This is a genomic window from Chryseobacterium sp. AC417, assembly GCF_979258215.1.
Genome location: NZ_OZ409845.1, coordinates 288,151 through 749,523, shown reverse-complemented (window position 1 = coordinate 749,523; position 461,373 = coordinate 288,151). Strand labels below are relative to the sequence as shown.

The window sequence follows — 461,373 nt, the reverse complement described above, 5'->3', positions numbered from 1 at the left end:
GTTTCTTTGTCGGATCTTTCTCCTGTACTCACAAATAAATTTCCGTCTTTATCAAATTGCAGACGACTTCCGTAATGTTTGTCACCATTGTAAGAAGGGGTTGCACGGAAGATTACTTTTACATCAGAAATGTTTTTCAGATCTGCAGATAGTTTTCCTTTGGCAACAGAGGTTAGATTTCCTTCCCCGAAAGGTTCAGAAAAAACAAAAAAGATCATGTTATTGGTTTTAAAATCCGGATCTAAGGAAACATCAAGCATTCCGCCTTGACCTTTATCGTCAACTTTAGGAAAACCCTCAATTTTTGAAATTTCCTTTCCGTCCGCAGAAACAACGTTGATGAAACCTGATTTTTCTGTAATTAAAAACCGTCCGTCTGGTAAATTAATGATTCCCCAAGGTTTCCCTAAATCTTTGTTTAAAACTTCCACATTGTATGGCGTGGCTGTCTTTACTGTTGCAATTCTTGTCTGTCCTTCAAAAGCTGGTTTATAGTTGGTGTTGGGTTTTTCTACCTTTGCAGATGGTTCGCTTGGCTTTCCTTTTCCCTGACACGAAACGAGGCTTGTTGCCGAGGCTAATAAAATAGGTAACAGTAGTTTGTTCATAATTAATATTTAAAGTGGTTTTGTACACAAGAGTAAAAATAATGCCATAAAAATTGCTGAACATTAAAATCTGTTATTTTACTCAAAGTTGATAAAAACGGTAAAGTAAATAACATTAGAACTTCTGGCGAAAAAGAAGCTTTTAACAAGGAAGCTTTACAAAGCAGCAAATAAAATGTAACTTGGAAATCCGCAGAAAGGGATAGAAATCCTGTTGAAAAAGAGTGTAATACTCCTCTCAGCATGACATTTACCAATTATCAAAAAACATAATAATTATATTTAATGAGTCATTTCGGACTCTTTTTTATTTACTAAATTTGTTCAATGCAATTCAAGCTTCAATCAGATTATAAACCAACCGGAGATCAACCTACAGCAATTGAAAAACTGACTGAAGGTATTGAAATCGGTGAGAAATACAGACTTTACTCGGTGTGACGGGTTCTGGTAAAACATTTACCGTTGCCAATGTTGTTCACAATACCCAAAAACCAACGTTGGTTTTAGCGCACAATAAGACTTTGGCAGCTCAGCTTTTTATGGAGTTTAAAGAATTTTTTCCGGAAAATGCTGTAGAATATTTTGTAAGTTACTACGACTATTATCAACCTGAAGCATATATTGCTAGTTCAGGAACCTATATTGAGAAAGATCTGAGCATCAACGAAGAAGTAGAAAAACTGCGTCTTTCGGCGATTGCAAGTTTGCTTTCAGGTCGACGTGATGTATTGATTGTAGCCTCAGTATCATGTATTTACGGTGTAGGAAATCCTGCTGAGTTTCACAAATCATTAATTTCCCTTCAAATTGGCGAGAAGACCACGAGAACAGCACTTCTTCATTCATTAGTTAATGCTTTGTATTCCAGAACATTGGCGGACTTTCAACGAGGAACGTTCCGGGTAAAAGGTGATGTCATCGACATCTTCCCTGCCTACGCAGATAATGGAGTACGAGTACAGTTTTTCGGCGATGAGATTGAGAAAATCCAAAGTTTTGATCCTGTTTCCGGAAATACAACGGCTAATTTTGAGCAGATTCAAATTTATCCTGCGAACCTTTTTGTTACTTCCAAAGAAACTTTGAACGGAGCGATAAGAAACATTCAGGATGACATGGTAAAGCAGGTTGACTTTTTCTCTGAAATCGGAAAACCTTTAGAATCAAAAAGACTTCAGGAAAGAACAGAGCTCGATCTTGAGATGATTAAAGAACTCGGCTATTGCTCAGGAATCGAAAACTATTCTCGTTATCTTGACGGAAGATTGCCGGGATCCAGACCTTTCTGTCTTTTGGATTATTTCCCAAGAGATTATCTGATGGTCATTGATGAAAGCCATGTTACCATTCCGCAAGTTCACGCCATGTATGGTGGTGACAGAAGTCGTAAAGAGGCTTTGGTGGAATACGGCTTCCGGCTTCCTGCAGCAATGGATAACCGTCCTTTAAAATTTGAAGAGTTTGAAGGAATTCAAAATCAGGTAATTTATGTTTCTGCAACACCGGCAGATTATGAGCTGGAGAAAACAGGTGGCGAATATATTGAGCAGATCATCCGTCCGACCGGGCTTTTAGATCCAATTATCGAAGTGCGCCCTTCTTTAAATCAGATTGATGATTTAATGGAAGAGATCAGAAAAAGAGCTGAAATTGATGAAAGAGTTTTGGTGACCACTCTGACTAAAAAAATGGCGGAAGAACTGACTAAATATTTCACAAAATTCGGAATCAGAACCAGATATATTCACTCTGACGTGGAAACTTTGGAACGTATTCAGATCATGCAGGATCTGCGCTTAGGAATTTTTGATGTTTTAATTGGAGTTAATCTATTGAGAGAAGGTTTAGATTTACCTGAAGTTTCCCTTGTAGCTATTCTTGATGCCGATAAAGAAGGAATGCTGAGAAGCAGAAGATCTATGATCCAGACTGTTGGTCGTGCCGCTAGAAACCTCAATGGAAGAGCAATTTTGTATGCCGATAAAATCACCAAATCAATGCAGTCAACTATTGATGAGACTGAATATCGTCGTGAAAAACAGATTGCATATAATTTGGAACACGGAAAAGTTCCTACTGCTTTAAATAAAAAGATTTCTGAAAATCTAGTGGGACGAAGTAAGGATTTTCCGGATGAAAAATATACTCAAAAACAGATTTTACAAAAAGTTGCCGATGTAAAAGCAACTTATGCTACTGCAGACGTAGAAAAACTGATTCTCCAGAAACAAAAAGAGATGGAGGGTGCCGCAAAGAATTTAGATTTTATAAAAGCTGCGCAGTTGAGAGATGAAATTGCAGCATTAAAGGGTTGATTATTATAATGATATAATAATTTCGGCGGCACGAAAGGTGCCGCCGAAATTATTTTTAGTCCAAAAATTACTCCTTAAAATTTATAAACTTTTGTCTTTGGTTTTTGATATTCTGCTTTTCCGGCGCCACGAAGAGGAGTTAGTAAATCCATCAAACCATTTAGTTTTATTTCGTAAACTGTAGAAAGCTGCATTCCCAGTTTTCCTTTCGGCATTCCCTGGCGATTAAACCATTCCAGATAATTAATTGGCAAATCAGCCAGAATCGTATTTTGATATTTACCAAAAGGCATTTTTTCCACACAAATTTCTTTTAGAATTTCCGGATTTATTCCCTGCTCCATTTTTAAACGATTAAATCAATTTTAGTTTCCAATTCTTCATTTTTGTCTTTACTTGAAAGCTCTAGTTCCGGCGTGTCATCATCAGAAAATTCATTTCTGTATACCTGAATAAGCAAAAGAGTAAAAGATATAAAGATAGGGCCAAATATCAACCCCATAAATCCGAATAAATTCATTCCCATAATGATTCCAAAAACAGTATTCAACGGGTGGATATTTTCCAGTTTTTTAAGTAAGGTAAAACGAAGCAAATTATCCGTTATTCCCACAACGATCAAACAGTAAATTCCTAAGCCAATTCCGGGACCGGTTTGACCTTCAGCAATCATAAATATACAGATTGGCACATAGATAATTGCCGCTCCAACAATTGGAATCATCGATGCAACTGCAGTAAGAGCAAATAGCAGAATCGGACTGGGTGCACCAAAGATAAAATAACCAATCAGAGCTACAATACCTTGTCCTAAAGCTACTACCGGAATTCCGATAGCGTTTGCCATGATGAGTTTACGCATCTTCTCACCGATTAAAGAAACATTCGATCTTTTCAACGGAGCTGCAGATGCAAGTATCCGTTCAAACAATCTTGGCTTTTCAAACATAAAATAAAGAATAAAATACATCGACATAATGACTGTCAGAGTATTAAAAGTTCCGCTAAGGGCAGTTGTAGAAAATTGTCCGGCAAAGTTTTTAAGCTTTGCCATATTTTCTTTATTCAGGAGATCAAACTTTGTTTTATTGTATACAAATGTGTGAATTTTTTCAATAAACACATTGAATTTTTCCATGTACGCTTTAGCGTTTCCCAACTTCTCAATAAGAAGATCACCAATGAAGTATAATGGTAAAATGATAATTACAAGACTTGCCAGCATCAGCACCAAAGATGCCATCCAAGGTTTCCATTTTTTTTCTTCCTGCAGATAGAAGTTATACTTTCTGCAAACTACATAGATGGTAATTGCTCCCAAAAGAGAGGGTAAAAATAGCGCCAGATTAAAGCAAATTAAAGCAGCTAAAGTTAAAATAATCGCAAGTAGGGCAATCTGTTTGATTACAATTCCGCTAATTTGTTTTTCGTGGTGTGACATTATTTGTAAGTTATTTGTCTTGGTTTTCCTAAGTATGCACAATAGATGGAGTACATAACAATATAAATAAATGGTGCACTAAAAATTATACCAATACAACATAATAGAAATCCGACAGCACTAATTAAGACTCCCAAAATACCTGTTAACAGAAATACACTATAGTTTTCTTTAGCAATATTGTAGGTTTTAGTCAATGCATCCATCGCATTGGCATTTTCAAATAAAAGAATAGGATAGCCTAATAAAAACAACGGATAAACAAAAACTACAGGTATAATGCATAACATCGTAGCTGCAAATAGCAAAATATTAGTAATTAAACTATACACAAGAATATTCCCAAGATTTTGACGGTAACCGATAAAAAGATCAGAAAACTCAATGGGAATTTTCGTATTAAATTTATTGGTAATATAAATTAAGCCTACATATAATGGTGAGAGGAGAATAGTTAATATTCCTGTAAATGAGTAATATAAACTTACTCCGGGACGATCTAAAAGTATTTCTCTATATGAATCTCTCATCAAAGTCTCTAAAATTGCCATAGTTTGTCCAAGAACCGAATCCGGAAATTGACTGAATGATAAAATCACCAATAAAATAAATAATCATTGCTACTACAGCGTAAAGAATAACGCCTTTATACATTTCAAAAGCGTGCGATATAATAGATCCTGTATCTCTCTTTGGAGCAGATCCTTGCTGGTCAAATTCGTTAAATTCAGACATGGTGTTTATTTTTAATGTTTCTCAAATTTAATTTTTTTCGAGAACAAATCAATCACCATTCTCAAATTTTAATTTCTTCTTTGAAAATAGTTTTATAAAATGAATAAATTATTGCATTCCAGAACGGTAAAGTAAAAAGAGCGCCTACTAAAAATAACGCAAAACCAATGTATTTGAACAAAACTGCAACAATTGTACAAACAAAAATTTCTATGAAGTAAAGTTTTAAAACCTTCCAGTTTAAAGCGATTCCTTCAAATATTGTTTTATTCTGGAAGAACATTAACGGAGCTACAAACAGCGTAACCATTACCCAAACAATAGGAAGAATAATGGTCTGAGCAATAAAAGTATACAAGAAAAACCAGAAAATAAAATAACTTACATATCTGAAAAAATTAAGCCCGTTGTACCCTGCAAATAAATCTCCCATAACAATGGGCTCTTTTAAATCAATTTTTCTGAAAATTTGAAAAAAACCTAAATTTAAAGGATATAAAAAAATCTGTACAGCAACCATTCCAAGATAAAAATTCTGAAAACCTTCGGTTCCCATAATGACCGCAATATTATTTTTATATTCGTCCATTCCTGACGGGCCAGCTTTCATATAATCTGATACAGCTCCGAAAAACTGATTAATAATTCCATATTTTTCCGAAAAATAAAAAAATACAGTTAAAAAAATAGAAAAGTAAACAATTGAAAACATTAATTGATAGAGCAATGTTCTGTTCCAATAATAAAAAGCCTGCTTTAAGATAAAATCGAGTCCCGGTTTTTGTGGATATTTCTCCTGCATTGAAAATATTTTGTGCAAAAGTAAACATCAATAACTACTTTTGCGGAATGTTTTCGTCAAATCATCAAAAATTTATTGAAATGGATGAGCTTTCACTTCAGAAGGTTCCTTTTTTCTTTATGATTGATTTTCTCGTTGACAAAGTAGAAATTTCCACAGAAAATGAAATTCAAAAAAAGGGTTTATTGATTGATTTTCAGTCATTTTCAAATACAGAAAAGCAGGAAGCATTACATAAGAAAACAGATTGGAAAACTTATCCTGAATCACTGGAAAGCTTTAAAAAAGGCTTCGACCACGTTCAGAAAAACATCCGCTTGGGAAATTCTTATCTTACCAACTATACCCGAAAAACAAAAATTGAAACTAATTTAAGTTTAGAAGAAATTTTTCATCATTCTCATGCAAAATACAAGGTCTTGTATAAAGATTTTTTTGTATTTTTTTCTCCTGAAACTTTCGTCAAAATAATCAGTGATAAAATCTTCACGTATCCGATGAAAGGTACTATTGACGCATCTTTGGAAAATGCTGCAGAAATTTTGAAGAATGATAAAAAAGAAAAAGCCGAACATTATACTGTTGTTGATTTGCTTAGAAATGATCTGAGTATGGTCGCAGATAATGTAAAAGTTGACAAATTCCAGCATATTGATTTTTTGAAAACTCAGCAGAAAGATTTGTATGCGATGAGTTCCGAAATTTCGGGAAATTTAAAAACTGAATTTAAAGGAAGAGTAGGCAGCATTTTGCAAAAACTTTTGCCTGCAGGATCAATTTTAGGAGCTCCAAAACCTAAAACTTTAGAAATCATTCTTGAAGCAGAAGGTTTCGACAGAGGTTTTTACACCGGAGTTTGCGGCTGGTTTGATGGTGAAAATCTAGACAGCTGCGTGATGATTCGTTTTATAGAAAAAGAAGGTGATCATCTGTATTTCAAAAGTGGGGGCGGAATTACGCACATGAGTAAATTAGAAGACGAGTATCAGGAAATGAAAAATAAAATCTATGTACCAATTCATTGAAAGCATTAAAGTAGAAGATCAGGAGTTATTCCTACTGGAATTTCACCAAAAACGTGTCAACGATACTTTTGCCCATTTCGGGAAAGAAGGTTCGATTGATTTGGAAAAAATTTTTAAAAACCTGAATCATGATGAGGATGGTTTGTACAAATTAAGGTTGACGTATGATCTGGATAAAAAATTCAGAACACAAATGATTCCTTACGCCATTCCGGAAATACAGGATTTTCAATTGGTTGAGAATAATATTTATGACTATTCTTTTAAGTTTGAAGACCGCAAAGAGCTGGAGAAAATGAAGATAAAATCTAAAGCCGAAGAAATTATCATCGTAAAGAATAACCACATTACCGACACCTCATTTTCAAATCTTTTATTCCAAAAAGGGAAAGATTGGTTTACACCGTCAACTTATCTTTTAAATGGCGTTCAAAGACAACATCTCTTGAAGAAAAAGAAAATAAAAGAAACAGAAATCACTTTACAAAATATCAAAGAATTCTCACATTTTCAGTTGATTAATGCGCTGAATGACTTTGATGATATGTTTATTTACCCGATTTCCAAAATCACCAATCTTCCGGGGAATAATGATTATTTGGATATGTAGAAAAATTCTCCCCATGCTTACAATGAAGAAATTTTAATTACACTTTTAGCTTTCTTTCAGGAAATTAAAATAAGCTTTTCTGGATATCGGCATTATTTTTACCTTGAGTGTTGACTTCCATTATTTTAGGCTGTACATCTGGTTTGAAAAAATTATCAAAAACACGATCTAAAGTTCCGTCATCATCCACTTTCACATAAGAAAAGCCGAAATGTTTCGACAAAAATTCAGCATTTTTATGATGTTTTGTCGCTATGAATTCGTCAACTGCATTTGAGTTTGCGTTTCCCGGTCCCGGAATTATTTTAAAAATATTCCCTTCTCCGTTATTGAAAATAATGATTCTCGTAAACGGCGGAATATATTGATTCCAAAGACCATTAATGTCGTAGAAAAAGCTTAAATCACCGGTAATCAATAGGGTAGGGTTTGCGTTTTTGATTGCAAAACCCATTGCCGTTGAGGTTGAACCGTCAATTCCGCTGGTTCCCCGGTTGCAGTAAATTTTTCTTTTACCGAAATCAAACAACTGTGCATAACGAATCGATGAAGAGTTACTGAAATGAATATTATAATTTTCAGGGATACTTTCCGAAGCTTTATTGAAGAAATAGAAATCTGAGAATTCTACTAAATTTAAAAAGCCGGTATGCTTTTTATCTTTTTTATCTCTTAATACATCCCATAAGTTATAATAAGGTTTAGGTTCTAATCCGATGAAATTTAATAATTTAGAAAAGAAAATTTCAGGTTTAGTCTCTATTTTCTGGGTCAGAGAAAAATAAGTATCGGGTTGCCAAACCTCATCCAAATGCCAATGCTCTTTAGGATGTGCGTTTCTAAGGAACTGTTTTACTTTTTTAGAAACAACGTTTTGTCCGATCGTAATCAATAAATCCGGAGCGTATGTTTTGAAATCCTCTTCCGTAAACCCGAAAATATAACGGTCAATGTGCCTGAAAAATTTTTCGTGATATACATTTGAATTTGCTTCACTTAAAACGACAACCGAATGATTTTTAACCAATTGTGTTAGCTGATTCTCCAATTCCGGACTGTAATCTCTGGTTCCTACCAGAATCATAATTCTTTGTGAAGTATTCCATTCAGCTATTAAGTTTGAAGGAATATCGTATTCTTTCTTTTTAATTGTTTTTTCCACCACAGGAAAAGTAGGCAACTCAGAAACCAAGTCATATAAGGGTTCTTCTAGAGGAATATTGATATGAACCGGACCTTGCTTTTCAAAACAAAGCTCGATTGCCTTTTTAATTATTTCTAAATTAATGTCTTCCGCATTATCTTTACTGTCTTCCAACAATTCAAAATCTCCGTAAGAATGCTGATGAAAAAGATTCTTCTGTCGGATGGTTTGTCCGTCAAAAAGGTCAACGTAATCTGTTGGTCGGTCGGCTGTTAAGATCAAAAGCGGAATATTTGAATAAAAAGCTTCCGTCACGGCAGGATAATAGTTTGCCGCTGCAGAACCGCTTGTACAAGTGATTGCAACAGGTTTTTTCTCACTTATTGCCATCCCAAGAGCTGTAAAGGCTGCACTTCTTTCATCAACGATACTGAAACAGTTGAAGTCATCCAATTCCGAAAAATGAATTGCCAAAGGAGCATTTCTGGATCCCGGAGATATGACAACGTCTAAAATTCCGTATTGCTGAAAAAGATGAGCAAGTACCTGAATACTTCTCTTGGAAGAATATTTTTTCATAGAGCAAATTTAGTTTATAAATAATTAATTCTGAAATCATTTAATTTAAAAAATCTGTATTTTAGCACCACATAAAATTTCTAAAATGGATAAAATACCTAGTGTAGACCTGCGTGATTTCCTTTCGGGTGACCCGGAACGCAAACAGAAATTTGTAAATGAAATCGGAAAAGCTTACGAAGAAATTGGTTTTGTCGCCTTAAAAGGACATTTCCTGGATGAGCAACTCGTAGGTGATCTTTATGGAGAAGTGAAAAACTTCTTTGAACTTCCCACAGAAACCAAACAAAAGTACGAGATACCTGGGATTGGTGGACAGAGAGGCTATGTAGGTTTCGGAAAAGAAACGGCAAAAGGATTCAAAAAAGGTGATCTGAAAGAATTTTGGCATTTCGGACAGTACGTTTCGGATGACTCAAAATACAAGAGCCAATATCCTGACAATGTGATTGTAGACGAACTTCCAAAGTTTAATGAAGTAGGGAAGGAAGCTTACCAAATGCTTGAGAAAACCGGAAAATATGTTTTGAGAGCTTTAGCATTGTATCTTGGGTTAGATGAGTTTTATTTTGATGATAAAATTGCTGAAGGAAATTCTATCTTAAGACCCATTCATTATCCACCCATTACACAAGAGCCGGATGATGCGGTAAGAGCAGCAGCACATGGAGATATCAATCTGATTACTCTTTTGATGGGCTCACAAGGAAAAGGACTTCAGGTTCAAAACCATAAAGGAGAATGGATTGATGCGATTGCAGAACCAGACGAATTGATGATTAACGTTGGAGATATGCTTTCTAGACATACCAACAATAAGTTGAAATCTACCATTCACAGGGTGGTTAATCCGCCGAGAGAATTGTGGGGAACTTCAAGATATTCTATTCCTTTCTTTATGCATCCAATAAGCGAAATGCCGCTGAATGCTCTTGAAAATTGCGTAGATGAAAATCACCCTAAACTGTATGAAGATACAACGGCAGGAGAATTTTTATACGAACGCTTAATTGAATTGGGATTGATCAAAAAATAATATCGAAACCGAACCTTTATTTCAGTTTTTAGCAAATCATCTGTGTCAATCTGTGAAATCTGCGGGCAAAATATATTCCCACAAATCCCACAGATTGACACAGATTTTTTTTCGTAGTTCTTGTTGTGTTGAAATTATGACTGATAACCCAAAAGCTTCCTGATCTGATAGAAGAACCTTTCGATCAATCGTAGATCTTGGGTGACAATTTCAGCATTTCCTCTAAGTTCTTTATCGAATTTCAGGGTTTTGTTATACGAGGTTTTTAAGCCTTTCGGAAGCACAACATCAACATAGTAATTTCCTTTATCATCGGGAATAAGCGAGATATTCTGCACTTTTCCTTCAATGATTCCGTATTCCTGAAAACGGTAGTTATCTAATTTGATTAAGACTTTTTGACCCGTAATAATTTTTCCGGAATTAACGGTCGGTACAGACATTCTTCCTACCAACTGCTCCGTGTGATCCGGTAAAACGGATAGTATAGGATCGCCTGCTTTTACAAACTGATTTTCACCATAAAACTGCTGGAAACTTGCCATTCCGTCAGTAGAAGAAATGATCAGGTAGTTTTGTTCCCATTGTTTTAAAGATTTTCTTAACTGCTCGAATAACTGCAAAGTTTGGGATGAATAGGTAATCTTATCTTTTTCTGTATTGATCGCCGTTCCGCTTTTGGTTTTATTGAGATTTGAAATGCTTTCCTGCATCTGCGAAAGAGAAATGCTGATGTTTTCTAAATTTTGCTGAGCCTGAAGATATTTTAGTTTTTCACCTTCCAGTTCTACTGCTGCAATTACTCCCTGATTGAATAATTCCTGAAATCTCTGGTAATTTTTGCGTGTAAGTTCAGTTTTTGCAGCTTCAAGATTTCTTTGTTGTCTTAATGTCGTTATTCTGTTTTGTGATTCTGAAATACTTTGATTGGCAGCCAGATTCTCAGGAGCATAAGGTTGTAATCTTGTAAATAAATTTTCGTCCTGAAAAGCTTTCGCAAAACTGTTGTAATCTCCTTGTAATTCGCCCAGTTTATAATGCGAAACTTCATTTACAGGAAAAGAAAGCAATTGATCTGAAGCGATAGAATCTACAATTTTTTTTAATTTTAAAACATCCTGATAATTTGCTGTAGACTGCAAAACCAACAACACATCTCCTTTTTTAACTTTCTGATGATCTTTTATAAATATTTTTTCGATTTTTGAGCTGCTTCTGGCTTCAATTTTTTCGGGTGGATTTTGTGAAGTCACCATAACGGGAGCCGGAACAAATTCCGGGTATTTGATGACGTAACTCATCCCGAGAATAAGCAATAATATGATTAATATGATCGTATTTCCCCAACGGAACATCCAATGTGGCGGTTCTGTGAGAATATCCTGAACGCTTTCTGAGCGAAGTTCTATATTGTCTAAAATGTCTTTTTTAGTTTCCAAGTTCTAACTGATTTTTAACGAGTCTGTAATATTCACCTTTTAAAGCAACCAATTCTGCATGATTTCCTTCTTCAACTACCTTTCCTTTATCTAAAACGATAATTTTATCGGCATGTTTTACGGTTGATAATCTGTGAGCAATCACGATGGCTGTTTTGCCTTCAAAAAACTGTTCCAGATTTTCCATGATTACTTTTTCGTTATTCGCATCCAAAGCACTTGTTGCTTCATCGAAGAAAATATATTCAGGTGATTTGTACACGGCTCTTGCGATGAACAATCTTTGTTTTTGTCCGCCACTTACACCCAAACCTTCGTTTCCTATTTTCGTATTGTAGCTTAGTGGTAACCCTTCAATGAATTCTTTGATATTGGCAATTTCGACTGCCTTTCTCAATTTTGTTTTATCTACATAATCTTCACCTACTGCAATGTTATTGGCGATTGTGTCATTAAAAACATATCCTTCCTGCATTACCACGCCACACTGATCTCTCCAAAATCTCGGTGAAATGTTCTTCATCTGGGTATTTCCTATTTTTATTTCCCCTTCGTTGGGTTCATAAAATTTCATTAATAATTTTAAAAGCGTTGTTTTACCGCTTCCGCTGGCTCCGACAATCGCCGTTGTTTTTTGGTAAGGAATATTTAAACTTAAATTTTCAAAAACAGGAACGTCCGAACCAATATATCTAAAGGACATATTGTTTATTTCTATGTCTTTTTCGGGAACTTCGGTGGCATATTGTTCGTCTTTTCTCTCCTCATCTTCCTTATCATGAATTTCGCCTAATCTTTCCAAAGAAATTTTAGCATCCTGAGTTTGCTTAATAAAATCAATGAGTTGTAATAAAGGACTGTTTAATTGACCAATAATGTACTGAACAGAAAGCATCATTCCCAGCGTGAGGTTTCCTTCCAAAACCAATTTCGCAGAAAGAAAACTTACCAGAATATCTTTCATCTGATTGATGAAATTTCCACCGACAGACTGCCATTGTTCTAATGAGAGCGATTTTATTCTCAGCTTAAACAATTTTACCTGCAGAAACTCCCAATCCCAGCGTTTCTGTTTTTCGGCGTTAAACATTTTGATTTCCTGCATCCCGTTAATCAGCTCAATCACTTTGCTCTGTTCCTGAGAAACCTGCGAAAATCTTTTGTAATCGAGTTCTTTTCTTTTTCCAAGAAAAAAGGTGATCCATGCAATATATAATATAGAACCGACCAGATAAACAACGAATAATCTGTAATCATAGAACAGTAAAACAATACTGAAAATGATTAAGTTAACCAATGAGAACAGGGTATTGAGCGATGAATTTGTTAAAAGCTGTTCAATTCTGTGATGATCGTTGATTCTCTGCATGATATCTCCCGTCATTCTTGTATCAAAGAAACTGATCGGAAGTTTCATTAATTTAATAAAGAAATCAGAAATAATCGAAATATTGATTCTGGTGGAAAGGTGAAGCAAAATCCAGCTTCGGATGACTTCAATTCCCATTCTGCCGAGAAAGAGCATGATCTGAGCCAATAAAACCAGATAAATGAAATTCAGATCCTGATTCTGAATTCCCACATCGACAATACTTTGAGTAAGGAAAGGCAAAATAAGAGATAATAGACTTCCTGCTAATAAGCCTACCGCTAACTGAACGATCAACGATTTATATTTCAATAAATATTTTGACAGAAAAGAAAAACTGGCTTTGCTTTCGTGATCATCAAACTCAGTCTGAAAAAATGCCGGTGTAGTTTCAAGAATCAGAACAATTCCTTCTTCTGTATTTTCGTTAGCATTTTCTCCGATCCATCTTTTGATAAATTCTTCCCGTGTGTAGGTAATTAAACCATAGCTCGGATCCGAAACATAAACCTGATTTTTTTTGTCGATTTTATAAACAACGACAAAATGATTTTTGTTCCAATGTACAATACATGGAAATGGTACTTCTTCGGCCAGCGTATTAAAGTCGATCTGCACCCCCAAAGAACGGAAGCCCAAATCTTCAGCAGCATCGCTCAACCCAAGCAAACTGCTTCCTTCTCTTGTTGTTTCGGAAAGGTTACGAATCTGCTGTAACGAAATACTTTTTCCGTAATGTTTGCTGACAATTCTTAAGCATGTGGGACCGCAATCTTTGGAATCGGGCTGAAGGTAAAAAGGAAATTTTTTTGCCAAAATTTAATTTCAAAATTGATAATAAGAAAGAGGCTGAATAAACAGCCCCAACCTTTTCTAAATTATTTAGGATTTATATAATTATTAATTCTTCGTGAATAATCTTTATTATACTACAGACAAACAAAATCCAGATAATAAATTTCTGATATTTTAAAGGAGAGTATTTTTCAATTATTCTGAAAATAAAATTTTAAAAACTTTATTTTATTAATTAACAACAACTAATCCAGTAATAGGATTATGAGATTTATTTAATATCTTAATTGCTAAAATTTAAAGATTTTAAACATACTGCGGACAAACAACAGCCGGACAGTAAATTTTCGGGCATCTTGGTCTGCCATCTGTAGGACAACATTCTTTTGAACATCCGATGACGATTGGCCCGGCTCCCAAAATATCCTTCATTTCGTTTCTTGCTAACTTTTTCAGATTTTTCATAAGATTACTTTTTTATGATTCTACGGGACATGGTACAATACAAATAATATTGGGGCATCTTTTTATTCCCGGAGGAGGGCAGCACGCCTGAGAGCAACCTGCAGCTCCACCGTTAATGTCTTTCATCTGATTTCTTGAGATTTTTTTTAAATTTTTCATAATAAAATAATTTGGTTAATTTGATTTGATGATTCAATTTAAGGCTGATTTCCGCCTCCGCATCCGTCGTAAGCGGTGCACTTCCATTTTCCGTCGATCAGGCAAAGTTGTCCGCCTTTGCAGGTAAGACCGCCCTGAATCGTTTTCATTTCCTTTCGGTTGATTTTCTTTAAATTTTTCATAAAATTGAATTTGGTGTTTTCCTACTCTTTTTAAGCTTTTCGGATGTCGCTTTTTATTAAAATAAAATTAAACAATTTAAATTAAATGAAATAATTATGTTGGAAAATCTTCATCTTCAATCAGTTCACTGATAAAATAATGAATATCTTCACGGTCATATTGATCTGGAAACAGGTAACCATTAATAATAAAAACAGGTGTGAAAGTAATTCCTGCAGCACTGTTTTCTGCAGTCATCCGGATAATATTGGTAAGATCTTCAAGATTCCCTGCATCGCTTTTTCTGCTAATTTCACTTTCATCTTTATTTTTAAACCAAGTATCCACAGACTGTAAAAATTCTTTTTGTGATTTATTTTTGTAAATGTTTAAAAAATCCGAAATAAGCTGGGTATACTTTTCATCAGCTCTTTCTTGTGAATAATTAAACCTCATTTGGAGAGAAATTTCGTCAGGATACTGCAGCAATAAATCTTCTACAATCTTGTGAGCATTTTTACAAAATCCGCAATAAGGATTAGAAACAACAGAAATATGAAGTTTTGCATCTTTATTTCCCAAGAAAAATGTCTGAGTATCGGTAAACTCGATTTTTTCTTTATCTAAAAGTTCTCTTTTGAACAAGTCATAATTTCTTTTAAACCTGAGATTTTTTGCATTAGATTTTTTGAGTTCCTCTTTCTGATTCATCAGATTATTTACAAAAACAAGCGTCAAAAACAGTGAAATAAATAAGAGAACAGCAATAAAGACAACCGGTAAAGTTGCTTCCCAACTAAAGTAAATGGAGCTGATTATGATCTGAGCAAGCAGAATGAAAATTATTACAATACAAACTCTGCAGAGTGATTTTTCTATAAAAAACTGAACGTAAAATGAATAAAGAATCACAAAAATTGAAATCATGGCGGTAATTCGCAAAATACATTGAGCCTGTGGAAAAAGAAGTCCGATCCATATAATTCCCAAAAAATACAGTAAGCTGAAGTCTGAAAGCTTTAATCCCAAAACATCGGTCGTATCGGAAGAGAAAATCTTGGAACATGAGCTCTGCGAAGCATTATTTGAAGCACCGCCACAAATATTACTGACTACAGCAGATTCTTGCCCAAACTTTTGATTGAAAAGTTCTAAGGAAATATAAACTCCGGCCAGCGATAAAATATTGAAAATACTTTCATACCACGTAAACTGCAGAAACGAATAGAGAAGAATAATCCCAAAAACTAAATAAATGAATGGCTTAAAATTGAAAAACGATGTAGTTTTTACATTTTCAGTTTTCTCAAAAAGAAGCACGAAATCTCCTGAATTTTTATAAAGTTCTTCCTTATTGAGTGTCTTTATTTTATCGGAATAGATGGTGAAATCATTTCCTTTCTTTTTTACCAAAGAAAATGAATTGTCTACCAATGCCATATATTCTTCCGGCAATTCGTTCCAATATTCTTTATCTAATTCATAAGCATCATTTTTTAACCCCAGAAAATTTAGAGTATCACTAAAAGCCAGAGCCGATGGATAATTGGGATGAGAATTAAACTGAAAATAGAATTCCTGCTTATCGAGTTTAAAATAGTCTATGAGTTTATCGAAATTCATGGATTGATTTGGTGTGTGATTAATCGGATGAAGATAATAAAATAATTTTTAAGTTCATCTGTATTGCACAGAATAATATCAAAAAGATAATCGCTCTCATAGAGAGCGATTATTATTATTACTAACGATTTATCGTCATTAAAGATTCTTCTGAAACTTTATATTCACCTTTTTGATATACATCTTTACTTGAAAGTAAAACTTCGTAAGTATAAATGCCTTTAGGTAAATTATAGGTGCACTCTTTTTCGTCTTTTTGGATAACGAATTCTTTTTTTACTTCTTCATCTTCTATTTTTCCGTTTAGCTTAATGGTAATTTTCTCATCCATTTTGTTTTTGAAACAAAAGCTGTCAACGGTTTTGGCATTTGGGTCTGCTTGCTTTGTGCCGTTTCCTTTTAAAGCCATGTAACCTTGTACGAGAATATTACCAATTGCTAAACCTTTGTCAAAACCTGTATTTTGAGATTTTAATTTAGAAGAAAATATTAAAATGAAGAATACAAAATAATACTTGGACTTCACATTTAATTATCTGACTGAATTTAATTTTTTAGAAAACTCTTGATAATCTATTCCTCCTTCTTCATTATAAATAACCTTTCCATTTTTTATGATATAAGTTTTCGGAACAATATCTGTGTACAATAAATTATTTTTATCCTTTCCATCTAAAAAGTTTCTAATAGCCTTTCTGTAATTTCTGTTTTCAAAAGTGATATCATTAAGTCTATGTTGAGAAAGATAAGATTGAAGTTCTGTACTGTCTTTATCAATCGATAGAAAAACTAATTTTACATCTTTGTTTTCAGTAGCTATTTTTTCAAAAATCGGCATTTCTTCCAAACAAGGTTTGCACCAAGTTGCCCAAAGATTTACAATAACCAAACTTTCTTTATCTAAATATTCTCTTTGAAAATTACTGTTTGAAAGTTCCTTATCATCTTTAATACTTAGCTCATCGTTAGCTTTCCCGAATGTTGTATTTCCTATTTTAAAACTAAAGCGAGAACCGATTAAGAATAATGCAACGACTAAAATAATAACTATACCTATAACTTTTTTCATCATTTAAAATTATTTATTGTTAAATATATAAAAAATTACACTTATTCCATCAAAGAATTAATTATGTAAGCCTCATCGTTTTCATTTACAAAATAATCTCCCGCTTTTATAATATAACTACCATTTTCATTTTTAACTATCATGTCACTTTTAAACGTCATTAAATTGTTGTTCTTTTTTATTTCTTCTCTTTGTTCATTATTAAGATCAAATTTTATTGATGTACTTGCGGATTTCCCCCATGACGGATAATACGCACAAACAGTAACTGTATAATCAACTTCATGCCCTAAGATTGTTCCCGTAACATGCTCTTGTAGACAAACTTTTTTAATTTTAAATTTAGCAGATAGAGGGTATTCAATTGTATTGTTAACAATTTTATATTCACCTTTTTCCAATACTAAAGGGTTGTCGTTTTCATCTTTGAATTGGGGCATAATAATGTCGTTTTCTACGCTGACTGCACCATCTTTAATTGGAGTGGAACTTTCAAAATTTGACGAAAAAGCATTTGTTTGAGATCCATCTTTATTTGTAATTATATAATGACAGTGTGTTGTAGAAATCACATCTAGGTCGAAGAAACCAAAAACACTACAGCATGAAGTTTTATAGCAAGCAAGCATTCTTTTTTTTGCGGTTTCTTGGGCCGAAACAAAATTTGTTAATACTATAAATCCTAATAGGATAATTTTAAATAAATTTTTCATAATTGTTTGATTGTTAATTTTAAGGTTTTAATTAATCTTTGTCATACAAACCCTGACATGGGTTTTTTGCTGATCAGCGCTTCATATTTATATTTTTGTATTGTACACATACAAAAAATAAACATTTTTGTTTTTGTTGAAGCAAAGATGCAGGAGATTTGTGAAAAAGGCAAACATCATATATCGAAATTGGTAAATTCAGGAATTAGAAAAGTCGAAATTGATAAAAATAGTAACGGGTATTTCTATAAATAATTAATAACCAGAATATTATAAATCATTGGTAAAGGTTATTAAATTCTAAAAAAAGTGTAATTTTGTGTCAGAAAAATACAAATGTTCCGATCTTATTCTGTTGTTTTTATTCTTGTCTTCCAAAATTTATTCTTTTCTCAAAGCATAAAAAATTTTGTGATCCCTGATTCTTTGAAAAAAGAAAAGCTCTGAGCAACTACAAAAACAATATGATAAAGTTTTCAGAATCGATAATAACAAGGCAGAATTATATGCTAACACTATTTTAAGCAAAGGAAAAAAAGAAAAAGACAATATTCTTATCTATGATGGGTATTATAAAATCGCTCATACAAAAGGTCTAAAATCTGAAAACGGACATCCTTATGCAGACTCGCTTATTAACATTACAAAAAATGTTGATACAAAAGAGTATCCTGCGAAAGCACATATAATAAAAGGTATTTTATACAATTATGATTGGAAATATGCAGAAGCTCTTGATCATTATATTGAGGCACAAAAATTATCCAAAAATAAAAACGCAGATCAATTTTTTTACATCAAAAAGCTTATTGGAATTCTAAAAACAGCTACTGATGAAAACAAAGAAGCACTTCCTCTTTTTTTTGAATATTACAAGTATCAGAAACAAAAGCTGAATACCGGCAATAAAGATATTAAAAGTTATATCGGTTCTATTTTTTCGGTCGCAAATTGCTACAATAAAGACAAGCAGTATAATAACGCTTTAACTTATATTAATATTGGGCTTAAAGAATGTCATAGACTTGGAGATTATACTCATTATCCATATTTTATATCGGGAACAGGTATTGCAAATTATTATTTAAAAAACTATAGGCAAGCAGCGGAAAACCATCTAAAAGCAGAAAATAGTTTTCTCAAGAACAATGATTACGGAAATTTAGCCATCACCTATTATTTTTTAGGCAAAATAAATCACGACACCCATAAAGATAACATTGCAGTAAAATACTTCATCAAAGCAGATTCTGTCTTAATGCTTTCTAAAGATTTTTATCCAATAACACGTGACGGTTATGAAGTTTTGATAGACTATTATAAAAAAACAGGAGATAAAGAGAAACAGCTCAAATACATCGATAAATTATTCTATGCAGACAGCATTATCAATAATAGTAAACAGTATCTGTCAAAAGAAATTTATAAGAAATATGATACTCCCATATTATTACAAAAAAAAGAAGATTTGATTAATGATCTAAACAATAAAAATTCTTTATTATATTGGTGTTTAGGTGGTGGGTTCGTAATACTTTCGGCATTGCTTTTTATGTTTATCAAGAATAAAAAGAAAGTACGAGAATATGAAAAACAAGCAGAACTACTTTTAAGAAACTCAATAAAATCAATTGATCTCGTACCACAAATAACAGTTTTTAAAGTTGAGAAAATCAATGAAGATAATCCCGTTTTACAAAAACCCAAAACCACAGTTCCAAGTAATATATTAGTAGAATTAAAATCTCAATTAGAATTATTTGAAGCCAATAAAGTGTTTCTGCAAAAAAACATTACGGTTGATGGGTTAGCTAAAGACCTTGGAACAAACCGTGATTATCTGTCTAAATCAGTTAATGAATTGAAAGGAAAAAATTTCTCACAATATCTGAATGAACTCCGTATCAATTATATTGTTGAGGAATTAAAAACCAATAAAGTTTTAAGAAAACACACAATATCCGCTATTGCAGAAGATATTGGATTTAATAATTCTGAATCGTTTTCTAATGCTTTTAAGAAAATTACAGGAACTCTACCCTCTTATTATATTAAATTGGTGCAAAATCAACAGTCTAAAAATGAGAGTTTTTGTAAAATAACATAAGCCGTGATTGATAAATTTCGACATCAATACTTTTGATTCCATTGTAAAAGAAAGTTAATTTGCACTGCAATTAAAATTTAAATCAAGATGAAACAAAAAAAACAAACAGAAAAAAAATTATCTTTAAAAAAACTACAAATTACTAAGTTGAGCATGATTAGAGGTGGTGATGGGGATATTGATACCATGACCGGTGGAGATACAACGAATACAAGTAAAAATTGTAATAGTGTAGTTAAAGCGACAGTGTCAATATTACCATAAATAATTTTAATTATGCTTCATGCAAATACTAAGAAAGTTTTAATGAAAATAGTACATTTAATTTTGATGCTGTCTTCATTAAATTCTTTTTGTCAAAATATTTATTTTAAATCTTACGGTGACACCGACATTGATAATAAAACTTTTGTAGATCAAATAAAAAATTTGAACCGGAAAGTTTTGCATGATTATAGTAATAATGACACAACAAAGTTCTATGACAATGTTTTCCGTTTTTATATTTTAGACGGAGATTATAAAAATGGACTCTATTATTTAAATAAATTAAAAAATGTCCCAGAGTATAAAATGCTCGATTATAATGAAATAATAGGAGTCCAATTCGAGTTGTTTGCATTAGCAAAATTAGATACTGAGAAAAATAGCTTTAGCGAAAAGTATGCAAACGTATTTAACAAAAAAATAAATTCTTTAACAGGTGCTTCTAAATTTTTTTTAAAAGATTATTTTGTAAACAAAGAACAAGATTTAAAGATTCAAATATCTAAATTTTTAAATACAGATATTGTTAATGACAGCATTTCTACACCCAACGCAATTAAACTATGTAGATATTATATAGCATATTTAATTGCTAAAGAAACTAATAATATTGCGAAGACTTTAATTGAAAGATTAGATAAACAATCATTCTCTGTGAAAGACAGTATTATCATAAAAACAAAAAAAGGAAACGAAATTACTCTATACTATATACTCAATAAAAAAATAAAGGAACCAAAACCTTCTATTTTAAATTTTTCAACATATATAGGAGATAATGACTACTTTATTTCTACAGCAAAAATAAATGCAGACAGAGGTTATAATATAATATATGCTTTCAGTCGAGGAATTTATTTAAGTAAAGACGAAATCACCCCATTTGAGTTTGAAGTTGAAGACGTGAATGAAGTAATAGAATGGATTTCTAAACAAACATGGAGTAATGGGAAAGTAGGAATGATTGGGGGAAGCTATGACGGTTTCAGTCAGTGGGCGGCAACAAAAAATCTGCACCCCGCTTTAAAAACTATTATTCCTTCTGCTTCCGTAGGATTTGGGATTGATTTCCCGATGTACAATAATTGTTTTAGTCCTTACATGCTACGTTGGTTAACTCATGTGAACAAAAAAACAGATTTCGATACCTTTGGCAATGAGAAAAAATGGCTTTCAATTTATAATACATATTATAAAACCGGTGTAGCTTTTAATAAATTGGACAATATATATGGAGGAACAAATCTCACTTTTCAGAAATGGCTAAAACATCCATCTTTTGATAATTATTGGCAGTCTAAACTTCCTTATAAAAAAGATTTCGCAAAGATTAATATTCCAATTCTAACACTTACCGGATATTACGATGCAGATCAGAGAGGTGCAATGTACTATTATCATAATCACCTTAAATATAACAAGAATGCAAATCATTATTTAGTAATTGGTCCTTATAGTCACAGCGGAGTAGTTTCAGGAATTGAGGAAGAATATAAAGGATATAAAATTGACTCTGTGGCAAATATCAATTTAAAGGAAATTTCCTTTCAATGGTTCGATTATATTTTGAAAGGACAAAAAAAGCCTGAGTTCTTAAAAGATAAAGTCAATTACCAGTTAATGGGCAAGAATCAATGGAAAAGTGCACCATCCATTGATAAAATAAGCAATAAGAAGCTGAAATTTTTTCTAAATAAAAAGAAATTAGAAAAAATGAGATCTAATAGGGATTTTATTATTCAAAATATTGATTTTGCAGACAGAAAAGATACCCTGCAAAGTTTTAATGATGAAAAAATATTGGATAGTGTAATTTATAAGAGAGATTTAATTGAAAAGCTTGTTTTTGAGAGCGAACCTTTTGATGATTCTTTCGAAATAAATGGAAATTTTACAGGGAATTTAAAAGCGTCTATAAATAAAAAAGACATGGATATTACCCTAAATATTTATGAAAAACTTGCCAATGGGCAATATTTTAAATTAACACATGAACATTTTGCAAGAGCAAGTTATTCTAAAGACAACACAACAAGAAATTTACTGAAGCCAAATAAAGGTAGAAACAATTCCCATTAAAAACACATTTTTCACCAGTAGAAAAATAGAAAAGGGCAGTAAACTTATTCTAATATTAGGCATTAGGAAAAGTCCAGATGTTCAAATAAACTACGGCACCGGAAAAGACGTAAGTTTAGAAACCGTAGCAGACGCAAAAGAACCTCTTGAGATAAAGTGGTACAACGACAGTTACATTGAAATTCCTATTTTTAAAAACTAATGCCCGATTTCCCTTATCATTTTTTTGAAGAGTGTGTGGTTCGTACTCCTTTATTTTCACGCAGAAACTTTCAGGAAAAAGCAGATAAAAAGGCATTTTCGGATGAAGAACTAAAAGAAATTTGCGAAGATCCAGTTTTTCAGGAAGCTATTTATCTAGCGTCACCCAGTCTGTATCATCAACTGAATAAATGGTTTCATTCAGAAAAAGAATTATCCTCAAGTCAACACCCAAGACTTAAAAACACCATTTTAAAATACTATACCAGAATGAGTACACGATGTACGCCATTCGGACTATTTTCAGGAATTGGCTTGGGGAAATTCAGTAATGAAACTTTAAAGCATTTTAATCAAGGAACTATAAACAACCAACAATTACCAGACAACCAATTGCGTGATACAAAATTGGATATGCACCTGTTAGTTTCTCTAGCAAAATCTTTTGAGAAAACACCCCAAATTGCAGCAAAGCTTTTATATTTCCCCAACAACAGTATCTATAAAGTAGGAAAAAAAATCCGGTATGTAGAATATGAATATATTGCCGGGAAAAGAGACTATATTATTTCATCAGCTCCCCTGGCTGACGAATTGGAACAAGTTTTGGATTTTGCAAAACAAGGCAGAACAATCAGCCAGATTGCAGATATTCTTATCAATAATGAAACTACAAAGAATGAGGCAATAGAATTTATTGAAGAATTGATTGACAATCAGGTTTTGGTCAGTGAGCTGGAGCCTACAGTTTCGGGAATTGATTTTTTAGGCCGGATAATTTCGATTTTAATTAAAGTCGAAGCAAAAACTGAAGCTGATATTTTAATTTCGATAAAAGAAAAGCTCAATCAGTTGGAAGTAAAGATCGGAAACCTGATTTCTTTATATGCAGAAATTGAAGATTTAATCAAGTCTTTCAATGCAGATTACGAGCAAAAATACCTTTTTCAGACAGATCTATATTTTGAAGATGAATTCACTCTGCCCGTTCAGTGGAAAAAAGAAATAAGAAAGGCGTTAAGTTTTCTGAATAAAATCACCTCATCACACAGAGACATTCCGATTGAAAAATTTAAAAAAGCATTTTCTGAACGGTTTGAAACTCAGGAAATGCCCTTATCTTATGTTTTAGATACAGAAATCGGAATTGGATATAAACAGGATCAAACTGCTAAAGGAATTCATCCTTATTTAGAAAATTTGCAACTTCTTGCTTATCGGAAAAAGCAAAATCTTATGATTGAATTGACACCTTTTCAGAAAATTCTTAATGAGAAGGTACAAGAAGCTTTAGTTGAAAATCAATTCATCATTGAATTACATGACGAAGATGTAAAAGATTTTGAAGAAAACTGGAATGACATTCCCGATACCATATCCGTAATGGCAGAAATATCTTCGGAAGACGGTCATGAGAAATTATGTTTCGGAAGTGTTGGAGGAAGCAGTGCAGCCAATCTTCTGGGAAGATTCTGTTCAGAAAAGTCTAAGGTGAAAAATTTAACACAACAGATTACAGTAAAAGAAGAGATGCTTTCCTTCGACCAGGTTAGGCTAAACTCAGCTCAGCAGGACAATAATAAAATTTTAGCAGAAATCATCCATCTTCCCGAAGCCAGAATAGGAAATATAATAAGAAGACCAACTTTAAGGCAATATGAAATTCCATATTTAGCTGCATCTGTTTTACCGGAAGAAAATCAAATTCCTGTCGATGACCTCTACATTTCTTTAAAAAATGACCGAATCGTATTGCGTTCAGAAAAATTGAATAAAGAAGTAAAGCCTTATTTGAGCAATGCGCATAATTATCATCATAATTCTTTACCGGTTTATCATTTCTTATGCGATATACATTCACAAAACACTAGGACGAATTTGTATTTCAATTGGGGAGGTCTTACTCAAGTTTATAAATTTTTACCTAGAGTTGAATATAAAGACATCATTGTGTCAAAAGCCCAATGGAATATCACAGAAAAAGATATTGCATCATTAGGGTTAATTATTAATGATAAAGATGAATTCCTTTTACAAATAGGAATATGGCGAGGTAAAAGACAAGTTCCGCACTGGATTCAGTTGATAAAATCTGACAATACTTTACCGATGAATTTAGAAAATTATGATATGGCAAAACTTTTTATACAAACCATAAAAAGTGAAAAAACGATCACGATTGAAGAATTTTTGTATCATGAAAATGATGATTACAAGCATGAGTTTATTTTCCCGATGTACAGAGAAAAGTTCAGAGATTAGTAGCGCCAGCAATCAGATAAATTGGCAAAAAAACAAAGTTAAATAATGAACAAAAGAAAGTTTAAACCAGGAGATGAATGGCTTTATCTGAAAGTTTACACAGGAATTAAAACAGCAGATATTATTCTGGATGAAGCTATAAAATCCGTAGCCGAATATTTACAGACAAATAATGATATCTCAAAATGGTTTTTCATTCGCTATCATGACCCAAAACCACATCTAAGAATAAGATTTTGTCTTAATAATTCTGAAGATTACAGAGTTCTCAATAAAATAACAAATGAACTTCAAGAATTTGTTGACAGCGGAGAAATCTCAAATATTTCAATCGAAACTTATAGCAGGGAAATTGAACGTTATGGACAAAACACCATAGATGAAGCTGAAACATTATTTCACAAAAACAGTGAATTTACTTTGCTGTGTTTACCATACGACGATGAAGATAAGTTGATGTTCAGTATTTTTTATATTAATGAAATGTTGAATAAGCTTGATATTAAGATTCATGAAAAACTTAGATGGATCAAAAATTTTAATGACGCATTCAAAGAAGAATTTAATGCCGATAAAAATCTCAACAGTCAATTAGACAAAAAATACAGAGAATTTAGACCAAAACTAATGAACTTCTTGCAATCGGATGAGTTTTCGGATGAAAGAAATTCAATAATTATTCATGTTGAAGAATGCAATTCTGAATTACAAAATATTCTTCATCATCACCAAAACCAATCTTTGGAAGTTTCTTTACAAAGTTTTTTTCAAAGCATATTTCACATGAATATTAACAGACTCTTTGTGTCCAATCAAAGATTATTTGAGACGATTATGTATGATTTCTTATTGAGGTACTACAAAATGAAACAGCATTTTTACTCAAACGTAATACATTAAATCAAAAAAAACTTAAAACAAATTTTAAAAAAAAGAATTCTATTGATTTTTTAATTATCTTTACTAAACCATCAAATTTTAAAACAAAACGTTATGAAAAATTTAAAAAAACTTAACAAAGAGCAGTTAAAATCAATTACCGGAGCAGGGGGAATCAAAACATCTCCAGAACATGTATTTCTGTATGTATTATTGCAATGGCGTTGTGGTTTGTGCAACCTGCAGTGATGATTTTAAATGTCCTGATGATTCAATGTAAAGAAATTATCAAAAATGAAATGAACCGTTCCTGTATTGGAGCGGTTTTTTTATTTAAAACAACTTCAGCTGTTGTTCTCTTGTTCCGGTAAAGCCATCCGTAGAAAGTTTCGGAAACTCTTTTCCTTCAAAATATTTCTTTCTGCCGATTTTAAAAGTATTGTGAATCATTTCTGCAATATTTCCTTCGCCTTGCTGTCTTTCAAAAATTCTTTTATCACCCAGTTTTCCTCCACGCATTGATCGAATAAGGTTTAAAACTTTTTGAGCCCTGTCGGGAAAAGCATTTTCAATCCACTTTATAAAAACAGGTTCTACGGTGTCGTTTAATCTTACCAAAGTATATCCGAAACTTCCGGCTCCGGCATCTGAAACAGCTTTTAAAATAGCCAAAGGTTCGTCACTGTTTAATCCGGGAATAATGGGAGCAACCATTACATTGACCGGAATTTTATTTTCAGAAAGAACTTCCACTGCCTTCAGTTTGTTTTTTGAAGTGCTTGTTCTGGGTTCCATTTTTCTTCTCAGATCTTCGTTGATAGTCGGGATGCTTAATGAAACAGAAACCAAATTCTGTTCGGCAAGTGATTTTAATATATCCAAATCACGAAGCACCAAAGCATTTTTTGTCAAAACATTAACGGGGTGTCTGTAATCAAGACAGACTTGTAAAAGTTGTCGGGTAATCTCAAATTGTCTTTCTGCGGGTTGATAACAGTCGGTATTTCCGGAGAGTAAAATGGGTTCCGGTTTATAGCCTCTTTTTCTGAAAAATTTTTCCAGTAATTCCGGAGCGTTTTTCTTAACCATGATTTTTCTTTCAAAGTCAATTCCTGCACTGTATCCCCAATATTCGTGCGTCGGTCTGGCAAAACAATAGGAACAGCCGTGTTCACAACCCTGATAAGGATTCATAGAATACTGTATCGGCAAATCTTCGCTTTTTACCTGATTCACAATGCTTTTCGGGAAAACTTCGGTGAAGGATATTTTTAAAGTTTCGAAATCTTCATCTTCGGGTTCAAAGGTAAATCTGTCGAAACGGTTGATTACATTTCGCTGAGCACCTTGTCCTTTTATGATGTTTTCGTTCTGCATAATGATGTAAAGTTATAGACCTTTGTTCTGAAAATAAGAAATTTTAACACAGAGGTTTTCCACAAAAAAAACCGATACCAAAAATTTTGGATACCGGTTTTTAAAAATTATATTTCTTACTACCTTTTATTTGAATGCATAATATTCGATACCATGATCATCGTCATTCAAATTTTTATCGAAATGTCTGTGATGATCAGAATAATAGTCGGAATATTTCTGATTTTTTTTACTCAGTATCTTTTTTACTCCTAAAAAGCCAAGCACCGCCAAAAGACCAACTCCTCCTGCCAGTAAAACTCCTACTTCTTTTTTCATATCTAGTACAATTTTGTAATTTGATGAAGCAAATAGTATACCTTTTTTAATTGGGGAAATGATAATTTTTGTTAATCTATCGTACACTATACTCCTCTTCCTTATAATATTACAGATCTCATTATGGTTTAATAATTGTACTTACTTAAAAAAATATTATTATGGATAATTTAGGAAACATCGACCAAATGACGACACTGAGCCAGGTTATGGAAACATTGCGGAAAAGAGGAATTGACAGAGAATTCAGGATGCATGAATCTTGCGAGATGAAGTATGAAGATTCAGACAAAGTTTATCAGCCCAATGAACTGACGATTTTGAAAACTTACCGTTTTGAAGGACCAAGTAATCCTGATGACAATGCGGTATTGTACCTTCTGGAAGATCATGAAGGAAATAAAGGAATTATCATTGATTCGTATGGTGCCGAAAGCAATTATCCGGGTCAAGAATTTGATGCTTTTTTACGGGATATACCGATTAATGAAAGTGACGAATATTAATTAAAATATATTATAAACAAACCTAAAGCTACTCAGTTTTGGGTTTTTCTTTTTTCTGAAATACTTTTTTAAGAAAACCTTTTTTCTCCTTTTTTTCATCGGGAGAGACCGCTTTAGAAATGTCTTTTTCTGCTTCCTGTACAGAATTTTTCACATCTTTTACAGTGTTTTTTACATCTTTTACGGTATTCTTCGTATTTTCAACGGCCTTTTTAGTTGTGTCAATATCTATTCCAATCAGGGTTTTCTTTAATCCGTTTTCGATTCCTTTCCAAAATAGGTTAAAGAAAGATTTGGTAGGATCTCTTTCAACATCTTCTACGACCACCGACTCCGGAAATTTTCCTGAATCTGACTTAACAAAAATATTCACCACAGCACTTAGAACCCCTTTTTTTTCTTTGCTGTCTTTATCTAAAATTGAAACTTTCAGGTCTTGATGTTTAATATTAAAAGTTCCACCAATACCTTTAGGATTTCCTTTAAAATTAAACAACATCTCCTGAATTGTTCCTGTTGCAGAAACACTTAAATAAGGCACCACAAAAGAATTCAGTGCGACAGCCGGAATATTGCTCAGCTTTCCTGCAATCGTAAAACGGTCATTTTGATCTGCGGTATTAAATCCCCAATTGACAGAAAGCGGTGAAGTTTTCATGAAAGTACAGTCGATTTTTATATCAACCTGCGTAGGTTTTCCTTTCATCTTAGCAGAATTCAGGTTTTTTACACTCATGTTGAAGTTTGTAAAGGTCAGTTTCCCAGGTCCGCTGCTTTTTGGGGTATCTTCCTCATATTCTAAAACCGAATTTTTTAGTTGAAGCTGATCTACAAACATCGGAATTTTAATCGATCTTAATAGTCTTGAATATAAGGGCTTTTCTTTCGGGTCATCTGCCGGAACTTTACTTCTGAAAATATTGGCGTTGGCAGATAAAATTGTCATATTGGTTGCATGGATAAATTTATTCTCTGAAAACAGATCCCAATTTCCACCGGCTGTTATCTGTACGGCTTTCAGATCATACAAATCGCTTTCAACCGGAATCATTTTAATAAACTGCGCTCTGGAAACAAGAGGCTTCATCGCAAACTGATCAATCCTGATTTTATTTTTATCGAATGCCAACATTCCGCCGGTCATGTGATAAAACTTGGTTTTGTACGCAAAATTCTTTGTCGTCAGCTGGTAATCTTTTATGCCAACAGCCAATCCACCATTCTTTTGGTTTTTAGTTAGTTCAATGTTTTTTATCGTAGCATTAAGATCATTAAAAGATAAAGGCTGACTTTCTTTATCATACGTAATATTTGAATTTTTAAGCGTAACATTTCTTACAAGAACAGGAAACTGAATTCCGTTGAAATCTGCTTTCTTATTTGGTTTTTTAATCGATCCTGCTGTTATTGTTCCATTAACTTCATTTACCAGAACATCTTTTACATCAAGATTAAGTTTTTTATCTACAATTTCCCATGTATTGATATTAAAAGCAATCTGTTGCGCCGTAAGATTCATCGTCGTTTTATCTGAAACAGAACCGTTAGGAACTATCGACACATTTTGTATGTTCCCTTTTTTCGGACTTATAGCCATACTTCCAATATGAATATCCTGGTGATTATAATATTGAATATCTTTTCCGGAAAAACTGAAATCTTTGTATTTCACCGGAATGATTTCCTTGGAGATTTCTTTGTCGAATTCAAAGTGATCAATATTTAAATTGACTTGTCTGGCGGATAAAAGCTTCTTCCCATCCGGTTTATTAACCTGAATGCTTGCATTATTAAGCTTAATATCATCCAGGTTCAACTCAAAATTAAAAGGTTTTTTCAGCTTGTCAGGAATTGCATTGGTGGTATACACTAAAATATCAGGATTTTGGAAAGTCGCATTGGCAAGTGATATCTTATTTTTCTTAAGAACAACGTCTTTAAAATCCATCTTCTGAATTTTAAACTGGTATAATTGAGGTTTTTTCGGATATAATTTTTTAAACAGATCAAAATCGACCAACGGCGTTAACCGGAAATCCTCCACCGACATCTGGCCGTTTTTGGTTGTTATTCTGTTAATTTTCAGGGTATATACCTTGTCGGGCTGATAGAAAAAATCTTTTCCTTTGATGCTGTACTGATCAAAAACTACTGGAAGCTGATCTTCCACAGATTTCTCTGTCATTTGAAGATTTTCCACATACAGATCCAAATCGGTAACCCCTAAAAATCTTTGTTTAGTATGCTTAAAAATATTGATGGTGCCTTTATTGATCCTGATGTTTTCAAAGCTAACAGGATTGTGCTTCTTGCCTGTTTTTTTATTAATCGGCTTGGCTAAAATTATATTGAGATTAGGATGGGCTAAAAGCAGATCATTTGAAGCAATCACCTTATTAAAAATGGCATCATAAATCCCGAAACGGCTTATTTTTAAGGTGTCAATAGTCCCCTGAAGCCCGATAACATTAATGTTCTGCGGATTTTTATTATTAACGGTAATACCATACGCCTGGATATTGCCTGTTGCCAGATCAACATTCAAAGATTTGTAAGAAACTCTATAATCGGTGTTTTTTTTAATATAATCAGGGAGCTGGGTTTTCAGCCAGATATTGATCGCTAAGTTGACAATCAGAATAAGCCCGAACAAAATTCCAAGACCTATCAGAAGCTTTTTAACCCAAGGTTTTTTCATTGTTTAATTTTATTGAAAATGCATTATTTTATTTTTTTGGAGGCAAAGGATATTCAGGAATTTGTTCCTTCTGCATAACTGGAATTTCAGAATTATCAATGACAAATTTCTTTGTGAGATTTGATTTTAAAACCTTTCCGTTTTCAGTAATCTGAAAATAAGAATAGCCTTTTTTTGCGTAAATTCTTGGTTCTTTATTGCTATAAAGATGGAAGTCACTTAAATTAGGATAAATCTCGTCATAAATAAAATCACATAATACTTCCCCTTCCTCATTCATAATACCTGCTTTGTTGTTCTTCATAGCGAAAATTAAGCCACGGATGTACATAAACTTATCATAAACTGGAGGAATGGTGACTTTAAAAGTTTCGTGGTCAATAAAACCCGTCTTTCCATTTTTCACAATAAATTTTGAGTGTTTTGGACCATATTCTGTCCAGTTCGAAATTTCGTTGTACTCTAAGGGAAGAATTACCTTTTTGTTGACATCTATAATTCCGAATTTTTTGTTTTTGGAAACGATAAGATAATTATGATTATTAAATATCGGCGTTACCGTATTATATCCATCTATTAATACTTGATTATTAATATTTATTACTTTATTATCTGCAATAAATAAGTTCTTTTTAATGAGTTCCTCATCATCAAATTTATCATATAGCGTATATATTTCTTTGTATTCAATAGGGATTCTAATTTGTCCTTTATTATCAATGATGCCGAATTTCTTCTTTTGAGAAACTGAGAGAAGATCAGTGCCTTCAATTTTGTAAATTTCATCAAAATCAAAAGGGATAATTTCCTCCCCGGTGGAAGCAACCATTCCGTATTTGTTTTCAAGATTTTTAAAAATCAAAAATGGGGTGTTAATAGAAAAATCATTGTAAACTGGTTCATAAGAGTCTCCTAATTTTTTTAAATCCCTATTATAAATAGAATATATCTTACCTTTTCTCGCATTGTAATATTCCGAAGAATTGTGATTTGAATCAGAATAATCTACATAATCATGTTCTATGGGTACTCGTGCTTCACCATTAGATTTTATCATTCCATATTTACCATTTTTTTTAACAATTGCATTTTGGTAGGTGTCAAAAACAGATGCCGAATCAAATTTATTATCAGGAAATGCGGGTTTTATTTTTTCGTTAAGGAATTCGTATTTTTTATCCCTAAGAACTAAGACGGCTCCATTTTTAAAATAGGTTGTTACTTCACTTAAATTTGATGGAGGTTTTATATTTAAATTATATCCGCTAAAAACTTTATCAAACACGAAATCTGAAATTTGATTTCCTTTACTATTAAAAAATCCCCACTTCCCTTTTTGAGAGGCAATGACAATATCATCTGCATGAGAGTTTCCTATAGACTCATAGCTTATTGGGATTACTATTTCGCCGAGTTTATTTATAAAACCATATTTATTGTTCTTAGAAACACTACATAATCCCTGACAAAAAAAACCGGTCCCATCGAAATCAAAAGGAATAGCTACTCTACCTTTGGTATCTAAAAAGCCATATTTTCCATTTTTCTTCACACTTAATAGCCCTTCTGAGAAAAGATCTAGGTTTCCATAATCTGGAGGAATAATTATCTCCCCTTTTGTGTTGATGTAAAATTCTTTTCCATTATTTTTTGTGTATGCTAAAAGGTTATCATCAAAAGGGTTTATAAAGTCATATTCAAAAGGAATTTGTATAATACTGTCTTTATCAATAAAACCATATTTTCCATTTTTATTGTGTACTCTGAAAAAACCAGTCTCTTTATCCTTTTCTATATAATCAATTTCGTTTTTAGATATTTTCTGAGAACTAGAATTACAAGAAATTAAGAACACAGATAGGAAAAAAATGATTTTTTTCATCTTTATATAATTTGTAACTCAATCACATATCCTTCATGCCCTCTCACATTCATAAAATTTCCACCTTCAAAAGCTAAATACTGACCCTTAATTCCTGTAAGCTTTCCTGTAAATTCAGGATTTTTATCAAGAGTAAATGAATTCACTTTTTCCGGTTTTGAATAGGGGTAATCAAACTTCCACATATTTTCTCCTTCAGAATAAAACTTTTGGAAATCATCAGGAAAATATTCTTTTATTTTCTGTTGAAAATCTGCCAAATCAACGTCATCTTCAAAATCGTCCTGAAGCATTTTTCTCCAGTTGGTTTTATCTGCAAGATGCTCTTTTAGGGCAACTTCAATCATTCCGGCTTCGTAGCGGTTTTCGGTTCTGGCAATTGGTAGTGCAAATGTTGCGCCTTGGTCAATCCATCTTGTCGGAATCTGTGTATTTCTTGTCACACCCACTTTCACATCGCCGGTATAAGCCAGATATACAGTATGCGGTTGCAATTGGATCTGCTTCTCTACATCAAGATCACGCTCACCAATTCCTAAATGTGCTGTAGAAAGTTCAGGACGAATGATGGTGTCACTTGCATAGGGACTTTCAAAGAAACAGCTTTTGCAAAATCCCATTCGATAAATTGTTTTGTTTAATCCGCAGTTTACACATTGATAACCTGTATGTTTTATGCTCAGTTCTTTTCCCAATAATTCATTCATGTGTATTAAATCTCCTGAAAGGTTTAGATAATATTGAATGGGTTGATCATTGAAACTCGTCATTTTTAAAACTTGCCCTTGAAACTGCATAATTGAAAACTTTTAGTAAATATAAAATTTTAAGATCATTTATTATTCTTTTGAGATTTTATTTGGTCTATTTCGTTCTTTAAAACCGAAATCTGTGCCTGAAGATTTTTTATCTCTGGAGTCTGTACATTCTGTTGCCTTGGAGCGTATTTCCAGATCAGATGAATATCTTTGACGAGAGTATCATGTTCATTTAATCTTTCCTTACTGATCGTCATACTGTCATTGAGTAGTGTGATTTTCAGAAAATCTTTTTCTTTATCTTCAAATGTTTCGTAATTGATAATGGCCAGTTCAGGATGATTGACTTTTATATTGTTGATATACTTTTCAGATCGTTCTCTCAGTTTTTCTTTTTCCCATTTTTTCTTGGTAAGCAAAATGCTTGGGATTAAAATAACGGCAGAGATTAAACTGATGAATAAAGAGATTTTACGGTTTTTGATTTTGTTTTTCTCAATATAATATTTCTGGTATCCTAAGATGATGCTGAGAATCCAGGTTCCCACACCAATGAAAAAACAATTGATAAGATAAAAATAAAAGCCACCCCAAAAATAGTCCCAATTTCCGTTTGCAATTCCGAAACCTGCCGTACAAAGCGGAGGAATACAAGCCGTGGAAACCGCAACGCCCGCTATTACTTTAATAGCTTCTTTTCTTACAATTCCCAGAAACCATGCGAAACCGCCTAAAATTGCCAGAAAGCAGTCAAAAATTGTTGCCGATTTAAAACTTTCAAGCTGTGCTGTTTCTGAGTGAAAGGGAGAAACGAAAAAATAGAGCGTTGACGAACACAATGCTACGACAATCATCAGAACCCAATTGATCACACCTAATCGTATAAGGTGCCTGTTGCCTGTAGAAAACCCGAAAGCAGCACCAACGATTGGTCCCATCAAAGGCGATATCAACATTGCGCCAATGACAGCAGCTGAACTGTTGATATTCAAACCCACACATGCAATTCCCATAGAAATCACCAAAAGCCATAGATTGTGCCCTCGAAAATAAATTCCTTCCTCTATTTCGTTAAATGTAAATTGCTCATCTTCCTCTCTGGGTAAAACAAATAGTTTCTGGAAATTAATCATTCATTTATTTTAAAACAAAAGTATGAAATCAGTTTTCAACTATTATTAATAAATTTGTCATCTAAAAACATAAGCATGACGTATCTCGTTACGGGTGGAAGCGGATTTATTGGTTCTCATTTGGTGGAAGAATTATTAAAACAAGGACATTCTGTCATAAACATTGACAACTTTGATGATTTCTATGATTATCAGGTGAAAATTAAAAACACTTTAGATTCTCTTGAAAAAAACATTGATTTTAAATTTTCTGATAAACAGAATGATATTGAACATTTAGTTTCTATTTCAAAATCAAAACATTACACTTTATATTATCAGGATATCAGAGATAAAAAAGGTTTAGAAGAAATCTTTAAAAACCATCAGATTGATCTCATTATTCATTTGGCAGCACTTGCAGGAGTACGACCATCCATCGAGAGACCTTTAGAATACGAGGAAGTCAACGTACGGGGAACGATGAATCTTTGGGAATTATGCAATCAATTCGGGATTAAAAAATTCGTTTGCGCTTCATCATCAAGTGTATACGGAAATAATGAAAAGATACCTTTTTCTGAAGCAGATTACGTAGATAAGCCCATTTCGCCCTATGCAGCAACAAAAAAATGTGGTGAAATTTTAGGTCATGTTTATCATAGTCTTTATCATATTGATATGATTCAGTTGAGGTTTTTTACAGTATATGGACCGAGGCAAAGACCTGATCTGGCGATACATAAATTCACAAAACTCATTTCAGAAAATAAGGAAATCCCTTTCTACGGTGACGGAAATACAGCAAGAGATTACACCTACATTGATGATATTATAGATGGAATTGTAAAATCAATTATTTATTTGGAAAACAATTCAAAAGTATATGAAATTATCAATTTGGGCGAAAATGAAGTCATCATTTTATCTGAAATGCTGTCAACTATAGAACAAAATCTTGACAAAATTGCCGTAAAAAAATTACTGCCAATGCAGCTGGGAGATGTTCAGAAAACCAATGCTGACATCACAAAAGCCCGAAATTTAATTGGCTACAAACCAACGACAAACTTCCAAAATGGCATAAAAATATTTGTGGAATGGTTTTTGAGAAAATGACATCAATCTACTTCACTCACGCTGATTACAGCATTTGGGGTAAAAATAGACGAAATTTAATAAAAGAATTGAAAATCAAGTCATAAAAAAAGTTTATAATATAACCTATTTTTATACTTTTGCAAAAAATAATAAATTATGTACTGGACATTAGAATTAGCTTCATACCTAAGCGACGCACCTTGGCCGATGACAAAGGCAGAACTTATCGACTACGCAATAAGAACTGGTGCACCGATGGAAGTTGTAGAAAACCTTCAGGCAATTGAAGACGAAGGTGAAGTATACGACGCAATCGATGAAATCTGGAGTGACTATCCTACGGACGAAGATTATCTTTGGAACGAAGACGAATATTAACAAAAGCATCAGGCTTTAGGCAATATGCTTAAAGCTTTTTCAATAAATAATATACACCAACCGGTGTAATTTTAATACGCTTAAAGCCTGAGGTTTTGAGCTTAAAACAAATTCTATGAGTTTTTTAAATAAAGTTCTTAAAGGGTTTTTGGGAGACAAAAAAGCGCAAGACCTGAAAGAAGTAAAAAAAGTTGTAACAAAAATCAAATCTGTAGAACCAGCCATTGGAGAATTGTCTGATGATGGTCTAAGAGAAAAAACTGCTGAATTTAAATCTAAAATTAAAGAAGCGACCAATAAAATTACAACTCAGATAGAAGAAATTAAAGAGCAGATCAAAAACTCAAAAAATGTTGATGAAAAAGAAGCTCTTTTCTCTAAAATAGAAACTTTGAAAAAAGAATCTTACGAAATTGAAGAAAAAGTTCTTCTACAGGTTCTTCCCGAAGCTTTTGCATTAATCAAAGAAACATCCAGACGATGGGCTCAGAACGGAGAAATCCGTGTGACAGCCACTGACTGGGACAAAGAACTTGCGGCTACTAAAGATTTCGTTGAAATTCAGGGGAACGAAGCAGTTTGGAAAAACTCATGGAATGCAGCCGGAACTCCTATCTTATGGGATATGGTACATTACGATACTCAGTTCATTGGTGGTGTGATTCTTCACAGCGGTAAAATTGCCGAAATGGCAACAGGTGAGGGTAAAACACTGGTAGGTACACTTCCTATTTACTTAAATGCACTTCCGGAAAGAGGGGTACACGTTGTAACAGTGAATGATTATTTGGCGAAACGTGACTCTGCGTGGATGGGACCATTGTATCAGTTCCACGGGATGTCTATCGATTGTATTGATAATCACCAACCCAACTCAGACGGAAGAAGGAAAGCATACAATTCAGATATTACTTACGGTACCAATAACGAATTCGGTTTTGATTACCTGAGAGATAACATGGTGGCTTCACCTTCAGAACTGGTACAGAGAGAACTCAACTTTGCTATTGTGGATGAGGTTGACTCTGTTTTGGTAGATGACGCAAGAACACCATTGATTATTTCCGGTCCGGTTCCTCAGGGAGACAGACAAGAATTTGATGTTCTGAAACCTTCTATTGATAGAATTGTTGAGGTTCAGAAAAAAACAGTTTCTGCAATCTTTAATGAAGCTAAAAAATTAATTGCAGCAGGAAATACTAAAGAAGGAGGATTCAAATTACTTCAGGCTTACCGAGGTTTACCGAAAAACAGACAGCTAATCAAATTTTTATCCGAAAGCGGAAACAGAGCATTACTTCAGAAAACCGAAGCTCAATACATGGCAGATAACAACCGTGATATGCCGATTGTAGATAAAGATTTGTACTTCGTTATCGAAGAGAAAAACAATCAGGTTGATTTGACCGACAAAGGTGTTGAGTACATGTCTCAGGGAAATGAAGATAATAACTTCTTCGTTCTTCCGGATATCGGAACCGAAATCGCTGAGGTTGAAGCTAAAAATTTATCTAAAGAAGAAGAGTTTGAAGCTAAAGAAAAATTATTTTCTGAATTTGCTGAAAAATCTGAGCGTGTTCACACGATGAGCCAGCTATTAAAAGCGTACACATTATTTGAAAAAGATGATGAATATGTTGTTATTGACGGTGAAGTGAAAATCGTTGATGAGCAAACTGGTCGTATCATGGAAGGAAGACGTTATTCAGACGGTCTTCATCAGGCGATTGAAGCTAAAGAAAGCGTAAAAATCGAAGCAGCTACTCAGACTTTTGCAACGGTGACTCTTCAGAACTATTTCCGTATGTACAACAAACTTGCGGGGATGACAGGTACAGCAGAAACAGAAGCGGGAGAACTTTGGCAGATTTATAAATTAGACGTTGTGGTCATTCCTACCAACCGTCCGATTCAGAGAAACGACAAACAGGATTTGGTTTTCAAGACCAACAGAGAAAAATACAATGCAGTAATTGAAGAAATTGAAAATTTAACATCAGCGGGAAGACCTGTACTAGTAGGTACAACTTCTGTTGAAATTTCGCAGTTGCTTTCAAAAGCGCTTCAGTTGAGAAAAATTCAACACCAGGTATTGAATGCGAAGCTTCACAAAAAAGAAGCGGAGATTGTTGCCGGAGCAGGACAGCCGGGAGTTGTGACAATTGCAACCAACATGGCAGGTCGTGGTACCGATATTAAGCTTTCTAAAGAGGTAAAAGAATCTGGTGGTTTAGCTATTATCGGTACAGAAAGGCATGATTCCAGACGTGTTGACAGACAGTTGAGAGGTAGAGCAGGACGTCAGGGAGATCCCGGAAGTTCTCAGTTCTATGTTTCTTTGGAAGATAACTTGATGCGTTTATTCGGTTCTGAAAGAATTGCTAAAATGATGGACAGAATGGGTCATAAAGATGGTGAAGTGATTCAGCATTCTATGATTTCTAAATCTATCGAAAGAGCTCAGAAAAAAGTAGAAGAAAACAACTTCGGAACAAGAAAGAGACTTCTTGAATACGATGATGTAATGAATAAGCAGCGTGACGTAATTTACAAGAGAAGAAAGAACGCATTGTTCGGAGATCACTTGAAGTATGATATCACCAATATGATTTTTGATGTCTCAAACTCTATTGTGGCAAAAGGCAAAGCGACAGGAAATTTTAAAGATTTTGAATTTGAAGTGATCAAAAATTTCACAATGGAATCTCCGGTTTCTGAAAATGATTTTAAATCAAAACAAATTCCTGAACTGACTGACCTTCTTTTCAAAGCTGCTCAGGCTGATTATGATATGAAATTGAACCTTTTGAAAGAAAAATCATTCCCTATCATTGAGAATGTGTATCAAAACCAGAGTTCAATGTTCAAAATGATTCAGGTTCCTTTCTCAGACGGCGTTAAGACATTAACGATTGTTACAGATTTAAAAGAAGCTTTTGATTCAAAATGTGACAGCTTAATTAATGATTTTGAAAAGAACATTACTTTATCAATCATCGATGAAAACTGGAAACTTCACCTTCGTGAAATGGATGACTTGAGAAAATCTTCTCAGGGAGCCGTTTATGAGCAGAAAGACCCATTGGTTATTTACAAACAGGAATCATTCCACTTGTTCAGCGAAATGGTAGACAAAATGAATAAAGAAATTATTTCATTCTTATACAGAGGAGAAATTCCTGCATAATACAATTTAAAAGTTTAAAACCCTGTTTCAGATTCTGAAGCAGGGTTTTTTTTATGAAAAATTTATATTCATTAAAAAGATGATAAAAATCACAAGATTGTTTTATTTAGAATAATTAAAAACAATATATTTGCAAAAAAAATAATTCTTTCATGAAAAAGCTATTGGTTTGTGCATCGGTTTTAGGATCAATGTTATCGGTTGCACAGGAAAAAGATACTATTAAATCTAGTAACATTGACGAAGTTATTGTACAAGGATATATTACTCGAGATAGGGAGTCTGTAAACAAAATGCCTCTGAAAGAAATTGAAAACCCACAGGTTTATAATACCGTCAATAAGAATGTAATCAAGGAGCAAGTTGTCACCAACTTTAATGATGCATTGAAAAACGTTACCGGTATTGCCAGATTATGGGAATCTACAGGAAGAGGAAATGACGGAGGCGAATATTATACGATGAGAGGTTTTTCTCTGCAGCCAAGTTTGATAAACGGAATGCCCGCATTGAGCAACGGAACATTAGATCCTGCAGGAATTGAAACCATTGAAGCTATCAAAGGACCATCCGGAACATTATACGGTGGAAGTGTAATTTCTTACGGAGGTCTTATTAATGTAATCACGAAAAAGCCTTATCAATATTTTGGTGGTGAAGTAAATTATATCAACGGAACTTATGGTTTAAACAGAGTAACAGCAGATGTCAACGCTCCGCTAAGTAAAAACTTATTTGCAAGGGTAAATGCTGCTTACCAAAAACAGAATACTTTTCAGGATGCGGGTTTTAGCGAATCTTTCTATGTAGCTCCCTCCATTAAGTTTATTGCCAATGACAAGCTTACATTTTATGTAAATACAGAAATCAAAACCAGCGAGTCTGCAAACGCACCGATGATTTTCTTAAATAGAAATCTTCCACTTACCTATAATTCAATCGACGTTTTTAAGAATAATTATAAAAATTCATATACTAGTGATGATTTAACGATTAAAAACTCAACATTTAATCTTCAAGCATCTGCTAACTATAAAATTTCTGATAACTGGACATCTAAGACAATTTTTTCTACAAGCAATTCCAAAACAGACGGTTACTATCATTATTTGTATGATCAATCAAATGGAAAAGATTTTACTAGATTCATAGCTGATGTGGGAGGTGAAACCAACACAACAGGAATTCAGCAAAATTTTGTTGGTAATTTTAATTTTGGAAGCATTAAAAACAAATTACTCGTAGGTTTAGATTATTTCCAAAGAGATTTTATTCAAGGCGGAACCGGTTGGATTGGCTATGGAGTGGTAAATATTGTTGATCAAACAGATACAAAATCTGATTTATTAACAAAATCTGCTGTAGATTATGAATTAAGAGGAGCTGGGCAGACAATAGGTCATGCTGAAGCCAAAATTTATAGTGCTTACGTTTCTGACGTTGTCAATATTTTACCAAACTTATCTGCAATGTTAAGTCTTAGAGTAGATCATTTTACGGGTAGAGCAAGTGCTTATGCCACTGATGATGCAAAAGGACAAACTACATTTTCACCAAAATTAGGTTTGGTTTATCAGCCAATTCTGGATAAAGTATCCGTTTTTGCAAATTATATGAACGGATTTAGAAATGTTGATCCTTCAACAATACAGCTTACGGATAACCTTGGAAATGTTCTAAGCAGCGAACTTCGTTATTTTGATCCTGAACATGCCAATCAATGGGAAGTTGGTACGAAAGCGAATTTAGCAGGAGACAAGTTTGCAATTACAGCGAGTTATTACAGCATTAATGTAAAAAATAAGGTAATGGGCAATGGACTTAATGTTTCTCAAAACGGAGAAGTTGACAGCAAAGGTTTTGAGGTTAGTGTTTTGGGTAGCCCAATCCCGGGAATGAATATCATTGCAGGTTATAGTTATAATGACAGTAATGTTGTAAAAGGAGACGAAGGTTATCCTGGTAACAGAACAGAAGATTCAGGACCAAAAAACCTTATTAACTTTTGGGGAACATATAAGATACAAGATGGTTCTCTAAGAAACTTCGGAATAGGCTTTGGAGGTAATTCGGCAAGCAGATTTTATACACTTAACAGAGGTAATATCGGTGCATTTCCCCTTCCTAGCTATATCATAATGAACTCATCTCTTTCTTACACAGAAGACAGATATAGCATCATACTAAAGTTAGACAATATCGCTAATAAAAAATACTTCTCAGGATGGTCTACGGTAACACCTCAGAGGCTAAGAACACTTTCTTTGAGTTTAAATTATAAATTTTAATTAGATATAATTAAAACAATCTGCCAAATTACGTGAGTAGTTTGGCAGATTAAGTTAAATAAGAATCAAAAATCTTTTGCACAACTTAGTATTTCATGAGAAAAAAACATCACCATAAAAAAAAGCCGAGTCAGTTTAAAAAATGGACTGGTAAACTGCATCTCTGGTTCGGTTTATCCATCGGTTTGATCATACTGATCGTCTCAGTGACAGGTGCACTGTATGTCTTTAAAGATGAAATTGAAAACTACACGAGAAAAGATGTTATTTATCACAGCGAAGAAAATATTGCTCAGAAAAAAGTTCTTCCAATACGTGTTTTAGAAAAATCTGTCGATGCTCAGGTAAAGGAGAAATTTAAAATCCATTGGGTGAACGTTCCTATTGATAAGAAAATGTCTTACCAGTTTTATTGGTATGAGCACAACACTGAAGCCTGGAATTACTTTGATGAATTTCCCATTTATAAAGTTGCTTACGTAAATCCTTATGACGGTAAAGTTTTGAGAGTTTATGACGAGAAAAATGGCTTTTTTCAGATCGTAAAAATGATCCACTGGAGTTTTTTACTGAAGCAGGAATGGGGAAAATATGTAGTAGGGATTCCGGTAATCATCTTTATCATTATGTTGATTTCAGGGATTATTTTGTGGTGGCCCAAAAATAAAGCAGCCAGAAAACAGCGTTTTTCATTCAGGTGGAAAAACATCAAAAGCTGGAAACGAAAAAACTACGATCTTCATAATATTCTTGGTTTTTATGGTTCTATTTTTGCGCTGATTTTTTCGATAACCGGTTTGTTTTATGCCTTTTTTGTTATTCAGGCGATGATGTATGTGGTTTTTTCAGGAGGAAATACCGTCTTCCCTGATTTTTCACACATCACTACAAAAGCTCCGATAGAAGCACGTACAGAAACAACTTTAGATAAAGTAATCAATACGGTTCAGACCAAATATCCAAATTCTTACGGCTTTTCAGTAGATTTGGGACATCCTCACATGGACGATCATGAGCATCCTAATTTTTCTATTTTCGTAAAACATCTTTCTTATTCATATCACAAAAACAGCAGCCTTATTTTTGATGAAAACTCGGGTGAGCTTCTGCATACTCATGACCATGAAGATAAAGACCTGGGTGAAAAAGCTGTTGCAGCTAACTATGATGTTCATGTAGGATCTATTTTAGGTTTACCTACAAAAATTATTGCATTTATTGTCAGCATTATTTGCGCTTCACTTCCGGTTACGGGCTTTATGATTTGGTGGGGGCGAAGAAAGAAAACTAAAAAACCTGTCTGATTATTTTTAATAAAATTTTAGTTAACCCACTATTAATACAATCTTTTTTATAAATTTATTGCTTCGAAATTATACAATAAGAAAATGTCAGTAGTAGATTTGTCAAAACAGGTTGCATTAGGTATCGATATTGGAGGTACAAATACAAAATTTGGACTCGTTAATCACAGAGGTCAAATTTTAACCAAAGGCTCAATTTCCACCGATGAATATGCCACTCCTGAAGCATTTATTGATGCTCTTCATGAGAAAATCCAGCCATTAATTGATGAGCATGGAGTAGGAAATATAATTGAAGGAATTGGTGTTGGAGCACCAAATGCCAATTATTACAGCGGTACGATCGAGCAGGCGCCCAATCTTCCATGGAAAGGAGTCATTCAGTTTGCGAATCTGATGACTGAAAAATTCGGTCTGCCTTGTAAAATGACCAACGATGCCAATGCTGCTGCGCTTGGCGAAATGATGTACGGTGCTGCAAGAGGTATGAAAGATTTTATCATGATTACTTTGGGAACAGGGGTAGGAAGCGGAATTGTTTCTGGTGGTTATTTAATTTACGGTCACGATGGTTTTGCCGGAGAATTGGGACATACCATTGTAAAGCCAGGCGGCAGAAAACACTGGAGTACAGGTTCTGAGGGAAGTCTTGAATCTTATGCATCTGCAACAGGAATAACAATCACAGCAAAGAAAATGAGAGCAGAGTTTCCGGATTCTATGCTGAATCAATATCCTGAAGATGCGATCAATTCCAAAACCGTGCATGAATGTGCTTTAAAAGGCGACCCTGTAGCCATTGAAGTTTTCAGATATACGGGTCAGAAATTAGGTGAAGCTTTAGCTAATTTTGTGATGTTCTCATCTCCTGAAGCTATTTTATTATTCGGAGGTGTCATCAAAGCAGGAGATTTTATCCTTAAACCAGCCAAACTTCACATGGAAAGAAATCTTCTTCCGATTTTCAGAAATAAAGTAAGATTGGTTTTCAGTGAATTAGACGAAGCGGATGCAGCTATTTTAGGAGCAAGTGCTTTAGTTTGGGAAAAATAAATTCAGAAATATAAAATATCAGGCATTCTCTTTTGGGAATGCTTTTTTGTTTAACAATTCTATTGAAAATTAATTTCAGATTATTTGCTAAATCTATCATCGTAATTTGTGTTTAGATCTTTTCTAACATCAGTTTTGGCTCAATTTTTTCTTACTTTTGAAACAGTTTTTAAGCGAGCTGCAATACGTCTGCAAAGAAACTATATGAACAAAAAATCAATAGAAAATGGATAAAAATAATTTACAGACCATCACTTTCGGTGGCGGTTGTTTCTGGTGTGTAGAAAGCTGTTTTAATATGTTAAAAGGTGTAGAATCTGCAATCTCAGGGTATTCTGGTGGTCATAAAGATAATCCGACTTATGAAGAAATCTGTACTGGAGAAACAGGGCATGCAGAAGTTGTACAAATTACTTATGATCCGGCAATTATCTCTTATGATCAGTTGATGGATGTATTTTTCTTCTTACACGATCCTACCCAGCTCAACAGACAAGGGAATGACATCGGAACGCAATACCGTTCAGTGATTTTCTATAAAGACGATACCGAAAAACAAAGAGCAGAAAATTCTATCAAAGAATCTGAAGCTTCAGGAAAATGGTCAGGAAAATACGTAACAGAATTGGTGCCATTTGAAAAATTCTGGCCGGCAGAACAGTATCAACAAGGATATTACAATGTGAATCCTAACCAACCTTACTGCAGTGCGGTAGTTGGTCCAAAAATTCAAAAATTCAAAAAGCATTTCGGAGAATTGGGAATGTTGACAGATTCAGAATAAATACAAAGCGGAGAGAAATCTTCGCTTTTTTGTTTTTACTCTTCCTGAATTCCTGTATACTTTTCAATAATGTAAGCAGTGGAGCTTCGCAATTCTCTTCCGTTATCTGGATCTTCACCATCCAGCGTGAAAAACTCAACTACTCCATTATATTTAGAATACCATGTATTTCCTACCGCATTCTCAACAGTCAAAGTATCTTTTCTTGTGATTTTTTTAAAATATTTAATTAAATAAGCATCCGCTGGTGTTAAATCAAGATTAGGTCGATCGTCTTCACAATCTGTGATTTTATATTCTACCTTATCCCAGTACATACATTTCTTTTCTTTCGCAGATTCGCCTAATAAAGAAAGCACAGAAGGGTTTTCTTTATTTTGTTGTTTAGAAAAAGTATAATTCCCTGTAAGAAGTAGTAATACGAAAGCAACTTCTACCATTCCGAAACCATTCTGTTTCATAAATTCCGGCATCTTGAAATATTGCTCGTTGGTAATATTGATAATGATATTAGAAAGTTTTTCAGTTAAAGATTCTTCATCCTGATCGACACTTATTTTTACTGTTGTTTTATTAGCATCGTCATTTTTTTTGACAAAAGTTCTGGAAAAATCTGCAAAATCTTTATATCCCAAATACACACTCAATTTATTCAAAATTAAAGTTTCAATACCTGTTTCTTCTTTTATTCCAGTAATAAATGAATCATGGTATCTAGAAAGTGTTTTCACAGATATTATAAAACCTAACTTTCTTTCAATATCATCAGAAAGATCTGTTGCCCATCCGTTCTTTGTATCCTTTTCAGATTTAGATTTAATTTTTTTAAATACTTCATGAATCAGTAGTTTTCTATTGGACATAATTAGTTTTTAAGAGTATTACAAAATAGGTGATTTCTAACCATACTTCATTACGGTTTTCCGTAATCAAATCCCGTCCATTTATTGTCCATCGATGTCTATGTTTTGTCTAACACCTGTGTCACCGTTTATCGCAAATTTGCTAAAGAAATCAGTGACAAACAAACAATTACAAAAAACAAATTTACAAACTGATTTCAAAATCACCTAAGAAAACGGAAGAAAACTCCGGGTTGGGAAGCAGATGTTTCTCTTCCGTTTTTGAAGGTTTACTTCCCAAAAAATTTAGAAGCGCTTCAATTTTTTTTAAACGTGTAACACTGTCTGCGATCAGTTTCGCAGGGAAGAACACGAATGCTTTAACAATAAATTTTTTGACAAAATGATACAATTACTTTTAATGCTACTAGGTTTAGCATTCGGCAACAATAACGGAAATACAACATGCAATAACAACGGCGGTACCGTCACAACGCAAGATTCTGGTGGCGGAACGGGATTCGATCCGGGAAGCGGAACAGATCCTGATGACGGAACAGGTGGTCCGGTAGGTGGAAATACAGGACAAATTCCTCCTCCATTTACACCTCCTCGTCCATAATATTTAAAAGGGCAGATTGTATAATCTGCCTTTTTCTTACCTTGCAACCAAAACTAACTCTATGAAATACATACTATTAATTATTTTATTTATAGCATTTTCTTGTAAAAAAGAAATGAGTATTGATGATAAACCTCCTACGAATGAATATTTTGATAGAGCAGTTTTATTTAAAAATAATAATAGTTCTGATTCCGCTTTTTATTATTTCAACTTATCTAAAAATGATTTTTTAGGAAAAAATGATTCTCTTGGTACAGCAAGAGCTTTAGTAAATATGGCAATTATACAAAATGATAAAGGAGATTTTTATGGTTCTATTGAAACATCATTAGAGACTAATAAATTTCTTGAAAATGAACAAGGTATTATTGCTAAAAGAATACTGACTTCTAACTATAACAACATTGCTACTGCTTTTAATAGCCTTAGAAATTATGATAGTGCGATTATCTACTACAAAAAAGCTATTCAGATTGCAGATAATAATGAAGCTAAATATATCTGCTATAATAATATTGGTGATGCATTGATAACTCAGGGGAAAATCAGTTTAGCTAAAAAATATTTAACGAAAGCAATTCTTGCAGATAGTGTTAATAACTATTCCAGAGCATTAAATAATTATGCAAAAGTTAAATACCTTGATGATAAAAATTATAATCCTTTGTCTGAATTTAATAAAGCATTGGCTATTAGAAAAAAAATTAATGACGGAACTGGTCTAAACTCAAGTTATGAAACACTGTCTAGTTATTATTTAGATAAAGACAAAAAAATGTCGTTAGAATATGCAAAAAAAATGTTGAAAGAAGCATCGCAGAATAAGAGTTCCGACGATCAAATAACCGCATTGAAAAGAATAATTTCGTTAGATCCTGATAATTATCTGCAAAATTTTGAAAAGCTTGATTCTATAAATGAAAATGTACAAACTTCAAGAAACCAACATAAGAGCCAATTTGCAGTAATAAGATATGATGTAGAACAGAAAGATGCTGAGAACAAAAATTTAAAGCTTGAAGATGCTGAAAATAAAATTAATATAATTTATCTAAGCTTTGGCTTAGGAATTTTAACCTTTACCTTGTTTTTGGGATACTTCTGGAACGAAAAAAGAAAGGAAAATATAAGACAGGAAAAGGAAAAGGAAAAAGAACTCGAAGTAAAAAGCACAGAACTCAAATACTCCAAAAAAGTGCATGATGTTGTTGCTAACGGGCTCTATCACATGATGATAGACGTTCAAAATAACCCTGATATAAACAAAGTAAGAATTCTAAACGATATCGAAAAAATGTATGAAGAATCGAGAGATATTGCCAATGAAAATAGTGTAGAAAAAGATTTCTCATCACGCTTCAGCAATATGATTTCTTCTTATTCGTCACCCGAACAAAAAGTTTTGACTGTTGGTTACACAGATGCTATCTGGGAAAATATTTCTCACAATATACAGCTGGAGCTATATTATATTTTACGAGAGCTTTTAGTGAATATGAAAAAACACAGCCGAGCAAAACTGGTGGTTCTGAAATTTGAAAAAGATAAAAATTCTTTAAGCATAAAATATACAGATAACGGAGTAGGGATAAATGATCTGAAAAATAGAAAAGGTACAGGCATCTTTAATACGGAAAACCGTATGGAGATGATAGGAGGAGATATTAATTTTGAAAAAAATCCTAAAGGAGGATTAATTATTCAACTCGTTATTCCAACAAATTAAAAACATGTTTAAAAAAATTATTATTGCCGAAGACCACGAGATAAGAAATCTCGGAGTTATCAATACCCTCAATGAACTGGAAATTTTGAATTTTGAATTTGAAAGCTACTGTGATGAGGCTTTAAAAAAAATAAAAAAAGCAGTAGATGAAAAGAATCCTTATGATCTGCTTATCTCAGATCTGTCCTTTGATAAAGACCATATAAAACAAAATATAAAATCAGGTACGGAGCTTATTGCTGAAGCGAGAAAGCTACAGCCAGATCTGAAAGTAATTGTATTTTCAATAGAAAATAAGCCGAAGGTGATCGATGATCTTTATAAAATAAACGAAATCAACGGGTTTGTAAGCAAGGGTAGAGATGACGGGAAGGAACTTAAAAAAACGATGAATAAAGTTTATAAAGGAGAAACCGTGATTCCACAGGATATTTTAAACAGTATCAGAAATGCACCTTTAGAAATGATTACAGACTATGACCTGTCTATCTTAAAATATTTATCCAAAGGCTGGACGCAAAGTGAAATTGAAGACCACTTTAAAGAAAACAAAATCACTCCCAACAGTAAAAGCTCCATCGAAAAAAAACTGAATGATCTACGTGAAAGCCTCAATGCAAAAAATAATATTGAGTTAATCGTTATCTGCAAAGACAGCGGAATTATATAAAATATATTCCTAATTAAATCAAGCCTTTCAATTTTTTTGAAAGGTTTTTTGTTTTTACGGTTTCCCGTAAGGATTGGTTTCTAAAGGGTTATACTTTTGGAGTGTTAAAACAATTAAAAAAGTTTACTTATGAAGAAACCATTAGGTACAAAAGCAAAGACAGGTGAAAACTGTCCAGAATCAGGAGTTTGGAAAGTTGTTGGGAGTCCATCAACAACAGCTCCAATCTCAAAAGGAAATAGAATGCCTCCTTATGATGGAAAAGCGGTTACTTGGGAATTAATCCAATACGCATAAGTTTGGCTCCAGTGATTGTTTTTTATAATCACTGGATTTATAAAATAAAAAATATCAGTTATGGGAAAATTTATTATAACTCAAAAGAGTAAACAACGAGTAATTAATTCCCGTTTCCACACAAAATTATTGGCAGAAAGTAAAAGGTGCAGAAGTCCGGTAAAACAGGATATATTTATTATAAAGATGTAAAATAACAAAAACAAAATATCATGAATTTAAAACAATTTTTAAACGAAGAGCAAGATCCGAAAGCTGTCGAAAAACTGCTGGAAAGAATTAATAGCCTCCTTACTTCACAAGAGTTTGTAGAATACATTGCAGTTCAGAAAAAACCTGCATTGAATTTATCACCGGATTGTATTGCACTTACCAACAGAAGAATTATTTTCTGCAGACCTAAAAACTTCGGCTTCTCTATGGATTTTCAAGATTACAGCTGGGTAGATGTTGCAGATTGTCACATTAAAGAAGGTATTTTAGGCTCTGCTTTTACAATGAGAACCGTAAGTAATTTCAGTAATATGATGGATTATCTTCCAAAAGCACAGGCAAGAAAGCTCTATCAGTTTGCTCAGGAAATAGAAGAGCAAATGAGAGGAGTACGCAGAGAAAAAGATCTTGAAGCGAGAAGAGCTTCTGCAGGAGGAGGTGTTACTGTAAACAATACAACACCTATAATTGCACACGCATTACAAACAGAACAGACAAAACCTCAGCTTATAGAAACCGAAGATCCGTTTGCGGTTTTACAGAAACTGAAAGGGTTAGTAGAAAACGGAATCATTTCTCCTGAAGAGTTTGAAAGTAAAAAGAACGAAATACTATCAAGAGTTTAATTATGAAATCAAAATTTACAACCGCAATGCTTGCTCTTTTTTTAGGAGGATTGGGCATTCACAGATTCTACTTAGGACAAAATACAATGGGAATATTATATCTTTTATTTTGTTGGACGCTCATTCCCTCATTGATCGCATGTATTGATTTCTTCGTATTTATTTTTATGTCTGAGGATAATTTCAATTACAAATATAACCTTAGAACAGGATTTTAAAAAACCTCAAGCCATGAAACTTTTCCTCACATTCTGTGCGATATGTTGTTTCGTTGGTATTTTCAGGCTTCCTATTGAATATTATACTTTTCTGAGAATTATTGTTTTTATTGGAGCTTCAATCGTTATTTATAATTTTTTGAGCTTTAAACAGTATTATTTTAGTGTAATTTTTCTGATTATTCTTATCATTTTCAATCCTTTCATTCCCATGTACTTATATCGAAAAAGTCTATGGATTCCTATTGATACTATAACAGGAATTCTTTTCTTATTCATCGCTTTTGCCGAAAAAACAGAACAAGAAAAGAAAGAAGAAATTACTGAAGAATCATCAGAATATTCAATACAACCTAAAGCATACTCAAGAGACAAAATTAATAACCCTAAAAAACCAAAAGAAGACTAAATCACTATGGAAAATATTCAAATCACGGAGAATCTCAAAGCTCATTTTCTAAGATTGTATCAAATGGCAATTTGTGACGATGATTTCAGCACTTTAGAACTAAAAATGCTTTACCAATGTGCTGAAGAAAGAGGTATTTCATCTAAAAATCTGGACGAAATATTATTAAATCCTATCAATTTTAAATCTCTTGTTCCTCAGACTATTGAAGAAAAAGTAGATTATTTGTATGATCTCACAGTAATGATCTGGGCAGATGGTATTGTCTCTCCAAATGAATATTCTGCAATGCAAAAATATGTTCTGATGTTTGGTTTTCTAGAAGAAAATGTAAAATCAATCGTCGATTATCTCATCGAAGCCGTAAAAATGGGTAAGCCTAAAACAGACATTTTACAAGAATTAAAAAACTAAATTAAACATGACCACAAATATTAAAAACCTATTCAAATTGAAATCAATTCCTATTGAAACTGCGAAAGAAGAAGTTTTAAAATCCGAAGTTGATCCCAACGAAGAATCTCCCGAAGAAAGCAGAAAAAGAACCTATCACGAATCGGGATATAGAGACAGCTCCAGAACCAATGGAAATCATTCTACATTGTCAATTTGTCTTGACGCTGTTTACTCAAAATTCCAGAATGAGGAAAAAGAAATGGTTGAAAAACAGCAAAAACTGAAAGAATCATACGTTAATGAACAAAAAAATAAGGAAACGGAAATTAAGGCTTTAACGGTATCATTAGAAACAAAAGAAGATCAATTAAAAAACAAAAATAAAGAGGTTGAAAATCACCAACATCAGATTCAGGTTTTGAAAGCAGAAATAAATGATCTCCCAAGAAATCCCGAAAAATATAGCGTAAAAGCCACAAAAGGAGCCTCTACAAAGTTTTGGATCGGCTCTATTCTTCTTTTTCCGATTACTTTATATCTGTTAACCTTCTATATTTCAACTTCTTATTCGGCATTTTTCAAAAGTTTCGATGCAAAAGTTACGGTTATACAAAGTGTTTTGGATGCAAGAGCTTGGGAAAGAGCTTGGTCTGAAGGCTTTATTGAAGGTGCATTTGTGACTTTTATTCCTTTTGTCTTTTTAGGCTTGGGATTTTTGATTCATATGTTTAATGAAACTAAAATTTGGGTAAATTATGTGAAATTAGGCTTGCTTTTTATTGTCACTTTTATATTCGATGCCATTTTAGCCTATCAAATCGAATCTAAATTATACGAATTAAATAAAACGTTTAATTCTCCGCCATTTGATCTCAAAATCGCCTTTACCACAATTCAGTTTTGGGGAATTATTTTTGCGGGATTTATAGTTTACATTATTTGGGGATTAGTTTTCGACTTCGTGATGAAAGAACACAAGGAGAAAGATAAAATTAAAAGTGAACAGGAAATCCGACAAAAAAACGTGCTATTCGTTTTAGAGAAAATAACTGTTCTCAAAAAAGAAATTGAAGAAATTCTCGCAAATATTGGAAGTACAAAAGAAATTGTTATTAAGACACGTGGCAGAATTGAAGAACTTCAGAATATTATTGATGGAGTAATTATTCCAACAAAAGAGTATAAACTGTATGCTTCAGAATATGTGCAGGGTTGGATAACATTTATTGGCGAAAAAATAGCCGTTTCAAGAACCGAAAAACAAACGATGATTGATAATTGTATCGAAACATACAATACAAATCTTGAATCTGTGGGAGCAAACTCCGAAAATCAAAACTTAATTTATTTATCATCTTTATAATTTAAATTATGAAAACAATACTCTATTTAATATTCATTATTTCTTTGGTTTCCTGTTGTAAAAAAAAGCTCACTACAACTGATTGTACAACAAATGATTCAATCGTATCTGATCCAAACAATATCAATGTCAGTATTTTAATTGATTTATCAGACAGAATTGATCCGAAAACCAACCCGAATCCAACGATGCAATATTTCCAAAGAGATACAGAATACATCAAAGCGATTGAGAAAGGATTTTTAAATCATATCAAGTCCAAAAGAATAATTACTTATGACGATCAGATGCAGGTTTTCTTTAATCCTGAACCTTCAGATCCGAAAATGAATGAATGTACTAAACAACTAAAGGTTTCTTTTGATAAAAATATAACGAAAGATTACTTTACAACTGTTGAAAAAAGATATTCTGAATTACCTTTAAGTATTTATCAATCTGCTATTAATGACGACAAATTTGTAGGATCGGATATTTGGGAGTTCTTTAGAAATAAAGTCAAAGATTATTGTATAAAAGATGATCACAGAAATATCCTTTTTATTTTGACCGATGGTTATATGTATCATGAAGATTCAAAATTTTCGCAAGAAAAGAAAACATCTTATTTAACCACAAAACTAATCAAAGCAAACAATCTTACAGATACTAATTTCAAAACTACCATTGAAAAAAATAATTTTGGATTTGTAAAAGCCAATGACAACTTAAGCAATATTGAAGTTATCGTCTTAGGAATTAATCCTGAAAAAGGCAACCCTTTTGAAGAAGGCGTCATCAAAGAATATTGGGGAAAATGGTTTAAAGAAATGAAGATCAAAAACTATCAGATAAAATCAGCGGACCTTCCGTCTAATCTTGAACCGCTGATTTTAAAGGCAATTTCAGGTAAAAACTAAAAACACGACTATATATATTATTCTAAAGGCGAAGTTTTCTTCGTCTTTTTGGTTTGTAATCTTTTCCTTATTTTTGTGAAATTCAGTATTGATATGAAGAAAATTGTTCTGATTGAGGATGAAACCAGTGTCGTTTCTTTTATTAAAAAAGGTCTGCAGGAGAAAGGATATGAAGTTTCGGTAGCATTTGACGGACGTACCGGGGTGAATCTTGTGCAGGAAAATGATTTTGACATGGTCATTTTAGACATCATGCTTCCGGAAATGAACGGTTTGGATGTCTGTAAAGAAATAAGAAAAACCAACAAACACGTTCCTATTCTATTTTTAACGGCATTGGGAAGTTCAGAAAATATCGTCCTCGGACTCGAAAACGGCGGTGACGATTATCTGGTGAAGCCATTTAAATTTATAGAATTGGTTGCCAGAATAAAATCTTTACTGAGAAGAAGCCTCCCTGTCACAACTCCTGAGGTTACAGAAGATGAAACGTTTAATGAATATCTTTTTCAGTTTTCAGATGTAACGGTGAATGATTATACCAAAAAAGTGATGCGTGCAGGAGAAGAAATTTCTCTCACTTCTACAGAATACAAATTATTGATGTATTTTATCAACAATCCCGAAAAAGTAATTTCAAGAGCTGAAATTCTGGATGCAGTTTGGGGAGTAAACTATGATTTGGGAACAAATGTGGTGGATGTTTACGTCAATTATTTAAGAAAGAAAATAGACAATCAGGACGACAAAAAACTTATTCACACGGTAATCGGAATGGGGTATGTTCTTAAAAAACCTTAGAGAATGCTTAACAGAGTAATGACAAATCAGACCAAAACAATGGTTCTTTTGATGGGTGTTTTTATAACCGTCATTTCGCTTTTCGGCGGGTTGGTCTACTATTCAATTGTTAATTTCTCGCATCAGAGGTTTTATGAATTATTAAAAATTCGAACGACTACCATTGTTCAGATCGAGAAAAGTAAAAAAAATCTTGATCTTCCCGAAAATCATATTCTCAACAGCTTAAACGATGAAGAACTTCCCATGGAAAGGGATTACGTTTTTGCCGTTCCTACTGATTCAAATTTTAAAAATATATCCAAAGAAGTACATATTCCGGATACCTTTTTTAAAAATATTATCAGAAAAGGCGAGGCTAATTATAACGATAAAGAATTTTACTACATCGGTCAGTCTTTTAAGTTCAATAATAAAGAATACATCGCAATCGCTTCTGCGCAAAATCATTACGTTATTTATTATCTTGGGTTTCTCAAAAGAACAATCATTACCTGTATGGTGCTTTCAATTTTCTTCAGTATGATTTTTTCTTTTTATTTATCCAAAACTTTATTCAAACCGATTCTTAAAATCACCGGAAAGGTAAAACAGATCAGTTCTGAAAATCTGCATTTAAGACTAGAATCGCAGCCAGATAATAAAGAACTGAATGAGCTGATCGAAACGTTCAACACAATGCTCACCAGAATAGAGACTTCATTTGAAACTCAAAATCATTTGATCGGAAATGTTTCTCACGAGTTGAGAACGCCACTTACTTCTATTATGGGAGAGGCAGATGTTGCCCTTTCTATCAACAGAACCGCTGATGAATACAAGGAAACGTTAGAAATTATACTTGACGAAGCAGAAAAATTGGATAAAAAGATTAAAGCTCTTCTTATCATTGCTCAAACCGGTTTTGACGGAAAAATTCAGAAAATTGACAAAGTAAGAATCGATCAGTTGCTTTGGGATGTCATTGAAACCATCAGAAAAATTGATTCAAGAAATAATATTTATCTGGACATCAGTATGTTGCCGGATAACCCTAAAAAACTGAAAGTTCAGGGGAATGAGCAGCTTCTGCATCTTGCTGTTGCCAATATCGTGAACAACGGGTGCAAATATTCTAATTTCCAACAGGTAAAAGTTTCGCTGGGCGCTACAGATACAGACGTTTACATCATCATAAAAGATACAGGAATCGGTATCCCGGAATCTGAAATGGATAAAATCTACGATCCGTTTTTCAGAGCTTCCAACACCAGAAATTATGAAGGATATGGCATCGGTCTTCCGCTTGCAAGGAATATTGTGAGAATGCATAACGGTGAACTGATTGTAAGCTCACACGAAAATCAGGGTACTACAGTTCAGCTTCGTTTTCCTACAATTTTTGCCAGCCAGAAAGAAGAAAAACTTTCTTAGTTTACCAACGAAACATTTATTAAAATGAAATTCTAATGTCATTTTAATCTCTTTAATTACATTTTAATTCTATTCCAAAAGTCTTCTAATCTCACAGATATAGTTTTGTATTATCAAAATAGGTAATCACTAAATCTAAAAGATATGATCAAGACCATTTTAATTGCAACAGACTATTCTCTTGAATCTTTAAACATATTAAAGAAAGTACTGAAAGAGAAAAACGCCACAGGAGAAGACACAAAATACAATATTTTGCTTGTGTCGGGTTATGACATGGGAGATTCTATAAGAGATCTTTTATTCAACACCAAAGGAACTGTTTTCAGTAAAATCAGATCAAAAGAATTCTGTGATGCGTACAGCATTATCAAAAACAAATATCCACATCTGGTCAATAAGATCGTTTGTGATGTCTTTACCGGAAGTTTCCAAAGAGCATTCAATAATTATCTGATTGCAGAAAATGTGGAAGAAGCTTACTTCACTTCATCTTTAAAAGAGAAGAACGGCAAAGGCAAATTTGATCTTAATCCTTACATCAAAAAGTCGAAAAACATCAAAGTACAGGAAGTAGAGATCGATACTAAGCAATTCATGCCGGAAAGAGGCCGATTGGCAGAAGTATTTGTTGAGGTTTAATGTTAACCATCAAAAATTTAAAAAATGTTAAGAAATTATAGTAACAGCAGGACATTGGGAGACAATATAAGACTGGGGACGCTGACTGCCTTTACAGCAGGAACTATAAACATAGCATCTCTACTTATATTCTTATCCTTTACCTCAAACGTAACAGGTCATTACGCTGTATTTGCAGCTGAAATAAGTAAAGGAAACTGGTCGCAGGTTGCGGTTGTAGGAACATGGATCTTTCTATTTTTCTTCGGAAGTTTTACTGCCAACTTTTTTGTAATTAATTTTAATAAGAAAAGTAAATATTTTGCACATGCAATGCCACTGGTTCTGGAAATACTATGTCTTTTAGCAGTAGGCATTTATGGGCAGTTATATTACAGAAAAACACTTGAAGAAGCACAGTTTTTGGTTGCCATGATGCTTTTTGCTACTGGTCTGCAAAATGGTTTAACGGCAAGTATATCTAATTTTTTGGTAAAGACAACACACCTTACTGGGACTACTACAGATTTGGGAATTCTGATGTCTATGTTTACCCATAAAAAATACAGGAAAAACCCCGAACTGATCGCAAGAGCAAAGCTTTTATCAAGCATTATGTTTTCGTATGTTTTAGGAGCTATTTTCTCAGGACTGGTTTATTATTCATTGGAATTCAGCGTATTTTACATCATCAGTTTATGTTTACTGATAGTGATAGGGTATGATTTTTACAAAATTAACGTAAGACATTTCAGAACCAATTACAGATACGCAAAAATTTATAATAAGCCCAATTTTATGGCATTTATGTATTACAAAATCCACGGTAATGGTGAAGTAATGGTAACAGAATCCAGAAAAGAAAAATCTAAGCTTATCTTAAAAGAGACCTAAAACATTTCATAATTGACAGCACAAATCGTATATACTTTAGTTTTTGTAGCCCCTGTTTGTTTTGCAAATGGGGGCTTTTATTTTACGGGTATCCATGTTTTGGCAGACTTAATTTTTAATTCATTCCCAATTTATTTTAATTCTTATTTCCTTTGACTATTTTTGTACGTTCATTCATCATTTTATGTCAGATATTATTCAGCTTTTACCGGATCATGTAGCCAACCAGATTGCCGCAGGTGAAGTGGTGCAGCGACCGGCTTCCATCGTAAAAGAACTTTTGGAGAATGCCATCGATGCCGGAGCTTCAAAAATAGAGCTGATCATAAGAGATGCCGGAAAAAATCTCATTCAGGTAGTTGATGACGGAAAAGGAATGTCTGAAACTGATGCAAGAATGTCTTTTGAACGCCATGCAACATCAAAAATACGGGTCACAGACGATATATTTAAAATTTCTACAAAAGGTTTTCGTGGCGAAGCATTGGCATCAATTGCTGCTGTTTCTCAGGTTGAATTGAAAACCAGACAAACAGATTCTTCTCTGGGAACCAATATTTACATCGAAGGCGGAATTTTTCAGTTTCAGGAACCTGTGCAAACTGCAGAAGGATCTAATTTTTTAATTAAAAACCTTTTCTACAACGTTCCTGCAAGAAGAAAATTCCTGAAAAACAACAATATAGAATTCAGACACGTTATTGATGAATTTCAACGGGTGGCTTTGGCTCATGAAAATTTAGAGTTTTCTATGTTTCATGATGATGAGCCTGTTTTCAGACTGAGAAAAGGTACACAAATGCAACGAATTGTAGATGTGTTCGGAAGAAAATTGCATCCTCAGTTGATTCCTATCAAAGAAGATATATTGTGGTGCAAGCTTCACGGATTTGTTGCTAAACCCGAAGGGGCTAAAAAAACACGTGGCGAGCAGTTTCTTTTCGTAAACGGAAGGTTTTTTAAAAGTCCGTATTTCAACAAAGCTGTTCAGGAAGCTTTTGACGGGCTTCTTTTGCCGGGATATATTCCGACATTTTTTCTTTTTCTGGAATTAGATCCTGAGAAAATAGACGTCAATATTCATCCGCAAAAAACGGAAGTGAAATTTGAGGACGAGCATTTGATTTTTGCCCTGATTCGTTCTACCATCAAAAGATCATTGGGTATTTACAATATCGCACCAAGTCTTGATTTTGAAAGAGATCCTCAGCTGGATGAGATGATGCAGAAAAGTTTCCCCAGCAAAAGCAATAATACCGGAAATCTTAAAATGCCTGAAATTACGGTTGACAGAGATTACAATCCGTTTTTGGAAGACCGAGAAGTTACAAAAACTGAAATTCATAATCTTACAGAGATGTATCATCAGAATATTTCTGCTGAGCCGTCGAAAATCAATCTCTTTGAAGATGAAGATTTTGATGAAGATCTGATGCGCCTTCCCAACGGATATTGGCTCTTCAATAAGGGTGACAGAACTTTGATGCTGGATTTGGGGAGAATGCACAGACTTATTGTTGCTGAAAATAACAGAACCGCAAAGAAAGGAAACGTAAGTCATGCTTTACTGTTCTCTCTGGAATATCACATGAACGAAATTGAAAAAAGCAAATACAAATCAATCAAAAAATTTCTGCCGGAGCTTGGCTTTGACATGAAAATTGCTCATGAGAATGTTTTAAGAATAGATACTGTTCCTGAAGGATTAAAGGAAACTCAGGTGATGAAATTTCTGGAAAACCTTTTTGATATTCTTGAATATAAAACAGAAGAAGAATTTATGCAGTTTTATCATAATCAGTGGGCAAAAATGCAGTCGAAATCCAGAATTTGATTTTATCTACAAAGCCGATGCAGAACAAGTGATCAAAGACTTCACCGCATTAGGTTTCCCGGAGTTTTTACCTACAGGTAAAAGATGTTTTTATGAAGTTCCGTTCAATGATTTAAAAAATAAATTTTAAGAAGATGTTTAATAATATACCGCCGATTACCAGAAATTTAATAATTATAAATGTTATTGTATTTATAGCTGCATATTTGATTCCTGTATTGAATTTAAATTTAACTGGATTTTATCCGTTTTCACCAAATTTTAAATCTTGGCAAATCATTACCCATATGTTCATGCACGGAAGTATTATACATATAGCCTTTAATATGTTCACATTGTATAGTTTTGGACCAATTTTAGAGCAATCATTAGGTGACCGCAAGTACTTAATATTGTATTTTTTAAGCGGATTAGGTGCATTTTTCTTATTCAATCTTCAAGATTTTATTCAAATTCAAAATTTAATCTCACAACTTAAAGAGATGAATGTTGATGTTTCAGATATATATTTAAAATCAGACTTAAAAACTTTTGGTTATAGTGAGACTGCGTATTCAAATAATCCTTTATCACGTAATTTATATGAAAGTTTCACTGGTGGAATGGTGGGAGCATCGGGAGCAATATTCGGAGTAATTGCCGCATTTGCAACTCTATATCCGGATTCTAAAATCGGGATCATGTTTATTCCGGTTCCTGTGAAGGTAAAGTATCTACTTCCTATCATCGTTATTGGCTCAGTATATCTAGGAATTTTCGGAGGAGGAGGCAATATTGCCCATCTTGCTCACGTTGGTGGTGCAATTGTAGGGTTTATCTTGGCGAAAATCTGGCGAAAACATTTATATAGATTTAATTAAAATACAATTGTGAAAATTTTCCGTCTCGTTTTATTTATCCTCCATTTTGGCATCTTATTTCTACTACTGGGTGTTTTGCTGAATGCCTACATTCCGCCGAAAGTTTTTCCCTGGTTTAATCTGTTGTCTCTAGGATTTCCGGTGCTCATGATCGGATATATTCTGCTCACATTTTTCTGGATTTTCTCATGGAAAAAAAGAGCTTTTGTATTTATGTTTTTAGGTTTATTTTTGTTAAATCCTGTCAAAAGATGGATTAACTATTCTTCTGAAAGTAAAGATGCTGCTGATTTAAAAATTGTAAGTCTGAATGTAAAGGGAGGAAAACTTGGTGTTGAAAATATTCAGGATTTCATCAATCAGCAGAATGCAGACATCGTTTTATTACAGGAGACCCCTGCTGAGAAGTTTGAATTTAACCAATTAAGAAAAGAACATTCTGCGCCAATAGTTTCAACGTACACAAAATATAAAACAATAGATCACAAAGAATTGTTTGCAGGAATGTATAGTGAAGAATTTAATGCGTATTCTGAATTGACAGACATTGAGATCAAAGGAAAAAGATACCGTATCATCAACGCCTATCTACAGCCATTCAAATTTGAAAAAAGCATGGTCAAGCTCAATGGTAACACTAATGAAGACGAGGAAAAAGTGAAAACCATTGTGAAGAAGTTAATTCCAACATTTAAAAAGCATCAGGAGCAGATTCAGATCATTAGAAAAAGCATTGATGAATCGCCCTATCCTGTGATATTAGCAGGAGATCTCAATTCTGTCCCCAATTCTTATGAATATTATCACTTAGGAAAAGGCTTGAAAGACGCTTTTTTTCAAGTTGGAAAAGGCAGCGGCACCAGTTTTCATGATTATAAATTTCCTATCAGGATTGATTTTATTTTTACATCACCTTCCATTAATCCTGTAAGTTATAAAGTTGATAGATCTGTAAAGCTTTCTGACCACTATCCGGTCATTGCAACATTCCATCTAAACTGATATTTATTTTTTATGATCTGAAACATATGCGATGGCAGCATTTTTGTTATTGAAAATCGATGCTGGTTTTTTTATAAATTGGGCGGATTTTTTATATTTAATTTAAAAAAAATTAAAAATTTAAGCAATAAGGCAGACTATACCGTAAAAAATTAACAAATCATTATCCCCGTTATTGCGGAATTTCTATTAAATTAGTTCCATGAAAAAAATATTGGCTGTCGGATGTATTGTTTCCGTCTTTTTAATTGCCTGTTCAAAGCGAGAACCTGTAAACACAGATGATACTCAGGCTTTACAACCTCATTATGATACTACGGCAATTGATTCTTTTTCAGCGGGTGCAACTACGGTAGATATTGTAAGGCAGATTAGAATGTCTTCCAAACAATATCAGGATTCTGTAAAAGAAGCCATTAAACTTGAACAGGAAGAAAAACGAATAACTGAAGAACTCGAAAAAGAGAACAAGAAAAAAGTGGAAGAAGAAAAGAAGTTAAAAACGAAAGAAAATGAAAACACTTCCATCCCAAAAACAGATTAAAAAATAATTATAATACACAATGAAAAAACAAATCTTAGCAGCTCTCGCTGTTTCAGCGCTTATTGTAAGCTGCACACAATCAACCTCAAAAACTGAAAAAGTAGAAAATCCGGACGGATCTGTAACTACGACTACGGTTACGGAAAGTCACACGGGCTTGGTTGATACTACCAAAGTAGATCAAGCGAAGTCTAATATCAAAAATACTGTTGATAAAACAGGAGACAAAATTGATCAGACGGCGCAAAAAGCAAAAGAAGACATGAATGCAGTAGGAAAAGATATTAAAAGTGGAGCCAACAAAATTGGTAAAGACATCAAATCCGGAACTCAGGAAGTAGGAAAAGATATAAAAGATGCTGCTGCAACCGGAGCTCAAAAAGTAGAGGAGGGTGCAAAAAAACTAAAAGAAGACCTTAAAAGATAAAATATTCTTTGTAAGATTAAAACCGCAGAAATTTCTGCGGTTTTTTTATGACTGATTCATTTTCAATAAGGGATCTATATATTCTCTGTCGTTGCTCAGACGCGGCACTTTGTTTTGCCCGCCGAGCTTTCCTTTAGACTCAAGCCAGCGGTAGAATAAGTTGGGTCTTGCTATATGGATGACAGGTTTTTTCAAAGTGATATTGTTATACCTTTTGGCCTCATAATCAGAATTAATTGCTTTCAGATGCTGATCAAAAATCTCAGTAAACTCATCTAAATTATCAGGTTTTTCGCTGAATTCAAAAATCCATTCGTGAGCACCGCTTTCGTTTTCTTTCATAAAAATGGGTGCGCCCGTGAAATCTCTAACCGCCGCTTTTGTTGCTTCACAGGCTTTCGTCAAAGCAGATTCTACATTGGTAATCATCAATTCTTCACCAAAAGCATTAATGTAATGTTTGGTTCTTCCGGTAATTTTTATTCTGAAAGGATTGGTTGATGTGAAAATAACGGTGTCACCAATTAAATATCTCCACAATCCACCGTTGGTGGTGATGACCATTGCGTAGTTTTTCCCGATTTCTACATCTTCCAGACTAATGACTTTCGGATTCGGACAATGAAACTGATCGATCGGAATAAATTCGTAGAAAATACCGTAGTCGAGCATTAGAAGCATTTCATCACTGTTGGGTCTGTCCTGAATTCCAAAGAATCCTTCAGAAGCGTTGTAAATTTCGTAGTAATTGATATTTTTTCCGATGATTTGTTTAAACTGATCTTTGTAAGGTTTAAAGCTGATTCCACCATGGAAAAATACTTCCAGATTCGGCCACAATTCTGAAATGTTTTTGACGTCTGTTTCTTTCAAAACTCTTTGTAACAGAACCATCATCCAGCTTGGAACACCCAAAATACTTCCTACATCTTCATTTTTAACTTCAGAAGTAATGGCTTTTAACTTACTTTCCCATTCTCCCATTAAAGAAACTTTCTTGCTTGGTGTGGTTGTAATTTCTACCCAAAAAGGAAGATTATCAATCAGAATTGCTGAAAGATCTCCAAATTTGGTGTTGAAATCTGCATACAATTCCGAACTTCCGCCGAGACGTAAATTTTTATTGGTAAAAAGCTGATTTTCAGGGTGATTATTAGCATAGATAGAGACCATATCCTTGCCAGCTTTCATGTGACAGTATTCTAAACTCTCTGCAGAAATGGGAATGAATTTACTTTTGGCATTTGTCGTTCCGGAAGATTTCGCAAAATGCTTGATGTAGCCAGGCCAGCTTACATCTTTATGGCCTTGTCTGGCTTTTTCGATATATGGTTCGAAGTCTTCGTAAGTGACAACAGGAACTTTATTTTTAAAATCCTGATAGCTTGATATGGTGTTAAAGCCATATCGCTTACCATACTCGGTATCTTCTGCATGAAACAGCTGTGAAAAAAGAATTCCGTTCTGCGTTTCTATGGGATGATCCATAAAATTCTGTATCTGATCTATCCTTTGCCTGATAAACCAATTGACTACCGTATTGAAAAGTGCTTTCGTTGCCATTTCAACAAATATAATCATATTTGAATTTCCTGCGAATGATTTAAATAAAAAAACCGTCACAAAATTTGTAACGGTTTCTATATAAAGCTTTTAATTACTTGCTATTAGCAATATTCGTCATAAGCAGCCTGAAGATTTGCTGCGATTGCTCCTGCAGGATTTCCTTCGATATGGTGTCTTTCCAGCATATGAACCAATTCTCCGTCTTTGAAAAGTGCCACACATGGTGAGCTTGGAGGGAATGGAGCTAAATGCTTTCTAGCTGCATCAACTGCATCTTTATCAAAACCTGCAAAAACAGTGGTCAAATGATCTGGTTTTTTTTCTCCGGTTAAAGAGTAAACTACGCCCGGTCTTGCTGCTCCTGCCGCACATCCGCAAACAGAGTTGATTACTAAAAGAGTAGTTCCGGATTGCTTCAAAGCATCTTCTACTTGTGCAGGAGTTGCTAAATCCTGAAAACCTTTATTTGTAAGTTCAGCCTTCATCGGCAATACTAAATCTGATGGATACATTTTTATAAATTTTAATTGACAACAAATTTACAATATTCTCTAAGACTTGTCAATTTATAAAAACTATTGATTAATTCGCAAAACAAAATGAATATTAATGATTTTATATATAAATTCTAGCTGAATTAAATTATTGTTGAGAATTTTCAGTTAAAGTATTGTTAATTTTTATTAATTTTGAAATGATTATAAAAACTAATACCCGTGAGAAAATTTTTTTTCATAAGATTTTATCATACATCAGTTGATACTGATATATAGAATGTAGTGTGGTTCCCAACTTTTCTGGATTACTTAACAGTGGTTTTTTAGAATATCCATAAGTAATTTTGAAAAGTCAGCCCATCAAAAAAGCCCGAAACATCATGTTCCGGGCTTTGTTAATCAAATCGATATGCAAAGGTTGAATATCCTAAAATATAATCGATGATTTAATTGATGAATGATCTCAACATCAATTATCATGGATATATTATGTTTACGAAAGAAGCTTTTTAGCCATCTCGGAAATACTTTTTCCGTCAGATTTTCCGGCTAGGTTTTTTGAAGCTATTCCCATTACTTTCCCTAAATCTTTCATAGATTCAGCGCCTGTTTCAGAAATAATCTGCTTAATTTCTGTTTCTAATTCTTCAGAAGATAATTGGGCAGGCAAAAACTTCTCAATTACTTTCATCTGAGCGTCCTCTACTTCTGCCAAATCGTTTCTTCCCTGAGCAGCAAACTGCTCATAAGAATCTTTTCTCTGCTTGATCATTCTTTGCAGAATTGCAATTTCCTGTTCTGCAGAAACTTCAGCTCCTAAAGCTTCGGTTTTCAGCAATAATATCTGAGATTTTACAGCGCGCAGAGAGTCTAAAGCAACTCTGTCTTTTGCTCTCATTGCTGTTTTTATTGCTTCGCTTATGGTATTTTCTAAACTCATTTTTATTTAATTTAACAATGTATCAATGTAACAGTTTACCAATGAAATGCTTCGACAAGCTCAGCATGACAGTTCGAAATTGTTACATTGGTACATTTCTACATTGTTATATTATTTTAGTCTACATCTTTATTTAAGAATCTGTTTTCTCTGATCTGCATGTTTCCGTTGTTGTCAGACAAATAAGTGTTGATATTTTGGTCTGAAGCATTGGAGCCGTCAATTGAAATATTTTTTCTTTTGAAAGCAGGTACAGATTCAAATTCGTTCACATGATCAAAATTTTGATAACGGGAATTAAATTCTTTCAGTTTGTTTCTTCTTTCTGACACTCTTTCCTGATCTGCAGGTTTATTCACAAAAGTAAATTCAGATTCTGTGTGTCTTGTAGTTTCTATTTCTACTCTTTTTTCTACAACAGGTCTTTCTTCAGCTTTCGGTTGTTCTGAAGCATGATAAAATGTTTCAATTTTTTGCGTTATTTCTTCTGTTTTTTTCTCAATCACATTAGAAATTTCAACTTCATTTTTGGGCTGTTCAAAATCATATTTTTCAGCAATCGGTTCGTTCACTGTAAAATTAAACTCAACCGCTTTTTCATCTGAATAATTATTGCTGAATGAATTTTCAACTGACTCATTTTTCTTATTTTCAAAATCAAAAGAGAAAGACTGAATCTCCAAATCGTTTGGATCATTGTCATCATCAAAAGAAAATAAATTTATATTGTCTTCATTGCTTGCCTCATCATTTCTCCAGCTCTGAATTGTGCTTTCTGACGTATCTTCCTGTCTATCAGAGAATTTTATTTCAGTTTTTACATCTTCATCCTCGATAATCATTTTTTTTTCAATAGACGACATCTTGAATTGCGGTGTCGGCTGGTCTTCATCATCTAATCTGAAAAGATTTTTTCCTCCAAATTCGTATCCCTGTTCAGAAGAAACTTCTCTTTCATCTCTTGTTTTGAACGGAGAAGCTTTTGGAGTTTCCAGTGCATCATTTAAACCAATTCTGATTTTCTCAGTAGGTCCTGAAAATTTTTGATTATCATTAGAAAAACCAGTGGCAATCACCAATACACTTACTGCATCACCTAATTCTTCATCGGCTCCTACACCAAAAATAATGTCGGCTGTGTGACCGGCTTCTTTCTGAATGTAATCCATAATGATCCCGATTTCGTCCATCGTAGCTTCTTCCACACCGCTTCTGATCAACAATAACACGTTTCTTGCACCTGTAATTTTGTTGTCATTCAATAATGGGGAGTCTAATGCTTTTCTTACAGCTTCTTCAGCTTTGTTTTCACCTGAAGCTGTACCTGTAGACATTAATGCCGTACCGGAATTCTGAAGCACCGATTTAGCATCTCTAAAGTCGATGTTTACATCAAAGTAGCCGGTAATAACTTCTGCCATTCCTTTTGCGGCATTGGTTAAAACTTCATCGGCTTTAGAAAATCCTTGTTTGAAGCCAAGGTTTCCAAATTGCTGTCTTAATTTATCATTGTTGATCACAATGAGTGAATCAACATTATTTCTTAGTTTTTCAAGACCTAATTCTGCCTGATCTAGTCTTCTTTTTCCTTCAAAGCTGAACGGAACAGTCACAATACCTACCGTAAGAATCCCCATATCTTTGGCAACTTTAGCAATAACAGGTGCAGCACCAGTTCCGGTACCACCACCCATTCCTGCGGTAATGAAAACCATTTTGGTGTTTTGTCCCATTGCTGCTTTGATCTCCTCGATACTTTCAATCGCCGCTTTTTCGCCTACTTCAGGATCTGCACCTGCTCCAAGACCTTCAGTAATGGTAACTCCCAACTGAACTTTGTTGGAAACAGGATTGTTATCTAAAGTCTGAGCATCTGTATTACAAATCACGAAATCTACCCCGTGTATTCCTTTTTCGTACATGTGCTTCAGTGCGTTGTTTCCGCCACCACCTACACCGATTACTTTAATAATCGAAGAATTTCCTTTTGGCAGATCAAATGAAAATCCTTGTGTGCCTATATTTTCCATAGTTATATTTTTATATGTTTGATAATCGATTATGATAGTTGATGAGAAAAATCATTCATCGCTTATCATTCATCACTTCTATTTTTTTTATTCGACTTCTTCAAAGAATTTTTTCACTTTTTCCATCAGAGACTGTCCGAAAGTTGGCTTCTGAGGTCTTGATATCTGTACAGGTGTTCTGAATTCTTCTTCTTGTTGTTGCGTTATTTGAGTTTGAGTCTCAACGTGAGCCTGCTGTTCAGTTTGATCAGCTTTACTTTCAATAACCTCTTCCTCTTCTACAGCAACTGTTTTTTTATCTCTGATTTTCAAACTTTCCATCAGCAACCCGATAGACGTTGCAAATTCCGGTCCTTTAAGATACTGGTTTTTATCGTTGGCAATATATTCATTTGCGAAACCAATTCTACTATCAAAGCCTGTTGTATAATTTGCTAGCTGACGAAGATGCTTCAGATTGGAACCTCCACCTGTCAGAACAATTCCTGCAATCAGCTTTTTCTTTTGTTCAAATGCTCCGTAAGCCTTTAATTCGGTATTGACCATTTCTAAAATTTCCTCTACTCTTGCATTGATAATCTGTGCTAAAGTTTTCAGTGAAATTTCTTTGTCTGGTCTTCCGTGAAGTCCTGGAATCGTTACAAATGTGCTGTCTTTCTCCAGCTCCGGAACTGCAGAACCAAACTTAACCTTTAATTGCTCAGCGTGCTTTTCTATAATTGAACATCCTTCTTTGATGTCTTCCGTGATAATTCCGCCTCCGTAAGGAATGACGCAGGTATGACGGATGATGTTATCTTTGAAAATAGCAATATCTGTAGTACCACCACCGATGTCTACAATGGCTACTCCTGCTTCTTTTTCTTCTTTGGTAAGAACAGCTTCGGAAGATGCTAAAGGTTCTAATGTAAGCGCCTCCATCTCTAAACCTGCTTCTCTTACACATCTTGCGATGTTTCTGATGCTACCCATTTGTCCAACAACAACATGGAAATTGGCTTCAAGACGTTTTCCGTGCATCCCGACAGGCTCCTGAATTTCGCCTTCAGAATCAACCTTATATTCCTGCGGTAAAACATGGATAATCTCTTCACCAGGAAGCATGACCAGTTTTTTCACCTGATCTTTCAGTGCTTCGATGTCATCATCTGTGATGAATCTGTCCGGATTCTCACGCATAATATAATCTGAATGCTGCAGAGAACGAATATGTTTTCCTGCAATACCCACAGTGACCTTATGAATAGGAACTCCCGCACTGGTTTGTGCTTCTGCCACAGCTGCTTTGATAGAGTTGATGGTTTGTGAAATATTATTCACAATCCCTTTATGAACTCCAAGACTTTTGGCCTTACCAACACCGAGAACTTCTATTTTCCCGTGGGCATTCCTCCTTCCGACAATGGCGACAATTTTGGTTGTCCCGATGTCAAGACCTACTGAATACTCTTGATTTTCCATTGTATATTGATTTGATTTATTTCTTTTTACTTAAAAGGATTTTTCCTGTTCTTTATTAAATTGTCCGTTATGAACTTTCTGTTTTATTCTATTTTAACCTTCGCTTTAGTTTTAGGCTTTGCTGCCGGTTTCTTTTCGGGAGTTTTCTTTTTCTCCTTTGGTTTGACAACTGCTTTTGGCTTTGTCTTTTCTTTAGGTTTTAAAGCAGCAGAACTCGCTTTTTTAACCGGGGTTTTAGCTAAATCTTGATGCCCCGCTTTTAAAATACTGTCATTTTCTTTAAAATAAGGATTCAGTGTTGTGACAATCTGATTCTGATATTTCACCGAAACCATACTGTACTTTTGGGGATCCTGGAACACCAGGTATTTCTCAACAAAAGTTTTGAAACCTTTTACTTTTAATTCAATATTATCTAAATCTCCAATCTCTACTTTGTAATTCCCTTCGCTTGTGAGGAGATTGTAGTTGTCTTTATATTTTGAAATTCCGATGAAATACTTTTTGCTGAAATTATCTTTGTCAATTTTGTCAACCAATTCTGCCAGCTTTTCATATTCATCTTTTTTCACATTTCCGGTTACCAACATACAGGGATGAGAATAGGGTCTGGAAATCGGAAATTCTGTTCCCTTTTCGTCTACATAAAAATCATTGCCGTTATAATTCAACCTGAAAACCGGAACTCTTTGTTTGATATCCAAATTGAGTTTTCCATTAAGATTTAAATAAACATTGGCACTGTCAACCGCCGGAAGGGCATTAATTTTCTTTTCCAATTCAGGAATATTTAAATCCCCAACTTTTCCTGACGGATTCTCTTTTTTGACGATTTCTTTAATATCCTTTTCATCAATAAAATACACCGGAGTTTTTTCATTCATTTTCACAGAAATTTTACTATCCGTAATCTTCTGGCTACTGAATTTCTTCAAAGAGAAACTCAACAGGAAACCAAGTAGGATTACTGTGACGGCAATTTTTAAAATTCTGTATTTGTTTTTCATTTTTTTTATTCATGTATCAATGTAAAAGTATTCATGGGCACTGCATCATTAATACGTTTATACATTACTACTTTTTACATCTTATTTAACCACTCGCAAATCGGGTCGTACAGCGTATCAATATTTCCTGCACCCACTGTGAGCAAAATGTCAAAATCTTTTTCTTTTATTTTATTAAAAGCTTCAGACAAACCTGAAATTTCTTTTTTATCTAAAGTCACTTTTTCCAATAACCAATTTGAAGTAATGCCATCAAAGTTTTCCTGAAGTTCTCTCGCCGGATAAATATCAAGCAAAATCAGTTCTTCAGAATTGCTTAAACTTTCAGCAAATCCATCTGCAAAATCTCTCGTTCGGCTGAAAAGATGTGGCTGGAAAACAACCAGCAGTTTTTTATCAGGATAAAACGTTTTGATGGAACCAACAACCGCATTAATCTCAGTCGGATGGTGCGCATAATCATCAATATAAATTTTACCAGTCGGATAAATATGTTTCGTATATCTTCTTTTAATTCCTTTAAAATTGGCAATTGCTTTCTTTAAAGTTTCAAAATCAACTCCTAAATTGTGTAGAATTGCAATCGCAACGGTTGCATTTTCAACATTGTGAATTCCGGGAACGTCCCAGACAAACTCTTCGACGAACTCAGAGTGAGAATCATTTGCTGGTACATGAAAATCAAAATAAATTTTATCATAATCCATCCGAAGATTGTCTGAATAATAATCAGCTTCTTCGTTTACAGCATACGTTTTATGCGCTCTTCCTATTTCAATTCCTTTTCTCACAAAAAGTTGTTTGTCTTCAGGAACTAATGCCGCAAACTGTCTGAAACCTTCTTCAATCGTATTTTTATCTCCATAGATATCCAAATGATCTGCATCTGTAGAAGTGATCACCGCCCAATCCGGAGAAAGACTCAGGAAACTTCTGTCATATTCGTCGGCTTCCACTACAGAATACTGATTTCCGTTGTACAGAAAATTTGATTTAAAATTCTCAGAAATCCCTCCTAAAAAACAGGAAAATGGCAAATCTGCTTCTTTGCACAAATGTGAAACCAGAGTAGAGGTAGTTGTTTTTCCATGAGTTCCTGCTACTGCGATGCAGTCTGTGTTTTCGGTAATTAAACCTAAAACTTTGGCACGTTTTAAAACTTGAAACTGATTTTCATTAAAATAATCTAAAATCCCAAGCTTTTTAATCGCCGGAGTGTAGATAACCAATGTATTTTCTTTTTGAAGTAATGTGATTTTTTCGTCAAGAATATCTTCGAAAACAATATCTATTCCTTCGCTCATCAACTGCTGAGTCAGTTTTGTATTGGTTTTGTCGTACCCCAAAACTTTCTTGCCGGAAGCATGGAAATAGCGCGCCAAAGCACTCATTCCGATACCTCCGATGCCGACGAAGTAAAAATTTTGATATGTTTTTAAATTGTTCATTTTATTTATCCTATTTGCTTTCTAAGCAAGCTTAATTAGTCCGTTACACACAATGGTTTCTATTTTTTAATAGCCCTTCGACAAGACATCTCTAATACCAACTGCTTTTATTTTGCGGTGTCAGACTTAGCTTGTCGAAGCTTTCATTATTTTAAAAATCTCATCCACAATCTCTTTTGCTGCATTGGGTTTGGCAAAATATTTCAGATTGTCAGACATTTCTTTTCTTACATTTTCGTTTTCGCAGATTTCTGATAATGTACTCCAGAATTTCTCTGGCATTTCAGAATCTTTTACCATTTTGGCTGCGTTTTTTTCAACCAGATTCATTGCATTTTTGGTCTGATGATCTTCTGCTGCAAACGGAAATGGTACCAATAAAACAGGTTTCTGAGCAACAGCCAACTCTGAAATAGCAATTGCACCTGCTCTAGAAACGATGACATCGGCTGCTGAATAGGCAGTTTCCATGTCTTTGATGAATTCCTTTATTTGTAGTTGATTGTTAGTCGGTTGTTGGCTGTTTGAATTTCCATCAACTGATAATTGATAACGATCAACAATTTCTTTATAATCCAGTTTTCCCGTTTGCCAGATTAACTGGTAACCTTTTTCTTTCAGGTTTTCTACATTATCTTTCCAGCCGTTGTTTAATGTTCGTGAGCCTAAAGAGCCTCCGACTGACAGAATCGTAAGTTTATCTTCTAAACCCATTTTCTCCTTTGCCTGAGAAGTTTCCTGCATTCCTGAAATGATATTCTCACGAATAGGATTTCCTAAAAACTTTATTTTTTCAGCCGGAAAACCTTCCACTTGAGGATAGGCTGTAAAAACTGCTTTTGCTTTTTTACTTAAAATTTTATTGGTCACTCCTGCATGGGCATTCTGTTCCTGAATAAAAATCGGAATTCCCATTTTGGTCGCTTCGTACAAAGCGGGTCCGCTTGCGAAACCGCCTGTCCCGACTGCAAAATCCGGAGCAAAACTTTTAATTATTCTTTTAGATTTAGATAGACTTTTCAAAATTTTGAAAGGCAGACCTAAATTGGAAAGTATATTTCCTCTATTGATTCCAGCGATGTCTATTCCTTCTATTTTATAACCTGCCTGCGGAACTTTTTCCATTTCCATTTTTCCGTTGGCGCCAATGAACAAAAATTCTGCATCAGGAAATCTTTTCTTGATTTCGTCTGCGATAGCAATTGCCGGGAAGATGTGTCCTCCTGTTCCGCCGCCTGATAACAATATTTTTAATTTTTTGTTCATACTTTTTATTATTGATAAATGATGATTGATAAGCGATATGAAAATCAATTATAAATTATCATTCATCATTTATATTTAAGCGATATCGTTTATCTCTTCTATATTTTGTTTTTTACCCATTCCTTCTTCATCGTAGATCTGAATTCTTGAGCTTATATTTAAAATAATTCCTAATTGTAAATACGTAACCAACATGGATGTTCCACCATAACTAATCAATGGCAAAGGCTGTCCTGTAACCGGAATCAGGTTGACTGCCACAGCAATATTTACTGCCAATTGTATAAAAATCATTACTCCGAGACTGAGCACAAGCAACGATCCAAAAAAGGCGGGCATTTTACTCGCGATCATGACGATCCTGATGATCATAATCAGATACATACTGATGAGAAATATGGCACCAATTACTCCATATTCTTCAACAATTACTGCAAAAATGAAATCGGATGCAGATTGCGGAAGCATTTGTTTCAGAGCGCTTTTTCCCGGTCCCATTCCTGTAATTCCGCCGTGAACGATGGCAGCTTTTGCCTGCATTACCTGATAATTCTTTGCTTTGACGCTTTCATCATCCACATCGGCAGTTTTTGCCTTGCTTGAAGTAAATGTTTCGATTCGGCTCATCCACGTATGTACACGGTTTCCGCCGATCATATTGGTATTCAGAGCAATGATTAAAAACAGAATAATAGCAATGACTGATGTTGAAATAAATCCTGCAATGTACTTCCAGTGAAGCTGTCCGATCACTAAAACGATTACAGACACCATCAAAATCATCAATGCTGTAGAGCCATTATCTTTTGCAACCAATACAAAAACAAGTAAAATGGGTCCGAAAATGTACATCACATTTTCAATGGGAAGTCTTTCTCGTGTAATTTTTTTGGTTAAATATCTGCACAGGTAAATAACTAACATTAAAAAAGCAAAAGATGAGGGCTGAAATGAAATGGGTGTTCCGGGAATTTTTAACCATCGGGAAGCACTTGCACCATCAATGGTCTGTCCGGTAAACATCGTAACGATCAATAGGATAATCATAATTCCCAGCATAATGCTGCTGAGTTTTCCGAGGTACTCATATTTTACGGTTCCTGCCAGTCGCATTACTCCTAATCCTAAGACAACAAAAAACATATGTTTGATAACGTGCCCTGTCGTAGTTCCGTTATTGACGATGTATTCTAAATTCGAACTTGCAGAATACACCGGGAAAATAGAGAAAATGGAGATCACAATAATGACCATCCAAAGCACTTTATCGCCCTTTAGAAATTCAAATTTGCTTTCTGTGTATTGTTCGTTCATATTTCTATGCTATTAGTTGTTACTATTAGCTGTTGTTTTTAAAACTTGTTCTTTGAACTGATTGCCGCGGTCTTCATAATTCTTGAATAAATCGAAGCTTGCGCAACACGGTGACAGCAAAACCGTATCGCCGTTTTTGGCTAATGATTTTGAGATTTCCACCGCTTCTTCCATGCTGGAAGTATCATAAATAAACTCTTTCTTATCTTTAAAGAAATCGATGATTTTTTGATTATCAATTCCTAAGCAGATAATTGCTTTTACTTTCTTTTTAACTAAATCCTCAATTTCTGAGTAGTCATTTCCTTTATCCTGCCCCCCGACAATCCAAACGGTGGGAGTTTTCATACTTTCTAAGGCATAATAGGTTGCGTTGACATTGGTTGCCTTGCTGTCGTTGATAAATTTTACACCATCTGTTTCAGTTACCAATTCAAGCCTGTGTTCAACTGCCTGAAACGTCATCAATGAATTTCTGATACTTTCATTGCTGATTTCCAATATTTTACCTGCTATGGAAGCCGCTAAGCTGTTGGCAACGTTATGATTTCCCATTAAAGACAGTTCTTCAATTTTCATGGAAAATTTATCTTTCAGCTTTACTATTAATTCCTCGCTATCAATAAAACCTCCTTCATTGAGTTTTTCCTTGGTTGAAAAAGGTATCATTTTCGCTTTGATCTCAAATTTTTCAAGAATATTTTTGCTCATTTCATCATCTTTATTGTAGATGAAAAAATTGTCATTTTCCTGATTTTCAGCGATTCTGAATTTTGCTAAAGCATATTCTTCATAGTTATAATTGTATTGATCCAAATGATCTTTAGACAGATTCAGCAACATTGAAATATAGGGTCTGAAATTCTGAATATCATCCAGCTGGAAAGAACTAACCTCCAAAACATAATACTCATGATTCTCATCTGCAACCTGTTTTGCAAAACTGTAACCAATATTTCCACCCAAACCAACATTCATTCCGTCGCTTTTCAGAATGTAGTAGATCAAAGACGTAGTCGTTGTTTTCCCGTTGCTTCCGGTGATGGCAATAATCTTCGCATTGGTAAATTCTGAGGCAAATTCTATTTCCGAAGAAATTCTGATTCCCTTCATATGAATTTTATGAATCATCTCTGCCTTTTTCGGAATTCCGGGGCTTTTTACGATCCAGTCTGCGCTTAAGATTCTTTCTTCATCGTGGTTCCCTTCTTCAAATTCAATTTCATTTTCTGTCAGAAATTGCTTGTAGTTATCCTTAATGGCTCCTTTGTCTGAAAGAAATACTTCCAAACCTTTCTTTTTAGCCAAATAAGCGGCACCACAACCACTTTCTCCACCTCCTAAGACAACTATTTTCATATAATTTACTTTGTGCACAAGGATTTAAGCTTTACACTTATCCCTTATTGCTAATTTTATCTCATTTTCAATGTAATGAGACATACAATCGCTAACATCACCCCGATAATAATCATTCTGTTGACGATTTTACTTTCGTGAAAACCATCTTTTTGATAATGATGATGCAAAGGAGACATTTTAAACAATCTATTATTCTGGGCATATTCTAACCCGAATTTTCTTTTTCTGTATTTAAAAACAACTACCTGGAGCATTACCGAAACATTTTCGATTAAGAAAATTCCGCAAAGCACAGGGATCATTAATTCTTTTCTTAAAATAACTGCCAAAACAGCAATTACACCACCCAACATCAAGCTTCCGGTATCTCCCATGAAAACCTGAGCGGGATACGTATTGTACCAAAAAAATCCGATCACAGCTCCCACCATGGCGACGACGAAAATCGTGGTTTCACCCATGTTGGGTAAAAACATGATATTTAGATAATCTGCAAAGATGATATTCCCGGAAACATAGGTGAAAAATGCCAGCGTTAAGAGGATTACCGTACTTGTTCCCGCTGCAAGACCGTCAATTCCGTCGGTGATATTGGCTCCGTTTGAGACTGCAGTCACAATAAATATGACGATGGGTATGAAAACAATCCAGGCCCATTCGTGAGCATCTTCGTCATTCATCCAGAAAAGAATTCCGCTATAGTCAAATTCATTATTTTTAGCAAAAGGAACCGTGGAAACAGTGATTTTCTCTGCAGGCATGAAGTTTCGCTCTACATTATTTCTGTTTACCACTTTTGTATCTGCATATTTTCTCTTTACCGTAATATCTGGATGGAAATACATGGTCACTCCGATGATTAACCCTAAACCAACCTGTCCTACGATTTTGAATTTCCCGCTTAATCCGTCTTTATTTTTTTTAATTTTCTTTAAATAATCGTCTAAAAAACCAATGGCTCCCATCCAAACTACGGTAACAATTAAGAGAACTATATAAATATTGGTAATTCTTGTAAACAGTAAAACAGGAATCAAAGTCGCAATAATGATGATGAAACCTCCCATTGTAGGAGTTCCTTCCTTTTGTTTTTGTCCGTCTAATCCTAAATCACGAACCAACTCGCCCATCTGTTTTCCTCTCAGATAATTAATGATGCTTTTTCCGTAGATCAGCGCAATCGTTAAAGACAACAAAACCGCCATCCCTGCTCGGAATGAGATGTACTTCAACATTCCTAATCCCGGAATGTGGATGCCCTGGCTCGTTAAGTATTCGTATAGATAATATAGCATAATGCTTTTATTTAAATTTTATTTGCTCATTAATTGCCATAACTCATTTATCACTTGTTTGTCATCAAAATGATGTTTTACACCATTGATTTCCTGATAGTTTTCGTGACCTTTTCCGGCTACGAGAACAATATCTTTCGGTTCTGAGAATTTGATGGCCATTTTGATGGCTTCTCTTCTGTCAGGAATTGAAGTGTATTTGCTGAAGTTTTGAGGTTCAACACCAGCTTCAATTTCTTTTATAATCTGGTTTGGGTCTTCCGTTCTCGGGTTGTCTGAAGTGATGATCGCTAAAGTTGATTTCTTTGAAGCAATATTTCCCATTTCAGGTCTCTTGGCGTGATCTCTGTCGCCTCCACATCCGAAAACGGTAATCAGTCTTTCGTTTTTTGTTCTGATATCATTGATGCTGTCTAACACATTTTCTAACGCATCCGGAGTGTGTGCATAATCAACAATGAAGAAAATTCCGCCATCAGATTTGAAGGTTTCAAATCTTCCGGAAACTCTTTTTAAAATGCTGATTGCCTGAAGAATTTCATCCTGCTCAAACCCTAATTCCGAAGCAATTCCGAAAACCAACAATAAGTTATAAACATTGAATTTTCCTGTTAAGGTCGTCCAGAATTCTTTTCCGTTGAAATTTAATAGCATTCCGTTGAAGTCGACTTCCAAAGTTCTTCCGTGATAATCTGCCATTGTTTTCAAAGCATAAGACCTTTTTGCAGCCTTTGTGTTCTGAAGCATCACGTTTCCGTTTTTATCATCAACATTAGTGATAGCGATTGCGTTTTCATTTAACTCATCAAAAAATCTTTTCTTGATTTTTAAATATTCGTCAAATGTTTTATGATAATCTAAATGGTCGTGGGTAAGATTGGTAAAGCCTGCGATCTTAAAAGTCAGACCTTCAATCCTGTTTTGGGCAATACCGTGAGAGCTTACTTCCATAAAGGCAAATTCGCAACCCTGATCAACAGCTTTTGCTAAAATTTTGTTGATGGTAATTACATCCGGAGTTGTATGGGTTGCCGGAATAATTTCTTCGCCAATTCTGATTTCTACCGTTGAAAGTAATGCAGAATTGTAGCCTAAATTTTTAAATACATCAAAAAGCAAAGTCGAAACAGAAGTTTTTCCATTAGTTCCGGTAACCCCGATTAATTTTAATTTTTCAGAAGGATTTCCGTAAAAATTGGAAGCCAGATGTCCTAAAGTTTTAGAAGCGTCTTTTACTTTAATGTACGTAATATTTTCATCTAAATTTTCCGGAAGTTCTTCGCAAACAACGGCTTTTGCACCTTTTTCAATGGAAGAGGTAATAAAGGAATGTCCATCTACAACTGTTCCCTTCAATGCGATGTACAAAGAGTTTTCAGAAACCTTTCTGCTATCGAATACCAATGCTGAAACGTCCCTCTCAGGATTTCCAATTGTTTCCAGAATTTGGATTCTTTCTAATAATTTTAATAATTCCATTTACCTAAAAATCGGTACTTCGCACCTCTTACTATTATTGATTCAATACTACCAACATATCGCGACTTCGTCGCTTTTAATTTTGCAGAGACAAATAAATCCTCTGGTTTTTGCTAATCGTGGTGCCTTGTAACGGAAATTGTTCTTTAATTCTTCCAACACCTTTAAAATCGACACGATATCCTAAATTTTCCAATTGCGGGATGACGTTTTTCCCAATCAATCCTACTACGCTTGGCATTTGTTTATTGTTGACTGCTACTTTTACATTCGGCTCAACCATTTTATTCAGGTTAACCTTTCTGTCGACAAGCATTTCTTTTTCTACGTTTTGAGGCGTTTTCAGGAAAGTTTTCCCTGCAATCTCTTTAAAAACCGGTGCGGAAACCGTTCCGCCATAAAACCCCTTTGATACATTGGGCTCGCTGATCATGACGTAGCAAGTGTATTTCGGATTGTCTGCAGGATAAAATCCAGCGAATGACGCTCTGTATTTCATCGGACCAGGCAACCAGTATTCAAATCTTGCGGTTCCTGTTTTTCCCGCCATTTTCAGGTTGGGTGTGAAAATACTTCTTCCTGTTCCTTTTTCTACAGCTTTCGTTAAAGCACTCGTCATCATCTGTATTGCTTTATCAGAGGCCATTTTCTTTACAATCACTTCTTCTTTTGCTTCGAAAACTGTTTTTCCGTCTTTCATGATTTTATCGATGAAGAGAGGTTTCAGCATTTTTCCTTTGTTGGCAATTCCGTTGTAGAAAGTAGTTAACTGTAAAAGGTTAATATTCGTTGCATATCCGTAAGAGATTGAAGCTAAGGTTGCTGCATTCCATGATTTGCTTTTCGGAGTTAAAATTCGGGGTTTTGTAATCCCCGGAAGTTCAATTTCCATTTTATCAAATAATTTCCATCTTCTTAAATGATCTAAGAAAATCTGAGGATTTTCTGCGTAATATTTGGTAATCAGCTTTGCAGTTCCTACGTTGCTGGATTTTGCGAGGACATCACTTATTTCGTAAGTTCCGCCGCCGTGACCGTCTGAAATACGTTGTTTAGCATAAGTCCAAATCCCATTTCCTACGTTTACTGTGGTGCTTTCATCAATAAAGCCGTCGTCCATTGCTGCTAAAAGCGAAATCGTTTTAAAGGTTGATCCCGGTTCAATATTATCTTTTAGAGCATAATTATAAGCATCTTCATACACTCCGGGTTCCGTTTCTCTCAGGTTAACCAGAGCACGAACTTTCCCTGTTGCTACTTCCATTACGATTACCGTACCGTGTTTTGCTTCAAAATTAATCAGCTGTTTTTCTAAGGCCGAATGCGCAATGTCTTGAATTCTAAGGTCTAAAGTAGTGTAAACGTCCTGACCGTCAGTGGGTTCTTTCACCTTCCAAAAATCAATAGGTTTCCACTGTGAAGAATTGACTCTCTGTTCTAGTCTTTCACCATTGATTCCTGTTAAGTATTTTGAAAATGCACCTTCTAAGCCTGCTTTTGCGACTCCATTATCAATGCCTATTGTTCCGGCACCGATTTCTGAAGTTGCAAGCTCTCTTTTGTAATTTCTGTCTATGATAAAGCCTCCCTTGTTTTTACCTCTTTTAAAAATCGGGAACTTTCTGATTCTGTCGTATTGGTCAAAATCTAATCCTTTTACTAAAGAATAATACTGGTTTTTCTTTTTTCTCTGCTCATCAAATTTTTTTCTGAAATCGGCTCTCGATTTTCCGAACATTTTACTTAAAGAATCTGTAAGCGGACCAATATTGTTTGTGTAGACTGTATCTTTCATGGTTTTAAAATCAAGAAAGACATCATAACGCATTACTGTCGTTGCGAGAATAGAACCGTCTGAAGCATACAGATTTCCACGAGCTGCTTTAAGAGTGGCAGTACGATAATTATTGTTGATATAATCATCTTTAATCTCCTGAACATTGGTGTTTTGAAGAACAATAATTCTTGCAATGAAAAGCACAAACACGCACAGAGATGCTACTGCAAAGAAGTAGCCCCATCTTAACGTCTTTTTACGTTTGTTATCATATTCATTTTGCTTTTGCATCAGTACTGTCTAATTTTATTAAAAGTTTATGCGGGTGACTTTCTAAAGTCATTAATGAGTCTGCTGCGACTTCTTTTCCCAGTTCAGATTCCATTTTTACTTTAATGAGTTTGCTCTGGGCATAAGCATTTCTGGATTTGAATTCTTCGGTTTGTTCTTTTAAAGCGTTTACAATTTTTATTTTTTTGTTCACCAAATGGTTAGAATAAATCATCCCCATCATCAAAACAAAAATCAGTAAGAAAAACTTATAATGGGTTTTCAACTCATCACGGTTCAGAAAATTTCCTTTTATAATATCTATAAAAGTGAGTTTTTTTTGAGGGCGATATGCTGTTTTTTTTGCCACTTTATTTTTATTAATAAGAGGTAATTAGTAATGGGTAATTTTCATAAATTGCTTACTATCCATTGCTCATTATTTATAATTTTATTCCTGTTCTCATTTTAGCACTTCTTGCTCTTGAGTTTTCTTCAATTTCCTTGTTATCAGGAATGATTGCCTTGCTTTTTACGAGTTCAAATGTTTTTTCATAATTCCCGTAGATATCACGTTGCGGCTCTCCTTCAAACATTCCGTTTTTCAGAAATCTTTTTACCAGACGGTCTTCTAAAGAATGGTAAGAGATCACAACCAGTCTTCCTCCCGGTTTCAAAACATTATAAGCCTGAACCAGCATTTCTTTTAAGCTTTCCAGTTCCTGATTGACTTCAATTCTTATTGCCTGAAAAAGCTGCGCATAAAACTTATTTACTTTATGCGGTGGAAGAAAACTGAATAATTTTTTTAAATCTTCCGTTGTATTGATGCTTTTTATTTTTCTGTGATGAACGATGTCTCTTGCGAGTTTTCTGGCCTCTCTCAATTCACCATAATAGTAAAAAATATCAGCCAAAGCATCTTCTTCATAATCATTGATCACTTTTTTGGCATCAAGACTCTGCATCACATTCATTCTCATATCGAGCGGCGCATTGTTTCTGGTAGAAAAACCTCTTGCAGCTTCATCAAATTGATGAGAAGAGACGCCAAGATCAGCCAGTACACCATCAACTTTTCCGACACCGTACATATGAAGAGAGTTTTCTAAAAACCTGAAATTCTGATTAATCAATGTAAATCTTGAATCTTCAATATTGTTTTTCAAAGCATCCAAATCCTGATCAAATGCATATAGTCTTCCTTTTTCCGAAAGTCTTTCTAAAATTTCTTTAGAATGACCTCCCCCTCCAAATGTGCAGTCTACAAATATTCCGTCCGGATTCGTCACCAAATCATCCACACTTTGCTTCAATAAAACGGGGTTGTGATATATGCTCATTTGAGTTTATTTTAATTATTCTTCACCAAAAGCGCCCATCACATCTTCTGCAAGACTTGCGAAATCTTCTTCGTTGGTTGCGATTACTTTTTCATAAGCATCTTTATCCCAAATTTCGAAAAGCTCACCTGCGCTCGTTATTACAATATCTTTTGTAAGATCAGCATAATGCGTTAGATCTTTAGAAATTTGCACTCTTCCTGCGCTGTCCAGTTCTACAGTTTTTACACCTGCAGTAAACATTCTGATGAAATCAGCATTCTTTTTAATGAATCTGTTGAGTTTATTTATTTTTTCCATGAGTTTATCCCACGCTTTCATAGGATAAATTTCCAGACATGGCTGAAACACGGAACGCTTTACCACAAAGGTTTTCTCCTCAAAGTTCTCCATCTGCTTGATCAGCGAAGACGGAATCTTCAGGCGACCTTTGTCGTCTATTTTGCATTCGTATGTTCCAATGAAATTTCTCATTTGGGACAAAATTATACAAAAATTTCTAAAACCTCCCACTTTTTCCCACTTTTTGACTTAATGTTAATAAGTTTTATATTTGGCTACGAAAAAATGGTTTAAATATTTGATATAAAAACACTTAGGAATACTGTTATTTCACGAATAATAAAAAGATTTTGAAAAAAGGGTAGAGGAAAAGCGGTATTATATTATTTTTAATTTAAATTAGAGATATCAAAAAATTTTTGGTGTATAATTTGTATTTTTGCAATGCTTTATTAAAGCAATTTTATGATATTTAGTACAAAAAAAGATAAGAAATATACCTTCATTGAAGCTGGGGAAGGACATCCATTGGTGCTTTTGCACGGTTTGATGGGTGGGTTGAGTAATTTTGACAAGATGGTGAATTTTTTTTCAGAAAAAGGATTCAAGGTCTACGTACCTCAACTCCCGATCTATGATTTGCCGGTACTGAATACCAATCTTACCACAATCGCTAAATATGTCATTAAATTTATCGAAAGCGAAATTGGCAAACCTGTAACCATTGTAGGAAATTCTATGGGTGGTCACGTGGGTCTTATTCTGACATTGGCAAGACCGGATCTTGTGAAAAATTTGGTGCTTACCGGAAGTTCAGGTTTGTACGAAAGAGCATTTGGTGACAGTTTTCCAAGAAAAAATGACCGCTCATACATAAGAAAGAAAGCAGAAGAAGTTTTTTATGATCCCGCTGTTGCTACCGAAGAATTGGTCAACGAAGTTTTCAGTGTGGTGAATGACAGAATGAAAGGCATCAAAACCGTAATGCTTGCAAGAAGTGCCATCAAACACAATATGCTGAACGATCTTCCAAAAATTGTACGCCCAACGTGCCTGATCTGGGGAAGCAAGATAATGTTACACCTCCTGAAGTGGCTATTGATATGCATAAATTTATTCCAAATTCAGATCTGTTTTGGATTGATAAATGCGGACACGCTGCAATGATGGAAAAACCCGATGAATTCAACGAAATTCTATACAACTGGGTAAAAGATAAAATATAATTACAGCAAACCATTAAGAATTTCTTAATGGTTTATTTTTCTAAATAAAATCGAGACAAAATGATTATAAAAACAGCAGAGTTTGTAAAAAGCAGTGGAAAATGGCAGGAATGTCCTGAAGGAACGATGCCCGAATATGCTTTTATCGGACGCTCAAACGTAGGAAAATCTTCATTGATCAACGGAATGCTGAACAGGAAAGATTTGGCAAAAACTTCAGGTACTCCGGGGAAAACTCAGTTGATCAATCATTTTATCATTAATGAAAACTGGTACCTGACCGATTTACCAGGATACGGATATGCGAAGGTTTCAAAAGTGATGAGAAGAGATTTTGAGAAACTGATCAATAATTATATTTTAAACAGGAACAATCTCGTTAATCTTTTTGTTCTGATAGATTCTCGTCACACTCCGCAGAAAATTGATTTGGAATTTATCCAGTGGTGTGGTGAAAGCGGTGTTCCGTTTTCAATAGTTTTTACGAAAGCTGATAAACTGAAACCTAATATTGTCATTAAAAACGTTGAAGATTATAAAGCTGAACTTCACAAAACCTGGGAAGATCTGCCTGAAATTTACGTAACGTCTGCAGAAAAAAAAACAGGAACTGATGAGATCTTAAGTTTCATTCAGAAAACAAATGAGTTTTTAGCAAATAACAGCGTGACTTTTAATGAGTAATATTATTTGGAAAATCAAGAGTTTTGAAGAAATTACAACTTCTGAACTTTACGAGATCATAAAAGCAAGGGTAGATGTTTTTGTAGTGGAACAAAATTGTCCGTACCCCGATTTGGATGGATATGACCAGCAAGCTATTCACTTATGGGCTGAACAGGGTAAAGATGTTTTAGCCTACTGCAGAATTTTCAATAAAGGAGTAAAATATCCCGAAACATCTATCGGAAGAGTTTTAACAACTGAAAAAGCCAGAGGAAAAAGTTTAGGCAAACAACTGATACAATATGCAGTTGAAACCATAGAAAATCGTTTTCATACTAGCGAAGTGAGAATCTCTGCACAGGATTATCTGTTGAGGTTTTATTCGGGATTTGGTTTTGAAGATACCGGAAAGAAATATCTGGAAGACAATATTCCGCATACGGAGATGTTTAGAAAATAATTTAATATAAATAGTAACAGCACTTTCTGAAGGTGCTGTTTTTATTATGACCATGATTATAAATAACCGGTTTGCATTTAGAAATATTCTAAACATTTACTATTTGTATTTCCTTGTTAAATGAAATGCTTTTGTATTTCTTAACTGAAACAGTATTATTGCAAAAAAACCTTGTCTTTCATTGCGATAAAAACGTAAGGGTATACAAAGAATATTAAAAATCATCATTAAAAATTAAGCTAATTAAGCCGTTTCACTTATTTTCGAAATATTGAAATAACAGGTTATAAAAACAAAAAAGAGCCTGATTTCAAAAACCAGACTCTTCATTTATAAAACAAAAAAAATTAAGGATATTCGTTTCTTGCTCTTGTTACTAGACCTACCAAGTCTGATCCGCCACTTGCAAAATTGATACTCGGATTGTGTGCACTTTGAGTAGCGACAGCATAAGGCGACCCATTCCAATATCCCCAAAACGGACCACCGCTTTGTCCTGGCCAGATGTCAGCTTTGTGCTGAATACTTTGGTTATCATCCGGACTCCAGAAATCTCCATCCAAAGCAATTCCTGTCTGATAAGTAGGTCTTTGAGTTCCCGTTAAATCTGCGGGATAACCTGCGTGAGTGAAAGAAGCCTGTCCGTCCCAAGAATCTGAGTAAGATTTTGATCCCAGCCAGCCTGTGCTGTTTCCGATTGGGCGGTCAAGAACTACAACAACGTAATCAAACTGTACCTCTGTACCGTCAATCGTAGGACCTGCGACTTTATGTTTGTAGTAAGTCTGAATTCCCCAAGCGCTTCCGTAAGGCGCACTTCCGTTGTAGTACATCGGTGTAAATTTCAACCAGCCTGTCTGATTGTTGGGCTTCCAGTCGATAATGTGCGCACACGTTAACAGATGTCTTGGCCCAATCATTACCCCGCTGGCAATGCCCAAAGGGCTTTCTACTCTGCCTACACAACGCCAAGGATATGCTGTTGAATTAAACACTTTCCTTTGATCCGGCCCGAAGATCGTTCTTGCTCCTTCAGCCGTAAGGAATGTTTCTCTTTCAATAAATTTTGGCTTACGGTCTTTTTTAGGTTCGAGTTTTGGCTGATATTCGAAATCTGCGTGAGTTGGATAAAAATAATCGGTTTCTGTATTTTCATCTGCAGCTGATTTTTCATTCATCGTAATGGCTAGAGATTTCATCCCTTTTGGATAAGATCTTCCATCAATTGTTTCCATTTCCGGTTCCTGATCGATTAATTTTTGGTTTACTGATTTTTCAGTTGATTTTGCTTTAATAGTTTTAAGTCTTAAAACTTCTTCAGCAGTCATTGGGTTGTTGTTTTCAATATTAGACATGATTATTTGGTGTTTTAATCAATTTTTTCCTACTCTTTGGATGGCTTTTCGGATTCCGCCAGTTATCTATAAAAATATTTTCTGGGATAATTCTGTTTTTAAGCTTTCTGTCTGATTGATTTGCGCTGCGCCCATTGCAGATAATGCCATAGCGATCTGATTATCGAGCGTTTTTCTGACGATGTTACCGTTTGTAGCGCGCAAAATTTTGCAGAAGTGATAGGTGAAATATCCTCTGATCTGACCATTCATATTTCCTTCCATAGAAACCTGATTGTCTTTAGAAGCTGCCCATAAAGTATGATTCATCCCGGAAACAGGAACTAAAGCTTTCGTTGTAAAAGTTTCTTTTTTCGAATTTTTTGATAAAGGAATTTCGTTGGCGTAGGTCATGTAAAATTCATCTTCCAACATGGGTGGGATGAAGCGTGCTGCTTCGTAAGAGAAATCTGCGCTCAATCCTAAATCCATTTTTCTTGTTCCGGTTCCGGAATGGCAGCAGTCGAAGATCACTTCAAGATTCACGCCTGCTTTCAATTTGCTTAGAATGGTTTTAAAATCATCGTCACGAAGGACACCTGCGGTTGAGTAATCATGCGGACAAATCGCTTCATCCAGACCATCGATTTCTAAGTCTGTTCCGATGTTGGCAACTCGGGTTCCGTGTCCGGAGTAATAAAATACCAACGAATCTCCTTTTACACTGTTGTTGACCAGCGATTTCAGATAATTTAAAATATTGGCTCTTGTAGCATTCTGGTTGGTAAGGATCCTGATTTGAGCAGGCGCAAAACCGCAAATTACCAACGTGTTTGCCATATCACGGGCATCGTTGATGCATCCGTTTAAATCGGGACCGCCGGATCCGATGGGAGCGTAGTCATTGATTCCTACGATGAGTGCTTTTTTCATGGTTTTATTTATTTAAGTTTTCCCTACTTTTTTTCGGCTTTTCGGGTTGTGCCTGTAATTGTATTTTACATGACAAAATTCTGTCTTTCAGGAGCATAAAAACAGAGGAGAAAACCTGAAATTCTTACAGGAAAATCACCTTTAGAGAAAATTTAAATTGTGGAAAGGCTGAACAAAAAAATCCTCACCTAAAATGGGTAAGGATTGATTGTTTTAAAACCAGAGGTGTTCTGAAACTCTAAATTATAGGTTAATCATAACTACAAACATATTGTTCCTACGGAGCTGTAATTTTAGTTGTTTGTTTTTTATAATTCGGATGAAAAGTTTAATTATCAACTTAACATAAATTATGTTTAAGTGCAAAAAGCACCAAACCTACTCTGTTTTTTATTTCTAATTTTACGAAAACAGAATCTCTGTAACCGTCAATTGTCTTAGGACTGAGGCACATTTTATCGGCAATTTCTTTGTAGGTCAGTTCGCTGCATGCTAATCTGATGAATTCTTTTTCCCTTTCTTTTAAATCTGAAAGAAGTGAGGCGTTTTTTGCATCTTCTGTCTGTACTTTCAGCAGTTTTTGGGCAACAAAATCGGTGTAAAAACTTCCTTTTTCGTAAACGGTATCTATTGCCTGAAAAAGCACAGAAGGCTGCATATCTTTCAGCAAATATCCTTTAGCTCCAGCTTTTAGCATTCTGATCAGCACTTTTTCATCGTCTTCCATAGTAAGTGCAATGACTTTGATGTTTGGGTCATGCTCGGTAAGCCATTCTGTGGTTTCTATTCCGTTTTTGTAGGGCATATTGATGTCCATCAGAACAACGGCAGGAAGTTCAGAAGCATTTTCTAATCCGGCAATGAAATCTTCACCATTTGGGTGATTCATTACGACTTTGTATTTAGGATTTTCTGCAATCATGTTTTCTAATGCTTTAGACATCAAAGTATGATCGTCTACAATTGCAATTGGAATTGTTTTCATGATAAATTTTTGTGATAGGTTATGGATGTTTTTGTTCCTTTTTCCAGCTTTGATTGAATTGAAAATTCAGCATGAATAAGCTTTGCTCTGAGTTCCATATTTTTTAGCCCAGAGCCGTCACTCATCAGTTTTGTATTAAAGCCTTTTCCGTTGTCTGAAATAATGATCTGCAGAATGTCATAATGATCATTTAATTCTATGGAGACATTTTTTGCTCTTGAATGTTTCAGGATATTATTAATGCTTTCCTGGATAATACGAAATAAAATTAAACCGTGCTTTGGCGAAATGTCAATATCATTTTTTTGAGTAAGAAACTCAATTTCCAGCAATCTTAATTTTTTTATTCTCTGAACTTCTCTTTCAATAGATTCTGTCAGTCCGAAATGAATGATACTGCTCGGTAATTAATGTTTTAGATAAATTCCTGATATCTTGTATGCATTCACCTAATAATTCATTTAGTTCATTTAATTCTTCTTTTTCCCCATTGTTTAATTTGGGAATGAGCTGATTCTGTCTCAACCGTACCACCGATAATTTTTGACCCAGATCATCATGCAGTTCCTGGCCGATATAATTAAGAGTCTGTTCTTTCATTTCGATCTGAGAAGTGGCAAGTTCTTTTTCAAACCGCATATCTTTTTCTTTCTGCTTTATCAACAACGAAGTTTTTTTCCGGATGAAAATCACGTAAACGAAAATCATCGTTAAAACAATAATAAGCAGAGTAACCGTAAAAATTATTACCAATTTGTTCTCTTCCATGTTCTATGATTCCACTTGCTTCAATTTGTCGGGTTTGTTCAAAAATAGCCCCAAAACAATGATCCCGTTGTTGATGAGATTAAGTAAAAATAAAATAAAAAAATAAATATCCTTTTCAACTGTTGTTCTGAAAAAAAAGATAGGAATAATTCCTACATAAAGAATTAATGAGCCTACAGAAATCCAGAAAGGCAGATAATTTTTGATTTCAAATATTTTATCGGAATTAAATGTCTGGTACAAGAATAAAATGATCGAAAATATTAAAAGAAGAATATTGATGTAAAAAATATTGAACGATAAATATTCGAAGAAATTTTTTTCTATAAAAAACATTCCAAAAATATTGACAGCAAATAAAAACAACAATATCAATTGTATTTTTCTCAGCAATGGTATGTAAAGTAGTTTTAAATAATAAATGAGATAAAGGAAAAACACGATTACGATACAGACGCTATAAAATTTCTCGGTAAGCAGCTTTGAAAATTTTGCAAAAAAGTAGAAAAACAGATCATTTAATGATAGCAAGATGTATCCTATGAAAAAAAACAGATTTACTTTTTCGATGGTCTTATATTTTGCAACGATTAAAATCATTACTGCAAACAAAACGATCATCGATATCTGTTTGCCCAATTCTACATCCCAGGTCATGATCTCTGTTTTTAGTTCAATGCATTGGTAAATGCGTTGGGTGGAGGAGAAAGGTTAGTCATGTTCATAGGTTGAATATCCTCTATTTTTTCGCTTTCTTCAGTCGTTGCACTGCGTGAGTTTTCAGCAGACACTTTTTTTACTGTGGGCATCAGAAAGATGGTTTGATAGCCCGCATATTCTGGTTTTGCCATTTTGTTGACAGGATGATTGGCAGGATATTTTCCCATATAAATTTTGATTCCCACGTTTTTCAGACCTTTTTTTTCTGCATTTTCTTTTACATATTTGATGTATCCTTCCATTTCTTCGATCGTGAAAGAATACCAGCGAGAATCCGGCTGTCCGTTTCTGGAGTCTGTAAGGATTCTGTTGTTTGTTCTGGTGTATTCATCAAAGAGAACCTGCGCTTCCTGATGCGTTATCAATTTATCTTGGTAACTGTCATCTACAGGTGTACCCTCGGCGGGAGGCGTACAGCGTATAAGTGTGAGCAACAATACACTTACAATAAACACGCTTAAAAACGTACCGAAATTTTTGAATAAAGAAAGAGTTTTCATCTAGTTATAATTTTATAAGGTTATATAACAAAATTAGTTAACTCTTTAAAGATATAAAAGGGGAAAAACACTGTTTTTGAAATTTTCAGAATTTTTTTTCAACTTTATTTATAACAGACAAAGTGAATATTTATCACTATTTTTGTAGTTATATATCATTTTTAACCTTTCTTTAAAAATAAGATCTCTGTAAAGTGTAACAAAAAAACATTATCAATAACTAATTACTCAAATAAATAAATTATGAACAGAAAAATTTCCTTATTTCTCATGGTGTTTTTCTCAGTAATTGCTTTCGCACAGAAAACAGTTTCCGGGAAAATTACAGATGAAGACGGTTTGGCGATCCCAAGTGCCAGTGTAACGGTGGAAGAACCCGGTAAAGATGCCATCCTTGCATACGGAATCACCAATTCTAAAGGAGAATATAAGGTAACGTTCACATCAGCAGAAGCTAATGTAGATTTGAAGGTGAAAGCTTTTAATCAGAAACCTTTAACGAAACAAATCAGCAACAGTGATCAGACTTTGACATTCAAGCTTCAGTCTGAGGCTACGGAAATCAAAGAAGTTCAGCTGAAAACCAAAATGATTACCTCAAGAGGTGATACTATAGCATACGATCTGAAAGCATTCGACAGCAAAAACGACCGTACTTTGGCAGATGTGATGAAGAAAATTCCGGGAATTGAAGTGAACGCAGACGGTTCTATTCTTTACCAGGGGAATGCCATCAACAAATTCTATGTCAACGGAAAAGATTTAATGGAAGGAGGTTACGGAACAATCAACAACTCGCTTCCAAAAGATGCCGTACAGAAAGTTGAGGTTCTTGAAAACCACCAACCGGTAAAAATGCTTCAGGGAAAAATACCTTCCGATGCAGCAGCAATCAACATTAAACTTAAAAACTCTGTAACGATGACAGGTCGGGGCGAAGTGGGAACTGGTTTTGGAGATCCCTGGCTTTGGAATGTAAAGTTAACACCCATGTTTTTCGGCCAGAAAAGCCAGTGGGTAGTCAATTATAAAACCAATAATGTTGGTGAGCAGGTAGAAAATGAAGGAAACATTATGGCATTTGGGAATCGATATGAAGGAAGAAGGATTAACGCATCTCAGAATGACTGGTTAAATGTAGAAAATGCGATGACGCCAAACCTGCCTGTTAGAAGATATTTAATGAATAATGTTCATTATATATCAGCAAACTATTTAACAAATATTGATAAGAAAAAAGAGTGGGAATTGAAAGCAAATGCTAATTATACAAATAATGCAGTTGAAAGAGAGGCATATAGCCAGACCGACTATTTTGCAACAGATAATACTCCAGCATTTGGATTTACACAGAATATTTTTAATAATTTTTATACTGATAAAGCAAAGGGAGAATTAATTTTTACGAAAAACGCTAAAAAAGGATTTTTTAAAAATACAACAAGCTTTTCACAATTTTGGAATGCAGACAGAGGAATTGTTGACAGAACAGATACCCAAACAAATTCTTTAAGACATGGGGAAGAAGCTGTAGAATCTCCAACATCATCATTCCAAAACTCATTGAGCACAATTATTCCATGGAAAGAAAAAATGGTCAATGTACAGTCCTTTATAAATTATCAAAATGACAGTCAGAAATTAGATATTACACCGGCATCATATCTTAACATTCCCGGTTTTAATCCTGGAGGTGCGGCAGAATCTGTAAGACAAAATCTGCAGCTTAAAACTTTTGAAGCAAATCATTCTGCAAATATTGGTTTTTCTGCAAAAGGATGGACTTTTACTCCGGAAGTAGGGTTCAATTATAAAATGACCAATTTAAGATCAGCTCTTACAAACTATCAGGACGGTGAAGCTTTCGGATATGGTTCCGATTTCGATAATGATCTGAAATATACGACTGCAACACCATACGCAAGTGTGGGAATTAATTTTAAAAATGATTCTTGGATGCTTTACGCAAATGTTCCTGTGAACTCAAACAATATAAAAGCAGAAGATCCATTAAGAAATGTATCAAAATCTGTAGAAAAAATAACGTTCGAGCCAAATATTTTCGCACAATATAGTTTTGCGTCATTTTTCAAAGCATCTTTGACCGGGAATATCAGTAATAACTTTGGTGAAGTGAATACTGCATATTCAGGATTTTTAATGACTTCCCCTTCCGGAATCAATGCCATGGCAGCAGAAAATCCGATCCCGGAAAACAACAATAAATCTGCAGGAGCCAGATTAGAATACAGAAACCCTCTGAATAATTTATTTTTTAATCTGAATTACAGACTTTCTGATGCTAAGAGAAATTTGATTTCAAATCCTACAATCGTTGGAGGATATTCAGTAATGAAATATATAGAGCAGGATAATAATGTGGTAAATAACGGGTACAGTGCTGAAATCGGAAAATATTTTCCAAAGTTTAAAACCAATGCTTCATTGAGCTACAGCAACAATACTTCAAAATCTGATGCTTTTTTAAATGATGCATCGTTTACAAACAAAAACAACAGCCAGTCAGTCGGATTTAAGTTCAACAATACGTATTTCAGCTGGATGAGCGTAGATTATAATGCAAGTTTCTCAAAAACAAATCAAACCAGTACAGGACGAGTAAATTCTAATGCAGACAGAACTGGTTTTACACATAATCTTGGTCTATATCTATATCCTATCGAAAATCATACAATTGGATTTAACTGGGATCAGGTAAACACAAATGCTGCTAACGAGAAATACGAAAACGGATTCTATGACTTATCATATCAATTTACTTGGTCTCAAAAGAAGATTGATTTTGAGCTGAAATGGATGAACATCGCCAACAAAAAAGTATTTGAAACGTATGACATCAATACAACCAATATTAGCTACACCAGAATATTACTTCGACCTAGCCAAGTGATGTTTACAGTAAAATTCAACTTTAAATAAAAATAAAAAAACCAATCTCACTGAGGTTGGTTTTTTGTTTAAAACTAAAAGCCCTGCAAATCCGCAGTCGGACCATAACTTCCGGGAAGCTGAATGTCATTTAATCTGTAATAAACTCCCAATTGTGCACGGTGATGGGTAATTTGACTTAAACTGTGACGGATTGCAGCGTATTTTGTTCAGGATGAAAGTGTTTGTCCGTCATTTTTCAAAGACCAGTTCGGAAGAAGATCTTCCTCTGTTGCTTTTTCTAAAGCTTCTTTGCTAGATTTATAATTGTCTTCAAATACTTTGAGCAGATCTTCTTTTGTGGTAAGCAGTTTCGGCTGCATTCCGCCCTGCGCCAAATCTACTTCAGAACTGTTGAGCATAAAATCTGCCCAGCCAAAAATTTCCGCAATGTGGGTAACAAGATGAGCCATTTTCATGCTTTTAGGATGCGGGCTGTAATCATTTTTTTCTTCGGGGTAAATATCAAAAAACTTCTTTGTTGTTTGATACTCGGCCTCCAGCTCGTCTCTGAATTGTTTTAAAGTGTCCATACAATATTTGTTTTAAGGTATTTAAATTTAAAAATTTTAAATAAATAATCGTGACAGAAATTTAATTAAAAAAATCTGTAACAAAATTGTACAACTGCTCACTAATTATATAAACGTTATTAAAATGAAAAATTTATTTTCAATAGTATTGATCGCAGTTTTTACAATTGCTAATGCACAGGAAACCGCAAACCGATTTTTTTATGAATTGACCTATGCACCGAATAAAGATTCTTTAGAAAAAAAGAACAAGGAAATGACCATTTTGGATATTACCAAAGATAAATCTATTTACAGAGATTATCTTGCAGTTTCTCAGGATTCAATTTTAAAATTAGAAGTTGAGGCAATGCAGAAAGCCGGAACATTTAAAGATCTTTCCAAATCTGTAAAACAACCGAAATTCTCTCATATTATTACAAAAACGTATCCGTCAATGGAGGTTTCTTACGCAGATTATATTCTTCAGGATAAAGTAAGTTATAAAGATGAAAAACCTTTTGACTGGAAAATTTCTAGTGACAAAGCAAAGATTGGAGAGTATAATACACAAAAAGCTACCGCTTCATTTGGTGGCAGAAACTGGATCGCCTGGTTTACCACAGATGTTCCTTTCCAGGATGGACCCTATAAGTTTAAAGGATTACCCGGCTTAATCGTAAAAATAGAAGACGATGCTAAAAATTATTCTTGGGAATTAAAAGGAAATAAAAAAATTGCAGACTACAATGCTGAAAGTTATTCGGAAAAGCTGATGAAACAATTCGGTCAGGGAAGAAATAATCTTGAAGTAAACAGAGAAAAGTTTGAGCAAATGTATGCTGCATATAAAAAAGATCCTTTCGGAAGTATCAGATCACAATTGTCACAAATTCCTGCTGATGCAAAAATGCCCGACGGAACTTCAATGTCTCAGATGATGAGAGATGCAGAAGAAAGAATAAAAAAGCAGCTAAGCGAAAACAGCAATTCCATTGAAATAAATGCTTCGTCAGAAAAAGTGAAAAGTAAAAAATAAGATTCATATTAACTCAACTATATTGAAATAAGCCTAAATGCAGTAATGTGTTTGGGTTTATTGTTTTTGTAAGAATAATGTAGACTCAATAATTGTTTGCATCAAAACTGATATTTTACATTTATTCTGGAAGCAATATGTTATTTAGATTAAATTTAAATAGAGTATATTTGCAGGTACAAAAATGTAGGTATTGAGAGATAACTATTCACAGACATTAAGCAGATTTCCTAAGAATAAACTTGGGAAAATTTTGGGCTATAATAATGATCATCTGAAGATGCCCAACAAAATCATAGAAATGGGGCTTTTGCCTGAAACTGTTTTCAGAATTCTGTATCAGGCTCCTTTCAATGGTCCTTTGTACATAGAGTTTGGTGAAGAAAAAAGCAGGATTGCGTTGCGAAAAGAAGAAGGTGAGTTTATCATGGTTGAAGACTGGAATTAATGCAGGAAAAAAATAAAAAACAGGTACTTTTAGTAGGAAACCCAAACGTTGGAAAATCAACAGTTTTCAATGCCTTATGCAATAAAAAACAAAAGACCGGAAACTACGCAGGTGTCACTGTTTCAAGCCATTCGGGAACTTATATCTATAAAAATGAAAAAGTTGAGGTTGTAGATCTTCCGGGATCATATAGCATTTATCCAAGTTCAGAAGATGAGGCTATCTTTTCTAAATTTCTTTTGGAAGGTCAGAAAGATTTTGCGGGAGTTATCTATATTTTAGAAGCTTTAAGTTTAAAGAGAGGTCTGCTTTTATTTCAGCAGATTCAGGATTTGGGAGTTCCCATGATTCTGGTTGTTAATCAGGTAGATCAGGCAGAAAGAAGAGGAATTAATATTGATATTCAAAAGTTTTCTGAAGCACTCAACATCAAAATTATTCAGACAAACGCAAAAGAACAGTTAGGAATAGAAGCTATACAGGAAGCAGTTCTGAATAATGATTTTACCAGAACAGAAAAACCTTCATTTGAAATTCCTTCTGAGCACAAAGATTTTTTACATAAAATTTCTGCGCACAATCAGTTTGAAAATGAATACAAGGCATGGATGAGCCTATCTGTAGAAGCAGATTTGAATAAATTGGCCTCCGCAACAGATTTAATCAATGATCCGGAAGCTAAAAGTTTGGTTCCGAAAAGATTACAGGTTCAGGAAGTGGTGAGAAGATACCAGAATATTGATAAGATTTTAGCTAATGTTATTTCTAAGAAACCTCAGTTCAAAGAACTTTTAACAGAAAAATTAGATAAGATTCTGGTTCATTCTTTCTGGGGATACGTTGTGTTCTTATTTATTTTGCTGATTATCTTTCAGAGTGTTTTTTTCATTGCAGAATATCCAATGAATTGGATTGACGAATTATTTTCCTGGCTTTCAGCATTTAGCGGAGAGCATTTGCCGGAAGGTCCCATCAATTCATTAATTTCAGACGGTATTATTCCGGGATTAGGAGGAATCATCATCTTTGCGCCACAAATAGGAATTTTATTATACTTCCTTTATCTTTTGGAAGATTCGGGATATATGGCAAGAGTTATTTTCTTGATGGACAGGTTTTTACGTCCGTTTGGTCTGAATGGCAAAAGCATCGTTCCATTGGTTTCCGGAACAGCATGTGCAATTCCTGCCGTGATTTCAACTAGAAATATTGAAAACTTCAGAGAAAGATTGCTGACGATTCTGGTAACACCATTTATGACGTGCTCTGCGAGACTTCCGGTGTACAGCATCATCATTGGATTAATTATTTCAGACAAAACCATCCTTGGAATTCAATATAAAGCTTTGGTGCTTTTGGGAATGTATCTGCTGGGATTTTTGGTAGCATTACTTTCTGCAGCAATCCTGAAAGGCTTTATTAAAAATAAAGGAAATACTTATTTGGTAATGGATTTGCCAACCTATAAAAAGCCGCTTTTTGGGTACGATTTGAAAATGGTTTTAGGTAAAGTCTGGGAATTTATTACCGGAGCCGGAAAAATTATATTCATTGTAAGCATAATCATTTGGTTTTTGAGTTATTTCGGACCCAAACAAAGTCGGGATCAAATGGTCGCTACAGACGTAGAGCTGGATCATTCTTATTTAGCCAAAATGGGAAAAGCAATTGAGCCGGCAATTGCACCTTTAGGATATGACTGGAAAATGGGAGTGGGAATTCTGACGAGTTTCGTAGCAAGAGAAGTTTTCGTAGGAACAATGTCTACATTATACAGCTTGGATGACGAAGCTCCGGAAGGAAAAGTAATCGATAAAATGAGACACGATGTGAAACCGAATGGCGAAAAAGTATTCAGTTTTGCAACAGGTATTTCAGTTTTATTGTTTTATGCGTTTGCCATGCAATGCGTTTCTACCGTTGCAGTAGTTTACAGAGAAACGAAAAGCTGGAAATGGACTGGCTTTCAGGTGGTAATGATGACCGGTTTGGCATATTTTGTGTCATTAATAGCTTATCAAATCTTAAAATAATGGATTCTTCCTTAATTTTTCAATATATAATCATCTTTTTGGCAGTAGCATTTGCCTGTTATTCACTGTTCAGGATCATCAGAAAGAATTTTGCTCCCAAAAAATTTGATTCTAAAAGATCAGGTTGTGATAACGATTGTGGATGTTCATAACATCCCTTATACTTAAAATTTTAGGATAAGTTTTCGAAGTTGAAAACAACTTACTAACGTTAAGCATATTTCATAATTCATTCTTTCTTTAATTCGTATTTTTGCAAAAACATTTTTAAAGTATGTCATTAATAAAAAGTATCTCCGGAATCAGAGGAACGATTGGTGGAAAAGTAAATGATAACTTGACACCGCTTGATGTCGTAAAATTTGCTTCAGCATTCGGATCTTGGCTTCAGAATCAAAGAAATAAAAAAGATTTAACCCTAATTATTGGTCGTGATGCAAGAATTTCAGGATCAATGGTTAATTCTCTGGTGACTGCTACTTTGCAGGGATTAGGAATTAATGTAGTGGATCTTGGACTTTCTACGACGCCAACTGTTGAGATCATGGTTCCCGAATTGAAAGCTGACGGAGGAATTATCCTGACCGCTTCTCACAATCCGAAACAATGGAATGCGCTGAAGCTGTTAAATGAAAAAGGAGAATTCATCAACGGAGAAAATGGCGCTGAAGTTTTAGCATTGGCGGAAAATGAGGATTTTAATTATGCTGAAGTTGATGATTTAGGAAAATACGAAACTAGAGATGATGCTTTCGATATTCATATCCAGCAGATTCTTGATTTGCCGATGGTAGATGTTGAAGCTATTAAAGCTAAAAAATATAAAATCGTTGTAGATGCAGTAAATTCTACAGGCGGTATTGCAATTCCGATGCTTTTAGATAGATTAGGTTGCGAAACAGTAAAATTGTACTGCGAACCAAACGGACAGTTCCCACACAATCCTGAACCTTTGAAAGAACATTTAGGAGATATTTGTGAATTAGTAATCAAAGAAAAAGCAGATTTTGGTGTTGTAGTGGATCCGGATGTAGACAGATTGGCTTTGGTAGATGAAAACGGAGAAATGTTCGGAGAAGAATACACGCTTGTTGCTGTAGCTGATTACTTGTTGAAAAACAAAAACGGAGTTGCTGTTTCAAACCTTTCTTCAAGCCGTGCATTGAGAGATGTTGCCAAGACGCATAATTCAGAATACTTTGCAAGTGCTGTAGGAGAAGTAAATGTGGTGAATTTAATGAAAGAAAAAAATGCCGTAATTGGTGGTGAAGGTAATGGTGGAATTATTTACCCGGAACTTCACTACGGAAGAGATTCTTTAGTGGGTGTTGCTCTGTTTTTAACTCATTTGGCTAAAGAAAACAAAACGGTTTCAGAATTAAGAGCTGGCTACCCAAGTTATTTCATGGGAAAAAAGAAAATAGAACTTACCCCTGAAATAAATGTAGATGATCTTTTAACTAAAATGGAAAAAGAATATCAAAATGAAGAGGTATCTACGGTAGACGGAGTGAAAATAGATTTTGAAAACAATTGGGTGCACCTTAGAAAATCTAATACAGAACCAATTATCAGAATTTATACGGAGGCCTTCTCACAAGAAGAAGCCGACAAATTAGGGGATGATATGATTGCGAAGATAAAAAGTTTGATTTAAATTCAGAATTTTTGTACATTTAATATAGAAAATAGTACAATGACAATTACCATTAATCCTAAAAACAAAAAAGAACTTGCCAAGATAAAAGCAATCTTAAAGGCAGTGGAAATTGATTTTGTGGAAGAAAGTCCAGATGAAGATTGGTATGACGAACTTTCAGATGCTGAAAAAAAATCAATAGAATTAGGACTGAAAGATATTGAAGAAGGTAGAGTAGCTGCTCATCCTGAAGTAAAAAAGCTTTATGAAAAGTGGTTATAAAATTGTTTGGTCTAAGCATGCATTAAATGAATTAGAAGAAATAATTGAATATCTAGAAAATAATTTTACCGATAAGGAATTGAGAAGATTAGCCATAGAGATTGAGAGAAATTTGAATTTAATTTCTGAAAATCCAATGATTTTTTCAAAAACGGAAAAATTAGATATTCGTAAAGTGGTTGTGGCAAAGTATAATACACTATACTATAAAATAGAAAGTGAGAAGATTAAAATCATTTCATTTTTTTCAAATCGACAAAATCCTAGCAATAGGAAATTTTAATTAAAAAAAGTTTTTTCGAAGTTTATAAAATAATTTTAAACATTGAAAATAACGCTGAGATACTATATTGGAAGAATATTTTGGAAATGAACTTGTAAAAAAGTTCGAGGAAATGATGGAAAATAATGATGAATTCTACTTCGATACCGAAGAATTAGATGATATTATTGTGTACTATCTGGAGTTGGGAGATTTTAATTACGCTGATGTGGCGGTAACTTACGGTCTCAAACTTCATCCCAATTCTTTAGATATCAAGATCAAAAAACTTGAAGTGCTTCTAGAATGGGAAGATTATAATACAGCGAAAGAAATGATCAACGAGTTAAAAGGTTCTTCTATGGAGAATACAGACTTTTTGGTATGCTACGCAAAGTATTATTCGAATTTAGGAAATCCTAAAAAAGCAATTGATATTTGCAAAAAAGCTTTAGAATTAAATGAAGAAGAGAACTTCCTGAATAATTTTATAGCAGATGAATATGTCAATTTAGGAGATCCGTTTAACGCTCTTAAGTATTACCAGCAGGCATTGAAAGAAGATCCTACGGACGAATATTCGTTAGAAAACGCAATGATCTGCTTCAGTGATTTGAATAAGAGTGAGGAAGCTATTGCTTTTCTGAATGACTATCTGGATAATTTTGCCTACTCAGAAGTAGCATGGAGCGAGTATGGGCAGTTTTATTTTAACAGAAAAAACTACGAGGAAGCGATCAAAGGTTTTGATTATATGTTGGCGATCAATTCCAGTGCTGTTGGGGTTTATGCAAGTAAAGCAGCTTGTTATGAAGCTTTAAATCAGTACAAAAAAGCAATTGAAGTGTATGAAGAAATGCTTGAGTTGGAATATACAAAAGCTTTCACATTTTATAAAATCGGATTATGCTACAAAGCATTGAGACAGCCGACGATCGCTTTGAACTATTTTCAAAAATCATTGAGAGAAGATCCTCAGTTTTATCTTGCGATGATGGAGCAATCGTACTTATACGAAGAAATGGGCGGAATGCCGGAAGCTTTGCATTTTGCAAGAGAGGCTACTTTGCTGAATGACGGAAACCTTGAGTATCAGAAACGACTGGCGTTTTTGTTCATCGATTCTGGAAGGTTTGAAGAAAGTCTTTCCTGCCTGAAAAAACTGGTAGATGCAGAACCTTCAAGATTTTACAATTGGTATGCATACACTGAGGTATTGATGTTGGTAGGAGAATATGAGGAGGCTGTAACCGTTTTGATTTCGGCTTTAGAACATCACAACCGTGCAGAACTGTATTATCAGCTGAGTAACTGTTATTTCAATTTAAAAAATACCAGCAAAGGTGCTGAAACTCTAGATAAAGCATTAGGGCTTGATCCTTCATTAATCACCGATATGCAGAAAAAATATCCGTACATCAAAGATGAAGTAAAGAAAGCTAAAGTGAAGAAAAAGAATTAAGATATCTGAAAATAAGATTTTGAAGATGGAATATTTAATTTCGATTCAAGATCAAATGTTTCATCTTAACTAATCTTTTTTGAAAAATTTAAATAAAATAATCCTGCAGCAATGCGGGATTTATTTTTGAACAACAGTTTTAGCTCTTAAAAAGATTAAACCTGCAATAATGACACCTGCTCCTGCAAATTGTAAGATGGTCATTTTTTCACCATCTAAAATCCCCCAGATAATCGCAACGATCGGCATCAGTAAAGTGACCGTGGAAGCAAAAAGCGGAGTTGAAACTTTCAACAAACGATAATTCATCATCATTGCCAATCCTGTTCCGAAAACGGAAAGCAAACTCACAAACGTCAATCCGATCATATTTTCTTTTGAAAAGGTAAACGTTGAAATGAATCCTGTAGAAATTAATGCAAAAAGTGAAGGTAAAAATAAAACGAAAGAAAATACAAACGCCGACAAAACAGTTGAAGAAACATCCATTAATTTAGATTTAACTGTAGTTGTACTGATTGCATAACATAATGTTGCCAAAAGCAAAAGTAAAATAGGAAAAATTTTAAACTTAGATTCATCTCCGCCTCCAAAAGCAAGAATACAGACTCCGGTAAAACTTATGAAAATTCCGGTCATTTGTCTTTTTGTAGTTTCAAATTTCCAGAATAATGTACCTACAATAATCACAAAAATAGGCATCATCGAATTGATAATTCCGGCAATACTGCTGGTGATTTCTTTCTCTGCTATAGGAAATAAGAACATCGGTATAAAATTTCCTGTAAAAGCCGCCAAAATAAGCCATTTTAAATGTTTTTTAGGAAACATTTTGTATTTTGATATGGCGATAGGCATCAGAATAATTCCTGCAATCAATACTCTTAACGCTCCGACCTGATACGGAGTAAAATGGTCTAAGGATTTTTTAATTAAAATAAATGATGATCCCCAAATAATACTGAGAATGATCAGAAGAATCCATTTTTCTTTATCTGCGTTCATTATTTTCGTGTAGAGTTTTTAGAAATTCTTTTTTAGAAATCATTTTTGCCCCCAAACTTTCCAGATGGTCGGTGTGAGATTGACAGTCGATCAATGCAAACTCATCTTTGTAAGTTTCCACGAAATGAATAAATCCTGCTTTTGAAGCATTGCTTACTTTAGCAAACATACTTTCTCCGCAAAAAACTTTTCCAACCTGCAGACCATAAAATCCGCCAACCAGCTCATTGTTTTGCCAAACCTCAACGCTTCTTGCCAAACCAAATTCGTGAAGTTTAATAAATGATTCCATCAATTCATCTGAAAGCCATGTGCCGTCTTGCCCTTTACGGCGGGCAATCTGACAGTTTTTTATTACTTCTTTAAAATTTTTATTTTCTGTGAATGTAAAAACATTGTTGTTCAAAATTTTCCTCATCGATTTTGAAATTTTTAACTCGTCAGGAAAAAGAACAAAACGAGGATCGGGACACCACCAAAGAATTTCTTCGTCAGGATTGAACCAAGGGAAAATACCATTCTGATAGGCAAACCAAATTCTTTCCATAGACAAATCGCCGCCAAAAGCAATAATGCCTTCGTGTCCGTCATAATGCAGCGGATTGGGAAATGAAATTTCGTTTGGATCTAATCGAATCATAGGTGAAAAAAATCCCACTTAAAAAGCGGGATTGTATTGATTGTATGCTTATTTATTAAAAAGGTAAATCGTCATCGTCGTCTCCGGCAAAAGGATTTTCGTTAGATACCGGGGATGCAGATTGTTGAGATGATGCCTGAGTTGGCTCAGAACCTGTACCGCCATCCATAACTTTTTCTACTCTCCATCCGGTAATCGAGTTGAAATATTTGGTTTCTCCTTGTGGCGAAACCCATTCTCTACCTCTGATGTTAATTCCAACCTTTACATTTTCTCCTTCTTTCAAAGCATCCAAAAGATTTATTTTATCCTGTAAAAACTCAATGTTTATGGGCTGTGGATATTGCTCTTGTGTAAGAATAACCATTTCTCTCTTTTGAAAACCACTTGCAAATGTTTGAACATCAGTGATTTTCTTTACCGTACCTTGTAATTCCATATCGTAAATATTAACTTTGTAAAAGTAATAAAATGAAATGTAATACAAATGCATCACCAGCAAATTTTACAAAAAAATAATTTTTTTTATGAAAACTCTTGCAAATAAAAATAATTGCCCTATATTTGCACTCACAAAAACGAAAGAAGTTCTTTAAAATAAACTCAATAATAATGCGGATGTGGTGTAATTGGTAGCCACGCCAGACTTAGGATCTGGTGCCGTGAGGCGTGGGGGTTCGAGTCCCTTCATCCGCACAAATTATGCGAAAATAGCTCAGCTGGTAGAGCACAACCTTGCCAAGGTTGGGGTCGCGGGTTCGAGTCCCGTTTTTCGCTCCACACCATGCCCTGGTGGTGGAATTGGTAGACACGCAGGACTTAAAATCCTGTATCCGCAAGGATGTACGGGTTCAAGTCCCGTCTGGGGTACTTTAAAACGCTGTTAATCTTATGATTATCAGCGTTTTTTTTATGATTAATTTAAAATGTTTTGTCTATAAAGTTTCTGAGCATTAATGATAGAATTATGGATAAATTTTCCCATTATAATGAAATGTTTTGAATACATTTATAATTAAATAATTATTAAACTTTACACTTTTCGGGTAAAGTTTTTTTATGGAATGATCTTACATTTTATCTTTGCCAAATCGTGAATTGTTCTTTTTGAATGTATGGATAAAAAGGATTGACTATTTCCATTAATGCCAATTTAAATGAAAAAATATTCTCTTTAAGTTTTACCCAAGTTTAAATCCAAAATTCATGGATGGAGTGGATGATTCAAAATATGCATTAAAATAGTAACAGAAAATGTGTAGCCATTAATTTGAATATATTATCAACGTAGATTTATGACAAATACTTATGATCATGATTAAAAAAATCACATTTTCTATTTCTGTATTGCTCTTCTCATTACAAGTATTGGGACAGGAAGTGATGGAAAAATTTCCATTAGGACAAAATCCTTATGAAGGTGGAGATGTTCAGTTTTATAAAGACTTTCATCAGATAGTTTTGGAAAAAGGATTTAAGCCCTGTGAAAATAAAAATGAATTTCACTTACTTCAATTAGTTGTCTATGAAGATGCCACTGTAAAATATGTAAAAACTGAATCTAATAATGAATCTCCTATCCAAAACAAATGTGCTTTTGAGCTCAGTTTAGAGGTTATAAAGCATATGGATAAATGGAAACCGGCAATAGTTGATGATGTTAAAAAAACTGCTATAGCCTCTTTTTTTATTTTTCCAGATGCATTATTTGATAAATATGAGTCAGGATATTTACCACAAAATTACAATGATACCGCAGGATTCGGAAAAAAAGAAGAATTATCTGGCGGAGTAAATGCTTTCCGGGCAGAAGTTGGTAGAAATGTTGATTTGGGAGGTTTTATCTGGAATAAACCTTTTAAATTAGTCGTTACATTTGTAGTTAATAGAGAAGGAAAAATAGAACAGCTCAAATTAGATGAATCTTCTGGAAACGCAGAATTTGATAAAAGAGTTCTTGATGGAATCAGAAGTATTAGAAAAAAATGGAGTCCAGGTAAGATTCATGGGCAGCCTGTTAATGTTAGATTTCGACTTCCTTTAAATTTTACACCACCAGAATAATTCCTGCCATTCTGTCACAATATTTTGTATCTTTGTACACTTAAATAATTCAGGTTTTTAAATTTTTTGGTTCTGATTTTTATCTTAATTACTAAAGAATTAAACCTTGAATATCAAAAAGATTATCGTGCAGGAAAAATATATAGACGAGACCAAACAAGGCGAAGCTTTTGCCATTGCTGAGAAAACAGGAAATTCTAAAAAATTGTTTTTAGAAAGCTATGGTTGTCAAATGAATTTCTCTGATTCTGAAATTGTCGCATCGATCCTCAATGATCAGGGATATAATACAACACTGAAAGTTGAAGAGGCAGATCTGATTTTATTAAATACCTGCTCTATCCGTGAAAAGGCTGAGCAAACCGTGAGAATGCGTCTCGCTCAGTTTAAAAATCTTAAAAAAGAAAGACCCAGCATGACTGTTGGCGTTTTGGGTTGTATGGCTGAAAGGCTTAAAACTAAATTTTTAGAGGAAGAGCAGCTTGTAGATTTGGTTGTAGGTCCGGATGCGTACAGAGATTTACCCAATCTTTTAAAAGAAACCGAAGACGGGAGAGATGCGATCAACGTAATTCTTTCCAAAGAAGAAACGTATGCAGACATTAATCCTGTTCGTTTGGGCGGAAATGGAGTTACTGCTTTCGTGACGATTACCAGAGGTTGTGATAATATGTGTACTTTCTGCGTAGTTCCGTTTACCAGAGGCAGAGAAAGAAGTCGTGATCCTCATTCAATTTTGGAAGAATGTAAAAGTCTTTGGGAAAGCGGTTATAAAGAAATTACCCTTCTGGGGCAAAACGTAGATTCATATCTTTGGTATGGAGGTGGCCCCAAAAAAGATTTCGTAAAAGCATCAGAAATGCAGAAAGCGACAGCTGTTGATTTCTCAAAACTTCTTGATTCCGTTGCTAAAGCTGTTCCTCAGATGAGAATCAGATTTTCAACATCTAATCCTCAGGATATGAGTCTGGATGTTTTCAGAACCATGGCAAAACATGATAACATTTGCAATTACTGTCATCTTCCGGTACAGAGCGGAAGCAATAAAATGTTGGAAGCCATGAACAGACAACATACCCGCGAAGAATATTTGGAATTAATTAATAAAGCAAAAGAAATCGTTCCCGATATTTCTTTTTCCCAGGATATGATTATCGGTTTTTGTGGTGAAACTGAAGAAGATCATCAAGATACGTTAAGCTTGATGAGAGAAGTAGAATTCGACTACGGTTATATGTTTTCCTATTCTGAAAGACCGGGAACTCCTGCTCACAAAAAAATGGATGATAATATTCCTGCTGATGTAAAACAAAGACGTTTGGCAGAAGTGATTGCTCTACAGGGCGAGTTATCAAGAAAAAGAATGCAGGGTTATGTAGGTAGAGTGCACAGTGTCTTGATTGAGGGAATCTCAAAGAAAAACAAAAACCAATGGAAGGGCAGAAATTCTCAAAATGCAGTATGCGTTTTTGATATGTTGGAAGGCCAGAAATTAGGTGACATTGTGGATGTTTTTGTATTTGGTAATACACAGGGCACACTTTTAGGCGAAACTGTGAAATAATTTAAAAGGTTTAAATATTAATTTTAAAATTATTTAATAGTTAATGAGCAATCTGCAATCAAAAGAACTTTTTCAGAGTATTTCTGCATTATTAGAAAATGCCAGAAAGAAAGTGGTTGTTGCTGTAAATCAGACAATGGTTCTCACTTATTTTGAGATTGGCAGAATGATTGTGGAAGATGAGCAAAACGGAGAAAACCGTGCGGAATATGGGAAAGCTGTAATCAAAGATTTATCATCTCATTTAACTAAAAGGTTTGGAAAAGGATTTTCTGTAGAGAATTTAGATCGAATGCGATTTTTTTATAAAATTTATTCCGAAACAAATTCCGTCAACACTGTTGACGAATTCTCAAAACCAAATTTCGTCAATATCTTCGACGAATGTAGAAAAAGAACAAAAACCCACTGAATTTTTAAAATCAGGCAGACAACATCTGCTAATTTCAATCTCTCATGGTCGCATTATTTAAAATTGATGCGGATAAAAGACATTAATGAAAGAAAATTCTATGAAATAGAAAGTTTTAAAAATAACTGGAGCTTAAGAGAATTACAGAGACAATACGATTCAGCACTGTACACAAGATTGTCTCTAAGCAAAAATAAAGAAGAAATCATTCAGCTTTCCGAAAAAGGACAAATCTTAGAGAAGCCGAAAGATCTCATCAAGGATCCTTACATTCTGGAGTTTCTTGGCTTACGAGAACAATCAAATTATTCTGAAAATGATTTGGAAAGCGGCTTGATTGATAAATTAGAACATTTTCTCTTGGAATTAGGGAATGGCTTTACGTTTGTCGCACGACAGAGCAGAATTACTTTTGATGAAAAGCACTTTAAAATCGATTTGGTTTTTTACAACAGAATTTTGAAATGTTTCGTTTTAATTGATTTGAAAATTGGCGAACTAAAACATCAGGATATCGGGCAAATGCAGATGTATGTAAACTTTTACGATAGAGAGGTAAAACTAAATGACGAAAACAAAACCATAGGAATTATTCTTTGTCAAGATAAAAGTGAAGCTTTGGTACGCTATACTTTGCCGGAAGATAATGAGCAGATTTTTGCAAGCAAATATCTTACTGTTTTGCCAAGCAAAGAAGATTTTATTAATATTTTAAATTCAGACAATGGAAAAATTACATAAATATTGCCTGAGTGTATTGTTGGTAATAGTCTGCAGTAATATTTCGGCACATACCAACAATGAATCTATAAAAAATATTGACTGTAAGCAGTTCTACAAAATCTACAGTCAGTTTTTAAATTATGAATTTGAAGGCTCAAAAGAATTTTGTTTAAAAGAGAAATCAACTCGCAATTTTACAATAAACCATAAGCGAAACGCAGTCGATCTTTTCGGAAATTCTATTTCAGAAAAACAACAAAACAATTCTTATTATAAAAATTCGGGAGATGATTTTTCTGTAAAAGAAAAACATCACAAAATCCTGAAAAACTTCGAGAAACAGAGCAAACAAAATGATTTTGCTGAAAATATTTACTTTAAAAGTAAAGTTGCAAAAATTAGAAATAAAGATGATTTAGATTTAAAATAGAACTTAGAAACATTACGATGACAAATCTTTTAAAACGGTTATACTCATCAATTTCAAAATCTATATTTTTTTAATCTTTAAATCAAGAAAATGGCAGACTTACAATCTATAAAAGCACGTTTTGGAATCATTGGGAATTTTCCGGCGTTGAATCGTGCTCTCGAAAAATCTATACAAGTAGCACCTACCGATATTTCTGTTCTGGTGATCGGGGAAAGTGGTGTTGGGAAAGAATTTATTCCCAAAATTATTCATTCAGAATCAAAAAGAAAACATCAGCCTTATATTGTTGTCAACTGTGGAGCAATTCCTGAAGGAACAATTGATTCCGAACTTTTCGGGCACGAAAAAGGCGCATTTACAGGTGCAACTGCAACCAGAAAAGGCTATTTTGAAGTGGCAGATGGCGGAACGATATTTTTGGATGAAGTGGGCGAATTGCCTTTGCAGACGCAGGTGCGTTTGCTCAGGGTTTTAGAAAGCGGAGAATTTATGAAAGTGGGTTCTTCACAGGTTCAGAAAACCAATGTGAGAATTGTTGCGGCAACCAATGTCAACATGATGAAAGCAATTCAGGACAGCAGATTCCGTGAAGATTTATTTTATCGTTTGAATACCGTTCAGATTGATATGCCTGCTCTAAGAGAAAGAAAGGGTGATATACACTTGCTTTTCAGGAAATTTGCCATTGATTTTGCAGAAAAATACAGAATGCCGGAATTGCAATTGGAATCTGGTGCGGTACATTATATCGAAAATTATGCTTTTCCCGGAAACGTGCGGCAGCTGAGAAATTTGGTCGAACAAATGACCGTTGTGGAAACCGAGAGAAGTGTAACCGTAGCAAAACTAGCAGAATATATTCCGATGGATTCTCATTTGCCGATGGTTGTAAATCATCCCAATGCACATAAACAGAATGATTTCGGAAACGAAAGAGAAATTATGTATAAGATTCTCTTTGATATGAGGAATGATATTAATGATTTAAAATCCTTAACTTCGGAACTGATAAAAAACAGGGGAACTTCAGACCTGAGCAATCAGGAAAAGAATCTGATTAACAGGATTTACACTCCTGAACCGCAGCAAAATGCGAGTCCAAATTCTTTGCTGTTTTTTGAAAATAATAATAGTCAGAACGTTCAGAACCCGACCATAATTTCAAATTCTGAAGACCATTACGAAGACTTTGAAGACATTGAAGTAGAAGAAAACAGACCCGAGTCTCTTTCACTTCAAAACAATGAAAAAGATTTGATTATCAAAGCATTAGAAAAGCACAATGGGCGGAGAAACAAAGCGGCAGACGAGCTCGGAATTTCGCAGAGAACTTTATACAGAAAAATAAAACAATACAACTTAGAAGACTAAATCATCAAATTATGAATGTAAATTTTACTGCAAAGCCAATCAATTTTAAATTGAGTGACTACATGAGCAAAGGCTTTGAACTTTTGAAAAAAGATTTCGGAAACATTTTTGTAGCATTTCTATGCTGTCTTGTGATGGGAATCATCCCGTTCTGCGGAATGTTGGGTGCCGGAAATTTTTATCAATATCTAAGAAAAGTAAACAAAGGTCAACAGGCAAGTCCTGGAGATATTTTTAATTTTGATAAATTCATGCCGTATTTTATGCTTCAGTTGATTATTATTGGGGGCATTATAGCTATTTATATTCCATTATTCATAATTTCAATTCTTGCAGGAGCATTAAATGGGGGCGAGCCATCGGCTTGGTTTTCAATTGTGATGATTCCCTATGTTATTTTTATATACGTAGCAATCTTCTATTTTATACTGAAAGGATTTTACATTCCCGCATTAATTTCACTCAAAGACGTGACAGATCTCAAAACTGCCTGGAATGCCTCAAAAATCATGACAAAAGATAATTTGCTATCCATATTCTTATTTTCATTGGCAGTAGGAATACTTTCTCAGATAGGAATTATCGCCTGTGTGATTGGTGTGCTTGTTACATTACCTTATATGTACGTCGCCAACTATTTTGCATACGAAGATGCAATGAACCAAATTGAGCGCGATGAGATTTCAGAAATTGGAATCCAAGAAAAATATTAAGATTTTAAAAATTTTGTAATGAGTCAGTTGAAACACCTAGTTCTATTAATAATTTGTGCCGGATTTTTAAATTCATGCTACACCTTTACCGGATCGTCATTGAAAGATGAGAAAACGGTACAGATCAATGAGTTTCCGAACAATGCCCCTTTGGTAAATCCTACTTTATCACAGCAGTTTTCAACGGATATTCAGAACAGGTTTTTACAGAGAACGACTCTTAAAGGGACAAAAGAAAATCCTGATATTTTAATTGAAGGGGAAATTACTGATTATTCTATTACCCCGACTACCATCAGTTCTACAACGCAGAATACCGCTGCAGGAGTTATTCAGGATTCGCAGAATAAACTGACCATTACCGTAAAAGTACATTACGAAAACAAATTGCATCCTGATTTGAGTTTCGACAGAACGTATTCGGATGAGGCGGTTTTCAACAGCAGTTTGTCTCAAAGTACGATAGAAACTTCTCAGGTGAAAATTGCAACAGACAGAATTATCAACAAAATATTTAATGACATCGTAGCGAATTGGTAAGATGATACATACTAGAGTTTTAGAATTATTAAAAAATCCGAAAAATATTCAGTCAGAAGATCTGCATCTTTTGAAAGAGGAAATCAATTCTTTCCCGTATATTCAAAATATCAGAGCGCTTCATCTTTACGGGGTTCATCTTTACGACAGAGAAAATTATCAGAAAGCACTTTCTGCAACGGCGGCTTACACTACGGATAAAAAAATATTGTATCAGCTGATCAACGGTAAAATTCAACAGATTAAGCCTGAGATTATTGAAGAAAATCTGAAAATTATTCCTGAAGTAACTGAAAATCAAAATGAAATAAAAGAAACTCTTGTTGAAAATAAAAGTGAACAGCAGGAAAATCCGATACGAAGTGTTGTGAAAAGTTTCTCAAATCATGATTACGAAGCTACAGAAAGTCTTATTCTTGAAAAACCTGAAATTAAACATTTGTTTGTGGAAGGCGAAAGGAACAGAATTTTATTTGAAGGTGAAGAAAATTTCTTAAATGAAGATAATAACGAAACCATTGATATTGAATCTACCCTAGAATCTGGAGTGATTGTAACTCATAAACCTGTTTCTAATACAAATGAACTCAGTGAAACAGACAAAGAAGAAGTGATTATTGCTGAAGAATTAGCATCAACTCCTTCTGAGATAACGGCTGATGAAACTTCTATTGTGCCAAAAACGCAGGTTGAAGAAATTACAGATAATTCTGAATTAAATTTAGAAGAAATTTTACCTGAATCTGATTTTAATGAAACAAAAAAAGTTGTTGAAGCTGCAAAGTCTGAGATAGTTATTGATGAAGCTACAACAGCTTCTGAAAAAGTAAATAATGAGAATGAGACAAGCTTTCAAGCCGTAGAATCTTTCACAACTGAAATTGAAAAACCAATTGAGGATACTATTCAGTCTGCATCAAAACCTGAACAAATTACCGAGGTTTTGAATCCGGAATTAATCATTGATGAAGAAAAAATAGAAACTAAACACGTTGCAGAAAAAATTAACAATGATTCAGAATTAAGTTTTCACGGAACAGATTCTTTCCTTCCTGAAGTCAAAATACAATCAAAAAACAATTCAGAAATATTACCATCCGAAACTCCGAAACCTAATGTCAATAAGCATGAAGACGAGATGCGACGCTTGATTGAAGAGGTGGAGAAAAGGATGAAAGCGAAAAAAGAAACTGCTCCGGAAAAGACAGAAGTAAATGATGAGGAAATAAATCACGACATCAGTTTTGCAGAAACCCAGGAGTTTCATGTAGGTGAAGAGCAGAAAGTAGCAGAGGAAGTGGTTGTAAAAACAGCCGAATCGATTGTAGAAGATGATCTTGAAGAAAAACAATCGGAAGAAAATATTGAGCCTTCAGAAGTAAAACCTGACACAGAAGTTGTTGTTTCTGCATGGAAACCGATGAGCTTTGAAACAAGCCGTCCGGATTCTTTGCTTGATAAACCTGTTAAATTGCTGCAATCAAATGAAGAAATTCAGAGCGTTGAAGAAACTCCAAAACCTGAAATACCTGTACAGGAAGAAATAGAAACTCCTGAAAAAAATATTTCAGAAAATTTAGAAGAGACAGAAGCTGGTCCCGAAGAGCAAAACGGTGAGGCTCCTGTAATGAATGTTTCATTTTTCGGTTCAGATATCGCAAGTTTAGGCTTGTCTTATAAATCTGATCAAAAAGAAAAAGCTGATGCCAAAGAGGAAGAAAAGAAAACTGCTCAACAAAAAATTGATGACAGTAATGTTCCGGGATTCATCAATACTTGGCAAAGCTGGTTAAAAATTGATCGTGCTGAAGAAACACCGGTTGACAAAACAGAGAGTAAAAATAAAGTCATTGAATCTTTTATTGAAAATAATCCTAGAATAAGCCAGTTAAAAGATGAGGTCAATTTCGTAGTAAAAGAAAAAACAGACGATATTTCACATTTGATGACCGAGACTTTAGCCAATCTGTATATCGAACAAAAGCTGTACTCTAAAGCGGTCAACGCATTTTTGGTTTTAGCCAACAAACATCCTGACAGAAAAGAATATTTCGAAGAAAAAATTAAGGAAATCAAAGACAACAGAGGCAAAAATTAAATCAGGATAAATTAAATATAAAACGGCAGAATTGATTTTCTGCCGTTTTTCTTTTTATGTATTTGTAGAACTAAAATCTTTTTTTTTCTTTAGCTTTCGCCAGGCTTTCCGACCTAAAACAACAACTATGACCAAGCTGATCACCGCAAACAATGCAGCAATTACGGGCGCTGCCATTGCTAAAATAGACATGATTCCCGCACCTGCAGTCTCTGTAGTTCCGACCACGGAGTTTCCAAGTCCGCCTGTTGTTGCAGTAGATGCTGCCCGAATTCCCGCAAACCCCGAACTGATCGTAGCCGCTGTTCCTCCACCTGCAATCAATGCCAATGCCCATTGCGGAAAAGTCCCCAGTTCTGTAAACTGACTGGCAAACAATACAGATCCGGCGACTGTTGCCATCGGAATAGAAATCGTGTCAAGCAAATGATCTACAAAAGGAATATAATACGCCAGAATTTCGGCAATCATGGCAATTCCTGTAGTAATTAAAGCAGGTAAGCTAGAAAGCCATTCGAAGCTTTCACTCATAGGAATCCAATGGAAATAAGAAGACAAACTTACTGCAAACATCGGCAAAAACACTCTGAATCCGGATGCAGCAGCCAATCCGATGCCAATAAAAGCACTCAGGATATAAGGTAAATAAGGAATTTGATCTAACATTTTAATTCGTCAATTGTTTCTTTAAAGCTACAAAAATTATAAATATTAAAATGTATGAAATCAATGGGAGAATTTACATCAGGATTTCTTCTGAGATTCACACAATTTAATAAACTGCGACTCAACATCCTGAAATTTCTTTGGTAATTCAGGAGAAACCCAAAACAGCATCGCCGTGGTTTTCTCACCAAAATATTCTTTAAATAATTCTTTATTCAGACGGTAACATTCTCTCAAAAGTCTTTTAATGCGGTTTCTGTGTACTGCTTTCTTGAAATATCTTTTAGAAACGGAAACTCCAAGTTTCACATTGTCTGTCAGCAGGTCTGGATGATTTTTCAGGATAATAATTCGCAGATTTCCGCTGTTTTTCCACTTGCCTTTTTCAAAAAGCAAGGTGATTTCATCCTTTTTTTTAAGTTTTTCCTCTTTGGGATATTTAAAGCTCTGCATCAGACTTTTTCACTAAATGAGTGATGACTTCCGCCGCCGCATACAATCCGAAAATCGCAGGAATATAACTGATAGTTCCATAGAAAGAACGTTTGTAATTGCTTCCGTCTGTCATTTTCAGGCTGTCTTCATCTTGGATTTCGCTCGAAAAAACACATCGGATGCCTTTGTCTATTTTTTCTTTCTTCAGTCTTTTTCTTACCTGTTTCGCAAGATGACATTCTGCAGTTTTATGGATGTCTCTTACCATTACTTTTGAAGGATCAGATTTTCCGCCGGCGCCCATTGAGCTTACAATTTTGATCTTTCTTCTTTTCGCAGCAATAATCAGGCTTACTTTCGGAGTAATGCTGTCGATACAGTCTAAAATATAATCGAATTGACCGGCATCAAGAACTTCACCCATTCTTTCAGGGTTTAGAAATTCATTGATTTTTACCAGCTCAAGCTGTGGATTGATATCCATAAGTCTTTCTGCAACAACTTCCACTTTATGTTTTCCAACCGTTGAATGAAGAGCAGGTAGTTGCCTGTTGATATTCGTAATGTCTACCGTGTCACCGTCTACAATTGTCATTTTTCCCACTCCGGCTCTTGCCAGAAACTCTGCGGCAAAAGATCCTACACCACCTAAACCTACTACCAGAACAGCTGCATTATTCAATGTATGAATACCATCTTCTTTGATCAGAAGCTCTGTTCTTTCCAGCCAAAACTTATCCATTTTTTATCGTTTCTAAATTTTCTACAATTTGCCTTTGGAGCTCGTCTATTGATATTTTCTTGATTTCCGAAACTTTCTGATACAAATCTTTGATGTCAAAATCTTCATTATCAGTTTCTAAAAAGAGTTTATCTAAAGGAACCGTTTTCAAAGTATCCTGCAAAGATAGATGATACAAAACAGGTTTCCCAAAACTCAGATAAAAATTATTCTTCAGAAGGTCATCTGCGACGCTTTGTTTTTTATTAAAACCATGAATAATCATTGCTTGTTCAGATTTTTTTCGGAAAGAAATAACTTCATAAAATTTCTTTACACAATGAATGATTAAAGGTTTTCGAATCTCATTTGCCAGCTGAATTTGCTTTAAAAAAACATCTTCCTGTATTTTCCTGTCTACAGAAATTAATCCGTCAAGTCCGCACTCGCCAATTGCAAAACAATTCTCATTGATAACAGATTGTAACCATTTGAATTGATTTTCAGTATTTTCGGACTGGATATCATGAGGATGAATACCTGCCGAATATAAATTGCCGGAAGGTTGGCTTCCTGTTTGCAGATTATAAATTCCGAAAGGAAAATTTATTTTATGATGATGAAAATCAAAAAAATTCATAATCAAAAATACAACAAATAAAATGTCACTAAAAATTATTAAACGTTCGTTTATAAAATGCGTAATAATTTCTTAACTTTACTAAAACGGCATACATGGGAAAAAAATTTACCGACAAACAAATACATATATTAAATATCGCTGAAGAGTTAATCGCAAAGAAGGGTTACGAGGGTACTTCAGTAAGAGACATTAGCTCAAAAGCCAACATTAATGTGGCAATGATTTCATATTATTTCGGCTCAAAAGAAAAGATGATGTCTTATCTTTATCAGTACCGGGTGTTGAAAACGAGAGAAAATTTTTCTGAATTTGCAGATACCATTAAAGAAGGAAAAGCCGAAATGCAGATGAAAGAAATGATCAAATATATAGTTGCACAGCTTTTCAAATATAATTATTTCCATGGTTTTGTAACTCAGGAATTGCGTCACACGGAAAATCTTAAAGATGAGCTTCTTGATTTTTATCAGTTATTCGTTAAAAAATTAGACGATGTCATTAAAAAAGGGGTGACTTCCGGAGTTTTCACCTTTACTCCAAAACCTGAAGATATTCTGACAACCATTATTGGATCTACCCTTTTTGTGATTCGTAATAAAAATTTCTACGAACTGTATGTTCCTCATAAAGACGAAGAAGCTTACATCAAAGAAGCGGAAAAAAAAGTGAGAATGAATCTTCTGATGAATATTTTTGCCGTTTTGGGATACGCAGCCGACTAATTTTGCGTTAAATAATCATAAAAAAAAATCTTTTAGCAAAAAAGTTATATTTTTGCAAATTAATAGGTCGGTAAAACCGACAACTGTTGAACTTTATATGAAGAAATATATTTTAGGTATTTTTGCGATAGCTGTCATTTCGGCGTGCACCAGTCAGCAAGACAAAGCGATGAAAAGCGCGGATAAAACTTTTATCCTAAAGGCTGCAAATGAAAATTTCGCTAAAAAGAAATGGAAAAATGCTTTGGCTCTTTACGACAGACTTCCCAATCTTGTTGCAGGTACAGATGATGCCCCAAACGTGGTTTTCAACTCTGCGTATGCCAATTATTACGATAAAAACTACAAACTGGCAGGTCATCAGTTCAAAAATTTTGCGGTAAGTTTTCCTCAGGATAACAGAAAAGAAGAGGCGTCATATATGTCTGCTTTGTGTTACTACAATGGTTCTATGGATTATAACTTAGATCAGACGAGTACAGAATTGGCGATTAATGAGCTTCAGGATTTCCTGACCAATTACCCGAATTCTGAAAGATCAAAAAACATCAATACGTTGATTGATGAGCTTTCCTATAAATTGGAATTTAAAGCCTACGAAAATGCTAAGCAGTATTACAAAATGGCTAATTATAAATCTACAGATGTCGCTTTTGAAAATGTTTTGGAAGATTTTCCAAGTACAAAGCTTCGTCCGAAGATCTATGATTATATGATGAAATCTCGCTATCTTTTGGCACAAAACTCTGTTTACGAATTGAAAGATGAGCGTATCGAAAGAGCACTGTCTTTCACAAGAATGGTTGAAAAAGAACTTCCGAACACAGAATATTCTAAGACCGCTTTAGATCTTAGAGGGAAACTGGAAAAGGAAAAGAAAGATTTTGTTATCGTAAAAAAACAAACAGAGGAAAGAATTGCCATACTAACAGCCAAACAAAAAAAGATGGTTGAAAAAATGGCTGAAGATTCAAAAACTGAAAAGCAAATCAAAGATCAGGTGTCTAACGAAAAGCAGGCAATGCAGATTCAGAGAGACAGCGCAGCGTTGCAAACACCTCCGCCCGCAGCGACTTTCAGAATCCAAAGATAATTCGTAAATTTGCCACCTTATAAATAAATAATTTTCTGAAAATGAGTGTAAAAGATACAAAAGCAGAAGTAAATACTATTACTTACGATAAAGATAAGATTGAAGAGAAAGTAGGTTCAATCTATGAAGCTATTGTTATCATGGGGAAGAGAGCTGAGCAGATCAACGCAGAAATTCGTACAGAATTACACAATAAGCTTGACGAGTTTGCGGTTCACAATTCTACATTGGAAGAAGTTTTTGAAAACAGAGAACAGATTGAGATCTCTAAACATTACGAAAAACTTCCAAAGCCAACTTCTATCGCTATCCAGGAATGGCTAGACGGTGAAGTGTACTTTAGAAAGACTGAAGAGAGAAACTAATCACTTAGGTGATTTTTATACATGAAGGTCATAAAGAAATTATTTTCTTTATGACCTTTGCTGTTGCTGTAAGTTTCAGGTCTTACAAAAAAGAAGTATTTTAGTGCTTTAAAATAATCTACATGGATATTTCCGGGAAAAAGATTCTTATTGCCGTCTCTGGTGGAATTGCCGCTTACAAAATTCATTTTCTTATCAGAGATTTTGTGAAAAAAGGTGCAGAAGTTCAGGTAATCATGTCTCAGGATGCAGAGCATTTTGTAACAAAGCTGAGTCTTTCCACTTTATCTAAAAATCCGGTTTATACAGATTTTTATGGCGACAACGGAACATGGAACAGCCATGTAGAATTGGCGCTTTGGGCAGATGTCATCATTATGGCTCCCTGTACGGCAAATACTTTAGCCAAAATGGTTCATGGGATTTGTGATAATTTAATCATTGCGACTTATATGTCTGCAAAGTGTCCTGTTTTTATTGCTCCTGCAATGGATCTGGATATGTATCAACACCCTTCAACCAGACAAAATTTAGAATTGGCAGAAGATTACGGTCACATGGTAATTCCTGCAGAAAGCGGTGAGTTAGCAAGCGGACTGGTTGGTCAGGGAAGAATGGCAGAGCCGGAAACGATTTCAAAAGCGGTAGAAGATTTTTTTAGTTTAAATAGTGAAACCTTAGCTGGTAAAACAGTTTTGATAACTGCGGGACCAACCTATGAAGCGATCGATCCTGTGAGATTTATAGGCAATCATTCTTCAGGAAAAATGGGATTTTCTATAGCTGAAGAAGCTGCAAAACGAGGTGCAAAAGTGATTTTAATTTCAGGACCGACATCTTTGAATTCTAAGCATGAAAACATAAGCATCCACAGAGTTACTTCTGCAAAACAAATGTTTGATAAAGTATTTGAATACTATGATGGAATTGATGTAGGAATTGCCAGTGCAGCCGTTGCAGACTATGCTCCCAAGGAAGTTGCTACAGAAAAGATCAAAAAAAATGATGACACCTTAACCATCGAGTTGATTAAAAATCCGGATATTCTGAAAACAATGGGCGAGAAAAAAGCACATCAGTTTCTGGTAGGATTTGCTCTTGAAACTCAGAATGAAGAAGAAAATGCAAAAGGAAAGCTGGAAAAGAAAAATCTGGATATGATCGTTCTCAATTCCCTTCGTGATGATGGTGCAGGCTTTAAGAATGACACGAACAAAATAAAAATTTTCACCAAAACTGATAAAATAGAGTTTGAACTGAAATCAAAAGAAAATGTAGCAAAAGATATTCTCGATTATATTGAAGCTCAGATTTTAAAATAATTTTTATAAATTTCCGTTCTCAACATTTAGATTATAATGAAACCGCTTTGATTGATTTTGATTCTCAAAATACTTATATAAGTGATAACATATAATCTTTAAAACAATATTTAGCTATACATGAAAAAATATACGATACTTTTATTTTTACTTCTGTTTTTCAATTTCAGTTTCTCTCAGGAACTTTTGGCTACAGTACAGGTAAATTCTCAACAAATTCAGGGAAGTAATCAACAGGCATTTAAGGCGTTGGAGAAAAGTCTCAGAGACTTCATCAACAATACAAGCTGGACGGGCAAAAAGCTTCAGAATTTCGAAAAAATTAAATCAAATTTTGCCATCGTTTTGTCTAGCAGAGATGGCAACAGATACACTGCCCAGATTGTCGTTCAGGCAGTTCGTCCGGTTTTCAGCTCAACTTACGAATCTCCGCTTTTAAATCTTCAGGATCAGAAATTTGCTTTTGAATATGTAGAAAACGAAAATTTGATTTTTAACGAAAGACAGTTTTCCGGAAAAAATTTAATAGATGTCATCAGTTTTTATGTGTACCTGATTTTGGGTTATGATGCAGACAGTTTCCAGTCTACCGGCGGAACGCAGTGGTTTACAAAAGCACAGCAGATTGCCCAGAATTCTCAGAATAGAGGGTATGACGGTTGGGGACAGATTAATGATCCGCGAAGCCGTTCGATTCTGATCGGAGAAATTTTGAACCCGAACATGAGCCAGCTTCGTCAAAATATGTATACCTATCACAGAGCGGGTTTAGACGGTATGTTTAATCAGGATCAAACGCAGTCTAAAAAAATTATTTTCGATGCTTTGATGCAGCTGAAGGTTTATGAAAATTCTTTTCAGCAGAATTATTTCTTTAATACATTTATCAATACGAAATATGATGAGATTTTCAACATATTCAATTCTGGTAACAATGGTGGAATTGTTTTAAATGACCTGAAACAACTGATGATTATCTTTGCACCCAAGTACACAGATAGCAGATGGAATAAGTGGAAGTAAGATACCCGATTCTTGAATTCTGAATTCTAAAATTTTATATTTGCAGTACAAAGAAATCTGCCACCTATCATGCTTTCGAGAATATACATTAAAAATTTTGCCCTCATTGATGCATTAGATGTGTCTTTGAAAAATGGTTTACAGGTAATTACAGGAGAAACCGGAGCCGGAAAATCAATCATTTTGGGAGCACTTCGATTGATTTTGGGAGAGAGAGCAGATCTAAAATCAATCTCAAAAACCGAAGAAAAAAGTATTGTCGAAACAGAGTTTGACCTGAATAACCAATTCAAAAAATTCTTTATCGAAAATGATCTCGATTACGAACATCAAACGATTATCAGACGGGAAATTTTACCTTCGGGAAAATCAAGAGCATTTATTAATGATGTTCCGGTAACTTTGGACGTGCTGAAAGAACTGACTTCACAGTTAATTGATATTCATTCGCAGTTTGAAACTTCAAATCTTTTTACCGCAGATTATCAGTTTAAAATTATTGACGGACTGTCGGATAATAAAAAGATTATTGAAGATTATCAACAGGACTTTTCAGAATTTCAAAGTTTAAAAACTCAGCTCAAAAAATTCCAGACACAACTATCAGAAAATACAAAAGAAACCGATTACAAACAGTTTTTACTGAATGAGCTGGAAGATATAAAATTGGATGATATAGATTATAATGAGGTGCAAAATCAGCTTTCTGTACAGGAAAATGCTGGGATGATTTCTGAAAATATTGCTCAGATTCTCTCAAGGTTCCATCAGGAAGAAATTGGAATTCTCTCTTTCTTTAATGAAGCTAAAAATAAGTTATCAAAAATTGCCGAAGTGTCCCATTCTTTCTCTGAACTGGATGAAAGGCTGGAAGGCTCTTTTGTTGAAATGAAAGATATTCTCTCAGAATTGGAAGACGAAGCCGAAAAAATTGAAATCAATCCGGAAAATTTAGTGATACTTTCAGAACTGAATAATAAAATCAATGCATTATTTCTGAAGCATAACGTTTCTGATATTAACGAATTAAAAGAAATCAGGGATCAATTATCAGGTGAACAAAAAGGAACGGCAGAAATTGAAGTCCATATTGCTGAGATTGAAGTCAACATCGCTAAAAAAGAAAAATCACTTCATTCTTTAGCCGAAAAACTTTCTAAAAACAGAAAGAAAAATGTTCCGGTCTTCATTAAAAAGGCGGAAGATTTACTGAAAAAATTAGGTCTTGAAAAAGCAAAAGTTGATATCGAACTAACCGATATTCCGGAGTTTAATCAGTTTGGAAAAGAAAATATCCAGCTTTTATTTCAGGCAAATTCCGGGTTTCCTTTAAAACCGATTCAGACTGCCATTTCTGGTGGCGAAAGATCTCGTGTGATGTTGGCGGTTAAGAAAATCATTGCCGAAAGTGATATGCTTCCTACGCTTATTTTAGACGAAATTGACACGGGAGTTTCCGGGAAAGTAGCCGAAGAAATCGGAAATCTGATGCGTGAAATGTCTCAGGATATGCAGCTGATCGTCATTTCTCACTTAGCACAGGTTGCTGCAAAAGGAAATGATAATTACAAAGTCGTGAAAGAAGATATCAACGGTAAAACGCAATCTACCATCATCACTTTAAGTGAAGAAGAAAAATTGAATGAGATTGCGCAGCTGCTTTCCGGAAGTAAGATTACGGAGGCGGCAATGGCGCAGGCGAGAGAATTGATTGGTTAAGAAAGAGTTGGATGTATTGGAATAAGAAAATTAATTTAAAAATTATTTATGATTATTTTTGTTATGCTTTTTTATAGGTTGTAAGGATAAAAACCGATCTATAAGAAGATTAAAACTAAAAACTACTTCATAAAGTTTTACTATAACCTGACTTCTGGCTCATTCCAAATCACCTCATTTTAAACAGAATAATTTTCTGATTATTGCAAATTATACCAGTTGTAACCAAACAGTTTTTATTTTATTAAGACATCTTTACCACATCGATATTCCATTTTTTGCATAAATACTGTAACAAAAACTACATTATATTTACTAATGTAAAAAAGTAAACTATGTTTGTACAGTTTCTGAGGTTAGAAATCAAAAGTTTTTTTCGTGGCAGTTCGGTTGGAGTTAATCTGGCAATGAAGATCTTCCGTTTTTTGGGAATTCTGTCGATTGTAGCATACTGTATTGGTGCGGCTTTCCTGGCTTTTTTCTTTGTTAGGAAGGAAATGGAACAGGATCCTGTCAAAGTTGTTTCAAAATTCATGATTATTTTGTGGGCGGCAGATCTTATTTTCAAATATCTTTTTCAGCAGATGTCTACGCAAAATATCAAGCCGTTTCTCACGCTTAATATTCCTAAGAAAACTTTGGTTAATTATATTTTAATCAAAACTTTTATCTCGCCACTCAGCTGGATGAATTCTTTTTTCCTGGTGACATTTACCGCCATTTGTCTTTTCAGCGGATATGGTTTTTTAGGAACTTTAGGTTGGTTTATTGCATTGTCGTTGTTGTTCTATCTTAATAATTTCATCAATATTTTGGTCAACAACAGAGAGAATGTTGCCATCGCTGTGGGAATTGTCTTTGCGGTGATCGTAGGCTTGGGATATTATAATATCATTCCTGTTTTAGAGTATTCCGAACGGTTTTTCTATTCATTTTATGCACAGCCTTATGTCGTCTTATTGCCAGTTGTGCTATTTGCAGGATTATGGTGGATCTGTTTCAGATATATTTACAAAGAATTCTATCTCGATCAGGGGTTGGAAGACAAAAAAACCTTCGGTAAAACAGAAAACATTGCTTTCCTTAATAAATATGGAGCCATCGGAAGTTTCATTAATAATGATATCAAAATGCTGAGACGAAATAAAGTTACAAAAGGCATCATTATCGGAAGTTTTATGTTTGTTTTTTACGGACTGCTAATGTTTACCTCATCTGTTTACAAAACACCTTATATGATGATGTTTATGGGTCTGTTTGTAACGGGTGGTTTTCAGTTTCTGTTTGGTCAGAGAGTGCCTTCTTTCGACAGCTCTTATTATCCGCTGATGATGACACTGAATGTTCCTTACAAAGAATATCTGAAAGCAAAATGGTGGCTCATCAATATTGTAACCGCAGTTTCGATGGTGATTGCATTGTTCTATGCATTCATAAGCTGGGAAGTGTACTTTAGTTTCTTCGCTGCCGGATTGTACAACATCGGAGTAAACTCTCAATTTACATTGTGGTCCGGAGCGTATACCAAAACGCAAATTGATCTTAATTCTAAAGAAAAAGTAATGGGGCAGAAGAACAGTTTCAACATGAAAAGTCTGCTTCTATTAATTCCTAAAATGCTTTTGCCAATGGCTGTTTTTGGAGCTACAAAATATTTCTTCGGAATGACAGCCGCTGTAATGAGTATTGCAGCTTTGGGACTGATAGGATTCTTATTCAGAGAAAAAATATTCGACATTATTGTAAAACAGTACAAAAGCGAAAAATACAGTACACTAGACGCATTCAAATCTAAAAATTAATACCATGATTACGATACATAATTTATCAAAAAAATACGGAAACGCAACGGTTCTTAATATCGAAAATCTTGAAATTCCAAAAGGAGAAACCTTCGGTTTGGTAGGGAACAACGGAGCAGGAAAAACCACTCTTTTTAGCTTAATGCTTGATTTAATACAGCCAACAACAGGTTTTGTAAGCATAGACGGAATCAAAGTCAATGAATCTGAAGCCTGGAAATCTAAAGTTGCCGCTTTCGTAGATGACACTTTTCTGATCGGATATTTGACACCTGAAGAATATTTTTATTTCATTGGGGAATTGAGAGGTCAGAACAAAGCTTCTGTAGATGAGTTTCTGAAACAGTTTCATGATCTTTTCAGTGGTGAAATCATCAACTCCGGAAAGTATGTGAGAGATTTATCCAAAGGAAACCAAAAGAAAGTAGGAATTGTAGGTGCTATCATCGGAAATCCTGAAATCGTAATCCTGGATGAGCCTTTTGCCAATCTTGATCCTTCCACACAGATTAAACTGAAGAATTTGATTAAAGAATTAGCGAAACAAAGTGGTGTTACTTTTTTAATCTCAAGTCATGATCTTGCGCATACGACTGAAGTTTGTAACAGAATTGTGGTCGTTAATAAAGGTCAGCAGGTAAAAGATATTCAAACCAATCCGGAAACGTTGAAAGATTTGGAACAGTATTTTGCAGATCAGGTGAATCAGCCGGTTTAAATTAAAAAAAGCCTCCGTGAAATACAGTTCACGGAGGTTCTATCAATTATCTAAAGTTCTAAAAATTTATTTCAGACTTCCCACCATATCTTCCGGCTTCACCCATTCATCAAATTGTTCAGAAGTTACAAAACCTAGATTTACAGCTTCTTCTTTTAATGTCGTTCCGTTTTTATGAGCAGTTTTTGCAATTTTTGCAGCATTTTCGTAACCGATATGCGTATTCAGTGCAGTTACCAGCATCAAAGATTTATCTACCAATTCTTTAATTCTTTCTTGGTTGGGCTCAATTCCAACAGCGCAATGATCATTAAATGAGATACATGCATCAGCGATTAATTGAGCCGACTGTAAAAAATTATAAGCCATCACTGGCTTGAAAACATTCAGCTCATAATTTCCCTGCGTTCCTGCAAAAGAAATCGTAGTATCGTTTCCTAAAACCTGAGCACAAACCATCGTCAAAGCTTCATTCTGTGTAGGATTTACTTTTCCTGGCATGATTGAAGAACCCGGCTCGTTTTCTGGAATGTGAATTTCCCCAATCCCAGAACGTGGTCCTGAAGCCAATAATCTGATATCCTGAGCAATTTTGTATAAAGAAACCGCTAATTGCTTTAAAGCTCCGTGAGATTCTACGATGGCATCGTGAGCCGCTAAAGCTTCAAATTTATTTTCTGCTGTTACGAATGGAAGATTAGTGAATTTAGCAATGTATTCTGCAACTTTTACATCGTAACCTTGTGGTGTATTTAAGCCGGTTCCTACTGCAGTTCCTCCTAAAGCCAATTCAGAAAGGTGTGGTAAAGTATTTTTTAAAGCTTTAATACCATAATTCAACTGAGCAACGTATCCTGAAAACTCTTGTCCCAAAGTCAGTGGAGTGGCATCCATCAAGTGTGTTCTTCCGATTTTGACGATATTTTTAAAAGCTTCTGTTTTTTCAGCTAAAGTATCTCTGAGTTTTTCAACTGCAGGAATAGTTGTTTCAACAACCTTTTTATAAGCTGCAATGTGCATTGCAGTTGGATACGTATCGTTTGAAGACTGCGATTTATTCACGTCATCATTGGCATGAACTTCAGATTTGTCACCTAAAGTTCCTCCATTGTTCACGTGAGATTTATTTGAAATCACTTCATTCACATTCATATTCGATTGTGTTCCGGAACCTGTTTGCCAAATTACCAACGGAAATTGATCATCCAGTTTGCCTTCTAAAATTTCATCGCAAACCTGGGCAATCATATCTCTTTTTCCAGCATCTAAAACCCCTAAATCTGTATTGGTAAATGCAGCTGCCTTTTTCAAATATGCAAATGCTTCAATAATTTCATGTGGCATAGAGCCTTCCGGACCAATCTTAAAATTGTTTCTTGAACGTTCGGTTTGTGCTCCCCAAAACTTATCAGCCGGAACCTGCACTTCGCCCATCGTGTCTTTTTCTATTCTGTAATTCATTGTGATTGAAATTTTATCTGTTCAGTTTTAATTTTTTATCACAAATTTTAACCACAAAAATTATCAGATCATTTTGTCATTCCGTAGGAATCTCAGCAAGTAATAAACGTAAATAGTTCAAAATGAATGAAAAAATGCGACTATTTTGGTTAAAATAAGTTTCTATAAAATTACTCAATAATAAAAAACCTCGCAATTTATAATCATTATAAATATCAATTTCAATTACTTATTTTTAATTATGTTTTTTTGAGTAAGATGTATTTTTGCACCGAAAATAAAAGTAACATGGAATTTAACTATCAGGATCCTTACCCAATTCTAAAAGACGACACGGTTTATAAAAAATTGACTTCAGAATATGTGAAAATTGAACAGCATGGCGAAAGAGAAGTTTTAACCATCGATCCTAAAGGTCTTGAGTTATTGGCAGAAGAAGCAATGGCAGACGTTTCTTTCATGCTTCGTTCTTCCCATTTGGAAAGTTTGAGGAGAATTATTGATGATCCTGAAGCTACAGATAATGACAGATTCGTTGCCTATAATTTATTACAAAATGCCGCTGTTGCTGTAGAAGGGGCACTTCCATCGTGTCAGGACACAGGAACGGCAATCGTAATGGGTAAAAAAGGTGAAAATGTTTACACGGGAGTTGATGACGGCGAATATTTAAGCAAAGGAATTTACAATACCTACCAAAAAAGAAACTTAAGATATTCTCAGGTCGTTCCTTTGAAGATGTTTGAAGAGAAAAATTCTGGTTCAAATCTTCCTGCGCAGATTGATATTTATGCTAAAAAAGGGGATTACTACGAATTTTTGTTTCTGACGAAAGGTGGAGGTTCTGCCAACAAAACTTTCTTATATCAAAAAACAAAATCTTTACTGAACGAAAAATCTCTTGAAGCTTTTGTAAGAGAGAGAATTTCAGACTTGGGAACAGCGGCTTGTCCGCCTTATCATTTAGCGTTGGTAATTGGTGGAACTTCGGCTGAAGCAAATTTAGCAGCGGTAAAAAAAGCATCAGCAAAATATTATGACAATCTTCCTACTGAAGGAAATGAAGCGGGACAGGCTTTCAGAGATCTGGAATGGGAGGCAAAAGTTCAGAAAATCTGTCAGGAAAGTGCAATCGGTGCTCAGTTTGGTGGAAAATATTTAACACATGATGTGAGAGTGATCAGATTGCCTCGTCATGCGGCTTCTTGCCCGGTCGGTATGGGAGTTTCCTGTTCGGCTGACAGAAATATTAAAGGTAAGATCACCAAAGAAGGTATTTTCTTAGAACAACTGGAGCAAGATCCTAAAAGATTTTTACCCGCAACACCGCCACATTTAGAAGCAGCGGTTGATATTGATCTGAATAAACCAATGCCGGAAATTTTGGCTGAACTTTCTAAATATCCTATCAAAACAAGATTAAAATTGAATGGAACCTTGATCGTTGCAAGAGATATTGCTCACGCAAAAATCAAAGAATTATTAGATGCAGGACAACCAATGCCTGAATATTTCAAAAATCACCCGATCTATTACGCAGGACCTGCAAAAACTCCGGAAGGAATGGCGTCAGGAAGTTTCGGTCCAACTACGGCCGGAAGAATGGATGTATATGTTGACGAATTCCAAAGTCATGGCGGCAGTATGGTTATGCTGGCAAAAGGAAACAGAACCACTGATGTTACCAATGCCTGTCATAAATACGGAGGTTTCTACATCGGTTCGATAGGCGGTCCGGCTGCAATTTTAGCTAAAGAAAATATTCTGTCGGTTGAGGTAGTAGATTTTCCGGAATTAGGTATGGAAGCAGTAAGAAAAATTGAAGTAAAAGATTTCCCCGCATTCATTATTACTGATGATAAAGGAAATGACTTCTTCGCAAATCTTGCTCATTAAAATTTTAAGTTTGAAAGTTACATGTAAGAATTTTAGAGTAGCAACTGTAGTCTAAAATCTAAAATCTAACATCTAACATCTCAATAATTAGTTTAAAATAAAAACAAATTGCAAAATTTGGGTTCTATATCTTTTGATGAAAAAGAAAAAAATCCTATTTTTGCCTAAAATCTATAAGAAAGATGATGTTATCAGCATTTTGGCCGTTTTATCAGTTCCTTTGGACAATTTACTTTGTTACAATGTTCCTAGTGGGATTCTGGTGTATTTTTATGTTTTTTGGTTTCGTTATCCCATTGTGGTTAACAGAAGGTTTGAAAGAATATTTTGGTAAGGTAAAGCCTTTCGATCCTGAAGATATCAGAAGAAAACTAATTACCGAGCAGGAAGGTGTTGAAGTAATCTTCAACCAGCCTAAAGGTCACGGTCCTTTATTACACGATAGCCACGGGCACGACCACGGACATCATTAATGAATGTCATCGCTTTTTCACCTTAATTCTGGAAAAGTGATATCATAGCAAAACAACATATATAAAACCACTGATTTTATCGGTGGTTTCTCTTTTCTAGAGAATTCATACAAGCGTTTCTTTTTTCACCAGATATATTATTCTTTTATTAATCATGATTAAAAGTTTTAAACCAAAAGATTCTTGTATTCTAAAGGCTTTCACAGAAGCAGAGTTTTTCAGAATAGTATTTGATGAATAGTAATCTCAAAAAAATATTCATAAAATTGCAGTATTTGTTTTATATTTAACAAAAAAATATTCATATGAAGAAACTATATTCGTTATTTTTGGTATTTATTGCTGTCTGCGTTTTTGGGCAAATAAGCTACACAATTTCACCAAATCCTTTTAATGAGACCGATCAGATTACTTTATCTGTTCCCGGAAATCAGATAGACGAAACTGCTTGGGGAGTTGCCAACAATGCAATCTATATCTGGACTTGGTCACTAGATCAGAGCTATGCGAACAGCCAGGATTGCCCTACTAACGGAAGCTGGACAAATTCTAATGAGTTAAATAAACTGGCCTACAATTCAGTTACAGACACGTATTCTTTAACGTTTACTCCTACTTCATTTTATGGACGTACAGGAATTGGCAGATTTGGCTTTTTACTTAAAACTAAAACAGGAAACCATCAGACATCACCCGATATTTTTGTGAATGTAGGAACATTAAATTTAAATTTAACAAACCCAGCTGCAAACAGCCTCACATCAGTTCCTACAGGAAATGCAATAAATATTACTGCTACGACAAACATTAATGCAACGTTTCAGTTAAAGGCAAATGGTACAGTTGTACATTCTACTTCAACGCCTTCCAATTCATATACTTATAGTTATACAGTAACTGCAGATGCAGACATGGAACTGATTTCTACTGCAAATGGAACTATAAAAAATGCAACATTCACTTTGCAGGTTCCTAGAAATGTAGTTTCTCAGGCAATTCCGAGCTGGATCAGACAGGGAATCAATTATAATCCTGCGGACAATACAAAAGTTGGTTTGGCTTTGTATGCTCCATTTAAGAGTTTCGTTCATGTGATCGGAAGTTTCAACAACTGGGCGGTGAATGATGCCTATCTAATGAAAAGAGACACCACAAATCCTGATTTGTACTGGATCGAACTAAGCGGATTAACTCCTCAGCAATTATATACTTTCCAATACAGAACCAATGATCTGAAAAAAGTGGCAGATCCTTTTTCTCCTCAGATTTTGTCGTCTTATGATGATCAGTATATTTCTGCAGCCACCTATCCTAATTTACCTGCATTTCCGGCCGGACAAGGCTTTGAAGTGTCTACTTTCACAACAGGACAGACAGCCTATAATTGGCAGGTTACCAACTTTACAAGACCCAATAAAGATAATTTAATTATCTATGAGTTACTCTTAAGAGATTTTACACAGGAAAAAAACTGGCAGTCATTAATTAATAAGATAAATTATCTTAAAGATTTAAAAATCAATGCGATTGAACTGATGCCAATTATGGAATTTGAAGGGAATCTTTCTTGGGGATATAACACATCCTTCCATTATGCTTTAGATAAAGCGTACGGAACTCCTGAAAAATTCAAAGAATTTGTAGATGTATGCCATCAAAACGGTATTGCGGTTATTTTAGATGTAGCATTTAATCATGCTACAGGAAGATCACCTTTGGTAAGACTTTGGAATGTAGATCCTGATGGAGACGGTTACGGAGACGTTGCTGCAAATAATCCTTATTTTAATACCGTTCCAAAGCATTCTTATAATGTTTTTAATGATTTTAACCATACCAGTTCAGCAACAAAATATTATGTTGAAAGAACATTACAACAATGGTTAACAGAATATAAAGTTGACGGCTTTCGTTGGGATTTAACCAAAGGTTTTACTCAAAATTGTTCTGCAAATGATGAAGCATGTACCAATGCTTACCAGCAAGACAGAGTAGATATTCTAAAAGCGTATGCAGATCAACAGTGGGCAATCGATCCAAATTCTTATATGATCTTTGAACATTTAGGAACAGATGCAGAAGAGCAGCAATGGGCAAATTACAGAGTGGCAGAAGGAAAAGGGGTAATGCTTTGGAATAACCAGAACGGATCTTACAACCAAAATACAATGGGATATAGCCAAAACAGCAATTTTGACAGAATGGATCATGAACTTCACGGGTTTACCAATATGCATGGTGTGGGTTATGGTGAAAGCCATGATGAAGAAAGGTTAATGTTTAAAAATCTTGCATATGGTGCTGTAAACGGAACTTATAATGTAACGAATCTGAATACCTCTTTAGAAAGAATGAAAACTTTCGGTGCTACATTTTTCACTATTCCCGGGCCAAAGATGATTTGGCAGTTTGGAGAATTGGGATATGAATTCAGCATCAACAGATGTGCAGATGGAACAATTAATAACAATTGTCGTACAGACGAAAAACCTGTTGCTTTCACTTTGGGTTATGATACGAATACAAACAGAAAAGCTATTTATAATACTTGGGCGCAGATTATTAATATTAGAAACGCACATCCTGTTTTCAGATCTAAAACTTACACAGTAGAATCAAATAACTTAACGAACGATCCGAACGGCCTTATTACAAGAATTTATATTTATGATCCTCTATTAGCAGCAGGCGTGAAAAATGTGGTTGTATTAGCAAATTACGATACTTCGGCTAAAAACGTAGTTCCTTATTTTCCTTTTACTGGTCAATGGCAAAACTTGATGGATAATTCAACTTTTAATGTAGCTTCAACTACAGCTCCCATCACACTTCAACCAGGAGAATTTAGAATCTACGGAAATCCTTTCACGACTTTATCTACAGCTGAGGAAAATTTAGATAAAAGATTATCGCTTCAGATTGCAGATAATCCTGTGAAAAACGGTTTGGCTAAATTGATTTATCACAAAGCCAAAAACGGAGAAATCTCCATTTATGACATGAGTGGTAAGAAAATGGATTCATTTAAATTAAAAAATGAAGACGGAACCTATGAATTAAAAGCAAATTATCCCGCAGGAACCTATCTTGTTCATCTAAAAACAAGTAACGGAGTTGCCATTCAGAAAATGATTGTTCAATAAATCTTAATTCCAAATATCAAATTGAAATTTACAAAAGCTCATGAAAATGAGCTTTTTTTATTAATCATCAAATCCGTATCTTTGCATACTAAATTTTTAATATGTCTAAGTCATTAATTCCAAAATTAGAAGCTATAAAACAAAGATATAATGAGGTTGCAGACCTTATTATACAGCCAGACGTAATTTCGGATCAGAAAAAATATTCTTCATTAAATAAAGAATACAGCGATTTAGGAAAAATTGTACATGTTTACAATCAATATAAAGGTGCTTTAGATAATATCGCAGAATCTGAAGAAATCATCGCAGATGGTTCAGACAGAGACTTAGTTGATATGGCTAAAGAAGAAAAAGTAGAAGCCCAGGCAAAACTTCCCGGTTTAGAAGAAGAATTGAAAGTTCTTTTGATCCCAAAAGATCCTGCCGACGACAAAAATGTAATTGTGGAGCTTCGTGCCGGTACAGGTGGTGATGAAGCAGCAATCTTCGTGGAAGATGTTTACAGAGCCTATTCTATGTTTTTTAAAACCAAAGGATGGAAGCATGAAATCACTGATTCTAATGAAGCAGCGAAAGGTTATAAAGAACTTATTTTAAAAATTGAAGGGGACGGCGTTTATGGCATTATGAAATTCGAATCCGGAGTTCACCGTGTACAGCGTGTTCCCGAAACTGAATCTCAGGGCAGAGTACACACTTCTGCAATTACCGTGGCTGTTTTACCTGAAGCTGAAGAAATTGATTTTGAATTAAATCCTGCAGATATCGAAATGCAGACTTCTCGTTCAGGAGGAGCAGGTGGACAAAACGTAAACAAGGTAGAAACCAAAGTACAGTTGACGCACAAACCTTCAGGAATGGTGGTTGTTTGTCAACAAGCTCGTTCTCAGTTGGCAAACCGGGAATTGGCAATGGAAATGCTTCGTACCAAATTATACGATATTGAAGTTCAGAAATCTGTCGGAGATATTGCTGCACAGCGTAAATCGATGGTTTCTACCGGAGACCGTTCTGCGAAAATTAAAACCTACAACTATCCGCAGGGAAGAGTGACCGATCACAGAATCAACAAGTCTATGTACAATCTTGATGCATACATGAATGGTGATATTTCTGAAATGATTGATGCAGTAATCATGGCAGAAAATGCTGAGAAAATGAAAGGAGAAGAAGAAAATTATTAATTTTTTTTATCTTTAAAATATTGTAAAGCTTCTGAGAAATCGGAAGTTTTTTTTATTCCCACAACTTTCCTTAAATTTGAGAAAATCCATCACAATGAATTTCAAACCAATCTTATTAACGGCTGGAGTATTATTTTCAGCTACTTTTTATGCTCAAAAAATGAATTATCCTAAAGCTATAAAAGGAGATCAGACCGATACTTATTTTGGAACTGCCGTTGCAGATCCGTACAGAGATTTAGAAAACGATTCTGAACCAACCAAAAAATGGGTAGATGAAGAAGTTGCTTATAGTCAGAATTATTTATCTAAAATTCCTTTCAGAGAACAGATCAAAAAACAATTAACAGACATCTGGAATTACGAAAAAATTGGTGCACCTTTCAAAGAAGGAGATTACACATATTATTATAAAAACAACGGACTTCAGGCGCAGTCGGTGTTATACAGGACTGATAATAAAACAAAAACTACAGAAGTATTTTTAGATCCGAATAAATTTTCCGAGAAAGGAACAACTTCTCTTTCCGGTTTATCTTTCAATAAAAAAGGAAACTTAGCAGCATATTCGATCTCAGAAGGTGGTAGCGACTGGAACAAAATCATCATCATTGATGCAATTACAAAAAAACAAATCGATGAAACAATTGTAGATGTAAAGTTCAGTGGAATTTCTTGGTTAGGCGATGAAGGCTTTTACTATTCTAGCTACGACAAACCAAAAGAGGGAACTGTATTGTCAGGAATGACCGATAAGCATAAAGTTTACTATCATAAATTAGGAACAAAGCAATCTGCCGATCAGTTGATTTTTGGGGGAGACAAAACTCCGAGAAGATATTTAGGGGCGGGAGTTTCTGAAGACCAGAGATATTTGATCATTTCCGCAGCCAATGCTACCAATGGAAACGAACTGTATATAAAAGATTTGAAAAACGGTGGCGACTTCATTCAGATCAATAAAGGATTTGACATCAATGTGAATGTTGTAGATACAGAAGGCGATAATCTTTTCATTTTTACCGATAAAGATGCTCCAAATATGCGTTTGGTAAAAACAAGTATCCAAAATCCTTCTCCGGAAACTTGGAAAGACGTAATCCCTGAAACAGAAAATGTATTATCAATTTCCGGCGGTGGCGGTTACTTTTTTGCGACATACATGGTGGATGCGATTGATAAAGTAAAACAGTTTGACAAAACAGGGAAGCAAATCAGAGAAATTACACTTCCCGGAAAAGGTAATGTTTCAGGATTTGGCGGTAAAGAAAAAGAGAAGGAAATGTATTACTCTTTCAGCAATTACATCACACCGGGAACGACTTACAAATTTAATGCAGATTCCGGGAAATCTGAGGTTTACCAAAAGCCTAAGGTGAAATTTAATCCTGAAGATTATGTTTCCGAGCAGGTTTTCTATACATCAAAAGACGGAACAAAAGTTCCGATGATGATTAATTATAAAAAGGGAACTAAGCTTGACGGTAAAAACCCAACAATTCTTTATTCTTACGGAGGTTTCAATATCAGTTTGCAGCCGTCTTTCTCTGTAGTTAATGCGATCTGGATGGAAAATGGCGGAATTTATGCCGTTCCAAACATCCGAGGTGGAGGAGAATATGGAAAAAAATGGCATGATGCAGGAACGAAAATGCAGAAAAAAAATGTATTTGATGACTTCGTCGCAGCTGGAGAATATTTGCAGAATAAAGGCTATACTTCAAAAGAATTTATGGCACTTTCCGGAAGGTCAAATGGCGGATTGTTGGTGGGTGCAACCATGACAATGCGTCCCGATTTGGCTAAAGTTGCCTTTCCTGGAGTTGGTGTTTTAGATATGTTAAGATACAATAAGTTTACCGCAGGTGCAGGTTGGTCTTATGATTATGGCACTGCAGAAGATAACAAAGAAATGTTTGATTATTTGAAATCATATTCGCCGGTTCATAATGTAAAAGCAGGAACTTGCTATCCGTCAACGATGATTATTACAAGCGATCATGATGATAGAGTAGTTCCCGCACATTCATTCAAATTTGGAGCTGAGCTGCAGGAAAAGCAGAAATGTGCAAACCCTATTTTAGTGAGAATTGAAAAAAATGCAGGTCACGGAGCAGGAAGAGCGACCGATCAGGTCATCAGCGAAAACGCAGATCTTATTTCTTTTGCGTTGTATGAAATGGGGATTAGAAAGCTTGGGAAATAATCACTAAAGATAATTTTAATGAATTTTATTAAGTTGAATGTTTTTCTGATTATCCGTAATTTGTAATAAATTGAAAATCCTTTGTGATCTTTGCTAAGTGGAACGCCTTTGCGAACTTATAAACAGTTAGGAGTCAAAAACCTTTACGTACTTTGCGTTAAAATTTAGTAATATGAAATAAAGCGGACCATCATAAATATTTTGAAATCTTTTATGAGATCAAAATTAGAAAGCGAAGTTGTAGCAATACAATTTCGCTTTTTGTATTAACCGGTGAAAGTTCTAGGGAATAATTTAGTAGAGAATAGGATTAAATCCTATCTATTTTCAGAATAATTTAAAAATAAAAAGTTGTTAAAAACATTATTTTAAAACATCTAATGTATTTATTTCCTGTTGAAAATCAATCACAAAACATTAATCCAAAAATGCTTATTTTTAAAATCTTAAATCCGAACTCATGAGAAGGGAAATTCAAAATAAAAATCCCCAATTTACAATATCAGAAAAGCATCTGGAAGTGTATCCGTTTGAAAAAGATGGTTTAGAACTAAAATCATCTTACACGAAACAAGATGTTAAAGATGAATCTCTTACAAAAACAACACCGGGAATTGCACCTTTTTTAAGAGGCCCATATTCAACAATGTATGTTCAGAAACCATGGACAGTGCGTCAATACGCAGGTTTTTCAACAGCTGAGGAATCTAATGCTTTTTACAGAAGAAACTTAGCAGCCGGACAAAAAGGGCTTTCTGTAGCCTTCGATTTGGCGACTCACAGAGGATATGATTCAGATCACGCAAGAGTTGTCGGCGATGTTGGAAAAGCCGGTGTTGCAATTGATTCTGTGGAGGATATGAAGATTTTATTTAATGAAATTCCGTTAGATGAAATTTCGGTTTCGATGACGATGAACGGAGCGGTTTTACCGATTTTATCATTTTATATTGTTGCCGCAGAAGAACAGGGTGTTTCTCAGGATTTACTTTCGGGAACCATTCAGAATGATATTTTAAAGGAGTTTATGGTGAGAAATACCTACATTTATCCGCCAACACCTTCCATGAAAATCATTGCCGATATTTTTGAATATACTTCTAAAAATATTCCGAAATTCAATTCGATTTCTATTTCAGGGTATCATATGCAGGAAGCGGGAGCAACGCCGGTTTTGGAAATGGCTTACACCCTTGCAGATGGTTTGGAATATGTAAGAACCGGGATAAAAGCAGGAATGAATGTTGATGATTTTGCGCCAAGATTGTCTTTTTTCTGGGCAATCGGGATGAATCACTTTATGGAAATCGCTAAAATGCGTGCTGCAAGATATATTTGGGCTGAGCTTTTAAAGCAATTTAATCCTCAAAATCCAAAATCTCTGGCGCTAAGAACTCATTCTCAGACTTCCGGTTGGTCATTGACTGAACAAGAGCCATTTAATAATATTACCAGAACCGCCATTGAAGCCTTATCTTCAGCTTTGGGAGGAACGCAATCTCTACATACAAACGCTCTGGATGAAGCCATTGCTTTACCAACAGATTATTCAGCAAAAATTGCAAGAAATACTCAAATTATTTTACAGCAGGAAAGTGGGATTTGTGATGTCGTTGATCCGATGGGCGGAAGCAATTTGGTCGAAAGTCTTACACAGCAGATGATTGAAGAAGCAATGAAATTTATTGATGAGGTTGAAAAAGAAGGCGGAATGACCAAAGCCATCGAAGCAGGAATTCCGAAAATGAGAATTGAAGAAGCTTCAGCAGTAAAGCAAGCCAAAATTGACAGCGGAGAAGAATTTATCATTGGGGTCAATTCTTTTAAATCAGGGTTGAAACAAATGCAATTGGAGATTTTAGATATTGATAACACAGAAGTTCGAAGAAAACAGATTGAAAGATTAGAATTCATAAAAGCAGAAAGAAATAAGGAAGCTGTTGAAGAAATCTTAAACAGAATTCGTGAGAGCGCAAAAACAGGACATGGAAATCTATTGGCTTTATGCATCGAAGCGGCTCGCAGAAGAGTTACTTTAGGTGAAATGAGTGATGCCATGGAAGAAACTTTTGGACGTTACAAAGCTAATATCAGGACGATACAAGGAGTTTATGCTATGAATGCAGGTAAGAATGAATATTTTGGTAAAGCACTTTTGCTTACCCAGAAATTTGAAGAAGAAGAAGGCCGCCGCCCGAGAATTATGGTGGCAAAAATGGGACAGGATGGTCATGACCGTGGAGCAAAAGTGGTTGCAACTGCCTTTGCTGATATGGGATTTGATGTGGATGTTGCACCGTTGTTTCAAACGCCGGAAGAGGTTGCAAAACAGGCTGTAGAAAATGATATTCATATTTTAGGAGTATCTTCTTTGGCTGCAGGCCACAAAACGTTGGTTCCGCAGGTTGTTGAAGAATTAAAAAAACTCGGAGCAGAAGATATTACGATTGTCGTGGGTGGAGTAATTCCACAGCAGGATTATGAATTTTTGTATGCCAATGGCGCAGATTTTATTTTCGGTCCCGGAACCAATTTGCCAAAATGTGCAGTCGATATTTTGAATAGATTCTTAGACGAAACAACAAAATAAATGATATAGTGGTCACTCAACTTTAACCTGTTGTTTTAAATTTAAGTTAAGACAGACCAGAAATTTCTTTTTTGCACGGCATTTGTACTGTAAGTCATAACAAAATATTAATTATGGCTTATACAGTAATTTCAGTATTTCCGGCAACTGTTGATACAGAGGAAATCAAATCAGAATTAAAAAATCAGGGATTTAACGAAGAAGATATTATTGTTTCAAAATCTAAATTTGAAAATGAATCTTCAGATGATGATTATCGGACTGACGAAAGAACAACAGGCTTTTGGAATCATATTTTCGCAAATGAGAACGAAATGTTAGATGCTTACAGCAGAGAAAGTGTGGGCAAAATCAATGTAGTTGTTTATGCTCCTGATATTGATGCTGCTCAGCGCGCAAAGGCTGCTTTAAATGATAAAGGTGCAATTGAGGTCCAGCGAAGACAGGCTGAAGATCGGCAAAACACGCAAGCCAACACTTCCGGCCTTCCTGAAGATGTGTACAACGGCATCATTGCCAAAGCAAAACACAATCTTTATTTTTTAGGCTCTGAAAGAACATACAGTTCCCCGACCAAAGGAATGAACGATGAAATGGATAGTTTGGGTTCCAAAGATTAATCTCAACAATAAATAAAATACCTGAATAAGAAATTGTTCAGGTATTTTTTGGTAAAAATTTGCATATTCAGAAAAATGTATATCTTTGCATCTGAAAATCAAGTTCAACCAACAAAAAAACAACGAAGCAATGTTCAAATACAATCAACATACATCAGTAGGATTGCCTTTTGCAAAGGCGAGGCTTCGTGGTTTGGTACATTCTTAGAACAACAGTATAATGAAATATCAAAACCCGAAGTCGTAAGATTTCGGGTTTTTTATTGCGCAATATTTCAAACTCAAAACAGTTTTCCCGAAATCATTTTTATCAGGAGCTTAATCCCGCTGTCCACTGTATCTTTTTTGCCCTCGCTTTTCCAGCCAAAGCAAAAAAAGGATGCCGTTTCCATCGGGGCTAGGAACTACAACTCCAAATCAACATTTGTCATAAAATTATTGTGACAAAAAAACCAACTAAATATTTAGTTGAAATAATATTCGATGCGGGAATGTCTAACATGTCGTGTCTAATATCTAACATCTTATTTAAAAACAATGGGAAATTTAAAACTAAAAGGAAAAGATATATTAAAATTAGGATATCCAAACAATCAGAGCGTCAACATCGCTTTGGAAGTGATGAAAAGAAATTTTGCAACCAAAAATATTCATTATGTAAAATCTCTTTTAAAGGAAATCCAGCAAAATCCTGAGAAATTCGATAATGATTTAACATTCGGACAAATTGCGGAAGCGCTTCTTTCATCCAGAAAAACAGAGAAAAGAATGCTCAACACCAACCGGGCCTCTTTCCAGATTTTCGGAAACAACATTTCTGAAGAAGCAAAAAACCAGCTGTATACCGCTTTGAAACTTCCGATCTCAACTCAGGGAGCTTTAATGCCCGATGCACACAGCGGTTACGGACTTCCAATCGGCGGAGTTCTCGCCGTAGAAAATGCTGTGATTCCGTACGGAGTCGGGATGGATATTGGCTGCAGAATGAGCCTGAATATTTTGGATACACCTGTTTCATATCTTGACGGCGCAAGAGATAAATATGAGAAAGCTCTTGCCGAGCATACAAAATTCGGAATGTATGAAACGCACAAATCTCATGTCGAGCACGAAATTTTCGACAGGGATACTTTCAATTTAATTCCGATTTTGAGAAGATTAAAAGGAAAAGCCATCAAACAAATGGGAAGTTCCGGCGGCGGAAATCACTTTGTGGAATTTGGGGAAGTTGAAATTACGGAAGAAGATAAACAAATCAATCTTCCAAAAGGAAAATATCTCGGAATCCTTTCGCATAGCGGTTCTCGTGGATTGGGAGCAGAAATCGCACAGTATTATTCAAGAGTTGCGACAGAACAATGTCCGTTGCCGAAAGAAGCACAAAACTTCGCCTGGCTGGATTTGAACACGCATCTTGGGTTAGAATACTGGACGGCAATGAATTTGGCAGGAGATTATGCTTCAGCCTGTCACGACGATATTCACAGACGATTGGTGAAGGCAGTGGGCGGACGAGTAAAAGCCAGAATCGAAAATCATCACAACTTTGCGTGGAAAGAAATCCACAACGGAAAAGAAGTGATTGTTCACAGAAAAGGAGCCACTCCGGCCAACGAAAATGAGTTGGGAATGATTCCCGGATCAATGACGGCAAAAGGTTTTATCGTTCGAGGAAAAGGAAATCCAGAATCGCTGAACTCGGCGTCGCACGGTGCAGGAAGGGCTTTTTCGAGAGGAGAATGCAGAAACCGTTTCACTCAAAATGACATGAAGAAAGAATTAAAATTAAAGAATGTCACTTTAATGGGTGGAAATGCCGAAGAAGCACCGATGGCGTACAAAGACATCAATGAAGTGATGAGCGCTCAAAGTGAATTGGTAGATATTCTCGGGACTTTCCAACCTAGAATTGTGAGGATGGATAAGTAATTGGGTTGTTAGTTTTTGGTTGATGGTTGTTAGAATTTTTAACGCCATCAACTGACAACCATCAACCGACAACAAATTAAAAACAATGGACAAAATAATACAAATAACCTCAGGAAGAGGACCTTTAGAATGTCAATGGGTAGTTGCCAAAGTTCTGAAGGTTTTCCTTGAGGAAGCAAAAAATAACACAATAGATTACGAAATCATTCACCGTGAAAATGGCGATGAAAATCTGACTTTGAAATCTGCAACTCTCCTTTTAAAAGGCAAAAATTTAAATGAATTTCTTACAACCTGGCTCGGAAGCATTTTATGGATTGGAAAAAGCACTTTTAGAAAATTCCATAAAAGAAGCAACTGGTTTATCGGAATTTTTGAACTGGAAGGATTGGAGAAAATTGAATTTAATGAAAAAGAAATTCAGTTTCAGACAGCGAGAAGTCAGGGAAGTGGCGGACAAAACGTGAATAAGGTAGAAACCGCCGTTCGTGCAACATATCCGAAAACCGGGCAAAGTGTTTTCGTACAGGATTCCCGTTCGCAATTGGAGAACAAGAAAATTTCAATGATCAGACTAAAAGAAAAAGTGATGGAATTTCATATTCAGCAATTGGAAAAACAAATGCAGGAAACGTGGAATAACCATTTGAATGTTCAGAGAGGTAACCCGATCCGAATATTTTCTGGAACTGATTTTAAAAAGAATCATCAGGAAAAATCTTTTAAAAAAGAAAGAAATCAACTGAAAAATGAATTAAAAAACTACAGAAATGACCTTAACTAAAAGTAAATATTATTTCGAAGCTTTGGATAATTATCCTTACAGCTTGCCGGATTGCCTGGAAGCGTTGAATTATGCGCTTTCTTACGATCCTGAAGATGCAGACAGCCTGTGTCTGATGGGAAGGATTTATAGTGAAATGCTTATTGATTACGAAAAAGCAAAACTCTATTTCGAGGAAGCAATGCAATGTGATGTTACGAATCTTAACACACCAAAATATTATATCAAATGTCTTTTGGATAATGAAGATTTGCAGGAAGCTGAAAAACTGATTCAATATTCCCTCAAAATAAAAGGGATTGATAAAGCAACGATTTGGTTTTTCAGATCTTTGCTGTCAGAAAAAAGGGGAAGTTTTCCCAATGCTTTAAAGTTTTTAAATGAAGCTGCAAAGTATTGCTTTACATTGCACAGTCTTGATGTTTTAAAAGAGCGTAAGAAGTTTATTAAATCTAAAATGCCCAACAAAAGATCTAAAAACAAGAAGGAGACGAAATAAGTCTCCTTTTTTGTTTTTAAAGATTATTTCTTATTTACAGAAATCAAGTAATCGTAAACCATTTGGTGTTGCTCATCATTCAATTTGGCTTTAGGAGCCATTCTGCTCAGAGTTTTGATCCAGCCTTGATCATCATGTTTTGCAGGATCCGGTAGCTTGTGACACTTGTTGCAGGAGTTTTCAAAAATGGTTTGTCCCTGCGCTAATTGTTCAGAGGCAGTATATTTTGGTCCAGTGACGGCTGTGCTTTTTGGTCCGCACGATACCAGGAAAGCCGAACCCAGGATCATACTTAAAACTAACTTTTTCATATTATTATTTTTTGGTGAAATGAAATGATTGATCTGATTATTTTTTCACAGAAACTACATAATCATAAACCCATTGATGCTGCTCATCACTCAGTTTTGCTTTTGGAGCCATTGAGTTCATAATTCCTACCCATTGTACAGAGGTAAATTGTGTAGGTTCGTAAAGTTTATGACATCTGTTGCAAGAGTTTTCAAATATTGTTTTTCCTTGAGCGATCTGTTCAGCAGTACTGGTCATAGATTTTGGAGCTTCGGCTACTGATGTAGATTTCGGGGTACAAGATGCTAATAAAAAAGCTGCAAAAGTTCCTGCGATTAATATATTTTTCATGAAGTTTATTTTTGATTGATAACAAAAGTAAGCAATTCCCGAAAGGCTTTGTACAAAGATTATTAATTTATAAACATTAAAATTAATATCTCATTTTCTCTTCTTTTGGTGGTTATTTTTATATTTTTGAATTATTGAATCAAAAAGGTTGCTTCTGATCTTACAGGGACAAAAGAAATAATCAGATGAATTTTTCTACCGAAGACTTAATAAAAGGAATACAATCCGGCAATAAACGCCTGATTGGGAAGGCTATTACATTAGTAGAAAGTAAAAAATCTGAGCATCGTAATCAGGCAGAAGATTTACTTAAAAAAATCATGCCTTTCACCGGAAAATCTATCCGCGTGGGAATTACAGGAGTTCCAGGTGCAGGAAAGTCAACTTTTATTGAAAATTTTGGAAGACTGGCTATTTTAAATGGTAAAAAAGTGGCGGTTCTAGCCATTGATCCAAGTTCTGCGATCAACAAAGGAAGTATTTTGGGTGACAAAACAAGGATGGAAGAATTGTCTAAAGAAGAAAATGCCTTCATCCGACCTTCACCAAGTTCCGGTTTTCTGGGTGGTGTTGCCAATACCACTTTCGAAACGATGATGATTTGCGAAGCTGCAGGGTATGATTATATTTTGATCGAGACTGTTGGTGTAGGACAATCTGAAGTTCTGGTATCGGATATTACTGATGTGTTTTTATTTTTAAAAATTATTGGCGGCGGAGATGAACTTCAAGGGATCAAACGCGGGATCATGGAAATGGTGGATGTGATTTTCATTAATAAAGTGGAAGAAAGCAACCTACAAAAAGCCAAAAATACAAGACTCGAGCTCAAACGAGCCTTAGATTTTCTTCCTTCGAAGGAAAAAGACTGGAAAGTTCCTGTTTTATTAGGTTCTGCTTTATACAATGAAGGTTTAGAAGATGTTTTTCGGAAAATTAATGAATTTATTGACTTAAAAAAGAAAACAGAACGATTTGAACAAGTACGTATTGAGCAATCAGAAAAACGCTTTGAATATTGGGTTCAGGAATATATTTTAAATATGATGAAAAGAAATGAATCGCTTGAAGAAGCTTATCTTGAGCATAAAAAAAATGCTTCAGCGTTGGTTTCGAATCCCAGTACCGAAGCAAAATTATTTGTAGAAAAGTTTCTTAATAAAAATTAATATTAGTCAATCTTTTTTTCTTTAATTTCTTCATTTTTAGAGATGTATCCGTCATAAGAAATCGGTTGTCTGTCGTTACTTCTGATTGATGTTAATGCTCTTCCGTTTTTATAAATTTCAATATTGATATCTGAAACATTTCTCACATCATTCGGCTTAATTTTGTAAACCCAATTTCCTTTTTTACTCTGAGTTTTTGTAACTGCGTAATCTTTTGATGTAAATCTATAGCTGTTGTCAGAACTCCCGTATGTTGAAGTAAAAGCTCTTCCAAAGTAAGGTAAAGTAACTTCCATTACTCCTTTCTTTATCTCAATTCCGTAGTTTTCACCCGAAATCTGAAATGTTCGAAGTTGAGGTGCATTAGGAATAGAATTTACAACATTAATCACATCATAATTCATTGGGTTTGCTTTCTCAGCATGAAAAGTAAACTCATCTGAACTTACTAAATTGGTGACGATCTGAGGATCTGATGTGTTTTGTGCCGAGCAACTCTGAAAGGTTACTGCGACTATAAAAAGGGATATTATTTTAATATATTTTTGCATGATACTTTTTTATTTTCCTATTTAGATAGCAAAATCTATGCAAATCTATTAACCTTTTATGTTTTGGAATGGAAATTGTAAGGTTCAACTTATAATATGCACAACATGAAAATAACACATCTTTTAGGAGCAGGAGCAATAACATTAGCAGTAGTGGCTTGTACAACAAATCCTATCACAGGAAGATCTTCTCTTCAATTTGCAAATAATGCGGAGATTGAAGCAATGGCGTTACAACAATACAAACAAACTTTAACTGAATCTAAAGTTGTTACCGGCTCACAAGCACAAAGCGTAAAAAATGTAGGCAACAGAATAAAAACTGCAGCTGAGAAATATTATTCAAGCATTGGTAGAGGAGCAGATTTAGCTAACTATAAATGGGAATTTAATTTAATTCAGGATAAGCAGGTAAACGCTTGGTGTATGCCTGGAGGAAAGGTTGCTGTCTATACAGGAATTCTTCCGATTACAAAAGATGAAACCGGCTTAGCTGTAGTAATGGGTCATGAAGTTTCTCATGCATTAGCAGGTCATGGTAATGAGAGAATTTCTCAATCTATGATTGCTCAAGGTTTGGGTACAGCTTCAGGATTAGCAATTAAAAATCAAAAAACAGCAGCTATTTTTCAAAGTGTTTATCCTATTGGTTCTCAGGTTGTGTTGCTAAAATACGGCAGAAATCAAGAATCTGAAGCCGATAAAATGGGATTATATCTGATGTCAATGGCAGGTTATGATCCAAGACAGGCTATTCCTTTTTGGAACAGAATGGAAGCATCTTCATCTGGAGCAAGACAGCCAGAGTTTTTGTCTACCCATCCAAGTCCGGATACGAGAGTTTCGGGAATACAAAAAGATTTGCCACAAGCTTTGCAATATTATAAGAACGCTGGAGGAAAGATTTAATTTAGTTAATTGTTATATTCATATCAAAAACACATCTTATTATTATGAAAGGTATATCAATTACAGGACTCATCCTTTTAGCGGTATCTGCATTGCTATTTTATCTCACGACAGATTTTACGGTTAACAGAATTGAAATTTCCCACGTAATGGGAGTCATGGCAGGAATCGGGATCGGACTTATTATTGGCGGAATGATCGGCTACGTGAGTAAAGGCTCCGCAATTAAAGCTGAACAGCAAAGAAGGGAATTCAAACAGCTCCAAAAAGATAAAGAAGAATTAGAAAAACAAGCTGCAATCATCGCACAGCGCGAAGCAGAGATTGAATATCAAAACAAAAATCCTCAAATTTAATTTGAGGATTTTTTATGTTTGAAATTTTAATTTATTAAAATTTATATCCTAAACCAAGCATAAATAAACTTGATCTGTTGTCATAATTAATTTCCTGGCTAGATCCTGCAACCGAATTGATGTACTTTCTCTGGTCTTTAGAAAAAGCACCTTCATATTTTGCAGAAAGAATTACTTTTTTAATTTCACTTTGGAAACCTAACTGATATCCCACAGTAAATTCTTTTGCATCAACTTTCTGTACAAAACTACCGAAATTGTCTCCTTTAGCAAGATTAAAACTTCCTACCGGACCCGCATAAGCACTCAACAAATCTCCCAAAAGACTTACTCCTACCAAAACAGGAATATCTACTCTGCTACTTTTTGCTTTTACAGTAGTTTGTTCTGCATTAATGTCATTCGCTATTGTCACCTCATTGCTGAAATTGGTATAATAGATTTCCGGCATTAGAAATAATCTTGTAGGCAGATCAATTTTCAGAGATAAACCTGCGTTGAAGCCAGTGATGTTTTTTCCTTTTTGTTCTACTGCATTGCTGGCTGCTGTTTTAAGGTTTTTCCAAGAAGCAGAACTTGTAGGAATTAAAACATTGGCTTTGGCTGCAAGCGAAATTTGCGCAGATGCAAAAATCGAGAAACTTAATAACGCGATACTAGTTATTTTTTTCATTGTCGTCTAATTTTGAAATTGTATTCTCTATGGTTTTATTATTTTCTAATAAATACTCTCTTAGTTCTTTGAATAATTCTGATGAATAAACGAAATCTATCAGGTTTTTATTACCCGCAGTGATCAGAATGTCTTTATTACCTTCCCACTCTTTAATTCCTAATCTCAAATACACAATTTTCTCGCCAATCGTCATTACAGAGTTCATGTCATGAGTATTGATAATTGTAGTAGTATTATATTCTTTTGTAATTTCAAGCAAAAGATCATCAATTACATTGGAAGTATAAGGATCTAGCCCGGAATTGGGTTCGTCACAAAAAAGGTATTTTGGATGGTTTACAATTGCTCTGGCAATCGCTACACGTTTTTGCATCCCTCCAGAGATCTCTGACGGAAATTTTCTGTTGGCTTTATCTAAGTGAACTCGCCCGATAACTTCAAAAACTCTTCTTTTCTTTTCTCTAAAAGTAAGGTTCGTAAACATATCGAGAGGAAACATAATATTTTCTTCCACGGTCAATGAATCAAATAAAGCACTCCCTTGGAATAGGGTTCCGATTTCTGAGCGGAGCTGTTGCTTTTCGTCTCTATTCATCACATTGATGTCTCTTCCGTCAAACAGAATTTCTCCGGAAGAGGGCTGATAAACATTAAGCAAACTTTTAAGAAAAACGGTTTTTCCGGAACCACTCTGCCCGATTATAAGATTGGTTTTTCCTTTTTCGAATGTGGTTGAAATTCCTTTAAGCACTTCAACATCACCAAAACTCTTTTTAAGATCTTTTACCTCAATCATCAGCTTAATATTAATTGTGTTAAAATTAATTCGGAAATAATGATGAAAACCATCGTCCAAACCACAGCTTGCGTACTTGCTCTACCAACTTCCAAAGAACCCCCTTTCACGAAATATCCAAAATAAGAAGGAACTGTTGCAATGACAAATGCAAATACAATCGTTTTAGTAAATGCATAATATACAAAAAGATTGGGCATATACATTTGTATACCTGTGATGTAATCTGCGGTTGTCCAGTTTCCTGTTAGAATTCCTGCAATATATCCACCACAAATACCACAAACAATACTTATAGCAATCAAAATGGGATTAAAAATAAGGCAGGCAATGATTTTAGGCAAAATTAAGAAATTTGGAGAGTTGACTCCCATAATATCTAATGCGTCAATCTGTTCAGAAACACGCATCGTACCAATTGTTGATGCGATATATGAACCTACTTTCCCAGCTAAAATAAGGCTGATGATCGTGGGCGCAAATTCGAGTACCAAAACTGCTTTGGTTGCATACCCAACAAATGAAGTCGGAATTGGGAACGAAGATGCATCAAAATTATTAAACATCTGAATAGAAACCACAGCTCCGACAAATATCGAGGTGAAAGTAACCAACCCAAATGAGTTGACCCCCAAATCATTGATTTCTCTCATAAAAAGCTTCCAGAAAACTCTCATTTTCTGAGGCTTTTGAAGAGCTTTACCGATAAGAATCATATATTCTCCTATGGCTGTAAAAAACTTTTTTAACATTCTGCTAAATTAGACTATTTTTTATTTATTTACTTGGCGTTTTTGTCACCCACTACTACCAGTATAATGGTTTTCAAAACAATCATCAAATCGAGTACAAAACTCCAGTTTCTTACGTAGAAAGCATCAGCAAGCACACGTTTATTCATCTCTGCCTCTACATTTCCTGAGTCTCCGCGTAAGCCGTTGACCTGAGCCAGGCCTGTAATTCCGGGACTGACTAAACTTCTCAAAGTATATCTTCCTATTTTCGGTTTGTAATAATTGTCAACAGCCAGCATATGAGGTCTTGGACCTACAACTGACATTTCACCTTTCAAAACATTAATGAACTGTGGCATCTCGTCTAAACTTGTTTTCCTTAAAAATTTACCAAACCGGGTAATCCTTGAATCGTTTTCGCTCGTAGTTTTCGATGCAGATTCATCATTCAAAATCATTGTTCTGAATTTAATGCAGTTAAAAACTTCCTCGTGAAAACCATATCTTTTCTGTATAAAAAAAACAGGTCCTTTTGAGTTAAATTTAATGATTAATGCAATGATCGGAAACAACCATGAACAAATCAAAACTAAGACCAATAATGAAAATATAACATCAAATGATCTTTTTAAAATAAAATTGGAATAATAATCTAAAGGATATTTTTTCTGATGTAAGACAGGCTGTGTATCAATGTAATCCAGATCAAAGAAGAAATAATCACTCTGCGAAATATTAGGAATGAGGGAAATGTGAACTTTATTAGCTTCTGCAGTTCTGAAAATCTCGTTTCTTGTTTCATCGGAAAAAGGCGAGTCAGTAGGAAGAAACAGCGTATGAATACCGTTCTTTTTCCAGAATTTTATAAGTTGATTTGCATTTATTTCTGTGGAGTCGTACCTGAAGAGTTTATAGCCATAATCTTTTCTCTCATTGAGAATGTTTTTAAGGATTTCAGAAGATTTATCTTCATATAGAAACATGACATTTCTGTTGTTAATTCCTAAAGAGCGAAGATATTTTATGATAAAGTACACGAAAGATTTCGTCAGAATAATAAAAAAGAAGAAATAAAGAGACAGCCAAGTAAGTTCTGAACTAAAGAACTGATTATTGCTTACTTTTCTAATGAGTACCAAACCAATGGTAAATAACAGAAAGTGGATCAAAATGCGCTCTATAAATATTACATACGTAAGATTTCTTGATATGCTGTAGATTTTTGTCCTTCCGCTTAATAAGACCCAGAATGAAATAAGAAGAAGTATGGAGAAAGAATTCTGTGACCAAACCTCTCTGTCATGCATCAAATCCTGATTTCTGTTAAAAAAAAAGAATACAAAAACAGATGCAATCACCAACAGGTCTAGCAATAAAATAATTGATTTTAAATATCTTGAGTACCGTATTCTCTGCATCTAATTTTATTGGGGTAACATCATCAGCTAAAATAACAAAAATTACGGGATATTCAGATATTTATGCGTCTGAACTGATGCCTGCCAACGGGGATTTGCAAGTATAAAATCTGTGATTTTAGGATATATTTCTTCACGTTTACTCCATTCGCTTTGTAGATACAGTCTACAGTTTTCAGAAACTTTTGCAGCCTGCTCTTCGGCAAATTTCAAATCATTGTTATTAAAAACAATCATTTTTAATTCGTGCGCCTTTTGATATATTTCTTCTTTTGGAAGTCCTGTTTTTTTAGGTGAAAGGGTAATCCAGTCCAGCTGTCCACTCATAGGATATGCTCCGGAAGTTTCTATATGAACCGTGCATCCTAATTCTTTTAATTTTGAGGTTAAAATATCTAAATTCCACATTAATGGTTCTCCGCCGGTCAAAACAACAATTTTACAGTGTTTGGCAGCAGTTTCTGCAATTTCTTCAGCATTCATTAACGGATGCAATGTAGGATCCCAGCTTTCTTTTACATCGCACCAGTGGCAGCCGACATCGCAGCCACCCAGCCTAATGAAGTAAGCGGCTTTTCCGGTGTGTGCTCCTTCTCCCTGAATAGTGTAAAAATGCTCCATCACAGGGAGCATTTTACCTTCTTTTAATAATGTATCTTCTACTAAATTCATTTTTAAATTAGTCGTTATAGACTGAAGTTTTGTAAGCAATAATGGTGTTTTTCATCAACATTGCTCTGGTCATTGGTCCCACTCCACCAGGAACAGGCGTGATCCAGCTTGCTTTTTCTGCACAACTGTCAAAATCTACGTCACCTGCCAAATAATATCCTTTTGGAGAATCGTTGTCTACTCTGGTAATTCCTACGTCAATAATTACTGCTCCGTCTTTGATCATCTCGCCCTTTAAAAAGTGAGGATCTCCCAAAGCGGTAATTACGATGTCTGCTTTTTTAGTATACTCTTCGATATCTTTAGTGTAAGAGTGTGTTAAAGTCACAGTAGAATTTCCCGGGAAATCTTTTCTCCCCATCAAAATACTCATAGGTCTTCCAACGATTTTACTTCTTCCGATGATGACACAATCCTTACCTTTCGTTTCGATATTATATCTTTCCAGTAATGTCAGAATTCCGAATGGAGTAGCAGGTAAAAATGTATCCATTTCCAAAGCCATTTTCCCAAAGTTTTCAGGGTGGAAACCATCCACATCTTTTCTTGGATCAATCGCATTGATAATTTTTTCCTGATCAATCTGATCCGGTAAAGGTAACTGAACGATAAAACCGTCAACAGCTTTTGATTTATTGAGCTCGTCAATCTTTTCTAATAATTCAGATTCAGAAACTGTGCTCGGAAATTTAATTAAGCTTGATTGAAAACCTACTTCTTCACAGTCTTTCACTTTAGCATTTACATACGCCTTACTCGCTCCGTTGTTCCCAACAAGAATTGCGACCAAATGCGGAGCTCTTTTTTTGCTGTCAAGAATTTTATCAACTTCAACTTTGATTTCTGCTTTGATTTCTTTGGAAACTTTTAATCCGTCAAGAATTTCTGCCATGTTACTTTTATTAGATATTTATTTCGATTTATTTATTTGATTTATAATAATTAATCAACCCGTTCGTAGAACTATCATGCGAGCTAATTGTCTCATTGTTTTCAAGTTCCGGTAAGATTTTGTTTGCCAATACTTTTCCCAATTCTACACCGAACTGGTCGAAACTGAATATATTCCAGATTACACCCTGTACAAAAATCTTATGCTCATACATTGCAATCAACTGTCCTAATGAAAATGGTGTTAATTCATTGATCATTAATGAGTTCGTGGGAGTATTTCCATGGAAGACTTTGTAGTTTAATAAGAAATCAATCTCTTCTTCAGATTTTCCGGCAGCTTTTAATTCTTCTTCAACTTCTTCTTCTGTCTTTCCGAAGGCAAGAGCCTCAGTTTGTGCAAAAAAGTTAGCTAGCAATTTATCCTGATGGTCAGAAACTTTGTTTGGGCTTTTTGCATACGCAATGAAATCCGCAGGAATTAATTCTGTTCCCTGGTGAATCAATTGATAGAAAGCATGTTGACCATTTGTCCCTGGTTCTCCCCAAATGATTGGACCTGTTTCGTATTCTACAAATTCACCGTTTCTGTCCACACATTTTCCGTTACTTTCCATATCTCCTTGTTGTAGATATGCTGCGAAACGGTCAAGATATTGAGAATAAGGTAAAATTGCATACGTCGTAGCTGCATAGAAATTACGGTACCAAATTCCTAAAAGTCCCATCAACACAGGAACGTTTTCAGAGAAATCTGCTGTCTGAAAATGTTGATCTGTATTTTCAGCTCCTTTTAATAATTGTTCGAAATTTTCATATCCAACTGAAAGAACGATGCTTAAACCAATTGCACTCCACAATGAATATCTTCCGCCGACCCAATCCCAAAATTCGAAGATGTTTTCTTCTGCAATCCCAAAGTCTTTTACTGCTTGAACATTAGTTGATAAAGCCACGAAATGTTTTGCAACATCTTCCTGTTTTCCTGCTTTTAAAAACCAGTCTTTGGCAGAATTGGCATTGGTCATTGTTTCCTGAGTTGTAAATGTCTTAGAAGCAATGATGAATAAAGTAGTTTCAGGATTTAAATCTTTTACAACTTCTGCCATATGATTTCCGTCTACGTTGGAAACGAAGTGAACATCCAGTCTTGTTTTAAAATGTTTCAAAGCCGAAACAACCATCACAGGTCCCAAATCTGAACCTCCGATTCCGATATTCACAACATCGGTGATTTCTTTTCCGCTAAACCCTTTGTGATTTCCTGAAATAACGTTTTCAGAAAAAGCTTTCATGTGGTCAAGAACTCTTTTGATCTGTGGCTTGATATTTTCGCCGTCTACCAAAATTTCTTTATCAGAAAAATCTCTCAAAGCGGTATGCAGCACTGCTCTTCCTTCTGTTTCATTGATCTTATCTCCCGAAAACATCTTAGAAATAGCCTCCTTCAATTCACATTCTTCTGCTAAATTCAATAAAAGTTCTTTCGTTCTCGAATCAATTAAGTTTTTAGAATAATCAAAAAGGTAATTTTCATTTTTGATTGAAAACTCTTCAAAACGGTTCGGATTGTATTGAAAAACGCTTCTCAATTCAAAATCATTATTTGCAAAATGCTCGTCGAGTGCTTTCCAGCTATTGGTTTGTGTAGGATTTATTTTTGATAACATATTATAGGAGAGATTATAGGATTTAGGAATTATTTTGAATAAATTCTATAAATCATATTAATTAAATTTCAATTGGCAAATTTACGGAATTTTCGGGCAATGATGTTAATTGAGGATTAAAAATCGATTACTTTGGAATGCACAAATTAAACTTTAAGATTAGGAAATAAGAAAACCTCTACAAAATGCAGAGGTTACACATTATTTATATGAATAACCAAAAGGTTAGGATGCCAGATTTATTCTTTGGTAATCTGAATTGATTTCTTATTAAGTTTATTTTTTCGGTAAAAATAAAATGCAATACCTGCAATGAGTACAATCGGCCAAATTGTAACCAATCCCACAAGAATTTTTTGAATTAAATAAAAACCTTCCACAAAAGCGTTTTTAATATCATACACAAAATTAAATTTGTATTTGTTGTCAATATTTTGAGAATTGGTTACCGCAATTTCTGCAATACGAAGCTTAGGTTCTTTAATGTAAATGTCGACTGTGCTGTACTTTAAATGATCAGCAACATTGATATTAGCGAGTTGTTGTTGATTTTCTTCAGACATATTTTCATCACTCATATTCACTTTATCCTTTGTAGTTTTAAGTTCTGAAATATTTTCGCCGGTTTTCTTGATTCTTTTGACTTCCAGTTCTGCATATTTTATACTTGCAGTTACATCTTCAGCGTTAATAATTCTTGAATTGAGAAAAAGCTTTTTATCATTAATCAACGTTAAAAATTCACCCAGTTTTTGAGTGGGAATACGAACCTGCATAGTGTTTTCCGTTTGATATTTCTTGACAAGTATCGCTTCTTCGTTAGACGTGTTAAAGGTTTCTTCGGAAACAACATTGCTATGCAGATTGCTATGGGTAACAAACCCGCCGAGTTCCTGAACAGATTTTTCCATAGAAATTGTTGTTTCGTAAACATCTTTTACTTCCATGTTGACGTTGGCTGTTTTGATGAATTGCTTGTCTTTTACAGACATTGTGGCAACTGACGAAACGCTGTCAGAAATATTTGTAGATGCTGAATCTGCTGCTACAGACATTTCATAGTCACTTGTTGATACTTCTCCTTTCTTACATGAATAGATTCCTAAAAGAATTGCTGCTGCAAAGGTTAATCTGATGTTTGTAGTTTTCATGATTTAAATGTTTAGTTGATTTGCTTACTTCAAAGTTGAGGACGAAACGTTTGTAATGTTTGAAAATGAAAAGTAAAAAATTTGTAAATAAATAATCGATTTAAATTATTGTAAATCAATATTTTGTAAAATGTGAAAGTCTTTGTCTGTGGTATTTCGGATTGATTTTTGCTTGAATTTTACAAATCAAAACCAAATTCAACATGTCTAACACTTTTTCCAAAATCAGAAACGCCATAGAATTATTTAAATCAATCGATTTTGATCAATTAAGCCAAATTTCGCAAAAAGTAAATCTCCCCAAACTCATGGAGAACTTTTCCAAGCTGGATGATAAACAGCTGAAGGGAATGATGAAAATGCTCGATCCTAATAAAGTGAAAAAAGAACTTCCGCCCATTGATGGCGATTTCTACGACATTTATCACACGTTGACGCCGGAACAAAGAGAAGTTCAGCAAAAAGTGCGGGAATTTATGGAAAAAGAAGTGAAACCTTTGGTGAATCATTATTGGTTGCGAGATGAATTTCCGCATGAATTAATCCCAAAATTTCAAAAATTAGATATCTGTGGTGTAACTTATGAAGGCTACGGATGCAAAGGCATGCCTTTTCTGATGGAAGGTGTGATCGCAATGGAAATGGCTCGGGTTGATGCCTCAATTGCTACTTTTTTTGGAGTACAATCTGGTTTGTCGATGGGTTCTATTTATATCTGCGGCTCAGAAGAACAGAAACAAAAATGGCTTCCTCAAATGCAGAAATTTGAGAAAATAGGAGCTTTCGGGTTAACAGAGCCTGAAGTGGGCTCCGGAGCTGCAGGAGGTTTAACGGTAACCTGCAAAAAAACTCCGGAAGGCTGGATTTTAAATGGTCAGAAAAAATGGATTGGAAACGCAACCTTTGCTGATTTAATTATCATTTGGGCACGAGATTTAGGCGATGGTGAAGTGAAAGGTTTCATCATAGAAAAAGACAATCCCGGTTATGCTGTCGAAAAAATAAAAGGGAAAATGGCTTTAAGAATCGTTCAAAATGGTTTGATAACCTTAAAAGATTGTATCGTTACCGAAGAAAACAGATTGCAAAACGCCAATTCATTCAAAGACACAGCAAAAGTTTTAAGAATGACACGAGCTGGAGTGGCCTGGATGGCGACAGGTTGTGCAAGAGGAGCTTATGAAAGTGCATTAGATTATACAAGAACGAGAGAGCAATTCGGAAAGCCTATTGCTTCATTTCAAATGATTCAGGGGCATTTGGTAGAAATGCTTTCTAATCTTACGGCAATGCAAACCATGGTTTTCAGATTGTCTGAAATGCAGGATGAAGGAATTTTAAAAGACGAGCACGCTTCTTTAGCCAAAGTTTTTTGTACAATGCGAACGCGGGATATTGTTTCCAGAGCACGTGAAGTCTTAGGCGGAAACGGAATTTTGCTGGAATATAACGTTGCAAGATTTGTAGCTGATGCAGAAGCAATTTATTCTTACGAAGGAACCAAAGAAATTAACTCACTGATTGTCGGAAGATCGATTACCGGTTTCAGCGCATTTGTTTAATATATTTGAATGGTCAATTGTCAATTCCCCTTGCTTGTTAATTTTTAAAATTCACTTGCGAAGCAATATTTACAATTGACCATTGATTTTTCTATTTTAACAAAGCTTTATATTTATCTTTATTGTCGATAATCATCCAAAGATTGATGAGAAAAAGAACTCCGGCGATTGACATTCCCGTTGTGGATTTGTCGATTGTGAAAACATGAAGAACAATTCCAATCATTACCGGTAAAATCACAATTGCTCCTAAAGCTCTTGTTTTTGGAAAGATAGATAATAAACCACCAATAACTTCTACAGCTCCCACTAATGGCATTAACCAATGTAACTGATTGAAAGCTTCGAAAACTTTCATTTGTTCCGGTGTTTGTTCTGGCATTGGCATGTAATTGAGAAACTTGTTTAATCCGGCGTTGATGAACATTAAACCGAAAAGCAGACTGATAATAAATTTAATAATTTTCATGAATTGATTTTTTTATTAAAATTAAATAAAATTAGTTATTCATTTGTAATTTTTAAATAAATCATTTTCTATTCTCTTGGTAGAGAAATAATTTTATTTTACATTATTAAATTTTATATATTTGTTTACCAATCAAACTAAAATATTAAAATTATGTTGAAAAACTTTAAAAAATTAAATCGTTCAGATTTAAAAGGAATTAGCGGAGCGGGTGGTTCTGGAAGATGTGATATAGGACCAATCGGATGCCCATGTATAATTCCACCGGGAGATCCTTGTTTAGGCGGTTCTGGTGGAGGAGGTGATCCTGTTTTGGGTTATTGTCCGGATAGTCAGTCATACATTCCTTGTGATCAAACTTGTCCCAACGGTATGAGTCCTCTTTGTCCATTAGGATAAATATAAAAGAGAATTTGTCTCACGAATAAATTTATAAAAAAGTCCGTTTCACTAATGGTGAGGCGGGCTTTTTATTTTTAATCCATTTCTTTAAAGGTAATGTTCTTTGATATTTTATAACTTTTTCTCTTTTTGTTGGGTTTCTGATCCTCCCCAAGAAGCCTTCCCCAAGGTTGTAAACCTTCCACTCGTTCAAAAATAATTTTGATCATTGCGATAGCAGGAATACAGAGAAACATTCCTGAAATTCCCCATAAATGTTCTCCTAAAAGAATTCCGATAAAAGAAAATAATGCATTGATTTTTACTTTAGAGCCTACAACGAACGGAAGAATAATATTTCCGTCAATCACATGAACGATGACGTAACCAATTGCCACATAAACACAAGTAGAAACCGTGCCTGTAGCAAATGCAATAAAGCATGAAATTAAAAGTGAAATGCAGATACCGATGTATGGAATTACATTTAATAATCCTGTTAAAACACCTAATAAAATGGCATATTTTACCCCTAAAACAGTCAGAACTGTGGTCGTTAATACAGAAACAATCAATATCTGAAGACAAAGTCCGATGATATATCTTTTGGTCATGATTCTCACTTCAGATACCACTTCCTGAACACTGGATTTGTGTTTTTCATTAAATACGTCAACAATAAAATTATTTAAGATTCTTCTGTAATTTAAAATGAAGATGAAAAAAAGGATGAAAAATGTCAAAAAGCCAAGACTTGATGAGAAAATCCCGAATGTAAACCCTAAAATCACTCCTGAAGAAGATAAAAGTTTGCTTAGACCCTGATCCAGATAATCGAGCTGCTCATCAATTTTTACATTAAAAGTATGAGAAACCCACGTCTGAAGATTGTGAAAAACCATGTTTGCCTGCTTCGACAAATGCGGAACATCTCTGCTGAAACTGGAAATCTGTGAACCAAAGAAAAAGATCAATCCGGTAAGAATGACCAACATCATGGTAACAGAAATAATTGTAGAAATGGATCTTGGAAGCTTCAGTTTCTTTTCAAAAAAATTGGCAATCGGCAAAAACAGCATAGCCATCAGAAAGGCTAAAAAGAACGGAGCCAAAATGCTCTGCCCCAGATTGATGAGATAACCAATTCCAATGATTGCAACTACTGCAAGTGCAAGTTTGAGAAGAAAAGGAAGTTTAAAAATATTCATGGATAAGTTTTTCTACACATAACAAAAACCCCACCGTTTTATGATGAGGTTTTAGATTTTGTTGCTAAAAATTTATTTTTCGATGGCGAGTTCAAGAACTTCAGTCATCCAGTTTACATAATTTACTTTCAGGTTTTTAAGATAATCCTGTTTAATCTCTTCAACATCTTTTCTGTTGGCCTCACAAAGGATCACTTCTTTAATTCCTGCTCTTGTTGCTGCAAGAAGTTTTTCTTTAATTCCGCCTACAGGAAGTACTTTTCCTCTTAAAGTAATTTCTCCGGTCATTGCCAGATGCGGTTTTACTTTTTTATTTCTGAATGTAGAAACCATAGAAGTCAACATCGCAATACCGGCAGAAGGTCCGTCTTTTGGAGTTGCACCTTCAGGAACGTGAACGTGGATGTTTTTCTTTTCCAAATCATCCTCTGTAATTCCTAAGTCTTCATGTTTAGCTTTAATATATTCCAGAGCAATCGTTGCAGATTCTTTCATCACCGTTCCCAGGTTTCCGGTCATGGTAAGGTTTCCTTTTCCGTTGCTGACGATGCTTTCAATAAATAAAATGTCACCTCCAACGCTCGTCCATGCCAATCCGGTTACGACACCGGGAACATCAGTTAATTCAGATAAACTTTTCGGTCTTGGTACTCCTAAAATTTCGTCAACTTTTTCAACAGAAATTTTTGTATCATAGTCTTTTACCAAAGCAGTTTGCAACGCTACCCATCTTGCAATCGCAGCAATTCTTTTTTCTAAAGTTCTCACACCGCTTTCGGAAGTGTGTGCTTCAATGATATGTTTCAGTTCAGGATTTCCGAGTTTGAAAGATTTTGCCGTCAAACCGTTTTCTTCCTGCTGCTTTTTAATTAAATGTCTCTTTGCAATTTCAATTTTTTCTTCCAAAGTATATCCTGCAATCTGAATGATTTCCATTCTGTCTAAAAGCGGAGTCTGAATGGTTGAAAGAGAGTTTGCCGTTGCCAGAAACATTACTTTAGACAAATCATACCCCATTTCAAGGAAATTATCGTAGAAAGTATTGTTTTGTTCAGGGTCAAGAACTTCAAGCAAAGCCGAGCTCGGGTCACCGTGCATACCTTTTCCCACTTTATCAATTTCGTCTAAGACAATGACAGGATTTGAGGTTCCCGACTTTTTAATCGATTGAAGAATTCTTCCCGCCATCGCACCGATGTAGGTTTTTCTGTGACCACGGATTTCGCTTTCATCGTGCAGTCCGCCCAAAGAAACACGCACATATTTTCTTCCCAAAGCATCAGCAACAGATTTACCAAGAGAAGTTTTTCCAACTCCCGGAGGTCCCACTAATAATAAAATGGGAGATTTCATGTTGTTTTTAAGCTTCAGAACAGCCATGTGTTCCAAAATTCTTTTTTTGATATCTTCTAAACCGAAATGAGCTTTGTCTAAAACTTTTTCAGCCTTTTCTATATCAAAAGTATCTTTGGTAAAGGTCTCCCACGGAAGATCTGTGAAGAAATCAAGATAATTTCTCTGAACATTATAATCCGGAGAATTAGGATTTTGTCTTTGCAATCTTCCGATTTCCTTTTGAAAATGTTCTTCAACTTCAGGTTTCCAGTTTTTTACGCTGGCTTTTTTTAATAGATCTTCTACATCACTTTCCGGTCCGCCACCCAATTCATCCTGAATAGTTCTGATTTGTTGATTCAGAAAATATTCTCTTTGTTGCTTATCAAGATCTTTCGAAGTTTTCTGGTGAATTTGATTTCTCAATTCCAGCTTTCTGAAATCTTCATGCATCATTTCGTAGCACTTATTGGCTCTTTCCATCAGGCTTTTTTCTTCAAGCAATTTTTGCTTTTCTGCATAAGGGAAACTTGCATTTGTACAGATAAAATTCAATAAATCATCATTGTTATTGATGTTTTTTATTGCAAAATTAGCTGCATTGGGAATGTTCGGATCAAGTTCAATAATCTTTAAAGCTAAATCTTTTACATTTTCTAGCAGTGCTTCGTATTCTTCTTTATTTTTCGCTTTAGCATCTTTTAATCTCGTAATTTCAGCTTTAAAATAAGGCTGGTTACCAGTGATTTTTTTGATCTTGAACCGGTGGAAACCTTTTGTAATTGCGGTTACATTTCCTTCCGGAAGTTTGATGATTTTTATAATTTTTGCTAAAGTGCCAATTTGATGAAAATCTTTTTCGGTAGGCTGCTCAATATCAGAGTTTTTCTGGCTTACGATTCCGATGAAGTCACCGTTTTGCTGAGCTTCTTCTAGAAGTTGAATAGAAGTTTTTCTCCCCGCGGTAATAGGAATTACCACATTCGGGAACATCACCATATTTCGCACCGGAAGTATTGGGAAAATGGTTTGTTGAGAGTTTTTTGCTGTTTCGTCAATATCAGAAAGATTGATTTCTTCGGCTACAATGTCAAATCCGTTGCCTAAGATTTCATCAAAATTTATATCTTCAAATTCTGTCATAATATAAGTTGAATGACAAATTGTCATTTATAGGTTTAATCGTTAAAGGATAAAATCAAAATATGTTTAAGAAAAGCTTTGCATATAATGTGTAAGTAATTTTCACAATACTTATGCCATTTGTTTTTTGATAAAAAATACGGTCAAAATTTCCATTTTAAGCGATATAGAATTTTAAAAATTAAAAAAACGACTTATATTTCTGTAATTTCTTAAAAATGTGTATTTTCGCACACTGATATAAAACTATATTTATAAAATGGCAATTTTAGGACAGATTAGGAGTAGACCTTGGCTTTTAATGGGAATGATCGCATTGGCGCTTTTGGCGTTTTTGGTAAACCCAGAAAGTCTCGATAAAGTTTTTGGACCAAATCCTGATATTTTAGGAAAAGTAAATGGTGAAAAAATTACCCGTGAGGAGTATAACGACCAGCTTTTCATATTACAGCAGCAGGCTGAACAACAGCAGCAACCCAAAAACGGACTTGAAGAACAGGCTTGGCAACTGCTTGTACAATCAAAACTGGTAAAGCAGCAGTTTGAGAAAATGGGGTTTGAAATGACAGATGATTTGTTCTGGAATCAAATTCAGTTTGACCAAATGTTTGCTCAGAATCAACAGCTTTTTGACGAAAAAGGCAATTTCAAACTTCAGGAATTGAAGAAAGAGATTGAAACACTTCAAAATACAAACCCTGAAGGCTACAACCAGTGGTTGAAAACCAGAAAAACGATAGAGTACAGAATCATGGCAAGACAGGTTTTTGCCAATATCTCGACGGGTATCACGACAGGTAAGAAAGAGGCTGAAGAATTAATGAAAGAAAGAGATCAGTTAGCTGACATCGATTTTGTGAAAATTGATTATGCTTCTTATCTTCAAAAAAATAAAATCAAAGTTACTACCGAGGATCTAAAGAAGTATATTGATCAACATCCTGTCATGTTCAAAACTGAACCCAGCAGAAATCTTGGGATCGTATTTTTCCCTTCACTGCCAAGTCCTGCTGATGAGGCTGCAGTACAAAAAGATATTACAAAAATATTTTCTGTAGGAACAGACGAAAGCGGAGGAAAGGAAAACTTTATGAATACAACAAACGATTCAATGTTTGTAACAGCAAATTCTGATATTCCTTTTAATAATCAATATGTTCCGGTCAATCAGATGCCTCAAGGTTTGAAGGGTAAAATTGAAACGGCTGCGATAGGTCAGACTTTCGGACCTTACAAAGAGCAAAACTTATATGTTGTTTCTAAATTGATCGACAAAAAAGCTTCAGATTCTACATTGTCGAAGCATATTTTAATTGCTTACAAAGGAGCTGAAAGATCTACAGCTACAAGAACAAAAGAAGAAGCGAAGAAAATTGCTGATAGCTTAATGGCTGTGATTAAAGGAAATCCTGCAAAATTTGCAGAAGGTCTTAAATTATCTGATGAACCAAATGCAGTTGAAAGAAACGGTAGTGTGGGCTGGACAACTCCTCAAAGCCAGTTTGCTCCTCCATATCTAGCTTTCCTGGCAAATAACGCAAAGGGATCTACAGGTTTAACTGAAACAAGTTTTGGTTTCCATATCATCAACGTTGAAGATAAAAAAGCAGGAACAATGGGTTACAAGGTAGCTCACTTGGTGAAAGCCATCAAGCCTTCTGAAGCTACTGAAAACGAGGTGGATAAAAAATCAAGAAGATTTATTCAGCAGGTGCAAGGGAAATCGTTCAATGATTTTGTGAATATTGCTAAAAAATCAAACTATCAATACTCAAATGCAAAATCTGCAAAAAGATTTGACGGTCAGTTACAAGGTTTAGGAACCGATAAAGATGGTGAAATCATCACTTGGGCTTTTGATAAGAAAAGAGAGAAAGGAGATTCTGAAATTTTCACAGTAGACGGAACAGGAGATAAGATTGTTGTTTACCTAAACGGAAAACAGGAAAAAGGTCTTGCAGATCCAGAATCGGTAAGAGATCAAATAGAAACTGCCGTAATGAATAAATTAGCTGCTAAGCAGATTTCTGATAAAATAGGTAAAGCGACCAACTTAGATCAGGTAGCAAAAACTTTTGCCACTACAAAACAAGCTGCACAGGTAAATATCCTGAACCCATCGGTAGCCGGTGCAATGGAACCTAAGGTTGCAGGTGCGGCATTCGGTATTAAAAAAGGTGTTGTTTCTAACCCTATTGAAGGTGGAACAGGAGTGTATGTTTTAGTGAAAAAGAATGAGACAATCAATAAGCAACCTGGAGATGCCAAACAGTTTACAGAATCTGTTACGCAAAGAAATGCAGGAATGTTTGGTCAGTCTTGGCTAAAGAGTTTACAGGATAATGCAGACATCGATGATTACAGAATTGAGATCTGGAGCAAACTTGGAAATCAACAGTAAAATCAAAAATCAACAATATAAAAAAGTGGCAGAGTTTTTGCCACTTTTTTTTGTTATTAACTCAAAGCAATACAGATTTACATTAAATTAAATGTACTATATTTGCTTACTAGAAAAATATAAAAAGTGAAGTTCAGTAAAGAAATAAAAGCTGGTTTAATAGGTATTTTAGCTGTTGTTGGCTTTGTCATTTTGTTCCAATTCATGAAAGGCAGAAGTCTTTTTACCACCGATAACATATTTTATGCAAAATATGATAACGTTGAAGGTCTTACACAGTCTTCACCGGTTTCTATCAATGGTTTGAAAGTGGGGCAGGTTGATAAAATTACTCCGGTAACCGCTAAAGACGGAAAAATTCATTTTATCGTTAAGATTACCGTTGATGATAATTTTGTGTTTTCAAAAAGTTCAAATCTTGAAATTTTTGAACCGAGTCTGATGGGCGGTAAAGAGATGAGAGTTAATCTTGCTTATGGAGGAATGGTTGCGAAAGACGGTGACACTTTGCAGGGCGCTTTCAAACTAGGAATGATGAATAGTCTTTCTTCTCAGGTTGGTCCGGTTAAAGATCAGTTGCAGACTGTTTTGCACAGAGTAGATTCTTTAATGATGAATGCCAATCAGGTTATGAACGCTCAAAACAGAGAAGAGATCAAAATATTACTTCATAATTTAAACAAAACTGTTGGTGCCTTAGAAAGTACTGCAGGTAGTGTCAATAAATTGGTTGGAAATAATGATCCTAAATTACAGAAAGTTCTTGATGATGCAAGCGTTACCATGCAGACCGGAAAAGTAACTTTAGATAAATACGGAAATTTAGCTGAAAGTATTGACACAAAACAATTGAATCAAACAATTGCTAATCTTGATGCAACAGTTGGTAAACTGAATAATGTAGTTTCCGGGATTGATAGAGGCGAGGGAAGTTTAGGTAAGATTATGAAAGATGACCAACTCTATAATAATCTGAATGCAGCTTCTACTAACTTGAATGCTCTTATTGAAGATTTAAAGGCCAATCCTAAGAAATACGTTAATTTTTCTGTATTTGGTAAGAATAATAAAGACTAATCAGCCTTATGCAATATCTTGACAATATTATTTTTCTGATTCTGTTAATTGCAGGCTTTGGGTTATTCGGGAAAAGCCTTCTTAAGATTTATAGAAACATCAGATTAGGAAGAGAAATCAACCGCAGCGACAGAAAAGCTGAACGTTGGGAAACCATGGCTCGTGTAGCAATGGGACAGAGTAGAATGGTGAAAAGACCTGTAGCAGGTATTCTTCACCTTTTTGTGTACGTAGGCTTTGTCATCATCAATATCGAATTAATCGAAATCATTGTAGACGGAATTTTCGGAACACATCGTTTTCTGGCAACAATTTTCGGACATACTTTTTACAATATTTTCACAGCAACACTTGAAGTTTTAGCAATTCTTGTTATCATCGGTGTGGTGTTGTTTTTCATCAGAAGAAATTTTTATGGCGTTAAGAGATTGACGATGAAAGAACTTTTCGGATGGCCAAAAAATGATGCCAACTGGATTTTGATTATTGAATTTGCTTTGATGGTTGCTTTTTTCACAATGAACGCTTCTGATTTCGTTTTACAGCAAAGAGGAATTTTAGCTGAACACGGAAGTTTTCCGATTAGTGAAACATTAATTTCTCCTTTGTTCAATGGCTTTGGTAATTCTTTTCTAATAGGGACTGAAAGAGCCGCATGGTGGTTTCACTTTGTGGGAATTCTGTTCTTTATGAATTACCTTTATTATTCTAAACATTTACATATTATTTTAGCATTCCCGAGTACTTGGTATGCCAACTTAGACTTATACGGAAAATTCAATAATTTAGATTCAGTTACGGCAGAAATTAAATTAATGATGGATCCCAATGTAGATCCATACGCAGCTCCGGCTGAAGGTGCTGTTGCAGATGTTCCGTCAAAATTTGGTGCTGAAGATGTTTTTGATTTGAATCAGGTTCAATTACTTAATGCCTATTCTTGCACAGAATGTGGTCGTTGTACTTCCGTTTGTCCTGCAAATATAACCGGTAAAAAATTGTCTCCAAGATTGATTTTAATGAAAACCAGGGACCGTCTGGAAGAAGTTGGAAGAAATATCGATAAGAACGGGAAGTTTGAAGATGACGGAAAGAAATTATTAAACGATTATATCACCAAAGAAGAACTTTGGGCTTGTACAACCTGTAACGCCTGTACAGAAGCTTGTCCGGTTTTATTAGATCCCCTTTCAATCATTTTCGAAATGAGAAGATTTCTGGTGATGGAGCAGTCTGCTGCGCCACAAGAGTTAAATCTAATGATGACCAACGTAGAAAACAATGCTGCACCTTGGCAATATAATCAGGCTGATCGTCTGAATTGGGCAAAAGACTAGCAAACTAAATTTACATTAATATAAAATACATTTTACAATAAAATGGATTTCACTATAAAAACAATGGCAGAATATGCTGCCGAAGGAAAATCACCTGAAGTTTTGTTTTGGGTTGGCTGTGCCGGAAGTTTTGACGACAGAGCAAAAAAAATCACCAAAGCATTCTGCAAAATTCTGAATAAAATCGGGGTTGATTTTGCTGTTCTTGGTCAGGAAGAGAGTTGTACAGGCGATCCTGCAAAACGTGCGGGGAACGAATTTGTTTTTCAGATGATGGCAATGACGAATATTGAAGTTCTGAATGCTTATGAGGTTAAAAAGATCGTAACGGCTTGTCCACACTGTTTCAACACCCTTAAAAATGAATATCCAAGCTTAGGCGGATATTTTGAAGTCATTCACCATACTCAATTTTTAAAGCAATTGATGAATGAGGGGAGACTTAAGATTGAAGGCGGAGCTTTTAAAGGTAAAAAAATTACTTTCCATGATCCTTGTTATCTGGGGCGAGCAAACGGTGAGTACGAAGCACCAAGAATGCTTTTGGAAAAACTGGATGCCGAATTGGTTGAAATGAAACGTTGCAAAACCAATGGACTTTGTTGTGGAGCCGGCGGTGCACAGATGTTCAAAGAACCTGAGAAAGGTGATAAAGACGTCAACATCGAAAGAACGGAAGAAGCTTTGTCTTTCGAGCCAAAAATCATTGCTACAGGTTGTCCGTTTTGTAATACAATGCTGACTGACGGAGTTAAACATTTCAATAAAAACAACGAAGTAGAAGTAAAAGATATTGTAGAACTTTTGGCCGAAGCTGAAGATTTGTAACTAAATTTTTAGCTTCTTGAAGAAATATGAGATGAAAATAAAATGGAAACTTTCTTTTCTTTTCGTATTAATTGTCTTATCATATCTTACAATTGAAAGTTACAGACACAGAATCCATGACTGGGATTTGCCTGGTTATGTAGGCTGTTTATATTCTTCGGAGTTTCCTGATTCCCCGAAGAAGGTTCATCATTTAACCTACTTATCTGTCAAAAATGAAGCATCTCCTGCAGAATATTATGATATAGCAGGAAAGACAGACAATCATATTGGTATGCGATCTTTTGAGTTATATCATGAGGCTTTTAATGAACAAATACCTTACTATAAAATTAAAGTTGGCTACAATTTAATTATTGATGCTTTTTATACATTAGGGTTTTCTGCACCAACAGCTGTTTTACTGGTAAGCATTGTTTCTTACTTTTTGTCAGGACTTTTATTGTTTTATATTTTAAAAGAAATATTTCCTCGTAACTATTTTTTGACTTCAGTATTCACATTAGGAATTCTTGTATTACCAACAGCGAGATTTATGTCTAAAACTCCAAGTCCGGATATGTTAGGCTTCATCTTTTTACTCTTTTTTATTTTAGGGCTCTTTAAAAAATGGAATAAATGGTTGATTTTTTCTGTTTTGATGGTAGGTATTTTAGTAAGACCAGATTATGCTATTTTTGCATTAACGTATTTATTTACAATATCTTTTTACAATTTTTTAGCTGCAAACAAAAAAGTAGATATACAACTCATAGTGCAGGGAATTTTATTTTTGTCTGTCTACCTTTTTATCGTTAAATTTTATCATTATCCAGGTTGGAAAAATCTATTCTATGATTCGTTCATAGAAAGAAGACCATTTATATCTCGTCAGCCAGCAGATTTCACAGTAAACGATTATTTAAATATTATTTTTAATAAGTTCATGTATTTTAAGAAAGTAAGTGTATCAGCATTGATGATCTTGATATTGATTTTCTTTTTTACTAAAGATTTATGGATTCGGATTTTCTCTTTCTTTCTTTTTGCTAATATCTACCTAAAATTTCTTTTCTTTCCGGATTCTTCTGCTGTAAGGTTCTTTTTCGGTTTTATCATACTTCTTTTCTTAATGCTTTTATATGCTCTGAGCAAAAAATATAATGGCTTTCAACTCAACAAAATTGCGTAATTTTACTCTTTAAAGTTATTTGAAATGAAATCGCCAAGACTGGTCTTTGATTCATAAACAGATATGAATAGGCGCTAGCATATGACAATTAAAATAAATAAAACCTACATATGAAAATTGAAGAATCAAATATAGTAGAAGCTGAAGATTACAGAGTGATTATCTATCCCGCATCCCGAGCTTTTACAACCAAAGAAGCGAAGGTGATTACAGAAAAACTGTATGATTTTCTGGCAGGTTGGGCAGCACACGGAAAACCTCTTTCATCATCATTCAAAATTGAAAAAAACCAGTTTATCGTCATCTGTGTAGATGAGGAAAAAGAAATGGCTTCCGGTTGCAGTATTGATGCATTAGGTAAGATCATGAGAGAAATTGATGAAGAATATCAGTTGGGATTATTTGATCGTATGAAAGCCAGTTTTATAGAAAACGGCGAAGTAAAAACACTGAAACTTTTAGATTTTAAAAATAAAGTAAGAAGTGGAGAACTGTCCAAAGAAATTGAAGTCTTCGATTTTTCTAAAAACACCTATCTTGAATTTCTCGGTAACTTCTTACTTCCTTTCAACAGAAGCTGGGCGGCAGGAATCAAATAATTTATTATCTCAAATATCTGATTTATCTATTGACATAATTTTTTTATGATTGAATTCGTCATCAATGCCTAAAATACTCTTCTTAACTACCGCTCATAATTACAATGATGACAGAATTTTTTATCATCAGGCAAAGGAATTAAAAGCTCGGGGATTTGAGGTTAAGATCAGCAGTCTGTACTCAGATTATCAGGGAGAAATTGACGGTATTGAAATAGAATCTTATGCAATTTTAAATAAATCCAGCGCAGAGAAAATATTGGCTTTTCGAAAAATATGTGAAGCTTATAAACCAGATTGCATCATTTGTTCTGAGCCAATTCCTATAATTGCGGCTCGAAAATATAGAAGACAAAGAAAAATCAGTGTTGTTTATGATATTACAGAATGGTATCCTGCAATGTCAATGCTTGAAGGGTATAATTCTGTAATGCAGATTTTTCACGGGATAAAATTCTTTCTGATTCAGCTGTATGCAGGCTTTTTGAGCACTCACTTTATATTTGGTGAAGAGACAAAACAATTTCCTCTTGGCTTACTTTTTTCCGTTTAAAAAGAAAATCTTACAGCCTTATTATCCGGGTCAACCGTTTATTTCTCAACATATTAATACTTTAAAAAAAAATGAGATAACTTTAGGTTACACCGGAGCAATATCTGAAGACAAAGGCATAGGCAATTTTTTTAATGTAGTTGATAAACTCCAAAATCGAAATTTAGATTTAATGATCAACATATTGATTATTGGTTCTGCAAGGAAAAAATCTGATGAAATTTATTTTACAAATTTGCTTTCCCAATATTCATTTAAAAATATTGAGGTTAGAAAACCAGCTTCATTTGAAAAATTCACAGCATCTTTTTCTGATGCAGATATTTGTTTTGATTTGAGAGAATTTAATTTTGAGAATCATCACTCATTACCCATCAAATTGTTTTATTATATGGGATCCGGGAAACCTGTAATCTATTCGGATCTGAAAGGTATAAGAAGACATCTTAAAGTAAACGATTTTGGTTTCTTGGTTCATCCGAAAGATTCTGATATCATTGCTGATCGTATTGAAAAATATATTAAAAATCCGGAACTTTATCATCTTCATGCAACAAACGGGGTGAAAAAATTTCGTGAAAAATATAACTGGAATATTATCGCAGATTCTTTCGTCAATTTTATAAAACAATCTTTACCAAAAAGCACAGAATGAAACAGCTAAAAGTTGTTCAGACTTTTATTTCGCGTTTTTTAATTTTGATACTGAGCTTTGGTTTGGTCATCTTCTCAACGAATATGTGGGGAAGCGAGGGCAAAGGAGTGATTTCAATCATTGTTGCTAATGTTGCCATTGTGAGTTTTTTCAGCAGTATTTTTTCAGGAAGCAGCACCTCATATTTTGCAAAAAAATTCAAAATAGAGCAGGTTATTATCTATTCATATCTTTGGTCAATTGTTACAGGACTTATAATTCCGTTAGCCTTCAGTTTTACATCGGTTCATAACGAATTTTTATTTTATCTGATAGGAATTTCAATTTTATCATCACTTCTTGCAACCAATATCAGTCTTTTTTTGGGAACTCAGAACATAAGGCTTTTTAATTTTTACACTGTTTTACAACAGCTTATCCACGTCGTTTTTATTGCTGTGTTGATTTATTTAGTAAATTTTAAAGAAGTCTCTGTTTATTTTTTAGCGCAGATATTGTGTTTATTTATTTTATTTGCATTGAGTTTTTTTCAAATTTTGAAGAGATGTAAGATTTCAGAATTTAAATTTTCAAAATCTGTTTTTAAAAGTATGTTTGAATATGGCTGGAAAAACCAGTTCAGCGCATTCATTCAATTTTTAAATTATCGATTGTCCTTTTATTTTTTAGAATACTTTGAAGGAATAGCCACTGTAGGAATTTTTTCAATAGGAATTGCCTTTGCTGAAGCGATCTGGACGATTACCCGGAGTATCGCAGTCGTTCTGTATTCTGATGTAGTCAACAGTAAAGACAGACAACAGTCTATTGTAAAAACGAAATCATCATTAAAACTTTCATCTACTTTGATGCTTTTTTTTATTCTGGGAATCATTGTTATTCCGTCACAAATTTACGTGATGATATTCGGGAATGAGTTTGGTGACACGAAACTGATTATGCTCATTTTATCACCGGGAATTTTTGCAATAGCGGTAAGCGACATGATTGGATATTATTTTTCAGGAATAAAAGAACTTAAAATCTTAAACATAAAATCTCTTGTAGGATTACTAATTACCATTGTTTTTTCTTTGGTGGCAATTCCAAAATGGGGAATATTGGGAGCTTGTTTTGTGACTTCTGCATCTTATTGTGTTTCTGCAGTAATCTTATTCTGGAAGTTTTATCAATCTACAGATTTTCATTTTAAGGATTTTTTAATTTCAAAATCAGAAATAAGCAGGCTTACTCGCAAATAATTAGACACAGGTATCTGTAATCCTTAAAACATTTTATATTTTTACCAATCAAAGCTTAATCATGTGCGGGATCTGCGGTTATTATTCATTTAAGAAAGAAATTTCTTCTAAAAATATTTTAGAAATGAATAAATCCATCCAGCACCGAGGTCCGGATGATGAAGGATTTTGGCTTTCCGATGCAATAATAGGAGAGTCGTTCTCCGGACAAGATTCTACCCAAAAAATTAAGGAAATATTTCCGGCTTTAGACAACACTGCTTCAAAAATTGCTCTGGGTTTTCGCAGGCTTTCGATTCTAGATTTATCTGAAAAAGGCCATCAACCCATGCTTTCTGATGATCAAAAAATTACGGTTACTTTCAATGGCGAAATCTATAATTTTAAAAAATTAAGAAACGAGCTTGAGAATTCAGGCTACAGTTTCAAAAGTCATTCAGATACGGAGGTTATTTTGAAATCCTATCAAAAATGGGGGACAGAAATGTTTGCTAAATTTGACGGAATGTTTGCGATTGCTTTAGTCGATCTAGAAAAAAATAAAATTCTTTTAGCAAGAGATCGAGTAGGGCTTAAACCTCTTTTTTATTACAAAAGCCAGGATGCAATACTTTGGGCTTCAGAAATAAAATCTCTTCTCAAAAATGAATTTTTGAAACCTGAAATCAATTGGCAAGGTGTTTATACCAATTTTCTTTTTCAGACAACATTGGCTCCTGAAACTTGTTTTAAAGATATATTTTCTTTGGAACCCGCCTCTTTTATGACCATTAATCTGAATGATTTCAAAATAAGTAAGCAATTTTTCTGGAATTTTCCTCCACCCAATCGAAATATTTCTGAACAGGAAGCCATCATAAAAATTGATGAATTGCTTTCTGAAAGTGTGAAGGAACAGCTTTATGCAGACGTTCCGGTTGCAAGCATGATGAGCGGAGGTATAGATTCTACATTGATCACCTGCAAATCAAAACCGCATAAAACAGATATTAATGCATTCACGGTTGCCTATCCGTTTTCGGAAGACGAAGTGAAAAATGCATCGTTGGTTGCCGACAAAATCAAAATTCCGCATCATATTAAAAAAGTGACGGATGATGAAGTTTTATACAAGTTAAAAGAAAATATTCAGCATTTCGAAGAACCTTACAGCAGTTTGGAAGTTTTGATGAATGCCGCAGAATATGCTAAAAATTTAGGTTTTAAAGTTGTTCTCAGCGGCAATGGCGCCGATGAGTTGTTTGCGGGATATTCTCATTCTTTAAAGCTTAACAAATGGCTGCTAATGAAGAATTTTAATTTTGCAAGAAATTTTATTTTTACGAAAGATGAATTTTCTCAAAGGGTTAAAAATTATTTTTCTCAGGATTCTCTGTTTGATTTTTTCAGGCAAAGTCAGGTAGGAATGAAACCTTTGCAGGCAAAAAGTATTTTCAAAAAAGAAATCTACAGCCAAATCAATCCAAATCTTAAGCAATTTCATTTGTCTGAAAACAAAAGTTATAAAGGACTTTTTGAGTATGACATGAAGTATTCATTGTCTTCTCATCATGTTTTCCGTGATGATTTGAGTGCTATGAAATATGGTGTTGAATTTAGATATCCATATTTGAGTAATGATTTGATTGATTACGTTTCGTCATTGCCTGAAAAGATCCGTTATAATGGTAAGCAAAATAAGCCTTTATTAAGAAAAGTTGCTCAGAAATATCTGCCAAATCAAGTTTTGGGTATGCCTAAACGCGGGTTTTCTTTTCCGCTTGCTTACTTTATTCACAATGATAAAAAAATTCAAATATTTATTACTGAAAATTTAGAAAGTCTCAAAAAAAGGAATTTTTTCAAGGCAGAAGTAATTAATGATTGGTGGAACAACCAAAATAATGCATCTGATTATGTGAAAATCTGGCAATTGGTTACTTTTGAGCTTTGGTATCAGAAATATTTTGAAAATTAGTTTCATTTTAAATTTTAACTTTGCAGGATGAAAAATCTACTTTTTGGAATTTTATTCGGATGTTTTGCGCTTATGGGATGTAGGAGTGATGAAGATTCTGTGCAGAAAATAGATCAGATCATGAATTTCTACATTAAAGATACTGCGGGAAATGACTTGCTTCAGCCAAACAGCATTGGTTCTTATACTACAATTTCTATGAATGATATGTTGGCGCCAGTTGACAATGCACCCGTCAGCAATTCACGGAAAATGACTGTGGACTCAACGTATTATCTGGAATATATTGCAGGCTCTACCAGAGAGTTAGTGAGTGGTGCAGATTCTGATGACCGGGTTTACCGATCCCAGATTGAGGTTTCTCTTACCAAAAAACTTACAGACACTACTTTTAGTGAGCCCATTAGTGATACTTTGGAGATTCTTTATCGCTGGACTCCAACTGTTTTTGAGGTTTCAAAAGTGAATTATAACAAACAATTAATATTCACTAAAGTTCAGGATCAGCCAAATATCATTACAATCATAAAATAATCTCTAAATTTGCAAAGAACGGTTCAATGTTCAGGGTTTTGAGTTCTTTTAAAAATACTCAAAATCTTAAACCTTAAACTTTTAAACCATAAATTTTTATGTTACAAGTCAATTTTTTGCGCGAAAACAAAGAACGCGTTTTAGAAGGTCTTCAAAAAAGACAATTCAAAAATCCTGAGTTGGTAGACGAGGCAATCGTTACTGACGAAGAAAGAAAAAAAAATTCAGTTTGAATTAGATTCTCAGCTTTCAGAAATCAATAAAATCTCCAAAGAGATCGGCATTTTAATGAAAGAAGGAAAAAGAGAAGAAGCTGAAGCATCAAAATCTAAAACAGCACAATACAAAGAGTCGAGCGCAGAATTGAAGTCTCAATTGGAAGTGGTTGAAAAAAAATTATTAGATATTTTGTATCAGATTCCAAATGTGCCTTACGAATTGGTAAAGGCCGGAGTTTCTGCAGATGATAACGAAATTATTTATCAGTCTCACGATGTCGAAGGTTTAGGCGAAGGTGCAATTCCTCATTGGGAACTGGCGAAAAAATACAATTTGATCGATTTTGAATTGGGCGTTAAAATTGCCGGTGCAGGTTTCCCTGTTTACTTTGGGAAAGGTGCGAGATTGCAGAGAGCTTTGGTTCAATACTTTTTAGATAAAAATGTGGATGCAGGTTATCTGGAAGTGAATCCGCCACACGTTGTGAATGAAGCTTCAGGATACGGAACTGGACAATTGCCGGACAAAGAAGGACAAATGTACTACATCAATGCGGATGAATTATATTTAATTCCTACAGCTGAAGTTCCGGTAACGAATTTATACCGTGATGTTTTGTTGGATGAAAAAGATCTTCCAATTAAAAATACTGCTTTTTCTCAATGTTACAGAAGAGAAGCGGGAAGTTATGGGGCTCATGTGAGAGGTCTGAACCGTCTTCACCAGTTTGAAAAAGTAGAAATTGTAAGATTAGAAAAACCTGAAAATTCTTATGCTGTTTTAGAAGAAATGGTAGAACATATCAAAGAAATTTTAACTGATCTTGAATTGCCATACAGAGTTTTAAGACTATGCGGAGGAGATACAGGTTTTGCCTCTGCAATGACATATGATTTTGAAGTGTGGAGCGCTGCCCAGAAAAAATGGCTGGAAGTGAGTTCAGTTTCAAATTTTGAAACCTTCCAGGCAAATCGTCTGAAATGCCGTTATAAAGCTGACGGAAAAACTCAGTTGGTGCATACTTTGAATGGTTCTGCAATGGCATTGCCAAGAATTATGGCTGCTTTGCTTGAGAATAATCAGACTGAGGAAGGAATTAAGCTTCCAAAGAAGATTGCGGAGTATGCGAAGTTTGATTTGATTAGTTAAAGTTGAATCTAAAAATTACTAAATATAAAGCTGCTAATTCCTTAGTGGCTTTTTTTTACCTGAAAACTATAGATTGAAATTACACGTCAAGTTCTGTCGCATTAGAATTGCATCTTTGCATTAAATAAAAGTAAACTAAATCTTTAGCTGTATGAAAGATTGAAATATATTTTTATATTAGCAAAAAATTAATAACAATTAAAAAAACTCTATGATGAAAAAACTCTACACGAGTGCATTCCTTATATGCACTGCTGCAATATTCTATGCTCAGGACGTGGTATGGCAGAAAGACATCAAATCCTCGACTCAGGATTTTCTTTCTCAGGTGACCACTACGATCGATCAGCAATATCTCATTACAGGAAGTTCCATTCAGGCAAAAAAGCTTACTACAGAAAACAAGCAAAATAACGGTTACGATTTCCATCTAGTTAAGCTCAACCAACAGGGTGAGGAAGTCTGGGAAAAATATTTCTCGGGACAAAACCATGACTTTCTTTCTGCTACAGTTGCCACACAGGAAGGCGGTTTTCTTTTGGCCGGAACTTCGTACTCCAATGCAGGATTAGACAAAAAAGACAATGCAAAAGGAGGATCTGACATTTGGTTGATAAGAATTAATGAATTCGGAGACGAGCTATGGCAGAAAACCCTGGGAACTTCTCAGGATGAAGAAGCGAAAGCAGTGATTCAGACTACAGATTTCGGATTTTTTGTTGCTGGAAATGTTCAGAATGCTTCCAAAGGTTACGGTTCAAAAGACGTGATCATTTCAAAAATCGATAAGAACGGAAAAGAACTTTCAAATATTATTGTAGGTGGAAAAGGATTGGATGAAGTTGAAAAAATGATTCCTACGATGGATGGTGGTGCATTGCTCGGAATTTATTCAAGAAGTACTGTTGGTGGTTCCAAGAAAACCGAAAACTTCGGAGAAGGAGATTTTTGGATTGTAAAACTGAATAAAGAAGGAAAAGTAGAATGGGAAAAAAACTTTGGAGGAAAGGGTGATGATCATTTAAGAACTTTAGCAATGACTTCTACAGGATTTCTTGTAGGTGGTGAAAGCCGTTCAGAAAAATCCGGAAATAAACCGCAGGAATTGAAGAAGGAACCGATATCTGGCTGATTTCTTTAAATGAAAGAGGTGAAGAACAATGGCAAAAATCCTACAATTTCAAAAACAGGGATGTTCTGATGGGGATGAATGTGATTCAGAGGAAAGATGACAGAGAAAAGAATAAAGATTTAACCAAAGGTATTTTACTCGGTGGTTACACACAGGCGGAAGGCAGGATTGAGACAGATGACGAAACCTTCTGGATGTTGTACCTCGATCAGAACGGAAACGAACAGTGGAGAAAGCACGTAAAGGGAGAATCTAGAAAAAAGGAAGAACGTTTGTCTGACATCAAATTAAACAGAGACGGCTCAATTATTTTAGCAGGAACGAGTGCTGAAGAGCTCGGCAAAGAAAACTGGAAAATCGTGAAGTTAGGCGACAAACAGCTGGATCAGCTGATTGAAAAGCAGGATATTAAAATTTACCCGAATCCTGTTTCGGATTACTGTTATGTGGAGATTGGGTTTGATTTCAAAGAAGCGGATATTGCAATTTACGATATGGGCGGAAGACAGCTCCAAACATTAAAAACCAAAAACAAAGTAACGAAGATCAATACGCAAAATCTGATTCAGGGGGCTTATTTGGTTACTATAAAAACCGATACGAATAAAACTGCGAATGCTAAAATTATTAAGAAATAAAACACAAAACAATGAGTATAAAAAAAAGAATACTGGGTTTGATCATGCTTGTTAGCATGAATATTTACTATAGTGCACAGGATATCAATTTCGGAGACTTTTCAAGACCTGTTCCTTCAGTGTCTTCATTGGCGGCTTATACCAATACGGCTGTTTCTTATGCTACAGGAATTCCTGATATTTCCATCCCATTATTAGGTTTGCCTACCAACAATAAAAACGTCAGTCTGAATCTTAATCTTTCTTATAACCCGATGAACGTTGCGCCCGGAGAAGCAGCGAGTGATGTGGGTACAGGCTGGTCACTGTTTATGGGTGGGGTTATTTCGAGAAAGATTGTTGATGAGCTTGACGAAAAGTATGATGACACCAGTAGTGGAAATTATCAGAAAAATAATTTTAATGATATTTATTATTATAATCTCCCAGGAATTTCAGGAAAATTTAAAATAGAACGAAATATTGTCTCCAATACATTTCAAATAAATAATCTCTCTTCAAATGTCGTAAAGATAGAATACACAAGAGACAGTAATACGGCTACCCTTATTTTAAATTCATTTACGATTACAGATACGAAAGGAATCAAATATATTTTTAACGATTACAGCCTAAGTAATTCTGATCAGAACTCCTATTTTCCGGGTGGAAAAGTTTATAAATCTGCTTTCTTTCTAAGCCAGATCAAAGATGCAAATAATATAGAAATTGCGAACTTTTCTTATCAGAAAGACACAAGATATAAGACTAATAATCCAGGTTTTATAGACTATCAAACGTGTAAGTTGAAAACAATTAATTCTCCTTCTTACGGAAAAATAGAGTTGGATTACCTGTACGACAGTACCAAGGAAAAAACCATGAATGATCCTTACAGTATTGACAAAGTGATGCTAAAAGATCATTACAACCATATCATCTCTCAATATGCTTTTGAGTATTCAGAATATGGATATGATTTTTTTAATGGATTTTATACAATAAATAACAGCAAAAGAATACTGACCAAAATCAAAAAGCTTAACAAAAACAATGTAGTTTCCGAAAACACAGAGTTTCATTACAACAGTCAGGAGTATGAGCAGTATCCAACAGATGTACATCTTCCGTATGGATTTAATCTATCGTATTTCTGTCCTGAAGCTGACCTTACAAAAGACCCCAGAAAGGCAGGATTGGGAGTTTTAAAAAGAGTAATAAATCCTACCGGAGGCGTTGTAGAATATAACTTTGAGCCGCAGGAAGTCTATATAGATAAAACTACCCCTGATTACCTGAACCCAATTATTAACGGAGAAAGTTTTGTTAATTCTCAGTTACAGTATTTAAAGGAATTTAATCAGTTTTCTTTCGATACCAATCAAAGTACAACGCATTTATTCTCTGTTGTTGGAACAGCTGGAGTGACTAAAAAAGTATATGTAGTATATTTAGTAAACGATGTGTACACTCCAGTTTTTTGGGATACGAATACTCCTACTTATGTAGATTTTAGCATCAGACAAGGAAATCAACCTTTTATGAGCAACGGAGTATGCCCCAATCCTGCTTATAGCAGCACATACAAAGTCGAATCTTTTGATCTTCTTCCCGGCTCTTACGAATTTAAACTGTCCGGCTCCGGAGGAAATGGTAACGTCACCATGTTTGATATCGGACACATCCCGTTACCTTTCAAAAACAAAGATGTTACTACAGGTCTCAGAATAGCCAACGTAAAATATTATGAGAATAAAACAGCTGCAACGCCGGTAAAAGTAACCAACTATAGCTACGATAACTTTGCAGACAGCAACAGTTCAAGCGGTTTAAGCTTCAGTCCGGAAGACGATTATGGAACCATGGCTATTTCTAATTTCACCTTGTATAAAAATGTGAAGGTTTCTAATGCAGATGACAATATTGGGTATACGAAATATTATTATAAAACTCCTAATGACTATCCTTCATATTTAACGACTGGTTCAAATTCATTCTGGCCTTATTACAACCTTACCAAAAGCGGTATGACAGAAAAGCAGGAAATATACAATGCTCAAAACCAGCTTTTGGCTTCTGAAGAAACACAGTATGTGATGGATGATATACCGGCTTCACAAGACTATCTGCTAATAGGAACATCCATGTATTCTAAAGCCGCTTACTATAAGAAAGTAACCGGGATCTCAAAAAGTTATCTGGATAATCAGATTGTAGAGCAAAAGGTAGAAACCTACTTTAACGAATCGAATATGGAAGCTTCCGTTATTAAAAAAACATATGATGATACCGTTACAGAAACAAAACTCACTTATCCTTCTCCTAAAAGTGGCAATTACATAGCGCTTGGAAGTAAAAATATTACAGGAATTCCAGTAATAACTGAAACCAAAGATAGCGGTATCCTGATCAGCAAGTCTGTAACAAAGTTTGATAACACTTCCTCTACATTCCCTACCTCTATGCTGGCAACCAACGTAGGCGATGGGAGCACAAAAACAGCCATGACATTTGATCTCTATGATGACAAAGGAAATCTTTTGCAATTAACCTCTGCAGTTGGGATTCCAACAGCGATCGTATACGGTTATGACAAAACACAGCCTATTGCCAAAATAGAGGGAGCAACGTATGCACAGGTATTGCCTTACATTCAGGCTATTGTAGATGCTTCGAATGCAGATGCTGCCAATCCTACTAACGAGCTGGCATTACTTACGGCATTGGATAATTTCAGGAAAAACACGGCTTTAAAAGATTTCAGTATTTCTACCATGACGTATGATCCGTTGATAGGAATGACAACTAATACTTCCCCGAACGGAGTAAGAGAAATATACATCTATAATGCAGACAACAAGCTTGAAAAAGTGACAGACGCCAACGGAATTGTATTGAAAGAACACAAATACAACTACAAAAACTAAAACACCATGAAAAAAATACTATTCATACTACAATTGTTGTTCTGTGGTTTTGCTTATGCGCAGACCAATCTTGCGGCAACAGAAAACTATATTTACAACAAAAACTGTTTAAATGAAGACTGCTCAAAAAAAATAGAATCTGTACAGTATTTTGACGGTTTGGGAAGGCTGAAACAAAATGTTTCTATAAAAGCAACCCCTAAAGGTAAAGATATTGTAATTCCCGTAGAATATGACAATTATGGCAGAGAGATTAAAAGCTATCTTCCCGTTCCTCAATCCGGAACACAAAACGGAGGAATATACAGCAATCCTTTGTCGGCTGCTACAGCAGTGTACGGAAACGAAAAGATCTATTCAGAAAAAATACCCGAAGCCTCACCTCTTGGAAGAGTGATAGAGCAAAAAAAGCCGGGTAACGACTGGAGTGCTCATCCTGCTACTCTATCTTATAAAGCTAATACAGCAGGAGAAGTAAAAAAATACACCGATTCTACCACATGGGTAGAAGGCAGAACCCATAGTGTCCTAAGCCTTACCGGAACGTACCCTGCCGCAAAACTTTACAAAACACAGGTAACCGATGAAGACGGTAACATCAATATTGAGTTTAAAAATAAAAAAGGACAGGTTATTCTGTCAAGAAAAAATGACGGCTCTCAAACTGTAGATACGTATTATGTATATAACAGATATGGTCAACAGACATTCGTTATCTCTCCTTTGGCGGCTTCATCAGCTGCTACCGACCAAAATACGCTGGATAATTTATGTTACCAATATCGGTATGACGGGTGGAACAGGCTTGTAGAAAAGAAGCTTCCCGGCAAAGGGTGGGAATTTATGGTCTATGATAAAGCAGACCGCCTTGTCATGACGCAGGATGCCAATATACGTGCTAATGGAAGATGGTTTATAACAAAAAATGACCAGTTTGGAAGAGTTGCATATACAGGGATCATCATTGGCGGAAGCAGACTAAGTATGCAGAATCAGGCAGGCTCTCATATCATTTCAGAATCCCGACATACCGGTGGGTTTTCGAGAAACGGAATGCAGGTTTATTACAGCAACGATTATTTTTTTAATATTGAAACGGTATTGTCTGTCAATTATTATGACACCTATCCTACCGGAAGTCCCGCAATCCCGAATCAGATTTTGGGACAAAATGTACTGCCGCAGGATGCTCAGACCTCTAATATCAGCACCAAAAATCTACCTACTGCTTCTTATGTAAAAAATATTGAAAATGATAACTGGACGAAGAATTACATTTGGTACGATCACAAAGGCAGAACATTAGGAACTCACACTGTCAATCATCTCGGGGGATACACCAAAACCGAATCTCTGCTTGATTTTGTCGGCGTACCCCAACAATCAGTTGCAAGACACAAAAGGCTGGACTCGGATACTGAAAAGGTAATTACACAAACCTTTACCTACGATCCCCAAAACAGATTATTGGTACACAAACACAAAGTAGGAAATAATTCTGAAGAAATTTTGACCCGCAACCAATACAATGAGCTTTCGCAGCTCGAAAATAAAAAAGTGGGTGGAGTAAGCATTTCTACACCCCTTCAGACGGTAGATTACACCTATAATATTTTAGGATTAATGACGGGTGTGAATAACCCGGATAATCTCGCAAATGATCTCTTTGGATATACCATCAAATATAACAATCCTGAAAATACTGATCCCAGATATAACGGAAACATTGCAGAAATAGACTGTAGAAAAAATCACATTGACCAAGAATCTGTTTTAAGAAGATACAGCTATACCTACGATGGGATCAACCGCTTATCACAGGCAATTTTTTCAGAACCCAATTCAACTGTTCCCAAAAACGAATTGTATAGTGAGGCGGCAGAATATGATGTCAACGGAAATATCACCTACCTGAACAGGAATGCTCCTTCTTTCGACGGTATAAATGCCAATCAGATAGATGATCTGGATTACAGCTATCAAGGAAACAAACTTTTAAATGTAGCAGATAATAGCGGAAACATCACTGGCTACGAAGGCGGAGGGAATACCATTGGTTATGATCTCAACGGAAATATGGTGAGTATGCCAGACAAAGCCATAGAACAAATAGATTACAATATCCTGAATCTTGCCACGCAAATAAAGATCAATGGCAATCATAAAAATGTAAGCTATCTTTACCGTGCAGACGGAACCAAATTGAGGAAAAACTTCATTGCTACGGGAGACAACGGCGAGATGTACGCATCTTCTACACAATACTTAGATGGTTTTCATTATTCTTCCTCCAATGGAGAGGAGCTTTGGGCAATGTTTCAGGCAGCAGGAGGGGGAGCGTACGAAACGGAAGCCTTCGTGGAGTTTCTTAATGGATATGATTACGAGAATATTTTGAAATTTGTACCTACTTCCGAAGGATTTTATGATTTTGAAAATAATCAGTACATTTATCAGTACAAAGATCATTTAGGGAACATAAGGTTAAGCTACAAGCAAGAAGGTATAAACTTGGGGGTTACAGACAGCAATGATTACTATGCTTTCGGGATGAGCTTTGTGCGTAATGAAGAAGAGGAAGCTCATTTTGGTACGGGAAGCTATAAAAACTATAAGTACAACGGTAAAGAACTCCAAGAGACTGGAATGATCGACTACGGCTGGAGACATTATATGGCTGATCTGGGAAGATGGAACGGGATTGACCAGTTGGCTGAGATGTATGTTTCAACCAGTACGTATGCTTATGTTGCGAATAATCCTGTGATGCGATTTGATGTAGACGGAAGATGGTTTAATGATGATGGCACGATAGATAAATCAGGATATACACCAAGATTTACGACTGGAAAGCAGTATAGAGACAGTTTCTTGGGATTGAATCAAAATGACGGATTAGGTGGTGGAAGCACTGGCGGAAGTCTCTGGGTAGGAGATGTAACAGCTGATAATGGTATTACTTTGGGTGATCTTATTGATGCGTGGATGAGTAACAACTCGACCAATTATTTTGAAGGGATTGATTTTACACAGTTTGGAGCTGATGATTGGCGAAATAAAAGTGGCGAACTAATATATGACCCTAAAGCTAATAGTGGTAAAGGAGGCTTTACAAAATTTGCATCTAAAGAAGACAAAGAATTAGCTGCTATGATGTTAAAAACAGCAGAGGGTAGCGTTCAATTTAATGAACTAATTAATTCTGTAATTCCAACTTCTATCAGTTTAATACCAGGTGAAGGTCCATCTGCTGGAACAAATCAATTTCAAATGGGAAACACTCAATTGACTAGGAATTCTTCTGGAAAAGTAGTACGTGCTGATATTGAGATTTATGAAGGAAGAATTGATACTTTCAAGATATTATTAAAATCATACTATAATGCAGGTAAACAGAATATGTTAAATGATGAACAAAAATTATATCACAAAGTAAATAAAAATGGCGCTATAAGTGCTAATATAGGACATGAATTAGGACATGCTGTAAATGCAGCTAATCATTTATTATACGGTCCAGCATCTGAAGTTACACCTGATTCAATAGAACAAAAAATTCTCAACCAATGGAAAAACTAAAAAAAAATATGAAGTTATCATTTATTGTAATAATATCATTTATATACTCCTGTCATAGTAATTTTTACAAAGATTCTATAAATGAAAAAATAATTTCATTTTATGAAAATAAAAGAGAAATTAGTGATAATAATATAATGAGTTTGAAAAGTGACTTTAAAAAATTGAGTAATATTAATAATATCATAACTAAGGCAGATTTTAACAATAATGATGGAATATACTTGGTTCGCTTAAATATTTCTCATACAACATGCAATGTTTTATTAGTTAAAAATAACAATCATAAAATTTTATCACTTGAAGGAAATATAGATCAGGTCCTTAGTGATTTTACTGTAAACGCCAAAAATATGGATTTATATGAAAATAAATATTATAAAGATTACGGAGAAATTATTACTAAGATATTAAATGATAATAATAAAATGATCAATTCAATGACGTTAAAACCTTTGAACTAAGGAGCTACAAATATAACGGCAAAGAGACCGGAATGGTGAGGCATTACATGTCTGATTTAGGAAGATGGAACGGTATTGATTAGCTGGCTGAAAGTATGTTTCAACAAGTACTTATGCTTATGTTGCGAATAATCCTGTGATGCGATTTGATGTAGACGGAAGATGATTTAATGATGATGGCACGATAGATAAATCAGGATATACACCAAGATTTACGACTGGAAAGTAGTATAGAGACAGTTTCTTGGGATTGAATCAAAATGACGGACTAGGTGGTGGAAGCACTGGCGGCAGTCTTTGGGTGGGAGATTTAGCAGCTGATAATGGTGGTCCTACTCTAGGAGACTTGATCGATGCGTGGCTAAGTAATAGTATAGATAATACAGAAGAATATACCAAACAGCTATTAAATTCTTTTTTAGAAAACTTAACTCCGACGAGTAATCTTGATATAAAAGGTTTTCATTATGTAATACAAGACATTACCCCAACTATCTATGAGTTTACATTGTTAGCATTTCAAATGGGAAAATCTCCAGTTTTGCATTATGATGGGGATAAAGAACGAGTGGCGAAAAGAAGAGCAAAAAATATGATAGGTATGAAAACTCAATCGGGTTATCAAAGAGATGAGTATCCTTACGCTTCTACTTCGGAGGGTGATAATGCGATGGTAACATATGTTCCTTCTAGAGAAAACAGTATACAGGGTGGAACATTAGGAGCAGCCTATAGAGCAGGGAATTTAACAACAGGTGATGCTTTTATGGTAATACCTGTGCCCAGAGGCAGTACAAAAGAAATAATGAAGGAACAAGTAATGCATCGTATGCAACCTGCTCCAGCACTTAGAAGAATGGACTTCGGAAGTCCTGCTGTACCATATAAAATGTGGCCTGTATTAGGAGTTATAGCTGTAGGAGCTTTTATATATCATTTTGGATGGCGTATGGCGCTTTAAATAAAAATTATGAAAAAAATCAATTTGTTGATAATTAGTCTATTAATAATATCGTGTACAATAAATAAAAAGAAAGATATGCAAAAAAAAGAATATAAATTTCTGACCTCATACAATCAATTTTACTTGTCTAGTGATAAAGGAAGTTTCTTAGATAATTTTATGGATATTGATGAGGATACATATAAAGCTAGATTAGGATTAGAAAAAAACAGTATTATAATATTTTCTCAAAGCTACAGCAACATAAAAGGAGATATCGAAATATTACAAACTCCAAAGAATGTAGATTACGATAAGTATGATCATATTGTAGAAGGTGGGATAGAAATCAATTCTGGTGAATTGCAAATATTGTCTTGGCCTGGAAATGAAGTTGAATTATCTATAAAATTAAAGCCAGGAAAATACAGAGTTCGTGCTAATTCTTCTAATCTCTCAAGTGTAAAAGAAACTGATTTAGGACATGATACGGATAATGATTTCTACCATATAGAAATATGGCCGAGTGAAAATATGGGAAGAAGAGTTTTAAAACAATTTGAATTTGAACTTTAGAATAAAGTGTATGAGATTAAATCGACTCACTTAAACAATTATTATCCTTTCGGGGATGAATCATCTGAAAACAAGAACAGCTAATTTCGGGCAGGGAAGCTATAAAAACCATAAGTACAACAGCAAAGAACTACAGGAAACCAGCATATACAGTTATGGCTGTAGAGACTATATGCCCGACATCGGAAGATGGAACGGTATTGATCAGTTGGCTGAGATATATGTTTCAACAAGTACATATGCTTATGTTGCGAATAATCCTGTGTTGAGATTTGATGTAGACGGCAGATGGTTTAATGATGATGGCACGATAGATACATCAGGATATACACCAAGATTTACGACTGGAAAGCAGTATAGAGACAGTTTCTTGGGATTGAACCAAAATGACGGATCTGGTGGAAGTAGCACTGGCGGAAGTCTTTGGGTAAGAGATGTAACGGCTGATAATGGTCCTACGTTGGGAGATCTTATTGATGCGTGGATGAGTAACAACTCGACAGATTATTTTGAAGGGATTGATTTTACACAGTTCGGAGCGGAAGATTGTTGTCCTGATGAACCAGCAGCATTTTGGTTTTTTGATAAAAAAGGGGAAGAATTAATGAATCATTGGCTTAGGGGCTCGGGGAAAAATTTGAGTTTCAAATATGATAAAGGTTGGAGTACTTACATGAAAAACAACGGATTCTTAAATGAGAGACTACAAAGAATAGCAATAGCACGAAGCTATTTTATGAATATAGAAGGCAAAACTAAGACAACTGAAGAATCAGGTAATCAACATTTTGAAATTGATAATACATATAATACCGGATATGGCATGTTACATGGGACTCAATATTTTAGTTATATTATGAACGGGAGCTATAATAAAGCCACAGACTCATATATTATGAAGTTTAATTTAAAATGGACTGATCAGATAAATCATAATAATACTGTTTTTATGGACAGAGTTTTTAATAATATTACTCGCGCCGTCGGTCATCCTGCGGATTATTGGATAACAATTAAATGGACTCAAACAATTATAATAAAAAATAAAGAATGGGAAAGATTACATTAATTATAACATTATTTTTACTTATTGGTTGTGATAAGAATTCAAATTTCGCAAGAGATAATAATGATAATAAGACAGGGATATTTGTAAAAACAAATACATTTATAAGTTCACCAGGAATTTATTACTTCAGGGATATTGATATTGTGGTAAAACAATTCAAGGATGATGCTATAGTGTATGGAATTTTTGATATTAATAATAATCTCTTATATCAAAGAAACATTAATAATTCAATAAGTAATCATATGAAATGGACTATTTATGTTGATAGTAAAGGTCAAGTGTGGTTTTATAATGCGGATTATCAAGAAACTAATGTATTTGTTTTAGAAGGAAAAGGCATTTTTATGAAAGATAAAAATAAACTTCCTCCAATTCCTTTAGAGCTTAAAAATTTTATAAAGGATAAATAGGGTGATGTGTCAAAGTTAGTGATATGGGTAATGTTTCAGAGTTTGTTATGAGCATTTTCAAAAATTAACTCATTGAAATCAACACTCACTTAAAATTAAAATAATCAAAACAAGAGTAGGAAACCTACTCTTGTTTATTTTCCACAATAAAAACTTAGCTAAATAACTAAAAATCATTCTCTAGTAATCAGATTTAGTGATGCCATATTTTCGATAATGTTTTAATCAGTACAAAGATCATTTAGGAAATATAAGGTTAAGCTACAAGCAATAATCTACGAACTTGGGGGTTACAGACAGCAATGATTACTATGCTTTTGGGATGAGCTTTGTGCGTAATGAAGAAGAGGATGCTCATTTTGGTACGGGAAGTTATAAAAACTATAAGTACAACGGTAAAGAATTACAGGAGACTGGAATGATCGACTACGGCTGGAGACATTATATGGCTGATCTGGGAAGATGGAACGGTATTGACCAGTTGGCTGAGATGTATGTTTCAACAAGTACTTATGCTTATGTAGCCAATAATCCTGTGATGCGATTTGATGTAGACGGCAGATGGTTTAATGATGATGGCACGATAGATAAATCAGGATATACACCTAGATTTACGACTGGAAAACAGTATAGAGACAGTTTCTTGGGATTGAATCAAAATGATGGATCTGGTGGAAGTAGCACTGGCGGAAGTCTTTGGGTAGGAGATGTAACAGCTGATAATGGACCAACTAATGGGGATTTAATTGATGCGTGGATGAGTAACAACTCGACCAATTATTTTGAAGGGATTGATTTTACGCAGTTCGGGGCGGAACCTCCTATAGATTTATTTGGCCCGTCAGCAGGAGCATTTTCTGCATTTCACCAAGTTCCAGAAAATTTTAAATATGCAATGGGTGAGGGGATCTTTACTGTTTTTGCGCACGCAAATTCGGGTGGGGTACAATATTATGACAAAGAGGGTAATAAAAAATTTGCAAGTACTGTTGGAGAATTTGATAACGTGATGTCGTCCAACAGTAAAGAGTGGAAACAAGCAAGAAAAAGTGGGAGAGCTATAACATTAATATTTTTTGCTTGTAATGTTGGTTCTGAAATTTATCAAGGACATGATGGCAAAATGATTCAAGAAAAAAATACATTTGCGGAAAAACTTTTAAAATTACCTGGAATAACTGTCATTGCTCCAGATGGTTATGTTAATTTTGGATGGAGAAATAATAAACCTGGAGTAACAGACATTTCAAATTATAGAAATGATGGCGGATTTTTAACTTTAGAAATGGGGAACAAATATTTGGGAAAAGAGATTTAAGGTCAATTTTAACATTGTCACAAGTTAATGCTGTTATAAGAAATACAAATAAAAAATAATTATATGAAACGTTATAGAATGATTTTTTGCTTAATAATTTTTTTTTCTTGCAAAAAAAATGATGCACCAAAACAAACAAATAGGACGATTGTTGAAGTTCCACAGTATGTAAAAGATCTTAGTGATTCTAATAGATCAGATAGTCTTCTTAATGATGCAATAAATAACGGAAGTGAAAAAGCGTATAATGACATTGCAGGTTCATATATTTTAGCTGCAAAATATGATGATCTGTTGTATTATGCAATTTTAATGGCAAACAAATACAACTCTTCGGAAGCACATTATCATGTTTTTTTAATTTTATCACAAGATGATTTTGATAAACTAGATAAAAAAACAAAAAATTTAGCATTATACTATTTAATTAAAGCTAATGAATTAGGATATGAAAGCGCTAAATACTCAATCGATGAAATTTTTGGTAAAACAAAAACAAATAAATCAAATTATTATCTCAATCAATATATTAAATAATATAAAATCAAATATATTATAAATTGAGTAATCTATAAAATTTAAATAAGGAGTTTCAGAAGACCGGAATGATTGATTACGGCTGGAGACATTATATGGCTGATATTGGAAGATGGAACGGTATTGACCAATTGGCAGAAATGTATGTTTCAACAAGTACGTATGCTTATGTTGCTAATAATCCTGTGATGCGATTTGATGTTGATGGACGATGGTTTAATGATGATGGCACCATAGATACTTCGGGACGTGGTGATGTATCAGAGTTAGTGATGAGCATTTTCAAAAATATAAATCACTGATTTTCAACACTCGTTAAAAACAAAACAATCAAAACAAGAGTAGGTATTCCCTGCTCTTGTTTATTTATGCATAAAAAAACATATCCAAATGACTGAAGATCATTCCTCGTGTATCAGAGTTAGTGGTGAGAAAATTTGCAGGAATTGTTATTCAAAAAATATCATTAAAAATGGTACAACCAAAACTAAAAACAACAATATCTCTGTAAAAACTGTAACAAAAGATTTATAGATTTTTACAGTTATCAAGCTTATCATCATAATATTAATTCAAAAATAATTCAATTTACTAAAAAAGGTTCAGGGATTAGAAGTATAGCCAGAATTTTAAGAATTTCGACAACCACTTTACTCAAAAGAATTATTAAAATTGCAGACGGCATTCATCAACCAAAAATTTGTTTTCACCAGTCTTATGAACTTGATGAAATGAGACTTTTCATCAAAAAGAAATCAAACCCTCAATGGCTGGTTTATGCTATTGATAAGGCGAGTAAAGTGGTCGCAGGTTTTTATATTGGCAAAAGAACAAACCGAACTTTGCATTTAGTCATCAAAACTTTACTCCATTCAAATCCAGAAAAAATTTATACGGATAAACTCAGAAATTATCAATATTTAATTCCAAAGGAAATCCATCAGACCAAAAGATTCGGCACCAATTGTATTGAAAGAAAAAATTTAAGTATTAGAACACATTTAAAAAGACTGAACAGAATGACAATTTATTTTAGCAAAAGCGTTTTGATTTTAACTTCTATGTTGAAAATATATTTTTGGTCATAATTTAGGTCTCTCGTAATCACATTTATTCAAACCTAAGATGATCATTATTAATCAATGACAATTCGCAGTATGTGGATGCTTGCTGTGATCTCCCGGCAAATGACATTCACCTTTATTATCTTTTGAAATCGTCATCGCTTCGGCTTTTGGAGAAATGTAAGGAATACCGAGTTCTAAGCCTCTTAGAATAAATAATCCGCCGAGAATGATCATGATGACAGGAACTGCTTTTAGAATTTTAAGTCTGAAAGCCTGATTCATGAGGTTTCCGACTAATACAACCGTAAACATAAACGGAAGTGTTCCTAATCCGAATAAAGCCATATATGAAGCCCCCTGAAGGATTCCTCCGGCTGCTAAACTTGCAGTAAGTGCCATGTAGACCATTCCGCAGGGTAAGAATCCGTTGAGAATTCCTGTGGTAAATCTTGAACGGTAGTCTGCTTTCTGCAGTAATTTTCCCAGATTAAGTTTAACGGAATATAAAAATTTAGATAAAAAAGGAATTTTTGAAGCAAAATCTTTTCCTCTAAATGAAAATAATGCCATGATAATCAATAGAATACCCACTGCAATGGTCAGATATTGCTGGAAACCCGCCATCTCAAAACCTTCACCAATAATTCCTAAAACACCACCTAAAAAAGCATAAGTGAAGATTCTGCCAAATTGATAGGTTAAATTTTGTAGATAGAAATTGGTTGCCTGCTTTTTTGTTAATCCCATCGATAGCGCAATTGGGCCACACATTCCGATACAGTGAAAACCGGAAGCAAAGCCTAAAGCAATCGCTGATATTACAAATGCTATTTCCATATCACATCATAATCGAGTCGGTAGTCTGTTTTATTGGTAGTCCACATCAGTCGTAAGGTATAGTTTCCTTTTGTCAACACTTTTGCAGGAATCGTGAATGACTGATTAGAATCTAATTGTTCAGATCTTTTAATGTCTAAATTCTGATCATCAGATCTGTTCAGCACAAATTTTATGTTAGAATTTGTGTTGTTGATATTTTTAGGAAAAGTCAATTTAATACCCTCTGCATTTTGTAAAAAAACAGGTTTTTCTTTTATAGTATCTGCTCTCTTTTTAGCATCAATGACGGTTTGGTATTCCAGTTCTTCTTCATAGTATTTTTCAGTTACCATTTCAGAGTTCTTCTGCCCGTTTGGAAATAGGAACAACATGGATAAAATAAAAATAATGAAAGAGGCGAGAGCTAAAAAAATGCCGTGTCCCCATGTGAAATTTTTCATCTTTTAAAAATTTAAAATTGCAATTTAAATGGTCCTTCAAAGTAAGTTTTGTAAGAATCGATGAGATTACCTTTCATGTCATAAACACCGATCGTAATATTCTGTTTAGACAGTTTCATCGCATCTTCCGGAAAACTGATATTAATGGTTCCTTTTGTGATCTTATCTCTTTGTACAATAATCTTGCTTGATGCGCTATAGCTTATCTCTCCTTTTGAAGGTTCCATCACTTTGATGGTAACGATTTTTTTATCGTTGGTTTTATTCAGAAAAGTATAGTTGTAGGTATTGGTAATTTTTCCTTCTCTTAAGAAAAACGTACTTCCTGCAGGCTTGATGAATTTAGCTTCCATTTCACCACGGCTGGAAAGTAAATAACCTAAAAATCCTACCAACAGAACCAGTACAACGGCAAAACCTTTCATTCTTCCGGTGAATTTATACTGAACTCCGGTTTCTATTTCTTTTTCGGATGCGTATCTTACTAAACCTTTTGGCAAGCCCACTTTTTCCATCACTTCGTCACAGGCATCGATACAAGCAGTACAGTTGATGCATTCTAATTGCTGACCGTCTCTGATGTCAATTCCTGTAGGGCAAACAACAACGCACTGATAACAATCTATACAGTCGCCTTTTCCTGCAGCTTTTCTGTCTTCACCTTTTCTCCATTTTGAACGGTTTTCACCACGATTGAAATCGTAAAAAACATTGATGGTTTCTTTATCGATTAAAACTCCCTGCAATCTTCCGTAAGGACAAACCAATGTACAAACCTGCTCTCTAAACCATGCAAATACGAAATAAAATGCTGCTGTAAAAAGAATCATTACGATAAAATTGGTAGGATGGGCAAATGGTCCGTCAGATACAATCTCAATTACCTGCTCATACCCTACAATGTACATAAACATGAAGTGGGTAATGACCAATGATATGATCACGTAGATTGACCATTTCAAAATTCTTTTCCAGATTTTCTCGCTGTTCCATTCTTGTCTGTCAAGCTTCATTTGCTTGTTTCTGTCTCCTTCAATCAGGTATTCTATTTTACGAAAAATAGATTCCATAAAAATTGTCTGAGGGCATATCCACCCGCAGAAAATTCTTCCGAATGCAATCGTAAAAATGATAATGAACAGGAGAGAGGCAATAGCACCTAACGTGAGAATGAAAAAATCTTGAGGATAAAACGGCTGCCCGACAATGAAAAATTCACGGTCGATCACGTTAAATAAAAAGAACGGATTGCCATTTATTTTGATGAATGGTACTGCAAAATAGATAATAAGTAAGAAATAACTTACAAAATCTCTGTAGTTGGTATATTTACCTTTTGGTTTTTTTGGAAAAACCCATTTTCTTTTTCCGGATTGTTCCATTGTACCTATAGAGTCTCTATAGGTTTCAGGATCTAAAACCTGTCCCTGTCCGCCACGCAGAATATCTTCTTCTTTATCTGACATTATAGTTTGGTTTTATTTAAAAAAAGAAAAACATAATTCGTTACTATTTTTTAATTTAATAACAAATTATGTTTAATCTTATATTTTTAAGTTTTATTTACTGTTTCTCCCATTTGGCTTCGTCACCGTAAGCTGGTGCACCGCCTTTGTCTGTTGTAATTGGTGGAAGTTCCTGGTTGATGTGATATACGTAAGCCGCAACATTCTGGATGTCTGTTCCTGTTAACACTCCGTTTTTACCCCAAGCCTGCATTGCTGTTCCGGTAACTCCGTTTTCAACAACATGGAATACGTTTTTAAATAATTTTTTTCTGGTTGGTTTTTCCAGAAATTATCTGTCAGGTTTGGTCCAATTCCACCTCTACCACCGTCTGAGTGACAAGATACACAGTTGCTTTTAAAGATCTCTTCTCCTGCAGCAATATTATCTTCAGAAAACACTGCTGTTTCCAAAGTGATTGGGGGCTGACTTTTGTTGTACTCTTCAACCGCTGCCATCTGCTCTTTATATTCAACATCATATTCGCTGATTGGGTGAGCAAAATCTGTGAAAGAATATGCGCAGATATATACGATACAAAATACGGTTCCGAAGTAGAATAAACCTACCCACCATTTTGGTAATTGGTTATCCAACTCCATAATTCCGTCAAAACCGTGGTCGATAAGAATATCTTTTTCTTCTGTCTCAGACTGCTTCTTGAAAGCTGCATCGTACTGTCTTTTTAAGAAAGGAATTTTCTTTTCAGATAAATACGCTGATTTTTCTTCTGCAGTTAGTTTTTTAAATTTATTGTTCTCAATCAAATCTCCGATTGCATTGTGAATATATGCCAAAATAGCACTGATCGCAACGGTTCCCCAGAAATATGGCGAAGCTAAAAACGAATAGTTTTGTACAAATAAATAATAAAAAACTACCAGAAGTCCTATTATTATCAAGATGTTTACAAAAACCGGTGTTCTTTGTTTCATAAGTGAATATTTATAGTTTTTAAATATTATGAAATTGCCATTATTACGCTAATTTAAATAGAGCTGTTGTGACAATTTCATATTAAATAGTTTAATTTTTTAAATTAAAATCATCTTCATCATCCTCAAGAGGTGCATGTTCTTCTTCTCTGTAATATTTTTTAGGCCTGCTAAAAACATAAATAATCAAAGCGATGAAAAACAGCATAAAGAATATCAGAGCCAAAGTTTGATACAAACCTGCATTTTCAGTATTGGACAATATATCTTTAAAGTTCTGAGGTATCATGCGAGTTTAATGTTTAGTTATTACTTGCTGTTTTTATTTCCGTAGTTTTGATATCTGTACCCAATCTTTGCAGGTAAGAGATTAATGCTACAATTTCTTTCTTCTCAAGTTTCACGTCTGGTCTCTTCGCATATTCAGCTTTTAAATCTGCTGCTTCAAAGTAGATGTCTTTTACAATTTTCGCTGCCTGATTGTCTGCCCATTTATCTGCAGAATCAATTTGAGCTTTTGTATAAGGTACGTCAAACGTGTTTTTCATCAGTTTCATCTTGTCAACCATTTTTGATCTGTCAAGATTGTTGGCAATCAACCATGGGTAACGTGGCATGATAGAGCCTGCTGATGTAGATCTCGGGTTATACATGTGTTTGTAATGCCAAGAACTTGGGTTTTTACCTCCTTCTCTATGTAAATCCGGACCTGTTCTTTTTGATCCCCAAAGGAATGGTCTGTCATATATAAACTCTCCGGCTTTTGAGTATTGCCCGTTTTTACCATTGAATCTTACAATCTCATCTCTGAATGGTCTTACCATCTGTGAGTGACAAGCATTACATCCTTCACGAATATATAAATCTCTACCTTCTAATTCTAATGGAGAATATGGTTTTACTGCTGAAATGGTAGGTACACTTTTCTTAAGTGATAATGTAGGAATAATTTCTACAGAACTACCGATTGAGATCGTGATGAAAGATAAAATACCTAATAATACCGGCATTCTTTCTAACCAAAGGTGGGTGCCTTCTCCTTCTTTACGTTTGTTTCCTATGTTTGCTAAAGCTGGTGCTTCTGCAGGAACTTCTTTCTGGAAAGATCCTTTTCTAACGGTAGCAAAAACATTCACGACCATCAAAAGACCTCCTGAAAGATAAAATAAACCTCCTAAGAATCTTAATTTGTAGTAAGGAATAATTTCAGTAACCGTATCTAGCCAGTTTTTCCACAACAATGTTCCGTCCGGGTTGAATTGTTTCCACATCAAACCTTGGGTAAATCCTGCGATATACATAGGTACTGCGTAGAAAATGATTCCTAAAGTACCTAACCAGAAATGCCAGTTAGCTAATTTTACAGACCATATTTTTGTTCTCCACATGATTGGTACCAAGTAATAGATAACACCGAATGCCATGAAACCATTCCATCCTAATGCTCCTAAATGTACGTGACCAATAACCCAGTCTGTAAAGTGACCGATTTTGTTGATGTTTTTTGTTGCTAAAAGTGGTCCTTCAAAAGTTGCCATTCCGTAACACGTAACTGCAACCACAAAGAATTTTAAAATAGGATTTTCTCTTACTTTATCCCAAGCTCCTCTTAAAGTAAGAAGACCATTTAGCATACCTCCCCAAGACGGAGCAATTAGCATTATAGAGAAACCTGTTCCCACTGCTTGAGCCCATGCTGGTAAAGCGGTATACTGAAGGTGGTGAGGACCCGCCCAGATATAAACAAAAATCAGTGACCAGAAGTGGATGATTGATAATTTATAAGAAAATACAGGTCTGTCTGCTGCCTTTGGTAAGAAATAATACATCAAACCTAGAACTGGTGTCGTCAATACAAATGCAACCGCATTGTGACCATACCACCATTGTACTATGGCATCTTTCACCCCTGCATAAGCTGAGTATGATTTCCATCCTGTGAATGATAAAGGAACTTCAAGATTATTGAATATATGAAGCATTGCAACAGCAATCCATGTTCCGATGTAGAACCAGATAGCAACATACAAGTGTCTTACTCTTCTTTTTGCAATCGTAAGGAACATGTTGATTCCGAAGATTATCCATGAGAATGCGATTAATATATCGATTGGCCACTCATGTTCTGCGTATTCTTTTGAAGTATTGATCCCCATAAAGAATGTGATGAACGTAGCAATAATCATTAATTGCCATGTCCAGAAATGTAACCAAGACAAGGTGTCGCTGTACATTCTTGCTTTCAGTAATCGCTGTAATGAGTAATAAATACCGGTATAAACGATATTACATACAAATGCAAAAATCACCGTGTTGGTGTGCAACATCCTAATCCTACCAAAACCAAACGCACCATGCGTACTGATTAATCCCGAAATATCGCCGGACGACAGACTTTTAATGGTCATATCATCAGTTCCGAACAAAAATTCAGGAAGCTCAGGGTAGAAAAGCATTAATGCCGCCGTAAGTCCAAACACGAATCCTATAATCCCAAAAACTATGGTCGCGTATAGGAATGCCCGAACAATACTGTTGTCATAACTAAACTTTTGTGTCTCCATACTAACTATTCACTTTTTTCTTCAATTTTATTATTTTCTCCTATTTCCTTCTTATCGTCTCTGTTGCCCGAGATCTCTTCCTTTTCTTCCCTCACTTCATCATCAAAAAGGATTCTCACAGCCGGAGATTCATCATCTTCAAACTGTCCTTTCCTGGCGTTTACTATAAAAACGACCAGAAAAACTGCAGCCAAAGAAACACTGCACAGGATCATTAAATATAGAATATCCATCTGACAACAAAATTAACCTATTTTCGGGTCTCAAAATTAATGAAAATTAATGACATTAATCACTAAATAACGGTTGTTGTTAATTTAAAATCAGTCTAAATAAGTCGTTTTAAGCGTTTTTTCTGAAATATTTGCGACCCAATATCCAGGTTGAAAGGGTAGTGAATGAAATGACGGTGATGGAACTTAGAGGCATCAGAATAGCAGCAAATAATGGTGACATATGTCCGGTTACCGCAAAACTCAAACCTACAATGTTATAAAGAAAACTGATGACGAAGGTCAATTTTACAATCGTCATAGATCCCTTACAAACATTCAGATAACGGTCAAGACTGGATACTTTCTCACCATTCATAATTACATCTGAAGAAGGTGTAAAGCTGTTGGTGTCGTCAGAAATAGCAATTCCTACATTGCTTTGCTTCAGGGCTCCTGCATCGTTTAATCCATCGCCAAGCATGGCAACTTTCATTCCGTTGTTCTGAAGATTCTGGATGAAATTCAGCTTGTCTTCGGGGCTTTGGTTAAATGCCATTGAACTCACATTCGGGATGATGGTTTTCAACTGATTTTCTTCAGAAGAATTGTCTCCGCTTAAGATAAAGATCTTGTATTGTGCGATTTTTTTAAAAAGATTCTTAAGGTTTTCCCGGTATTCATTCTTAAAAATAAATTTACCCAAAAACTCATTATTCTTGCTGATGTAAACTGCAGTTTCAAGATTTTTAGATTCCTGATCATTGTATTTTGCAGAGCCTATTTTGTACAAATTTCCTCTTACATTCGCTTCGTAACCCTTTCCTGAAATTTCAATAAAATTTTCAACAGGGAAATAATCATCATTAATTTCAATGAAATCATACAGAGACTTTGAAAGCGGATGGTTTGAATTTTTTAATAAAGTTTTGATATTCATCATATCAAATCCGGAGATTTCTGAGCCTTCAAATTTGATATTGGTCTTTTTTCTTTCGGTGATGGTTCCGGTTTTATCAAACACGATGGCATTGATTTTTGAGATTTTCTCAATCGTCAAAGTATCCTTTACATAAAATTTATTTCGACCCAGAATTCTCATAATGTGCCCAAACGTAAAAGGAGAAGAAAGTGCCAATGCACACGGACAGGCAATAATCAAAATTGCAGAAATCACCTGAAACATTTTTTCTAAATCAATAAATGACCAGTATATTCCTGAGATTAAGGCAATTCCTAAAATGATAAAAGTGAAATATTTACTAATTTCGTTGATGAGTGTGTCTAGTCCAGTCTCATATTTTTTGAAAGCTTCCTTATTCCAGAGCTGAGTTAAATAACTTTGATCAACATTTTTGATGACTTCCAGTTCCAGTGATGAACCCACTTGTTTTCCGCCGGCAAAAATTTTGTCACCCGGTTGCTTGCTGATGCTTTCGCTTTCTCCGGTGATAAAACTATTGTCGATATTTCCTTCACCATTAATCAAAACAGCATCAACCGGGATAATTTCCTGATTCCTAACTAGAATTCGGTCTCCGATTTTAATTTCTGACAATAGAATATTTTCCTGTTTACCGCCAAAATCAACCTTGGTAACGGCGATCGGGTAGAATGATTTGTAATCTCTGTCGTAGGAGAGTGAGCTGTATGTTCTTTTCTGAAACATCTTTCCTAAAAGCATGAAGAATAAAAGTCCGCACAAAGTATCGAAATATCCTGGTCCGTAATCTGTTAGCACTTCGTAAACGCTTCGTCCGAATAAAACAAATATACCCAAAACAATAGGTACATCAATGTTGACGATTTTGTTTTTTAGTCCGTACCAGGCTGATTTGTAATAATCAGAAGCAGAGTAAAGCACCACGGGAATTGAGAGCATGAACATTAAAAACCTGAATAAACCTTTGTAATGTTGCATCCAGACATCTTCTCCGCCTATGTATTCCGGAAATGCAAGAAACATCCCGTTACCGAAGGCGAATCCTGCAATCGCAAGTTTTACCAGCAGAGATTTGTCTAAATTATCTTCGTTTTTATCGGCTGTTTCTAAACTAATGGCAGGTTTGTAGCCTAAATTAGTTAAAAAATTAGCTAATTCACTTAATTTTAAATCGTTATGATTGAATGAAATCTGTAAGTTCTTTCTGGTAAAATTAACCTGAGAATAATTAATATCCTTATGAAGAGTATGCAGACTTTCTAAAAGCCAGATACAGGATGAGCAATGAATCACCGGAATTTTAAAGGTTACAAGACTTGTATTTCCTTCGGAGAAATCTGTTATTTTTTCAAAAATTTCGGGCGTGTCAAGATAGTCAAACTGAGAAGAACTTTCTTCTCCCGGTCGTATTCCTGCTTTTTTATTTAATTCGTAAAAATTAGTTAGATTGTTGATATTCAGTATTTCGTAGACCGATTTGCAACCGTTGCAACAGAAAATCTTTTCATCAAAAGGAATCCTTTCTTTTTCTATGTCTTGTCCGCAATGAAAACAGTTCTCGCTCACCTTCATAAATTATTGACTTACAAAATTATAACAATTTTTTTTGTTTATCGAGTTTAAATGTTCTATTTTTGTGATAAATGTCATATTAAAATGTCGCAGGAAAAACAGATTGCAATTGAAGAAAGATTCGCTAAGGTTTTTAACGATAAATCCTTCAAGGAAAGGCTATCCAATACTGATTTTGAAAGATACTTAGGAGCTAAAAAGAAGATGAGTTTTCAGAAACATGATATCATTTTCGATGATGGTGAGATCCCGAAAGGAGTTTACTTTTTAGAAAAAGGGGCTGCAAAATTATCGAAGTCGGGCTCTTTTGGAAAAGATCAGATTTTAAGATTTATAAAAGAAGGTGATATCATTGGTTACCGTGCTTTGCTTTGTGGTGAAAACTTTCAGGCAAAAGCAGAAGCGATGACCGATGTAGACTGTACTTTTTTACCTGCTGATGTTTTTATGTATCTTCTTGAGGTAGATCCTCAGCTTTCTTTTATTATGCTTCAGAAGATTTCTTATGAATTGGGAGAGTCTTCTAACACCATTACATTTCTTGCACAAAAGACAGTAAGAGAACGATTGGCGGAAATTTTAATTCTTCTGGAACAAAAATTAGGTACAGATCCTGAAGGTTTCATTAAAATCTCATTAACGCGAGAAGAAATCGCCAATATCATCGGAACTGCTACAGAAAGCGCTATCCGATTGATTTCCGAATTTAAAGGAGACAGCCTTATTGAGGTCGACGGAAGAAATATCAAGATTCTGAATCACGATAAACTCATGAAACTCGGTCACGTAGTTTTATAAATCATACAATACAAGTCGGCTTTAGCCGACTTTTTAACTTAATAAATAATACAAACAATATGTCTGTACATTCTGAAATAAAAAGAGTTACCACCGAAACCTTACGAAAAATGAAATTCGATAAGGAAAAAATTACAATGCTTACCGCTTATGATTTTACCACTGCAAAAATGGTAGATGCAGGTGGAGTTGATGCAGTTTTGATTGGGGACTCTGCGGCAAATGTAATGGCAGGTTTTGAAACTACTTTGCCAATTACCTTAGATCAAATGATCTATCATACCCAAAGTGTGGTAAGAGGAATTGAAAGAGCTTTAATTGTTGCTGATTTGCCATTCGGAACTTATCAGAGCAATCCGGACAGAGCCTTAGAATCTGCAGTAAGAATGATGAAGGAAGGTGGTGCACACGCAGTGAAAATTGAGGGAGGAAAAGAGATTTCAAAGTCGATTAAAAAAATAATCAATGCAGGGATTCCTGTTATGGGACATTTAGGTCTCACTCCTCAATCTATCTATCAGTTTGGAACTTACAAAGTAAGAGCTAAAGACGAAGAAGAAGCTGAGAAATTGATTAACGACGCAAAGCTTTTGGAAGAGTTAGGATGTTTTTCTGTTGTTTTAGAGAAAATTCCTGCAGATTTGGCAAAAAAAGTCTCAGAAAGCATTACCATTCCTACAATTGGAATTGGCGCAGGTGCAGATTGTGATGGTCAGGTTTTGGTATACCACGATATGGTAGGAATGAATAAAGGTTTTTCTCCTAAATTTTTGAGAAGATATCTTGATTTGTATACAGAAATCACCGGAGCTGTTACCCAATATGTAAAAGATGTAAAAAGTGCAGATTTCCCTAACGAAAAAGAAAGTTACTAATGAGAAATAATTTACAAATGGCACAGGGTGTAATCTCTGTATTGGCCATACTTTGTCTGGTTGCAGGATGGTTTCAGCTATTTTCTCCGGAGATCAATGATATACTTTCCAGAAAGCTATTTTATCTTTTAATTGGTTTAAGTTTTATTTTACAGGCACCATTGCTTTCCAATTCAAAATTTACCTATCCGATGTATGCAGCCGCTGCGCTGTGTATTATTGGAGCATTTCTACCGATAGATTCAAAATTATCATTTATTAAAACAATAGGTTTGCTTGGTGGAGTGATTATTTCGTTTACAAACAGATCAGCGACTCGTCAGTGAATATGGAAGACCAAATCGTCTACGAAGACAACCATCTTTTGGTAATCAATAAAAAAGTAGGACAGCTAGTACAAGGTGACAAAACCGGTGATGAATCTCTGCTGGATTCGATAAAAAATTTCATAAAGAAAAGAGACGACAAGCCCGGAAATGTTTTTCTGGGCTTGGTACATCGTATTGACAGACCAACTTCGGGCTTGGTAATTTACGCTAAAACTTCCAAAGCACTTTCTCGCCTGACCCAAATGGTTAAAAACAGAGAAATCAAGAAAACTTATTGGGCGGTGGTTGCTAAAGAAATGATTCCTCAAAGTCAAAGACTGGTTCATTATCTGCAGAAAAACGAAAAAAATAACAAGGCAATTGTTTTCACTAAAGTTACCGAAGGAGCAAAAGAATCAATCCTTACTTATAAAATTATCAAAACTTTAGATAATTATTATCTTCTTGAGATTGATCTTGAAACAGGAAGGCACCACCAAATTCGTGCGCAGCTTTCAAAAACAGGTGTTCCCATTAAGGGAGACTTAAAATACGGTGCGCCACGTTCTAATCCTGACGGTGGTATTAATCTTCATGCAAGAAAGCTCGAGTTTATACATCCTGTTACTAAAGAGGCTGTAACAATTGTCGCTCCGGTTCCCCAGAATGATGTAATTTGGAGAGCATGTGAAGAGATTTAAAATTTAATAAAAAGGTTTTTCTCAAAATGAATCAATAATGTAAATGTGTCTATTTGGTTGATATATTAACAAAAATTTGATGTTTTTGTTTAAATATAAATGGTATTTTGAGGGTCTACTTTTTTGTGCCGTTACTATATTTGGAATTAAAATCTAAAATTTCCTGAAAATAGCTGATTAAGATCGTTTTTTCAGTCTCAGATAAGTTGGCTTCGTCATGATACAGAATATAAGCAGGCATTGGCATCGATTTATTCTGAAGAGTCTGCACAGAATTTTTAAGCATACTTTCTTTTAAATCTTTATTGTATGTACCCCACACAGAAAAATTGAGGTGCTCACGACCTTCATTGATATGATCTTTCACTGACCATGAAAAAGGTGCAATGTATGCATATTTCGGGTAAACCGTTTCGTTAGAATGACAATCATAGCATGCTTTTTTAAGCAACGCTACTACTTTTGGAGGTGATTTTTTAATGTCTATAAAATTTACGGTCCGGTCAATCGGCTTATTTGTTTTGTCGGTTGGGATAAACTGAATCAGGGCAAAAGTTACCAAACTCCAGAAAACTACTTTTTTGAATGTTTTCATTATCTGGTTCTTTGAAGTGGTGTTTCGTTCAATCCTGATCGATTGCCGGGTGTCGTTGTATTGTTATTATTAAATCCAGGTTTAGGCTGGTCTATTTCTTCCTTTGTATCAGGTTTTGGTGTCTTAATACCCTCAAAAGTTCTTTTATCATTAAGATCCCAGTCTTCCTTTGTTTCCCACAAAGATCTTGCGACTACCATTTTATAATAAAGATAAGAATCTTCCGCAAATGTTCCATTTACAAAATCAGCTTCGTCCCAACGTTTGTTATCATTGTTATCAACCAGAATCCTTACAATGTAGTCTCCGGGTTTTACAATATCGAAATTAACTGTATTTCCGCTCGTGTATTTTTGATAAACAGCTTTTTCTGAGGAATCTAACAATTGAATCCAATATTTTGCAGTAGGAGCATTGGTAAGTGTGAAATTTAGACTTCCGTAATTTTCAATTTTATCTGCCTCAAAATCAAATCTTTTAGACTCTGCGTTTTTTTCATAGTAAGAAGAAACAGTAGTTTTCGGAATGGTAAGCTGATATTTTTTTCCTGTAATAAAATCAGACTGAATCAATATCTGATAAGGATTTGTTTCTGAAATTTTTGCCGTAAAATTTTGTGTCGTTAGACTATCACTTTTAAGAACCCATTTTTCAGGACTTATTTTGTCAATAACGTAGTTGGAGGTAATTTTAAAATCAGTTTTAGGAGGAAGCATATTTCCACCGTTATCACTGGTGATATCCATCGTGTTTTTAGCATTGTATTTATAAAAAACTGAGGTTGAATCTTTTCTTTCGTCTGCCTGATAACCGAATTTTAAATTCTCAGTCACGGTTTGTCCCAAATTGCTTTTCACGGCATCAAACCAAATTCTTACAGAATCAGACTTCGGAGTATGGGTAACTTTATAATCCTGAAGTTTTTCATTTTTTGAAACCACTTTTACATCAGAAGGATTGCCCTCAAACATCATCAGAATTCCACCGGGAATTTCTTTCAGCTCGGGTTTCTTAAAAAGTTTTTTAGATGGATACAGTTTCAGATTTAATCCTGAAATAGATTTTTCAATGGTAACGGTATCCTTTTGGAAACCTATTTTTTCTTTTCCCGGATCATACACAGAGTTTCCGTTTTCGTCGTCAAATGCTATGATTTTAAATTTACCCGGAGCAAGATAATTAAGCTCATAATATCCGTCATCATCTACTTTTGTAATATAATATGGTTTCTGTTTATAGTTGATGGTATCTTTTAACTGATACAATCCCACAACCATTTTATTTTCGCTGCTGTTCTGTTTTTTGATGGTAAAAGCGTCATTAACCTCACCGCTTATGTAGAGATCATCCAGCTTTTCACCGGTAGAAAATGCAAAATTAAAATATCTTAAGATGTTGGCTTCACTGTTGTCAGCAATCGAGTTTCCGAAATTAAAATTATACGTTGTATTTGCCTGGAGCGTATCAGACCATTGAATAATCAGATATTTATTGGCGATATTGGAAGGAAGAATTCTGGTAATATTCTCTATTGGCGGAGAAATATTTAGATTTTTATTGATGTCTTTGAGAGTAATATACTCATCAAAATCTATTCTCAGTTCTTTTATGTCTCTTCTTACATTTACTCTCGTGGTATCAATATTTGAACTTAAAAACCTCGGAGCCAATGTGTCTTTTGGTCCTCCAATGGGAGATCCCACTCTTGCACAAGACTGTACAAGAATACCGATAATGAATAAGAGAAGAATTCTTTTCATGAATATATTTGAGCAAAAATAAACATTATTCTCCAAAAACTTCGGTTCCTGTTTTTAATGTATCCTGATTATCCTTCATTATGCTGTGAAGCTTATCTTTCTGCTGCGGAAAGTCTTCAAACAACCCGGAAAGCGCCAATGCTGAATATACTTTCCCTGAATATTTATTCCCGATTGCTATAATGGTCACTTTTGATTTTAAAAGATGGGCAAATACGGAATTTGTACCATGCCACCATCCGTTGTGATAGGTTAATTTTTCACCGTTATCAAAAATTTTCATTCTGAATCCTAGTCCGTAGTTATTCTGTCCTGCTTTTTCATTGCTGTATGGTTCAAAAACCATTTGCATCAATTCAGGTTTTAAAAAATCTTTTGAAAACATGGCTTTTGAAAAACTGTATAAATCTCTTGGCGTGGTGTACACATTTTTATCACCGTAAATAAGGTCTAAACGGTCTAAAGGATACAATCTGTTTCCTCCATAATAAAATGACTGTGCTGCCGTGGGAACATCTTTCTCCTGAAAGATATAGCTGTTCTCCATTTTTAAAGGTGTAAAAACCATCTCCTGCATTGCTTTCGGGAAGGGAGTTTTCGTCACTTTCTCAATCAACAGTGCTAAAAGTGCAAAGTTGGTATTGCAGTACATAAAACCAGTATCCGTATCTCTCGCAAGCTCAGGTTGATATTTGATGAGCATATTCAGGACATCCTGATTGGTAATATAGGTTTTTGAAAGTTCTGCCGGAGCGGGTTGAATTTTGGTGATAAAATATTCGTATTTAGGAAGTCCGCTTCTTTGGTCTAACAAGGTTTGTACGGTCACATTCGGATAGGGAAATCCCGGAAAATATAACGTTAAACGGTCTGATAATTTTATTTTACCGGCCTCTACCAGTTTCAGCATCGCCATCGCCGTCAGTGTTTTAGAAACGGATGCTACATGAAGAGGTGTATTTTTATCAATTGGCATTTGATTGCCTTGTCTTGCAAAACCTCTGTAATTTTCAAATAAAATATCGTTGCCTTTTGCCACTAAAATTCCGCCACTCAGATCACTTCCTTCCCAAACTTTTTGATAGTATTGATCGATATAATTGACGATAAAATCTTTGTTTGAAAGATTTCCGTCTTCCGGAGAAAATACTTTCCCTAAATCTACATTTCCGTAATTAGGAAGATGGGTAGAATTTTCTGCGATAGATTCTTGGTTTTCGGATTTATTTTTACAGGAGAAAAGGAATACAATGATTGTGGTAACGAATACCATGCTGAGCTTCTTCATGCGTTTCAAAATGACTGGCAATTTAAGTAAAACTCAAAATAAATATATAAAAGCGAGAGCAAATTGTGAATTATTTAACATATTTAAATGTTGTTAATTGGGATAAGAAGACAATATTTTATCCACAATCACCTGCGCCAGTTTTTCTTTGCTTTGGTGTGTCCAGCCGGCAATATGTGGCGTGACAATCGCTTTTTCTGAATGTAAAAGATATTTTAAATCTTCATTTTCACTTGTGCTGAGCGAGGTCGAAGCATCAAGATTTTCGAATGATGCTTTTTCATATTCTAAAACATCAAGACAAGCTCCTTTTACCTTACCGGATTTCAAAGCTTCAACCAGACTTTTGGTTTCTACATTTTTACCTCTTGCGGTGTTGACGAAATAGAAATCATTTTTCATCTCAGAAATAAACTGAGCATCTATTAAATAATGGGTTTCATCAGTTAAAGGGATATGCAGACTTAGAACTTCAGCTTTTTCTTTCAACTCTTCCAAATAAACCTGTGTTGCAAATTCATCAGAAAGGTCTGGTAAAATATCATGAAAAATCACTTTGCATCCAAACCCTGAAAGTCTTTTTGCAGTGGCTTTTCCCATATTTCCGTAACCGATAAGACCAATAGTTTTTCCAAGCAATTCATCACCACGGTTTTCTTCACGCAGCCAGATTCCGTTTTTCACTTCGTTTGAGGCAATGAAAAGCCTGTTCATCAAGATCAGTAACATTCCAACCACATGTTCTGCCACCGAATCTCTGTTTCCTTCAGGAGAATTGATCAATTTAATGCCCAGTCTTTCAGCACTTGGAATGTCAATATTTTCCATTCCAGCGCCAACTCTGGCTATGAATTGCAGATTTTCAGCTTTTTCTAAAAAGTATTTATCTAAAGGAATTCTGCTTCTGATAATCACTCCGTCATAATTTTCAATCTTATCGCAAACTTCATCATAAGAAGAAGTAAAGTCTTCTTCCAGAATAAAGTTTTTGGCCAAAAGCTGTTCGGTGATCAGGGGATGATTCTTATCTAAAAGGAGAATTCGCATATCTTTAAACACTGATTATTGTGGAAGTTAATGCAAAACATTTGTGTTTAGCTTGGATCCTGAAACAGTTTCTTCAGCTCCACAGATTCAGAAGGTTTCATTCTTCCAGAAAGAATTAACGAAAGTTCTTTTCTCCTTAAGGCAGCATCAAATCTTTCAATTTCCAGTTCCGTTTCCGGCTCCATCGAAGGAATTGGGATGGGCCTGTTGAATTCGTCTACCGCTACAAACGTATAAATCCCTTTATTGGTCTGTATTTTTTTATGATTAATCGGGTCATCCAGCCATACATCCACATAAATTTCCATTGAAGTTGAGAATGCACGGGAAACTTTAGATTCCATTACAACAATTCCGCCTTCAGGAATTGGATGATCGAACGAAACATGGTTTACAGAAGCTGTTACTACTCTTCTCTCACAATGTCTTGTTGCAGAGATTGAAGCACAACGATCCATTCTTGCCAGCAATTCACCGCCAAAAAGGTTTCTCAGCTGATTGGTATCATTGGGAAGTACGATATTGGTCATAATCGTCAAAGATTCTGACGCTTTTTTTATTTTTGCCATCTTGATTTTCTTTTTTGAGAACTTGGTTTCCAAGTTTTTGCAGCTTGCTTTATTGAATCTTTTCTTAAAGAATCTGCTTTATGAGCTTTTACAGAATCTGCTTTTTTTATCTGAACAGAATCTACTTTTACCGGGATTTTCTTTTCAATTCTTTTGGTTTTGGTTTGTACCGAAACATCATCAAAAGATTTTTTTCCGAAGATCAGATCTTGTTGGGTATATGCTAAATACAGCATTCCTAAAACAGGAACGATAAACAGAAAAATCCAAAGTATTGATTTATTAAATTGGTAATCTTTCTCAGTATTTTTAGGCGTTTCGAAGGTATCTCCTTTGTTGATATCCGAAAAATGAATTTCTTCCAGACCATAAAAATCGGGATGATCAGATTCCAGACGGTTTCCTTTAAAATGAAGCTGTCCGTCTTCAATAAAAATTGTTCCGAGATTTTGAATCTCTAAAATCTGCTCTGCCTGAAGTTTTTTCTTCCAGAAATCGGTCTGTATCTGCAATTCGTTTTCTGCTGCTTCTTTTGAAACCGCTTTCTGATTACTGATAAATTGAACCAGATCATCAGATAAAACCTGATAATCAGAGTGAAACGCAATTTTGGTACACGGCGGAAGAATGCTTCCGTTTTCGGAATTGATGACCGCTTTAGAATTTTCCAGAGAAAATACACCAAACTTTGGAACCGTAGCGGTACCAAACTGTTTCAGATAGTCTAAAATGTAAGCTGAAATATTCATTTGACGGCAAATTTATGACTTTTTCGTGACTTTTTCAGAGATTTGTTTGTATCATGTAGTATGAAATGAGCGTACCACGGATCACACAGATCTGCACAGTTTTTTTAGTGAAAATAAACTTTACAATGATATTTTAATGTTCCAGCCTCTTCATCTGTGGGAATTATTTTTTGTATGATTTTTAGTTTAAAACAAAAAAGACTGCCGAAGCAGCCTTTAAAAAATTTAATCCGAACTCTACTGAACTCTACTGAAAATATAATGATATGAAATGGTGTCTTTAATTATTGAATTTTCCAGCTGATCCCAAACATAAAGTTGGTTCCGGCCTGAGAATAATAGATCGGTCCGTCGTACACATAACCGTTGTTGACATACTTCTGATTAAAAATATTATTGACCAAAAGTTTTAAAGCAATATCATGCTTTGCTATTTTAAATTGATATTGGGCATTGAAATCTGTCAATAGATAATCCTTTAACTGCAAATCCTGAGTCTCGGTATTATCCAGATACTGTTTACCAACATATTGATTCATCAAAGCCAACTGGAAATTTTCAGAAGGATTAAATTTCAGACTTAGATTGGCTATCACATTCGGTGAAAAAGAAATTTCCGTGTTTCCTAAATCATTAATTCCGCTTTCATTTTCAACTCTGAACTCTAAATTTCTATTTTGGCTCACACTTACATTTCCTGAAATCTCCCATTGTTTTGAAAGTTTTGCCAAGGCACCGACTTCAATTCCTCTTCTGTAACTTTTACCCGAATTGGTTCTGATGAATTCTCCGATATTGCTGATCTGCCCGTTTAAAACCAGCTGATTCAGGTAATACATATAATAAAGATTGGCTGTAAAAGCTACTTTTCCGAATTGCTTTTCTATTCCCGCTTCAAAATCATGAAGCTTTTCTGATTTTACATCATTGTTGGCAATCAGATCATCACGATTCGGCTCTCTTTGTGCATGAGCATAAGAAACAAAAACTTTTCCGTTGCCTAGTTTGTAATTTACACCTGCTTTAGGATTAAAAAACAGCCAGTTTTTGTTTAAATCTGCACCTTCACTGTCGCCCGCCATCAAGATTTTTGTATCATAATCGATGTTTCTCAATTGCAGATCTCCGAAGAATTCAAAATCATTTACTGTTACCAAAGCTTTTGCAAAACCAGCCACTTCGTTTTTTACAGAGCGGTTTCTGTAATATTCATGCTCATTGATATTGGGAAAATAAACTCCGGTTACATTTCCGTAATGTCTTCCATAATATTGATTTCCTACCACACCGAAGTTCACATCAAGATTCTCAAATTTTCCATATAAAGTAGAAACAATCCCATAAAAATCATTGTTGAGCCATTTTTTTCTGATAAAATCTGAATATTCTTCTCCGTTAAAATCAGGTAAATTATATCTTGCGAATGGATCTCCCTGCTTATAATTTTCGTAAAACCCTCTTCCTTTTGTGTAATGTAAAGTGGTTTCTAAATTCCATTTTTCATTAATTCCCTGTTCCCAAAGCAGCTGATAATGATTTTGTCTGTAATTATCGGTTTCATTGTCATAAAAACCGATTACGTTTTCCCAGTTAGCATCATAGATGGCTCCGGAAATATTGTATTTCGGATTCGTTTCCCAGGTTTTTCTATCAACTCCATTCCATGCTTGATAGGTTTTTTCTTTTCCACCAAAAGCCATCAGACGGATTTTGGTCTTTTTCTCTTCAAATAAAGCCGTGAAATTGTAAGAATTAAGATCTGAAAAAGCTCGGTCGATGTATCCGTCAGAATGAATATTCGTATATCTTCCCATCACAGAAAGACGGTCTTTCCAAAATTTTCCTGTGCCCACTTCAGCCGAATATTTATACGTATTAAATGATCCGTAACTGTCATCTGTTTTAAAGTAAAACTTCTCTTCAGGCTCTTTTGAAATCACATTGATACTGGCTCCAAAAGCTGAAACTCCGTTGTTGGAAGTTCCCACTCCTCTCTGAATAACAATTTGTGAAGCGGAACTCGTCAAATCCGGAACATTGACGAAGAAAGTTCCCTGACTTTCAGAATCGTTGAACGGAACGCCGTTCATCATAACATTAATGCCTCTTCCTGCAACCCCCCGAATTCTAAAACCTGTGTAACCGACACCATTTCCCGCATCGGAAGTTGAGATAATCGAAGTTTGGTTTTTCAAAAGAATAGGTAAATCCTGCCCCAGATTTCTGCTGTCGAGATCTCTCTGTACGTTGATGATTTCTTTGGCGACAGGCAGTCGTTTGGTAAAGCTTACAGCTTCTATTTCTCTGATTTTCAGAGAATCTGCATTCTGAGTTTGTGCAAAACCCATAGAACTTGCGGTAAGTCCTAAAAAAATAAATCCTTTCATTCTTATAAATTTTTAAAATTTAATGGAATAAAAGGGGATCGATAAGATATTATGATACAACATCCCTAAACAGCATTACCCGTTCCAGGTTCATTGGGTATAATCTCAGCCCCCATTGGAGCACCCCTTTAATTACAGCGCAAAACTACAAAAATTTTATGATTTGCCAAATTTAATAGGATTTGTTATTAGAGTCTATGTAATAATAGTTGATATCGTCTTTTGTAACTTCAAACATTTTTCCCAGTTTCCAGCTGTAATTTCTTTTGATGTCGGCATACTCAAACGGAATAATGACATTATTATTAACATCGATAACCCCAAATTTATTTTTATGAGAAGCCACGATCATGGGATTCGACAGATCGTTTCCCTCTAAAATATGAAGATATTCATATTTCGGATAAATTTTAAAATGAGAAGGATTGGAAGCATCACTGAATTTCGAATCTTCAATAATTCCGTAAAAGCCATTCAATATATAAGCATGAAAGAGCTGTTTTTTAAATTCGGATATACATTTTCCCAGGTCTGCGGTTTTAATCTGATAGACTTTTTTACCTGAGTGATTAATCCTATAAGAAACACTATTCTTCTCGACGGTAGCAAATTGATCAGTTCCAAACTTTTTCGCCTTTGGATTGGGAGAATTTAAAAGATTACAATCTTCAGCAAAAAACATGGCAATGTGGTATTCTGGTGCGATGACAAACTTCCCTTTCTGATTGATATATCCATAATTACCATTCATTTTTTGCGGAATCAGCAAAGGGACATTTTCATTATAAACGGTTAAATTATGATCAGGTTTATGTTGAACGGTTTGCTTCGCAGGAATCTTTTTAGATGCTAAATTTTTGTTTTTCAAAACTTTAGATTGAGCAATAATACTTATCGACAAAAGGATAAAAGCAACATTTAAAACTTTCTTCATAGGTATCCATGTTCAAATTATCTGCCAAAAATAGAAAATATAAAATAGATATTTATACAGAATCTAAATAATTAAGCACCGAAAAAAAATTAAAATTCCGTATTTTTGGGAACATTTTTTAATGTTGATAATTTTAAGACGTTTTTCGGATATTTATATTGATATTTTCAATAAAAAACAGCAGAGCGTTTTATCCGAAAAGAGTTTTGCGGCGAAACAGATGCAGGTCAATCACTTCATTTTGAAAAGTCCTTTAAAATTCTCTATAAGGACATTTATCTTCATTTTAAAATGGCGTAGATTATTCAGTTGGTTCTGAATTTATCAGCCGCCACCTGTTTACCGATCTACTTTTAGCTATAAAAAAAGAACTTCTATTTATGAATATTTATCAGGATTACATCCAAGAGATTGAAGAAAGAAAAAACCAAGGGCTTCATCCGAAACCAATTGACACTGCAGAATTACTAAGCGAGATCATTTCGCAAATAAAAGATTCGGATAACATCTACAGAGAAGAGTCTCTTAACTTTTTTATTTATAATGTTTTACCGGGAACTACAAGCGCTGCAACTGTGAAAGCTCAGTTTTTAAAAGAAATCATCTTAGGTGAATCTTTAGTACAGGAAATTACTCCGGCTTTTGCTTTCGAATTGCTGTCACACATGAAAGGTGGTCCTTCAATCAAGGTGTTGCTGGATTTAGCATTAAGCAATGATATTTCAATTGCAAAAGAAGCTGCAAATGTTCTTAAAACTCAGGTTTTCCTTTACGAAGCAGATACAGATCGTCTCAAAGAAGCGTTCCACAATGGAAACGAAATCGCAAAAGAACTGATCGAAAGCTATGCACAAGCAGAATTCTTCACGAAACTTCCTGAAGCTCCGGAAGAAATTAAAGTGGTAACCTATATTGCTGGTGAAGGGGATATCTCCACAGATTTATTGTCTCCGGGAAATCAGGCGCATTCTAGATCAGACCGTGAACTTCATGGTAAATGCATGATGTCTCCACAAGCTCAGGAGGAAATAAAAGCTTTACAAGCACAACATCCCGACAAAAGTGTGATGTTGATTGCAGAAAAAGGAACAATGGGTGTTGGATCATCCAGAATGTCGGGTGTAAACAACGTGGCACTTTGGACTGGTAAACAAGCAAGTCCTTACATTCCTTTCGTTAATATTGCACCAATTGTTGCCGGAACAAACGGTATTTCTCCGATTTTCCTGACAACTGTTGATGTAACCGGAGGAATCGGAATCGATCTTCAAAACTGGGTAAAAGTATTGGATGAAAATGGAAACCCTATCCGTAACGAAAATGGTGAGCCTATTCTTGAAGAAAAATATTCTGTAGCAACCGGAACTGTTCTTACCATTAACATTAAGGAAAAAAAATTATATAACGGCGATCAGGAATTGAAAAACATTTCTAAGTCATTCACGCCTCAAAAAATGGAATTCATCAAAGCTGGTGGATCTTATGCTATCGTTTTTGGTAAAAAGTTACAGACTTGGGCTTCGAATATTTTAGGAATAGAAATTCCTACTGTTTATGCGCCTTCAAAAGAAATTACTAAAGAAGGGGTTGGTCTTACCGCAGTAGAAAAAATATTTAATAAAAATGCTGTTGGTTTAGCTCCGGGGAAAATTCTACACGCCGGATCAGACGTTCGTGTTGAGGTTAACATCGTTGGTTCTCAGGACACAACAGGTTTGATGACTGCGCAGGAATTAGAATCAATGGCAGCAACAATTATTTCTCCAATCGTTGATGGTGCTTACCAATCAGGTTGTCACACTGCATCTGTCTGGGATAAGAAAGCTCAGGCAAACATTCCGAGATTGATGAAATTTATGAATGATTTCGGTTTGATCACCGCTCGTGACCCAAAAGGCGAATACCACGCAATGACCGATGTTATCCACAAAGTTCTTAATGATATTACAATTGACGAATGGGCAATCATCATTGGTGGAGATTCTCACACAAGAATGTCCAAAGGGGTAGCTTTCGGAGCTGATTCAGGAACTGTGGCATTGGCATTGGCGACCGGAGAAGCATCGATGCCGATTCCGGAATCTGTAAAGGTTACCTTCAAAGGAAATATGAAACATCACATGGATTTCCGTGATGTTGTTCATGCAACGCAATCTCAAATGTTACAGCAATTTGGAGGTGAAAATGTATTTCAAGGCAGAATTATCGAAGTTCACATCGGAACACTTCCTGCTGATCAGGCATTTACATTTACTGACTGGACTGCCGAAATGAAAGCAAAAGCTTCGATCTGTATTTCTGAAGATGATACTTTGATTGAATCTTTGGAAATTGCCAAAAGCAGAATCCAGATTATGATTGACAAAGGAATGGATAATCATCTCCAGGTTCTTCAAGGCCTGATTAATAAAGCAAATAAAAGAATCACTGAAATAAAGTCTGGCGAAAAACCGGCTTTAACACCAGATTCCAATGCAACATATTATGCAGAAGTAGTTATTGATCTTGATATCATTACAGAACCAATGATTGCTGATCCGGATGTTAACAATGAAGATGTTTCTAAAAGATATACACACGATACCATCAGAGATCTTTCTTTCTACGGAGGAGATAAAAAAGTGGATCTTGGCTTTGTAGGATCTTGTATGGTTCATAAAGGCGATTTGAAGATTGTTTCTCAAATGTTGAGGAATATTGAAAAACTACATGGTAAAGTTGAGTTTCAGGCTCCGCTTGTGGTTGCAGCTCCTACGTATAATATTATAGACGAATTAAAAGCAGAAGGAGATTGGGAATTGCTGGAAAAATATTCAGGGTTTGAATTTGATGACAATGCTCCGAAAGGTGCAGCTCGTATTGAGTACAAAAACATGATGTATCTAGAGCGTCCTGGCTGTAATCTTTGTATGGGTAATCAGGAAAAAGCAGAAAAAGGAGATACCGTTTTGGCCACGTCTACAAGACTTTTTCAGGGAAGAGTAGTTGAAGATTCTGAACGCAAAAAAGGAGAATCTCTTCTTGCATCAACGCCGGTTGTGGTTCTTTCTGCAATTATGGGGAGGATTCCTAATATTGAAGAATACAAGACAGCAGTTGAAGGGATTGATTTGACCAAATTTGCTCCACCAATTAAGGAATTGGTTGCAGTTGGTCACCACTAAATTAATTCATAAGTCTTCGGACAATTAAATAATATAAATTGAAAGATTTTGGTCCATTTGGATTTAAAATCTTTCAATTTTTTGTTTAGAACATTTCTATTTAAGACTCAATTAATTTATTTTAACCTAAATCAACAATAAGAATTTTATTTTTTCTTAAATTGATAGAAATATATTATACGAACTATTCATTGTAATTATCCCTATTTTTGATTGAAGGAACAGATTTTGATGAATAAAAACGTTATCCTTTTTAATGTGATTTTCACTAAAAGATACCTAAAAATTAAAACAAACAAAATATGACTTTCGACATTGACATGATCAAAAAGGTGTACGAACGTTATCCTGAACGTATTGCAGCAGCAAGACAAATCACAGGAAAACCGTTGACACTTTCAGAAAAAATTCTTTACACACATTTGTGGGAAGGAAATTCAACAAAAGAATATGAAAGAGGAAATTCCTATGTGGATTTTGCTCCTGACAGAGTGGCAATGCAGGACGCAACTGCACAAATGGCACTGTTACAATTTATGCAGGCAGGAAAAGCTAAAGTGGCAGTTCCTTCGACCGCTCATGCAGATCACCTCATTCAGGCGAGAGTGGGTGCGGAATCAGATTTACAGGAAGGTATTAATAAGAACTCTGAAGTTTTCAATTTCTTAGGTTCTGTTTGTGATAAATACGGAATCGGTTTCTGGAAACCCGGAGCAGGAATTATTCACCAGGTTGTTTTAGAAAATTATGCATTCCCGGGAGGAATGATGATCGGAACTGACTCTCACACCGTAAACGCAGGCGGATTAGGAATGGTAGCCATCGGTGTTGGTGGTGCAGATGCTGTAGACGTAATGGCCGGAATGGCTTGGGAACTTAAAATGCCAAAACTAATCGGTGTCAAATTAACCGGTAAAATGTCTGGATGGACTTCCGCAAAAGATGTTATTCTAAAAGTTGCCGGAATTCTTACCGTAAAAGGAGGAACAGGCTGCATCGTAGAATATTTTGGGGAAGGAGCTCAGTCTCTTTCGGCAACCGGTAAAGGTACGATCTGTAATATGGGAGCTGAGGTTGGTGCTACCACTTCTACTTTCGGATATGATGATTCTATGAGAAGATATCTTGCTTCTACAGGAAGACAGGATGTTGTGGAGGCTGCCGATGTTATCGCTGAACATTTAACGGGAGATGCTGAAGTATATGCAAACCCAGAACAATATTTTGACCAGGTAATTGAAATCAATTTATCTGAATTAGCCCCTCATTTGAACGGACCTTTTACACCAGATTTAGCAACTCCGGTTTCTGAATTTAAAGCTAAAGCTGAAGCAAACGGATGGCCAATTGAGGTTGAATGGGCTTTGATCGGTTCTTGTACCAACTCTTCTTATGAAGATTTATCGAGAGCAGCTTCCATCGTAGAAGATGCAGTAGCAAAAGGAGTTAAACCTAAAGCTATCCTTGGAATCAACCCCGGTTCTGAGCAGGTGAAATTTACAGCCGAAAGAGACGGTTTCTTAGATTCTTTCAGAAAATTTGAAAACGCCAGAATTTTTACCAATGCCTGCGGACCTTGTATCGGACAGTGGGACAGAGAAGGATCTGAAAAAGGAGAAAAAAACTCAATTATCCATTCTTTTAACAGAAACTTTGCAAAAAGAGCAGACGGAAACCCGAATACCCACGCATTCGTAGCTTCACCAGAAATGGTTGCTGCCATTGCAATTTCAGGAAGATTAGATTTTAACCCAATCACAGATACATTAACCGCTGAGAACGGTGAGCAGATCAAACTAAACGAACCAAGCGGCTCCGAATTACCATCAAAAGGTTTTGCAGTAGAAGATGCCGGTTATCAAGCGCCATCTGAAGACGGATCAAGCGTACAGGTAAAAGTAAATCCGGATTCAGACAGACTTCAGTTGCTTGAGCCTTTTGAAGCATGGGACGGAAAAAATATTACAGGTGCTAAAGTTTTAATTAAAGCTTTCGGAAAATGTACTACAGATCATATTTCTATGGCAGGACCCTGGTTGAAATACAGAGGTCACCTTGATAATATTTCAAACAATATGCTAATTGGTGCTGTAAACGCATATAATATGGAAACAAATTCTGTAAAGAACCAACTGACAGGCGAACACGCTGAAGTTCCTGCTGTAGCACGAGCTTACAAAGCTGCAGGAGTTCCATCTATCGTTGTTGGTGATCAGAATTATGGTGAAGGTTCATCAAGAGAACATGCAGCAATGGAACCAAGACATCTTGGTGTAAAAGCTGTTTTGGTAAAATCTTTTGCAAGAATTCACGAAACCAACCTGAAAAAACAGGGAATGTTAGGATTAACGTTTGCAAATGAAGCAGACTACGATAAAATTCAGGAAGATGATACGGTGAACTTCTTAGATCTCGATCAGTTTGCACCGGGTAAACAATTGACCTTAGAATTTGTACATTCAGACGGAACAAAAGATCTTATCATGGCAAACCACACATATAACGATCAGCAAATTGGCTGGTTTGTAGCAGGTTCTGCTTTGAATCTGATTGCACTACAGGAAAGTTAACATTGATAATTTGATTTCAAATTGCAGTTTAATAATAGTATTCCGCTCGATTTTCGGGCGGAATTTTTGTTTTAAATATGTCTTAACAAGATAGAAAGAGGATATTAAGCAAATACTGAATCACAAAAGACTGATGCTGAAATCTATCAAATGGTACGAACTCTATGGTCTGATAGATGATGAGATTAAGATTGTGGAGTAAAATTGACAAATGATAAAAAATGTGTAACAAATCTTCATTTTCGGAGTCTAATTAGGCATAATTAAGTCTCCCAATGAAGAAAATTATTCTGGCCCTTTCAGTTGTAGCATCAACCATCACTTTTGCACAAGAAACAAAGGATACAAAAGTAAAAGAAAAAGAAATAGAAGGTGTTGTCATCACCAAAACTAAAAAAGCCGTTGAGCAGAAAGCCGACCGTACCATTTTCGATTTTTCCGAGCAGCCGCATCTGAATAACGGAAACGTTTTGGAAGGCATCAAAAAACTTCCCGGTCTTGTCTCTACAGATATTGCAGGAATGATGTACCAGGGAAAAGTTTTGGATGTTTATCTGAATGGAAGACCTCTCAATATTTCAAGCAACGAATTAAATTCTTTTCTGGAAGGAATGCCCGCCAATTCTGTAGAAAGAATAGAGGTGATCACGCAACCCGGCGCAGAATTTCCTGCAACTTCGGGTGGTGCGATTATGAATATTATTACCAATAAAAATGCTAATAAATATTTAACCGCAACTTATTCCGGAAACTATAATTTTTCTAACGAAGACAAGCTGAGAAGCAGAACGAGCCATTCATTAAACCTGAATGCAAGAAACAAACTGTTTGGATGGCAACTGAGCGTTGGGCAAAATTATCGTGAAAGTATGCTGAATTCTAATCAGGACAATCTAATGTTAACCAATACAGACAGGATCGGGCGCGGATATTTCGCAAAATCTGGTTTGACATTTGATCTGGGAGAAGATCGGTTGCTCTTAAACTACGACATTTATCATAATAAAAATGATAACTATACGTCAAGTAATGGCTTGGCAGATATCTTGGTTGATGAAAATCCTGATATTTTCAGAGAAGTACGCTTTAATGCTTTTGATGCGGCTAATACCAATAATTTAAGACAGGAAGCGGTTGCGACGTATCAGGTTCGCTTTGATGACAAACAAAAAAAACTGGATTTTCAATTTGGTTATACGAAGTCAGACAGCAAATTTGGTCAGGATAATATTTTCAGACAAGGATTATTCACAGATTCACCAACAGGAGAATCATATAATTTTACTGCCGGAAACGTCTTAGAGAATAGCTCAGATATGAGAATTGCCAATTTTAAAGTAGATTATTCTCAGCCTTTAAAGATTCTTGATGAAGGAAAAGTAAGCTTCGGAGGTTTATATGAAAGGCAGAATTTCGATACCGAAAGTAAAGGCTTAACCAATCTGGAATATCAGAGGCAAACCGCTTCTACGTATCTGGAATTTCAGGCAAAGCTGAAAAAATTTGATTTTATTGCCGGAGTTAGAGCCGAAAATTATGATATTTCAGGAGTTACAAGAATTGACAGTGCTTCAACAATTATTCAAAAAGATCTGATTCCTTTTAATAAATTCAAGCTTTTCCCGAATGCAAGTGTGCAGTATAATGTAATGAATCAGGTCTACGCATTGGCAAATTACAATAAGAAAATCAGTCTGCCGAGTATTTCTGCATTGAATCCCAACAACAGCACGTTTCAGGGACCCAACACACAGGTAACAGGAAATCCATTCCTGCAACCCACGATTTTTGATAATTATGAAGTGAAGATTTCGGCTTTCGATTATGCGTTTATCGGGTACAGTGTGAGTAATGCCAAAAATCAGGTGGCTCAAATCATCAGACGAGAAGGGAAAAATATCTTCAATGAACAGGTGAATATTTCTAATATGAAAATTCACAACTTCAACGTGGGTCTTCCTATTCCGTTCATGATTTTCACGAAACCATTGAGCGAAATCATGAAGTTTGATTTTAATCCGGATAAAATTAATTTCATGTACTTGTATGCAGGCTATCAAAAGCATGATATTGATAATCTGAAGAATAATGGTTTCTGGATTTTTAATTTAATGGCTCAGATTCTTCTTCCAAAAGACATCAAGCTAACAGCAAATTACAGTTACTTAACTCCAAGAGCAGGATATTTTTACTTTACTGCTGAAAAACCTTTTAATAATTCTGTAGATATTACGTTGACGAAGAAATTTATGGATAACCGTTTGACAGTTTCCATTTTCGGTAATGATATTTTAAACGGACAGGTAATGCAGATCAGAACCAATAATCCTTCCGGAGGAGAAAGTCTTTTCATCAGAACAAAATACGACAGCAGAAATTTTGGACTTTCTGTGAATTATAAAATTCCTACCAAAAATAAACTGGCAAAAGAAGATGCGAACATCTTAAACAGCAAAAAAGAAGAAACCGGTGGTGTAATGCAAACCGGTCAGTAAGATATGGGTAATGAGTTATTGGTAATGAGTTATCTGACTGATGATTTAATTAATATAATAAGAGTCGGCTCCGAATGAAATTCGGAGCCGACTCTTATTGTCTGAATAGTTAGCGTATTATTTCTTAATTATTTTAACGGTTTGTCTCGAACCATCTTTCATATCAAGTTGTAAAATATACATTGCCTGTGAAAGATCATTTAATCTTAAAACAGATTCTGGTTTCAGATTATTCCTTACCAATTTTCCTGTTACATCAGTTATTTGTATTGATTTTACCAACTCTGCTCTGTCGATATTGATAATGTCTGAGAAAGGATTAGGATATACTTTTACACTATTTTTTTTATCTGTTTCTAAGGTTGACAGACAAGCTGAGTCTACCGTTGCTGTAACCGTTGTTCTTGCAGATTCACATTTGGTAGATACTTTCCAATCATAAAAATAGTAATATAAATCATTTCTCGGGGTGTTTGTTGGAGGTGCAGTTAATGTGCTATTGTTGATACTCACTAAATTTTGGAGAACGAATGGGTAGCCAAAATTGCCTCCTGGTGCATTTGCTGAAGGATCAAATAGCAATCCGCTAATTCCTGTATAACTTCCTGGGCGTAATTTATAATTGGTGCCCGGAGCAATAAGAAAATTAAGATCTATTACCTGAGCGACTGGCGCAGAAGTAGGAGCTCCGGTTACATTTACTGTTTTAGAATGAATTACAGCTCCAGATCCATCTACCACATCGATAGTTAAAGTTCCAGATGCACCACTTGCGCTTACAGGATAAACGGTTACAGTTTCTAAAGTAAAGAAACTAAGAGCGTCAAAAACCAACCCGAAGTTTGTTGTTCCTGCACCGCTAGAAGGATTTGCTGTATAGGTTGTTTTCCCGACCGAAAGACCGGTAGTTCCTGTATATGTGCTTACATAGTAATTTGTTGTAGCTGATAAAGCCGGTGTTGTATAGGTAGATCCGGTTGTTAATAAATTTCCACCGGTTTGCGCGTCATACCAACTGATAGTAGTACCTGCATTTGCAGTTGCCGAAAGAGTTGCTGACTGATTTTGGCAAACAGTTGCTCCTGTTGACGTTAAAATTGATGGTGGTTGACATAAAGTTGAAAACATGACAGTTTGAGATGTCCATATACTAACGTTACCTGCACCGCAATTTGCTCTTACCCAAACATAATAAGACGTTAAAGACGGTAAACCTGATAATGTTGTTGATGTACCTTGAAACCCAATTATATTTGGTGTAGTAGCACTTGTAGGTGGTGTACCGGATGTACTGTAATAAATATCGTAACCTCCTGAAGGCAAAGAAGGAGAGGCTGTCCAAGATAAATTTACAGAATTAATAGTAGGGTTAGAAGTAGAAACATTTAATGGAGCATAACATGTTGGTGGTGTCCATGAATAAGTAAGTCCGGAAGTAGGCATTCCCGGGATTGCACTGGTAGTGTTAAAAGCCTGTGCACTGCTGTTAGCAATTCCTGCTGTAGAATTAAAGTATTCAGTTGTTGTAGCATTCAATCTGTTATTAAAATCTACGTTAGAACTACCTCTTAAACCCACTTGAGTAGTTGCGCTTACTGCAGTACTTCCTACAAGATAACTTCCGGAATCATACACCGCTTTTACAATGTTGGATGTTTCAGATAGTCGAATTTGAAATGAAAAAGAATAAATTGAAGTAACAGCAGTTGCAGAATTGGTTCTGAAATTTTTCCATTCTATTACTACTTCTCTGTTGGGTGCTGTACCTATAGTTTCCCAAACTACACTTCCTGTTCTCGAATTCACATCAAAATAGCTGCTTAAATCTCTTCCCCAGGCAGAAACCGCCCCATCATATAAAGCTGTCCCCGAAATAGGTGTGGTGTTAGTCGCAGTAGGAGCTACAGAACCAAATGTAATATAGCCATTCGTAGAAACATTAATAGAAGTATATGCCAATCCATTAAAATTAAAGCTAAAAGGTAAAGTAACAGGATATACTTCACTGTTGAGATTAGTCGCCGAAGCATTTCCGGTAGCTGTTCCCAAAACAGTTCCAAATACTGGGGTATATGTTCCGGACGATTGTGCAAAAGTATAAGCACTTACCTGAGCTTTTACTTTTGAGATGCCGAAAAAGATTGCAATAACTATAAGCAAAGATTTGAAAAAAGAATCAATTTTGCTCATGCTGTAAGGTAACTTGTAGAGTTTAATCATAAAAAATTATTTTAGTTCTATAAAGATAAAGAATTTAAAAATAACATGAAAACACCTGAAACAGCATTTAAAAAAAAGCAAAAGGCCTCTAAGAATAAAGAATATTTATAAAATCTGAATAATAATTAATAATTCTTTGCTTTTACGAAATCTCATAAAAATCCCACACATTTCTAAATCCCACCAAGTTCTTGGCCGTTTAAAAAAATGTATGGGAAATATTTAAGTTTAAAACTTCTTTAAGTATTCTTTAAAAAATATTTTTTGCGAATCAAATGCAATATCATCAAGGTTGATTTCTTTTACCGGAATCCACTGAGCCTCTGAAATTTCGGATAATTCTAAATTAACTTCAAACTTTTCTGAAAGCTTATACTCGTAAAATAGATCAAGGGTATTATAATCAATCTCTTTATACTGATAGACGTTGGGTAGACTTGTCAGATACTGAAGATTATCAATGTCGATTTCCCATTGAAGCTCTTCAAAAAGTTCTCTTTTGCAAGTGTTTTCTGCGCTTTCTCTAGGGTCAACAAAACCTCCTGCCAAATCTAATTTCCCTTTTTTAGGTTCCTGATTTCTTCTCGTAAGATAGATCTCATCTTCACAGCGTATTACCACTGCTACTGCACCTGCAACGTTATTGTATAGTGTGAAATTGCAATTGGGACAGCTCCATTTTTTTTCTCCGTCCCAATTCAATGATTCTTTGCCACAGTTAGGACAAAATTTCAATATTTTCATTCAGTAATTTTAGCCTTATTTCTAGGATGATACGTGAGTATTACGTCTCGAAGTTCCTCGGTTTGCAAATGTGTATATACAGCGGTTGTTGTAATACTCGAGTGTCCAAGCATTTCCTGTATATATCTAAGATCTACACCATTTTGCAAAAGATGTGTGGCAAAAGAGTGTCTGAAAGTGTGCGGGGATATTTTTTTACTAATCCCAGCTTTATCAGTAAGCTCTTTGATGATGATAAATACGATCACTCGTGACATTGAAGTTCCTCTGCTGTTTAAAAACAGCGTGTCTTCGTATTTTTTATTGATTTTATTTTGAGAACGTACCTCCTGAATATATTCTTTCAATAATTTTGCGGTGTAATTAGCTAATGGAACAAAACGTGTTTTGTTACCTTTTCCAACTACTTTGATATAATTTTCTTTGAAATTCAGGTTCGAAATCTTCAGGTCAATCAGCTCAGAAACACGAATCCCACAACCATATAAAACCTCTATAATACAGTGGTTCCTTTTGCCAAGATCTGTATGCACTTCAATGGCATCAATAATCTTATTAATGTCGGAGAGACTTAATGTATCAGGAAGATACAGACCTAGCTTTGGACCTTCAAGTAATGAAGAAGGATTGTCTTGTCTTATCTCATCTTCAAGAAGGAATTTGAAGAATGCTTTGATAGAGGATATCCATCTTGCCTGTGATCTTTCGCTAAATTTTTGTTTAGAAAGAGTAAATATGTACTCTTGAAGATTTTCGTAAGAAATCACATCAGGACCTAGATTTTCTAAATCTTCTTCTGCGTAATCTTTTAATTTTTTAATGTCTCGTACATAAGCATCGAGCGTGTTTTCTGAAAAGTTTCTTTCAAATCTTAGAAAAATTTCGAAATCTTTAATTTTTTCATCCCAAGTCATTGTGTTGTGTTTTTATTTAAATTGTTAATTCATTTTCTGAAACCTGTATTATTTCGATCCCATGGCTTTGTAAAAATGATATTCCTTCGTTATCAGAGTAAGCATTAATATAAACGAGTTTTTCAATTCCTGCCTGTAGAATCAGCTTGCTGCAATCTTTACATGGTGAGAGCGTTAAGTATAAAGTTGCTCCTCTTGCAGATTGTGCCGAACCGGCTAGTTTTAAAATCGCATTTGCTTCAGCGTGAAGTACGTACCAGTGGGTTTTACCAGTTTCGTCTTCACAGCAGTTTTCTGATCCGGAAGGGGTACCATTGTAACCATCCGAAATAATCATCCTGTGTTTTACAACAAGAGCTCCTACCTGTTTCCTTTTGCAGTAAGAGAGTTTTGCCCATTCCAGAGCCATTTTTAGATAAGCTTTATCAAACTTATTATACTTCTGCATCGCTTTTTTCGAAATAATCTGTAATTATTAGAAGTTAGGCTTTCTTTTTTCAATAAAAGCTGAAACTCCTTCTTTTTTGTCATCAAGTTCAAAAAGTTCACCGAAATTTTTGATTTCAGTTTCAAAACCTTTATCCGTATCAGACAGATTGGTGGCATGTATTGCTTTAGAAATTGCCATTGGAGAATTGTTTGAAATAATCTTTGCTAATTCTTTCGTCTTTATTAATAATTCTTCAATAGGGTAAACTTCATTTACCAGACCAATTTCTTTGGCTTTTTGTGCAGGAATCATTTTCGCCGAGAAAATCATCTCATTCGCTCTGCCTTTTCCTACTAATTTTGGAAGTCTCTGTGTACCTCCGTATCCGGGAATTAATCCTAATGTTACTTCGGGTAAGCCCAATTTAGCGTTTTCGGATGCATATCTTATATGGCAGCACATTGCCAGTTCTAAACCTCCGCCTAATGCAAACCCGTTTACTGCGGCAATAACTGGTTTTGATAAATTTTCGATTTTATTAAAAAGAAAATTCTGTCCGTTTCTTGCAAGTTCTTCAGCCTGATCTGTGTTAAAATCACTGAATTCCTTAATGTCTGCTCCTGCTACAAAAGACTTCTCTCCACTTCCTGTCAATATAATTACTCTAACTTCATGATCAGAAACTAACTCATCTAACGCAGAACTGATTTCTTTTATTGTATTGGCATTCAATGCATTTAAGCTTTCAGGTCTGTTGATTGTGATGATGGCAGTTTTGCCTTCTTTATCTATAATTATATTTTCATAATTCATTAGCAGTCTATAATATTTAATAATGTGCAAATTAAAAATTATTTTGCAAAAAAATGGGAAAAAAGTATTTTTTTTTCCCATTTAAGTTTATTTTTCAAGTTTATTTTGAATGATTCATCATATTAGAATCAAGATTGATGTTTAATCCTGCCGCTACTTTCATACCAAGTTCAATATTTGCACGGAAAAAATGACAAAGTTGACGATTGATAATTTCATCTCTTTTAGGTCCGTCAATACCACTCATATGATCAATGATATTCTTAATCAATCGATCTCTGTCTTCCTGATTCATTGCTTTTGTATATAACAGACCTGGTTGTGTATAGTGATCATCATCATTTTCATTTCTGTTGAAATTAGCAACATGAGTACTGTCTAGCTCATATTCGAAATTTTTGTAAGATGAATCTGGCTGTATATCATCAAAACTGTTCGGATGGTAATTTGGCTTGTCCTGATATTCACTGGAATCTGCCATAAAACCGTCTCTCTGATAATTATGCACAGCAAACGGACATCTGTTTACCTCAAGCTGATGTGCATTGACGCCAACTCTGTAACGGTGTGCATCCGGATAAGAGAATAATCTTCCCTGAAGCATCTTGTCTGGAGAAAAGCTAATGCCGTTGATCAGGTTACTTGGTGAAAATATAGATTGCTCTACATGAGCGAAAAAATTATTTGGAATCTCATTCAATTCCATTTCTCCGACTTCAATTAAAGGAAAATCTCCCTGAAACCAGACTTTTGTAATATCAAAAGGATTCCATCTGAATTCTCTTGCCTCATCTTCGGTCATTACCTGGATGTACATTGTCCATTTCGGGAAATCACCATTGTCAATTGCATTACAAAGGTCTTCCTGAGCAAAATCAGGATTTTCTCCTGCCATTTTTGTAGCTTCTTCATTGGTGAAGTTTTTAATGCCCTGCTTTGTTTTAAAATGAAATTTCACCCACGTTCTTTGGTTGCTTTCATTGATCATAGAAAAGGTATGAGAACCAAAACCATGCATGTGTCTGTAACCATAAGGTGTTCCTCTTTCAGACATTAAGATTAGAACCTGGTGAAGAGATTCCGGATTTAAACTCCAAAAATCCCACATCATCGTGGCACTTTTCAGGTTTGTTTTCGGAACTCTTTTTTGGGTATGAATAAAATCGGGAAATTTTTTAGCATCTTTTATAAAAAATACCGGTGTATTGTTTCCTACCAAATCCCAGTTTCCGTCTTCTGTGTAAAATTTTAAAGCAAATCCTCTTGGATCTCTTGCTGTATCAGCACTGCCTTTTTCGCCACCCACCGTAGAAAATCGAGCAAACATTTTACATGAATTTCCTACCTGAGAAAAAAGTTTTGCTTTTGTATATTGTGAAATATCATGAGTGACAGTGAATTTACCGTAAGCACCACTTCCTTTTGCGTGAACGATTCTTTCCGGAATTCTTTCTCTTACGAAATGAGCCAAATTCTCCTGCAAGATAAAGTCCTGAAGCAATACCGGACCGCGTGCTCCAACTGTCTGGGAATCCTGATGTTCGAAATAAGGAGCTCCACTTCCTGTTGTTAATTTTTTAGAATCCATATAATAATTTGATTAATTTTCATGAGATTTTAATAGCTGTAATTAGCTTAATAATTATCAAATTTAGTAGAAATTTTGATTGGTTATATCAAAAACGTCATATCTTTGTAATAGATAATATTAATCAGATGAACATTCAGCAATTGGAATATCTTATCGCTGTCGATAAGTATAAACATTTTGGTAAAGCTGCTCAGGCTTGTTTTATAACTCAGCCTACACTAAGCGCAATGATACAGAAGTTTGAAGATGAGCTGGATGTGAAGGTTTTTGACAGAACGACCCATCCAATTCGTACTACTGACGTCGGATTACAGATTATTGATCAGGCTAAAGTCATTATTGAGGGGGTAAATGAGCTTAGAAATAAAGCAAATTTATTAAACAATATTTTAGGCGGAACGATCAACCTAGGAATTATCCCAACAGTTTCATCATTTATTCTACCCACTGAGATTTTTCATTTCCTGGAAGAAAATCCTAAAATCTTGATGAATGTAAAAGAAATGACCACGGATAATATTATCAAAGCTTTAAAAGCCGGAGAATTAGACGCAGGAATTATTTCTACACCTTATGATAATGCCAACGAATTTTATCAGGACTTTCTTTTTAATGAAGAGTTGATGATCTACAGTTCAGATACTGAGGCAAATAAGAAAAATACTTTTATCGTTCCCGATGAACTGAATGTAGAAAAAGTATGGCTTTTAGAAGAAGGAAACTGTCTGAGAAATCAATTTGAAAATATCTGTCATTTAAAAGAAAACAGATTGAAACCTAAAAATCTTGAGTTTTTAGCTTCAAATATTCAGACCTTAGTTCACATGGTTGACAAAGTTGGCGGAATCAGTATTTTACCAGAATTAGCTTTGAATCAGCTTTCTGAAGAACAGAAAAGTAAAGTTTTCAGATTTAAAAAACCTTTTCCTTACAGAGAAATCAGTATTATTTATTACAAGCCGACTTTCAAGCAGAAAATTATTGATGAATTGGGATCTTTCATCAAAAGCTCGCTTGATACAAAGTTGAATTTTAATAAAAATCCTAAAGATTATGTGAGCATCAAACCTCAGTAATTTTAATTATTGATATAAATCATTAATTTCAAGAAAATTATAAATACCATATAAAAGTTTTGAGTATTAAGAAAATAGTACTTAAATTTGCTGACGTTTATAACGAGGAAAAATTTGACCTGATTGCAACCTCTCTAAAAAAATGCTAAAACAGTATATTCTTTTTAGCTTTTCTGGGCAATTATTCTTTTTTTTCTTCTTTTTTTAATTTAAAAAAATACAAGATCATATGTCTTATTTATTTACATCTGAATCAGTTTCAGAAGGGCATCCAGATAAAATTGCCGACCAGATTTCCGATGCATTAATTGATCATTTTTTAGCATACGATAAAACTTCAAAAGTAGCTTGCGAAACCTTGGTTACTACAGGTCAGGTTGTTCTGGCAGGTGAAGTAAAATCGGGAGCTTATCTTGATGTACAGACCATTGCAAGAGAAGTAATCAACGGAATTGGTTACACAAAAGGTGAATATATGTTCAACGGTGATTCTTGCGGAGTAATTTCTGCGATTCATGAACAGTCTCCGGATATCAATCAGGGTGTCGACAGAGCTGTAAGTGACGAATCTTTCGAAGCTAAAGCAAATGCTCAGGGAGCAGGTGACCAGGGAATGATGTTTGGTTACGCAACCAACGAAACGGCTAATTATATGCCTCTTGCTCTGGATTTGGCACATACTATTCTAAAAGAGCTTTCTGCCATCAGAAGAGAAAATTCTGAAATCACTTATCTTCGTCCAGATGCGAAAAGCCAGGTAACAATTGAATATTCTGACGATCACAAACCAGTAAGAATAGATTCTATTGTAGTCTCTACTCAGCATGATGATTTTGCAGCGGAAGAAGAAATGCTTAATAAAATCAGAGAAGATATCAAAAATATTTTGATTCCTAGAGTTGTGGCTTTGCAGACTGAAGAAATAAAAGCCTTGTTCAACGATCAGATCAAATATCACATCAATCCGACAGGGAAATTCGTAATTGGAGGTCCTCACGGAGATACAGGTCTTACAGGAAGAAAAATCATCGTAGATACTTACGGTGGAAAAGGTGCTCACGGTGGTGGTGCTTTTTCTGGAAAAGATCCTTCAAAAGTAGACAGAAGTGCTGCTTATGCTACAAGACACATCGCTAAAAACTTAGTGGCGGCAGGTGTTGCTGATGAGGTTTTGGTTCAGGTTTCTTATGCAATTGGTGTAGCTGAACCATGTGGTTTATACATCAATACTTACGGAACATCAAAAGTAGGTTTGAATGACGGTGAAATCGCTAAAAAAGTCTCTACAATTTTTGATTTAAGACCTTACGCTATTGAGCAGAATCTTAAACTGAGAAATCCTATTTATCAGGAAACAGCTTCGTATGGCCACATGGGAAGAGAGCATTTTGTAGCCGATAAAACATTCAATAAAGGTCATAAAAATGAATTAACTTTAACAGGTTTAGAATTCTTTACCTGGGAAAAATTAGACAAAGTAGAAGAAATTAAATCCGCTTTTGGAATTTAATCTATTCTTTTAAATATTTAAACTGCTTTATCTTTATCAGATAAGGCAGTTTTTTTAAATTTACGTTTTAAATAAAATAAGATGAAGAACTTCAAGTGGTTTTTGGCAATCGGGTGTATGGGTTTTCTGAGTACTTTTGCGACAGCACAGGTGACCATTCACAAAATGATCAATGTAGGATATGTTTACCAAAATCAAAGCTTTGGGGAAGTGGGAGGAAAGTTGCTTTTTCTGAAAACTGATGATGTGATTTACAGATTGGGAGCCTCTGCATTAATGGGTTCTGCAAACTCCGAATTTGTCATTATGCCGAAAGTGAATGCAGACGTTTTGTTAAATTTTGAAAAAAATGTTGATTTTAAACATTCCTATTATTTTTTAGCGGGTGTTGAAGGAACAAACAAATATGTTGCTCCTAAGATTGGTGTTTCATTATTCGGTCTTTTAGATCTGACTGGCGGTTATGCTTTTTCCATTGCAGACAGCAGACTTAAAGGAAAAGAGTTAAAAGGATTAAATATTAATTTCACACTCAATATCCCAACAACGTTCTTACATGACATGTTTAAGTAGAAAATTTGTAGAATTCTTTAAAAAATTTAATAATTACTTAACAGTTATTAATTTTTTATTTATATTTACAACATAATTTAATGCTTATTGATAAGACTTTACTCTAATAGAATTTGTAGCGTACAAAAAACCCGACAGAATGTTGGGAGATTGTTTGTCTACAGTTAAATACTGAGAAAAAAGTCATGAAATCAACAGATAGCCTATTAATATCTCTGTACCAAAAAGGAGATGAAGAAGCATTATCAACCCTTATACACCGTCATCAAAAAGACCTCTTTTCGTTTATTCTCTATAAAATTAACGATGAAGATCTGGCAAATGATGTTTTCCAGGATACTTTTATCAAAATCATCATTATGCTGAAAGAAGGACGTTACAATGAAGAAGGGAAATTTATTCTTTGGGCAAAAAGAATTGCACAAAATTTAATCATCGATCATTTCAGAGCAAAATCTAAAAACATAAAAGTTTCTGAGACCACTTTTGATAATGATGAGTTTTCAATATTTGATTTGATAAGAGAGCCTTCAGAAAATATTGAAGATCAATTGGTAAGTATGCAGATTCAGGAAGATTTGCTTAAAATGCTGCAGTTTTTACCGCCGAATCAACAAGAGGTGATAAAACTCAGGTTTTTTGACGGGCTGAGTTTTAAGGAAATCGCTGAGCATACAGATATGAGCATTAATACGACTTTGGGACGTGTTCGCTATGCTTTAATCAACTTAAGAAAAATCATGGAAGAAAATAACATTGTACTGACTAGATAATAATTCACAATGTTTCACGTTTTAAAGAAAAAGCAATTTTTGCCTATGAAAAATAACGATTCTTTAAAATTGAAAAGTTTGAAACCCAAAAAACAAACCATTGATTTTTTGCTTAGTTTCTCGAAAAGTCTAGATGTGGTAAAGATTAAAAAAAATCATTATCATCTTTCAAAAAATTAATCATTAATTTTGTGCTGTATGAAAATTCAGCACATTTTTTTTGACTTAGACAATACACTTTGGGATCACCGAAGAAACGCATATCTCACCATTAAAACTCTTTTCGAAAAAGAAGAAATCACTTTAAAATATAATATAGATTTTGGAGAATTTCATTCTGTTTATCATGTGATTAACGAGAGACTTTGGGAACAGATAAGAGATGGCGAAATCGACAAAGAATATCTGAGGAAACATCGGTTTTATGATACTTTCAAACATTTTGGAATTGATGATTTGGATTTATCAATGTATTTTGAAGAACATTTTTTAGATAAAATTCTGAATTTTAATCATCTGGTGGAAAGTGCAGATTATATTTTAGGGTATTTAAGATCTAAAAATTATACGATGCATATTATTTCAAACGGTTTTCAGGAAGTAACAGAAAGAAAATGTATTTTATCCGGAATTGATCATTATTTCAATACGATTACCAGCGCAGATTCTATAGGCGTGAGAAAACCCAATCCTGCTATTTTTGAATATTCTTTAGGTCTTTCTAAAGCTACAAAAGAAGAAAGTATCCTGATTGGTGACGACTGGATTGCAGATGTGGTAGGCGCACAAAATTTCGGAATGGATGTTATTTTCTTTGATGTTTTAAATGATAATCCGCAACAGGAAGATTTAAAAGTCATTAAACATCTTTTACAGATAAAGGATTATTTATAAAAAGTTTCGGCGGCATCAAAGATGCCGCCGAAACTATACTTTTCAAAAATTAAAATTATATTCCTAAACTTTCTCTCACTCTTTGAATTGTTTGGGTAGCAATTACTCTCGTTTTTACTGCGCCTTCCTGAAGTTTCGTTTCCAGCTCATCAAGATTATTCATATAATATGAAAATAATTCTCTTTCTTTTTCAAATCTCGTGAGAATTAAATCTAAAAGTTCTTTTTTAGCATGACCATAACCAAAGTTACCGGCTACATATTTTGCTCTCAATTCTTCCGTTTGTTCAGGAGTGGCAATCAGTTCATAGATTGCGAAAGTTTTATCTGTTGAAGGATCTTTAGGTTCTTCCAAAGATTTAGAATCACTTTCAATACTCATTACCTGCTTTTTTAATTCTTTTTCGGGTAAAAAAATATTGATGATATTTCCTCTCGATTTAGACATTTTATGACCGTCAACTCCCGGAACGTATTTAGTGTCTTCCTGTAATTCAGCTTGTGGTAAAACCAAAACTTCACCCATCTGATTATTGAATCTTGAAGCTACATCACGGGCAATTTCCAAATGTTGAAGTTGATCTTTTCCTACAGGAACAATTTCTGCATCGTACAGTAAAATATCTGCAGCCATTAAAATTGGGTAAGTAAATAATCCGGCATTCACATCTTGCAGACGATCTGCTTTATCTTTAAAAGAATGCGCTAAAGTCAGTCTCTGATAAGGAAAAAAACAGGATAAATGCCAAGATAGTTCACAGGTTTCTGGGATGTCACTCTGTCTGTAAAAAAATGTTTTTTCAGTATCCAGTCCGCAGGCAAGCCAAGCTGCAGCAATTTCATACGTGTTGTTTTTTAATTCTTTTGCATCTTTAATCTGTGTAAGCGAATGTAGATTCGCAATGAATAAAAATGATTCGTTTCCTGCTTGTTTTGATAGTTCAATTGCAGGAATAATAGCACCTAATAAATTTCCAAGATGCGGGGTTCCGGTGGCTTGTATGCCGGTAAGAATTCTTGACATTGTTTAAAATTGTTTATAAAAAATTATTGAATTGCAAATTTAAGTAAATCTCCAGCAGATTTCACAGATTTGCACTGATGATTGCGGAAATTTTTTATCAATAGGAGCGGACTTTAGTCCGTTTTAATAATATGAAATCAATGGCTTTAGCCGAAACATAAAATTTTATCATGTAGATTACATTGATTCAGCATATTCAATTTTTAAGAAATAAATTAGTGAAAATGAATTTTTTAAAGTAAAAATCTGTGAAATCTGTGGGAACTAAGGGATCAAAATCTTTTCCCCACCATATTTCGGTTCGACACCAAAAATAAAATCCCAAAAAACTTTTGCTCTCGCCAGTTTTTCTCTTGCGTTGGTTTTCAAACCTGCATATTTATTAACGTCTTCTGCGTTATATCCATAAGCTTCAATCCCATTTTTCCTTGCAAGATACACCGCACGTTCGTTATGAAAACGTTGAGAAATAATGATATAAGAATTCTGACCGAAAATTTCTTTTGCACGAACTACAGAATCCAATGTTCTAAAACCGGCAAAATCCTCAAAAATTCTTTCTGTGGGAACTCCGGCTTTGATGAGCTCGTTTTTCATTTCTTCTGGCTCGTTATAATCTTTTTGAGAATTGTCGCCACTTACGATGATATTCTGAACTTTTCCGGATTTATATAAATCTGCTGCCGCTATTATTCTATTAAAAAAATAAGCATTCGGATTTCCATTTGATAGTGTTTTGCTGGTTCCTAAAAGAAGCCCGGTTTTCTCAGTTGGAAGCTTAGACACGTCTGATGTGACAAAATCTTCCGACTCAGCATCAATTTTAAAGTTTGCCCAGAAAATAAAAAGGGCTGATATTCCGAAGAATATCAGTCCGATAATAAATATTTTTTTTAAAATTTTCATTGTTTAAAATTCTAATCCATTTGGAAAAGCTTTTTTTCTGAAGATCAGTAAAAATGCAGCTCCTAAAGTTATTGCAGAATCGGCAACATTAAAAATGTATTTGAAGAATTCAATATGTTTCCCTCCAATTAATGGCCAACTTTCCGGAACGTACCAATCTACCAAAGGAAAATGAAACATATCTACTACGCAACCTTTCATAAAATGAGAATAACCATCACCGAAAGATGTTATTTTAGAAATTCCGCCATAATCAATCCATCTGCCAATGCTTTCATCATAGACGGTTCCGCTGTCGAAAATTAACCCGTAAAACATTCCGTCGATAATATTGCCTATGGCTCCCGCAAAAATAATAGACATTGGAATGATAAGATAATTTGACGCTCCTTGAGCCAACCATTTTTTAAATAGATAAATCATTCCTCCAATTAAAAAAAGTCTGAGAATTACGAGCAAATATTTTCCTATTAACCCACCAAAATGAAGCCCATAAGCCATCCCGGGATTTTCTACAAAAGTCAGTTTGAAAAAAGGAAATACGGAGACACTTTCGCCTAAACTGAAGTGTGTCTTTACATAAATTTTAGAAGCCTGATCTATTAGTAAAATAAGAAAAGTGATCAATACTATTTTCTTCATTACAAATTAGGCTTTGGTTTATCTTTAAAATTTTTTACTGTCTTTTCCTTCTTCACGACAGGAGTACGAGGTTCAAAAGTCTGAGTTTTCGCTCCTCTTGTATGAAATTTTTCGTATCGGATTCCCATATCTTTCATCACGCTTTTCAGCGCGTTCAGCTCCATTTGGTTCTTTGGGTGTACAATTAATGCTTCCATCTTCTGTTTAATTTAAATTTTATTTTTTAGAAAGTTCATCTAATCTTTTTCTGTCTTTTGCAGACAGGTCTTTGATTCCTTTTTTTCCCATTTTACTGAGAAGCCTGTCGATTTCCTTTTCTCTGTCTCGCTTTTCTGAATTGAATTGTTGATCAATGGTCAGATTTTTAGGCTTGTCCGGATAGAATCTGTTCCTGATTCTATCTTTATTAAAATACCACAAAACTGCCAAAAGGATAATACCTAAAATCAAATATTCGTTCATAGATATAATTAAAAATTAGGTTTATATAATGCTGTAAAACATCATATAAACCCAATTAATTATTTACAAAAATAAGATAAAAAAAATTATCTCTGCATATTTTTAGCTTCAATGCTCAAAGTAGCGTGCGGAACTGCCATTAGCCTTTCCTTAGGAATCAGTTTTCCGGTTACTCTGCAGACACCGTATGTTTTATTTTCAATTCTGATGAGAGCATTTTTTAAGTCTCTTACAAACTTTTCCTGCCTTCCTGCCAAAATAGAGTTCTGCTCTTTGCTCAGCGTTTCTGCACCTTCTTCAAAAGCTTTGAAAGTAGGCGATGTATCATCAGTTCCGTTATTTTGATCGTTGATAAAGCTTTCTCTGATCAATTGCAGATCTTTCTCAGCTTTTTCTATTTTATCTTTGATTAACTTTTTAAATTCTTGTAAATCAGAGTCATTATATCTTACCCTCTCGTCTTGCATGGTCTTTTTCTTTTTTAATAAATTTATAAAATGGATTTTGAAAAAACAATAACTATATATTAAATTTTTTCAACATTTACTTTAAAACTTAGCTCATCAATGTCAATCTCGTTAAAACTTGAAAGTGAAGGTACAATTTCTATTTTATTCGACAAGACTTCAGATGAAATATATTCTTCATTTTGCTTAATTTGTTCCAGAAACGGCATGTTTTCTTCTAAAATGATGCTTATTCTGTCTGTTAAATCAAAATCTTTCTCTTTTCTGAGATTTTGAATCCTGTTGATAAACTCTCTTGCAATACCTTCAGACTTCAATTCATCTGTCATCTTCAAATCTAATGCCACAGTTGTTTTTCCGTCTGACGTTACCGTCCATCCCGGAATATCTTTTGTGGAAATTTCTACATCAGCAACTGTAATTTCATAACCCTGAATACCAATTTTTCCATCTTTTTCTAAAGCTGAAATTTGCTCAACAGTAAGGTTAGTGATTTCATTACCAACAACTTTCATGTCTTTTCCAAGCCTTGAACCTAAAGTTTTAAAGTTGGGTTTGATCTGTTTTACAATTAAGTGGGATGCTTCTTCAGAGTTGATTAATTGCAATTCTTTCACATTCACTTCCTGTTTAATCAATTCTGCAACTGCTAAAATCTGCTCTTCTGTTTTCTTATCCAAAACTGGAATCAAAACCTTCTGCAACGGTTGACGTACTTTTACATTTTCCTTTTTTCTCAATGAGAAAACCATACTTGTAATACTTTGTGCCAAATGCGTTTTTTCAACCAAATCCTGATCAATTAAACTTTCGTCTGCAATCGGGAAGTCTGTCAGATGTATAGATTCAGCATTTTCTTTTCCTGTCACTTTGTTCAAATCCTGATACAACTGATCCATAAAGAAAGGAGCGATGGGCGCAGATAATTTGGCAACGGTTTCCAGACAGGTATATAAAGTCTGGTAAGCGGAGATTTTGTCCTCAGAATAATCTCCCTTCCAGAAACGTCTTCTGCACAATCTTACATACCAATTGCTTAAATTATCATTCACAAAATTGCTGATCGATCTTGCGACTCTGGTCGGTTCGTAATCTTCGTAGAATGCTTTTACTTCTTTGATCAGGAGATTTAATTCAGATAAAATCCAACGGTCGATTTCAGGACGATTTTCGATTTCTTTTTCCGAATAGTTAAATCCGTCAACGTTTGCATATAATGCAAAGAAAGAATACGTATTATAAAGCGTTCCGAAGAATTTTCTTCTCACTTCATCAATTCCTTCGATGTCAAATTTGAGATTTTCCCAAGGATTTGCATTCGAAATCATGTACCAACGTGTTGCGTCAGGACCGTAAATGGCAAGTGTTTCAAACGGATCAACCGCATTTCCTAAACGTTTTGACATTTTCTGACCGTTTTTATCCAAAACAAGTCCGTTACTCATTACATTTTTATAAGCAACCGAATCAAAAACCGCAGTTCCGATGGCGTGAAGTGTGTAGAACCAACCACGAGTTCTGGTCAACACCTTCTGCGATGAAGTCTGCCGGGAAAGCTTTTTGAGTATCAATTAATTCTTTATTTTCAAAAGGATAATGCAACTGTGCGTAAGGCATTGCTCCGGAATCAAACCAAACGTCGATCAGATCGCTCTCACGGTTCATTGCTTTTCCTGATTCTGAAACCAGAACCACTTTATCAACGATATTTTTATGTAAATCAACCAAAGAATAGTTTTCTTCAGAAATATTTCCGATTTCAAAACCTTTGAACGGGTTTTCTTTCATCAATCCTGCTTTGATTGATTTTTCAATCTCATGGTATAATTCTTCTACAGAACCAATGATGATTTCTTCTTTTAAATCTTCTGTTCTCCAGATCGGTAACGGAATTCCCCAGTATCTTGAGCGGGAAAGGTTCCAGTCGTTTACATTTTCCAGCCAATTGGCAAAACGACCTTCTCCCGTAGCTTTTGGCTTCCAGTTGATTTCTTTATTTAAATCTACCAAACGGTCTTTTACCGCGGTCATTTTTACAAACCATGAATCTAACGGATAATATAAAAGCGGCTCATCAGTTCTCCAGCTGTGCGGGTAGCTGTGAACATATTTTTCAACTTTAAAAGCTTTATTTTCTTCTTTTAAACGGATAGCAATTTCTACATCCACAGACTTTTCTGGAGCTGTTCCTGCATCATAATATTCATTTTTCACATATTTACCTGCAAAATCTCCCATCTGCGAAGTAAACTTTCCTTGTAGATCTACCAATGGAACCGGGTTGCCAAATTCATTTAAAACCAACATGGGCGGAACTTCGGGGGTTGCTTCTTTGGCAACTTTCGCATCATCAGCACCAAAAGTAGGCGCTGTGTGCACGATTCCTGTACCGTCTTCTGTGGTCACAAAATCTCCTGAAATTACTCTGAAAGCATTTTCCGGGTTTTGGTAAGGTAACGTGTAGGGTAATAACTGCTCGTATTTAATTCCGACCAAATCAGAACCTTTGAATTCTCCAAGAATTTTGAATGGAATGGTTTTGCTTGCTGAAGTATAATTTGTAAAATCTTCGTCTGTTCCTTCAATGAATTTTTTCGCGAATTGTTTTCCAACCAAAGCTTTAGCCAAAACAATATTGACAGGCTCAAAAGTATACTGGTTAAAAGTTTTTACTAAAACATAATCTATTTTTGGACCGACTGTTAAAGCCGTGTTGGATGGTAAAGTCCAAGGAGTGGTCGTCCATGCTAAGAAATGTACATCTCCAAAACCTTGTAAAAACTCAGGTAATGTTTCCGGAAGCGTTTTGAATTGTGCTACAATCGTTGTGTCGGTCACGTCACGATAAGCTCCCGGCTGGTTTACTTCGTGTGAAGAAAGTCCGGTTCCTGCTTTTGGAGAGTAGGGTTGAATCGTATAACCTTTATACAATAAATCTTTATTGTATAATTGCTTCAACAACCACCAAACGGTCTCCATGTATTTTGATTTGTACGTGATGTACGGATCTTCAAGATCTACCCAGTATCCGATTTTTTCGGTCAGGTGATTCCAGACATCGGTGTAGCGCATTACGGCTTCCCGACAAGCTTTGTTGTAATCTTCTATCGAAATTTTTTTGCCAATATCTTCTTTAGTGATTCCCAGTTCTTTCTCTACACCCAGTTCTACGGGAAGTCCGTGTGTGTCCCAACCCGCTTTACGGAGAACCTGTTTTCCGTTTTGCGTTTGGTAACGACAGAAAATATCCTTCAACGCTCTTGCCATAACGTGGTGAATTCCGGGCATTCCGTTTGCTGAAGGCGGACCTTCGTAAAACACAAACTCAGGATTTCCCTGACGTGTTTCCATACTTTTTGCGAAAGTGTCGTTTGCTTTCAGAACTCCGAAACATTCTCGGCTACGTCTATAAGGTTAAGGTTTTTATATTCTTTAAATTGGCTCATTGTAATTTCTCAATTTCTTTGATTAATCAAGTTGGCAAATTTAGTGATTTTTGTCGGTTTATAATATATGTTTTATTTGGTCATACAGGCCAAAAATTTCAATGAAATAAATTTCTATGTCCAAATTGTTTTATAGTAATAATCATTTGACCTTTTTAATTTTAATTAAATAAATTTGTCTTCTAAATTTAAACTAGTGGAACTCTTCCCAATCATCGAAAAAGCAGCTATTCAGGATATCAAAAAGTTTCAGGAAGAAAAACTTCAGAAGCTTTTACAATATCTTGAAACGCATTCTCCTTTCTATCAGAAGCTATTTGAGGAAAATAATATTCAGATTTCTGAGATTCAGACTTTGGAAGATTTACGTAGAATTCCCACAACGACAAAGAATGATATTCAGCAGAATAATGATGATTTTTTCTGCATTCCAAAGAATCAGATTGTTGATTACAGCACGACTTCCGGAACTTTAGGTGATCCTGTAACTTTCGGTCTGTCTGAAGAAGATTTGGATAGAGTTGCCTACAATGAAGCAATATCTCTATCATGTGCAGGAATTCAGAAAGGTGATGTTGTGCAGATGATAACCACGATTGATAAGAGATTTATGGCTGGTCTTGCCTATTTTTTAGGTTTAAGAAAAATGGGTGCGAGTGTTGTAAGAATGGGTCCCGGAATTCCCGAATTGCAGTGGGATTCGATTTTCAGATATAAGCCTAAATATTTGATTACAGTTCCTTCTTTTTTACTAAAAATGATCGACTACGCCGAAAAACATGGTGTAGATTATAAAAATTCAAGTGTTTACGGAGCCGTTTGTATTGGTGAAAGTATCAAAAATCAGGATTTTACGGATAATATTCTTTCGCAGAAAATTAAAGAGAAATGGAATATACAACTATTTTCAACGTATGCTTCCACGGAGATGAGTACAGCTTTTACCGAATGTGAATTTCAAAACGGCGGTCATCATCATCCGGAATTAATTATAACAGAAATTCTTGATGACGAAGGAAATCCTGTAAAAAATGGAGAAAGCGGTGAACTGACGATTACAACTTTAGGCGTTGAAGCGCTTCCTTTGTTAAGATTTAAAACGGGAGACTTGGTTAAAGCACATTACGAGCCTTGCCAATGCGGAAGAAATACAATGAGATTGGGTCCGGTTGTCGGAAGAAAACAACAGATGATTAAATATAAAGGCACAACATTGTATCCTCCTGCAATGAATGATATTCTGAATGATTTTGATGGAATATTATGTTATCAAATTGTTATTCAATCAAATGAAATTGGTTTAGATGAAATTATCATTAAACTGAGTACAGAAAGAGAGATTGAAAGTTTTGAAGGTGAGGTGCGTGATCATTTCAGGGCAAAATTAAGGGTAAGTCCGAAAATTGAAATAGTCGATTTTGACGTTTTATCTAAAGAAGTTCTCAATCCTAATAGCAGAAAGCCGATTAATTTTTTAGACTTAAGATAAATAAAAAGGTCTGAAAAAATTCTCAGACCCTTTTTTTATGCCTGTTGCTTTTCTGCTTTAATGAAATTGGCTAGGTTTACGATGGCGGTATCGTGTATTCTCACAAAAGTGTTTTTTTTGTCCCAAACGTAACCTGCGAGAACTGCGCAGATTTTTCTTTTGACATCCGGGTTTTCCGGCTGATGAAAAAATAATTCCTGGAGATTTCCGGTATACCATTCTTTCACATACGTTGTAAAAACGTTGACTCCGTAGAGGATATAATCTGAATATTCTTTTTGCCAATCAATCATTTCACCATTCAGCTGTCGGATCGCTAATTTTGCAGCCAACATTCCGGATTCTGTTGCGAATGCCATTCCCGAAGAAAAAACGGGGTCTAGAAACTCAGAAGCATTTCCTGTTAAAGCAAATCCGTCTCCGAATAGTTTTTTTACTGAACACGAATAATCTTTTAAATGTCTTGGTTCAAAAAGAAATTCCACATCCCCGAAACGTTTCACATAATAATCAGAAAGAGAAATTGCTTTTCTCAAAGCTTCAGTTGTATTGCCGTTTTCAGATAATTGATCAATATATTCGGTTGGTCCTACAATTCCCACACTTGTATTTCCATTGGAGAAAGGGATTACCCACAACCAAACTTCCGTTTCAATAATATCAAAAGAAATCAAAGTTCCTTCTTCGCCTTCCTCTCTGTTACTGTCTTCAACATGAGCGAAAATTGCAGAATGAGGAGACAATTTCGATGGTTTTTCTAAATCTAAAAGTCTTGGTAAAACTCTTCCGTAACCGCTTGAGTCGATCACAAATTTCGCATGAATTTCCTTCGTTTTTCCGTCTTTGTTTTTAACGGTAGTAATGGAATCAGAACCATTAAATTCAATACCGATCACTTCAGTTTCAAATTCGAGGTCAACTCCTTGATGAATGACTTCCTGAGCTAAAGTGTTGTCAAAATCGGCTCTCGGAACCTGCCACGTCCAATCCCAGCCTTCTCCGAACTTATTGCTGAAATCAAAAATGCAGACTTCATTTCCACGCATAAAACGTGCTCCCAGTTTCTTTTCGAAGCCCATTTTATCTAAAGCTGGAAACAGCCCGGCTTCATAAAAATGATCCATCACTCTCGGAATGAGGCTTTCGCCGACAACCAATCTTGGAAATTGAGTTTTTTCAACCACTTTCACGTTGATGTTATTCTTCTTTAGATAAGCAGAAGATACGCATCCGGAAGGTCCAGCTCCAATTACTAAAACATCAAAAATTTCTTTGTTCATTTGTTTAATAAAACTTTTATCTTTGCGCAAAATTAGTGACAATTAATTATATTTTACAAAATTATATCTTATTACTTTTAATTGATGAAAATAAATAACTTTTTAGAACTGAAAGATTTTCAGCGAATTATTATTGAAAACGAAAGCATCGAATTAGACCAGTCACTTCTCCAGAGAGTGAATGAAAGTTTTTCGTTCCTTAAAGAATTTTCAAAAAATAAAGTAATTTATGGTGTGAATACCGGTTTCGGACCGATGGCTCAGTTCAAAATCAGTGATGAAGATACGCATCAGTTACAATATAATTTAATCAGAAGTCATTCTTCGGGTATAGGAAACCCGCTTCCGGCAGATGAGGTAAAAGCCTGCATGCTGGCAAGATTAAACACTTTGTCATTAGGGAACTCTGGAGTACATGAGTCTGTTGTTAATTTGCTTAAAGAATTAATAAACAGAGATATTACACCGTTGATTTTCGAGCACGGCGGAGTAGGAGCAAGTGGTGATTTAGTTCAGTTAGCCCATCTTGCCTTAGTTTTAATTGGTGAAGGCGAAGTTTTTTATCAAGGTGAAAGAACATCCACAAAAGAAGTTTTTGCAGCGGAAGGTTTAGAACCAATTCAGGTTGAAATCCGGGAAGGTTTAGCTTTGATGAACGGAACCTCTGTTATGTCTGGAATTGGCATTGTTAATGCTTACAAAGCCAATCAGTTAACTGAAATTTCATTAAAATTATCATGTGCCATTAATGAGATCGTTCAGGCATATGATGATCATTTTTCAGAAGTGCTGAACGGAACAAAACTTCATGCAGGACAGCAGAAAATTGCAGAGAAAATGCGTAGTCATTTATCTGACAGTAAATTAATCAGAAAAAGAGAAGACCACTTATACACTCACTTTGAGGAACAGGAAAAGGTTTTCACAGAAAAAGTTCAGGAATATTATTCGATAAGATGTGTTCCTCAGATTTTAGGACCCGTTCTGGATACTTTGGAATATACTGAGAAAGTTCTTGAAAATGAGATCAATTCAGCAAACGATAACCCAATTATTAATGTTGCAGATCAGCACGTTTATCACGGTGGAAATTTTCACGGTGATTATGTTTCTTTGGAAATGGATAAACTGAAGATTGTAGTAACAAAACTGACGATGTTGGCAGAAAGACAGTTGAATTATCTTTTGAATTCGAAAATCAACGAAATTTTGCCTCCTTTTGTAAATTTAGGTAAATTAGGCTTTAATTTTGGGATGCAGGGAGTTCAGTTTACTGCGACTTCTACTACTGCAGAAAGCCAGATGTTGTCTAATCCGATGTATATTCACAGTATTCCTAATAATAATGATAATCAGGATATTGTAAGCATGGGAACAAATGCTGCTGTGATTTGCAGAAAAGTAATTGAAAATGCCTTTGAAGTGTTGTCAATTGAAGCAATAACTGTTGTTCAGGCAATAGAATATTTAGGTTATCAGGATAAAGTTTCATCCAGCACGAAAGAATTATACGATGGTATCAGACAACTGATTCCGGTATTTTCTGACGACATGATTATGTATCCGTATTTGGAGAAAGTCAAAAAATATTTAAAAACTACATAACCATTTTTAAATTAAATAAAGACAAAACACATGAAATGTGCAATTATAACAGGCGGTTCCCGAGGAATTGGAAGAGCCATCTGTATAAAACTGGCAGAAGATAAGAATTATCATATTTTAATCAACTACACTTCCAACGAAGCTGCAGCAAAAGAAACTTTAGCGAAAGTTGAAGAATTAGGATCTACAGGTGAAATTCTTAAATTCGATGTAGGAAATGCTGAAGAAACTTTAAAAGTTTTAAATGAATGGCAGGAAAATAATCCAAAATCAATTGTTGAGGTCATCGTCAATAACGCAGGGATTACAAGAGACGGATTATTCATGTGGATGCCAAGTGAAGACTGGAACTCTGTGATTAACACGAGTTTAAATGGTTTTTATAATGTCACCAATTTCTTTATTCAGAAATTATTGAGAAACAAATACGGAAGAATCATCAATATGGTTTCAGTTTCCGGAGTGAAAGGAACGGCGGGACAAACCAATTATTCTGCGGCAAAAGGTGCATTAGTAGGAGCTACAAAAGCTTTGGCTCAAGAAGTTGCGAAAAGAAATATCACGGTAAATGCAGTTGCTCCGGGGTTTATCAAAACAGATATGACACAGGATTTTAATGAAGATGAACTGAAGTCAATGATTCCTGTAAATAGATTTGGTGAAGCCGAAGAAGTTGCAGATTTGGTTGCTTTTTTAGCGTCAAAAAAATCTTCTTACATTACCGGCGAAGTAATAAATATTAACGGAGGAATTTATTCATAAGCTTACTAAGTTTAATTTTAAACTTTTAACCTTGAATTTATAAAATGGAAAATAGGGTAGTCATTACCGGAATGGGAATTTATTCTTGCATCGGAACTTCTTTGGAAGAAGTGAAAGAATCCCTGTATGAAGGTAAATCCGGGATTGTTTTAGTCGATGAAAGAAAAGAATTTGGTTTCAGGTCGGGTCTTAGTGGAGTCGTTCCCAAACCGGATCTTAAAAACCTTCTCAACAGACGCCAACGTATAAGTATGGGCGAAGAAAGCGAATATGCTTATCTCGCAACACTTGATGCTCTAAAACAGGCAATGATTGATCAGGACTTTTTAGACCATAATGAAGTTGGAATTTTATACGGAAACGACAGTGTTTCTAAAGCGGTGGTTGAATCCATAGACATTGCAAGAGAAAAAAAAGATACCACTTTAATGGGTTCCGGGGCGATTTTCAAATCGATGAACTCCACCGTTACGATGAATCTTTCTACCATTTTTAAATTAAGAGGAATCAATTTAACGATAAGTGCGGCCTGTGCGAGTGGTTCTCATTCTTTAGGGCTGGCCTATATGATGATAAAAAATGGATTTCAGGAGATCATTCTTTGTGGTGGCGCTCAGGAAACCAATAAATATGCAATGGCGAGTTTTGATGGATTAGGGGTTTTTTCTGTAAGAGAAGATGAGCCTACAAAAGCTTCCCGGCCTTTTGATTCAGACAGAGACGGCTTGATTCCCAGTGGAGGAGCAGCCTCTTTAATTGTTGAAAGCTTAGAATCTGCACAGAAAAGAGGCGCAAATATCATTGCAGAAATTGTAGGTTACGGTTTTTCTTCAAACGGCGGACATATTTCTACACCGAATATTGACGGTCCGGCTTTAGCAATGAACCGGGCTTTAAAACAATCCGGTTTAGAAGTGAAAGATATTGATTATATCAATGCTCATGCAACTTCCACACCTTTAGGAGATACGAATGAGGCAAAAGCAATTCATGAGATTTTCGGAACCAGAGTTCCTGTCAGTTCTACAAAATCCATGACCGGACACGAATGTTGGATGGCAGGTGCAAGTGAAGTTATTTATTCTATTTTGATGATGCAAAATGATTTCATCGCTCCCAATATCAATTTAGAAAATCCCGATGAAGATGCTCAAAAGATAAATCTGATCGCTGAAACTAAAAATCAAAAAATTGACGTATTTTTGTCCAATTCTTTCGGATTCGGAGGAACAAATTCTGCATTAATCGTTAAAAAATTTGAGTAAAAAGATGGAAAGAGAAAAAATTGTTGCCATTGCTAATGATTTTTTAATCAATGAATTTGAGGTGGATGGTGATGAGATCAGCAATGACGCCCATTTCAAGAAGACTTTGGGTTTAGACAGTTTAGATTATATCGATTTGGTGGTGATCATCGAATCCAATTTTGGGGTGAAATTAGGAGAAGCAGATTTTAAAAACATCATCACCTTTGATGATTTCTATTCTGCAATCGAAGATAAAATCACTGAGAAAAACGCATAGTTATTGATTAAATATTTACTCCTTAATAATATAAGATGTATCAAAGTGAGCAGTTTACCAATGTTTATTGTACATTGTTAAATTAAAATTATGAACAAGTGGAAAGGCAAGTCTAAAGGTACAATCCTAGGTTATAAAATCTTCGTTTGGTGCATTAGAAATTTGGGGATCCGAAGTTCTTATTTTGTCCTTTATTTTGTGGCGACTTACTATTCACTTTTCGAAAAAAAAAGCAATCAGTACATTTCCTATTATTTTCAAAAAAGATTACACTATGATTATTGGAAGTCCAAAATTTCGATATTCAAAAGTTACTTCACATTCGGAACAGTCTTAATAGACAAAACTGCTATTTCCGCAGGATTAAGAGAAAAATACACCTACGAATTTGACGGAATCGAAAACCTAAGAAACCTTTTAGCTGAAAAAAAAGGAGGCGTTCTCATCAGCGCACATATCGGAAACTTTGAAATTGCCGAGCATTTTTTTGCAGATATAGATTTCGATTGCCAAATCAATTTAGTCACTACCGATCAGGAAGTTACCGTAATTAAAGAATATTTGGAAAGTGTTACTGTAAAACAGAGCAACATCAAATTCATCTACGTAAAAGACGATATGTCGCATATTTTCGACATTAATGAAGCTTTATCTAAAAACGAACTGATTTGTTTCACGGGCGACCGTTATTTCGAAGGCTCAAAATTTCTCGAGGCAGATTTGCTTGGAAAAACTGCGAAATTTCCTGCCGGTCCGTTTCTTATTGCTTCAAGATTGGGTGTTCCGGTCGTGTATGTTTATGTGATGAAAGAAAAAAACCTGCATTATCATTTGTACGCAAGAGTCGCTCAACAGGTCAAAAAACGCGATGCACAGGGACTTTTAAGTTCATACACTCAAAATCTTGAATCGATGATCAAAAGATATCCGTTGCAATGGTTCAATTACTTCGATTTTTGGGATGACATTGATTAGTTTTCAATAATTTTATGACAGCTTATTCCGTCTTCAGCCTCCAATCTTTTTTTGCTTAGCTTTCCAGCTAACAAAAGGTTTCCGATGAATGCAATTCATCGTTTTAAATTGCAAAGCAGTGAAATGCTGGTAAAAATATATAAAGCAAAGTGGAGAGGTGCGAAGCACCGAAATGTCGGTCTAATAAAAAAAGTGATGTGATTTTCACTTTAAAAACAAAACAATTGTAATTGAAAAAGGAATACGACATATTGGTTATCGGTAGCGGATTGGGAGGACTTGTCTCAGCTTTGATTTTAGCGAAAGAAGGCTTTGAAGTCTGTGTTCTTGAAAAAAACAATCAGTATGGCGGAAACTTGCAGACATTTTCCAGAGATAAACTGATTTTCGATACCGGCGTTCATTATCTTGGCGGACTGTCAAAAGGGCAAAATCTCCATCAGTTTTTTTCTTATTTAGGAATTATCAATGATCTTGAACTTCAGAAAATGGATGAAAACGGTTATGACAAAATCACTTTTGATCATGATGAAACCGAATATCCTCACGCTCAAGGCTATGATAATTTTGTAAAAAAACTTTCAGAATATTTTCCTGATGAAAAAGAAAATCTGGAAAATTATTGTGAAGAAATTCAACGTGTTTGTAACTGTTTCCCGAGATATAATGTGGTCGGGAAAAACAATTACAGCGAGGAAATTTTGCACCTTAATACCAAAAGATTCATAGAATCAATTACTTCAAACGAAAAACTTCAGGCAGTTTTATTAGGTTCAAATTTTCTGTACGGAGGAGATTCTGAAAATACACCATTTTATGTTCATGCTTTGACGGTCAATTCTTACATTCAAAGTGCTTATAAATGTGCAAGAGGCGGAAGCCAGATTTTCTAAACTGCTCCTCAAAAAGTTACGGGAATATGGTGCGGATGTTCATAAACATTCTGAAGTTTCAGAATTTGTTTTTGGTGAAAACAATACATTAACTTCTGTTAAAACAAAAGCAGGAAAAGAATATTTTGCCAGACAGTTTATTTCAAATATAGAAATCCGTTCCGTAATTAAATTGATTGGTGAAAAAAGACTAAAGAAATCATTTCTCAATAGAATTCAAAGCTGGAAACCGATTTCTTCGTGCTTCAGTGTATATTTGGTTTTAAAACCGAATGTTATTTCAAATTTTAATCATAATATCTACCACTTTTCCTCTAAAGATTTAGTTTGGAATTCCTATCGTTATCGAAAAGAAAACTGGCCGGAAACATATATGCTTTCATCCACACCTTCAAAACAACATCCTGTATTTGCTGAAAGCCTTACCGCAATTTCTTATATGGATTTTGAAGAGGTCAAAGAATGGGAAAATACGTTCAACACAATAGCAAATCAAAAGAAAAGAGATGAGTTGTATGAAAAATTTAAACTTGAAAAAGCTGAAAAAATGATTCAGGCTTTGGAAAAGAAAATTCCAAATCTGAGAGAATCTATAAAGAATACGTATACGTCATCACCTTTGTCTTACCGCGATTATATTGGTAGTTTTGAAGGAAATATGTACGGATACATTAAAAGTTCTGAAAACCCTCTAAAAACAATGGTTTCACCACGCATGAAAATTGAAAACCTTTTCCTTACCGGACAGTCCGTCAACTTGCACGGAATTTTAGGCTGTACCATTGGTGCATTCAATACCTGCGCTGAAATTATAGGTAAAGAAGTAATTGATAAACGCTTAACTGAATTTTTAAATCAAACAGATGAAAATTAGGGGTTACGTTTATTTGCTTTTTATTTTAAGTCTCACTTCCTGTGGGGTTTCTAAATCTGTAAAACATATTCCTGGTGTAAAACAGTATGCTTTGGAAGTTCCTGAAGTCAATAAAATCAACGACTCTACTTTCATCTTTAATCATAATTATTTAACCAAAAATCATCATCAGATCTGGGAATTGTATATTAAGGGAAATCCCTTGCAGTTAGGTTATAACAATGGAGCACTCACTCAAAATTTAATGCAGAAACAGGAAGAGATTTTCTTTTCAAAAGTGGAAGGTTTTGTTCCTTCAAAATTTAAACAAAATCTTTTGCGTGGTTTTCTGAAATGGTACAACCGGAAAATGTATCTGAATGTGAGAGAAGACTTCCAGGCTGAATTATTCGGATTATCTCAATATTCATCAGATAGGTATAATTTTATTGCTCCCAAATTCCAAAGGAATATGTATCTGCACGGCGCTCACGATATTGGTCATGCAATGCAGGATTTGATGGTGGTTGGCTGTACTTCTCTCGCCGTATGGAATGAGAATACTGAAGACGGTAATTTGCTGATAGGGAGAAATTTTGATTTTTCTGTCGGAGAAGAATTTGCTAAAAACAAATTAATTGAGTTTGTAGAACCCGAAAACGGAATTCCTTATATGTCTGTAAGCTGGCCGGGAATGATTGGCGTAGTTTCCGGAATGAATAAAGAAGGAATTACAGTTACGATCAATGCAGGAAAATCTAAAATTCCGTTGACGGCGAAGACACCAATTTCTTTGGTTACAAGAGAGATTTTGCAATTTGCCAAAAATATTGATGAAGCAGTAGCAATTGCTAAAAAACGAAAGGTTTTTGTATCTGAATCTATACTTGTAGGTAGCGCAAAAGATAAAAAAGCAGTGATTATTGAAGTTTCACCTAAGAATTTCGGTGTACATGATGTGCTTAATTCAAACAAAATTTTTTGTACCAATCATTTTCAGTCTGATGCTTACAAAAACGATAAAAGAAATCAAAAACACATTGCAGAAAGCCATTCTGAATATCGCTACCAAAAGCTTGAAGAATTGTTGCAGGAAAATCCTAAAATGAATCCTGAGAAATTGGTTGCTGTTTTAAGAGACAAATCCGGATTGAAAGACAAAAATATTGGTTTTGGAAATGAGAAAGCGATCAATCAGCTTTTAGCACATCACGCTGTAGTTTTTTCGCCTGAGAAAAGATTGGTTTGGGTATCGTCAGATCCTTATCAGCTGGGCGAATTTGTCTGTTACGATTTAAATAAAATTTTCTCTGAAAACAGATTTCAAAATAACGAACTGGCTACTTCAGAACTCAATATCGCAAAAGATGATTTTACAGATTCTCAAGAGTTTAATAATTATGAAGAATTCAAAAAACTTGGTTCTCAATTTGAAGATGAGAACACATTACTTTCAGAAGAATTTATCAACCATTATCAGTCTTTGAATCCTGATTTTTGGCTGGTTTATTATCAATCGGGAAAATATTATTTCCGTCAAAAAAATTATCAGAAAGCAAAAATTGAATTTAAAAAAGCTTTAACTAAGGAAGTCACCACAATTCCGGATAAAGAAAATATTGAGAAGTATCTAAGAAAAACTTTAAAAAAATTAAAGTGATTTTAGTAAAATCACAACGCATTAATTAAGTATTCTCCGGACGCACTTTATTCAAAAATAAAAACGTGGATAATCCTGCAATAAAAGACATTGAGGTTGCTAAGATCATGCTTCCGATAAAATATTGAAGAAAATTATTTTTCACCAGATCAAAATTTAATTCCCGACTAAAAACATTGCTGTCTCCAGCAATAAAAGGCGATCCTAAAAAAAGTGAAGCAGCAATAATAAAAGGGATGAATGGTGGTAAACTCACGTTCGATGCAACGAAAGCCAGAACCTTATTCAACTTGAAAAGAACCGACAAAGAAATCACAAGCAACGTATGGAATCCCCAAAATGGTGAAAAGCCAACAAAAACTCCGAGCGCAATTGAAAATGCTTTGGTTCTGTTGTCTCCGTCACTTTCCAATACATCTTCTTTGATGAATTGTTTAAAACTTTTCTTTCTGAAATTATGGATGAAATTTCTTGGAATGATATACACTAAAGCTATAATTACCAAAATAGTATTCAGAATACTGATTCTCGTAAAATCTTTAAATGGTCTGAAATGTGAAACCCTTTCCGCAGGATCGTAAAGTACTTTTATAGGAACATTTTTTACAGGAATGCTTTTCCAGGCAGTTCTTACAATAATTTCTATTTCAAACTCGAATTTTTGAGTAAAATATTTCTTCGGAATCTTATTTAACGGATAAAGCCTGTAACCGGATTGCGTATCTTCCAGTTTGATTCCCGTTTCAAACCAAAACCAGAAATTAGAAAATCGATTTCCAAAGCTGCTTTTTTTCGGAATTCCCTCTTGCGACATGTTTCGGTTTCCGATGAGCAAAACATCTTCACCTTCGCTCATCAGAGCTTCTACAAAAACGGGAATGTCGTCGGGATAATGTTGCCCATCAGAATCTATGGTTATTGCATAGTCAAAACGCAATTCTTTCGCTTTTCTGAAGCCTGTCTTCAAACCGTTTCCTTTCCCCTTGTTTTCAGGTAAATTGAGAGTGGTAAGTTGAGGATAATTTTTTAAAATTTCTGAAGTAGAATCTGTAGAACCGTCATTCACAATGATAATGTTTTCAGTGTATTCCAAAACGCCGTCAATCACTCTTTTCAGAGTTTTATGATTGTTGTAGGTAGGAATTAAAACGCAGATTTTCTTTTGGATAATTGCATTTCTCACTTCAGAAAGTATCATTATTTTAATGAATTTTTTTCAGTTGCGGTCATTGTTTTAGACTGCATAGCAAATTTTCTGATATATGTTTTTAAAGCTGCGTTCTGTTTACCATAATTATTGAGGATAAAAGTCTTGTCAGCTTTTAGATTTGAATTATAGCCCACAATTTTAGGAATATTTTCCTGAACGCTCATCCGGATAAGTCTCAATTCTACATTATTCGGATTGTTTTTTATAACGCTCTCAAGACTGGTAGCTCCTGATTTTACAAAAGATTTTCTTTTGTTTTTCTCTGTGGTCACTTTAGCCTCAAGAATATCTGCAGCAGCTTTGTAAGCAGAAATTACAGGATCAGAGGAAGATTTCTTATCTGCCAGTTGAATAAAATTTTTAGCACCGTCTACAGATTGATTTGCTTTAGAATATGAATTTCTCAAGGCTTCGATGTCGCCACTTTGAAAAAGAAAAAATAAACCAGCTAGGAATGAAAGTAAGAGTTTCATATTTTAGTATAATTAACTGACATCTTCAATGCAATAGTCTCGCCAAATGAAGTGGTACTTTTTACTTTTATCTCATTTTCACCTTCATTAATGTCTAATTGCATGATTAATTCCGGTGTTTCAAAAGGATTAATGATGGCCATAAACTTTACATTAGAAGCCGATTTTAGGAAAAGTTTTCTGCCTGAAAATTCTTCCGTCAGTTCTTTTACGATCTGCATCATGCAAACTCCAGGTGTAACAGGATTTCCGGGAAAATGACCCTTAAAAATCTCGTGGTCTTTGTTAAGTCTTATGTTTGCTGTAAAACTTCCGTTTTCTGCTTTGTCGTAGCTTTCTAAAGTATAAAAATCTGTAAGTATGGTTTGCATTTTATTCTGTTTCGGTTATTTGAAAGAGTTGAATGTTAATCTTAAAATCTTTGTGCTTAAGATGAATGGTCTCTGCAAAAGTAGGTTTTTTGGCAACAAAAGTAAAATCGATTTTCTCCTTATTCTTATTCGTGTAAATGATCTGATCTAATAAACCATTTTCTTTGTTGAAGTATAAATAGTATTTTTTCTTATCAAGATTTGCCAGATAGATCTTAGAATCATTATTTTCAAAAGTTTCAGCTACAGAATATTTTTGTCTCAACAACTCCTGGAAATCATTTCGTAAAAAATTAATAATCATTTTTTTGTCTAAATCTGCCAAAACATAATTGAGCTTAAAATCATTTTCAGAAATTTCAAAATCGATCATTTTGTTGCCGAAATCTGAAGTCATCACAACTCTGTGCGTGATTTCGGAGATTTTTTTAATGATTAAAATTCCGCTGATGTGATTTTTATAAATATCCATTTGGCATTTATACACATAATCTTCTTTTGATGAAAAATACACATTTTCAACTGTTTTTTCAGAATTCGAAACCGATTTTATATCTTCCAGCTGATAGGTTGTACATGAAACAATCAGCAGAAAAACTAAACTACAAAGAAAACTCGGAAGCAGGAATCGGCGCATTGATTTTGGTGTTTTTAAAAGCAATATTTGTGGTATCTCCAGAAGCTTCCGTCATATTCACTTGTGAAACTGTTGATTGATTTTTAGGAAAATGAAGTTCTATTTGCTTAATGTATTTCAGTAATTGAGCTGATTTTGGAGTAAATTTAGCAATATTCGAAGTTGAATTTTTTAAATAAACGACAGAGAATTCAGGATCGCTGAACATCTTTCCGTTTGAACTTCCTACAATTAATTTGTTGATTTTTTCAAAGGTTTTACTTTTTGCATCGACAGAAGATTTTTTCCCTTGGTCATTGATGAGAATTTTATTTTCCTTAAAAATAATACTGTACTGATACGGTTTTGTGTATTTCCAGCTCAGCGTATTTGGAGATTTCAAAGACATTTTACCCTGCGTGACAATGTTTTTATCCAGGAAATCCATTTTTTTGGTTTGAACGAAATCACTTTGTAAAGTTTTGATGTTCTTACTTTCGGATGAGATTTTATTGACAAAAATTTTTGATTCTGCAGCTGTCATTGCTATATTTTGAGCAAAAACTAAACTTGAAATTAATATAAATGCTGCAAGAGCTATATTTTTAATCATTATTTTTAGATTTAATTATTGTATCAATAGTGAAAGTCGAATATTTTTCACGCTCCAAAAATAACAATAATTCAACCAAAACATTGTAGGTTTTCTCCGAAGTGTCGTGAAGCAGAATAATGCTTCCTTTTTTTAAACTTTTCGTTACTTTCTTAAAAATTTTCTTTTCATCCTGAATGATTGTATCCAGCGAACGAACATTCCAGCCGATGCTTATTTTCTGAGTTTTCCTGATGGCTTTCGCAATATTCGGATTGGTGACACCGAAAGGTGGTCGGTATAAATTGGTGCTGATATTCCCGATTTTTCGAATTACTTCATCACATTTATCAATTTCTTCAGTCATTTTTGAAGTGGATAAAAATCCGGTGTTATTGGAATGTGAAAAAGTATGATTTCCAACCGAATGACCTTCTGCAATGATTCTCTGAAATGTTTCGGGATGTTTTTCTATCTGTTTTCCGATGCAGAAAAACGTTGCCTTGATATTGTTTTCTTTTAATAAATCTAAAAATTTCGGTGTAAATTCTGTCGGTCCATCATCGAATGTCAGAGCGACTTCTTTAATTTTTGTTTTTTTACGAGTAAGATTGTTGACAAAATATCCTAATTGAACATCAAATGAACCCCAAATTACAACTGCTGAAAATAAGATTAAGCAAAAGATGTACACCCAAATCGTTGCTTGAAATAAGTAAATTAAAAGGTTCAAGAAAAGATAAAAGATTATAAATGGATGGTGTTTCATCTTTATTGTTTTTGGATTAAAACCTCAAAGGTCTTTTTGTCATTCCGTAGGAATCTAAACAATCTATGCAGAGATCCTACGGAATGACAAACTTACTTTTAAATATTACTCAGAGTTATTAAGCCCTTTCCAACAAAACCAAGCTATGGTCGTTTCCTCTCAAATGATTGTATAAAAGAATATTTTTGATATTTTCTTTCTTCACTTCATTCATCATCATTACTTCCGGAATCTCCTGATTTTTAAGAATATGGCAAGCCATAAATGTCGAAAAACCACTTGCTGTATTAAATTCGCCACTCAAATGTTTGTAATATAATAAAGAAGAATTTTGAAATAATTCGGAAGCGTTTTTATAATAAACATCAGATTCTGAATCTCCGCTGAAACCTAAAATCACAGCGTCTATATCTTGATTGGTTACATTATTTTTCGCTAAAAAAATCTCAATGAATTTTTGAGTTTCATCTAATTCTAACCTGTTAACAATCTGAATATCTATCAGTTGAGCATACGAACTTTCAGTTTTTTCTTTTCCTAAAACAAAAAAGCTCGAACCTTCGCCCCAAATCACCCCTTCAGTTTTTGAATTCAGATAATCAGCAGGAAGATTTTCTTCTTTCTTAATGGAATTATTCAGATTGTACAATTCCATTGTTCTTTCGGTTTGCTCGTCTGTAGAACCCACCAAAGCAGTTGAAGCTTCGCCATCTTTGATTTGAAGTTGAGCATCCAACATAGAAAACTCCAGCGATGAAGAAGGGTTTACATAGGTGAAATTATATCCATGACATTGCAATCTCAAAGCAATTTGTCCTGAAACCGTATTGTGTGTTGACTGAATGAAAAACGTTGGTGTCAAAAATTCTTCATTGTTTTCCAGTACATTTTTAAGGAATTTTTCCGAATCCTGAGAACAGCCCATTCCGGTTCCTACGATGATGGAGTCAGGTTTTTCAATTCCTGCTTCATGCAATGCTTTTGTGGAAGCAACTGAACTCATTTTTACAGTTTTAGACATTCTTCTGCTCATTGCAGGCGGAATGAATTCTTTGTAATTGGGTTCAATGGCATTTAAAACCTGAACGGAATTTTCGGGTTTTAAAGTATCGAAGAAATTTTCGTTCAAAGTGTCCTGAACCGATATACAGGCTGCACTATGGATATAAACTGCACTCATTATTTAGAAAAAATTAAAGTTGAACAGTTTCCTCCAAACCCAAATGAGTTGGAAAGTACGTGACTGATATTTTTCTCTTTCAGTTCGGTAACCGGTGTCAGATCAAATTCTTCCATTTTGGTTTTAAAATTTAAATTTGGGAAAATCAGATTGTTCTGCATTGCTAAAATTGAGTAAACTGCCTCAATTCCCGCTGCCGCTGCCAAAGTATGACCCGTAAACGCTTTTGTAGAACTGAATTCCGGAACTTGGTTTTCACCAAAAATCCTGATCATTGCAATGCCTTCCGATAAATCATTATTTGGCGTTGCCGTTCCGTGAACGTTGATGTAATCGATGTTTTCTTTATCTAAACCTGACACTTTCAAAGCTTTTTCCATGGCTAAATAAGCACCTTGTCCGTTTTCTGATGAAGCAGTTTGATGATGCGCATCATTGGCATTTCCGTAGCCGGAAAGATAAGCGAGCACTTTTTTATTTTCTTTTTTCACAACCTCGTCAGATTCCAAAACGAGGAAAGCGGCTGCTTCACCCAGATTGAGACCTTTTCTGTCGTTGTCAAAAGGAGTGTTGTAAGAATCCGTTAAAATCATTAGCGTATTAAAACCGTTCAAAGTAAATTTTGAAAGAGAATCTGTTCCACCGACAATCACTCTGTCAAGAACGCCATTTTTAATCAGTTTTGCACCTATCATAATGGCATTGGCTGCAGAAGAACAGGCGGTGCTGATGGTAGAAACCATTCCTTTTAACTCAAGAAATTCGGCAATTGCTAATGATGAGCTTCCGGCATCATGTGAATCGATATATTTTTGCTTTTCAGGAAAATCTTCGTAGGCGTAGAAATATTTTTCGGTAATATCCATTCCGCCTACACTTGTAGAGGAAATGAGCCCGGTTCTGTATTCATTAATATCCGAAATTGCGGCACTTTCTACAGCTTCTTTTGCTGCAACCATTCCTAATAAAACGGTTCTTGTAGCGTTATTATCTCCATTAAGCTGAAGTTTCTGCACAAGTTCTTCATTAGATAATTTTATTTCGCCTGTTTTAATGTTTCCGGCGTGGCGTGTTTCAAACATTTCAATATCTGAAATACCGTGTTTACCAGTTGTCAGCGAAACGAAATTTTCCGCAACATTGTTACCAATGGCGGAAATGATGCCCATTCCTGTGATAGCAATTTTTTGACTCATCTTTTACAAATGTAACAATGTATCAATGTAACAGTTTACCAATTATTGCTAGACTGTTACATTGTCAGATTGGTAAATTAATTTATTTTGTTCTGTTTTCTTCGATGTATTTTGCCATAACCTCAATAGACTGGAAAATTTCTTTTCCTTTTTTCGGGTCGGCAAGTTTGATTCCGTAGTCTTTGTCAAGAAGAACAATTAATTCCAAAGCATCAATAGAATCCAATCCAAGACCGCCGCCGAATAACGGATCTGCATCTTTAATTTCTTCTATTGCAACATCTTCAAGATTAAGAACGTCTATAATTTTGTTTTTTAATTCTAATTTTAAATCTTCCATTTTTCAAAAATTTACCAATGTATTGATGTACCAGTTTACCAATTAAACTGAATCGTATTGTTACATTGTTATAATGTTATATTGTTAAATTACGCAGTTAGCAAATATACAAAAGTTGTATAACTTTCCTGATATAGTTCGACCCAGCCGCATAAGACTTTTTCAGCCTTACCAGATTGGAGAATCTGCTTTGCGTATAAGTTTAAAAAATCTTCATCAAATTCATCCAAAACAAAAAAAGCATTTTCGGTCTGCATTTTATGTTTAATGCTGATCTCACCGACACAGATGTTTGGTAAAGTGTATACAAAAACAGCAGGACTCGGGAAATAATTGTCTTGAGAATTAATACTTTCCTGATATTTAAAATCAGTGTCGAGACTTGAGGATTTGTTAGCGAAAACCAATGCAGTTTTGCTGTGGTCGTCGTTTTTCAGAATCATTTCTGAGGCGAGAAATGCCAGTTTGCTCAGATTATCCATTTTATGAAATTTAGGATAATTCAGTTCTAAACTTTTATAAGCTTCTTTAGCGAAATCTGAGAAATTTTCGGTTGGGCTTTCAAAAATAATTTGTTCGTTGACGATTATTTTTGAACTTTCTATGGTGCAAATATCTGTTTTCTTCATTGAGTTTTTCAAAAAGTTTAAGGCTTTCTTATTGGGTTTTGATGAGTGTTGAAAACAGAGAGTACAATGATTTTGGAATCAATAATGTCGAAAACAATGAGGTATTGAAACTTGTGAATATAAGCTTCTCTGTAATTTTTTTTAAGCTGAAAATGTTTTGGATTGTTTAGAATTCTTTGTAAATACTTGTCCAGATGTTTCATGAATTTCTCTCCCAAACCTTCTTGTGCGTCTTCATAATATATGTACGCTTCCAGAATTTCCAGACTTGCCTCTTCCTGTAAAATTAATTCATAGGTCATTTCAAAGCAGATTTTGCTTTTTCTTTGACTTCTTCCCAAGTGTAAGATTTGCTTTCTCCGCTTAAGTATTTTTCTCGTCTTTCGTTTATTTCATCATAATGCCAATCAGGAATTGTCGGATAATAGTTTTCCTGTTCCTCAACATCTATAATTCCATTGATAATACGCAGAATTCTTTCATCTGCAATATCAACAAATTCGTGAATTCTTTTTCTGATTTCTAAAGGAGATTCCATTTCCTAAAACTTTAATTCTATCAAAATTACAAAATTATTTTATGCTTTTTCCAAAACTATCGCTGCATTACACCCACCAAAACCGGAAGCGGTTTTCAAAATATACTTAATTTCCGCTGACTGATTTTTTTTAATGATATTCAAATCCTGAGAAACGCCCATTTCTTTAAAATTTTTAGATGGAATTAAAGTACTGTTCAAGGCAGATTCCATTGAAATAATACTTTCCAGAAGTCCGGAAGCGCCCAGACAATGACCGTAATAGCCTTTCATACTGTTCAGCGGAACATTCTGAAGATCCATTCTGTTGAAAGCGATGGCTTCCATTTCGTCGTTATAAATAGTTGCCGTTCCGTGAGCGGAAATAAAATCGATTTGCTCTGCTGAAACTTTCGCTTCTTTCATTGCATTCTGAATGCTGGCAAACAATCCGTCACCCGTTCTCGACGGTCCGGAAATGTGATTCGCATCGTTAATTGCTGAATCTCCTAAAATTTTAAACTTGAACTTCTCGCTTTCTGACGGAGTAGAAGTGATGTAGGCTGCCGCCGTCGCTTCACCCAGATTAATTCCGTTGCGGGTTTTGTCGTAAGGTTTACAAGGTTCCGGAGCAATCGCCTGAAAAGAATTGAAACCGGAAATCACAAACTCTGAAATCTCATCTCCGGCAACCACGAAAGCATTTTTATACTTTCCTGCCTGAATCATATTTTTTGCCACAGAAATCGCCATTACGCCGGAAACACAGGCGTTGGAAACCACAATCGGCTTGGTTTTAAATTCGAAAAAATCAGCAATTTTTTGAGCTAAATTCGAAAGATAAACACCTTCCGGTAAAGTAGTTTCATTTTTTAATAAACTGATATTTCCTTTTGTCGTTGAGAGAATAAAAGCAGTTTCATCTGAGATCTGATGTCTTTCCACTAAAGGTTTCAGGCTCAGCAAAAACATTTTTTCAAGTCTTGTGAAATTCTGATTATTGAAGTTTTTATTAAATTCTTCTTCCAGTTTTTCAGAATCAATTTTAGAAATATAAAAAGCTTCCTTATTATCTGTGACTTTATGCAAAGCCACGCCGGATTTTCCTTTCAGAAGGGCTTTCCAATTTGATTCAACATCAAAACCCAAAGGTGTGATGCAGTGATAATCGGTAATGTAAATTTCCTTCATCATAATCCCATTTTATCTTTCCAGGCCTGAAAAAACTCTGGATTGTACAGACATAAATTATTATCGGAATCCAAAAAAACCTGAATGGTTTCTCCGCTACAAACCAACTGATTGTTTTGATTGAAAATCTCGTATTTATAAATCAATTTCGCCGAAACAGAATTTACGAAAGTTGTTACGATATTGAAGGTTTCACCATATTTCAAGGGAAGAAAATGTTCGCAGGTACTTTTCACAATCGGCGTTACAAATCCTGCCTTCTGAATGTCGAGATACGTCAAACCGTGCTGTCTTCCGAAAGCTTCTCTTCCGTCTTCAAAATACACGATATAATGTCCGTGCCAAACAATTCCCAGCGGATCTGTCTCGTTGAATCTTACACGTATTTCCTCGGTACAACTTAACGTTTCTTTCGACTGCATATTTCTTTCAGATTAATTTAATTAAAAACAATTAAATGCTGTGGAGTTTTCTTTCATAAATTAAAGAAATACTTACCATCAACACGTAAAATAAAAACAGAAAGCAAAGTTCAGGTGCTATTTCAGCAATGCCGCTGTTTCTCAAAATGATATCGTAATAGGCATTCAAACCCCAATTCATTGGTGATAAATTGGCAATTTTCTGCATAAATTCAGGCATCAGAAAAACAGGAACCCAGATTCCGCCAATTGCCGCTAAAACTACAACGGAAGTTGCACCAAACGGTGCAGATTGCTCCTGCGTTTCTGCTAAAGTTCCAAGCAATACGCCAAATCCGATGGCTGCCAAACCTGCAAAAACCGTCACGATAATCATTGGGAATAATTTGCCGGCAACTTCAAACTGTGGCAAATCCATATACGGGAAAAGGTAAACGCCAACCGCAACCATCAATAGAAATTGGATGACGCAGATGATGAGATAGGTAAATGTTTTTCCTAAAATATGAATGTAATAGGGTGTAGGACTCACACGAACTCTCACGCTCGTTCCCTGGCTTTTTTCTTTTACCAAATTAATAGAAAGCGGAACCACAATAAAGAAAATTGCAAACAATGCCCAAGCCGGAACGTTGTGCTGTACAGAATTAGGAAGAATTTCTTTTTTGTCTTTTATGGGCGAAATTTCTTTAAAACTGATAAGGTTTTTGCTTTCCTCCAGGCTGTCATCCGTTCCCAATTGGTCCTGAAAAGATTTGTATATTTTTTTATTTTCTATTTGAAAAACCATTTTGCTCACCGCATTCATTACAGAGTTTTTGAAACTCATATTGGTTGCAGGATCAAAATACAAATGAATATCTTTTGCTTTTACAGATACTGGTTTTGCTGATGTAGAATCTGTTTCCAATCCAAAAGAGCTCACGATCGTCTGAACTTTAGAATCAATATTAGAATTCAAATCTTTCGTTAAATTTTCCGGAATAACGATTGCCATTTGATAATCGCCTGTGAAAACGGCTTTCTCGGCATCTTTTTCGTTTAAATCAGTAATAAGTTCAAAAGTTTTGCTGCCTTCCAATTCAGACTTTATACTTTTAGAAATCTCTGATCGGTCATTGTCTACAAAAAGAATCGGAATTTTTGTTCCTTCCAGATTTTTAAAGGTAGAATCCTGAATTAAGGTGATGGTAATAATCAACAGTAATGGCATCAGGAAAATAATAACAATTCCGCCGGAATCTCTCTTCAGCAAAAGAATTTCTTTGATAAAACTTCTCCACAATTTATACAACATCTCTCAATTCTTTTCCTGTTAATGATATGAAAACTTCTTCCAGATTTTTCGCATTGTTTACCTGAGCAATCAATTCTGCCGGTGTTCCGCTTGCATGGATCTTTCCGTGGTCGATGATTGATATTTTTGTACAAAAGTCCTCCGCTTCGGAAAGGTGGTGCGAAGTGTAAATGATACACGTTCCTCTTTTATTTAAATCTAAAAGGTAATCAATAATGGCTTTTTTAGACTGAACATCAACGCCAACCGTCGGTTCGTCCAGAAACAAAACTTTCGGGTTGTGAAGTGTTCCTGCGATGAGGTTGCAGCGGCGTTTCATTCCGCCGGAAAACTGATCGACTTTTTTATTGGCAAATTTGGTTAAGCCCATTAATTCTAGTGCTTCATCGATGGCTTTGTGAAGATAAGCATGTTTCAAACCATACAAACTTCCGAAAAATAAAAGATTTTCTTTAGCCGTCAAAGTAGGATAAAGTGCATATTCCTGTGGAACTACACCGATAAGTTGTTTGATTTTTGTGCCATTTTTTTGAGGCGACAGACCATTGATCTTATAACTTCCCGACGTTGGTTTAATTAAACCTGAAAGCATAGAAATCAAGGTGGTTTTACCCGCTCCGTTGGGACCGAGAATTCCGTAGATTTCGTTTTTATCGATGTTCAAAGAAATATCATTAACGGAAAACTCTTCCGAATTTTTGTATTTCTTGTAAAGATTATTAATTTCGATGATGAAATTTGACATTCAATATTTTATATATTTAATAAATAGAAAAACTATACTTTAAACCTTTGGTTTCCTAAACGTCTTTACCAATTTGATTCTTCATCATATTCAAGTAATTCTCGTCCAAATCCTAATTTTTCTAAATCTCCTTTTTTAAATTCGCTTTGAATTTGTTTAATTAAATCGTCATAAATTGTATTGTAATTTATAAGCACAGCTTTATAGACATATTTTTTATTTGAAGGTGGCCAAGCTGGTTTATTGATGTAAGTATTATTCTGTTCTATATATTTCAAAATCGTTAACGCATTCTCATTTTTATATGCAGCTACAGCTCTCGAAAAATATAATACATCATCAAATATATTCTCTTCTTCTAAAAGTTTACCTTTTATTTTTTGTTTAAAATAGTCCTCTAAAATTGGAAAAAATCTGACATTTGGAAACTTTTCAATGCTTCTAAAAATCCACGTTATACAATATTCATTTTTAATATTTTGATTGAAAACCTCGTAAAGCAAATTTACATCTTCTTTCTTTTTAAATTTACTTAAAGCAAAACAAGCAGATAATTGTTCTCCGGACTTATCACTTTTTAATCCTGCTCTTTTTTTAATCAAATGATAATATTTTTCATTTGGATTAATATTGTGAATCATCCAAGTAGAAGTTTCTAAATAAGGATGCTCCATCAAGACTTTTTCTACCAAATACTTTTTTTGAATCGGAGATAAACCATTTTCATCATGAGCTTTTCTAATCATTAAATCTGAAACATAAAACTTATCTACAGCATCTTCATGATACCACCAGCTTACTTTTGCCGTGTCACTCAAATGGTTTATTAATAAATCAAAATATTCAGGCTTTTCTTGATTAACAATTGTTCTATATGCTATAATTCTTAATAATGGATTGTTTGCATCCATTAATTTTATTAGTTCTTCGTTTGTTGCATTTTTCTCGATAAAGTTTCTTGCAATCGTATCATTGGAAGGAAGTGATTTTTCCTTTAATAACCTTTTTAAAGAAGGTCTCAATTCAGCTCGAAAGTCAGAAATATCGTATTTATACTTTTCTTCTTTACACGACGTAAAGAAAATAGAAAATATAATTATTTGATATAATGTTTTCATCAATTTCTACATCGCCTTCTTAGAAAATTTACACTGACAAGTTTAAATCGCTTTTCTTAATTTCTTATAAAAAGCTTCCTCCAAGTCGGCAATATGCAGCATCGATTTTGAAAGCTGATTGTAAATATCGCTTTTTGAATTTCTATTTTTATAAACGCGGGCAATATCCACGGCAAAGTCTCTCCAAAGATCACCAATCATCGTGATTTCTTTTGATAATTCTTTTAGTTCATCGTTTTTAAGAATCACAGCTGCCTCCTGCAAAAAAGCCCCATAAATAAACCTGAAACCTCCGCCGCCGGTACCAATTTCCTCCTGCATTCTGATGAGTTGTCCCAGATAATGGTTGGTCACTTTCGTGCCTTTCTTCTCCGCCCATTTCGGGATGCTTTTTGCAACCCAACGCATCGCTTTTACACCAATAATGGGAACTGGAGCGAGCATATTTTTACAGGTATCTTTGATTCCTTTTCTGATGGCTTCTTCAAGATTCACATTTTCCGGAATGTGTGTCGGGAAATACATATGACCTTTCGGAGCGAGTGCACCTTTGGCGTACCGTACTTTTTCAAGTTCAGCTTCTGATAAAGTTGTCGCAAAATCCATCACAGGGTCGCTGATGAGGAATTTTCCGTCTTCTTTTCCATAAACCACAAGATTATGGGCGTTGAAATGGAATTTGTATTCTTCAGGAAAATAAGTGAGGTTGAAAACCCCGACCTGCAAACCTGTTGGGATATTTTGTTCTAAATTTTTCTCTAAAGCTTTTTGGGCTTCCTCAGGATTTGAGAATTTTTGTCTTTTGATTTTAATACCTAAACGCTTTGCCGCTTTGCTGAAAATAGCTCCGGGCATTGGGCGGTAACTGAAACCCGGGGAAAAATTTACTTTTAAGAATGGCAGATACACAAAAAATAATCCGGACCCGATCCCGAAAATCATTGGCTCACTTAGCTTTAAACCTCTGTTGAGAAGTAAATTGGAAGCAACACCGTTTTCACAATGGGCTGTCTGATGGTGTTCAAAATTCAATTTCATTATTTGCCGTCGAAGTTTTTTAGTTCATTTACCGAAATTCCAAAAGTGTCGGCATATTTTTGTAAAGTAGAGTCGCTGAGCTTTTTAAATATTTTCGGTTTTGCGTGTCTTTTGACCGTCCATTGCCATTTCCCGACATACGCCGCCAAAACCTGGAAATCCATTTTATTCAGTTCCATAAAATAGATGATTGGGCTTACGATGTTGTTGGCAACGCTTTGTTTTGCTTCTTCAATTCTTTCATTAATGAGCTCCATCGATTCGTCCAAAGCTGCTTTTTTGGCGTCCCATCCGATGCTGTTGGCGGTGGTGTAGTTATCGTTTTCATCAGTTACATATAACAGTTCGGTCATATTTGCTGATTGTAGGCTACTTTCGTCTTGAGGAAGATTTTGTTTTTTCATTCGGAAAATGCTGTTTCATTGAGTTGGCTAAATTAGTAAAAATGAAAGGATAATTTAATGAAAACTTCAGCTATAAAAATGAATAACAAATTCTTTTTCCAAAGAGAAAGCTTACAGGTCTATCAGATCTTCCATTTGATTTAAATCCTAATAAATTATAAAACTGGTGGGTGATCCAGATTGCTTACGGCAAAATTTGCCCTGATCACTTTCGTATTCATAATTAATTTTTTAAATGATTAATGATACCATAACTTGCAAATTTTATTCCGTGCAGCTCTAAAAATGATATTTCATGAGTCATTTTATATCTGTCTGTAACAAAACCGATACAATCTTATACTAATCATTATACTTATAATGATTTATTAATTCTACTATGAAGAAAATTTTTATTTCACTTTCATTCTTTTTCATGATCAATGCAGCAGCACAGAAATTTGAAACGCAAACTGCGACCGATAGTCAAGGTTATACGTACGAAACTGTGAAAAATGATCGGGCGGGAGTGAGAGTCTATACTTTAAAAAACGGGTTGAAAGTATATCTCGCAAAGAACGACGATGCTCCGAGAATCCAGACGTATGTACCGGTAAGAACCGGTTCCAATAACGATCCAAGTGATAATACAGGATTGGCTCACTATCTTGAGCACATGGTTTTTAAGGGAACTTCACATCTGGGAACTCAGGATTGGGCAAAAGAGAAAGTTTTATTACAGCAGATTTCTGATCTTTACGAACAGCACAAAGCAGAAAAAGATCCTGAAAAGAAAAAATTACTTTACAAAAAAATCGATGAGGTTTCTCAGGAAGCTTCAAAATTTGCAATTGCCAATGAATATGACAAGGCAATTTCATCTTTGGGAGCTACAGGAACTAATGCTCATACCTGGCTGGATGAAACGGTTTACAAAAATAATATCCCTGCCAATGAGCTTGAAAAATGGTTAAAAATAGAAAAAGAACGTTTCTCAGAATTGGTTCTTCGTCTTTTCCATACAGAATTGGAAGCTGTTTATGAAGAATTCAACAGAGCACAGGATAACGACAGCCGCTTGGTAAACTATGCTTTAATGGAAGCTCTTTTCCCAAAACATCCAAACGGTCAGCAAACTACAATCGGTACATCAGAACATTTGAAAAGCCCTTCAATGGTGGCGATCCACAAATATTTTGACACGTATTATGTGCCAAATAATATGGCAGTAGTTTTGGTTGGAGATTTAGATTTCGACAAAACGATAAAATTAGTTGATCAATATTTCGGGACGTTCAAATACAAAGAACTTCCGATGAAAAAAATGGTTTCTGAAGAACCGATGACTCAGGTTGTAAGCAGAACTGTGAAAAGTCCGTCTGCACCAAGAATGACGATGGCTTGGAGATCAGATTCTTATGGTACTAAAGATGCAAGATTAGCAAGCATGGTTGGCGAAATCTTAAGCAATAGCGGAGATGCAGGTTTAATTGATTTAAACATCAGCCAGAAGCAAAAAGTTTTAAGCGCAGGAGCTTATGAATCTCCTTATAAAACGTATGGCGCATTTACATTATACGTGGTTCCGAAAGACGGACAGAGTTTTGATGAAGCTAAAAAATTGTTGTTGGGACAGTTAGATTTAGTTAAAAAAGGTCAATTCCCTGATTGGATGCTGAAAGCTATTGTCAACGATATGAAAGTTCAGAGAATGAAAGGCTGGGAAACTGCTGACGGTCTTGCAACCACGTTGTATGGAGCTTACATTAACGAAAGAACCTGGCAGGAAGAACTAGACGAGATCAATGAGTATGAGAAAATCACCAAAGCAGATATTGTAAAATTTGCCAATGAGTTTTTTAAAGATAATTACGCTGTCGTTTACAAAGAAAAAGGAGTGAATGATAAACTGGTACGTGTACAAAACCCGGCAATTACGCCTATTAAACTAAACAGAGATGTACAGTCTCCTTTTCTTAAAGATATTTTAGGTGCAAAAGCGGGTGATATCAAACCTCAGTTTGTTGATTACAAAACGGCTATTGCTACATCAGAAATCAAAGACAAAAAAGTAAGTTTCGTTAAAAACAACTATAACGAAGTAGCGCAGGTAAATTATATCTTCCCTTTTGGTACAGATAACGATAAAGAATTGAGTTTGGCGGTGAGCGTCCTTCAATATTTAGGAACTGATAAATACACACCGGAACAGTTAAAAGAAGAATTTTACAAGCTCGGAATCTCAAACAATTTCAGAACTTCAAATGATCAAACCATTATTACCCTAAGCGGACTGGAAAGCAATATGAAGAAAGGAGTTGAACTTCTGAACCATTGGCTAACCAATGCAAAAGCGGATAAAGCAATCTACGATCAGACTGTAAAAACAATTTTAGAATCTAGAGAAGTTGCTAAAAAAGATAAAGGGAGAATCATGGCGGCACTTTCCAATTATGCGAAATATGGTAAAGATTCAAGAATGACGGATATTATTTCTAAGCAACGTCTGGAAAGCATTAATGTCAACGAATTAATTTCAAAAATCAAAACGTTAAACCAATATCCTTACGAGTTATTTCTGTACGGACAAGATCAAAGCGGTCTTGAGAAAGCTGTAAAACCTTTCGTTGCCAACACCAAACTGCAGCCTGCAAAAGCTAAAATATATGCAGAACCGGCTACTGAAGGAAAAGTGTATTTTACAGGGTACGATATGGTACAGATGGAAATGGCAAAGGTTGCTAAAGGTACCAATGTGAACTTAGCAGATTTCGGAAAAGCCAATGTATTTAATGAATACTTCGGGCGTGGTCTGTCTTCTATCGTGTTCCAGGAGATCAGAGAAAGTAAGTCTTTGGCATATTCTGCGTACGTTTCTTTTGCCAATGCGAACGAAAAAGATCATCCGAACTATGTGACCAACTACATCGGAACTCAGGCAAATAAATTACCTCTTGCTGTCAATGCGATGAATGATCTGATGGCAGATTTCCCGCAAGTTCCGGCTCAGTTTGAGAATTCAAAAGGTTCTGCCTTGAAGCAGATTGCCTCAAACAGAATCAACAGAACCAATATTTTCTACAACCAGATGGCACTGAAAAAGCTGGGTGTTGATTACGACATCAGAAAAGATATTTATGCAGAGATTCAGACATTAAGTTTGCCACAACTGACAAGCTTCTACAACGCTGAAATCAAACCATTAAAATACAACACCGCCATCATCGGGAAAAAAGAAAACCTGAATATGGAATCGATCAACAAGATGGGAGAATTCAAAGAAGTGACCCTGGAAGAAATCTTCGGATATTAATTTTCATTTAATATAAATTGTTTGAAGTGAGGCAGAAATGTCTCACTTTTTTTGATGAATTACTAAGGTTCTAAATTTATAGGGTTTGAAAAATTTATTGTCAAAGAAAACTCAAAGAAAATGTTGCAAGACAAAATAGGATTCCATATTTTTGGACAAAATTAGTCCAAAATAAAAAAGACAAAATATGCAAATTACATTTGGAGAATATATTAAACAAAGAAGAACTGAATTAGGTTTTCCACTTCGCAAAGTTGCTTCTCATATCGATATTGATCCATCGACACTTGGAAAAATAGAAAAAGACGAACGCCAACTAAATATAGAACAGCTAGATAATCTTTGTCAAATATTACAAGCAGACAAAAGTATTCTTTTAAATTACCATTACTCTACTCGAATTTTTGACGAGTTAAAAGGTTATCCAAAATATCAAGATGTTTTAAATATTGTTAATGACCAATTGACACAATATTTAACCAAACAAACTTCAATAAAATTTGACAAAGACTGGAGAGAAAAAGAATTTTCAAACCCCAATGCAACAATAAAAATTGGAACAATGTTCTCAGGTATTGGTGCTATTGAATATGGATTGAAAAGACTAAATCTCAAGTCAGAAATACAGTTTGCTTGTGATAATGATAATTTTGTAAAACAAAGTTATTTTGCAAATTATGAAATTGCAGAAAGTAATTGGTACAATGATGTTCACGACATTGACGGTAAGAAATACAAAGGAAAATTAGATTTATTAGTTGGTGGAAGTCCTTGTCAATCATTTTCAATGGTCGGAAAGCGTAGAGGTTTTGAAGACACAAGAGGAACTTTATTTTATGAATTCGCAAGAGTTGTGAAAGAAAGCGAACCTAATGTTTTCATTTTTGAAAACGTAAAAGGTCTAGTAAACCATGATGGAGGAAATACTTTTGAAACAATTAAAGCAACTTTTAACGAACTTGGATATAAATATTTTTATCAAGTTTTAAACGCCAAAAATTACGGAATGCCACAACACAGAGAACGAATTTTTGTTGTAGGATTCAAAGATAAAAAAGCAGAATTTACTTTCCCTGAACCAATTGATTTGGAATACAAAATGCAAGATTTTTTAGAGGATTTTACAGACAGTAAATATTATCTCAAGGAAAAAGGAGTGAAATTTGTAACTAGTTCAAAAAATAGAAACAAACGTTATACTCAAATAAATGGAGAAATTGCACTTTGTCAGAAAGCAAATCAACAATTTAATTGGCACGGAGATTTTGTGTTTGAACAAGGAGAAAGCGAATTTGACGAATTTATTTTTGACGTAAATGACGTAGAAGAAAAATATTATTTATCTGATAAAGTTCGTGATTACGTTTTGAGTAGTGGAACGAAAACCTTTAAAACTTCAGTAAAAACAGACCTTGAAGTAGCGAGACCACTTTTGCAAAGTATGCACAAAATGCACAGAGCTGGAGTTGACAATTACGTTACACACACAGGAAAAATCAGAAAGTTAACACCAAAAGAATGTTTGCGTTTAATGGGATTTCGTGACGATTTTGCACAGGTAGTAAGCGATACTCAAATGTATAGACAAGCAGGAAACAGCATTGTTGTTGATGTTCTTATTGCATTACTTAAACAAATGGACATCACTAAATACGCAAAATAATTTTATGACAGAATATCAAAGAATTAAAATTGATAACATCGAATACAATATTATCGATGCGATACAAGATTTTAGAGCTGAAGACAGTTTTATCCATCGTTCAAATAAGTTAGCACAATTTGATGGTAATGGAGAAAGTAAAAAACACGTAGGAACTTACAATGGTGAACTTGGTCAAAGAATTTCAAATTTCTTTGAATATTCTACTTGGGGTTTAGAACATTTTGACAAAGAAAAGAAACGAAAAACTATAAACTCTGCTAGAGAAAGTGGTGCTATAATTCAAGAAAATACTTGTTTTTTTAGTAAAACAAACTTGCTAAAATATCTTGACGATGCTAAAGCCGAATATTATGCACAAGAGCAAATTTATCATAATGATATAAGTGTATATTACAATGAAAGGTCTCAAGAAGTACAAAATATTGAAACTGAACATATTCCGTTTTCAATTTATGATGCTTCTGATAATTTATCACAACGACAAAACAGAGGTTACATTAGGTCAGATGATAGCATTTGGAAACTTTGGAGAGAATTAATTCTGCCGAAAATAAGTTACCTCTCAATCTTAAAATTAGTTCCCGTTGTTCCAACAGGAGAGAACCATAGACCAATATTCTACTTTAGAATTTTATTAGATTACCAATTTAGAACTTTTGTTCATCCAAGTGCTTTACAATTAATTGAAGAAATTTCAGTTGTTAATATTCCTGAACTCGAAGAAATTAAAAAATCATATAGAATTGGTCAAGAAAGGTATAGAAGAGCGGTTATTGAATATATGCCTCAATGTCCTTTTTCAAAAATTACAGATGAGAGGCTTTTAATTGCAAGCCATATTAAGCCATATAGCGTTTGTATTAAGGAAAAAAGAGATGACCAAGCTTTAGATTACCTAAATGGACTTGCACTTTCGCCAACTTACGATAGACTTTTTGACCAAGGTTATATTACATTTTTAGACAGCGGAGAATTAATTTGTGGCACACAGTTAAGTGCATACACGTGGGATAAACTTAATATTAATCCAACTGCAAAAAATAAAATGCGAATTTTTCCTGAAAGCAGAGAAAGTTATTTGGACTATCACAGAAAACATGTATTTCAAGATGACATAAATGACTTAACATAAAAAATACGCTTAGCTAAAGTTTAAAAAATGACATTATTAGTGCTAATTTGGAAAAGTTTGAATTTATAATAACTTAATTTGAAGTATATGTATCTAAATTCTTCTTTGTGCAAGCCTTCCAAAAAATATCGTCTTTCCTAAAAATGTGAAATTTAATAAAATTTAATCTTAAACAATACAAATTGCAGAGGTAAAAACAACATTGTTAACCACGGTTTGGGTGGGAAAGTGGAAGACATTCTACTCTAGGTCAGAAAAATTACTTTCTTCTTTTATACTTTAAATGAACCAGCAGATACACCTCGTCTTTTTCGATGTCTTTGCACCACGTACGTTCAGTTACCAAGGCATTTTCGTACAGATAAAGATCTTCCATATTGTTGACGTATTCTAATCTTTCAGAAGTCTTGTATTTAAAAAATGAAATCAAATTTACCTCATCGCCAACTGCAGGAGCAATAGGAAATTCCACAGAATTTTCAAACTCAAATTCAATGTCGTATGAATAGAATCTTACTTTTACGCTCATATTATTATTTTGTTCAAATATATTGAAAATAAAAAGGTTTTGTGGTGTTGCTTCGTCAGTTCAAGTGTTTTTCAAAATCTACTCAAATGGATGGTGTAAAATTTAATCATTAGTTATCATTATTCTTCTTTTTTCTCATTATGGTAATTGAAGAATAAATAAACAACAAAATTGTAATTGAGATTGCTAAAATTAGTTTTATGAGTGTTTGAGAAGGTATTTTGTGACTACTTCCTAGAATCATGAAAGTATAAAATACAAGAATTAAGAGAAACACTATTGAGATTAATCTTACTATTTTTAAATAAAGGACTGCTTTATTAATCATTAAAAACTTTTTAAGCCAAACGTAAATTTAAAAGCCAACTCAAAAAGTCAGCTTTTATATTTAAAGTAAATGTTTAAGATGTAAGCTCCTGAATAAAAAGACTAATCTCCGTGCGAATCAACAATTGATCATCTAAAAATGTTTCGCAGAAAATCTGGCAGATGTTTTCGTATTTGGAAATTAAAGAAGCTTTTGAAATGATTTTATCACCGACTTTCGGTAAGGCAAAAATCTCAATTTTTTTGATATTGGTGATAAAGCCAATCACTTTAGTATCTGACTCAGGATTTGAAAAAAAACTTTGCCCAAGAATAGAAGATGAGGTTTGTGCCGAATGTTCGATAAGACCGGCTTCTACAAAATGATTATTGTGAACAAAAATATTGTCTGAAGTAATTTCAAAAGAAGTGATTACCTTTTCCGGAGTAAGCTCCAGAATATAATCAGCCATCAGCATCGGTTCGCGATGTGGTAAAAAATGGTGAATATTGATAATATTTTGTTCTTCCAATCCCATTAAGAAAGTTTAAAATCAATTTGCTTCCCAGCTTAAGGAAACAAATTGACTTTATTATTTTACGACCGTTTTCATCTGAGATTTTGCGATCACAGTATTATTGATTGTAGTAATGATTTCCACTAAGGTTACGCCCAACATTTCATTCAGAATCGTTGCTTCGGTTATCAGTTGGTCTCCAACTTTTGGAAGTGCATCTGTTTCAAAAGATTTGATCGCTCCGATGTAACCTGTTGGAGCTGGTTTTCCAAGCAAAAAATATTTATAACCTGTATGTAAAGCCACAGTTTGAGCCTGATGTTCAATCAAACCGGATGCCTGGAAAATCCCATCACTGACAAAAATATTATCTTCCTTGATGTCGAATCCTGAGATTACGTGGCTTTCAGAATATTCTGAAACTTCACCTACCATCACAAAAGGAAATTTCTGCGGGATCAGGCTTTCTACAAAACTTTGATCAGAATTTGGTAAGGTGACTTCCATTAGCAAACTGTTAGTAAAGCACATGAATAAGCAAATCTTCCGCTTTCCGGTACACAAAGAAGAATTCTTTCGCCTTTTTTAAGATTGCCTGAATTCATCAATTGTTCAACAGCAATGAAAATAGATCCTGCGCCTACATTTCCGACTTCAGAAAGATTGTAGAACCATTTTTCCCAAGGGAAGTCTAATCCAACGTTGGCAAATTCTTCTTTTAAACCTTCTTTGAAGTAACCGGAAGAAATATGCGCCAAAACATGATCGATAGAATCCGGGTCAAGTTGATGTTTGTCAAAAGATGATCTCAAACTTTCTGCACCTTTCACCAGAATGTATTTATCAAGAATCTTAGTGTCTTGTTTTAATGCAAAAATCGATTGGTTCAGCCATTCTTCAGCAGGATATTCTGCCCATGATTTTAAGCTTCCGTCTTCCTGCTTTTCACAACCGGAATACATACAAGCTTCAATTTCGTGAGCATAAGAGTAGAAATCAATCCATTCTATTTTTAGAGAAATTTCATTTTCTCTTGGTTTTGGCTCCAGTAAAAATGCAGAAGCACCATCAGAAAGCATCCATCTCAAAAATTCTCTTTTAAAAGCTACGATGGGTCTCTCTCCAGAAGTTTCAGATTTTCTGCTTCATGATTGAATTTATCTGCGGTCATCCATGCAGACATTCTTTCAGAACCTACACAAACTGCATTATCTTTAATTCCTGCTTTGATATTCAGAAAACCATAGTTCAAGGCATTCATACCCGAATTACAAAGTCCTGTTGAGGTATTGATCTCTACAGATTTTCCGATATTTAGTTCGCCATGCACCATGGATGAGTGAGATGGCTGAATCTGGTCTGCAGAAGAGGTTCCGCAAGACAGAAGCTGCATATCTTCTTTTTTGAATTGATCGTCAAAAAGACCTTCTACTGCTTTTGCCGTGATCTGAGCATTGGTATGCGTAGGCTTCCCGTTTTTATCTAAAGCGTAATATCTTGTTTTGATCTTGTTGTTCCTCAGAATTAAAGCTCTCGCTTTAGAAGGTGTATTATTTACCAGGCCAAGATAGCTTTCCATTTCGTCATTCGAAACCGGCTCATTGGGTAAATATGTTGAAGCTTTTGTTATAAATACGTCGTACATTTCTATTTTAAATTAATTCCTTGTAAATATTTTTTCTGTTTCTGCCTTTTAGACCATAAAACAGGAGATAATAATAAATGAAAAACCAATACGATTGGTGAAATTATCCAGATTGCTGCCATCAAATATACTTTAAAGAATTTAATCAGCAAAGGTCGTTTTTCTTTTTTCTTGATAATCAGGTTGCTCCAGACAGTGAAGATTTTGTTTCCGACTTTCTCTACACGCACAAGAAAAGGTCTGATTTCAACGGCTCCGTTTTTTACCAGATCTGGCTGAAGATTTGCGAAATCATTATTCTCAAAATGATTTTCGATAATCTTTCCGTATTTACCCGCACCGTTTATTTCTTCATCCGAGACTCCTGCTGCAGGAAGTAATCCTGTTTTTTCTTTTTGTCCGGTCGTCAGCCAACGAAGAATGGTCAAAACGCTGGTGTAATTATCGTGTCTGTCTACCAAAGCGATGTTTCCGATCAGTTTGGCATTCATATTTTTTAAATAAACTTTTAATTTTTCCTGAGAAAGCATCCACATATTTCTGGTTCCTGAAACAGTCACTATTGGTGTGTCTTTTAATAAACTTTCCGCATAACCACTTTTCAGAAAAGAAATAATAGGAATCGACGGCGTCAAATACCAAACCTGATATCCAAAGAGAATCAGATCATATTTTTTATTCAGCACATTTTCCGGTGGCGGAAGAATCTCGCTCGGAATCTGCAAATAAGATTCTGGGAAAGTATTGAAAAATACATCACTCGACCACGGAAAAGGGAAGTCTTCTTTCAGCTGAATGTTGTAATACGTTACATTGTATTCGTCTATTTTATCTTCAAACGGCTGGGCGATATTTTTCATAATATCTCCCAATTGGCCTGTCTGAGTATAATATATAACAAGTACGTTTTTATGCATTAGGATTTTTTATAGTTTACAAAAATATGCTTTTTACATTTATTATGCGATTCTGAACACTTTTATAGATTCAGAAGTGTACACTAAGTTAAATGTAGAATTTACAAAGCCTGGATTTTCTACAGCTAAGAAAATAATTGTTTTTGGAAGCTGGGTAATGGTATCAACCTTAAAATTTGGATCTGAAATCAAAAGAACATCAATGTTTTTGGTGATTTCAGAAGTTTTTTTGATATACCGGATCTTCCTCCTTTTTACAAGGTAATTATTTTCTGCAATCTGTCTTTTTTCTTCATTTTTAATTATTGAGAAAACTCTTCTTCCCGCTTGCTGAAGCGTAAGCAAAATATCTTTCTGCCCAAAATCGTCTGCAATATGTAAAATTGTTGCGTCTTTTGGGATATGTTTATTCACCTCAAAATAAGCAGATTTGTTTCGTGCAAAATCTTGCTTAACTTCTTGTACGACTTCGGTTTCCTTATAAAGAAAACTTAAAAACAATTTCTTTTTAAAATAATTTTCATCTTCAATCTCATTTCTAAGCTTGGTAAATTCATTTCTAAAATAGGTGTTGATATTTTTAGCCCTTTCTTTATAAGTTGTTCCAAATGTCAAATCATCTTTGCTGATTCTGTTTCCAATTTTCACGATAATGTTTCCGTCATAGATGATGAAATCGCCTTTTGGTAAAACTTCAGAATTCCCGTGAATATAAACTGGTAAAATATCCAGACCAAATTCTTCTGCCAGATAAAATGCACCTTTGTGAAAACGGTTGATATCATTGGTGTAAGATCTTTCAGCTTCCGGAAAAACAACAGAGAATATCCTTGGTCAATTTTTTCTTTTAATTTTTCTTTACCGTTTTCGATGCCTTGAGAAACAGGATAAAAACCCAGAGCTTTCACCAGCTTGCCGAAAACCGGAGAATCGTAAACCCAATCGTTCACGAGATAAACAATTTTGTGAGTAGCCATTGCAATCGCCAAAGTATCCAGAAACGAAGTGTGATTGGCAATAATGATTGCAGGAGTGCTGAAATCTTCTTTAGGATTTCTCATCACTTTTTTCTTTACAAATGGGTTTCCGTACAGAACTGAAGTTAAAAATTTAGCTAAAATCAATTTGATAACATCTAAAGTTTTCCCTTTGGAATTTTTCACAAAAATGCTTCCGATCACTGAAAAGATCAATCCGCCCAAACCATAATAAATAAAGAGAATTACTGAATGTAAAAACAGCATGAACGTAATGGGTGACAAACCTTTTTTAGTTCGATTGATAATTAAAAATCTGAACCAAAACGGATATAAAGTGGAGGTAATAATAATCACCGACAGCATTCCGATTAAAGCGACGAGAGCCAAAGAATGTAAAGCAGGATGTTTTGCAAAAATCAGAGAGCCGATGGAAAGAATTGTAGTAAAAACCGCCAAAATAATGGAAATTCTATAAGTAGGAAGTTCATTTTTTCCTGTCGTATGTTCCTTTTGCATAGCTTTTGTCAGGAAAATACTGAAGTCGTCACCAACTCCAAAAACCAATGTACAGACAACGGTGCTGAAAATATTGAGTTCTAATCCGAAAAAATAGAGAAGTCCTGCTGTAACAACGCCTGTGAGAACAATCGGGAACATAGTGAGAAGCGTAAGCTCAAAATTTCTGAAGAAAATAATAATTGTAAAAAGAATGGCCAATAAAGAATAATTGATCAATGTAGTAAAATCTCTTTTCAGCAAGCCTAAAAAGTTCTCGTTCATTTGCTGGCGGTCAATCGCAATCGCATCGTGCCTCTTTTCAATGTCTTTGATGAAAGCATCACGTTTGGATTCGTCTACTTTTACAACATTCGAAGCGGTATAAAAGCCATTTTCCTGACTGAGGAATTCTGAGATTTGAAGCGCATTTATTGTAGAATAATCTTTTAAGCTTAAAGTGGGGTAGCTTTTATTCAAATTTTCATTAAACTGATCAAAAGCCGAAGCATTGAATCCGAATTTATTTCCATGACTGACCAATTCGGAAATGGTTTGGTTTTTCTTCTTCTCGTTCCAGAAGTTTTGCCAGATTTCTATTTTTTTCTGCTGATCTTTTTCAGAGAGCACAACATTACCTATAGAATTATAGCTTAAAATTTTTCCGTCTTTTTTTTCTTTCTCTAAGAAACTACTTAATTGAGAATTTCTTGTTAAAGCTTCTTCTTCTGAATTTCCATAAGAAATAGTATAAATGGATTTTGAAGTCATGTCGGACAGTTTTTCCAGCTTGGCTTCACTTATCTTGAGATCTTTCGGAATATAATTGAGATCGCCGATATTTTCATTAAAACCAACGTGACGAAATCCAAACAAACACGCGATAATTACAAGCGAACAACCGATAATCAAAGGTTTGTTTTTCTCGTAAGGATAATGCCCGATCTTATCAATGAAATTAGTATTTACTTTCTCCTTTTCTTCTTTCGGATGATACAATTGCGGTACAATAATTAGTGCCAAAACAGACGAAAACAAAACCGTAATCGATGCAAAGAGCCCCAAATCTTTCAACGCTTCAGAACGTACAAAAACCAGGCATAAAAATGAAACCGCCGTCGTAGCACTGCTCAGAACAATCGGTTGGGTGATATCTTTATAAAGCTCTTCAATATTGTTGTTGTGCTTGTAATGCGTGAGTATATGTAAAGCATAATCAATCGTAATCCCGACTAAAATGGCTGCTACACTCAGAGAAATGGCTGAAATTTTATCTTTGACAAAATACAAAACCAACAAAGCGAGCAGAACCGAAAATAAGGTTGGAAGAAAAATTATAAGCGGAGTGAAGAAGCTTCTAAAATAATAAATCAACAAGATCAAAAGCAATGTCATAGAAATAATAACCGTATTCTGAATGTCTTTCTTGATCTGCTTCGCATTCGCAACCGCAATCACCGGCGAACCAAAATAGCTCAGCTCGGTTTTTCCTATGAATTCTTTGTTGAGGCCGTCTTTTATTTCATTGAGCTGATTGACGAAAACTTCATTGTTTTTGGTGTCGTTGCTTTTATTTTGGGGTTCGATGAAAAGAAGAAGGTTTTGCCCATCTTTGGTTACAACGTAATTGTCTTCAAGTTTAAAATCTTTACTGATGTTTAAAGCGTTCAGCTTTTTGATTCCTAAAAAAGTAATTCCCAGCGGATCTTTTTTAATAAACTCTTTCGTGACCAGACTTGTAGGCGAAACCAAAGAAATGTAATTGTTCTCAACCTGTTTGGCAATGCTGTCTTTGTCGAGTTTTCTTTCAATTTCCTGATAATCGTTTTCATCTAAAAACAAGGGCAGATTCTGATTGACAAAATCAAAGGTTTCGGAAATCTCGTTATCATTTACTTTTCCCTGGATTGATGCAATGTATTTCTCTAAAGGTTTTGTTTTTTCTAAAAATTGATCAGCCGTTTCAGATAACTGGAAATTGTCATCTTTTGATTTCTTTTCGATGATAACGATGATTTTATCTGAAAAATTGAGTTGTTTCAGAACTTTCGCAGTCAGATCAGATTTTTTACTTTTCGGAATAATCTGATTAATATCTTCTTCAAAATTAATTTTAGAAGCAAAAAATAGGCACACTGCGGCAATTCCTAAAGCTGCTGCAATAGAAATGATTCTGTTTTTGGCAATCAGATAATATAAAAAAATGAAAAAGCGATGCATGAGATTCTCAGATCAAGTTTGCAAATTTAAATTTTTATGAATAGATTAAAACATTTGTAGGATAACTTTTAACTGAAAATCAATAAAATATTCTATTTAGAATGAAAAAATCTTTTACTTTTGCAAAAGTTCCTTTTCTTCAGCTTATTATAAAACACAACATTATTCTAAAACCAGGAACTTCTACTATGTTGAGAATTTTTGATGAAAAATTAAACGGATTTCTATTTGTAGTAATTTTCCCATTTCTGCTGTTTTTCATGTCATATTATGGCTTCGAATCTTCATATGTGAAACTAAAATCGATGGAGAAAGCTCCAGATTTTATGTTTACATCGGTATATGCCTATCGTGTAATTCCGAATTTTCTGATGGTGAATGTGACGGAAATTTTAGATTTTCTCATTAAAAATTATTTTGAATCCTTTAAAACTGTACTTCTGAAAAACGGAACGGTGTTTTACCACAGTATTTTTCTCATCAACAGCTTCTTTTTTGTTCTGTCATCTGTTGTTTTAAATGCTGTTTTAAAATTTAAACCCGTTGAATTGCTGTTGAATTCAGATTTAAAAAGGATCGTTCATCTTTTGGGTGTGTTTTTTATGGTCATTGTGCAGTATGTTCCTACAAATTGTGACAGCATATCGATTTTCTTTTATTTACTTGGAATTTATTTTACTTTAAAATATTATCATTACAGAAAAATTTCAGACTTTATTTTCTTATGTTTTACGATTTTGGTTTCCACTTTTGTGCGAGAAACCTCCTGTTTGAATATTGCATTTTTTGCCTCAGTTTTTATTGATGTTAAAAAAATTAGAGAATGGAATTTTAAATACATAAAAGAAATTGTATTTCTTATTTTGTCTTTTGTAGTACCTTATGTTGGATTAAAAGTTATGATCCCTCAGGAAACTTCTTTTTTTGAAGGGGTTTATGTTGTTAAAAATTTTACCAGTCCGTTTAATCTTTTGGGATTGTTGTTTGGTGCGCTGGGTTTGTATTTTACTTTCACACTTTGTGATGATCACAGAAAACGAATTTTAAAAAAATATCTCTTTTTTTCATTGCCTTATCTTGGGATGATTACTCTTGTAGGGCTTTTCTGGGAAACAAGACTCTTTCTCCCGCTGATCCTTTCGGGAATGGTTGTAGCTTTTCATCAGTTTAAAAATGCTTATACTATTTAAAAAATGAATTTACTACATCCATATTATATTATAGCGCTTATTTTTATACTCATTTTCAGTTTTCAGGAAGTGTATGGGAGAAAAGTAGAAAAAAAGTGGCTTTGGTTTTTGGCAGGTTATCTTATTGTAATTGCGGGTTTACGTAATCAGGTGGGGCCGGATTATGGTAGTTATATAGGTATTTACAATTATTCTGATACAAAAAGTTATACCAGTATTATTGCAAAGGCACTTTATCTGGATGGGCCAGAACCGGTAGAACTCGAGTGGCTGTTTGTTTTAATAAATAAGCTTTTGCTGAATGTATTCAATGCTCCGTTTTACATGTTGACATTGGTCATCGCAACGATAAGCATCATTCTGAAAATAGAGTATATTGATGATAATACTTTTTATCCTTTTACCTTCATTCTGTTTATGTTTATCCCGGGGTTTTTTATTGGGGAAAGTGGCCAGATCAGGCAATGTCTCGGTTCATTTATAGTTTATTATGGCATAAGATATATTAAACAAGGTAATCTATTCATGTATCTGCTGTGTATTTATTTGGGAGCAGGTATTCATAATGTATGTTATGTTTTTTTACCAATGTATTGGGTAGCCCGTATCCCATTAAATAAAACGTGGATGCTGATCTTTATTATTGCATCTGTTTTTGCTTCGCCATTTGAAGTGTACAGAGTTTTTGGTGATTTCATCAGTGGTATTGCCAATGATAATATGCTGGTCGAGGGGTTCAATGGTTATATTGATGAAACAGCTCAGCGTCTTAACGGGCAGATCGGTATTCCGGAGGCTATGATGGCAATTCTTACTTTCTTCCTTTTCTTTTTTGATACCCCCATGAAAGAAAAATATCCATACTACGAATATCATAGGAATTATGCGGTGATCGGGATCTGCTTTTATTTCATCTTCAGAAATAACCCCATCTTTTCTTCAAGACTGGCAGGTGCATTTATTGGTTTTTCTTATATAATTATACCAAATGCGATGTATGTGGTTTCTTTAGGAACTAAGAAATTAATTCACACATTCATTATTGCATTATTTGTCTTCAACTTTATTGTATTTGCAAGTTTTATGAATATTGTAAGAGGTAATTTTACTATAGATCGTTATCATAATTACTTACTTCCATAAATTTTAGTTAATCTTCTTCTGATCATAAATAAAATACACCATTGATGTTTGGAGTTTCTTATCTGCTTACTTCTTCTTTGTAGTACTGCAGCATATGACTAATTGCGGGTATTCGGATTGAATTTCGCCCCAAAACTAAAGATATCTATTTCAATATTTAATGATCAATCAGATATGAACAAAAAATATGCAGTTTAAGGATATGCATATTTTCGCTTATTTAGATAAATGTACCCGAAAGTGCATTTCGATTTCTCCTAAAGTGTACATCTTTCTTCATCTAAAAACTTCACCTTTGGTATAGGAAAAGCAAGTAACTTTTTCACGCAATATTAGCAATTAGCAATAATTGTATGTTGTTTAACGAGCGTTAATTATTATGAATTCATTCAATTTTATGGCTCATTTTGGGAATGAAGATTTTCAATTGTATGTTAAATCAGCATGATACAAGGTTGGAAGGATCGTTTTAGATTTTTTGCAATACAATGCAAGCAGAACTTCACTTGGGATTGTACTCTTCTTTTTGACTTTATTCCCGTCAATTAATTTTTTTTAACATTAAGAAAAATTGATCTGTCTCCTCATTTATTATTGGTGAAATAATGTATTTTTGTCTTTAATTTACGAAATCATATTTTTGTTAATTTTTAAAAAATTATAATTTATTTAGCAGTATATATGTTTTATGTGTTATTTATGTTCAATATAAATTGATTATCATTTGTTTTGGTGTAAATTCGTTTTGTCACAAAAAAACTAAGGGTTATTATTATGGAAAGTAAAATAATTAAGAATCTGATAGCAGTGTTTTGCTTAGTTTCTTTAAATATGTATTCTAAAGATAATTTAGAAAAAGAAAGAGGTTTTTTAAAAACTAAAGTTGAGATTCAGAATTTCCTGAAAAAAGATACTCTAGTTGAAATTTCTAGGCGTGCTGATGATAGATTGCAGAATCAGTCTCGTGTCGCTCTCCCTCCGGACTGGACGAAAGCACCTAATAGTTACATCTTTGATCCTGCTCAACATGGTGAAGGATTATTTATACCCGTAAAGAAAGCATATGAGATGTGGCGCAGTTATAAATACCTGGCAAGTGCCGGAACAATCAAAGGAAAAGTAACAGCAGACGTGCTTTGGGAAGATGTACATGGTCTTGTAAAAACTGGCTCAAACTACAGTTTAGAAATTGTAGATTCTGGTGAGAATGGCAAAATCAAAGTCATGATCAATAAATCCAAAAAAGGAAATGCGGTAGTCGCTTTCAGATTGAATGGTGAAATTTTCTGGTCATGGCATATTTGGGTGACAGACGATCCTACCAACGGATCTACTTACAAAAGTTTCACCGGAGTTAAAAGAGAAAGAAAAAATGGAACGATAGAGAATATTCCCGATGCAGAATGGCAGTGGATGGACAGAAACTTGGGAGCAATTACCAACAATAATACAGGCGGTAACTGGAACCGAAGCGGCGGGCTTCTGTATCAATGGGGGAGAAAAGATCCTATTCCGCCTTTGGTGATGAAAGGTGATGATTTTTATGAAGTTTCAGGTTCTATCGGAAGGGTGAGACACAGAGGTGCAAAAAATTTCACCAGTGCAATTAATTTTGACGTGCTTAGAAAATTTGTGTTGCTTTCTAATGCAACTTTAGATAATAACATTCAGCTGTCTGTTAAAAATCCGCTGAGTTTAATTTATGTGAATAAAGATGACAACTCAGGTCCGGCTTACTACAACAATAATGCGAATCTGATGCTTAATTGGTTTGGAAAATCTGTCGGTGTTAATGATAGCGTATTACCAGAACTTAATTTATGGTCTGATAATTCAAAAGGAATTTTGTCAGCAGATTACAATAATGATAACAGTGCTGCACCATACAGAGACAAATCTCCTTTCGATCCGTGCCCGAATGGCTGGAGAATCCCTTCAATGCTTGTAGCTAATCAGGCTTCGGGTACTTATGTGGATGATGTGAGAATAGATTATTCTCCTTTCGGAGTAAGAACAAATTTAGGCAAAAATACCTTTGAAGCTAATGGATATCACATCATTAAACCTAATGACAGTAATGTTTTTACCTCTATGACGGGTTTCAGGGTATATCCGAATATAGGTTTTGATTTATCCAACGTAGGCGGATATAATATGGGAGTTTTCCCCGGAACTGGACAATTATCTATCAATTCACAAGCAGGGCAGTATACCGATCAGCATCATACCGGACTTTGGACGGCAACCATGACGAGATTTTTTGATACGACACCGGCTGTTGCAGCAAGAGCGTTATTTATGCTTCCGGATAAATATCAGAATGATATACCTGATCCTGCAAATCCTCTTGTGAAAGGCAGATATTGGTATGTACCCACATCAACTGCCAAAACTTCTGATGCGAATGGTTGCAGATGTGTGAAAGATCCTTTGTATCAGATCAATGAATACGATTTCCCTACCCAATATTTTAATTCGAATGTAGAATATGTTGAAGGTTTGAATAATCCGAACACTTATCAGGTTGTAAAAAGCTCGGTTTTATCTACTTTGGAAATTCCGGTTTCGAAAGCATTTTCTGTTCAAAGTCAATTATTAAATAATCCTGCCATCTTAAATCCTTCAAGTTTTAATGATTTGAAAGCAAATGTTTTATGGACGACCAATACGAGCTTAATTAATACAGTTACCATAACAAATCCATCTCCCGGATCAACTTTGGGTCTTGCTAATTCTAAAATTGTAGTAACCTTAAACCCCAACCAAAGCGGAAATGCAGTAGTTACATTGCATAATGGTAATATAGCTAATCCGGTATATTGGTCATGGCATGTTTGGGTTACAGACACGGCAATTGAGTCTTATCATTATACAACAGAAACTCCAAATGCAGTAGCCACCAATTACGTAAACTATGTTCCAAAAGGTGATGTTTTAAAAACGGAATTTATGGATAGGAATCTTGGTGCAACTGATGCCTTTCCAATCGTTGCAAATCCTTTAACACCAACTGCTGCAGAATATGTTAAAATCAGAGCTTCCACAGGTCTGCAATATCAATGGGGAAGAAAAGATCCGATTCCTTCTTTCCAATATGCAGACACAAGAGCTTCTTATAACGTGTTTTTAGGAAATGTGAATTCAAACGGCGGAGTTGCTTACACCACACTTACTCCGGGTGCTTACAACAGTCTTCCCGGAAATTATATCGTTCCTTACGATATATATACCAATCCAACCAATGCTAACGTTTTGACATCAGATAAAACATCAGATAAAATAGCCAAAGTATTGTCTTATTCTGTTAAAAATCCTTTGGTATATATGATTCCGAGTTCGTTTGCTCCTTACAACAGCACAGTTCCAAATTATACAAACGGAACAGACTGGCTTCTCAACGAGCCTAATGTTGCTGCTGACCGATGGGGAAGAGGTGGAGAAAAATCTCCATTTGATCCTTGTCCTGAAGGATGGAGAATTCCTGATCTTACCGGTGTAGCAATTATTACCAACCGCGATTTCGGGATTTCACCTTGGTACAAAAAAGATAAAAATGTAGCAACATCATATAACTTAATCAACGAATATGCGGGTGTAAGAGTAAGAAATACAACGACGACGACCATTGGCTATATGTTCAATGATGCAAGCTATTCGACAGGAAATTATCCCAATTCCGGATCACGAGGTTTCAGAAGTGTAACAGCAAATCAGTCGGCAACAGGAACTTTTACAGCCAATAATTTCCAATATCCCGGAATCTGGACGGCCGCTTTGAATTCAAATTACATCGGCAGACCCATCAACATCCTTTTTGATGCTGCTTCCACTGCAAATCGATTGATTGCTTTCCATGATAACAATGATCCTTATTTCGGGATGAATTGCCGTTGTGTAAAAGTAAAATACGATCCGGATGGAAACGAAACAGGTCCTATCCCGGCAATTCCTGTAACAGCAGGACCATCAGTAAAAGCTTCTAATGTCTTTACTAAAAATGAAATTGCGGAAATTACCAAAGAAAATAAAATTACTTTGTTCCCAAATCCTGTGAAAGATGTTTTGTATATAAAGGCTACAGACAATAAAGATTATCATTATCAGATCTATAATGCATCGGGTCAGATGGTGAAATCTGGTAAATTTGAGAACACTCAGACCGACGTTTCTTCTCTGTTACAAGGTGTTTATCTTGTGAGAATCAATAATTCTGAAACGGTAGTGAAGATTATGAAAAAATAAACTGCAAAAAATAAATTTCTCTAATTCATTCATTAAAGAGAAACAAAATAGTGCTTAACTATTTGTAAATTCCTATTTTTGATTCCACAAAATCAACGGATTTACATCATATTTTAAGAGCTGTTTTGCTTCTCTTTTTTTTGTGAAATAAATCTGAGAAACTTATGATGATACGCAAGAAATTTTTATCTTTTTTAAATAATAAGGTTTTTATTTATGTAATGATCGTCGCAACAGCTCTGTTTGCGCTCACCTTCACCTATATCCACAATGCAAAATCAGACGGATATATTTTAGGAGACTGGCTTATTAATTATCAGGATGGCGGTTTCAAAAGAAGAGGGCTTTCCGGAAGTTTCTTTTTCCTTTTGCAGGATATTACAGGAATTAAACTCAATTTATTAGTCTACTTTTTTCAGGTGATCATCATTTCAGGTTTTTTTTGGTTTTATTTTAAACTGATACAATACAAAGGAGCCACATTTCTTTATCTCTCACTTTTGCTGTCTTCAATAGGATTTATAGGACTTTTCAATTGTGTAGATTATGTTGGTAAAAAAGAATTCATCGTTTTCTTTTTGTTTGCCTATTTTGTTTATCATTTAAGTAAAAATTCACTTTCAAAATCAAAAGAATATTGGGTTTGTGGCGGACTTTTTATTGCCATGTTTTTTCATGAAATCACCTTGTTCTTCATACCCTATTTTCTCATTGCATTATATTTAAAAACCGGAAACGCTGAGTTTAATAAATATTTAAAATACATAATTGTGGTTTTTGTTCCCGCCGCTTTCATTGCCCTTTTAGGAAAAAACATCAATGAAGGACAATCTCTGCAAATTTTACAGGAACGTGGAGTGGTTTTAACCAAAGGCATTTTCTTGTGGGATATCGATGAAAGACAATACATCATCCAACACTTTAAAGAATATCGATTATACTTCATCAGTTTTTTAATTTCAGTTTTTCATCTAGGGTTTTATTTAAAATATCAAACTAATAGAAAGATTACATCTATTTTATTATTAAGTGCATTTCTCTTCTCTTTACCACTGTTCTACTTAGCCATCGATTGGGGAAGATGGATGTACATTCACATGATATTCATCATCGTACTTTTCGCCATGCAGTTGAAGGACAGTAGAGATACCTCAACTTCTGAAGCCTCAGGATTTAATAAGAAATTTTACATCACCTTATTCATGATTATTTTGTCCTTACTATATCGTGTGGAAATGTCTGGAAGAGGCTTTACTTTTGAAGGTTTTTTCTACAGAATCTTCATTGCACCTCTAGAATTATTGAATAAAATGATATAAGTAAAAATTCATATAATAAAAAAGCTTTACTTTTGCAAAAATTTAGAGGATGTCGAAAAATTTAGTAATCGTCGAGTCTCCGGCAAAAGCAAAAACTATTCAGAAATATTTGGGGAAGGATTTCGAAGTCAAATCGAGCTTCGGGCACATCCGTGACCTTCCGAAAAAAGGAATGGGGATTGATCTTGCCACCTTCAGTCCGGATTACGAAGTTTCCGCCGATAAAAAGAAATTGGTAACAGAATTAAAGTCTGCCGTAAAGAAAGCCGAAATGGTTTGGCTCGCTTCCGATGAGGATCGTGAAGGAGAAGCTATCGCATGGCATTTGGCAGATGAATTAAAACTGAAACCCGAAAACAGAAAGAGAATCGTCTTTCACGAGATTACCAAAAATGCCATTCTTAAAGCAATTGAAAATCCCAGAGATATTGATCAGAATTTAGTCAACGCTCAACAGGCTAGAAGAGTTCTCGACAGAATCGTAGGTTTTGAAATGTCTCCGGTACTTTGGAAAAAAGTAAAACCGGGATTGTCTGCCGGAAGAGTACAGTCGGTTGCCGTACGATTAGTCGTTGAAAGAGAAAAGAGATCCGCCAGTTTACTCCGAAAGCAAGTTTCAAGCTAGACGGAGTTTTCTTAAATAAAGCTGAGCAGGAAATCGCTGCAAAACTGAAGAAAGATTTCGAAAAAGAAGAAGATGCAGAAAGATTCTTAGAATTAGCAAAAACTACAGAGTTCAAAGTTCTGAATGTTGAAACAAAACCGGGAACACGTTCAGCTTCTGCGCCGTTTACGACATCTACACTTCAGCAGGAAGCTTCTTCAAGATTGGGTTACAATGTGACCAATACCATGCGTTTGGCTCAGAGATTATACGAAGAAGGATTCATTACGTATATGAGAACAGATTCTGTAAACCTTTCTCAGGAAGCCATTGACGGAGCGAAAAATCAAATTACATCAGAATACGGAGCAGAATATTCTGCACCAAGAAAATATACCACCAAATCATCTTCTGCACAGGAAGCTCACGAAGCGATCCGTCCCACAGATTTTTCTGTAAAATCAATCGGTGATGTTCAGTTGAGCAAATTATATCAGCTTATTTACAGAAGAACACTGGCTTCTCAGATGGCAAATGCCAAAATTGAGAAAACAGTTATCGAAATTGGTAATGCAAAACTTCCGCAGCATTTTGAAGCGCAGGGTGAAGTGATCATTTTTGATGGTTTCTTAAAAGCTTACGGAATTGTAAAAACTGAAGACGAAGACGAAGAAAGCAACGAAAAATTATTACCGAAAGTAAAAGTAGGTGAAGTTTTAGACTATAAAAAAATTACTGCTACAGAAAAATTCACAAGACCAAGCGCACGATATACAGAAGCAGGTCTGGTCAAGAAACTGGAGGAACTGGGAATTGGTCGTCCGTCAACGTATGCACCGACCATTCAGACCATTCAGAATCGTGAGTATGTAGACAAAAGAGAACTGGAGCCGCAGACTCGTGAGGTGGTGAAGATCTCTTTAGCCAATGATAAAATTAAAAAAGAAGTTCTTGAAGATAAATTCGGGGGTGATAAAAATAAATTTATTCCTACCGATATTGGCGAAGTGGTGAACGACTTTTTAACAGACAATTTTGCAGAAATCCTTGATTATGGATTCACGGCAAGAGTAGAAGAAAGTTTTGACGAAATTGCGAACGGCGCTCAGAAATGGAAGGAAATGATGACCGATTTCTACTCAAAATTCCACCCGAGAATTGAAGATGTAGAAGAGAATGCAGACCGTGCGAACGGAGAGCGACTTTTAGGAGTAGATCCGAAATCTGGAAAAAACATTTACGCAAGGATCGGAAGATTCGGACCTATGATTCAGATTGGGGAGCAGGACGATGAAGAAAAGCCAATTTTCGCATCTTTGATGGCAGGACAGAATATTGCAACCATCGCTTTAGAAGACGCTTTAGAATTGTTCAAATTACCATTTGATTTAAATAATTTTGAAGATCAAACTGTGACCATTGGTGTCGGAAGATTCGGACCTTATGTGAAATGGGGCGAAACATACATCAGTATTCCAAAAGGTGAAGATCCGCTTTCTGTAGATCAAAAACGTGCAGAAGAAATCATTGCTGAAAAGAAATTAGCCGATGCGCCGATTGCCTCTTACAAAGGCGAGCCGATTACCAAAGGAACGGGCAGATTTGGTCCTTTTATCAAATATCAAAGCATCTTTATCAATGTTCCGAAACGATATGATTTTGAAAATCTTTCTCAAAATGATATCAACGAATTGGTAGAAGCTAAATTGGAAAAAGAAGCCAACAGATATATCCAACAGTGGGAAAAAGAGAAAATATCTCTTGAAAACGGGAGATGGGGACCTTTCATCAAATTTGGAAAAGCCATGTTCAAAATTCCAAAGAAAAAAGATGACACTAAATATGAAGCTGACGAGCTGAAAGAAGTTACTCTTGATGAGGTTAAAAAATGGATCACCGCACAGGATCCAAAAGCTTTTGCCGAGAAAAAGAAACCTGCTGCAAAAAAGCCAGCCGCTAAAAAAGCAACAACAGCGAAGAAAACTCCGGCGAAGAAGCCTGCTGCTAAGAAATAATTAGTTTTAAACTTAAAATATAAACCCCTTTTGATTTTAAAAGGGGTTTTGTTTTTGTAAAATCTGCTCAATTATAAATTGACATTCTGCTGGATTTCTTATGCTTTCATAAGCATCCTGCTTTTGTCATTTATTAGAGGTTGTACACCGCTCAAATGATCAAGGACGAGATGTTATTGAGCCTTCAACATTTTCACATTTTTCATCCATTCAATAGCATCCTTCATAGGCTTTTGATCATTAGAAAATGCTGTATTATGCCCTAAATCTGGGAATAATTGATACTCATAGCGCTTCCCTTTTGACTTTAAAGTGTTGAGATGTTCAATAGATAAATTCACAGGAACCTGGATATCCTTGCCTCCAAAGATCCACAATCCCGGAATTGATAATTTTGACAGAACGTCCATTGGATCTACGTCTACGAACTCGTATCGATCCGGGTCGGTCATCGTGTGTTTGCGGGCATCTTCTTCGGTGTGCGTATCCCAAAATTTTGAGTTTCCGTTGGTGTAAAACTGAAACCTAAGCTGCTCTTTCACCGTTATCAATGCTCCACTGAATATAGTCATAAATTGGACTTTCTTGTTTTTCTCTGCCGTGAGTGGAACGATCCATCCGGCTTGGCTTCCACCGGTAAGACCTATTGGGATTTGCTTGTTTGATAAGTATTTGGATAAGATATTCACTGCAGCACTCGCATCCAGAGAGAGAAGATTAAGATTGGCGGCATCCACATTATTGGTTCCTACTTCAGGTCCGGCATAGATACCGCCGGATTCTCCGACACCACGTTTGTCGTAAGTGAAAACAGCAATCCCATTTTCAGCCAATAGTGTTGCAAATTCTGTCATTCTTTTTTCCTGTCCGGACCCATGAACTATAACAACGGCTGAAGAAATATGATCAGGCTTATAAATAGTTCCGGCAAGCGAGTCTCCTTCGCTTAGAAATTTTATATTCTTGGTTGTAAAACCTGGAGGAATTGCCAATACGTGAGTTATAGTATTAAAAAGAAATAGCATCAGAAGAAAATTCCTGCAAAATTGCTTTGTGTTTAGGATATTTTTAAAGATAGTCAATTTATTCATAGTTTCATTTTCTTTTAGTTTAAAGACTTGAGATTATTTTTGTGGTATTGCAGTCAACTCATAAGCGAAATTTTGCCTCTTTTTATTCAACCAAATATAATCATTTTCCTATCCGCCCAAAAACACTCGTCAATCATTCTTTTCCTATTAGAATCTGATCATACAATTAAATCGTATGTTGTTTTAAATCATAACTATGTTTCGTCTCATTCTCATTCTCATCCTTTTTATTCTTTCTCTTGTTAATTTTTTTCCTGTCCCAAGCCAAAGCACATGGTATGTTGGTATTGCAGTACCTGAATTTCCTTGGGTTTTCATGTTGATTTCTCTGTCTTTATTAATCTGGAGCTTGTATTCTAAAAAACTGAGAACAGTATCAATTATTATCAGTATAATAACTTTTGTGATACTCACATCACCCATCATACGAGCATACAATATTGGAAGTCATTTGGCTGCAGACCTTGAAAATTCATTCGGAGTGAAAGATTATGATATGAAGGGATTTCATCAGGAAAAACCGTATAGTTTTCTCCAAATGTTTACAGGAAATGGCGCAAAAGATATTCCATTCAAAACATATCATTTTGCGAAACCTGCCGGTGTTGATCTTACTTTAAATTTTACCCCTTCTGCAATTCCCGGTGTTCGTCCGTGTCTCATCGTTGTTCATGGCGGTTCCTGGAAACGCGGTGATAATAGTGAAATTGCCGCCGCCAACAATTATTTTGCCAATGCAGGATATCAGGTAGCAACTATCAATTATAGATTGGCCCCTAAATTTCCAAGTCCGGCTCAACAGGAAGATTTGCATTCTGCATTTAAATGGATTCGCCAACATGCTAAAGAATTGAAAATAGATACTACGAATATTGTCCTTATGGGAAGATCAGCAGGTGCATCAATTGTTTTGACGATGGCATATACCGGAAACGAAAGCGGTGTAAAAGGCGTTGCGGCTTTTTATGGAGCGATCAACATGCCGTGGAGTTATAAAAATCCCGACAATCCTTTAATCATGGATTCAAGAGAAGTGCAACGGGATTTTTTAGGCGGCACACCGGAAGAAGTTCCGGAAAGATATTACGCAGAATCACCGTTATTTCATATCAATTCTAAGACAACCCCTACATTGCTTGCTCATGGGTGCCTTGATGCCCATGTTTGGCATATTCAAAGTGGAATGATGAAAAAAGAACTGGATAAGCACCATGTAAAAAATTATCTGCTGACGATACCGTGGGGAACTCATGGTTTCGAATATAATCTAAATGGTCCTGCGGGACAATTATCAATGTATTCAGTAGAACGATTTTTCTATTCTGTGACACAGATGAAAAAGTAATGCAAGAGTTTACATTTTGAGTTCGATAAAACTTAATCTGTTTATCAATAATCATTTATATTTGAAAAACTTTGTTTTCTTCGTTAAGTGAAATCGAAGATTCGACTTAGTCAAACGCCTTTGCGAACTTAAGAACAGTTAGTAGTTAAAGAATATTTGTGAACTTTGCGTTAAAATAAGCATTAGGAAAGCAATATATAATAAAAAACAAACCCTAAAGCGCAGGATACTCAATCTATAGGTAATGACTAATTTAGCTATAAATGAGAATCAATGAGCAAGTCAGATAACATCACCCGCAAAGAATTTCTACAAACTTCAGCTTTGGGAATCGCAGCGGTATTCTTCGGTTCATCATTTACTCGTGCTTTTGATTTTTCAGACAAACCTTATTTTAATTTAAAACCAATAGGAAGATCTTTAGAACTGGAGGGTTATTATATTTGGTGCTCGTCTCCGATTTGGGGAGAAGACGGAAAAGTGCATCTCTTTTATTCCCGATGGAAAAAAGAAAAAGGAATGGGAGGCTGGCTCAACGGTTCTGAAATCTGTCGGGCAGAAGCCAACTCGCCGTTTGAAGAATTTCAACACAAACAGGTTATTCTTGCACCAAGAGGTGGCGAATTTTGGGATGCAACAACCTGTCATAATCCTTTGATTAAAAAAGTGGAAGATCAGTATTATCTGTTCTTCATGGGAAATTCTAACGGAAAAACCAATACCAAAAGAATAGGATTGGCAACTTCAAAAAGTTTAAATGGAGATTGGATAAGACCTGAAAAACCTTTACTTCTTCCCGGAGAAAAAGGTGCGTGGGACGATCATTGTACCACAAATCCTGCTTTTGTGGAAGGAAACGACGGAAAATACTGGCTGTTTTACAAATCCTGGAACACCGAAGAATATGAAACGCAAAAAGGCGCAGTGCGAGGTAACCGGAAATACGGATTGGCAAAAGCAGATTCTCCGATGGGACCTTACAAAAAGGTTTCTGAAAATCCTGTGATTTATTTTTCATCGTTGCCCAATAATGCTCAGTTGGAAGACGCTTTTATCTGGAAAAAAGGAGGAAAATTTCACATGATAGCCCGTGATATGGGATTTTATAATCATGAATACGGTTTGCATTTAACGACAAAAGACGGCATCAAGTGGACAAAACCAGAAATTGCCTATCTCAATATGCAGCATTACATTAAGGAACCAAATCCTCCGAAATATTTAAAAAGATTTGGAAGACTGGAGCGTCCGATGATTCTGATGAGCAAGGATGGAAAAAGACCTCAGTTTTTATTCGGAGCCACGCAGGGAGGGAAGTTTGAAACTTCTACGGCTTTTGTTTTTGAAATTTTGAAGGATAAATATTTATAATTATAATACTGTATAACTTTGTTAATGTTTAAAACTTTGACAAAGTTGATGACAATCTTATTCTAAACTCTGCTTACTCATTTAATTTTAATATTTTTGGACATTATAAGTAGGATTACATGAATTTTGAAGATTTTATCATTTCCCCAAGAAATTTCAGGACAGAAAACTGGCAGATTGGCAATCAGATCACCAAGGAAATAAAAGAAGACAGCATTGTTTTGCTTTTCGTTTCAGATTACAGAGGTGCAAACGGGGATGCAGAAGTACAGGATTTTACAGCAATTAGGAAAGAATTCTATAAACTTTCAAAGCTTGATTTTAAAATTCCGGTGGTTGATCTGGGAGATCTGGTTTCAGGGAAATCGATACAGGATTCTCATTATATTTTGCAGGAAGTTTTGTCAGAATGTCATTCTAAGAGAGCTATTCCGGTGATTATTGGAGGGTCGAATGATTTTGCGTTTTCTCTGTTTTCCGGATTAAATTTTCATCAGAAAAATATCAGTTACACTCAAATTAGCAACGTTATTTCGCTGAAAAATGAAGAAGAAATTAACGAACATACTTTTTTAAGCAAAATTTTAGGTTCAAAAAATTTCTCTATCAAAAATTATCATCATTTAGGGTATCAGAAACACCTGAATGAGGCAGATTCTGTGAAACTGATTAAAGAAGTTGAGTTCGACATCGTTCGTTTAGCAGAAATGATGAACTCTACCGAAAAAACAGAACCCTTTTTCAGAAAAGCAGATTTGGTCACGGTCAACTGCGATGCGATTGAAAGTTTCAGTGATGCTTTTTCGATCAATCCGCAAGTGAATGGTTTAAACAGAAGAGAAATCTGTGCCTACATGAAAGAAATCGGTTTGAGTGAAAATCTTAAATCTGTCGGGATTTTTAATTATAATATTTATTCTGAAAATCAGCTGAACCATCAGCTTCTGGCACAAATGATATGGTATCTGATCGAAGGAATCAACATCCAGCAATCGCACCCGAAAGAAAGGCAATACGAAATGTTTTATGTTTTGATCGAAGACCGACAATATGCTTTTAAGCGTGACACATTCAGCAATCTTTGGTATTTTGGAGATGATGAAAATATTGAAAATTGTATTCCGTGTTCGAGAAAAGATTTTGATGAAGCTAAAAAAGGCTGGCTGAGTGCAAGATTTACAAAAAGCTAAAGGATGACAAACGTTCCCTCAAAAATTTCTATCATCGTTCCGGTTTATAATGTTGAAAATTATTTAGCCAAATGTCTCGACTCTTTGGTGAATCAAACCTATCAGAACATTGAAATTTTGGTGGTCAATGACGGGAGCAGAGATCATTCAGAAAGAATTGTTCAGGATTATGCTCAAAAATTTCCGGATAAGATCAAAGCTTTTACAAAAGAAAACGGCGGTTTAAGCGATGCAAGAAATTTTGGAATCGATCAGGCGACAGGCGATTATTTAGGATTTGTCGACAGCGATGATTTTGTAAAGGAAATGATGTTTGAGGAAATGTTGAATCTGGCGGAAAAGCATGATGCGGAAATGGTAATCTGCAACATCCAAAAAGTTGATGAAAATGGAAAAGTGAAGCAAAAACTGACACAAATTCCCAATATGCCAGAGAAAATAGATCTGGAAAGCAATTTTTCAGTTTTTTCAGATATCAGTTATTTTGCATGTAATAAATTATTCAGAAGAGAACTTTTTGCTCAGAAAAGATTTAAAAAAGGTGTACATTTTGAAGACATTCAGCTCATACCGCAACTTTTATTGGATTGTAAAACTCTTGCCCAAACTCAAAATTTTCATTATCAGTATTTAGAACGTACAGATTCTATCTCTAAAACTCATACCGAAAAAGGTCTTGATATCCTAAAAGCCGTAGAAGATGTTGAGGTTTATTTTAAAAATTCTCAATATTCTGCGAAGCTGAAAGAACTGAAAAACTTTCAGATTTTGGAGGGTGCTTATACATTTTTAGCATATTTGGCATTCGTTAAAAATGATGATATTTTCTACAAAATGTCACAGAATCTCAAGGTTTTTTTACAAGAAAAAAATATTAATTTTAAAGATATATTGATTTACAGTCGTTTTGATAAGAATTATATTTTATCTTTGCCCCTGAAAAAAACAATATTTTATCTTCTTTTTTTTGCCGGACAGCAAAAATTGATAAGAAAAATAATTTAAACACAAATGAAGAGGTTTGTCTTGAAGATAGTTATCTAAGGGCAAATAAATCATTAAGATCTTTTGGCCAACTAAGCCCATAAAGACTTAAATAGGAAAAAAAATGAAGAATTTTGAATTGTTCTTATATAACTCCGGAATTTCTATTTTTTATGTGAAAATAGGTCTTGGTTTTTTGTTTTCTTTTTTAATCACATTTTTTTCGATACCCACAATCATCAAAATTTCCAGAAGAAAAAATTTGATGGATGAGCCTAGCGTGAGAAGTTCGCACCTGCGAAAAATTCCTAATTTGGGTGGGATTGCTATTTTTTACTCCATAGGTATCTGTAGTTCGGTGTTTGCTTACGAACTTTTTGATCTGTATAAATTTCTCTTTGCTTCGATGATTGTTTTGCTGTATGTAGGTGTGATGGATGACATTGTAGTGATGAGGGCATACAAGAAACTTGTAGCTCAGGTTGTAGTTTCATCATTTATTGTGATAGGCTCAGACATCAGAATCAGAAATTTGTTTGGCATCTGTGGAATTTTTGAAATCAATTATTACATTAGCGTCATATTCACCATCATCACTTTTATCATACTGATTAATGCATTTAACCTTATAGACGGCATAGATGGTTTGGCGGGAGGATATTCTTTGATATGCAGTGCACTTTTCGGAATCAGTTATTATCGTTTAGGAGAATATAATTACCCCTTGGTTATTCTTTCGGCAGTAACTATAGGCTCTGTTTTGGCATTTTTATATTATAATTTGTCTAATTACAGAGTAACGAAAATATTTATGGGAGATACCGGTTCTATGTTGCTGGGTTTTCTGCTTGCTTTTACATGCATCTGTTTCATTGATATTTTCATTGATAGAAAGCTTCCGAATATTCCTCGCTATCATTTAAAATCTGCCCCTGTAATTGCCGTCGCTATTTTGATTTTACCGATTGTTGATACACTCAATGTTATTATTGTCAGACTTTGGAATAAAAAATCCCCTTTCGAAGCAGATAAAAACCATATACATCATAAACTTTTAAAGCTAAATTTAACGCACAGAAGATCAAGTTTTTATATTATTACATATTATCTTTTTATTGTTTTAATCGCGTATTTGCTAAGGCATTATAATGTCAATTTTTTATTGGTAATTGTTTTAACATTAGGTTTCATTGGAGCCTATTTGCCGGATATTTTTTACAGGTTGAGAAATAATAATAACATAAAAAATAATAGTTAAATTTATATTTTTACAAAATACATTCAATAACGATGAAAATCTACAAGTATCTCCAATTTTTATTTTTCCCTATTCTTTTGGCATCTTGCATTACTACGAAGGATGTAAAATATATGCAGCCCAGCGAAAGTCTTGTCATTAATGAAGAGGGACTTATCCCTTATAATATTCCTGTATACAGGATTACAAAAAATGATATGTTAACATTAGATATTGTGACTACACCGAAGGGTGATGCAGCACAGTTCTATTCCTCGCTTAATGCTTCAGGATCTGTTGGAAATGCTAATATCGGTGTAACAGGTGGAAGCGGAATAGGCGGAAATGCATTGGTCTATTTTAAAGGTTTAAAAGTAGATTCTAAAGGAGATGTCAATATTTTTGGAATCGGATACGTAAAGGCAGAAGGAAGAACCATTGAAGACATACGCAGGAAATACAGGAAAAAGTAAATGAAAACTTTCAGGAGGGAAAATCTGAAGTAAGACTCAATATTGATGGTATTACTTACTATATTCTTGGTGATATAGAAACTACAGGTCTTACTGGTGAGAAAAAAGCCCATAAAAATACACTTACACTCACTGAAGCAATTTCTATTAATGGTGGATTAAATAGAACAATAGACCGTAAGAATATTGTAATTCACAGAAAATTACCAGAAGGAATAAAGGTAGCAAAGATAGATCTTACAAGAGAAGATGTAATGAATTCCCCGTATTACTATGTGCAAAATGGTGACGAGATTCTTATTACAACACAAAGGCGAAGCTTGAATGGTTTTGGGAAAGATCCTGTACAAACCATTATAAGTGGAGTTTCTGTAATTACGACAGCATTATCAATTTATCTGCTTCTTAAAAACCTATAATTATGATTCCAGAAAAAGATGGCAAAATAGATAAAAATGCGTCGCAGAAAGAAAAATTGGGTTCTTTTGGCCTGTTCGATGTAGAACATTTTTTAAGAAAAATAGTAAAAAACTGGTATTGGTTTGTATTTGTGTTTTTAATCGGTTATGGTGTTTCCTGGTTCTATGGAAGATATTATGCTCAAAACATTTATTCATCCAATCTTTCACTCAGTATATCAAATAGTACAGCGAGCTATTTTACTCCAAGCCAATCCATCAATTTCATTTGGGGACAGGGTGGCAATCAGGACGGTGTATATTTAAAGAAAATGTTGTTATCAAGATCTCACAACGAGTTTTTGGTAAAGGGATTGAATCTTTTTATAAATTATCAAACAAAAGGTGTTTTTAAAGCAACATATTTAGATAAAGATGATTCTCCGGTTTATTTAGAAATAGACAGAAAACATCTGCAACAGGTCAATTATCCTATCACCTTCATACCAAAAGGGGATAATGCTTATGAAGTAATATTGCCGGAAGACGGAGAGTCTACCAATTTGTATTCTTATGAAATAGAGGGTTTTCAAAATATCAACAGTTTCGCCAGACCTGCCAACAAAACGATAAAGGTAAATGAATGGTATACATCTCCTAATTTGAGGTTCAGATTACTGCCTAATCCGGTTGGTAAAAAACTTAATTTAGATAATATCATTGTTAATCTTACAACTGTAAATGATGCTGTAAACGGAATTGTTAGTACTGTAGGGGTAGACTTTGATAAGGAAATCAATACCATTATGATTATTACTAAGACCGGTTATAATCTTAATGGTACAGTAAATTTTTTAAATAAATCTGTAGCAGAATTACAGAAAAAAAGATTTAATGATAAAATTAGAGTTGACCAGAATACAGAACTTTATCTGAAAAATAGTTTATCCAGTATCAGAAAAAAATTAGATTCCAGCGGTATGGTTCTTAATTATCTCAAAACTTCTGAAAAACTTTATGATATCAATAACAGGGACGAAAAGTCTTTACAGCTTATTAAAGATTTAGAGGCTAAGAAAGCTGATATTCTTAGTAAAATGTCATCTTTAAGTAATATTAGAAATTCCGTAGAAACTCAGAATTTTGACAGGATGATCAGTTCTTCTGCAGCAGGATTTGACGACGGATTATTTTCTGCATCTGTATCAGAATTAAAGGCTTTATATCTTAAGAAAAGAGAACTTTCAACAATTTATACTCCAAATTCTGAACCGATAAAGGAAGTCAACAGATTGATCAGTGAAGCAAAACAAAATTCTTCCGGATCTTTGAGAAATGTTTATAATGTTTACACCGAACAGCTTAATAAAATAGATCAGCAGGTGAATAATGCCAACTTAGATTTATTAACCTATCCGGAAAAACAGAGGAAATATTTGGATGCAGAAAGAGGGCATAATATGATTGAGGCAACGTACAACAGTTTACTCAGCAGACAGAACGAAAGCCAGATGAAACTTGCTACCAATCAATCGGACATGACGGTTATTGATCCTGCCAAAAATCTCGGTCAGAGACCAATAGCACCCAATGTAAAAGGAACTAAAATGGCAATCATAGGAGGTTTTCTTGCTTTACCATTCCTGATTATTTTGATAGGAGGTCTTTTAGACAGTAAAATAAGAAATATTAAAGAGCTTGTGAGTGCCACCAAAATTCCATTATTAGGAGTAATAGGTAATAATAGCAATGATAATATGCTTACGGTTTTAGATCATCCTAAATCTTCAGTTTCAGAAGCTTTCCGTGGTATAAGAGCCAATATGAGGTTTTTGGCAAGTGAAGACGGCAAAAGTAAAGTGATTTTGGTTACATCTTCTGTTGGAGGTGAAGGTAAAACCTATATTTCAATCAATTTAGCATCAGTTTTGGGATTAAGTGACAAGAAAACAATTTTATTGGGTATGGATCTCAGAAAGCCAAAAATATTTGGTGATTTTGATATTGACAACAAAAATGGTATCTCAAATTATCTTACAGGAGAAGTTACTGTTGACGAGATTATCAATAAAACCAGAATTCCAAATCTTGATGTAGCCACTTCCGGTCCTATCCCGCCAAATCCTTCTGAGCTTTTGATGAGTGAGAGAAACGTCAAGCTTATTGATGAGTTGAAAATGAGATATGACTTTATTATAATAGATTCTCCCCCGGTAGGTTTGGTGGCAGATTCTTATGATCTGATGAAATATTCTGATGCCAATTTATATGTAGTTCGTCACGAATATACAGAAAAGTATATGCTGAAAATGATTACAGAGAAATACCATAATGATGAAATTAAGCATTTAGGTTTTATTTATAATGATTATATAGTAAAACAGGGATACGGTTATGGCTACGGTTATGGCTATGGGTATGGTTACGGTTATGGATATTTTGATGAAGACAAGAATTACAAAGAGCCTATACTTATTAGGATCCGCAATTTTTTACAGTCATATATGAATAGAAAATAAATAAGATTTTTAGCCCTCATATCATGAGGGTTATCGTTCTCAAAGAAATTGAATCTGATAAAAAAAGAATAATTTTGCCACTTTGTCGTTTACTTTATAACAAATTATGTTTTTTTGTTTATTTTTAACGAAACATTAAGGTTATCATTAATATAAAAATGTTTTATATTTGCAAAAATTAATTTTTAAAATAACCATAAATCCATATTCTTCTATGAATAAAAAATTATTGTTTAGCTTCCTTACCCTCTTAGGTACAATGGTAAGTATGAAGGCACAAAGAAATGAATTGGGAATTCGTCTTGGGATGAGTAATTTAGTAGGTGATATAGGAAAAACCAATTACATTTTACAGCAGCCATTGGATTTGGATAGAGCTTCAGAATGGGGATTTCCTTTTTATGGTGGTTTGTTATATAGATTTAATTTTAATCCTCATCAGACTGTAAGATTAGATTTAGGTTACAATCAGGTGCAGTTTAGTGATAAAGCTGCTAAAGAGGAATATAGAAGAAACAGAAATTCATTCGGAAAAAATAATGTATATGAGGCAAGTATTGTGTTCGAATATAATTTCTTCCCTGTGAATAATGAGCAACTCAGCATGGCGAGTCCATATATTTTTGCAGGTTTCGGTGGGCTTATGTTTGATGCGCCAAAAGCAACATTAAATCATGATTTCAGAAGAAATGCTGACGGAGTGGCACAGGCACCAATTGATGAGCTGGATTTTGTAACTACTACAGAATATACAATGGGAAGAAAAACCGTTGCACAAATTCCGTTTGGAGTAGGTGTGAAATATAAATTCAATCATGGTTGGGCGATTTTTGCAGAAGCTACATTCAGATATACGCTTACGGATCAGTTAGACCACAGCAAAATACTTAGTAAAGATTTGATATCAAACTATAATGCAGATATTTTAAGCCCTGCAACAGGAGGATCACTTTTGCAGACAGGAGACTATTTTATCGTTTCAAAAGAAAGAGAGACTGCTTTCTTAGGTGCTAGAACTGTAGGAGATACAGAATCAAGAGATTGGATGAATACCTTTAGTTTAGGATTGACCTATTCTTTCGGAAGACCACCATGTTATTGTGATTAATTAATTATGTCGTTGATTAAAGAAAAAATAGATTCCGAGAGTTTACCGCAACACGTAGCCATTATTATGGATGGTAATGGAAGATGGGCTAAATCTCGTGGTGAAGAAAGAACATTTGGTCATAAAAATGCCATCAATGCTGTAAGAAACGCTATTAACGCTTGTAATGAGATTAATATCCCTTATCTCACACTCTATACATTTTCCTCAGAAAACTGGAAGCGTCCTACTGATGAGGTAAATACCCTGATGTCTTTGCTTACTGAAACATTGCTTTTGGAAGCAGAAGAGATTTTCAGCAAAGGACTAAGAATGCATGTGATTGGGAATTTAGAAAAACTGCCACCCATGGTAAAAGAACAGCTTTTAAAGGTGGTAGATTTAACCAAAGAAAACACAAAAGGAAATTTGGTTTTGGCGATTAGTTACGGTTCGCAAAACGAAATCCTGAACGCTGTAAAAAATATCAGTTCCGACGTAAAAGAAGGAAAAGTTGATATTGAAAATATTGATGAAAAATTATTTGAAAATTATCTTTATACAAAAGATTTTCCACCTGTGGATTTGTTGATCAGAACCAGTGGCGAAATAAGAGTCAGCAATTTCCTGCTTTGGCAGATAGCATACGCAGAATTGCAGTTTCTCAATATTTTGTGGCCAGATTTCACCAAAGATATTTTCTTCCAGTGTATTGTAGATTATCAGAACAAGGAAAGAAGATATGGCCTAACAGGCGAACAAATTCAAATCCAGTAAATTTTAGAAAAGAAAGATTACGATAAAATGAAGTTTAGACTATTACCCATCATTATGTTTGCTGCTTCTGCACATTTTTATGGACAGGTGACACCACAAGACAGCACAAAGGTAAACACTACCTCTGTTCTTGCGGAAAATCAAACAGGAACTTACACTCTGAAAGACATTGTTGTTGATGGGGTAAAGAAATATACACCGGCACAGATTTTAAGATTTACAGGCCTTACAAAAGGAGAAGATGTAGATATTCCGGGGCAAAAAATCAGTAATGCCATCAAAAAACTTTGGGATACCCAGTCTTTTTCGGAAGTGGAGGTGTATATACAAAGTATTGAAGGCAAAACAGTAGTTTTGAAATTTTATCTTGAAGATTTAAAAGACCTTGGTGAAGTGAAATTCACAGGAAAAGGGATTGGTAAATCTAAAAATGAAAAATTAGCCAAAGATAATAACCTGAAACCCGGCACAAAGATTACCCAGAATCTAGTATCAAGCCTGAAAACAAATATCCCGAAGGAATATGTGAAAAAAGGTTTTGCAGATGCTAAAATCACGATCGAAGATAAGGTAAACGCAGGTGATCCTAATCTTGTAGACTGGACGATTAATGTAGAAAAAGGGAAAAAAGTAAAAATCAGCCACATCGAGTTTGAAGGTAACGAAAGTGTTACTGATGCTAAACTTCGTAAAAAAGCTTTCAAAGAAACCAAACAGAAAAGGTTTGGTATCGGTGGTATTTTGAAATCTTCAAAATTTATTGAAGAAAAATATCAGGAAGACAAACAAAGTCTTATCAGTTACTACAACTCTCTAGGATATAGAGATGCACAGATTGTTTCTGATTCGGTTTGGAGAAATAAAAAAAATAACTACGAGATCAACGTAAAACTTAGCGAAGGTAAAAAATACTATATTGGTGATATTACTTTTACAGGAAATACGGTTTATTCTACAGAATATCTTCAGAGAATCTTAGGATACAAAAAAGGAGATATCTACGATGCTGTAGGATTCAATAAAAAAGTAGGTGAAGACGGAGGTAAAGAAGATGATTCTGACATCAAGTCGATTTACATGAATAACGGTTACCTTTTCTCAAACGTAACTCCGGTAGAAAAATCTGTTTCAGGAGATAATATCAATCTGGAAATCAGAATTAATGAAGGTGAACAGGCAACTTGGAATAGAGTAACTTGGGAAGGGAATACAACAACCCATGACCACGTTATTTTAAGAGCGCTGAGAACCAAACCTGGAGAGCTGTTCAAGAAAACAGAAATCAAGAGAACGTATTTTGATTTAGCAGGAATGTCTTTCTTCGATCCTCAACAGATCGGTCAGGATATTCAGCCTAATCAACAGGACAATACGGTAGATATTGGCTGGAAATTGGTTGAAAAAGGATCGTCTCAGGTTCAGTTGCAGGCAGGTTACGGTGGTAACAGCTTCATCGGAACTTTAGGATTGACGTTTAATAACTTCTCTCTTAGAAATTTCCTGAAATTTAAAGATTTCAGACCGGTTCCTCAAGGTGACGGACAAACATTATCGATCACTGCACAGGCAGGACAGTACTTCCAAAACTACGGTATTTCATTCGTTGAACCATGGTTATTCGGAACAAAACCAACTGCACTTTCTGTAAGTTTAAATAATTCAAGAGTAAATTATAGTCAGATTTCTGGCCCGGATCAGAGATTAAATATTTTCTCGGCAACTGTTGGTTTAAACAGACTTTTAAAGTGGCCGGATGATTATTTCTCATTGTATACAGGAATTCAGTTTCAGAAATATAACTTTAGCAATTATCCTTTCGAATTTGGTGACACCACTGAATTATACGGAAATGCTAATAACTTAAGTTTAAATATAGGTTTAAGCAGAAACTCTGCAGGTATTGATCCTATTTTCCCGACTGTCGGTTCAAATATTGAATTGTCAGGTAAATTTACTCCGCCATATTCATTGTTTAGTAATAAAGATTATTCTACAATGTCTCCTACGGATAAATACAAGTGGATGGAATTCTACAAAATCAAATTCAAGGCTGATGTTTATAACGAAGTCGTAGGAAAATTGGTTTTAAGATCTTCTGCTGAAATGGGCTTCATGGATGGGTACAACAAAGAACTTGGTGCTCCGCCATTCGAAAGATTCTATGTAGGTGGTACCGGTCTTTTTGGAGGTAGATTCGATGGTAGAGAATTGATTCCTTTAAGAGGTTACGAAAATGCTTCAACATATGGAGGAGAATTAGATGACATCACTCAAAGAGGAGGAGGTACTATTTACAACAGATTTACGTTAGAATTAAGATATCCGATTTCATTAAATCAAACAGCCAAAATTTATGCATTGACTTTTGCTGAAGGTGGTAACGTTTGGAACTCTTGGAGCAAGTACAATCCTTTCCAGCTAAAAAGATCAGTTGGTGTGGGTGTAAGGGTTTACATGGGTGCATTTGGTTTGATTGGATTTGATTTTGCTTACGGTTTTGATAAAACTATATTAGGAACAGAACCGTCAGGTACGAAGACCCACTTCTTAATGAATCAATCATTATAATAAAAATGAAGAATTTTAAAATACTTTTCACAGCTTTAGCACTTTTGCTTTTCAGTTTTGGCAATGCACAGAAGATAGGTGTTGTTGATACAAATTATATTTTGGATATGATGCCTCAGTATAAAGAAGCAGAGGCTAGACTCAATTCTCAGATAGACACTTGGGAACAGGAGCTTCAGACTTTACAGGCTGAATTTGACAAGAAAAGGTCAGCCTTTGAAAACGAAAAAGTTTTGTTGGTGGGTGATCAGTTAAAGCTAAGAGAAAAGGAAGTAATGGATTTGGATAAAAATATCAAAACCACTACAAGTTTAAGATTCGGAAAAACTGGTGAGATCAGCCAGCTGCGAGCAAACTTGGTCGAGCCTTTCCAGGATCAGATCTGGACGGCAATCAAGGCAATGGCAGAGAAAAATGGTCTAGGCATTATTTTTGATAAAAGTAATGACGTCAATGTGATTTTCCTTCAGAAGAGATATGATTATACCGATAAAGTATTGGCAATATTGCTTAAAGGAACTGAAGAAAAAGACACAAAATCAAACAAAAAACAGTAAAATATATTCTTAAGAATTAACTTTTACGCCAAAATTAAATCTAAAAACAAATTAATTATTTATTACCCCGTTATGAAAAAATTAAGTGTATTATTTGCAGCAGCGATGATGTTTGTATCTGTAGGTATGGCAAAAGCTCAAAAAATGGCTACTCTGGATGTCGCAGGTATTCTTAATGCAATGCCAGAAAAGAAAAAAGCTGATGCAGATTTGACTACCTTCGTTAATGCGAAGCAAGCTGAGATAAAGAAAAAAGCTGATGCTGCACAAGCAAAGTATGCTCTTTATACAAAAGAAGCTCCTACAAAAACTGAAGCTGAGAACAAAGCAAGAGGTGAAGAAATGCAAAAACTTCAGGAAGAAATGGCTCAGATGGAAGACAAAATGAGAAAAGATGCTACTGCTAAGCAGGATTTACTTTTCGAACCAATCGAGAAAAAATTGATGGATGTTGTAACTAAAGTAGCGAAAGCAAACGGTTATGATTATATCATGGATGCCAACTCTACAGGATTAGTATACAAAGCTGGTCCGGATGCTACTGCAGCTGTAAAAAAAGAATTAGGTCAGAATTAATAGAGATATTAACAAAGATTTTTAAAAACTACCACTTCTATTAGAGGTGGTTTTTTTATTTTTGCGCTATGGAAAAAGAAGTATCAACAACGGTAAAAATAAGATTCAGCGATTGTGATCCTATTGGACATTTAAATAATGTAAAATATCTGGATTACATGTTTAATGCAAGGGAAGATCACGTGGAGGAGTTTTATGGTTTCACTTATGAAGAATATACCAAGAAAACCGGTTGTACGTGGATTGCTATTCAAAACGAAATTGCATATTTAAAGGAAGTAAGATACAATACGCAAGTTGTCATCAGCAGCAAAACCATAGAAATACAGGATAGAACTGCTAAAGTTGAAATTTTAATGAAAAGTCTTGACGAGAAAACCGTTCATGCCGTTTTGTGGGTGACTGTCATTTATTTTAATATTAAAACCAGAAAATCTGAAGTTCATCCTGAAGATATAAAAGATACTTTCCACAAATTCTTTGTAAATTTAGAACAGAAAGATTTCCAGCCAAGAGTCAAATTTTTAAGATCACAAAATGCAAAAAATTCATAAAGGATGAAGAAAATAGTAGTAATTGGAAGCAATGGTCAGTTAGGAAACTGCATCAGAAAAATCGCTCCGGATTTTGAATTAGATTATGAATTTATTATTACAGACTCTAAAACTCTTGATATCACTAACGAAGATCAGATTCAAAACTTTTTTTCTGAGCACAAACCAGAATTCTGTATCAATGCTTCAGCGTACACTGCAGTAGATCTTGCCGAGCAGGAAAAAGAAAAAGCTTTCGCAGTGAATGCTTACGGCGTAGAAAATTTGGCAAAAGCCTGTTCAGAAAACCAGACTGTTTTCATTCACATATCTACAGATTATGTTTTTGATGGCGAAACCAATCTGGATTATTCAGAAGATGATTTCACCAATCCAATCGGAGTATATGGCGAATCGAAAAGAACAGGAGAAGAGTTGGCTTTAGAAGCAAATCATAAAACTATCATTTTAAGAACATCATGGTTGTATTCAGAGTTTAACAAAAATTTTGTGAAAACAATGCTGAATCTGTTTTCTCAAAAAGATGAATTGGGTATTGTGGGTGATCAGTTTGGTCAGCCAACCAATGCAAATGATTTAGCAGAAGCCATCATGGAAATCATCGAAAACCCGAACAAAACTTTCGGAATTTTCCATTTTTCAAATTATCCCGAAACAACTTGGTTTGAATTTGCAAAAAAAATTGCACAATTTTCACAATCATCAGTAAAATTAAGTTCTTTAACGACTGAGCAATTCCCAACTCCGGCAGCAAGACCGAAAAGAAGTACAATGTGTTTGGATAAAATTGAAGAAATCTATAAAATTGAACCAAAGCATTGGGAAAATAGCCTTGAAGAATGTGTGCAAATTTTGTCAAAATAATCTAAGTATGAAAAATCTTACCATTGCAGTTTTAGTTTTTTTTACACAAACGGTCGTTGCACAAAATGTATATCTTACTAAAGTTGAAAAAACGAACGACAATACAGACAAATTTCTTTATCATATAGAAAAGCAAATAGAAGATGCACAATATCTCGGTGAGATTGATGTTCAGGGTTTTTCTAGTGACGACGAATATGTTTTTTCACAAGTTTATAAAAAAGCAAAAGAAATCGGGGCTAACTCATATTCTTTAAAACCGATTGAAAGTATTGATGGAAATACAAAAGAATTCAATGCTTCAAATTATAAACTTCAGCTATATTACGTTCCATCAGAAAGATTTTCAGAAGAAAGTGGTAACTTATATTTATTTGCTTCTTCCCAAAAAGATCAGAAGATCAGTATCAACAGGAAAGATTACATACTTTCACCGCGTACTTATATCAAAATACCTTTAATAACAGGAGAGATTTACACCATTTCAACCAAGAAACTTTTAGGTTCTACAATAAAAATCAAAAAGAACACAAAAAATTCAGATCAGTATTATCAGATTTTATCGGCTCGTTTAGGAAACAGCAGTCAAAACGATGGTACCCTTCATTTAAAATCTGGTGATATTATCGGTATAGAAAAATCATATGCTGAATTTCTGTCAGTCATTTATCAGGAAAAAAAATAGGATCATAAAAATGCCAATATCATACCTCCCAATTTCCGGAGGTATTTTTTGTTATAAACAAGTATTTATTATCTACTTCCATATCCTTCATATTTAGTTTCTTTAGGAGCTTAATATTTTTAGTATAATTTTGATAATGAAATATAATCTCCTTGAGGATGGATGAAGAATAATCACAACCCAATACTATCTAATAATATATAAGGTTTCTATTTGATGTTGATTCCGCCTTCTCCAAAAACCCTTTTTAAAGCCTTTGAACGCATCCATCCCAGAATAGCTTTAAAAAAAACAGTTCCATTTACTTTTATATTTTCTTCAACCGATCCAAGTCCCACGCCTCGTTTCTCCTACGCTGCAGACATTGGCCGCATCACTCACCCTTCTTTTTAAAAATTTTTCTCTCACATTTTCAGTATTTTAGGTTTAAATATGAATTAAAGATCAACATTATGTTAACTTCTTTTGGTTGGATGGGTTAAAGTTTCTATCTTTGCCCCACTGAAAACGAGAGTATGACAGTAGCGCAGGAGAGCTTTAGGGCTGTAGTTTATATTACTTTAGGATAGAGAGAAACTTTTTAATAATTAATAAATTTTTAGCGATAAAAATTTGTGAGGTTTAAAAAGATTTGTATCTTTGCAATCCCAATACGGGGAGCGCAGGAGTAGTAGATTGGATGTTTAGAAAGAGGGTGTTTAGGGTTACTTAAAAAACTTTAAAATTTCTTCAAAAAACATTTGGTCAGGACGAAATAAATTATTACTTTTGCACACGCAAATACGGCAACGCCCAACGACAGAAAAGGGTAGCCGAGGGAGCGTAAGAGAAGAGATCATTGAAACATAGATATAACAACCAAGTAAGGAAAAGACTAAAGCGTCAATAACTTTGAGTGAGTCAGACAAACATACAATGGAGAGTTTGATCCTGGCTCAGGATGAACGCTAGCGGGAGGCCTAACACATGCAAGCCGAGCGGTAGAAGTCCTTCGGGACTTTGAGAGCGGCGCACGGGTGCGGAACACGTGTGCAACCTGCCTTTATCTGGGGGATAGCCTTTCGAAAGGAAGATTAATACCCCATAATATATTAACTGGCATCAGTTGATATTGAAAACTCCGGTGGATAGAGATGGGCACGCGCAAGATTAGATAGTTGGTGAGGTAACGGCTCACCAAGTCAATGATCTTTAGGGGGCCTGAGAGGGTGATCCCCCACACTGGTACTGAGACACGGACCAGACTCCTACGGGAGGCAGCAGTGAGGAATATTGGACAATGGGTGAGAGCCTGATCCAGCCATCCCGCGTGAAGGACTAAGGCCCTATGGGTTGTAAACTTCTTTTATACTGGGATAAACCTACTTACGTGTAAGTAGCTGAAGGTACAGTATGAATAAGCACCGGCTAACTCCGTGCCAGCAGCCGCGGTAATACGGAGGGTGCAAGCGTTATCCGGATTTATTGGGTTTAAAGGGTCCGTAGGCGGACTCGTAAGTCAGTGGTGAAATCTCATAGCTTAACTATGAAACTGCCATTGATACTGCGGGTCTTGAGTAAGGTAGAGGTAGCTGGAATAAGTAGTGTAGCGGTGAAATGCATAGATATTACTTAGAACACCAATTGCGAAGGCAGGTTACCATGTCTTAACTGACGCTGATGGACGAAAGCGTGGGGAGCGAACAGGATTAGATACCCTGGTAGTCCACGCCGTAAACGATGCTAACTCGTTTTTGGGTTTTCGGATTCAGAGACTAAGCGAAAGTGATAAGTTAGCCACCTGGGGAGTACGATCGCAAGATTGAAACTCAAAGGAATTGACGGGGGCCCGCACAAGCGGTGGATTATGTGGTTTAATTCGATGATACGCGAGGAACCTTACCAAGGCTTAAATGGGAATTGACAGGTTTAGAAATAGACTTTTCTTCGGACAATTTTCAAGGTGCTGCATGGTTGTCGTCAGCTCGTGCCGTGAGGTGTTAGGTTAAGTCCTGCAACGAGCGCAACCCCTGTCACTAGTTGCTAGCATTAAGTTGAGGACTCTAGTGAGACTGCCTACGCAAGTAGAGAGGAAGGTGGGGATGACGTCAAATCATCACGGCCCTTACGCCTTGGGCCACACACGTAATACAATGGCCGGTACAGAGGGCAGCTACACAGCGATGTGATGCAAATCTCGAAAGCCGGTCTCAGTTCGGATTGGAGTCTGCAACTCGACTCTATGAAGCTGGAATCGCTAGTAATCGCGCATCAGCCATGGCGCGGTGAATACGTTCCCGGGCCTTGTACACACCGCCCGTCAAGCCATGGAAGTCTGGGGTACCTGAAGTCGGTGACCGTAACAGGAGCTGCCTAGGGTAAAACAGGTAACTAGGGCTAAGTCGTAACAAGGTAGCCGTACCGGAAGGTGCGGCTGGAACATCTCATTTTAGAGCGTCATTAGACGATAAACAAAAAAAGATACTTAAATGTATCATGTACTTACTTAAAGAAGACGTTTTAGTTTTTTACTCGGTTGCTTATATTATAAAAATACAAAACCCACTAGAAATTAGTATCAGAGGGAGAGATTTAGAAAATAGAGGTTAGAAAATTAGAAGTTAGAGATTAGTCTAACATCTAGTGTCTAAAATCTAACATCTAAACAAAGTCTCGTAGCTCAGCTGGTTAGAGCGCTACACTGATAATGTAGAGGTCGGCAGTTCGAGCCTGCCCGAGACTACTAATTTAAAAAAGACGGGAAGAAGAAAGAGAAAAGAAAAAAGATACGTCTTTGTTCTTTATTCTTTACTCTCCAAGTCTAACTAGAGGGGGAATTAGCTCAGCTGGCTAGAGCGCCTGCCTTGCACGCAGGAGGTCAAGGGTTCGACTCCCTTATTCTCCACAGTTTTGCGAGTTTGATTTAAAAGTAAGATGGATAGAGCCAAAACAAATATCCATTTATCAGACGAGCAGAAAGAATTTAAAGATCATTGACATTAACGGTAAAAATATCACAAAGAGAAAACCGAGCGCAATTAAGCGTTTGAGTTTACAAAATAGTTTAATAGTAATATTAGACAAAATACTGAACTAATTAATAATTAGGAAAGAAATCGTTAAGGGCGTATGGCGGATGCCTAGGCTTTCAGAGGCGAAGAAGGACGCGGTAAGCTGCGAAAAGCTGCGGGGATCGGCACACACGAATTGATCCGCAGATGTCCGAATGGGGCAACCCGTCTGGTTGAAGACCAGTCACTCCGCAAGGAGAGCAAACCCGGAGAACTGAAACATCTAAGTACCCGGAGGAAAAGAAATCGAAGAGATTCCGTAAGTAGTGGCGAGCGAACGCGGATTAGCCCAAAAGTCTTTATATGTTTAAAAGAATGTTCTGGAAAGAACAGCCATAGAGGGTGATAGCCCCGTATTTGAAAGGCATACATAGATGATAAATGAGTAGGGCGGGACACGTGAAATCCTGTCTGAATATGGGGGGACCATCCTCCAAGGCTAAATACTCCTGAAAGACCGATAGTGAACAAGTACTGTGAAGGAAAGGTGAAAAGCACTTCGAATAGAAGGGTGAAATAGAACCTGAAACCGTACGCCTACAAGCGGTCGGAGCCCACAAGTTGGGTGACGGCGTGCCTTTTGCATAATGAGCCTACGAGTTAATTTTACTAGCGAGGTTAAGGACTTCAGGTCCGGAGCCGGAGCGAAAGCGAGTCTGAATAGGGCGTATAGTTAGTAGGATTAGACGCGAAACCTTGTGATCTACCCATGGGCAGGTTGAAGCTTTGGTAACACAAAGTGGAGGACCGAACCGGTTGACGTTGAAAAGTCTTCGGATGACCTGTGGGTAGGGGTGAAAGGCCAATCAAACTGGGAGATAGCTCGTACTCCCCGAAATGCATTTAGGTGCAGCGTCGTGTATAAGTTTATTAGAGGTAGAGCTACTGATTGGATGCGGGGGAGTCAAATCCTACCAATTCCTGACAAACTCCGAATGCTAATAAATGTTCCACGGCAGTGAGGGCGCGGGTGCTAAGGTCCGTGTCCGAGAGGGAAAGAACCCAGACCAACAGCTAAGGTCCCCAAATCTCTATTAAGTTGAAGCAACGCGGTTGGACTGCATTGACAGCTAGGATGTTGGCTTGGAAGCAGCCATTCATTTAAAGAGTGCGTAACAGCTCACTAGTCGAGCGGTCCGGCATGGATAATAATCGGGCATAAATAGAGTACCGAAGCTATGGATTTACAACCTCGGGTTGTATCTGGTAGGGGAGCATTCTGTTTGCACAGAAGCAGTAGCGTGAGCTATTGTGGAGCGTACAGAAAAGAAAATGTAGGCATAAGTAACGATAAAGCGGGCGAGAAACCCGCTCACCGAAAGACTAAGGTTTCCTCAGCCATGCTAATCAGCTGAGGGTTAGTCGGGACCTAACGCGAACCCGAAAGGGGTAGTGGATGGACAATGGGTTAATATTCCCATACTTGCTCACACTAAAAAGGGGACGGAGTGCCGTACTTACTGGAGACTGACGGAATAGTCAAGACCTAGCCTTCGGGCGAAGTTGCTGTAAGGAAAGTGCTTCCAAGAAAAGCCGAAGTGAAGCAACCCGTACCAAAACCGACACAGGTAGTCGAGGAGAGAATCCTAAGGTGCTAGAGTGAATCATGGTTAAGGAACTAGGCAAAATAGTCTCGTAACTTCGGAAGAAGAGACGCCAACAGCAATGTTGGCCGCAGTGAAGAGGCCCAGGCGACTGTTTATCAAAAACACAGGACTCTGCTAAATCGAAAGATGCTGTATAGGGTCTGACACCTGCCCGGTGCTGGAAGGTTAAGGAAGGGCGTTAGCAGCAATGCGAAGCGTTTGACTGAAGCCCCAGTAAACGGCGGCCGTAACTATAACGGTCCTAAGGTAGCGAAATTCCTTGTCGGGTAAGTTCCGACCTGCACGAATGGTGTAACGATCTGGGCACTGTCTCAACCATGAGCTCTGTGAAATTGTAGTCTCGGTGAAGATGCCGAGTACCCGCAATGGGACGAAAAGACCCTGTGAACCTTTACTATAACTTCGTATTGACTTTGAGTAAGTAATGTGTAGGATAGGTGGGAGACTTTGAAGCAGGCACGCTAGTGTTTGTGGAGTCAACGTTGAAATACCACCCTTTACTTACTTGGAGCCTAACTTCTTTTAGAAGGACATTGCGTGGTGGGTAGTTTGACTGGGGTGGTCGCCTCCAAAAGAGTAACGGAGGCTTTCAAAGGTACCCTCAGCACGCTTGGTAACCGTGCGTAGAGTGTAATGGCATAAGGGTGCTTGACTGTGAGACCTACAAGTCGATCAGGTGCGAAAGCAGGACATAGTGATCCGGTGGTTCCGTATGGAAGGGCCATCGCTCATAGGATAAAAGGTACTCCGGGGATAACAGGCTAGTCTCCCCCAAGAGCTCACATCGACGGGGAGGTTCGGCACCTCGATGTCGGCTCGTCACATCCTGGGGCTGGAGAAGGTCCCAAGGGTTGGGCTGTTCGCCCATTAAAGTGGCACGCGAGCTGGGTTCAGAACGTCGTGAGACAGTTCGGTCTCTATCTATTGCGGGCGTTAGATGTTTGAGAGGGCTTGATTCTAGTACGAGAGGACCGAATTGAACAAACCTCTGGTGTATCAGTTGTTCCGCCAGGAGCACCGCTGAGTAGCTACGTTTGGAAGAGATAAGCACTGAAAGCATATAAGTGCGAAACTCGCCTCAAGATGAGACATCTTTTAAGGGTCGTTGGAGATGACGACGTTGATAGGCTACAGGTGTAAAGTTGGTAACAGCATAGCCGAGTAGTACTAATTACCCGTAGATTTATAGCCTAATTGGCATCGCTTAATTGCGCAATCAAGGTTCTCTCTTTGTGAATATTCTTATCGCTTAAAACAGATGTCAGAAATAAGACATCAGATAACAGACTAGAAAAGTCTGAAATCTGAAATCTATCCTCTGATATCTTATATACAACCTTTAGGGTGGTTTTAGCGGTGGGGCTCACCTGTTCCCATTCCGAACACAGAAGTTAAGCCCACCAGCGCCGATGGTACTGCGAAAGCGGGAGAGTAGGTCGCCGCCAGTTTTTTTTTAAAAGCTCCTCAATCGAAAGATTGAGGAGCTTTTTTTATGCAATACATTCAACAATACACTTCCCAAAACAGACTCCTACTCAAAAACAGGAGTCTTTTTTGTTATAACAAGTAATCAATTACTAAGTAATAATCCCCCCCCCAAAAAAAAAGTCCTATACAATAGTAGGGGACTTTTTTTATATTCGAAAAATTATATACAGTTTTATTTGAAGCTTAGTGTAAGACCAGTATAAATATAATTAATAGCTGGATATAACTTCTCATGCAAAAAAGCTTTAATATGAAAGATATTTTTAGTGTGCATATTGTGTTTGTAAACCATATTATTGTATTTCTTGCAGGAGTTAAATAGTAAATGAAACTCCAATAAATATAATTGCACTCAGTTCTATGAAAGTAAACTAAAATTCCTTTTTCCTAAATAATGCGATAGCTGTTTGAGTTAATTGAAATGTATACCAATACTCTTGATTCGTATCACTTATAGATTCTATATTGTTATCAAAGTTGGCTAGTTTAGGGTACAATGTAGTTAGATATCTAAATCACTAAAGTTTTGGATTTTATTAAACACTTTGCTTATAATCGTAAAAAACTTTATAATTTCTAAAACCTACTGAGAATTCCCCAGTGAATTTTAATATCATTAAACTTAAAAGGATTTCCAAACTCATTACCGTTCGACAGCTGAAAACTCATCAAACCGATTGGAATAAAGAAATTAAAACCAAGCCCGACACTGTACAATTTTGGCTTTACATTCAATGATTTGTTGTTGAGCTGTCCATATTGACCAAATACATCAAAAAACGCCTGATTTCCGATAAGATATCGATATTCCAAGCCTCCGTAATAATAAAAGTCGGCTGCGAGTGAACTTTCATTGAAACCCCTTAGAGAATTCCAGCCTCCAAAACGATAAAGTTCGTTGGCAGAGAAATCAACTTTAGAATCCATCATTGCACCTTCTGCTTTGATATTGAGGAAATGATTTCCGTTAATATTATAATTATGCTCTCCGAAAAAATAGAATTGATTTTGAGGAGCCGTAATATTATCTTTGGTATAAACTGTCGTAAGATAATCATATCCTGCGGTGATTTTAGTTTTATACAGAAACAAATCAATATCAGTAGGTTCTACCATTTCAAACCAAATTCCGATTCCTTTTTTGTTGTAATCTTTTCCCTGAACGTATAACGAATCGATGATTGTAGAGTTTTCGAAAGTTCCCCGAAGACCTATTTTATTTCTGCTGTTCATGTGATAATACAAAGCAGGAAGCGCTTTTACATTGGCGAAAGTAGAATCTTGTCTGAAGATATTTACTTTCATATTTAAGCCAACATTTGATTTAAAAAGATAGGGAATGTCTGCTTGTAAATCAAAATTTTGACCTTTATCAGGATTTCTTTGCCAGTATAAATTTACGGTTTCAAAACTATTAAACATATTTCTGAAATTGACATTCAGGGTTCCGTTTAAGGTAAATTTTTCTGTTTTATCATTTCCAAAACCAATCACACCATCAAAACTATTGGTTTTTTTCTTTTCCATAAAAAGATAGATCTGCGTAGAATCTTTTGTGAAAAGTGTCTGTGGCGGTCTTTCCAGGCTTACAAATGCATGACTTTGAAAGTTTTTATTAATTGAAATCAGATTTTTGTCGTCGTACGTTTTTCCTTTAAATTCCTTTTCAAGATTTTTCATAAATCTTTTGGGTACTCTGGAATAACCTTTCACTACAAAACCGTCAATCGTGCGTTTGTCATTTTTATTAATGTCGATCTCTATAATCGGATAGCCGTTTTTCTGACCCTTGTATTTGGATTTAATTCTGCTGAATGCAAAACCTTCATCAATGTATTTTTTGTTAATGAATTTCTTGGTTGAATCTAAATTTTTAGTAAAAAAATCTCTCTCAATTTTATGTCTCTTGATAATAGAATCTGAAAGTGTAACAAACGTTTCGTTGAAGTTTTTCCCTTTGTCGTAAATAATTTCTGTGCTGTCTCCTTTTATTTTGACATCTTTTAATTCAGTAAAAAAATAATTACTCTGTGCCAAAGAATCGAGGAATTTCACTGCAGAAAGAGAATCTTTGACTTGTTTCTTGGCCTTAGTTTCAGAATCAATCAGAAAATAATGCTTCTTCTGTGCTTGTAAAAAAACACAGAAAAGGGTAAAAAATATGTTTAAAAATAACTTCAATTAATACAAAAATGTTTTTAAAAAAATATCATTCCGTAGCAATCCAGACAGTGAATTTAGCAAGATATCTTAGATTACTGCGGAATGACAAAAATGCTGTTAATTCCTCTAATTTTTAAATTTAAAATTTTATTTAATAACTGAATCTAGTCCAATTTATTATACTTCTTCATTAAATTCTCATAAGTTCCCTGCGGCAAAATCCATTTTAACGGAACCCCAATTTTCTGTCCGAATTTACCGAAATAATAATGAGCTTTCCACTTATTTTTAGTTAAAAGTTGATCAATATATTCTGCAACTTCTAAAGGTTCTGTTCCGTCGCCTACATGAGAATTCATCAGAGCATACACTTTATCAAAAACATTTCTGTAAGGTTCGGAAACTTTAGTTTTCACTCTGTTTTCTGCAATATTGGTTTTGATGTCCCCTAAATGCAGTGAGCAAACATCAATATTCCAAGGGTAAACTTCATATCTCATTGCTTCGGTTACTTTGTCTAAAGCCGATTTTGAAGCAGAATAAAATCCACGGAAAGGCAATCCCATTTCGCTTCCGATACTGGAAACGTTGATGATTTTCCCGAATTTATTCTCGCGCATTTTCGGTAAGACCGCACTCATCATCTGAACGGCTCCGATAAGGTTTAGATTAAATAATTGTAAAATATCTTCTTTCGTAGAATCTTCTACGGAACCTACCATTCCCATTCCTGCGTTGTTGATGAGAACGTCAATTCTTGTTTCAGTTCTTAAAACTTCTGCAATGACATTCTGAACGGCTTCGTTATCTGTAATATCTGTTGGTATTGATTTGAAAAATTCACTTTCGGTGAATTTTCGGCTTAAACCGTACACTTTGTGACCTTTCTTTCCGAAATATTCCGCTAATACGAAACCAATTCCTGATGACGTTCCGGTGATGATGATTGTTTTATGTTGTGACATTTTATTGTGAAATTTATAATTTCTAAGTTTAAGGTCAATTATTTATGAAAATTTTATCCAAATCCTCCCAAAACATCGGATAAGATTTTTCCACCACGTTTTCGTCTTCAATATTTAGCTCTTTAATCAGACAAAACGGCGCAAAACTCATTGCCATTCTGTGATCCTGATATGTTTTGATAGAAATATTTTCTTCCGCATCTTTAAATGCTAAAGATTTTATGGTCAAATCTGTGATTTCCGTTTCAGTTCCTAATTTTTTCAGTTCGTTGTGTAAAGCTAAAAGTCGGTCGGTTTCTTTTACTTTTAAAGTTCCCAAACCTGAAATTTCAAAATGAATTTTCAGAGCTGCAGCTGTTACACAAAGTGTTTGTGCGATGTCCGGACAATTATTCATATCCAAAACAATCTTTCCAGGAAATTGAAAATCTTCAATCGGTTGAAGGGTTAATTTGTGTTCTTCTTCTGTGAAAATAGTTTTAATCCCGAAAAACTGCTCATAAATCTCAGCAATTGCAGAATCTCCCTGAGTAGATTCTTTGTAAAAACTTTTCAGATGAATTGTCTCTCTTCCAATTGCAGCAAAAGAATAAAAATAAGATGCGGAACTCCAATCGCTTTCCACTTCATAATTGATGGTTGAATTATTATTGATAAATGATTCAACTTTGATCGTATTTCCTTCAAAAGTATTTTTAATTCCGAATCTGGTCAGAATATCCAGTGTCATTTCAATGTAAGACCTCGAAGTCACTTCACCCGTCAAATTAATTTGTAAACCGTTTTCAAGCTTTCCTGCAATTAAGAGGAGGGAAGTAATAAACTGGCTCGAAATATTTGCGGGAACATCTACTTTTTTCTCAGTAATTTTTCTTCCGGTAATTTTCAAAGGCGGAAAGCCTTCATTTTTTAAATATTCAATTTCAACTCCAAGATTCTGTAAAGCGGTCACCAGATTTTTAATCGGTCGTTCTTTCATTCTTCCTGATCCGGTAAGAATGGTGGTTTTTCCTTCCCGAATCGAATAATACGATGTCAAAAAGCGCATCGCCGTTCCTGCATGATGAATGTCAACAGTTTCAGTGTTTTCTGAAAGAGCTTTTTTTAATAATTGTGTATCCTGAGAATTGGATAAATTCCCGATTTTTATGTTTGAGAATAAATTTTCCAAAATCAACAAACGATTCGAAATACTTTTCGAACCGCTGATTTGTATGGTTTTATTTCCGATTAATTTTGATTTTTCTAGTTTCATTATTTGTTCAGATTTAAGATTCAAGACACCAGATTTCAGACTTTAATAATCTAGTGTCTGAAATCTGACATCTACTATCTTATTTTAATTTCTCATTATTCTGATGTCGGTCTTTATCGCGATCAGTTTTCACCTTCATTTTTTTATCAAAAGCTTCCTGCAGATTGGTTCCGGTTTGGTTGGCAAGACATAAGGTTACGAATAATACATCCGCCAATTCTTCGCCTAGATCTTTGGTTTTATCACTTTCCTTTTCGCTTTGTTCACCATATCTTCTGGCAATTATTCTTGCGACTTCTCCTACTTCCTCTGTGAGCATTGCCATATTGGTCAATTCATTAAAATAACGAACCCCAATGTTTTTTATCCATTCATCGACTTGCTGCTGTAGCTGTGTGATTTCCATTAAGATTTATAACTAATTTGTTGTTCGAGTTCAGTAATTTTAGTATTTAGCTTTGCTATTTTTACTTTTTTTTCCTGAATTTCTGAATCTCCCAATTTTTCAGTAAAACTAGCAACTCTTTTAAAAAACTTTCTCATGGCTAAGTACACTACAGTAAGAATAATTAAAATAATTATATTGAAAATATTTAGATCCATAGATATAAAATTGAAATTACTGGTATGCTCCTATGGTTGTGTTTGTAGTTCTTGTCACTCCTACAATATCCGTTGGAACTGTTGCTGCAATTGCCGCTGCACCTTTATTTCTTGCCGGTGAATCTGCTTTTACCCGAAGATTCATCTGAGCCGTGAAGTAATTGACAAATTTAGGATCTTCATTTTTTACACTTTGAATTACATGGATAGGGCTCGAAAATTCATATCCTGCTTCTGAAGCGTTGTTGTATTTTATTGATGAATTTTGTATCAAATATTCAAATTGATTTGTACCTACCTGCTCTAAATTTATAGAATTATCTCTGTCAGAATATACGATACTATTGAGGATGTCTAATTTTTGCAGAGCAGCGATTTCGATTACTCCATTTTCATTTTTCCATTCATTGGTAGCGAAAATTCCCATACGGTTAAGAGAGCCCATTGTCCCCGAATAATTAGCAATTGTTGTGTGGGTATAGGTGTGATTTCCACCTTTAAATATTCCGATAGCCGATTCTCCGCAGTTATTCATCACCAAATTACTTGCATTCACCGTAGAAGCTACCGCATAAATTCCATATTCCTGAAAAGTATGAATGAAAGAATTTTTTATCGTAGCGTTGGTTTGCTTCATATCAAGCCCTTTTGTTCCTCCGAAAAGCCTTGTGTGATTCATATTCAGAATAGAAGCGGGTTCCATTTTGATAGAATTCCAGTTTCTCGGGATGGTATCGTAATAGGTATCGTTTCTGTCTCCACGTACTATGACTTGTTCGGTTTGAGTTCCGTTCATGTTTAATGTGGCTCCGGTAGCAACTTTCATTCCGCTGTTTTTGTGGAAATATACTTTTGTTCCTGCTTCAATATTTAATGTAATATTCGGATCAACGGTAAGATTTCCATAGATAATTTTAGCTTTATTTTTCGTCCAGGTCGTATTGTTGCTCAAAACATTAGGATTAGAAGGAGTCTGAATAAAAAATTCAGCATCCTGAACCACAGAAAATAAAGTGACATGCTGCTGACCGACAGGACTTGTGAATAGTACACGGTCTTCGGCTATTGCTTCCGGGCCTGTTGCCTGAGGCGCAATTTCAACGAAAATATATAAGCTGTCATTTTTTCTTAAAGGCACATTGGTAAACTCATAACCAGATTTTCCGTCTACATTGATTTTATATAAGGAAGCAGCACCTTTTTCAAGGCTGATTTTCGGGATCAAAACATCTTTATCTTCATTATTAAATACTTTTACAGCATAAGTTTCTGATCGTACCTGATGATAAACTGTGTCACAGAAAACCGTGTCTCTGGAAAATCTCAGTTCCTGAGACGGAGTATCAAAAGAAATTTCGTCTTTATTACAAGAAACCGCCAATAAAAGCATCCAGAAAGAGCAAAATAATAGTAATTTGATTTTCATTGATAATGAAGTTTAATATAGATTTCAAATTTAACGAAAATACTTTGATTTTCATATGTTGCTATTTATTTGTTTTTCTGTCTCCTGGTATTTGCCATGTTATTATATATAGATTTTTTTAATTGATTTATATTGAAGAGATTCTTCTCTCTAAAAAATTATTGCTCAAGTATTTGTATATTATAAAAAATATTGTATTTTTGCAACCTAAAATTTAGCAGAGAAATACCATTACTATTTCGAAAGCAAAACTTTAATTTTTTTAAAAAATTGTATTATGAAAAAAGGAATTCACCCAGAAAATTATAGACTTGTTGTTTTCAAAGATATGAGTAACGACGAAGTATTTGTAGGAAAATCTACTGCTGACACAAAAGACACGATCGAGCACGAAGGTGTGGAGTACCCATTGATCAAAATGGAAATCTCTTCTAGCTCTCACCCTTTCTACACAGGAAAGACTAAATTAGTTGATACTGCAGGTAGAGTAGACAAGTTCATGAATAAATACAAGAAATTCTCTAAATAATTTTTTGTTTTAAAAATATTTAAAGTCTTCCAAATTTTGGGAGACTTTTTTATTTGTATTTTTTTCGAAATTAGATATTAGAATTTAGTTTCAGGATTTGTATTTTTGCTTAATTAGAAAATGGAGTCAGATTGTTTACTTTATTAGAACACTTTTATTCTCTAACTTCTAGTCTCTAACATCTAACTTCTTATCAAATGCAATTAGTATTTTCAGATGCACAATATTGGGAAGATTTTCTTCCGCTTACCTTTACCCGTCCCGTTGCAGAAACGCGATGCGGGATTCTTACTTTCTCAGAAAGATGGCAGAAAATTTTAGAAAACACAGATGTTTCTTTTTTTACAGAAAATTATCTGCAGAATAAGTTTAAAAATCCTGAAGATGTTGAGAGCTTATTTTTAGTAACCAATTTTTTACCGACTGAAACAATTATTCAGCAAATTAAAGATTTAAAATTGGGTGAAGCTTTGGTTTATGAAGATGAATTAATCGCTGCAAGAATCAATATGAAAGGTTTTTCTCTTAATCAAATCGAGAAAATGACCGACATCAAAGAGGAACTGGTTTTCTTTAAAAAGCCGACTGATCTTTTTACGTATAACGACAAAGCAATCGATTTTGATTTTGAATTATTAACGAAAGGAAAATCTTCTCAGGAATTATCTTCCACCAACGGATTTTTAGGCGACAAAAAAGATTTGTTCATCGAAGAAGGAGCCCAAATTGAATTTTCAACAATCAATACCAAAACCGGAAAAATCTACATCGGAAAAAATGCAGAAGTGATGGAAGGTTGCAATCTTCGCGGTCCGATTGCTTTGTGTGAAGAATCTAAATTTAATTTGGGTGCAAAAATTTATGGCCCAACTACCATTGGACCGCATTGTAAAGTTGGAGGTGAAGTGAATAATATTATTATTTTCGGATATTCTAATAAAGGTCACGATGGTTTCGTTGGGAATTCTGTGATCGGAGAATGGTGTAATCTAGGTGCAGATACCAATTCTTCTAATCTGAAAAACAATTATGCCAATGTAAAACTCTGGAGTTACAGAACCAAGCATTTTGAAGATACAGGTCTTCAGTTTGCGGGTTTAATTATGGGAGATCATTCTAAAACAGCAATCAACACGCAATTAAATACCGGAACGGTGATCGGTGTAGCTTCCAATATTTTCAAAGAAGGTTTTCCTCCAAATTTAATAGAAAACTTTTCGTGGGGCGGATTTAAAGATGATGAACGTTTTAAATTGGATAAAGCTTACGAAGTTGCCGAAAAAGTAATGGCAAGAAGAAAACTACCTTTAACAGACGATGACAAGGCAATTTTGAAACATATTTTTAACGAATTTTAAATATGATATTAATGAAACTTCAAACTTTTTTGAAGTTTTTTTGTTTTAGATGTAATAAATTTCAGTTTTTAGATGTCTTACTAATAGAAACAAACTTATGACCCAGGAGATTTTCAAAAACACGGTTTTCATTCTCAAAGATGAGATGTATCGTTTTGCGAAAAGGTTTGTCATGAGTAGCGACGAGGCAGAAGATGTGGTACAAGATGTAATGATCAGGTTTTGGCAGAAAAAAGAAGAACTTGAAAAATTTGGAAATTTAAAATCCTACGCATTAAAATCTGTAAAAAATGAATGCCTCAACCGATTGAAACACCACGACGTGAAGTTGGGCTTTGCAGATCTGCAGCTTCACCGGTCGGAACTCTACAGTATGGATGTGAATAATCTGAAGGAGCATATCATTGGTTTTATCAATCAGCTTCCTGAAAAACAGAAAATGGTTATCCATTTGAAAGATGTAGAAGAGTATGATGTGTCTGAAATTTCCGAAATGCTGGAAATGGAAGAAAATGCAGTAAGAGTGAATCTTATGCGGGCAAGACAAAAAGTAAAAGAACAAATCTCACAACTGATGAGCTATGAACAACGATCAATTTCAGGATAAATATAAAGAAGTCGTAAAAGACTTAAAAGAGGAAAAAATGACTTGGGATTTTGAAGATTTTCTTCAAAAGGCAGAAGGTAATACAAATAATGAAGCTGAGATTATTCCTATCAGCAAAGCCAAATCTTCATTCCCAACATGGTTCTGGATGGCTGCAAGTATAGTTTTGCTTTTTTCTGTCGGTTTAATTTTTAATTACAACCAAAATGCAGACGTAGATCATCAGGCACAATTGGTTGAAAACGAAATTCAGAAACAGAAATCTGATTTTATTAAAGAAAACCACGAGCATCAGACTCAGGTTGCAGCATTAAACAGCGACTCGATTTCCGGAGCGAAAAGAGATTCCGTATTTCAGGAAAGCGCTATGGCTGAAGTGGATGTTTTAGATAAAATTCTATCTAAAAAAAGCAGAATTAAAAAGGAAACGAAACCGAGATATGTGAGCAATTCCGGAGTTAAAAGCATAAAAGATTCCACAGGATACAGAGATTCTTATGTGATCGTCAACGGTAAAAGAATCGATAATATGGAAGAAGCCATCAATGTGACAAAATATTCACTTCAGGTTGTTGCAAACAATGTCAACCAGGCTTTAGCACAACCAAAAGTAATGGATAACGTAGAATACTAATAGAACAATCAACATAGATTACGCAACTGATCAGGCTTGTAGTCAACTAAAATTTTAATTAAAGTCATGAAAAAAATATTCATCATATTCGCACTCGCTTTTTCACATTTTTTCAATGTGTACGGGCAAAAAGAAAAACTGGATCAATTGTTTGACAGATACCAGGAAGTGGAAGGAGTAACGTCCATCAAAATTGCAAAGCCCATGTTTGGGATGCTCAGCAATCTTAATATTGCAGATTCTGAATTGGATCAGATCAAACCTTTACTCGCCAAAATCAATGGGTTAAAAGTCTTGATTACTGAAAGTCCTGAAAATGGAAAATCTCAGAACAATCTGAATCAGCTGAATAAAGAAATAACATCTTATCTTAAAAACATGAATTACAGCGAAATGATGTCTGTAAAGAATGGTAACAGCAAGATTAAATTTCTTTCTTCAGAAGCTAAAAACGGAATACTGGAAGATATTTTATTGAGAATCGACAGCGGAAACGGGGAAAATATCCTAGTCATGCTCGACGGAAAACTTTCAATGGATGATGTCAACAAAATTATTAACTCCAGTGAAACTACAACGAGTTCTTCAAATACAACGACCGTAAGAAGTAATTTTAATACAGACACTGATTCTTCTTATCTGAACGGTGAAAACAGAAATGTAGGTGAATTTTCAGGAATTGAAGTGAGTACAGGTGTCAATATAGTTTTTAAACAGGAAAACTCCACCAATGTAAAAGTTCTAGCAGATTCTGATAAGTTACAGTATGTCATTACAAAAGTTGAAAATGGGGTTCTGAAAGTTTATATCGATAATAAAGGATCCAAAAAGGTGAGATTTAAAAATCTGAGTGTCAATATTTCTTCACCGAGAATGGATCATATTAAAACATCATCAGGTTCTAACTTCACAGTGGTCAATTCAATTAAAGAAAACAATCTGAAAATTGATGCTTCGTCAGGATCAAGCATAGCAGGAAAGTTCACGGTCAATAATAATGTAGACTTTAATGTGAGTTCAGGATCTAGCGTGAAAGCGAATGTCACTTCAGGAAAAATCATGGTGAAATCTTCGAGCGGTTCTAATATAACCGTTGAAGGAAACGCAGATATCGGAATGATTGATGTGAGCAGCGGTTCGGTAATCAAAGCAGAAAACCTTAGAATGAATACTGCAGAAATAGAATCTACCTCAGGAAGCAGCGCATCAGTGAATGTTACGGAGAAGATGAGAGTAAAAGCTTCTTCCGGAGGCTCGGTAAGATACAAAGGAAATCCTAAGATTGATTCTGATGTAAGCAAAATGTCTGGTGGAAGTCTATCTGCAATCAACTAAAAATATAAACCATGAAAATCTTAAAAATCCTTTTCGCAGGTATCTGCACCATATTCTTAATGCAATCTTGCGTCGTTTCGCACAAGCCCAATATGGAATTTTTTTCAAATTCCGATTATGATTATCAAGGGGCAAGATTTGTGAGCTTTAATGTTCCGTTGTTTTTAGCAAAACCTTACATTAAAAAAGCTTTGAGAGAAGATGAGGATGGCGAAGCTTTGGTGAATATGGTGAAGAAAGTCTCAAAAATAAAGATACTGACCGTAGAAAACGGAAACAAAACCATGCTGAAAGATTACGCCAATTATTTAAACAATAATCATTACGAAGAATGGGCAACCATAAAACATGATGGCAATAACGTGAATATCAGAGTAAAACAAAAAGGTGAATCTATTAAAAATATGCTGATTACTGTGAATTCAGATAAAGATTTGGTTTTTGTAGATGTCAAAGGAAATTTTACGGCTGACGATATTTCACGAATGATTAACAACGCTTCAGACAAATAATTTCATATTAACTTATTTTATATTGTTAAAAGTCGCACTCATCATGATTGCGGCTTTTTTTAATCTATTTTATTGATTATTAAGTTTTATTTAAACTATTGAAATGCATTTTTTTATTTGGTTAAAATAGCCTAATTTTGCACAGAAAGTAAAGATGTCGATTCATAACAAAATTGTAGAGACAGCCATCACTTTCGATGACGTTCTTCTCGTACCTTCTTACTCAGAAGTTTTACCTAACCAGGTTTCTTTAAAATCAAGACTTACCGATAAAATTACGCTTAATGTTCCTATAGTTTCTGCCGCAATGGATACCGTTACGGAAGCAGATTTGGCAATTGCTTTGGCAAGAGTGGGCGGTTTAGGTTTTATTCATAAAAATATGCCGATTGCTGAACAGGCTGCACAGGTTAACCGGGTAAAGCGTTCAGAAAACGGAATGATTTCAGATCCTGTTACTCTTACAAAAGACCATACTTTGGCTCAGGCTAAAGAAACGATGGCAAAATATAAAATCTCTGGTCTTCCTGTTGTAAATCCTGATAATGTACTAATAGGAATCATTACCAATAGAGATGTAAAATATCAGGAAAATCTTGATATGAAAGTAGAAGAGATCATGACAAAAGAGCATCTGATAACTTCTGATAAAAGTACGAATCTTGAAAAGGCAAAAGAAATTCTTCTTAAAAACAGAGTTGAAAAACTTCCTATTGTAGATAAAGAATATAAGCTTGTTGGTTTAATTACCATTAAAGATATTGATAACCAATTAGAATATCCAAACGCCAATAAGGACGAAAACGGACGCTTACTTGTAGGAGCCGGAGTTGGCGTAGGAGAAGATACAATGGACAGAATTGCTGCATTGGTGAAAGCTGGTGTTGATATTATCGCCATCGATTCTGCACACGGTCATTCTAAAGGAGTTTTAGATAAAATTTCAGAAATCAGAAAAGCATATCCGGATTTGGATCTTGTAGGTGGAAACATCGTAACTGCTGAAGGCGCTAAAGATTTGATTGAAGCAGGTGCAAATGTTCTTAAAGTTGGTGTAGGTCCAGGATCTATCTGTACAACAAGAGTTGTTGCAGGAGTGGGAGTTCCTCAATTATCAGCAATTTATAATGTGTATGAATATGCTAAATCTAAAAACGTTACGGTAATCGCTGACGGAGGAGTTAAACTTTCCGGAGACATTGTAAAAGCAATCGCAAGTGGAGCAGGAGCAGTAATGGTGGGTTCACTCTTAGCAGGAACTGATGAATCGCCGGGTGAAGAAATTATCTACCAGGGAAGAAAATTTAAAGCATATCAGGGAATGGGAAGCCTTTCTGCAATGAAGAGAGGTGGTAAAGAAAGATACTTCCAAAGTGAGGCTAAAAAATTCGTACCGGAAGGTATTGAAGGCAGAGTTCCGCACAAAGGGAAGCTGGAAGATGTTATTTTCCAGTTAACCGGAGGTCTTAGAGCCGGAATGGGTTACTGTGGAGCAAAAGATATTGAAGCTTTACAGAAAGACACAAAAATGGTCATGATTACAGGAAGCGGATTAAAAGAATCTCATCCTCATGATGTGATTATTACGTCTGAAGCTCCTAATTATTCTCTATAACATTCTTTGTAAATTAAATTTCAGATTTATATAACAGTTTCGGCGGTCGCAAAGCGACCGCCGAAACATTTTTTAATGGTTACGTGAAAAATTTATTCACTAATTTTCAGACACTGAGAACTACCGTAATTTATCTTTAAAATCATCAATTCTGAAATCAGTAAGCGCATTTCCCTTCTCAACCTTTTCTTTTGAATACAGTCGGAAATCGTTTTCAGTTTTTTCTAAAAGATAATCATAAGGACCCACCTGAGAAATCAGTTTAACCAAAACAGGGGAAATTTCCAGACAAATAAAAAGACCCATGATAAACGCTGCCGCAGTAGCAATGATTGCTGAGTTTTTTCCTAATTCATCCAACGCCTGAAGCCTTGCTGCAAATCCGTTAAATTTATCTTCAACGGTTTCAGTAGATTTTCTTTCAGTTTCCAAATTGGTGTAGACTTTTGAGATTTCTTTATCCAAATAGTTTAATCTTGGTGCAGCCTGCTTTTGATAATTTTCAAGATCGAGTCTGCGCTGTTCTTTCAGTTCTGTTTTTCGTTTTGCGTTCGGTCCGAAACCCTCTTTACCGCTCGTTAACCCCGATTGTTTCCCTAAAATTTCTTTCTCCAATTCAACAGCAGCAGAGTCATAAGATTTTTGATATTGGGCAATTTTATCGGTGATTTGTTTTTTCTCGGTGTCAAAAGGTCCGCTTTGCTGAAGAATTCTGCCATTCATTTCACCTTGCAACTGTTTTTTATTTCTCTGAATAATGGTATTTAATTGCTTGTTCACTTCCTTTTCAAAGATTTTCAGCTCCAGAGGTTTAGAAATAATAATTCCTAAAAATGTTGCCAGAATTAATCTTGGAATAGACATCAAAATCTGATTCCACCATGTTCCTGTTTTTTTAATAGAAGAAACGATGTATCGGTCAAGATTGAAAATCATCAATCCCCACAGAATTCCGAACCCGACTGACATCCAGATATCATCAAAAACGGTGAACATTGCGTAACCTGCTGAAAGTGTGGCGAAAATCGCAGTGAAAAGTACAATTCCTCCAATTCCTGAGAATTTATTCCATTCACTCGGTGTTTTTTTGAGGATATGGATATTTCCTCCGGAACACATCATCAGAAATTTCTGAAACCAATTTATTTGATGATGTGTATGATTTATGATTTGCTGACTATTTTTCATTCTTGAAAATTTATACAAAATTAGTATTAAAAATTATACCAATGTTACAAATAGTAATATGTTTTACCAAGTAATCAATTTTAATTTTGTAATATTCTGTATTTCAGGTGTTTAAATTTATTTAAGTCGGTCAGGATTTTGTTTCAGAAAACTTTCCCAACCCGTATAACCTTTCGTATCAGATAAAGTTCCTGAATTGAAATGGTGACAGACTGCGACTGCCAATCCATCGGAAGCATCCAGATATTTTGTAGGAAATTCTTTTAGATTTAAAAGATTTTTAAGCATTCCTGCGACCTGTTCTTTACTGGCATTTCCGTTTCCGGTGATGGCCATTTTTATTTTTTTAGGAGAATATTCTGTGATAGGAATATTTCTGTGTAGACTTGCAGCCATGGCAACACCTTGAGCTCGTCCCAATTTCAGCATAGATTGCACATTTTTACCAAAGAATGGAGCTTCCAATGCCACCTCATCAGGATGAAATTCATCAATCAACGCCAGAGTTTTATCGAAAATATATTTAAGCTTTGTTTCGTGATTGGGGTATTTTTTTAGAATCAATTCGTGGATGGAAATCATTTCCATCTTTCCTTTTTTTACCGAAATAAGCCCAAAACCCATAATGGCGGTTCCCGGGTCAATACCTAAAATTATTTTCTCTGCTGAAATCATTGCTTCAAAGATAGGAGTTCTGAATTTGATTGCGAATATTGTTATGATACTTTTACCTAATATTTATTTTCCGGTAAGTTTCTTTTCAGCAATAGGAACCCATTTTCCATCATGACGAAGAAGAGAAATTCTGTCAACGATAAATTTAGTTTTAAATTCTTTATCCTTATAAATTTCCCATGCTTTTTGATAATTTTCCCAAGTCAGATTTCTATATCCAACAGTTACGTGAGGATTGAAAGCGTACGTCTTAAAACTAAACCTTTCTTTAACCTTTCTATATAAGTCTTTGAGATGTAGACTTTCTTCGGGCTGAATAAAAAGAACAGGATTTTTAGGATTCGGAAAGCTTCCAAAACCATTTAAGGTAATTTCAAAAGGTGAAATATCAGTATCAATTTTTTGAAAAGCATCATGAATGTCTTTCTCCAAAGACAATTCTCTTTCGAAGGGTGAAAATAATGTAATATGTGCATCATTTTTTAAAGCTTTAGAATTATTAAAGTGTAAAGCCAAATCTTGTTTAAAGACTCTTACTTCATCAATAATTTTCTGTGGAGGATAAATAGCGATAAAATACATTTTTTTCATTGTGTAAAAATAAGTTTTAAAAAAATAACTGACGAAAGATTTTATACATAAGAAAATTATACATAAATTTGTTATGTATAAAAATAGGAATTGAAAAAGAACAGTCTATACAAAGGGACTTTACAAAATATCATTTTGAAATTGCTTTCAAAAGAGGTGAAAATGTACGGTTACCAAATGACACAACGTGCAAAAGAACTTACAAAAGGCGAGCTCGAGATGACTGAAGGTGCGCTTTATCCACTATTGCATAAACTGGAAGCCGATGGAATGATTACTTCTGAAATTCAGGAAATTAATGGAAGAAGCCGAAAATATTATCTTTTAACAGACAAAGGTAAGAAACAGCAGGCGACTCAAGAAGATGATATGAAAAGCTATTTGTTTAATCTTAATACCATTTTTAATATATGATCACTATTTTTCAGGAACGTGAAATAAAGAATTTTCTTCAAAAAAAAAATTTGAGTACTGTGATTTTAAATGAGGTTCACGATCATTTTGTCATCCAGATTTTCTGAATTGATGAAAGATAATTTGAGTTTTCAGGAAGCTTTTCTCAAAACAAAATTGAAGTGGCAATATGAATTGGAAATGGTAAAAGCAGATTTTTTTTCGTTTAAGAAAATCGCAAGAATAGAAAAAAGTGTTTTACAGAGCAGGTTTAAAAACATCACTTTATATTCAGTCATCTCAGTTGCGGCGGCATTTATTATATCACTCATCGAGCTTGATTTTCTCCTAATTATTGTGTTTGCTCTTGGTGGAATAGCATTTTGTATGATGCTGTATAATTTAATGTTTAAAAAGATGAATTTTAGAGAGTATATTCATTTACAATTTCACCCTTTGATTATCAGAAATCAGCTTCTTGCATTGTTGTTTTTTACTGTAAGTTATGTTTTCAATGGCAATCCTTATTTTTGGGAGCCTGTTTCAAATCAATTTTTAATAGTTTTTAGTTTAGTAATTCAGATCCAATTGCTTTATTTAACGAGTGAAAAAGTCAATATACTTTTAACATAATTACCGACGTTCAAATACAGGGCATCAGAAATTTTCTGCTTTCAAAAAATCTTTATTTTGGTTTTACGAAAACGATGTAAATATCTTCGATTGTTCCTTTCTTAGAAAAAAAGCTCACAAACTCTTTAGGGATGTAATACACATCATATCTTGAATAAAACATGGAATAGCTCTTGTTAAAAGTTTTATAATCCAGCTTTTTACCATCCATAATTACAAATGATTTTTCTGACGCAAGAGGTACACCAAATGAAACTTCACCATACATCTTATCAGAGCCATTATAATCTAACTCAACGACCTGTTTTTTTCCTAGATTTTCTATGGTATAGATTGACAGTTTTCTGTCATAAGCGAAGGAATTAGGTTTAAATTCTAATAGACTTTCGTACTTCAGAATATCTTTTGGAATTTCAAGAGAATAATTTCCATCTTCATCTGTTTTTGTAGTATAAACCTCTAAAACAGAGATGAAACTAATTTCTGCTGAAATTGGCTGCTGCTTATCTGAGGAAAGAACTCTTCCGGAAATCACAAAATTGCCATCAGATGTTTTCTTCTCTTCTTTAGTAGTTAGTTTTTTAGAATTAGCTGAATGCGTTAGTTCTATTTTTTTTGTTTCTGTGGATTGCGCAGGATAAGAATTGATGATACTTGCCGTGAGTGCAATTCCTGCTGCTACTTTCGTGAACGTTGTTTTTCTTGATGGTTGTTTCTCAATTTTTTTTCCTTCAATTAATGGTCGGTTTAATTGATTTTTAAAAAAAATACCACAAATTTTCCTGTCTGAGTTTTCTTCTAAAATCTTTGCGATTTCAAAATCTTGTAAAACCGAAAAATCAATCACCTTCTTAGAACAAGAGTTACAATATTTCCCTTCCGGAATATCGTTCATCATTTCTAACGCGATGTTACAGGAATTTTCAATTCTCAGATAATGTCTCATAATTTTCAGTTTAAGTCAAAAACGAAAAATTTGACTTATTATTTCTCAGTCAAATCACAAAACCAGAAAACATATTCACCATCATTCTCTTGTCCATCAGATTTTGGTTTAGGATAGGTTTTCTTTACGGTTTCTCCGATTTCAAACTCAATTTTATTTTTGAAAATAGGTCCGTCAAAAGTAAAGGTGTGAAATTCTCCGTTTTCTCCGCAGGGATCTACATTTTCGGGTAAGTCTCTAATGAAATCTTTATCAATAATTCTACCCGCAAAACTTTTGTCAAGATAGGTTTCGTTCACACACGTTACAATGGTTTTAAAACCTAAATCTAAAAACTCATGGATGAGGTCGGTGGTGGGTTTTTTCCAAAGAGGGAAAACAGCTTCCATTCCTATGGATTGCAATTGACCTTCACGATATTTTCTTAAATCTTCCAGAAAAATATCACCAAAAATAGAATGAGTAACGCCTTGGGATTGTATTTCATTCATGGTTTTGGTCATCATTTCACGATATTCTTCCATCGTAGGTTCTTTCGGAAGTTCCATCTTAATCAAAGGGAATCCTAAACTTTCAGCCTGTTTTTCCAATAATGAAACACGGACACCATGCATCGAAATTCTCTGAAATTCTTTATTAATGCTTGTCAGTAAAGAAGTAACCGCAAATTGATCTTCTTTTAAAGTCTTATATAAAGCAAGGGCAGAATCTTTTCCGCTGCTCCAGTTGAAGATGGCTTTGGGTTTCATTGATTTATTTTGTAGCATCATTCATTTCTGCTTCAAACTGTGCTAATTCTGCTTTGGTACTTCCTTTTTCTGTTGCCGTCTGCCATTCTTTTGTGGCTTTAGTTTTATTGCCTAAACTATAATAGTAACTTCCTAAAACTGTATGACCTTCAACTTCGCCCATGCTAATGATTTTTTGTCCGAGCTTAATAATCTCAGCATTCTGTTTTGGCTTTTTGGTTTTGCTTGTTAAAACAGCTTCCATTCCTCCAATATCTTCCATTATCATTAATCCAAATTTTTCCATGCACGCCTTTGCTAGACCTCTATTGCATAAATCATCAATGATTTTGGCGTAATTGACCATTGCTTTTTCATCAAATAATTTCTCAAGATCATTTGATTTTGCCCTGGTTTTACGATAATATTCATACAGGAGGTTGGCGTTTTTCTTAGCCAGCGTCTCATCTTTTCTGTTATTTTCGACAAGGCTGTCTTTCTTCAAATCCCATTTGGTATTTTTTACCCAGGTAGAATTTCCACTCAAACGGTTTTTAGAAATTTTAAAAATAAAAATATCTTTATCCGGAAAAACTACGACAGAATCGTTTTTTATAAAATATTCGCCCTTCCCAAATCCTGCAATATCTACTTTCCCATTACCATCAAAGGCAAAATACGGGTAAAGAGATTCTTTTGAGTTGGTCATAAAATAACCTTGAAGGTTGTTATCTGCTTCTTGAGCGTTGAAAAGTCCGCTGGAAATAATTCCGATCAGGAATACAATGTATTTCATTATTTAAAATGTTTTTTTTGTGGAGTAAAAATACAAAAAACTTCAAGGAATTTCTTGAAGATAATCTATAGTGACCAATTTTACATTAGGTTATTTGCCTGGTGGTTTCCCAAAATTATTTAGATAACTAATCTCTGTTTTTTCATTTTCTGCAGCTTGTCTTTTTTGCAGTTCTTCAGAGTTTTTATCTACATCGCTTTTATGAGGAATCTCCATTGGATAAGATTTACACGAGACCGCAGATCCTAATAAGCAAATTGCTGAAATTGCTCTGATGAAACTTTTCATTTTACTTTTTTTCTTAAAGTAAAAATACAAAAAACCTCAAAGAAATTTCCTTGAGGTTTGATTTATATTTAAACATTTAGTATTAAAAACTGCAAGTCCGGCTACGGACCTACATATTCCTTCTGTACTTTCCACCCACTTCAAACAAAGCGTTGGTAATCTGTCCAAGCGAACAGTATTTCACGGCATCCATCATGACATTAAATAAATTCTGCTGATTGATGGCAGCGTGTTGTAATGTTTTTAAGGCTGCTTCAGATTTATCCTCATTAGCTTGCTGGAAATTATGAAGCGTTTCGATCTGGACTTGTTTTTCTTCCTCAGTCGAACGGATTACTTCTCCAGGACGAACCGTCGGTGAGCCGTCTTTTCCAAGGAAAGTATTTACTCCGATGATTGGATATTCTCCGGTGTGTTTCAGCCATTCGTAATGCATTGATTCTTCCTGAATTTTCGAACGCTGATACATCGTTTCCATTGCACCCAAAACACCACCTCTTTCTGTAATTCTGTCGAATTCTGTGTAAACAGCTTCCTCCACCAAATCTGTTAATTCTTCAATAATAAATGAACCCTGAAGCGGATTTTCATTTTTAGCCAATCCTAATTCTTTATTGATAATCAACTGAATTGCCATCGCTCTTCTTACAGATTGCTCAGTCGGAGTTGTAATCGCTTCGTCATAAGCATTGGTGTGAAGTGAATTACAGTTATCATAAATTGCATACAATGCCTGAAGTGTAGTTCTGATGTCATTGAAATCAATTTCCTGAGCGTGAAGCGAGCGTCCCGAAGTTTGGATGTGGTATTTCAACATCTGGCTTCTTTCGTCTGCTCCGTATTTCAGTTTCATTGCTTTTGCCCAAACTCTTCTCGCCACGCGTCCGATCACTGAATATTCAGGGTCGATACCGTTGGAGAAGAAGAAAGATAAGTTGGGTGCAAAATCATTGATGTCCATTCCTCTTGACAAATAATATTCTACATATGTGAAGCCGTTTGCCAATGTAAATGCCAACTGAGAAACAGGATTTGCACCTGCTTCCGCAATGTGATATCCAGAAATTGAAACCGAATAGAAGTTTCTTACTTTTTCGGTAATAAAATATTCCTGAACGTCACCCATTAATCTTAAGGCAAATTCAGTAGAGAAAATACACGTATTCTGAGCCTGATCTTCCTTTAAAATATCAGCCTGAACAGTACCACGAACGGTTGCGATCGTTTTCGCTTTAATTTCAGCGTAAGCTTCGGCAGGAATTACCTCGTCACCTGTTAAACCAAGTAATTTTAAACCTAAACCATTATTTGAAGGCGGCAATTCGCCGTTATATTTTGGTCTTTCTAAGCCTTTATCGTCGAATTTTGCTTTTAAAGCTTTTTCAACACTTGCTTCTAATTTATGTTCGGCAATATATTTTTCAACATTCTGATCAATGGCAGCATTCATAAAGAAAGCCAGCAACATCGGCGCAGGTCCGTTAATCGTCATTGAAACCGAAGTCATGGCATTCACCAGATCAAATCCGGAATACAATTTTTTCGCATCATCCAGTGTTGCGATAGAAACTCCCGCATTTCCGATTTTACCATAAATATCCGGTGGTAGAGCAGGGTCTTGTCCGTATAAAGTCACGGAGTCAAATGCTGTAGAAAGACGTTTCGCATCCATTTCTGCAGAAACATAGTGAAATCTTCTGTTGGTTCTTTCCGGTCCGCCTTCTCCCGCAAACATCCTTGTTGGGTCTTCTCCCGTTCTTTTAAATGGATAAATTCCGGCTGTATAAGGAAATCCTCCGGGAAGATTTTCCTGACCTTTCCATTTAATCAAATCACCCCAATCGGTGTATTTTGGTAAAGAGATTTTAGGAATTTTTAAATGGGATAAAGATTCTGTTGAGGTTTCCACTTTGATTTCTTTTCCACGAACGAAATAAGAGTAAAACTCAGCTTTGAAAGCCTGTTTTGTATCTTCCCAATTGTTTAGGAAGTCAATATTTTCCTGTTGAAGGTCTTTTTCGGCTTTTTGATATTCAGCATCTAAAGTTTCATCGGAAAGAAAGCTTTTCACGCCTTCAATATGATACATTTTTCTGGCTAAATCAGCCTGTTTCTCAACATTGGCATCGTAAATTCTATTGTTTTCAACAATTTCAGAAAGATAACGTACTCTTTTTGGAGGAATAATGGTAATGTCTTCAGAAACCTCCTGTTCTACAAAACCTTGAAACTTTGGAGCACTGTCACCGTGAGCTTGTCGAAGGGTTTCGTTTACTTTGTCTATTAATCTATTGTATAAATCTGTTGTTCCGTGATCATTGAACTGAGATGCTTTTGTTGCATAAACCGGCATATCGTCCAATGGACTTTCCCACAACAAATGGTTTCTCTGGAACTGTTTTTTCACCGCTTGAAGTGCGTCTAAAGCGCCACGTTTATCAGATTTATTTAAAGCAACCAAATCTGCATAATCCAGCATGTCAATTTTTTCTAATTGCGTGGAAGCTCCATATTCGGGAGTCATCACGTACATTGAAACGTCTGCGAAATCTGAAACCTCTGAACCGGATTGACCTATACCCGAAGTTTCCAGAATAATGACATCAGGATGAGCCAGTTTCAACACATTTAAAGCGGAATGAATGAATGGCGAAACAGAAACGTTGTTTTCTCTCGTTGCCATTGAACGCATATAAACTCTTGGATCATTGATCGCATTCATACGGATTCTGTCACCTAAGAGTGCACCTCCGGTTTTCTTTTTCGAAGGATCAATGGAAATGATCGCAATCTTTTTATCCGGGTTTGAACGAAGAAACCGTCTTACCAATTCGTCTGTCAATGAGGATTTTCCGGCTCCACCTGTACCTGTGATACCAATGATTGGAATATTTAAATCTTTTGATTTTTCATCGATGGCTTTTACCAAATCGGGTTTTTCTTCTGAGAAGTTTTCAACTGCAGAAATAATTTTAGCAATGCTGATTGAGTTTGCAAAATCAATTAAATCTAAATCTGCAACGGTTACTTCTTTTCCTGTTGCGAAATCTGATCTTTTCACCAAATCGTCGATCATTCCCTGTAAACCAAGTTCACGACCATCGTCTGGAGAATAAATCCTGTCGATTCCGTAAGCCATAATATCTTCTATTTCTTCAGGAAGAATTACGCCGCCTCCACCGCCGAAAATCTTAATTTGCGGAGAGTTTTTCTCTCTTAAAAGGTCATAGATGTATTTGAAATATTCGTTGTGACCGCCTTGATAAGAAGTCAATGCAATGGCATTGGCGTCTTCCTGAATAGCTGTGTTTACTACTTCTTCAGCAGATTTGTCGTGGCCAAGGTGAATGACTTCGCATCCTGTTCCCTGAATGACACGGCGCATAATATTAATTGCCGCATCGTGCCCGTCGAATAACGAAGCTGCAGTCACAATTCTTACTTTGTTTGTTGGAGTATATTTTTGGGTTTCCATATCGATTGTAGAAAATTTCTAAGTTTCCAAATATAATAATAAAATAAAAACTTTTTTTCTGGAATTAAGTTTTTGATTTATAAATGTTTAAATGATTTTGAATAATATAATGATTCCCTTTTTCAAAAATAATCGTAAAATAATCATAACTAATTTCTGTATTTTTGGATCATATTAAAATGGTATGCAGAAAGCATTGATATATTTCGCTATAGGAACGATTCTTAGTTTCGCAATTAATTATTTTTTCATGAGCAGTGAAAATATTGGATTAGATATTTTTTATGCGATTGCTTTCGGTTTAGCTTGGGGATTATCATATTATCTTGATACTCCGAAATTTACTTTAGTGCAGAAACTTTTGAGTTCGTTTGCAGCAATGGCATTATTAGTTTTTATTGGATCTATTTTATTTAATCTCGAATTGGCAATTCCTGCCATTCTGAAATTCTCTACCGTTTTTGTGGCGTATTATTTAATCGCAAGTTTCAGGGCTAATAAGTCTTTGCGTAATTAATTTTATCAGCAAAAATTTTGTCTTTAAAAGCTTTATTTTAAAATTTATGATTATATCTTATATAGATGTTGATTGATTAAGTTTAAATAAGTTTTCGCAATCTAAAAATAATTTGTACCTTTGCACACCCTTATGGGGAATATTATGTTTAATCTTTAACTAAAACGTGTGAATACATTAAGTTACAAAACTGTTTCAGCGAACAAAGCTACTGCAAATAAAGAATGGGTTGTAGTAGACGCTGAAGGACAACCGTTAGGACGACTAGCTTCTAAGGTTGCAAAGATTTTGAGAGGTAAGCACAAAGCAAACTTTACACCTCACGTAGATTGTGGTGATAATGTTATTGTTTTGAATGCTGGGAAAGTAACCCTTTCCGGAAACAAGTGGGCAGATAAAACTTATATCTGGCATACCGGTTATCCTGGTGGTCAGAAGTTTATGACGGCAACTGAACTTCTAAAAAAAGATTCTCTGAAAGTATTGGAAAAATCTGTAAAAGGTATGCTTCCAAAAACGAGATTAGGATCTGCTATGTTCAAAAACCTTTATTTATATGAAGGAACTGAGCACAAGCATGAAGCTCAACAGCCTAAAACACTTAATATTAACGAATTTAAATAATTAATATGTCTATAATTCACAAAATCGGAAGAAGAAAGACTTCTGTAGCAAGAGTTTATGTAAGACCAGGTTCTGGGATTATTACAGTAAACCGTAAAGATGCTAAAGAATATTTCTCTACAGACGTAATGGTTTATAAATTAAATCAGCCGTTTATCCTTTCTGAGACTGTTGGTCAGTATGACGTTACCGTAAATGTTTTCGGTGGTGGTAATACAGGTCAGGCAGAAGCAATCAGATTAGGGATTTCTAGAGCTCTTTGCGAAATTAATGCTGAGTTTAGATTAGCATTAAAGCCTGCAGGTTTACTTACTAGAGATGCAAGAATGGTAGAAAGAAAGAAACCAGGTCAGAAAAAAGCAAGAAAGAGATTCCAGTTCTCAAAACGTTAAAAAAGCGTATGGCTATTGGCTTATGGCGGATAGCTTTAGAAAAATTTTTAAAAAATTATTTTTTAACCCAAGCTGGGAAGTGAATTGCCAAAAGCAATAAGCCAACAGCAACTTTGCCCGTTACGTTTAGCATCCAAACACTTCTCCCATCTAAAGAAGTCGTTGATTGTTTAAGAAACGGAAAGTAAACTAACAAAAACAGAAAACATGGCAAAAGCAAATGTAAAAGACCTTCTAGAGGCTGGTGTACACTTCGGTCACATGACTAGAAAGTGGAATCCAAATATGGCTCCATACATTTTTATGGAGAAAAATGGTATTCACATTGTAGACTTACATAAAACAGCTGTTAAATTAGATGAAGCGTGCAGCGCTTTAGAAAAATTAACTTCTGCAGGTAAAAAAGTTCTTTTCGTAGCTACCAAAAAGCAAGCGAAAGAAGTAGTTGCTAAGCACGCTGCTGAACTTAATATGCCTTATATTACAGAAAGATGGCCGGGAGGTATGTTAACGAATTTCGTTACCATCAGAAAAGCTGTAAAGAAAATGAACTCTATCGACAAAATGAAAAAAGACGGTACGTTCGAAACTTTATCTAAAAAAGAAAGATTACAGGTTGACAGACAAAGAGCTAACTTAGAGAAAAACTTAGGTTCTATCTCTGACATGGTACGTCTTCCTTCTGCAATCTTCGTTGTAGATATCATGAGAGAACACATCGCTGTAACTGAAGCTAAGAAATTAGGTATCCCTGTTTTCGGTATTGTTGATACAAACTCTGACCCAAGAAAAGTAGATTTCGTTATCCCAGGAAATGATGATGCTTCAAAATCTATCGATATGATCTTAAACGTAGTTTCAGATTCTATCAAAGAAGGTCAGTCTCAGAGAAAAGCTGATAAAGAAAAATCTAAAGAAGAAGGAGAAGTAGTAACTGCTGATAAAGATGCAGATTTCGACGCTGCTGCTGAATAATTGAAGATTTATCTTTAAAATAATAAAAATCCGCTGAACAAAGTTTAGCGGATTTTTTATGTCTTGAATTTTTTCTTAGTTCGTAAGTTTGACAGAATAAGAGTTGACAATAAATTTTGTTTTCTGATAAATCGAATTGCAAATCATTCCCGAAAAGTTATAATTCTGATTTTTAGGGACCATCACCGATCCTGTTTTATTAGCTCCAATCGGAATTTTTTTAAAATAGTTATTTCCGCTTATTGTTAAGACCATATTGCAGGCAGATTTATTTTCTACAATAACGGAGGTTTTAGTGCTCTGGGAACCATTCAGCAAATCATTTAAAACATCTGCTGTTTCGGATTTATAAGTTTTTGATAATGTCTGATATTCCATTTCAGTTTGTGCAGCAGGACTGGTTTTTGTTCCAATAGTTGAAATTACGGGAGCAGCAGGTTTTTTTACAGGCTGTTTCGTATTATGATTTGCATTGCCGCAATTGGTCAAGAACAAAATGGTCAGAATGCAGAAGTGAAGATTTTTTTTCATGAGCATATTTTCTTAATGTAAATTTAAATTTTATTCTTTTTAAATTTGAATAATAATTATGTTACTTCTTTGGCAAGAAAAAAGCCATAAAAAATTACCGTCTTCATTTTGTGATAACAATTTAATGAATTCTGAATTTTATGTATGTGATCGTTTTTCCTTTAGCAGAAAAAAGTTCTTCGTAATAAGTTTTAATATCTCTTAAATGTGGTGTATTAGGATCATACTCCAATGCTCCGTAAATGTCGTGATGAGCTGAAATAATCTCATATCCTGCACCTTGCAGATAGCCCAAAGTATAACCATGCAAGAACTCAGAATCTGTTTTAAGATGAATAATTCCTCCGGGCTTTAAGAATTTCTTATATCTTTCCAGAAAATCAGGATGAGTTAATCTATGTTTTGTACGTCTGTACTTAATTTGTGGATCGGGAAAAGTAATCCAGATTTCATCGACTTCGTTTTCTGCAAAAAAATGATCTACCAATTCGATTTGCGAACGGATAAATGCCACATTATTCATGCCGTTTTCTACAGCTTCTTTTGCACCAAACCAAAATCTCGCACCTTTGATATCAATCCCTATAAAGTTTTTATCAGTGAATGTTTTGGCGAGACCAACGGTATATTCTCCTTTACCACAACCTAGTTCTAACACGATTGGCTGATCGTTTTTAAAGAAGTCTTTTCTCCAGTTTCCCTTCAGTTCAAAGCTGTTGATTGCTTCATCTCTGGTTGGCTGAATGACGTTTGGTAATATTTTATTCTCTGCGAATCTTGCTAATTTGTTCTTGCCCATGTATATTTTTCAAATCTTGCAAAATTAATGAAAATAAGAGAGATTTCATTTAAATTATAAAGGAAAGAGAGATGAAGCTGTTGTCTAGAGTATATTATTTAGAACTTCCTAAAGCAACCATTAAAGGTTTCTGTATGGTTTTTTGTGAAGCATATTGCGCTCCGCAAACGATGCTGGATAAAAGGTAGTCTCCTTTTTGTATAACGATAGAATTATCACCATGAGCAGGTACGGGAAGTCTGTATTTTGTATTCCCGATTCCCTCAATTCTTACAATAATATTGCAGTCAGATTTATTTTCAATCATGATAATGCATTCTTTTGCATTAGGATCATTATCAAAAAGTGAATTAAGGATTTTTACAGTCTTATTTTTATGCTCAAGAGGATTGTCTGCCATCAGCATGTTAAATTCTGAGGCTTCGGTATCTGCAATCACTGTAGTGATTTTGGTATTACCAGTCGGGGCAACGTAAACATTCGTGGGAGAACTTGGTTTATAAACTACCGCAGACTGACCTACTTGCAACTCTCTTTGGTATCTTGCAATTTGCTTCTGCCTAATGATTGCATTCATCTCATCAAAACTGATTTTTGTTGATGGCTTTCTTTTCAGCATTGCAAGCCAATCCTGCATCTGGCGTACTTTAGTATCTCCGGGAGGTGCATTTTTTATATAATCTTTCATCAGCTCCATCACTTTCGGCTTCAAAACCGATCTGCGGGGATCATCCGGATGAGCATCTCTTAAGAACGCATTAATTTCGTAAATGCTTTTACTTTTCAGAATCTGACTATAGTCTTTACCCTTTTTCTGAGCAGAAAAGCCGATGAAAAGCAATGTAGTGAAGAGCAAAAGTATTTTTTTCATTGGAATATAATGAGATTTTGATGGTCTTTATTCAAATATGATATTTGAAACAGGCTAAAATTATGATTTTTATTTATAAAGGATGTTTCAAAAATAATAAATTATAGATTACAAAAATTAATGAGAGGAAAGAACTTGCCATAATATTGCTTATTTAACAACATCCTGTAAGTGAGAATTCCTTAAACGACGCTGATAAATGGGCAGATACTTTTCAATCGGAATTTTTACAGCTTCGTAATTTCCTGTCTGTACGTATACTTCAATGTTTTCTGATGTGTATACGAACTGAAGGAAATTGTCAATCAGATTTTCCGGAATTTTAAATCTTGTGAAGTAATCATTTCCCAAATAGTTTTTAATATTGGTGACCGATTTATTCATTCTTTCGTATGCCACAAAACGCTGTTTTTTCTTTCTCTCCCCCGAAAGAATATCGAAAATACTTTCTAAGCTGAATGTAAGTCCGCCATCTCTGAAACCTGCTACCGGGAGTTCTGGTGGTGTACCGTCACCTTTAGGCTGTGGAAGTCCGATAACTTTTTGAAGTGCATATGCTTTGTCTGTTTTTCGTAATGAATTGACATCATATCTCAAATTACCTGTGGGTCTGAATCTGTTGATGACCACTTCCTGAATATCCTGATAAGCAACTTTTAATTCTATTAAGTTTCGAACATTAAAATTTTTGTCGGATAGCTGTACATCATTTCTTTCTGTAACGATCGAGGTAAAACGGATCTTGTCTCCGGGCTTTGCCTGAAGGGTAAAATCTCCGTTATAATTTGTAAGTACAGTTTTGTATGTAGTAAGATTGGTAACATATACCTGATTAAGATACAATACAGAATTGTCTCTTAAAAATACCTGTCCGGAAAAAATCTGTGCATTAATTTTAATAATGAAAATCAGCAGCAAAAGGGTAATCGTTTTCTTCATATAATGTGCAAAATTACATAAGAAAAGCATCATTCTTTTATTCTTGTCTGCGTAAAACAGGTTAAAGTTATATTAAACTTTGGGTTAAACTGTTAATGAGTGTTATAAAATGATGACTATGAAATTATTTGTCCCACAAACTGTTATTTCGGTGTTTCACCAAAAGCCAGCTTGTATATTTTACAGAGGTTACATTTCCAAATTCTGTCCAGCTCAAAAAGTACCAATAGGTTGCTGTAGGTACAGGTCTGCCTTTCATATTTCCGTCCCATGTAAAATTGTTTGAAGGTGAGCCTCGGAACACTTCAGCGCCATATCGATCAAAGATTCTGAATTCAAGATTATCTTTACTCATTAAAGAAGAGTAGTCTATATCATCGTTGACACCGTCTCCATTTGGAGTTATTGTATTGATAAGATCAATAATGACAAAAGTTTTTTCTACAACCTCACATCTTAACGAATCTCTAACATAGATTTTGTGATTACCACGCTGTACATTGTAAAAAATATTGGAACTCTGCCAAGTAGTGTTGTCTAATGAATACTCGTAGGGAGGAACTCCGCCTGTCACACCTATGGTTACTGTGGTTCCGTTGATATCAATAGAAGTGATAACCGGTAAAACAGATTCTGAAACATTCACAAACTGTCTGTAAACGCATCCGTCAAAAGTAAGGTCTACCCAATAATTCCCTGCAATCACATTCGAAATTGATGGTGTTGTAGCACCTGTGCTCCAGAGATAAGCAGTAAATCCCGAACCGGCATCTAAAGTGGTTTTAGTTTTAGGACAAATTACCTGATCGAATAGAATATCAGATTTCTTCGGAACTTTTAAAGTAATCCTGATAGTTGCAACATTCGGGCAAAAACCAGCTTTTTCAAATCTGATAAAATAGGTTTGGGTTCCTGAAAGCGAAACAGCTCCGCTTATATTAGCAACATCATTCTGAGCATCGGCTAAAGTAGCATGGTAGCTTACAGTTACCAAAGGATCTGTTGTAAACTGCGGAATAAACTGTGCAAGATTAACTTGTTTAATCCCGTCTAAATCGTCATCACAGAAATTGGTGATTAATGATGTTGTGATAAGTGGCAATCTTGTTCCCACAGTAAAATTGATAGGCTGGATTACAGGTGCACAACCATCCGGCGATTCTACCCGAATGTAAATTGTGGTGTTCACAGTATAACTCCAGTTATTCGGAAGCGTATTATTATTTCCCGCATTGGCATCAATTAATTGTGCGTAATATCTCACATTGGTAAAATATGCTGGATTATTAAGTATTAATTGAGTAATATCAGATAAAACAACATTCACCGTACCGTCAAGATTTTCATCACACTGATTTCCAAAATTTGCCGGGGTAATGATTGCCAAAGGAAATAAATTAAGTGTTATCTGCGCAATATTCTTACAGCCCGCAGGATTTTTTACCACAACATATACAATTGTTCCGGCAGGAGCAGTATGTGAGGTGGGAATAAGAATTTGTCCCGTAGCATTTTCAGTTTGTGCAGCTAATAAACTGGTGTAGTATGTTTTAATAACCGGCGCATTGGCTGTTACATTAGCTGTTGTCAGATTAAATGTTCCAACACCATTTACATTACAAGACGTCAGTGTAGCATTGGTTACGGTAACAGGTACAATGTTCAGCGTTACGGTTACAGATTCGCAATCCGGAAATTCGGGATCGTTGCCACAGAATGTGTATGTGAAAGTATCTGTTCCGGTAGCAGAAGGGTTGGTTACTGTATACGTGATGACACCGGAAGTAGTATTAATTGTTGCGGTTCCAAGCGTTGGTGCTGTAGTAATTGCAATCGTTGATACAACCGGAGTTTGAGTAGATGTTGTAAAAGCAGGTGTGATTATTTTGTTTTCACAAATATCAAAACTTGCAGTAGTCTGTTTTAAACAATTGAGAACTTTATATTGTGCTGTCACAAGCGGCGCACAGCTTCCCATCGTAACCGAGCAAGTGTAATAGCCGGATTGGGTAGGAGTAAAGGATGCTCCGGTAGCACCAGGAATCAAAATTCCGTTTCTGAACCATTGGTAAGTTTCGTAGATGATGGGGTCAACCGTCAAGATAATTCCCGGAACACAATCTCCGCCAGATTTTAAGATGACAGGCTGTGTAGCGAAGCCTGCAAAGAATCCACCATATCCTACTGCATCACTACCTGCCGTAATTCCTGCGGTAATTGCTTTATTAGAAACTACAGTAATAGTTCCCACGGTGTTTGGGATTCCATAAGTTACCCATGTACTAAGACCGGTCATATCAAAAGGCCCTGTAGTAATTGGAGGTGTTACACCATTGACGGTAACGACGGCACCACGCTCGGTAACCAGATTTAATTTAGTTGGAATATTTAAAATTCCGGAAGGATTTGCATTTGAGTGAACAAAATTTTCATTAATTAAGCCAATTTCATTTATTTGCTTAGGTAGGTAACAACTTAATGCCGGAATAAAATTAAAACCACCCGTTGCAACCTCAGTACCACTCACAGAATCTCCTGCAAGAATCTGATATACGTAAGCGTTTTTGGTGGTTCTGATGTATAGATTATAATGATTTGTTCCCTGAAGCTGATATTTTGTATCTGAAACTACATAGTATTGACCTGTGTTGAGTGTGGTTATCGGCAAACCTTCATTGTTTAAGAAAACCTGTGTATTGTCTTGGGTAGCGATGACTATAGCTCCCTCCATATTGCTGCCAATATTTCCGTTTCCTTTTACCAATGCGAACTGAGTCCCGAGTTGCTCTACCGGTACAGACTGATCCATCAAAATATCCGAACTCGTAAGAATATTTCCTGAATACTGACCGTTGAAATTTCCATTGGTTACATTCACTGCTTTGTCTGCGGTAATTTTTGCACCGATAAATCCGTCAGAATTTCCGGCGATATTTCCGATGCCGTCAATAATGTAAGACTGTCCTTTATTTAAAATAAAAGTCATGGTAGGATTGGTTAATCCTGTTGTTCCGTTGGAGAATTGTACAGTAGGTTTATAGCCGGAAACAGTTACGATTGTATTGTCTTCTGTTGCCAGAATACTTGTCATAAAATTCAAGATCGTATTGCTAGCCGTGATGGGTGCATTTGCAACGAAAAAGTTTTTTCCTGTTGACGGAATCCCTTTGGAAGTAATTATTTCCGCATGGTTGAATACAGAAAATCTTAGATTCGCATAAAACGGAAAGTCGGCTTTTAGGTAAAGACCTTTTGAAGTAGGCGTGAATAAATCTGTTTGGGTAGTGGTGATGATATAATCTCTTAAAACATCAAATTTCTGGGGATTATTTTTGCTAATAGTAACAGTACCAATGATAATGTTGTTATTATAAATGGTGACCACAAATGGCGTTGTGCGGCTTGTTGACAGATAGAGTTTCTGGTAAGGATTAGGATTACCGGTTCTGTCGACCATCGGCGCAAACCAATGCTCCCTATCCAATTGTGCGAAAGAAATAGAGAATATGTAAAAAATAAGAAAAAAAGATAGAAGTTTCTTCATTCTGTATTTGATTTTACCACAAATTTAATAATAATAACTGTTGAATGGTATAAAAATGAATAAAAAAACCACGACTGTGAATCGTGGTTTTAAAATTTCTATAAAAGACTGACCTTATTCTCTGTTTTTAACGAGAAGCCATCCTGAGTATTTAATCGGAGTTTTATTTTTGCTTTCGTTCCAGCTAATGCTAAACCAATAATTTCCGGTAGAGACTTTCTTGCCACCGTTGATGGTTCCGTCCCATTTGCATCCGTTATCTTTATTTCCTTCATAAATTTTCACACCATATCGGTCAAAAATTCCTAAAGCTAAATTTGGTTTGTTTGCCAAAGCAGAATAGTCTAAGATATCATTTACTCCGTCGCCATTTGGTGTAATTACATTGACAATATTTGGGATCGTAACTACCACCTCAATAGGTGTACAGTTAAAACTGTCTTTCACATACACGGTAATGTCACCTCTTGTAAGATCTGTAAATATGTTAGAATCCTGCCATTTGATATTATCTGTTGAATATTTATACGGAGCAGTTCCGCCTACTACAGATACTGTAATGTCGTTGTTGGTAACTTCAATATTAGAAACTACCGGTTGCTGAGTAGCATAAACTTTTACAGATTGTTTTGTAAAACAGTCTCCGGTTTTTAAAATGACCCAATAAGTACCTACAGTAACATAGGTAATCACCTGAGTGGTAGCTCCCGTGCTCCATTGGTAACCGTCAAATCCTGAACCTGCATCTAATGTAGTTGTATTTTCTATACAGATTTCTTTATCAATCAATACGGCAGACTGCACAGGTGGCAAAACAACAAGTGTAATTATGGCAACTCTGTAGCATCCGTTGGCATTGCTTACCCTAACGTAAACTACACCATTGGGTGCAACGTAGTTAGTAGGGTTGGTGATTTCATTCGTCTGATTGTTGGCATCAGTCAGTGAAGGATAATAAGTCTTCGTTGTTCCTGTCTGTGTGTTAACAGTTGCATTGGTTAAATTAAATAAACCAGTCGCTATATTTTCTTCCAGGAAACAGGTTCTCAAGGTTGCATCATTTACAATCGGACTTTCTGAAATCGTCAGCGTTAAAGTAATTTGTTCGCAATCTACAAATTCAGGATCATTCCCACAGAATTTATAAGTAATTGTATCTGTACCTGCAAAACCAAAGTTAGGGGTATATCCTATTACTCCTGTTGTAGGATTGATGATTGCTGTTCCATTTGCAGGAGGTGTTATAATTTGTACTGTACTCGGTACAAAAGTTTGTGTAGAACTTGTAAATGCAGGAACTATGTTTAGATAGCCTTCACAGACAGTTTTCGTAGCGGTTGATTGTTGAAGACAAGTAAAAACCTTATAAATAGGCGTTGTTGCCGGTACACAAGATCCTACGGTGATTGTTACGGTGTAATTTCCAGACTGTGTTGGCGTGTAAGAGTTGCTGTTTGCTCCTGTAATAGCAACGCCGTTTCTAAACCATTGATAGGTGTCATAACTGTCATCTACTTCCAAAACCAATCCTGGAATACAGTCTCCTGTTTGCTTGGCAATTAAAGGAATAGAAGAGAAACCTGCGAAATATCCGCCATATCCTGATGTACTGTATCCACCGTTGATCCCTGCTGTAACCGCTTTGTCAGAAACAATCGTTAAATTACCTGTAACGCCTTCCAATGCGTAGGTCACCCAATTGGTGTTTCCTGTCACCGGGAAAGGCCCTTGAGCAGCAGTAGGAGGGATGTTGTTTACTGTAACTACAGCACCAGCTTCCGTTAAAATGTTTAATTTAATAATTGTACCAGTCGGCGTTACACTTGCTCCTCCAGCTCCTGTGGGCATTTCGTTGATTTTACCGATTTCATCAATTTTTCTTGGTAAGAAACAGTTTAATGGTGGTATGTAATTAAAACCACAAGTTGCATTACTGTTGTTAACTGAAACTAATTGATACAAGTAAACATTTTTTGTAGTGCTGATAAACATATTTCTATGTGTTCCGCCCTGAAGAATATAATCACTTCCGGAGATTCTGTACCACTGTCCTTGATTTAAGGTTGCAACTGGTGTTGCTGCGCCATTCAAATAAACCTCAGTATTATTTTCAGTAGCGACCACTATACCGCCTTCTATATCGTTTGCTGTATTTGATCTGGTTCTCACCATTGCAAAGGTGTTTCCAAGTCTTTCTAAAGGCACAGACTGATCAAGAATGATATCTGCTCCTGAGCTTGACCCTGTCCCGAAGTTTCCAAGTACATTACCATTGGTAAGCGTAATGGGTTTGTTTGAAACTATTTTTGCCCCAATAAAGGCACTCATATTGTTAGCCGGGCTGCCTGAACCTGCAAAAATAAAAGATTGCCCTTTATTTAAAGTGAAAGTATGAGTGTTTGTAGGAGGTGTTGCCCCAATAAAAGCAACAGGTAAGGTATTGCTCCATGTGGCAGTAACTGTAGTATTGTCTTCTGTAGCTAGTACTCCTGCAGTAAAGTTGTTCCCGGTGCTTGTAAAAGGAGATGGGGTATTGGCTACAAAAAATTCTTTACCGATCCCTGCCTTACCTTTACTTGTAAGAATTTCTGCATGTGTAGTACTGCTTACGATTCTTAACGTACAGTAAAATGGTCTGGTTCCATTTAGATATAAACCTTTATTAATAACCGTAAAGGCTTCAGATGTGCTGCTTGCTCCAATATTAGCCTGAGATACGATGTAGGTCTGAGGGTTGTTTTTACTGATTGTAACAGTTCCTAACGCAATATTATTGCTATATACAGTTACAGCAAAAGGCGTTACCGAGTCTGTGGATAAATAAAGAGACTGTGTAACGGTTGACGATGCGTAAAAGGGTGCTATCCAATGCTCTGTATCTCTTTGGGCAGATACCTGAATACCCGAGATCATTAATAGAAAAATAAGTAGAAATTGTTTCATAAGCGTAGAATTAGGATTTTTACAAAAATAACAGAATATTTAATATGTTTAGTAATTATTTTGAGATTTATCAATAATAAACAAAAAAACCACGATTAATTATCGTGGTTTTAAATGTATTTTATAAAATTATTCTCTGTTTTTTACTAAAATCCAACCGGTATATTTTATTGGAGTTTTTTGAGCATTAGGCTCTGTCCAGTTAATGTGATACCAGTATGTTCCTGTAAGAATTCCCTTACCTGAAAATCTTCCATCCCATTTATAGTTGTTAGATTTATCACCTGTGAAGAGTTTGTTTCCATATCTGTCATATATTATAAATGTCAGATTACCTTTATAAGCTAGTTCACTGTAATCAATGTAATCATTTACATTATCTCCATTTGGTGTAATCGCATTTACTAAATTAGGAATAGTTACTTCTACAGAAACAGGAGCACAATTATAATCGTCTTTTACAAAGAATGTATGCTGCCCTCTGGAAAGATTTGTAAAGACATTAGAATCTTGCCAGCTTGTTGGTGTATCTACTGCATATTGATAAGGTGTTTTACCTCCTTGTACATTTACTGTAGCTGTGTTATTGGTAATTTCGATAGAAGTAATAACAGGCTCTTGCACTTTTTTCACGCTAACAGATTGTTTTACAAAACATCCGTTAAATTCAAGAATTACCCAATAATCTCCCACTGCAACACCCTGTATTGTTTGGGTTGTAGCTCCGGTGCTCCATTCGTAAGACTGATATCCGGGTCCTGCATCTAAATTTGTTCTGTCATCTATACAGATAAATTTATCAACCAGAACTGTAGATCTTTTCGGAGGGGTAACTTTCAGATTGATTTTTGCAATTGCGTAACATCCGTTTGAATTGAAAACTCTTACATATACAGCTCCGTCGCCAGAAATGTAAAGTGTAGGATTCATGATTTCATTCGTTCCGTTGCTTGCATCTGTGAAAGTAGGGAAGTATTTTTTGGTAATTAAATTTTCTGTCGTCACAACAGCAGATGATAAATCAAATTGTCCTTTGGTTTCAATGTTTTGAATAAAACAAACCGTCAAAGTAGCTTCATTGACTACCGGAGTAGGGAAAAAGTCTAATGTGATTTTTGCAGTTCCCACACAACCTTCAGATGTTGTTACCAATACGTATACAAAACCAGCTCCAGAGAAATAGTTTGTAGGATTGGTTATCTGATTGGTACTTGCATTTAAATCTGCTAAAGTAGGGTAGAATTTTTTAGTAGTTGGTACAGCGTTATCTGTTACATTCGCAGTAGTAAGATCAAAGAATCCTTTTCCTGCATATTGACACGCTTTTATAGTTCTGTCGGTTAAAACAAACGGTACAAGATTTAAGTTTAAAGTAATTTGCTCACAGTCTACAAATTCTGGCGCATTTCCGCAGAATTTATAAACGATAACATCTGCACCTAAAAATCCTGCATTGGGAATATAAGTGATAACTCCGGTTGCCGGGTTTAGTGTTGCTGTTCCGTTTGTCGGCTGGGTAATAATGGTTACCGTACCTGGGACTGGTGTCTGTGTAGAGTTTGTAAATACAGGAATAATTGATTTACTACCGCAAATATTTAAAGATTTAGTAGTTTGCTGTAAACAAGTAAATACTTTGTAGATAGGAGTTGTAAGTGGCGGGCAAGTTCCCATTGTTACCTTAACGGTATAATCACCGGCTACTGTTGGTGTGTATGTATTTGCAGTTGCACCAGGTATTGCATTGCCATTCACATTCCATTGATAGGTTTCATAGCTGTCATCAACTTCCAAAATAATCCCGGGAATACAATCTCCTGTTTGTTTTGCGATAATTGGTATGGATGAGAACCCAGCAAAGTAACCACCATAGCCAGATGTATTATAACCTCCATTAATACCAGCAGTCACTGCTTTATTGGATTGTATCGTTAATGTACCTGTCACTCCTTCTATCCCATATGTCACCCAGGAAGGGTTTCCTGTAAGAGGATATGGTCCTTGTGCAGCGGTTGGTGGGGTTGCAGGACCTCCATTACTACTTACAGTTACTACTGCTCCTGCTTCCGTTAAGATATTTAACTTAATCAACATCCCAGTAGGCGATGCTGGCGTAAGAGGCATTTCATTAATTAATGGTATTTCATCTATTTTTCTTGGTAAGAAACAGTTTAATGGCGGTATATAATTGAAGCCACAAGTTGCACTGCTATCACCTACCGAAACTAATTGATATAAATATACATTTTTCGATGTGCTTACCAGCATATTGTAGTGTCCATTAGTTCCTTGCAAAAGATAATTGTCTCCAGATATTCTATACCATTGTCCTTGGTTAAGAGTAGCTACAGCTGTTGTAGAACCATTTAAGAATACCTGTGTATTGTTCTCGGTTGCGATTACTATTGCACCTTCCAAATCTGCTGTTGTAGATCTGGTTCTTACCATTGCAAAAGTGCTTCCTAGTCTTTCCACAGGTACAGACTGGTCCAAAATAGCGTCAGATCCCGCTGTAGTACTATTTCCAAAGTTACCATTTACATTTCCATTAGTTAATGTAATTGGTTTATCTGATACAATTTTAGCCCCCATGAAAGGCGCTCCGCCACCAGCATTACCGGCAAAAATAAATGATTGACCTTTGTTTAAAGTAAAAGTGTGTGTGTTTCCCGTGGGAGCACCACCGATAAAAGCAACCGGTCCATTCCAAGTTGCTGTTACTACCGTATTATCTTCTGTAGCAAGAACTCCGGCAGTAAAGTTGTTTGATGTTGCAGTAGAAGGCGTGTTAGCTACATAAAATTCTTTACCAATACCTGCTTTCCCTTTACTTGTAACAATCTCAGCATGTGTAGTGAAAGATACCATACGAAGGGTACAATAAAAAGGTTTTGCAGCGTTTAAATAAATTCCTTTATTAATGACATTAAATGTTTCAGCTGCAATATTGGTGGATATTGCAGAATTGGGTATCGCAAAAGTAGCAGGATTGTTTTTGCTAATAGTTATCGTTCCTCCGGGTATAAGTACATTGTTACTATAGATAGAAACAGTGAAAGGAGTTACGGAGTCTGTTGATAAATACACCGATTGCGTATAAGCTTGTGTATAATGAAATGGGGCAATCCAGTGTTCTGTATCTCTCTGAGCAAACAGAGAGGTAAACGAAAGAAAAACCATTACTAAACTGAGTAGAAATCTTTTCATAAGATATGGAATTAGGATTTCTACAAAATTAGTATATTATTTAATATATTGTTAATAAATGCTAAAGAAAATTTAAAATTTATTCTCTATTCTTAATTAATAGCCATCCCGAATGTGAAACTGGCAATTTTGTATCTGGCTCAATCCACTTTAATATATACCAATATGTTCCTGTAGATAAGGTTCTTCCTCCGGATTTTCCATCCCAGATGAAATTTTTGTCTGAGGATTTATAAACAGGTGCTCCATAGCGATCTACCACTTCAATACTTACATTTTGTTTTAATCTAAGCTCAGAATAATTCAAAACGTCATTATGACCATCCCCATTTGGTGTGATGGCGTTTACAAGATTTAGGATTACAAATTCTTTTATTACAGGTTGACATCCGTCTGCACCCAAAACATAGACAGAATAAGTTCCTCTCGTTAAACCATAAAATGTATTGGATGACTGATAATCAATTCCGTTTAATGAATATTGATAAGGTGCAGTACCTCCTGTGACATTGATCGTTACATTGGCTCCGGAAACCTGAATACTTGTGATGACAGGAGACTGTGCAGTGGTTACCGTTACAGACTGTCGGTATACACAGCCGTTAAAAGTTAAATCAACATAATAAACACCTGCACCTACGCTAATCGATGGGGTGGTTTGCCCTGTACTCCACAGATATGAGGTGAATCCTGCTCCTGCATTCAAAACAGCTTTTGAGTCTGAACATACAACCTGATCCCTCAGAGTGTCAGATTTTTTACCTGATTTTAAAGATATAGTGATACTACCAGTATTTGGACAGGAATTAGCACTTGTAAATCGTATAAAAAATGTTCCGGTTGTTGTGATTATTTGCTGTGCCGGAATTGCGTTGGTTCCTGTCTGTGCACTGGCTAAAGTAGAATGAAAAGTAAGTGTCACAGCAGGATCTGCAGTGAATTGGTTTTTATAATCGTTAAGATTCACTGTTTCAGATCCATTGAGATCGTTATCGCACACTTGTGTTGTGATGTTATTGGTGATCAGTGTTATTTTGTTTCCAATAGTGAAATTGATTTGTCCAAATGCAGATGGACAGCCGGCTACACCATCTACTCTTACATACACAGTGGTATTGGTTGTGTACGTCCAGCTTGCAGGTAACGTATTGTTGTTTCCGGCATTGGCGTCAGTTTGATTAAGGTAATATCTCACCGTAAAACTGGCCGGGTTGGCTACAATTTGAGGAGTAATAGTAGTCAAGTTAACATTAATGATTCCGTCAAAATTATCGTCGCAAAGTGCTGCGTTGTAATTTGCTGTATTGATGTTAGGAAGCGGATTTAACACTAATGTGATCTGAGCTGTTTTCGTACATCCAAATGTTGAGGTGATTTTCACGTAAACCACAGACGCACCTGATGTAAATGCTGCTGGAGTAGTAATCGGTACAGTTAAAGTAGCATCAGAATAATAAGTAATTACAGTTCCTGTTGTAGAAGTTACATTAGCTGTCGTTAAATTAAATACTGCATTTCCCTGGATATTTGAACACGAGGAAAGAGTGGTGTTGGTTGCAGTAATCGTGTCTAAACTTAAAGTAATTTTCGCAATATTCGGACAAGTATTCGGTTTCTGAAATCTTATATAGATAGTTTTTGTCGGTGCAATAGTTTGTAAAGCATTTACTGCATTTGTTCCGTTCTGTGCATCTTGCAATGTATTATAATAGGTAAGCAGAACTGCAGGATCTGTAGTGAAATTGTTTGTGTAATTATCTACATTCACAGTTTCTGTACCATCTGAATTGTCATCACAAACCAAAGTGCTGTAATCCAATGTCAGTAAAGGAATTTTATTACCAATCGTAAAATTGATTTGTCCGAAAGCAGGTGGGCATCCATTCGCAGATTCTACTCTCACATAGACTGTTGTATTTGCAGTGTACGTCCAGTTTGTAGGTAATGTATTGCTGTTTCCTGCGGTTGCATCGGTTTGGTTTAAATAATATTTTACAGTAAAACTGGCAGAATTCGTGACAATCTGTGGATTTACAGTATTGAAATTCACATTAATGATTCCGTCAAAATTATCATCGCAAAGATTAGAGTTAAAATTAGCCGTATTGATACTTGCGCCTTGATTTAAAGATAAAGTAATCTGTGCTGTTTTTGAACACCCAAACGAAGAAGTAACTTTCACATACACGATTCCTGCGGAAGCAGTATATGTTGCAGGAGTAGTAATCGGCACTGTCAACGCAGCATCAGAAAAGTAAGTAGCCGTGGTTCCTGCATCAGGAGTAACGACAGCCGTAGTCAAATCAAATAGTCCCGAATTTCCATTTGTTGTACAGGTAGTCAAGGTTGCATTGGTAACTTGCAGAACATCAATATTGATTACTACTTTAAAATATTCAAAACTTGCAGGATTTCCGTTTCCTTCAATATAGTAAGTAAAAGAATCTGTAGTGTCATTCGTTAATCCAGGATTGGGAGTATAGGTGATTTGTCCGTTTGCAGGATTCACTGTTGCCGTTCCCTGGGTAGGAGCCACCATCACCGCAGTTTGATTGACTGCAATCTGCTGAGTTGAAGTGCTGAATGCAGGAATAACCGTTTTTGTAGTACAAGATCCTATCGAATACGTTGTCGTAGAAATGGGCGGACAAAGCGTATAAGCATACACTGGAGTTAATTTTGTCTCACAATTGGTTTTTGTGATTGAGCAGGTATAATTTCCTGCACCGTAAGTTTCCGGATTAATAAAGTATGCAGTCGCTCCGGGAATAGGATTTCCGTTAAGGAACCATTGGTAAGCATCATAAGTGTTATCAACCTGAAGAATTACTCCGTTCAAGCAATCACCTGTTTTGCTAATGGCAGGAACAGATGAGAATCCGGCGAAATATCCACCGTAACCTACTGCGCCGCTTCCACCGATGATCCCCGCTGTTACAGATTTGGTAGAATTTACCGTAACATTTCCTGTGATATTCGGGACAGAATAAGAAACCCAGTTAGGATTTCCTGTAACAGGATAAGGTCCGTTATTTACAGCGATCGGGTTTCCGTTTAATGTTACTGCAGCTCCGCTTTGCGTAATAATATTTAATTTGGTATTGTAATTAGTAGAACCAATTTTGTTGATAAAACCTATTTCATCTACCTTGTTTGGAAGAAAACAGCTCAAAGGCGGGATGTAATTAAATCCGCCAGTTGCATAGATGGTTCCGGTAGCAACTCCTGCCAACAACTGATAAACGTATACGTTTTTCGTTGAGGAAATTCCCATATTGAAATTGTTATTCCCCTGATTGATGTAAGAATTTCCGGAAATCATAAAATAATCACCTGCGTTTAAATTCACTCCGGAAGCATTTCCATTTACAGTAAAAGTCGTGTTGTTTTCGGTGGCAATTACTAAAATAGTTTCCATACCGGAAGTAGCGGGGCCATTTCCTTTTACCACTACAAAATCTTTCCCCAATCTGTCTACAGGAACCGACTGATCCATCAGAATATCATTATTGGTAAAATTTTGATTGGTATAAATTGCATTAAAATTACCGTTTGTAACTGAAATCGGCTTCGTAGCAACAATTTTTGCACCTACAAGACCATCAAAGTTATTGGGAGAATCAGTACTGACCGCATTGATGATGTAAGATTGACCTCTGTTTAAAGTAAATGTTTTCGTAGGAGAAGAAGTTCCGTCTGAGAAAACCACATTGGGATCATATCCGGATACAACCACCGTTGTATTATCTTCTGTTGCCGTAACTCCTATGGTTGAATTTATATAAAATTCACTCGCTGTAAGAGGCGCCATTGCTGCATAGAATGTAGTTCCCAAACCTGCAAGACCCTTAGAAGTAATAATCTCCGCATGATTGGTAACAGAAAATCTATAATTGGCAAAGAATTTTTTAGAACCTTTTACATACATTCCCATAGGAACCGGTGTGAAAAGATCTCCGGGATTGGTAGCCAGTAAAAAATATTCGGGAATACTTACCTCAGCAGGATTTCCTTTGCTTACTGTTACTGTATTGTAAAGTGTATTGTTGTTGTAAATCTGTACCTGAAAAGGAACGGTCTCGTTTGTTGAAAGATATAGAAAACTCTGCAAATTGCCTGTTCCTGCACTTGCTGATATAGGTGCAAACCAATGATCAGTATCTAATTGAGCATTCACCAATAAAGACAGAAAAGTAAAAAGACTTAGTAAAAATTTTTTCATACCTAAAATTCAAGGGCGACAAATTTAAGTATTAATAATCAAAATATTACAAATTATTTTTAACATGTGTTTAGATTTAATACAGATGTGAATATTTCATTAGAAACTTCATAATTTGTTAATATCCTTAATTTTGATCATAAAAAAATCCCGATGAAAAATTCACCGGGATTATATATTGTTTGAAAGATTGATTAAGTTAAACTTACTCTTACAAATCCTGTAACTTTCAAGTCTCCGTTTACAGATTTTACATATTCAGCAACAGACATTCCTCCATCTTTAATGAAAGACTGGTGTACCAAAGTATTTTCTTTATAGAATTTCTGCATTTTACCTTTAAGGATATTATCGATAATGTTTGCAGGTTTTCCTTCTTTAGCAAGCAATTCTCTTTCGATTTCCAATTCTTTATCAATCGTTTCCTGAGAAACCATAGTCTCGTCAAGAGCGATTGGGTTCATCGCAGCAACCTGCATAGAAACAGATTTTGCAGCTTCGTCCGCTCCGTCTACTTTAGCAGAAAGCGCAGTGATAGAAGCGATTTTGTTTCCAGCGTGGATGTAAGCTCCCAAGAAAGGTCCTTCGATTCTCTCGAATGCTCCGATTTCGATTTTCTCACCGATAACTCCGGTTTGTTCGATTAATTTCTCAGCAACCGTTACACCGTGGAAATCTGTAGCCAATAATTCATCTTTAGTAGCAGCGAAAATTGCCATCTCTGCCAATTCGTAAGCCAATTCTACGAAAGCTTCGTTTTTTGCAACAAAGTCAGTCTCGCAGTTTAAAGAAATTACAGCACCCAGAGTGTTGTCTTCGTTTACTCTTGCAATTACTGCTCCTTCAGTAGATTCTCTGTCAGCTCTGTTGGCAGCAACTTTTTGTCCTTTTTTTCTAAGGATATCAACTGCTTTTTCGAAGTCTCCTTCTGCTTCAACTAAAGCTTTCTTGCAGTCCATCATACCTGCACCTGTTTGGTTTCTCAATTTTGCTACGTCTGCAGCAGCTGGTGAATAAGACATAATATTTATTATTTTTTTATTTAAAATTATGATTAACTTTAATAGTTTAATTTAAAGATGTGCAAAGATAATGATTTTAATGATAAACTAAAAAATGACTTTTCACGTTATAGTATTATTTAATAAATTTTTAAAGTTTTTACTCGATGAAAAAAATATTTCTAATCTTCTTTCTCTCCATATTCTGCCTGAGCTTCTCTCAGAAGAAGAAAAAAGCCAAAACAAAAGTAGTTGCCGAAAAAGAAACAGTCATCATATATACAGAAGCCGAAGCTGAAACTTCTACCGAACCCAGAATTATTGCCGGATTTCTAAAGCAAAATCCGGGTCATGCAAAATCAGATTTTTTTAAGAAAAAACTGATTACCATTATCATGGCAGACAATTCACCGGAAGCAAAACCTACCATTAAGCCATTAAGCAAAAGTAAAATTGAAAAAATCGTAAGCAACAATGAGCTTAATAAAAGTAAAGCTCTAGCCTCAAATACATCAGGAACCGCTTCCCCCGAAAGAAACGTGACGTATGCAAGTGTGGGAAGCACCAGCAAAAAAGCAGAGCCCAGTGACAAATCAAAAAAAACAGCTTCACTGCTTACTCATATTTTCAATCATGATCCCAGTGATAAGGAAGCGTATATCAATATTAAAAATAAATCAAACTGCCGATTGATTGTAAAAATCAGCGGAAAAAAATATTACAATATTGATGTTCCGGCTAAAGGACAAAATTTTATTCTGATTGAGAAAGGAGAGTATGTGCTGACAACCATGGTGTGCGATGCAAAATATTCTTCCTTGAAAAAGATCAATAAAGATATTGAGATACAGCTGGATGTAGCTGATTAAAAGAATAAAAATAGGGTAAGAATTTTCTTACCCTATTTTTTTATATCATTTTTTACTTATTCTTTACTGTTCTCAGTTCTTCCTTCAATTCTTGCACCTGTTCTTTTAATTCTTTGATGCGTTCTTCGTATTGCTCAACAAGTTTTTCAGATAAGAATGAATTTATCGTAGTAATAGTTCCAACATTTTGAAAAGCGAAACCACCCAATTGATCTAAACTGCTAAAATTATTCGTCTCATCCGTTAAAAAATCTTCGGGCTTTACTTCTAAGATTTCACTCAACTTTTCGATGTGAGCAGCCCAGGAGTGGCTTTCTCCATTTTCTATTCTTGCGTATGCAGATTGTGAAATATGCATTCTTTCTGCCATATCATCCTGAGAAAATCCTTTAGATTTTCTCAGTCTTTTTATTTTTTCTGCAACGTTGTTGGTCATATCAATTATTTTATAAACAAATATAAAATAATTTTCTCTTACAATATTACCCGATAATAGGGTAAACTATGCAAAAATAGGTTTTGTATCACAAAAAATATTTTTCACTTTTGTCATGTAAATTATTTATATATTTAACCCATTAAAACACACAATGATTATGAAAAAAAATCTATTGTTCAGGCTCTGCTTGATGATGACAGTGCTGCTGTCTCTTTATTCCTGTATTCATGATGAAGTCTACTCTTCATCTGACCCTTCCTCTACAGAATACGCCAACAAAAGTCTCTGGAAACAGGACGAAAAGTACATTACCAATGTAATGAAAGTCTATGCCGAAAACGAGGCAGATATCAAAAAAGTAAACGGAATCCCTTACTGGGACTATTCCACGACAGTAGAGAGCTTTGACGAAAGCTTCGTTGCAGTGCCAATCGTAGACAACGGAAAAGTAACCTCGGTGCTGAAAGTACCGAGACATGGAAAGAAGATCTACTTCTATTACACAAAAGATGAAAGTGATCTTTCATTTTTCCAGGCTTTGGTTTTTGCGAAAATTAAAAAAGCAGGGATGCCGGATGGCTCTACGGCACAGACCAACACCATTACCTGTACCCGGCAATGGGTAAGTATGTGGTATCCTGATGATGAAAGTAATCCTGATGGACCGGGATCTTGGGGATCTCCGGTATCGATCATCAAATGCAAAGCATTAAAAGACGAATGTCTTGGCTTTATCAACGAGTACGGACAATGTGACGGTGGTAATGGTGAAGGCGGCTACACTTATCCCGGACTTGGTGGTGGCGGTGGAAATGAACCGGAGGAAGAGGAAGATCCATGTACAAGAACAAAGGCAACTACTACCAATCCTCAATTTGTTTCAAGTGCAAATACTCTAAAAGGAAAAACTGATTTAAAAAGAGAAACAGGATATACTCTTTCTCTCGGTGCACAACCGCAGTTTTTAGATAGTCCTTTAGGGTCTTCAGAAGTAAAATTCACATTTCATCCAACAACTTATGCATTTATGCATACTCATTATGACGGAATTTATCCTATCTTTTCACCCGGAGATATTATACGTTTCAACGAATGGATTGTATGGGCAAAATCATGGAACGACATCCCAACCAATAATCCCAAGATTGATCTCAATAATCTTTCCTATACGGTAGTAACAAGTTGGGGAAGCTATACGATGACATATGATGGTATCGGAGCAACACCTTTTCAAAATTTCACACAACAAGAATTTAAGATTTTAAATGACAAATATGTTAGTATGTTAAGGTCTTCTGCGTCTGCTGGAGCATCGGGTATATCTTACAATATGGAAAAGGTAGAAAAAGAATTTATGAAATTTATGAAAGATAAACTCAATGTACCTGATTTAAAATTCTTTAAAGTAGAAAACAGTGGTAATACAGAACTCTATCTGGAAAACGGAAACAGAAAAACAACCCCATGTCCACAATAAAATATAAAATTATGAAACACTTATTTATCATACTTATCTCGTTTTTTGCTTTATCATGCAAAGCACAAATATATCCTCTAAATACAAGTCCATATGATGTTCCTGATAATGCCTACATTAAAGATACCAATAATGAATTGGATAAATATGTAGGGGTATGGACAGGAAGCTTGAATGGAAAAACTGTTTATCTCGATTTCAGAAAAATAAAATATTATTATAGTGATGATCATCCTTATTATATGGATAAAATTTTAGGTGAAAGAAAAATAGTAAATGTCAATGGTAACATTGAAATAGATAGAATAACTAATTTTGATACACTAAGTCCTGAATTTTGGGGTATATTCCCAAGTTTAGTATATCCAGGAAAAGATACTATTATTTTCTATCCTGATAATATGTGCAGAAAAACAGCAACTATACATATTATAAATATCACTTCTACCCAAATGACTTTAAAATTAGAGTTTGATCCTAGTTATTATAATGAAAACTGTATCCACAATGCTTATGTAACACAGCATGGTGATTGGCCAATTAATTTCCCGAAAGACATTACATTAACAAAACAATAAATGAGAAGTTTTATATTAATCTGTTTCGTTATCTTTTTAAATTCTTGTACAACAAATATTAATCCTGAGTTCATTCAGTTTAATCATATGAATGCAGTTGTAATAGGTGGAGATAAGTTAACAATTACATTAATTCCTACTCACAAAAAGAGAAAAAGACCTGTAATAGTAAAGATTTTTAGCAAAGGAGAATATTTTGATAACAAAAGAATTTCCTATCAGCAGTATCAACAGATTTCTGATATTATTGTAAGTATAAAAAAAGAAGATCTAGAGTTGCCCAAAAAAGAAAATTCCTTTGTTGGGATTTCAGATGGCGGAAGTAATTCTATTTACTTTAAAAAAGGCAATGCCGAAAAAAAGTTTATACTTATGGAATGTCAAAAGAATATCACGGGAAATTTTATGAAGCAACAGAACTTATTTTAAAAACTGCAAAACTTGAAATGAAAGATGTCAATTGATTAAAAGCTATTCAATAAATAAAACTAAAAAAGGTAACTTAGAAAATTCTAAGCTACCTTTTATTTTATCCTTTAAATTGCCCCATCGCAATAAATTTGTCTTGTCTTTGGGTTTCCAGTTCTTTGCCTGTGAATTTTGAAAAAGCTTTGATGTTTTGTAAAATTGAAGCTTTTAAATTTAAATAGGTAGTTTCAGGATCATAATGCGCTCCACCAAGCGGTTCTTCTATGATTCCGTCGATGAATTTTTCTCTTAAAGCATCTTTTGGAGTCAGATTCAGTGCGTTTGCAGCATCTTCTTTGTGATCCCAGTTTCTCCATAAGATTGAAGAACAGCTTTCCGGTGCAATTACGGTATACCAAGTGTTTTCAAGCATATAAACTTTGTTACCGACACCAATTCCCAGAGCTCCGCCACTCGCTCCTTCACCGATAATGTAAGTGAAAATAGGAGTTTTAAGCATGGTCATTTCAAAAATATTTCTTGCAATGGCTTCACCTTGTCCTCTCTCTTCAGCTTCCAATCCCGGATAAGCTCCCGGTGTGTCGACTAAAGTGATTACAGGAATTCTAAACTTTTCGGCCAACTTCATCAGTCTTAATGCTTTTCTGTATCCTTCAGGATTTGGCATCCCGAATCTTCTGTGTTGTCTTTCTTTGGTTGTTCTTCCTTTTTGAGTACCGATGATCATTACTTTTTGACCATCTAATGTAGCCAAACCTCCGATCATTGCAGGATCATCTGCAAAGTTTCTGTCACCGTGAAGTTCCAGAAAACTTCCCTTGTCTACCATACCATTGATATAATCTATGGTATAAGGGCGATCGGGATGACGCGATAACTGTACTCTTTGCCAAGGGGTGAGATTACCATAGATCTGTTTTTTGGTATCTATAATCTTATCCTCGATCTGACTGCATGCTAATTTTACATCAACACCACTTTCTTCTCCTACCAGTGAACAGGTTTGATACTGATCCATCAGCTCTTTTATAGGAAGTTCGAAACTTAAATATTCCATTCTTGAAGTAAATTAAATCTTTCAAATGTATGAAAAATTATGAAAATTTATTTAAAATTATTTATAGCATTGCTTATTCTTGCGATACTTTCTTGTTTTCCAACGAGTTCCAGAATATCAGGAACATCCGGTCCTTTTAGTTCTCCAACCAAAGCCAACCGCAGAGGCATCATTACTTTTCCCATACCGATGCCATTATTCTCTGCAAAATCATGTAAGCTTTGCTTAATGTTTTCTGAAATGAATGCTTCTATATCGCTCAGCATGACAGAAAATTCAGTCAAAAGAGTTGAGGTTTCCTCGTTCCAGGCTTTCTTAGAAGCTTTTTCGTCGTAAGAAGTGGGTGCTTCAAAAAAGAATTTTCCGTTTTCGTAAATATCTTTCGGGAAGGTTGCTCTCTCTTTCATCAGATGAATAATTTTTAATAATTTTTCATCCTCAATATTTAAATTTAAATCTGAATTTTTTAAAATTTGAAGCAATTCGTCATCCGATTTTGATTGAATATACTGATGGTTAAACCATTCCGCTTTTTCTTTGCTGAATCTTGCTCCGGCCTTGTGAACCTTATTTAAATCAAATTCTTTTGCCATTTCTTCCAGAGACAAAATTTCTTTGTCATCAGCAGGAGACCAGCCTAAAAGTGCGACCATGTTGATGAAAGCTTCCGGAAGATAACCTTCTTCTCGAAAACCTTTAGAAATATTTCCGGTTTCGGCATCTTTAAAATTTAAAGGAAATACCGGAAATCCGAATTTATCACCGTCTCTTTTGCTTAATTTCCCTTTTCCTTCAGGTTTTAAAATTAAAGAAAGATGCGCAAACTCAGGAGCTTCCCAACCCATTGCTTCATATAATAAAATATGAAGACCTAAAGAGGGTAACCATTCTTCACCACGGATAACGTGAGAAATCTCCATTTCGTGGTCATCAATGATATTGGCAAAATGGTAAGTAGGCATTCCATCGTTTTTTACTAAAACTTTATCGTCTAAAGTGTTGGTATTTACAGCAGAATTTCCTCGGATAATGTCTACTAAACCTAAAGTTCTGTCGACCGGCATTTTGAATCTTACAACATAAGGCGTTTTTTTATCCAGAAGTTGCTGTACTTCGTCTTCAGAGAGTGCAAGACTGTTTCTTAAACTGTTTCTCGAAATATTATTGTAAGAAAAAACGTCTCCTTTTGCTTCATACTCAGCTCGGATGGCATCCAGCTCTTCAGCGGTATCAAAAGCAATATAGGCGTAGTCTGTTTTTAAAATCTGCTCTGTGTATCTGTCATATATATCCCTTCTTTCAGATTGTCTGTAAGGGGCAAATTTCCCACCTTTTTTTGGGCTTTCGTCCGGGATGATTCCGCACCATTCTAAAGCTTCTTCAATGTAATCTTCGGCTCCTTCTACATATCTTGCTGTATCGGTATCTTCGATTCTCAAAACAAATTTACCACCTTGATTTTTAGCAAAAAGATAATCATACAACGCAGTTCTTACACCTCCCAAATGCAATGGTCCCGTAGGACTTGGTGCAAAACGGACTCTTACTTTACTCATTTATTGAAATTATAGTGCAAATCTAAGAAAAATGAATAGATTAACGTATTTTTGATTTATATTATGTATCATGACCAGGGTTATAAAAAAAAATAAATTATCCTTTTATATTCAGGGTTTTGCAAGGGGTATATTTCCTGTAAAATCATTAGAAAAAAAATAAATAATCTTTATAGCGTGCTTTCTAAAGAAGAGCTCAACAATGTTGAAAGAAGAGTAGATTATTATAATAAAATACATTCCCCGACAGAGGTTGCCCATCAAGGTACACGCATTAGAGATTTGCTTATGCCCAAAACTCCTAAAGCATATTATTTTGACACGTATGAATACGCACGATATTTTCCTGAAAATCATTTGATTGATTTTGCATTTGGTGACATCAATACCATCTTGAATTTTCCGATGATTACAAAGAGCCGTCCCATCAACGGGAATAATGAAAATAATATCCTGTTAAATTTAGATAAGGCCAGACATTTTGTTTCTGTACAAGATTCTTTAAACTATTCACAAAAAGAAAATAAGATGATTGGCAGGGCAGCAGTTTTTCAGGAGCATCGAATTAAATTTTATGAAAATCACTTCAATAATACATTGTGTGATCTTGGGCAGGTAAATAAAAATGGCGGTAACCCTGCGTGGATAAAACCAAAAATAAGTATTGCAGATCATCTTAAAAGTAAATTTATCCTCAGTTTAGAAGGTAATGATGTAGCAACAAATCTGAAGTGGATTATGTCTTCAAATTCTATCGCAGTATCTCCGCAACTCAAGATGGAAACCTGGTATATGGAAGGTATGTTGAGACCTGATGAACACTTTATAGGAATCAGTGAAGATTATAGCAATCTGGAAGAAAAACTACAATATTATATTGACCACGAGGCTGAAGCTCAAGAAATTATACAAAATGCTAAAGAATACAGAGCTCAGTTTAATAATAAAAATGTAGAAAATTTAATTTCGATTTTGGTTTTACAAAAGTATTTTAATTACATTCGTTGAAAATTTGTCATTATGTTAGAAATAGGCGAGAGACCATGGGGGAAATATTATGTTTTGGAGGACAAATCTACTTATAAACTTAAAAAAATTGAAGTAAATCCCGGGCAAAAGCTTTCTTACCAGTACCACCATCACCGACAAGAGTTTTGGACTATCGTAGAAGGAAAAGCCGTGGTTATTTTAGACGAAAAAGAGATTCATCTCTCCTACGGTGAAAGTGTTTTCATTCCACAAGGTTCCAAACACAGAATAATGAATTTTTCTGATAAACCTCTTGTATTTATAGAAGTGCAAACCGGAACTTATTTTGGTGAGGATGATATTGTGAGATTGGAGGATGAGTATGATAGAGAATAATTTTTTTCAAGCGATTATTTTAAGAGTAACAACTTGAAAAATAATATCGGCTGGTTGTATTTTATTTTATATTTTTCTTTTTTCCACTGTTTTATTAGTTTTTTTCTTTCTGTTTCTGAAGTGATGCCTGATAACCTTTTCTCAAATTTGTATCTAAGCAAATTGACTTCATAGTTCTTTTTCAGCTTTTTATCTGCATTAATGTAGTCCATATATTTTGCAGTTATTTTCTTATAGGAGATTTCCATTAAATCCCAGTTTTTGGATAAACTTTGAGGTAAAATTCTATAATAAAATAGTTTTTTGTCGATAAATCCTATTTTATAGCCCAAAAAAGTTAGCCTTAAATTCATATCCCAGTCTTCGGCATATACTTCTTCATCGAAAGGGTGTTTTACGAGAAGTTCTTTTTTAACAATAACACCGACATTAAAAGGTTCATTATGCGTAATATTGATGTGGAAAAACTGGTCGAGATTGTTGATGATTTTTCTTTTAGCTTTTTCAGAATAAGCATTAACGGTTTTATTTTCATCCTGAATATATCTGTAGCCGTCAGATAAGGCAAAATCAACTTTTTGCTCGCTAAGAAACTTTATTTTCTCTTCAATGCTGTTTTCGGGGAGCCAGTCATCTCCCGAAAGAATGGTTACATAGTCGCCCGAGGCATAAGAAACAAGAATGTTCAGGTTTTTTGCAATGCCATAACATTCTGTATTTTGTATTAATTTATGGGGAGTTTTACAATCTGAGAGTATCGTTTTTGCTTTGTTAAATGTTTCATCATTAGAATTATTATCCAACAGAATAATCTCTAGATTCTGATAGGTTTGAGAAAAGGCTGAACGGCATGCCTGCTCAATAAATCTTTCATGATTCATTGTTATGATAATCAGGCTTACTAATGGTTTTTTGTTCATTAAAAACGATTTATGGTTTCTTTAATATATCAATTTCTAAACCATTGGCAGCTGTATTTAATACCAATATACTGATCAAGATTCTTTTAAAAATTTTTATTTTGTTCTGTCAGCTGATACATCCACTTTGGAAACTTTTCAGAATTTTGTCGAAAGAATAGTAGAATTGGCATCAATTGAAGTTCTGATTTTTAAAGTACTTTCATGTATTTTTATCATATTTCTAATAGTTTGGTAATATGCTCTTCAAAAAGTTGTGGATTTATTGTATAATCTTCATGGAAATTCTGAGTTTTGCTCTCATTCCGAAGATAATATAAATTAAAATTAACCAACGTTGCAATCGTGGAGAATACAGAAAAATCTCCCCAAACAGTTCCCAGCCATGTGAGACCTTTGCTATTTGGTTTAGAAAACAAAAGATTTGTCCATGCTGCTCCACTTGCACCGATGATATAATCGGCATTATTCATGATAAATATCTGCTCATGAATATTAAGATTTTCAAAATATACTGGTTCAAAACCATAGGTTTTAGCAATATTTAACAGTTCATCTTCATTATATTTTCTAAATACAGATTTTCTTGCAATGAATACTTTTGAGACAGTCTTTACATTTACTTTTTCAAAATTATAATTTGCAAAACAGGTTTTGCGGATATAATCAATTGACTCTGGAGAAATCTTTGTAAAATCTGCCTCATATTTAGTTCCATCCATAACATTCGGAATGGTTGGGTTGGGAGTGTTGATAAACCACAGATTTTTAAAGGAGTGGAAATACTCGTTTTCGAGATATTCTACATCATAATCTTTTAAGAAAAATTGGGCAACGGTTTTCAAGTTTTCATTTTCCCTGATAGAAGAATCTAAAACTATTTTTAACGATTTAGAATTTGGGACAGATTCCAAAAATTGTGTCTTAGAAAGAATGTCAATCAAAAAGTGATAATAATTATATGTAAAAATCCCTCCAAAATATATTGCGTCATAAGGATATTCTTTGATGTCATAATTTCTTATTTTAGCTAAAGAATGTGAATGGAATCCTAAATTTCTATCTTCGTAAAGATAAATGGACCTATTATCAGTATGCAGTTTTTCGTAAAAAATCTTATTTTTATTTATTGCTACAAAGAATGAAGAATTACCTGTTATCATTACATTTTTTAGTAAAAAAATTTTGATCTCCGGTGTATAGGTTTCTACATATTTTTGCTCCTCCAATATTCTTTTAGGAAGATATGTTTTTATTTTTACTGATGGTTTTACAATAGTCTGAATAGTGCAAAAATCATCATTTATAAGTTCCAATGGTAAAAAATCAACAAAAAGTGCCTTTGGTTTTATAAAATAAGATTTTATAGAATACTTTATCTTTTTCCAAAGTAGTATTCGGTGCCTTTTTTTTATATCGTGTTTACTCATTTTTTCTTTCTAACAAATACATTATAATCTCTGATATAATCTTTCTCATCATTTGCGTTGTAGACTATACATATTTGTACTGCATTACATTATAGAGTATGCATGGTTTTTCAGTGCTTTTAGGGGATGTAGCGCCCAATATTTGGGGGCTAAATAAACTTTTTATTAGCCATTGTGGTGGCTTCTATTTACCGGCAGCAACAAGTATCTAATGCACATCAAAATGAGAATTTCCAAATTTTTGTAGAGTGTACAATAAATTCTTTTGGGACAACGGGTAAATTCTCTCTATCGGCGATTGATATTAAACCTGATTCAAATTTAACACTTTTAGAAAAATTCCATGATAAATAATTTATTATCATTCATGTGATTTATTTAAATTCTCAACGGAGTGATATGAACAAATGTTTTGCAGAGAGTTTTTTAGCTCTGCCTATAACCATTCTCGCAAGTTATAATTTTATTTTCAACAACATTTTTGTAAGTGTTAAAATTTTTATTCTCGTTTTGCCTGTCAAAATAGAAGTGATGAAGATGATAGCACACCGCTTTCATTTTCAGGCGACGCTGTTTTATCCCAATATTACTCAGTCGGCCAGCCAGCTCAATATCTTCATGTCCCCAACCATTCATCTCATTATTATACCCATTTACGGCAATAAAATCATTTTTCCAGAAAGAAAAATTACATCCTTTTACATTATCAGATTTAATATGATCTTTTCTGAAAAATTTAGATAACAGCGGTAAGCGGGTTGCATTTATCTTATTTTTAATATTTTTTTTGGCTTGTTTTAGATCAAGAACTCCAGATTCTAGAAGTTTTTTAGTGTTTTCTTCATTGATCAATGCGCGACTTCCATTGAGGAAAAATCCTTTTTCCAGTTCATGAATATGATCCTGAATAAATTTAGGACTCAAAATTATATCTCCATCAATCTGAATAATGTAATCTGCGTCACTTCCTTTGATAGCTTTATTCAAAATTATTGTTTTTCTAAAGCCATTATCTTCGTGCCAAAAGTGCTTCACAGGGATGGTAAATTTTGACTTCCAATTCTCAATAAGATTTTTAGTATCTTCTTTTGACCCGTCATCAGCAATTAAGATCTCGTCAGGAAGTATATTCTGTTTTTGTACAGATTGTAAGACAAGATCTAAGGCTGTTTTCCAATTATATGTAGAAATCAATAAGGCAACTTTCATATTCTAAAGATATTTATTGATGCCATTTTCGCACCACTTTACACCATTTTTTTTAGTGTTTTCAAAAATAAGCTCATTTTTTTTTAAGTTTTCTTTTTGATTGATTGGATGATGAATATGAAATACTAAACCACCCAGCTTCAGAAATCTTTTTTCTTTTCCAGCATTCAAAAGGCGTGCAACAAATTCTTTATCTTCCGGACCCCAGCCTTTAAAATCTTCATTATAACCATTCACTTCAATAGCGTCTTTCTTCCAAAAAGCCATATTACATCCATGAATTTCCCAACGCTCATCACCACTGTTTTTATAATTTGATTCAAATTTCCTCCATAATAAAGGTATTCTGAACGAACTGAAAAAATTGGTAATTCCCTTTGCAAAAGGATTAATGCCAATTTTTTTATTATTTAATTTTTTTTTGGATAAAACGGGGTCTATGTATATTCGGCTTGCTCTTACAAATGAGTTAGGCTTTACAAAATCTCTGTGATCTGCTATAAAATAAGGATGAAGAATCAAATCTCCGTCTATTTGTACAATATAATCTCCTTTAGCTATGGCTATAGCTTTATTTCTGATTTTAGCGAGTTCAAAGCCTTGATCTTCATGCCAGATATAGATAATGGGGATTTTTGATAATTTCTTATACCGTTCAACAACATGCTTTGTGGAAGATGTAGAACCATCATCGGCAATTAAAATTTCTAATGGCTGTACCTTTTGATTTAGCACACTTTTTAGACATAAGTCTAAAGCCTCCGGCCAATTGTATGTTGAAATTAAAAGTGAAATTTTCATAATGCATTAATACTCTAAAACTGTTTTCTCTATTATTCTCACACAATCCAATAACTGCTCTTCTGTAATTACCAATGGCGGAGCTAATCTGATGATATTTCCGTGGGTTGGTTTTGCTAATAATCCGTTTTCTTTTAATTTTAAACAAAGATTCCAGGCAGTTGAACTCTCTGGTTTATCGTTAATTAAAATGGCATTTAACAAACCTTTTCCTCTTACTTTGGTAATCAGATCAGACTTTTCAATCACTTTTTCAATTTCAGATCTGAATAATTGACCAAGCTCTTCCGCTCTTTCCGAAAGATTTTCTTCTTCTACAACATCTAAAGCGGCAATGGCAACTGCACAAGCAATAGGGTTTCCTCCGAAAGTTGAGCCGTGCTGTCCAGGTTTAATTACGTTCATGATTTCGTCATTCGCCAAAACTGCAGAAACAGGATACATTCCTCCTGAAAGTGCTTTTCCTAAAATAAGAATATCGGGTTGTACATTTTCGTGATGACAAGCAATTAAACGACCAGTTCTTGCAATTCCTGTTTGAACTTCGTCAGCAATGAAAAGAACATTGTATTTTTTACACAATTCTGAAGCATTTTTCAGAAAATTGTCATCCGGAACATACACTCCGGCTTCTCCCTGAATGGGTTCAACCAAAAATGCAGCAATATTTTGAGCATCATTTTTCAGAACCTCTTCTAAAGCAGAAAGATTATTATAAGGGATTTTTACAAATCCGGGGGTAAAAGGACCATAATTTTTGTTGGCATCTGGATCATTCGAGAAAGAAACAATTGTCGTGGTTCTTCCATGGAAATTATTTTCACAAACAACAATCTTTGCTGCGTTTTCTGAAATTCCTTTGACTTCATAACTCCATTTTCTGGCTAATTTTACTGCAGTTTCTACCGCTTCAGCTCCTGAGTTCATCGGCAAAACTTTATCAAAACCGAAAAGTGTCGTGATTTTTTTCTCGTATTCTCCTAAACTGGAATTGTAAAATGCTCTTGACGTTAAAGCTAATTTTTTAGCTTGATTTACCAAAGCTTCCACGATTTTCGGATGAGAATGTCCTTGATTAACAGCGGAATAAGCCGAAAGAAAGTCATAATATTTTTTACCTTCAACATCCCAAACAAAAACACCTTCACCTTTATCTAAAACCACAGGAAGCGGATGATAATTGTGTGCGCCATGTTTTTCTTCGAGTTCAATGAAATACTGTGAATTCTTGGTTTGTTCTGCTGTTGACATATTGTTTTTGCTTTTTGACAAAGTTAATAATTTAATATGAGAAAGGCGAATGCGAAAAAAACTGCCCCAAATTGAGGCAGTTTTGAAATTATTTTAAAAAACTAATTTTAGTGATTATCATATTTCTTATCCATTACAAAACTTTCCATGAATTTTGTAGTGTAGTTTCCTGAAAGATAAGCTTCGTCTTCCATCAACTGTCTGTGGAAAGGAATAGTAGTTTTCACACCTTCTACATAGAATTCTTCCAAAGCACGCTTCATTTTTGCAATCGCTTCTTCACGGGTTTGTGCTGTAGTAATCAATTTAGCAATCATTGAGTCGTAGTTAGAAGGAATAGTGTATCCGGAATAAACGTGAGTGTCAACTCTGATTCCGTGACCGCCAGGAATATTTAATCCTGTGATTTTCCCCGGAGAAGGTCTGAAATCAGCATAAGGATCTTCCGCATTGATCCTGCACTCAATTGAATGTAATTTTGGATAATGGTTGATTCCTGAAATTGGAGTTCCTGCTGCCAAAAGAATTTGTTCTCTAATCAGATCATAATCAATTACCTGCTCAGTAATCGGGTGTTCCACCTGAATTCTGGTGTTCATTTCCATGAAGTAGAAATTTCTGTGCTTATCAACAAGGAATTCAATGGTTCCCACACCTTCGTAACCGATAAATTCTGCTGCTTTTACCGCTGCATCACCCATTTTCTCACGAAGTTCGTCAGTCATGAAAGGAGAAGGCGTTTCTTCAGTCAATTTTTGATTTCTTCTTTGTACAGAACAGTCTCTTTCAGAAAGGTGACAGGCTTTACCATATTGGTCACCTGCAACCTGAATTTCGATATGTCTTGGTTCTTCAATCAGTTTTTCCATATACATACCACCGTTTCCGAAGGCTGCAACCGCTTCCTGAATTGCAGATTCCCAGTGTTCTTTAAGATCTTCAGCTTTCCAAACGGCTCTCATTCCTTTACCACCGCCACCGGCAGTCGCTTTGATCATGACAGGATATCCTGTTTCTTCAGCCGTTTTTACTGCATGTTCGTAAGATTCTATTAATCCTTCAGAACCAGGTACACAAGGTACATTTGCAGCTTTCATGGTCGCTTTAGCATTCGCTTTGTCTCCCATTCTCTCGATTTGTTCAGGACTTGCACCAATAAATTTGATACCGTTTTTCTGACAGATTCTTGAGAAGTTTGCGTTTTCAGACAAGAAACCGTAACCTGGGTGAATTGCGTCAGCATTAGTGATTTCTGCCGCAGCTATAATGTTTGGAATTCTCAGGTAAGAATCTTTGCTCATTGGCGGACCGATACAAACGGCTTCGTCAGCAAATCTTACATGAAGACTGTCTTTATCGGCAGTAGAGTATACCGCAACAGTTTTGATTCCCATTTCTTTACAAGTACGTAAAATACGCATTGCAATTTCGCCACGATTGGCAATTAATATTTTTTTGAACATCTCTCTGAAATTTTAAATTTTAAATTCTGAATTTTAAATTATTTTAAATGAAGCAATTTTCATCTAAAATTATAATCTTTCATCTAAAATTCCTTAAGATGGATCTACTAAGAATAATGGTTGGTCATATTCTACCGGAGTAGCATCATCCACTAAAATTTTAACAATTTTACCGCTTATCTCAGATTCGATTTGGTTGAATAATTTCATCGCTTCGATTACGCAAACTACTTTTCCGTTAGAAACTTCGTCACCTACATTGATGAAAACATCTTTATCCGGAGAAGGTTTTCTGTAGAAAGTTCCGATCATTGGAGACTTAATAGTAACATATTTACTATCTTCAGAAACCGCTTCAGTTTTTTCTGATGGAGAAACTGCTGCAGGAGCATGACCCGGAGCTGCTTGCTGAGGAGCCTGCTGATACATTGCAGGTTGAGCAACATAGCTTACCTCGTTACCTCCAAGTGGTGTTTTAATAGTAATTTCGAAATCTTTGGTCTTGTATTTAACTTCTGAAACTTCAGCTTTAGATACAAACTTAATAAGATTCTGTATGTCTTTAATGTCCATAAAATTGATATTTGATTTGTCGTCAAAGATACCAAAAAAACATAAAAAGCAACAAAAAACCACTCATTTTTATTAAAATTGAGTGGTTTTTGTATTAAATAGAGGTTTTTAAACTAAAAATCTCTTAATCTTCTTCTGTAGTAGTTTCTACTGTTTTTTCCAATACTACCTTTCCTCTGTAGTATAATTTCCCTTCATGCCAGTGCGCTCTGTGGTACAAGTGCATTTCTCCTGTAGTTGCATCTTTTGCCAATTGAGGAACTACTGCTTTGTAATGAGTTCTTCTCTTATCTCTTCTTGTAGACGACTGTCTTCTCTTTGGATGTGCCATTTTGTAATAACTTTTTTAATTTGATGAGCGATGAGATCTTTGCATCATCTCATCATATTATTATTATTTTTAATTTTTATCTTTTAATTTCTTCAAAGCTTCCCATCTCGGGTCAACTTCCTGTTCTTTTTCCTCAATTTCTTTCGGACTGAATTTTTCAAGAATTGCCAAATCTTCATCACTTATATTAGGTGATATTTTTTTCATGGGTATTGACAGTGCTACATTTTCATAAATCAAATGTGCTACGTTGAACGCATGATCGTTAGTGAGAATGGTAACTACATCTTCCTCGCTTTCATCATATGCTTCCCCGAATTTTACTAAAATACCGATTTGGTTTTCAATGGTGTGTTCAAAACTGTCGTTTGTAATATCACAAACGAGTTCTACCTTTCCATCTACTTTGACTTCAAATTCTAAAAATGTAGTGTGCTTATTTAAAAAAACTTCTACATCTATCTTAGGATTTGTAAATTCCTGTTCAGTTTCGAATAATTGAAAGAACTCTTTATCTATCTCAAACCTGAACTCGTGCTTACCGATTTTCAGTCCGGAAAAGCTTATATCGTAGTTTCTTAACTTGTCCATAAAATGAGTGTGCAAAAATATGCAATTATTTTAATATTACAAATAAAATGTATAACAAAATTGATTTTAATTGAGTTTGCAATTTATATTTCACTTTCTACAGGAAGATCTTCGTCAATCCCGTTATCTGAAGGCATTCTTCTTGGTTGAAGTCTGTTGCTCATCATTTCTTTGTAATCGCTTCTGTTTTTAAATATTTTAATCGCCATGAAAATCGCTTCTGTAAAGCTCTGCTCATCAGCAATATTTTTTCCTGCAATATCATACGCCACACCATGATCCGGTGAAGTTCTGATAAAAGGAAGTCCTGCTGTATAATTTACCCCTTCTTCGTAAGCCAAAGTTTTAAATGGAGCCAAACCCTGGTCGTGATACATTGCTAAAACCGCATCGAAGCTTTTATATTTGCTCGGTTGGAAGAAGCTGTCTGCTGGAAATGGTCCGAAAGCCAGAATTCCCTGATCTGAAAGTTCTTTGATGGCTGGTGAAATGATTTCAATTTCTTCATTTCCAATCACACCGCCGTCGCCGGAATGCGGATTTAAACCTAAAACCGCAATTTTTGGTTTTGAAATAGAGAAATCTTCAATCAAAGTTTGGTTCAGTGCTTTAATTTGTTTTTTTATTTTTTCTTTAGAAATATTTTCTGCAACCTGAGAGATCGGGATGTGATGTGTAGATACGGCAACCTTTAAACCATCTGTTACCAAAAACATCAAACCTTTTTTGTTGAATTTTTCTTCCAGATAACCGGTGTGACCTGCGTGTTTGAAACCCATTTTCACCATTTCATCTTTATTAATCGGTGCAGTAACCAAAACATCAATTTCCCCTTTCATCAAAGCTTCTGTTGCGGCTTCTAAAGAGTCGATCGCCATTTTGGTAGATTCTTCTGTTGGTTTGCCTAATTCTACGTTAGAACTATCTTTCACCAAGTTAAGCATATTAAGCTTTCCGTTTTGAGCCTGTGAAGTTTCTGTGATATAATTGAAATTCAGATTGAGTTTAAAAATATTCTTCTGGTAAGTGAATAATTTTCCTGAGCCGAAAATAATTGGGGTAAAGAAGTCTGTGATGGTTTTGTCTTTCAGAGATTTCATGATGATTTCCGGGCCGATGCCGTTGAAGTCACCAATTGAAATTCCTACTCGTACTTTATGGTTTTTTGGGCTCATTTTGATTATCTTTGAAGATTATAATTTTACAAATTTAGCAAAAAATAATATGTTCACAGGAATTATTGAAGCGGTAGGAGTTATTGAAAAAATTGAAGAAAACGGCAGCAATATTAATTTTACTCTAAGCTGCCCCTTTACCCATGAATTAAAGATCGATCAGAGTCTTGCTCACAATGGCTGTTGTCTTACGGTAATTGAGATTTCCGAAAGTCAATATGTTGTTACTGCGATCAATGAGACTTTAGAAAAAACCAATCTTGGAAAGTGGGAAGTGGGAAGTATCGTAAATCTTGAACGTTGTATGATGATGACCGGAAGGCTTGACGGGCACATTGTTCAGGGGCATGTAGACCAAACTGGTGAGATAATTGATATTGAAAACAAAGATGGCAGCTATTTTGTTACTGTACAGTATAATTCAGAAAGTGGTTTTGTGACGGTTCCGCAAGGTTCAATTACAATGAATGGAATTAGTCTTACTGTTGCCAAAAGCGGAGATTTTCAGTTTTCTGTTGCTATAATCCCTTATACTTGGGAATATACCAATATGAGAAATGTGAAAACAGGAGATAAAGTTAACCTTGAATTTGATATTGTAGGTAAATACATCGCTAAATTAATTAACAAACAGAATGTCGTTTAATAAATATAAAGGATATAGTTTAAGAAACCGCGTTTTTTTTGGTTTTCTACTCGTATGTCTTTTAAGTGTTGCAGCTTCTTCGTTAGTCCCATATTTTGTTTTGAGAAATAATTCTCTACAGCAGAGTAAGATCGATATGCAGGAGAAAACCAACGCTGTGATGAGATTCTTAGATTATGCAGTGAGTCTTTCTACCACGCAGACTAAAGATCTTCCTGTGGTTTTAAAAAATAAAATTTTTGAAATCGCAGACATCAATCAGCACGATATTATTATTTATGATTTGAAAGGCAATTATTTACTTTCAAATAAAGATCCTAATCTAGTTGATAAGAAAAAAATTCCTGTTGATATTCTCAATAAACTGCTTTCTACCGAAAGCCAGATATGATGTGAGAGGTTATGATGCTTCTAAGGATGCTGTTTTTACATCTTCGTATTTGCTGCTCAAAAACAATATGCTGGAGCCCATCGGCTTGATTTACATTCCTTTATATCACAATGAATCTGCTTATCTTGATGTACTTCATAAATACGTAGTTTATATCCTGATTGTTGATATTATTTTAATTGCGTTCAGCGTTTGGCTGAGTTGGGTGACTTCTGTCAATCTTGCAAAAAATATTACTAAATTTTCCGACATGATTACAAGGATTACGCTTTTCGAAAATGAAATGCGTCCTATAAAATATTATAAAAATGATGAGCTTAATGCTTTGGCAAGAGCTTATAACAGAATGATTCTTCAGATTCAGGATCAAAGAGAAAGACTCCGCTTCAAGGCATCCGAAGAAGCGTGGCGCGAAATGGCAAAACAGGTTGCGCATGAGGTGAAAAATCCTTTGACACCCATGAAATTAACTATTCAGAATTTCGAGAGAAAATTTGATCCTAATGATCCCAATATCACTGAAAAGGTAAAAAAATTAAGCAAAACAATGGTGGATCAGATTGATTTAATCGCAACGGTAGCCTCAGCTTTTTCAGAATTTGCTAAGCTTCCGGAAAAAAATAATGAAGTCATCAATCTTAATACAGAAATTGATGATATTCTCAGAGTTTTCAATGATGATCAGATATTTGTTCATTCAAATAAAGCCAATGTAATGGTGAATATGGATAGAATTTACCTTTCAGAATCATCACCAATCTTATCACCAATGCAAAACAGGCACAAAGTGAAGATCGGGATCTTCTGGTAAATGTAGATATCGAGCAGCATCAGAGAAAAGTTAATATTTCAATACAGGATAACGGAGTAGGGATTGCTGAGAATATGTATGAAAGAATCTTCGAGCCTAATTTTACTTCAAAAAACAGCGGGATGGGATTAGGTTTATCTATGGTCAGAAAAATGGTGGAAGATTATAAAGGGCAAATAACAGTAAAATCTGAAGTCGGAAAAGGTTCTACATTCACGATTACGCTCCCAACCAATCTCTAGTGAAGCCATTTAAATTTAAACAGTTCGAAATTCAACAGTCTGCCGATGTTTTCCGTGTAGGAACAGATGGTCTATTACTGGGTGCTTTGGCAAATGTTGATTTTGCTGAAAATGCTTTAGAAATCGGAACCGGTACAGGATTAATGTCTTTAATGCTTGCCCAAAGAAATTCACAGGTAAAAATTTTGGGTCTTGATATTAATCAAGAAGCGGTAAATGTTACAAAACTCAATTTTCAGCACTCAATTTTTCATTTAAGATTAAACAATACTCTTCAGGATTTTAAAACATTTAAAAGTGATAAAAAGTTTGATTTAATTGTTTCAAATCCACCTTATTTTGAAGAAAACCATTCCGGAAAAGATGTTATAGCAAGACAAACTATTGAACTGAATTTCCAGCAATTAATTTCAAAATCGTCAAAATTACTTTCAGAAAACGGAATTTTTTCTGTGATTATACCTTTAGAAGTTGGAGAAGATTTTATAGAGATTGCAAAAGAAAATCAATTGTTTATAAGTCGGAAAATCAACATTTACGGAATTAAAAATTCAAAAATAAAAAGGCTGATTTTAGAATTTTCTCTTCATGAAAAAATTTTAGACCAATCTGATTTTGTGATAGAAAAAAGTCCGAGAAAATACTCAGACCAATATCTTGAACTCACCAAAGAATTTCATGTTTTTAAAACATAATTTTATTCAAATAATTCTGCGGTATCCAATACGGAAACTTTCCCGTCTTCACATCTGATAGCTTCTCCCGGGAAGTTTTGAATCATATGGTAATCATGCGTTGCCATCACCACGGCAGCTCCGTTTTCTGCAGCAACCTGTTTTAGTAAAGTCATGATTTCGTTAGATGTTTCCGGATCCAGGTTTCCTGTCGGCTCATCAGCTAAGATCAGATCAGGATGATTCAATAATGCTCTTGCAATGGCAATACGCTGTTGCTCGCCTCCGGAAAGTTCGTGTGGCATTTTATGCTTTTTACCTTTCATGTTTACACTGGAAAGTACTTCATTGATGCGCTCATCCATTTTTACTTTGTCTTTCCATCCGGTAGCTTCCAAAACGAATTTTAAGTTTTTTTCGACCGTTCTGTCAGATAGTAATTGGAAATCCTGAAAAACAATTCCCAGTTTTCTTCTCAAATTTGGAACCTCTGATGCTTTCATTTTTGCCAGATCAAAACCAACAACTTCACCATGTCCTGCAACCAAAGGAATATGTCCGTATAAAGTTTTCAGAAGCGAACTTTTACCGGAACCGGTTTTCCCGATAAGGTAGCAGAATCTGCCTTTCTTTATATTAAGATTAACATCGGTAAGCACAGTGAAATTTTTCTGAGTAATTTTTGCGTGCTGAAGATTAATAATATTGTCTCCGGTAATATGTGTGTGTGGCATAAATTCAATTTTTAAAGGCTTTTTCCAAAAATAAATTTCAGAAATTAAAAATAGAAAAAAGATGGTTTACAAACCTAAAAATTAGGAAAATTTAACAACAAAAAATGCCTGAAAAAACTTATTTTCAAGCATAATCTGTATATTGTAAAGTGAGAATTATCTCTTAGCTCTTGCAGAACTGATCGATAGACTTTTTCTACCTTTAGCTCTTCTCGCTGCCAATACTCTTCTTCCGTTTGGCGTAGACATTCTTTCTCTGAAACCGTGCTTGTTTCTTTTCTTTCTTTCTGATGGCTGGAACGTTCTTTTACTCATTACTATATATTTTAGTCGTAATTATCTATTAATTTTCAGGTTGCAAATATATGTATATTTTTATTAAGTGCAAATATATTCTTGAATTATTTAATGAAATATTATGGAACTGAAATAGAAGGTAAGCAGACTTTTTACAGATTCATCATAATAAAAACTTTATCTTTGGAAACTCAAATTTAAAGAAATGTTTACACCTGCCGAACTTTTAGAAATCAATCAGCTGCTTATCCCGGAAAATAAAATCGTAATTCTTACCCATTACAATCCGGATGGTGATGCTATTGGCTCAAGTTTAGGCTTAAAACATTACTTACGTGCCAAAGGAATTGAAGCTGAAGTAGTAACCCCGAATGATTTCCCGAAATTTCTGAAATGGATGCCTGAAGCAAAGAAAAATATCATCGGAGAATACAAAAGAAAAGTAGCTTTTGATCTTATTAATGATGCAGATGTGATTTTTTGTTTAGATTTTAATTCTCCAGCAAGAATTGGGCTTTTAGGAGATTGGTTAATGAGAGCAAAGGCTAAAAAAATTCTTATTGATCACCATCAGCAGCCGGAAGATTTTGATTTTGTATATTCCGACACCATTATTCCCGCAACCTGCCAAATGATTTATCATTTTATTGAAGCGATGGATGATGAAGATCTGGTGAATAAAGAGATTGCCGAATGTCTCTACACAGGAATTATGACAGATACCGGTGGTTTCCGTTTCCGTTCTACAAGTGCAGCAACGCATAGAATTGTAGCTAATTTAATTGAAAAAGGAGCTGATCCTTCCATCATCACATCAAATACCTGGGATACAAATACCGTCTCTCGTTTACACTTACTGGCTTTGGTTCTAGGACGAATTGAAGTTGTGAATGACGGTACAGTCGCTATTTTGTCTTTGACGAGAAAAGAGCTTCAGGAATACGGCTTCCAGAAAGGCGACACCGAAGGTTTTGTCAATTATGGACTAAGCATTGTAGGAGTAAGAATGTCTGCTTTCTTTTTGGAAGATTTGTATGAAGATTTTATTAAAATTTCTTTCAGAAGTAAAGATGATGTAGACGTAAATCAATTCTCAAGAAAATATTTTAACGGTGGAGGTCACATCAACGCAGCCGGAGGAAAATCTATGCAATCTTTACCAGATACGATTGAGACATTTAAATCGAAATTGGCTGAGGAAAATCTGTAGTTAATTCTCAGTTCATTATTGGTAACTCGATACTTATAATTTTCTATATCCTTTTTTCTCAAGCTCTTTACACGTGTATTCATAAACCTCAGAGAACATATCATCCAGAGATTTTTTGTTGAATAAACTAAACTTGGTCATTTTTGGGGGATCTAAAAATATATCACAAGATTTAGCTTTAGAATAAACAGATTTGGCAATCGCCAAGTGAAGAATACGGTCAAATTCTTTCATCAGACTCATGTTTTCAAGTGCGTCATAGCTGATGGAATTCACATGAGAACCAATCAGGAAGTCACATTTATCAATAATAGGTTCGATGGGCAAATTGTCTAAAACACCACCGTCCACATACACTTTTTCGCCCATTCTTACAGGTGGCAACACAAACGGAACACTCGATGATGCCAAAAGTGGCCCGAATAACTCGCCTTCCGAAAAAAAGTCTACAATGCCATGCGTCATTTCTGTTGCAGCAACGTATACCGGAATTTTTAATACTTTAAAATCATCTTGAGGAAAATGATCCGTCAGTAATTTGAGAATAAATTTAGAACTAAAAATTCCGTTCTTGGAAAGTTTTAAATAAGATCGTGAGAAAAAAGTCGTTTTTTTTACGATTTTCATCATTTCATCGGGAGATGTTCCGATAGAGTAGAATGCTGCAACAATAGAACCGGCACTGGTCCCGGAGATGATGTCAGGTTTCAGATTGTATTCCTCAAGAGCCTTGAGAACGGCAATATGGGCAATACCCCGCATTCCGCCGCCGGATAAAGTGAGACCGATAATTGGTTTCTTTTTTTTGAAAGAGAATAATCCCATTGAAAATTTTGAACTGTACTAAGTTAACGGTATTTTGCAGAATAAATTACGGTTCATCGCATTCCGAATCAATTTTTATAAAAAGCGAACTAAACTCATTATTCATCTTCATATCATGCGATGGTCTTTGGATATCGGCATTGGCGCAGTTTCCCCATCCAAACGTAATTAAGTCTATTGTTGCGTAATCTTTCCAGTCAGAGGAATGAAGATGGTTTTCAAATTCATTGATAATTCTCTGGGGGTCGCCGTTTCTTTTACTCATTTCTTCACGCAGTTTTCTCCATGCAACAATCATTTCTGCGTCATTTGAATTTAAAGCTTTTGCGAAATTTCTGCAATTTCCTGTAAATGGATTATTGATTAAAACGGAAGGGTCAGAATAGCTTTCGATCTGAAGTTTTTTCTTTTCATAATCCCGACGGAGCTCTTCATCATATTGTTTTTTAATATTTTGCCAATACGGAATATTTACAGTTTTTAAATTTTCAAGAATCTTTTTTCCCGATGCAAAATCTTTGTCTAATTTGGTTAAAATTAAATCTTTGTCACGTCGTACTTCTTCCAGATCATTGATGTTAAAAACAGAAGGTGTGCTGAGTGAGATGCCGGCATTCTGAAACCAGAGTTTATAAGTTCCTTCCAGTTCTTCACGAGAATATTGATTAGTGTCATAATATCCTTTACTTTCACAAAGTTCCGTTACAAAAGCGAAAATTTGGGTTGCAGTTGGCTTTGATGCTAAAGAATCTTTCGCAGGTTGTTCAATGATAATTGCAGGGTCTTCTTGTTTTGTATTAGAAATTGAAGTTTCTTTTTTGCAACTGACCAACGAAATTAACAAGACTGAAAATGTCCAAATTCTCATAAATGATTTTTTACAAAAGAAATTTTTTCGGTAGATGATGAAGTAATTCTGTGTTGATGATTGCAGCGCAAATGCTTGGTTTTTCCCAGTGACCGTTGTGTCCACAATCCACAATATACGATTTTAGGTTAGTTCGGTCGGGAAGGTTGTTGATGGTTTTATCCGTTTTTACAGCATTGTCATGCTTCCCGGCAATCACTAAGATTTTGGCTTCCAGATTTTCAAGAACGTGCTTTTTATCCGTTCTTTCTACCATTCCTTTTACACAGGCCAAAGCTCCAAGATGATTGGTAGAGAGCGCAACTTCCAAAGCTGTTTCTATTTTTCCTTCTAGAAGATCTCTTTCGTTTTGATTGAATAAATTCGGGACTCCTGCTCTTGCATAGTGTGGAAATGCATCTTTGATAATTCTGTAGCTTTTTACGCGTTGCTCTTTTTTTTCATCGTCGTCAGCAAAATAAGTTGAGAAAAAAAGAGTTAAACTTTTCAGGCTATCAGGAAATTTTTCAGCAAACGCTAAGGAAGTGTATCCTCCCATTGAATGACCGAGAAGATGGAATTTCTCTAAATTTTCATGATCCACAACTTTTTTTACTTCATCAGCCATCAATTCCATAGTGTGAACTTCTGCTAAAATATCAGATTTTCCGTGACCGGGAAGATCGATTTTCAATAGGGTGAAATCTTTGGAAAGATGCGTTTCCATATCACTCCAGATGCTGAGGTTTTCCATAAAACCGTGAAGCAGCACTAAAGTTTCTTTTCCGTTACCTTTCTTTTCAAAGTAGAGCATGGTTTAGATTTAAAAATGAATATCAATATAGTCAACAAAACCCGAACCGTTTACCATATCCTGAAGTCTGTAAGTTTTTCCTCCGTCTTTTGACATGAATGTTTTCGTGCCTTTTCTGGTATAAGTTTTTCCATTTTCGTTTTCAGAAATGCTTTGAGTGATTTCACCTGTAAAGTTGATGTGTTTAGCAGAAACAACTTGTGTGAAACCTTTTATGACAACAGAATTTTTGCCAGATTTAATATTTCCTGATAAAGTATAATGATCTCTTTCACCATCAATTTTTGAGAAATTTACAGATCCTGAGATTTTAGAAGAAGCATCGTTTTGGTAGGTAAATTTGTGGTTTCCGCTGAAATCTTTGAACCGGTTTTTACTGTTTAAAGATTTTATGCTGTCATTAATTTTTGTCCGTTGAGCGTTAACTGAGTCTGCAATTTTTGTGCTGTCTGTTTTCTGAGAATCTTTTTTTGAGCATGAAAATGTGAGAATTCCTGCGATGGCTAAGATCAGAGTTTTTTTCATGAAGTTTATAAGTTTATGGTTTCAAATTTAAATAAAAAAAAGAGCATTATAAAAATGCTCTTCACTTTATTTTACGATTTCCTCGTAAACTTTGTGTTCCCACGGTTTGAGATCTGTTATTCCGTATCGTTCTTTTTTTGAGATTGCAATATTATCGAGTATATCAACAAAGTTTTTATAATTGGCTTCATCAGTTGGTTTTACAATGATGGTAAATTTGTCTTTCTTCGGAGCTTTTTCATAGGCTTCGGAAATGATTTTTGAAATTTTTACGCCACTAAAATCCGTTTCGTTCAAATTGTTTTTTGTAAGTCCTTGCTCGCTGCTTTGATGATAAAAAACGCGGTTATCTTCACCTAAAATAAAAGTAACCTGATTTCTTTCATCAATTACTATATCTTTTATAGATGTCGGGTTTGGGTCTTTCGCAGGCAAACCAAGATCCATCATATTAGGTTTTGTAAAATTGGTCGTAAACATAAAAAAGGTAATCAATAAAAACCCTAAATCCACCATAGGAGTCATGTCAACTTTTATGAGTTTTTTTCTCTGTCTGGATTTTTTTCCTTTCTCGTCTTGTGCAATTATTTCAGCCATGATTCAATAGTTTTTGAATTAAATAATTGATTTTTTAAGAAATGTATTCTTCATTACAGGTTTTCTAACAAATTCTATACCCTAATTAGTAAATCGGCAATAAATATTATTTAAAATTAAATGTTTTGCATAGAAGTGCGTGATTAATTTGTATAACAATAAGCTTTGGGAAATTTAATATTATATAAAAAAATAAGCTCACAACTTTCGAAGTGAGCTTAAAATTATTCAAAAAAATCTTATTTGTTCTGTTTAAAATAATTGACACCGCATTCTAAGAATTTCTTGAAATCTTCTTTCTGCATATAACCGGAAACCGGTGTGTTGATTACTTTTCCGTCTGGAGTTACCAAAACATAATGAGGCTGAGAATTATTATTAAAATTCACCTGTTGAAATAAACTCCATCGATCACCGATTGTTTTTACTTTTTTTACTTGTCCTCCACCCAAATCAATCTTTGTTTTTTGGTCTTCGGGAAGTTCTTCTTTATCATCAACATACAATGAAGCTAACACAATATCATTCTGAAGAATCGGTAAAATATCCGGTTCGCTCCAGACAAATTCTTCCATTTTACGGCAGTTTTCACAACCATAACCTGTGAAGTCAACCAAAATGGGCTTGTTTTCTTTTTTAGCTAGTTCAATGGCATTAAAGAAATCATGTTCAGGCTTCATTCCTAAAATTCCGTCTTTTTCGTCATGGAGATAGCTCACATTCAATGGAGGTAAAATTCCGCTTAATAATTGAAGTTTTGGTCTGTCCGCAGGAATTAATCCCTGAATTAGATAAATCACAAAACCAATTCCCAAAGCTCCAAGAATCTTTCTTGTAATTGAAATTTTTGGTTTTTTATCATCGTGCGGAAATCTGATCAATCCGAATAAATATAAGGCTAAACCTATCGCAATCACAATCCAGATCGCAATGAAAAGTTCTCTTTTAATTAAAAATGTTTTTGAAACTAAATCTGCCTTTGATAAAAATTTTAAAGCCAAAGCCAATTCTACAAAACCTAAAACCACCTTCACTGTATTCATCCATCCTCCTGATTTTGGAAGACTCTGTAAAGCTTGAGGGAATAATGCTAAAAGCCCAAAAACAATTGCCCACGCAAACCCGAAACCTGCCAAAGCAAATGTCAACAACATAGGAACATTGGTAGAACCTGTCACTGCACTTCCCAATAAACTTCCTAAGATCGGACCTGTACATGAGAATGAAACTATCACTAAAGTCAGTGCCATGAAGAAAATTCCAATAATTCCTCCTGCTTCTTCGGCTTTTGAAGATTTGTTGGCAATTGAGCTTGGCAAAGTGATGTCGTAATATCCGAAGAAACTGCCTGCGAAGAAAATGAAAATGATAAAGAATACCACATTCAGCCAAACGCTTGTTGAAATTTCGTTGAAAATATTCCCTGCAATCCCATCAATCAAATGGAATGGAAGACTTAACAATACAAAAATGATTAGAATGAAGAAGCCATAAATCATTGCATCTCTCTTTCCTTTTGCTTTGTTTTTATTTCCTTTTGTAAAGAACGAAACCGTCAAAGGAATCATCGGGAAAACGCATGGGGTAAGTAAAGCGATCAATCCACCAATGAATCCCAGGAACAGATAGGTCCAATAATTTTCAGACGCTTCAATTGTTTTAGTTCCACAATCCGTCAAAGGTTTTTTGAAATCTATGGTGGAAATTTTAAGTTGTTTCGGATCAAGTTTAGAAGTTTCTGTAACAGTGATTTCTCCTTTTGCAGGATTCTCAAGTACGGTTTCTGTTGTTTTTACAGAGTCTTTTATTTCTTCAGTTGGTACAACAGCATCCTCTGAAACTCCTTTTGGAGTAATTTTTTGATTAAATTCTAAAGTATTCGGAGCAAGACAAACTCTGTCATCACAAGTCTGATACGTGATTTCAGCAATGACTTCTCCGGGTTTTGTACCGTCTTTTAATTTAAATTTCTGTTTAAAACCTGCAGAATTTGAATAGTAAATAATCGTTCCGCCAAAAGCTTCAGAAAATTCTTCGTGCTTTTTACCGACCTCCTGAAATTTACCGATCAATTCTATGTTTTTTCCCGAAACCACATATTCTGTGGGAATTCCGGTATCTTCAGGAATATCTCTTGAATAAATATGCCAACCGCTTTCTAAAGTTGCATTCAGTACGGCTTCGTATTGGTTGTTGCCCAATTCATTAACCGTGAATTTGAATTTTACAGGATTTTTGATTTGTGCATTGATTCCCGTAAATAAGAACAGGAGAATGAGTAAAAACCAGTTTTTGAATTTCATTTTACTTTTCATTAAAAATTGTGAGAATACTTTTAGTTCTCTCATCTTTTGCGTAGCGTTTATCTTGTCTGAAAGGAATAATGCCTAAAACACTATTGTTTCCGTCTGTCAAAAGCCAAATTTTTTGCTTGGCTAAAATAGACAATTTTTCGTCCTTAAAAAACTTCGAAACTTTCTTTTTCCCCGAAAAACCAATCGGATAAAAAACGTCTCCTCCCTGTTTTCGTCTTAGTTTCAACGGAAAGGTAATTTTTTCAGCATCAAAACTCCATTGAAATGTTTTATTGATTTCTTCAATAGCCGAAATGGTGTCTGAAATGTTGATTTCAACCCTGTTTTGATTCAAATCAAATGTTTGGGTTAAAGTAATTTCTTCCTGATTTTTTTTTTCTTGATTTAATAGATTGAAAATCAATTCATTTCGATTGATGACAAGTTGGAAGTCTTTTGAGAAAAATGAACTTCCGGTTGTAGCTTTGAAGATTTTTGTTATTTCTTTTTCTTCATCGAAACCATATTTTTTTAAGATTTCAAATTTTACAAAATCACTTTCAAGATTCAGTTTATTTTTATCTAAAATTTTATTTTCATTGTTCGAAATAGTAATTCTGTTTTCAATTTCTTCAATCTGTTGCAGGATAAAATCTTTGGTTTGATTTAAATAAGACAATGACTTCTTAAAGTTTTCGAGGAAATGATCGTTTGTTTCTAAAAGTTTCGGAACAATTTGATTTCTGATTTTATTTCTTAAATAATCATTTTTTGTATTAGAAAGATCTTCACGATATTCAATCTGATTTTCTTTTGCGAAATCATAAATTTCATCTTTAGAAAAATGTAAAAGCGGACGGATAATATTATTGTCATTCGAGGGGATTCCGCTCAAACCTTTAATTCCGGAAGCTTTAGATAAATGAATGATGAAAGTTTCCAGCTGATCGTTCAGGTGATGTGCAGTAACTAGAAATTCAAGATTTTCTCTTTCCTGAATCTGTTTAAAAAAATGATAGCGAAGTTCTCTCGCCCAAAGCTGAATAGAATTTACAGGTTTATCATCTTTTTCTGAAACTTCATATAAATGAAATTTAATATCATTATTCTCGCAAAAATTTTCTACTACTTTTTGATCTGCGTCAGAGTCTTTTCCACGAAGCTTATAATTCACGTGTGCAATCTGAAAATTTAAATCTAAAGCCTTAAAAATGAAAGCCAAAACCATAGAATCTGCACCTCCGCTGACGGCTAAAAGAAAGGTCTTATTTTTATAAAACCCAATGAGATTTCCGAGTTGTTTTTCGAAGCTTGATTTATCCAGCATGAGGCTTAGAATTTCTTTTGTACAAAGATAAACCATATAATTAAAATGAATTTTCCTAAATTTGGACGTCTAAAAAAAGATTATTTATGAAGATTATTAAAATTTTAGCAGTTTCTGCAATGGTGTTGGGTGTAACATCTTGTGTAAGTAAAAAACAGTATGATGCATTGAGTGGCAACTACAAACAGTGTATCGAAAATATTGGCGAAAGACAGAGAGAAATTCAGGATCTGAAAGGTCAGAATTCTACATTAACGGCGGAAAATAACTTATTAAAAAGCCAGCACGATGCTTTGAAATCATCTTTGGATGCCTGTCTTTCTAATACAGGAAAAAGTTCTGCAAACATTGATAAGTTGGTGGGAGAGATCAATTCTTCTAACATGTATATCAAACAGCTTATTTCTTCTAATGCGAAAAATGACAGTTTAAATTTAGCATTGTCAAACAAATTGAAAAGATCATTGGATAACGTAACCGACGATGATGTTCAGGTAAAAGTTCTGAAAGGTGTTGTAATGATTTCACTTTCGGATAAAATGCTGTATAAAGTTGGAGATTACAATGTGCTTCCAGCGGCTCAGGAAGTTTTGGGTAAAGTAGCAAAAGTAATCAACGATTATGATAAATACTCAGTATTGATTGAAGGTAACACAGATAATTCTCCTCTAAGTTCAGCAAATTTACCAAGAGATAATTGGGATCTTTCTGCGTTAAGAGGAACATCGGTTGCAAAAGTATTACAAAGTCAGTTTGGTGTTGACCCGGCAAGAATTACTGCTGGTGGACGTTCAGAATACAATCCGAAAGCCACAAACATGAGTGTTTCCGGAAGAGCGGAAAACAGAAGAACAGAAATCATCATAATGCCAAAACTTGATGAGTTTATGAAACTTATGGATATTACTCCTAAGAAGTAATTGTCTAAAGAATAGTATAAAAAAGTCCCGATAAAAATTTTTATCGGGACTTTTTAAATAACATCTTCTTTTTTTAGTTTTAAGAAGATTCTTTCCAAAAAAGATAGGCGTTCTCTTTTGAGAAGTGTTTTTGTGTTCGAAGGGTTTAATTGTTTCATTAAATTTTTAGGATCCTTCATTTTAAATAAATTTTTTTTCACCATAACAGTGAAAATATCTTTCTGCAAATCTACCACTCTAAATGATTAAAAAACATCCGTATTTTTACGGATATTTTCGTGATAACGGATGTATTTTATTTACGTAAATTTGAATTGTAAAAATCATTGATATGAGCTTTTTTGAAGAAGAAAACGCTGAAATGGATAGGTATCTGGAAAATCATGCTTCCGCAGAGCCTGAAATCCTAAGGAACCTGAGAAGAGAAACTTTCCAAAAAACGACTCAGCCCCATATGATCTCTGGTTATCAGCAGGGAAGATTGTTGACGATTATTTCAAAAATTCTGCAACCGAAAAATGTTTTAGAAATAGGAACTTTTACCGGTTATGCTGCACTTTGCCTATCAGAAGGTTTAACAAAAGATGGAAGGCTTACTACTTTGGATGTAAATGAAGATTTAGCGTATTTACCCAAAAAATATTTTGCGGAAAGTAAGTTTTCTGATCAGATCCATTTTAAACTTCAGGATGCAAAAGAATTTTTAAAAGAGACTGATGAAATTTTTGATTTGATTTTTATTGATGCAGATAAAGAAAATTACGCAGAATATTTCAGATTAATTAAACCCAAAACAAAATCTGGCTCAGTGGTGATGTTTGACAACGTGCTTTGGTACGGGAAAGTTTTAGAAGAACAACCAAAACAAAAATCTACACAGGTGATCAAAGAGCTTAATGATTTGGTAGCGAAAGATGAAGATTTTGAAAATCTTATTTTACCTTTGCGTGACGGAGTAAATCTGCTTCGCAGGAAGTAATTAAAAGATTTAAATATTAAATAATTAAAAGATTCGTCACTCTAATTTTTAATTTTTAAATCATTAATCTTTAATATGAATACATGGATAAAGGAATTTGTGTTGTGACAGTAGCGCCAGTGCGCGCAGAAAATTCTGACAAAGCAGAAATTGTTACAGAAATCTTGTTTGGAGAAAGTGCAGATATTTTGGAAGTCAATAAAAACTGGACCAAAATAAAAATGCATTACGACGGTTATGAAGGCTGGATGGATACCAAACAGATCAAACACGTAACGGAAGAATATCTGGCAAACAGAAAAGTAACACTGATTACAGAAGATTTTTCTTCAATAATGACCAATGACGGACGTACCTTGCTTTCTATGGGTTCTGAAGTTGAATATCCTGCCGTGGCATCTCGCAGAAGTCATGATTTGCGTGAAAGTATTGCTTTGACTGCCAAAGAATTTCGAAATGTTCCTTATTTATGGGGTGGAAAAAGTTTTTTTGCGGTTGATTGTTCCGGTTTTGTGCAGTTGGTTTACAAAATTCATAACGTAAAGATGCCCCGAGATACTTATCAGCAGGCAGAAGTGGGTGATGTTTTAAGTTTTGTGGAAGAAAGTCAGCCCGGCGATCTTGCGTTTTTCGAAAATTCTGAAGGTAAAATTATTCACGTAGGAATTATGCTTGAAAATCAGAAAATCATTCATGCTTCAGGAAAAGTGAGGATTGATACGTTGGATTCTACCGGGATTTTCAATAAAGAAATGAATAAACATACCCATAAACTGAGAGTTATTAAAAGTGTTTTGTAGCGATGGAAAATATAATATTTTTAGCTTTCGATATTCTTAATTTTGCTTTACTAACTTTATTATGGTGGATTACTCTTAAGAATTATAAAATTTTACCAGCAGTTATTCCAACTCATTTCGATTTTGAAGGAAAAGCAGATCGTTTTGGAAATAAAAAGTTTGCTTATTTAATGCCTGTATTTGGCGCTGTTGCTTATCTTGGATTTTTAATGGTATTGAATTATCCTGAATCCGTCAACTTTCCTGTAGAAATTACAGATCAAAATAAAGACAATCAGATTTCAATCATGATGTTCTTCATGAAATGGCTGTTAACACTTGTTCTGATAATTTTTTTAAATAATCAAGATTACATGATGAGATACAGCTTTAATAAAAACGCCAAAACACGAATTCCATTTTGGTTACCATTGGTTTTAATTTTCCTGAGTCTTATCACTACAATAATTTTAGCATCAGTTTTTAAATAAATAATGAGTAAAATTTACAACATATTTATTTATCTTCTCATCTTCGGGATGAAAGTTTTCTCAATATTTAATGATAAAACTAAAAAAGGCGTTGAAGGTAGAAAACTTTCTTTAGATATCATTAAATCTGCCTTCTCAAAAGATGATAAGGTTATCTGGATGCATGCTGCGAGCTTGGGTGAGTACGAACAGGGTTTACCTGTTTTGGAAAAGCTCAAAAATCAGTTTCCCAATCATAAAATTCTGGTGACTTTCTTTTCTCCGTCAGGTTTTGATAATGTTGTTAAAAAGAAAAATATTGCTGATGCCATCTGCTATTTGCCCTTTGATACAAAAACAAATGTAAAGGTATTTATCTCTCAGATGAATATTGAACTATTTTTTACGGTGAAGTATGATTATTGGTATAATCTCCTTGAAGAATTGAAAAAAAATAAGGTAAAAACATTTGTAATTTCCGCTTTATTTTACGAAAATCAGTCGTTCTTCACCTCGTATGGAAAATGGTTTGCGCAACAACTTAAAAAAAATGTAGACTGGTTTTTTCATCAGACAAAACACTCTTACATTTTGGCTAAAAGCATCGGGCTGCAAAACGCATCGGTAACTGGTGATACAAGATTTGACCGTGTAAAGCATCTGAAAAACCGCAATAATCATGTAGATTTTATCGAAGAATTTATTGCAGATAAAAAGACTATTGTCTTTGGAAGTTCGTGGCAGGCTGAAGAGAAAATTGCACAAATGATTTCTAAAAAAAATCAACATGTAAAATTGATTCTTGCGCCACACGACTTAAAAAGAGTAGAAAAATTAAAAGAAATCTTCCCAAATGCATTTCTTTACAGCAATATAAAAAACGCTCAAACCCCCAATTCCTCAATTCCTCAAACTTTGATTATCGACAGTATCGGTTTGCTTTCAAAACTTTATTCTTATGCGAATATTGCAGTCGTTGGCGGTGGGTTTCATGATTCAGGATTGCATAATATTCTTGAGGCAGCGACATTCGGAGTTCCTGTTGTTTTTGGAAATCAATATGTAAAAAATCCAGAAGCAGATCACTTAATCCAATCTGAAGGCGGAAAATCTTTTGAGGATGAAAATGAAGCTGTAGAATTTATTCTTAATCTTTTAAACAATGAAGAAGAATTAAAAATAATGTCTGAAAATGCAGGAAATTTTGTTGCCCGTCAACCGAATTCTTCGGAATTAATCATCAAGAAAATTTTGTCATTTTAGAAATCCCTGGCTTTTAATATCTTTTACAATCAAGTCTAAATGATCAGGAATTTTTTCGATCGTCAACCAATTAAAATCAAAACTATTGTTGATGCAAAGTTTTTCCAAATATCTGTTTTCATGAATTTTAGATTCTATACTTTCCAAAATTTCACTCAGTTCCATCCAGTAGTCTTCATCAATCTTTTTTATCGAAATAATTGCTTTCAGAAGTTTGTTGATCAGATAAATATAAAGCTTGTAAATATTATCAAACCTCTGATGATTCAATTGATCATTGCTTTCTAAAATTTTATCGACAAGAAATAATTGCAGGGAAATATCTCCGAATTTATCCGTCGTAATTTTCACATGCTCTGTAATTTCTGCACTTATTTTTCTGATCAGAACTAAAAAATATTTAGGATTTCCAATATATTTTTCTGCCAAAAGAATTCTTTCTTCAATATGTTCTTCCATCTTAGCTCTTTTCTGATCGGTTGTTTCGGTATCAATCAGTTCAAAGTAAAGTTTTTTAGACAGCAATTTATCTTTCCTCAACAGACGAAAAATAAGACGGTCTTTTTCTATCGCCGAAAAATTGCTCAGTGCTGCTTTGAATTCCTTTGAATACTCCATTAGTTAAATATTTTTGAATACTTTAAAAAACCGTTAAAAGCCCAATTAGCGGTGTAATACAAAGATTTGGCGGTAGAAAATTTCATAAAATCTTTATAGACCAGATATTGATCTTTAATAATGTTTTGTTTTTTTCGTGAGACACTGGTTGCATGCATTCTGTATTTTGCCAAAGTCTTTGGAAGCGGTTTTCCGGAAGGAATTTTTTTGAGCAAATTTAACCACATCACATGATCTTCTCGTTTGCTTCCTTCCGGGAAATATTCTACACCCACTCGTTTGGAGTCATACATAGATGAGAGTAAAGACAAGCGACAGGTTTTCAGTAAATTATCAAACGTAACTTCTTTATCTGCTTTGAAATCTTCGATTTTCGGAATCAAATTTTCATCACACCTCGAATAAGTAGAGTAGACCATCTCCGCATTTTCTTTTTTCATAAAACCAATCATTTCATCAAGGAAATTAGATTCCCAAAAGTCATCTGCATCTAAAAATGTAATAAATCTTCCGGTTGCGTTTTTTAACGAAATATTTCTTGCATGCCCTGCTCCCCCATTTTTTTCTGCCATCAACAGTTTTATTCTGGGATCGTTGATTTTCTGAATAATTTCTACAGAATTATCAGTTGATCTGTCATCCGTAATCAGCCATTCCCAATCTGCAAAAGTCTGACTTTGCACAGATCTGATCGTTTCTTCTAAAAATTTTGAAGAATTGTAGCACGGCGTGATGATGGAAACTTCAGGCATTCAGTATTTTTTGCAAATATAAGGCTTTGAAAATGGTCTTTAAAAGCAGTATTTCTATAAAAATGTAAATTATGATTCCAAAATTCAAAAAAAATAGTGGAATTTTAATAAAAAATCATAATTTTATGCCTTGAAAAATTTGATCTATGAAGAAATTAGCATTAATATTTGCAGGTTTATCATTAATGGTTGCAACTACAGCATGTAACGATGACGAAGTGGCTGTACAAGAGTTTCCCATCGTAGGAACCTGGAAGCCGGTAGCTGAAGTGAGAACTGAGGTTGATCTAGACGGTGTTGGGTTTTCTGATGAAATTACCTACACAACTTGTCAGCAAGAATCTCGTTGGGTATTTAATGAAAATAATTCAGGTAAAAGAACAGACAAAAATGAAGCTGGAAATCCTCTAGTATGTTCTGTCACCAGCGAACGTAACTTTAGCTATGTTTATAATAAAACTGAGAAAAATTTTGAAATCAAATATCAGGGAACAGTAGTTACTGAAAAAGGAAAAATCGTTGATTTGAATGCAGAAACTTTGAACTTGAAGATTGAAGACACTACAGATCCTACAGTTTACAAGGCGAGAACCTATACTTTTAAAAGAATAGCTCAATAATAGCAAAATTCAGAAATATAAATACAGATCTCATCTTCGGATGAGATTTTTTGTTTACAACATATGTGTAATATAATTGAAAATTAAATTTCCATTTCTTTTAAAATCATTATTTTTGTGAATCTAGATAAGGAACTTTTTGTCCGATATCTAAAGTCTAACATCTAACATCCATTATAAAAGTGTTTTACGATCATCAGCAGATAGAAAAAAAGTGGCAGAAATACTGGGAGGACAATCAAACCTATAAAACTTCCAATAACACAGACAAACCAAAATTTTACGTTCTTGATATGTTTCCGTATCCTTCCGGAGCGGGGCTTCACGTAGGTCATCCTCTTGGATACATTGCGTCAGATATTTATGCGAGATATAAAAGACATCAGGGTTTCAATGTTTTGCATCCAGTTGGTTACGATTCTTTCGGGCTTCCGGCAGAACAGTATGCCATACAAACAGGAACGCATCCTGCCATTACAACAGAACAGAATATCACGAGATACGAAGAACAGCTAAGAAAAATTGGTTTTTCTTTTGACTGGAGCAGAGAGGTGAGAACTTCCGACGCTTCTTATTATAAATGGACCCAATGGATTTTTATTCAGCTGTTCCACTCTTGGTATAATAAAAATACCGATAAGGCAGAATCTATCGAAACTTTGGCTAAGCATTTTGAAGAAAAGGGTACAGAAAATTTAAATGCCAATCAAAACGACGAATTAAATTTCACTGCAGAAGAATGGAAAGAAGCTTCGGAAATTGACAGAGAAGATATCTTATTAAATTACCGTTTGGCGTACAGAGCAGAAACGACTGTCAACTGGTGCCCTGCTTTAGGAACAGTTCTGGCAAACGATGAGGTAAAAGACGGAAAATCTGAGAGAGGTGGTTTTCCTGTTTATCAGAAAAAAATGATGCAGTGGAGTATGAGAATTTCTGCATACTCTGAAAGGTTATTGCAAGGTTTAAAAACTCTTGACTGGCCTCAACCTTTGAAAGATTCCCAGGAATACTGGATCGGAAAATCACAGGGAGCGCAGCTGAAATTTTTAGTTGATGATCATGATGAAATAGTTGAGGTTTTCACAACAAGACCTGACACCATTTTCGGAGCAACATTTATGGTATTAGCTCCTGAAAATCCTTTGGTTGAAAATATTACAACTGCAGAACAAAAAGTTGAAGTAGACACGTATATAGAAGAAACTTCAAAGAAAACCGAACGTGATCGAATGTCTGATGTGAAAAACGTTTCAGGAGCTTTCACGGGAAGTTATGCGATCAATCCTTTCAGTAACGAAAAGATGCCGATCTATATTTCAGATTACGTATTGATGGGTTACGGAACGGGAGCTGTAATGGCTGTTCCTGCACACGATGAGCGTGATCACAGATTTGCAAAGAAATTTAATTTAGAAATAAAAAAAGTTGTAGAAACTGACGAAGACGTTCAGGAAAAATCTTTTGATTCTAAAACCAGCGTTTGCGTAAATTCTGATTTCTTAAACGGATTAAACTATGACGAGGCAAAAGCATTGATAATTGATGCTATTGAAAAGAAAGGAATTGGTCACGGAACTACCAATTACAGACAGCGTGATGCTATTTTCTCCAGACAGCGTTATTGGGGAGAGCCGGTTCCTATCTATTATAAAGATGGAATGCCTTACACCTTATCAGGTTCTGCTTTACCGTTGGAACTTCCCGAAGTTGAAAAATATTTACCGACAGAAGACGGAGATCCACCATTAGGAAATGCGAAAACATTTGCCTGGGATGAAGCGAATCAGAAGGTGGTTGATACCGATTTGATTGATGATAAAACGGTATTTCCTTTAGAATTATCTACAATGCCGGGTTGGGCAGGAAGCTCTTGGTATTTTCTGAGATACATGGATCCGAATAACGATGATGTTTTTGCTAATAAAGAATTGTCAGATTATTGGGGACAGGTAGATTTGTATATTGGAGGTAGCGAACACGCAACTGGTCACTTACTGTATTCTCGTTTCTGGAATATGTTTTTGAAAGACAGAGGATATATTACTAAAGATGAGCCTTTCCAGAAATTGATCAATCAGGGGATGATTTTGGGGATGAGTGCTTTTGTTTATGGGGTTTGGATAGAAATTAGTTATCGAAATTCTGCAGAAGAGGATTTTGGTGAAGAAAGAGTTATTGCTGTCGATTGTCCTCGTCCTGTATTCTTGGGACTTCCAAAAAAAGTATATGATAATATTCAATCAGATGAATATGGAGATGTTAATAATCTTATTATAGATAATTGGATTAAAAATAAATATCCTGATTTGAAATTTGTTAATTTTGAAGATAATCTTAAATCAGGATTCGAATTTAGAGCTTCTATTACCAAGCTTCACACTGATGTGTCTTTATTAAAAGGAACTTCTGACGAATTAGATACGGAAGCTTTCAAAACTTGGAGACCAGATTACGCAGACTCAGAATTTATTTTAGAAGATGGAAAATACATTTGCGAGCGAGAAGTAGAAAAAATGTCCAAATCAAAATACAATGTTGTCAACCCAGATGACATCTGTGAAGAATACGGAGCAGACGGTTTAAGATTGTATGAAATGTTTTTAGGTCCGTTAGAGCAATCTAAGCCTTGGAATACGCAAGGATTAAGTGGAGTTTATGGTTTCCTGAAGAAATTCTGGAATCTGTATTTCAACGGTGATAGTTTTGAAGTTTCTGATGAAGAGCCTACAAAAGAGGAATATAAAATTCTGCATACCCTTATCAAGAAGGTGGTTTCAGATATTGAAAATTTTTCTTTCAATACTTCAGTTTCGTCATTTATGATAGCAGTGAACGAGTTACAGAAATTAAAATGCAACAAACGCAATATTTTAGAACCTTTAGCCGTTATAATCTCCCCGTATGCTCCGCATATTTGCGAAGAGGTATGGAATTTGCTAGGTCATAAAGAATCTATAGAGTTTGAAAAATTTCCGATTCTGAATGAAGATTACCTTGTAGAAGACGAAATTAGTTATCCGGTAAGTGTAAATGGTAAGATGAAGTTTAAAATTTCACTTTCTGCTCAACTTTCTGCAAAAGATGTAGAAGCTTTAGTGCTTCAAAATGACAAAATGATAGAGATTTTAGAAGGCAAAACGCCGAAAAAGATTATCGTAGTGCCACATCGTATTGTTAACATAGTAATTTAATTTAAAATTAACATTGGTAATTTCAAAAATTAATGCCCTTAAATTTTTTGATTTTTTAATGTATTCTCAATTAATGATAAAAATCAGTAATAATTTTGAATATAATTACAATATCGGAATCGTATTAATTTTTTCTTATCAAAAAAAGACAAAATGTTTATTTAAGACTATTGCATTTTAAGTTATTTTGCCTTTATTTTACAACTTTAAAATTTTTAAACAATATAATTTAGTTAAATATGGAAATGAATGTTTCAAAAAATGATGAGCAAGTAGTTGCTAAAAAAGCAGGAGGTTTAAACCCGGCTGTAATTATTCCTATTCTATTAGTTATAGGAATTTGTATTTATTTATTCGTTCTTGGTAACCCAGGAAACTTTAAAGATGCAGATAAACTAGGAAGTGGTTCTGTTGCTTTTTCAAGTGTTGAAGGGAAAGACATTCACCCAGAGTCATTCTTAGGAATTATCTACAAAGGAGGGATCATTGTACCAATCTTGATTACTTTCATGATTACGGTAATCGTTTTCTCTTTCGAAAGATATTTCATTCTTAGCAAAGCTGCTGGAAAAGGTAACTTAGATAACTTCGTAGTGAAAGTTAGAAGTTTACTAAACCAAAACAGAGTTGACGAAGCTTTAGAAGAGTGCGACAGACAAGAAGGTTCTGTAGGTAATGTAGTAAAAGAAGGTCTTACCACTTACAAGGCTTTATCTAATGATACTACGTTAAACAAAGAACAGAAAATGGTTGCTTTGAACAAAGCGATCGAGGAGGCTACAACTCTTGAGATGCCAATGCTTGAAAAAAACATGATGATTCTTTCTACTCTAGGTACAGTTGCTACATTAATTGCACTACTTGGAACAGTAATCGGGATGATCAAGGCGTTCTTCGCATTAGGTTCTGGTGGTGGTACTCCAGATGCAGCTGCACTTTCTACAGGTATCTCTGAAGCATTGATCAACACGGCTTTAGGTATTGGTACTTCTGCAATTGCAATTATGCTTTACAATTATTTTACATCTAAAATTGACGGATTGACTTACAAGATCGATGAGATCGCTATGAGCATCCAGCAGTCTTTTGCAGAATTCAACTAAGAATTTGTAGCAAGATATTTGCGTTGTAAAATGAAGTTTAATTAAAAACAAAATAAAATAATGGCGAGAGTCAAACCAAAAAGACATGGGGTAGTTACGGATATGACGGCAATGTGTGACGTTGCATTCCTACTGCTTACATTCTTTATATTGACCACTCAGTTTAAAAAACCTGACGTGGAGCAGATTAAGCCGCCATCTTCAATCTCAGAAAAATTACTTCCTGATGCTAGTCTTATGACGATTAATGCAACTCCGGATGGGAAATTTTATTTCCAACCGGTAGAAAACGGATCAGAAAGGCTGCAACTTTTAGATAAAATGGGGCAGAAGTACGGTGTGACTTTTGATAACAATCAAAAAGTCGCATTTCAGAGAGTTCAGGCAATCGGGGTTCCTATGAACCAGCTGAAAAGCTATTTATCCCTGCCGGAGGATGAGCAGAAAAATTTTAAGAGTCCTACTGGGATTCCAATGGATAGTACTAATAAACAATTAGTTGACTGGGTAGAGCAAAGTTTAAGCGTTAATCCTGATTACAAATTAGCAATCAAAGGTGACGTGACTACTGAATATCCTAAAGTTAAAAGTTTATTTGAGGGTTTAAGAGATATTGATTTTCTTAAATTTTGGTTGATAACGTCACAAGAAGGTAGACCTAATGAATAATATCATTTAGAAATGGCAGAAGTACAAGTACAGGAAAAAGGCGCCAAAGGCGGCAAGGTACGTTCCAAAAAACAGAGTACCAGAGTTGATATGACTCCAATGGTGGATTTGGGTTTTCTATTGATTACGTTCTTTATGTTTACAACGACATTTAGCAAACCAAACGTTATGGATCTTGGTCTTCCGGCCAAACCGAAAGATGACGCAATTAAACCACCCCCAACAGAAATTAAACTTTCAAATTCAATTTCTTTATTATTAGGTAAGGACAATAAGATTTTCTGGCATCAGGAAGATAATTCATCTTTAACTGATCAAAATCTTAACGAAACTACTTTTGATAGAGAAGGAATCAGAAAGATAATCGAGCAAGCAAAAACTAAGGCTGCAGATAAAACTAAATTTACAGTGATTATCAAGCCTACAGACGATGCAGTGTATAAAAACTTTGTAGATATTCTAGACGAAATGGCCATTACAAAAAGCGAACAGTACGGTGTTACCGATCTTAAGCCTTGGGAAAAAGCTATTTATGACAGAAAAGTAGGAAACCCAGCTGGTGCTGCTCCTGCAACAAAGTAGTTTAATTATTAAATTTGAATTACAATGGCAGATGAAAATGCGTATAGTCAGAATCTTTCATTAGACGAGATTGTATTTGAAAATAGAAATAAAAGTTATGGTGCATATGATATCAGAACTCAGTATCCTAGATTGCTGACGAAGTCTTTTATCATTGGTACATCATTATTCTTGTTAGCTGCTTTAAGCCCTTTTATATATCTTACCATCCAAAGAATGAATGAACCACCTCCACAAGAGGTGAATGCAGATCTAGTGGAAATATTGGAAGATGATCCTATTATAGAAGAGGTAAAGCCAGATGAACCACCTCCACCACCTCCACCAAAGGAAGAAGAGAAGATTGAAATTATTCAGAATGTTGTTCCTGAACCGGTGAAGGCTCCAAAAATTGAGACTCCACCGCCACCAATTTCTAAGCAATTAGAAACACAAACTGGATTAACATCTCAGGAAGGTGTAAAAGCTCCGGCTTATACCCCGCCACCACCACCACCATCTACAGGAACTAAAGCTTCTACCGCTGAGGTTAAGCCACAGGTTTCTAATGATGTTTATGAATCTGTAGATCAGGCTGCTGATTTTAGCTCAGGTGGTCTTAATGGTTTTAGGAATAAGTTCATGAACAGTTTTGACTCATCTTCAGTAGAGGCTGAAGGAGCTTTAAGTACTGAGATCACTTTCGTTGTAGAAAGAGATGGTACTTTGAGCCAGGTTAAAGCTTCAGGATCTAATAAAGATTTTAACAGTGAGGCTGAACGAGCTGTTAAAAGTATTAAAACAAAATGGATTCCTGGAAAAGTGAATGGTCAACCAGTTCGATCTAGGTTCCGTTTTCCTGTAAAAATGAATTTTGACGGATAATATATTCTCAAATAATATCTTAAAAAGAGAAGCTTATGCTTCTCTTTTTATTTTTTTTAATACTTTTGTTATATGATGTTCAATTGGTTATCCCTAATTACGGGATTGTTTTATATTGTTTTAGGAATTGTAATTATCGTTTACAAATTCTTTTTTACTATTTTGGAACCCGCTGTAGCCTATCCACTTGGGGTTGTGGTTATTTTATACGGTATATTCAGAATATACAGAGCTGTTTCAAAAATTAAAAATATTGATGATGAATAGTTTCAAATTAATCCTATTAGTTTTATTTTCAGCACTTATAAGTTGCTCAAAAAAAGAAGATAAATCTCCTTCATATCATAAAGGGGATATGACAATTTTGACTGATGAATCATTTAAGAGTGTTACCGAAGCATTGGCTGATGGTTATATGATTAATTATCCTGAAACAAAGATCAAGGTTGTTACCAAAAAAGAAGATTTAGGCTTTTTAGATTTACTCAATAACAAAGCCCGAATCGTGGTGATGTCTAAAGAATTATCTCAAGAAGAAATCAAAGCTTACGAGGAGCAGGTAGATTTAAAATACTTGCCGGCAAAGTTTGCAGCAGATGCAGTTGTTTTTGTAGTTCCGAAAAATTCTGAGAAGACAAGTATCACAATGAAAGAAATTGCTGAAGGAATGCAATCTGAAGAGAAAAATTTTATTTTTGATGGCGCAAACTCAAGTAATTTAAATTTTGTAGCACAAAAATTGAAAAAGCTTCCGAGAGATCTAAAATATTCAATAATTCCAGGAAGCGCAAATGTAATCGAAGAACTTAATAAGTATCCGAATAAAATCGGTGTTGTAGGTCTTAATACTATGAGCAGACCTTATGATAAAAATGCTGAAAAGTTAAGAGATTTAATTAAAATCTTACCTGTAGAATCCAATGGCAAACTATATTCTGCAGATTTTGATGGTATGAGAGAAATGAAATATCCGTTCACCAGAGTTTTGTATTTCTTGGCAAATGAAGGGAATTTCAACATCGCCAATGGTTTTATAAGATATTCTTGTACACAATTAGGTCAAATGATTGTACAGAAAGAAGGATTACAGCCTTATAATATATACAGGCGAGAAGTCCAAATGCGTTAAATAATATTAAATTAATCCCATTCCCAATTTATTCACTTATTTTGGTCTGAAAATTGTGGATTGGTATAGTTCAATTAGAAAATATATAATGAAAGATATAATGATTATGAATGTAAAGAAGATTGCTCTTGGAGCAGCGGTTGTATTTTTTAGCAATTTTACGATTGCACAAACGTTACAAGATGGTATTATCAGCATCGATAGTGATAAATTTGCTCAGGCAAAAAATAACTTCACTCAGATGATCGCTAAAGATCCTAGTGCAGAAAATTATTTCTATTTAGGAAATACATATTTAAGACAAGCAGAACCCGACTTTGCGAAAGCTACAGAAAGCTTCAACAAAGGTCTTACTGCTGATCGTAAGAGTTACTTAAATCAACTTGGGTTAGCTACAGTTAAACTTGGAAAAGGAGATAAAAGTGCTATTGCGGAAATTCAAAAAGTAGTGACTGATTCTAGAGAAAAAGATGCTGAAGTTCTTTTTAGAGCTGCGGAAGCTTTAACTCTATTTGAAAAAAACAACTCTCCAGATTTGGCCATTCAGTTTTTGAATAAGGCAATCGAAAGGGCTGCCAGAAAAGAAGTACCTGCAAACTATTACTATACTTTAGGTGATGCATACAGATTAAAGAAAATTCCTGGTGATGCCATGACTGCTTACGATAAAGCGTTACCATTAGCAAAAAACAAAGCTTCGGTGTATACAAGAATCGGAACACTTTGGATGGCTGCTCAGCAATGGCAACAGGCTAAAACAAGCATTGAAAAGGCGATCTCAACAGACCCGACTTATGCACCTGCATATAAAGCATTAGCGGCATATAATATCAAATACCAGGAAAATGCAAAAGCAACTCAGGATTTGATTAATTATTCAAAATATGCTGATGAAGATCCTTACACACAATTGGAAATTGCAAAATTGTATTTTACAAATGAAGATTATGCGAATTCAAAGGCTATTCTAGATAAGATTTTTGATAAAGTTGAAGATCCAATTAAATTCAAATTAAGATCTTATGTAAATTTTGCAGACGGACAATATGCTGAAGCTAAACAGAATATGGATACTTTCATTTCTAAGGCTGAAAAATCAAGAGTACAGCCTGCTGACCAGGGTTTACAAGGTTTGATCGCAGCTGGTTTGGCTAAAACCGAAACTGATCCTGCCAAAAAGACAGCTTTAACTGCTGAAGCTCAACAAAAAGTTGCTATTGCAAAAGCAGCTAAAGATGAGACAATGAAATGGGATATGGAACTTGTGAAAATTGCAGGAGGAGGTGCTTCTCAATCTGCTGTTGATGCGGGTCCTACAAATCCTCAGATCGAAGCGTTGAAAAAACAAGTTGCTGCAAATGCTCAGGATTCGGATGCATTATATAAATTGGCGACTGCATATCAGGATGTTAAAAACTGGAATGGTGCGATCCTAACGTGGCAAAAAATGAGTACCATCTTACCAGATTGGGCTCCTGCATACTACAGTTTAGGTTATGCTTACCAGCAAGCAACTAATAATGATGCAGCAAAAATAGCTTACGAGAAGTATATTGCTACTGTAAAACCTGCTGAAGTAGAAGCTAACAAGCAGACTTTGGCTTATGCATACTTTGCGGTTGCTTACTTGTCTAAAGATTCTGATGCAGCAAAAGCAAAAGATTATGTTGCTAAGTCTTTACAGTTAGATCCTACTTACCAGGATGCAGTAAAATTAAATACAGAAATCAATAAGTAATTTGATTTTTAAATAATACATTTCAACTTCCCATACTTCATGTTTGGGAAGTTTTTATTTTAAATCTTATCTTTGAAAATATCAAAAATTGAGATATGATAAACAAAGTAAGTTCTATACTTATTTGTCTTAATTTCTTTTAAAATAATTGAATCATATGAAAACAGATATACTTGCATTTGGTGCTCATCCGGATGATGTAGAATTAGGTTGCGGCGGAACAATAGTAAAATTAATTTCTGAAGGAAAAACCTGTGTAATTGTTGATCTTACCAAAGGTGAGCTGGGAACACGTGGTACAGATGAGACAAGAAAAGAAGAAGCAACTGAAGCGGCTAAAATTCTTGGAGTGTCTGCAAGAGAAAATTTAGGTATGAAAGATGGTTTCCTAGTAAACTCTGAAGAATACCAATTAGAAATTGTAAAAATGATACGCAAATACCGTCCGGAAATTGTTTTAGCAAATGCAATTGATGACAGACATCCCGATCATGCTAAAGCTGCGAAATTAGTGTCTGATGCCTGCTTCTTATCAGGTTTAAGAAAAATCGAAACAATCGTTAACAATGAAAGCCAAGATGTTTGGAGACCAAAGCAGATTTTCCACTACATTCAGTGGAAAGATATTAAGCCGGAATTCGTCATTGATATATCAGAACATCTTGAAAAGAAATTGGAAGCCTGTATGGCATTTAAAACCCAATTTTATGACCCTACATCTAAAGAACCTGTGACTCCAATTGCAACCAAAGACTTTTATGAAAGCCTTACTTACAGAGCTCAGGATCTCGGCAGATTATCTGGTGTTGCCTTTGCAGAAGGCTTTACCACAGAAAAATTACTGGCTTTGAAAAATTTTGAAGGAATTGTTTTGTAAGTAAAATAAAATTTCTATATTTGCACCCACGAAACGGTGATTGTAGCTCAGTTGGTTAGAGCGCCGGATTGTGGTTCCGGAGGTCGGGGGTTCGAGACCCCTCATTCACCCCATATAGAACACATTTTCTTTTGAAAATGTGTTTTTTTTATGCAAAAAAAGCATCTTAAAAGATGCTTGTAATTTTTTATATAATTGGTTGAGCTTGTAGATTAAACTTCCTCGTCAGATTCAATAGTGTAGGTTCTGCCTTTGAAATCTTTATCATGTTTTTCCGATATCACATCTTCGCCTTTTTCATTAATGATAAAATCTGTAGATTCATTAAACATCTCCTGAAAACTTTTAAAATCTTCTTTGTAGAGATAAATTTTATGTTTCTCGAATGTAGCCTCTCCATTCTCCCCGAAATTCTTTTTGCTTTCGGTAATTGTAAGATAATAATCTCCTGCTTTAGTCTCGCGCACATCAAAGAAATACGTTCTTCTTCCTGCTTTTAACACCTTCGTGAAAATTTCATTCTCATGGCGTTCCTTGTAATCACTCATTATTCGATATTTTTTTTAATCTTGTTAAGAACAAATATAAAATATTTCTTTTAATCACAAAATTTTTTTTATGATTTATTTAACAATTCCAAAAGAATCTGCTAAGCAGTTACAGAATTGGTAATTTCGGTAAGATTAATAATTTTATCTGCCCTTTGAGCGCTCGACTCTCTGTGAGTAATAATGATTGAAGTAGAATTTTGGATTTTTTTGTCGATGTTTTCTAAGATATTCTGTTCCGTTTCGGTATCTAATGCCGAAAGCGAATCATCAAAAATTATGATTTTAGGATTTTTAATTAAAGCTCTGGCGATGCAAATCCTTTGTTTCTGACCTCCAGAAAGCATTACCCCGCGTTCTCCAACCATTGTTTTGTAACCTTCCTTAAAATCCACAATGTTTTTATGAACATCAGCAATTTTAGAATATTCAACTACTTTTTCATGAGTAGGGTTGTCGATTGAAAAACCAATATTATGCTCAATAGAATCAGAAAATAAATAACTTTCCTGCGGAATATAACCTATAAAATCTCTATAATTATGAAGATTATGATCTTTAAGATTTTTACCGTCAATCAAAATTTCACCTTCTGTCGGATCGATTAAACGGCAGAGAAGCAGTGCAACTGTTGATTTTCCACTTCCTGTTTTCCCCATAATCGCTAATGACTGTCCTGCATCAATGGTAAAACTCAAATTATCCAAAGCTTTAATACCTGTATTTGGGTAAACATAGGACACATTTTTAAACTCTATCTTTCCTTGTATTGGATATTTTTCAAAGTTTTTATTAATGACTTCAGATTTTTTATCTAAAAATTCATTGATTCTCTGCATAGAAGCTTCCGCCCGCTGATTGATGGATGTTACCCAACCCACCATAGAAAATGGCCAGATCAGGATATTGATATACATGAAAAAATCGGCAATTTTTCCTACACTCAGTTCTCCTGCAATATATTTTTGTCCGCCGATTAAAATAATAGCAACATTTAACAGACCAATTACAAATAAAATTATTGTAAAGAAGTAGGCTTCTGTTTTTGCTAAATCTAAAGCTTTGTCCTGATAATCAGTTACTTTTTCGCTGTAATTTTTTTTAATATAATTTTCTTTTGCGAAAAATTTCACAACACGAATTCCTGAAAAGCTGTCTTGTACAAAAGTAGATATACCAGACTGGCTCTTCTGCATGATCTTCGATTTTTTATTGATAATCGAGCTTACTTTAAAAATAATATACGAAAGAACAGGAAGAGGAAGTAAAGTCCAGACGGTCATCGACACATCCGTTTTTAACATATAAATACAAGTAATTATCAATAAAATGATCAGGTTTACAACATACATTACTCCTGGTCCCAAATACATTCTTACTGCCACAACGTCTTCGCTCAGACGATTCATTAGATCTCCGGTTGTGGTGGTTTTGTAATCAGTTAAAGATAAATCCTGATAATGTCTGTAGATTTTATTTTTCAGCTCGTATTCTATTCTTCTTGATGCAACGATAATCGTCTGTCTCATCATGAAAGTAAAAAGACCCGTCAAAAGTGAACATCCGACGATGATGGCAACGTAAATCAAAACCTGCTTGTTAAAACCTAGATTTCCCTGATGGGTCAGTTCATCTACGGATTTTCCTACAAACTGTACTTTATAAATATTAAAAAAGTTGCTTGCGATGATGAATAATAACCCCCAAAACAATAGTATTTTGTGCTTCCAAAAATAAGGGTTCAGAGTTTTCAGTGCTTTCATAAAGTTTTGCAAAATTACAAAAATTGATAGAGACTAAGAATTTCATAAACTTTAAATTTCATATCTTTGCACCCATAAAAAGCTCTTTGAATGTTAGGAAGAAGACAAATCCGTGAGAAAGTAGTAGAAAATGTATATTCATACTACCAAAATCCAATAAAGTTTGATGTTTTAGAGAAAAACATGTTCTCTAGTATAGAGAAAATCTATAATCTGTATGTGCTTGAACTCAATTTTTTAGTTGCCCTAAAAAATCTTGCAGAAAATCAAATGGAAATCGGTAAGAATAAATATATAAAAACGGATTCTGATATTAATCCCAATCAAAAATTTATCAACAATCAGGTTTTGATAAAGCTGGAAGAAAATCCCGAAAGACTCTACTTTTCCGGTCAGCACAAAGAATTGAAATGGGATTTGCATGATGATTTTTTGGTGAGAACTTTTCAAAGAATGACTTCAGGAAAGCGTTATCAGGATTTCATGAAAGAAGAAGAATATTCTTTTGAAGAAGACCAGAAGTTTATAGGCAAATTATTTTTAAGATATGTTGCTGAAAATGAAGATTTTCATGATTATGTAGGAGATAGAGAACTTTCCTGGTCTGATGACATTCATATTGCCAATTCAATGGTACAGAAAACGATTGGTTTTATCAAAGAAAACGAAGACAGCCATACATTAATCAAAATGATTAAAGATGAAGAAGATAAAAACTTCGCCGGAAAATTATTGAGAGATACGCTAAACAATTGGGAAGGTAATGAGAAAAAACTTTCTGAGAGATTAGAAAACTGGGATCTGGATAGAGTAGGATTGATGGATAAAGTAATTTTAACAATTGCAATCGCTGAGCTTGATAATTTCCCGCTTACTCCTTCAAGAGTTATCATTAACGAATATATTGAGATCGCTAAAGTATTTGCAACAGACCGTTCAAATATATTCATCAACGGAATTTTAGATAAATATTGTAAAGATTTAAACAGAATATAAAAAATTAAAAATGAAAAAGACGCTATCAATTATCGCTTTATCAGTAATAGGATTTGGGTTGGTTTCTTGTAAAAAAGAAGAAAACAAAGAAGTGCAGAATGCTGAAACGCTTAGTACTGATTCTACATCTCAAATGGCACCCGCAGCAGATTCTGCAATGAACAGCACTCCAGCAAATACAACTGCTGTAACAGGAGCTCCAGCTGATGCGCCGGTATCTAATCAACCATTAACGACTGTTGCTCTGTCTCAAAGCAATTATGATTTTGGAAACATCAAAAAAGGAGACAAAGTAAGCCACGTATACGAAATTACCAATACCGGGAAAAATCCTCTGATTATTTCTGAAGTAAAACCTGGATGTGGATGTACCGCGCCGGAATTCACAAAAGAACCGATTTTACCGGGTAAAACAGGAAAAATCACTTTAAGTTTTGATTCAGCAAGTTTTGACGGTGCTGTTCAGAAATATGCAGACGTTTTTGCAAACGTAGAAAAAGCTCCGATCAAGCTAACGTTCAATGCGAACATTCAACCTAAATAATTAAATATGTTAACAGTATTTTTACAGGCAGCACCTGCAGGAGGATCTTCTCCAATGATGCTGATCATGATGGGTGTAATGTTTGTTGGGTTTTATTTCCTGATGATCAGACCTCAGATGAAAAAGCAGAAGCAAGAGAAAAAATTTCAGGAAGAATTGAAAGTAGGAAGCAGAGTCGTTCTTACATCTGGTCTTCACGGAAGAATTTCTCAGATTCAGGAAGATGGAGTTGTTATTGAAACTTTATCCGGAAAATTAAAATTTGAAAAAGCAGCGATTTCAAGAGAGTTTACAGCAGCAAGATTTGGTGATAAAGCTCCAGCAACTGCTGATAAAAAAGAAGTGATCGAGACTGAAAAGAAATAATTTTTTGGTTTTAAATAATATACGTATCGGCGCGGTGACCAAAGGTCACCGCGCCGATTGTTTTCACGCTATTGTTACATTAAGATTTAAAGCATTTGAATTAATTTAAGTTTATTCAAATACAAGCAAGAAATATGGTTGAACTTCTCCGTAAAAAAATATCTTTACAAAATCAATTTAAAAACAAACTAACAAGACCATGAAAAAAAATCTATTCTGCTTTACTTTGATCTTATTAAGCCTTTTTTCTTTTGCCCAGAAAATTCCGTTTGAGATTAAAAAAAGTGCTCTGTTTAAAGACGAATATAAAAATTCAACAATCGTACTTGCAGAAGATGACGGAAAAGGCGGAGTTGTTATTGTAAGATCTTATTACGGGGGTACTTTTTCCACAGGATTCGGATATTATTTTGAGCATTATGACTCTGATTTAAAGCTTATTAAAGAATTTGAATATGAAATTAAATATTCAAAAGCAGTAAGACAAAGTTCGGTTTTGGGAATCATCATGGATGGCGAAAAAGTTCACATTATCGACTTTATATACGAAAAAGATCAGAAGGCATACATTTGCTCTTCAATTTCATCCAGTATTAATGATTTTAATTTCAAAAAAACTCAATTGTTCCGTGTGGATAGTGACGAAATAAGACAATTTGCATTTCTTGGCTTCGGAGTTTTTGATCGTGATTCCGGTGCCAAGAATGATTGTAAATGAAGATCGTACGGCTTTTGCAGTGACGGTGGATATTAAAGACAGAAATTTAGAAACACACAAAATGTTTGTTTTTGATCAATCGCTAAAGAAGAATTTAGATTATACCTTTAAAAGAGACATCAAAGACAGGAAATTCGTTTATGAAAACATAGATGTTTCGCGAGACGGAAAAACTATTTATGTCTTAGGAAAAGTATATACCGAGGAACAGCAAAAGAAAAAAGAAGGTGGTAAATATCAGTACGAGCTCACAAGTATATCGGGAGAAAATGTAAAAACGCAGGTTTTTGACTCTGAAGAACATTTTGCAGCTTCATTAAAAACTATTGTTTTGGATGACCGTTTGGTTTGTCTCGGATTTTATTCAGACAGAAAAGATAGGAGATTTAAAGGAATTTGCTATTATGAACTGAACCCGATGACTTTGGAAATTAAAAAGGTGAAATACAATCCGTTTACCGAGCAATTTATTGTAGATAAATATGGAAAAGACAAAGATAAAGAACTTAAGAATTTATCTTTCAGAAAAATAATTACAACTTCCAACGGAGATATTATTTTTAATGCAGAAGAATTTTATTTAACGGTCTCCACTTTTACAGGACCTTATGGCGGCGGATCTTCTCAGACAATTTATCATTATGACGATATCGTAAGTGCGAGAATAAATAAAAATGGCGAGATTGTTTGGGCTAGAAACATTAATAAAAGACAGAAAACCGACAATGACGAATCTTATATTTCTTACACTTCAACTGCATTGGCGAATGATGCTTACTTTTTTATCAATACAGGCGAGAAAGTAAGGAAACTCAGCAATGACAGAATACAGTTTGGGCAGACAAATACCAGAAGATCTAACCTCAATGTTATCAAGATTAATGAAAACGGAGATTTTGATTATCAGGAAATATTGGATGATGAAGATAATGAAGTTCCTTTTATGGTTTCAAATGGTGCAATTGCAGGAAATTCTACCTTCTTCATCGGGAGAAAAGGGACGAAAAAACAACTTTTAAAAATTTCTTTATAATTAAAGTCGCTCCTATTAGTTAAGGTTTTCAGACATAAATTAAAAGAGGCTGGTAAAATATTCGTACTTATCTGTGAAAAAAATGTGAATTTTGTGCTTAATCATTTCCGAGATTTGCTAAACTTATCTTTAAAAAATATCTTTGCCCGATGAATCAAAACACAAATAAAACAGTTCTTATTCTCGGAGCCAATTCCGATGTTGCCAAACAGTGTATTTTACAATATATCGAAAGAGGTTTTGAGGTTATTGCAGCTTCCAGAAATACGGATGCTCTGAATGAATTTACCATTAAAAACAATTTAGTTTCGCTGATTACAGTTTTGCGTTTTGATGCAGCAGATTTTGATTCACATCAAAGATTTTATAATGAACTTCCTACAAAACCTCATATTGTTGTTTACGCTGCCGGATTTTTAGTTGAAAATTCAGATGCGCTAAATGATTTTAATGCTACTCAACAAATGATGACCGTCAACTATATGGGAGCAGTTTCTGTTCTGAATATTATTGCTACGGACGAAAACAATAAAAATTTAGAAAGAATTGTCGGATTGTCTTCGCTTTCAGGTGTTCGAGGAAGAAAAAGCAATTTTGTGTATGGCAGTACAAAAGCTGCTTTTACTACCTATTTGGCTGGTTTAAGACAGGAGCTGGCTCAAAGAAATATTAAAGTCAACGTTTTAATTAGTGGCTATATCAATACAAAAATAAATACAGGTTTAGAATTGAATAAAAATCTTCTGATGGAACCTGATTATGTTGCAAAGCACATCGTCAATGCCGGAAATTCTTTCACCATAGTTCCCAATTTTAAATGGAAACTGATTTATTTAATTTTGAAAATTTTACCTGAGAATTTGGTGGCGAAGTTGCCTTAAGACTTTGGTTTAGAATGTTTTTGTAGAAATTTATAAATTATTTCAAATTCATCGCTTTTTACTTCATTTTTGTTAATAATGAAATGTAAGTTTGATATAGGATTAATTAGTAGATAATTATCTTGTAATAAAAATGATGTTTTTCCCCAAACTGAGCTAATTGTGTTAAAAGGATTTTTAAATTCAATTTCTTTATCATTCATCCCTATATAAGAAATTTGATCTGTTTCTTTGTACTCAGCAATGATACTTTCAACTTCATTTTTAAATTTCTTCTTTGAAGCAAAATACTGGTAGATTAAAATAAAGCAATATCCACTAAGAAAAATTCCCATATATTTTATAATGTAATAGAGTAAATTTGTATCAAAGTTTTCTATCGGATAGAAGCCTAAGAATAAAAATACCACAGTAAATACTATAATTTTAATCCAGGACTTAAAAGCCTTTTTCCATACATATTTGAAATAAAAATTTTGATTATCTCTTTCAATGTTTTCGTTAAATTTTAGGTTAATTATAATGTCTTCCGTCATGATTATTATTTAAATCACTAAAAATACAATTTATTCACTATCCTGCAACAATTCCAGCGCCTTCATCATATCAATTCCTTTTCCTAAAACAGGTTTAAACAAATCTCCCTTTTCTTTAATTCTTTCCAGAGCATTATGAATGTTGTAATAGGTCGGTTTCAAACCTTTTTTTACTTCATCCCATTCTAAAGGCATTGAGACAGAAGCTCCTTCTTTTGGTCTTATACTGTAAACACTTGCCAAAGTTTGTCCGGTTCTGTTTTGAAGATAATCCAGGTAGATTTTCTTATCATCTCTTTTCTGTAAACTTCTTTCTAGAGTGGTGATTTTCGGCAGTTTTTCATTGACTTGTTTCATGAGAATATAGGCAAAATCTTTCACCTGATCAAAATCGTATTTTCCGCCCATCGGAATGTAAACGTGAATTCCCGTACTTCCTGAAGTCTTGCAATACCCATTAATCTTGATGGAATTTAAAACCTCATTCACTTGTAAAGCCGTTTCAATCACATCATCAAAACTATTTTTCTTTGAGGGGTCAAGATCTAAAACCATAAAATCAGGATGGTCCAAATCGGGAAGTGAGCTGTTCCAGGGATTAAGATCGATGCAGCCCAAATTATTCAGATATGCTAAAGTTGCTTTGTCATTACAGTAAATATAATCAATGTACTTATCATTAGATTCTGAGTAAACCTCTGTCGTTTTTATCCATTCAGGAATGTTGTCACTCGCATCTTTTTGATAAAAGCCCTGATGATCTATTCCGTTCGGAAAACGATTGAGAGATAACGGACGATTTTTCAAGTGAGGCAAAATATAATCTGCGACAGATTGATAATAATCTATAATTTCCCCTTTTGTAACGTCATCTTTCGGAAAATAAATTTTGTTCTGATTGGTAAGTTTTACCTTATGTCGGTTCAATGTAATTTCTGTATCATTTTCAGAGATTTCATTTTTTTTGGGTAGATTCTTAGCTTTCATTTCTTTAGGTTTTACGTTTACTTCTTCAGGGTTTTTGTCTTCGCGTATTGCAACAAAAACGGGATGACGGAAAATACCGTCTTTGGTAATTTCAGAGTATTTTATTTCGCATACTAATTCCGGTTTTATCCAGGTTACCGGCATATTTGTTTTAGGTATCTCTTCAAAGGGAGAGTTTTCCGTCACTAACTTTAGAAGTCTTTGATGAAGCGAGTGTAAAGATTCGTTGTTAAATCCTGTTCCTGTGTGTCCGGAATAAGTGAGTTTTTCATCAATGTATTTTCCTAAAATCAGTGCTCCAAAACCTTCCCGCGAGCCTCGTGGCTCTGTGAATCCACAAATGATAACTTCTTCTGTGTTGGTGAATTTTATTTTAAGCCAATCTGTACTTCTGCTGTTTTCAATATATTGGCTGTCAGCTTTTTTGGCGATCATTCCTTCGAGTTGCATTTCCTTCATCTGATCAAAAAAATCAATACCTTTTTCCGAAATATGGTCACAGTATTTAATGACATCAGTTTCTACTAAAGCGTCTTTCAGAAGTTCTTTTCTTTGTAAAAGCGGAAGTTCTTCAGTAGAATGACCATTGAGCCAAAGCAGGTCGAAAACCTGATACACTAAAGCGAGATCAGGATTATCTCCGATTTGTTGAAGCATCTGAAAACTTGGTTTTCCATTTTCATCAAAGGCCACAATTTCACCATCCAAAATCATCCTGTGTTTTTGAGCACTAAAATCTTCAGTGATGGAATCGAATTTTGAAAGAAATGAGATTCCGTTTCTGGAGTAAAATTGAGGTTGTTTTTTGCTTAAATCGGCAACGGCACGGTAACCGTCCCATTTAATTTCGAAAATCCAATCTTCATGGTCAAATGGTTTTTCAGAAAGTTTTGCGAGCATTGGTCTGACAAAATGCTCCAGTTTTTTCTCATCACCCAAAGAATTGTAACGTTTAAAATTTGATTTTGTGTCAGATGTTACGACTTCTTTTTGCTGCTTTTTAGGCTTTTTTTTTCCTCCAGAAATTTTGAAACTAAAGATTTAGAGGAAACATTTTCTTCTGCATCATAATTTTCTTCTGCAAATTTATCTTTGTGCTTAATAAGCAACCAAGCATTATTTTCAGTATTTTTCATTTTTACTAAAGCAAATTCACCTTTCAGTTTTTTACCGTGTAAAATAAATTTTAGCGAACCATCTTTAAGTTCTTTCAGCAGTTCTTTTTCATCAGAAAGTTTGCTTGTATCATCCAGTGGTTCATACGTTCCGCTGTCCCAGATTTCAACTTGTCCGGCTCCGTAGTTTCCTTCAGGAATATTTCCTTCAAAATCTTTATAATCATAAGGATGATCTTCTACCATCATTGCAAGGCGTTTGTCATCAGGATTTAAAGACGGTCCTTTAGGAACTGCCCAACTTTTTAAAACACCTTCCATTTCCAATCTGAAATCATAGTGCAATCTTGATGCAGCATGTCTCTGTATTACAAAAATGAGTTTGTCGTCACTCTTTTTTGTTTTTCCTTTAGGTTCCGTAGTTTCGTCGAACCTCCGTTTGTCGTTATAATCTTTTAGTGCCATAACTAAGAAGCGTTTTTAGATTTCGGACTTTGTAAACTGGCTTTTAATTGTGCCATCAAATCAATCACTTTACCCTGTTTAGCAGGCTCAGTTTTTTTGACTTTAACTGATTTTCCTTTTGCCTTTTTCTTGATGATTTTCAGTAACTCTTCTGAATAAGTATTTTTATAAAATGTAGGGTCAAATGATTCAGATAATTGCTCGATCAAATTTTTTGCCATTTTCAGTTCGGCAGGTTTCGGAGCTTTCTTTGCAGGAATTTTTAAATCTTTATAATCTCTGATTTCCTGATCAAATCTCAATCGGTTCAGAACTAAAACATCATCATTATAAGGCCGTATCATTCCTATCGCTTCGGTATCACGCAAAACAAACGTTCCGATGCCGACCATTTTTGTCTGTTGAAGTGCTTTAATTAAAAGTCTATACGCGTTTTCACCATTTTTTTGTGGCTCAAGAAAGTAGGGAGTTTCAAAATAAACAGAATCTACTTCTACCTCTTTTACAAAATGTTCGATAGAAAGAATTTTTGTTTTTTCCGGACTTGCAGCTTCGTAATCTTCATCTTCAAGAACGACGTATTTATCGTCTATCAGAAAGCCTTTTACGATGTTTGCCCACTTTACTTCCTTACCCGTTTTTTCGTTAACTCTTTTGAATTTAATATTCGAGAAATCAGATTTATCCAGCATATCCAGATCCAGCTTGCTGGTTTCTGTGGCAGAATAAATTTTCACAGGAATATTCACTAATCCGAATCCGATGGCGCCGTTCCAAATTGCTTTCATTGTCTTACTTTTTAGTAAAACTTGCAATGATTGTGCCGTGGGAATTGATATCTTACTTCGAGTTTAATTTTCTATACATTAAGACTTTGTCTATGTAATATCCATAATTAAATGAAACAATAGGAGAGTGTTGATCTTTTAATAATTTGTTTTCTTTCAGGTATCTTCTCCATTCCCAAGCTCTATCAGAAGGCGGACAAATATACATGCCCGAAGAATTACAAAGTTTATCAGGATAGCCTAATGTTGTATTTAAATTTATTTCCAAAAGTTTTATAATCGCTCCCACCTCATTTTCAAGTTCCGAACTTCCTGTAAATGGAGTTACAATATTAAATTTCAGAATTTCATAAATTTTATCATAGCTTATATTACCATTTTTGCTTTTATAATCAACTCCACTTTGATCAAGGTAATATTCGTAAAGTTGCTTTTCATTATGAGTGTTATAAACGGATAGAAAATCTTTTCTCGCATCTTCAAGTTTCCAATTATCAATACTGAAGAAACCAAAATCTCTTTTTAAAAATGAATATTTGTCTCTGTGATTTTCTTTAAATTTAATATTATCTGCAACATTGATTACTTCTGGAATTTGTGCATAACCAATTTTTGAAAATAGTTTTAGGACACCATACTCAAAATCATCATCATTTTTTGCTGTGATTCTTAACTTGTCAACCTCTTCCTCAATTTTTATATTTTGGCTATTAAAGTTTCCATCACTTATTTTTTTATCATCAATAGGATAATCAAATTTTTCTAAACATATTTTTTGAGCACGTTGGATTTGAGTTTTCAAATCAGGATCATCTGTTTTTATCTCGTTTAGGTTTTTTACAGTTTCAGACCCATTCCCTGTAAATTTATAGACATAATAATTAAGATTTCCATTGATACCAATTCGGCTGTAGAGAAGAGATTTTTTTAAATACATACTTAACTGTCTGTTGTCGCTGATGATTTTTGACCAGTTTTTCGTGTAGTAAATATCAAGAATTTCTGGAGACCGATTTTGAAAAATTTTGTTTTTTTTCATAGATCAATGACCAATATTCTATTGGCGCAAGATCTTCCAATGTCAGTTGACTTATTATTTGATTTTCTAGATTTCTTCTTTCCCTAAAAGATAAGTCTGATTCTAATTTATCGATGGTTGATTTTAATTGAATAGAGCCGATAAAATCAACATTATTTTGTCTGTAATATTCTGTAAGTAATGATAGTTGTTTCAAAAATCTAAAAGGAAAAATCGGTACAATAGAATTGGTTCTGTCCAGAAAATTTTTATCCTTTTCAGCAGCCAATTTTCCAACTCTTTTTGAATTGCTTTGAGATAGTTTAATATATGAATTCAAAGCAATCGTGTCATTTTCATTGTACAAATCTTCAAATAAATCTGCAATGTTATCTATCTTTTCTGATTGTAAATCTTTATTAATAAAATGCTTTTCAGAGTCATCCCAAACGAAATTTTTATAATTCTTCGAAAAATAAATTAGCAAGTTCAGAATAGAGTTATTATCGAAATTATAATCTTTGGTATTCCAAGCCAAATCTTTATTTCTGCCAATCGAACCAATATCTTTTCGAATTAAAAATGATAGCAAGTCGTAAAAATTATCTTTGTTACGATTATAAACATTGAATTTGTCTCTTTTGCGATAAAATTGTTCACAAATTTTCAAAAGACTTTCTGGTTTATTTTGTTGAATTAAAAAATTTATTCCAGCATTTTCAACCCAATCTTGTTGAAGGATTTCGGGAATTTTTTTGGTCAATTTTTCTAATTTGGCTTTTGGAAGTTCTCTGAATTCAACTGACTCATTTCTTTGGTAAATTTCCGTAATGTAGAATGATTGTATCTCAGTAGAATATTTTATTTTAGCATCATTTTTCTTCAAAAAATCTAAAAATTTTTCCGAGCCTGAAATACTATCGATAATTATTTCTTGATTTGTGAAAATTGAATTCTCTTCAATTGCTCGTTTTGCTAAATAAATTTCTTCAGTTTCTAAATAGTGATGACCTAAAAATTCAGCCAATTTTTTATGACTGTCAAGATAAGAAGCTAATTCATAGAAAGCATTTTTTTGACCTGATTCAAGGTTTTGTTTGAGCTTGTAAATTTTACTGTTTGAATATTGCTCCTCTAAAAATTGACAATTGTAGAAATTGTAAGTCAGTAAAATAAAAATAGGTATTAGTTTTTTCATAATAAAAAAGCGGACAAAAAATCTCCGCTTCTAATTTATGCTTTTAAATTTAATTTCAGTTCCAGTTCGTTGAGCTGTTCGTTAGCAATCGCAGATGGAGCATCAATCATCACATCTCGTCCAGAATTATTCTTAGGGAATGCGATGTAATCTCTGATCACTTCGTTTCCGTCGAGAATGGCTACCAAACGGTCAAATCCGAACGCTAAACCACCGTGGGGCGGAGCTCCGTATTTGAAGGCGTTCATTAAGAATCCGAACTGAGCTTCTGCTTCTTCTTTCGAGAATCCTAAAAGATCAAACATTTTAGATTGAAGATCTCTGTCGAAAATTCTTATCGAACCACCGCCGATTTCGTTTCCGTTCAACACCATATCATAAGCGTTGGCTCTTGCTTTTCCGGGATCAGTTTCTAATAAGTGAATGTCTTCCGGTTTTGGAGAAGTGAAAGGGTGGTGCATTGCGTGGTAACGTCCACTTTCTTCGTCAAATTCCAATAATGGGAAATCGACAACCCAAAGCGGTGCGAAAACATCTCCTTTTCTTAATCCTAAACGGTTTCCAAGTTCCATTCTCAAGGCAGAAAGCTGTGTTCTTACTTTGTGCTCGTTTCCGGAAAGTATTAACATTAAATCTCCTTCTTTTGCTCCAAATTTCTCGATAATTTTTGCTAAATCCTCCTCGTTGTAGAATTTGTTCACAGAAGAAGTTTTTACACCGTCATTCTGGAATTTAGCCCAGATCAGTCCTGAAGCTCCGATTTGAGGTCTTTTTACCCAATCCACCAATTCGTCGATTTGTTTTCTTGTATAATCTGCACATCCTTCTATATTGATTCCGACAACCAGTTCGGCATCATCAAATATTTTGAAATCTTTTCCTTTTACCAAATCATTCAATTCCACGAATTCCATTCCGAAACGAATATCCGGTTTGTCGTTTCCGTATTTCTGCATCGCATCTGCAAACGTCATTCTTGGGAAATCTCCGAATTCCTGACCTGTGATGTCTTTAATCAAAGTTTTGGTCATTCCTTCAAAAACATTCATCACGTCTTCCTGATCTACGAAAGCCATTTCGCAGTCGATTTGTGTAAATTCCGGCTGTCTGTCGGCTCTCAGATCTTCGTCACGGAAACATTTTACAATCTGGAAATATTTATCCATTCCGCCAACCATCAGCAATTGTTTGAAAGTTTGCGGAGATTGCGGTAAAGCGTAAAATTGTCCCGGATTCATTCTGCTTGGCACAACAAAGTCTCTCGCTCCTTCCGGAGTAGATTTGATTAAGACAGGAGTTTCAACCTCGATAAAACCTTCGTCTGAAAGATAATTTCTCACTTTCTGCGCCATTTTGTGGCGGAAAATTAATTTATCTCTTACCGGAGCTCTTCTGATATCCAGGTAACGGTATTTCATTCTCAATTCTTCACCACCATCTGTTTCATCTTCAATCGTGAAAGGCGGAAGTTGAGATTCATTAAGAACTTCTAATTTTTCAACTAAAATTTCAATTTCGCCTGTGGGAATATTGGGGTTTTTGCTTACTCTTTCAATCACTTTTCCTGTCACCTGAATGACGAATTCCCTTCCCAGTTTTTTTGCCATTTCCATCAGTTCCGCAGAAGAGCGGTCCTGATCAAAAACCAACTGTGTAATTCCGTAACGATCCCGAAGATCAATCCAAATCATAAATCCTTTATCACGAATGGTTTGTACCCATCCTGAAAGTGTAACTTCTTCATTAAGATGTTGAAGAGATAATTCTCCGTTGGTGTGCGATCGAAACATTATTTTTAGATGTTAGATATTAGACTTTAGATATTAGACATTCAAGCGCCTAATTTTCGTTGGCAAAGATAAGATTTTTGCAGGGTTTTGAAATAAAAAAAACTTCCCGAGAGAAGTTTGTAAGTATGTAATGTCTAAATTTTTATTTTAATAATGCTACTACGGCAGGAAAGTTATTTTTAACGGCATAATCTTTTGCTGTAAGTCCGTTTTGATCTTTCGCATTTTTATCTGCACCTTTTGATAATAACATTTTTGCCATATCTGCATTCCCATGAATAGCAGCATGCATTATGGGAGTTATTCCGTTGCAGGCTTTATTTACATCAGCATTATTGCTAAGTAAGAAATTTGAAATAGTTTTTTTGTTATTCAAGGCGCTGTAAGAAAGCATTGTGTAAGAGTCTTCTTTTACGCTTAGACATTTATCAAAATCAGCTTTTGAAAAAGCTGCCTTGAATTTCTGTATATTGTCTGACTGTATAGCCTGTCTTTGCACTTTAGAAACCTGTTGACCAAATAAAACATTTGCGAACATGGATATTCCGAAAATCAAAGTTGTAGTAATTATTTTTTTCATATATTTTTTATTTCTAAACAACATACAAATCTAAATATTTTTTTTGATATATTTTGTTAAGTTTCAAACCTTTTGCATGATTAAGAAAACTGTGACAGCATTTTTTAGATCATTTCTCAAAAAAGTACATAGAATTACTTTTCGTTTTAAAACATCAGTTACTATTTTCCTTATTCATTAATATTAGAAAAATCAGAGGAGTTACTATTCTTTAACAAGTTTAATCATTAATTATTCATGCACTGAAGAAACTGTATTTAAATAAAATGTTAAAAATAATTTTTTATTTAGATGAGTAGGAAATCTTATTTTTGGGTTTTAATAGATTTATGAAAAAATATTTCAAATTCCTGAAAAAAGCAATCAGTGAAGAAGAAACCGATTATACCAAAATAAGCATACGAAGTGCCGTGCTTTTACTGGCAATCCCAATGATGCTGGAGATGGCGATGGAATCTGTGTTTGCTTTAGTAGATCTTTATTTTGTAGGACATCTCAAAGAAAGTGGTTTTGCGATTCAAACAGTAGGGTTAACAGAATCTGTACTTACTATTATTTATTCTATTGCCATTGGAATGAGTATGGCAGCGACTGCGGTTGTGGCAAGAAGAATCGGTGAGAAAAATCCGGAACAGGCTTCCAGAAGTGCTGCGCAGATTATTTTTGTCTCTTTCATCATTACTTCATTTCTGAGTTTGCTTGCTGTTATTTATGCAAAGGAAATTTTAATTTTAATGGGATCAAAGCCTGAAGCGGCAGAATATGGTAAAGATTTCACCAGAATTATGATGGGAAGCAGTGTCATCATTATGCTTTTGTTTTTGATTAATGGAATTTTCAGGGGAGCAGGAAATGCAGCAATCGCCATGAAAAGTCTGTGGATTGCAAATATTGTCAACATCATTCTTTGTCCGGTATTAATAAAAGGATTGGGGCCAATTCCAGCAATGGGCTTGACAGGAGCTGCAGTTGCAACCACAATTGGTAGAAGTACCGGAGTTCTCTATCAGTTGTATCATATTTTCATTGCTGATTCGCTGGTGAGAATAAAAATAATTTATTTTAAACCTGATTACAAACTGATTGCTTCTATAGTGAAAATTGCGATGCCGGGAATATTTCAGTTTGTCATCGCTTCCTGCAGCTGGATTTTTCTGGCGCAACTGGTCGCCACAACAGGGGGTGAAAATGCTTCCGCAGGTTATCAAACTGCGCTGCGTTTGATGATGTTTTTTATGCTACCTGCTTGGGGACTGAGTAATGCGGCATCTACTCTGGTTGGGCAGAATATGGGGGCAGGTGAAATGTTGCGTGCCGAACAATCTGTGATGAAAACCGTCAAGTACAACGTGATCTTTATGCTTTCTGTAAGTGTTATATTTTTTCTTTTAGGAGATTTTCTTGTTGGTTTTTTCACGGAGCAGGCTGAAATAAAGAACTATGCCAAAAATGCGCTCCACATCATGAGTGTAGGTTTTATATTCTATGGAATTGGTATGGTAACCATCAATGCCTTTAATGGAGCCGGCGATACTTGGACACCTACATGGTTGAATTTTTTCGGATTTTGGATGTTTCAGATTCCATTAGCGTATGTACTGGCAAAATATTTTGAAATGGGACCTAAAGGTATTTTCATTTCAATTCCGGTTGCGGAAACTTTGATCTCAATTATTGCTTTTATTTTATTTAAAAAAGGCAAATGGAAAAATGTAAAGGTGTAAATCATCTGTTAAAATTTATTTAGCAGTGCAATCTTTTGACTTCTAATTATAAATCTTTAACTTCGTAGTCAACCAAAAAATTTAATTATGGGTAAAGGAGATAGAAAATCTAGAAAAGGAAAAGTGATTTTAGGAAGCTACGGAAAGAAAAGACCGAGAAAAGCTTCGAAGGCTTATCCGGCGACAGCAGAAAAGTCAAAAGATTAAAATAAAAAATGACCGAAGAATTCATCTTCGGTCATTTTTTTAGATATAATTAAAATTATTTTCCTCCAAAAAGTCCTCCAAGCAAATCGCCAAGACCACCGCTTTGTTGTTTCTGTTGCTGACCGCCACCTCCCAGTACGCTTCCTAAAATATCATTCAGAGGATTTCCTGATGACTGTGATTGTCCGCCACCTAAAACGCTCCCCAGAATATCGTTCAGAGGACTAGATTGTTGTTCTTGCGCCTGAGTTTGAGCACCTCCCAAAATTCCTCCTAAAAGATCACCGATACCTCCAGCTCCTACATTGTTTTGTTGTTTTTCTTTACCGATGTAACCCATGATTACCGGCGCAAGCATCGCTAATATAGGACCAATTTTATCAATGGAAATTCCGGTGTTTTGCGACAATTGATTCTCGACATTGTTTTTCGCGTTTCCAAAAACGTGAGAAAGGATAGAGCCCCCTTCATCTTGTCTGTTGTCCAACTGTGAAGTATCGTCTAAGATACTGCCATCGTGATCTTTATCCAATGCGTTATTTAAAGCCTCCGCTTCTTTTGCATCCTGAGATTTATTTCTAAGGTAAGAAATAACGAGTGGAGTAGCCACTGCCAAAAGTGCAATAATCTGATTTTTGCTGATTCCGAATTTGTTTTCGGCTTGTTCTGCTACCTGATTTCCTGTGTTTCCTGTTAAAAGATCGATTAAATTCATTTTCTTGTGTTTAAATTTTAAATTGTTAGAAATCAAAGTTATCAAAATTCTTAGAATAAAAAATTTTTAAGCTTAAAATGAGTGTTAAAGTTTGCGAATTTCCGGAAGTGATTGATATTTCATTCGGAGCTGTATGAATTCTCTTGATTGTTCATGTAATGCTTCAACATTATCCGTGGCATTTTATGTTGTCTAAAGTAAATTCTAGGCATCCTATATTATTCTTAAGCCAAGGAAGCATATAATAATACAAACCACCTTTGTATAATTTTTCTTGATGAAATTTTTTCCCTTGAGGAGTTAATGAAACAATATACATACTGCAGATGTATATAAATGGGATGAATAAAGGCGCAAATATTAATTTTTTCAAATTATACTTACTATTCAATTGCTTTATTCCTAAAGCGATAAAAACAGAAAAAATTAAATAAAAAGGAATAAAAAAAACGTAATTGTCTGAAACCGCATAAAATGTGGCAAAACCTAGCGTAAAAACGGAAGCTGTAAACAGAAATGTAAAAGTGTTTTTAAAATTTTTGAACGAATACATCATTCCACCAGCGGCAAATACAATAAATATATTGAAATTATAAATCAAATATAAGAACGATTTTACTACGTCTTTTAATAAATCGGAAAAGCTTTGTTGAAAAGTATTTTCTACCCAAGGTCCACTGTTTGATGTGAAAGCATATTTCAATTCAAGACCATTAAGATGATTTATGTAAAACATCAAAGAAAAAATAAAAATAAAAGAGGTGAATGATAATAAAATACTTTTGAGTTCAGATTTTAATACATACAGTAAAACCAGATATGCAGGAATCAGCATAATATTCTGGATATGAACCCAAAAACTTATGCCCAATAAAATACCAACAACGATGATGTGTTTCTGAGAATTACTCTTCAGCGATTTGACTGAATAAATAAAAAAAAAGAATAACCCAAAAAGCGTTGAACGTGTAAACTTCTACTGTCTCTGCACTGCGCCAGAATGTGAAACCTAAACCAAAAACGAAAACTGAGGTTACGGCAATCCAATTTTCTTCAATAAATTCTTTTATCAGATAGAAGAGTGCACTTGCTGTTAAGGCCGCAGGAATAACAGACATGAATCGCATGACGGAAACACTGTCAAAGTTGAGAATTTTTGTAAAAAACACAGCAGTATTAATGTACAGAAAATGGGCAAGAGGTGTAGCATCAATTAAGAATTCCCGTTTTTCTACATCCAGAACAAAGCCGATGCAGTCTCCGAAAGCTATTTTAGAAAAACTACCTGCATAATAAATTAAGAAAAAAGCAATGAAAATTAAAAAAGATAAAGTTCTTTTGCTCATTGATTTAGTTCTTAAAAATAGGCACATTGGAGCACGCTTCACCAAACATCAGAGATTTTACAATTGGTTTTAATTGCTCCACCAATTCGATGTAGGCGTTTTCCGGAATTGCTTGATCAGAGCAACCTTTCACCAAAACCCTTTTACCTTTCAGGTCATCAAAATCATGCGTTTGTATAGCATTGTGCATAAGAAGAACTTCTAAATCTTCTTTGTTTCCGAAAATTATTTTTTTTGTAACATCTGTTAATTTAGCAGTAATTAAAAAGTATGCCCAAAGCGGAACAATCGCATCTGCGGAATTATAAATGTAAACATACTGGTCTTGATACTCATCGGGATTAATCGCAGCTACTTTTTCACGGAAATCTTTTTCTTTCAAAATCAGCTCCATGAAAAGAAAATCTTTGAGATCAATCCCTTTTCTGATTCCTTTTGGAACCAGATCAGACAAATCAAAATTAACCAATCCGCTTGATGCTACTTTATTTTTTATTTCAAATTCTTCTGACATTTTTTATCATTATCTTTGAACAAATTTACTTAATTATATTTTGAATTTTGATGTTTTAATACGTCACTTCAATAGATAAAATCATTCATCGCATATCAAAGATCATTCATGAAATATTATATCATCGCAGGTGAAGCTTCCGGAGATTTGCACGGAAGTAATTTAATGAAATCCTTACAGCAGAAAGATCCCCTCGCAGAATTCAGATTCTGGGGTGGCGATTTGATGGAAAAACAAGGCGGAACTTTAGTGAAACATTATCGGGATTTAGCTTTTATGGGGTTTATTGAAGTTGTATTGAATCTAAAAACGATTTTAAACAATATTAAATTCTGCAAAGCCGATATCAGAAACAACAGACCCGATGTATTGATTTTGGTAGATTATCCCGGTTTCAATTTAAGAATTGCAAAATTTGCAAAAGAACTGGGAATTAAAGTGGTTTATTACATCTCTCCCCAACTTTGGGCCTGGAAAGAAGGTCGAGTTGAAACCATTAAAAAATATGTCGATGAGATGTTGGTGATCCTTCCTTTTGAAGAAGATTTTTACAAAAAACATAATGTAAAATCACATTTTGTAGGACATCCTTTGCTAGATGCAATTTCTAGCCTTCAAGAAATTGATACTGTGGCTTTTAAGAAAGATAACAACTTGAATGAAAAAGAAATCATTGCTCTTCTCCCGGGTTCCAGGAAACAGGAGGTTGAAAAGATGCTTGAAGTAATGTTGTCAGTAAGACCTTATTTTAAAGATTATCAGTTTGTTATAGCAGGAGCTCCGAGTCTTGAGAAAGATTTTTACGAGAAATATGTTGATGAAAATGTACATTTCGTGTCAAACAAAACGTATGATCTATTGAGATGTTCTAAAGCTGCTTTGGTAACTTCAGGAACGGCAACTCTTGAGACTGCTTTATTAAATGTTCCGGAAGTGGTTTGTTATCGAGGAAGTAAAATTTCTTACGCTATCGCCAAAAGACTGGTGAAACATATTAAGTATATTTCACTTGTCAATCTTATTATGGATAAAGAAGTAGTTAAGGAATTGATTCAGAATGAATTAAATACAGGAAATCTAGTTAAGCAACTGAATTTAATTCTTGAAGGGGAAACAAGATATGCAATGCTCGAAGAATTTGAAATTTTACGAAGTAAACTCGGCGGAAAAGGTGCAAGTGATAAAGCTGCAGATATTATTTTAAAAATTAAATAAACTTTTTACGAATGATTTTCATATTTTCATTACTTTAGTAGTACAAAATGATGAAAATTGAACCGACAGCCACTCCTGATCTTAATTTGCTGCTTTAATCTTGGGATTGTGTTCACAGGATTATTTTTCTTTTAAACGAAATTTTATTCTTGCAACCATAATTTCTTGTGTAATTATCACAATTCCTACTTTATTTAAATCTTTTTTCATCTCAAAAATTAATTCGGTATTACTGTCATTATTCTTTTTCGGTTTGGGAATCTGTCTGCATTATCTGAACTTCCCACAAAAATCTCATGTTTCTTTAAACTCCAACGACAATATTGTTTTTAAGATTTCTAAAAAATTAAATTCTACAGAGAAAAGTAAAAAATATGAGGCTGTTATACAAGTCGGGAAAGAATCATTCAATTCGATTTTATTAATCCCAAAAGAAAGCAAAGAGCTTGATTTCGAGCATTATTATACAGCTAAAGCTTATGTAAACCAACCTCAATCTCCAAAATATAATTTTCAATTTGATTACGCTAAATATCTCCACCGAAAAAATATTTTTTATCAATGTTATGTAAATGATGACATTACATTTGCTGTAAGAAGTGACCTCTCGTTGAGTGAAAAAATCCGTCAGAAAAGACTGGAAGTTCTAAAAAAGATCAGCCATTCTGAATTGTCTCCCAAAAGCAAAGAATTTTTAAAAGGAATTATTCTGGCAGACCGCACAGAGATAGATTCAGAAACTTTGCAAGATTTCAACCGTTCTGGATTAGTGCATTTTCTAGCCATATCCGGAACCCACGTTGTTGTTATTTTTGGGATGTTCTATTTTATTTTAATGAAATTTTTACCGTTAAAATTCAGAAAGTTTGTCATTGTATTAAGTTTAGTATTTATTTGGATTTTCGCTTTGTTTATAGGTTTCGGAAGTTCAGTAGTGCGTTCTTGCATCATGCTTACGGTTTATTTTGTATATGTTTTGCTACAAAGAAAGCCTGATTTGCTGCATTCTTTGGCGCTTTCAGCTTTTATTATTTTGATTATTGATACCCAACAGTTTTTTGATGTTGGATTTCAACTGAGTTTTTTAGCAGTTTTAGGGATTTATTGGCTCAATCAACCTATTTTAAAATATTTACCGAAGCAGGATAATTATTTTAAGAAGATTATTTTTAATACGATATCTATTTCAATTTCTGCGCAATTAGCAACGCTGCCTTTGGTTTTATTATATTTTCATCAATTTTCTTTTGTTTCAATTGTTGCGAATTTTTTTATCGTTCCTTTTTCCGAAGTAATTATCATTTTCTCATTTTTGATGACTGGTTTGATGGCTCTCGGATTTGATTTCACAATGATTAATATTATCTACGATTTCATTATTGATTTATTATTAAAGGTTATTCATTGGTTTGCTGGTTTTGAATCATTGTTTTTTGAGAATATTTCGTTAAATATTGTTGAGGTTGCCATGTTATTTGTGGTTATTTATCTTTTGAGATTTGTAATTGTAAAATATAATTTTAGAAGATTGGCTCAAATTTCTTTAGTTGGGCTATTGTTTTTTATACTAAGGATTTCTTTTACGATTTATGAGCGTCAAAAAGAGGAAGTCTTAGTTCATCAATACAAAAAAGGAAAGGTGTTCTCTGTGAAAAAAAGAAGTGCAGTCTGCTTTTGGGTTGAAAATATAGGAGATCAAAATGAAATTCAGCAATATATTATCAATCCATATGTTTCATCCCGCAGATTAAAAAATATTAAAATCCAAACACTTCCGCCACATTCGGGAAAAGTGATTTTTAATCAAAAAGTATATCATTTAAAATAATGTCGATTTTTTGAATTATCCTGCATCTATACATCCTTTTCGTTGTTATTTAGAAAGATTACAAACTGTCTAATAGTGAGATTTCTCACTTTTTAGTTTTGTTAACATTCCCTAATTTTGTGGGAAATCAAATTTAAACTCAATATGGCAGGTTTAACAAGTTCTACGATAGGTAGAAAATATGCTATGGCACTTTCAGCATTTTTCTTGCTGATTTTCCTAGTAATGCATCTTTCCGTAAATCTATTGTCGGTTTTCGGTGAAACAGCTTATAACAATGCATCACAGTTTATGGGGTATAATCCTCTTATTCAGTTTGTAATGCAACCCGTGTTGATGTTTGCTGTAATATTCCATTTTGTGATGGGATTTATTTTAGAAATTAAAAATCAAAAAGCAAGACCTATCGGTTATGATAAAAACGAAGGTTCTGCAAACTCTACGTGGTCATCTCGTAACATGATTATTTCAGGAGCTGTTATCTTAGCATTTATTTTTCTGCACATGTATGATTTTTGGCTTCATGAGATGAATTATAAATATATTGATGGTCTTCCGGTAGAAGAAACCCGTTTTTGGGGCGATCTTCACAGGAAGTTTGCTGATTTGTGGAGAGTGGTGCTTTATGTCATTTCTTTCGGTTTACTTGGTTTACATTTAGCTCATGGTTTTCAGTCTTCGTTCCAGTCTGTTGGGGCAAGACATCCAAAATATACTCCAATGATCAAAGCTTTTGGTAACTGGTATTCTATACTGATTCCTTTAGGTTTTATCTTTATTGCAATTTTTCATTACGTAACTCAATAATATCAATATACTAATATGAGTAAATTAGATTCAAAAATTCCTGCAGGTCCGCTTAAGGACAAATGGAAAAATCATAAAGACCATATGAACCTTGTTGCGCCTAACAACCGTGATAAAATAGATATTATTGTTGTAGGTACAGGTTTAGCAGGAGGTTCTGCAGCAGCTACTTTGGCGGAGCAGGGATATAATGTAAAAGCATTTTGTTATCAGGATTCACCAAGAAGAGCACACTCGATTGCTGCGCAAGGTGGTATCAACGCTGCTAAAAATTATCAGGGTGATGGTGACTCAACCTATAGATTGTTCTATGATACCATCAAAGGTGGAGATTACAGAGCAAGAGAAGCAAACGTATACAGATTAGCCGAAGTTTCTGCAAATATCATCGACCAATGTGTTTCTCAAGGAGTTCCGTTTGGTAGAGATTACGGCGGACAATTAGATAACCGGTCATTTGGTGGAGTTCAGGTTAAAAGAACTTTCTACGCAAAAGGACAAACTGGTCAGCAGTTATTGTTAGGTGCATATTCTTCATTAAGCCGTCAGATCGGAAAAGGAAGAGTAAAAATGTACAACCGTCACGAAATGCTTGAATTGGTAATCGTAGACGGAAAAGCAAGAGGGATCATCGCTAGAAATCTGGTAACAGGTGAGATCGAAAGACACTCTGCTCACGCAGTGGTTATTGCTTCAGGAGGTTACGGAAACGTATATTTCCTTTCTACCAATGCAATGGGTTCAAACGTTTCTGCAGCTTGGAAGATTCACAAAAAAGGAGCTTATTTCGCAAACCCTTGTTATGTTCAGATTCACCCGACTTGTATTCCGGTTCACGGAACACAGCAGTCTAAACTGACTTTGATGTCTGAATCATTAAGGAATTCCGGAAGAATCTGGGTTCCAAAGAAAATTGAAGATTCAGTTGCCATCAGAGAAGGAAAACTGAGACCTGAAAATATTAAAGAAGAAGATAGAGATTATTATTTAGAAAGAAGATATCCTGCATTCGGAAACTTAGTTCCTCGTGACGTTGCGTCAAGAGCTGGTAAAGAAAGATGTGATGCCGGTTTCGGAATCGAAAATAATGATACTAAAGAAGGTGTTTACCTCGATTTCTCCACAGAAATTATGAAAAAAGGTAAAGAATCTGCTATTGAAAAACATATTCAAAATCCTACGGATCAGCAGATTTATGACCTTGGAAAAGCTTGGATCGAAGAAAAATATGGTAACTTATTCGTAATGTACGAAAAGATTACAGCAGATGATCCTTACAAAACTCCAATGAAAATTTATCCTGCCGTTCACTATACAATGGGTGGCGTTTGGGTTGATTATAACCTGCAGTCTACAATCCCGGGATGTTTCGTTATCGGTGAAGCTAACTTCTCTGATCACGGAGCCAACAGATTGGGAGCTTCTGCGTTGATGCAAGGTTTGGCAGACGGATATTTCGTTCTACCTTATACTATTGCAGATTATCTTTCTGCGGATATCAGAACGGGAGAAATTCCTACGAATTCTGCAGAATTTGAACAGGCTGAAAAAGAAATTAAAGACAAAGTAAACTTCTTTGTTAATAATAAAGGGACGAATTCAGTAGATTATTTCCACAAACAATTGGGACACATTATGTGGAATAAAGTGGGGATGGGAAGAACCCCTGAAGGATTGAGACAGGCAATTGCCGAAATTGATCAGTTGAAAAAAGATTTCTGGACGAACGTAAAAGTAATGGGCGAAACTGAAGGGATGAATACCGAGCTTGAAAAAGCATTCAGAGTAGCAGATTTCATTGAATTAGGTCAGCTAATGGCTATCGATGCTTTACACAGAAACGAATCTTGTGGAGGACACTTCAGAGAAGATCATGCGACTCCGGAAGGTGAAGCTGAAAGAGATGATGTGAACTTCAAGTATGTTGCTGCTTGGGAATATCAGGGTGATGACATTAAGCAGGAGGTTCTCCATAAGGAAGATCTTGTGTACGAAAACATTGAAGTTAAAGCAAGAAGTTACAAATAGTATGAAAAATTTGAAAAAAATCCTGATGCTTTTTGTAGTTTTCCTAAGCATCTCTACTGTTTTTGGACAGAAAGTTACCACTCAATCTATCGATAAACCTTCTGAAGGTAAATCTTTGGTTTACATCTTGAAGACCGGGGCTGGAATGTTAGTTAATTTCAGAATATATGACAAAGATCTTTTTTTAGGATCTATTGGAAGCGGAAAGTATTTAGTCTATGAATGTGAGCCCGGTAAACATTTGTTTTGGGCAGGTGCAGAAAACAGAGATTATATTGAAGCAAATCTTGAAGCAAATTCAGTGTATGTGATCAATGCTGAAGGACAGATGGGAGCATTTGTAGCGGGAGTTAATTTTAAGCCGCTTAATCCAAAGGAGTTTAGAGATAAGAAAATATTTTATCAGGTAATTAAAAATGATAAAAAACAGATTTATACCAAATCGGAAGATGATAAATCTGAAAATATTGCCAAGGCAATGCAAAAATATCAGGAATTAAAAGACAGTAAATCAACTAAAATCGCATATTTAATTTCAAATATGAAATTTGAAAATGCTGATAAACCAGAAAAAGATAAATAATCTCCAACCTATAAATATAAAATTATGAGTGCAAAAAAAGGCCTTCATCTTACGCTGAAAATTTGGAGACAGAAAAATACCAAAACTAAAGGTCAGTTTGAGACCTATAAAATATCAGATGTTTCTACAGATTCTTCATTCTTGGAAATGCTAGACATCCTGAACGAAAACCTTATCAACGATGGAAAAGAACCTATCGCGTTTGATCACGACTGTCGTGAAGGAATCTGCGGAATGTGTTCACTCTACATCAACGGTAGAGCTCACGGTCCGGATACAGGTATAACAACGTGTCAGCTTCACATGAGAATGTTCAAAGACGGTGAAACGATTGTTATTGAACCGTGGAGAAGTGCTGCTTTCCCCGTTATCAAAGATTTAATGGTAGACAGAAGTGCATTCGACAGAGTAATGGCTGCAGGTGGATTTATCTCGGTAAACACTTCAGGAAATACTTTGGATGCCAATGCAATCCCGGTTCCTAAAGAAGATGCAGACAAAGCAATGGATGCAGCAGCTTGTATCGGTTGTGGCGCTTGTGTAGCTTCTTGTAAAAACGGTTCTGCAATGCTATTTGTAGGAGCTAAAGTTTCTCAGTACGCACTATTACCTCAAGGTAGAGTAGAAGCGAAGCGAAGAGTTCTCAACATGGTGAAAGCTATGGATGAAGAAGGATTCGGTAACTGTTCAAACACAGGTGCTTGCGAAGTAGAGTGCCCTAAAGGAATTTCTCTTGAGAATATTGCTAGAATGAACAGAGAATTTATGGTTGCAATGGCAGATAAAGCATAATCTGTTAAAAAATATAAAGAAAATTTCGTCCTCTTCATTGAAGGCGAAATTTTTAGTTAAATGTTTCATAAAATCAATTGTTAAATAGCATTAAGTTTATCGAAAAACTTATTTTTGCTTAATTATAAAACCAAAAATGAAATTGAAAATTCAATCATTTCAAAAAATTAATAGTATAATGATGATTAAAAAATATCTTTTGTTGTTTGTCATTGCAATATTTGCAGTGTCTTGTTCAAAAAAAGTTGAAGTAAAAGGAAAAATTGCAGGAAGCTCTCCATTAGAAAGAGTAGAATTTGTAGAAGCCTCAGGCGTTGCTACATTGCCACTCATCAATATGGGACTTGATAAGGATGGGAATTTCTCAGGAAGTTTCGAAGCTCCAAAAAACGGAATGTATGTTATCAACTACGCCGGAAAGCAGAATTTAATCTTTCTTAAAGGTGGTCAGACAGTAAACATATCAGGAAGTGCAGCTACTTTTCCTAATGAATATGTAGTAACAGGTGATGCGAAAAATGATAACGATTTCTTTCAGGCTTGTCAGAAATTTCTGTCTACTTACGGACAAAGCGTGAATGTTCAGGAATTGGCATCAGGTGATGAAGCTAAGTATGTGAAAGGAATGCAGAAGATTGAGGCAGATATCAATAAAAATATCGACGAGAATGTAAAAAAATACAATCCGGGAAAAGAAGTAGTTGAATGGAAAAAGACTGACGCAAAAACAGCTATTCTGAATCTGTTGGTGAACTACGAAATGAATAAAAAACAAATGTCTGGAAATCCTTCATTCAAATTAGGAAAAGTATTTACAGATTATGAAAATAAATTAAAAGAAAATAGTGACGAAATGGTGAAGACAAGCCCTTTCTACAGACAATATCTTTTAACTAAAATGAGTCCTGGTTTCCAGAAATTTGCAGAAGCAAAAAGCAAAGGGAAAACAGACATCACAACTTCAGAATTGTTTAATGACTATTTGAAATCTCAGAAAGAAGTTTCTCAGGTTACCAAAGATTATTTGTTGGCATTTGTAATGGCTCAGTCAGATATTCACCCGCAAACTCCGGCTAAGACAACTGATAAAATCAAAAAAATCATAGAAGAAGATATTAAAGATTCAGGAATCAAAGCAGATATTAAAAAAATGCAGTTTGCCATCAACGGATTTAAAATCGGTGATGATGCTCCGGAAGCTTCTTTAGTGAAAGCAGACGGGAAAGCTTACAAATTGAGTGAGAATAAAGGAAAACCTTATGTATTGGTTTTCTACGCATCTTGGAATCCTTACATTGCAGAAGGTACAGTTCCTGTATTGAAAGAAGTTGTGAATTTCTATAAATCTAAAATGAATTTCGTTTACGTAAACGTAGATGATACAAAAGATCAGTTTGTGAAAACAAGCAATGCAATGATGAAAGGAATTCAGGGAACTAACGTGTATGCAGAAGGAGGTCTTAATTCTGATATTGCTAAAAAATACGGAGTATATGGGTTTAAATTACCAAACTTCATTGTTGTTGACAAAGACGGGAAAATTGCAAGCAGATCATTTGTTAATTTAGGTGATCAGGAGTTGATTACCATTTTAGACAAACAAACAGGTCTTTCTGCGCCAAAAGTTGCTCCTCAACCACAAATGATGCCGCAGATGAATATGGATCCTTCAGCGCAGCCGGCTCCTCCAGTTCAGGAAGCTCCTCAGCAATCAGCTCAGACAAAATAATAAAGCTTATACAATAGAAAAAAACCTTGTCTTCGGATAAGGTTTTTTTTATTGTATTTTTGCAAAGTGATACCGAAAGGCAAATCATTAGAACAGAAAAAATAGAAAATTTACGGATGTAAAATAGAAAGTAGATCCGTACCGATAGAAATTGATATGAGAAAGAAGAAAGACGTAATTCTTGAAAATATAAAGTTGATAACTGCAGGTGCAAAAGGAGTTGCAATAGGAAAAACCGAAGAAGGGAAAACTGTTTTGGTTTCCGGAGGTATTCCCGGAGATGTGGCAAATGTCAGAGTTAAAAAGTCAAAGTCAAATTATATTGAGGCTGAAGTAAAAGAGATTGTTGAGAAATCACCCTTCAGAGTAGAACCGAAATGTATTCATTTTGGAGTTTGTGGAGGCTGCAAGTGGCAGAATATGAGCTACGAAAAACAACTTGATTTTAAACAGGAAGAAGTTTACAACAATATCAAAAGAATTGGCGGAATCGATGATTTTGAAACCGTTCCGATTTTGGGAGCAGAAGAGCAATATTTCTATAGAAATAAAATGGAATTTTCTTTTTCAAATGCAAGATGGCTGACTCAATACGAAATCAGTTCTGAAGAAAACTATGGCAGCAGAGATGCACTAGGTTTCCATATTCCGGGAATGTGGAGCAAAATTCTCGATCTTAAAGAATGCTGGTTACAGGAAGATCCGTCTAACGCAATTCGTTTGGCAGTAAGAAATTTCGGAATTGAAAATGGTTTAGACTTTTTCGATGTAAGAGAACAAAAGGGTTTTCTGAGAACTTTAATGATGAGACAAAACTCGAAAGGAGAGTGGATGGTTTTATTTCAATTGTACAGAGAAGAAAAAGCGAACAGAGCAAAACTTTTTGATTATTTGCTGGAGCAATTTCCACAGATTAAAACTTTGGTATATGCCATCAATCCTAAGCAGAACGATTCTATCTACGATCTGAATGTAAATATATATTTCGGAGAAGGATTTTTAATGGAAGAAATGGATGGATTGAAATTTAAAATCGGACCGAAATCATTCTTTCAGACCAACTATAAACAAGCGTTAGAATTATATAGAAAAACCCTTGAATTTGCCGATTTAAAAGGTGATGAAGTAGTTTACGATTTATACACCGGAACAGGTACCATCGCACAATATGTTGCAAGAAATGCAAAACACGTTATCGGAATTGAATCTGTTCAGGAAGCCATTGATGCCGCTATAGAACACGCTGAACTGAATGGTTTAACGAATACCACATTTTATTGCGGAGACATGAAAAATGTCTTCAATGATGAATTTATGGAAAACCATCCAAAAGCAGACGTATTAATCACCGATCCGCCAAGAGATGGAATGCACCAAAAAGTAGTAGAGCAAATCATTAAGCTAGCTCCTGAAAAAGTCGTTTATGTAAGCTGTAACTCTGCAACCCAGGCAAGAGACTTAGCTCTGATGAAAGATCATTATACTTTAGTGAAAATTTTGCCGGTAGATATGTTCCCTCAAACTCATCACGTTGAGAACATTGCATTGTTGGTAAAGAAATAATTATTTTTAAATTTGAATAAACAAATCAGAATTCATATGATAAAGAACTGTAAAACATTTTTCTTATTAGCCGCATTAGTGTTCTGCCAGCAAAATTTATTTTCGCAGGAAAAGCCTAAAGATTCTGTTGCGGCAAAAACCGATACCGCTAAAGTTAAAAAAGACGATAAAAAGAAAAGTCTCATCAAACCTTTTAAAGAAATCATTACCGATAAAGCGGTTTCTGACCAGGGAGTCTTTACAGTTCATAAAGTTGACGACAAATATTATTTTGAAATTCCTGATGCCATGTTGAAGAAGGAATTTCTTCTTGTGACAAGATTAACTAAAGCTGCCGCAGGAATGCGTTCCGGAACTTCAGGATACGCAGGAGATCAGATCGGTCAGCAGGTAATCGCTTTTGAAAAAGGTCAGAAAGATAAAATTCTTTTAAGAGAAATTTCTCATGTCGATTATGCTAAAGATTCTACATCGCAAATGTATAATTCGGTGACAAGAAATAATGTGCAGTCTATCATTAAATCTTTTGATGTAAAAGCTTACGGCGTAAACAAAAACTCATCTGTCATTGAAGTGACTGATGTTTTAAATTCTGATAATGAGCTGACTTCTTTCTCCGTTTGGTCTAAAGATTCTTACCGAGTAGGAGCTTTTCAGAAAGATATGTCATTTGTCAATTTTGTGAAATCTTTCCCGACAAATATTGAAATCAATACGACCAAAACTTTTGCCAGGACTTTAGGAACACCTATGACACCTGCTATTCCGGGAAGACCTGCACCAAAAGTGAGTGGAAATTACACCGTAGAAATCAATTCTTCATTTGTACTTCTTCCGGAAAACAAAATGCAATCTAGATATTTTGACCCAAGAGTTGGATATTTTACAGTAGGATACACAGATTTTGATTTAGATCCTCAAGGAGTAAAAAAGATATCTCTGGTTAAAAGATGGCGTCTGGAGCCAAAACCACAGGATATAGAAAAATACAACAGAGGAGAATTGGTAGAACCGGCAAAACCGATTGTATTTTACATAGACCCGGCAACTCCTAAAAAATGGGTTCCTTATTTAATGCAAGGTGTAAATGATTGGCAGAAATCTTTTGAAAAAGCTGGTTTCAAAAATGCAATCGTCGCTAAAATTCCGGATCCTAAAGTAGATACAGAATGGAGTCTTGAAGATGCAAGATTTTCAGCAATCGTTTATAAACCTTCGGATGTTCCGAATGCTTCGGGACCGTCTATCGCAGATCCTCGAACTGGCGAAATTCTTGAAAGTCATATCAACTGGTATCATAATGTGATGATGTTGTTGAGAAACTGGTATTTTGTACAGGCATCACCCAATGATCCGAGAGCGAGAAAAATTGAATTCGAAGATAAATTAATGGGTGAATTAATTCGCTTTGTTTCTTCTCACGAGGTCGGGCATACTTTGGGTTTAAGACATAACTACGGTTCTAGTTCTACAGTTCCGGTTGAGAAATTAAGAGATAAAAAATGGCTTGAGAAAAACGGTCATACACCTTCAATTATGGATTATGCAAGATTTAACTATGTTGCACAACCAGAAGACAATATCGGTGATGCAGGAATTTTCCCTAGAATCGGAGATTATGATGATTGGGCAATCGAGTGGGGATACAAAAGATTTAATCAATTCAAAACTCCGGATGCAGAAAAAGAATTTCTGAATCAGTGGGTGATTAAAAATCTTAAAAATGAAAGGCTTTGGTTTGGAACAGAATTGAATCCTTTAGATCCAAGATCACAAAGTGAGCAGGTGGGTGACAATGCAATGATTGCAAGCACCTACGGAATAAAAAATCTTCAAAGAATTGTTGATAATTTAGAAAAATGGACGAAAACTCCAAATGAAGATTATGCAAATCTTGATATGATGTATGATCAGGTTACATCGCAGTTCAAAAGATATTTAGGGCATGTTTCAAAATATGTCGGCGGACAAATGGAAACGCCGAAAACGGCAGAGCAATCTGGAGTTGTGTACGAAGTTGTCGCTAAAAAAGATCAGAAAGAAGCCATGAAATTTTTAGACGAAAATATTTTTACAACACCACAATGGCTGATAAAAAAAGATATTTTTGAGAAAACCGGAAAAACTCCTGTGAAAACTGTTGAAGAAATTCAAAATGGTGTTTTGGGGAGAATTTTAAGCCCGATGGTTCTTCAGAATATGTATCAGATGGAAGCCATTGAACCCAATACATATTCCGTGATTGAGTTGCTGTCAGATTTGAATACTTCAATTCTTAAAAAAGATAATGCAGATATCTACACCAGAAATCTTCAGAGAAATTATATTGATTCTTTAATAAAATTCGTTGATACTAGATCTTCTGACAAATCAGATATTTCTGCATTGGTAAGAGGAAATTTAAATACAATCAAGAAAGAGCTTTCTTCAAAATCGACTTCAGATTTGGTAAATAAATACCATTATGAAGATTTGGTTTTCCGTATTGAAAAGGCTTTAGATCCAAAATAATTTAAAATGAAAAGATTATTGTCATTCTTCATATTATCTCTTTTCATGGTTTCCTGTGGTGGAGACGATGATATCTGCGAGAGCGGAGAAGGTACGCCCAGAATGAAAATCATGTTTAAAAATGCAGATAAAATTACCACATTAGATTCTGTAAAAGTGTATGTAGACTACGGAGTACGTATCGTTGATTTGGGATGGAGCAGAAATACAGATTCTATCTTGATTCCTCTTCGTGTTGACGAATCACCATACACAGATTTATTTGTAAAAACCACCAAAAAAGGAGATTCATCAAAGGTTCGTTTGAATTATACAACCAAATCGATTTATGTATCACCAGGTTGTGGAGCAAAATTAAATTACGAAAATCTAAGCGGCCAATTATTAAAACCAAATCCTGTCATCAAACTGGAATCCGGACAAACCTTTATTGAAAATGAAGAAAAAACTAATCTTTACCTCGTTTTTTAGCCTTTTAACGCTGCTGATTTCTGCGCAGGAAAATAAAGAAGTAGAAAAAGAAAAATGGAAATACGAACCCAACTTTATGGTTGGTGTAGATGTTTTGAACACCGGAGTTTCATTTTTTTCAGACAGACAATTATTTCAGGGGTTTATCTCATCCAAGATAAAAGGTAACATTCACGCCATCGTAGAAGCAGGATTTGAAAAAAATATTTATCAGAAAAATGGCTATGATGCTACGGCAAACGGTGCATTTGCCAAAATAGGAGCTTTTTATATGCTTGCAAAAGACAGTGAGAACGAGTTTAATGGTTTCTACGGTGGAGCAAAAGTCGGGGGCTCATTTTACACTCAAGAGTATTTTGCAATTCCTATTCGTGGTTTTGGCGGAAGCAGTTCATCAGTATCAATGCCTGCATCTTCACAATCATCTTTTTGGCTTGAAGGAACCATTGGTGGAAGAGTTCAGTTATTTGAATCTGATTTCTTTATTGATGTCAATATGCAGCCTAGGTACCTTATTGTCACTTCAAAACAAGACGAAGTAGTTCCGATGATTGTTCCTGGTTTTGGCAGAAGCTCATCAAAATTTAATATGGGTTTTGCCTGGAGTATTGCGTATAAGTTTTAATTTAATCTTTTAGGTTTACTGCTGTTTTCAGGGAATGCATCTCTGGCTTGCTGAAGTTTTTTGTACAATACGTCTAATTGTTGAGGTGGAATTCCTGCATCAAAATCTGAAGAATTGTATTGTTTACCTTCAGTTATAATAGTAATAGTACTTGATAATGCAGCATCAGAATATCGACCTGTTGTAGAAGATGTATAAGTTGATAGTCTTTCTAAATCAATCAGTTGTGTTTCTTTTACAATAGTATTCCAGTCCGGAGTTGAGATTGAGGATGATGTTGTTGTTCCGTTTACATTAATAGTGATGATACTATTTTTAAAAGTAATTTTCCTGTTTGTACCTCTTGTCTGTTCTGTAAGTTCTATACTGGTGATAGTTTTTTTATCATTATTATTTGATAAATTTCCATCTGTTTTTTGTGATTGACAGCCTGTCATCAAAATCAGATAACTAAAAATAACGAATCCCTTTAAATATTTCATATGATTTATATAATAAACAAATTTAAATCAAAAGTGATGTAATATGGAATAATTTCCCCAAATATTTAAATATTTATTTTGAGATATACTTGATGAAATCAGTATTTAAGAATTTTTTTTACATTATTAAATCATTTTAAGTGTCTTTTTTATAAAATAAGTGTGTTAAGTTTAAATTTTTTTGTTGATTTGTTTTATATTTGTCAAAATTTAAAATTCAATTCACAATGAGAAATTCTATTATTTCGAAAATTATTTTTCTTTTTTCTATGGCTTTCTGTGCACTGATGTACTCTCAAAAGCTGGAAAACAGCAAACTGGTTTTTGGTAAAGTTTACACGAAAAATCAGATTAAGGATATTAATGGCATTATACGTTGTTCATCTTCAGAATATGAGCAATATCTGCAGACGAAATATCCTGAGAGAATGACTGATACTCAATTTGAAGCATGGATAGCCCCGCTGATTAAAAATGCAATGGCTAAATCTCAAAATGGAGATATTATTACCATACCTGTTGTTGTACATGTTATTCATTCTGGAGAGGTTTATGGCGTAGCTCCAAATATTACAGATAATCAAGTTATTTCTCAGATCACTGTAATGAATGAAGATTTTAGAAAAATGGCAGGAACGAGAGGTTTTAATAATGATCCTGTAGGAGCAGATATTAAAATACAATTCGCATTGGCAAAAGTAGATCCGAATGGTAATCCTACAAATGGGATTGATAGAGTGAATATGTGTGCATCTGAATGGTCTACTGCGGGTGTAAATGAAGTTGTAAAGCCTCAAACTATTTGGGATCCTACTCAGTATATGAATATGTGGAGTGTTAATTTTGATGATCCAGGTTTGTTAGGCTATGCTCAATTTCCTTCTGATTCTGGTCTTTCAGGATTAAATGCAAACGGTGGTTTGGCTTCTACTGATGGTGTTGTAGCAGGTTACTGGTGTTTTGGAAGTGCTGACTATGATGATGGAACTTTTCAACTGTCGAATGATGTAGACTTAGGAAGAACAATGACACATGAAGTAGGTCATTTCTTAGGATTAAGACATCTTTGGGGAGACGGGCCTTGTGCTACAGATTACTGTGACGATACTCCTTTCTCTTCTAATGCGGGAAATGCTCACTATATTTGTAATCCTTCACAAGACTCATGTCCTGTACAGCCAGGTCTTGATATGGTGCGTAATTATATGAATTATACTTATGATCTTTGTATGAATATATTTACAAATGATCAAAAAGCAAGAATACTTGCAGTAATGAATAATTCTCCTCGAAGAAATACTTTAAAGACCTCAACAAAGGATATTGCAATTCCATTATTTGCTAACGATGCAGAAGTTAAACTGGAACGAGTTTGTACAGTCATTAACACTACTTGTACAGCTAGCTCATCTTCTTTATCGGTTGCGTTGCACAATAGAGGAACCAGTAATCTTACATCAGCAATCATCACATATGGAGTAGGAACGAACACTCAAACTTTTAACTGGACAGGTAATTTATCACCAAATAGGTATGCAATTGTAAATCTTGCAATTCCTGCAACAGTTCCTTCGGGCATCATGACAGTTTCTGTAAATACTGCAAATGGTGTTGCAGATCAAAGGGTTTCTAACAACTCATTTACAACAAACTACATATATAATGGTCCTGCAGAGGCTAATAATGGAGCTTTTACGTTTACATTGCAAAATGATTATTGGGGATCTGAAGTTAGCTGGAATCTGAAAAACAGTAGTGGTACGACTCTTTATCAAAGTACAACATATACAAATGTGCCAAATCCAAATGCGTCAACTCCTTTGCCAACACCTGTTGTTCAAACTTGGAATCTAACTCCGGGATGTTATACATTTACCATTAATGATGTATTCGGTGATGGTATTTATGATTATGGCGGTTTTTATAATCTGAAAAATTCAGCTGGAGTTACTGTTTTCCAGGGAAGTCCTTACGCTACTACACAGACAAGAGCAGTCAATATTACTGTTTTAGCTACGGGTGAAACGAAATTTGATCAGTTTGCAGTGTATCCAAACCCAGCGAGTGATGTTTTAAATATTACTAAAGTTTCTGATAAAGCTAAATTTGAAATTCACAATGCAGTTGGCCAATTGGTAAAAGCTGGTGAAATTAAATCTAACCAGGTTAGAGTTGCCGAATTGGTAAAAGGCGCATATATCATTACTATAAAAGATAAAAATATTTCTAAAAGCATTAAGTTTATCAAGAAATAAACAATACGAACTATTTGTATAAATTCCTCATGTAATCATGAGGAATTTTTTTTATTTAATGGTAATATTAAGTTTATGTTCATATTGTCAAAAAAAATGAGTAAAATCAACTATATTTGGAAAATAAAAATATTTGTTTAAATGAAAAAATTCATTACTGCTTTATTTTGTAGTGTAATAAGTGGTACTGCGGTTGCACAATGGACAACGGCAAGCAGACCGGTACGAAGTTCAAATACGGAACTTTCAAATGTCACAAGTTATTATAAACTTGATTTAGTTCAGCTTCAACAAAAGCTTAAAAATACTGTTGAATCAGGAAAAGATGCTAAACCGGTAGAGATATCTTTACCCAATTTATTTGGAAAAATGGAGCGCTATGCTGTTTACAGCTTTCCTGTTATGGCCAAAGAGTTAGCTGATCAATATCAATTGGGTTCATATGCCGGTGTCAGCATAGACAATCCCAATAAGTATCTTAGATTCTCATTATCCCCGTCAGATTTTCAGTCTATGACTATCAATGATGGACAGTATGAATTTATTGATGCTCAAAATGCGGACAAAACCATTTATGGTGTTCACGCAAAATCCTCAAATCCTGATGGTAAAAGTTTTACATGTACTACTTCAGAAGATCCTACTGCGGTAAACCAGCTGGGAAATCTTAAACTTGCAGGTCAGTCATTTAATAATCAGCCAACAAACTTTGCAAAATCTTCTGATAAAAAGTACAGAACGATGCGTTTGGCTATTTCTGCCACAGGTGAATATACTGCTTTTCACGGAGGTACAGTTGCATCGGCACTCTCTGCAATAAATGCTACCATGACAAGAGTAAATGGTGTATTTGAAAAAGATTTAGCATTGCATTTAAACATTCAGAACTTCCCGGGTATCATTTATATCGATGCGGCAACAGATCCGTACACTGGAAATTTGAATGTTCAATTACAACAGACATTAACCGCTAATGTTGGTAACGCAAATTATGATATTGGTCACGTCTTCAATGCTGCAGGTAACAATGGTAATGCCGGATGTATTGGTTGTGTATGTTTAAATCCTGCGACATCAACAAGTACTGCGAAAGGTTCTGGTTTTACTCAAAGTACAAGCCCTGTAGGAGATACATTTGATATTGATTTTGTAGCTCACGAAATGGGGCATCAATTAGGAGCCAATCATACCTATTCACATGTTTTGGAAGGAGCAGGGGTAAATATGGAGCCAGGTTCTGGATCTACCATTATGGGTTATGCAGGTATTACAAATGCAAATGTGCAAATGAATTCTGATCCATATTTTCATGTTGCAAGCATATTACAGATTCAAAACAATATGGTAAGTAAAACTTGTGATGTTGAAACTACAATTATAAACAACCCGCCTGTTATTGCTGCTTTACCAACTTACAGTATTCCTAAAGGAACTGCATTTGTGCTTACTGCATCAGCTACCGATCCTGAAAGTGATCCTATGACCTATGCTTGGGAAGAATTTGATGCAGCGGATGTTGCTGCAAATACTAATGCTGATCCTATCACATTAGCCAATTTGGGAAATACAACTTTTGGTGCTTCTTTTAGATCATTATCTCCAACTACAAGCCCAACAAGATATTTTCCTAAATTATCATCAGTACTGAATGGTGTTTTGGTTAATTCTAATAACAGCTGGGAATCAGTGTCGAATGTAGCAAGAACTTCTAGTTTTGCTGTAACGGTAAGAGATAACAATCTAAATCCCGTACAACAGCAGACTAATTCTGCTCTTCAGACTATTAATGTGGGTGCAGACGGACCGTTCAAAGTGAATGATCAATTTCAGTTCGGATACACCAATACCGCTACTCCAATTGTATGGGACGTTGCAAATACTTCGTCAGCACCTTATAATGTAGCAAATGTAAAGATTGATTACACGGTAGATAATGGGACAACTTGGAATGTTTTAATTGCTTCAACACCTAATGATGGATCAGAAAATTTCACATTTCCTGCGTCATTGAATAATCAAATCATTAAGTTAAGAATTTCAGCAATTGGAAATGTTTTCTATGCTGTAAAATCTGTAAATGTTAGTGCAACCTCTGTTTGTGGAACAAATCCAAACGGTATCGTTGTAACGAATATGGCTACTACTTCTGCTGTGGTGACTTGGGCACCTGCTACTGGTGCAACTTCTTATAATGTACGTTATAAGAAAGTGACAGAAACCACTTGGACGCAGACTACCTCTGCAACCAATTCTATAACACTTACTGGTCTCATCTCAGCAACAGCTTATGAGGTACAGGTAGCCACAGTTTGTTCGGGGGTTGCAAGTGCTTTCTCTGCATCTGTGAATTTTTCAACGATTGCTGCGACTTACTGTCCTGCGGCTTCTACTACAGGAACTCCTTTATTTATTTCTAATGTACTAGTATCGAATTTAACTAATCCATCGGGAGCAAGTACATATACAGATTTCTCTACAAACCCGGCTTTGCAAATTAATCTTGTGAAAGGAGTAACTAATACGATGACAATTAATGGGTCGTTGACAACGCCGAACTATAATACAGTAATGGTATTTATAGATTATAATTTGAACGGTAACTTTGAAGCATCCGAGAGAGTTTTAAACTTTCCTGTTGCAAATGTAACTTCGTTTACCGGATCTTTCACAGTGCCGGCTACAGCGTTAGAAGGTCAGCCTCTAAGAATGAGAGTGCTATTTGCCTTTGCTGGTGCTGCTAATGTAGGCTTAAGTGGGCCAGCTTCTTGGGCTTGTGGAACTAATTTTAATAATGGTGAAATAGAGGATTATAATGTAGTTGTTACAGCTCCGTTAAGCACAAATGAATCTGTTTTAGCTAATACCGGAATTCAGATTTATCCTAATCCTGTTAGCGATGTCTTAAACGTTACTAAAGTTTCAGATAAAGCTACTTATAAAATATATAGTGCAGCAGGTCAATTGGTAAGTAACGGAAATATCACAGGTGGTAAGATTAATGTAACATCATTGATCAAAGGTGCATATGTGATTTCTATTACTGACAAAGGAAGAGAAGCTTTCAATTCTAAATTCATTAAGAAATAAAGAAACATCTTAATACTTAATAAATCCTCATGTAATGCATGAGGATTTTTTTTATTATGTAAACGTAACAAGCTTTTTGATGAAGTAATAATAAAAAAATATTTATTCGTGTGCTTCCAATAACAAAAAATGATTAGATTTGTATTTAATATAAAATAATTATTGCCTATGAAAAATCACTTTACTTTTTTTAAATCTTTAAACGCAACGAGCAACACTTCGATTAACATTGAGTTGCTCAGCACAATTCATTAATACTAATTAACTTATGTATTCTAATCTATTTAATTATTAATAAGATGAAGAGAATTTTACTAATTTTTGCAATCATTCTGTCGTATCTATCGAACGCACAGGTGAGTTCATACACATTTGCGCAGTCCAATACAGCTTATCAAGCTCTTGCGACGCCGTCTGCTGTATTGGCAACTGCAACCACCGCCAACTCGTTAGATAATGCAGTGTATCCGGTGACGCTTCCGTTTCCTGTTTCATTTAACGGTATCAATTATTCCGCATTAAATGTTTCTACCAATGGTTTCATCACCTTTGGAGCAACAGCGCCGGGAACAGCAAACTATGTTCCGATATCAAGTGCGGAAGCTTATACTGGTGCAGTTTCTGCATGGGGTAGAGACCTTAACGCAATTGCTAATGTTACCAATGTTTTTGGAAACGTTAGTTGGGGAGTTGAAGGTACAGCGCCTAACAGAGAAGTTGTAATTCAATGGACTGATTTCAGACCGGTTTATACTACTTCAACAACAAATGCTTATACGTTCTCTTTCCAAATAAGGCTAAGAGAAACTACAAACACAATAGCAGTTGTTTACAAAAGTGGTTCATATCTGGCAGGAACAACATCTATTGCAAGTACTGCACAGATTGGTCTTCGTGGTACTACCAATGCTGATTTTAATAACCGTTTGAATGCAACATCTTTAGCATTTGCTAGTTCTACAGCAGGTACTGTAAATACAAATACCCAGGCATTTAATACAACAGCAGCTACACCTGGAATGCCCACCGACGGACTTACTTACACTTGGACTCCTCCAAGTTGTTTTGCTCCTTCTGGTCTAGTATCTGGTGCAACATCACCTACAACAGGATCAATTGGCTGGAATGCTCCTGCTAATGCTCCTGCAAACGGATATGAGTATATTGTATCAACTACAAATACCACTCCGACTCCTGCTACAGCAGGTACTCCTACAACTGCATTGTCAGTGCCTCAAAATGCATTAACTCCTGGAACTACTTATTATTTCTGGGTAAGATCAATTTGTTCGGGAACGGATAAAAGTGCATGGATAGCAGGCCCTTCTTTCACACCAGGTCAAATTGGTGGTGGTACGACTTCAGTGGGAACTTTGCCGATTTACTCTTGTTTCGGATATAACTACTCTCAGCAGATTTATACTGCAGCAGAAGTTGCCGGTGCGATTGGAACAAACAACTTTATTACTAAAATAAGATTTTTCGTTGCAACTACTGCAACTACCCAGGCTAACTACAACCAATGGGTAGTTTATATGGGTAATACTACACAGGCGAATTTTGCAACCACAACAAGCTGGATTCCATCAACTAATTTACAGCAAGTCTATACAGGTACTTTACCGAACATGACAAATGGTACTTGGGTTGAATTAACCTTAACGAATCCTTTTGTTTGGAACGGTACTTCAAACATTGTAATAGCAGTTGACGAAAACGCAGCAGGGTACTCTTGTACTCAAAACTGGGGAGATTATCCAGCAGGTACAAACAGAGGAATTCTTCATTACGATGATTCTGTAAATGCTGATCCGGCTGCTCCTCCTACTGCGAGTGCACGATATGCTACAATACCTAGAGTACAGATAGTTGCTGAAGCATTACAGCCATGTACTACAGCTCCACCATTAAATATTTCTGTTGGACAGTTGACACCAACTTCTGCAGGAGTTTCATGGACGCCAACTTTAGGTGCTACATATATTGTAAGATACAGACTTGCTCCAAGTGGTGCATGGACTACGGTTACATTAACGGCTCCTCTTTCTAGCAGTTATACAATACCGGGTCTTACAGAACTTACAGCTTATGAAGTTCAGATTGCAACAATTTGCGGAGGTACTACGGGTGCATTCTCACCAAGTACTCCTTTTACAACACCTGCAATCAGCTATTGTACTTCTGGACCTACAAGTACTACGTTATACGAGTATATATCTAATGTAACAGTTACGCCTACAGGATATGCGCCTATGGTGAGTGCCTCACTCACTCCATTACCGGCTGCACCTTTTTACTCGGATTACACAAATGATCCTGCAAGATTAATTACTTTAATAAGAGGAACTGGTAATAACAGTGTTTCTATTACGAAGACTTGGCCAAACTTCCAGTACGCTGCAGGTGTTAAAGCTTGGATTGATTTCAACAGAAACGGAATTTTTGGAGATAATGCAAATGAATTGGTTCTTGATTCACCTTCTAATACGACAGCAGTTGTAAATGCGACCTTTCCTGTTCCTGCTCCAAACACATTAGGTGTTTATATGGGCAATCTAAATTTAAGAATGAGAGTAATCATTCAGGAAGGAGGTTCTCCTAGTCCATGTGGAGGGTTTACTTGGGGAGAAGTAGAAGATTATTCTGTAAGATTAATTGATTTGCTTCCTTGTACTACGGCTCCACCATCAAACATCACAGTGACCAATATGACAGCTACTACAGCTTACGTTTCTTGGTTACCAGCTGCGGGTGCTACCTATTTTGTAAGATGGAGAGTGGGAGCTACAGGACCTTGGTTGCCTTCTCCTGCAGGTCAAGCAGTTACAGCGGGACAAAGTTATTATACAATACCAGGTCTTACTGAGCAAACTGCTTATCAGGTTCAGGTAATGACGGTTTGTAACGGTACTCCGGGTGCATTTGGTCCTTCTATCAATTTCACAACACCACCATTGTCATATTGCCCAATGGTAGGTACCGGTACTACTGATTACATTTCTAATGTAAAAGTTACACCTGTGAATTTCCCTGTAATGGATAATACTTCTTTACAGACCAATTATATTAGTTATGTAACGCCAGCCACTTTAATTAACTTGGAAGTAGGTTCATCAGGTAATCAATTGTCTGTTTCTAAAGCGTGGCAAAGTGGTACTTTTGCTGATGCAGTAGATGTTTATATTGACTTTAACAGAGACGGAACTTTCGCTCCTGCTGAAAGAATTATGAATTCTGCATCAAGTACAACGACACCGGTTACTGCTACATTTGCAGTTCCACCAGCTGGACCAGCAATATATGCAGGACCGCTTACAACCACGATGAGAGTAATCTTAAGACGTGGTAGTACTCCGGTAATGTGTGCTGATCCTGCAAATGGAGAAGTAGAAGATTATGCAGTACGTTTGAGACCTTGTAACAATGCTACACCAGGTGCTCCAACGTTTGCAGCTATTACGCAGAATGCAGTAACGATCAACTGGACTCCGGCAACTAATAATATTGCATATATTTTACAATACAGAGTTTTAGGAACTACCACTTGGACAACTCTTAACGTTTCCAGTTTGGCAGGTAACCCTCCGGTTACAATCAATGGTTTAACTCCGGCTACAACTTATGAAGTGCAGATTGCTGCAGTTTGTGGTACAGGTGGAGCAGGAGCTTTCACAGCTATCAAGACATTTGCGACAAGATGTGATCCTACACCTCCGAATGTTACCGTTACCAATGTGACTTCTACTTCTGCAGTAGTTACATGGAATCCTTTAGTTCCTAGTGCTACTTATATCATCAGATATAGACCAGTAGGTTCTTTAACATGGATTACACCAACAGCACCGCTTCCTCCTGCTAACTCTATTACACTTACAGGATTAAGTTCTTATGTAACGTATGAAGTTCAGGTTGCAAATATTTGTGTTGGTGAAACTACACCAAACCCATGGTCTAATCCTCAGGTATTTACTACAATAAGAATTTGTGAAATACCACCTCCAGGATTAACAATTACTACATTAACACCTACAAGTGCTGAAGTAGTTTGGGATGCTTATACAGGTGCAGGAGCTACTAATAGTTATATTTTAAGATATAGAAAAGTAGGTATTCCTAGCTGGACGAGTATTAATGTAAATACTAATACGTATACAATCACAGGATTATTAGAATTGACAAAATATGAAATGCAGGTAGCAAATGTTTGTACCGGAACACCGGGTAACTTCACGCCTCCTTATTATTTCACGACACCTACAATTGTATACTGTCAAATGTCATCTACTAATTCAGCGACAGAATTTATTAATAAAGTAACGGCTAAACCAACAGGTAAGCCAGAAATGATTAATATTTCTCTTGGTTCTAATTACTCTGATTTTACAACAGATCCTGATACCTATATTGAAATGATTCAAGGTTCTGCAGGTAATCAGATTATTATCGACAAAACCGTAGGTACTACTGGTACTGGAGTAGCAGTTTGGATTGACTTCAACAGAAATGGATATTTCGATCTTAACGAAAGAATCCTTGCTGACGGACCGAATCTAAACCCTACAGCAAGCGCTACATTCTCTGTACCGGCTGATGCTTTTGTAAGCATGACAGATTACAAGTATGTGAGAATGAGAGTGGCTATGGCGAAAGATGCAATTCCTGTAAATTGTTTGAATTTTGACAATGGTGAAGTTGAAGACTATACCGTAAGAATTTCTAAGCAAGGCGTAGTAAACCCATTGAACCAAACGGATATCATGATTTATCCGAATCCGGTAAGCACAGTTTTAAATGTAAAAAATATCAGCAAAAAAGCGAATTATAAAATTTACAGTGCAGCAGGACAATTGGTATCAAGCGGATTAATCTTAAATAATAAGATTGATGTAAGCAGACTCATCAACGGATTATATGTTATCGACATTGAAGACGTAAAAGGTACTGCTCAGAAGAAATTTATTAAAGAATAATAATTAAATAATTTCTAAATAACAGAATAAGCTCTCAGAAATGAGAGCTTATTTTTTTTGTATCAGGTTTAAATGAAATTTTCACAAATAAAAGAACCGCTGAATTATTCAGCGGTTTTTATCTATGTGCGTTTCTTAAAATTTATTCAATCTCAAAAATAATTTTTTCAGTTTGCTCTTTCAGGTCATCCAGATTGGTATTGTTGTAAATAACATAATCTGCCAGTTTTATTTTGTCTTTTTCCGGCATTTGATTATTCATTACGGTTTCAACTTCACGATAAGTTTTCCCATCCCTATCCATTACTCTTTTCAGTCTTATATTATCTTCGGCAGTGACCAAAAGTGATTTATAACACAGAAGATTTAGCTTGAGTTCAAAAAGCAGTGCCGTCTCTTTAAAAATTAGATATTTCTTCTGTTGGGCAACCCATTGTTCAAAATCTAATTTTACAGCAGGATGAATAATTTTATTTAATTGATGCAGTAATTCATCGTCTTTAAAGACTTTTTCTGCAACAAATTTTCTGTTATAAATTCTATTTTCATCATAAGAATTTTCTCCCAAAAGCTCTATTATTTTATTCTTTACATCATCATTGTCGTTTACAATCGTTTTAGCTCTGTCATCAGAATAATAAACAGGAAAACCACAGTTTTCGATAAATTTTGCTACGGTTGATTTTCCGGAACCAATTCCGCCGGTAAGACCAATGATTTTCGAGCCGGGATCAGGTTCTGCTTTTTGAGTTTCTGTCAATAATTCTTCCATAATCTAGTAACCAAAAACATCATTAAAACTAAAGGTTTCATCTAATCTCACACCTTTTTCAGTCATTTTAAGACTTGCCAATTCATTGTGCGCATCATGTTCAAAGAACAGCAAATAATCGTTATCTACACATTGCTTTAAAAATTTAGCTTTTTCTTCAACAGTCAATAAGGGTCTAGTATCGTAACCCATCACATACACTTGAGGAATATGCCCTGCCGTTGGAATTAAATCTGCTGCAAAAACAATTGTTTTTTCCTGATACTGAATAACAGGTAACATCTGCTTTTCGGTGTGACCGTCTACGAAGATAACATCCATTTTTAATTCTGGTACAAAACCATAATTACCGTTGTTGGGAAGCGCCAAAAAGCCTAATTGGCCGCTTTCTTTAATGGGTAGAATATTTTCTTTTAAGAAACTCGCTTTTTCTCTCGGATTAGGTTCTGTAGCCCATTGCCAATGGTTTTCATTGCTCCAGAACTGTGCGTTTTTGAAAGCAGGTCTGTAACCGGATTTGTCATCATTCCATTCAATGGCTCCGCCACAGTGATCAAAATGTAAATGAGTAAAAAAGACATCGGTAATATCCTCTTTTACAAAACCGAATTTCTTTAAATTTTTATCTAAACTGTCATCGCCCCAGAGAGAATAATGACCAAAGAACTTATCATCCTGCTTATTTCCCAGGCCGCAATCTACGAGAATAAGTTTTTTTCCGTCTTCAATCAATAAAGAGCGGGTTCCTAATTCAATTAAATTTTTCTCGTCCGCAGGATTAGTTTTTTCCCACAGACTTTTCGGGACGACTCCAAACATTGCGCCGCCGTCAAGCTTGAATTTTCCACATTGGATAGGATATAGTTTCATATTTTTTTTATTTTAATTTAATAAATCTTAACTCAACATTTTAAACTTATTATAAACTCTAAATTAAAAAAGCTCTCCCGGATGTCTAGGTATCGCAATATTCAAATGTCGGTATGCTTTTTCCGTCACTTCTCGTCCTCTTGGCGTTCTGATGATAAATCCTTCCTGAATTAAAAACGGTTCATACACTTCTTCCAAAGTTTCAGGATTTTCGGCAATGGATGTTGCCAAAGCAGAAATTCCAACAGGTTTCCCTTTGAAATTTTCAATCATCACTCTCATTATTTTATTATCCATTTCATCTAAACCAAATTCGTCTACATTCAATGCATTCAAAGCGTAAGTGGTAATATTAATTTCGATTTCGCCGTTGCCTTTAATTTCGGCAAAATCACGCACTCTTCTCAATAACGCATTCGCAATTCTTGGTGTTCCGCGACTCCTTCTTGCAATCTCAATTGCAGCATCCTCATAAATGGTTACACCCAAAACTCGTGCACTTCTGATAATAATCGTTGAAAGAAGCTCAATCGAATAATATTCTAATCTGCTCTGAATCCCGAATCTTGCCAACATCGGTTTTGTCAGCATTCCACTCCTTGTGGTGGCACCAACTAAAGTAAAAGGATTCAGACTGATCTGAACGCTTCTCGCATTGGGACCTGTTTCAAGCATGATATCGATTTTATAATCTTCCATTGCTGAATAAAGATATTCCTCCACAATAGGAGATAATCTATGGATTTCATCAATAAAAAGAACATCATTTTCTTCCAAATTGGTAAGCAGGCCTGCTAAACTTCCCGGTTTATCCAAAACAGGGCCGGAAGTTATTTTACAGTTAACTCCTAATTCGTTTGCAATAATATGAGATAAAGTAGTTTTTCCTAAACCTGGCGGACCATGAAGAAGAACATGATCAAGTGCACCGCCACGATTTTTAGCAGCAGCCACAAATACTTCAAGATTTTCTAGTGTTTTTCTTTGTCCGGCAAAATCTTTAAAACTTTGCGGACGAATTTTCTCTTCCTGTACGAGTTCGTCATCGGAATAATTTTCCTTATCAGGATGTAAAAAATCTGGCATTAATTCATTTCATTTACCTCAAAGATAGGAAAAAATGAGTTTAAGATTGAGGATGGGATTAAGATTATTTATTGATAAGTTTTTGATATCAAGACAGCTTACTGTAAAGAAGTAAATGACTGTTATTATTGATATATTTTGAGTATTTTTGAGTGGAAATATTTTAAAAAATAAAGGTGTTGATTCTGAGAGAAGTAAACTTCAATCATATTTTTACAATTAAAAATTAACACTTCTAAATTTAAAATTTAGCCTGAACCTAAACCTTTGAAATGAAATTAATAGGCCCATTTAAGCAAATAATAACGTTATCGAATCTTTCTCTGAGAGGAAAATTATCAGATGATCAGCTTGAAATTATCATTGATGGTGGAATTTTGATTGACGAAAACATAATTCTCGAGGTTGGAAATTTTAATACCTTAAAAATTGAAAATCCAAGCATAGAAATTGATGAAGTTGAAGGTGAGCAAATCGTGCTTCCGGCTTTGGTAGATTCACACACGCATATTTGTTTTGGTGGTAATCGTTCCAATGATTTTGCCATGCGAAATGCGGGAAAAACCTATCTTGAAATTGCAGAAAGTGGTGGAGGTATCTGGAGCTCTGTACAACATACCAGAAATGCCTCGGAGGAAGAACTTTTAAAAACACTGCTTGAAAGGATAAATATTTTAATCTCTTTAGGAATAACAACGATTGAAGTTAAAAGCGGGTATGGTTTAGATGTAGAAAATGAATTAAAAATGCTCCGGATCATCAAAAAAGCACAATCTCAAACTCGTGCTACGTTGATTCCCACTTGTCTTTCGGCTCATCTGAAGCCAAGAGATTTTGATGGAGATAATAAAGCATATTTAAATTATATTTTAACAGAAATTTTACCTAAAGTAAAAGAGGAAAAACTTTCTGACAGAGTTGATATTTTTATTGAAAAATCAGCTTTTCAACCAGAAGAAAGCAAAGAGTTTTTGTTAAAAACTAAAGATTTAGGTTTTCAGATTACCGTTCACGCAGATCAGTTTACTCCAGGGAGTTCAAGGATTGCCGTTGAAGTTGGTGCACAATCAGCCGATCATTTAGAAGCCACAGTCGATGAGGATATTGAATTTTTGGCGCAGTCAGATACTGTGGCAACAGCACTTCCCGGTGCTAGTTTAGGTTTGGGAGAAAAATTGACTCCCGCAAGAAAATTATTAGACGCTGGCGCAATTTTAGCAATAGCCAGTGACTGGAATCCGGGTTCTGCCCCTATGGGAAATTTAGTTACACAGGCTTCTATTTTAGCAACGTATGAAAAATTGACAACTGCAGAAGTTTTGGCAGGAATTACTTTCCGGTCTGCGTTTGCGCTGGGATTACAAGATAGAGGAAGAGTAGAGAAAGGTATGAAAGCTGATTTTGTAACCTTCAAAACAAATAACTTTCAAAATATATTGTATCATCAGGGAAGTTTAAAAGCTGAGCATGTTTATATTGATGGGATTAAAGTAGAATTTAAATAGAAAATTATGAATCAAAATATTTGGCAAGGGAGGTTAGATGGTGAAGAGTTACTTTATCATAGAGTTTTTCAAAGAGTACAGGAAGTAAGTGATTATGATCTTATTTCAACTAATGATTTCGTTTTACACGGTTTTGCCGTCGATGAAGGTGTGAAGAGAAACAGAGGCAGAGTAGGATCGAAAGATGCTCCAGATATTATCAGAAAAAATATGGCTAATTTTCCGGTAGTACTTCCGGATTTTTCCATGCTAGACTTTGGGAATCTTACGTGTGAAGATGAAAATTTAGAAGGCGTACAATATGAACTGGCAGGAAAAGTTTCGCAGGTGGTAACGAAAGGTGGGAAATCTATTGTTCTTGGTGGTGGTCATGAAGTAACCTATGCGCATTACTCAGGAATTAGAAATGCTTTTCCTGATAAGAAAATAGGAATTATTAATATTGATGCTCATTTTGATAACCGCAAACCGGAAGATGAAGTAGGAGCAAGTTCAGGAACAGGATTTTGGCAAATCGCTCAGGAAGAAAATAATTATACGCTGCATATCGGCATTCAGAGAAATTCGAATACTTTAAAATTATTCGATACTGCTCATCATTTGGGAATGAAATACATTCTTGCAGACGAATTGTTTTTCGAAAACCTTCCTTCCGTTTACGAACGTATTACCGAACTTATAGATTCTGTAGACGTTCTTTATCTGACGGTTTGTATGGATGTTTTTAATGCCTCAATTGCTCCCGGGGTTTCAGCAGCGGCATATAACGGATTGTTTACTGATGCTGCATTTATGCATTTTTATAAACATATTCTGAAAAGTGAAAAGCTAGTTGCCTTAGATGTAGCAGAAGTCAATCCTCAGTTTGATATTCAGGACAGGACAGCCAGATTGGCTGCAAGTCTGGTGAATGAATGGCTGATGATTTAATAAACAGATTTTCTTAATAGACTTTATCATTTTTTTAAAGATCAATAAGGAACACGTTTTGATTCCTTACCCTTGCTTTATTCAAAAGCAAAAAATTCATTGTACTGAATTTTTAAATAAAATTAAACATGGAACAATCAATTGAAAATAAACTTATAAAAGCAGATCAGGCTTTTAAAGACTGGAAAAATGTACCATTTGCCCACAGACAAAAATTAATTACAAAAGCTGCAGAATTACTTAAATCTCAATCAGAACAATTTGGTGAAATCATTACAAAAGAAATGAATAAGCCTATTTCGCAATCTATTTCAGAAGTTGAAAAATGTGCTTTGATGATGGATTATTATGCTAAAGCTGAAAACGTCCTAAGTCCTGAAAAAATTGAATCTGAATTTTCAATTTCGGAAATTCATTATGTTCCGAAAGGAGTTATTTTGGGAATCATGCCGTGGAATTTTCCTTTTTGGCAAGTCCTGAGGTTTGCAACACCGGCAATTTTAGCGGGAAATACAGTTGTCTTGAAGCATGCTTCAATCTGTTTCGGAAGTGGAAATGCAATTGAAAAAGTATTTTTGGAAGCAGGTTTCCCCGAAGGTGTTTTTCAGAATTTAGAAGTTGGGCATAACGCAATAAAAGAAATTCTTGAACATTCGGCTATTAAAGGTGTAAGTCTTACCGGAAGTGAAAAAGCGGGTGCTGAAGTTGCATCGATAGCGGGGCAAAAAATTAAAAAATCTTTATTAGAGCTTGGCGGAAGTGATGCGTTCATTGTTCTGGATGATGCAGATTTAGATGAAGCCTCAAAAGTAGGTGCTTTGGCAAGACTTCAGAATTGCGGGCAGACTTGTGTTGCTGCAAAAAGATTTATCATCCAAAGAGATATTGAATTTGAATTTCTGCCAAAATTTATCGAAGAATATAAAAAATATGCTCCGGAAGATCCGATGAACAAGAAAACAAAATTAAGCGGAATGGCAAGACCGGATTTAGCAGATGATCTTGAAAAGCAATATCAAAAAGCTTTAGAAAATGGGGCAGAAGCAATTATTCCTTTAGAAAGAATTTCAGCAACAGAATTTAATCCAGGATTGATAAGCGTTAAAGAAGGTAATCCTATTTTGCTTGAAGAATTATTCGGACCCTTGGGAATGGTTATGATTGCGAAAGATGACCGTGAAGCTTTAGAAATGGCAAACAATATTCCTTTTGGGCTTTCAAATTCGGTTTGGACTAAAAATGCAGAGCGTCAGCAATTTTTCATAAATGGCTTGGAATCAGGAACAGTCAATATCAACAGAATGACAAGTTCTGACCCACGTTTTCCCTTCGGAGGAACAAAGTCTTCAGGCTATGGAACGGAGCTTTCATTACTGGCTTTAAAGGAATTTGTGACTGCAAAAACAGTTTTAGGAAAGTAATAAAAAAACTCTCGATATTTTTCGAGAGTTTTTTTTGCTTTATGTCAAAAAGATTAAATTGTTGTTAATCTCAAAGTATTTGTCTTTCCACCTTCATAAGATGGCGTAGCATTAAGATTGATCACAAAATCTCCGGTTTCAATGTAACCATGATTGTGTGTCAGCATATTAACCTGAATAATTGTTTCGTCAGTAGATTTGTGCATATCATAATAATAAGCACGAACTCCCCAAAGTAGATTCAACATCGTGATTACGCGCCTGTTTGCACTGTAAACAATAATGTGAGAATTTGGTCTGTGTGCAGAAACCTGGAATGCTGTGTAACCAGAATTGGTTAAAGTAACAATCGCTGAAACGTTTGTGCTTTTTGCAATTCTTACTGCAGCCAGACAAACTCTATTGGTGATAAATCGCTCATCAATACAATTGAAATCTTTTTCGATAGGCTCATTTTTATGTTGATAAAAATTAGTCTGCTCAATATTCTGAACGATTTTTGCCATGTTTTCAACCACCTGTATAGGATATCTTCCTACAGAAGTTTCACCGGAAAGCATCACAGCATCAGCGCCATCCAATACAGAGTTGGCAACATCATTTACTTCAGCTCTTGTTGGTGTTAAACTGTTGATCATCGTTTCCATCATTTGGGTCGCAATAATTACTGGTTTAGAATAAAATCTTGACTTTTCAACCAATGTTTTCTGAATAGCAGGAACTTCCTCCATCGGAACTTCTACACCTAGATCACCACGTGCAACCATGATTGCATCACATTCTAAGAGAATCTGATCAATATTTTTTACGCCTTCAGGCTTTTCGATCTTAGCAATAATCGGTGTTTTTAATTTTCCTTTTGGATGCTTCGCCATCAATTCTTTCAAATCGATGATATCCTGTGCGTGACGTACAAAAGAAAGTGCAATCCAGTCAACTTCCATGTCAAGCATGAAATTGGCATCTAAGATATCTTTTTCAGTCAAAGCAGGAAGCGAAACGTTTGTGTTTGGAAGATTAACCCCTTTTTTAGAACTCAGCGGCCCACCTTGAATAGTCTTAGCTTTTACAGTGTCAATTTTATTGGTTTCCAGAACTTCCAAAACTAATTTTCCATCATCAATCAAGATTCTTTCCCCTACATTCACATCCTGAGGAAACTGTTGATAAGTCATGTAAACTTTGGTAGAATCTCCTTCGATTTTCTCGTTGGTAAACGTTAAAACATCACCGGGATTCAGGTAAGAACCTTCTTTTACAACTCCCACTCTTAGCTTCGGACCTTGTAAATCGGCTAAAATTCCTACAGAATATCCGTATTCTTTATTAAGCTCTCTGATGGTTTGAATATTGGTACGTACTAAATCGTAATCTGCGTGAGAAAAATTTATTCTGAATACGTCAACACCTGCTTTCATCAATCCTAACATTACTTCCTTTGAAGAGGAAGCAGGCCCAAGCGTTGCGATAATTTTTGTCTTTTTTAAATACTTATTCATAATACTGTATTATTTGATAGAGTTCTTCATCAGAACTCAGATTGTAATCTTGGATTGGAAACACAAGATTTTCAGGCAGCAAAATTACGGAAAAATCAGTGAATTGTTCCGGACTATGCAGAATATATTCCACTTCTGTCTGATTATTTAATAAAAATTTAATATTCTCTTCTTCTGAGAAGAGCTCAGTTTGTAACTTTTTTTGCTTACTTTCTGAAGATTTGTTTGAAATAAAAGTGAAACACGTTTTTGTAAACTTGTGGTATGCTTCAAATCTTGGAAAATAATAATCATAATAAACACCGTGGAAAACGAGGTCTTTGATTCTTGAAAATTTAAAATCGTTACTTTGATTTATTTTATAAAAAAACTCGTGATCGGGTATATTTTTAGCTAATCTTACCAAACCAATGATAATATCTTCGCATTCTATATCATCGAAATCATACAGTTTTTGGACTTCCAAGTATATTTTCTTTTTTGTTTAAAATGTAAAATGCTCTTTGAGCTGACTTTTCTTCTGCTTTTTTCTTTGATGTTTCTGTTGCATTGGCGATTTTTTCATCACCAAGCCATACATGACAGCGGAAAACAATGCTTTTATTCACCTGAATTTCTTCACAGGTTTCGTACTTTATGTTGAGTTTTTTCTTTTGACTCCACTCCAGCAGAAGACCTTTGTAGCTTACAATTTTATTTTCAAGCTTATTGATTTCAGATGGTGTAAGCAGTCTTTCTAACACGATTTTTTTGCAGATATCGTACTGAAAATCAAGATATACAGCGCCTACTAATGCCTCAAAAAGATTTCCGGCAATATTTTCTCCCAAAGCAACTGGATTGTTGTTCTTTTGTAAAAGATCGGTAAGTTTTAAATCTTCTCCTAATTTATTCAGATTCTTCCTATTTACAATCTTAGATTTCATCTGCGTCATATATCCTTCGTTACTATTAGGATAAGTTTGAAACAAATGACATGAAACAATTGTACCCAAAACAGAATCTCCCAAAAACTCAAGTCTTTCGTAATTACTTTCTTGATTTTTAGAAGAACTTTTAATAGAAAAAGCTTCACGGTAAAGGTTGATATTCTGAACAGGTGCGCCTAAAATTTTGTTAAGCTCTATGCTCAGAAAATAATCTCTTTCCGATAATACTTTTTTTCTTTGTTTGAGAAGGAATTTAGAAAAGTATTTCTGTAACTCCATTCAGTGATAATTAGATTTTTTTGAATAGAACGCAAGCATTGTGCCCACCAAATCCAAAAGTGTTACTCATAGCTACTTTCACATCTTTTTTTACAGCTTTATTGAATGTAAAATCCAATCGGCTGTCGATCTTTTCATCATCCGTAAAATGATTGATTGTGGGAGGAACAATACCATGAATAATAGCTCCCAGAGCAGCAATAGCTTCAATGACTCCGGCAGCACCCAATAGGTGACCTGTCATTGATTTTGTAGAATTAATCTGAATGTTGTAAGCGTGCTCACCAAATAACTTTGAAATTGCGCTAGATTCTGCCAAATCTCCTAATGGAGTAGAGGTACCATGCATGTTGATATGATCTACTTCATCAGCAGTTAATCCCGCATCCTCTAAACAATTTTTCATTACTAAATAAGCTCCCAAACCTTCAGGATGCGGTGCCGTCATATGATGTGCATCTGCACTCATACCGCCACCTAATAATTCTGCATATATTGTTGCACCTCGCTTTACAGCGTGTTCATATTCTTCAAGAATGATTGCTCCTGCACCTTCACCCAATACAAAACCATCTCTGTCTTTGTCAAAAGGTCTTGAAGCTGTTTTCGGATCTTCATTTCTTGTAGAAAGTGCCATCATTGCATTGAAACCACCAACGCCACTTGCTGTAACGGCAGCTTCAGAGCCTCCGCAAACAATAACGTCTGCCTTTCCGAGCTGGATCAGCATTTTAGAATCAATTAATGCGTTTGCAGATGATGCACAAGCAGAAACAGTAGTATAATTGGGACCGTGGAAACCATATTCAATAGAAATATGTCCAGGTGTGATGTCCGCAATCATTTTAGGAATAAAAAAAGGATTAAATCTAGGAATGTCTGTATTTGCCCACCCCAAAACCTCAGTTTCAAAAGTTTCTAAACCACCAATTCCAGAACCCCATATTACGCCGACTCTGTGTTTATCTACATTGTCTTCCATAATCCTTGAATGAGCAACTGCCTCTCTGGCAGCCACCATTCCAAGTTGAGTGTTACGATCCATTTTTTTGGCGTCTTTCTTATCGAAATGATCCAATGGATTGAAGTTTTTCACTTCACAAGCAAACCTTGTTTTAAAGTTTGTGGCATCAAAAAGAGTAGTCGGAGCGGCTCCGCTCTCGCCCTTTAACAGGCTTTCCCAGTATTCATTCGCATTATTACCGATGGGTGTTAAGGCGCCAAAACCGGTTACAACTACTCTTTTTAATTCCATAAACTTTTTAAATTTTCTTTGTTGAAGAATATTATTTATTTACTACTTCTTCAATATAAGCGATCGCGTGGCCTACAGTAGTAATTTTTTCAGCTTGGTCATCCGGGATTTGAATGTTAAATTCTTTTTCAAATTCCATGATTAACTCAACGGTATCAAGTGAGTCAGCTCCTAAATCATTTGTGAAGCTAGCCTCTGGAGTTACCTCTGTTTCTTCAACGTCAAGCTTATCAGCGATGATAGCTTTTACTCTTGATGCAATGTCTGACATAGTAAATTATTTTTTTAATTGTTAGATTGTGCAAATATATAAAATTCTTTAGGATAAAACATTTTTTTAGTCTTTTTTGTCGACAAGTATGGCTTATTTTATTGTCTCAGACTTTAGTATTTTAGTTTTCAGATGTTTATCATTTAATTTAAATCTGATACCTCCAATCTATTTTTTAATATTTTAAATTTCAAAACTTTTTAGTTTAAATTTTTATTAAAAATTGAGGTGAAAACTAATTTTTCAGAGTATTATCTTGTGTCTGAATTAATATTTTGCATTTTTATTATTGTCCTGTAAGTTATATTTCTATTTGATTTGTAAAGCCTTTAAAATTTTATGAAAGATCTCGTTGTTTTCATAAACTCCGGTAAAGATTTCTGATTTCGGACCATACGAAAACACAGGAATCATCGTAGCAGAATGATCATCTGTAGTAAAATCTCCTTCAACTGTATTAGATTGAAGATCTCCATGCGGAATGCTGAATCCTCCTGTTTCATGATCTGCGGTAATAATGATCAGTGTTCCCGGATTTTGGTCGGCAAACCGGATTGCTTTGGTGATGGCTTTATCAAAATCTATTCCTTCTGTAACGATTGTTCCAGTATTATTGCTATGACCACCGCTGTCGATTTGTGCTGCTTCAATCATCATGAAGAAAGGTTTGTTTTTCGCATTTAAAAACTGTAAACCATTTTCAACCAATTCTGAGAGTATATTTCCGCGACCTTTTAATATTGACGGAACTCCGTTATCAGCAATATAGTATGCTAAACGATTTTCTTTGCTGCTTCTAATATCTTCAGGCTTTTCAGCAATGCTAAATTGCGGTAAAGTTGAGATTTTAGATTTTCCTCCGGCAGCGAAAAAGGTAAGTTTACTTATTACTAAATCCTGTGTGATTTCTTTTTCCATACTGCGGTCTTTTTGATGGGCATAAAATGCGGAAGGTGTCGCGCCCATGATTTCGTCTGTGGTGATAATTCCTGTATTAAAACCTTTTTTAGATAAAATTTCAGTGAGATTTTCGATTATTTTCCCTTGAGAATCCATCCCGATAAACCTGTTTTTGGTTTTTTTCCCTGTTGCAAAAGCTGATGCTCCGGCTGCAGAATCGGTTGAGAAATTATCTGTAGATGATGTTTTGATTAAGCCTATATTTTTCAGTTGTGTTAAAGTTAATTGTCCTTTATTGGCTAAAACTGATGAAGATATTTGAGACAACCCATTACCATCGCCAATCAGGAGAATGACGTTTTTCACAGGAATATTTTTATTTTCATATAAGAATTTTGGAGTGTAAACTTCTGAGAAAAAATTGTTTCTGAAGGTTCTGTTTTTTAGAGTCGAAATATATTCAACGCAATCTTTCGGTTTGTCTGTATTGATATAATCAACATCGGCATTTACAAAAAATTCCCAGGAAGTTTTAGAATCCGGGATTGCCCAAAAACGAATGGGTTTGTTGAAAGCTTTAGCTTCTTTAATGATGTTTGTTACTTTCGGAAGGTCATCTTCTGTTAATCCGCCTTTTCCATTCCAACTTGAATATTTTTTAAAATTTAGACTGATCAATGCAACTTTCTCCCATTGTTGAGAACTTAGATTTTGTAATTTTTGATAATCGAATGTTATAAAATCAGGATAAGATGTGAATTCTTCAGGTTTGGGTTGATTTCCTGAAATCACAAAGCTGAAAGTTTTCTGGTTGATGATCTTTGGATGTTTCTGGATCTCAGAAATTATTTTTTGAAGGGTCGTTTTTGCATCTGTTTTAATATCTATTAAAATCTGAATGGGTTGTTGTGGGTTTAATTTAAGTTCAATAGCTTGTTCGATAGGTTTCAGATAAAGATTTTCAAAAGTTCTTTCCCCGGAAATGTCTTTTTGATGATGAGCGACAAATAATTCATTATTTTCAAGAAAAACATCTGCTTCTATAGATTGTGCTCCGGATCCTAACGCATACCAAAACGGAATTTTTTGTTCGTAATCGTTGTGAGAATGTGCTTTAGGATTTTGTGCAGAAATTTTTAATCCCAACAAAAAGATACATAATAATTGATATTTAAATGAAATCATACTCTTCTATTTAATTGTATTATTGAAGCTGAACGCCAGATTTTTTCAAAGCTTCCACAAGTTTGTGGTAAATCGTATTATTGGGATAAACTCCTGAAAACAATTCTTCGCCTTTGCCCATTGCAAACACAGGAACTAAAGCCGCAGTATGTTGATTATCAATGAAATTGATCTGAACCTTCTCTTTGATATTGTTCTCCTTCCCGGCCGAATCTTTTTCCATAAATTTTCCGATGCTTGCCCCTCCGGTTTCGTGATCTGCAGTTACTACAAGAAGTGTGTTTGGGTTTTCTTTGATGAATTTCATGACAACGCCAATCGTTTTATCAAAATCTAAAACTTCTTTTACCATCATCTCGCCATCTTTTGCGTGACCTCCCCAATCGATAAATGAGCCTTCAACCATCAGGAAAAATGGTTTTTTATTTTTTGATAAATAATCTAATGCGGTCTGTGTCGCTTCCGGCAGGAAATCACCTCTGCCCTGAACTTTGTTTGGAAGTTCATCCTGCGCCAGTAAATAAAAGTTGTTTTTATGTTGGATGGGTTTAGAAAGTTTCAGAGTATCAATATTATAATTAAGTTTTTTAAAGTCATTTAAAAGATTTTTTCCGTCTTTTCTTTTATTGAAAAACTTCAGACCTCCGCCGGCAAGAAAATTAACATTGGCTTTTACAAGATCCAAAGCAATGTCTTCGTGTAAGTCTCTGTCTTTTACCTGTGCATAATATGATGCAGGTGTTGCGTGCGTAATGCTCGTTAAACTTACCAATCCGGTTTGATAATTTTTCTTTTGAAGTTGCTCAAGTATTGTGGGTAATGCAATAGAGTCTTTACTTACTCCAATGGCACGTTTGTATGTTTTCTGTCCTGTAGACAAAGCGGTGGCTCCCGCTGCAGAATCTGTAACCCAATCACTGGTGGAAGACGTTTCTGAAAGTCCGACAATTTTAAATTTCTGAAAGTTAGGTTCTGAATCTCCGAAATAGAAAGCTGAAGTAACTTGAGAAACACCCATACCATCGCCAATCATAAAAATAATATTAATTGGTTTTTGTGTTTGAGCTTTAAAAAATGCTGTAAAAAGAAGCAAAGAATATAAAATCACTTTTGCTGATTTGGTAATTGTGCAGATAAATTTCATTATTATTAAATTTTTGATATTGTAATTAAATTGAAATAAGTGGGCAAAATTAGTTACAAATCTTGTTTCAAAAAGTAGAGTGATACATAGTAAATTCAATGTTAATAGTTAGTTTACTGATTAAAAGAATACTGTAAAATAAACGGTTAAAAAAATTTATATAAATTTAATTTTTAGCAATATAATTCACATTGTATTAACTTTTTAATATTCATTTGTTAAAGCTTAATTAACATATTCTGGGGTTTGCCAAAGCTAATTTTGCACAAAAAAAAGAATGAAACGTATTTACTTAGTACCTACAGTTCTGATGAGTTGTGTAAGTTTAACATTTGCGCAAAAAAAAGAATCTGACACCGTCAAGGATGAAAGCAAATTGACTGATATTGAAGAAGTAGTCATGATAGGATACGGAAGTCAGAAAAAATCTGATGTCACCGGAGCCATCGGATCTGTAAAGAGTGAAGATTTTAATAAAGGAATGGTTGCCAATGTTGGTCAGTTGCTTCAGGGAAAAATAGCCGGAGTGAATGTGAGTAATGTAAGTGGTGAGCCGGGAGCTAACCAGAATATTATCATCAGAGGAGTAGGAAGTTTACGTTCAGGAACGACTCCACTTTACGTTATTGACGGTTTTGTAATCGATAACAGCAACACCGGAACAGCTAATAACCCGATGAACTTCATTAATCCTGATGATATTGAATCTTTGGATGTTTTAAAAGATGCCTCAGCAGCTGCAATCTATGGAGCGAGAGGTGCCAATGGAGTTATCATCATCACTACCAAAAAAGGAAAAAAAGGAAGAACTCAGATGAATCTTTCTTCCAATCTTACAATTTCAAATCTTGCCAACAAAATGAATGTTTTTGGCGCAGACGAATTCAGAAGACAGGTAACTGCCGCAGGAGGAAAATTAGATGATATGGGAGGAAGTACTGATTGGCAGGATGAGTTGACAAGGACAGCAGTTTCAGAAAGTGTAAATTTTTCAGCAGCAGGAGCGACAGATGCCTCAAATTATTATGCTGCTTTAGGTTATGAAGATCAGGAAGGAATTCTTTATAACAGTAATCTAAAAAGATATTCTGGTCGTATCAATGTTTCACAAAAAGCATTTGACGGAAGAGTAAACATTGACTTCAACCTCAACGGAGTAAGAACCGAAAATAACAGGCCCAATTCAACAGATGTGGTTTCCAATATGCTTACCTGGAACCCTACATATCCTGCATATACCAACGGTGCACCTACTACTGTTTTTAATAATGGTGCTTTTAACCCATTAATTCGTGGACAGATTTACAAAGATTTCACAACAAACAATAGAATTTTAGCCAATGTTTCTCCTTCTGTAGAAATTATTAAAGGACTGACCTATAAACTGAATTTAGGGATTGATTATTCTACAGCAGAAAGGGTTATTCAGAATATTCCGAATGCTATTCCTTTGGAAATCGGAACTTTAAACCTAAGCAATTATTCAAATAACAATACTCTTGTAGAAAATACTTTAACGTATAAATTTAAAATCAACAATCATGATTTTAATGTAATGGCTGGGCATTCTTACCAGAGGTTAATGTTGACAGCGAGAGGATGGTACTACCAAAACTTCCCAATCAACGGAATCGAACCGCAATACCAAATTCCTGCTGCAGGTGCAGCGAATCAGACAACATCAATTATTGCCAATAAAAATGAATTGCAGTCTTGGTTTGGTAGAGTAAACTATGACTTTCAGGATAAATATCTTTTAACGGCAACTCTAAGAGCAGACGGATCTTCTAAATTCGGAGCGAATAATAAATACGGTTATTTTCCTTCTGTTGCTTTAGGATGGAATATATCAAAAGAAAGCTTCATGGAAAATGTAAGCACAATCAACAATTTAAAACTGAGAGCAAGCTGGGGTACGACAGGAAATCAGGAAGTTCCTGGTAAAGAGACAAAAAGAAGTTACCGGGCTGATTCCGGCGGAACTGCACAATCTACTTATCCTCTAAACGACAGTGGAAATTATCCGGTAGGAATCTATTTGGTAAGAGCAGATAACCCAGATTTACAGTGGGAGGTAACCAAACAAACGAATATTGGACTAGACTTTGGAATTTTAAATAACAGACTGACAGGTAGTGTAGATTTCTTCAATAAAGTTTCTGATAACATTCTTGCGATCATAAACACGGTAGATCCTATATCACCGGCTCCTACGATGTGGAGAAATATCCCGAATATGGAAATCAACAATAATGGTTTTGAACTTTCATTAAACTACAACAGTAATCCTACTAAAGAATTTACTTACAGTATTGGAGGAAATACTTCTTTTATTAAAAATAAAATAAAAAACTCTCCTTATAAGGTGATTTCTACAGGATCAGCTCAAGGTCCGGGAACAACAAACGCTGTTATTAATGGTTACATAAACAATGAAGCCATTGGAACTTTCTACGTAAGAGAATTTTTAGGATTAAGTGAAAACGGTACTAATATCTTCAGAGATGTAGACGGAGACGGAACTGTTACAGATAATGACAGAGTAGCTGCTGGTAGCGCATTGCCGGATTTCACTTATAATCTTTATGTAAAAGCGGCTTACAAAAATTTTGATCTAGGATTAAATTTTAATGGAGTTGCCGGAAATATGATTTATAACAACACAGCTTCCACTCTGTTTTCAAGAGGAAGACTGGCATTATCAAATAATACCACAGATGTGGCAACACAATTCCCTAACGAAAGTGCAAACAATACCAACGTAATTTCTACGAGATTTCTTGAAAAAGGAGATTTCTTCAGATTAAACAATGCTACTTTAGGCTACAATTTAAATCCTAAGATCTTAGGATTGGGCGAGCATGTAAGAAATATAAGATTTTCCGTAACAGCTCAGAATTTATTTGTAATTACTAAATATTCAGGATTTGATCCGGAAATCAATACCGGTATATCTCAGGGAGAAATTCAGTCTTTCGGAATCGATTACGCTACTTATCCTAAAGCAAAAAGCTTTGTATTTGGTGTAAACGTAGCATTTTAATTAATTATTTAAAAAGAAAAAAATGAAAAATAAATTTTTAATCTCTATTCTTAGCGTAAGTGCTTTAGCACTTATAGGGTGTACAGATCTTGAAGAAATGGTTATTGATGAAGCAAAAGATGCGCAAACAGCAACACCTGTTGAATCTTTTGTCGCTCCGGCTTACGGTCCGCTTCCGGATGCATTTACCCATACCAAAAATTATGGTCTTCAGTTGATCAGTTCAGATCAGGCAATTCTTCCTCCAAGAGGGAGCAATAATGACTGGTATGACGGCGGAAAATACATTGAGCTTCACCAGCACACCACTACTACAACCAATGTTGTGGTACAGCAAACCTGGGATGCAATGAAATTAATGCTTTCAAGAACCGTAACTGCCATCGAAAAGCTACAGCCTCTTGCTGCAACCGATGCTAATGCCGCTAAAGCTGTTGCCGAAATGCGCGCCTTGAGAGCTTATTATAATATGCTAATGCTCGATTATTGGGGAATTGCGTTTAAAAAAGACTCAACTTCTGAGGATTCTCAGATTCTCAGAAGACAGGAAGCTATTTCTTATATCGAAAGTGAATTTCTTGCCGTAGTCAATAATCTTGACAATACAAAAGGTCCGGGAAGAATGTCTCAGGCTTCCGTGAATGGATTTTTAGCACAGCTTTATCTTAACGCAGGGGTGTACAGAAATCCCTATGGAACACCGGTTTTCGCTGCAGCCGACATGGATAAAGTGATCGAGTATACGAATAAGGTGATCAATTTAGGCACATTTACTCTGTCTTCGGAATATTTTGCCATATTTGATGATAATAACCATTCAAACAAAGAATTGATTTTTGCGATCGACCAACGTCAGGACCTTAATACATCGCACAATAGATTAGGCTACTGGTCATTATCAGGAAGTCAATATCCTTTAGCAGCTTTCCCAAAAGCTAACGGAACAGACGGACCCGCAATAACCTCTGATTTTTACAATACTTGGGTGCAAGCTTACGGAAGCACAGATCCGGCGCAGGCAGATGCGAGATTTTATAAAGAAAACTTAACAGTTCCACAAAATTTACAGAATTTAACAGGAGTGAGTCCGGCGAATGATGCCAATCATTATTTCCTTGTAAACGGTTCTACCTACGAAATCAACAGAGGAATCCAGAGAGGTATTCAGTGGGGATTGAGAAATGCATCCAACGGACAACCTTTTCAAACTGTAAGCGGACAATATAAAATTTATCCGATGATTGAACAAAGAAATGGATTTGTAAACTATGTCAACCATACTTTAGCAATAGATCTTGAAAACCCAAATAACAAAGATTACACCGATGGTTACAGGGTTTCAAAATACCAGTTCAGCAGAACTTCAGACACCGGAAGAAACAGAGGAAATGCCGATATCGTGCTTTTACGTTTAGCTGATATTTATCTAATGAGAGCTGAAGCTCAGTTGAGAAAAGGAAATTCTGGAGCAGCATTGGCTGATGTTAATTTGGTAAGAGCATCAAGAACTGCAAGACCTGCAGTAACACCTCCTGCATTAACTTCAATTAATTTAGATTTACTTTACCGCGAAAGAGGTTTTGAGTTTTACTGGGAATATTCTAGAAGAACAGATATGATAAGATTTGGGCATTACGAAGATACTTATACATCAAAAACCAATGCTGATGTGAGAAAAAGGCTTTTCCCAATACCCCAGTCTGCTATTGACGGAGCTTCAAGCGTACCGGGTTATCTTGTACAGAATGAAGGATACTAAAACTTATTTTAATTTTACTTTTTTATACTTTCAAAGAAAATACCAACAGATTTTGTTGGTATTTTTTCTTTTAATAGTTTAGTAGTGGTAAATTTAATCAAGCGGCTTTCTTCCACTGATAATATTGTAAAGTACTACTATAATAGCGATTACTAATAATACATGTACTAACGAACTAGTACCGATTCCAGGTACAACATTCAACATTCCTAATAGCCAAACAATAATACAAATAACTGCGACTAACCATAGTAAACTTCTCATAATAAAATTTTTTTGGGTGTTATGATTATGTATTAGCATATACTGTGCCTTTTTTACGATGAGGTGAAAATTGTGTTAATAAAAAATAAAAAAGAGAACTCATCTTAGTGAATTCTCTTTATTTTAAAGTGAAGTTGAAGGTCTACAAATTTGGGTTTAGATGGTCAATAGATAAGATTTGATTGAAAAAAAATCACTCCATTTTCTTCCATACAATTTCTTCACCTTCTAAAGTAACTTCTACTTTGTCGCCATCTTTAAATTCTCCGGCAACGATTTTTTTCGCCAAAGGTCTTCTTAATCTTCCACGGATTACGCCTTTTAAAGGTCTCGCTCCGTATTTGATGTCGTAACCTTCTGTGGAAAGATATTCTTTCGCTTCTTGGCTGATAAAGAGTTCAATATTCAGATTTTTAGCTAAATCAAGCAGCTCTTTTTTAAGATGGATTTCAAAAATTTTAAGTGCATTGTGTCTACTGATAGGCGCAAAAGGAATAGTTTCTGTCAACCTTCCCAAAAATTCCGGACGGAAGAAACGGCTCATCATTTCCAATAATTTTGAAGACGGAGGAATTTCTCCTTTTCCGAAAGATTCTACAATAAATTCTGAACCTATATTGGATGTAAATAAAATAATCGCATTCGAGAAATCTCCTTCTTTTCCGAGCCTGTCGTGCAGTTTTCCTTCATCCATAATTTGTAAAAAAACATCAAACACCGAAGCGTGTGCTTTTTCAATTTCATCGAAAAGAACAATAGAATAAGGTTTTTGACGAATTTTATTTACCAAAAGTCCACCTTCTTCATACCCAACATATCCCGGAGGAGCACCATAAAGAAGTGCCGCAGAATGTTCTTCCTTAAATTCGGACATATCAAAACGGATGATGGCATTTTCATCCTGAAAAAGAAATTCTGCCAACGATTTTGCTAATTCTGTTTTCCCTGTTCCTGTAGGTCCTAAAAAAAAGAATGAACCAATCGGTTGTCCGGCTTTGCTCAATCCGGATCGGGTTTCTAAAACCGCCTCGGAAACAATATTAATTGCATGATCTTGTCCTACAACACGTTTCGCAAGAACGCCTTCCATATCGTTGAGTTTTAGTTTTTCCTCTTCTTTCAGTTTTCCAATTGGAATGTTTGTTTTTTGAGAAATAATTAAACCTAAATCAAATTCTGTGATATGCGTTCTTTTCTCCTGAGCGATTTTTTCTGTTTTTTCAATCAATTCTTTGGAAAATTTCAGAATTTCATCCGCATTTTCAAATTTTGGAAATTCTTTTTCTTCTTCGTGAGCATCTGCTGTACTGATCAGATATTTGGTTTTTTCAATTAAATCTTTCAGCAACCAATCAGCGTGAATTTTTCTTTCGTCTTCCGTATAATTATGGGTATTGTCTTCCAAATGAATGGTTTTGGTGACCAAATGATTTTTTTCCTTTAAAAATGATTCACCTGCGGTTTTCAGAACCGACATGGTATGGTCAATCAAATCAATGGCAGAAGCGGGCAGACTTTTCTCTTTCATATAGCGCTGAGAAAGTCGGATTGCCTCTTTCATTGTTTGATTATCAATCGTGATTTTGTGATGAATCTGATAATCTTCCAAAGTTTGTTTTAGCATTCTTAAATGAATTTCATCACTGGATTCTTCGAGCTTTAACAACTCAAACATTCCGGCTAAACTTTGTTCTTTTTCAATTTTTTTGGTGTATTCTTCGATGGTGGAAGTTGAAATAAGTGTTAAACCATTAGAAAGCTCACTTTTCAAAAGGTTTACAATACCCGAATCTGAACCGTGGCTTCCGAAAAGAGAATGAAATTCTTCAATAAT

408 protein-coding genes, 6 tRNA genes, 3 rRNA genes and 10 pseudogenes (2 of these 427 cut by a window edge) are annotated in these 461,373 nt (G+C 34.9%); 226 read left to right on the top strand and 201 right to left on the bottom strand.

From position 1 onward, the window contains the following. A protein-coding gene (locus ACZZ9T_RS03580; RefSeq protein WP_463440951.1) for a PQQ-dependent sugar dehydrogenase crosses the window boundary here: on the bottom strand, nt 1–608 show its 5' portion. It extends 592 nt beyond the left edge of the window; only the first 608 of its 1,200 coding nucleotides appear in the window; its start codon is at nt 606–608; its stop codon lies beyond the left edge, outside the window. Nucleotides 609–935: 327 nt separating this feature from the next. Between ACZZ9T_RS03580 and uvrB the strand changes: the two are divergent. Continuing rightward, nucleotides 936–2,926, top strand: a pseudogene (uvrB, locus tag ACZZ9T_RS03575) (excinuclease ABC subunit UvrB). A 74-nt stretch (nt 2,927–3,000) separates the two neighbouring features. On the opposite strand, the gene ACZZ9T_RS03570 reads toward uvrB, so the two are convergent. The 5 genes from ACZZ9T_RS03570 to ACZZ9T_RS03550 form a co-directional block, all read right to left on the bottom strand. Further along, complete coding sequence (locus ACZZ9T_RS03570) at nt 3,001–3,258, bottom strand: DUF3820 family protein (RefSeq protein ID WP_463442977.1); 258 nt, start codon at nt 3,256–3,258, stop codon at nt 3,001–3,003. A gap of 14 nt (nt 3,259–3,272) precedes the next feature. Further along, nucleotides 3,273–4,367, bottom strand: a complete 1,095-nt coding sequence (locus tag ACZZ9T_RS03565) for an AI-2E family transporter (RefSeq protein ID WP_463440950.1) — start codon at nt 4,365–4,367, stop codon at nt 3,273–3,275. Further along, complete coding sequence (locus ACZZ9T_RS03560) at nt 4,367–4,918, bottom strand: hypothetical protein (RefSeq protein WP_463440949.1); 552 nt, start codon at nt 4,916–4,918, stop codon at nt 4,367–4,369. The genes ACZZ9T_RS03565 and ACZZ9T_RS03560 overlap by 1 nt, the downstream gene beginning before the upstream one ends. Next, on the bottom strand, nt 4,881–5,102 hold the full coding sequence (locus tag ACZZ9T_RS03555; protein WP_463440948.1) for a hypothetical protein: 222 nt from the start codon (nt 5,100–5,102) through the stop codon (nt 4,881–4,883). Before ACZZ9T_RS03555 ends, ACZZ9T_RS03560 begins: the two co-directional genes overlap by 38 nt. A 61-nt stretch (nt 5,103–5,163) precedes the next feature. Further along, nucleotides 5,164–5,904 (bottom strand): hypothetical protein, encoded by a 741-nt coding sequence (locus ACZZ9T_RS03550; RefSeq protein WP_463440947.1) that lies wholly within the window; start codon nt 5,902–5,904, stop codon nt 5,164–5,166. 47 nt (nt 5,905–5,951) lie between these two features. Here ACZZ9T_RS03550 and ACZZ9T_RS03545 point away from each other — a divergent pair, with 47 nt between their 5' ends. Next, nucleotides 5,952–6,929, top strand: a complete 978-nt coding sequence (locus ACZZ9T_RS03545; RefSeq protein WP_463442976.1) for an aminodeoxychorismate synthase component I — start codon at nt 5,952–5,954, stop codon at nt 6,927–6,929. After that, complete coding sequence (locus ACZZ9T_RS03540; RefSeq protein WP_463440946.1) at nt 6,913–7,539, top strand: aminotransferase class IV; 627 nt, start codon at nt 6,913–6,915, stop codon at nt 7,537–7,539. The genes ACZZ9T_RS03545 and ACZZ9T_RS03540 overlap by 17 nt, the downstream gene beginning before the upstream one ends. A gap of 64 nt (nt 7,540–7,603) precedes the next feature. Here ACZZ9T_RS03540 and menD read toward each other — a convergent pair whose 3' ends face one another. Continuing rightward, the gene (menD, locus tag ACZZ9T_RS03535; protein ID WP_463440945.1) at nt 7,604–9,262 is read right to left on the bottom strand and encodes a 2-succinyl-5-enolpyruvyl-6-hydroxy-3-cyclohexene-1-carboxylic-acid synthase; all 1,659 of its coding nucleotides are present in this window, start codon (nt 9,260–9,262) and stop codon (nt 7,604–7,606) included. Between the two features lie 85 nt (nt 9,263–9,347). On the opposite strand from menD, the gene ACZZ9T_RS03530 reads away from it, so the two are divergent. Further along, a complete protein-coding gene (locus ACZZ9T_RS03530; protein ID WP_463440944.1) occupies nt 9,348–10,298 on the top strand; it encodes an isopenicillin N synthase family dioxygenase in 951 nt (316 codons plus the stop codon). A gap of 134 nt (nt 10,299–10,432) precedes the next feature. Here ACZZ9T_RS03530 and ACZZ9T_RS03525 read toward each other — a convergent pair whose 3' ends face one another. The 9 genes from ACZZ9T_RS03525 to ACZZ9T_RS03485 all read right to left on the bottom strand — a co-directional run bounded on the left by ACZZ9T_RS03525 (nt 10,433) and on the right by ACZZ9T_RS03485 (nt 18,092). Then, the gene (locus ACZZ9T_RS03525; RefSeq protein ID WP_463440943.1) at nt 10,433–11,737 is read right to left on the bottom strand and encodes an HlyD family secretion protein; all 1,305 of its coding nucleotides are present in this window, start codon (nt 11,735–11,737) and stop codon (nt 10,433–10,435) included. Next, nucleotides 11,727–13,922, bottom strand: coding sequence for a peptidase domain-containing ABC transporter (locus ACZZ9T_RS03520; RefSeq protein ID WP_463440942.1), 2,196 nt, complete (start codon nt 13,920–13,922; stop codon nt 11,727–11,729). The genes ACZZ9T_RS03525 and ACZZ9T_RS03520 overlap by 11 nt, the downstream gene beginning before the upstream one ends. Nucleotides 13,923–14,207: 285 nt before the next feature. Next, the gene (locus ACZZ9T_RS03515) at nt 14,208–14,366 is read right to left on the bottom strand and encodes a bacteriocin-like protein (protein WP_463440941.1); all 159 of its coding nucleotides are present in this window, start codon (nt 14,364–14,366) and stop codon (nt 14,208–14,210) included. Between the two features lie 12 nt (nt 14,367–14,378). Next, nucleotides 14,379–14,525 carry a bacteriocin-like protein gene (locus ACZZ9T_RS03510; protein ID WP_463430004.1) on the bottom strand — a complete coding sequence of 49 codons (147 nt, stop codon included), beginning with the start codon at nt 14,523–14,525 and terminating at the stop codon, nt 14,379–14,381. A gap of 38 nt (nt 14,526–14,563) precedes the next feature. Next, nucleotides 14,564–14,707 (bottom strand): bacteriocin-like protein, encoded by a 144-nt coding sequence (locus tag ACZZ9T_RS03505; protein WP_463430003.1) that lies wholly within the window; start codon nt 14,705–14,707, stop codon nt 14,564–14,566. A 94-nt stretch (nt 14,708–14,801) separates the two neighbouring features. After that, on the bottom strand, nt 14,802–16,310 hold the full coding sequence (locus ACZZ9T_RS03500) for a vitamin K epoxide reductase family protein (protein ID WP_463440940.1): 1,509 nt from the start codon (nt 16,308–16,310) through the stop codon (nt 14,802–14,804). Between the two features lie 121 nt (nt 16,311–16,431). Next, on the bottom strand, nt 16,432–16,836 hold the full coding sequence (locus tag ACZZ9T_RS03495; protein WP_463440939.1) for a hypothetical protein: 405 nt from the start codon (nt 16,834–16,836) through the stop codon (nt 16,432–16,434). 6 nt (nt 16,837–16,842) lie between these two features. Further along, entirely contained in the window at nt 16,843–17,379 is a 537-nt protein-coding gene (locus tag ACZZ9T_RS03490; protein WP_463440938.1) for a TlpA family protein disulfide reductase, read from the bottom strand. 41 nt (nt 17,380–17,420) lie between these two features. Then, a complete protein-coding gene (locus ACZZ9T_RS03485; protein WP_463440937.1) occupies nt 17,421–18,092 on the bottom strand; it encodes a hypothetical protein in 672 nt (223 codons plus the stop codon). Between the two features lie 1,258 nt (nt 18,093–19,350). On the opposite strand from ACZZ9T_RS03485, the gene ACZZ9T_RS03480 reads away from it, so the two are divergent. From ACZZ9T_RS03480 to ACZZ9T_RS03455, 6 genes are all read left to right on the top strand, one after another. Further along, entirely contained in the window at nt 19,351–20,199 is an 849-nt protein-coding gene (locus ACZZ9T_RS03480; RefSeq protein ID WP_463440936.1) for a helix-turn-helix domain-containing protein, read from the top strand. A gap of 87 nt (nt 20,200–20,286) precedes the next feature. After that, nucleotides 20,287–20,463, top strand: coding sequence for a hypothetical protein (locus ACZZ9T_RS03475; protein ID WP_463440935.1), 177 nt, complete (start codon nt 20,287–20,289; stop codon nt 20,461–20,463). A 42-nt stretch (nt 20,464–20,505) separates the two neighbouring features. Then, nucleotides 20,506–22,545: a CocE/NonD family hydrolase gene (locus tag ACZZ9T_RS03470; RefSeq protein WP_463440934.1), complete on the top strand. Its 2,040-nt coding sequence runs from the start codon at nt 20,506–20,508 to the stop codon at nt 22,543–22,545. A 201-nt stretch (nt 22,546–22,746) separates the two neighbouring features. After that, a complete protein-coding gene (locus tag ACZZ9T_RS03465; RefSeq protein WP_463440933.1) occupies nt 22,747–25,008 on the top strand; it encodes a lantibiotic dehydratase family protein in 2,262 nt (753 codons plus the stop codon). Nucleotides 25,009–25,053: 45 nt separating this feature from the next. Further along, the gene (locus ACZZ9T_RS03460) at nt 25,054–25,908 is read left to right on the top strand and encodes a thiopeptide-type bacteriocin biosynthesis protein (RefSeq protein ID WP_463440932.1); all 855 of its coding nucleotides are present in this window, start codon (nt 25,054–25,056) and stop codon (nt 25,906–25,908) included. 93 nt (nt 25,909–26,001) lie between these two features. Then, nucleotides 26,002–26,136: a bacteriocin-like protein gene (locus tag ACZZ9T_RS03455; protein WP_463440931.1), complete on the top strand. Its 135-nt coding sequence runs from the start codon at nt 26,002–26,004 to the stop codon at nt 26,134–26,136. An 84-nt stretch (nt 26,137–26,220) separates the two neighbouring features. Here the strand turns inward: ACZZ9T_RS03455 and ACZZ9T_RS03450 are convergent, their stop codons facing one another. Then, on the bottom strand, nt 26,221–27,264 hold the full coding sequence (locus ACZZ9T_RS03450) for a PA0069 family radical SAM protein (RefSeq protein ID WP_463440930.1): 1,044 nt from the start codon (nt 27,262–27,264) through the stop codon (nt 26,221–26,223). 126 nt (nt 27,265–27,390) lie between these two features. Then, the gene (locus ACZZ9T_RS03445; RefSeq protein ID WP_463429999.1) at nt 27,391–27,582 is read right to left on the bottom strand and encodes a hypothetical protein; all 192 of its coding nucleotides are present in this window, start codon (nt 27,580–27,582) and stop codon (nt 27,391–27,393) included. Between the two features lie 161 nt (nt 27,583–27,743). Here ACZZ9T_RS03445 and ACZZ9T_RS03440 point away from each other — a divergent pair, with 161 nt between their 5' ends. Continuing rightward, the gene (locus tag ACZZ9T_RS03440) at nt 27,744–28,088 is read left to right on the top strand and encodes a hypothetical protein (RefSeq protein ID WP_463440929.1); all 345 of its coding nucleotides are present in this window, start codon (nt 27,744–27,746) and stop codon (nt 28,086–28,088) included. Nucleotides 28,089–28,116: 28 nt separating this feature from the next. On the opposite strand, the gene ACZZ9T_RS03435 is transcribed toward ACZZ9T_RS03440, so the two are convergent. From ACZZ9T_RS03435 to ACZZ9T_RS03420, 4 genes are read right to left on the bottom strand one after another with little or no spacing between them, the layout of a single operon-like run. Beyond that, on the bottom strand, nt 28,117–30,786 hold the full coding sequence (locus ACZZ9T_RS03435) for a hypothetical protein (protein ID WP_463440928.1): 2,670 nt from the start codon (nt 30,784–30,786) through the stop codon (nt 28,117–28,119). A gap of 28 nt (nt 30,787–30,814) precedes the next feature. Beyond that, nucleotides 30,815–32,668 (bottom strand): WG repeat-containing protein, encoded by a 1,854-nt coding sequence (locus ACZZ9T_RS03430; RefSeq protein ID WP_463440927.1) that lies wholly within the window; start codon nt 32,666–32,668, stop codon nt 30,815–30,817. A gap of 2 nt (nt 32,669–32,670) precedes the next feature. Continuing rightward, nucleotides 32,671–33,465 carry a DUF2797 domain-containing protein gene (locus tag ACZZ9T_RS03425; RefSeq protein WP_463440926.1) on the bottom strand — a complete coding sequence of 265 codons (795 nt, stop codon included), beginning with the start codon at nt 33,463–33,465 and terminating at the stop codon, nt 32,671–32,673. A gap of 35 nt (nt 33,466–33,500) precedes the next feature. Next, nucleotides 33,501–34,559 (bottom strand): DUF389 domain-containing protein, encoded by a 1,059-nt coding sequence (locus tag ACZZ9T_RS03420; protein ID WP_463440925.1) that lies wholly within the window; start codon nt 34,557–34,559, stop codon nt 33,501–33,503. Nucleotides 34,560–34,634: 75 nt separating this feature from the next. Between ACZZ9T_RS03420 and ACZZ9T_RS03415 the strand changes: the two genes are divergently transcribed. From ACZZ9T_RS03415 to msrA, 7 genes are all read left to right on the top strand, one after another. Next, nucleotides 34,635–35,657, top strand: a complete 1,023-nt coding sequence (locus ACZZ9T_RS03415) for a GDP-mannose 4,6-dehydratase (protein ID WP_463440924.1) — start codon at nt 34,635–34,637, stop codon at nt 35,655–35,657. A 138-nt stretch (nt 35,658–35,795) separates the two neighbouring features. Next, complete coding sequence (locus ACZZ9T_RS03410) at nt 35,796–36,017, top strand: DUF2795 domain-containing protein (RefSeq protein WP_034709134.1); 222 nt, start codon at nt 35,796–35,798, stop codon at nt 36,015–36,017. A gap of 115 nt (nt 36,018–36,132) precedes the next feature. Continuing rightward, nucleotides 36,133–39,204 (top strand): preprotein translocase subunit SecA, encoded by a 3,072-nt coding sequence (gene secA / locus ACZZ9T_RS03405; RefSeq protein WP_463440923.1) that lies wholly within the window; start codon nt 36,133–36,135, stop codon nt 39,202–39,204. Between the two features lie 152 nt (nt 39,205–39,356). Beyond that, complete coding sequence (locus ACZZ9T_RS03400; protein ID WP_463440922.1) at nt 39,357–41,492, top strand: TonB-dependent siderophore receptor; 2,136 nt, start codon at nt 39,357–39,359, stop codon at nt 41,490–41,492. A 95-nt stretch (nt 41,493–41,587) separates the two neighbouring features. Continuing rightward, nucleotides 41,588–42,796, top strand: a complete 1,209-nt coding sequence (locus ACZZ9T_RS03395) for a PepSY-associated TM helix domain-containing protein (protein ID WP_463440921.1) — start codon at nt 41,588–41,590, stop codon at nt 42,794–42,796. An 84-nt stretch (nt 42,797–42,880) separates the two neighbouring features. Further along, a complete protein-coding gene (locus tag ACZZ9T_RS03390; RefSeq protein ID WP_463440920.1) occupies nt 42,881–43,849 on the top strand; it encodes an ROK family protein in 969 nt (322 codons plus the stop codon). 226 nt (nt 43,850–44,075) lie between these two features. Next, the gene (msrA, locus tag ACZZ9T_RS03385) at nt 44,076–44,633 is read left to right on the top strand and encodes a peptide-methionine (S)-S-oxide reductase MsrA (protein WP_463440919.1); all 558 of its coding nucleotides are present in this window, start codon (nt 44,076–44,078) and stop codon (nt 44,631–44,633) included. A gap of 35 nt (nt 44,634–44,668) precedes the next feature. On the opposite strand, the gene ACZZ9T_RS03380 is transcribed toward msrA, so the two are convergent. Next, nucleotides 44,669–45,496: a hypothetical protein gene (locus ACZZ9T_RS03380; RefSeq protein WP_463440918.1), complete on the bottom strand. Its 828-nt coding sequence runs from the start codon at nt 45,494–45,496 to the stop codon at nt 44,669–44,671. Nucleotides 45,497–45,878: 382 nt separating this feature from the next. On the opposite strand from ACZZ9T_RS03380, the gene ACZZ9T_RS03375 reads away from it, so the two are divergent. The 19 genes from ACZZ9T_RS03375 (at nt 45,879) to ACZZ9T_RS03285 (ending at nt 61,313) form a co-directional block, all read left to right on the top strand. Further along, entirely contained in the window at nt 45,879–46,097 is a 219-nt protein-coding gene (locus tag ACZZ9T_RS03375) for a hypothetical protein (protein WP_463440917.1), read from the top strand. 61 nt (nt 46,098–46,158) lie between these two features. Continuing rightward, nucleotides 46,159–47,826 carry a tetratricopeptide repeat-containing sensor histidine kinase gene (locus ACZZ9T_RS03370; protein ID WP_463440916.1) on the top strand — a complete coding sequence of 556 codons (1,668 nt, stop codon included), beginning with the start codon at nt 46,159–46,161 and terminating at the stop codon, nt 47,824–47,826. Between the two features lie 4 nt (nt 47,827–47,830). Beyond that, nucleotides 47,831–48,496: a response regulator gene (locus ACZZ9T_RS03365; protein WP_463440915.1), complete on the top strand. Its 666-nt coding sequence runs from the start codon at nt 47,831–47,833 to the stop codon at nt 48,494–48,496. Nucleotides 48,497–48,625: 129 nt separating this feature from the next. Further along, nucleotides 48,626–48,793 carry a hypothetical protein gene (locus tag ACZZ9T_RS03360; protein ID WP_463429984.1) on the top strand — a complete coding sequence of 56 codons (168 nt, stop codon included), beginning with the start codon at nt 48,626–48,628 and terminating at the stop codon, nt 48,791–48,793. Nucleotides 48,794–49,005: 212 nt separating this feature from the next. Then, the gene (locus ACZZ9T_RS03355) at nt 49,006–49,632 is read left to right on the top strand and encodes a PH domain-containing protein (RefSeq protein ID WP_463440914.1); all 627 of its coding nucleotides are present in this window, start codon (nt 49,006–49,008) and stop codon (nt 49,630–49,632) included. A gap of 2 nt (nt 49,633–49,634) precedes the next feature. Next, complete coding sequence (locus tag ACZZ9T_RS03350) at nt 49,635–49,850, top strand: TM2 domain-containing protein (RefSeq protein ID WP_463440913.1); 216 nt, start codon at nt 49,635–49,637, stop codon at nt 49,848–49,850. A 13-nt stretch (nt 49,851–49,863) separates the two neighbouring features. Beyond that, nucleotides 49,864–50,259, top strand: a complete 396-nt coding sequence (locus ACZZ9T_RS03345) for a DUF6804 family protein (RefSeq protein WP_463440912.1) — start codon at nt 49,864–49,866, stop codon at nt 50,257–50,259. Nucleotides 50,260–50,265: 6 nt separating this feature from the next. Beyond that, nucleotides 50,266–50,673 carry a hypothetical protein gene (locus ACZZ9T_RS03340; protein WP_463429980.1) on the top strand — a complete coding sequence of 136 codons (408 nt, stop codon included), beginning with the start codon at nt 50,266–50,268 and terminating at the stop codon, nt 50,671–50,673. A gap of 7 nt (nt 50,674–50,680) precedes the next feature. After that, entirely contained in the window at nt 50,681–52,018 is a 1,338-nt protein-coding gene (locus ACZZ9T_RS03335) for a beta-carotene 15,15'-monooxygenase (protein ID WP_463440911.1), read from the top strand. 8 nt (nt 52,019–52,026) lie between these two features. Beyond that, nucleotides 52,027–52,917, top strand: coding sequence for a hypothetical protein (locus ACZZ9T_RS03330; protein ID WP_463440910.1), 891 nt, complete (start codon nt 52,027–52,029; stop codon nt 52,915–52,917). 93 nt (nt 52,918–53,010) lie between these two features. After that, complete coding sequence (locus ACZZ9T_RS03325; RefSeq protein WP_463429976.1) at nt 53,011–53,718, top strand: response regulator transcription factor; 708 nt, start codon at nt 53,011–53,013, stop codon at nt 53,716–53,718. Nucleotides 53,719–53,721: 3 nt separating this feature from the next. Continuing rightward, a complete protein-coding gene (locus ACZZ9T_RS03320; protein WP_463440909.1) occupies nt 53,722–55,131 on the top strand; it encodes a sensor histidine kinase in 1,410 nt (469 codons plus the stop codon). A gap of 144 nt (nt 55,132–55,275) precedes the next feature. Beyond that, nucleotides 55,276–55,773: a hypothetical protein gene (locus ACZZ9T_RS03315; protein WP_463440908.1), complete on the top strand. Its 498-nt coding sequence runs from the start codon at nt 55,276–55,278 to the stop codon at nt 55,771–55,773. 24 nt (nt 55,774–55,797) lie between these two features. Then, nucleotides 55,798–56,646: a YoaK family protein gene (locus ACZZ9T_RS03310; protein ID WP_463440907.1), complete on the top strand. Its 849-nt coding sequence runs from the start codon at nt 55,798–55,800 to the stop codon at nt 56,644–56,646. A 184-nt stretch (nt 56,647–56,830) separates the two neighbouring features. Next, nucleotides 56,831–58,480 carry a DNA mismatch repair endonuclease MutL gene (gene mutL / locus ACZZ9T_RS03305; protein ID WP_463440906.1) on the top strand — a complete coding sequence of 550 codons (1,650 nt, stop codon included), beginning with the start codon at nt 56,831–56,833 and terminating at the stop codon, nt 58,478–58,480. A 134-nt stretch (nt 58,481–58,614) separates the two neighbouring features. Beyond that, the gene (locus tag ACZZ9T_RS03300; protein WP_463440905.1) at nt 58,615–59,340 is read left to right on the top strand and encodes a rhomboid family intramembrane serine protease; all 726 of its coding nucleotides are present in this window, start codon (nt 58,615–58,617) and stop codon (nt 59,338–59,340) included. Nucleotides 59,341–59,349: 9 nt separating this feature from the next. Continuing rightward, nucleotides 59,350–60,342 (top strand): endonuclease/exonuclease/phosphatase family protein, encoded by a 993-nt coding sequence (locus ACZZ9T_RS03295; RefSeq protein WP_463440904.1) that lies wholly within the window; start codon nt 59,350–59,352, stop codon nt 60,340–60,342. Nucleotides 60,343–60,544: 202 nt separating this feature from the next. Beyond that, nucleotides 60,545–60,886, top strand: a complete 342-nt coding sequence (locus ACZZ9T_RS03290; protein ID WP_463440903.1) for a hypothetical protein — start codon at nt 60,545–60,547, stop codon at nt 60,884–60,886. 19 nt (nt 60,887–60,905) lie between these two features. Then, the gene (locus tag ACZZ9T_RS03285; RefSeq protein ID WP_463440902.1) at nt 60,906–61,313 is read left to right on the top strand and encodes a hypothetical protein; all 408 of its coding nucleotides are present in this window, start codon (nt 60,906–60,908) and stop codon (nt 61,311–61,313) included. Between the two features lie 45 nt (nt 61,314–61,358). On the opposite strand, the gene ACZZ9T_RS03280 is transcribed toward ACZZ9T_RS03285, so the two are convergent. The 16 genes from ACZZ9T_RS03280 to mraZ form a co-directional block, all read right to left on the bottom strand. Next, nucleotides 61,359–62,876, bottom strand: coding sequence for a GH3 auxin-responsive promoter family protein (locus ACZZ9T_RS03280; RefSeq protein ID WP_463442975.1), 1,518 nt, complete (start codon nt 62,874–62,876; stop codon nt 61,359–61,361). A 104-nt stretch (nt 62,877–62,980) separates the two neighbouring features. Further along, nucleotides 62,981–63,391, bottom strand: a complete 411-nt coding sequence (locus tag ACZZ9T_RS03275) for a BrxA/BrxB family bacilliredoxin (protein ID WP_463429967.1) — start codon at nt 63,389–63,391, stop codon at nt 62,981–62,983. A gap of 478 nt (nt 63,392–63,869) precedes the next feature. Beyond that, the gene (locus ACZZ9T_RS03270) at nt 63,870–64,316 is read right to left on the bottom strand and encodes a GatB/YqeY domain-containing protein (protein ID WP_463429966.1); all 447 of its coding nucleotides are present in this window, start codon (nt 64,314–64,316) and stop codon (nt 63,870–63,872) included. 116 nt (nt 64,317–64,432) lie between these two features. Then, entirely contained in the window at nt 64,433–66,346 is a 1,914-nt protein-coding gene (gene ftsZ / locus ACZZ9T_RS03265) for a cell division protein FtsZ (protein WP_463440901.1), read from the bottom strand. 87 nt (nt 66,347–66,433) lie between these two features. Beyond that, the gene (gene ftsA / locus ACZZ9T_RS03260; RefSeq protein ID WP_463440900.1) at nt 66,434–67,807 is read right to left on the bottom strand and encodes a cell division protein FtsA; all 1,374 of its coding nucleotides are present in this window, start codon (nt 67,805–67,807) and stop codon (nt 66,434–66,436) included. An 83-nt stretch (nt 67,808–67,890) separates the two neighbouring features. After that, the gene (locus ACZZ9T_RS03255; protein WP_463440899.1) at nt 67,891–68,814 is read right to left on the bottom strand and encodes a cell division protein FtsQ/DivIB; all 924 of its coding nucleotides are present in this window, start codon (nt 68,812–68,814) and stop codon (nt 67,891–67,893) included. Nucleotides 68,815–68,888: 74 nt separating this feature from the next. Continuing rightward, entirely contained in the window at nt 68,889–70,262 is a 1,374-nt protein-coding gene (murC, locus tag ACZZ9T_RS03250) for a UDP-N-acetylmuramate--L-alanine ligase (RefSeq protein WP_463440898.1), read from the bottom strand. A 126-nt stretch (nt 70,263–70,388) separates the two neighbouring features. Beyond that, the gene (gene murG, locus ACZZ9T_RS03245; RefSeq protein WP_463440897.1) at nt 70,389–71,528 is read right to left on the bottom strand and encodes an undecaprenyldiphospho-muramoylpentapeptide beta-N-acetylglucosaminyltransferase; all 1,140 of its coding nucleotides are present in this window, start codon (nt 71,526–71,528) and stop codon (nt 70,389–70,391) included. Nucleotides 71,529–71,603: 75 nt separating this feature from the next. Beyond that, nucleotides 71,604–72,842: an FtsW/RodA/SpoVE family cell cycle protein gene (locus ACZZ9T_RS03240; protein WP_463429959.1), complete on the bottom strand. Its 1,239-nt coding sequence runs from the start codon at nt 72,840–72,842 to the stop codon at nt 71,604–71,606. Between the two features lie 12 nt (nt 72,843–72,854). After that, nucleotides 72,855–74,201, bottom strand: coding sequence for a UDP-N-acetylmuramoyl-L-alanine--D-glutamate ligase (murD, locus tag ACZZ9T_RS03235; protein ID WP_463440896.1), 1,347 nt, complete (start codon nt 74,199–74,201; stop codon nt 72,855–72,857). Nucleotides 74,202–74,257: 56 nt separating this feature from the next. Beyond that, the gene (gene mraY / locus ACZZ9T_RS03230) at nt 74,258–75,499 is read right to left on the bottom strand and encodes a phospho-N-acetylmuramoyl-pentapeptide-transferase (protein WP_463440895.1); all 1,242 of its coding nucleotides are present in this window, start codon (nt 75,497–75,499) and stop codon (nt 74,258–74,260) included. Nucleotides 75,500–75,517: 18 nt separating this feature from the next. Beyond that, on the bottom strand, nt 75,518–76,978 hold the full coding sequence (locus ACZZ9T_RS03225; protein WP_463440894.1) for a UDP-N-acetylmuramoyl-L-alanyl-D-glutamate--2,6-diaminopimelate ligase: 1,461 nt from the start codon (nt 76,976–76,978) through the stop codon (nt 75,518–75,520). 76 nt (nt 76,979–77,054) lie between these two features. Next, nucleotides 77,055–79,046 carry a penicillin-binding transpeptidase domain-containing protein gene (locus ACZZ9T_RS03220; RefSeq protein ID WP_463429955.1) on the bottom strand — a complete coding sequence of 664 codons (1,992 nt, stop codon included), beginning with the start codon at nt 79,044–79,046 and terminating at the stop codon, nt 77,055–77,057. After that, a complete protein-coding gene (locus ACZZ9T_RS03215; protein ID WP_463440893.1) occupies nt 79,030–79,395 on the bottom strand; it encodes an FtsL-like putative cell division protein in 366 nt (121 codons plus the stop codon). Before ACZZ9T_RS03215 ends, ACZZ9T_RS03220 begins: the two co-directional genes overlap by 17 nt. A gap of 73 nt (nt 79,396–79,468) precedes the next feature. After that, complete coding sequence (rsmH, locus tag ACZZ9T_RS03210) at nt 79,469–80,362, bottom strand: 16S rRNA (cytosine(1402)-N(4))-methyltransferase RsmH (protein ID WP_463442974.1); 894 nt, start codon at nt 80,360–80,362, stop codon at nt 79,469–79,471. Nucleotides 80,363–80,383: 21 nt separating this feature from the next. Beyond that, nucleotides 80,384–80,842 (bottom strand): division/cell wall cluster transcriptional repressor MraZ, encoded by a 459-nt coding sequence (gene mraZ / locus ACZZ9T_RS03205; protein ID WP_463429953.1) that lies wholly within the window; start codon nt 80,840–80,842, stop codon nt 80,384–80,386. Between the two features lie 273 nt (nt 80,843–81,115). Here mraZ and ACZZ9T_RS03200 point away from each other — a divergent pair. From ACZZ9T_RS03200 to ACZZ9T_RS03190, 3 genes and pseudogenes are all read left to right on the top strand, one after another. Next, nucleotides 81,116–81,876: pseudogene (locus tag ACZZ9T_RS03200) on the top strand (alpha/beta fold hydrolase). Nucleotides 81,877–81,936: 60 nt separating this feature from the next. Then, on the top strand, nt 81,937–82,560 hold the full coding sequence (yihA, locus tag ACZZ9T_RS03195; protein ID WP_463429951.1) for a ribosome biogenesis GTP-binding protein YihA/YsxC: 624 nt from the start codon (nt 81,937–81,939) through the stop codon (nt 82,558–82,560). Then, nucleotides 82,553–83,002, top strand: a complete 450-nt coding sequence (locus tag ACZZ9T_RS03190; protein WP_463440892.1) for a GNAT family N-acetyltransferase — start codon at nt 82,553–82,555, stop codon at nt 83,000–83,002. The genes yihA and ACZZ9T_RS03190 overlap by 8 nt, the downstream gene beginning before the upstream one ends. 347 nt (nt 83,003–83,349) lie before the next feature. Here the strand turns inward: ACZZ9T_RS03190 and ACZZ9T_RS03185 are convergent, their stop codons facing one another. The 7 genes from ACZZ9T_RS03185 to ACZZ9T_RS03155 form a co-directional block, all read right to left on the bottom strand. After that, a complete protein-coding gene (locus ACZZ9T_RS03185; RefSeq protein WP_463440891.1) occupies nt 83,350–84,357 on the bottom strand; it encodes a trypsin-like serine peptidase in 1,008 nt (335 codons plus the stop codon). Between the two features lie 66 nt (nt 84,358–84,423). Continuing rightward, complete coding sequence (locus ACZZ9T_RS03180) at nt 84,424–85,269, bottom strand: caspase family protein (protein WP_463440890.1); 846 nt, start codon at nt 85,267–85,269, stop codon at nt 84,424–84,426. Between the two features lie 340 nt (nt 85,270–85,609). Then, a complete protein-coding gene (locus tag ACZZ9T_RS03175) occupies nt 85,610–86,254 on the bottom strand; it encodes a response regulator (RefSeq protein ID WP_463440889.1) in 645 nt (214 codons plus the stop codon). Further along, nucleotides 86,251–86,586 (bottom strand): sensor histidine kinase, encoded by a 336-nt coding sequence (locus ACZZ9T_RS03170; protein WP_463440888.1) that lies wholly within the window; start codon nt 86,584–86,586, stop codon nt 86,251–86,253. Before ACZZ9T_RS03170 ends, ACZZ9T_RS03175 begins: the two co-directional genes overlap by 4 nt. A 31-nt stretch (nt 86,587–86,617) precedes the next feature. Further along, the gene (locus tag ACZZ9T_RS03165; protein WP_463440887.1) at nt 86,618–87,022 is read right to left on the bottom strand and encodes a histidine kinase; all 405 of its coding nucleotides are present in this window, start codon (nt 87,020–87,022) and stop codon (nt 86,618–86,620) included. A 3-nt stretch (nt 87,023–87,025) separates the two neighbouring features. Further along, nucleotides 87,026–87,679 carry a hypothetical protein gene (locus tag ACZZ9T_RS03160; RefSeq protein WP_463440886.1) on the bottom strand — a complete coding sequence of 218 codons (654 nt, stop codon included), beginning with the start codon at nt 87,677–87,679 and terminating at the stop codon, nt 87,026–87,028. 11 nt (nt 87,680–87,690) lie between these two features. Further along, nucleotides 87,691–88,242: a hypothetical protein gene (locus tag ACZZ9T_RS03155; RefSeq protein ID WP_463440885.1), complete on the bottom strand. Its 552-nt coding sequence runs from the start codon at nt 88,240–88,242 to the stop codon at nt 87,691–87,693. Between the two features lie 243 nt (nt 88,243–88,485). Between ACZZ9T_RS03155 and ACZZ9T_RS03150 the strand changes: the two genes are divergently transcribed. Beyond that, a complete protein-coding gene (locus ACZZ9T_RS03150) occupies nt 88,486–91,182 on the top strand; it encodes a hypothetical protein (protein ID WP_463440884.1) in 2,697 nt (898 codons plus the stop codon). Between the two features lie 179 nt (nt 91,183–91,361). On the opposite strand, the gene ACZZ9T_RS03145 is transcribed toward ACZZ9T_RS03150, so the two are convergent. After that, nucleotides 91,362–91,724: a DinB family protein gene (locus ACZZ9T_RS03145; protein WP_463440883.1), complete on the bottom strand. Its 363-nt coding sequence runs from the start codon at nt 91,722–91,724 to the stop codon at nt 91,362–91,364. Between the two features lie 124 nt (nt 91,725–91,848). On the opposite strand from ACZZ9T_RS03145, the gene ACZZ9T_RS03140 reads away from it, so the two are divergent. The 7 genes from ACZZ9T_RS03140 to ACZZ9T_RS03110 all read left to right on the top strand — a co-directional run bounded on the left by ACZZ9T_RS03140 (nt 91,849) and on the right by ACZZ9T_RS03110 (nt 98,868). Further along, a complete protein-coding gene (locus ACZZ9T_RS03140) occupies nt 91,849–92,742 on the top strand; it encodes a GLPGLI family protein (protein ID WP_463440882.1) in 894 nt (297 codons plus the stop codon). Between the two features lie 193 nt (nt 92,743–92,935). After that, complete coding sequence (locus ACZZ9T_RS03135; RefSeq protein ID WP_463429936.1) at nt 92,936–93,190, top strand: FeoA family protein; 255 nt, start codon at nt 92,936–92,938, stop codon at nt 93,188–93,190. Continuing rightward, nucleotides 93,190–95,223 carry a ferrous iron transport protein B gene (gene feoB / locus ACZZ9T_RS03130; RefSeq protein ID WP_463440881.1) on the top strand — a complete coding sequence of 678 codons (2,034 nt, stop codon included), beginning with the start codon at nt 93,190–93,192 and terminating at the stop codon, nt 95,221–95,223. The genes ACZZ9T_RS03135 and feoB overlap by 1 nt, the downstream gene beginning before the upstream one ends. Nucleotides 95,224–95,497: 274 nt before the next feature. Then, complete coding sequence (gene glmM, locus ACZZ9T_RS03125) at nt 95,498–96,880, top strand: phosphoglucosamine mutase (RefSeq protein ID WP_463440880.1); 1,383 nt, start codon at nt 95,498–95,500, stop codon at nt 96,878–96,880. A 39-nt stretch (nt 96,881–96,919) separates the two neighbouring features. Next, a complete protein-coding gene (locus tag ACZZ9T_RS03120) occupies nt 96,920–97,144 on the top strand; it encodes a DUF2683 family protein (protein WP_463440879.1) in 225 nt (74 codons plus the stop codon). Continuing rightward, nucleotides 97,128–97,427, top strand: a complete 300-nt coding sequence (locus ACZZ9T_RS03115; protein WP_463440878.1) for a type II toxin-antitoxin system RelE/ParE family toxin — start codon at nt 97,128–97,130, stop codon at nt 97,425–97,427. Before ACZZ9T_RS03120 ends, ACZZ9T_RS03115 begins: the two co-directional genes overlap by 17 nt. Nucleotides 97,428–97,494: 67 nt before the next feature. Then, nucleotides 97,495–98,868, top strand: coding sequence for a tetratricopeptide repeat protein (locus ACZZ9T_RS03110; RefSeq protein ID WP_463440877.1), 1,374 nt, complete (start codon nt 97,495–97,497; stop codon nt 98,866–98,868). Between the two features lie 120 nt (nt 98,869–98,988). Here ACZZ9T_RS03110 and ACZZ9T_RS03105 read toward each other — a convergent pair whose 3' ends face one another. The 3 genes from ACZZ9T_RS03105 to ACZZ9T_RS03095 are packed head-to-tail and all read right to left on the bottom strand — an operon-like array spanning nt 98,989 to nt 100,952. Then, nucleotides 98,989–99,873 (bottom strand): DMT family transporter, encoded by an 885-nt coding sequence (locus ACZZ9T_RS03105; protein ID WP_463440876.1) that lies wholly within the window; start codon nt 99,871–99,873, stop codon nt 98,989–98,991. After that, a complete protein-coding gene (aat, locus tag ACZZ9T_RS03100) occupies nt 99,860–100,513 on the bottom strand; it encodes a leucyl/phenylalanyl-tRNA--protein transferase (protein WP_463440875.1) in 654 nt (217 codons plus the stop codon). The genes ACZZ9T_RS03105 and aat overlap by 14 nt, the downstream gene beginning before the upstream one ends. A gap of 55 nt (nt 100,514–100,568) precedes the next feature. Beyond that, nucleotides 100,569–100,952 (bottom strand): DUF3127 domain-containing protein, encoded by a 384-nt coding sequence (locus ACZZ9T_RS03095; protein WP_229983009.1) that lies wholly within the window; start codon nt 100,950–100,952, stop codon nt 100,569–100,571. Nucleotides 100,953–101,127: 175 nt separating this feature from the next. On the opposite strand from ACZZ9T_RS03095, the gene ACZZ9T_RS03090 reads away from it, so the two are divergent. From ACZZ9T_RS03090 to ACZZ9T_RS03035, 12 genes and pseudogenes are all read left to right on the top strand, one after another. Continuing rightward, a tRNA-Leu gene (locus ACZZ9T_RS03090) sits at nt 101,128–101,209 on the top strand. Between the two features lie 8 nt (nt 101,210–101,217). After that, nucleotides 101,218–101,293: transfer RNA gene (locus ACZZ9T_RS03085), tRNA-Gly, on the top strand. Nucleotides 101,294–101,299: 6 nt separating this feature from the next. Then, nucleotides 101,300–101,383 (top strand) — tRNA-Leu (locus tag ACZZ9T_RS03080). A gap of 444 nt (nt 101,384–101,827) precedes the next feature. Next, the gene (locus ACZZ9T_RS03075; RefSeq protein WP_463440874.1) at nt 101,828–102,577 is read left to right on the top strand and encodes an energy transducer TonB; all 750 of its coding nucleotides are present in this window, start codon (nt 101,828–101,830) and stop codon (nt 102,575–102,577) included. Nucleotides 102,578–102,704: 127 nt separating this feature from the next. Further along, a complete protein-coding gene (gene miaB / locus ACZZ9T_RS03070) occupies nt 102,705–104,141 on the top strand; it encodes a tRNA (N6-isopentenyl adenosine(37)-C2)-methylthiotransferase MiaB (RefSeq protein ID WP_463440873.1) in 1,437 nt (478 codons plus the stop codon). A 43-nt stretch (nt 104,142–104,184) separates the two neighbouring features. Further along, nucleotides 104,185–104,670, top strand: a pseudogene (locus ACZZ9T_RS03065) (DUF1016 N-terminal domain-containing protein); the annotation flags it as partial. A 60-nt stretch (nt 104,671–104,730) separates the two neighbouring features. After that, nucleotides 104,731–105,294, top strand: a complete 564-nt coding sequence (locus ACZZ9T_RS03060) for a PDDEXK nuclease domain-containing protein (RefSeq protein WP_463442973.1) — start codon at nt 104,731–104,733, stop codon at nt 105,292–105,294. Continuing rightward, nucleotides 105,278–105,706, top strand: coding sequence for a hypothetical protein (locus tag ACZZ9T_RS03055; protein WP_463440872.1), 429 nt, complete (start codon nt 105,278–105,280; stop codon nt 105,704–105,706). Before ACZZ9T_RS03060 ends, ACZZ9T_RS03055 begins: the two co-directional genes overlap by 17 nt. A 90-nt stretch (nt 105,707–105,796) precedes the next feature. After that, nucleotides 105,797–107,080 (top strand): sigma-54 interaction domain-containing protein, encoded by a 1,284-nt coding sequence (locus tag ACZZ9T_RS03050; protein ID WP_463440871.1) that lies wholly within the window; start codon nt 105,797–105,799, stop codon nt 107,078–107,080. A gap of 11 nt (nt 107,081–107,091) precedes the next feature. After that, complete coding sequence (locus ACZZ9T_RS03045; protein WP_463440870.1) at nt 107,092–107,793, top strand: hypothetical protein; 702 nt, start codon at nt 107,092–107,094, stop codon at nt 107,791–107,793. An 18-nt stretch (nt 107,794–107,811) separates the two neighbouring features. After that, nucleotides 107,812–108,333, top strand: coding sequence for an LPS assembly lipoprotein LptE (gene lptE, locus ACZZ9T_RS03040; RefSeq protein ID WP_463429922.1), 522 nt, complete (start codon nt 107,812–107,814; stop codon nt 108,331–108,333). 1 nt (nt 108,334) lies between these two features. Beyond that, nucleotides 108,335–110,431: a hypothetical protein gene (locus ACZZ9T_RS03035; RefSeq protein WP_463440869.1), complete on the top strand. Its 2,097-nt coding sequence runs from the start codon at nt 108,335–108,337 to the stop codon at nt 110,429–110,431. 54 nt (nt 110,432–110,485) lie between these two features. Here ACZZ9T_RS03035 and ACZZ9T_RS03030 read toward each other — a convergent pair whose 3' ends face one another. From ACZZ9T_RS03030 to ACZZ9T_RS03015, 4 genes are all read right to left on the bottom strand, one after another. Beyond that, entirely contained in the window at nt 110,486–111,097 is a 612-nt protein-coding gene (locus tag ACZZ9T_RS03030) for a DUF4126 domain-containing protein (protein ID WP_463440868.1), read from the bottom strand. A gap of 78 nt (nt 111,098–111,175) precedes the next feature. Beyond that, the gene (gene rnpA / locus ACZZ9T_RS03025) at nt 111,176–111,550 is read right to left on the bottom strand and encodes a ribonuclease P protein component (RefSeq protein ID WP_463440867.1); all 375 of its coding nucleotides are present in this window, start codon (nt 111,548–111,550) and stop codon (nt 111,176–111,178) included. Continuing rightward, nucleotides 111,537–112,274: a tRNA threonylcarbamoyladenosine dehydratase gene (locus ACZZ9T_RS03020; RefSeq protein WP_463440866.1), complete on the bottom strand. Its 738-nt coding sequence runs from the start codon at nt 112,272–112,274 to the stop codon at nt 111,537–111,539. Before ACZZ9T_RS03020 ends, rnpA begins: the two co-directional genes overlap by 14 nt. After that, nucleotides 112,267–112,893 carry a TatD family hydrolase gene (locus ACZZ9T_RS03015; RefSeq protein ID WP_463440865.1) on the bottom strand — a complete coding sequence of 209 codons (627 nt, stop codon included), beginning with the start codon at nt 112,891–112,893 and terminating at the stop codon, nt 112,267–112,269. The genes ACZZ9T_RS03020 and ACZZ9T_RS03015 overlap by 8 nt, the downstream gene beginning before the upstream one ends. Nucleotides 112,894–112,988: 95 nt before the next feature. Between ACZZ9T_RS03015 and ACZZ9T_RS03010 the strand changes: the two genes are divergently transcribed. The 8 genes from ACZZ9T_RS03010 (at nt 112,989) to ACZZ9T_RS02975 (ending at nt 121,660) form a co-directional block, all read left to right on the top strand. Next, entirely contained in the window at nt 112,989–113,618 is a 630-nt protein-coding gene (locus tag ACZZ9T_RS03010) for a TetR/AcrR family transcriptional regulator (protein WP_463429916.1), read from the top strand. Between the two features lie 97 nt (nt 113,619–113,715). Beyond that, a complete protein-coding gene (locus ACZZ9T_RS03005; RefSeq protein ID WP_463440864.1) occupies nt 113,716–114,711 on the top strand; it encodes an outer membrane protein assembly factor BamD in 996 nt (331 codons plus the stop codon). A 41-nt stretch (nt 114,712–114,752) separates the two neighbouring features. After that, the gene (locus tag ACZZ9T_RS03000) at nt 114,753–115,076 is read left to right on the top strand and encodes a DNA-directed RNA polymerase subunit omega (RefSeq protein WP_129535667.1); all 324 of its coding nucleotides are present in this window, start codon (nt 114,753–114,755) and stop codon (nt 115,074–115,076) included. 122 nt (nt 115,077–115,198) lie between these two features. After that, nucleotides 115,199–116,398: a bifunctional phosphopantothenoylcysteine decarboxylase/phosphopantothenate--cysteine ligase CoaBC gene (coaBC, locus tag ACZZ9T_RS02995; protein ID WP_463440863.1), complete on the top strand. Its 1,200-nt coding sequence runs from the start codon at nt 115,199–115,201 to the stop codon at nt 116,396–116,398. Between the two features lie 120 nt (nt 116,399–116,518). Then, on the top strand, nt 116,519–117,421 hold the full coding sequence (gene porD, locus ACZZ9T_RS02990) for a type IX secretion system protein PorD (RefSeq protein ID WP_463429914.1): 903 nt from the start codon (nt 116,519–116,521) through the stop codon (nt 117,419–117,421). Between the two features lie 69 nt (nt 117,422–117,490). Further along, a complete protein-coding gene (locus ACZZ9T_RS02985) occupies nt 117,491–119,140 on the top strand; it encodes a DNA repair protein RecN (protein WP_463440862.1) in 1,650 nt (549 codons plus the stop codon). 335 nt (nt 119,141–119,475) lie between these two features. After that, a complete protein-coding gene (locus ACZZ9T_RS02980) occupies nt 119,476–120,942 on the top strand; it encodes a DUF5687 family protein (protein WP_463440861.1) in 1,467 nt (488 codons plus the stop codon). Nucleotides 120,943–120,946: 4 nt separating this feature from the next. Beyond that, on the top strand, nt 120,947–121,660 hold the full coding sequence (locus tag ACZZ9T_RS02975) for an ABC transporter ATP-binding protein (RefSeq protein WP_463429911.1): 714 nt from the start codon (nt 120,947–120,949) through the stop codon (nt 121,658–121,660). A 66-nt stretch (nt 121,661–121,726) separates the two neighbouring features. Here ACZZ9T_RS02975 and fumC read toward each other — a convergent pair whose 3' ends face one another. Then, complete coding sequence (gene fumC, locus ACZZ9T_RS02970) at nt 121,727–123,121, bottom strand: class II fumarate hydratase (RefSeq protein ID WP_463440860.1); 1,395 nt, start codon at nt 123,119–123,121, stop codon at nt 121,727–121,729. Between the two features lie 288 nt (nt 123,122–123,409). On the opposite strand from fumC, the gene ACZZ9T_RS02965 reads away from it, so the two are divergent. The 11 genes from ACZZ9T_RS02965 to ACZZ9T_RS02915 all read left to right on the top strand — a co-directional run bounded on the left by ACZZ9T_RS02965 (nt 123,410) and on the right by ACZZ9T_RS02915 (nt 138,448). Then, complete coding sequence (locus ACZZ9T_RS02965) at nt 123,410–125,017, top strand: fumarate hydratase (protein ID WP_463440859.1); 1,608 nt, start codon at nt 123,410–123,412, stop codon at nt 125,015–125,017. 182 nt (nt 125,018–125,199) lie between these two features. Further along, entirely contained in the window at nt 125,200–125,490 is a 291-nt protein-coding gene (locus ACZZ9T_RS02960; protein WP_463440858.1) for a hypothetical protein, read from the top strand. A gap of 305 nt (nt 125,491–125,795) precedes the next feature. Next, nucleotides 125,796–128,633 carry an alpha-amylase family glycosyl hydrolase gene (locus ACZZ9T_RS02955; RefSeq protein WP_463440857.1) on the top strand — a complete coding sequence of 946 codons (2,838 nt, stop codon included), beginning with the start codon at nt 125,796–125,798 and terminating at the stop codon, nt 128,631–128,633. A 101-nt stretch (nt 128,634–128,734) separates the two neighbouring features. After that, entirely contained in the window at nt 128,735–129,820 is a 1,086-nt protein-coding gene (gene prfA, locus ACZZ9T_RS02950) for a peptide chain release factor 1 (protein ID WP_463429907.1), read from the top strand. 160 nt (nt 129,821–129,980) lie between these two features. Beyond that, nucleotides 129,981–132,026 (top strand): prolyl oligopeptidase family serine peptidase, encoded by a 2,046-nt coding sequence (locus tag ACZZ9T_RS02945; RefSeq protein ID WP_463442972.1) that lies wholly within the window; start codon nt 129,981–129,983, stop codon nt 132,024–132,026. A gap of 460 nt (nt 132,027–132,486) precedes the next feature. After that, on the top strand, nt 132,487–134,616 hold the full coding sequence (scpA, locus tag ACZZ9T_RS02940; RefSeq protein WP_463440856.1) for a methylmalonyl-CoA mutase: 2,130 nt from the start codon (nt 132,487–132,489) through the stop codon (nt 134,614–134,616). 113 nt (nt 134,617–134,729) lie between these two features. Then, nucleotides 134,730–135,236, top strand: a complete 507-nt coding sequence (locus ACZZ9T_RS02935; RefSeq protein WP_463440855.1) for a hypothetical protein — start codon at nt 134,730–134,732, stop codon at nt 135,234–135,236. 85 nt (nt 135,237–135,321) lie between these two features. Beyond that, nucleotides 135,322–135,444, top strand: a complete 123-nt coding sequence (locus ACZZ9T_RS02930) for a hypothetical protein (protein ID WP_463440854.1) — start codon at nt 135,322–135,324, stop codon at nt 135,442–135,444. Between the two features lie 329 nt (nt 135,445–135,773). Next, nucleotides 135,774–137,165: an RtcB family protein gene (locus tag ACZZ9T_RS02925; protein ID WP_463440853.1), complete on the top strand. Its 1,392-nt coding sequence runs from the start codon at nt 135,774–135,776 to the stop codon at nt 137,163–137,165. 85 nt (nt 137,166–137,250) lie between these two features. Next, complete coding sequence (prfH, locus tag ACZZ9T_RS02920) at nt 137,251–137,949, top strand: peptide chain release factor H (protein WP_463440852.1); 699 nt, start codon at nt 137,251–137,253, stop codon at nt 137,947–137,949. Next, nucleotides 137,936–138,448, top strand: coding sequence for a tetratricopeptide repeat protein (locus ACZZ9T_RS02915; protein ID WP_463440851.1), 513 nt, complete (start codon nt 137,936–137,938; stop codon nt 138,446–138,448). Before prfH ends, ACZZ9T_RS02915 begins: the two co-directional genes overlap by 14 nt. A gap of 23 nt (nt 138,449–138,471) precedes the next feature. On the opposite strand, the gene ACZZ9T_RS02910 is transcribed toward ACZZ9T_RS02915, so the two are convergent. Together ACZZ9T_RS02910 and ACZZ9T_RS02905 are read right to left on the bottom strand one after the other, a co-directional pair. Continuing rightward, nucleotides 138,472–138,759 (bottom strand): cytochrome C, encoded by a 288-nt coding sequence (locus tag ACZZ9T_RS02910; protein ID WP_463440850.1) that lies wholly within the window; start codon nt 138,757–138,759, stop codon nt 138,472–138,474. Between the two features lie 37 nt (nt 138,760–138,796). Then, nucleotides 138,797–139,090, bottom strand: a complete 294-nt coding sequence (locus ACZZ9T_RS02905) for a c-type cytochrome (RefSeq protein WP_463440849.1) — start codon at nt 139,088–139,090, stop codon at nt 138,797–138,799. A 185-nt stretch (nt 139,091–139,275) separates the two neighbouring features. Between ACZZ9T_RS02905 and meaB the strand changes: the two genes are divergently transcribed. Further along, nucleotides 139,276–140,259: a methylmalonyl Co-A mutase-associated GTPase MeaB gene (gene meaB, locus ACZZ9T_RS02900; RefSeq protein WP_463440848.1), complete on the top strand. Its 984-nt coding sequence runs from the start codon at nt 139,276–139,278 to the stop codon at nt 140,257–140,259. Nucleotides 140,260–140,261: 2 nt separating this feature from the next. Here meaB and ACZZ9T_RS02895 read toward each other — a convergent pair whose 3' ends face one another. Then, entirely contained in the window at nt 140,262–140,810 is a 549-nt protein-coding gene (locus ACZZ9T_RS02895) for a DUF4251 domain-containing protein (RefSeq protein WP_463440847.1), read from the bottom strand. 105 nt (nt 140,811–140,915) lie between these two features. Between ACZZ9T_RS02895 and ACZZ9T_RS02890 the strand changes: the two genes are divergently transcribed. Then, nucleotides 140,916–141,719, top strand: a complete 804-nt coding sequence (locus tag ACZZ9T_RS02890; RefSeq protein ID WP_463429895.1) for a M48 family metallopeptidase — start codon at nt 140,916–140,918, stop codon at nt 141,717–141,719. Between the two features lie 44 nt (nt 141,720–141,763). Beyond that, nucleotides 141,764–142,075 (top strand): hypothetical protein, encoded by a 312-nt coding sequence (locus ACZZ9T_RS02885; RefSeq protein ID WP_463440846.1) that lies wholly within the window; start codon nt 141,764–141,766, stop codon nt 142,073–142,075. A gap of 34 nt (nt 142,076–142,109) precedes the next feature. Here the strand turns inward: ACZZ9T_RS02885 and ACZZ9T_RS02880 are convergent, their stop codons facing one another. The 8 genes from ACZZ9T_RS02880 to ACZZ9T_RS02845 form a co-directional block, all read right to left on the bottom strand. Then, nucleotides 142,110–142,748 carry an outer membrane beta-barrel protein gene (locus tag ACZZ9T_RS02880; RefSeq protein ID WP_463440845.1) on the bottom strand — a complete coding sequence of 213 codons (639 nt, stop codon included), beginning with the start codon at nt 142,746–142,748 and terminating at the stop codon, nt 142,110–142,112. Continuing rightward, nucleotides 142,732–143,547 (bottom strand): ABC transporter ATP-binding protein, encoded by an 816-nt coding sequence (locus tag ACZZ9T_RS02875; protein ID WP_463429892.1) that lies wholly within the window; start codon nt 143,545–143,547, stop codon nt 142,732–142,734. The genes ACZZ9T_RS02880 and ACZZ9T_RS02875 overlap by 17 nt, the downstream gene beginning before the upstream one ends. Then, nucleotides 143,547–144,299: an MlaE family ABC transporter permease gene (locus ACZZ9T_RS02870; RefSeq protein WP_463429891.1), complete on the bottom strand. Its 753-nt coding sequence runs from the start codon at nt 144,297–144,299 to the stop codon at nt 143,547–143,549. The genes ACZZ9T_RS02875 and ACZZ9T_RS02870 overlap by 1 nt, the downstream gene beginning before the upstream one ends. Before the next feature lie 29 nt (nt 144,300–144,328). Further along, complete coding sequence (locus tag ACZZ9T_RS02865; RefSeq protein ID WP_463440844.1) at nt 144,329–145,699, bottom strand: exopolysaccharide biosynthesis polyprenyl glycosylphosphotransferase; 1,371 nt, start codon at nt 145,697–145,699, stop codon at nt 144,329–144,331. A 42-nt stretch (nt 145,700–145,741) separates the two neighbouring features. Further along, the gene (locus ACZZ9T_RS02860) at nt 145,742–146,371 is read right to left on the bottom strand and encodes a 7-carboxy-7-deazaguanine synthase QueE (RefSeq protein ID WP_463429889.1); all 630 of its coding nucleotides are present in this window, start codon (nt 146,369–146,371) and stop codon (nt 145,742–145,744) included. Between the two features lie 7 nt (nt 146,372–146,378). Beyond that, nucleotides 146,379–147,263, bottom strand: a complete 885-nt coding sequence (locus tag ACZZ9T_RS02855) for a bifunctional 5,10-methylenetetrahydrofolate dehydrogenase/5,10-methenyltetrahydrofolate cyclohydrolase (protein WP_463440843.1) — start codon at nt 147,261–147,263, stop codon at nt 146,379–146,381. A 28-nt stretch (nt 147,264–147,291) separates the two neighbouring features. Then, on the bottom strand, nt 147,292–148,932 hold the full coding sequence (pgi, locus tag ACZZ9T_RS02850) for a glucose-6-phosphate isomerase (RefSeq protein ID WP_463440842.1): 1,641 nt from the start codon (nt 148,930–148,932) through the stop codon (nt 147,292–147,294). A gap of 239 nt (nt 148,933–149,171) precedes the next feature. After that, entirely contained in the window at nt 149,172–150,083 is a 912-nt protein-coding gene (locus ACZZ9T_RS02845; RefSeq protein WP_463440841.1) for a DUF4349 domain-containing protein, read from the bottom strand. A gap of 203 nt (nt 150,084–150,286) precedes the next feature. On the opposite strand from ACZZ9T_RS02845, the gene ACZZ9T_RS02840 reads away from it, so the two are divergent. After that, complete coding sequence (locus ACZZ9T_RS02840; protein WP_463440840.1) at nt 150,287–151,645, top strand: acyl-CoA dehydrogenase family protein; 1,359 nt, start codon at nt 150,287–150,289, stop codon at nt 151,643–151,645. Nucleotides 151,646–151,736: 91 nt separating this feature from the next. Here ACZZ9T_RS02840 and ACZZ9T_RS02835 read toward each other — a convergent pair whose 3' ends face one another. Then, nucleotides 151,737–152,114 carry a MauE/DoxX family redox-associated membrane protein gene (locus ACZZ9T_RS02835; protein ID WP_463440839.1) on the bottom strand — a complete coding sequence of 126 codons (378 nt, stop codon included), beginning with the start codon at nt 152,112–152,114 and terminating at the stop codon, nt 151,737–151,739. Nucleotides 152,115–152,267: 153 nt separating this feature from the next. Between ACZZ9T_RS02835 and ACZZ9T_RS02830 the strand changes: the two genes are divergently transcribed. Then, the gene (locus tag ACZZ9T_RS02830; RefSeq protein WP_463440838.1) at nt 152,268–152,513 is read left to right on the top strand and encodes a bacteriocin-like protein; all 246 of its coding nucleotides are present in this window, start codon (nt 152,268–152,270) and stop codon (nt 152,511–152,513) included. A gap of 77 nt (nt 152,514–152,590) precedes the next feature. On the opposite strand, the gene ACZZ9T_RS02825 is transcribed toward ACZZ9T_RS02830, so the two are convergent. Further along, nucleotides 152,591–153,703 carry an AI-2E family transporter gene (locus ACZZ9T_RS02825; protein ID WP_463440837.1) on the bottom strand — a complete coding sequence of 371 codons (1,113 nt, stop codon included), beginning with the start codon at nt 153,701–153,703 and terminating at the stop codon, nt 152,591–152,593. Nucleotides 153,704–153,775: 72 nt separating this feature from the next. Further along, nucleotides 153,776–156,181: an endopeptidase La gene (lon, locus tag ACZZ9T_RS02820; protein ID WP_463440836.1), complete on the bottom strand. Its 2,406-nt coding sequence runs from the start codon at nt 156,179–156,181 to the stop codon at nt 153,776–153,778. A gap of 259 nt (nt 156,182–156,440) precedes the next feature. Here lon and ACZZ9T_RS02815 point away from each other — a divergent pair, with 259 nt between their 5' ends. The 25 genes and pseudogenes from ACZZ9T_RS02815 to ACZZ9T_RS02695 all read left to right on the top strand — a co-directional run bounded on the left by ACZZ9T_RS02815 (nt 156,441) and on the right by ACZZ9T_RS02695 (nt 184,565). Continuing rightward, entirely contained in the window at nt 156,441–158,582 is a 2,142-nt protein-coding gene (locus ACZZ9T_RS02815; RefSeq protein WP_463440835.1) for a SurA N-terminal domain-containing protein, read from the top strand. Nucleotides 158,583–158,708: 126 nt separating this feature from the next. Further along, entirely contained in the window at nt 158,709–159,659 is a 951-nt protein-coding gene (locus tag ACZZ9T_RS02810) for an MlaD family protein (RefSeq protein ID WP_463440834.1), read from the top strand. A gap of 8 nt (nt 159,660–159,667) precedes the next feature. Then, entirely contained in the window at nt 159,668–160,996 is a 1,329-nt protein-coding gene (locus ACZZ9T_RS02805) for a 4Fe-4S dicluster domain-containing protein (protein WP_463440833.1), read from the top strand. Between the two features lie 42 nt (nt 160,997–161,038). Beyond that, on the top strand, nt 161,039–161,824 hold the full coding sequence (locus tag ACZZ9T_RS02800; RefSeq protein ID WP_463440832.1) for a (Fe-S)-binding protein: 786 nt from the start codon (nt 161,039–161,041) through the stop codon (nt 161,822–161,824). A gap of 16 nt (nt 161,825–161,840) precedes the next feature. Further along, on the top strand, nt 161,841–162,995 hold the full coding sequence (locus ACZZ9T_RS02795) for a hypothetical protein (RefSeq protein ID WP_463440831.1): 1,155 nt from the start codon (nt 161,841–161,843) through the stop codon (nt 162,993–162,995). A gap of 110 nt (nt 162,996–163,105) precedes the next feature. Beyond that, nucleotides 163,106–163,594, top strand: coding sequence for a hypothetical protein (locus tag ACZZ9T_RS02790; protein WP_463429872.1), 489 nt, complete (start codon nt 163,106–163,108; stop codon nt 163,592–163,594). 64 nt (nt 163,595–163,658) lie between these two features. Continuing rightward, nucleotides 163,659–164,147: a glycosyltransferase gene (locus ACZZ9T_RS02785; RefSeq protein WP_463440830.1), complete on the top strand. Its 489-nt coding sequence runs from the start codon at nt 163,659–163,661 to the stop codon at nt 164,145–164,147. Next, nucleotides 164,125–164,802: a glycosyltransferase gene (locus tag ACZZ9T_RS02780; protein ID WP_463440829.1), complete on the top strand. Its 678-nt coding sequence runs from the start codon at nt 164,125–164,127 to the stop codon at nt 164,800–164,802. Before ACZZ9T_RS02785 ends, ACZZ9T_RS02780 begins: the two co-directional genes overlap by 23 nt. After that, complete coding sequence (locus tag ACZZ9T_RS02775; protein ID WP_463440828.1) at nt 164,799–166,043, top strand: MATE family efflux transporter; 1,245 nt, start codon at nt 164,799–164,801, stop codon at nt 166,041–166,043. Before ACZZ9T_RS02780 ends, ACZZ9T_RS02775 begins: the two co-directional genes overlap by 4 nt. 61 nt (nt 166,044–166,104) lie before the next feature. Continuing rightward, nucleotides 166,105–168,000 carry an asparagine synthase (glutamine-hydrolyzing) gene (gene asnB / locus ACZZ9T_RS02770; protein WP_463440827.1) on the top strand — a complete coding sequence of 632 codons (1,896 nt, stop codon included), beginning with the start codon at nt 166,105–166,107 and terminating at the stop codon, nt 167,998–168,000. 27 nt (nt 168,001–168,027) lie between these two features. Beyond that, the gene (locus tag ACZZ9T_RS02765; RefSeq protein WP_463440826.1) at nt 168,028–168,534 is read left to right on the top strand and encodes a hypothetical protein; all 507 of its coding nucleotides are present in this window, start codon (nt 168,028–168,030) and stop codon (nt 168,532–168,534) included. Between the two features lie 98 nt (nt 168,535–168,632). After that, nucleotides 168,633–169,902 (top strand): annotated as a pseudogene (gene serS, locus ACZZ9T_RS02760) (serine--tRNA ligase). Between the two features lie 214 nt (nt 169,903–170,116). Beyond that, complete coding sequence (locus ACZZ9T_RS02755; protein ID WP_463440825.1) at nt 170,117–171,034, top strand: hypothetical protein; 918 nt, start codon at nt 170,117–170,119, stop codon at nt 171,032–171,034. A gap of 68 nt (nt 171,035–171,102) precedes the next feature. Beyond that, on the top strand, nt 171,103–171,672 hold the full coding sequence (locus ACZZ9T_RS02750; protein WP_463440824.1) for a T9SS type A sorting domain-containing protein: 570 nt from the start codon (nt 171,103–171,105) through the stop codon (nt 171,670–171,672). Between the two features lie 11 nt (nt 171,673–171,683). After that, nucleotides 171,684–174,578, top strand: a complete 2,895-nt coding sequence (locus ACZZ9T_RS02745) for a hypothetical protein (protein ID WP_463440823.1) — start codon at nt 171,684–171,686, stop codon at nt 174,576–174,578. A 6-nt stretch (nt 174,579–174,584) separates the two neighbouring features. Then, nucleotides 174,585–178,157 (top strand): DUF6443 domain-containing protein, encoded by a 3,573-nt coding sequence (locus ACZZ9T_RS02740; RefSeq protein WP_463440822.1) that lies wholly within the window; start codon nt 174,585–174,587, stop codon nt 178,155–178,157. Further along, complete coding sequence (locus tag ACZZ9T_RS02735; RefSeq protein ID WP_463440821.1) at nt 178,145–178,621, top strand: hypothetical protein; 477 nt, start codon at nt 178,145–178,147, stop codon at nt 178,619–178,621. Before ACZZ9T_RS02740 ends, ACZZ9T_RS02735 begins: the two co-directional genes overlap by 13 nt. 244 nt (nt 178,622–178,865) lie before the next feature. Beyond that, nucleotides 178,866–179,582: a NucA/NucB deoxyribonuclease domain-containing protein gene (locus ACZZ9T_RS02730; RefSeq protein ID WP_463440820.1), complete on the top strand. Its 717-nt coding sequence runs from the start codon at nt 178,866–178,868 to the stop codon at nt 179,580–179,582. Between the two features lie 78 nt (nt 179,583–179,660). Continuing rightward, nucleotides 179,661–180,140: a hypothetical protein gene (locus tag ACZZ9T_RS02725; protein ID WP_463440819.1), complete on the top strand. Its 480-nt coding sequence runs from the start codon at nt 179,661–179,663 to the stop codon at nt 180,138–180,140. Between the two features lie 55 nt (nt 180,141–180,195). Continuing rightward, entirely contained in the window at nt 180,196–181,209 is a 1,014-nt protein-coding gene (locus ACZZ9T_RS02720) for an RHS repeat-associated core domain-containing protein (protein WP_463440818.1), read from the top strand. Continuing rightward, nucleotides 181,191–181,622, top strand: coding sequence for a hypothetical protein (locus ACZZ9T_RS02715; RefSeq protein WP_463440817.1), 432 nt, complete (start codon nt 181,191–181,193; stop codon nt 181,620–181,622). Before ACZZ9T_RS02720 ends, ACZZ9T_RS02715 begins: the two co-directional genes overlap by 19 nt. A 283-nt stretch (nt 181,623–181,905) precedes the next feature. Continuing rightward, complete coding sequence (locus ACZZ9T_RS02710; protein ID WP_463440816.1) at nt 181,906–182,940, top strand: RHS repeat-associated core domain-containing protein; 1,035 nt, start codon at nt 181,906–181,908, stop codon at nt 182,938–182,940. Between the two features lie 63 nt (nt 182,941–183,003). Next, complete coding sequence (locus tag ACZZ9T_RS02705) at nt 183,004–183,477, top strand: hypothetical protein (RefSeq protein WP_463440815.1); 474 nt, start codon at nt 183,004–183,006, stop codon at nt 183,475–183,477. A gap of 65 nt (nt 183,478–183,542) precedes the next feature. Beyond that, nucleotides 183,543–183,779: pseudogene (locus tag ACZZ9T_RS02700) on the top strand (RHS repeat-associated core domain-containing protein); the annotation flags it as partial. An 88-nt stretch (nt 183,780–183,867) separates the two neighbouring features. Next, a protein-coding gene (locus ACZZ9T_RS02695) for an IS1 family transposase (RefSeq protein WP_463440814.1) occupies nt 183,868–184,565 on the top strand; the annotation gives its coding sequence in 2 pieces (ribosomal slippage) (nt 183,868–183,967 and nt 183,967–184,565; 699 coding nt in all). 51 nt (nt 184,566–184,616) lie between these two features. Here ACZZ9T_RS02695 and ACZZ9T_RS02690 read toward each other — a convergent pair. The 8 genes and pseudogenes from ACZZ9T_RS02690 to ACZZ9T_RS02655 all read right to left on the bottom strand — a co-directional run bounded on the left by ACZZ9T_RS02690 (nt 184,617) and on the right by ACZZ9T_RS02655 (nt 193,550). Continuing rightward, nucleotides 184,617–185,381, bottom strand: coding sequence for a sulfite exporter TauE/SafE family protein (locus ACZZ9T_RS02690; protein WP_463440813.1), 765 nt, complete (start codon nt 185,379–185,381; stop codon nt 184,617–184,619). After that, nucleotides 185,372–185,824, bottom strand: a complete 453-nt coding sequence (locus tag ACZZ9T_RS02685) for a FixH family protein (protein WP_463440812.1) — start codon at nt 185,822–185,824, stop codon at nt 185,372–185,374. The genes ACZZ9T_RS02690 and ACZZ9T_RS02685 overlap by 10 nt, the downstream gene beginning before the upstream one ends. Before the next feature lie 11 nt (nt 185,825–185,835). Then, on the bottom strand, nt 185,836–187,290 hold the full coding sequence (gene ccoG / locus ACZZ9T_RS02680) for a cytochrome c oxidase accessory protein CcoG (protein WP_463440811.1): 1,455 nt from the start codon (nt 187,288–187,290) through the stop codon (nt 185,836–185,838). Between the two features lie 97 nt (nt 187,291–187,387). Further along, nucleotides 187,388–188,265, bottom strand: a pseudogene (locus tag ACZZ9T_RS02675) (cbb3-type cytochrome c oxidase N-terminal domain-containing protein). 91 nt (nt 188,266–188,356) lie between these two features. Further along, a complete protein-coding gene (locus ACZZ9T_RS02670; RefSeq protein WP_463440810.1) occupies nt 188,357–188,554 on the bottom strand; it encodes a cbb3-type cytochrome oxidase subunit 3 in 198 nt (65 codons plus the stop codon). A gap of 13 nt (nt 188,555–188,567) precedes the next feature. Continuing rightward, nucleotides 188,568–190,829, bottom strand: a complete 2,262-nt coding sequence (ccoN, locus tag ACZZ9T_RS02665) for a cytochrome-c oxidase, cbb3-type subunit I (protein WP_463440809.1) — start codon at nt 190,827–190,829, stop codon at nt 188,568–188,570. 5 nt (nt 190,830–190,834) lie between these two features. Then, nucleotides 190,835–191,062, bottom strand: a complete 228-nt coding sequence (ccoS, locus tag ACZZ9T_RS02660; protein ID WP_463429861.1) for a cbb3-type cytochrome oxidase assembly protein CcoS — start codon at nt 191,060–191,062, stop codon at nt 190,835–190,837. 109 nt (nt 191,063–191,171) lie between these two features. Then, nucleotides 191,172–193,550, bottom strand: coding sequence for a heavy metal translocating P-type ATPase (locus tag ACZZ9T_RS02655; protein WP_463440808.1), 2,379 nt, complete (start codon nt 193,548–193,550; stop codon nt 191,172–191,174). Nucleotides 193,551–193,640: 90 nt separating this feature from the next. Between ACZZ9T_RS02655 and ACZZ9T_RS02650 the strand changes: the two genes are divergently transcribed. Genes ACZZ9T_RS02650 through ACZZ9T_RS02635 form a run of 4 tightly spaced genes read left to right on the top strand, consistent with a single transcriptional unit; the run spans nt 193,641 to nt 196,238 of the window. After that, nucleotides 193,641–194,354: a Crp/Fnr family transcriptional regulator gene (locus ACZZ9T_RS02650; RefSeq protein ID WP_162088097.1), complete on the top strand. Its 714-nt coding sequence runs from the start codon at nt 193,641–193,643 to the stop codon at nt 194,352–194,354. A gap of 59 nt (nt 194,355–194,413) precedes the next feature. Beyond that, on the top strand, nt 194,414–195,229 hold the full coding sequence (gene panB / locus ACZZ9T_RS02645; protein WP_463440807.1) for a 3-methyl-2-oxobutanoate hydroxymethyltransferase: 816 nt from the start codon (nt 194,414–194,416) through the stop codon (nt 195,227–195,229). Further along, on the top strand, nt 195,229–195,555 hold the full coding sequence (locus ACZZ9T_RS02640) for a hypothetical protein (RefSeq protein ID WP_463440806.1): 327 nt from the start codon (nt 195,229–195,231) through the stop codon (nt 195,553–195,555). Before panB ends, ACZZ9T_RS02640 begins: the two co-directional genes overlap by 1 nt. A gap of 2 nt (nt 195,556–195,557) precedes the next feature. After that, nucleotides 195,558–196,238: an RluA family pseudouridine synthase gene (locus tag ACZZ9T_RS02635; protein ID WP_463440805.1), complete on the top strand. Its 681-nt coding sequence runs from the start codon at nt 195,558–195,560 to the stop codon at nt 196,236–196,238. A 115-nt stretch (nt 196,239–196,353) separates the two neighbouring features. Here the strand turns inward: ACZZ9T_RS02635 and ACZZ9T_RS02630 are convergent, their stop codons facing one another. From ACZZ9T_RS02630 to ACZZ9T_RS02595, 8 genes are all read right to left on the bottom strand, one after another. Next, nucleotides 196,354–196,833, bottom strand: a complete 480-nt coding sequence (locus tag ACZZ9T_RS02630) for a heme-binding domain-containing protein (RefSeq protein ID WP_463440804.1) — start codon at nt 196,831–196,833, stop codon at nt 196,354–196,356. After that, the gene (locus ACZZ9T_RS02625) at nt 196,833–198,593 is read right to left on the bottom strand and encodes an Ig-like domain-containing domain (RefSeq protein ID WP_463440803.1); all 1,761 of its coding nucleotides are present in this window, start codon (nt 198,591–198,593) and stop codon (nt 196,833–196,835) included. Before ACZZ9T_RS02625 ends, ACZZ9T_RS02630 begins: the two co-directional genes overlap by 1 nt. A gap of 25 nt (nt 198,594–198,618) precedes the next feature. Continuing rightward, on the bottom strand, nt 198,619–199,881 hold the full coding sequence (locus tag ACZZ9T_RS02620; RefSeq protein ID WP_463440802.1) for a serine hydrolase domain-containing protein: 1,263 nt from the start codon (nt 199,879–199,881) through the stop codon (nt 198,619–198,621). A 93-nt stretch (nt 199,882–199,974) separates the two neighbouring features. Then, on the bottom strand, nt 199,975–200,928 hold the full coding sequence (locus ACZZ9T_RS02615; RefSeq protein WP_463440801.1) for a 2-hydroxyacid dehydrogenase: 954 nt from the start codon (nt 200,926–200,928) through the stop codon (nt 199,975–199,977). A gap of 47 nt (nt 200,929–200,975) precedes the next feature. Continuing rightward, nucleotides 200,976–201,497: an acyl-CoA thioesterase gene (locus tag ACZZ9T_RS02610; protein WP_463440800.1), complete on the bottom strand. Its 522-nt coding sequence runs from the start codon at nt 201,495–201,497 to the stop codon at nt 200,976–200,978. After that, complete coding sequence (locus ACZZ9T_RS02605) at nt 201,485–202,246, bottom strand: hypothetical protein (protein WP_463440799.1); 762 nt, start codon at nt 202,244–202,246, stop codon at nt 201,485–201,487. The genes ACZZ9T_RS02610 and ACZZ9T_RS02605 overlap by 13 nt, the downstream gene beginning before the upstream one ends. Before the next feature lie 284 nt (nt 202,247–202,530). Next, complete coding sequence (locus ACZZ9T_RS02600; RefSeq protein ID WP_463440798.1) at nt 202,531–204,633, bottom strand: TonB-dependent receptor; 2,103 nt, start codon at nt 204,631–204,633, stop codon at nt 202,531–202,533. Between the two features lie 172 nt (nt 204,634–204,805). Beyond that, nucleotides 204,806–205,567 carry a WG repeat-containing protein gene (locus ACZZ9T_RS02595; protein ID WP_463440797.1) on the bottom strand — a complete coding sequence of 254 codons (762 nt, stop codon included), beginning with the start codon at nt 205,565–205,567 and terminating at the stop codon, nt 204,806–204,808. Between the two features lie 380 nt (nt 205,568–205,947). Between ACZZ9T_RS02595 and ACZZ9T_RS02590 the strand changes: the two genes are divergently transcribed. From ACZZ9T_RS02590 to ACZZ9T_RS02580, 3 genes are all read left to right on the top strand, one after another. Continuing rightward, nucleotides 205,948–208,731, top strand: a complete 2,784-nt coding sequence (locus tag ACZZ9T_RS02590; protein ID WP_463440796.1) for a bifunctional aconitate hydratase 2/2-methylisocitrate dehydratase — start codon at nt 205,948–205,950, stop codon at nt 208,729–208,731. Nucleotides 208,732–209,033: 302 nt separating this feature from the next. Beyond that, nucleotides 209,034–211,301 (top strand): aconitate hydratase, encoded by a 2,268-nt coding sequence (locus ACZZ9T_RS02585; protein ID WP_463440795.1) that lies wholly within the window; start codon nt 209,034–209,036, stop codon nt 211,299–211,301. 275 nt (nt 211,302–211,576) lie between these two features. Then, nucleotides 211,577–213,796 (top strand): outer membrane beta-barrel protein, encoded by a 2,220-nt coding sequence (locus ACZZ9T_RS02580; protein ID WP_463440794.1) that lies wholly within the window; start codon nt 211,577–211,579, stop codon nt 213,794–213,796. 117 nt (nt 213,797–213,913) lie between these two features. Here ACZZ9T_RS02580 and ACZZ9T_RS02575 read toward each other — a convergent pair whose 3' ends face one another. From ACZZ9T_RS02575 to ACZZ9T_RS02550, 6 genes are all read right to left on the bottom strand, one after another. Then, on the bottom strand, nt 213,914–216,016 hold the full coding sequence (locus tag ACZZ9T_RS02575) for an Ig-like domain-containing protein (RefSeq protein WP_463440793.1): 2,103 nt from the start codon (nt 216,014–216,016) through the stop codon (nt 213,914–213,916). 228 nt (nt 216,017–216,244) lie between these two features. Further along, nucleotides 216,245–216,760 (bottom strand): NUDIX hydrolase, encoded by a 516-nt coding sequence (locus tag ACZZ9T_RS02570; protein ID WP_463440792.1) that lies wholly within the window; start codon nt 216,758–216,760, stop codon nt 216,245–216,247. Then, a complete protein-coding gene (gene xerD / locus ACZZ9T_RS02565) occupies nt 216,757–217,674 on the bottom strand; it encodes a site-specific tyrosine recombinase XerD (protein ID WP_463429843.1) in 918 nt (305 codons plus the stop codon). The genes ACZZ9T_RS02570 and xerD overlap by 4 nt, the downstream gene beginning before the upstream one ends. A gap of 16 nt (nt 217,675–217,690) precedes the next feature. Next, on the bottom strand, nt 217,691–218,122 hold the full coding sequence (locus ACZZ9T_RS02560) for a deoxycytidylate deaminase (protein WP_463429842.1): 432 nt from the start codon (nt 218,120–218,122) through the stop codon (nt 217,691–217,693). 27 nt (nt 218,123–218,149) lie between these two features. Beyond that, nucleotides 218,150–218,917: an enoyl-CoA hydratase-related protein gene (locus ACZZ9T_RS02555; protein WP_463440791.1), complete on the bottom strand. Its 768-nt coding sequence runs from the start codon at nt 218,915–218,917 to the stop codon at nt 218,150–218,152. Nucleotides 218,918–219,017: 100 nt separating this feature from the next. Continuing rightward, the gene (locus ACZZ9T_RS02550) at nt 219,018–220,505 is read right to left on the bottom strand and encodes a catalase (RefSeq protein ID WP_463440790.1); all 1,488 of its coding nucleotides are present in this window, start codon (nt 220,503–220,505) and stop codon (nt 219,018–219,020) included. 128 nt (nt 220,506–220,633) lie between these two features. Between ACZZ9T_RS02550 and ACZZ9T_RS02545 the strand changes: the two genes are divergently transcribed. The 5 genes from ACZZ9T_RS02545 to ACZZ9T_RS02525 all read left to right on the top strand — a co-directional run bounded on the left by ACZZ9T_RS02545 (nt 220,634) and on the right by ACZZ9T_RS02525 (nt 225,334). Continuing rightward, nucleotides 220,634–221,584 carry a LysR substrate-binding domain-containing protein gene (locus tag ACZZ9T_RS02545; protein ID WP_463429839.1) on the top strand — a complete coding sequence of 317 codons (951 nt, stop codon included), beginning with the start codon at nt 220,634–220,636 and terminating at the stop codon, nt 221,582–221,584. Nucleotides 221,585–221,813: 229 nt separating this feature from the next. Continuing rightward, entirely contained in the window at nt 221,814–223,094 is a 1,281-nt protein-coding gene (gene metK, locus ACZZ9T_RS02540; protein ID WP_463440789.1) for a methionine adenosyltransferase, read from the top strand. Between the two features lie 81 nt (nt 223,095–223,175). After that, on the top strand, nt 223,176–223,667 hold the full coding sequence (locus ACZZ9T_RS02535) for a hypothetical protein (protein ID WP_463440788.1): 492 nt from the start codon (nt 223,176–223,178) through the stop codon (nt 223,665–223,667). 185 nt (nt 223,668–223,852) lie between these two features. Further along, nucleotides 223,853–224,440, top strand: a complete 588-nt coding sequence (locus tag ACZZ9T_RS02530) for an RNA polymerase sigma factor (protein ID WP_463440787.1) — start codon at nt 223,853–223,855, stop codon at nt 224,438–224,440. A 198-nt stretch (nt 224,441–224,638) separates the two neighbouring features. After that, on the top strand, nt 224,639–225,334 hold the full coding sequence (locus ACZZ9T_RS02525; RefSeq protein ID WP_463440786.1) for a YjjG family noncanonical pyrimidine nucleotidase: 696 nt from the start codon (nt 224,639–224,641) through the stop codon (nt 225,332–225,334). Nucleotides 225,335–225,389: 55 nt separating this feature from the next. On the opposite strand, the gene trpS is transcribed toward ACZZ9T_RS02525, so the two are convergent. The 7 genes and pseudogenes from trpS to ileS all read right to left on the bottom strand — a co-directional run bounded on the left by trpS (nt 225,390) and on the right by ileS (nt 232,281). After that, nucleotides 225,390–226,358, bottom strand: a complete 969-nt coding sequence (trpS, locus tag ACZZ9T_RS02520) for a tryptophan--tRNA ligase (RefSeq protein ID WP_463440785.1) — start codon at nt 226,356–226,358, stop codon at nt 225,390–225,392. Nucleotides 226,359–226,622: 264 nt separating this feature from the next. Then, a complete protein-coding gene (locus ACZZ9T_RS02515) occupies nt 226,623–227,264 on the bottom strand; it encodes a SanA/YdcF family protein (RefSeq protein WP_463429833.1) in 642 nt (213 codons plus the stop codon). A 3-nt stretch (nt 227,265–227,267) separates the two neighbouring features. Further along, the gene (locus tag ACZZ9T_RS02510; RefSeq protein ID WP_463440784.1) at nt 227,268–227,906 is read right to left on the bottom strand and encodes a lipoprotein signal peptidase; all 639 of its coding nucleotides are present in this window, start codon (nt 227,904–227,906) and stop codon (nt 227,268–227,270) included. Next, a complete protein-coding gene (locus ACZZ9T_RS02505; protein ID WP_463440783.1) occupies nt 227,906–228,103 on the bottom strand; it encodes a DUF2683 family protein in 198 nt (65 codons plus the stop codon). Before ACZZ9T_RS02505 ends, ACZZ9T_RS02510 begins: the two co-directional genes overlap by 1 nt. Nucleotides 228,104–228,122: 19 nt before the next feature. Next, the gene (locus ACZZ9T_RS02500; protein WP_463440782.1) at nt 228,123–228,368 is read right to left on the bottom strand and encodes a DUF6576 domain-containing protein; all 246 of its coding nucleotides are present in this window, start codon (nt 228,366–228,368) and stop codon (nt 228,123–228,125) included. Between the two features lie 86 nt (nt 228,369–228,454). Then, complete coding sequence (locus ACZZ9T_RS02495; RefSeq protein WP_463429829.1) at nt 228,455–228,835, bottom strand: TraR/DksA family transcriptional regulator; 381 nt, start codon at nt 228,833–228,835, stop codon at nt 228,455–228,457. A gap of 59 nt (nt 228,836–228,894) precedes the next feature. Beyond that, nucleotides 228,895–232,281, bottom strand: a pseudogene (ileS, locus tag ACZZ9T_RS02490) (isoleucine--tRNA ligase). Between the two features lie 196 nt (nt 232,282–232,477). Here ileS and flxY point away from each other — a divergent pair. Beyond that, nucleotides 232,478–233,770 (top strand): flexirubin biosynthesis putative acyl-CoA ligase FlxY, encoded by a 1,293-nt coding sequence (gene flxY / locus ACZZ9T_RS02485; RefSeq protein WP_463440781.1) that lies wholly within the window; start codon nt 232,478–232,480, stop codon nt 233,768–233,770. Nucleotides 233,771–233,805: 35 nt separating this feature from the next. Here the strand turns inward: flxY and ACZZ9T_RS02480 are convergent, their stop codons facing one another. After that, nucleotides 233,806–235,050 carry an NAD(P)/FAD-dependent oxidoreductase gene (locus ACZZ9T_RS02480; RefSeq protein ID WP_463440780.1) on the bottom strand — a complete coding sequence of 415 codons (1,245 nt, stop codon included), beginning with the start codon at nt 235,048–235,050 and terminating at the stop codon, nt 233,806–233,808. Between the two features lie 84 nt (nt 235,051–235,134). Between ACZZ9T_RS02480 and flxA the strand changes: the two genes are divergently transcribed. The 8 genes from flxA to ACZZ9T_RS02440 all read left to right on the top strand — a co-directional run bounded on the left by flxA (nt 235,135) and on the right by ACZZ9T_RS02440 (nt 243,322). Further along, entirely contained in the window at nt 235,135–236,655 is a 1,521-nt protein-coding gene (gene flxA, locus ACZZ9T_RS02475; protein WP_463440779.1) for a flexirubin biosynthesis tyrosine ammonia-lyase FlxA, read from the top strand. A 30-nt stretch (nt 236,656–236,685) separates the two neighbouring features. Beyond that, the gene (gene flxB, locus ACZZ9T_RS02470) at nt 236,686–237,417 is read left to right on the top strand and encodes a flexirubin biosynthesis SDR family reductase FlxB (protein WP_463429826.1); all 732 of its coding nucleotides are present in this window, start codon (nt 236,686–236,688) and stop codon (nt 237,415–237,417) included. 44 nt (nt 237,418–237,461) lie between these two features. Further along, the gene (locus ACZZ9T_RS02465) at nt 237,462–238,682 is read left to right on the top strand and encodes a beta-ketoacyl-[acyl-carrier-protein] synthase family protein (RefSeq protein WP_463440778.1); all 1,221 of its coding nucleotides are present in this window, start codon (nt 237,462–237,464) and stop codon (nt 238,680–238,682) included. A gap of 4 nt (nt 238,683–238,686) precedes the next feature. After that, nucleotides 238,687–238,941 carry an acyl carrier protein gene (locus ACZZ9T_RS02460; RefSeq protein WP_463429824.1) on the top strand — a complete coding sequence of 85 codons (255 nt, stop codon included), beginning with the start codon at nt 238,687–238,689 and terminating at the stop codon, nt 238,939–238,941. A 90-nt stretch (nt 238,942–239,031) separates the two neighbouring features. Beyond that, the gene (locus ACZZ9T_RS02455) at nt 239,032–239,916 is read left to right on the top strand and encodes an LpxL/LpxP family acyltransferase (protein ID WP_463440777.1); all 885 of its coding nucleotides are present in this window, start codon (nt 239,032–239,034) and stop codon (nt 239,914–239,916) included. Between the two features lie 230 nt (nt 239,917–240,146). After that, nucleotides 240,147–240,809: a phytoene desaturase family protein gene (locus tag ACZZ9T_RS02450; RefSeq protein WP_463440776.1), complete on the top strand. Its 663-nt coding sequence runs from the start codon at nt 240,147–240,149 to the stop codon at nt 240,807–240,809. Further along, entirely contained in the window at nt 240,781–241,683 is a 903-nt protein-coding gene (locus ACZZ9T_RS02445; RefSeq protein WP_463440775.1) for a phytoene desaturase family protein, read from the top strand. Before ACZZ9T_RS02450 ends, ACZZ9T_RS02445 begins: the two co-directional genes overlap by 29 nt. Then, entirely contained in the window at nt 241,673–243,322 is a 1,650-nt protein-coding gene (locus tag ACZZ9T_RS02440; protein WP_463440774.1) for a C45 family autoproteolytic acyltransferase/hydolase, read from the top strand. Before ACZZ9T_RS02445 ends, ACZZ9T_RS02440 begins: the two co-directional genes overlap by 11 nt. Nucleotides 243,323–243,347: 25 nt before the next feature. Here the strand turns inward: ACZZ9T_RS02440 and ACZZ9T_RS02435 are convergent, their stop codons facing one another. The 19 genes from ACZZ9T_RS02435 to DarG form a co-directional block, all read right to left on the bottom strand. Beyond that, the gene (locus ACZZ9T_RS02435; protein WP_463440773.1) at nt 243,348–244,520 is read right to left on the bottom strand and encodes a DUF2062 domain-containing protein; all 1,173 of its coding nucleotides are present in this window, start codon (nt 244,518–244,520) and stop codon (nt 243,348–243,350) included. After that, nucleotides 244,520–245,005, bottom strand: coding sequence for a hypothetical protein (locus ACZZ9T_RS02430; protein WP_463440772.1), 486 nt, complete (start codon nt 245,003–245,005; stop codon nt 244,520–244,522). The genes ACZZ9T_RS02435 and ACZZ9T_RS02430 overlap by 1 nt, the downstream gene beginning before the upstream one ends. Next, a complete protein-coding gene (locus ACZZ9T_RS02425; RefSeq protein WP_463440771.1) occupies nt 245,002–245,376 on the bottom strand; it encodes a 3-hydroxyacyl-ACP dehydratase in 375 nt (124 codons plus the stop codon). Before ACZZ9T_RS02425 ends, ACZZ9T_RS02430 begins: the two co-directional genes overlap by 4 nt. Nucleotide 245,377: 1 nt before the next feature. Beyond that, on the bottom strand, nt 245,378–246,013 hold the full coding sequence (gene lolB2, locus ACZZ9T_RS02420) for a flexirubin biosynthesis protein LolB2 (protein WP_463440770.1): 636 nt from the start codon (nt 246,011–246,013) through the stop codon (nt 245,378–245,380). Beyond that, complete coding sequence (lolA2, locus tag ACZZ9T_RS02415; protein ID WP_463440769.1) at nt 245,979–246,605, bottom strand: flexirubin biosynthesis/transport protein LolA2; 627 nt, start codon at nt 246,603–246,605, stop codon at nt 245,979–245,981. The genes lolB2 and lolA2 overlap by 35 nt, the downstream gene beginning before the upstream one ends. Continuing rightward, complete coding sequence (locus ACZZ9T_RS02410; RefSeq protein WP_463440768.1) at nt 246,598–247,353, bottom strand: polysaccharide deacetylase family protein; 756 nt, start codon at nt 247,351–247,353, stop codon at nt 246,598–246,600. The genes lolA2 and ACZZ9T_RS02410 overlap by 8 nt, the downstream gene beginning before the upstream one ends. Nucleotides 247,354–247,471: 118 nt before the next feature. Then, a complete protein-coding gene (locus ACZZ9T_RS02405) occupies nt 247,472–248,533 on the bottom strand; it encodes a beta-ketoacyl synthase N-terminal-like domain-containing protein (RefSeq protein ID WP_463440767.1) in 1,062 nt (353 codons plus the stop codon). Beyond that, nucleotides 248,533–249,729 (bottom strand): beta-ketoacyl-[acyl-carrier-protein] synthase family protein, encoded by a 1,197-nt coding sequence (locus ACZZ9T_RS02400; protein ID WP_463440766.1) that lies wholly within the window; start codon nt 249,727–249,729, stop codon nt 248,533–248,535. Before ACZZ9T_RS02400 ends, ACZZ9T_RS02405 begins: the two co-directional genes overlap by 1 nt. Before the next feature lie 82 nt (nt 249,730–249,811). Then, entirely contained in the window at nt 249,812–250,069 is a 258-nt protein-coding gene (locus ACZZ9T_RS02395; protein ID WP_463440765.1) for a phosphopantetheine-binding protein, read from the bottom strand. Between the two features lie 89 nt (nt 250,070–250,158). Beyond that, a complete protein-coding gene (locus tag ACZZ9T_RS02390; protein WP_463440764.1) occupies nt 250,159–250,698 on the bottom strand; it encodes a 3-oxoacyl-ACP synthase in 540 nt (179 codons plus the stop codon). Between the two features lie 17 nt (nt 250,699–250,715). Then, nucleotides 250,716–251,000, bottom strand: coding sequence for a type II toxin-antitoxin system RelE/ParE family toxin (locus ACZZ9T_RS02385; RefSeq protein WP_463440763.1), 285 nt, complete (start codon nt 250,998–251,000; stop codon nt 250,716–250,718). Next, on the bottom strand, nt 250,997–251,236 hold the full coding sequence (locus ACZZ9T_RS02380; RefSeq protein WP_463440762.1) for an addiction module protein: 240 nt from the start codon (nt 251,234–251,236) through the stop codon (nt 250,997–250,999). The genes ACZZ9T_RS02385 and ACZZ9T_RS02380 overlap by 4 nt, the downstream gene beginning before the upstream one ends. A gap of 39 nt (nt 251,237–251,275) precedes the next feature. Next, complete coding sequence (locus ACZZ9T_RS02375; protein WP_463440761.1) at nt 251,276–252,409, bottom strand: beta-ketoacyl synthase N-terminal-like domain-containing protein; 1,134 nt, start codon at nt 252,407–252,409, stop codon at nt 251,276–251,278. Next, nucleotides 252,406–252,828 (bottom strand): acyl-CoA thioesterase, encoded by a 423-nt coding sequence (locus tag ACZZ9T_RS02370; RefSeq protein WP_463440760.1) that lies wholly within the window; start codon nt 252,826–252,828, stop codon nt 252,406–252,408. The genes ACZZ9T_RS02375 and ACZZ9T_RS02370 overlap by 4 nt, the downstream gene beginning before the upstream one ends. Nucleotides 252,829–252,859: 31 nt before the next feature. Continuing rightward, entirely contained in the window at nt 252,860–254,125 is a 1,266-nt protein-coding gene (locus ACZZ9T_RS02365; protein WP_463440759.1) for an ABC transporter permease, read from the bottom strand. Then, nucleotides 254,115–254,870 carry an ABC transporter ATP-binding protein gene (locus ACZZ9T_RS02360; protein WP_463440758.1) on the bottom strand — a complete coding sequence of 252 codons (756 nt, stop codon included), beginning with the start codon at nt 254,868–254,870 and terminating at the stop codon, nt 254,115–254,117. Before ACZZ9T_RS02360 ends, ACZZ9T_RS02365 begins: the two co-directional genes overlap by 11 nt. A gap of 65 nt (nt 254,871–254,935) precedes the next feature. After that, on the bottom strand, nt 254,936–255,988 hold the full coding sequence (locus ACZZ9T_RS02355; RefSeq protein ID WP_463440757.1) for a hypothetical protein: 1,053 nt from the start codon (nt 255,986–255,988) through the stop codon (nt 254,936–254,938). A 42-nt stretch (nt 255,989–256,030) separates the two neighbouring features. Continuing rightward, nucleotides 256,031–257,026, bottom strand: a complete 996-nt coding sequence (gene darH / locus ACZZ9T_RS02350) for a BtrH-related acyltransferase DarH (protein ID WP_463440756.1) — start codon at nt 257,024–257,026, stop codon at nt 256,031–256,033. Further along, nucleotides 257,026–257,430, bottom strand: coding sequence for a flexirubin biosynthesis protein DarG (DarG, locus tag ACZZ9T_RS02345; RefSeq protein WP_463440755.1), 405 nt, complete (start codon nt 257,428–257,430; stop codon nt 257,026–257,028). The genes darH and DarG overlap by 1 nt, the downstream gene beginning before the upstream one ends. Before the next feature lie 379 nt (nt 257,431–257,809). Here DarG and ACZZ9T_RS02340 point away from each other — a divergent pair, with 379 nt between their 5' ends. The 3 genes from ACZZ9T_RS02340 (at nt 257,810) to ACZZ9T_RS02330 (ending at nt 263,520) form a co-directional block, all read left to right on the top strand. Further along, nucleotides 257,810–260,722, top strand: coding sequence for a M16 family metallopeptidase (locus ACZZ9T_RS02340; protein WP_463440754.1), 2,913 nt, complete (start codon nt 257,810–257,812; stop codon nt 260,720–260,722). Between the two features lie 187 nt (nt 260,723–260,909). After that, nucleotides 260,910–262,385: a DNA (cytosine-5-)-methyltransferase gene (gene dcm, locus ACZZ9T_RS02335; RefSeq protein WP_463440753.1), complete on the top strand. Its 1,476-nt coding sequence runs from the start codon at nt 260,910–260,912 to the stop codon at nt 262,383–262,385. A gap of 4 nt (nt 262,386–262,389) precedes the next feature. Further along, a complete protein-coding gene (locus ACZZ9T_RS02330; protein WP_463440752.1) occupies nt 262,390–263,520 on the top strand; it encodes an HNH endonuclease in 1,131 nt (376 codons plus the stop codon). A gap of 259 nt (nt 263,521–263,779) precedes the next feature. Here the strand turns inward: ACZZ9T_RS02330 and ACZZ9T_RS02325 are convergent, their stop codons facing one another. The 7 genes and pseudogenes from ACZZ9T_RS02325 to ACZZ9T_RS02295 all read right to left on the bottom strand — a co-directional run bounded on the left by ACZZ9T_RS02325 (nt 263,780) and on the right by ACZZ9T_RS02295 (nt 271,130). Next, nucleotides 263,780–264,049, bottom strand: coding sequence for a hypothetical protein (locus ACZZ9T_RS02325; RefSeq protein ID WP_463429802.1), 270 nt, complete (start codon nt 264,047–264,049; stop codon nt 263,780–263,782). A 401-nt stretch (nt 264,050–264,450) separates the two neighbouring features. After that, nucleotides 264,451–264,894, bottom strand: coding sequence for an ABC transporter permease (locus ACZZ9T_RS02320; RefSeq protein WP_463429801.1), 444 nt, complete (start codon nt 264,892–264,894; stop codon nt 264,451–264,453). 54 nt (nt 264,895–264,948) lie between these two features. Next, nucleotides 264,949–265,380 (bottom strand): hypothetical protein, encoded by a 432-nt coding sequence (locus tag ACZZ9T_RS02315; RefSeq protein WP_463440751.1) that lies wholly within the window; start codon nt 265,378–265,380, stop codon nt 264,949–264,951. Next, nucleotides 265,380–266,518, bottom strand: a pseudogene (gene darB, locus ACZZ9T_RS02310) (dialkylresorcinol biosynthesis protein DarB). Before darB ends, ACZZ9T_RS02315 begins: the two are co-directional and overlap by 1 nt. 2 nt (nt 266,519–266,520) lie before the next feature. Beyond that, the gene (locus ACZZ9T_RS02305) at nt 266,521–267,435 is read right to left on the bottom strand and encodes a dialkylrecorsinol condensing enzyme DarA (RefSeq protein ID WP_463440750.1); all 915 of its coding nucleotides are present in this window, start codon (nt 267,433–267,435) and stop codon (nt 266,521–266,523) included. A gap of 42 nt (nt 267,436–267,477) precedes the next feature. Continuing rightward, nucleotides 267,478–268,083 carry a hypothetical protein gene (locus ACZZ9T_RS02300; protein WP_463440749.1) on the bottom strand — a complete coding sequence of 202 codons (606 nt, stop codon included), beginning with the start codon at nt 268,081–268,083 and terminating at the stop codon, nt 267,478–267,480. Beyond that, nucleotides 268,080–271,130: an MMPL family transporter gene (locus tag ACZZ9T_RS02295; protein ID WP_463440748.1), complete on the bottom strand. Its 3,051-nt coding sequence runs from the start codon at nt 271,128–271,130 to the stop codon at nt 268,080–268,082. The genes ACZZ9T_RS02300 and ACZZ9T_RS02295 overlap by 4 nt, the downstream gene beginning before the upstream one ends. Before the next feature lie 101 nt (nt 271,131–271,231). Between ACZZ9T_RS02295 and ACZZ9T_RS02290 the strand changes: the two genes are divergently transcribed. From ACZZ9T_RS02290 to topA, 5 genes and pseudogenes are all read left to right on the top strand, one after another. After that, complete coding sequence (locus ACZZ9T_RS02290; RefSeq protein ID WP_463440747.1) at nt 271,232–272,320, top strand: hypothetical protein; 1,089 nt, start codon at nt 271,232–271,234, stop codon at nt 272,318–272,320. 3 nt (nt 272,321–272,323) lie between these two features. Further along, a complete protein-coding gene (locus tag ACZZ9T_RS02285) occupies nt 272,324–273,463 on the top strand; it encodes an EpsG family protein (protein WP_463440746.1) in 1,140 nt (379 codons plus the stop codon). Between the two features lie 831 nt (nt 273,464–274,294). Beyond that, the gene (locus ACZZ9T_RS02280; protein WP_463440745.1) at nt 274,295–277,705 is read left to right on the top strand and encodes a T9SS type A sorting domain-containing protein; all 3,411 of its coding nucleotides are present in this window, start codon (nt 274,295–274,297) and stop codon (nt 277,703–277,705) included. Between the two features lie 164 nt (nt 277,706–277,869). Next, complete coding sequence (locus ACZZ9T_RS02275) at nt 277,870–279,024, top strand: hypothetical protein (protein WP_463440744.1); 1,155 nt, start codon at nt 277,870–277,872, stop codon at nt 279,022–279,024. A gap of 49 nt (nt 279,025–279,073) precedes the next feature. Next, nucleotides 279,074–281,643 (top strand): annotated as a pseudogene (topA, locus tag ACZZ9T_RS02270) (type I DNA topoisomerase). Between the two features lie 173 nt (nt 281,644–281,816). Here topA and ACZZ9T_RS02265 read toward each other — a convergent pair. Further along, nucleotides 281,817–282,635 carry an alpha/beta hydrolase family protein gene (locus tag ACZZ9T_RS02265; protein WP_463440743.1) on the bottom strand — a complete coding sequence of 273 codons (819 nt, stop codon included), beginning with the start codon at nt 282,633–282,635 and terminating at the stop codon, nt 281,817–281,819. Between the two features lie 295 nt (nt 282,636–282,930). Here ACZZ9T_RS02265 and ACZZ9T_RS02260 point away from each other — a divergent pair, with 295 nt between their 5' ends. From ACZZ9T_RS02260 to ACZZ9T_RS02190, 15 genes and pseudogenes are all read left to right on the top strand, one after another. Next, a complete protein-coding gene (locus ACZZ9T_RS02260) occupies nt 282,931–284,079 on the top strand; it encodes an alpha/beta hydrolase fold domain-containing protein (protein WP_463440742.1) in 1,149 nt (382 codons plus the stop codon). A gap of 273 nt (nt 284,080–284,352) precedes the next feature. Continuing rightward, nucleotides 284,353–285,450, top strand: a complete 1,098-nt coding sequence (locus tag ACZZ9T_RS02255; protein ID WP_463440741.1) for a glycoside hydrolase family protein — start codon at nt 284,353–284,355, stop codon at nt 285,448–285,450. A gap of 119 nt (nt 285,451–285,569) precedes the next feature. After that, nucleotides 285,570–286,640 carry a formimidoylglutamase gene (locus ACZZ9T_RS02250; RefSeq protein ID WP_463440740.1) on the top strand — a complete coding sequence of 357 codons (1,071 nt, stop codon included), beginning with the start codon at nt 285,570–285,572 and terminating at the stop codon, nt 286,638–286,640. 3 nt (nt 286,641–286,643) lie between these two features. Beyond that, nucleotides 286,644–287,645, top strand: coding sequence for a glycosyltransferase family 2 protein (locus ACZZ9T_RS02245; protein WP_463440739.1), 1,002 nt, complete (start codon nt 286,644–286,646; stop codon nt 287,643–287,645). 103 nt (nt 287,646–287,748) lie between these two features. Then, the gene (locus ACZZ9T_RS02240) at nt 287,749–288,882 is read left to right on the top strand and encodes a glycosyltransferase family 4 protein (RefSeq protein ID WP_463440738.1); all 1,134 of its coding nucleotides are present in this window, start codon (nt 287,749–287,751) and stop codon (nt 288,880–288,882) included. 32 nt (nt 288,883–288,914) lie between these two features. After that, nucleotides 288,915–289,753: pseudogene (locus ACZZ9T_RS02235) on the top strand (polysaccharide biosynthesis/export family protein). Nucleotides 289,754–289,755: 2 nt separating this feature from the next. Then, nucleotides 289,756–292,251 carry an exopolysaccharide transport family protein gene (locus tag ACZZ9T_RS02230; RefSeq protein ID WP_463440737.1) on the top strand — a complete coding sequence of 832 codons (2,496 nt, stop codon included), beginning with the start codon at nt 289,756–289,758 and terminating at the stop codon, nt 292,249–292,251. Between the two features lie 214 nt (nt 292,252–292,465). Continuing rightward, a complete protein-coding gene (gene porG / locus ACZZ9T_RS02225; RefSeq protein ID WP_463440736.1) occupies nt 292,466–293,359 on the top strand; it encodes a type IX secretion system protein PorG in 894 nt (297 codons plus the stop codon). A gap of 6 nt (nt 293,360–293,365) precedes the next feature. Continuing rightward, on the top strand, nt 293,366–294,115 hold the full coding sequence (gene uppS / locus ACZZ9T_RS02220; RefSeq protein WP_463440735.1) for a polyprenyl diphosphate synthase: 750 nt from the start codon (nt 293,366–293,368) through the stop codon (nt 294,113–294,115). Nucleotides 294,116–294,142: 27 nt separating this feature from the next. After that, on the top strand, nt 294,143–296,683 hold the full coding sequence (gene bamA, locus ACZZ9T_RS02215) for an outer membrane protein assembly factor BamA (protein ID WP_463440734.1): 2,541 nt from the start codon (nt 294,143–294,145) through the stop codon (nt 296,681–296,683). Nucleotides 296,684–296,688: 5 nt separating this feature from the next. Continuing rightward, nucleotides 296,689–297,240: an OmpH/Skp family outer membrane protein gene (locus ACZZ9T_RS02210; RefSeq protein WP_463429781.1), complete on the top strand. Its 552-nt coding sequence runs from the start codon at nt 296,689–296,691 to the stop codon at nt 297,238–297,240. A gap of 72 nt (nt 297,241–297,312) precedes the next feature. Beyond that, nucleotides 297,313–297,816: an OmpH/Skp family outer membrane protein gene (locus ACZZ9T_RS02205; protein WP_463429780.1), complete on the top strand. Its 504-nt coding sequence runs from the start codon at nt 297,313–297,315 to the stop codon at nt 297,814–297,816. Between the two features lie 68 nt (nt 297,817–297,884). Then, nucleotides 297,885–298,370, top strand: coding sequence for an acyl-CoA thioesterase (locus ACZZ9T_RS02200; RefSeq protein ID WP_463429779.1), 486 nt, complete (start codon nt 297,885–297,887; stop codon nt 298,368–298,370). A gap of 3 nt (nt 298,371–298,373) precedes the next feature. After that, nucleotides 298,374–299,234: a dTDP-4-dehydrorhamnose reductase gene (rfbD, locus tag ACZZ9T_RS02195; RefSeq protein ID WP_463440733.1), complete on the top strand. Its 861-nt coding sequence runs from the start codon at nt 298,374–298,376 to the stop codon at nt 299,232–299,234. A 7-nt stretch (nt 299,235–299,241) separates the two neighbouring features. Next, complete coding sequence (locus tag ACZZ9T_RS02190; RefSeq protein WP_463440732.1) at nt 299,242–299,919, top strand: hypothetical protein; 678 nt, start codon at nt 299,242–299,244, stop codon at nt 299,917–299,919. 209 nt (nt 299,920–300,128) lie between these two features. Here ACZZ9T_RS02190 and ACZZ9T_RS02185 read toward each other — a convergent pair whose 3' ends face one another. Then, the gene (locus ACZZ9T_RS02185) at nt 300,129–300,257 is read right to left on the bottom strand and encodes a hypothetical protein (RefSeq protein ID WP_463440731.1); all 129 of its coding nucleotides are present in this window, start codon (nt 300,255–300,257) and stop codon (nt 300,129–300,131) included. A 574-nt stretch (nt 300,258–300,831) separates the two neighbouring features. Here ACZZ9T_RS02185 and ACZZ9T_RS02180 point away from each other — a divergent pair. From ACZZ9T_RS02180 to rrf, 5 genes are all read left to right on the top strand, one after another. Continuing rightward, nucleotides 300,832–302,348: ribosomal RNA gene (locus tag ACZZ9T_RS02180) — 16S ribosomal RNA — on the top strand. Between the two features lie 219 nt (nt 302,349–302,567). Beyond that, nucleotides 302,568–302,641: transfer RNA gene (locus ACZZ9T_RS02175), tRNA-Ile, on the top strand. Between the two features lie 88 nt (nt 302,642–302,729). Further along, a tRNA-Ala gene (locus ACZZ9T_RS02170) sits at nt 302,730–302,803 on the top strand. Between the two features lie 204 nt (nt 302,804–303,007). After that, nucleotides 303,008–305,767 (top strand): 23S ribosomal RNA (locus tag ACZZ9T_RS02165). Nucleotides 305,768–305,916: 149 nt separating this feature from the next. After that, a 5S ribosomal RNA gene (rrf, locus tag ACZZ9T_RS02160) occupies nt 305,917–306,024 on the top strand. Together the 16S, 23S and 5S rRNA genes with 2 tRNA genes alongside form the textbook arrangement of a ribosomal RNA operon. Nucleotides 306,025–306,640: 616 nt before the next feature. Here rrf and ACZZ9T_RS02155 read toward each other — a convergent pair. From ACZZ9T_RS02155 to ACZZ9T_RS02130, 6 genes are all read right to left on the bottom strand, one after another. Next, a complete protein-coding gene (locus tag ACZZ9T_RS02155) occupies nt 306,641–308,245 on the bottom strand; it encodes a BamA/TamA family outer membrane protein (protein WP_463440730.1) in 1,605 nt (534 codons plus the stop codon). 146 nt (nt 308,246–308,391) lie between these two features. Continuing rightward, complete coding sequence (locus ACZZ9T_RS02150) at nt 308,392–309,192, bottom strand: SDR family oxidoreductase (protein ID WP_463440729.1); 801 nt, start codon at nt 309,190–309,192, stop codon at nt 308,392–308,394. A gap of 34 nt (nt 309,193–309,226) precedes the next feature. Further along, nucleotides 309,227–310,447 (bottom strand): 3-phosphoshikimate 1-carboxyvinyltransferase, encoded by a 1,221-nt coding sequence (locus ACZZ9T_RS02145; protein ID WP_463440728.1) that lies wholly within the window; start codon nt 310,445–310,447, stop codon nt 309,227–309,229. A 79-nt stretch (nt 310,448–310,526) separates the two neighbouring features. Beyond that, nucleotides 310,527–310,853 carry a nucleotide pyrophosphohydrolase gene (locus ACZZ9T_RS02140; RefSeq protein WP_463440727.1) on the bottom strand — a complete coding sequence of 109 codons (327 nt, stop codon included), beginning with the start codon at nt 310,851–310,853 and terminating at the stop codon, nt 310,527–310,529. After that, nucleotides 310,853–311,050 carry a hypothetical protein gene (locus ACZZ9T_RS02135; protein WP_463440726.1) on the bottom strand — a complete coding sequence of 66 codons (198 nt, stop codon included), beginning with the start codon at nt 311,048–311,050 and terminating at the stop codon, nt 310,853–310,855. The genes ACZZ9T_RS02140 and ACZZ9T_RS02135 overlap by 1 nt, the downstream gene beginning before the upstream one ends. 16 nt (nt 311,051–311,066) lie before the next feature. Continuing rightward, nucleotides 311,067–312,476 (bottom strand): hypothetical protein, encoded by a 1,410-nt coding sequence (locus ACZZ9T_RS02130; protein ID WP_463440725.1) that lies wholly within the window; start codon nt 312,474–312,476, stop codon nt 311,067–311,069. 277 nt (nt 312,477–312,753) lie between these two features. On the opposite strand from ACZZ9T_RS02130, the gene ACZZ9T_RS02125 reads away from it, so the two are divergent. From ACZZ9T_RS02125 to guaB, 7 genes are all read left to right on the top strand, one after another. After that, a complete protein-coding gene (locus tag ACZZ9T_RS02125) occupies nt 312,754–313,005 on the top strand; it encodes a type B 50S ribosomal protein L31 (protein WP_047445187.1) in 252 nt (83 codons plus the stop codon). 197 nt (nt 313,006–313,202) lie between these two features. Continuing rightward, a complete protein-coding gene (locus tag ACZZ9T_RS02120; RefSeq protein WP_463440724.1) occupies nt 313,203–314,363 on the top strand; it encodes a GlmU family protein in 1,161 nt (386 codons plus the stop codon). Nucleotides 314,364–314,460: 97 nt separating this feature from the next. Further along, entirely contained in the window at nt 314,461–314,970 is a 510-nt protein-coding gene (locus ACZZ9T_RS02115) for an RNA polymerase sigma factor (protein WP_463440723.1), read from the top strand. Beyond that, nucleotides 314,945–315,604, top strand: coding sequence for a hypothetical protein (locus ACZZ9T_RS02110; RefSeq protein WP_463440722.1), 660 nt, complete (start codon nt 314,945–314,947; stop codon nt 315,602–315,604). Before ACZZ9T_RS02115 ends, ACZZ9T_RS02110 begins: the two co-directional genes overlap by 26 nt. 66 nt (nt 315,605–315,670) lie before the next feature. Continuing rightward, a complete protein-coding gene (locus tag ACZZ9T_RS02105) occupies nt 315,671–316,939 on the top strand; it encodes a DUF4252 domain-containing protein (RefSeq protein ID WP_463440721.1) in 1,269 nt (422 codons plus the stop codon). A gap of 11 nt (nt 316,940–316,950) precedes the next feature. Then, nucleotides 316,951–317,451 carry a DUF4252 domain-containing protein gene (locus tag ACZZ9T_RS02100; RefSeq protein WP_463429767.1) on the top strand — a complete coding sequence of 167 codons (501 nt, stop codon included), beginning with the start codon at nt 316,951–316,953 and terminating at the stop codon, nt 317,449–317,451. A gap of 154 nt (nt 317,452–317,605) precedes the next feature. Then, the gene (gene guaB / locus ACZZ9T_RS02095) at nt 317,606–319,066 is read left to right on the top strand and encodes an IMP dehydrogenase (protein WP_463429766.1); all 1,461 of its coding nucleotides are present in this window, start codon (nt 317,606–317,608) and stop codon (nt 319,064–319,066) included. Between the two features lie 120 nt (nt 319,067–319,186). On the opposite strand, the gene ACZZ9T_RS02090 is transcribed toward guaB, so the two are convergent. The 3 genes from ACZZ9T_RS02090 to ACZZ9T_RS02080 form a co-directional block, all read right to left on the bottom strand. Continuing rightward, on the bottom strand, nt 319,187–320,254 hold the full coding sequence (locus ACZZ9T_RS02090; protein ID WP_463440720.1) for a DUF4407 domain-containing protein: 1,068 nt from the start codon (nt 320,252–320,254) through the stop codon (nt 319,187–319,189). A 117-nt stretch (nt 320,255–320,371) separates the two neighbouring features. Beyond that, the gene (gene ruvC, locus ACZZ9T_RS02085) at nt 320,372–320,926 is read right to left on the bottom strand and encodes a crossover junction endodeoxyribonuclease RuvC (protein ID WP_463433726.1); all 555 of its coding nucleotides are present in this window, start codon (nt 320,924–320,926) and stop codon (nt 320,372–320,374) included. A gap of 66 nt (nt 320,927–320,992) precedes the next feature. Then, entirely contained in the window at nt 320,993–321,520 is a 528-nt protein-coding gene (locus ACZZ9T_RS02080) for a 2'-5' RNA ligase family protein (protein WP_463440719.1), read from the bottom strand. A gap of 90 nt (nt 321,521–321,610) precedes the next feature. Between ACZZ9T_RS02080 and ACZZ9T_RS02075 the strand changes: the two genes are divergently transcribed. Next, complete coding sequence (locus tag ACZZ9T_RS02075; protein WP_463440718.1) at nt 321,611–321,934, top strand: PadR family transcriptional regulator; 324 nt, start codon at nt 321,611–321,613, stop codon at nt 321,932–321,934. Between the two features lie 111 nt (nt 321,935–322,045). Then, nucleotides 322,046–322,546 carry a hypothetical protein gene (locus ACZZ9T_RS02070; RefSeq protein WP_463440717.1) on the top strand — a complete coding sequence of 167 codons (501 nt, stop codon included), beginning with the start codon at nt 322,046–322,048 and terminating at the stop codon, nt 322,544–322,546. A gap of 52 nt (nt 322,547–322,598) precedes the next feature. On the opposite strand, the gene ACZZ9T_RS02065 is transcribed toward ACZZ9T_RS02070, so the two are convergent. From ACZZ9T_RS02065 to ACZZ9T_RS02045, 5 genes are all read right to left on the bottom strand, one after another. Further along, nucleotides 322,599–323,492: a hypothetical protein gene (locus ACZZ9T_RS02065; protein WP_463440716.1), complete on the bottom strand. Its 894-nt coding sequence runs from the start codon at nt 323,490–323,492 to the stop codon at nt 322,599–322,601. Nucleotides 323,493–323,530: 38 nt separating this feature from the next. Further along, entirely contained in the window at nt 323,531–324,241 is a 711-nt protein-coding gene (locus tag ACZZ9T_RS02060) for a Dph6-related ATP pyrophosphatase (protein ID WP_463440715.1), read from the bottom strand. Nucleotides 324,242–324,245: 4 nt separating this feature from the next. Further along, nucleotides 324,246–325,016, bottom strand: coding sequence for a hypothetical protein (locus tag ACZZ9T_RS02055; protein ID WP_463440714.1), 771 nt, complete (start codon nt 325,014–325,016; stop codon nt 324,246–324,248). Between the two features lie 90 nt (nt 325,017–325,106). Further along, the gene (locus ACZZ9T_RS02050) at nt 325,107–325,304 is read right to left on the bottom strand and encodes a hypothetical protein (protein ID WP_463440713.1); all 198 of its coding nucleotides are present in this window, start codon (nt 325,302–325,304) and stop codon (nt 325,107–325,109) included. 109 nt (nt 325,305–325,413) lie between these two features. Then, entirely contained in the window at nt 325,414–328,779 is a 3,366-nt protein-coding gene (locus ACZZ9T_RS02045; RefSeq protein ID WP_463440712.1) for a methylmalonyl-CoA mutase family protein, read from the bottom strand. Nucleotides 328,780–328,963: 184 nt separating this feature from the next. Here ACZZ9T_RS02045 and ACZZ9T_RS02040 point away from each other — a divergent pair, with 184 nt between their 5' ends. The 4 genes from ACZZ9T_RS02040 to rpsB all read left to right on the top strand — a co-directional run bounded on the left by ACZZ9T_RS02040 (nt 328,964) and on the right by rpsB (nt 331,287). Then, complete coding sequence (locus ACZZ9T_RS02040; RefSeq protein WP_463440711.1) at nt 328,964–329,296, top strand: hypothetical protein; 333 nt, start codon at nt 328,964–328,966, stop codon at nt 329,294–329,296. Nucleotides 329,297–329,464: 168 nt separating this feature from the next. Then, nucleotides 329,465–329,920 (top strand): 50S ribosomal protein L13, encoded by a 456-nt coding sequence (rplM, locus tag ACZZ9T_RS02035; protein ID WP_463429754.1) that lies wholly within the window; start codon nt 329,465–329,467, stop codon nt 329,918–329,920. Nucleotides 329,921–329,925: 5 nt separating this feature from the next. Next, complete coding sequence (gene rpsI / locus ACZZ9T_RS02030) at nt 329,926–330,312, top strand: 30S ribosomal protein S9 (RefSeq protein WP_463429753.1); 387 nt, start codon at nt 329,926–329,928, stop codon at nt 330,310–330,312. Between the two features lie 207 nt (nt 330,313–330,519). Beyond that, nucleotides 330,520–331,287, top strand: a complete 768-nt coding sequence (gene rpsB, locus ACZZ9T_RS02025) for a 30S ribosomal protein S2 (protein WP_463429752.1) — start codon at nt 330,520–330,522, stop codon at nt 331,285–331,287. A gap of 75 nt (nt 331,288–331,362) precedes the next feature. On the opposite strand, the gene ACZZ9T_RS02020 is transcribed toward rpsB, so the two are convergent. The 9 genes from ACZZ9T_RS02020 to tsf form a co-directional block, all read right to left on the bottom strand. Next, nucleotides 331,363–331,818 carry a DUF6759 domain-containing protein gene (locus ACZZ9T_RS02020; protein WP_463440710.1) on the bottom strand — a complete coding sequence of 152 codons (456 nt, stop codon included), beginning with the start codon at nt 331,816–331,818 and terminating at the stop codon, nt 331,363–331,365. 121 nt (nt 331,819–331,939) lie between these two features. Continuing rightward, on the bottom strand, nt 331,940–332,617 hold the full coding sequence (gene trmB, locus ACZZ9T_RS02015; protein WP_463440709.1) for a tRNA (guanosine(46)-N7)-methyltransferase TrmB: 678 nt from the start codon (nt 332,615–332,617) through the stop codon (nt 331,940–331,942). Nucleotides 332,618–332,711: 94 nt separating this feature from the next. After that, nucleotides 332,712–333,488 carry a DUF6759 domain-containing protein gene (locus ACZZ9T_RS02010; protein WP_463440708.1) on the bottom strand — a complete coding sequence of 259 codons (777 nt, stop codon included), beginning with the start codon at nt 333,486–333,488 and terminating at the stop codon, nt 332,712–332,714. A gap of 150 nt (nt 333,489–333,638) precedes the next feature. Beyond that, a complete protein-coding gene (locus ACZZ9T_RS02005) occupies nt 333,639–334,427 on the bottom strand; it encodes a hypothetical protein (protein ID WP_463440707.1) in 789 nt (262 codons plus the stop codon). Between the two features lie 124 nt (nt 334,428–334,551). Continuing rightward, on the bottom strand, nt 334,552–337,971 hold the full coding sequence (locus tag ACZZ9T_RS02000) for a T9SS type B sorting domain-containing protein (RefSeq protein WP_463440706.1): 3,420 nt from the start codon (nt 337,969–337,971) through the stop codon (nt 334,552–334,554). A gap of 114 nt (nt 337,972–338,085) precedes the next feature. Next, the gene (locus ACZZ9T_RS01995) at nt 338,086–340,914 is read right to left on the bottom strand and encodes a T9SS type B sorting domain-containing protein (protein ID WP_463440705.1); all 2,829 of its coding nucleotides are present in this window, start codon (nt 340,912–340,914) and stop codon (nt 338,086–338,088) included. 129 nt (nt 340,915–341,043) lie between these two features. After that, nucleotides 341,044–344,121, bottom strand: coding sequence for a T9SS type B sorting domain-containing protein (locus ACZZ9T_RS01990; RefSeq protein ID WP_463440704.1), 3,078 nt, complete (start codon nt 344,119–344,121; stop codon nt 341,044–341,046). A gap of 79 nt (nt 344,122–344,200) precedes the next feature. Next, entirely contained in the window at nt 344,201–348,343 is a 4,143-nt protein-coding gene (locus ACZZ9T_RS01985; RefSeq protein WP_463440703.1) for a T9SS type B sorting domain-containing protein, read from the bottom strand. A 194-nt stretch (nt 348,344–348,537) separates the two neighbouring features. After that, nucleotides 348,538–349,365, bottom strand: a complete 828-nt coding sequence (gene tsf, locus ACZZ9T_RS01980; RefSeq protein WP_463440702.1) for a translation elongation factor Ts — start codon at nt 349,363–349,365, stop codon at nt 348,538–348,540. A 146-nt stretch (nt 349,366–349,511) separates the two neighbouring features. Between tsf and ACZZ9T_RS01975 the strand changes: the two genes are divergently transcribed. After that, nucleotides 349,512–350,213 (top strand): DUF6759 domain-containing protein, encoded by a 702-nt coding sequence (locus ACZZ9T_RS01975; protein ID WP_463440701.1) that lies wholly within the window; start codon nt 349,512–349,514, stop codon nt 350,211–350,213. A 52-nt stretch (nt 350,214–350,265) separates the two neighbouring features. Here the strand turns inward: ACZZ9T_RS01975 and ACZZ9T_RS01970 are convergent, their stop codons facing one another. Further along, nucleotides 350,266–350,649, bottom strand: coding sequence for a helix-turn-helix domain-containing protein (locus tag ACZZ9T_RS01970; RefSeq protein ID WP_463429742.1), 384 nt, complete (start codon nt 350,647–350,649; stop codon nt 350,266–350,268). A 160-nt stretch (nt 350,650–350,809) separates the two neighbouring features. Between ACZZ9T_RS01970 and ACZZ9T_RS01965 the strand changes: the two genes are divergently transcribed. The 3 genes from ACZZ9T_RS01965 (at nt 350,810) to ACZZ9T_RS01955 (ending at nt 353,136) form a co-directional block, all read left to right on the top strand. After that, nucleotides 350,810–352,129, top strand: a complete 1,320-nt coding sequence (locus ACZZ9T_RS01965) for a hypothetical protein (RefSeq protein ID WP_463440700.1) — start codon at nt 350,810–350,812, stop codon at nt 352,127–352,129. Nucleotides 352,130–352,140: 11 nt separating this feature from the next. Then, nucleotides 352,141–352,707, top strand: coding sequence for a DUF6705 family protein (locus ACZZ9T_RS01960; protein ID WP_463440699.1), 567 nt, complete (start codon nt 352,141–352,143; stop codon nt 352,705–352,707). Between the two features lie 87 nt (nt 352,708–352,794). Next, nucleotides 352,795–353,136 (top strand): hypothetical protein, encoded by a 342-nt coding sequence (locus ACZZ9T_RS01955; protein ID WP_463440698.1) that lies wholly within the window; start codon nt 352,795–352,797, stop codon nt 353,134–353,136. Between the two features lie 100 nt (nt 353,137–353,236). Here the strand turns inward: ACZZ9T_RS01955 and ACZZ9T_RS01950 are convergent, their stop codons facing one another. Continuing rightward, a complete protein-coding gene (locus ACZZ9T_RS01950; RefSeq protein ID WP_463440697.1) occupies nt 353,237–354,193 on the bottom strand; it encodes an acetyl-CoA carboxylase carboxyltransferase subunit alpha in 957 nt (318 codons plus the stop codon). 47 nt (nt 354,194–354,240) lie between these two features. Continuing rightward, nucleotides 354,241–355,749 (bottom strand): glutamate--tRNA ligase, encoded by a 1,509-nt coding sequence (gene gltX / locus ACZZ9T_RS01945; protein WP_463440696.1) that lies wholly within the window; start codon nt 355,747–355,749, stop codon nt 354,241–354,243. 177 nt (nt 355,750–355,926) lie between these two features. On the opposite strand from gltX, the gene ACZZ9T_RS01940 reads away from it, so the two are divergent. After that, a complete protein-coding gene (locus ACZZ9T_RS01940) occupies nt 355,927–356,757 on the top strand; it encodes a glycosyl transferase family 90 (protein WP_463440695.1) in 831 nt (276 codons plus the stop codon). Nucleotides 356,758–356,769: 12 nt separating this feature from the next. Next, nucleotides 356,770–357,114, top strand: coding sequence for a phosphomannose isomerase type II C-terminal cupin domain (locus tag ACZZ9T_RS01935; protein WP_463440694.1), 345 nt, complete (start codon nt 356,770–356,772; stop codon nt 357,112–357,114). Between the two features lie 14 nt (nt 357,115–357,128). Here the strand turns inward: ACZZ9T_RS01935 and ACZZ9T_RS01930 are convergent, their stop codons facing one another. The 10 genes from ACZZ9T_RS01930 to pdxA form a co-directional block, all read right to left on the bottom strand. Continuing rightward, a complete protein-coding gene (locus tag ACZZ9T_RS01930) occupies nt 357,129–358,034 on the bottom strand; it encodes a glycosyltransferase family 2 protein (protein ID WP_463440693.1) in 906 nt (301 codons plus the stop codon). Nucleotides 358,035–358,249: 215 nt separating this feature from the next. Next, nucleotides 358,250–359,350 (bottom strand): glycosyltransferase family 61 protein, encoded by a 1,101-nt coding sequence (locus tag ACZZ9T_RS01925; RefSeq protein ID WP_463440692.1) that lies wholly within the window; start codon nt 359,348–359,350, stop codon nt 358,250–358,252. A gap of 540 nt (nt 359,351–359,890) precedes the next feature. Continuing rightward, nucleotides 359,891–360,673: a glycosyltransferase family 2 protein gene (locus ACZZ9T_RS01920; protein ID WP_463440691.1), complete on the bottom strand. Its 783-nt coding sequence runs from the start codon at nt 360,671–360,673 to the stop codon at nt 359,891–359,893. A 3-nt stretch (nt 360,674–360,676) separates the two neighbouring features. Next, on the bottom strand, nt 360,677–361,474 hold the full coding sequence (locus ACZZ9T_RS01915) for a glycosyltransferase family 2 protein (RefSeq protein ID WP_463440690.1): 798 nt from the start codon (nt 361,472–361,474) through the stop codon (nt 360,677–360,679). 6 nt (nt 361,475–361,480) lie between these two features. Beyond that, nucleotides 361,481–362,725 (bottom strand): ornithine--oxo-acid transaminase, encoded by a 1,245-nt coding sequence (gene rocD, locus ACZZ9T_RS01910; RefSeq protein ID WP_463440689.1) that lies wholly within the window; start codon nt 362,723–362,725, stop codon nt 361,481–361,483. Nucleotides 362,726–362,832: 107 nt separating this feature from the next. Beyond that, a complete protein-coding gene (accC, locus tag ACZZ9T_RS01905; RefSeq protein WP_463429727.1) occupies nt 362,833–364,188 on the bottom strand; it encodes an acetyl-CoA carboxylase biotin carboxylase subunit in 1,356 nt (451 codons plus the stop codon). 93 nt (nt 364,189–364,281) lie between these two features. Then, a complete protein-coding gene (accB, locus tag ACZZ9T_RS01900; RefSeq protein ID WP_463429726.1) occupies nt 364,282–364,761 on the bottom strand; it encodes an acetyl-CoA carboxylase biotin carboxyl carrier protein in 480 nt (159 codons plus the stop codon). Nucleotides 364,762–364,885: 124 nt separating this feature from the next. After that, the gene (gene rpmF / locus ACZZ9T_RS01895) at nt 364,886–365,092 is read right to left on the bottom strand and encodes a 50S ribosomal protein L32 (protein WP_463429725.1); all 207 of its coding nucleotides are present in this window, start codon (nt 365,090–365,092) and stop codon (nt 364,886–364,888) included. 69 nt (nt 365,093–365,161) lie between these two features. Beyond that, a complete protein-coding gene (locus ACZZ9T_RS01890) occupies nt 365,162–365,683 on the bottom strand; it encodes a YceD family protein (protein ID WP_463440688.1) in 522 nt (173 codons plus the stop codon). Nucleotides 365,684–365,766: 83 nt separating this feature from the next. After that, nucleotides 365,767–366,858: a 4-hydroxythreonine-4-phosphate dehydrogenase PdxA gene (gene pdxA, locus ACZZ9T_RS01885; protein WP_463440687.1), complete on the bottom strand. Its 1,092-nt coding sequence runs from the start codon at nt 366,856–366,858 to the stop codon at nt 365,767–365,769. Nucleotides 366,859–366,907: 49 nt separating this feature from the next. Here pdxA and ACZZ9T_RS01880 point away from each other — a divergent pair, with 49 nt between their 5' ends. The 5 genes from ACZZ9T_RS01880 to ACZZ9T_RS01860 are packed head-to-tail and all read left to right on the top strand — an operon-like array spanning nt 366,908 to nt 369,643. After that, complete coding sequence (locus ACZZ9T_RS01880) at nt 366,908–367,504, top strand: riboflavin synthase (RefSeq protein ID WP_463440686.1); 597 nt, start codon at nt 366,908–366,910, stop codon at nt 367,502–367,504. Then, nucleotides 367,494–367,895 carry a hypothetical protein gene (locus ACZZ9T_RS01875; RefSeq protein ID WP_463440685.1) on the top strand — a complete coding sequence of 134 codons (402 nt, stop codon included), beginning with the start codon at nt 367,494–367,496 and terminating at the stop codon, nt 367,893–367,895. The genes ACZZ9T_RS01880 and ACZZ9T_RS01875 overlap by 11 nt, the downstream gene beginning before the upstream one ends. Continuing rightward, complete coding sequence (locus ACZZ9T_RS01870) at nt 367,852–368,706, top strand: histidine kinase dimerization/phospho-acceptor domain-containing protein (RefSeq protein WP_463440684.1); 855 nt, start codon at nt 367,852–367,854, stop codon at nt 368,704–368,706. Before ACZZ9T_RS01875 ends, ACZZ9T_RS01870 begins: the two co-directional genes overlap by 44 nt. After that, the gene (locus ACZZ9T_RS01865) at nt 368,643–368,948 is read left to right on the top strand and encodes a sensor histidine kinase (protein ID WP_463442971.1); all 306 of its coding nucleotides are present in this window, start codon (nt 368,643–368,645) and stop codon (nt 368,946–368,948) included. Before ACZZ9T_RS01870 ends, ACZZ9T_RS01865 begins: the two co-directional genes overlap by 64 nt. Beyond that, nucleotides 368,948–369,643 carry a tRNA1(Val) (adenine(37)-N6)-methyltransferase gene (locus ACZZ9T_RS01860; RefSeq protein ID WP_463440683.1) on the top strand — a complete coding sequence of 232 codons (696 nt, stop codon included), beginning with the start codon at nt 368,948–368,950 and terminating at the stop codon, nt 369,641–369,643. Before ACZZ9T_RS01865 ends, ACZZ9T_RS01860 begins: the two co-directional genes overlap by 1 nt. A 2-nt stretch (nt 369,644–369,645) precedes the next feature. Here the strand turns inward: ACZZ9T_RS01860 and ACZZ9T_RS01855 are convergent, their stop codons facing one another. After that, nucleotides 369,646–370,356, bottom strand: coding sequence for a cell division ATP-binding protein FtsE (locus ACZZ9T_RS01855; protein ID WP_463429719.1), 711 nt, complete (start codon nt 370,354–370,356; stop codon nt 369,646–369,648). Nucleotides 370,357–370,512: 156 nt separating this feature from the next. After that, nucleotides 370,513–370,671, bottom strand: coding sequence for a 50S ribosomal protein L34 (gene rpmH / locus ACZZ9T_RS01850; protein WP_034755721.1), 159 nt, complete (start codon nt 370,669–370,671; stop codon nt 370,513–370,515). A 187-nt stretch (nt 370,672–370,858) separates the two neighbouring features. Between rpmH and ACZZ9T_RS01845 the strand changes: the two genes are divergently transcribed. Next, nucleotides 370,859–371,863: a DHH family phosphoesterase gene (locus ACZZ9T_RS01845; RefSeq protein WP_463440682.1), complete on the top strand. Its 1,005-nt coding sequence runs from the start codon at nt 370,859–370,861 to the stop codon at nt 371,861–371,863. Between the two features lie 33 nt (nt 371,864–371,896). Here the strand turns inward: ACZZ9T_RS01845 and ACZZ9T_RS01840 are convergent, their stop codons facing one another. From ACZZ9T_RS01840 to tilS, 7 genes are all read right to left on the bottom strand, one after another. Further along, a complete protein-coding gene (locus tag ACZZ9T_RS01840) occupies nt 371,897–372,688 on the bottom strand; it encodes a patatin-like phospholipase family protein (protein ID WP_463440681.1) in 792 nt (263 codons plus the stop codon). A 46-nt stretch (nt 372,689–372,734) separates the two neighbouring features. After that, on the bottom strand, nt 372,735–373,556 hold the full coding sequence (locus ACZZ9T_RS01835; protein WP_463440680.1) for a hypothetical protein: 822 nt from the start codon (nt 373,554–373,556) through the stop codon (nt 372,735–372,737). Between the two features lie 10 nt (nt 373,557–373,566). After that, complete coding sequence (locus ACZZ9T_RS01830; RefSeq protein WP_463440679.1) at nt 373,567–374,349, bottom strand: alpha/beta fold hydrolase; 783 nt, start codon at nt 374,347–374,349, stop codon at nt 373,567–373,569. A 9-nt stretch (nt 374,350–374,358) separates the two neighbouring features. After that, entirely contained in the window at nt 374,359–374,874 is a 516-nt protein-coding gene (locus ACZZ9T_RS01825; protein ID WP_463440678.1) for a hypothetical protein, read from the bottom strand. A gap of 66 nt (nt 374,875–374,940) precedes the next feature. Beyond that, nucleotides 374,941–375,471 (bottom strand): ExbD/TolR family protein, encoded by a 531-nt coding sequence (locus ACZZ9T_RS01820; protein ID WP_463440677.1) that lies wholly within the window; start codon nt 375,469–375,471, stop codon nt 374,941–374,943. A 239-nt stretch (nt 375,472–375,710) separates the two neighbouring features. After that, nucleotides 375,711–377,774, bottom strand: coding sequence for a protein-disulfide reductase DsbD family protein (locus ACZZ9T_RS01815; protein WP_463442970.1), 2,064 nt, complete (start codon nt 377,772–377,774; stop codon nt 375,711–375,713). A 1-nt stretch (nt 377,775) separates the two neighbouring features. Continuing rightward, nucleotides 377,776–379,092, bottom strand: coding sequence for a tRNA lysidine(34) synthetase TilS (tilS, locus tag ACZZ9T_RS01810; RefSeq protein ID WP_463440676.1), 1,317 nt, complete (start codon nt 379,090–379,092; stop codon nt 377,776–377,778). A gap of 86 nt (nt 379,093–379,178) precedes the next feature. Here tilS and ACZZ9T_RS01805 point away from each other — a divergent pair, with 86 nt between their 5' ends. The 5 genes from ACZZ9T_RS01805 to ACZZ9T_RS01785 all read left to right on the top strand — a co-directional run bounded on the left by ACZZ9T_RS01805 (nt 379,179) and on the right by ACZZ9T_RS01785 (nt 383,503). Continuing rightward, on the top strand, nt 379,179–380,012 hold the full coding sequence (locus tag ACZZ9T_RS01805) for an OmpA family protein (RefSeq protein WP_463429713.1): 834 nt from the start codon (nt 379,179–379,181) through the stop codon (nt 380,010–380,012). Nucleotides 380,013–380,343: 331 nt separating this feature from the next. Next, nucleotides 380,344–380,991 (top strand): O-methyltransferase, encoded by a 648-nt coding sequence (locus ACZZ9T_RS01800; RefSeq protein WP_463440675.1) that lies wholly within the window; start codon nt 380,344–380,346, stop codon nt 380,989–380,991. Nucleotides 380,992–381,074: 83 nt separating this feature from the next. Next, the gene (locus tag ACZZ9T_RS01795) at nt 381,075–381,791 is read left to right on the top strand and encodes a C40 family peptidase (protein WP_463440674.1); all 717 of its coding nucleotides are present in this window, start codon (nt 381,075–381,077) and stop codon (nt 381,789–381,791) included. Between the two features lie 2 nt (nt 381,792–381,793). After that, nucleotides 381,794–382,261 carry a DUF1648 domain-containing protein gene (locus tag ACZZ9T_RS01790; protein ID WP_463440673.1) on the top strand — a complete coding sequence of 156 codons (468 nt, stop codon included), beginning with the start codon at nt 381,794–381,796 and terminating at the stop codon, nt 382,259–382,261. A gap of 3 nt (nt 382,262–382,264) precedes the next feature. Further along, entirely contained in the window at nt 382,265–383,503 is a 1,239-nt protein-coding gene (locus ACZZ9T_RS01785) for a 3-deoxy-D-manno-octulosonic acid transferase (RefSeq protein WP_463440672.1), read from the top strand. Here ACZZ9T_RS01785 and ACZZ9T_RS01780 read toward each other — a convergent pair. Both ACZZ9T_RS01780 and ACZZ9T_RS01775 read right to left on the bottom strand, forming a co-directional pair. After that, nucleotides 383,495–384,121 carry a deoxyuridine 5'-triphosphate nucleotidohydrolase gene (locus ACZZ9T_RS01780; protein WP_463440671.1) on the bottom strand — a complete coding sequence of 209 codons (627 nt, stop codon included), beginning with the start codon at nt 384,119–384,121 and terminating at the stop codon, nt 383,495–383,497. The two genes, ACZZ9T_RS01785 and ACZZ9T_RS01780, sit on opposite strands and share 9 nt — an antisense overlap. Beyond that, nucleotides 384,121–384,873 carry a glycosyltransferase family 2 protein gene (locus ACZZ9T_RS01775; RefSeq protein ID WP_463440670.1) on the bottom strand — a complete coding sequence of 251 codons (753 nt, stop codon included), beginning with the start codon at nt 384,871–384,873 and terminating at the stop codon, nt 384,121–384,123. The genes ACZZ9T_RS01780 and ACZZ9T_RS01775 overlap by 1 nt, the downstream gene beginning before the upstream one ends. A 146-nt stretch (nt 384,874–385,019) precedes the next feature. Here ACZZ9T_RS01775 and ACZZ9T_RS01770 point away from each other — a divergent pair, with 146 nt between their 5' ends. The 11 genes from ACZZ9T_RS01770 (at nt 385,020) to ACZZ9T_RS01720 (ending at nt 395,762) form a co-directional block, all read left to right on the top strand. After that, nucleotides 385,020–385,493: a lipocalin family protein gene (locus ACZZ9T_RS01770; RefSeq protein WP_463429706.1), complete on the top strand. Its 474-nt coding sequence runs from the start codon at nt 385,020–385,022 to the stop codon at nt 385,491–385,493. Nucleotides 385,494–385,675: 182 nt separating this feature from the next. Beyond that, entirely contained in the window at nt 385,676–388,687 is a 3,012-nt protein-coding gene (locus ACZZ9T_RS01765; RefSeq protein ID WP_463440669.1) for a leucine--tRNA ligase, read from the top strand. 239 nt (nt 388,688–388,926) lie between these two features. Continuing rightward, complete coding sequence (locus tag ACZZ9T_RS01760) at nt 388,927–389,790, top strand: MotA/TolQ/ExbB proton channel family protein (RefSeq protein WP_463429703.1); 864 nt, start codon at nt 388,927–388,929, stop codon at nt 389,788–389,790. 60 nt (nt 389,791–389,850) lie between these two features. Further along, nucleotides 389,851–390,459, top strand: a complete 609-nt coding sequence (locus ACZZ9T_RS01755) for an ExbD/TolR family protein (protein ID WP_463440668.1) — start codon at nt 389,851–389,853, stop codon at nt 390,457–390,459. A 12-nt stretch (nt 390,460–390,471) separates the two neighbouring features. Beyond that, nucleotides 390,472–391,041: an ExbD/TolR family protein gene (locus ACZZ9T_RS01750; protein ID WP_463440667.1), complete on the top strand. Its 570-nt coding sequence runs from the start codon at nt 390,472–390,474 to the stop codon at nt 391,039–391,041. Nucleotides 391,042–391,065: 24 nt separating this feature from the next. Further along, on the top strand, nt 391,066–391,905 hold the full coding sequence (locus ACZZ9T_RS01745) for an energy transducer TonB (protein WP_463440666.1): 840 nt from the start codon (nt 391,066–391,068) through the stop codon (nt 391,903–391,905). Between the two features lie 72 nt (nt 391,906–391,977). Next, the gene (locus ACZZ9T_RS01740) at nt 391,978–392,172 is read left to right on the top strand and encodes a C4-dicarboxylate ABC transporter (protein ID WP_463429699.1); all 195 of its coding nucleotides are present in this window, start codon (nt 391,978–391,980) and stop codon (nt 392,170–392,172) included. Beyond that, the gene (locus tag ACZZ9T_RS01735; RefSeq protein ID WP_463440665.1) at nt 392,162–393,034 is read left to right on the top strand and encodes a PstS family phosphate ABC transporter substrate-binding protein; all 873 of its coding nucleotides are present in this window, start codon (nt 392,162–392,164) and stop codon (nt 393,032–393,034) included. The genes ACZZ9T_RS01740 and ACZZ9T_RS01735 overlap by 11 nt, the downstream gene beginning before the upstream one ends. Nucleotides 393,035–393,122: 88 nt before the next feature. Beyond that, the gene (locus tag ACZZ9T_RS01730; RefSeq protein ID WP_463429697.1) at nt 393,123–394,772 is read left to right on the top strand and encodes a tetratricopeptide repeat protein; all 1,650 of its coding nucleotides are present in this window, start codon (nt 393,123–393,125) and stop codon (nt 394,770–394,772) included. 157 nt (nt 394,773–394,929) lie between these two features. Continuing rightward, nucleotides 394,930–395,649 (top strand): bacillithiol biosynthesis deacetylase BshB1, encoded by a 720-nt coding sequence (bshB1, locus tag ACZZ9T_RS01725; RefSeq protein ID WP_463429696.1) that lies wholly within the window; start codon nt 394,930–394,932, stop codon nt 395,647–395,649. A gap of 36 nt (nt 395,650–395,685) precedes the next feature. Continuing rightward, nucleotides 395,686–395,762: transfer RNA gene (locus tag ACZZ9T_RS01720), tRNA-His, on the top strand. Nucleotides 395,763–395,861: 99 nt separating this feature from the next. Here ACZZ9T_RS01720 and ACZZ9T_RS01715 read toward each other — a convergent pair. After that, complete coding sequence (locus ACZZ9T_RS01715) at nt 395,862–396,197, bottom strand: DUF3276 family protein (protein WP_463429695.1); 336 nt, start codon at nt 396,195–396,197, stop codon at nt 395,862–395,864. Between the two features lie 101 nt (nt 396,198–396,298). Next, nucleotides 396,299–397,960, bottom strand: a complete 1,662-nt coding sequence (locus tag ACZZ9T_RS01710; protein WP_463440664.1) for an ABC transporter ATP-binding protein — start codon at nt 397,958–397,960, stop codon at nt 396,299–396,301. Nucleotides 397,961–398,050: 90 nt separating this feature from the next. On the opposite strand from ACZZ9T_RS01710, the gene nusB reads away from it, so the two are divergent. The 6 genes from nusB to ACZZ9T_RS01680 all read left to right on the top strand — a co-directional run bounded on the left by nusB (nt 398,051) and on the right by ACZZ9T_RS01680 (nt 402,498). After that, entirely contained in the window at nt 398,051–398,956 is a 906-nt protein-coding gene (nusB, locus tag ACZZ9T_RS01705; protein WP_463440663.1) for a transcription antitermination factor NusB, read from the top strand. A 10-nt stretch (nt 398,957–398,966) separates the two neighbouring features. Next, the gene (locus ACZZ9T_RS01700) at nt 398,967–399,500 is read left to right on the top strand and encodes a DUF1573 domain-containing protein (RefSeq protein ID WP_463440662.1); all 534 of its coding nucleotides are present in this window, start codon (nt 398,967–398,969) and stop codon (nt 399,498–399,500) included. 6 nt (nt 399,501–399,506) lie between these two features. Continuing rightward, nucleotides 399,507–399,866, top strand: coding sequence for a preprotein translocase subunit YajC (gene yajC, locus ACZZ9T_RS01695; protein ID WP_463429691.1), 360 nt, complete (start codon nt 399,507–399,509; stop codon nt 399,864–399,866). A gap of 199 nt (nt 399,867–400,065) precedes the next feature. Then, entirely contained in the window at nt 400,066–400,584 is a 519-nt protein-coding gene (locus ACZZ9T_RS01690) for a hypothetical protein (protein ID WP_463440661.1), read from the top strand. Next, nucleotides 400,571–401,617, top strand: coding sequence for a hypothetical protein (locus ACZZ9T_RS01685; RefSeq protein ID WP_463440660.1), 1,047 nt, complete (start codon nt 400,571–400,573; stop codon nt 401,615–401,617). Before ACZZ9T_RS01690 ends, ACZZ9T_RS01685 begins: the two co-directional genes overlap by 14 nt. Nucleotides 401,618–401,766: 149 nt before the next feature. Further along, a complete protein-coding gene (locus ACZZ9T_RS01680; RefSeq protein WP_463440659.1) occupies nt 401,767–402,498 on the top strand; it encodes an SDR family NAD(P)-dependent oxidoreductase in 732 nt (243 codons plus the stop codon). Here ACZZ9T_RS01680 and ACZZ9T_RS01675 read toward each other — a convergent pair. The 8 genes from ACZZ9T_RS01675 to ACZZ9T_RS01640 all read right to left on the bottom strand — a co-directional run bounded on the left by ACZZ9T_RS01675 (nt 402,495) and on the right by ACZZ9T_RS01640 (nt 410,975). Further along, nucleotides 402,495–403,034 (bottom strand): hypothetical protein, encoded by a 540-nt coding sequence (locus tag ACZZ9T_RS01675; RefSeq protein ID WP_463440658.1) that lies wholly within the window; start codon nt 403,032–403,034, stop codon nt 402,495–402,497. The genes ACZZ9T_RS01680 and ACZZ9T_RS01675 overlap by 4 nt on opposite strands. Before the next feature lie 30 nt (nt 403,035–403,064). Beyond that, entirely contained in the window at nt 403,065–404,960 is a 1,896-nt protein-coding gene (gene ligD, locus ACZZ9T_RS01670; RefSeq protein ID WP_463440657.1) for a DNA ligase D, read from the bottom strand. A 38-nt stretch (nt 404,961–404,998) separates the two neighbouring features. Beyond that, on the bottom strand, nt 404,999–405,601 hold the full coding sequence (locus ACZZ9T_RS01665) for a DNA polymerase ligase N-terminal domain-containing protein (protein ID WP_463440656.1): 603 nt from the start codon (nt 405,599–405,601) through the stop codon (nt 404,999–405,001). Nucleotides 405,602–405,603: 2 nt separating this feature from the next. Beyond that, nucleotides 405,604–406,389, bottom strand: coding sequence for a non-homologous end joining protein Ku (ku, locus tag ACZZ9T_RS01660; RefSeq protein ID WP_463429684.1), 786 nt, complete (start codon nt 406,387–406,389; stop codon nt 405,604–405,606). A gap of 52 nt (nt 406,390–406,441) precedes the next feature. After that, on the bottom strand, nt 406,442–407,428 hold the full coding sequence (locus ACZZ9T_RS01655) for a hypothetical protein (RefSeq protein WP_463440655.1): 987 nt from the start codon (nt 407,426–407,428) through the stop codon (nt 406,442–406,444). Then, entirely contained in the window at nt 407,382–408,605 is a 1,224-nt protein-coding gene (locus ACZZ9T_RS01650) for a hypothetical protein (RefSeq protein WP_463440654.1), read from the bottom strand. The genes ACZZ9T_RS01655 and ACZZ9T_RS01650 overlap by 47 nt, the downstream gene beginning before the upstream one ends. 35 nt (nt 408,606–408,640) lie before the next feature. Next, nucleotides 408,641–410,395, bottom strand: a complete 1,755-nt coding sequence (aspS, locus tag ACZZ9T_RS01645; RefSeq protein ID WP_463440653.1) for an aspartate--tRNA ligase — start codon at nt 410,393–410,395, stop codon at nt 408,641–408,643. A 142-nt stretch (nt 410,396–410,537) separates the two neighbouring features. Continuing rightward, on the bottom strand, nt 410,538–410,975 hold the full coding sequence (locus tag ACZZ9T_RS01640) for an ankyrin repeat domain-containing protein (protein ID WP_463440652.1): 438 nt from the start codon (nt 410,973–410,975) through the stop codon (nt 410,538–410,540). A gap of 329 nt (nt 410,976–411,304) precedes the next feature. Here ACZZ9T_RS01640 and ACZZ9T_RS01635 point away from each other — a divergent pair, with 329 nt between their 5' ends. Together ACZZ9T_RS01635 and ACZZ9T_RS01630 are read left to right on the top strand one after the other, a co-directional pair. Then, nucleotides 411,305–412,699 carry an MATE family efflux transporter gene (locus ACZZ9T_RS01635; protein WP_463440651.1) on the top strand — a complete coding sequence of 465 codons (1,395 nt, stop codon included), beginning with the start codon at nt 411,305–411,307 and terminating at the stop codon, nt 412,697–412,699. A gap of 87 nt (nt 412,700–412,786) precedes the next feature. Next, nucleotides 412,787–412,906, top strand: coding sequence for a 30S ribosomal protein THX (locus ACZZ9T_RS01630; protein ID WP_463429678.1), 120 nt, complete (start codon nt 412,787–412,789; stop codon nt 412,904–412,906). 55 nt (nt 412,907–412,961) lie between these two features. Here ACZZ9T_RS01630 and ACZZ9T_RS01625 read toward each other — a convergent pair whose 3' ends face one another. The 4 genes from ACZZ9T_RS01625 to ACZZ9T_RS01610 all read right to left on the bottom strand — a co-directional run bounded on the left by ACZZ9T_RS01625 (nt 412,962) and on the right by ACZZ9T_RS01610 (nt 415,481). After that, the gene (locus tag ACZZ9T_RS01625) at nt 412,962–413,621 is read right to left on the bottom strand and encodes a DUF937 domain-containing protein (protein ID WP_463440650.1); all 660 of its coding nucleotides are present in this window, start codon (nt 413,619–413,621) and stop codon (nt 412,962–412,964) included. A 169-nt stretch (nt 413,622–413,790) separates the two neighbouring features. Continuing rightward, complete coding sequence (locus tag ACZZ9T_RS01620; protein WP_463440649.1) at nt 413,791–414,456, bottom strand: hypothetical protein; 666 nt, start codon at nt 414,454–414,456, stop codon at nt 413,791–413,793. 70 nt (nt 414,457–414,526) lie between these two features. After that, nucleotides 414,527–414,967, bottom strand: a complete 441-nt coding sequence (locus tag ACZZ9T_RS01615; protein ID WP_463440648.1) for a hypothetical protein — start codon at nt 414,965–414,967, stop codon at nt 414,527–414,529. Nucleotides 414,968–414,971: 4 nt separating this feature from the next. Then, on the bottom strand, nt 414,972–415,481 hold the full coding sequence (locus ACZZ9T_RS01610; protein WP_463440647.1) for a DUF2480 family protein: 510 nt from the start codon (nt 415,479–415,481) through the stop codon (nt 414,972–414,974). Between the two features lie 108 nt (nt 415,482–415,589). Here ACZZ9T_RS01610 and lpxB point away from each other — a divergent pair, with 108 nt between their 5' ends. The 11 genes from lpxB (at nt 415,590) to ACZZ9T_RS01555 (ending at nt 429,633) form a co-directional block, all read left to right on the top strand. Further along, nucleotides 415,590–416,696, top strand: coding sequence for a lipid-A-disaccharide synthase (gene lpxB, locus ACZZ9T_RS01605; protein ID WP_463440646.1), 1,107 nt, complete (start codon nt 415,590–415,592; stop codon nt 416,694–416,696). Between the two features lie 100 nt (nt 416,697–416,796). Then, a complete protein-coding gene (locus tag ACZZ9T_RS01600; RefSeq protein WP_463440645.1) occupies nt 416,797–418,524 on the top strand; it encodes a ComEC/Rec2 family competence protein in 1,728 nt (575 codons plus the stop codon). Nucleotides 418,525–418,668: 144 nt separating this feature from the next. Continuing rightward, nucleotides 418,669–419,331, top strand: coding sequence for a succinate dehydrogenase cytochrome b subunit (locus ACZZ9T_RS01595; protein ID WP_463429672.1), 663 nt, complete (start codon nt 418,669–418,671; stop codon nt 419,329–419,331). A 15-nt stretch (nt 419,332–419,346) separates the two neighbouring features. Further along, the gene (locus tag ACZZ9T_RS01590; protein ID WP_463429671.1) at nt 419,347–421,359 is read left to right on the top strand and encodes a fumarate reductase/succinate dehydrogenase flavoprotein subunit; all 2,013 of its coding nucleotides are present in this window, start codon (nt 419,347–419,349) and stop codon (nt 421,357–421,359) included. 1 nt (nt 421,360) lies between these two features. Beyond that, the gene (locus tag ACZZ9T_RS01585) at nt 421,361–421,942 is read left to right on the top strand and encodes a hypothetical protein (protein ID WP_463440644.1); all 582 of its coding nucleotides are present in this window, start codon (nt 421,361–421,363) and stop codon (nt 421,940–421,942) included. A gap of 24 nt (nt 421,943–421,966) precedes the next feature. Continuing rightward, the gene (locus ACZZ9T_RS01580) at nt 421,967–422,734 is read left to right on the top strand and encodes a succinate dehydrogenase/fumarate reductase iron-sulfur subunit (RefSeq protein ID WP_463429669.1); all 768 of its coding nucleotides are present in this window, start codon (nt 421,967–421,969) and stop codon (nt 422,732–422,734) included. A gap of 178 nt (nt 422,735–422,912) precedes the next feature. Beyond that, nucleotides 422,913–424,463 (top strand): TlpA family protein disulfide reductase, encoded by a 1,551-nt coding sequence (locus ACZZ9T_RS01575; protein WP_463440643.1) that lies wholly within the window; start codon nt 422,913–422,915, stop codon nt 424,461–424,463. A 156-nt stretch (nt 424,464–424,619) separates the two neighbouring features. Further along, nucleotides 424,620–426,026: a 23S rRNA (uracil(1939)-C(5))-methyltransferase RlmD gene (rlmD, locus tag ACZZ9T_RS01570; protein ID WP_463440642.1), complete on the top strand. Its 1,407-nt coding sequence runs from the start codon at nt 424,620–424,622 to the stop codon at nt 426,024–426,026. A 36-nt stretch (nt 426,027–426,062) separates the two neighbouring features. After that, nucleotides 426,063–428,537 carry a zinc-dependent metalloprotease gene (locus tag ACZZ9T_RS01565; RefSeq protein ID WP_463440641.1) on the top strand — a complete coding sequence of 825 codons (2,475 nt, stop codon included), beginning with the start codon at nt 426,063–426,065 and terminating at the stop codon, nt 428,535–428,537. Nucleotides 428,538–428,543: 6 nt separating this feature from the next. Further along, nucleotides 428,544–429,008 (top strand): DUF6452 family protein, encoded by a 465-nt coding sequence (locus ACZZ9T_RS01560; RefSeq protein WP_463440640.1) that lies wholly within the window; start codon nt 428,544–428,546, stop codon nt 429,006–429,008. Further along, a complete protein-coding gene (locus ACZZ9T_RS01555; protein ID WP_463440639.1) occupies nt 428,974–429,633 on the top strand; it encodes a DUF6048 family protein in 660 nt (219 codons plus the stop codon). Before ACZZ9T_RS01560 ends, ACZZ9T_RS01555 begins: the two co-directional genes overlap by 35 nt. On the opposite strand, the gene ACZZ9T_RS01550 is transcribed toward ACZZ9T_RS01555, so the two are convergent. Beyond that, on the bottom strand, nt 429,630–430,115 hold the full coding sequence (locus ACZZ9T_RS01550; protein ID WP_463440638.1) for a hypothetical protein: 486 nt from the start codon (nt 430,113–430,115) through the stop codon (nt 429,630–429,632). The genes ACZZ9T_RS01555 and ACZZ9T_RS01550 overlap by 4 nt on opposite strands. Before the next feature lie 227 nt (nt 430,116–430,342). Here ACZZ9T_RS01550 and ACZZ9T_RS01545 point away from each other — a divergent pair, with 227 nt between their 5' ends. The 3 genes from ACZZ9T_RS01545 (at nt 430,343) to ACZZ9T_RS01535 (ending at nt 440,427) form a co-directional block, all read left to right on the top strand. Then, entirely contained in the window at nt 430,343–432,370 is a 2,028-nt protein-coding gene (locus ACZZ9T_RS01545) for a T9SS type A sorting domain-containing protein (protein WP_463440637.1), read from the top strand. A gap of 141 nt (nt 432,371–432,511) precedes the next feature. Continuing rightward, nucleotides 432,512–435,457, top strand: coding sequence for a reprolysin-like metallopeptidase (locus ACZZ9T_RS01540; protein WP_463440636.1), 2,946 nt, complete (start codon nt 432,512–432,514; stop codon nt 435,455–435,457). A gap of 299 nt (nt 435,458–435,756) precedes the next feature. Beyond that, nucleotides 435,757–440,427: a fibronectin type III domain-containing protein gene (locus tag ACZZ9T_RS01535; RefSeq protein ID WP_463440635.1), complete on the top strand. Its 4,671-nt coding sequence runs from the start codon at nt 435,757–435,759 to the stop codon at nt 440,425–440,427. Nucleotides 440,428–440,569: 142 nt separating this feature from the next. Here ACZZ9T_RS01535 and coaE read toward each other — a convergent pair whose 3' ends face one another. From coaE to ruvB, 3 genes are all read right to left on the bottom strand, one after another. After that, on the bottom strand, nt 440,570–441,199 hold the full coding sequence (coaE, locus tag ACZZ9T_RS01530) for a dephospho-CoA kinase (protein WP_463440634.1): 630 nt from the start codon (nt 441,197–441,199) through the stop codon (nt 440,570–440,572). 3 nt (nt 441,200–441,202) lie between these two features. Beyond that, nucleotides 441,203–442,069, bottom strand: a complete 867-nt coding sequence (locus ACZZ9T_RS01525; RefSeq protein WP_463440633.1) for an MBL fold metallo-hydrolase — start codon at nt 442,067–442,069, stop codon at nt 441,203–441,205. Between the two features lie 63 nt (nt 442,070–442,132). Further along, complete coding sequence (gene ruvB, locus ACZZ9T_RS01520) at nt 442,133–443,155, bottom strand: Holliday junction branch migration DNA helicase RuvB (RefSeq protein WP_463440632.1); 1,023 nt, start codon at nt 443,153–443,155, stop codon at nt 442,133–442,135. A 272-nt stretch (nt 443,156–443,427) separates the two neighbouring features. On the opposite strand from ruvB, the gene hutI reads away from it, so the two are divergent. The 3 genes from hutI to ACZZ9T_RS01505 all read left to right on the top strand — a co-directional run bounded on the left by hutI (nt 443,428) and on the right by ACZZ9T_RS01505 (nt 447,011). Continuing rightward, nucleotides 443,428–444,660, top strand: coding sequence for an imidazolonepropionase (gene hutI / locus ACZZ9T_RS01515; RefSeq protein ID WP_463440631.1), 1,233 nt, complete (start codon nt 443,428–443,430; stop codon nt 444,658–444,660). A 6-nt stretch (nt 444,661–444,666) separates the two neighbouring features. Continuing rightward, nucleotides 444,667–445,590, top strand: a complete 924-nt coding sequence (gene hutG, locus ACZZ9T_RS01510; RefSeq protein ID WP_463440630.1) for a formimidoylglutamase — start codon at nt 444,667–444,669, stop codon at nt 445,588–445,590. Between the two features lie 128 nt (nt 445,591–445,718). After that, nucleotides 445,719–447,011 (top strand): aldehyde dehydrogenase family protein, encoded by a 1,293-nt coding sequence (locus tag ACZZ9T_RS01505; protein ID WP_463440629.1) that lies wholly within the window; start codon nt 445,719–445,721, stop codon nt 447,009–447,011. A 53-nt stretch (nt 447,012–447,064) separates the two neighbouring features. Here ACZZ9T_RS01505 and pyk read toward each other — a convergent pair whose 3' ends face one another. The 7 genes from pyk to ACZZ9T_RS01470 all read right to left on the bottom strand — a co-directional run bounded on the left by pyk (nt 447,065) and on the right by ACZZ9T_RS01470 (nt 454,473). Further along, nucleotides 447,065–448,510 (bottom strand): pyruvate kinase, encoded by a 1,446-nt coding sequence (pyk, locus tag ACZZ9T_RS01500; RefSeq protein WP_463429652.1) that lies wholly within the window; start codon nt 448,508–448,510, stop codon nt 447,065–447,067. Further along, complete coding sequence (locus ACZZ9T_RS01495) at nt 448,503–448,976, bottom strand: IPExxxVDY family protein (protein ID WP_463440628.1); 474 nt, start codon at nt 448,974–448,976, stop codon at nt 448,503–448,505. The genes pyk and ACZZ9T_RS01495 overlap by 8 nt, the downstream gene beginning before the upstream one ends. Next, entirely contained in the window at nt 448,954–449,718 is a 765-nt protein-coding gene (gene rnc / locus ACZZ9T_RS01490) for a ribonuclease III (RefSeq protein ID WP_463440627.1), read from the bottom strand. The genes ACZZ9T_RS01495 and rnc overlap by 23 nt, the downstream gene beginning before the upstream one ends. Before the next feature lie 10 nt (nt 449,719–449,728). After that, nucleotides 449,729–450,973 (bottom strand): beta-ketoacyl-ACP synthase II, encoded by a 1,245-nt coding sequence (fabF, locus tag ACZZ9T_RS01485; protein WP_463429649.1) that lies wholly within the window; start codon nt 450,971–450,973, stop codon nt 449,729–449,731. Nucleotides 450,974–451,004: 31 nt separating this feature from the next. Beyond that, on the bottom strand, nt 451,005–451,244 hold the full coding sequence (locus tag ACZZ9T_RS01480; RefSeq protein ID WP_002976354.1) for an acyl carrier protein: 240 nt from the start codon (nt 451,242–451,244) through the stop codon (nt 451,005–451,007). Between the two features lie 309 nt (nt 451,245–451,553). Next, nucleotides 451,554–453,329, bottom strand: a complete 1,776-nt coding sequence (locus tag ACZZ9T_RS01475; protein WP_463440626.1) for an alkaline phosphatase — start codon at nt 453,327–453,329, stop codon at nt 451,554–451,556. Nucleotides 453,330–453,348: 19 nt separating this feature from the next. Further along, complete coding sequence (locus ACZZ9T_RS01470; protein WP_463440625.1) at nt 453,349–454,473, bottom strand: alkaline phosphatase; 1,125 nt, start codon at nt 454,471–454,473, stop codon at nt 453,349–453,351. Between the two features lie 277 nt (nt 454,474–454,750). Between ACZZ9T_RS01470 and ACZZ9T_RS01465 the strand changes: the two genes are divergently transcribed. Together ACZZ9T_RS01465 and ACZZ9T_RS01460 are read left to right on the top strand one after the other, a co-directional pair. Then, nucleotides 454,751–457,516 carry a SusC/RagA family TonB-linked outer membrane protein gene (locus ACZZ9T_RS01465; RefSeq protein ID WP_463440624.1) on the top strand — a complete coding sequence of 922 codons (2,766 nt, stop codon included), beginning with the start codon at nt 454,751–454,753 and terminating at the stop codon, nt 457,514–457,516. A gap of 22 nt (nt 457,517–457,538) precedes the next feature. Further along, nucleotides 457,539–459,275 carry a RagB/SusD family nutrient uptake outer membrane protein gene (locus ACZZ9T_RS01460; protein ID WP_463440623.1) on the top strand — a complete coding sequence of 579 codons (1,737 nt, stop codon included), beginning with the start codon at nt 457,539–457,541 and terminating at the stop codon, nt 459,273–459,275. Between the two features lie 93 nt (nt 459,276–459,368). Here ACZZ9T_RS01460 and ACZZ9T_RS01455 read toward each other — a convergent pair whose 3' ends face one another. Together ACZZ9T_RS01455 and ACZZ9T_RS01450 are read right to left on the bottom strand one after the other, a co-directional pair. Then, the gene (locus tag ACZZ9T_RS01455) at nt 459,369–459,539 is read right to left on the bottom strand and encodes a lmo0937 family membrane protein (RefSeq protein ID WP_117584646.1); all 171 of its coding nucleotides are present in this window, start codon (nt 459,537–459,539) and stop codon (nt 459,369–459,371) included. 193 nt (nt 459,540–459,732) lie between these two features. Beyond that, nucleotides 459,733–461,373: the 3' portion of an AAA family ATPase gene (locus ACZZ9T_RS01450; protein WP_463440622.1), read on the bottom strand. 834 nt of this gene lie beyond the right edge of the window; the window shows 1,641 of its 2,475 coding nt (coding positions 835–2,475); the start codon falls outside the window, past its right edge; it ends in the stop codon at nt 459,733–459,735.

What these genes read in the sequence shown, in the direction of transcription:
- ACZZ9T_RS02895 (WP_463440847.1), bottom strand. Translation starts at nt 140,810, where the DNA reads ATGCAAAAATATATTAAAATAATATCCCTTTTTATAGTCGCAGTAACC.
- ACZZ9T_RS03050 (WP_463440871.1), top strand. Translation starts at nt 105,797, where the DNA reads ATGGCAGACTTACAATCTATAAAAGCACGTTTTGGAATCATTGGGAAT.
- ku (WP_463429684.1), bottom strand. Translation starts at nt 406,389, where the DNA reads ATGAAAGCAATTTGGAACGGCGCCATCGGATTCGGATTAGTGAATATT.
- ACZZ9T_RS02865 (WP_463440844.1), bottom strand. Translation starts at nt 145,699, where the DNA reads ATGCAGAGAATACGGTACTCAAGATATTTAAAATCAATTATTTTATTG.
- ACZZ9T_RS02935 (WP_463440855.1), top strand. Translation starts at nt 134,730, where the DNA reads ATGGCTTATACAGTAATTTCAGTATTTCCGGCAACTGTTGATACAGAG.
- flxB (WP_463429826.1), top strand. Translation starts at nt 236,686, where the DNA reads ATGAAATGTGCAATTATAACAGGCGGTTCCCGAGGAATTGGAAGAGCC.
- menD (WP_463440945.1), bottom strand. Translation starts at nt 9,262, where the DNA reads ATGAAAAAATATTCTTCCAAGAGAAGTATTCAGGTACTTGCTCATCTT.
- ACZZ9T_RS02835 (WP_463440839.1), bottom strand. Translation starts at nt 152,114, where the DNA reads ATGAAAATTATTAAATTTATTATCAGTCTGCTTTTCGGTTTAATGTTC.
- ACZZ9T_RS03425 (WP_463440926.1), bottom strand. Translation starts at nt 33,465, where the DNA reads ATGCAGTTTCAAGGGCAAGTTTTAAAAATGACGAGTTTCAATGATCAA.
- lolB2 (WP_463440770.1), bottom strand. Translation starts at nt 246,013, where the DNA reads ATGCGCCGATTCCTGCTTCCGAGTTTTCTTTGTAGTTTAGTTTTTCTG.
- ACZZ9T_RS03165 (WP_463440887.1), bottom strand. Translation starts at nt 87,022, where the DNA reads ATGGAAGAGAACAAATTGGTAATAATTTTTACGGTTACTCTGCTTATT.
- ACZZ9T_RS01465 (WP_463440624.1), top strand. Translation starts at nt 454,751, where the DNA reads ATGAAACGTATTTACTTAGTACCTACAGTTCTGATGAGTTGTGTAAGT.
- ACZZ9T_RS03420 (WP_463440925.1), bottom strand. Translation starts at nt 34,559, where the DNA reads ATGATTAATTTCCAGAAACTATTTGTTTTACCCAGAGAGGAAGATGAG.
- meaB (WP_463440848.1), top strand. Translation starts at nt 139,276, where the DNA reads ATGAATTTTTCTACCGAAGACTTAATAAAAGGAATACAATCCGGCAAT.
- ACZZ9T_RS02120 (WP_463440724.1), top strand. Translation starts at nt 313,203, where the DNA reads ATGCAATTAGTATTTTCAGATGCACAATATTGGGAAGATTTTCTTCCG.
- ACZZ9T_RS01665 (WP_463440656.1), bottom strand. Translation starts at nt 405,601, where the DNA reads ATGGCACTAAAAGATTATAACGACAAACGGAGGTTCGACGAAACTACG.
- ACZZ9T_RS01775 (WP_463440670.1), bottom strand. Translation starts at nt 384,873, where the DNA reads ATGCCTGAAGTTTCCATCATCACGCCGTGCTACAATTCTTCAAAATTT.
- nusB (WP_463440663.1), top strand. Translation starts at nt 398,051, where the DNA reads ATGTTAGGAAGAAGACAAATCCGTGAGAAAGTAGTAGAAAATGTATAT.
- ACZZ9T_RS02295 (WP_463440748.1), bottom strand. Translation starts at nt 271,130, where the DNA reads ATGCATCGCTTTTTCATTTTTTTATATTATCTGATTGCCAAAAACAGA.
- ACZZ9T_RS01965 (WP_463440700.1), top strand. Translation starts at nt 350,810, where the DNA reads ATGAAAAAAAATCTATTGTTCAGGCTCTGCTTGATGATGACAGTGCTG.
- ACZZ9T_RS03275 (WP_463429967.1), bottom strand. Translation starts at nt 63,391, where the DNA reads ATGTATCCATCAGATTTAGTATTGCCGATGAAGGCTGAACTTACAAAT.
- ACZZ9T_RS01830 (WP_463440679.1), bottom strand. Translation starts at nt 374,349, where the DNA reads ATGCTCTACTTTGAAAAGAAAGGTAACGGAAAAGAAACTTTAGTGCTG.
- ACZZ9T_RS01975 (WP_463440701.1), top strand. Translation starts at nt 349,512, where the DNA reads ATGAAAAAAATATTTCTAATCTTCTTTCTCTCCATATTCTGCCTGAGC.
- prfA (WP_463429907.1), top strand. Translation starts at nt 128,735, where the DNA reads ATGTCTAAGTCATTAATTCCAAAATTAGAAGCTATAAAACAAAGATAT.
- ACZZ9T_RS03370 (WP_463440916.1), top strand. Translation starts at nt 46,159, where the DNA reads ATGAAATACATACTATTAATTATTTTATTTATAGCATTTTCTTGTAAA.
- ACZZ9T_RS02555 (WP_463440791.1), bottom strand. Translation starts at nt 218,917, where the DNA reads ATGAATTATGAAAATATAATTATAGATAAAGAAGGCAAAACTGCCATC.
- ACZZ9T_RS03510 (WP_463430004.1), bottom strand. Translation starts at nt 14,525, where the DNA reads ATGAAAAATTTAAAAAAAATCTCAAGAAATCAGATGAAAGACATTAAC.
- ACZZ9T_RS03160 (WP_463440886.1), bottom strand. Translation starts at nt 87,679, where the DNA reads ATGACCTGGGATGTAGAATTGGGCAAACAGATATCGATGATCGTTTTG.
- ACZZ9T_RS01480 (WP_002976354.1), bottom strand. Translation starts at nt 451,244, where the DNA reads ATGTCAGACATTGCATCAAGAGTAAAAGCTATCATCGCTGATAAGCTT.
- ACZZ9T_RS01545 (WP_463440637.1), top strand. Translation starts at nt 430,343, where the DNA reads ATGAGAAATTCTATTATTTCGAAAATTATTTTTCTTTTTTCTATGGCT.
- murC (WP_463440898.1), bottom strand. Translation starts at nt 70,262, where the DNA reads ATGAACAATTTAAAAACATATCAAAATTTTTACTTCGTCGGCATCGGA.
- ACZZ9T_RS02975 (WP_463429911.1), top strand. Translation starts at nt 120,947, where the DNA reads ATGATTACGATACATAATTTATCAAAAAAATACGGAAACGCAACGGTT.
- coaBC (WP_463440863.1), top strand. Translation starts at nt 115,199, where the DNA reads ATGGATATTTCCGGGAAAAAGATTCTTATTGCCGTCTCTGGTGGAATT.
- ACZZ9T_RS03440 (WP_463440929.1), top strand. Translation starts at nt 27,744, where the DNA reads ATGGATAATTTAGGAAACATCGACCAAATGACGACACTGAGCCAGGTT.
- ACZZ9T_RS01590 (WP_463429671.1), top strand. Translation starts at nt 419,347, where the DNA reads ATGAGTAAATTAGATTCAAAAATTCCTGCAGGTCCGCTTAAGGACAAA.
- ACZZ9T_RS02150 (WP_463440729.1), bottom strand. Translation starts at nt 309,192, where the DNA reads ATGTCACAACATAAAACAATCATCATCACCGGAACGTCATCAGGAATT.
- ACZZ9T_RS02130 (WP_463440725.1), bottom strand. Translation starts at nt 312,476, where the DNA reads ATGAAAATCAAATTACTATTATTTTGCTCTTTCTGGATGCTTTTATTG.
- ACZZ9T_RS01550 (WP_463440638.1), bottom strand. Translation starts at nt 430,115, where the DNA reads ATGAAATATTTAAAGGGATTCGTTATTTTTAGTTATCTGATTTTGATG.
- ACZZ9T_RS02135 (WP_463440726.1), bottom strand. Translation starts at nt 311,050, where the DNA reads ATGGATCTAAATATTTTCAATATAATTATTTTAATTATTCTTACTGTA.
- ACZZ9T_RS02425 (WP_463440771.1), bottom strand. Translation starts at nt 245,376, where the DNA reads ATGCAAACCATACTTACAGATTTTTATACTTTAGAAAGCTACGACAAA.
- ACZZ9T_RS03320 (WP_463440909.1), top strand. Translation starts at nt 53,722, where the DNA reads ATGCTTAACAGAGTAATGACAAATCAGACCAAAACAATGGTTCTTTTG.
- ACZZ9T_RS02670 (WP_463440810.1), bottom strand. Translation starts at nt 188,554, where the DNA reads ATGATACCTCAGAACTTTAAAGATATATTGTCCAATACTGAAAATGCA.
- hutI (WP_463440631.1), top strand. Translation starts at nt 443,428, where the DNA reads ATGAAATTAATAGGCCCATTTAAGCAAATAATAACGTTATCGAATCTT.
- ACZZ9T_RS02290 (WP_463440747.1), top strand. Translation starts at nt 271,232, where the DNA reads ATGAAAAAATCTTTTACTTTTGCAAAAGTTCCTTTTCTTCAGCTTATT.
- hutG (WP_463440630.1), top strand. Translation starts at nt 444,667, where the DNA reads ATGAATCAAAATATTTGGCAAGGGAGGTTAGATGGTGAAGAGTTACTT.
- rlmD (WP_463440642.1), top strand. Translation starts at nt 424,620, where the DNA reads ATGAGAAAGAAGAAAGACGTAATTCTTGAAAATATAAAGTTGATAACT.
- ACZZ9T_RS02945 (WP_463442972.1), top strand. Translation starts at nt 129,981, where the DNA reads ATGAATTATCCTAAAGCTATAAAAGGAGATCAGACCGATACTTATTTT.
- ACZZ9T_RS01950 (WP_463440697.1), bottom strand. Translation starts at nt 354,193, where the DNA reads ATGGAATATTTAAGTTTCGAACTTCCTATAAAAGAGCTGATGGATCAG.
- porG (WP_463440736.1), top strand. Translation starts at nt 292,466, where the DNA reads ATGAATAAAAAATTATTGTTTAGCTTCCTTACCCTCTTAGGTACAATG.
- lon (WP_463440836.1), bottom strand. Translation starts at nt 156,181, where the DNA reads ATGACAGAATTTGAAGATATAAATTTTGATGAAATCTTAGGCAACGGA.
- ACZZ9T_RS03505 (WP_463430003.1), bottom strand. Translation starts at nt 14,707, where the DNA reads ATGAAAAATTTAAAGAAAATCAACCGAAAGGAAATGAAAACGATTCAG.
- ACZZ9T_RS02860 (WP_463429889.1), bottom strand. Translation starts at nt 146,371, where the DNA reads ATGAATTTAGTAGAAGATACATTATTAAAAGAAGGTAAAATGCTCCCT.
- ACZZ9T_RS01560 (WP_463440640.1), top strand. Translation starts at nt 428,544, where the DNA reads ATGAAAAGATTATTGTCATTCTTCATATTATCTCTTTTCATGGTTTCC.
- ccoS (WP_463429861.1), bottom strand. Translation starts at nt 191,062, where the DNA reads ATGGATATTCTATATTTAATGATCCTGTGCAGTGTTTCTTTGGCTGCA.
- mraY (WP_463440895.1), bottom strand. Translation starts at nt 75,499, where the DNA reads ATGCTATATTATCTATACGAATACTTAACGAGCCAGGGCATCCACATT.
- ACZZ9T_RS01840 (WP_463440681.1), bottom strand. Translation starts at nt 372,688, where the DNA reads ATGGGATTATTCTCTTTCAAAAAAAAGAAACCAATTATCGGTCTCACT.
- ACZZ9T_RS02545 (WP_463429839.1), top strand. Translation starts at nt 220,634, where the DNA reads ATGAACATTCAGCAATTGGAATATCTTATCGCTGTCGATAAGTATAAA.
- ACZZ9T_RS01475 (WP_463440626.1), bottom strand. Translation starts at nt 453,329, where the DNA reads ATGATTTCATTTAAATATCAATTATTATGTATCTTTTTGTTGGGATTA.
- murD (WP_463440896.1), bottom strand. Translation starts at nt 74,201, where the DNA reads ATGAAAATAGTTGTCTTAGGAGGTGGAGAAAGTGGTTGTGGTGCCGCT.
- rpsB (WP_463429752.1), top strand. Translation starts at nt 330,520, where the DNA reads ATGGCAAAAGCAAATGTAAAAGACCTTCTAGAGGCTGGTGTACACTTC.
- rnpA (WP_463440867.1), bottom strand. Translation starts at nt 111,550, where the DNA reads ATGCAGAGCTTTAAATATCCCAAAGAGGAAAAACTTAAAAAAAAGGAT.
- ACZZ9T_RS02915 (WP_463440851.1), top strand. Translation starts at nt 137,936, where the DNA reads ATGACCTTAACTAAAAGTAAATATTATTTCGAAGCTTTGGATAATTAT.
- ACZZ9T_RS02275 (WP_463440744.1), top strand. Translation starts at nt 277,870, where the DNA reads ATGATGATACGCAAGAAATTTTTATCTTTTTTAAATAATAAGGTTTTT.
- ACZZ9T_RS01690 (WP_463440661.1), top strand. Translation starts at nt 400,066, where the DNA reads ATGAAAAAAAATCTATTCTGCTTTACTTTGATCTTATTAAGCCTTTTT.
- ACZZ9T_RS02005 (WP_463440707.1), bottom strand. Translation starts at nt 334,427, where the DNA reads ATGAAGAAAACGATTACCCTTTTGCTGCTGATTTTCATTATTAAAATT.
- ACZZ9T_RS02010 (WP_463440708.1), bottom strand. Translation starts at nt 333,488, where the DNA reads ATGAAAAAAATACTTTTGCTCTTCACTACATTGCTTTTCATCGGCTTT.
- ACZZ9T_RS02080 (WP_463440719.1), bottom strand. Translation starts at nt 321,520, where the DNA reads ATGAAAAAAATGTATTTTATCGCTATTTATCCTCCACAGAAAATTATT.
- ACZZ9T_RS02280 (WP_463440745.1), top strand. Translation starts at nt 274,295, where the DNA reads ATGTATTCTAAAGATAATTTAGAAAAAGAAAGAGGTTTTTTAAAAACT.
- lolA2 (WP_463440769.1), bottom strand. Translation starts at nt 246,605, where the DNA reads ATGATTAAAAATATAGCTCTTGCAGCATTTATATTAATTTCAAGTTTA.
- ACZZ9T_RS01535 (WP_463440635.1), top strand. Translation starts at nt 435,757, where the DNA reads ATGAAGAGAATTTTACTAATTTTTGCAATCATTCTGTCGTATCTATCG.
- ACZZ9T_RS03240 (WP_463429959.1), bottom strand. Translation starts at nt 72,842, where the DNA reads ATGAACGAACAATACACAGAAAGCAAATTTGAATTTCTAAAGGGCGAT.
- ACZZ9T_RS01970 (WP_463429742.1), bottom strand. Translation starts at nt 350,649, where the DNA reads ATGACCAACAACGTTGCAGAAAAAATAAAAAGACTGAGAAAATCTAAA.
- ACZZ9T_RS02400 (WP_463440766.1), bottom strand. Translation starts at nt 249,729, where the DNA reads ATGAGTCAAAAAATTGCTATCACAGGAATGGGCATCATTTCCGCCATT.
- ACZZ9T_RS02305 (WP_463440750.1), bottom strand. Translation starts at nt 267,435, where the DNA reads ATGCATAAAAACGTACTTGTTATATATTATACTCAGACAGGCCAATTG.
- ACZZ9T_RS02615 (WP_463440801.1), bottom strand. Translation starts at nt 200,928, where the DNA reads ATGCGAATTCTCCTTTTAGATAAGAATCATCCCCTGATCACCGAACAG.
- ACZZ9T_RS02755 (WP_463440825.1), top strand. Translation starts at nt 170,117, where the DNA reads ATGAAAAAACTCTACACGAGTGCATTCCTTATATGCACTGCTGCAATA.
- ACZZ9T_RS01770 (WP_463429706.1), top strand. Translation starts at nt 385,020, where the DNA reads ATGAAGAAATTAGCATTAATATTTGCAGGTTTATCATTAATGGTTGCA.
- ACZZ9T_RS02745 (WP_463440823.1), top strand. Translation starts at nt 171,684, where the DNA reads ATGAGTATAAAAAAAAGAATACTGGGTTTGATCATGCTTGTTAGCATG.
- ACZZ9T_RS01855 (WP_463429719.1), bottom strand. Translation starts at nt 370,356, where the DNA reads ATGCCACACACACATATTACCGGAGACAATATTATTAATCTTCAGCAC.
- trpS (WP_463440785.1), bottom strand. Translation starts at nt 226,358, where the DNA reads ATGTCAAGAATTCTTACCGGCATACAAGCCACCGGAACCCCGCATCTT.
- ACZZ9T_RS03075 (WP_463440874.1), top strand. Translation starts at nt 101,828, where the DNA reads ATGATTAAAAAAATCACATTTTCTATTTCTGTATTGCTCTTCTCATTA.
- ACZZ9T_RS03365 (WP_463440915.1), top strand. Translation starts at nt 47,831, where the DNA reads ATGTTTAAAAAAATTATTATTGCCGAAGACCACGAGATAAGAAATCTC.
- ACZZ9T_RS02880 (WP_463440845.1), bottom strand. Translation starts at nt 142,748, where the DNA reads ATGAAAAAAATAACTAGTATCGCGTTATTAAGTTTCTCGATTTTTGCA.
- ACZZ9T_RS02410 (WP_463440768.1), bottom strand. Translation starts at nt 247,353, where the DNA reads ATGAAACACCATCCATTTATAATCTTTTATCTTTTCTTGAACCTTTTA.
- ACZZ9T_RS02390 (WP_463440764.1), bottom strand. Translation starts at nt 250,698, where the DNA reads ATGAAGAAAACAGATATTTGCACCATAGAAAGTTCAAAAATAATCGTC.
- ACZZ9T_RS02200 (WP_463429779.1), top strand. Translation starts at nt 297,885, where the DNA reads ATGGAAAAAGAAGTATCAACAACGGTAAAAATAAGATTCAGCGATTGT.
- ACZZ9T_RS02870 (WP_463429891.1), bottom strand. Translation starts at nt 144,299, where the DNA reads ATGTTAAAAAAGTTTTTTACAGCCATAGGAGAATATATGATTCTTATC.
- ACZZ9T_RS03445 (WP_463429999.1), bottom strand. Translation starts at nt 27,582, where the DNA reads ATGAAAAAAGAAGTAGGAGTTTTACTGGCAGGAGGAGTTGGTCTTTTG.
- fumC (WP_463440860.1), bottom strand. Translation starts at nt 123,121, where the DNA reads ATGAATTACAGAATAGAAAAAGACACGATGGGCGAAGTGCAGGTTCCG.
- ACZZ9T_RS01755 (WP_463440668.1), top strand. Translation starts at nt 389,851, where the DNA reads ATGGCGAGAGTCAAACCAAAAAGACATGGGGTAGTTACGGATATGACG.
- ACZZ9T_RS01800 (WP_463440675.1), top strand. Translation starts at nt 380,344, where the DNA reads ATGAGCTTTTTTGAAGAAGAAAACGCTGAAATGGATAGGTATCTGGAA.
- ACZZ9T_RS02405 (WP_463440767.1), bottom strand. Translation starts at nt 248,533, where the DNA reads ATGAGTGCAGTTTATATCCATAGTGCAGCCTGTATATCGGTTCAGGAC.
- ACZZ9T_RS02705 (WP_463440815.1), top strand. Translation starts at nt 183,004, where the DNA reads ATGAAACGTTATAGAATGATTTTTTGCTTAATAATTTTTTTTTCTTGC.
- pgi (WP_463440842.1), bottom strand. Translation starts at nt 148,932, where the DNA reads ATGTTATCAAAAATAAATCCTACACAAACCAATAGCTGGAAAGCACTC.
- ACZZ9T_RS02610 (WP_463440800.1), bottom strand. Translation starts at nt 201,497, where the DNA reads ATGGCAAAAATAAAAAAAGCGTCAGAATCTTTGACGATTATGACCAAT.
- ACZZ9T_RS03035 (WP_463440869.1), top strand. Translation starts at nt 108,335, where the DNA reads ATGATACATACTAGAGTTTTAGAATTATTAAAAAATCCGAAAAATATT.
- metK (WP_463440789.1), top strand. Translation starts at nt 221,814, where the DNA reads ATGTCTTATTTATTTACATCTGAATCAGTTTCAGAAGGGCATCCAGAT.
- prfH (WP_463440852.1), top strand. Translation starts at nt 137,251, where the DNA reads ATGGACAAAATAATACAAATAACCTCAGGAAGAGGACCTTTAGAATGT.
- ACZZ9T_RS02985 (WP_463440862.1), top strand. Translation starts at nt 117,491, where the DNA reads ATGCTTTCGAGAATATACATTAAAAATTTTGCCCTCATTGATGCATTA.
- ACZZ9T_RS02455 (WP_463440777.1), top strand. Translation starts at nt 239,032, where the DNA reads ATGAACAAGTGGAAAGGCAAGTCTAAAGGTACAATCCTAGGTTATAAA.
- lpxB (WP_463440646.1), top strand. Translation starts at nt 415,590, where the DNA reads ATGAAATATTATATCATCGCAGGTGAAGCTTCCGGAGATTTGCACGGA.
- aat (WP_463440875.1), bottom strand. Translation starts at nt 100,513, where the DNA reads ATGATTCGATTAGATCCAAACGAAATTTCATTTCCCAATCCGCTGCAT.
- ACZZ9T_RS02365 (WP_463440759.1), bottom strand. Translation starts at nt 254,125, where the DNA reads ATGTTGTATAAATTGTGGAGAAGTTTTATCAAAGAAATTCTTTTGCTG.
- ACZZ9T_RS02560 (WP_463429842.1), bottom strand. Translation starts at nt 218,122, where the DNA reads ATGCAGAAGTATAATAAGTTTGATAAAGCTTATCTAAAAATGGCTCTG.
- ACZZ9T_RS01995 (WP_463440705.1), bottom strand. Translation starts at nt 340,914, where the DNA reads ATGAAACAATTTCTACTTATTTTTCTATTAATGATCTCGGGTATTCAG.
- ACZZ9T_RS02815 (WP_463440835.1), top strand. Translation starts at nt 156,441, where the DNA reads ATGGCAATTTTAGGACAGATTAGGAGTAGACCTTGGCTTTTAATGGGA.
- ACZZ9T_RS02395 (WP_463440765.1), bottom strand. Translation starts at nt 250,069, where the DNA reads ATGGAAGATTTAAAATTAGAATTAAAAAACAAAATTATAGACGTTCTT.
- ACZZ9T_RS03380 (WP_463440918.1), bottom strand. Translation starts at nt 45,496, where the DNA reads ATGTCCAATAGAAAACTACTGATTCATGAAGTATTTAAAAAAATTAAA.
- ACZZ9T_RS01735 (WP_463440665.1), top strand. Translation starts at nt 392,162, where the DNA reads ATGATGAATAGTTTCAAATTAATCCTATTAGTTTTATTTTCAGCACTT.
- ACZZ9T_RS03045 (WP_463440870.1), top strand. Translation starts at nt 107,092, where the DNA reads ATGAATGTAAATTTTACTGCAAAGCCAATCAATTTTAAATTGAGTGAC.
- ACZZ9T_RS02720 (WP_463440818.1), top strand. Translation starts at nt 180,196, where the DNA reads ATGAATCATCTGAAAACAAGAACAGCTAATTTCGGGCAGGGAAGCTAT.
- DarG (WP_463440755.1), bottom strand. Translation starts at nt 257,430, where the DNA reads ATGAAAAAACAAAATCTTCCTCAAGACGAAAGTAGCCTACAATCAGCA.
- ACZZ9T_RS03450 (WP_463440930.1), bottom strand. Translation starts at nt 27,264, where the DNA reads ATGCAGAACGAAAACATCATAAAAGGACAAGGTGCTCAGCGAAATGTA.
- ACZZ9T_RS02510 (WP_463440784.1), bottom strand. Translation starts at nt 227,906, where the DNA reads ATGAAGAAAATAGTATTGATCACTTTTCTTATTTTACTAATAGATCAG.
- ACZZ9T_RS01960 (WP_463440699.1), top strand. Translation starts at nt 352,141, where the DNA reads ATGAAACACTTATTTATCATACTTATCTCGTTTTTTGCTTTATCATGC.
- ACZZ9T_RS03475 (WP_463440935.1), top strand. Translation starts at nt 20,287, where the DNA reads ATGAAACAAAAAAAACAAACAGAAAAAAAATTATCTTTAAAAAAACTA.
- ACZZ9T_RS03515 (WP_463440941.1), bottom strand. Translation starts at nt 14,366, where the DNA reads ATGAAAAATCTGAAAAAGTTAGCAAGAAACGAAATGAAGGATATTTTG.
- ACZZ9T_RS03430 (WP_463440927.1), bottom strand. Translation starts at nt 32,668, where the DNA reads ATGAAAAAAATCATTTTTTTCCTATCTGTGTTCTTAATTTCTTGTAAT.
- ACZZ9T_RS02325 (WP_463429802.1), bottom strand. Translation starts at nt 264,049, where the DNA reads ATGAGCGTAAAAGTAAGATTCTATTCATACGACATTGAATTTGAGTTT.
- ACZZ9T_RS02635 (WP_463440805.1), top strand. Translation starts at nt 195,558, where the DNA reads ATGGAAGACCAAATCGTCTACGAAGACAACCATCTTTTGGTAATCAAT.
- ACZZ9T_RS03005 (WP_463440864.1), top strand. Translation starts at nt 113,716, where the DNA reads ATGAAGAAATATATTTTAGGTATTTTTGCGATAGCTGTCATTTCGGCG.
- ACZZ9T_RS02250 (WP_463440740.1), top strand. Translation starts at nt 285,570, where the DNA reads ATGAATTTTGAAGATTTTATCATTTCCCCAAGAAATTTCAGGACAGAA.
- ACZZ9T_RS02375 (WP_463440761.1), bottom strand. Translation starts at nt 252,409, where the DNA reads ATGATGAAGGAAATTTACATTACCGATTATCACTGCATCACACCTTTG.
- ruvB (WP_463440632.1), bottom strand. Translation starts at nt 443,155, where the DNA reads ATGCCAGATTTTTTACATCCTGATAAGGAAAATTATTCCGATGACGAA.
- trmB (WP_463440709.1), bottom strand. Translation starts at nt 332,617, where the DNA reads ATGGGCAAGAACAAATTAGCAAGATTCGCAGAGAATAAAATATTACCA.
- ACZZ9T_RS01820 (WP_463440677.1), bottom strand. Translation starts at nt 375,471, where the DNA reads ATGGCTGAAATAATTGCACAAGACGAGAAAGGAAAAAAATCCAGACAG.
- ACZZ9T_RS01640 (WP_463440652.1), bottom strand. Translation starts at nt 410,975, where the DNA reads ATGAAAAAAATAATTACTACAACTTTGATTTTCGGAATATCCATGTTC.
- ACZZ9T_RS02825 (WP_463440837.1), bottom strand. Translation starts at nt 153,703, where the DNA reads ATGAATATTTTTAAACTTCCTTTTCTTCTCAAACTTGCACTTGCAGTA.
- ACZZ9T_RS02605 (WP_463440799.1), bottom strand. Translation starts at nt 202,246, where the DNA reads ATGAATATTTCAGCTTACATTTTAGACTATCTGAAACAGTTTGGTACC.
- ACZZ9T_RS02715 (WP_463440817.1), top strand. Translation starts at nt 181,191, where the DNA reads ATGGGAAAGATTACATTAATTATAACATTATTTTTACTTATTGGTTGT.
- ACZZ9T_RS01655 (WP_463440655.1), bottom strand. Translation starts at nt 407,428, where the DNA reads ATGAAAAAAAACAAAATTTTTCAAAATCGGTCTCCAGAAATTCTTGAT.
- ACZZ9T_RS03010 (WP_463429916.1), top strand. Translation starts at nt 112,989, where the DNA reads ATGGGAAAAAAATTTACCGACAAACAAATACATATATTAAATATCGCT.
- ACZZ9T_RS03465 (WP_463440933.1), top strand. Translation starts at nt 22,747, where the DNA reads ATGCCCGATTTCCCTTATCATTTTTTTGAAGAGTGTGTGGTTCGTACT.
- ACZZ9T_RS01615 (WP_463440648.1), bottom strand. Translation starts at nt 414,967, where the DNA reads ATGAGCAAAAGAACTTTATCTTTTTTAATTTTCATTGCTTTTTTCTTA.
- ACZZ9T_RS02600 (WP_463440798.1), bottom strand. Translation starts at nt 204,633, where the DNA reads ATGAAAGGATTTATTTTTTTAGGACTTACCGCAAGTTCTATGGGTTTT.
- ACZZ9T_RS02515 (WP_463429833.1), bottom strand. Translation starts at nt 227,264, where the DNA reads ATGAAAATTTTAAAAAAAATATTTATTATCGGACTGATATTCTTCGGA.
- ACZZ9T_RS03015 (WP_463440865.1), bottom strand. Translation starts at nt 112,893, where the DNA reads ATGAATTTTTTTGATTTTCATCATCATAAAATAAATTTTCCTTTCGGA.
- ACZZ9T_RS02595 (WP_463440797.1), bottom strand. Translation starts at nt 205,567, where the DNA reads ATGAAGAAAGTTTTAAATGTTGCTTTTATCCTTTTGTCGATAAGTATT.
- ACZZ9T_RS02775 (WP_463440828.1), top strand. Translation starts at nt 164,799, where the DNA reads ATGAAACAGCTAAAAGTTGTTCAGACTTTTATTTCGCGTTTTTTAATT.
- ACZZ9T_RS03455 (WP_463440931.1), top strand. Translation starts at nt 26,002, where the DNA reads ATGAAAAATTTAAAAAAACTTAACAAAGAGCAGTTAAAATCAATTACC.
- ACZZ9T_RS02840 (WP_463440840.1), top strand. Translation starts at nt 150,287, where the DNA reads ATGTCTAACACTTTTTCCAAAATCAGAAACGCCATAGAATTATTTAAA.
- accC (WP_463429727.1), bottom strand. Translation starts at nt 364,188, where the DNA reads ATGTTCAAAAAAATATTAATTGCCAATCGTGGCGAAATTGCAATGCGT.
- mutL (WP_463440906.1), top strand. Translation starts at nt 56,831, where the DNA reads ATGTCAGATATTATTCAGCTTTTACCGGATCATGTAGCCAACCAGATT.
- ACZZ9T_RS02090 (WP_463440720.1), bottom strand. Translation starts at nt 320,254, where the DNA reads ATGAAAAATAGTCAGCAAATCATAAATCATACACATCATCAAATAAAT.
- ACZZ9T_RS03190 (WP_463440892.1), top strand. Translation starts at nt 82,553, where the DNA reads ATGAGTAATATTATTTGGAAAATCAAGAGTTTTGAAGAAATTACAACT.
- rnc (WP_463440627.1), bottom strand. Translation starts at nt 449,718, where the DNA reads ATGGAGTTACAGAAATACTTTTCTAAATTCCTTCTCAAACAAAGAAAA.
- ccoG (WP_463440811.1), bottom strand. Translation starts at nt 187,290, where the DNA reads ATGTCAGATAAAGAAGAAGATATTCTGCGTGGCGGACAGGGACAGGTT.
- ACZZ9T_RS02260 (WP_463440742.1), top strand. Translation starts at nt 282,931, where the DNA reads ATGTTTCGTCTCATTCTCATTCTCATCCTTTTTATTCTTTCTCTTGTT.
- yihA (WP_463429951.1), top strand. Translation starts at nt 81,937, where the DNA reads ATGATTATAAAAACAGCAGAGTTTGTAAAAAGCAGTGGAAAATGGCAG.
- ACZZ9T_RS03530 (WP_463440944.1), top strand. Translation starts at nt 9,348, where the DNA reads ATGGATAAAATACCTAGTGTAGACCTGCGTGATTTCCTTTCGGGTGAC.
- ACZZ9T_RS01920 (WP_463440691.1), bottom strand. Translation starts at nt 360,673, where the DNA reads ATGAAAGTTGCCTTATTGATTTCTACATATAATTGGAAAACAGCCTTA.
- ACZZ9T_RS01760 (WP_463429703.1), top strand. Translation starts at nt 388,927, where the DNA reads ATGGAAATGAATGTTTCAAAAAATGATGAGCAAGTAGTTGCTAAAAAA.
- ACZZ9T_RS02740 (WP_463440822.1), top strand. Translation starts at nt 174,585, where the DNA reads ATGAAAAAAATACTATTCATACTACAATTGTTGTTCTGTGGTTTTGCT.
- ACZZ9T_RS01930 (WP_463440693.1), bottom strand. Translation starts at nt 358,034, where the DNA reads ATGAACAAAAAACCATTAGTAAGCCTGATTATCATAACAATGAATCAT.
- ACZZ9T_RS01555 (WP_463440639.1), top strand. Translation starts at nt 428,974, where the DNA reads ATGAAGAAAAAACTAATCTTTACCTCGTTTTTTAGCCTTTTAACGCTG.
- ACZZ9T_RS01835 (WP_463440680.1), bottom strand. Translation starts at nt 373,556, where the DNA reads ATGAGAATTTGGACATTTTCAGTCTTGTTAATTTCGTTGGTCAGTTGC.
- rpmH (WP_034755721.1), bottom strand. Translation starts at nt 370,671, where the DNA reads ATGAGTAAAAGAACGTTCCAGCCATCAGAAAGAAAGAAAAGAAACAAG.
- ACZZ9T_RS02145 (WP_463440728.1), bottom strand. Translation starts at nt 310,447, where the DNA reads ATGAAACTAGAAAAATCAAAATTAATCGGAAATAAAACCATACAAATC.
- ACZZ9T_RS02430 (WP_463440772.1), bottom strand. Translation starts at nt 245,005, where the DNA reads ATGAAACTCTTACTTTCATTCCTAGCTGGTTTATTTTTTCTTTTTCAA.
- ACZZ9T_RS01620 (WP_463440649.1), bottom strand. Translation starts at nt 414,456, where the DNA reads ATGCTGATTCCTGCATATCTGGTTTTACTGTATGTATTAAAATCTGAA.
- ACZZ9T_RS03410 (WP_034709134.1), top strand. Translation starts at nt 35,796, where the DNA reads ATGTACTGGACATTAGAATTAGCTTCATACCTAAGCGACGCACCTTGG.
- ACZZ9T_RS03360 (WP_463429984.1), top strand. Translation starts at nt 48,626, where the DNA reads ATGAAGAAACCATTAGGTACAAAAGCAAAGACAGGTGAAAACTGTCCA.
- ACZZ9T_RS01880 (WP_463440686.1), top strand. Translation starts at nt 366,908, where the DNA reads ATGTTCACAGGAATTATTGAAGCGGTAGGAGTTATTGAAAAAATTGAA.
- ACZZ9T_RS03560 (WP_463440949.1), bottom strand. Translation starts at nt 4,918, where the DNA reads ATGGCAATTTTAGAGACTTTGATGAGAGATTCATATAGAGAAATACTT.
- ACZZ9T_RS03280 (WP_463442975.1), bottom strand. Translation starts at nt 62,876, where the DNA reads ATGGCAACGAAAGCACTTTTCAATACGGTAGTCAATTGGTTTATCAGG.
- ACZZ9T_RS02960 (WP_463440858.1), top strand. Translation starts at nt 125,200, where the DNA reads ATGATGTTATCAGCATTTTGGCCGTTTTATCAGTTCCTTTGGACAATT.
- uppS (WP_463440735.1), top strand. Translation starts at nt 293,366, where the DNA reads ATGTCGTTGATTAAAGAAAAAATAGATTCCGAGAGTTTACCGCAACAC.
- secA (WP_463440923.1), top strand. Translation starts at nt 36,133, where the DNA reads ATGAGTTTTTTAAATAAAGTTCTTAAAGGGTTTTTGGGAGACAAAAAA.
- ACZZ9T_RS03355 (WP_463440914.1), top strand. Translation starts at nt 49,006, where the DNA reads ATGAATTTAAAACAATTTTTAAACGAAGAGCAAGATCCGAAAGCTGTC.
- ACZZ9T_RS02910 (WP_463440850.1), bottom strand. Translation starts at nt 138,759, where the DNA reads ATGAAAAAGTTAGTTTTAAGTATGATCCTGGGTTCGGCTTTCCTGGTA.
- ACZZ9T_RS03500 (WP_463440940.1), bottom strand. Translation starts at nt 16,310, where the DNA reads ATGAATTTCGATAAACTCATAGACTATTTTAAACTCGATAAGCAGGAA.
- ACZZ9T_RS02750 (WP_463440824.1), top strand. Translation starts at nt 171,103, where the DNA reads ATGGGGATGAATGTGATTCAGAGGAAAGATGACAGAGAAAAGAATAAA.
- ACZZ9T_RS03020 (WP_463440866.1), bottom strand. Translation starts at nt 112,274, where the DNA reads ATGGATAAGTTTTGGCTGGAAAGAACAGAGCTTCTGATCAAAGAAGAT.
- ACZZ9T_RS01985 (WP_463440703.1), bottom strand. Translation starts at nt 348,343, where the DNA reads ATGAAAAAATTTTTACTAAGTCTTTTTACTTTTCTGTCTTTATTGGTG.
- panB (WP_463440807.1), top strand. Translation starts at nt 194,414, where the DNA reads ATGTCTGTACATTCTGAAATAAAAAGAGTTACCACCGAAACCTTACGA.
- ACZZ9T_RS03120 (WP_463440879.1), top strand. Translation starts at nt 96,920, where the DNA reads ATGACAATTACCATTAATCCTAAAAACAAAAAAGAACTTGCCAAGATA.
- ACZZ9T_RS02230 (WP_463440737.1), top strand. Translation starts at nt 289,756, where the DNA reads ATGATTCCAGAAAAAGATGGCAAAATAGATAAAAATGCGTCGCAGAAA.
- ACZZ9T_RS03395 (WP_463440921.1), top strand. Translation starts at nt 41,588, where the DNA reads ATGAGAAAAAAACATCACCATAAAAAAAAGCCGAGTCAGTTTAAAAAA.
- ACZZ9T_RS01795 (WP_463440674.1), top strand. Translation starts at nt 381,075, where the DNA reads ATGGATAAAGGAATTTGTGTTGTGACAGTAGCGCCAGTGCGCGCAGAA.
- ACZZ9T_RS03550 (WP_463440947.1), bottom strand. Translation starts at nt 5,904, where the DNA reads ATGCAGGAGAAATATCCACAAAAACCGGGACTCGATTTTATCTTAAAG.
- ACZZ9T_RS03485 (WP_463440937.1), bottom strand. Translation starts at nt 18,092, where the DNA reads ATGAAAAATTTATTTAAAATTATCCTATTAGGATTTATAGTATTAACA.
- ACZZ9T_RS01540 (WP_463440636.1), top strand. Translation starts at nt 432,512, where the DNA reads ATGAAAAAATTCATTACTGCTTTATTTTGTAGTGTAATAAGTGGTACT.
- ACZZ9T_RS02890 (WP_463429895.1), top strand. Translation starts at nt 140,916, where the DNA reads ATGAAAATAACACATCTTTTAGGAGCAGGAGCAATAACATTAGCAGTA.
- xerD (WP_463429843.1), bottom strand. Translation starts at nt 217,674, where the DNA reads ATGACTTGGGATGAAAAAATTAAAGATTTCGAAATTTTTCTAAGATTT.
- ACZZ9T_RS03270 (WP_463429966.1), bottom strand. Translation starts at nt 64,316, where the DNA reads ATGAGTTTAGAAAATACCATAAGCGAAGCAATAAAAACAGCAATGAGA.
- msrA (WP_463440919.1), top strand. Translation starts at nt 44,076, where the DNA reads ATGGATAAAAATAATTTACAGACCATCACTTTCGGTGGCGGTTGTTTC.
- ACZZ9T_RS01625 (WP_463440650.1), bottom strand. Translation starts at nt 413,621, where the DNA reads ATGAATTTAATCGATCTTTTAACAGGAAACACAGGAAATCAGGTAGCA.
- rocD (WP_463440689.1), bottom strand. Translation starts at nt 362,725, where the DNA reads ATGTCAACAGCAGAACAAACCAAGAATTCACAGTATTTCATTGAACTC.
- ACZZ9T_RS01745 (WP_463440666.1), top strand. Translation starts at nt 391,066, where the DNA reads ATGGCAGATGAAAATGCGTATAGTCAGAATCTTTCATTAGACGAGATT.
- ACZZ9T_RS03140 (WP_463440882.1), top strand. Translation starts at nt 91,849, where the DNA reads ATGAAAAATTTATTTTCAATAGTATTGATCGCAGTTTTTACAATTGCT.
- ACZZ9T_RS01825 (WP_463440678.1), bottom strand. Translation starts at nt 374,874, where the DNA reads ATGAAAAAAACTCTGATCTTAGCCATCGCAGGAATTCTCACATTTTCA.
- ACZZ9T_RS02550 (WP_463440790.1), bottom strand. Translation starts at nt 220,505, where the DNA reads ATGGATTCTAAAAAATTAACAACAGGAAGTGGAGCTCCTTATTTCGAA.
- lptE (WP_463429922.1), top strand. Translation starts at nt 107,812, where the DNA reads ATGAGTCAGTTGAAACACCTAGTTCTATTAATAATTTGTGCCGGATTT.
- ACZZ9T_RS03390 (WP_463440920.1), top strand. Translation starts at nt 42,881, where the DNA reads ATGTCAGTAGTAGATTTGTCAAAACAGGTTGCATTAGGTATCGATATT.
- ACZZ9T_RS03350 (WP_463440913.1), top strand. Translation starts at nt 49,635, where the DNA reads ATGAAATCAAAATTTACAACCGCAATGCTTGCTCTTTTTTTAGGAGGA.
- ACZZ9T_RS02725 (WP_463440819.1), top strand. Translation starts at nt 179,661, where the DNA reads ATGCAAAAAAAAGAATATAAATTTCTGACCTCATACAATCAATTTTAC.
- ACZZ9T_RS03185 (WP_463440891.1), bottom strand. Translation starts at nt 84,357, where the DNA reads ATGTCTAATATTGAAAACAACAACCCAATGACTGCTGAAGAAGTTTTA.
- ACZZ9T_RS02465 (WP_463440778.1), top strand. Translation starts at nt 237,462, where the DNA reads ATGGAAAATAGGGTAGTCATTACCGGAATGGGAATTTATTCTTGCATC.
- ACZZ9T_RS03435 (WP_463440928.1), bottom strand. Translation starts at nt 30,786, where the DNA reads ATGAAAAAACCTTGGGTTAAAAAGCTTCTGATAGGTCTTGGAATTTTG.
- ACZZ9T_RS01780 (WP_463440671.1), bottom strand. Translation starts at nt 384,121, where the DNA reads ATGGAGTATTCAAAGGAATTCAAAGCAGCACTGAGCAATTTTTCGGCG.
- ACZZ9T_RS02380 (WP_463440762.1), bottom strand. Translation starts at nt 251,236, where the DNA reads ATGGAATCTCCTTTAGAAATCAGAAAAAGAATTCACGAATTTGTTGAT.
- ACZZ9T_RS02965 (WP_463440859.1), top strand. Translation starts at nt 123,410, where the DNA reads ATGGAATTTAACTATCAGGATCCTTACCCAATTCTAAAAGACGACACG.
- ACZZ9T_RS02535 (WP_463440788.1), top strand. Translation starts at nt 223,176, where the DNA reads ATGAAGAACTTCAAGTGGTTTTTGGCAATCGGGTGTATGGGTTTTCTG.
- ACZZ9T_RS01750 (WP_463440667.1), top strand. Translation starts at nt 390,472, where the DNA reads ATGGCAGAAGTACAAGTACAGGAAAAAGGCGCCAAAGGCGGCAAGGTA.
- glmM (WP_463440880.1), top strand. Translation starts at nt 95,498, where the DNA reads ATGTCATTAATAAAAAGTATCTCCGGAATCAGAGGAACGATTGGTGGA.
- accB (WP_463429726.1), bottom strand. Translation starts at nt 364,761, where the DNA reads ATGGACATTAAAGACATACAGAATCTTATTAAGTTTGTATCTAAAGCT.
- ACZZ9T_RS02245 (WP_463440739.1), top strand. Translation starts at nt 286,644, where the DNA reads ATGACAAACGTTCCCTCAAAAATTTCTATCATCGTTCCGGTTTATAAT.
- ACZZ9T_RS03155 (WP_463440885.1), bottom strand. Translation starts at nt 88,242, where the DNA reads ATGAAAACTCTTTCTTTATTCAAAAATTTCGGTACGTTTTTAAGCGTG.
- ACZZ9T_RS02620 (WP_463440802.1), bottom strand. Translation starts at nt 199,881, where the DNA reads ATGAAGAAGCTCAGCATGGTATTCGTTACCACAATCATTGTATTCCTT.
- ACZZ9T_RS01715 (WP_463429695.1), bottom strand. Translation starts at nt 396,197, where the DNA reads ATGAGTGATTACAAGGAACGCCATGAGAATGAAATTTTCACGAAGGTG.
- ACZZ9T_RS01915 (WP_463440690.1), bottom strand. Translation starts at nt 361,474, where the DNA reads ATGAAAATTTCACTTTTAATTTCAACATACAATTGGCCGGAGGCTTTA.
- ACZZ9T_RS01675 (WP_463440658.1), bottom strand. Translation starts at nt 403,034, where the DNA reads ATGACGGAAGACATTATAATTAACCTAAAATTTAACGAAAACATTGAA.
- ACZZ9T_RS02625 (WP_463440803.1), bottom strand. Translation starts at nt 198,593, where the DNA reads ATGAAAAGAATTCTTCTCTTATTCATTATCGGTATTCTTGTACAGTCT.
- ACZZ9T_RS02070 (WP_463440717.1), top strand. Translation starts at nt 322,046, where the DNA reads ATGAAAGATAATTTGAGTTTTCAGGAAGCTTTTCTCAAAACAAAATTG.
- ACZZ9T_RS03480 (WP_463440936.1), top strand. Translation starts at nt 19,351, where the DNA reads ATGCTTTCTAAAGATTTTTATCCAATAACACGTGACGGTTATGAAGTT.
- rpsI (WP_463429753.1), top strand. Translation starts at nt 329,926, where the DNA reads ATGTCTATAATTCACAAAATCGGAAGAAGAAAGACTTCTGTAGCAAGA.
- ACZZ9T_RS02315 (WP_463440751.1), bottom strand. Translation starts at nt 265,380, where the DNA reads ATGGAAGTCACCTTACCAAATTCTGATCAAAGTTTTGTAGAAAGCCTG.
- gltX (WP_463440696.1), bottom strand. Translation starts at nt 355,749, where the DNA reads ATGAGTAAAGTAAGAGTCCGTTTTGCACCAAGTCCTACGGGACCATTG.
- ACZZ9T_RS02845 (WP_463440841.1), bottom strand. Translation starts at nt 150,083, where the DNA reads ATGAAAACTACAAACATCAGATTAACCTTTGCAGCAGCAATTCTTTTA.
- ACZZ9T_RS03545 (WP_463442976.1), top strand. Translation starts at nt 5,952, where the DNA reads ATGTTTTCGTCAAATCATCAAAAATTTATTGAAATGGATGAGCTTTCA.
- ACZZ9T_RS02955 (WP_463440857.1), top strand. Translation starts at nt 125,796, where the DNA reads ATGAAGAAACTATATTCGTTATTTTTGGTATTTATTGCTGTCTGCGTT.
- ACZZ9T_RS03415 (WP_463440924.1), top strand. Translation starts at nt 34,635, where the DNA reads ATGACGTATCTCGTTACGGGTGGAAGCGGATTTATTGGTTCTCATTTG.
- ACZZ9T_RS02020 (WP_463440710.1), bottom strand. Translation starts at nt 331,818, where the DNA reads ATGAAAAAAAATCTTCACTTCTGCATTCTGACCATTTTGTTCTTGACC.
- ACZZ9T_RS02505 (WP_463440783.1), bottom strand. Translation starts at nt 228,103, where the DNA reads ATGGAAGCATTAATTGTACACCCAAAGAACCAAATGGAGCTGAACGCG.
- ACZZ9T_RS02045 (WP_463440712.1), bottom strand. Translation starts at nt 328,779, where the DNA reads ATGGAAACCCAAAAATATACTCCAACAAACAAAGTAAGAATTGTGACT.
- ACZZ9T_RS03180 (WP_463440890.1), bottom strand. Translation starts at nt 85,269, where the DNA reads ATGAAAAAAGCACTCATCGTAGGAATCAATGACTACGCTCCCATCGGA.
- ACZZ9T_RS03255 (WP_463440899.1), bottom strand. Translation starts at nt 68,814, where the DNA reads ATGAAAAACAAATACAGAATTTTAAAAATTGCCGTCACAGTAATCCTA.
- ACZZ9T_RS01650 (WP_463440654.1), bottom strand. Translation starts at nt 408,605, where the DNA reads ATGAAAAAACTAATACCTATTTTTATTTTACTGACTTACAATTTCTAC.
- ACZZ9T_RS02460 (WP_463429824.1), top strand. Translation starts at nt 238,687, where the DNA reads ATGGAAAGAGAAAAAATTGTTGCCATTGCTAATGATTTTTTAATCAAT.
- darH (WP_463440756.1), bottom strand. Translation starts at nt 257,026, where the DNA reads ATGAAATTGAATTTTGAACACCATCAGACAGCCCATTGTGAAAACGGT.
- ACZZ9T_RS01845 (WP_463440682.1), top strand. Translation starts at nt 370,859, where the DNA reads ATGTTTACACCTGCCGAACTTTTAGAAATCAATCAGCTGCTTATCCCG.
- ACZZ9T_RS03285 (WP_463440902.1), top strand. Translation starts at nt 60,906, where the DNA reads ATGAAAAAACAAATCTTAGCAGCTCTCGCTGTTTCAGCGCTTATTGTA.
- ACZZ9T_RS01815 (WP_463442970.1), bottom strand. Translation starts at nt 377,774, where the DNA reads ATGAAATTCAAAAACTGGTTTTTACTCATTCTCCTGTTCTTATTTACG.
- ACZZ9T_RS02805 (WP_463440833.1), top strand. Translation starts at nt 159,668, where the DNA reads ATGCAATATCTTGACAATATTATTTTTCTGATTCTGTTAATTGCAGGC.
- mraZ (WP_463429953.1), bottom strand. Translation starts at nt 80,842, where the DNA reads ATGAGAAATTTCATTGGAACATACGAATGCAAAATAGACGACAAAGGT.
- ACZZ9T_RS02590 (WP_463440796.1), top strand. Translation starts at nt 205,948, where the DNA reads ATGAATATTTATCAGGATTACATCCAAGAGATTGAAGAAAGAAAAAAC.
- ACZZ9T_RS01610 (WP_463440647.1), bottom strand. Translation starts at nt 415,481, where the DNA reads ATGTCAGAAGAATTTGAAATAAAAAATAAAGTAGCATCAAGCGGATTG.
- ACZZ9T_RS02830 (WP_463440838.1), top strand. Translation starts at nt 152,268, where the DNA reads ATGTTGAAAAACTTTAAAAAATTAAATCGTTCAGATTTAAAAGGAATT.
- ACZZ9T_RS01595 (WP_463429672.1), top strand. Translation starts at nt 418,669, where the DNA reads ATGGCAGGTTTAACAAGTTCTACGATAGGTAGAAAATATGCTATGGCA.
- ACZZ9T_RS01685 (WP_463440660.1), top strand. Translation starts at nt 400,571, where the DNA reads ATGATTGTAAATGAAGATCGTACGGCTTTTGCAGTGACGGTGGATATT.
- ACZZ9T_RS03490 (WP_463440938.1), bottom strand. Translation starts at nt 17,379, where the DNA reads ATGAAAAAAGTTATAGGTATAGTTATTATTTTAGTCGTTGCATTATTC.
- ACZZ9T_RS03300 (WP_463440905.1), top strand. Translation starts at nt 58,615, where the DNA reads ATGTTTAATAATATACCGCCGATTACCAGAAATTTAATAATTATAAAT.
- bshB1 (WP_463429696.1), top strand. Translation starts at nt 394,930, where the DNA reads ATGAAAACAGATATACTTGCATTTGGTGCTCATCCGGATGATGTAGAA.
- flxA (WP_463440779.1), top strand. Translation starts at nt 235,135, where the DNA reads ATGAAAATAAATAACTTTTTAGAACTGAAAGATTTTCAGCGAATTATT.
- ACZZ9T_RS02050 (WP_463440713.1), bottom strand. Translation starts at nt 325,304, where the DNA reads ATGAAAAGTTTCATCAGAGCAATTTCAGCAATTTGCTTATTAGGATCT.
- ACZZ9T_RS02875 (WP_463429892.1), bottom strand. Translation starts at nt 143,547, where the DNA reads ATGATTGAGGTAAAAGATCTTAAAAAGAGTTTTGGTGATGTTGAAGTG.
- ACZZ9T_RS02065 (WP_463440716.1), bottom strand. Translation starts at nt 323,492, where the DNA reads ATGAGACATTATCTGAGAATTGAAAATTCCTGTAACATCGCGTTAGAA.
- ACZZ9T_RS02440 (WP_463440774.1), top strand. Translation starts at nt 241,673, where the DNA reads ATGAAAATTAGGGGTTACGTTTATTTGCTTTTTATTTTAAGTCTCACT.
- ACZZ9T_RS03095 (WP_229983009.1), bottom strand. Translation starts at nt 100,952, where the DNA reads ATGGAATTACAAGGTACGGTAAAGAAAATCACTGATGTTCAAACATTT.
- ACZZ9T_RS01630 (WP_463429678.1), top strand. Translation starts at nt 412,787, where the DNA reads ATGGGTAAAGGAGATAGAAAATCTAGAAAAGGAAAAGTGATTTTAGGA.
- ACZZ9T_RS02480 (WP_463440780.1), bottom strand. Translation starts at nt 235,050, where the DNA reads ATGAACAAAGAAATTTTTGATGTTTTAGTAATTGGAGCTGGACCTTCC.
- ACZZ9T_RS01785 (WP_463440672.1), top strand. Translation starts at nt 382,265, where the DNA reads ATGAGTAAAATTTACAACATATTTATTTATCTTCTCATCTTCGGGATG.
- ACZZ9T_RS03315 (WP_463440908.1), top strand. Translation starts at nt 55,276, where the DNA reads ATGATCAAGACCATTTTAATTGCAACAGACTATTCTCTTGAATCTTTA.
- ACZZ9T_RS03340 (WP_463429980.1), top strand. Translation starts at nt 50,266, where the DNA reads ATGGAAAATATTCAAATCACGGAGAATCTCAAAGCTCATTTTCTAAGA.
- yajC (WP_463429691.1), top strand. Translation starts at nt 399,507, where the DNA reads ATGTTAACAGTATTTTTACAGGCAGCACCTGCAGGAGGATCTTCTCCA.
- ACZZ9T_RS01875 (WP_463440685.1), top strand. Translation starts at nt 367,494, where the DNA reads ATGTCGTTTAATAAATATAAAGGATATAGTTTAAGAAACCGCGTTTTT.
- aspS (WP_463440653.1), bottom strand. Translation starts at nt 410,395, where the DNA reads ATGTTTCGATCGCACACCAACGGAGAATTATCTCTTCAACATCTTAAT.
- ACZZ9T_RS02255 (WP_463440741.1), top strand. Translation starts at nt 284,353, where the DNA reads ATGAGCAAGTCAGATAACATCACCCGCAAAGAATTTCTACAAACTTCA.
- pdxA (WP_463440687.1), bottom strand. Translation starts at nt 366,858, where the DNA reads ATGAGCCCAAAAAACCATAAAGTACGAGTAGGAATTTCAATTGGTGAC.
- ACZZ9T_RS02525 (WP_463440786.1), top strand. Translation starts at nt 224,639, where the DNA reads ATGAAAATTCAGCACATTTTTTTTGACTTAGACAATACACTTTGGGAT.
- ccoN (WP_463440809.1), bottom strand. Translation starts at nt 190,829, where the DNA reads ATGGAGACACAAAAGTTTAGTTATGACAACAGTATTGTTCGGGCATTC.
- ACZZ9T_RS02500 (WP_463440782.1), bottom strand. Translation starts at nt 228,368, where the DNA reads ATGAACGAATATTTGATTTTAGGTATTATCCTTTTGGCAGTTTTGTGG.
- scpA (WP_463440856.1), top strand. Translation starts at nt 132,487, where the DNA reads ATGAGAAGGGAAATTCAAAATAAAAATCCCCAATTTACAATATCAGAA.
- feoB (WP_463440881.1), top strand. Translation starts at nt 93,190, where the DNA reads ATGCAGGAAAAAAATAAAAAACAGGTACTTTTAGTAGGAAACCCAAAC.
- ACZZ9T_RS02000 (WP_463440706.1), bottom strand. Translation starts at nt 337,971, where the DNA reads ATGAAGAAACTTCTATCTTTTTTTCTTATTTTTTACATATTCTCTATT.
- ACZZ9T_RS02650 (WP_162088097.1), top strand. Translation starts at nt 193,641, where the DNA reads ATGTCGCAGGAAAAACAGATTGCAATTGAAGAAAGATTCGCTAAGGTT.
- ACZZ9T_RS01740 (WP_463429699.1), top strand. Translation starts at nt 391,978, where the DNA reads ATGATGTTCAATTGGTTATCCCTAATTACGGGATTGTTTTATATTGTT.
- ACZZ9T_RS01575 (WP_463440643.1), top strand. Translation starts at nt 422,913, where the DNA reads ATGATGATTAAAAAATATCTTTTGTTGTTTGTCATTGCAATATTTGCA.
- ACZZ9T_RS02240 (WP_463440738.1), top strand. Translation starts at nt 287,749, where the DNA reads ATGAAGAATTTTGAATTGTTCTTATATAACTCCGGAATTTCTATTTTT.
- ACZZ9T_RS02790 (WP_463429872.1), top strand. Translation starts at nt 163,106, where the DNA reads ATGAAAATTGAAGAATCAAATATAGTAGAAGCTGAAGATTACAGAGTG.
- ACZZ9T_RS01890 (WP_463440688.1), bottom strand. Translation starts at nt 365,683, where the DNA reads ATGGACAAGTTAAGAAACTACGATATAAGCTTTTCCGGACTGAAAATC.
- ACZZ9T_RS01935 (WP_463440694.1), top strand. Translation starts at nt 356,770, where the DNA reads ATGTTAGAAATAGGCGAGAGACCATGGGGGAAATATTATGTTTTGGAG.
- ACZZ9T_RS02640 (WP_463440806.1), top strand. Translation starts at nt 195,229, where the DNA reads ATGAGAAATAATTTACAAATGGCACAGGGTGTAATCTCTGTATTGGCC.
- ACZZ9T_RS02980 (WP_463440861.1), top strand. Translation starts at nt 119,476, where the DNA reads ATGTTTGTACAGTTTCTGAGGTTAGAAATCAAAAGTTTTTTTCGTGGC.
- ACZZ9T_RS02055 (WP_463440714.1), bottom strand. Translation starts at nt 325,016, where the DNA reads ATGAAATACATTGTATTCCTGATCGGAATTATTTCCAGCGGACTTTTC.
- ACZZ9T_RS01700 (WP_463440662.1), top strand. Translation starts at nt 398,967, where the DNA reads ATGAAAAAGACGCTATCAATTATCGCTTTATCAGTAATAGGATTTGGG.
- rfbD (WP_463440733.1), top strand. Translation starts at nt 298,374, where the DNA reads ATGAAGAAAATAGTAGTAATTGGAAGCAATGGTCAGTTAGGAAACTGC.
- guaB (WP_463429766.1), top strand. Translation starts at nt 317,606, where the DNA reads ATGTCGATTCATAACAAAATTGTAGAGACAGCCATCACTTTCGATGAC.
- ACZZ9T_RS02800 (WP_463440832.1), top strand. Translation starts at nt 161,039, where the DNA reads ATGGATTTCACTATAAAAACAATGGCAGAATATGCTGCCGAAGGAAAA.
- ACZZ9T_RS01635 (WP_463440651.1), top strand. Translation starts at nt 411,305, where the DNA reads ATGAAAAAATATTTCAAATTCCTGAAAAAAGCAATCAGTGAAGAAGAA.
- ACZZ9T_RS02285 (WP_463440746.1), top strand. Translation starts at nt 272,324, where the DNA reads ATGAATTTACTACATCCATATTATATTATAGCGCTTATTTTTATACTC.
- ACZZ9T_RS01470 (WP_463440625.1), bottom strand. Translation starts at nt 454,473, where the DNA reads ATGAAATTTATCTGCACAATTACCAAATCAGCAAAAGTGATTTTATAT.
- ACZZ9T_RS02685 (WP_463440812.1), bottom strand. Translation starts at nt 185,824, where the DNA reads ATGAAAAATTTCACATGGGGACACGGCATTTTTTTAGCTCTCGCCTCT.
- ACZZ9T_RS02115 (WP_463440723.1), top strand. Translation starts at nt 314,461, where the DNA reads ATGACCCAGGAGATTTTCAAAAACACGGTTTTCATTCTCAAAGATGAG.
- ACZZ9T_RS02190 (WP_463440732.1), top strand. Translation starts at nt 299,242, where the DNA reads ATGAAAAATCTTACCATTGCAGTTTTAGTTTTTTTTACACAAACGGTC.
- ACZZ9T_RS02360 (WP_463440758.1), bottom strand. Translation starts at nt 254,870, where the DNA reads ATGTCAAATTTCATCATCGAAATTAATAATCTTTACAAGAAATACAAA.
- ACZZ9T_RS01990 (WP_463440704.1), bottom strand. Translation starts at nt 344,121, where the DNA reads ATGAAAAGATTTCTACTCAGTTTAGTAATGGTTTTTCTTTCGTTTACC.
- murG (WP_463440897.1), bottom strand. Translation starts at nt 71,528, where the DNA reads ATGAACAAAAAATTAAAAATATTGTTATCAGGCGGCGGAACAGGAGGA.
- pyk (WP_463429652.1), bottom strand. Translation starts at nt 448,510, where the DNA reads ATGAATAAGTATTTAAAAAAGACAAAAATTATCGCAACGCTTGGGCCT.
- ACZZ9T_RS01460 (WP_463440623.1), top strand. Translation starts at nt 457,539, where the DNA reads ATGAAAAATAAATTTTTAATCTCTATTCTTAGCGTAAGTGCTTTAGCA.
- ACZZ9T_RS02125 (WP_047445187.1), top strand. Translation starts at nt 312,754, where the DNA reads ATGAAAAAAGGAATTCACCCAGAAAATTATAGACTTGTTGTTTTCAAA.
- coaE (WP_463440634.1), bottom strand. Translation starts at nt 441,199, where the DNA reads ATGGAAGAATTATTGACAGAAACTCAAAAAGCAGAACCTGATCCCGGC.
- ACZZ9T_RS02435 (WP_463440773.1), bottom strand. Translation starts at nt 244,520, where the DNA reads ATGATACTTTCTGAAGTGAGAAATGCAATTATCCAAAAGAAAATCTGC.
- bamA (WP_463440734.1), top strand. Translation starts at nt 294,143, where the DNA reads ATGAAGTTTAGACTATTACCCATCATTATGTTTGCTGCTTCTGCACAT.
- ACZZ9T_RS02580 (WP_463440794.1), top strand. Translation starts at nt 211,577, where the DNA reads ATGAAGAAAATTATTCTGGCCCTTTCAGTTGTAGCATCAACCATCACT.
- ACZZ9T_RS03310 (WP_463440907.1), top strand. Translation starts at nt 55,798, where the DNA reads ATGTTAAGAAATTATAGTAACAGCAGGACATTGGGAGACAATATAAGA.
- ACZZ9T_RS01710 (WP_463440664.1), bottom strand. Translation starts at nt 397,960, where the DNA reads ATGAAAGCACTGAAAACTCTGAACCCTTATTTTTGGAAGCACAAAATA.
- ACZZ9T_RS01580 (WP_463429669.1), top strand. Translation starts at nt 421,967, where the DNA reads ATGAGTGCAAAAAAAGGCCTTCATCTTACGCTGAAAATTTGGAGACAG.
- ACZZ9T_RS02040 (WP_463440711.1), top strand. Translation starts at nt 328,964, where the DNA reads ATGCAGAAAGCATTGATATATTTCGCTATAGGAACGATTCTTAGTTTC.
- ACZZ9T_RS02385 (WP_463440763.1), bottom strand. Translation starts at nt 251,000, where the DNA reads ATGACCTATGAATTAATTTTACAGGAAGAGGCAAGTCTGGAAATTCTG.
- ACZZ9T_RS03225 (WP_463440894.1), bottom strand. Translation starts at nt 76,978, where the DNA reads ATGGAATTATTAAAATTATTAGAAAGAATCCAAATTCTGGAAACAATT.
- ACZZ9T_RS03175 (WP_463440889.1), bottom strand. Translation starts at nt 86,254, where the DNA reads ATGAAAACAATTCCAATTGCAATTGTAGACGATCATACTTTGATGTCT.
- ACZZ9T_RS03030 (WP_463440868.1), bottom strand. Translation starts at nt 111,097, where the DNA reads ATGTTAGATCAAATTCCTTATTTACCTTATATCCTGAGTGCTTTTATT.
- ACZZ9T_RS01680 (WP_463440659.1), top strand. Translation starts at nt 401,767, where the DNA reads ATGAATCAAAACACAAATAAAACAGTTCTTATTCTCGGAGCCAATTCC.
- ACZZ9T_RS02210 (WP_463429781.1), top strand. Translation starts at nt 296,689, where the DNA reads ATGAAGAATTTTAAAATACTTTTCACAGCTTTAGCACTTTTGCTTTTC.
- ACZZ9T_RS02570 (WP_463440792.1), bottom strand. Translation starts at nt 216,760, where the DNA reads ATGAAAATATTGAAATTTTGTCCTAACTGTGGCAAAGAATCATTGAAT.
- dcm (WP_463440753.1), top strand. Translation starts at nt 260,910, where the DNA reads ATGCAAATTACATTTGGAGAATATATTAAACAAAGAAGAACTGAATTA.
- ACZZ9T_RS01585 (WP_463440644.1), top strand. Translation starts at nt 421,361, where the DNA reads ATGAAAAATTTGAAAAAAATCCTGATGCTTTTTGTAGTTTTCCTAAGC.
- ACZZ9T_RS03345 (WP_463440912.1), top strand. Translation starts at nt 49,864, where the DNA reads ATGAAACTTTTCCTCACATTCTGTGCGATATGTTGTTTCGTTGGTATT.
- ACZZ9T_RS02585 (WP_463440795.1), top strand. Translation starts at nt 209,034, where the DNA reads ATGACTTTCGACATTGACATGATCAAAAAGGTGTACGAACGTTATCCT.
- fabF (WP_463429649.1), bottom strand. Translation starts at nt 450,973, where the DNA reads ATGGAATTAAAAAGAGTAGTTGTAACCGGTTTTGGCGCCTTAACACCC.
- tilS (WP_463440676.1), bottom strand. Translation starts at nt 379,092, where the DNA reads ATGCTGGATAAATCAAGCTTCGAAAAACAACTCGGAAATCTCATTGGG.
- ACZZ9T_RS02735 (WP_463440821.1), top strand. Translation starts at nt 178,145, where the DNA reads ATGGAAAAACTAAAAAAAAATATGAAGTTATCATTTATTGTAATAATA.
- ACZZ9T_RS01525 (WP_463440633.1), bottom strand. Translation starts at nt 442,069, where the DNA reads ATGAAACTATATCCTATCCAATGTGGAAAATTCAAGCTTGACGGCGGC.
- ACZZ9T_RS01455 (WP_117584646.1), bottom strand. Translation starts at nt 459,539, where the DNA reads ATGAGAAGTTTACTATGGTTAGTCGCAGTTATTTGTATTATTGTTTGG.
- ACZZ9T_RS02925 (WP_463440853.1), top strand. Translation starts at nt 135,774, where the DNA reads ATGGGAAATTTAAAACTAAAAGGAAAAGATATATTAAAATTAGGATAT.
- ACZZ9T_RS02885 (WP_463440846.1), top strand. Translation starts at nt 141,764, where the DNA reads ATGAAAGGTATATCAATTACAGGACTCATCCTTTTAGCGGTATCTGCA.
- ftsA (WP_463440900.1), bottom strand. Translation starts at nt 67,807, where the DNA reads ATGGAAAATCAAGAGTATTCAGTAGGTCTTGACATCGGGACAACCAAA.
- ACZZ9T_RS02495 (WP_463429829.1), bottom strand. Translation starts at nt 228,835, where the DNA reads ATGCAAGACGAGAGGGTAAGATATAATGACTCTGATTTACAAGAATTT.
- ACZZ9T_RS01805 (WP_463429713.1), top strand. Translation starts at nt 379,179, where the DNA reads ATGAAGATTATTAAAATTTTAGCAGTTTCTGCAATGGTGTTGGGTGTA.
- ACZZ9T_RS03540 (WP_463440946.1), top strand. Translation starts at nt 6,913, where the DNA reads ATGTACCAATTCATTGAAAGCATTAAAGTAGAAGATCAGGAGTTATTC.
- ACZZ9T_RS02765 (WP_463440826.1), top strand. Translation starts at nt 168,028, where the DNA reads ATGAAAAATCTACTTTTTGGAATTTTATTCGGATGTTTTGCGCTTATG.
- ACZZ9T_RS01565 (WP_463440641.1), top strand. Translation starts at nt 426,063, where the DNA reads ATGATAAAGAACTGTAAAACATTTTTCTTATTAGCCGCATTAGTGTTC.
- ACZZ9T_RS01730 (WP_463429697.1), top strand. Translation starts at nt 393,123, where the DNA reads ATGAAAGATATAATGATTATGAATGTAAAGAAGATTGCTCTTGGAGCA.
- ACZZ9T_RS01505 (WP_463440629.1), top strand. Translation starts at nt 445,719, where the DNA reads ATGGAACAATCAATTGAAAATAAACTTATAAAAGCAGATCAGGCTTTT.
- ACZZ9T_RS02630 (WP_463440804.1), bottom strand. Translation starts at nt 196,833, where the DNA reads ATGAAAACATTCAAAAAAGTAGTTTTCTGGAGTTTGGTAACTTTTGCC.
- ACZZ9T_RS03330 (WP_463440910.1), top strand. Translation starts at nt 52,027, where the DNA reads ATGAAAACAATACTCTATTTAATATTCATTATTTCTTTGGTTTCCTGT.
- ACZZ9T_RS02530 (WP_463440787.1), top strand. Translation starts at nt 223,853, where the DNA reads ATGAAATCAACAGATAGCCTATTAATATCTCTGTACCAAAAAGGAGAT.
- ACZZ9T_RS02905 (WP_463440849.1), bottom strand. Translation starts at nt 139,090, where the DNA reads ATGAAAAATATATTAATCGCAGGAACTTTTGCAGCTTTTTTATTAGCA.
- ACZZ9T_RS02110 (WP_463440722.1), top strand. Translation starts at nt 314,945, where the DNA reads ATGAACAACGATCAATTTCAGGATAAATATAAAGAAGTCGTAAAAGAC.
- ACZZ9T_RS02060 (WP_463440715.1), bottom strand. Translation starts at nt 324,241, where the DNA reads ATGAAACCCAAAGCCATCTTCAACTGGAGCAGCGGAAAAGATTCTGCC.
- ACZZ9T_RS02370 (WP_463440760.1), bottom strand. Translation starts at nt 252,828, where the DNA reads ATGCAGTCGAAAGAAACGTTAAGTTGTACCGAGGAAATACGTGTAAGA.
- ACZZ9T_RS03220 (WP_463429955.1), bottom strand. Translation starts at nt 79,046, where the DNA reads ATGCAAAAGCAAAATGAATATGATAACAAACGTAAAAAGACGTTAAGA.
- ACZZ9T_RS02690 (WP_463440813.1), bottom strand. Translation starts at nt 185,381, where the DNA reads ATGGAAATAGCATTTGTAATATCAGCGATTGCTTTAGGCTTTGCTTCC.
- ACZZ9T_RS03565 (WP_463440950.1), bottom strand. Translation starts at nt 4,367, where the DNA reads ATGTCACACCACGAAAAACAAATTAGCGGAATTGTAATCAAACAGATT.
- ACZZ9T_RS03470 (WP_463440934.1), top strand. Translation starts at nt 20,506, where the DNA reads ATGAAAATAGTACATTTAATTTTGATGCTGTCTTCATTAAATTCTTTT.
- ACZZ9T_RS01790 (WP_463440673.1), top strand. Translation starts at nt 381,794, where the DNA reads ATGGAAAATATAATATTTTTAGCTTTCGATATTCTTAATTTTGCTTTA.
- ACZZ9T_RS03055 (WP_463440872.1), top strand. Translation starts at nt 105,278, where the DNA reads ATGGAAAAATTACATAAATATTGCCTGAGTGTATTGTTGGTAATAGTC.
- ACZZ9T_RS03555 (WP_463440948.1), bottom strand. Translation starts at nt 5,102, where the DNA reads ATGTCTGAATTTAACGAATTTGACCAGCAAGGATCTGCTCCAAAGAGA.
- ACZZ9T_RS02340 (WP_463440754.1), top strand. Translation starts at nt 257,810, where the DNA reads ATGAAGAAAATTTTTATTTCACTTTCATTCTTTTTCATGATCAATGCA.
- ACZZ9T_RS02205 (WP_463429780.1), top strand. Translation starts at nt 297,313, where the DNA reads ATGAAAAAATTAAGTGTATTATTTGCAGCAGCGATGATGTTTGTATCT.
- porD (WP_463429914.1), top strand. Translation starts at nt 116,519, where the DNA reads ATGAAAAAATATACGATACTTTTATTTTTACTTCTGTTTTTCAATTTC.
- ftsZ (WP_463440901.1), bottom strand. Translation starts at nt 66,346, where the DNA reads ATGGAAAATATAGGCACACAAGGATTTTCATTTGATCTGCCAAAAGGA.
- ACZZ9T_RS03335 (WP_463440911.1), top strand. Translation starts at nt 50,681, where the DNA reads ATGACCACAAATATTAAAAACCTATTCAAATTGAAATCAATTCCTATT.
- tsf (WP_463440702.1), bottom strand. Translation starts at nt 349,365, where the DNA reads ATGTCTTATTCACCAGCTGCTGCAGACGTAGCAAAATTGAGAAACCAA.
- ACZZ9T_RS02140 (WP_463440727.1), bottom strand. Translation starts at nt 310,853, where the DNA reads ATGGAAATCACACAGCTACAGCAGCAAGTCGATGAATGGATAAAAAAC.
- ACZZ9T_RS03375 (WP_463440917.1), top strand. Translation starts at nt 45,879, where the DNA reads ATGATACAATTACTTTTAATGCTACTAGGTTTAGCATTCGGCAACAAT.
- ACZZ9T_RS02355 (WP_463440757.1), bottom strand. Translation starts at nt 255,988, where the DNA reads ATGAAAACATTATATCAAATAATTATATTTTCTATTTTCTTTACGTCG.
- ACZZ9T_RS02855 (WP_463440843.1), bottom strand. Translation starts at nt 147,263, where the DNA reads ATGGCAGAAATTCTTGACGGATTAAAAGTTTCCAAAGAAATCAAAGCA.
- ACZZ9T_RS03105 (WP_463440876.1), bottom strand. Translation starts at nt 99,873, where the DNA reads ATGAACGCAGATAAAGAAAAATGGATTCTTCTGATCATTCTCAGTATT.
- ACZZ9T_RS03325 (WP_463429976.1), top strand. Translation starts at nt 53,011, where the DNA reads ATGAAGAAAATTGTTCTGATTGAGGATGAAACCAGTGTCGTTTCTTTT.
- ACZZ9T_RS01955 (WP_463440698.1), top strand. Translation starts at nt 352,795, where the DNA reads ATGAATGCAGTTGTAATAGGTGGAGATAAGTTAACAATTACATTAATT.
- ACZZ9T_RS02575 (WP_463440793.1), bottom strand. Translation starts at nt 216,016, where the DNA reads ATGATTAAACTCTACAAGTTACCTTACAGCATGAGCAAAATTGATTCT.
- ACZZ9T_RS02100 (WP_463429767.1), top strand. Translation starts at nt 316,951, where the DNA reads ATGAAAATCTTAAAAATCCTTTTCGCAGGTATCTGCACCATATTCTTA.
- ACZZ9T_RS03460 (WP_463440932.1), top strand. Translation starts at nt 25,054, where the DNA reads ATGAACAAAAGAAAGTTTAAACCAGGAGATGAATGGCTTTATCTGAAA.
- ACZZ9T_RS02330 (WP_463440752.1), top strand. Translation starts at nt 262,390, where the DNA reads ATGACAGAATATCAAAGAATTAAAATTGATAACATCGAATACAATATT.
- asnB (WP_463440827.1), top strand. Translation starts at nt 166,105, where the DNA reads ATGTGCGGGATCTGCGGTTATTATTCATTTAAGAAAGAAATTTCTTCT.
- ACZZ9T_RS03000 (WP_129535667.1), top strand. Translation starts at nt 114,753, where the DNA reads ATGAGTGTAAAAGATACAAAAGCAGAAGTAAATACTATTACTTACGAT.
- rpmF (WP_463429725.1), bottom strand. Translation starts at nt 365,092, where the DNA reads ATGGCACATCCAAAGAGAAGACAGTCGTCTACAAGAAGAGATAAGAGA.
- ACZZ9T_RS02320 (WP_463429801.1), bottom strand. Translation starts at nt 264,894, where the DNA reads ATGGGATTGGAAGAACAAAATATTATCAATATTCACCATTTTTTACCA.
- ACZZ9T_RS03115 (WP_463440878.1), top strand. Translation starts at nt 97,128, where the DNA reads ATGAAAAGTGGTTATAAAATTGTTTGGTCTAAGCATGCATTAAATGAA.
- ACZZ9T_RS03400 (WP_463440922.1), top strand. Translation starts at nt 39,357, where the DNA reads ATGAAAAAGCTATTGGTTTGTGCATCGGTTTTAGGATCAATGTTATCG.
- ACZZ9T_RS02785 (WP_463440830.1), top strand. Translation starts at nt 163,659, where the DNA reads ATGCCTAAAATACTCTTCTTAACTACCGCTCATAATTACAATGATGAC.
- ACZZ9T_RS02105 (WP_463440721.1), top strand. Translation starts at nt 315,671, where the DNA reads ATGAAAAAAATATTCATCATATTCGCACTCGCTTTTTCACATTTTTTC.
- ACZZ9T_RS03150 (WP_463440884.1), top strand. Translation starts at nt 88,486, where the DNA reads ATGAACAGAAAAATTTCCTTATTTCTCATGGTGTTTTTCTCAGTAATT.
- ACZZ9T_RS03290 (WP_463440903.1), top strand. Translation starts at nt 60,545, where the DNA reads ATGAAAAAAATATTGGCTGTCGGATGTATTGTTTCCGTCTTTTTAATT.
- ACZZ9T_RS03145 (WP_463440883.1), bottom strand. Translation starts at nt 91,724, where the DNA reads ATGGACACTTTAAAACAATTCAGAGACGAGCTGGAGGCCGAGTATCAA.